Here is a 461,373-nt window from a genome sequence, read left to right as displayed (position 1 = left end):
AAATTGATACCTCCTATAGTTACCAATTTATTTTCTTCTTCAACTCCTAACTTTAATGGCTCTATTTTTGCTACATACAAATGACCTTTCTCTTTTTCTCCTGCTAACAAATAGTTCCCATCTTTAAGCTGAATAAAACTATAACCAAAATAATCACTTCGCATTGTATCTAATTCATAACTCCATTCCTCTTTCCCTGATTGGCTTACTTTATCTATAAAATATCTGTAATTTATGCTATCCTTCCCTTTGTAACTTATCGTATAGCCACCATTTTTATCCTCTATTACCGTGTTCAAAAATAACCTATAGCCCCTATTGGGAGTATACTCCTTATGCCATTCTATTTCACCCACCTTATTTAATTTATACAAATAATAGTTCTTCATTACATTATGGCAGACCAATGCTATACAGCCACCATCTTTTGTCTCTTTTATATCACAACAATTAAAATGATAATTTGAATCATAAATGGTCGTCTTCCATAATAATTTACCTACACTATCTAACCGAACTATTATTGGAATGTCTGCTGGAGTTTGATAAACATCTCTGAAAACATAATAGCATGTTCCCATATATCCTCCATCTTTGGTTAGTATTAGGTTACCCGTATAAATAAGTTTATCTTTCTCCTGTAACTCATCATGGAGAACTCTGGTTAATATCTTCCCCGTTGAATCACTTTTGGTAAACTCTGCATCGTAGCCACAGAAAAATGAAAATGTATTTGAAAACTTATTATACACACAACTTGGTCCATAAACCCCACTGACGTATTCAGAGGCGAACCTATCATGCCCGGCTGGGTAGCCTGGCAGATACCACAGATCACTTATTAACTCACCATCTCCTTTTTTCATCTTCCTGTAATAGATATATCCACTATTATCAAAACCTAAGTTTGTTATTATACCCGTTACCACCAAATTGTTATCAAATGTTTCATTTATACGCCAGCCCGTTACATACATATCTATATGCGATGCCGATGGATGATACTTTACTGGAAACTCTTTTGTGTACATCGAATCCCCATTCTTATCTAATACCAATAAGCCTTGTAAAGCACCATAGATAACTTTTAATATAGCAATCTGCCCATCTTCGGTTTCTATCATATCCCATGGCATTAGGTCTGTAGTATCTGCTATATAATGTTTCTCCCATAAAATCTTTTGCCCATTACATTTATTCACACACAAGCAACTTTCAAGAAGCATAAACAGCAAAATTAATTTTTTATGATTTTTCATACTCTATTTTACTCTTTGTTGTTTTGGTAATGTTGGTAAGCCTTTTATGTTTATCTGTGGCAATGTGGTATCTGTTGTGCAGAACTCATAACAATCTTTTAGTGGTGGATATGACACTTCCCATGGATTATTAGGATCCCTCATATAGCTACACGCTTGGTTACCTATTGGTCTTGATGGCTTGGGTAGATTTACTTTCGTTACCCTTAAATGACCCTGAACACCTGTTACTTTGTCTCTTTCCGCATCTATAAAACACATCTTGTATAATGATGGACAACAAGTAGGAGTACAAGTCCGATAACTTATTATTGGATAAACCACTTTGATTGTATCCATGAATATCACTGGTATTACTGATACATACTTTGTACTTGTATCTACTGTTAAGGTATACTTTGAAGTAATTATTGGATAAACAGTTCCAGGCACAACAAACTTAATAGAATCTCCCCACACAGTTGGTATTAATATCGGTTTTTTAATGGTATCTCCTGCCATACAATAACCTTGTATATTCCTATAATAATTTGCACATCTATCACAGTTCGGGTCATTCGTATCGCACTTTGCAGGAATCTGGGTCTTTGAAGTTGAATCAAAATATCTATCTCTCATTCTTCCTCTTGCAAAATTGATAAAAGCACTATCCCTTAACATTTTATAGAATGAGCCTAATGTATCTGTTGCTAATTGTGTGTTACCTACTATTACTCCCGGTGAAATCTCCACTACTCCTCGTCCGCGACGTTTATATAGTGTATCTAAATAGTTTGTTAATGTTTTGCAGCTATCCGGCGCATGCATTGATATGTATATGCTATCAATAAATACCTGCTCTTCAGTTATTGTTGTTGTTATACCATTTACATTAACTTTCCTTGTGCAGGTTCTAACACTCGCACTTGCGAAGAGTGGGCAACTAAAACCCGGTATTGTGAATGATTTGAGTAGTTTAATGTGTTTAAATGCTAGACATGTTACCAAGCTATCAATTGCTTGCCCGCAATCTACCATAGGGAAACCATCACCCGGCAATGAATCACATTGCATACCACCCCCTCTGTGCTTGAGTTTTACTGAATTTGGGTTCTCAGTAAATCCATACAGGACATACATTGTTATCATTACTAAAAATGTTTTTAATAAAATTTGTTTACAATAGCTCTGACGCTCTGACGCTCTGACGCTCTGATACATAAGGTTTTGAGAACCGATACGCTTTCGTGGTTCTGGTTTGGTGGCTTTTGGTAAAGTCTAGAAAAGATTTGTAAATCATTTTTCTTTTTCTGTTAAAGGTTAGTAAATACGTGTTTAGTTTCACAAGGTTGTTATTAGCAATAGGGCACTCCTTGTGATTATTTTTTTGGTCATACCAAAACTTTGACACTAGGAGTGTGTAGGCAAAATTGATTATTTTTGTTTTACCATAAATAAAAATAATATGAAACAATCTTACCATTCTAATGCTGTTACAAATCTAAGCATTAGACAACAAATCCAGAACGATTATTGAATGAATATTGTAATTATTTTTTCATTACATTTGTCATGCTTTCATTTCAAATTAAATTTTATTTCGCCACTTAAATATTCTCTTCAACAAACTTGTGAAACTAAACTTGAAATCAATTACTTGAATTATCTGGAACAAAATAATAATTGAATCGAATTTTAGAAAATTGATATTGCTAATAAAATATATTATTTACAATTGCAAAAGTATTATTGATAATAAGCATATTATGTGGACAATTAGGAATGAAAAAACTAGTAGCCTTTAAATGTAAAATAATTAACTAAATTAATAAATTTTTGTAAATAAAATAGTAAATTTTAAATAAAATTTAAGTACTATAAATTAATAACTTCATAAATAACAATAAATTGTAAAAGTAGTTTTTTAAGTTTAGTTTTTAAATAATAATAATTTGTAAGTAAAAATAATCTATAATTAAATGCTGTAAAAAATTGTTTATAAAATTGATATACTTTGTTATCTTTGCTATTTAAAATTTAGGTTATTGACCATTTTTAATTTTCTATGCAGAAGTGGCGGAACTGGCAGACGCGCTGGACTCAAAATCCAGTGAGCTTAACACTCGTGCGGGTTCGACCCCCGCCTTCTGTACTAAAAAAGCTAGCAATTAATTGCTAGCTTTTTTTATAATAATAAATATTCTTATACAAATAGATTTAATAATTAACACATCCTAATAAAATATCATCAATAGATTCTCTTTTTCTAATTAATATATCTTCTCCATGTAATATAAAAACTTCTGCTGGTTTTGACCTCATGTTGTAATTACTTGACATAGAAAAGCAGTATGCTCCAGCATTTTTAATTGCTAATATATCACCTTCATTCGTTTCAGTTATTTTTCTATCAGTACCAAAGGTATCAGTTTCACAAATACATCCAACTACAGAGTAAACTCTTTGTACCCCGTCAAGCTTATCAGCATTAATAATTGAATGATAAGAATCATATAACATAGGTCTAATCAAATGATGCAAACCAGAATCAGTTCCTAAAAATACGCAAGATGGAGTTTGTTTTACAACAGTTACAGTAACTAATAAAAAACCAGATTCGCTAACTAGATACTTACCTGGCTCAAATCTAAGTTCAAGTTCCTTTCCATATTCGATACAAAAATCATTAAATTTTCCACAAATTTCTTCTCCTATATTTTCAATATCAGTTGAAAGGTCATCTGCTTTATATGGTACTTTAAAGCCGCTTCCAAAATCAATAAAATCTAATTCTTTGAAATTTATTGCTAATGAAAAAAGAATATCCGCTCCTTCAGTAAATGTTCTTGCATCAACAATATCAGATCCAGTATGCATGTGTAAACCAGTAACTTTAATATTATATGCATTAACTATTCTTAAAATATGTCTTAATTGATGAATCGAGATTCCAAATTTTGAATCTATATGTCCAGTTTGAATATGTGAATTTCCACCAGCTAAAATGTGGGGATTAATTCTAATTGCACAAGGTTGCGAATTTCCAAAAGTTTGTCCAAAATGTTCTAAAACTGATAAGTTATCAATATTTACAATTACATCTTTGTTTACAATTTCCTCAATTTCACTAAATGCAACACAATTTGGTGTATATAAAATGTCCTTTACAGGAACTCCACATTTAATAGCAAGTTCAACCTCATTTGCTGATACCGCATCAATACATGCTCCTAGACCATGAATGAATTTAATGATATATGGATTGCTATTTGCTTTACATGCATAATAAAATTTGGTTTTACATTTTGAAAACGAATCTGTAAGTCTTTTAAATTGCCTAGTTATAATTTCACTATCATAGACATATAATGGGCTACCATATTTTTCAACGAGAGCTCTACTGGAAATACCTCCTATTGTTAATTCGTTAGTTGACATAATTTAAAACTGAATATTAAAATTTATACGCAAAATTTATCTAATTACTTAGTTGAATTATTTTTTTTAGAAAGATAATATTTTTTTGTGAATTTGATAATCAACCAAACAATTAAGAAAACAGGTAATAATGAAATAATTGCTATAATTAAAAAACCAATAACATTAACCAAACCATTAAAACCTTCTTTAAAAGAATTTGACATTTTACCAAAAAAAGTAAAATTATCATTATCAGCTAATGAGCCAGATTCTTGAATTGATAGAACAACAGTAGAATAATTTACTTGATTATTTAAATAATTTAATCTACCTTGATAAGATTCAATTTGACCTCTAACTTCGGCAAGTTTGCTTTCAATTTGAACTAAGTCTTCAAGTTTGGCTGTTTTTGTTTCAAGTAACTTTTTAATTCTATCTTCTAATTCAATCTGAGTTTTTATTCTTGCAGTTACATCAATAAATTCTGAAGTAACTTCTTCAGTTGAAATATTCTCATTTTCTATTTTACCGAATTTTTTTAGTGATGTTACAAATGTATCAAATTTAATTGATGGGAATCGTATTGTTAACTCAATACTTCTTGATGTTACTTTTGAGCCAGTTCTATTTGATGTTGAAATGTATCCACCTATGATATTTAACTCTTTAGTAATAGCATGTTCGGCTGTATCAATTGATTCAACTTGAATAGTAAACCTACCAGATCTAATAATTTTTTTTGAAACAGAGTCTACTGAAGAATTAACTTTGTTAAAATCATGTTCTTGATTCAATTTTTGTATATCACCAACAACATTTCCAGGACTTTGCATGTTGGCTTCAACTTGCTTTGCATTTGAAATACCACCAATATTTGGAATATTATTTTCTCTATCCTTATTAAAATCTTCGTTTTTTTGGCAAGAAGCTGAAAGGAAAGTCGAGAATAAAATTACTGATAGGAAATAAAAATTCTTCATAAAATAATTTGTTTTCAATTAGTAGTTTTAAATTAGAATATGAATCTTTAAACTCTGTTAGTCTGAATATGTTACTAATTAATTTATATTCCATCTTGGACCATCTTTAGTATCTTGAATATCAATACCAGCATTCTTCAACTCATCACGTATTAAGTCACTTGTAGAATAGTCTTTATTCACTTTTGCAGTTTTTCTAATATCAAAAATTAATTTCATTAGTTTTTCAGTTACATCACTTTCAATCTTTATGGAATTGAAAATATCTAGTCCTAAAATATCCCCAAAAGAAAATTTAAATCCAGAATAGTATTTTTTAAGTAAATCAATATCTATTTTTTTTTGATCTAACAATTTATGAAGATCTGTTATTCCTTTAAAAAGAGATGCTATTGCATTAGGAGTATTGAAATCATCATTCATAAATTCAATAAATTCTTTAATAAAATCTAAGTCATTAAAATCAACTTCAGAAACTTCACCAACCAAATATTTTAATCTTACTAATACATTCTTAAGTTTCAATAAACCTTTTTGTGAAGCTTCAAGAGCTTCAAAGCTATATTCTGATTGAGATCTATAATGACTTTGAATAAGAAAAAAACGTATTGCAATCGGATCAATAAGTTTATATAAATCATCCATATCAGTCATGTTACCCAAACTTTTGCTCATTTTTTGTCCACTATTATTTAACATATTATTATGCATCCAATAGTTTACAAATGGTTTACCATTTGCAGCTTGAGACTGTGCAATCTCGCATTCATGATGAGGGAATTGATTATCTAAACCACCAATATGAATATCGAATGTGTCTCCTAAATAAAATTTAGACATTGCTGAACATTCAATATGCCACCCAGGATAACCCCAGCCCCAAGGTGAAAGCCAAAGCATAAAATGTTCTTCTTTAGTTGCACCTTTCCATAAAGCAAAATCTCTTGTATCTTTTTTCTCAGATCTAACTTCAATTCTACCAGAATTAATCTGATCGTCTTTCAATCTTCTTGATAATGAACCATATGGTAAACTACCATTAAATGGTTTATTGATTTCATAATTTGTTATATCAAAATAAACAGATCCACTATCAACTTTATAAGCATAATTTTTTGAAATCAGTATTTCTATCATTTCAATTTGTTGTCTAACAAATTGAGAAGCATGTGGTAATCTATCTGGTTTCATAATATTCAACTTGTCCATATCATTTAAAAACAATTCCTCATATTTTGCAGCAACTTCAAAGGGTGATATATTTTCTTTCAAAGCTTGTCCTTCAAGTTTATCCTCTCCATCATCAGAATCGCCTGCTAAATGACCAACATCAGTAATATTCATTACATAAAGAACATTACTTTTTCCATATAAATGAATTAAAAATCTTCTAACAACATCAAATGCTACATATGTTTTTGCATGACCAATATGCATTTTACCTTGAACTGTAGGTCCACATCTATACAACCTTATTAAATCTTTATTAATCGGAATGAACTCCTCTTTTTCTTTGGATAATGAATTAAATATTTTCAACATAATTACTTTTCTTTATTACGGTTCAAATGAATTAAATTAATTTTGAACTATGAATAAAACTAAAATTCCATTAAAGATTTCTTTAAATAAAAATTCTGAGTTATTAATTGTTTGGAACGATGATTCTGTTAATGAAATAAAATTAAAATTGCTTAGAGATGAATGCCCTTGTGCTGGATGTAAAGGAGAAACAATTCTTGGAAAAGTACATTTACCAATATCTCTTCCTACTTACAAACCTGGAATGTATGAAATTAAAAATATAGAAACTGTTGGTGTATATGCAATTCAATTGTTTTGGAAAGACAATCATAACACTGGTATATATACTTACGAATATCTTCAATTATTAGCAAATCTAACTTAGTATTTTATTAATTTTAATATTAGTTTTAAATTAAACAAAAAATGATATTTACTTTTTTATTTTACTAAAGAATTTAAAATCCTTTCACTTATTTCGTTAAGTTCACCAACGCCATTTATCTGTATAATTTCCATAATATTTTTGTAAAAACCTAGAACAGGTGAAGTAAGTTCTTCGTAAACTTTAAATCTAGTACGAATAACTTCTTCAGTATCATCAACTCTTCCACGGTTTAACATTCTACTAACTAATTCATTTTCTGGTACTGTTAAACATACCACAAAATCTATATTTCGATTTTGTATATTTAAAGATTCTTGTAAAGCTTGAGCTTGATTTATATTTCGTGGAAAACCATCTAATATAAAACCATTTGGGCACTTATCAGTTGAAATTGCTTCTATTGCAAGTGAAGTTGTTAATTCATCAGGTACTAAAGTACCACTATCACTAAAAGCTTTTGCTTTTAAACCTAAATCTGTGCCTTCTGAAATAGCAGATCTAAAAATTGCTCCAGTTGAAACATGAGGTAGATTTAATTTCGATGCAAGTAATTCAGCTTGTGTACCTTTTCCTACTCCAGGTGCACCAAATAAAATAATATTCATTGTTAAAATTTATAAATTTAAAATGCGAATTTAGTGCAATAATATCATTAAGAAAAATAATTTGAGAAAATAATTGTAATCATTTTGACAAATATCTCTTATATTTTTGTGAATTATTTAAATTAAATTTATCCATTTAGTTTAAATTAATTCTAATTAACTTTTAAGTTAAATACAATATTTAATATCTTTATATTCGCAAAAAATATGAAAACTGAGTTATCTAAAATATCCGATTTGTATTGCTCAAAATTTAAAGAAGATCCTTCTGAAATTTTACTTTTAAAAGCTGATGGATCAAATAGAAAAATTTTTAGAGTATTTGGAGATAGAAAACAAACTTGTATAGCCGTAATTGGGGAAACATCAGATGAGAATGTGGCATTTATTTCTTTTACTAATTCCTTTAATAAGTTGAATTTTAATGTACCTGAAATTATTATTGTTAGTGAAGATAATAACATTTATTTGCAAACTGATTTAGGAAACGAAACTTTATATGATAGATTATTAAAAGTAAAAATGCTAAATAATACTTTTAATTCTGAGTTGTTAGAGTTATATCAAAAAGTAATTTTAAATCTAATAAAATTTCAAACTGAATCTCTATCTGAAATTGATTTAGGTTTTTCATATCCTTATCATTCATTTGATAAAAGATCTATTTTGTGGGATCTAAATTATTTTAAGTATAATTTTTTGAAGTTTATTAATGTTGAATTTCATGAAGATAAATTAGAAAGTGATTTCGAAAGTTTTACAAAGGAGTTGATTTCAGGAAGTTGTGAGTACTTTATGTATCGTGATTTTCAATCGAGAAATATTATGATAAAGGATAATGAACCTTTCTTCATCGATTATCAAGGTGGTAGAAAAGGTCCACTTGAATATGATTTAACTTCACTTTTATATGATGCAAAAGCAAATTTGAGTATGGAAATAAGAGAAAATCTAATTGATTTTTACATCAAAAATATTCAAACTAGAATTAAAATTGATGAAGATAAGTTCAGAAAAAGATTGCCAAAATTCGCATTAATAAGAATCCTTCAAGCTATGGGAACATATGGGTATCGTGGTTTATTTGAAAAGAAATTCCATTTTGTTTCAAGTATTCAATTTGCAATCAATAATTTGCAATCAATATTCACTAATTCATTACTAGATTCACAATGTAAAGAACTTAACAATGTTTTCTATCAGTTAATAGATTTAAATTTTAAAGGGGAATGGGCTATTAAAGCTAACATAATTCCAGATAAACTTAATATATTAATTCAAAGTTTTAGTTATAAAAAAGGGTATCCAACTGAGTATTCTGAAAATGGAGGTGGATTTGTATTTGATTGTAGAGCAATAGAAAATCCTGGTAGGTATAATCAATACAAAAAACTTTCTGGTTTGGATGAAGCTGTGATTACTTTTTTAGGTAATTTAAAAGAATGTTCCAACTTCATTACACAGATTGAAGCTATAGTTAGTGGAAGTGTAGATAATTATTTAATTAGGAAGTTTAATAATTTAAGCATTAATTTTGGTTGTACTGGAGGTCAACATCGTTCAGTTTATTTTGCTGAGTTATTAAGCAAAAAGTTATCAGAAAAATATTTAAAGAAATTAAATATTAATGTAATCCATACAAATAAATCAAATTGGGTTTGATAAAATTACTTTAGAATATTAAGTTTGGCATTTATTTTCCCAGTTCCATTTGATGTCATTCTTTTATAAGTAAAATTATTAATTGTAGTTGTTGGAACTAAAAGATTACTATCTAATAAAGTATAATCTATAATCATTTGAGAATTGTAACTTCCAAAAAAATAACTTTTATTTAGATTTTGAATTAACTTAACAATTCTCTTATCTACTTTGGATAAATAAATTTCCCCTGATCCATCATCAATCGTATAGTTTAAAACTATAATGTTTGTATCAAAAAATGCTGGTTTTTGTTGAATTATTTCACAATAGGTTGATTCATCTTTAGACAATAACATCCTTAAAATCTTAGTTACTTCGGCACCGAAACTCATTCCAGATAATTCTGAATTTTGTTTTTCACGTGGTCTGTCCTTTGAATCTTTAAAAGTATACATATCTTTAAGTAAAATTGAATCACCAATTACAGATTGTTCTAAAGGAGTAGAAATATAACTTTTCCCACTCAATTTATGAAGAATAAAGTGGTCTTCCAAATTTACTTTTTTATCATCTTGATTAATAACAAATGACAATTTACAATCAGCTTTAATTGGTGTATTTGAAATTTTTATACTATCTATCAAAGCTTGTTCTAATGTACTATTAATTATTTTTTTTGTTTCTAGTGAAGTAATTTTTTTTACATTATTACTACAAGAAACTAACAATACTTGAATTATTAAAACTAATAAAAATATATTTTTCATAAAACAATAATACGATTTAGTACATAAACTATTATTAATTTTGTTTGATAGTTCAATCATTTTTAAATTTGTATTGTAATTTAACCTGATAAGTGTTTTTATTCACTTATTTTTATCTAATAAAATATCTATAATAATTTGATTCCAATTTTATTCGAATTTGGTCCCATTAAAATCTACAGTTTCGGACTTATGATGGGGATAGCGTTTCTTACAGCTAATTATTTTTTTACTAAAGAGATAAAGCGTAAAACCATTAATGAAACAGTTGCAAGTGGTGTTGTTATGATTTCACTAATTGGTGGTATTGCTGGATCCAAATTATTTAGCTTATTAGAAAATTGGCATTCATTTATAGAGGATCCAATTGGTGAAATTTTCTCTCCAGCAGGTTTAACATTTTATGGTGGATTAATTGTAGCATCATTATCAATTTTAATTTATCTAAAAATTAAAAAGGTTTCATTTTTAAAGATTGCCGATTCTGCAGCCCCTTCCTTAATAATTGGTTATGGAATAGGTAGAATTGGATGCCAGTTAGCAGGAGATGGCGATTATGGCATACCCACAACTTTACCATGGGCAATGAGTTATGCAAAAGGTACAGTTCCAACATTAGCTGCTCAAAATTCTGGATTAGTTGAAAAATTTAAATTATTGTATCCAGGTAAAGAAATTCCAACTGATATACTTGTTCATCCAGCACCTATATATGAAACATTAATGGCTTTAATTATATTTTACATATTATGGAAATTAAGGTTAAAACCTTGGGTTACTGGAAAGCTTTTTGCAATTTATTTAATTTTTGCAGGAATTGAAAGACTTTGTATAGAGTTTATAAGACTTAATGAATTATATAAAGGTCTTTCTCAGGCTCAATGGATTTCAGTTGGGATGATTACTTGTGGATGTATAATGATTTTTGTGACAAAAAATAATAACTCTAATTCTACAGCTTAAAAATTATGATAATTTCAGGAAAGAATTCAGTTCTTGAATCACTAAAATCAGGTGGTAAAGGAATTGAAAAAATTTATATTGCTTATGGTACAAGTGACGATATTATTTCAGTTATAAAAGGAGAAGCTAAAAAAATTGGAGTAGCTGTTTCTATTATGGATAGAAGGAAATTTGCTGATCTTGAAAAAAGAGAAGTTTTAAGTGGTAGATCTCAAGGAGTTCTTGCATTGATGAATGAAATTGAATATGAAAATTTAGAAACCATTATTGAAAATGTTTTTAAAGAAGGGAAAATTCCTTTCGTTGTTGCTTTAGATGGAATTACAGATCCTCACAATTTAGGGGCAATTATCAGAAGTGCTGAATGTGCTGGTTGTGATGCAGTAATAATTTCAAAAAAGGATTCTGTTAGCGTTAATGAAACAGTAATGAGGACAAGTGCTGGTGCTGCAAAACATATACCAGTATGTAGGGAAGATAATTTAGTTGATAGCCTTAGAAGCCTTAAAGTTGCTGGCTTAGAAATAGTTGGTTTATCTGAACATTGCAAAAATGATTACACAAAAGAGAGTTTCTTAAAACCAATTTGTATTGTTATTGGTAATGAAGGAGATGGATTTACTCAACAAGTAAAAAGAGAATGTACATCTTTAGTAAGAATAAATATGCTTGGTAAAATAAACTCATTGAATGCTTCAGTGGCTGCAGCAGTAGTAATTTTCGAAATTAATAGACAAAAGAATTTAGTTATATAAATCTTGTAAAATGAATTTTAAAGTTAGTCATTTGATTTATTTTTCTTTGTATAATATATCCAAATAACAATTTTTAAAAAGGAAACTAGTTTCTGTATAACCACTTATTTGTTATTAATGATTAAATAATTTCCTTTAATACTTGAACAAATTTGTAAACATCCATGTAAGAATTATAAAGTGGGACTGGAGCAATTCTTATTACATCAGGAGTTCTGATATCAACAATTATACCTGCTAATCTTAATTTATCTTGAACAGTTTTTACTGGAAGATTTAACCTAATAGATAATTGGCTACCTCTATCAGCTTTATTTGATGGAGTAATTATTTTTAATTTATCAATGTCTAATTCCAAAAGTAATTCTTCTAAAAATCCTGTTAAAAGTTTAGATTTATTATAAATATTAATCATTCCAGCATCTTTAAAAATTTCTAATGCAACTTTATGTATTGCCATTGGAATCACTGGTGCATTGCTAGTTTGCCACGCTGATGCACCATATTGAGGTACAAATTTTTCAGGCATATTAAATCTTGTTTTTGGATCATTGCTCCACCAACCAGCAAATCTTTTTAAGTCTAAATTATGTGCATATTTGAGGTGGACAAAAATTGAACCAACACTGCCAGGACCAGAATTTAAATATTTATATCCACACCATGCAGCAAAATCAACATTCCAATCATGTAATTTTAATTCTACATTTCCAGCAGCATGTGCTAAATCCCAACCTACAATACATCCATATTTGTGAGCTTCATGAGTAATTTCTTGAATGTCAAAAAATTGACCTGTAAAAAAATTGACTCCACTTAACATTACTAAAGCTATTTCATTACCATGTTTATTTATAATATCAATAATATCTTCTTTTCGCAATATATCTTCTCCTTCTCTTGGATTTATATAAATTATTGATGATTCAACATCATAACCATGAAATAAAACTTGAGTTTGTACTGCATAATTATCAGATGGGAATGGGTTCTTCTCTATTAATATTTTATGTCTTAAAGGAGTTGGATTATAAAACGAGACCATCAATAAATGTAAATTATTAGTTAATGACCCCATAACACAATACTCTTCTGGCAATGCACCAAATAAATTAGAGTATGGTTTGAAAAATTCATGATAATTATACCAAGGGTTTGCTGCTTCAAAGTGTCCTTCAACTCCAAGTTTACCCCAATCATTTAATTCTATATTAATTGCATTACTTACTTCTTTAGGTTGTAATCCTAATGAATTCCCACAGAAATACAAATATGGTTCACCATTTGGTTGAATTGGAAATAAAAATTTTTCTCTAAATGATGATAAAATATCTTCTTTATCTAATTGCTGTGCTCTTATGATTGACATAGAATATTTATTAAATTAAGTCTCTTTTTACAATTGTTGCTGATGATTGTGCGATAGGCATAATTACTATCTCATTAATAACTACATTAGCTGGCCTAGAAGCAGCATAAATTATTGCATCTGCTACATCTTCAGGAGTTAGTGGAGTCATTCCTTGATAAGGTAGTTTAGCTTTAACTTCATCACCATGAAATCTTACTAAAGAAAATTCTGTTTCAACTAAACCTGGATCAATTGAGGTAACTTTTATTCCAGTTCCATTTAAATCGATTCTCATTCCTTGAGTTATTCCATCTACCGCAAATTTACTTGCACAATACACATTTCCCTTTGGATATACTTCATGACCAGCAATTGAACCTATATTAATTATATGCCCAGTTTTACGATCTATCATCCTTGGAATTACAACACGACTGATATATAATAATCCCTTTACATTTGTATCAATCATTTCATCCCAATCATTTATATCTCCATTCTGAAAATAGTCTAATCCTCTGCTAAGCCCAGCATTATTAACAAGTATATCTATAGATTTCCATTGATTCGGCAAATTTTCTAATGTATTTTTTACTTCATTTTGATTTCTAACATCCAAAGAAATTACTTTAATATTTGAATTTGATAATTCATCTTTTAAAAACTCTAATTTTTCACTACGTCTAGCACAAATCAATAAATTTGCACCTTCATTTGCAAAAGCTTTTACTGTTGCATAACCGATTCCTGATGACCCACCAGTCACAAATACAGTTTTACCTGAAAACTTATTCATAAAATTATATAAAATATAATTGGAATTTAATTGATTTCAATGATTTGTAAAATTCCATTTTTGCAATCAATTTTATCAAAAGTGTTTTGAAACTTATCTAATCCATATTTGTTTATAAAATACAATGGAGATAAAGCCCGTTCTTGATGAATTTTATTTGGCATAATAGATTGAATAATATTATTATATCTATCTAAAGAAATTTTATGCCTCTTTTTAATGGAAGAAATAATTTTCTGTGTTAAAATTTCAATCTCTTTCTCTGTCTTAGAAATTAATGCTAAAAGAGAACTATTTAATGTTGAATCATATTTATCTATTAAAGTTGAAAACGCCTTTAAGGAATCATTTAGTTCATTTTTTAAATTTTCTTTTATTGTAATTATCTCATTTAACACATTTTCATCAACTAAATCTTTCAATAGATCAAAATTAATATTGAAAAATTTATCAAAGTCAATTTTAACATTTTCAATATTTCTTTTTACTCTTGATTCTAAAATAAATACAAATGGTCTTGGAGCAATTATTGGAGCAATTATCCCCATAACACTGTATCCTGGTCTTATTTGACGTAAGTATGCTAATTCAGTTGGACCACCAAGAAAAACCGCCGTTGGGAAAATAGCGTCCTGCATAATAGGGCGTAAAGTAACCTTTGGTGAAAAAATCTCAGGTGATAAATCTGTTAACTCAGATAATTCATTTTTAGTAAAAACAATCTCTTTATTTTTTGTATGATAACTACCGTTTTCAATTTCTAAACTTAGCCTTTCATTTTCGTGTGTTATAAAAGTTTGCGGTGAAGTTAACTTTATTGGAGTTTGTATATTATTGGATTGTAATTCTAGGGTATTTAAATTTATTGAATTAAATAGTATTTCTGGATTTAAAATTTCTTTTTTTAAAATATTTTTTGCTAATCTCTTTAAACTAGGATTCCGAGATGATGCAATTATTAAGTTTGTATTCCCCAAAATATAATATAACAATTTTGAAAACCCATCACTAAAATTAGAATCAATATAAAATGATTTTATTTTATCAAGCAGATCATTTGTGAACTCTGTTTCAATTAATGAATCTTTTAAACAACTTATTAGTTTTTGAAAATTGTTAACATTAACAAATCTCTCTCCAACATGCAGCCTTCTGTTATCATCATTTTCTAGCCATAATTTTTGATATTCATTACCATTATTTATAATTCCTAAATTTCTTATTTCATCAAAATCATGATCATCACCTTCTAACCAAAAAACTGGTACAAATTGTTTATCAGGAAATTTCAAGCTTAATTTTTCAGCTAATTTAATTGTACCAATTGCCTTATATATAATGTAAAGTGGACTACAACACAAGCCGGGTTGTTGACCGGACATTATAGTATAGCAATTTTCATTTAATATTTTAGTATTTGCCTCAAAGGCATTTTGAGGGGCGTTCCACTTAATTAGATCTTCTTTTATACTATTTACTAAAATTTCACGATGAGATTTATTGAAATTTTCTATAGATCTAAGTTCTGAAATTTCATCAAATTGATTATTAAATAATATTCCATTTTCATCTGATACATCACTTAAAAAGCTAGGATAATTTGTATTTGAAAGTTTAACCTCAATCATGATAAATATTATTTAAATTAAATTATCCATTAAAAAAAAATTGTTTTTGACATTTAAAACATCAAATTTGAAATCTTCAAAATTACTTTTATGATCCCATTTGCAATATATAAATACAGGACATGAACCACAAAAAGGCTTTTGAGGTTTGCAAATATTTCTTCCATGCATTATTAAATTTAAATGAAATCTTGTTTTAGAATTTTTGGGTAAAATTTTATCCAATATATAAAATGCTTTATCAGGATTTTTTTCGCTTATAATTCCTAATCGATTTGTAATTCTAAAAACATGTGTATCTATTGGGCAAACATCTCTATATAGGGAAAACATTAAAACACAACTAGCAGTTTTCACACCAATTCCTTTTAGATTACAAAACTCAATTATTAAATCTTCATTACTCTTTGAATTTAATTCTAAGAGATCAAAATTATTGTATTTTTTATATAGAACCGAAATTGCATTAAGAATTGCTTTTGCTTTTTGATTTGCTAACCCAGCAATTTTAATTATTGCTGCAAGTTCCTCTTCCTTTACATTCAAAAATTCAATCCAATTGGGGTAATTCAATTTTAATTGAATAAATGCTTTGGAACTATTAACATCAGAAGTATTTTGAGATAATATTGTGGCAACTAAACAATCTAATATTGATTGACTTGGAATATAATTATCTTCTTTAAACCAATAATCTTCTAGAGATTTAACAATTAAATTAACAATTAATTGAAATTTTTTATCTATAAATATTGAATTATTATTTTTCAATTAATAGGTTAAAATATATTTACAATTATTCATTTTTATATCACTTATAATATTAAAATTAAAAGCATAATCTATTTCAAATCAATTGAAACTAAATGCCAAATTACTTTTTCATCAAATCATTATAGAAAACAAAAACTGTCAACAACAAAAAGAGGATCATTCCAGCTTGTTGAATCCAAATTTTAGCTTTTATAGGAATTTCTTTTCTAATCACCGATTCAATTGTTAAAATCACAATATGACCTCCATCTAAAACAGGGAAAGGTAATATATTCATAATGGCTAATGTAACCGATAAATAAGCCATTCCAGTAAGAAATGGAATCAGTCCAAGAACGAACCATTGCTTAGCTGCCTTTGCAATTGCAATTGGTCCTCCAACTGAATCTTTTAGTTTAGCTTCTCCACTAAACAACCTTTTGATCATTAAATATAACTGTTCAATGATAATACCTATTTGATGAATACCAGCACCAAAAGCTTCAGTAAATTTATAATTTAAAGTTGTAGTTTCACCATGATATTTATCTGAAATTGAAACACCTATTTTATTATCTAAATTTGGTGTAACTTTCAGATTAATTAATTTACTATCTCTAGTTAAAGTAATATTTACATCTTTTCCATTTGTTTTATCTAAATAGTCTCTAAACTGTTGAGAATTATATATATCAATTGCATCAATTTTATTAATTATATCACCAGGTTTGATACCTGCTTTTTCAGCTGGGGAGCCATCAACAGGGCTTTCAATTGTTAAAAAAGTATTACTAGAGTAAGGTATTAAAATATTAGAATTTTTTGTTGATAAAATTACTTCAGATTTTGGAATTATTATATCTGATATTGTTCCATTTCTATCAACTTTAATAGAGATGTCTTTATCATTATTTTTTAAATAAATTTCTTCATTTATCTCTTCAAAATATTTAATTGGATTTCCATTTATAGATATAATTTTATCATTTGATCTTAAACCATGAACATATGCTGAGCCTGATTCTGGCAGAAAACCAACTTGGTTTGTATTTGATAAAATTCTACCATTATACATATTTAAAACAGTATAAATGGAAATTGCTAATATCAAATTCATAATAACACCAGCACTCATTATGAATATTTTTTGAAAATAGTTCTTAGTTCTAAATTCCCATTGCTGTGGTGGTTTATTAGTAAAATCTTCATCCATACTTTCATCTATCATACCTTCTATTTTGACGTATCCACCAAATGGTAATGCTGACAATCGGTAATCAGTATGGTTACCTAAATCTAGGTCTTCTGCTATTTTACCAAAAGTAAAACCAGTTATTTTATTCCAACCAAACACTCTTGGTCCCATACCAACAGCAAAAACAGAAGCTCTAACTCCGCATAATTTAGCAGCTAAGAAGTGCCCAAGTTCATGAACAAAAACAAGTATAATTATTAAAACTACAAATGGAAAGATATATTGTATTATAGCCATTTATTTATTATTAAAATCGTTTGAATTCTATTATTATTTCTTTTGCAAAATTACGAGCCTCAGTATCTATTTTATTAATTTTTTCTATTGTTATTTCTTGAACATTTGAATCTAACTCTCTTAAACCATTAGTAATTATTTTTGGAATTGTAGTAAAATGTATTTCACGACGCAAATAAGAGGCAACTGCAACTTCATTAAGTGCATTTAACACTACAGAAGCTAAGCCTCCCATTTCAAGAGCTTTATATGATAATTCCAAACAAGGATACTTTTCTAAATCAGGTTTCGAAAATGTCAATTCATTTGTCATTGTTAAATCTAATCTCTGATAATTATTTGAAATTCTTTTTGGATAAGTTAAAGCATATTGTATAGGTAATTTCATATCTGGTAAACCTAACTGTGCTTTAACAGAGCCATCTAGGAACTGAACCATTGAATGAATTATAGATTGAGGATGAATTAAAACTTCTATTTGACTTACATCTAAATTAAACAACCACTTAGCTTCAATAACTTCTAAACCTTTATTCATCATAGTTGCAGAATCAATTGTAATTTTATTTCCCATATTCCAATTAGGATGCTTTAAAGCTTGTTCCAATGTTATATTTTTAAAATCTTCAATTCGAGTATTTATAAAAGGACCTCCACTTGCTGTTAATAAAATTTTTTCAATTTCTTTTTCATTTTCGCCAACAAGACATTGAAAAATTGCACTATGTTCACTATCTATTGGTAAAATATCAGAAGAATATTTCTTAGCTAATTTTGTTATAAGTTCTCCAGCAACAACTAAAGTTTCTTTATTAGCTAATGCAATTGTTTTACTCTTTTTGATTGCTGAAATTGTAGGTTCAAGACCAGAAAAACCAACTAAAGAACTAACTAATGTATCAATTTCATCATTTGCAGCAACATAGTTAAGATTATTTGAACCTACTAATACATTGGTCAAATCTCCAAATTGAGTAAAAGCTTCTTCCTTTAAATCATCATTTGAGACTACTACTGCTAAAGGTTTAAACTCAATTATCTGTTCTTTGAGAAGTTCAATATTTGAATTTGTTGTAAGAAACTTTACTTTATACAAATCTGGATTGTTTCTTACAACTTCTAATGTTTGAGTTCCTATCGAACCCGTAGATCCAAGTATTGTTAAATTCTTTTGCAAGAGAAAAAATTTTTTAATGAAACAATTTTTAATAATTAAAGATCAAATTATGAAAAGGTTTTTATATCCTGAAATGTTTTTATTAGAAAAGTTTCAGTTGAAAAATATTTCTTAAAAATGTAAGTCTATGAGTTTTAGATTCACGATATAAATTCAAAGCCTTGATATGTTCTTTTGTTCCATAACCTTTATTAGAAGCAAAATTATAAATAGGATATTCTAAATGTAGTTTTTCCATTAACCTATCGCGTGTTACTTTTGCAATTATACTAGCTGAAGCAATTGATAAACTAATACCATCTCCCTTAATAATTGTTTTACTATCTATATCTATTTGAGGTTTTATATTCCCATCAATCAAAAGAAAATCTGGTTTTATACTCAGGTTATTTACTGCATAAATCATTGCATTAAAAGTAGCTTGAAGAATATTTATTTTATCAATAGTAAAATTATCTACTATCCCAATTCCTATTTTACAGTCTGATAATAAAATATATTGAAAATATTTTTCTCTTTTAGATTTAGATAATTTTTTTGAATCATCAATACCAATATCAATAAATGATTCAGGTAAGATAACAGCTGCAGCAACTATGGGTCCTGCTAAGGCACCCCTTCCAGCTTCATCAACTCCTGCAATATTATTATATCCATTATCTAAACAAAAATTTTCAAAGTTTTTATTAGGCATTAAATTTAACTAAATTAACTATAAAAAAGTTTTGAAGTAATTAATGTAAATTATTACCAATAATATTCATAAACTCTTCCCTAGTTTCTATTTGAGTTTTAAAAACTCCTATCATTGAACTAGTTGTTGTAAAACTGCTTTGTTTTTTAACACCTCTCATAATCATACACATATGTGAAGCTTCGAGAACTACCGCAACTCCTAATGGATTTAAAAAATTCTGAATTGTTTGTGCAATTTCTGTTGTTAATCTTTCTTGTACTTGCAACCTTCTTGAAAAAATATCAACAATTCTTGGGATTTTAGAAAGCCCAACAATTTTACCATTTGGTATGTATGCCACATGTGCTTTCCCTATAAATGGTAACAAATGATGCTCACACAAACTCTGAAATTCAATATCTTTAACAACCACCATTTCATCGTATGTTTCACTGAAAATAGCACCGTTTAAAGTTGTTTCAATATCAATTGTATACCCAGAAGTCAAAAACTCAAATGCTTTAGCAACCCTTTGAGGAGTTCTTAACAATCCTTCCCGATCTGGGTTTTCACCAATCATTGATAATTGTTTTGTTACAATTTTTTCAAAAGATTTTGTTTTAAAATCACGTGTTTCCTTTATCATATTAATTTAAATATCTTATAAATAAATTGTTATCCAAAATACTCTGCAAAATTATTATCAGTTTCAAACACTTTTATTGAATGCAATTCACCTGATGGTAGTTTATCAACTAGTATATTCCAAAATACAATGCATAAATTTTCAACTGTAGGAATAATATTCTTAAAAATTGATATATCATTTAGTGTTTTATGATCAACTTTAGATAATATTTCAAAATCTATTATTTTTGCTAATTTTTTCAAGTCAACTACATAGCCAGTTTCTGGAGTAGGATTACCTTTAACAGTAATTTCTATAAAATAATTATGACCATGAACAGTATTGCATTTATCAAAAACTACTTCATTCTCAATATCTGAAAAGGATTCATTAAATAGCCTATGAGCAGCAGAAAAATGGGCTTTACGAGTTACAAATATCATTTTTATATACCAATTAATTTTATTTTAAAGAATCGACGAAGTATAATTAGTTATAGTATTTTATAAATTAAAATGCATATTTAAATATTATATATAATATTTTTAATCCAGCTTTTAATGAACCTGAAATTGTTCCTGATATTTTAGAATCACCAATTCTACTTCTATAACTGACAGAGACTTCAGAACATTTCATTTTCAGTTTAGCAGCTTTAACTTGCATTTCAACTGTCCAACCATAATTTAAATCCTTCATATTTAACTTAAATAAAGATTCACTTCTAATAGCACGAAATGGACCTAAATCAGAAAATTTCATTTTAAAAATTAAGTTTATTAAATAAGTAGCTAGCATATTCCCAAAAATTGCATGTGGTAATAATGCACCACTTTGTGCTCCCCCTAGATTTCTTGATCCAATAACTAAATCAATATTGTCTTTAGTAATTGGTTCAATTAATTTATAAATTTCTTCAGGAAAGTCACTATAATCTGCATCTAAAAATACAACAATATCAAATTTTTTTTCTAATGCATACCTTACTCCAGTTAAACAAGCAGCTCCGTACCCTTTTTTTTTTCGCTTAAAACAGTTGCTCCAAAACCTTTTGCAATTGATACTGTGTTATCATTTGAATTATTATCAACAACTACAATTTCATCAACTAATGATTTAGGTATATCATTAACTACTTTTAAAATTGATTTTTCTTCATTATAAGCAGGTATAACAACAACTATGCTTTTGTCTCTTTTAATATTAATTATTCTTGAAATATAACTTTGATCATTTATTAAATTTTCCAATGATTATTTTAAAAATTGTTTACTTAAATTTATTAATAAAAACTCCATCATCTGTTCCAGCAATTATTTCACCAGTATTCAACATTTTTAAATCAAAAATTTTAGTTGTAGTTGTACTTTTATTATAGGCAATCCATCTATTTTGTGATAATGAGGAAGATGGGTTCCATCTGAAAAATCCTTGATCATCTGTTCCTATTATCAATAAATCTCCTGTGGATAAAACTGAAGATGCAGCAGCTTGATACGGAAACCCAGAATTTAATACACTCCAGGAGTTGCCTTGATCTGATGATTTTAAAACTTTTTGAGAATCGCAGGCTGCATATACATTATTATTTGCATCTGAACTTAAACCTCTAACTAATAAATTAGAAAATGTATTAGGAGTTGATTTAGACCAATTAACACCATCATCTTGTGATTTATAAATACCATCACCATACGTTCCTAAATAAATTACACCACCAATACCGGTAATAGATGTTAGCTCAATATCTGGAATTCCACCTGCAACTTTCAACCATAATAAACCAGAATTGGTAGACAAAAATAATCCAGATCTAGTACAAGCAAAAATTTTATTACCTGACTGATAGAATGCATACACTCTTGGTGAAGTACCCTTAGGTGCAAGCCCATTGGAAGAATTTTTCCATGATGTATTACTAACATTTAGGTAAGCCCCAAAATTTTGTGTTCCTAAAAACTGACCACCTTCAGATATTGTATAAATAACAGTATCTTTTAATCCCATAGATGTCCAATTCTGACCTTTATTAGTTGAAACCCAAGCTCCAGTCCCAATTCCTGCTGCATAAATTGTAGTTCCTGAGGTTGCAACTCCCCTAATTGAATTAATATTTAAAGGTAACTTTTTCCAACTTGAATCAGCTTTGAGAGTATCAACTATTTTAGTTGAATCAGAATTGTTATTATCTCCAGTTGGGGTAGTTTCTTTACAACTATAACTTGCTATTACAAGAATTATCAAAAGTAGTTGAGTTAATTGTCTCATTTATAAATTTTAATTTTAAATTATTTAATGCAAATGTATAAAAGAAGTTTTTAACAAAAATAGATTTCATAATTAAAATTGGTTTCTCAATCTTTTTTAGTTACTTAAATTTGTTAATTATTTTTAACATTAAATTAAATCAATGAGTAAAATCGGAAATTCTAACAGTAATTCAATTATCATAGATAACGATCAATTAAGTTTTGAGTTTGCTCAAGCAAAAGAAAAATGGCAAGAAAATTCCAAAAAATCTAAAACAACATCTTGGAAACATACTACATTGTCAGGATATTCACCTGAGTTGTTATATACTCCTGAACATTTCAAAAAAGGTAGCTTTATTGAAAAAATTGGTTTCCCAGGTGATTATCCATATACACGTGGTATTCACAGTAATATGTATAGAGGAAAAGTATGGACAATGAGGCAATTCGCGGGCTTTGGAACACCTGAGGATACGAATGAAAGGTTTAAATACCTTCTTGCTAACGGACAGACTGGTTTATCAACTGCTTTTGATTTACCCACATTAATGGGAAGAGATTCTGATGACCCAATGAGTGAAGGGGAAGTCGGAGTTTGTGGTGTTTCTGTTTCGTCACTTGCTGATATGGAAATTTTGTTTGATGGAATTGATTTAAGTAAAGTATCTACTTCTATGACAATTAACTCTCCTGCAATAATGGTGTTTGCTTATTATTTAGCTGTTGCAGAAAAGCAGGGTATAGGTTTTGATAAACTTAGAGGCACATTACAGAATGATATATTAAAAGAATATATTGCTCAAAAAGAATATTTATTCCCACCTAAACCTTCTGTAAGAATTATTACAGATATGATTGAATGGTGTAGTAAAGAAGCTCCACAATGGAACCCAGTTAGTGTTAGTGGATATCACATTCGTGAAGCAGGTTCCACTGCTGCTCAAGAATTAGCATTTACTTTAGCCGATGGGTTTGCTTACGTTGAAGATTGTTTAGCTAGAGGAATGGATATTGATTCTTTTGCACCAAGAATTTCACATTTCTTTAATTCTCATATAGATTTCTTTGAAGAAATTGCCAAATTTAGAGCTGCCAGAAGAATATATGCAAGAAGAATGAGAGAAAAATATGGTGCTAAAGATCCTAAAAGTTGGACTCTTAGATTCCATACTCAAACTGCTGGCTGTTCGTTAACTGCTCAACAACCAGAAAACAATATTGTTAGAACTGCTTTAGAAGCATTAGCCGCAGTACTTGGTGGAACACAAAGCTTACATACAAATTCAATGGATGAGACCCTTGCACTTCCTTCTGAAAAAGCAGTAACAATTGCATTAAGAACTCAACAAATTATTGCTTATGAAACTGGAGTTATAAATACTATTGATCCGCTAGGAGGAAGTTATTTTATTGAAGCAGAAACAGATAGATTAGAAGCAGAAGCTGAAGCATATTTCGATAAAATTGAAGCTCTTGGTGGTGTTATTCCTGCTATTGAAGTAGGATTTTTCCAAAGAGAAATTGCAGATGCTGCATATTTTTATCAACGAGAGTTAGATAAAAAAGAGAAATTAGTTGTTGGTATGAATGAATTTAAAAACGAAAATGAAAAAATAGATATTCCAATTTTAACAATTGGAAAGGATGTTGAAGAAAGTCAAGTTAGGAGACTAAGAGAAATTCATGCAAGCCGAGATAATAATAAAGTTGAAGAAACAATTAATGCATTAGAGGAATCAGCCAAAGATGGGACAAACTTAATGCCAAGAGTATTAGATTGTTCTAGAGCATACGTTACTGTTGGTGAGATGTGTAGAAAACTTGAAGATGTATTTGGTATTTATGAAGAACAACCAATGTTCTAAATTTATACTTAATTATTAATTTGTTTGTAAAAATTATTCAATGATTAAAGTCAATGATAAAATTCAATAATTTTATAACTATAAAATCTGCCGCAATTATTTCTTCTATAATTGCGGCAGTTGTATATTACATTACAATGAATCCAACCTATGGTTTTATTGATCATGGTGAATTAGCAACTGTTGCATCTACACTTGGAGTTGCACATCCAACTGGCTATCCTACTTTAATACTTTTAGGTTTTCTATTTACTAAAATTATTCCATTTGAAAATGTTTTTTCACTCAATTTATTATCAGTATTATTATGTTCTTTGAGTGTTTTTAATTTAACATTTTTGTTTGATTACATTTTAAAAAGAAGTGTTAATCCAAGTAAATTTAAATTACAAAAAAAGAAAAATTTACATAAGAACTCAAATCGCAATAAAATTGATTTAGCTTTAAGCTTAGATACCAAATCAATTGATGTTTCTAATCAAGAATCTACAAGTAAATCAATTAGTTTAATTTCTGCTTTTTCAGCTCTTTGCGTTGCAACATCTTCATTATGGTGGGGTCAAAGTAATGGATTTGAAGCATATCCATTACATCTTTTTTTTATGCCACTAATAACATTATTATTTATAAAATTTGTAGATTTAGAACTTTTGAATAGTGATCAAATTTCTATCAAAAAAACTACAATTCAGGGTAACATATTTGTTTTGATTTTAGGTTTGTCATTTACAAATCACATGATGACAATACTATTTGCACCTGCATTTATATTCTATTATTTTATTAATTTAAAAATTAATAAAAAGAGTTTTTTAAGATTGATATATTTAACACCTTCATTTATTATCGGGCTTTTACCATATTTAATACTTCCTATAATTGCATTTACAAGACCAAGGCTTAATTGGGGAAACGTAGTTTCTTTAAAAAATTTTTTTAGTCATTTTTTTGCAAATCAATATAGAGTTTGGATGTTTCAAAATAGCGAATCTTTTAAAAGTCAAAGTCTTGATTTCTTTAAGTTGTTACCTACTGAATTTGGTATTATTGGAATGATTGTTATAATTGTTGGTGTTAAATATTGGTTCACTAAAAACAAACCTTTTCTACTTTTTTGTTTATTGATTTTACTATCAAATTTAATTTATTCAGGAGGGTATGATATACCAGATATAATGAATTATTATGTTGGATCAATTTTTTCATTAAGTATTTTATTTGTAGGAGGATTGAAGTATTTAATAGAAAAATTTAATGTAGCTATTATCACTTCAATTGCTTTAGTAATAATTCTATTAAACGTATTTTGTAACTTTTCATCTGTAAATGAAAGCAATAATTTCTTAGTAAAAGATTACACTAATAATGTACTAGATAACTTACCAAAAAATTCAATATTATTTTCATCTCAGTGGGATTTTTTTGTATCTGGAAGTATGTATGAACAAATTGTTAATAAGAAAAGGGAAGATGTAATAATAATTGATCCTGAGCTTATGAGAAGATCTTGGTACATTAATCAACTTGATTATAATAATCCAAGTTTGATGATTGGTATAGAATCAATTAAAAGTAAGTTCCTTGAGCAAGTTAAATTATTTGAATCTGATATGCCATATAATCCAACAGAGATTCAAAGTGCTTATGTTGGTTTGATTGATGGTATTATAAAAAATAATTATGATAAGAAATCAATTTTATTTAGTGGTGCTAAAGATGAAGGTTTTGCAAAGGGATATAATAGAGTTCCATATCATTTAGCATTGTTATTAACTAAAGATGAAAATTATGTTCCACAAAATTATGTTAATTATAGTTTTAGGAAAATGATAAAAGAAACTACTGGTATTGATTCTTATTTTCAACCAAAACAAAATTATTATACTTTAAAATTAAACGAAATTTATTGTAGGTATATTACTGCAAGAATGAATTATGAAACTAATTTTAACAAGCAAGAATTAATACCTAAATATAAACAACTACTTGAAAAATTTATGATAAATATTGATTTAAATGATTTAAAGAATGATAGTTATAAATCACAAAAATTGATGACTCCCATTCAAGAATATTTTTTAGATTTGGAAAATAAACTTAAAAGATAATTTTTTATTTGAACATAATTATAATTTATTTCATAAATGTAAGATATACTTTTTACTTTTATTTTATTACTAAATAAAATATCGTTATATCCACAATGTTGGATTGAAGTTAGAGATTTAGTTAGAGCAACTGATAAAATCTCAGATAAAAAAATACAACAAGAAGGATTCAGAAAGGCTTACTTATTAGCTCAATCAGTTGTTAAAGTTTCTTCAAAAGATTCTCATTCTTGGTTCTGGTTAGCTAATTAAGCAGAAAGATTAGGCAAATTGTAGGCTCAAATGAAAAGATTTAACTATCTAAAATAGTAAAAGATAATGCTGAGAAATCTATATCTTTTGATCCTAACAATGGTCAAGCATATATGAAATTAGGAGCATGGCATTTTTATGTTGCTGATTTATCTTGGTTGCAAAAGTAAGGAGCAAAGTTATTACATGGTGGTTTTCCACCAGCAAGCTATTAAGAAGCTGTTAAAAATTTATTTAAATCGTTAGAACTTGGAGTAGATAATCTGGTCGAAGTAAATTTCAATATAGTTTTAGCATATAAAGAATTAAACATGGAAAAAGATGCAAAAATCTATTTTAACAAATGTTTTAATAGATCACCTAGAAATGAAAAAGAGAAAGAATTCTAAAATGAAGCTAAAGAACAAATTAATTAGAGTTTAAAAATCAAAAAATTTAAAAAATCAATTTAAAAATAAATTCAATCCACATTTAATATGAAACTATTAGAGAAATTATCAATTATTGTCTTTTTATTTACATTAACTTCTATAACAATATTTAAGGTTAATGCAAAGCCAATTAATTCAACATATGTTAGATTACTACCTATTTTTTTTAAAGCAAATAGCTCTGAAATTGATACAACTGTTGGTTTAAATGAATCTAATATGCCAACCCTTTTAGATGCAATAAAAGTTAAATGTAATAAAGTTACATTAACTATTCAAGGACATTGCAGCTCACAAGAAAAGAAACAACCTCAATTATCTAAAGCTCGAGCAGAGGCAGTAAAAAATTGGTTAATCAGAAATGGAGTTCCTTCAAATAGAATTACTGGTATCTCTGTTATTGGAAGTAAAGTAGATTTAGTTTCTGAGCCAAGATCAAAATCTGCACGTTCTGTAATGGATTCAAAGTTATTACAATTAATTGAAGGTAAAAATAGATATGTAGATTTTCTAATGTCCGAAGCATGCTCAGAAAGTGATTAAAAATGAAAATTGTTAGAAAACATTATTGGAGAAAAACCTATTCAATAAAATAACATAAACATTGAAAAAATTATTTCAACCTTAATTGTTCAATTAAGTATTTCATATCATCTGGAAGATCTGAATTGAAGGACATATATTCTTTTGTTCGTGGATGTTTAAATCCCAAAGTTTTAGCATGTAAAGCTTGTCGATTTATTGAATCTAACATTTGAATAATTTTTTTTTTCTGTTTATTACTAATACCAATTATTGGTTTATCGCCACCGTAATCTTTATCACCAAATAATGGATTGCCTACATGCTTTGTATGTACTCTTATTTGATGTGTTCTTCCAGTTTCAAGTTTCAATTCTAATAATGTTGCATAATCAAATCTTTCAAGAACTTTAAAGTGTGTAATTGCAATTTTACCATCTTCTCTAGTTACTGCCATTAATTTTCTATTAGATTTAGATCTAGCTATATTTCCTTCAATCATCCCTTCATCTAATTTGAATTTACCCCAAGCAAGAGCCCAATATCTTCGTTCAATAGTTCTATTGGCAAACTGTTGAGCTAAGTTAGTAAGAGATTGAAAATTCTTTGCAACTACCATTATTCCAGTAGTATCTTTATCTAATCTATGTACAATTCCTGGTCTTAACTCTGGTAAATTTCCTACATCTCCATTTAATTCTTTTGAATCGTCCTGTTTAATATCTTCATCATAAGAAATAGAAACTGCATCTAAAATAGATTTTCCAACATGAAATAGAACTGCATTTATAAGTGTACCAGTTCTGTTCCCAAAGCCAGGATGAGTTACTAATCCTGCCGGTTTGTTAACTATTAATAAATCGTCATCTTCATATATAATTTCAATTGGAATATCCTCTGCAATTAATTCAATAGGAGGCGGTTTTAAAATGGTAACTTGTATTTCATCAAAAGGTCTAACTTTATAGTTAGATTTAGTCATTTTGTTATTTACTAATACTGAACCATTATCTATTGCATGTTGTACTTTGTTTCTAGTTGCATTAGAAGTTAATCTTGTTAAAAAGGAGTCAATTCTTTCTGGACTTTGACCTTTATCTACTGAAATAATATATGTTTGTATTACTTTATTATCAATCATTTAGTTTTTTGTTTTGTACAAATAAAAGGTAAATAAAACTAACTTTCTATATACTTATAATACGCAAATTAAATTCAATTATCAAATGAAAAAGAATTACGACTTTTATCAACAAGTTTACGAAGTTATAGAAAAAATACCAATTGGTAAGGTTACAACTTATGGTGATATTGCAGAAAGTTTAGGAGTTATGCGCTCTGCAAGGTTAGTTGGAAGTGCTTTAAGAGCAATTGGTATGTCTAGTTTACCTTGCCATAGAGTTGTTAATAAATCTGGTGAATTAACAGGGAAGCATGCCTTTAATCCCCCTACATTAATGAAAGAATTGCTATTAAAAGAAGGAATAGAATTTATAAATGAAAGAGTTGATATTAAAAAACATTTGTGGATTCCATGAAAGTTATAATGAATTTTTTATAAAAGTATTTAAATGAATATCCTAAAAATCCAATATAAACTTGCAGATAATATCATACATACAGGCATTGTTAGAACCCATGCAATAACAATATTTTTAATTGTATTTGCTTGTAAATTTTTTACTCCTTTTGTAGCAGTCATAGCCCCAGCAATTCCTGATGATAAGATATGTGTAGTGCTTACAGGCAAACCAAATCCTGAGCTTAAACCTATAGTAATAGCTGCTACAATTTCAGCAGCTGCTCCTTCAGCATATGTTAAATGAGACTTACCAATTTTTTCTCCAATTGTTACAACTATCCTTTTCCACCCTATAGTAGTTCCAATTCCTAATGATAAAGAAATCATCAAGATTACCCAAAATGGTACAAACTCAAAATTCTTTTTTAAATTTTCTATTTCTACTTTTAAAATAGATTTACTTTCAGTATTAATAAATTTCTTACCTAATTTCAATTCTTCACCTAATGATTTAGTTAAAGCAATTAAGTTTTTTCTTAGTTTTAGTTTGTTAAGAGTATTATTTAGTAAAGTGAATTCATATATTGATTTTTTAGAAATATCTATTTCTTGATATACATTATCAATACCTTCTAATTTAGATATTCTTTCAATATTTATTATAGATTTTGATAATTCATCTGGACTGAAATTTGAATTCAATGCATATTGTAATGGGAAAAAAGTCATCAAAATAATTAACACTAAACCAACCCCTTTTTGCCCATCATTTGAACCATGAAAAAAACTTACTGAGGTGCATGTTATAAACAGAATAATTCTAATCCAAGTTGGTGGAACTGAATTAGGTGAAGGAATATTGAATATTACATCTCTTTTACTTTTATTTCCTTTTAAAAATTGTCTTCCCAAAAACATTAAAACAATAGCAGATGCAAATCCAAAAAGAGGTGAAACTAATAATGAAGCCCCAATTTCAATTGCTTTTGTCCAATCTATTCCATCTCCATTTGAATGAAAATAACTAAACATTAAACCAACTCCAATAATTGACCCAATCATGGTATGAGAACTTGAACAAGGCAATCCTAATTTCCAAGTAAATAGATTCCAAATTATAGCTGAAACAATCATTCCTAACAACAATGCTATTCCTTCATGTATTCCAGCATTAGCCATATCAATTAAAGGGAGTAATTTAATTATACCCATAGCAACTCCTATTCCACCAAACATAACTCCTAAAAAGTTACAGAAGCCAGACCAAATTACAGCTTGATATGGTTTTAAAGATCTGGTATAAATAACTGTTGCAACTGCATTTGCAGTATCATGAAATCCGTTAACAAATTCAAAAACACATGCTGCAATAATACTTGCAATAAATAAGATACCTAAGTTTGTCTCTAATCCGAACATGTTTTTGAATTTGAATGAGATTTTTAACTTAAATAAATAGTCGTTAAAAAATTATAAAACTTTAGTAGCATTTAATAACTCAATTATACCCTTTAGATAAGGATTATTAATTTCATTATTCAAATTGCTATCTATCAATCCTAAATCTTTAATTGAAGGATTTTTTCCTAATAAAAACTCTAAACTATAATTATTTCCAAAGTACTTATTAAATTTTATATTTATATATTCTAAACTTCTATTTAACATTGAAAATGAAGTTTGATTTTCAACATAGATTTTAACTGATTTATCTACTATTTCTGAGGGAAAAAGATTTGTGATCTGATTAAAAATTGAAGGTTTTTCTGTAATTGTTTTTAAAAATAAGTCCCAATTTGTATTTAAGAAATCAATAGTTAAATCAGTTTTTTTTTTAATATTATTTTCTAAATTTTCAGTAATTCCTTTCTTAAAATTTTCAACTATCTCTTTATTCCCTAGTTCTTTTTTAAATCCATTTTGAGTTGAATCAATAGCCTTATTTACTAAGGAGTACTTTTTTTTTTCTTCAATAACTGAGTTTGGCTTTGAAATTGAATTAACATTTAAACTATCCTCAATTCCTTCAAATGAATTAGAATTAGTTATTATAGAAATTAATTCTTCTATCTTTAAAACACTATCCATAGTTGCCAATTGAGTTAGTAACAATTCTAATCTTAATCTAGGTTGTGATGCAAATTTAATATTCTGTTGAGCTTGAAGAGTTAATTGCAAACTTCTTATAATATCACCCTGTTGAAATAAATTAGAATCTGATTCATATTTCTCAATATAACTGCGGGCTGCTTCAATTAACTTAGAATTACTATTTATAATTACTGTTAAAAAATTTCTGAAATGTTCTGATAGTCCAATTAGAAATTCTTGAATATCATAACCACTTATAATAATATCTGAAACAATTTCAAAAGCTTGAGAAGTTGATTTACTATTAATCATATCTGTAACTCTGAAATAAAATCCTTGATCAATTATACTAAGAGCAGAATTTACCTTATCAAATTTTATATCTAATCCACAAAAAGCCACAACTTGATCAAAAATAGATTGCGAATCTCTCATCGATCCATCTGCTTTTCTGGCTATAATAATAAGTGAATCATCATCAATTTTAATATTTTCTTTTTCAGCAATAAATTTTAACCTACTAACGATATCATTTATTTGCATCCTTTTAAAATCAAATCTTTGACATCTTGATAGAATTGTTGCTGGCAACTTATGTGGTTCAGTTGTAGCAAATATGAAAATTAAATGTTTCGGTGGTTCTTCTAAAGTTTTTAACAAAGCATTAAAAGCTGAAGTAGATAACATATGAACTTCATCAATTATATAAAGTTTAAACTTTCCAGAAATAGGTGGATACCTTGCATTTTCTCTTAATTTTCTTATGTCGTCAACAGAATTATTAGAAGCTCCATCAATCTCAACAACATCCATTGATCTGCCTTCAAGTATTTGCGTACATGAATCACATTTATTACATGGTTCTTTGTTTTCAGAAGGATTTAAACAATTTAGTGCTTTAGCTAAAATTCTAGCAGTTGTTGTTTTGCCTACACCTCGAGGACCATTAAACAAATAAGCATGATGCAATCTTCCACTTATAATTGCATTAATTAAAGTTTGGGTAATATGTTCCTGACCTAGTACTGATGCAAATTCTATAGGTCGCCATTTACGAGCAGTAACTTGGTATGAATTATTTTTATTATCAGTCATAATCTGTTTAATTAATTATCTATTAAAAAATTAATAAATAGTTAGGTTACCTATCTAACATTTTTTCAACTTCATCAATATGTTCAATTTCTTGAATCATAATGTTTTCTAAAAACATTTTAAGCTTAGTCGTTGTAAAATTGCTATCATCTCCTTCACCAATGCAATCAATAAGTTCTTTATATTTATTAAATGTAGTCTTTTCAAAATGAACTGCAATTTTTAACATTTCATTCACATCTGAATATTTTACTGAATAAACAATTTCATTTGGATTTGATGGATTATATTTACCATCTCCTGGTTGGGTTATTGGAACACCACCTAATGAAACAATTTTATCTCCCACCAAAGTGCCATGCATAATTCCTTCACTCGCTTGAGTTCTAAACCATTGTGATAATTGAACTCTATCTTGACCTTTCACAAAGTAAGAAAAATGAAGATACATATTAGAGCCAGCAAGTTCAAAACCTAAAATTTGATTAAGAACATTACATATTTGATCGTTAGTCATTTTTTTTAATTAATTTATTTTTGATTGATTAATTTGTTTTTATATTTAAGTATTAAAAATTAACAATATCTTAATTATCATCGAGATATACTTCTTTGATTAAATCATACCTTGCCATTGCATCAAGAGGATTATTTCTAACATTTTTTTTAAGTAATCTAAAATGTCTTTCATAAGTAATTGGTATAATTGGTGCTTCATTAATTGCTATTTGTTCTGCCTGTTTATATAAATCTAACCTTAATTTTTGGTCATTTGTTTGAACTGCTTTTAAAAAAAGTTTGTTAAATTCTTCATTATTATATCTAGTACTATTAGGATAACTTGGAAGAGTATCTGATTTTGGTACAAGTTTCCCATTTAATAGATTTAAGTATGTTTCTGGGTCAGGATAATCTCCATACCATCTAGTTCCCCAAAATGATATTTTCCCAGATTCAGCTTGAGACATTAACTGTGGAAAATCAATTTGCTGTATTTTAACTTTGATATTTAAATTTTTCTGCAACATATCTTGAACTGCCTCTGCTACTTGTTGTAATCTTGGCTCTGGGTAAATTGTCAATACTACTTCAGGGAAATTTACTCCATTTTTATAACCAGCTTTTTGAAGTAATTCTTGAGCTTTAGCCACATTAAATTTATATCCATTAATACTGTTTACATCATATCCATGAAATACTGGTGGCGTAATTCCATTGTTAGCAGATGAAAATGGTGAGTTTTCTAATACATACTTTACTATTTTATCTTTATCAATAGCGAAATTAAATGATCTTCTTACATCAACATTGTTAAATGGAAATTTAACAGTATTCATATCAAAAAACCAAGTTAACATTGCTGCAGAATGTTGCAGTTGGAAATCTATAAATTCATTTTTTAATTTCAAAGTATTTACATCAACAACAGATTTAAAAAGCTCAGTAGGAATATTCCAACATTCACTTAAATCACCATTTGTGAAATTACTAAACATTACTTTATCATCTTTTATAAAAGTAAATTTAATTTCATCTAAAAATGGAAGTTGCTCACCACCACTTGATTTACCCCAATATTTTGAGTTTCTCTTTAAAATTATTTCTTCATTTTGAGACCATTTATCAAATACAAAAGGACCAGTACCAACAGGATTTCTAAAATAATCTTCCTTATAGTAATCAATTGCTTCTTTAGGAACAATAAATCCTAATGAGTTTACAAGTGAATATATAAATGGTGAATAAGGAGTAATTAACTCAATTATAAAAGTTGAATCATTCTCTACTTTAAAACCTGGAACATCTATTTCCTTTTTACTAGAATTGATTGAATTAAAATAGGCTGTAGCTCCTTTAACTTTATCTTGAAAAGCCCAAAATTGTACAGATCTAGTTCTTGGATCACAACATCTTAAAAGTGAATACTTAACATCACTTGCTATCATTTTTCTTCCTTTTCCATCTTGAAAACATTTATTATCATGAAAATAAACATCTGTTCTTAAGTTGAAAATGTATTTTAATCCATCATCTGAAATTGTTGGTAGGGACTTTGTTAACTCAGGAACCAGAATTAATTTTTCATTTAAATCAATAAGTCGATCATATATTTGTGATGAGATATCATCTGCATGCTTTGAATTGATTAATACAGGATCTAGAGCATTAGGGCTTCCTCTTAGTATGTTAATTACATAACTTCCTCCATATTTACTTTTTGAATCTTGAACTGATATTTGTTTTTTATCTTTATTACAAGAAATTAAAATAAAACTAATTAACATTATTTTAAACAAGTACGATTTCATTAACTTCCTCTTTTGAGATATTAATTTAAATTATTTTTTTAAAAATTAAATTCATAAACTATTTATGTTACGAAGATAAAAAATATTTTGTGCATTTATTAAAACATTAATAATTTGTTGTTAAATCAATCTTTTAAATATTGATTAATATTTACTCAAAACTCACAAAATCTATCATATTCAAATAATAAATTCTTTTCATGCTAATTACAGTTTTAATTATAACTATTCTAATTTCAATAATATTTATTTTAAAAGGAGTTTATTCGCCAAATTATAAAGGGGAAATTTCAGATCATTTTAATGGAACAGAATTTTATTCACCTTATAATAAATCTGAAGTTAAAGGAATTAAAATTTTGTTAAAATGGATTTTACATAGAGAAAAAGGTGTTTGGAATAAAGTTTCTAATCTTGAATCAGTCTTAAAAAGAAATTATATTAATAGCTTAGGTGATCTAGATATTGTATTTATAAATCATTCTACATTTATTATTCGAATAGATGGAATAACTATAATTACTGACCCAGTATTTGATAAATGTGTAGGATTGTTTGGAATTTATGGACCAAAAAGGATGCAACCAACTGGTTTGAAAATTAATGAGTTAATGAAAGTTGATTTAGTTTTAATTAGCCATAATCATTATGATCATTTGGATATAATTTCATTAAAGAAAATTTTTAGAAAATATTCACCAAAGATATTAACTCCTTTAGGTGTTGGTAATTATCTTAAAATGAATAATATAAATAATTATTATGATTTAGATTGGTGGGATGAAACAGAAGTTAATTCTGAGATATCAATTGTTTGTGTACCAGCAAATCACTTTTCTGGAAGAGGGTTAACAGACCGAAATAAAACATTATGGTGTGGATATATTATAAAATCAAAATACGGATTTGTTTATTTTGTTGGTGATACTGGGTATGATGAGAAATTGTTTAAGGAGATTGGTAAGAAATTTGGTGATATATCTCTATCATTAATTCCTATTGGGGCATTCAAACCAGAGTGGTTTATGTCACCAGTACATGTGTCACCAGAACAAGCTATTAAAATTCATTTTGATGTTAAATCAATCAAAAGCATAGCTATGCATTGGGGAACTTTCCAATTAGCAGATGATGGAATGTACGAACCAAAAACTTTGTTAGATTCATTAACAGATGAAATGGGAATTGAAAATTTTATTGCTTTAAAAAATGGAGAATCTATTAAAATTAGGTAATAAAGATTAAACATATTAACAATGGATTTCTTTACTCTTCAAGTGCTAATTTGGTTGCTTTCAAATCAATCTCTACTGGATAATTACCAGTAAAACAAGCAGTACAATAACTTTCACCATTATCTTTTGGAACTGCGTCAAGCATCCCTTCCACACTTAGATATTGAAGAGAATCAACTCCAATTTCTTTCCGAATTTCTTCTATATTCGAATCCATTTGATTTGCAATTAATTCATCTTTAGATGGAAAATCCATTCCATACTTACATGGGTGGGTTATTGGGGGGGATGTTACTCTAAAATGTATCTCTTTAGGTTTTGCTTCTTTAACCAAATTTATCAGAGCTTTTGAAGTTGTACCTCTAACAATCGAATCGTCAATCAGAACAACTTTTTGATTCTCTAAAACTCCTTTTACCACATTAAATTTAGTTTTCACTTTAAACTCTCTATTTGATTGACCGGGAGAAATAAAAGTTCTTCCTACATAATGAGACCTGATTAAAGCTAATTCAAATCTTGTATCAGCATTTTCTAATTCATTGTTTTTTTGAGCATAACCTAATGTGGCTGTATTAGATGAATCTGGAACTGGAACTACAATTATTTTAGAATTATCATTTGAAGAAACACCACCTTCTTCAGCAAGTTTTTTCCCTAACTTTCTTCTAACCTTATCAACACTATGACCGAAAATTTTACTATCTGGTCTTGAGAAATAAATGTATTCAAAAATACAATGTGCTGGTTTTGGTTTTATAGACTCAATTTGAGAAGAAAAGATTTTACCAGTATTAACAGTTTCATTATTTATAAAAATTATTTCATTTGGTTCAACATCTCTAACGTATTCAGCTGAAATTATGTCAAGCGCACAAGTTTCAGAAACTATAAAATATGAATCATCTTTTTTACCAATACACATTGGTCTGAACCCTCTTGGATCTCTTGCTGCAAATAATCCATCATCAGTTAAAATTACAATCGAATAAGCTCCTTCAACTTTTTGTAAAGAATCTTTTATCCTTCCAAGTGTAGTATTTTCTTTACTTCTTGCTATTAAATGAAGAATTAATTCTGAATCTGTAGTAGTTTGAAAAAGCACACCTTCAGAACTAAGCTCTTTCCATAATTGAACTGTATTAGTGAGGTTACCATTATGTGCTAATGCTAGATTTCCTTGATGGTAGGAAACATAAAATGGCTGAATATTTGCTCTTTTGTTAGTTGCACCAGTCGTAGAATATCTATTATGTCCAATTGCACAATTGCCAGTTAAGTCATTAGTTAAATTATCTTCGTTAAAAACATCTAATACTAAACCATGACCTTTATGAATAGAAAATTTTTTTTTCCCATTTTTGTGTTTAAGATCAAAAGAAGTAACAATACCAGCCGATTCTTGACCACGGTGTTGAAGTGAATGTAGACTATAATAAGTCATAACTGATGCTTGAGGATGATTAAAAACACCAACTACACCACAATTACAAAGAGGTTTATCAATTTCATGATTCATATTGCAACAAAATTACGAAATTATATTATACTCATTTACTAACATTTTTAATAATCTAGATTTTATTAAAAAATTAAATTATTTCATTTTAAAACTTAAATTTAGAAAGTTTAATTACTATTGTTAATTTTGAAGAATGAAATTGAGTTCAATTGCTAACAATAAAATTATTTATAAATATATTGAGTTTGTTCGAAAATAATCCAGAAAATTTTAATAGAGAAGATGATAAATCAAATCAGAAACGAAATGATTACTTATCAAATTTAAGAAAAAAAATTATTGAGAATAATCTACATGAAAATGTTGGAGCAATTAATGAAGATTTGTTAGAAGAAATTATTACTCTTTCTTTAGAAACAGAAGAATTTAATGAAGCCCTTGATGTGTTAAAATATTGGAAGTTAATTTCTCCTTTTTCATTTACTCCACATATGCTTGAAGGAGTTGTTTATACTGCTATGAAAAAGTATAGAAAGAGTTTGAATTGTTTCAAAAAAGCAGAACAATATTCACCCAATGATAGTACTATACTACTTCAAAAGGCTTTAACATATGAGTTAATGAACTTGTATGAAAATGCTTTGAAATGTTATAATGTTATTCTTGAATATCATATAGATAATTCAGAAGCATTGTTTAATAAGGGTAGATTATTATTTGAAAAAGAGAAATTTGAAAAAGCAGAAGTAATTTTTAAACATTTGATTAAAGATATTGATTTTGGTGAGTCTTCTACCCATTATCTTGCTCTTTGTTTTGAAAACACAGATAGAGAAGAAGATGGTTTAAAAGTTTTTGAAAAATTGATTGAAAGAGACCCATACAATTCAAATAATTGGTACAACAAAGGTATAATATTAGATGATTTAGGCAGACTTTATAAAGCACTGGAAAGTTATAATATGGCTTTATTATTAAATCCTGATTTGTATGCAGCTCTTTTTAACAAAGGAAATATTCTAGCAGATTTAGGAAAATCTTCTGAGGCTATTCAAGCATTTAGTTTATGCTTAAAGGATACTCCAGAAGATGGATTAATTTCATATGGATTAGCTACCGTTTATGAAGAATTAGGTGATTTTAAAACTGCTTTGATTTACTATTCAAAAGCAATTGAGCTCGATTTCAATGGAAAAGATGAAGAAGAAATAATTCCAGATTGTAAAATGGGTAAAGCAGTTTGTTTATTAATTTTAAAAAAATATCAACTAGCTTTAGAATGTTTTTTATCAATTATATTGTTACACCCAAATTACAATAATCTAGGCAGAGTTTACTTTTTAGTTGCTTTTATATACAACAAACAAAGGAAATTTAAATTAGCAAATGATTATAATATCTTAACTGTTATCGCAAAACATGTAAATTCTGATTTGTTAACTAATATGTGTTTTACACATTTTTCTACAGCTAGTTATATTGATTTAATTAATATTGTTGATAATTGGATAAATAATTCAGATATAAATAATTTTCATTTAGCCTTGAAAGAGTTTTCAATAATTAATTTAGAATCAAATAAAAAACTTTTTTCAATAAAAGAAGTTAAACATAAAATTAAAACAATTGTAAATAATTTAAATGTTTCTGAAATTAAAGAATCCATGGAAATTATAGACATATTAATTTAAAAAACATTGAAAAACCTAAAATCTAATGTAATTACGTTACCTAAAGTACATATATTTTTTTTAAACTTTAATAGGTGCAATGAAGTAATAAAATCATTAAATGATTTTCTAAAAGTAAATTATCCTATTGAGAGAATTCACTTTACAGTGATTGATAACAATAGTACTGATGGGTCTAAAATGAAAATTGAAAGTATGTTTGACTCAAAATTGGTAAGTGTTGTTCAAAATGTAAAGAATTTAGGATCTACTGCTAGAAATATTGGGATATTAAATAAATCTGCAGATTATAACTTTGTATTCGATGATGATATTTCACCAACAAACCCAAATATAATTTTTGAAACAGTTATACTTCTAGAGAACAATAAGTATTTCGGAGCATTATGTTTTAGATGCATTAATTATTATTCAAATCAAACTGAATATTCAAACTTTAGTGAAATAGCATCAAGAAAAACTATTGACAACTTGTATGAATGTATGTCGGTAACTGGAAATGGAATGTGTTTTAGAACCACAGCTATGAATGGGTTTACTGGGTATGAAGATTGGATGTTTTGGGGGGGTGAAGAATTTCCTTTTGCTATGAAAATGTTGTTTAATAAAATACCTATTGCTTACTCAGAACAAATTGGAATTTTTCACAGAAGGGCAGATAGAATTATTACATCTGAAAAATCTATTGAAATTGAAGTAAGAAATAATCTATGGACTGCTTTTAAATTTTTTCCATTACCAATTGCAATTTATTTTTCACTTCATCACTTTTTTAGAAGATTTTTATTGAATCTAGTTAGGGGTAACAAAGAAAATGTTATTGCTTCTTGCATTGGGATTAAAAAAGGACTTCTCGGATTAAATAAAATTTTCTCAAATAGAAATACATTGACAGTTTCTGCCTTAGCTAGGCATAATAGATGGTTCATTAACCTATTTTTCAGAGTTAGAAATACAAAAAAGAATTTTTTAGAATTTGGACATCCATAATTATGACTAAAATTAAAATAAATAATGTTGAATTATATGCCTATCATGGAGTGAGTTTAGAAGAGAAAAATTTAGGTGGAAAATTTTCTTATGATTTAGAAATTACTTTTGATATTTCTAAAGCAAGCCAGACTGATAATATTGAGGATACTATTGATTATGCTTTTATGATAAACTTAGTTTCTGAATTTATTTTAGTAAATAAATTTAATCTTTTGGAAAAATTAGTTGTTGAAATTTGCAAATTGGTAATATATAAATTCCAAAATATTCAAAAAATAAAAATTAATTTAAGAAAGCATCAACCACCAATAAATTGCTATATTAATAGCGTTGAGCTTGAATATGAGTTAATAAATTTTATATAATTTAAATCTAATTGTCTCTATTATAATTTTAATAAAATCTGACTATAAGAATCCTATTTTTTCTTTTTTGAAATTGGTAAATATTTTTTCTTAGAAACAGGAACAGGGGAAGTTATAGAATCAATAGGTTGAATCTTAATATTTTTTACTGATTGGGTTTGAATTGGTAAAAATTTAGCATCATTTTTTTTCCCTTTGATAGCTTTATTTTTTATGATGGGCTGAATAACTGAATCTATAGTTTTAGGTTTTGTTTTTGAATCAATATTGTTATTTAAATAATCTTCTGAATGATCAAAATTTATATCATCACTTTTAAAAAGTGGAATCATTTTGTCTAAAGGATCACCTGTATATGTTTCTCTATTTGGAATTAATCCTATTTTACCAACTCTCATTAAAGAATCCAATTTCATAGGATCCAAAGAACCATTAAATTTTAATCTTGCATTCAAAACAGCATCAATTATAGGTTTAATAGCAATGGCTTGAGGACTTTTAGGAAAAATATCCAATAAATTTTGATATGTAATAAAAGCACTGTCTAAAAAAGAGAATTGTTCTTCAAACAATAAACCAATTGCGTAATAAGTTTGAGGAGCAATATCTGAGTTAGAATAATTTAAAATAATTTTATTAAATTGAGAAAGTGCTTTTTCTTTTTCACCTACCCTCATTAAACTTAAACCTGAAACATACAAATCTAAAGCAGTATCTGTCTTTGCATAGTCAGTATAACCAAGTCTTAATCTTGCATCTTGAGCAAATTCTGTTAATTGATAATTATCTACTAATTCTTGTAACAATGAATCAGCAATTTTATATTTACCATTTTCTAAATGGTTCATAGCAATAGCATATATAATTTGTCCAGATTGATAAGTTCCTTTTGTAGCCTTTTGAAGAGCAAATTGATAATACAATTGCATTGAATCCTTCTTGTTTAGTGCATTAAATGTTCTGGCAATATTATATAATGCCTCAGATTGTTTTACATCAATAGAATCTGAAATTTGGCTTTTACTTCTAACTTGTTCAAGTGAATTTATTCTTTTTTGTTGCTCTAAATAATAGCCAAGAAGATTTGTATATTTTCTTGCTCTTTTTTGAAACTGAGTATTTGCATTTTGGGTCCTAGTAAAATTCATCCATGCAGAATTATAATCACCAGTTCTTAAAGCTCTTACTCCTCTCTCATATAATCCATACATGGAATATGGTTTGTCTTTGTATGTTGTATCAAAATATTTCAACTTTTCTTCGGTTAATAATTCAACACCAGACCTAGATGAATTCAAGTTAACTTCCTCAATTTCAGCTAAACCTTTCCATTTGAAAAAATTATCATCGTTTAGAATAATATCTAAATTCATTTGAGCATTATTATATTTGTTTAGTACTCTGTAAGCTACTGCTTGTTGCAATAAAGTTTCAAATTTAGTTAAATCATTAGGTGAATAATTTTTCACTTTCTCGAATTCTAGTATTGATTTTTCAAAATTACCACCTCTATATTGGATTAAACCAATTTCATATTGCCATCTTGCAGATTCTTCATTATTTGAGCTTAAAGTCAAAGCTTTATAATATGGCTTCAAAGCCCCTTCAATATCTCCATTGTTTATATCAATATCTGCGTTTAATCTGTATGCCTCTGTTAATACATTTTTTTGTTTATGATAAAAAGCAGCATCGATTGCACGTGAAATTTGGATCTTAGCAGAATCAGGTTTTGCTTGTTTTAATAGATCCATTGCCCAATACAAGTGTCCTTGAGGAATATATGTACTTCTCGGATTTGTATTAACAAGTTCAGCAAATTTTCTTTGAGATTGAAAATAATCTCCCAAATAAAAATAACTTTTTCCTATATAAAATAATGCGCCATCTAAGTAATCACTATTTGTATTCCTTGATAAAAGCTTTGATCCTTTAATTAAAATTGAATCTAACTTAATTTTGTTTGATTGTTTCTCTTTTTCGTTTAAAGTTCTTTTTTCTAAGTGAGGATAATAACCGAGTCCTTTTGACTGATCATCATCATTTGGTATGTAAAACGATGGTTGTGGATTTGATTCATCTCTTATATAATCTGTTTCGTCAGCAATTTCTTTGTCAATTCTTTCTATATTCCAGAATAAATTATAAAATGTACTGAAATTATTCCAAGTTTTACAAGAAGAAATAAATGGAAGTATTAGTAATAATGTTAATAAACGTATTTTAATTTTGTGAATCATTTTATAATTTAAATCTCAATTCTAACGCTTGATTATGTAATTTTGTGATGGACAAATTTAACTATTATGTGTAACTTAAAAGTTATTATTGAGTCTTTATATTTGTAAAAAATTGATAAACATCCAATCATTAAAAACTATTATTAATTTCTAAAATACAAACATTATGAGTTATTTAAAATTTAAAAAATTATTCAGTTTCTGTTTACTATTTATTTTAATTATAAATACTTTTGCATTTTCTCAATTTCCAAGAAAAGTGTTAATAGAAGAATTTACAAGTGCAACTTGTATACCTTGTGTGGCAGCAGGACCAATTTTAAATAAAGCTGTTAAAGAAAATAATGGTATGGTGTTAACAATAAGATATCATATGAATTATCCTAAACTTGGAGATCCTATGAATATAGCTAATAAAGATGAAAACAACAAACAAAGAGAAAAATATGGAGTTTCTGGTATTCCTGATGCAAAGATAAATGGTGATATAACAATTGCACCTACTCAAGAATCTGAAGTAAAAAGAGGAGTTAGTGATGAGTTAAAAACCAAATCTCCTCTCTCAATATTGGTTAATCAAAGTATCAATAATCAAGAAGTGACTGATTCTGTTTTTGTAACTGCAGGAAATTCTTGGATAGGAGATGGAACATATAAATTGTATTGCACTCTTATACAAAATCATTTATACTATAATGATACAATACCAAACACAAATGGTGAAAAAGAATTTTTTGATGTTTTTGTTAAAACTTTACCTAATCTATTAGGTGAGAATTTTTCTATAAAAAAAGGTGAAACTAAAAATTATGTATTTAAGTATTCTATAAATTCACCTTTATGGGAAGTTAATAAAATATTTGCAATTGCTTATGTTCAAGATATTGCAAATCAAAATAAAATTATTCAATGTGGATCGGCAGAACAACCAAAAACAAATGTTAATTTATTGAAAGAAAATGAGAATGCATTTGTTTACCCCAACCCAACTACTGAATTACTTACTTGCAGATTGAAAAGTAATAATTACAAAAATGTTAATTATTCGGTATATGATGTTAATGGTAAAATGGTACTAAAAAATATTGTAAATAATCCTGTTTCTAATACTGAAGACTTTGTTATTGATGTATCATCTTTATTAGCTGGAACATACGTAATATCCATTTATGAAAATCAGAATTTAATTAATTCATCTAAATTTAATAAAAAATAATTTAAAATAAAAAATGAAGTTCGTAAAAATTATTCTATCAATATTTTGTTTCCTTTCGATAACTACTAGCATAAAAGCTCAAGTTGCAGGATTAGGAAAAGAATTCTTTTTTGCTTTTCCATCAAATTGGGAACAATCACAACCCTTTAGAAACATCAGAATCTATTTACTATCAACAAAAAAAACTGAGGTTAAAGTATGGGCTGGATCAGTTCTTAAAAAAACTGTTTTCACTATTCCAAACGATGTAGTATCAGTTGATTTGCTTCCACAAGAAGGACAAGTCTTTACAAAAAGTGATACTAAAATTGTGCCTCGAGATAGTGTATATATTGATAAAGCATTACATGTAAGATCTGTGGATCCTATTGCAGTTTATGGAATGAATAGTATAACAGGAACAAGGGAAGGTATGACAATTTTACCAGTTAATCAATGTGGAAGGGATTATATTGTTTCAACTGCTCCAGGCTTATCTTCAAGTAGTCAATTGTTATGTTCACAGTTTATGATTACAGGTTTGTATGCTTCATCTCAAGTATTTATTACTTTACCAAAACATACAATAACTGGATCAAGAGATTCATCAGTTGAAAAGTCATTTGAGGTTTCTTTAAATAGAGGAGATGTTTATAGTTTAATGTCTAAAGATGAAGTGAATGATTTAAGTGGTGCAATTATTACTTGCAACAGACCAATTGCAGTTACAGCTGGTACTCAATGTAGTATTTTACCCCTTAGCGAATTTCAATACTGTGATCACGTTTCTGAAATGTTGCATCCAATTACTAATGCTGGTAATTTATTTTATACAGTTCCATTTCCTTTAAGAGAAAAAGGTGATTTGTTTAAAATATTTGCAACAGAAGATTCAACAGATGTTTATTACAATGATGAAACACCAGTTAGAATAAATAGATTTGGTAATGATTTAGAATTAAGAGAATCATGGTATACTACTTTACCAATTGCATCAAACTTATCAAAAATAAGATCTAATAAGCCTATTCAGGTAATGCAATTTAATAACTCTCAATCTTATGATAAAGTTAAAAGCGATCCTTATGGAGTTGTTTTAACACCGTTTAAAAATTATAGTAATAATTATTTGTTTTATGTTGGGGATTTACAAAGCAATTTTATAAACATTGTATGTGATTCAAATGAATATTTAAATATTGAATATAAAACTGGTGAAAATGGAACATGGAAAAAAATATCTGGTCTTACGCCAATTAGAAAGAATTTTTATTTTGATGGAAATATTGGATTAACTTTAAAACTTGGAACTGGGGCTTACCAAATAAGAGGAACAAAGCCATTCCATGGTATAGTATGTGGGAATAGTGATTCAGAGGGTTATGGTTTTCCATTTACAAATAATATTAATTTGGGATTTATTCCTGATACAATTAATCCTATTACTTCAATAATTAGCTCAGATTGTAGAAAGGGAAGTTATACTATTCGGGCACAGGATTTGCCATCAATAGATTCAATCAGAATTAATTTATATAAAATTGAAGATGTTGAGTTATCAAATTATAAATTAATTGTTGATCCAATAAATGAAGGAGTTACAATATCTTCAAATTACAAATTAGAAGTAATGGATGTTAGAAAAGGTGCTCAAGCAATTGTTGCTGTATATGACTATAATGGTAATACTAAATTGGATACATTTATTTATAAACCTAAATTAATAAGTACTGAGAAGAAGATTATTGATATGGGACTAAAAATAGGTGAATTCAAATTACTAAATAAATTAACTATAAAAAATGAATTAACTAATCCTACTGATGTAGTGTTATCATTAAAAGATAATTCAGGGTTTGTTATCAATTCTCCAAAAAGATTAACACTTCAAAGTTTAGGTACTTCTGAAATAATTGTCGAATACAATAACTCTAAAGTAGGACCATCAATTGATACACTTTTAATATCAGATGATTGCGGACCAATCTTAGGAATTGAGCTAAGTGCTAAAACATTAGCCCCTAGCGAAATTGGAGCTTTAGATTTAGATTTTGGATCTATTGATTTAAATAAAATAAACGTTCAAGATCTAATTATAAAAAATAATTCTCAAAGTGAGAGTATATTAAGTATTTCAGATATAAAACCACCTTTTGATTTTGGAGCTTTTAAATTCACAGAAGGTATTCCACCTTATCCAATTCAGATTGATAATGGAAAATCAGTAAAAATTAAAATTAGTTTTAAACCTCAAATTGAAAAAAAATATATTGATTCTGTTATTGTTACAAGTAATTCAATTACAAATGGATCAAATAAATATCAAATTAATTTAATCGGAACTGGAGTTCTAGGTATTGGTAATGTAAATGATTTTGATAAAAATGTAATTTTAAATGCTTTCATATCAGAAAAAAATTTAAAACTAGAATATACTGTTTTAGGTACTTCATTTTTATCAGTCAGTTTATATGATATTTCTGGGAAATCTATTACTTCAATTTTTGATGGTAATGTAAATGGAAAGAATACAATTTTAAAAGATATATCTGAATTACCAACAGGACAATATTATGTTTATTGCGAGTTAAATGGAAAAAAAGTTAAAATCATAAAAATCTATAACAATTAATTTAAAAAATAAATATTTTATGATTAGGTATTTTAGTTTGTTAATATTAATGATGTTTGTTATTTTAAATAAATCATTTTCTGAATTTGGATATGGTAATGAATTTATGTTTGCAGTACCGTTAAATATTAATCAAGGTACAAACCAAAAACAAATTAGAATGTATATTTCATCTACAATAAGAACAGAGGTGAAAATATTTATTAACAATACAATTCTTAAAAGATCAATATTTACAATTCCAAATGATGTAATTACTTTTGATTTTAATTCAGTTGAGGCAGAATTGTTTGCATTTGAAAATGGTGTAAATGTTCCTGATGATCAAATATATAGATCTAAAGCTGTTCATATTATTGCTCATGATCCTATTGTTGTTTATGTTGTTAATCAGAATGGTAATTCTGGTGATGGTATGTGGATTCCACCCGTACATCAATTGGGTAGGCAATATATTGTTCATGGTTCACAATCCTTTTCTGCTCCTTCACAACTTTTGATAACTTCTGTATATGATAACACTGTTGTATCAGTTTCAATGCCTAAAAACAAAGGTACTGTAAGCCACGATTCGATTGGATTTTCATATACATTAAATCTTGATCGTGGAGATGTTTATAATGGATTTGCTAAAAATCAAAATACAGATTTTTCAGGTGCTATAATACATTCAACTAGACCTATTGCAGTATCAGTGGGAACTCAATGTATAAAGAAAAATAATGTTGATTATCCATGTGAATATGCTTCAACAATGTTGATGCCTTATTCGAGTTGGGGGGATAGGTATGATATTCAATCTTTCAGGAATAGTTTAATTGGCGAAAAAGTGAGTGTATATTCATTTGATGATGAAACCAAAATCTTTATAAATGGGAAGTTAGATACAATTTTCAATAATCCAAGAATAGGATTTGATATTGGTCATAAAGAGTATAACTTAATTGATTCTGTTTATACTATAACATCAAGCAAACCAATATCTATTATTCAGACAAATAAAGAGCAGTTAAATAATGACCTCCCATTTTATTTCAATCTAACACCATTTAATCAATATCAAAAAGAATATAAGATTATAGTACCAACATCTGGATTCCAAAATCATTATATAACATTAATTGGTGAGAATCTAAATAAGGATAGTATAAAAATTTATAATAGTCTAAATGGATTGTGGGATAAAATCACAATTGCATGGTCATTACTTAGTATTGAACAAATAAATTCAACAACAACTGGTTATGTTTTCAAAACTAAATCTTCAGGTTATTTTGGTATAAAAAGTAATACTGCATTCACAGGATATAGTTATGGAGATGTTTCTTCTCAAGCTTATGGAATGCAATTTCCAAGAGATATTAAATCAGATTTAGCACAAGATTTAGAAAATCCTAGAATATTAAAGGTATCAAAACAATGTAATGGTAATATTACAGGTTCAATAGTTGATTACCCTAGAAATGATTCTATTAAAAGAAATTTGTTATACATAGATTTATTGCAAACTAGTGAAAATTATGCTCTGAAAACCAATGAATTTGTACCGGGTTTATCTGATAGTATAACTTTTAATTTAAAACCAATAGATTTTAACAAACAAGGAATTGCTTATATAGCTGTTTCTGATGTTTCTGGAAATATTACTAAAGATACTATTAGGTATGAACCTTTAAATTCTATAAAATTTAGTTCTAAAAAAATAGATTTTGGAAATGTTGAAGTTGGTCAATCTGCTTCCAAAAAAGTTACTATTTATAAAGCTTTAATCGATTCAATATCTATTGTTGTAAAAAGCAGCAATGTTAGATTTAAAGTTATTGATCCAACTGAGAAATTTAATCTTTATAACAAAGATAGTGTTGTAATAGAAATTGAATTTAATTCAAACACAGCAGGTGAATTTGCTGACTCTATAGGATTTAAAGATAATTGTGGAGATTTTTATTTTGCTTCATTGTATGCAAAAGTATTAGGTAATCCAGTTATTGAAGTATCAGATATTAATTTTGGTACTGTTGAAAAGGGACAAGAAGTAACTTCTTCTTTTAAAATTGTTAATAGTTCTAATGAACCAAGTTTGTTAATTATTAATGATATTAAACTCCCTTCAAATCCAGAATTTTTTTTGATAGATGATATAGCTTCTTTTTTACCTTTAAAAGTTGCAAGTGGAGAGTCTAAAGAAATTAAAATTAAGTTTAAACCATTTTATGCTAAAATATATATAGATTCTGTTGTGTTAATTTCTAATGCAACTGCTCTTGATCGAGATGCACTATTAAGGGGAGTTTGTGTCGTGAAATCAGTAAATGAATTAGATAATAAAATACTTGAAAAAGCTTCACTAAATGTTATTGATAAAACTATGAAATTATTAGTTTCAGTAAACTCTAACATAAATTATAATATCAAATTATATAATGAGGGAAGCGAATTAGTTTATAACATTGGTGAAATTAAGTTAAATAAAGGTGAAAATACTTTTCAATATAAAATTAATTTACTTCCAAGAGGTAATTATTTTCTAATGATAATAGATAGTAAGAATAATAGTAAAACTTTGAAATTTCAATATTAAAAAAGCTCCCTCAATTTTCTAATTGAGGGAGCTTTTTTTAAAATCTATTAAATTTATTAAATAAATCTGATGCACTTTTTCCTTCTGATAAACCTTTAAATACCGATTTTTCTTCATCTAATGCTTTTAACAATTCAAAATAAACTTCAAAAAAATTTTCTTTAGGAATAACAACAACTCCATTTACATCTGAAAAAATAACGTCATTAGGTTTAATTTCAATTCCGTAAAAATTTACATTTACATTATAACTATCCATATATCCTCTTGTTCTAATATCTTTAATACAATGTCCCTTTGAGTAAACTTCAAATCCAAGTGAATTAATTTGAGAGATGTCTCTAATTTCCCCACCTACCATTGCTGCTACAGTTTCGTGCGATTTTGCTCCAGCACTCATCATACCCCCCCAAAGAGCTGCATCGATATTAGAGTCTGTTGCAATTACAATGAAAGAGTCTTTCGGAATAGAATCTATCATTTCTAATAATTTATTTATCTCAACATATTGATCAGTTTTTTTAACCAAACAAGGATATGCAAAACCACAAAATTTTAAATCTGGATTTTTAGAGTTTGATTGAATTGATTTATCAATTACATAAGATTTTATACCTAATCTATCCATTGTATCTGAAACTAATGGGGTATAAAATTGCAACATATCATCTAAATGAATTTTAGTAATTTGATTTATCATAATTAGATTCATTAATTAAAAGGATTTTAGTTTTATTTTCAATTAAATATGCACTTTTTTCGAAAGAAATTAAATGGTATGCTATATTAGGGAGAGTTCTAAATTTACTAATAGGGCTAGAAAATAATAATTTTATAAAATGGATAACCCATTCACATAAATATAAAATATAAAAAAACAAACCATGCTTATTTTGCTGTTGAATATGCTCTAACTCATGCCTAATGATTGCGATTTGTTCAAATGGATCTAAAAATTTAAACCTATTTAGAAAATATATTCTCTTGAATAATGTTACTCCAATTGCACCAAACTTGTTAAAACCTAATGGAAGATTATCAGAAAAATTTATTTCAATTCTAGTATCAACGTCATCAAAAATTTCATTCAACAAATTGTTTGAAACAATACCAGATTTATTAAGGTAATTGATATAATTATAACACTTCAATTAAAATTTTGGGTAAAAATAAATACCAAATCTAATTTGACTTAGAAAGAACTCTCCATTTCTTCGTTTTAATTGACGTTCAGTCATTATTGAAGAAGCTCTGTATTCTGCTGTTGGCGAAAAAGTACCAAAATCTAAATCAAGATTATATGAGCATCCAACTCCGCCACAAAGTCCAAATCCCGTATCTTCAAAACCATTAAAAGTTGAATCTTTTCGTTGAGTATAAAAGTATTCATCAACCCCAAAACGATTTTTAAAGTAAGTAAATCCTAATGTAGCATAAAAATTAATACGGTTTGAAGGATTACCAATAAATCTTAAAGCAAAATCAATTGTTTGATGAGTGTTTGGAGGTATAATTTTTGGGACTGAAGAATCTATTTTCAACAAAGCTGAATAAGAAGAATCTGCAAGCTTTGAATTCTTAAAGAAAGTATATGCAATATCAAATTGGATCCATTTAACGCCCCATGTTGTTGGTGGAACGATACTTACCCAACCTCCATAACTTGTTATAGAATTTGCATCTGTTTCCGACCCTACAATAATTGTTGAAGTTCCAAAGTGTGGTCCAAAACCAATTATACCTTTAGTTTTTATTATTGAAGTTTTATTTGTATCTGTTTGAGAAAACAAATTATTAAACATCAAAAAGCAAAAAAGAAAAGTTGTTAAATTAAAAAAAATTCTAGCGTTTTTTGTAGTCATTAATATTATTTCTTGTAAAGATCTGTTCTTAATTTCTGATAATTTTTGTGCTATAATTACTAAATTACTCGGTTCATTCCTTTTACCTCTATTTGGTACTGGTGTCATGTAAGGAGCATCTGTTTCAATCATAATTTTATCATCTGGTACAAAATTAACAATTTCATTCAAATTACTATTTTTGAAAGTTATATTTCCAGTAAATGAAATATAAGAACCTAAATTTAAAGCTTCTTTTAAAACATCTAACTTGCTAGAGAAACAATGAAGTTGAATTTGTAAATTGTCATCTTTTTCTTCTTTTAAAATCTGAATAACATCTTCATCACTTTCTCTATTATGTATTACAACAGGTAAATTTAATTTTTTTGCTATTCTCAATTGTTTTCTGAATACATCTTTTTGAATTTCTTTTGGACAAAAGTCATAATGATAATCTAGTCCAATTTCTCCAATGGCTACGATGTTTTTATTTAATGATAAACTTTCTAAATTTAATAAATCTGTATCATTGATTTCATGTGCATGATGTGGGTGAATTCCTAAACATCCATAAATAAAAATTTTATTTTTATTTATTAAATTGAAAATCTTGTGAAACTCAGATGGTTTTGTCGCTGGAACTATTATTTTTTCTATACCAAAATTTTTTGCTCTTTGAATCATCAAATCAAAATCTGAATCAAAATGTTCTGAATAAATATGTGAATGTGTATCAATCATTACATTTGAGTCAAATTTATTAATACATCTTCAACATGACCAGAAACAGTAACCTTATTAAATATTTTAGAAATTATTCCATTTTCATCAATTATATAAGTAGTTCTTTCAACTCCAAAATATTTTTTACCATACAATGATTTTTCTTTCCAAACAAAATATGCTTTACAGATTTGTTTATCTTGATCGGATAAAAGAGGGAAGTTTAATGATTCTTTTTCTTCAAATTTTTTATGAGATTTGACCGAATCTGGACTAATACCAAATACAAAAGCTCCACCAGATTTTACTCTTGATAAATTGTCTCTAAAGTCACAAGATTCAGTTGTACAACCACTAGTCATATCTTTTGGATAAAAATAGATTACTATTTTTTTACCTAAATAATCTGATAAAGAATGAATAGTTTCGTTTTGATCTAGAGCTGTAAACGAGGGAGCTTTATCACCAATTTTTAACATAAATATTATTAAAGTTAATTATTATAATTTGCAAATAGTGTTGCAATTTAATAATATCAAACTGAAAAATGTAAAAATTTTATGATATAAAACAATATAACTATTTAAACTTAAGTTTATTTTGAAGTTAATTTGAATTTTTTAATTAATTTATTTTTTAATAATTTAATTTCTACTCTTCGGTTGTTTGTTCTACCTTGATCACTTTCATTAGTATCAATTGGTTGGTCTAATCCAAAACCCTTTGATTTAATTCTATAATTTTGAAATTGACCTTTTTCTATTAAATAAATTTTAACAGCATCTGCTCGTAATTGAGACAAATACTTGTTATAACTTGATGAACCTACATTATCGGTATGTCCTCCAATTTGAATTCTCATACTCTCGTCATTTTTCATCATACTAATCAAGCTATCAAGTTGTGGATAAAGTATAGGATTAACAGTTGCTGTTCCATAATTAAATGGAGCATTCAAGTTAATAAATAATGGATTTACTTCTAGATCTTTTCCACCAAATGACATAATTGGTTTAGTAGTAACATATTCTTCTAAATCATTTTGTTGTTGATTTTTGTTAGTATATAAAGCTTCCATATTATTATCAATTTTGTTTTCACTTGGTTCTATAACTTTATTTACAAATGTAGATAATGAATTATTTTTAGAATTAATCTCATTTAATTTACTTAATGAAAAGTTGTACGTAAATTCTTGTTTAGAACTTGATTTTGGTATAATTAATGATTTTGTTTCTGGAGAATAACCTTCAGCCCTGACAACAATATCATACTTAATTCCTGGAATTAATTTTATTTCATACAATCCATCAGTAAGTGAATTAGTACTTGCTGCTTGATTTCCTGACTTAGATTCATTTAAATAAATATTTGAGGATAAAGGAACACCTGTTCCTATATCCGTTATTGTGCCATTCAATTTTCTTAAATCTAAAGTTTTATTTTTAGTTGAATCATTTCTTTCCAGAATCTCTTTAGTTCTATTTTTTTTAGGATTCTTATCAGATTCTACTTTTGAATTTCTTAAATTCTCAACTAGTGAAGGTGAAACATCCTCAATTTTATCTAATTGGAAATCTGATGTAACTATTCTTCTATATATAGTCTCAGGTACTTTATATGGAATACTAACTGGGTAATGTTTTGGTTCACTAATATGAATTGTATAGTCTATACCTTGATCTATATTAATTTTATAAGCACCATTTTGAGTTGCTTTTTTTATATTTAAAGTATCACCTGTTTCTGTATCAATTAATGTAACTACCCCTTTTAAAGGTTTATTTGATTTCTTATCGGTAATAATTCCTTTTAATTGAATCTGTTTTGATGTAGGCTCATTTTCATCATCTTCTCCTTCAATGTTTTCATCTTTAGATCTAGGGTCATTAACATCACTCTCTTCATTGGTTGGGTTGAAATTTTCAAGTGATGTAGTTGTGCTTATTGGAGTTAACTTAAAGTTATACATTAACTCTCTATATGTAGTATTTTTTGGTACCTGATAGCCAATAGAAAAAAGTTTATATCCAGGTGCAATAACAGTAAATGTATATCTTTTGCCAGATTCTAAAACAGCAGAATATGTCCCATTTTTTCCATCACTAGAAGTGTTAAATAAAGCATCCCCAGTTTGAGTTTCTTCTGCTAAAATTCTTGCTCCTAATGGATTTTCTGAGATACTATCTAAAACAGTACCTCTTAACATTACAACGTATTGAGGGGGAAGTATTGAAGATAATGGAGTTGTATAAATGTCTTCACTACTATCCCTAGTTGAGCATATATAGATATTTTCTCCAGAGGCTGTCATAGAAATAAAAGATTCGTTTGTAGGGGTATTAATAGGTGAACCAATATTAACAGGCTTTTGCCAATATCCATCCTTATTGATAGAAACATAAATATCATCACCACCATAGCCATCTGGTCTGTTTGAAGAAAAAAACAAAGTATGTCCATCAGCAGCAATAAATGGAGCATAATTTCCATAATCAGAATCATTGATAGGACTACCTAAAGTTTGAGGATATGTCCACTCTCTATTTTTAAAGTGGGATACAAAAATTTCATGAAACCCGGACTTAGTACCAGCAGTAGTTGCAAAATAAAAATCTTTACCATCCGCACTGATTGAAGCACCGTATAATCTAAATCTTTTTGAATGAATATCTTCATCTCCTTTTTCATTTAACTTAGTGTTGTTCCTGAAAAACATGGTTATTCCTCCGCCTAAACCTTTGAAATTAGTTAGTTGGGTATCTCTTAATTGTGCATAATAAAATGGACCTCCATCCAAAAGCCAACCTCTTTTTACAGAAGTAAAATAAATTTTTTTACAATCTGGAGAAACAGATACAACTCCTTCATCTGACTTAGTATTAATTTTAGAACCTAAGTTGACAGGATCACTCCACTCTTCTACGGAATTGTTAGTTGATAACCTACGAGTAAAATAGATATCTTCATCAAATCTATTGTTTAAGCTATCAAATGTTGCCCAAGCTCTAGTTCCTTTTCGGGTTGAATTAAAAAACATAATTTTTCCATCAGATGAAACAATTGGATTGTTTTCTCTATCTTTTGTATTAATAGATGATAATTTTTTAACTAAATTTGAATCAACAACAAAATTATTCTGAGCTGAAACAGTAATAATTAATAATAGAAAAAAGGGAATTACTAGAAAATAATTATGTGATAATTTCATGTTTTTTATATACAAGTTTTAGTAAAGCAATACGATGCGAAATTCTGAACTTAATTTACAAAAATTTAACTTTTTTTAGTAATTAAATGTAACAGATTAATTCACATTTAATATCTTATTTTTATAAAATATTGAAGATTAGTTTTAATTTTAATTAAATATTTTTCAAATAAACTATTATTCAAACAATAATAAAATCAAATTAAATTTTTTAAAATTCAATAACTTACTAGCTTAATTATTTAGTTATGATAGAACTTAAGAATATGAAAATGTTATTATGTGCAAGAAATACTGGTGAATGGATCTGGAATCAAAGACCTTCAATATTTGAGAAAACTATGAATGGAGTTGAGAGTTGGGTTTACGCACTAAAAGGAACTTACAAAAATGGATTACTTTTAAACTCTTCTGATATTCATAATTATGATTTGATAATTTTGAATATGAATATCCAATACATTGCAAAATATACTGACATTTTAAAAGAAAACAAAACTAGAAAATCAATAATAGTTGGCTTATTTGAAGGTTGTTTATCTGATGTAATTCCTGTTTGGAAAAGTTGGAGTTCATTAGCAAATGAAATGGATTTTATAATTTCAATTAATAACTTAGGGACTAAATTTTTACAAACCTTAACCTATACACAGATTAAATACATAGGTATTCCATATCCAATTGAAGGAATCTCAAATTATTCTATAGGGTTGCAAGAGAAAGAGGAAAGTTGTTTATTATGTAGTATCCCTAGTTTAACTCCAATTGACTATTTAATTGGTAAACAATTAGGCTGTAAAATGATTGGTTTTGAAAAAAGTTTTGTTAGAAACATAAAGGGTGTTTCAAGAAATTTTTCACTCGATAAATTAAAATACATTAAAAAAACTAATAAAATATATAATGATGAAAATTTAACTTTATATCCAATGGGTTCCATGGATTCTTTTTTGAAAGTAGCAAGTAAATCTAAAATATGGATAAACTTAGATTCAAGATATACATGGGCTAGATATGTATTGGATGCGGCAGCTTTAGGTATACCAATTATTACCACATCTTCAACTGGACATGCAAATACATTGTTTCCCAATACTACAATAGATAATCCATTTGACACATCTAGGGCAGTAGAAATTGGATTAAAGCTACTAAAAGATAAAGATTACTATAAAGATGTAATTGAAATTGCAAAAGAAAAACTTAGCTGGTTCAGTATAGAAAAGACATTAAAAAGATTAGATATGATGTTAAAAGGAAATAATGAAAATTAATTATTCATGTTAATTTAAATATAACTTACATGTTAATGTTCTAACCAGGAGGCCAATTCATTTCTCTACCACCTAAAAGATGTAAGTGAATATGAAATATACTCTGACCTCCATCTGCATTACAATTCATTACAATCCTATATCCATTTTCAGAAATACCTTCACTTTTTGCAATTTTAGTAGCTACAAAAATTATATGCCCTAATAATGTAATATGCTTTTCGTTAATATCATTTAAAGTTTTTAAATCGGTAACTTTAGGAATAATTATAATATGAATTGGTGCTTGCGGTGTAATATCTTTAAAAGCTAAAACTAAATCATCTTCATAAACTATATTAACAAGTATTTCTTTGTTGATAATTTTAGAAAATATTGTACTCATCTATAATTTGGTTTTTTAATAATTTGAAAATTCATCATGAGTTAAGCAATGTAATGTGCCTAAACCCCATACTAAATCTAATGAATGTATTCCAATAACTTTTTTATTAGGAAAAATATCACTTAAAATATTAAGTGCCAATCTGTCATTTGGGTCATTAAAGGTTGGAACTAGAACAGCATGATTACTTATATAAAAATTAGCATAACTTGCTGGTAATCTTATATTATCGAAATATAATGGAGATGGCATCGGTAATTCAATAACATTAGGTTTTAAGCCATTCTCAAGTTTTATATCTTGTATTATTTCCCAATTTTCTTCTAAGATAGGATAATTTAAATCATTAGGATTTTTTTCACGAACTAAAATTATACTTTCTTCATTTACAAATCTACAAACATCATCAATATGACCATGAGTATCATCACCAGAAATCCCTTTATTAAGCCAAATTACATTAGAAACATTGAAGTATTTTTTGAATAGTTCATTATAATTATTTCTTGTAAATCCTTCATTTCTTACTTGAGTGATTTTATCTAACAGACATTCTTCAGATGTTAATAAACTGCCTATACCATTAACATCAATTGCTCCACCTTCAAGAATTACATTAACATTTTTAAAAATAGCATTTTCAATATCCAAAGATAAATGTTTAGCTGCAATATTTGGAATACTATCATCTTTTAAGTAGTTGTTATATTTTGCCCAACCATTAAATTTAAAATTAACTATCGATTTAAAAGCTCCTTTTTTGACGAAGCAAGGTCCACAATCTCGCATCCAGCCACGATCAGTTGGAGTTACAATAAAATCAATTTTGTCTAAATTAACACCAACTTTTTTAAGTGAATTTTCTGCTTTTCTTTTTTGATTTAAATCTTTAACAACCAATCTAACAATTTCATCTCTAGAAACAAACTTAATTATTTCAGTAAATACCCATTGAATTGGTGAAAATTTTCCAGGCCAATCTAATCTATTATGTGGATACGATAACCATGTTGCTTCATGATTGACCCATTCAGCAAGTAATTTATGTTGAATAATATCTTTTTCGATGATAATTTTTGGATGCAATTTAATAATAAATTTGTTTTTAAAATTGAAATATGAGGTTAGAAACAAATTATTAAAAATGTATGAAATCTTAATTTTAAAATCAAATTAATAAATTTAGAATACATAAAAACCATTCAATATTGGGGCAAAATTTATTTTGTTATTATTGTCAAAATTAACTCCAAGTGCTGCATCAATAGAATAATTTAAACCAAAATATCTAAAAGATAAAACAAATGGTTTTGTATTTAAGTTGTCGAATAATGCTGTTTCGAAAATAATTTTAAAATTATCGATAAATCTGAAATCTCCTCCAATGCTAACTATTGGAGAATATCTGTAAAATTTATCATTATTAAATCTATCATGATGTCTAATACTATACCCTAAAACAAAATTGATTCGTTGATCTTCATTTCCAAAAGTCGATACTACGTAAGGAACACCTAATAAAATTGTTGAAGAATCTGATAATGTAATTCCAGTTTGCAAACCTCCAGAAAATCTATACAAATTTTGATTATAGAACTCATTTTTTAAACCTATTGTACCAACTAAAGTAAATTGATTAATACTTGTTCTTGGTAAAAATAACCCAGCTCCTATCAAAGTTAAATTACTATCTAAACCATATTGTGCAATCCAACCTAAAACATCATAATTACCAATTGATAACTTACTTTTTCCAATAGAATTAGCAGTAGGTGATAACATCATTCTAAAAGTTGTTGGATCATAAATTCTAAAATCTTTAAACGAAAAATTATAATCAATTTGTTCTTTAAAATTTAAAGATGTTTCGTTGATTGGTTTAAAATTTTTATTGGTAGTAAGTAAATAACCTGAGGTCAAATATTTTGTCAAAGAATTATTAAATCTCAAAGAGTCATTACCATTTTTGATTGAATTTAAATTTTTAACAGTATTAATTGAAACAATTTTTGGGTTGGAATATGAGAATATTTTCTCCTTTTTCTTAAGAACTGTAAAATCTTTTGACTTTACATTTTTAGGTGTTTTATTAAAGAATGAATTATTATTTTTAATATCATTAATCTTCGGTTTTGAAAATGTAATTTTAGGTTTCTGTACAATTGGCTTCCTTTTATTTATGGCTAATGGTTGTGGTGGAGTTATAATTTTGTTTTTGGGTAGAACAACTGTAGCGTATCCAGTATCAGATACAATGAAATTTGTAAACCCACCTGATGGTTGCTCTCTATGAATATAAGTTAGTATAGGACATTTGAATCTTCCAATTTTAGTTGGTGTATAACAAACTTCATAAGTATACTTTGTTCTTGGTTGAATAATTACTGGAGGCTTAATATTAGTGTATTTAATTTTGAATAGTGGTGATGGGCTAATAATTGAATCTAATCTAACTTTTTCTCCTTGGGCAAAAACTTCAAAAATATGACATTTGGTACTACCAAGCTCTACATTACCATATTCTTCTTTGTAGACATTCCATACACCTGCTAAATTTAAATCATAAATTATCGATGTATTATTACAAGAAATTATCTTAATTTTTAATTTCGTATCATATGATAATGCTTTACACTGTACTATAAATTTAATTTGTTTATTACAATTTGAGATTATGGGTAATTGCCCAATTTTAAAGTCTTTGTTTTCAAAACCTGATTTTAACTCTTTCCATGATGAGAAAATTAATCCTCCATCATATCTAAGTATTGATTTAATACCAGCAGGAGATGAAATTGATATTTGATTTAAACCATGATATACAACTGTAGGGTTTACAACTATCTGAGCAGATGTTGGAATTAAAGTAATTATAAAAAACACCAAAAGAAAAATAAACTTCATAATTTAATTCTAAGTTCTGTTCAATAAAAAAATCTAAAAAGGATACCCAATTCCAAAATTTGCTTGATTTAAAAGTAAAGTATTTACACCAAAAAGTTTAATTGAATATGAACCATCTAAAAATAAATCATTAGTTAAATATACAATTACTTTAGCACCAAGAGAAGTATAATTTTCACTTTCAATCATATAAAATTTACCATCACCACCTTGAGTAACTTCATTGTTATAACTTTCGCCAGATGAACCTGGATAAAAAGCTTTAGAAGGATTTGCTGGATTTTTGGTTGAGACAACTCCTTCACAAAATAGTAACAATCCAGTACCTTTAGTTTTAGAAGTACCAGCTTCAACTTTATAAAGGATTTCATCTTTAGCTTCTTCATCTCTCCAATTATATCCTAATGTAAATTTAATAAATTGATCTTCTAGTTTATATTTGATAATCCCGTTTGAATTAAATTGGAAGTAACCATCACCCCAAAAACTTAGGTATTTAGTATCATTATATAAACCTTGATGAAATCCATTAGGAATTTTAAACATTGAAGAAAAACCTAAAACAAAATTTGATGAATTTAGAAACGAATATGTTAAGCCGATACCAAAATGTTTAATATTTAATATACTTCTTTCTGGAAATAAAGAATCACTGATTAAATAAATATAGTTTAAAGGTAATTCCATATTTGCGGTTAAATTTGAAGTTAATTTCAAATCGATTTTGTTTGTTAAAGTAACAGAAGTTAAGGTAGTACCAATAATGTCAAAAAGTCTTGTTGAACCATCAATACCATAATAAGAAGAAGTTTTTCCTCCTGAAAACATCACTTCAAATATCCCAATTTTTTTTTCGGGAATATCAAATACTTGAGCACTAGTTTTAAAATTTAAAACTGACAAAAGGAATAATGTAATAGAAATTTTTTTAATCATATTTTTGTTAGCAACAATTTTGTTAATTTTTTAATATTAGAAACTCAATTGAATTTAATGTTACAAATTTTGCAAATTAAACACCAATCAATTTTATTAAAACATAGTTATACATTTATGGAATTAGAAGATAATAAATTTACAACCAATTCGGGAATTAATATTCCATTATTTCTAAAAGGGAATGCTGATGAAGAACCTGGAAAATTTCCTTTTACAAGAGGAATTCATAAATCAATGTATAGAAATAGGCTATGGACAATGCGTATGTATTCAGGGTTTGGAACAGCTGAAGAATCTAATGCAAGATATAAATATCTTTTAGCTCAAGGAGTTACAGGGTTATCAGTAGCATTTGATTTGCCAACACAAATAGGATATGATTCAGATAATTCGATATCAGAGGGTGAAGTAGGAAAAGTTGGTGTTGCAATTGATACATTAGTTGATATTGAGAAACTTTTTGATGGAATTAAACTTGAAGATGTTTCTACTTCTATGACAATAAATTCAACTGCTTCAACTTTATTAGCATTTTATGTTGCATTAGCAAAAAAACAAAGATCTGATTTATCTAAAATAAATGGTACAGTACAGAATGACATTTTAAAAGAATATGCAGCAAGGGGTACTTACATTTATCCTCCTAAACCTTCAATGAGGTTAATTACTGATATGTTTGCTTGGTGTAGTAATGAGTTACCTAATTGGAATACTATTTCTATCTCAGGTTACCATATTAGAGAGGCAGGTTCAACTGCTGTCCAAGAAGTTTCTTTTACATTGGCAAATGCAATTGCTTACACTCAAGCAGCAGTTGATAGTGGATTAGATATTGATAAATTTGCATCAAGATTAAGTTTTTTCTTTAACATACATAATAATTTTTTTGAAGAAATAGCAAAACTTCGTGCTGCAAGAAGAATGTGGGCAAAAATAATGAAGGATAGATTTAAAGCAAAAAATGAAAAATCATTAATGTTAAGATTTCACTCACAAACTGCTGGATCAACATTAACTGCACAACAGCCAGAAACAAATATAGTTCGAGTTTCACTACAAGCAATGGCAGCTGTTTTAGGAGGAACACAATCATTACATACAAATGGATTTGATGAGGCTTTAGGTTTACCTACAGAAAAGGCTGCAAGATTAGCTCTTAGAACCCAACAAGTAATTGGCTATGAAACTGGAATTGTTGATACCACCGATCCATTAGCAGGTAGTTTTTATATTGAATATTTAACTGATGAAATTGAAAGAAAATCATTTGAGTATATAAACAAAATTGATGAAATGGGAGGTTCGGTGAAAGCAGTTGAACTTGGATTTATCCAAGAAGAAATTGCAAATTCATCTTATGAAGCTCAAAAAAGAATTGAGAGCTTGAAAGAAATTGTTGTAGGTATGAATAAATTTGAAATTGATGAACCGCATTTTAAAGATGTGTTAAAAGTAAACGATTCCATTAGAATCAAACAAATAGAATCGCTTCAAAAAGTGAAAAATGAAAGATCATCAAATAATGTAAAGGAATCTTTAAACTCTATTAAAATTGCAATTATGGGTAATGATAATGTTATGCCTCATATTATTAAAGGAGTTGAAAATTATGTTACATTAGGAGAAATTGCTGATGTTATGAGGTCTGTTTGGGGTGAATATGATTAATTTCAAAAATATTATTATAATATAAAAAAACCGATTCAATTTTTAAAATGAACCGGTTTTTTTAATTACTAATATATTTACTTTACTACAGTAATATTTTCTATTACTTTTTCATTACCAATTGTTAAAACTGATGTGTAATTACCAGATGACAAATTAGATAAATCTGAGACTACTTTATGAACTCCATTTTCAAATGTTGAATTAAATATTGTTGAAATCTTTTCTCCATTTGTGGAAAAGATTTCAAGCTTAGCAAGTCCAAATTTTGGCAAATAAAATGTAAATTCAACTATTCCTTTTGAAGGATTAGGTGTGCTTGATATAGCTAATTTGTATTGTTTTTCAACATCTTTTACAGATCCTAATATACTTGATTTTAATTTGATTTCAGATCCTTGTAAAATATCAGATACTGATCCTTTCTCATTTTTATGTGCTATAAAGATTATCCTAGAATTGTTCACATCTTCAACTTTAGTTGATAATTTAAATTCTATATCAACAATCGTTGATGCTCCAGGAGAAGATAATTTACCTCCAGCTATAACAGTTCCTCCAGATAACTGGATCGCTTTTCCAGTAGCAGATGGATAAACTTGTCTTGCCACAGAATTATTTACATAATTATCTATATACTCAGTTGGAGATCCATCTGAATGATATTTTGTTTGATTAGATTTAATACTATCTTCAACAACAACAATTGTTAAAGCATTTGTGGAAGTTATGGAACTATTAAACAATGCTTGTGTAGAAGTTAATCTAATTTTAGATTTAATTAATTTAGTAGTCTCATCAAATTTAAATTCTAAAAGCTCAATTGTAATAGGAGCATTTGGAAACTCATCTTTTACATTATTAATATACTTTTCCCAATTCTCTCTACTAGTCATTCTACTAGTTTCATTCTTAAATAATTTTCTTTGAATAGCTGCAGTTGGATAAGAGTTACCATTTAATGCTGTAATCATTTTCCCAACTTCAGTATTTGACATTGGTTCTCCTTTTGATGGATCTTTATTATAAGGACCATGATATGCAATACTAATTAAATTTTCTTTGAATTTATCTTTTAATGTTGATAAAATTTCATGTCCATAAGGGCACCATCCACACCAATCTCCAGTTATTTCTTCAACAACAATATTTGATTTTTGTGTTAAAACATCTTTTGGCAAAACAAATAAATATACATTTATTACTGAATTTAAATTTAACTTATCATTAGACACAACACCAATTTCAGTTTGATAAACACCAGGTTTAAGATTACTTGCATCAATGTTAATTGTAGCTTCTTTTATAGAATCAGGTTTGATTAAAAAGCTTGACAAATCAGATGTTGCCCAATCATCATCTGATGGAATTGAGAATGTACCAGTTAAATTTGAGTTTCCAATATTTCTAATTGGAATTTTAATAATGGATTTTTCATTTTGTTTTAAATTTAATAAAACTTCATTTTTCTCAACTTTAATTACACTTGCAGGGTTTGGATTTGGTGTAAATTTAAACAAATTTAAATTTCCACTTCCTCCTAAAAAGTATAAATTATTTCCATCTCCAATTAATGGTGGTGCTTCACTAGAATTTGTAGGCAAAGAAAATGTTGAAATCCATTTATTTTCTTTATCATTATAATAATAAGTCTTTGAAAATCCACCTTCTGGATATGGTAATCCTCCTGTAACATAAACTTTACCACCAGAAACACCTGCAGATGCACTAACAATACCACCTTGAATTGTACCAATTTCTTCAAACTTAATATCATTTCCTTTTAATGTACCTTTATAACAATTCCCCGAAGTAATTGTTCCATCTGGAGTTCCTCCAATTAAATAAATAATATTATTTAAAACTGTAGATGATTGATAGGCGTATGCAACATTTAATGTCCCATTTGCTTCAATCCATTCATTTGTAGTCGGATTATAAATTTGAACTATTGAACTAACTTGAGAATTTGAATTTATTCCACCAATAATTACCATTCTATTATCAACATTTGCGACAGAACCAAAATATGTTGAGTTTGGAATTGATGCTTTTTCTGAGTAAGAATTTGTTGTTGGATTATATTCATATGTAATGTCTGAAAATAAATCTTTGCTTTCTGTTCCACCAGCAATCAATATTTTATTATTAACTACAATTGCATAACTACCATACTTTGCTGTAGGCATATCATTTAACTTTGTCCATTTACTAGTAGTTAAATCATAAGAATATGCTGAGTTAATTGGGTCAGTATCAAATCCACCGAATGAATAAATTTTTCCATTATAAAAAACAGCAGACTGCCCTTTATTATAAGTTGGCATTGAACTAATACTACTCCATTGACAAATTGCATTTGACAAATAAATTAGATTCAGAATCAAAACAAGAGTAAAAAGTTTTAAAATTGTCATCTATTTAAAAATTGATAATTATGAAAAAAAAAATATTACAATATCTATTTCACAAATTTAAATAAAAAACCTTATGAATACCTATTCTTATTAAACCTTTTTTTCTTCAAAATTTATTCCGCAATTTGGACAATAGAAAGCAATTTTATGATGAACAATTTCTAAACACTTTGGGCAAGTATTAGTTAAAGAACTTCCACATAGAACGCAAAACTTATCATTATTCAAAGCATAAGTTCCACAATCATAGCAGCATCTAATTAAAGAATTTGAAATAAATGTATCTTTTATTACACTAGTGTTTTTTAACATTGGATTTTAAGTTTGAAATTTTAAATTAAATTTGTTAACTGTATAAATATATTTATAAACCGTTACTATATATTATTTTTACCGTTACATTGAATAAAAATATTTTATGAATGAAAATTATATCAATTTTTTAAATCATGGTATACTTCCATATTTTGGTATGGAAGATATCAAAAATGAAATAATTGAATTCTGGAAATCAACTCAAGAATCTTATTCTTTAAGGGCAATGTTGATAAGTGGTGAAGCAGGAATTGGAAAATCTAGATTAGTTGAACATATTATCCAAATCATCAAAAAGGAAGGTGGAATTGTTATTCACATAAAATTATACCCAAATTCATTAAATGAAATTCCAAACCTTATTTCAAATGAACTAGATGCTATATCTTTTAATTTCTTTAAAAATAGAACTTTTCAAGATAAAACATTAAATGGCAATATAAATAATTTAGCAAGTTTATCTCATATAAGATCTTTAATTATAATAATTGAGGATGTACATTTGTTTACAAAAGAATCATTATCAGATTTAAAGAAATTGTTAACTGGATTAAATGATGAAATGATTTCAGTTCTTTTTTTAGGAAGACCGATTGAAACAATATTTAATAGCGTTATAGAACCATATCTTATCAAAGAATTAGATTTAAAAGAACATTCAATTCTAGATATTTTTTATATGCTTAAAAATTTGTTAGGGTTTGAAATAGAAGATAAATTTATTTTATTAATTAAAGAAATTACAAGAGGTAATTCATTAGCCATTAAATCTGGAATTAGAGGTATCATAAAAGCAGGGTTAATTGATACTAATGAAAAATTAATTAAATCATCAGTTTCAAACTTTAATATTATACTTTCTAAAAGTATTGAGAGTTTGTCTGAAGGAATGTTGTCTCATTTAAATGAAATGGAAATGACTTTATGCTCTCAACTTTCAACATTAGGTGAAATCTTCAGTAGGGAATCAGCTGAAATACTTATCGGAACTAAAAATTCAAGTTTATTAAACAAACTCATATTTAAAGGTGTTTTAATTGAAACTTTTAAAGAAACACCTTTAAGACTTGGTAAAAACTTTTCTGAATATCCTCCACTTAGTTTTACTCATTCGTTAGTTCATGATTCATTTTTAAAAAAATCTAAACTGAATTTTGAAAGGATTTTAACTATAATATATTCTAATTCACCAATATTCTCTCTTGTTCCATTTATAGAGTTAAACAATTTTATAAATAAATTTGGGTGTTCAGTTCTAAAATTAGATAATAATTTGATAGAGAAATCAATTGAAAATTGTATTGATATTGCTTATAACATTAGCAATACAATTGATTGGAAATTTGCTCCAATTCTAATTGATTCTATAAAATCAATTTGTGAGATTACAATGTTTGAATTTGATGAAAGTTGTCTTAAAAGTAAAGAATTAAAAGCAAAATTTTTATTTACAAACTTAATAATTTTTAAGAGAGATATTTCATCAGATAATTTTATAAACATTGCTACTGAGCTAATAAAATTATGCCAAGGATTAGAATCTGAGATAATTACAGAATATTTTATTTGGGGTTACGATGCATTATTTTACAATAAAATAATTTCTAGAAAAGATGTTGATCTTTTGAAAGAGTTAGAATTTGTAGATGATAAAGTTAAGAACAATTTAAATATCCAATTCTCAAAACCTTATTTAGTTTTTGTTAGAGACATTATAAGAGCTCATAACAATGTTAAACAAGAATTTTGGATTATAAATTTGATAAAAGAAAAATTCAGTTTTCTATTGAGTAAATGTGAGAATGATGAAATTAGGAAAAAAAATCTATTATTAAAAGTAGGTACTTTTTTAATTACTAACTTTAATAATAATTTGGAAAAAGCTGAAAATTATGAATTGTTGAAAAGGATAGAAGAATGTAATTTAAGTGTTACTGAAACAAATTTAATTGAGAAGATAAAAGCTATATTCTTATATGAAGATGGGAAATTAGAAGAATCTAAAATTGTATTTGAAAAGAATATTAATTTGAACTTAATTTTGGGGAATAAATTTGATTATTTACTTGCTAGAAGTTTTATTGATTGTATAAAAATAGATTTAGGATTTTCTCCAGATAAAATTATTATTGAATTTGAGAATTTAACTGAAATAGCTGTTAACTCTAAAATTGTATATTTTAACAACTTAATTGATTCATTAATTTTAACTGGACAAGATAATTATGTTATCGACTTAATCAATAATAAACTAAAATTTCTTGATGAATTATACAAACCTAGTTTATTTGTAAACTTATTATCAGTTATCAATGTTAAGGACCTGAAAAAAAACGATTTCACAGAATTTTATGAAATGAAATTATTTGGATTAACAATGTTAATTGAAATTTTACTTGATAAAAATAAAAACTTCGATGAGAAAAAAATAAATGTAATTAATTCAGAATTATTAAATGAGGTATTTAAAATTGGGAATATTATAAATGCACTTTTATCTATTAAGTTGCTGATTTTTCTCAAAATAGAAAACTCAAAATATTATAAAAAATTAGAATGTAATGTTTTAATTATGATTACTAACCATTTAGAATGGTGTTTGGCAAGGGGTCTTTGGTTGTACATGAAAACAATTATTTTAAAATCTGATATTTTATTAGATGAAAAATTTAAATCATTGTGGAATAAGAAGATAGAAACATTAAGAAAAAAATATTATAAAATTGAATCAATATCTATAAACAACAAATTAAAATTAAAAATATTTGGAAAGATTGCCCTTGTTAAACCAAATTGTAATCCTGAATATATTTCGGGAGAAAGACTTAGAACAGCAATTGGAGTTACAGTAGCAAACAAATTAATAGATGATAAATTATCAGCTTTAGAGTTCTGTCAAATAGTTACTGGTGAAAATGATCCAGATAAAGCACGAAATACTATGAGGGTAGTTAGGTTAAGACTTAGAGAGCTTGTTGGTGAAGAAGAAATTAAAAATTCAGAAACTGAACCAATTATTTTAAATGAAGAATTAATGCAGGTTGACATTTTTGATTTCTACAAATATTTAAAACTTGCTAGAAAAGGTCTTAAAAAAAAATCGTTCTATTTATCTGTTCACAATTTCAAATTAGCTTTAGAGATTGCTATTAAAGGAGTACCTTTTAGTGGACTGTATGATGATTTTTTTGAATCTATTAGAGAAGAAATTGAAAATTCAATAAGAAATACTGCCATAACATTAATAGGATTATTGATGAAAGAACATGATTATGAAAACGCAGAAATTATTTCTAAAAATACATTGCAAATATTATCAAATGATGAAGAGATTACAGATTTACTAGAAAAGTGTTTTGATGTTCAAGGTAAAAAAACTGCAATAAATAAAATTAGATTAAATCTATTTAATTCATATTAGTTCATTCAATAGTTAATTTAAATTTTAAATTCTATATTCCAACATAAACACATTAAAAATGTCAAAAGGGTATTTTATTGAGACAGATATTATAGTAGATTATTTATGTTCTCCAAAAGATGTTGAGTCAATTTTAAGAAAACTTTTAGTTAAACAAACATGTTATACATCATTTATTCAAGTAAGTGAATTGTATAGTAAGATAAAGAATAAAATTGAAAAACAAAAAGTTGATGAAGTAATTTATGGTTTAAAGGTTTTAGGAGCTAGTAGTAGATATTCTACAACAATTGGAACTATTCTTTCGTCATTAGGTAATATCCATAACAAAGAAAGAATTGCAATTTCTGCAGCAATTTCAATTGAATCAAATTTAATAATGGTAACAATTGATAAAAGTAAGTTTCAAATTTATAACAATGTTGAAAAAGTTGAATTGTTAAATTTAATAGATTTAAAAGTAGGATGTTAAAATTAAATAATTTTGTTTGATCGGTGAAAGCAATAAAAGCATTATTTTCGCAATCCATTTTTAAGTCAATTGAGATTTAAAATTTAAATGTATTTATAGAAAAATGAGAATAACAAAACAATACACAAATCGTGAAAGTCAATCATTAGACCGTTACCTACAAGAAATAGGTAAGGTGGAGCTTTTATCTGCTGATATGGAGATTGATTTAGCGAAAAGAATTAAACGAGGAGGGTTTGATAGCCGAAGAGCTTTAGAACAACTCACAAAAGCAAATCTTAGGTTTGTAGTTTCAGTTGCTAAACAATATCAAAATCAAGGATTATCATTAGGTGATTTAATTAACGAAGGAAATTTAGGACTAATAAAAGCTGCAAAAAGGTTTGATGAAACAAGAGGCTTTAAATTTATTTCATATGCTGTTTGGTGGATTAGACAATCTATTTTACAAGCATTGGCAGAACAATCAAGAATTGTGCGATTACCTTTAAATCGAGTTGGTACATTAAATAAAATTGGGAAAACGTATTCAAGATTGGAGCAACAATATGAACGCGAACCTACTGCAAGTGAACTAGCAGAAGAATTAGATATGTCCATAACTGAAGTTGCAGAAACAATTAGAATTTCTGGTAGGCATTTATCTGTTGATGCTCCATTTGCTCAAGGGGAAGATAATAGGCTTTTGGATGTATTGCAAAATGATACTCAACCAAATCCAGATTCAGGATTAATTTCAGAGTCATTACAAATAGAAGTAAGAAGAGCATTATCAACATTATCTGAAAGGGAAGCAGAGGTTATTAAATTGTATTTTGGATTAGATAGGGAACAAGCTCTTACACTCGAAGAAATAGGAGAAAAATTTCAATTAACAAGAGAAAGAGTTCGCCAGATTAAAGAAAAGGCAATCAGAAGATTAAGGCATGCATCAAGATCAAAACAATTAAAAACTTACTTAGGTTAAATTTTTAAATTTTATTATAATTAAAATTCAAGCTAATAATTTTATTAATACTTGAATTTTTTTTTTAATATAATTGAAATTATAGTTAATTTTTTTAATTTGTATTTCAAATTGTTATAAATTGTTTAACACATAAAAATATTATGAAAGTTTTGATAATTGAAGACGAGAAAAAAGTAATAAAATTTATTACTGAAGGTTTGAACCAAGAAGGTCATGAATCTATGTTTGCTGAAGATGGGGAAGTTGGGCTAGAAATGGCTTTGTCTAATGAATATGATTGCATTGTATTAGATTGGATGATGCCTAAAAGAGATGGAATTTCTGTACTAAAAGAGTTAAGAGAAAAAGGAAATAAAACTCCTGTTTTAATGTTAACTGCTAAAACTGGTACCCAAGATAAAGTTTCAGGTTTGGACGCTGGTGCAGATGATTACTTAGCAAAACCGTTTCATTTTGAAGAGTTAACTGCAAGATTAAGATCACTAACTAGAAGATCTGAGAAATCAACTTTAATTAAAGTTGGTGATTTGGTACTTGATACTGTAATTCATAAAGCAAAAAGAGGTGAGCGTGAAATAGAACTAACAGTTAGAGAGTATTCTTTATTAGAATATTTAATGAGAAATGCTGGTAGAACCCTATCAAGAGCTACAATTGCTCAACATGTTTGGAGCTATAGTTTTTATGCCAATTCTAATTTAGTAGATGTATATATAAATAGATTAAGAACTAAATCTGAAGAAGATGGAAATTCTAGATTAATACATTCAGTTAGAGGTGTTGGCTATGTTATGGGTGAAAAAGTTCCTGGTGAAGAAGACTAAAATTTGATAAAAAATGATTTAAAATTTTATTTATATATTTATTTTTATAAAATCAACTTTTTGGAAATTCAATAAGTTTTGATTTAATAATTTAAAATTATATTAGTTTTTTTTTAAGGTAACATAGTACTTTCCTCTACATCATTTGGATTTTCATTTACAACTCCAGGTGGTAATAATTTTAGTGTATCAAGTTGTAAACTATCAACTTGCCTATTTAAATAAAATTGAACTAATCTGCTTGCAATTGGAGCAGCGTTTCTTCCACCTAATCCACTATTTTCAACTAAAACACAAATAGCAATTTTAGGTTTATCAAATGGAGCATAACATACAAACCAAGCGTGATCTTTCTTGTTTTTACCTGCTTGAGCTGTTCCTGTTTTTCCAGCTAATCTGACACCCTTAATAGAAACTCCTGTTGCAGTTCCTCCTGCTACATTTACAACATCAGACAAACCAGAGTGTACAACATCTAGAAACTCTTTTGGAATTTTTAAATCTTCATTTTCAAATACCATTTGTTGAATCTGTCCGTTATTTGATTTGTTCCTTATTGCTCGAACCAAATGAGGTTGATGATATACACCATTATTTGCAATTGTAGAAATATACGAAGCTAATTGCAAAACACTTACCCCAAGCTGACCTTGTCCAATACCTAAATTTACTAATATTCCTCTTGGAAATTTATCTTTTCCATACATTTTATCTAAGTATTCTCTTGAAGGTAACAATGTTTTGTTTTCGGGAATATCAGATTGCTTTGTACCAAATCTAAATATTTTACCCCATTTGTAATAATTATCTATTCCTAATTGTAATGCTAATTTATAAAAAAATACATTACATGAAACATGAATTGCTTCTCTAACATTTATATTACCATGTGCACCGTGGCATTTCCAAGTCCTTCCACCATAGCTAAAAGAACCACCACATGAGATTCTTGTTTTTGGTGTAATTAAACCTTCCATCATTCCAGCAATAGCCATTAAAGGCTTCCAAGTTGATCCAGGAGGATATATAGCTTGAGTTGCCCTATTAAACAATGGTTTAGATGAATCTGAATATACTTGTTGAAAATCTTTTGAATTTGATTTGTTATTGAAAATTAATGGGTCATAATCTGGTGCACTTGCAACAGTTAATATTTCTCCATTATTTGGATCAATTGCAACAATTGCTCCTCGCTTACCTCTCATCAAAGATTCAGCATAAGTTTGTAAATTTGGATCTAAACTTGTATATAAATCAAATCCATTTGTAGCAGATTGATCAAGTTTTCCATCATTAAATGCTGATACTCTTTGTCCTCTATTATTTACGGCAATATAATCATATCCTTTTTCACCTCTTAAAAATGGTTCATATGAATTTTCAATTCCAGTCTTACCAATGATGTCACCAAATGAATAATAATGAGGATCTATTTCAATCTCTTTTTTATTAATCTCTCTAGCATAACCTAAGAGATGAGATGCTCTAACAATTGGTAAATAAGACCTTTTAGAATCTTCTGAAACATCAACTCCAATTAAATTGCGATGATATTCGTTAATTTTAATAATAATTTCAAATGGGACATCTCTAAAAATTCTAACGGGTGAGAATGGTGTTTGTTTATATTGTTTGATTTTAAGGTTTATTTCATTTGTATCAATAAACATTATTGATGCTAAAAGTTTTTTTGAATCTTTTGTTAACTTACTTGGAGTTATTAATATACCATATGATGGAACATTTCCTACAATTAATCTACCAAATTTATCAAAAATATTTCCTCTTACTGGTTCGCGTGAAATTTTTTTAATTCCTTGAGATTCAGATCTTAAATTATACTGACTACCTTGTAGAATCTGCAATTGTATTAATCTAGCTATAAAAATAGATAGTAATGTTGCTGTTACAATAAGAAAAATTCTACTTCTAATCTCAGATCCAAAATCGCTATCTAATTGCATATTAATTATGGTAAAGAAACATAAAGATAATTAAATTTCATCGCAATATACAAAATCATTGCTTTTGAAATTCAGGAGAACTTAAAATTAAACCAACAACCTAAGAAACCATAAAATTGGAGTTTTCTTGATTTACATTAATATCAGTTTCAACATTATCTTTAAAGAAAATATCTTCATCTAAATCTTTCTCAAAATCACTTAAATTATCAGAAACATTTTTACTATTTGACTTATTTTCTTTTAACTTTGAATCTAATTTGTTTGAAAAATCTGGATCCTTTATAATTGGATACAAAAGCCTTTTTGTTTCAACTAAATCTCTTCCTGGTAAGAGAAATTTTAAATAAGTTAAAAAGCGTTTTCTATACTTTTTGGTTCATGGTTGTTGTTTAGCTTGAGAATATCAACTTTGACTCCATTAATTTTATTTAATGCAAAATTCAAGTTAAAGTTCAATCTATTAATTAATGAACCTGTATTAACCCAATACTCTCCTTTATCAGGATACCCAGTTGGAGCTTGATATCAATACATTTCCTGACCCATTTCTTTAATTTTAAAATATAGATTGTTTGGGTTTTCAACATTAGTTTCAAGAATTCTAATTGAGCTAATAACATATTCAAAAGGAGTTTTAATTTTAATTCTAACTTTTACTTCTTGCCAAAATTCTTTTAATTCAACAAGTGTTGTTAGTAAAGATTTTATTTCTCCATTTGTTGATTCATATGTATCTACCACCCTATTAATTAATGGTTCAGAAGGGTTATCATTTGTAAAAAATGATACTAATTTTTTACATAAAAATTTTGCAGTATTTGGATGTGATGCTAATATATCTAGTACTTTTTCACCTTTTTCCATTCCACCACCAGCAGGAAAATCCATCCCTAAAATAAATTTTAATTATGCATCATATACATCAGCTCTAAATAAAAAATCATTCTGTTGAATAAACCATACTTTTATACCTTTATCAATTTTTTCTCTTATTTTATCTCCTCTATCACCATTAGGAAAGTTAGTCCACTCTGTGAAAACTCTGGCTATACCTTCAATGTCTTTTTGTGTATAACCTCCATCAACTCCTAATGTATGAAGTTCCATTAATTCTCTAGCAAAATTTTCATTTATTTCTTTTTAAATTTTAAAATCATTTGGTAATTTTTCATTTAAACCATCCTCAGCCCTTTTTTTTTCTCTAATAAATTCTCTTTATATCTATTGAAAAACTAACTGTTTTTATTCTCATTTATCATTTTATCAAAGGTGTAAGTAAGAGTAGTTCTAACTCCTTCAGGTGCTGTAGATTGAGCATTGTCAAGGTATGTAAGCATTGCAGGATGCTTGCTTTTCCTAAAATATTCCTAAAATTTGTTAATGCAATCAACCTAATTGCTTCTCTTTTATAATTTAAACAAATTCCTTAGAATGATTACATGTAATTGAAACATTAAAATGATTAAACCAAAAATCAGTCATCAGTTCTTGAAGTTGATTTTTTGTAAAAATAGATCTATATATTTTTGAGCAATCAATTCTCTAATTAATTCATTTTGAGGCTTATATCCATTATTAATAGCAAATTTTATTAAATTCTTTTTAAATTCTTTTTTGTTAATTGTATCTGTTTAATCAAATGCATTCTCAAGTTTAGCCTTAATTAAAAGTTTACCAGGGTTAATATATATATTCGAAATTTCATTAGTTGTCATTTTTAATGTCATGAATGGTTCTATTTTTTTCTAATTCAATATCTTTATTATCAGCTTTTAATTGGTCTAAAAACCAGTTATCTATGCCAAATATGACTATTGAATCAATTAACCCAGGAGTTGGTCTATAACTAAATTTGTCTATAAGTATTGCAACTGCTTGCCTTTGTGTTAAACCAACTTTTTCAAAAGGCATTTTACTTTTACTATATTCTATGGTATCTAATAATAATATTGACAATAAAAATATTGGAATTAACTTGATAAATTTCATTTTTTTTATAACTATTTGTAGTATTTAGTTAATTAGAGTTAATAAATAATTTTAAGTTCAGATTTTATTTTGAAAAATATGATTATTTTAAACTTTGGTTTTGTTAAAATAAATTTATTGTAACCTTATATTATTATGTTAAAATTTAAATATTGGAAATTCAATAAAAATAGATTAGAAGCGTTTAGTGATGGTGTGTTTGCTATTATAATTACTTTACTGATTCTAGAAATTAAAGTTCCCCACTTAAACAGTACATTAGATAATTCTGAACTTAAGGAAAAGTTGTTTGATTTAATACCCGTATTCTTAAGTTGGTTGATAAGTTTTTTAATTGTTGGGACTTTATGGCTTCAACATCATAATATACTTAGAATGGCAAAACATATAGATTATGGTTTTGTTTGGATAAATATATTATTCTTGTTATCAACTTCATTTATTCCATTTCCAAGTGAACTTTTAGGTACATATCCTAAGCTACCTATTGCTGTTGCTTCTTTAGGAATTGTTATTATATTTTCAACTTTTTTCCTTTGGAGTTTATATTATTATATTGTTAAAAATTATATGAGAGATGAGTATATATATAAAGATGTTAGAAAAAATTTGTATTTAGCATTTTTTGGAGGACCAATTATATACGGATTTGCTGTTTTAATGGCTTGGGTAAATATTTACATTTCTTTTGTAATTTATTCAATTATACCACTTTTATTTATCTTACCTTTAGACAAACCAAAAAAAATGTTTTTAGATTAACTTATGATTAAAATTTCAATTGTTTTCATCTTTGTAATTCCTTTTTTTATTTTGAATTCTTGTGAAAGCCCAACAATTTCTTCTAATTTTATAAATAAGTATGATTTTGAATTACTAATTCCAGATGGAATAATTAACTCTGATTTTAATGCTATAAGTGGAATAAAATTAACTCCACAAAGTTCTCAAATTGGTGATACAATTAAAGAATCTACAAGGTTATCTTATTATGCTCAATTTACTTTTCCAGATACTACTAAAAAGCCATTAGAAGTTACTTTAAATAATCATGAATTAAAGTATCATAATAATTCAGATTCACTACGAATTCCTCCTAACAATGATGTAACCTTGTATGAAGCTAACAAATGGGACATTTTCTTTAAATCAGATTCATTCCAATTTATTTCATATTCAATTACTGTTTTGGATTCTATTTACCCAATATTTATAAATAAGAATGTTAGTTCAAATCAAGATTTAAAACTTACCTGGCAACCTTCTAAAAATAAATTGCTTAATGTTTATTTGTATTTTAAATCTAAAAATTATACATTAAAAAAACAAGTTCAAGATGGTTTTGGAGAAGCGATTATTAGTAAAGATGAACTTAAAAAATTGTTTGGAAGTTGTATTGTTTCATTTGTTAGGTACTATCTTCAGAATGAAAATATAAATAGTACTCCATTAAAAATTATTAGAATTACTCAAAGAGATTATGAGATAAATATTTTTTAATCTAAAATGATAAATAACTTTTTTATTTGACTTTTAGATCTATTATAATTAACTTAAATTGCTATTGAATTTTACCTATAAATGTATTTCCAAATTTGTATGTCTAAAAAAATAACTCAGATTATTGTACTAATATTTTTGTTCCTTAATTTTTCAATTCTATTATCCCAGAATTCAATAATAATAAAACTTAAAAATGGATATAGTGAAAGTTTGTTTAATCAGGCAATTTATAATGTTAAAGCAAATTATAAAATTGATTATAAACTAGTTTGTATTGTTGATGATAAATTTAAAAAACAATCTTTCCAAAATTCTTCTGCATTACTTCTTTCAAATTATTTTGTAGTTAACTCTTACATCAACAATTTCTCAGTATTAATTTCCGAATTAAATAATTTAAATTTGTTAGAAAAGCATTTTCAAAACCATATTTATAAAATAGATAAATTTTTAAATGATTCAGGTTATAACCAACAATGGGCTCTTAAAAAAATTGAAGCAGAAAATGCATGGAAAATTTCTAAGGGAGATTCTACAACAAAAATCGGTTTTATCGATACTGGTGTTGATTACTTCCATCAAGATTTAAAAAAGAATTTAAGAGTAAATTTCAAAGAAGATTTAAATAAAAATGGAACTTTTGAACCCTGGAGTTATTTAGAAAAAAGGAACAATATAAGTGGTGATTTTAATTCGATTGATGATGATAATGATGGTTTTACAGATAATGTATTAGGCTACGATTTTGTTGATCAAACTGTTATAAACATTGGAGATAGCAAATTTCGTGATCCAGATCCTTTAGATGAAAATGGTCATGGTACTAACATAGCAGGAATTTTAGCCGCAGAACAAAATAACAACATTGGCATAAGTGGTATTGCACCAAGCGTTTCAATTATTCCTTTGAGAGCTTTTGATGCAACAGGAAATGGTGAAGACGATGATATATCTGCTGCAATAATATATGCAGCAGACCATGGAATAAATGTATTGAATTTAAGTTTTGGAGATTACTATTATTCACCATTAATGAAAGACGCTATTGAATACGCTTTGTCGAGGGGTGTTGTTTGTGTTGCAGCCAGCGGAAATAATGGTGGGACAACAAACCATTATCCTTCAAATTATGATAACATTATAAGTGTTGGAATGACAACTGAAGACGATTATGTTCATCCTTTTTCTACAGGTGGATCAAGGATAAGTATGTGTGCTCCTGGTGTTGGAATTTTAACTACCTCAATTGGGAATTTATATAAATCAGTCACTGGAACTTCTTCTGCTGCCCCACATGTTGCAGCTGCTTGCGCAATTTTAAAATCTATTCATAAAGACTGGAATTATAAACAAATTAAAGCAACTTTAGAGTTAACTACTGACGACATACAAAAGTCTAAATGGGATGAATATGGTGGGGCTGGAAGATTAAATTTACGAAGAGCCTTAGAACTAAACACTCCATCAATTTTTGAAATAATTTCTCCTTTACATTTTTCAGGAATAAACCTTGATACTAATTTATTGATAATAGGAACTATTAATACAGCTTTATTTGATAATTATAAACTTTATTGGGGTTATGGGGATGTACCAAATATTTGGAATGATATTTCATATGATAATATTGGAAAAGTGAATGCCAATTTGGGTAGTGTACATTTAAAATTTACTAAAGATACTTTAATAACAATAAGGCTTGTTGTTAATGAATCTAATGGAAGGTCAAATGAAAGAAGGGTTTTACTATTTGTTCAAGGAAGTAAAACTGAAATTTTATCTAAAAGTATTGATACACTTTTTGCAAACGATAAAAATGCTGTATCTTTTAAAGCTAGAACTTCAAACTTAACTCGAATGTACTTTTATTTTAAACCTAGAAATTCAAATTTAAATTTCAGATTAGCAGAACATGAAAGTGAAAGAATAACAGGATTTGTAAAAAATCATTATTTGCTTTTAACATCTAATGACTTAATTCCAAACTTAGAATATAACTGTTATGTAGTTTTTCAAGACTCAAAAGGAGATACAGTTAATTTTGGGAATGAAAAAAATCCATTTTTTATAAGTAGAAATGATTATTCATTTCCAATTACAAATTTTATAAAGAAAAAATATTCACTCCCATATGGTTTTTTATTAGATGATGTTACATCTATTTATTCAGATGAAAAATCAACAGTATTAATGAATAAATTTGAAGAAGGTAATTTCTCGAAATTAATGACTTTCCAGTTTGAAAATAATGAATTTATACTTAAGGATTCTTCAGGTGTATGGGTACCAAGAGGTGTTGGTTTTATTGACAAAACAAATAAAAAAGCAATACTTTGTCAAGCACTAAACAAAGGAATTGTTTTTCAACAATCTGAAAAAAATAGTAATCCTTTTTCTAAGGTAATCTACTCAGATACTAGCTCGAGAAATTTTACACCATCTACATTTTATGATTTTGATTCAGATGGCGTTAATGAAATTGTTGCATATAGTTCAGATTCAATAGGACCATTTTATGGTATTTATAAACTAAATGGAGATCTACTGACTAGATTAGTATCCTTAAAAAACAATACAAAACCTGCACCAGATCAAAGAGAGAATATTTTTTCTTCTCCAGACGTTGCAATAGCTGATTTTAACAATAATGGTAAAGTCGATATTTTAATAGGTGATGAAGATGGTGATTTTTTTATTTATGAAATGGAAAGTATTAATAATTTCAAGGAGATTTGGAAAAATGAAAATGATGGAGTTTCTGGTGGTTCTTTTATTTCAAAATGTGATATAGATGGTGATAAAATTAATGAATTTATAATTGGTTATAAATCAAATAGAATTGAAACTATAGATAATGAATATGAACCATTAGAATGGACAATTAAAATTCTAAAACTTGATAAGCAAAATAATGAAAGTAAAATTTGGGAGAAAAAATTTGCTTATATAAGATCTGAATTACCATTCCGAAGTGGTGTTACTGCATTTGATATTGATGCTGACAAGGGTGATGAGATAATATTTTCTGTTGCTCCTAACTTTTACATTTTTAAATATGATTCTCAATCTAAAAATTTTAGGCCATTTTGGTATAAGAGTTCTGGACTTTCAAATAAACCATTAGTCTATGATTTTGATAAAAATGGACTTCCAGAAATTTCAGTTGGAAATGGAAATGAGTATAATTTTTATGAGTTAAAATCATCATCTATTAAAGCTCCAATAGTATCTGGACTACAATCATGGTCAATTAGTAATTCAAAAATTTATGTTAGCTGGAGCAAAACTAAATCTGCAATTTCATACAAATTATTAAGAGCAGAATATGATTTTACAAATCCACCAATAAATTTTAGTGTTGTTAATGAAACTTCTGAAAACGAACTAATTGATTCTTTAAATTTAAAAGCTAATACTTATTATATTTACATCGTATTAGCTTTGTATAATGATGGAACAATTGAAAGTGATCCATCAAACAGTTCAATATCTTATACACATAACCCAATAAAAATTCAATCTATTGAATACAACCAAGATAAAAATCTTAAAATTAGTTTTGATAATTTCATTAAAGAAGAATTATACAGAAATGGTATAATTGAAATAAATTCATTAAAATTAAAATCGAATTTACAAGTTTCATCAGTAAATTATTCAAGCGAAAAAAGCCTTAACGTTACATTAAAGAGTATACCTGAAAATGATATATTGACTGTTAGTTCTACAGAAATTTTTAAAGATTTTTACAATTCTCCAGCAGATACTTCTAAGTATTTAATTGAAATTAAAAATGATACTGTTAGAGAATGTTTTAAACCTGTTAAGGCTGGTAGGTTGAATTCAAATAAATTTTTTATCATTTTTAATGAAGAGGTTGATGATTCAACTTATAAATTTAAAGGAAACTATTCTATTAATCCAGAAACAAAAATAACTTCTATTGAAAAAAATAAAGATTCAATATTAGTTACTATTGATAATGCAATTAGTATAGGGGCTTTAGGGCTAAATTATTTTATAACAGTTCAGAATTTATTGTCAAAATCTAGTAAAAATTTGTGTAAAAGTAATTCAATAGGTTTCGCTTTTTCTGAAATCAATTTAGATAATGTTTTTGTTTTTCCTCAACCACTCTCAATAACAAAAAATCAGTTTTGTACATTCGGAAATCTTACAAATAACTCAGTAATTGAAATTTATAGTAATTCAGGTGAATTGATAAACAGTTTGAAAGAAGCAGAAGGTAACGGTGGGTTTAAATGGGATGGTAAAAATTTGAGTGGTGAAATTGTGAAATCTGGAATATATCTGTATAGAGTGGTTAATTATGGTACTGATAATTTAGAATTAAAAAATTCTGGCTGGAAAAAAATAGTAATTGTTCCATAAAAAATTTCTAATTTATTTTTCACTCAATAAAATTTTATCGTGAGTTATTGCTAATTGTCCGCAAGCAGCGTTAATATCTTTTCCGGAAGAAGACCTAACCATTACTTGAACTCCATTATATTTCAAATCCGAAATAAATTCGTTAAATTTTACAACAGAAGTTGGTTTTAATTCACTTGAGAATCCAACTGGATTGATAAATTCTATAGGATGAAAAGGTATAACGTTTACTTTAGTTGGAAATCTTTTTGAAAGTCTTGTAAGCCTTTTAACATCTTGCTGAGTATCATTTAATCCTTCAAATAAGATATATTCAAAAGTTACAGTTTCTCGAGTTTTTTGATAGTAATATTCTAATGCATTCATCACAGATTTTAAATTATATTTCAAATTTATTGGCATTAATTTACTTCTTAAACCATCAGTTAATGCATGTAAAGATAATGCAAGTTTTACTTTTTGGTTTTCATCAGCCATTTTAATAATTCCATCTACAAGACCCGAAGTAGAAACTGTAATTCTTTTAGGTGAACACATTTTATTTTTAGGATCTGTAATTATTGAAATAGATTTAAATACTTCATTATAATTTAACATAGGTTCTCCCATTCCCATATAAACAATATTAGTAATTTTTTCATCTATAAACTTTTCAACAATAAATATTTGTTCAATTATTTCATTGCACAATAAATTCCTTTTCATTTTCATTGAAGCAGTTGCACAAAATTTACAGTCTAAAGGACAACCAACTTGAGTTGAAATGCAAATTGTTTTTCTTCTAGGTTCATTCTGATCATTTCTTGATTCACTTGGTATTAATACCGCTTCAATATTCAGATTATCAAAAGTTCTAAATAAAAATTTGACAGTATCATTTTTGTCACCTATTGAATCAATAAGCTTTAATGATTGTAAACTATATTTTTCTTGAAGTTCTTGAATAAATTTAACACCAAGATTTGTCATTAAATCAAATTGTTGAGTTCTCTTAGAATAAATCCATTCATACAACTGATTTGATCTAAAGCTTGGTTGTCCTAGATTTTTAGTAACCTCGATAAGATCTTCTCTATTTTTCCCAATTATTGGTTCTTTAAATTGAGGTTCATTTATTGAGATTAATATTGGTTCCATACTACTCCTTTAAAAAATTGAACATTGAACTTTCAAAACAAACACATTTTTATATTTCAATAAATTATATTTTTCAAAACAATTTTTAATAATTTAGAATTTAATAAAGTTTAAAACATATAAATCAACTAAAAATTATTAAATAGAATTTGGAATTAACTCAATTATTTTTGATTGAGAAACTAACTTATTATGTTCTTGAACATTCCATTCAGAAAAATCCCCTTTTCGTCTGAATGGCAAAAATCCAGCATTAGAAATCTGATATTCCATTGAAGAATTATCCATTCGAAAAGTTGTACCTGAAGCTGAAACTACGTTCTCTTCAAACATTACTGAGCCAAAATCATCTGCACCATAATACAATGCAGTCTGCCCCACATCAGGACCTTGAGTAACCCAAGAGCACATAATATGTTGGAAATTATCCAAGAAGATCCTTGAGATTGCTTGCATTCTTAAGTATGTTGAAGAAGCTTGATTATAAGCTTTCATTTTTTGATCATTTCCTTTTTGATAACTCCAAGTAATGAAAACCATAAAAGGATTTACTTCATCTTGCAACTGTCTTAATTTTGATAAATGAACAAATTTATCACGAGTATTTTCACCCATTCCATAAAGTTGTGTTGCAGAAGCTTTCATCCCAATTTTCCCAACTTGCCTCATTACATCTAACCAAATTGAAGATCTAGATTTTTTATAAGAAACCCTTCTTCTCACTTTATCTACTAAAATTTCAGCACCAGCTCCAGGCAACGTATCTAGTCCTGAATCTCGCAATACATTTAGTACATATTCAATTTCTTTAGAAGACTTATTAGGGCAAAGTCCTAAAACCTCATCAGCAGAAAATGAATTTTGTTGAATTTGAGGCCATTCTGATTTCATCCATTTTAATAAACTTACATAATAATCTAAACCTAAATTAGGGTTAACTCCACCTTGAACTAAAGCTTGAACTCCACCAGCAGCAGCTAATTCATTCATTTTTCCTCTTATTGTCTCTTTAGTTAAAACATAACCTTCTTCGAAACCTTTTCTTTGAGGGTTATCACTTCTATAAAAATTACAAAATCCACAATCAACATTACAAACATTTGTATAATTAATATTTCTTGCAACAATATAACTTACTTTTGGTTCAGGATTAATTTGTAATCTAATTTTATGTGCAACTTCACCCAAATCTAACAAACTTGCTTCTTCATAAAGTCTTTCAGCATCATATAGGGAAATTCTTCTACCTGCTTCAGCTCTAGATAAAATTCTATCAATTTGAAAAGTTTTATTGAATGGAATTACTTCTGGGATAAATTTACCAAATGAATTCTTTGAATTAAAACTTTTTTCAGAAATGGAAAATTCAATTCTAGCTTCAGGTAATAATTTCATATTACTACTAATTCTAAAAAACTCTTGCAAACCATACCATGCTGATTTGTTCAAATTGTATTGAATTCTCTCATCAAGATAGTCAGCTACTTCAAGTTTATCATAATTATTTTCTACACTCCATTTTTCAATAATACCATGCTTTCTTGCTAAACCATCCCAAAAACATCTATTAATTCTTTCAATCAATTCTTGATTAATTACCCCTTTCTTAGCTGCCCAAACTGCAAATACAAATGGCTCACCTGTTAATCTTTTCCAAACTTCTGCCAAATCATGTCTATAAATAAACTTCTTAGATTCTTTAAATGCCAAATCTGCAATTAACAAACCAGCTGAATTCCCATTCACGTTTTCAATAATCTCAAAGCCATTACATCTAATAAATGGAATATCTGGTTTATCAACTGAATTCAAAAAGATTTTTGCAAGTATTACTGAAGTTCTACTTGCATCATCAATATAAAGTCTTTCAATCTTATCAATTGAAACTTGAGAAACTATTACAACAGATTCTACTCTACCGTTTGCTGCAATACAAGGACCAGGTACAATTTCAAGCCCGCCAATTTCAGCCAATGCTGCTACAGGAAGTAAGGCTATATCAGCTTCCTCTTCCATCATTCTTCTTGCCCCTTCGCTAGGCAACACATATTCAAAATCAAAGTAATCGTCCTCTTTTACTTCAATTGTTAATGGTAATGAATTTAAAAAATCTGCTGCTAAAACTTTTAATTTCTTTTTACTTTTAATCATTTATATTTTTTTTTAACGACGAAATGTATGCAAATATAATGTTTGTAAATTTAATCACTTTTATAACTAATATAAGTTTCTTAATTTCGCCAAACAATTTTTTTAATCAATTTCTTTAATTTATTTTATGTCAGATAATTTTAATATAGATGCTACCGTTATAAGTCAGTTTGATGATGACCCTAACTATGATGTTTTAGTAGATAAACTTTACGAAAGAACTGTTGAAAGAAAAATTATTTGGGAATTTGGAGATGAAAAGAATGAATATATTGCTTCTTTAAAAGGTAAAACATCATTCAATATTCGAAGAATAGAAACTAATTATAAGTATGTTCTTACAATGAGGAATGAAACTGATGAAGTAGTATTTAGAATTTCTCATGATAACTTAGATCCAGCTTCTAGTGAAGCTTTGTTAAGGCTTTTTAAATTAGCTGAAAGAATTGCAAAACAAATTGATGATGAAGTTGATAAAGCTATTGATTTGTTAGATCAATTAGGTGATGATGAATAATGTTGAATGATTTAATTTTTAGAAAAATAGAATATATAATTTTTAGGTCGGACAAAATTTGTTCGACTTTTTAACATTTATTATAATTCATTAATGAAAGATTTGTTTGCAGTTTTTGATTTTGAAAGGAGATTTAATATTGATTCGAAATCAATTGAAAAAAAATATTTTCAATTAAGTCGAGAAACTCATCCAGATTTTCATTTAAATAAAAATGAATTTGATAAAAGTAGAATATTAGCAAAATCTTCTCTTATAAATCAAGCATACGTATGTTTAAAAGAGCCATTTTTGAGGGCAAAACACATTCTAGAACTTGAATGGCCAGACATTCCAGATAGTGAATTAAAAAAAATCTCACAATCATTTCTGTTTGAAGTTATGGATATTCAGGATACAATTTCAGATTTTCATGATTCTAACAAAAATGACAAGATAAATAAAATGGAAAAATTAAAGCAGCTAGAATCTAATTTAAAGATAAGATCAAATGAATTATTAAATAATTTGTATGAATTAGACAATGAGTGGATTTTGATATTAAATGAAAATTTAAATTCGAAAATCCCTTTTATGAAAAGAATAAATGAATTGATTAACACAAAAATTTATATTAGAAATTTACTCCAAACAATTTATCAAGAAATAAATAATGAATTGATTTAAAAAATTTTAAAATTGTTATTTAACAATAATGATCAAAAGAAATAGTCTTGAATTTTGAAACAACTTGAGAATATAAATTAAATATTGCTTATAATAATATATGTCTTTTTTACAAATAGATTTAAGTTCGATAGGAAAAAAAAATAGAGTTATTGGAATTGATTTAGGGACAACTAACTCCTTAGTTGCTTATGTTGATGAAAATAATAATCAACCATATATTATTGATATAAATGGAGATGGGATAGTTCCAAGCATTGTTGCATTATTAGATGATAAATCAATTGTGGTAGGTAGAGAAGCTAAAAAATATCTAATAACTGATTCAGATAAAACTATTTATTCTGTAAAAAGATTGATGGGAAAATCATTTATTGATATTGAGAATAATTCTGAAAAATTAACTTATAAAATTTCACATAGAAGAGAAGGTTTAGTAAGAGTTGAAATTGCAGGAAAAGAATATACTCCCATTGAGCTTTCATCAATGATCTTATTAGATTTAAAAAAAAGAGCAGAGGAACATTTTGGAGAACCAGTTTTTTCGGCTGTTATTACAGTACCTGCATATTTTAATGATTCACAAAGACAAGCCACAAAAGATGCAGGTAAGTTAGCAGGATTAGATGTTTTAAGAATTATAAATGAACCAACTGCTGCTGCACTTTCTTATGGTTTAGATAAAACAAAAGATGGTGTAATTGCTGTATATGATTTAGGTGGTGGTACCTTTGACATTTCAATTTTAAAAATTGAATCTGGTGTGTTTCAAGTTTTGGCAACGAATGGAAATTCATATCTAGGAGGTGATGATTTAGATAATGAGATTACTAATTATTTCATAAAACAACTAAGTTTGAAGTTCAATAACTTCAATCCAAATAGTAATCAATTCCAATATATAAAAAGTATTTGTGAAGAAGCTAAAAAAGAGTTGTCATTTAAAGAATCTATTGAAATTGTTTTTACTATTCCAGATTCTAATGTAGTTTATAAAGAAAAATTTAATCAAAAATTATTAAACATTCTCTGCGGACCAATTATTGAAAAAACAATAAAACCTTGTTTGAATGCATTATATGATTCTGGATATGAAAATGAACTATTAGATTCGGTAGTTTTGGTTGGAGGATCAACAAGAATGCCATTAGTTAAGAAAATGGTTTCTGATATATTTAAAGTAAAGGTTATAGATGATATCAATCCAGATGAAGTTGTTGCATTAGGGGCAGCTGTTCAGGCTGATATCTTAAGTGGCAATAGAAAAGATACATTGTTATTGGATGTAATTCCACTCTCTTTAGGAATTGAAGCTTATGGTGGAGTAATGTCATTTATTGTTTCAAGAAATACACCTATTCCAACTCAAGCGCAAGAAGTTTATACTACACAAGTTGACAATCAAACAGGGATAAAAATTAATGTTTATCAAGGAGAAAGAGAGTTTGTAAAAGATAATAGGGAATTGGCATCCTTTCTTTTAAGTCCTTTACCACCTCTTCCTGCTGGCATGAATAAAATTGAAGTTTCATTTGTGATTAATGCAGATGGGATACTAAATGTAAAAGCAAAAGATACAAGAACTGGTTTGGTTCAAGAAATTGATGTAACTCCTAGTTACGGTCTTACTGAATTAGAAATTGAGAGAATGTTAAGAGATTCAATCGAAAGAGCACATGATGATATTAATCAAAGGATATTAGTTGAAGCAAAAAATGAAGCAAATTCTATGTTAATGGCAACTGAGAAATCGATGAAACTCTATTCAAAAATTATATATGAAAATGAATCAAAAGAAATTAATGATGCACTTTTAAATCTTAAAAATTCATTAGAAACTGCTGACAATAAATTAATTAGAGATTTAACTGATCATTTAGATAGAATCACTGAAAATTTTGCAAAAAGAATAATGGATGATACAATTAATAAATCCTTAAAAGACAAAGTAATTTCAAAAATCTAATTTGATGAATTTTATAAATTTAGACTGATTTATTATATTTTAGAAACATTTATTTAATTTATGGGTTCTATAACAAAATGAATTTTGTTGTAATAATTTAAATAATTTTGAATTGAAATTAAATATATTTTTTAAGCTACTTCTAATATGCTGTACCTTGATAATTGTATCTTGTAAAAATGATATACTTTCACCTGACATTGAATTAGCCACACCTATAACTTCTTCAGTAGATTTAATTAATTTTAAAGCTGCTTTTGTTCTTTTTAACAATAGAAATTCAATTGGAATTTTTAATACTGAAAAAAATGAATTTGTTAATTTTATTTATATAGAAAATGCTAAATTTTTAAGTTCAATTTCTTTAAGTAAGATATATAAAAATGTTGTATTGACTATCCCTAACTCACAAGTTGAAAACATTAATAATTTTAATACCAAATTAATTGACGAAAAAACTCAAAATTTTAATAATGGATACCTAATTAAAATTAGTACAGAAGATGGTAGAACTCTTAGCACTACTAAAATTAATGGAACAAATTTTGATGCAGAGTATTTACCTAATGAGAAGGAAATATGGACAACAAGTTTTGAAAATATAAATGATAATTTTATAAAAGGTAAAGTCTATTTTATAGACCCAGTTAATTTACAAAATTTGGGTTTTATTGAAGTTGAAAACAAACCAATTGATATTGCTTTTAGTAAAGATGGGTTATATGGTTTTGTCTTAAATTATGGTTCTCAAAGTGTTAGCATAGTTTCTGTTAAAACAAAAAAAATAGTTAATACAATTAAAGTTGGTAAAAATCCTAAGAAATTAATTACAACTTTAGATGGAAAATTATTTGTTATAAATGAAGGTGATAATAGCATAAATGTCTTCAATACTAGTGATTTTAAAATTCAAACTACGTATCATATTGATGTTAAACCGACTAGCGTAAATTGTTCTCCAAGGGGAGATATTTGGGTTAGTTCAAGTGAGTCAAATAAAGTTTATTTTTATTCTAAGTTATCAGATATTAAAACTGGAGAAATTGAAAGTGGCAAAGGAGCAAATGACATAACTTTTAGTAATGATGGGAAATTTTGTTTTGTTACAAATTCGCTTGAAGGAACAATTAGTAAAATAAATATTGATCAAAAGAGTATTGTAAAATCTAATTACATTAACTCTTACCCGACAAAATTTGTAGATATTAATTCTTTTTCAAATTGAGATTTTAGTATTTTCTTTGATTAAAATTATTCAAGAATAGAATAATTTGATAAATAAAAAAACGGCTTTGATGTTCATTCGGTACTTATGAACATTACAAAACCGTCTTGATTGGAATGAGTATAAATTTTAAAATACTCAAATTAATTGTTAAATTAATTTTATAAAGTTAGGATTTTTTAAGCAAATAACAAATCAAAAAGTTTTAAAATTGTGTAATAATGTATATTAATACTAAAATTCTTTTATTCTAATTATATTTTATATATTTTACTTTAAGTATAGTTTTAAACAAAATTGGTTACATATTTGAATTAAAACCCTTAAAAACTACTCTATTTTAGTAAAAACTCCCAAATCTTTCAATTTTTCGATAATGTCATCTGGAGTTATTTCATTCATACATTTAAAATGATCTTTTGGACATTTTGATTTTCCAATTGAAGTACAAGGTCTACATTTCAAATCATTTACCTCTGCAATTTTAGCCAAACCTAAGTGATTGTAAGGGAAGAACCCAAACTCTCTAACTGTAGAGCCGAAAATAGATACTAAAGGGATTTTTAAAGATGTAGCAATATGCATTAATGCCGAATCATTTGTAACCATTGCATTACAAATTTTCATAGTTGAAGCAGTTTCATTAAGTGTTAATTTTCCAGTTAAATTAATTGATTCATAAGGTATTAATTTAGAAATACTAAAATTTAATTCAATTTCTTCTTTTGAACCAAAAATAATAATTCTTGCATCAAATCTACTAATTAACAATTTAGCTAATGCTGAGTAGTAACTTGGTAACCATCTTTTGGAAAAATGTTTTGCTCCAGGTGCAATTCCGATTGTAAGTTGGTTACTTTTCTGAACATAAGAATCCAATTTTTCTAAAAAAAATTCTATTCCAAGATTATCATTTTCAAGTCCAAATTTCTTACCAACATCTAAATATAGTTCAGGAATTGGTATAACCTTTTTAAAAAAATTTAATTTCAAATTTACAAGTAACCATTTTTTAAAAATTGGCTTTTTGATTACGAAAGTTTCATTAGCTAAACCAAAACGTAAATACCTACTTCTTAAAGAATTATGCAAATCAAAAATTACATCATATTCTTTAATATCTTTTATTAAATTTGATTTAAAAGCTAATAACTCTTTAAATGTAGATTTATCTTTTATTGTAATTACTTTATCAATATAAGGTGAGTTTTGAATTAAATTTGCATATTCGTACTTGGAAATAAAGTGAATTTCTGCAAATGGAAATTTTTTCCTTAATATTCTCTGAAATAAAGATGTTAAAATAATATCACCAGCAGAACTTAATCTTAAAATTAGTATTTTCATTTTTATAGTTTTACGAATATAAATTTAAATCCCTTTATTATGAAAGATAAATCCCTAAAAGAAAAAAATTGTTTAATTGGTGTTGTAAGTTCCGATGACGATTTAGATTACTTCGTTAATCAAAATTGGTATAGAATTCCAGAAAAAGCTGTTGGAAATTCTGTATCTCTTGAAACTATTAATTCAGCTAAGGGTATTGCATTATATCAAACTAATGCAATTACAACTGGACTTCAAATGGGTATTGAGTATTATGGTGAAATTCAAGAAATTGATTTCGCTAAAAAATCGAAATATACAATTCTGGATAAATCAAAAATTGATGGAAATTATTATTTCATAAAAGTTAAAAAAACAATTAGGTTACCGAATCCAATAGTTTCAAATCGTGCTAGAAGAATTACATTCATTAGAACAAATTTAGACGTACTTTTTAATTCAAAAGAAATTAACGAAATAATAATTGGAAGTATTCATCAAGAAAAATTGTTTGAAAGTTTAAAAGAATTTGATGTTGAAAGAAATTATTATATGAAAATTGATGATGAAATAGTTCTTGTAGATTTTGCTATTTTTGCAGGAAATAACATTATTGGAATTACTACTGATTTAGAGTCAAATGAAAAGTTAAGTAATATTATAGATTGTAATTTTAAAAAAAGTAAATTTGTGAGAATTATCAGGTTTTCACCTACAGAAATTGATAATGATATTGCAAATTGTATTATTAAAATAAATAAAGCTTTGTCAATTTTTTAATGAGTAATAATTTATTATTATTTAAAAGAATAAAAGTATAATATAAATTAGTATATTTAAGATAAAATCAACAATTAACTAACATTTAAATGGCATACGGATTACTTAATGGAAAGAAGGGGATTGTTTTTGGTCCTATGGATGAAACCTCACTAGGTTGGAGTATTGCGTTAGCAGCACAATCTGAAGGAGCAGATGTTGAAATTTCTAATATTGCAATAGCTACTCGAGTTGGAAGGGTTAAAGAGTTAGCAAAGATTTTAGGTGATAAAGAAGTCTATGTTTGTGATGCTTCAAATTTTGAAGAACTAAGTGAAACTTTTAAAAAGTTAAAAGAAAAAGTTGGTAAAATTGATTTTATTATTCATTCTGTAGGTATGAGTAATAATATTAGAAAAGAAATTCCATATCAAGATTTAAATTATGATTGGTATTCTAAAACATTAGATGTTTCTGCAATGTCATTACATAAAATGATTAATGCTGCATTAAAACAAGATGTTTTAAATGATTTTGCGAGTATTATTTCTTTAAGTTATGTTGCTGCTCAAAGAGTTTTTCAAACTTATACTGATATGGGTGATGCTAAAGCACTTCTTGAAAGTATTACTAGAAGTTTTGGAGCAAGACTTGGAGAAAAAAAGATTAGAGTTAATGCAGTTTCACAATCACCAACACCTACTCGAGCTGGAACTGGAATTGAGGATTTCGATAATATGTTTGAATTCACAAACCGAGTTTCACCTTTAGGAAATGCTACTAGTGAAGAATGTGCAAATTATGTAGTTACTCTTTTAAGTGATTTTACAAAAAAAGTTACAATGCAAACTTTGTTTCATGATGGAGGTTATAGCATGATGGGAATTACTCAACCAATGTTGAGGTTGATGAATGAAGCGTTGAAAAATGATGAGATGAAAAAAAAGGCAGGTTATTAATAAAAATTTATTTAATGTTTGTTTTAAAATCTCTATGATTTGATTTATAGAGATTTTTTAATGTTTCTTTATTCAAAAGTATTTTGAATAAATCTTGAAATTTTCTTTTCACTTTTTTTTCTTTTAATTAATAATCTCTTTTCAATTGAAGATTTTGTCGGCTTAGTATCTTTTCTTAAAATTTTTGGTTTCAATGCTTTGTTTAATAATAATTGAAGTCTTTTAATTACAATGCCTTTATTAGAAAGTTGAGTTCGTTCCGAATCACATATTAATCTGATGTTATTTTCTTTATTTATTCTGTTTTTTAATATATCAGAAATAGTTGTTTTACTTAAATCTGATAAAGTTGAACATTTAAAAAAATCAAAAATTAACTCAACTTTTGATTCAATTTTGTTTACATTTTGTCCGCCATTTCCACCACTTCTAGAAGTTTTAAAAAGTAGATCAGAAAAATTTATCACTTCACCAGTAATCAATATTATCATTAATTTATAAAATTGGAAATTAGAACTAAATCATTTATTCAACTTATTATTCAAAATCAAAGATTATTTGTTTCTAAGTTTAAAAAAATTAAAAAATTTTCTGAAACAAATATTATAAATTGAAAAGATATACGAATTACTATTTAAATAAATTTAATCATTAACTTTGAATAAAACTAAAACTAATTGAATAAAAATACAAACACTAAATCAATTAAAGAGGTAATCTTGAATATTATTCAAGAAAATTCACCTAATAGATTAAAATCAAATCAACTTTCAAAAACTTTACAAATTAAATCAACAGATAATGATTATGAATTAGTGAAATTAGCATTAGTTGAACTAATTAATGAAGGAAAAATTTATCAAGGTGCTCATAGAACATATGGTTTTGTAATTCCAACATTAATTATTGAAGGTTTATATGAATCTGTTGGAAGGGCAGGTGGAGGAATTGTTAAATCTAATATTGATGACTCTCAATTACTTATTATTGATAAGGATTCAACCTGGAATGCACTACATGGTGATTTTGTTAGAGCTAAATTAATTAAAATTTCGAATAATGAAAAACCTTCAAAAGGAGAAATAACTAGGGTGATTAGCAGGAATACAGAAACTATTACAGGTACAATATTTCAAAGTAATAAGAATTCATTATTTCTTCAACCAGATGATAAAAAGTTAGGAATTGATTTTCTTATCAGAAGAAAAAATATCAATAATGCTAGAATTGGAGATAAGGTTGAATCTAAATTACTTGAGTGGTTTGATCCAGAAGAACTTCCTGAAGTTTCTGTTATTAGAGTCCTAGGTAAAGCTGGTGAGGTTAGAACTGAGTTAAAAAGTGTTCATTATACTTACAAGTTAAAAAATGAATTTCCAATTAATGTTACAAATGAGGCTAATAATTTTACAAATGATATTAGTAGTATAGAAATTTCTAAAAGAAAGGATTTAAGAAGTATTAATACCTTTACTATTGATCCTGATGATGCTAAAGATTTTGATGATGCTATTTCAATTCAAAAAGTAAATGAGAATGAATTTATTTTAGGAATTCATATTGCAGATGTTAGTCATTTTGTAACTGAAGATTCTTGCTTAGATAAAGAAGCTCTCTCAAGAGGAACATCAGTTTATCTTGTAGGAGAAGTAATTCCAATGTTGCCAGAACATTTATCTAATGATTTATGTTCATTAAAACCAAATATTGATAGGCTTACATTTTCAGTTTTAGTTAAAATTAATTTAAATTCAGAAATTCTTGATTATGAAATATGTAAAAGTATTATTCATTCTAAAAAAAGATTTACATACAATCAAGTTCTTGAAATTATAAATGGAGTTGATGATGAGTTAAAAGATGATATTTTGTTAATTAATAAAATTGCTATTGAACTTAGAAATAAAAGAAAAGAAAAGGGAAGTACAGATTTTGATACATCTGAAACTAAGTTTATTCTTGATGAAACTGGAAGACCCGTTGAAGTAATTCATAAAAAAGCAAATGCAGCAACAAAACTAATTGAAGATTGTATGTTGTTAGCTAATAGAATTGTAGCTGAACATATAACAATGAAGAAAACCGGTAATTCTAAGCAAGGTAAAAGAGATAGTAGATTTGCTCCTTTCATATACAGAATTCATGATTCTCCACCATCAGATAAAATTAGAGACTTCTCTAACTTCTTAAAATCTTTAGGTCTAACTTTTCCTAAAGAAAATATAAAACCTTTGGATTATAAAAAATTAATAGAAAAAGTTCGAGGAACAGAAAATGAAGAAATTGTAAATGAAATGGCAATTAGATCAATGGCTAAAGCTGTTTATTCAAATAACAATATTGGACATTTTGGATTAGCTTTTGACAATTATTCACATTTTACATCTCCAATTAGAAGATATCCTGATTTGATAGTTCATAGAATGCTTAATGAATATATCAATGATATGTCTATTCAAAGAAGAAATCATTATAAAAGTATTTTAGACCATATTTGTGATCAATGTAGTTTAACTGAAAGAAATTCTGTTGAAGCTGAAAGGGAATCAATTAAAATTGCTGAAACATATTTTATGAAGAGTAAAATTGGAAATGAATATACTGCTGTTATTACAGGAATGATGCCATATGCAATTTTTGCAAAAATAGATCTCTTTGGAATAGAAGGCAAAATTAGGATAAAGGATATTACAGATGATTATTATGTGTACGATGAAACAAAAAAAATGTTTGTTGGTAAAAGGAAAAAAAGAGTATTTAAACTTCGTGATAAAGTTAAAATACGTGTTTTAAAAGTAGATGAAGTTGAAACTTTTATTGATTTTACAATTGTTTAAATGAAGTATTTTTATAATTTAATAATTACCTAATCAATTTAATTCTAACATATTGATTTGGATTTAAATCGATTATTTCTTTTGTTGCACTAACTTCATTAACTGAAATTCTATCACTATTAATTCCATTTCCTATTAAATAATCTTTAATTGAATTACCTCTTAGAGCAGCTAAATACTGATTAGTATTGGGTTCAATAGCATCATCTGAAAATCCAGTAATCTCTATTCTATATTTTTTATTAGATATTAAAAATTTAGTCAATCTACTTAAATCACCCATTAACTCAGACTGTATTATACTGCTATTATTTTTAAATGATAATAAAATTCTTAGATTATCTCCAATATTCTGTAAGTTAAAATTAAGTTCTGTAATTGTTAATTTACTTAAGTTTTTTTGAACATTTATTTCTTTTGATTCAAACAATAAATCACCAACTTTTGCTGTCAAAATATAAGACTTGCCCTTCATTAAAATCTGATAAAAATCACCATCATATTTGTTATTTATACTTTTACTAATTAGTTTACCTGTTTGTGGATCACTAACTTCTATTTCAGCAAATACTGGCATTTTATTAAAATCATAAACAAAACCTTTAACTAATAAATAAGGAAATATTTCACTTTTTAGATTTGTAATTTCATAAATGTCTAAGCCACCAATACCACCTTTCCTATTTGAAGAAATATAAGATTTGTTTTGAATATAATTTTGAACAAAAAATAAATCATCATCAACACTATTAACTTCCTTAAAATTTATTGGTCTATTTGTTAATAATTCATTAAAGTTTACAAAAAATACATCAAATCCACCTAATCCACTTCTACCATTAGAACTAAAATATAATTTAGATTTATCTGGAGAAAAAGAAGGTGTTACTTCGTCATAATTAGTATTTACATTTTCACCTGCATTTATTGGGTAATCCCAAGAACCATCCGTTTTTCTAAATGAAAACCAAATATCCCTGCCACCAAAACCACCAGCTCTGTTTGATGAAAAAACAAGAATATCACCAATAGGCGATAAACATGGTTGAGAATCCCAAGAAGAAGTATTAATTTTTAAACCAAGGTTATAGGAAATATTCCAAGTCTTAAGAAATGTAGGAAGAATTTGTAATTTTTGACAAGAATAAATATCACATTCACCAAAACCATAATCACAACTTGAGAAATACATTTCATTTCCTGAAGGAGATATATAACATGAGCCAGAACTAATTGATGCCTCTGTAAAATTATCTGGTAAGTTTACATTTAATGGAATAAAATCGGACATTAGATTAGGATTTGAAAACTTCCCATTAACTAAATTTGAACAATATATGTTGTGCTTATTAACCTGACCAACTCTTGATGAAGTAAAATAATAGATATTTGAATCAATTGGAAATGTTAATCCAAAATCATCTGATACAGAATTTATTTCTATTAAATTTTTAAATACGACATTTGATACTTGTGATTTACTTTTATTTATATTTATAAATAATACTAAAACTAAGTAGAATGATATTATATTGAAATGGTTATTCAAATTATAATGAAAATCTAAATGATGAATTAAGAGAATAGATACCTAAATCTGAATTATTAGATTTATTAATTGGATAAATTCCAAAATTAAATAATAATTCTGGAGACCATTCTACAGTATTACTGAGTCTGTAAATCAAGCCATAACCTAATCTAAATGCATAATGTAAGTTTACAACTTTTGGAACTTCTGAATTAATTTTGATTTCATTTTCCATATTCTTGAATTTGCAATTTTTACTAGAAAAGAATCTTGATACCTCGTAATTGCTATTAATACAATATGAAGTTACAAACCCTAAAGTAAAATAATTATCTGATAATCTTAATTTAATAGAAGGTGAAAATGAAATATAATCTAAGTTAACTTTAAAAGAATTATTTGTATTTGATAAAATTTTTGTAGAATCACTCTTATAACAAAATTCTTCAACAATTCCACTAGAATTAAAATTTGATTTTATATAACTTAAACCAAACAGATATGAAAAATTAGAATTTAATGGAACTTCTAATTCTGAATTAAAATTATAACCAATGCCTGAAGACGAACCATAAATATCATATTCACCAGAAACTTCACCTATATCAAAAGGAGAGTTATCTAAAAATTTATCATTGAAATAATTTGACAAATTAATCCCTGCTGAAATACTTAACAAATAATTTGGAGTATTAGTTTTTTTTGAAGGTGTTAATACATCTGAAAATTTTTGAGAATACAAATCATTCTGCAATAATAAATTCAATAATAATATTGAAAATATTAATATTTTAATTTTTACTAGATATAAGTATTTATTATTATTCAAATTCATGTTCAAAACCTTTGAAATATGTTACTAAAATTCTGGATAATTAAAGTATTAAAATTTAAAATTAACAAATAAAGGTTATCCTTTTACTGCACCATCAGTCATTCCTTGAATTATTTGTTTTTGGAAAATAATAAATAGAATAATTACTGGTATTACAGAAATACTTGAACCAGCCATTAAGTGCCCCCAATCGACTGATTGGTTACCCAAATAAAAAGTTAATCCAACGGTTAAGGTTCTCATTGATTCATCATTGGTAAACAAAAAAGGATACAAAAATGAATTCCAAATGTTTAAAAATTGAAACACTCCTAAAACAATTAATGCAGGTTTTGTAATTGGAAGTATAATTTTAAAAAGTATTCTCCAATCTCCTGCACCATCAATTTTTGCAGCATCCTCCATATCAACTGGAATATTTTCAATATATTGTTTTAACAAAAAAATACCAAATGGAGTAACTAAAATTGGAATAATTAATGCCCAATATGTATTTATTAAATTGAAAGAAGCCATCATTCTATATAAAGGAATCATAACTACTTGTTGAGGTATCATTAAAACTCCAATAACACTAATTTCAAGTAAATATTTAAATTTAAAATTCCTTCTTGCTAATGCATAAGCAACTGTTGAACAAAAAAATACATTTCCTATAGTAGAAATTATTGAAATAAAAAAGGAGTTAAAAAGATAAATTCCAAATGGACCTGATGTTAAAACATCTCTATAATTTTTTAATGAAAATCTCCCTTCAAATAAAGTAAAAATTGAAGTAAAATCGGATGTACTTTCTCTTACTGAAATTAAAATCATCCATAGAAATGGGAAAAGCATTCCTAAAAGAACTAAACATAAAATTAAATGTAAAAGAATTTTTTTCATGAGTTAAGATACAATTTATTTTCATTAATGTATTTAAGCACTTCATTAGGTACAAGATTATTAATTGGTAAAAAATGTTTGATTTTATCCCTTATCAAAGAAGAAGATACATCTACTTTGCAACCTTTTATTTCTTTATACTTAATATTAAAATTATTATAAACTGAAGAATCTCTTTCAAAAACTCCAATTTCAATAAGACTTAACATCTCTTTAAAATTGAACCATTTATCAAAATTAATTAAAGAATCATTTCCAATTAATAAAACAAATTTTTTTTTTGGAAAAGTAGATTGAAAATATTTAATTGTATTAATTGTGTAACTAATATTTTTACTTTTAATTTCAAAATCTGAAACAAAAAAATTAATATAATTCTTTAAAGTTAATTCTATCATTTTAAATCTATGAAAGTCATCTAGAATTAATTGATCAGATTTAAAAGGAGATAAATAGTTTGGAACAAATACAACAGCATCAAGATTTAAAGAAACAATGGAATTTTTTGCAAGTTCAATATGTCCATTATGTAAAGGATTAAAAGTACCTCCAAACAATCCAATTTTATTTATAATATCTTGATTAAAATAAGGGTTATTTATTAAATTCATATTTATTGTTTAACAATTCTAAATAATTTTTAGTCAATGAAAACTTTAATAAATTCTTATGAGACCAAAGAGTTTTTAAATCCTGATAATCATCAATATCATACCATCTTTTACCAATGTAAAAACTAATATTTAACTCATTACATTTATCAATAGTGTTGTTTAGTAGAGTATCTGTACTAAACATCAAACTTTCATTAAAAATCTCGGAATGAAATACAGATGATCCTACACAATAATAACCCCCATCATCTGTTTCACCAAAAACAACATCATAATTATCTAGGTTGTTGAAACAATCGGTAAGGTATGAAATTGGTAATGTAGGTGAATCGCTTCCAATAACAATAACTTTTTGAAATCCATTATTTAAAGTATCAGAAATAGCATTTGAAATTTTATCTCCTAAACTATTACCTTTTTGAAATCTGATTTCATATTTATTACAAGAAATATTTTTAAAAACTTCCAAATCATTGAAATTGTCTAAATATATTTCCTTTTCAACATTTTCTATTTGGTCATATAATTCTAATGAATCTAATAAAAAACATTTGTATAATTCACATGCTTCATCAAAACTCAGAGGTGGAACAAGTCTTGTTTTTACATATCCTGGTTTTGGATATTTACAAAATATAATTAGTTTTGACTTTAAATTAACATCCACAATATTTTAGATTACATTTAGAGAACAATCGCCTACAGATTCTACAACTGTACTTACTAAATCACCATGCTTAACTGAATGAGCCGCAGTAGCGCCTCCAGTAAGTATCACAAACCCCTTTAATAATACCAAATTATTTTTTTCTAACATCATTGATAACTCACAAAGTGAGTTTATAGGATCTTCTAATACATCTGATGTATTACCAACCTCAACATCTTGATTGTCGATTTTAAGAATTATTTTAAGATTTGCAAGTGAACTTTTACTAACTTTAATTCTTTCATTTCCTAATACAAATTTAGTTGCTGATGTATTATCTGAAATGACATCTGGCAGAGTAAACTTGAAATTATTGAACCTACTATCAATAACCTCAATTGAAGAACAAGCATAATCAATTACATTTAAGGCTTCATCATAACTTAAAATTTTTGTAACATCATCTTTTAAAATTAAAGCAATTTCAGGTTCAACTTTAGGATGAATTTGATTTGTAAGTGATAAAGTTGAATCAGTTTTTAGCATCATTTTACTAGTTAAAAACCCATAAATTGGTTCGGTAACATTCATTTGAATCATTTTTGCTTTAGAAGTTAAACCCATTTTCATTCCAATAAGTTTGTTCTCAATTAAATGTAGTTTTTTTAACTCTTCTTGAATTAAGTATGCATCACTAATACTTAAATTCGGAAAATCTTCAGAAATCATTTTGCAAGTAGTTTTATCTAAATCATTTTGATATAAAAATGTTGCAATTTTTTGGAAATCAATTTTCATTTAAATTTTTAATACAAAAATAACTTACTTTTCCTTAAAAATAAAAAGTAGTATTAAAACAACTTTAAAAGTTGTTATTTAAGATATTTATATTTATTGATCTCTATATTAAGTTTTAAAAAATTCAAAATAATTACTCAAATTTTTTTCTAATTAAAGTAATATCATTATATTTGTATTGAAATTAAATCATATGGAAGATTCGCATAATGGTATTGCAGCAGTCTTGAAAACTGCCGGGGTAATTCCCATGAGAGTTCGAGTCCCTCATCTTCCGCTTAGTTAAATTTTATTAGCGCACACTACTTTGTAAAAGTCAATCAAAGTGTGTGCTTTTTTTATTAAATCCAAATTTCATAATATGAAAAATCTAATAATTTTATTAATAATTACAATTTGTTTAAATGGTTGCTTAACAGTTGAAAATAAACAATACACTTATAAAATTAAACCAGATGGTTCTGGAAGCGCATCAATTTTATTTATAGGTATTTCATCAGCTGATGAAGATTCAACTGATAAATCTTTAAAAGATTATGGTGAATTGATTGATGATTATTACAATGGCTCTAAATTTGAAAACGAACATCCAGAATGGATTAATGTAAAAAAATCTCTTAAAGTTGAAAACAATAAGTTAGTTGGAGAAATAACTTTTGATTTTAATAGCCCTGAAGCAGTTGGTTTGTATAGATACAAAGAAAAAGGTAATTGGATGTATTATGTAGGAAATTTTGGAATGTTCAATCAAGAAAAATTAGATACTATTGATTTGAATTCACGAAAGGAAATTACTTATGGTGGAGAAAAAATGCCAGTATTATTTTGGGATGAAAAGCAATCTTCAATTACTTTTAAAACTATAGCTACTGATAAAGAGAGAAGTTATAAATCATTATTGCCATTATATAAAAAAATTGGTGATAAAAAAAATCGTAAATGAAAATTTTAGAATTCATTAATAATTTATCAAAAGAATTACCTTTAAGTCTTGCTTTGTCTGATGATCAAGTTGGTTTTCAATTGTTTCATTATAATAATGAATTAACAAAAATTTGTGTTTGTTATGAAATAAATGATGAAATTTTAGATATTATTTGTAAAATTAATCCAGAATTATTAATAGTCTTTCATCCATTAATTTATAAACCAATAAAAAATATAGATCTTTCAGACAGAGTTGGTAGAGCATTAATTAGATTGATTAAAAATGATATAGCTTTATATGTTCTACATACTGCTTTTGATTCTTATATTCATGGAACAAGTTATTTACTTGCAAAGGAAATTGGATTATTGGATATTGAACCATTAGATGTAAATATAGATAATTCAAAATACGGTATGGGTATAATAGGGAATTGGGTTAATGGTGGTGATATAGAATATTTTGTAAATGTGCTACATGAAAAAAATGGTTTTAAATTTATTAGATATACAAAAAATTACGTTTCAGAGATTAAAAAAGTTGCTATTTTGGGGGGGAGTGGTATTAGCTACTACAAAAAAGCTATAATAAAAGGGGCAGATGTATTTATTACTGCTGATGTAAAATATCACGATTTTGTGGCTTCAATAGATGGAATTGGCATAATTGATTTAGGGCATAATGAATCAGAAAAATTTGTATCAATTGGAATGAAAAATTTAATTGATAAATTGAATGATAATTCATTTGAAGTAAATATGATTCAAACAGATACAAATCCTATTAGATATAAAAACTAAAACTAAGATAAAAATGGAAGGCAATTTATTAGAATCTTTAAGAAATTTACTAAAACTTCAACAAATTGATTCTGAGTTAGATGATATTAATGAAACAACCGGAGATTTACCCGATGAGATAAAAAAACTTGAAATTGAAGTGAGTTATTTGAATGAAAAAGTAAAAATTACTGATAGTAAATTAACTGAATTACGTTCAAATAGAACAAATGCTAATATTACAATACAAGAGCTAAAAGATAGGTTAATTAAATTAAATGATAAATTAGCAAACGTAAAAAATAATAAAGAGTATGATGCTTCAGTTTCTGAAATAGAGTCAGCTAAGAATGATATTAATAACTTTGGCAGATCGTTATCAGTACTTGATTCAGAAGAAGTATCATTAATGAGGGAAGTTGAGAACTTAAGAAGAGAAATAGAAGAAAAAAATGAATTTTTAAATGACAAAGTAAGTTCTTTATCAGATTTAACAAGTGAATATGCAAGTGAAATAAAAAGTTTAAAAAGTAGTCGTAAAAAATTAATTCCTAATATTGATTTAAGTACTTTAACAAAATATAACCATATCAGATCTGCATGTAATGATGCGGTTGTAAAAGTTAAAAAAGGTTCTTGCTCTGGTTGTTACAGAGCAATCACTCCACAGATATTAGTTGAAGTTAGAAAATTTGAAAAATTATTTCCTTGTGAAAGTTGTGGTAGATTATTGATTCCAGAAGAAATTGAATAAATTTATTTTAATTATAAAATCGGGCATTTATTTAATGTCCGATTTTTTTTTATAATTATCATAAATCAATTACTAATTATCAATTTCAAGAGTTTAAGTTCGTTATATCTTTGTAAACTAAAATAAACTTTAATATGTTTTCAAAATCTGATAATGAAAATCCGATCCTTAATAATTATGGATTAACTAAATTACCCCCAGGTCAGTTGTTTACTGATAAATTTCCAGTTTTAACATATGGAGCAACTCCATCGATTATTCTTGATAATTGGAAGTTTGAAGTTAGTGGATTAGTAAATGAAAAATTGGAATGGAATTGGGATGAATTTAAGCAATTACCTATGCAAAATCTAATTGCTGATTTTCATTGTGTTACACATTGGTCAAGGTTTGATGATGTTTGGTCTGGTGTTATGTTTAAAGATTTTTGGGATATTATAAAAGAAAATGTAAATCCCAAAGCTAAATATGTTATGCAACATGCTTATGGTGGATATACAACAAATCTTCCAATTCAACAGATGATTGATGAGGATGTAATGTTAGCACTTAAAGTAAATGATGTTAGTTTAGAATCACAACATGGAGGACCATTGAGAGTTTTTACACCAAAAAGATATGCATGGAAAGGGGCAAAATGGGTAAAAGGATTTGAGTTTTTAGAAAATGATAAATTAGGATTTTGGGAACAAAATGGATATAGTAATTCTGCTAATCCTTGGAAAGAAGAAAGATATTGGGATTAAAGTAAAAAAGTAAATAAATTTTATTTATAATTATTAAAATGATTAGGGAGAAAAAAAATATTGATGCTAGTAGAATTTCTAATAGAGCACAATCAATTGAAGAATCTATTACATTATCAATTGCTGATAAAGCAAAAAAAATGTGTTTAGCCGGGATTGATGTAATTTCACTTTCAACCGGAGAGCCAGATTTCCCAACCCCAGATGTTATTAAAGAAGCTGGTATCAAAGCTATAGAAGATAACTTTACTAAATATACTAGTGCAAATGGAATTCTAGAATTAAGAGTTGAAGTTGCAAAAAAATTAATCAATCAAAATAATATTCAAGCAACTGAAAATGATGTATTGATTAGTGCAGGAGGTAAACAAGCATTAATGAACTCACTATTTGCAACTGTTAACGATGGTGATGAAATAATTATTCCTTCACCTTATTGGACTTCTTATCCTGAAATGGTTAAGTTAGCTGGCGGTATTCCAGTTATCCTTAAAACAACTGTAACAAATAATTTTAAACTTACAATTGAAGATTTGTATAATTGTATTACTCCAAATACAAAAGGAATAATATTAAATTCTCCATGTAACCCAACAGGTACAATTTACACTCAAATAGAATTAATTGAAATCTCAAAGGTAATTGAGGAAGTTGGAATTTATGTATATTCAGATGAGTTATATGAAAATATAATTTATAATAATAGCAAACATTTTTCTATTGGATCATTAAGTAATGTAAAAAATTATGTAATTACAATCAATGGTTTGTCTAAAGCTTATTCAATGACTGGATGGAGAATGGGTTATGTTCATGCACCAAAAGATGTTTTAAATGCTTGTGCAAAAATTCAATCTCAATCTACTTCACATCCAAGTAGTATTTCACAAAAAGCTGGTTTAGCTGCTTTGAAGTATGCAAATAATGATGTTGAAATTATGAGAGTTTCTTTTGAAAAAAGAATGAATCTAACAAAGGAATTATTATCAGATATTCCTAAAATAAAATTCAATACACCAAGTGGAGCTTTCTACTTCTTTTTTGATATATCAAAATATTACAATAATAATTTTAACTCAAGTTTTATTGTTGCTGATTATTTATTAAATGAATTTAAAGTTGCAGTTATTCCTGGAAGTGCATTTGGTGATGATAATTCAATTAGAATTTCTTTTGCAACCTCTGAAGAATGTATTATTGAAGGAATTTCTAGAATTAAAAATGGTTTACTTTCTATTATAGAATCAGAAAATAAATAATATTTATGGTTTCTTTCATTTCAAATTATTGATTAATAATATAATGAATCTTACTAAAGTAGATTTTCTTTTGAATGATAAAGTTGTATTTTTAAATCATGGTTCCTTTGGAGCTTGTCCCAAAGTAGTATTTGAAGAATATCAATATTGGCAAAGAGAACTTGAATTACAACCAGTCGAGTTTATTGGAAGAAAACTTCCTGAGTTGCTTAAATGGTCAAGAGAAAAATTATCAAACTATATTTGTTGTAATCCTGAAGAAGTTGTATATATAACTAATGCTACTGAAGGAGTAAATATTATTGCAAGATCTTTAAAGTTTAAGAAAGGTGATGAAATTTTATGCACAAATCATGAATATGGTGCTTGTGATAGAACCTTTGAATTCTTATGTAACAAGACAGAAGCAACTTACAAAAAAGTTGAAATAAATTTACCACTCACTACAAAAGAAGATTTCCTAAAAAAGTTTTTTAGTCAAGTTACAAAAAATACTAAGCTAATTTTTGTATCTCATATAACATCTTCAACTGCTTTAATTTTACCAGTGAAAGAGATTTGCGACAAAGCAAAAGAATTAGGAATTCATACATTAATTGATGGAGCTCATGCACCTAGCCAAATTAAATTAAATCTTAAAGAAATTGACCCAGATTTCTATACAGGTAATCTTCATAAATGGCTATGCTCACCAAAAGGTTCAGCCTTTTTATATGTAAAAAAATCCTTGCAAAATTTAATAGAACCATTAATAGTAAGTTGGGGTTGGAACCCTATTATTAAAGGTGAAAGTAAGTTTATTGATGAACTTCAATTTAATGGAACTCGAGATTTCGCATCATATTTATCAGTACCAAAAGCAATTGATTTCCAAAAAGAACATAATTGGAATATTGTAATTAATGATTGTTATAATCTTGTTTGTTATGCTAGAAAACGAATGTCTGAAATTCTAAATGCTAAAATTATTTCACCTGAGTCCAAAGATTGGTTCTTACAATTTGCAGCTGTATTGTTACCAATAAACATTGATGGTAAACATTTAAAAAATTATTTATATGATGAATTTAAAATAGAGATACCAGTAACAGATTGGAATAAAAGACAACTATTAAGAATTTCTATACAAGTTTATAATACAAAAAATGATGTTGACATATTGTTAAATGCTTTAGAAACTTATATGAAAAAAATTTAGTTTTCTTTAGTTTATTTAATTTATTATAAAGCAATCATTAAGTTGATTGCTTTTTTTTTATTTTGCATAATGTTTGTGTAACTTTAAATAATTTTGTATTTTTGTACAAATACCTAATAAAATTAGGTACTCGCAAATATGAAACTATCTACAGATCTTGATAATATAGATATAATTATCCTATCACTTGTTCAAAAAGAGGGAAGATTACCATTAACAATAATAGCAGAGAAAGTTGGATTATCAACTCCTGCAGCAAGTGAAAGGCTAAAAAAGCTTGAAGAAAGAGGAGTAATATCTGGATATTTTGCTAAACTAACAGGATTACAATTAGGTTTAGATATAACAGCTTTTGTAGAAGTTAGAGTTGACTCATCATCCCATTACAAATCATTTATAAAGCAAGTCTTAGCAAAAAATGAAATTTTAGATTGTCATGCAATAACAGGAAATGCTTCTCATTTGTTAAAGATAAAAACAAAAAACACAGCGACACTAGAAAAATTGTTGTCTGATATTCAAAGGTGGCAAGGTGTTGTTAAATCTCAAACATCTTTAGTTTTATCTACACATAAAGAGACATTATCTTTACCATTAGAATTTGTAAAAGAAACAATAATAGATAGAAATAAATAATTTCAGAAACAATTTATTTTATGAACAAAACACAAGTACTTAAACTTGCAAAACAACACAATGTAAAATTTGTAAATTTACAATTTACAGACATTGTAGGTACATTAAAAGCAGTAACAATTCCTGTTTGGAAATTAGAAGATGCGATTGAAAGTAATGTTTGGTTTGATGGATCATCAATTGAAGGTTTTACTAGAGTTCATGAAAGTGATATGTTTCTTAAACTAGATTTAGAAACATTTGCAGTAATCCCATGGACATTAAATTCTACCAATGGGTCAAGAGCTAGAGTTATTTGCGATGTATTTATGCCAGATGGTAGCCCATTTGAAGGGGATCCTCGAGGGATTTTGAAAAGGCAATTAGAAAGAGTTAAAAAAATGGGTTATGTATTTAATGTTGGACCTGAATTAGAATTCTTTCTCTTAAAAAAAGGTGCTGATGGTAAATTTACAGGTTTACCACATGATCAAGCTGGGTATTTTGACCAAACTTATGATCAAGCTATGGATATAAGAGAAGAAATGACTTTAGCTTTAACAGCATTCAATATTGATGTTGAAGCTTTACATCATGAAGTTGCAATTGGTCAGCATGAAATTGACTTTAAATATTGTAATGCACTTGCAGGAGCAGATGCATCAGTAACATTGAAATGGGCTTTTAAAAATATCGCTCAAAAACATGACTTACATGCTACATTTATGCCAAAACCCATATCTGGTATAAATGGATCAGGAATGCATGTTCATCAATCTTTGTTTACTAATGAAGGAAAGAATATGATGTTTGATAAGAAAGGTACTTATTCATTAAGTAATTTTGCACAACAATTTATTGCAGGTCAATTACATCATATTCAAGCCTTGAATGCTATTATTAATCCAACAGTAAATTCTTATAAAAGATTAGTTGTTGGTTACGAAGCACCAGTAAATGTAGCTTGGGGACAAAAGAATCGTTCAGTTCTTATAAGAGTTCCAAGATATACTCCTGGTCGTGAAAAAGCTGTTAGAGTTGAAATACGTTGTCCGGATCCAGCAGCAAATCCATATTTAGCGTTTGCAGCATTATTAGCAGCAGGTTTGGATGGAATAGAGAAAAAAATGACTCCTCCTGATCCTGTTGAAGACGATTTGTTCCATATGACACAAGATGAATTAAAAAAGAGAAAAATTGGTTCTGTTGCTCCAACTTTGTATGATGCTCTAGAAGCTCTAAAGAAAAATGATGTCATTCGTGGTGCAATTGGTGATTTTTCATTTAGTAAATTTTATGAAGCAAAAATGAAAGAATGGGATGAATATAGAATTCATGTTTCAAATTGGGAATTAGAAAAATATTTAGAAGTACATTAAATCTAACATTATTTAATAACCTCACAAAGTCATATTAAATTGACTTTGTGAGGTTTTAACTTTTTTTAAAATTTCTATTTTTATTCATAGAAATTTGTACAATCTATTTTTTATATCAAGTTTTAATTAACATGAAAATTAAAATTTCTTTTATTATACTTTTTGAAGATTATTACTCAAAAATTAATAAAATAAAATTGTGTAAAATCATTTAATTATTTTACTCAAATTTTGAGTATATTGTTAATATATAATTTAATATTTATTTATGAAATTTCTATTTTACTTTTTGGTACTTTTTGCAATTGCAAATTCCCATTTATTAGGGCAATCAACTGACACAATAAAAGTACTATCTCACAAAGATGTAATTATTCAAACAGATCCTTCGAAGGGTTCTACATCTTATCCTCAATGGGTTAACTTTCCCAAAAAAGGAATAAATTATAGGAGAGTTATTGGCTATTTAACTTTTGAATGTCCACCAAATTTAAATTGTGGAGAATGGGACTATGGTAACCATATTTACATTGGTAAAAAAGGTGGAGTAAATGGAGAAAATGTTAATTGGGAAATTGGAAGATTTATCACTCCTTATGGAAATTATTGGAAAAAAGGAAACGCCTTCAAGCATGGTTGGTATTATGATTTTACTGACTTTGCATTGTTGTTACATGATAGTGTTGAAATTATATATCAACATTCAGGATATGAAGCAAAAGATGATAGAGGTTGGAAAATTAATTTAACTTTTTATTGTATAGAAGGTACTCCAATAAGAACCCCTATATCAATTACTAATTCTGGTTATACAGGATTTTCTTATGGAGACCCTAATAAATCAATGGATTCAATCTTACCTGAAAAAAATATAAAACTCCAACCTGAAACTAATTCATTAAGATTGTTAGTTACACAAACTGGTCATGGAAATGACAAACCAGATGGATGTGGTGAATTTTGTGGTAAACTTAGAACTATTTTATTTGATAAGAAAAAGATAAATGATAGATTCATTTGGAGAGAATGTGGGTTTAATCCTTTATTCCCTCAAGCTGGAACTTGGTTATATGATAGAGCAAACTGGTGCCCTGGAGCTTCTGTTCCTGCTGATGTTGTTGATGTAATGAATTTGAAAGGAGGTACAGAGCATTCCTATGATGTTGATATGGAAAAATACGTATCAACTGCTTCAACTGGGAATTATGATTTTTCTTTGTTTTTAATAGAATATAGTAGACCACTTTCTAATGTTGATGCTTCAATTGAGGCAATTGTAGCTCCAAGCAAAGAGTATGAATATTTAAGACAAAATCCAATTTGTGGTAATCCAACTATAATTATAAAGAACAATGGAAATGAAAATTTAACTTATGTAAATGTTAAGTATGGTTTAAAAGGAATTAGAAAAGCAAGTTTTAAGTGGAAAGGTAATTTAAAGTTTGGAGAATCAGATACCGTTAAATTAACAGAACCATTTAGTTGGGCATCCAATATAAGAGTTTTTGAGGTTGAATTAGTAAGTGTTAATAATCCAAAAAATGATCAAAATTTATCTATAAATCCTGACTCATCAATTGTTGATGAATATTTAAAAGATAATGTTATGACCAGTACTTTTGATGAAACTCCAGTATTGCCTGGAAAAATAATAATTCTTTTAAAAACAAATAATGCTGCAACTGAGAATTATTATTATATAAGAGATGCTGTATCTGGAGAAATATTGTTTGAAAAGAATAATTTAGAAAATGTTACAACATATCGTGATACAATAGATTTGCCAAGTGGTAAGTGCTATAATTTTGAATTTTATGATGATGGTCCTCCACCTAGCAATTTCCCTTTAAATAAAGATGGATTATCTTGGTGGGCAAATACTAATGATGGTGCTGGATATGTTCGCATTTTAAGTAAAGATAATAAAACAATTAAAAATTTTCAGGCTGATTTTGGAACAAAGTTTTTTTATCAATTCACTACAAATGTTTCATTAGATGTTAAGGATTTTCCAGTTGAAAAAAATAAATTTTTGTATGTATTTCCAAATCCTAGTTCAGATAAATTTAATATTGAGTATTTTTTAAATGATTCCAAAGGAGGAAACTTAGAAGTGTTTGATTTAGTTGGAAATAAAGTTTTCTCTCAAACTTTAATTGAAGATGATAAAACTATTGAAATTAATTTATCATCATTAATTAAAGGGAATTATATTTTAAAAGTTAAGCCTAATAATGGGACTGAAGAAATAACAAAAAAAATTGTTATTTTATAAAGTTGATTTTATAAACATAAACTATTTTTTTATACATGAATCATGATGTCAGTTTTCAATTAACAGGAGATCCTACTTTTAATTCAACAAAAATTCAGAAAGTTGCATTAATTCTGATAGGTATTGGAAGTGCATTTATTTTTTCAGCTCTATTTGGGTTAGGAAGTGTTTATCCAGTTACTTGTTTTGTAATTGGGTATGGTGGTTTGATAATTGGAGGTATGTTATTCATTTTTCAAGAATTTAAAAATAAAATTCCTGGAATTAAAAATAATGGTGTTATGTTCAATTCAGCAACTGCTAAAGGAGCTTTTAGTTGGATTTTAGGGATTTTTTTAACTACATTTTATATAATACTTTATTGGTTTGGTGATAAACTTTCTAGTTTAAATATGACATTAGATTGGTTAAGTTTTTTAATTCGAAATAAACCGTCCGATCAATGGTTCTTATATGGCGTATGCTATTCATTAGCAGTATTAATAATGGGAATTAGAATGATTCTTAAATACAAGCATAGTCCTTATCAAATCAGGCGGACTTTATCAGTAATGTTTTTTCAATTATTTTTTGCATTCTTAATTCCTCATTTATTAGAATTGTTTAACCAAAAGGAGTTTTACTTTACATATTTTTGGCCATTAAAATATCAATATTTTTTTCCAAACGATATTAAAAGTATTTCTGAAAGTGGTGGATTAGGAGTATTTATGGTTAGGTGGTCAATGGCAATGTCATTTATTGGAGTACCAATTTTAACATATTTTTTTGGTAAAAGATGGTATTGTTCTTGGGTATGTGGTTGTGGTGGCTTAGCTGAAACTTTAGGTGATCCATTTAGACAATTATCTGATAAATCTGTTAAAGCTTGGAAAATAGAACGATGGATGATTCATACAATTTTGTTAATAATTATAATTACTACTACAATAGTATGGATAAATTCTGCAACTAAAGGTTCTTTGCTTGAAGATGCATCAGATTTATCAAGTAAATGGTATGGATTTTTCATTGGGTCGTTGTTTAGTGGAGTTATTGGTGTTGGGTTTTATCCCATTATGGGTTCTAGAGTTTGGTGTAGATTTGGTTGTCCTCAAGCAGCGATATTAGGAATAATTCAGAAGTATTTTTCAAGATTTAGAATAACTACTAATGGAGGACAATGTATATCTTGCGGTAATTGTTCAACTTATTGTGAAATGGGAATAGATGTTAGATCATATGCTCAAAGAGGTGAAAATATAATACGATCTTCTTGTGTTGGATGTGGTATCTGTTCAGCTGTCTGCCCTAGAGGTGTTTTAAATCTTGAGAACGGTCCAATAAATTCAAGGTATAATGGAGAACAATTAACAAGTAATTACAAATTAAATAGTCATATTGATTAATCGATAAAATTTCTATCTAATTTAATTCAATATTTATGTTTTTCTAAATTTAACTAAAATGAATTCCAATAGTTATAAAGACTTTGATTTAAATTTTCTAATAAAAACATCATTAAATGAAGACATACAAACTGGTGATATTACGGGTTTATCTTGTATAGATGAAAACTCTAAAAGTACTGCAATTTTATTAGTAAAACAAAACGGAATTGTTTGTGGTAAAGAAATTGTAGATAAAATTTTGCAAAAATTTGATGAAAATATTTCTATTAAATGGTATATTAATGATGGAGATTTTGTTGTAAGTAAAACAATTATTGCAGAATTAAAAGGGAACACCAGATCAATTTTAACAGTAGAAAGAACTATATTAAATTTTTTTCAAAGAATGAGTGGAGTTGCAACTTTAACAAATTTATATGTTGAAAAAATTGCTCACACAAAAGCAACTATTTTAGATACAAGAAAAACAATACCTGGTTATAGATATTTAGATAAATATGCAGTTAAATGTGGTGGTGGTACTAATCATCGTTTTGGTTTATACGATATGGTTATGATAAAAGACAACCATATTGCTGCAAACAAATCAATAAGTAATGCTGTATTTAGATGTGTAGAATATTTAAATAAATACAAACTTCAAATTCCAATTGAAGTTGAAACAAAAAATATAGAAGAGGTAAAGGAGGCATTAGATTGTAATCATATTCAAAGAATTATGTTTGATAATTTTGATTTAAATACCTTAAATGTAGCAGTTCAAATTGTTGATGGCAAAAAGGAGACTGAAGCTTCTGGTGGAGTCAATTTAAATACAATTAAAGATATTGCAGAAACAGGAGTTCAATTTATTTCAGTTGGAGCTATAACTCATTCAGCACTTGCTTTAGATGTTTCATTAGACCTTATATAATTTAATTTGTTTTATGAATAGTATAATCAATTTTATGTTCTTTATGTCGGTAAAAACCGACTTTTTGAGTTTAATTTTTTAATTTTTAATGGACGATACATTTAGTAGTTTTATTCTAACTGGTTCAATGATACTTATTAGTGCATTCTTTGTTGCTGCTGAGTTTGCTTTTGTAAAAGTAAGACCATCCCAATTAGAAATTAGAGCACAACAAAAAAAGAGCAAACCAGCAATACTTGCTTTAAAAATAATACGTGAACTTCAAGATTATTTATCTGTTGCTCAAATTGGTATAACTGTTACATCATTGGTTTTAGGCTGGGTTAGTGAACCATTGGTAGCTAAGTTAATTTCGAGTTTAGTTTATTCTATAGGTATTAATATTTCTGAGGTATTATTGCACACTATTGCCACACCCATTGCATTTTCAATTGTTACTTTTATTCACTTAATTTTTGGAGAACTTGTCCCTAAATCAATTGCAGTTCAATTTTCAGAAAATGTTGCAATTGCATTTGCTTACCCTTTATACTTGTGTCATCTGTTTTTTAAACCAATTGTTTGGTTATTAAATAAAGTTTCATCCGCTGTATTAAGACTTTTTGGAATTAAAGGTATTAATGATTTTGAACATGCACATTCAGGTGATGAGTTAAGATTGTTACTTGAACAAGGAAAAGAAGAAGGAACAATTGAACAAGAAGAACATGAGTTAATCGAAAATGTTTTTGAATTTGGAGAAAAAAGTACAAAAGATATTATGGTTCCAAGAACAAATATAGTATCCTTAGATATTGAAACTCCTGTAGAAACTTTAATAAGGCAAATGATTGAGAATGGATATACTAGAATGCCTGTGTATAAAGATTCTTTAGATGACATTGTGGGAATTGTTTATTCTAAAGATTTAATTGCTTTAATGGAACATAGAAATCTGATTATAATTCAAGATTTGTTAAGACCAGCATATTGCGTTCCAGAAACAAAACCGATTAAAGACTTAATGAGAGAATTTCAGAAAACTAAAAATCACTTTGCAGTTGTAATTGACGAATTTGGAGGAACTGCAGGCTTGATAACAATGGAAGATATACTTGAAGAATTAGTTGGTGAAATTCAAGATGAATATGATGATGAAGTTTCAGGAGTTGAAAAAATTGATGATAGAATTTTCATTATAAATGCTAGTTTATCAATTAGTGATGTAAATGAAATGTTAGAGGGAATTGAATTACCAGAAGGAGAAGACTATACAACAGTTGCAGGATTAACAACAAAATGGTTTGGACATATCCCCGAAGCTAATGAAACTTTAGATCGTGATGGAGTTAGAATGACAGTTTTATTAACTCAAAACAGAAGGGTTTTAAAAGTTAAAGTTGAAGATCTTATAGTTGAAGTTTTTAATAATGGAATTTCGGCTTTTGATGAAAATAAGTAGATTTAATTTATAAAAAAATAAGGACAAGTTGTAAAAGTTAACTTGATATGTAACTTTTTTAGCTTGTCCGAATTGTATTGAATAAGAGATTTATAATATGATAAATAATAAATTTAAAAGAACTTTAATCACTAGTGCATTACCATATGCAAATGGATATATACATTTAGGTCATTTAGCAGGAGCTTATTTAGCGGCAGACATTTATACTAGGTACTTAAGGTTAAATAATGAAGAAGTAATTCATGTAAGTGGTAGTGATGAACATGGTGCTCCAATAACTATTTCAGCAGAATTAGAAGGAGTATCTCCAAATGTCATTATTGATAGATATCATTATTCCAATGAAAAAGCACTAAGGGAATGTGGTATCGATTTTGATATATTTGGAAGAACTTCTTGGACTGAACATCATAAAACAGCTCAAGAATTTTTCTTAGATTTTTACAAAAAAGGTTTTTTTGTTGAAAAAGAAGAACAGCAATTTTATGATGATTTTGTAAATAAATTTTTACCAGATAGGTATGTTGAAGGAAATTGTCCAAATTGTAATTCAGAAGGTGCTAGAGGTGATCAATGTGATAGTTGTTCTGCAACCTACAATCAAATTGAATTAATCAATCCTATTAGCAAACTATCTGGAAAAACACCTATACTAAAATCTACAAAACATTTTTATTTTAAACTAAATGATTTTCAAGAAAGGCTTGAAGATTATGTTGAATCCCATTCAAAAGATTGGAGAAAGCATGTTTTACAACAAACTAGAAGTTGGTTGAAGCAAGGTCTTGGAGAAAGGGCTATGACTAGAGATTTAGATTGGGGAATAGATGTACCAATTGTAGGATATGAAGGTAAAAAATTATATGTTTGGTTTGATGCCCCATTTGGATATATATCTAATACTAAGGTATATTGTAAAAATTTAGGAAATGAGAATGATTGGAAAAAATGGTGGCAATCTGATGAATCTAGATATGTGGCATTTATTGGAAAAGATAATATAGTTTTTCATACTCTTATTTTTCCAGCAACTTTAATGGCGAGTAATGAAGGAAATAATGATAAATATATTTTACCTAATAATGTTCCTGCAAATGAATTTTTAAATCTTGAAGGTAAAAAATTTTCTAAATCAAAAAATTGGGGAATTGATTTGAAAGATTTTTTATTGGAATATCCACCTGATCCATTAAGGTATATGATAACTGCAAATATGCCAGAAAATAAAGATAGTGATTTTACTTGGAATGAGTTTAAATCTAGGAACAACAATGAACTTGCAGATATTTTCGGAAATTTTATAAACAGAACTCTTCAATTTACTTTTAAGAATTTTGATGGCAAAGTACCGAAGCTTGTTGAAAATGAAAAGGAATCTGAACTTATAAATATAATAAATCAAGACTTACAACATGCTATAACAACTGAGCAAGATAAAACTGCAATTGCTGAGTTTTTATATCCTAAGTATTTAAAATATTTTAATGAAATTGATATTAATGCATTGATTGAATTAGCTTATTCAACAACATTAATAGGAAGTATGTATAATCAATTCAGGTTTAAAGATGCATTGTTTGAAACTATGAATTTAGCAAGGACAGCCAATAAATATTTTAATGATTCTGAACCATGGAAAACTTTAAAATCTGATTTTAAAGTATGTTCAGTAACATTAAATATATGCATTCAATTCATAAAATCATTATCAATTCTGTTTGAACCAGTTATTCCATTTACTTCAAAAAAAATATATAAAATGCTTAATCTTAAGCTACTCGAAAAAGATTTTAATATTTGGAAATATGCAAGTGAAATTTCTATTCAATCTGGACATGAATTAGGAGCTCTTGAAATATTATTCCCAAAATTTGATGAAGAAATGGTTGTAAAAGAAATTTCTAAACTAGGATTAGGTTCAGAACCAATAAAAACTGAAAAAAAAATTGATTTAAAACCAGAAATTGACATAACAGAATTTCAAAAATTGGATTTAAGAGTAGCTAAAATTTTATCAGCAGAAAGAGTTAAAAAATCTGATAAATTAATAAAATTACAAATTGAGATTGGTGATTTAAAGAAACAAATTTTAGCTGGAATTGGAAAAAAATATGATCCTGAATTTCTTATTGGAAAAAAAATAATAGTTGTTGCAAATTTAAAACCAACAAAGTTGATGGGGGAGTTATCTGAAGGTATGTTGTTAGCCGCTAATTCATTAGATTCTTCAGCTCCACCAACATTAATTACAATTATTGAAGATGATAACGAAGTTTTAGATGGATTTGTAATTAAATAAAATTAAAATAAAAGAAACCCCCTTATCATATAAATAATAAGGGGGTTTAACTATTTTTTAAAAAGATTTTTTTATTGTTGTATTTGGATTTGGAATTGAATAACCACTTTTCTTTTTTAATTTATGAGTTGGTTCTTTGTAATTATATTCTCTAACTTTAGATTTTGAAATTACTTTATTTAAACTAGATTTACTTTTAATATTAGTTAACTCATTTGTTGCTTTTTTAATAGGTTTATCAATTATTGGATTATCTATTGTAGGCGTTTTGATTAAAGGAACTTCATTAACTTTTACTTTAGGAACTGGATCTGCAATATGTTTTTCAATATTTTTAGGTTTATCACTAAAAAATCCAAAATACAAGGCTGTACCTACTGCGCCAGTAAGAATAGTTCCGCCAATCATTCCCATTTTTCCTGTTATCCAAGAAGCAGTTTGAGAACCACCAGATATAACTGTTAATGCTCCAGCAGATAAAGCTGCTGCTAAAACAGCTTTATCTAATTTCTCATCTGTATCAGTAGAGCCTGCATCCTCCATCATCAAAGTTTCCACTTTGCCATATTCTTCATACATTGATTTAGCCTCTGTATTATTACTAATTATAGTAGTTAACTCATACTCTTGTTCTGTTGATAGAACCTCCTCATAGTGCCCAATAATTAATTCTTCTAAGGTCATTTCCATTTATATAATTTGATAAAATTAATCTTTAAAATAAGGTGACAAAGATTCGTGTAACTTTTGTTTTGCTCTAAAAATTCTAACTTTAACAGTAGCTAATTTAGTTTTAGTCATTTCAGCAATTTCCTCATAACTAAATTCATTATAAACCCTTAAAACCAAAACTTCTCTTAAATCATCTGGTAGTTTTTCAATTGCTTCCTTCAATAATTCCGGTGTTTGATCGTATTCCTGAGCTTGAACAATTCCTGCTTGACCTTCTGTAATATCATCAATAGAAGAATGTTCTACTCTATCTCTAATAGCATTTAAACATAGATTCCTTGCAATTGAGAACAACCATGCAGAAAAACTTCCAGATATAAAACTATCTCTTTTAGTAGAAACTCTAACAAAAATTTCTTGAAATAAATCTTCTGCTGTTTCCCTATTTCCAATCATCTTTAAACAATATGAGAATACTCTTCTTTTGAATCTAGTATATAACTCAACAAATGCTTTTTGATCTCCAGCTTTATATTTATCTATCAATTCCTCATCAGAATATCCATCAAAAATATTATTTTTAGTCATTAAATATTAAGTTGGTATAAATATTAAAACACATTTTAATTTAAAAAGTTTCAATTTAGAATTAAATATAATTTGTTAATATTCATATTGTTTCTAATTTTTTGGAAATGAAATTTTAAAAATTAACTTAATTTAAAAATCAGTAGTATTGAATTATGATAACAAAAATAAAATACAAATATTATTTAATTGGAAATAATCTAATTGTAGAAACTATATTATCATTACTTGGTGGGATACTACCTAAATTTAACAAACCACCAGCACTCCATATAACAGATTGATTCTTATAAAAATTACTCAAAGGTTGTCCGCTTGATCCAGTTGAAACAATATTATGAATAAATGTGGTTGAATCTGAAAAATCAACAACTAGTCGCATAGTAGCTCCAACTCTTACTTGAAATGGATTGTTAAAATCCCATTCTGCATTTGCTAAAGTTGTATTGCAACCTCCTAAATTAAAAGGCCCAATATCAACAATACCATTTAAGGCTTTTTGTTCATGAAATGTATGCCTCATTATTAAAGTATGAAAATCTCCAAATTTCCAAGTTGTAATTTGCCAATTAGAATAATATCTATTTAATGAATCTAGGGCTTGACTAAATGCTTTTCTAATAATATCATCCCGTGTTTCTTTAACAGTTGTATGAATATTATCAAACCATATAGAATTTGTTAAACAAGCTTCTCTTAACGCTTTGATAGGGCTTTGAGCCATATAAACATATTGTGAAAATAAAGTATCTCCCAATTCATCTTTGAATGTTAACTCAACCATTTTCTGAAACCATTGAGCAATAATTGCCGCTTCAGGAGATTCAGCAGACATAGATCCATTCCAATTTCTTAATAATTTCAATGCATCTTTAACAGCAAATCCTTGTTTTAAACTATCTGGGAATGCTCTTAAAAGGAAATCATTCATATAAAGCATTTGAGGTGAGTTTATATCAGTTTGCATTTGTCTAACTCTAACTAAATTAAAATTTTTCCCATCTCGCATTAATTGAGCTAATCTAATTGCCCTTGATGGATCTTCCCACAAATCACTTATAGCTGGAAATTTTGTATCATTAGTAACTTTATTATTAGCAGTTGCTATATAACCAGATGGTGGATTAACTAACATTGGAATAGCTGTAAATGGGTATTCACCTTTCCAATCGTATTTACTATCATTCCCTTGATATGGTAATATGGATTTTATTCCAGTATATCTAATTGGTATTTTGTAAGATGGAACATAAGCAATTGTTCCTGATGAACTTGCATAAACAAAATTTAATCCTGGGCAACCACCTAACTTAACAGCTCCAACAAACTCATCTAAATTTCTAGCATTATTTATCCATTGAAATGCTGAAATATCTTGAGATACATTATTTCCTTGCCATTTCATTGATATTAAATTTTTACTTAGAATGGAATTTTTATTTTTTTTAAAGTAGGGGAAATCTATCTGATATTTTGAGCTAAATGGATTACATTCAGAAATAATTGGACCATGTTTGGATATTCTAATTTCAAATGGAACACTTAATGTATCCTTAACCTTTATTGTATCACTTAAAACTTTTAATGGTTCTCTTTTTCCATCGTAAATTACATAATTCTTCATTAAAGAATCTTTTTGTTCAATATAAAAATCAGTCTCATCTGCCATCATGTTTGTTATCCCCCAAGCAATATAATTATTTCTACCAATAATTACAAACGGTACACCTGGTAGTGTAACCCCAGCTAATCTATCACCTTTATATGCAATAATTATTTGATACCATTTTGATGGAGCTGAATGTTGTAAATGTGGATCATTTGCAAGAATTGGTTTTCCACTAGATGTTCTAGAACCACTTAAGACCCAAGAATTTGAACCTATATGTGCTCCATCAATACCGATGAATTTTCTCAAGTTTCGGTCAATTGAAATCAACTCATTTAAATCATTTATATTGATAGAATTAAAGGATACTCTTTTCTTATTCTTTTTACTAAAATTATTTACTTTTGTAGAATTTTTTGAGTTGAATTTTTTTGTTGGATAAGTTTCTTTAAGTAAAGAATCCATTTTTGCTTTAGACATTAATTTTAATAACTTAGCTGAATCAGGAACTACAAAGTTAGACACTGAGTCTCTAATTCGAATTGAATCTAATAAAGGTTCAGGGAACTGACCTCCAGGTATAATTGTTGGTGCATAGCTTGGATAGTAAGGAATTATATCATTAAACCTAACTGAATCAACTTTGGATTTAATTTGTTCTAAAACTAAATCATTCCAAAATGATGTATTTAGTTCCCATGCTAATAATCTGGAAATCAATATAGAGTGTAAAGGGGTCCAAGGTTCTAATTCATAATTTAAAACATCGAACTCAAAAGGTCTTTTACCTTTGTGAGATAAGATATATGAATTTACACCTTTACAATAAGCTCTTAATGCTTGCTTTGTCTTTTCAGACATTGCATTCCATATATTTATTGATGTAGTTTTAAAACCTACTGTCCTTAAAAATATATCATACCCAATTGTTTTAGATCCAAACAATTCTGATAACCTTCCTTCGCCAGCTCTTCTCATTATCTCCATTTGCCAGAGTCTATCTTGTGCGTGAGCATAACCTAATGCAGAGATTGCATCTAAATCATTTTCTGCAGTTATATAAGTTATACCATCTTCATCTCGATTAATTACTACTTCAGCTTTTAAATCTAATATTCTATCTTTTGTTTCACCATCTGAAATAAAAGATTTTCTTACTGATGATAAAGTTAACAAAAAAATACAAACAATTAGTAAAGTACCAACTAATAACCCACCAATCCATTTTTTCATTTACAATTTCTACTAATTAATTTAATAAATTACCACTTTGCAAATATCATTGTTTTTATCATTTCTTAAATAATAGACTCCAATATTAAATTCGTTTGTAAAGATTCTAGAAACATATAATTCAGAATTGATTTTAGGAGAAAATGGTTGACCTAAAATATTATAAAAAATATAATTTATATCTTTAAAATTCTCCTTAAAATTTATTATTTCACCCTTTTTAACAAACATAGTTTTTATAGTATTAAATTCAAGTTTAGAGTTAAACACACTTGAATAATTTTTACTAAATTTATAAGAAAGAATTCCACCATGTAAATTTCCAACTAGTAAATATAACTCAATTTGGTTTTTTTCATTTTTAAAATTATAAAACATAGGCTTTGGATTTGGTTGAGTATTTAATGGTTTTAAAATTGAATCTTCTCTAAATCCGTTTTCTGAACTTAAATAAAATTTAATTTTGTTTGATTCATTAAATTTACCACCAATAGCTAAATCATTAACTCCATCATTATTAAAATCTACACCATTATAAGTAGCACAAACAGTTGCATCATACCCTATATCTAATGTATCAAATGGATGAGCTGCTTTTGAAACAATAAAATTATCAAGCTTTGATGTATCTTTTTTTAAAAATACAAATCTACCATTTCCAAGTCCAGCTAATATCCCATATTCATAATTTTCCCCACAATTGCAAAAAGTTGGTGAAATTGGGCTACCAAAATTAATTGAATCTAGTGGCCATTGTTTCCTTAAAATTTTATTATTAGATGTTATATTAACTAATCTTAACTCACCTTCTTGGGTTCCTAGTATTAATTCTGATTTATTAAATGGAATATAATTCTGAGCAGGAGATACTAAATACATAATTGCACCAGGTGCGTCATAAATTTTATCCTGGATTAGTTCAAATGTATTGGATTTATTTATTAATAATTTATTTACATGACCTTCTCCATTTCCAATTAGAATTCTTTCCCCATTCACGTCAGAAATTAATGCTGGAGAAGAGTAAGATCCTAAATCAAAATCATTGGTTAAATCAATTTTTTTATACTCAAAGATAGGCTTGGATTTTGATCCAATATTCTCATAAACAAGCAATTTTTTATTTAAAAAAGAACTCCTAAATTGCGACACTATGCAGTCTACATCTCCATCATTATCTATATCAGCAAAGACAATCAAATTATATCCTTCAGTGATAATAATCTGTCCATTTTTTTTAAAAATTGTATCATGATCTGAATTTTGAAATTGAGGTAAGAATTGATTTCCTTTATTCTCAAACATGAGAATAGTATTCATATTCAAATCACCAAAAAATAAATCTAAATCATTATCATTATCAATATCATAAAACTGTAAAGCACAACCACCATGTAATTTCTCTGTTGTTGAATATTTAGCTAATTTATTTGTATCACTTTCTTTTAAATTATTAACAGAAATAACAAAAATATTTCCTAAGTTTTTTGTTTTAAAAGAAAAAGAATATTTCTTTTTGCTACCTATATTCTCATACATTGTTACAGATCCATCTACATTTCCAAGAAACAAATCATTATCGAAATCATTATCAATATCAGCAAAACCTGGAACCATATCACCAACTATATAAATAAAATTACCATCATTAGACCTTATTGTATCTGGGATAGTAGAAAATTTTGGATTTTGTTGGGTCCCAATATTATTATACAATAACATTTGAGAATATAAATTTGATGTTACAAAATCATCATCTCCATCATTATCTAAATCTGTAAAAACAAACCTACTAGAAGGTTTTAAATTGTCATAAAGATTAGTATTTATATTTTCAAAATTCCAGTTACCTTTGTTGATATAGAGTTGTAATTTTGAATCATAATTCAACACAAACAAATCTGGTAAATTATCATTATTAACATCCTTTAAACTAATACAAGGCTGACCAACTCCACCAGTTAATGGGTTGGTATATGGCTTTATTTCTGGAATATGAAATTGTTGAACAAAGCTATATTGTTGAGCAATCAAGGCTTTGAAAATAACTAAGAAAATAAATATATAAAAAGTTAATTTCATTTTTTCAAATATTAGGTAATGCCATTATACGTACAATATCGTAAAATGGCATACTAAAATAAAATAAGTATTACTTTCATCAACTCTGAAGTTCAACTATAGATTTTTTAATTAATTTTAATCCAAAAAGTAAGTCTTCTAGAGTTATATTTAAAGCAGTTCTAAATCTAATTGATTTTTCACCACATCCTAAAATTATCAAACCATTTGAATAACATAAACTTTTAAATCTATTCCTTTTATCAATTGAAGGGAAATCAAATGCACACATTAAGCCAACTCCTCTAACATTAGAAACAATATCAGGGAATTCTAATTGTAATTTAGACAATTCTTCAAGTAGCACTTTACCTATAATACTTGAATTTTTAACTAAATTATATTTACTAATTATTTGTAAATATTTGGTTGCTCGAACCATATCTACTAAATTTCCACCCCAAGTTGAGTTAATTCTACTTGAAGTATGAAAAACATTATCTGGAATATCATCAATTCTATCTGTTGCAAACAGACCACAAACTTGCATTTTTTTTCCGAAAGTAACTATATCAGGCATTACTCCAAAAGTTTGACATGCCCACATATTACCTGTAATTCCTAATCCAGTTTGGACTTCATCAAAAATTAATAATATATCATTTTCCAATGATATATCTTTGAGCTTTTGTAAAAATTCAGATCTGAAATGGTTATCTCCTCCTTCTGCTTGTATTGGCTCAATAATAATACAAGCAATCTCATCTGGAAACTCATTTATGGAATTAACAATTTGATTAATTGTGAAGTTTTCTCTTTCAATTAAATCTTTGAGTGAAAATTCATTTATAGGAAATTTGATAAAGGGTGAACTTACTCGAATCCAATCATTAAATTTCGGAAAATACCTAGTTTTAACTGGATCAGTATTTGTTAAACTCAGTGTATATCCACTTCTACCATGAAATGCATGCTCGAATGAAATTACTTTATGACCTTTTTCTTGAGTATAACCTTTTAAAAAATTCTTTCTAACTTTCCAATCAAAAGCAATCTTCAAAGCATTCTCATTTGCTAATGCTCCACCTTCTATAAAAAAAGAATATTTAAAATTACTTGGAACAGCAATTTTAAAAAAAGTATCTACAAATTCAGCCATTTCAATAGAATAAATATCTGAACAAGATGGTTTATTTAGAGCAATTTTACCTATCTTATTTATAAATTCTTCATTGTCCATTTCTGAGTGATTCATTCCTAAGGGGTTTGATGCAAAAAAGGTAAAAAAATCTAAATATTTTTTTCCAGTAATTGCATCAATTAAATATGAACCTTTACTATTATGTAAATCTAAAACAAAATCAAATCCATCTGCAAGAATGTACTTGCCTAAAATAGAATGAACTTCTTCTGGTAAGATATTATTATATTTATCTATTATTATTGAATCAACCATGTATATAAACTAATTTGATTAAATGATTTGTACATTAAAAAAATCGCAACTAAACTTGTAAGTTGCAAAAATTATCGAATAAACTTGTAAATTGCAAAAAAAAATCGAATCTTATAAAATTAGATGGGGATTTTTGAAATAGATGTCTTCCATGAACGTAACTTGCTAGCCGAAATTACTAAAGACATAAAAGAGCCACCCCTAATTGTGCCAGAAGAAATGATAGTAGTAGTTGTATTTAGTGTTTTTAATCTCATGATTATAGTTTCACAAAATTAATGTATTTTTAACTAGTAATTTTATAAAATTTTATTTAGAAAGTTTTCTGAATCGCGAATTTTTTTTTAATTAATTTCACATGAAAGGATTAAATAACCAAAAGATAGTGTTTCCAATTTTAGTTGCAGCCCTTGGTTATTTTGTAGATATTTATGATTTAATTTTGTTTGCAGTTGTAAGGTCGCCTAGTCTATCATCATTAGGCTTTAAAGGTGATGATATAAAAGTAATAGGTGAAAATCTGTTAAATATTCAAATGGTTGGAATGTTATTAGGTGGTTTAATTTGGGGAATTATTGGAGATAAAAAAGGAAGGTTAACTGTTCTTTTTGGTTCGATTATTACTTATTCTCTTGCAAACCTAGCAAATGGTTTTGTTCATGATACAACTACATATGGTTTATTAAGATTTATTGCAGGGGTTGGTTTAGCTGGTGAGTTAGGTGCAGGAATTACTTTGGTTGCTGAAATTATGCCAAAAGAAACAAGAGGTTGGGGAACTACTTTAATTGCTACTGTAGGGGTAACAGGTGCAATTGTAGCTGCAATTGTTGGTTCTAAATTTGATTGGAGGACTTCCTACTTTATTGGTGGAGGATTAGGTTTATCTTTACTTTTGTTAAGAGTTGGTGTTATTGAATCCGGAATGTTTAGTAATGTTAAAAACACACAACACGAAAGAGGTGATTTCTTATTAATAATAAAAGATAAAATTAAATTAAAAAAATTCCTCTATGTAATTTTTATAGCTACTCCAACTTGGTATTTTATCGGAATTCTTGTTACATTATCTCCTGAATTTGGATCTGCAATGGGAATGTTAGAAAAACCATCTGCCCCAACTTCTGTAATGTTCGCTTATATTGGTATTGCAATTGGTGACCTTTTGAGTGGAGTATTGAGCCAGTATTTTAAAAGTAGAAAAAAAGCTATTGCAATTTTTTTAGGACTTTCATTTATAATGCTAATTTTATATTTTACTTTAGGAAAAACTTCGTTAACTGCTTTTTATTCTATTGTATTATTTTTTGGTATTTCAGTTGGTTATTGGGCAGTGTTCGTTACAATAGCTACTGAACAGTTTGGTACAAACATTAGAGCCACTGTAACAACTTCAGCTCCTAATTTTGTACGTGGTTTATTAATTCCAATGAGTTTATTATTTAAATATACAAGAGATTATTTCGGTTCATTAACAAGTATTTTCACAATTGGAGTTATAGCAATTTTAATTTCAATTTATTCACTTTATCATTTAGAAGAAACTTTTGAAAAAGATCTTGATTATATTGAAAAGTAATAATTTAATTTACAAGTATTTTTTTCATTTATTAAGTTAAAATTATTAAACCAAAAAAAATATAAAATGAATTTTGTTTGGAAAAAATTTGATGAACTAACTAATTACGAATTATATGAAGTATTAAAACTTAGATCAATGATATTTGTTGTTGAACAAAATTGCTCATATCTTGATTTAGATGGATATGATATTAATTCACTACATTTATTAGGTTTTAAAGACAACATTTTAATCTCATATCTTAGACTGTTACCACCAGGGTTAAAGTACAACGAAAGTTCAATCGGTAGAGTTACAACTAAAATTGATTTTAGAGGACAGGGATTAGGTAAACAATTGATGATCGAAGCAATTAATAAATCTAAATCTTTATATCCAGATAAATTAATAAAAATTTCTGCTCAATATCATTTAGAAAAATTCTATACATCAATGGGCTTTAAAACTAATTCAGCTACATACTATGAAGATGATATTGCTCATATCGAAATGATACTTTAATGAATAATTATGTAATTAGAAATGAATTATTCAACTTCCACAGTATATTTTTCAAGAATTTCTTCAGAAATATTTGACAAAAATTTTGAGACTTGCGACAAAACTGTTCCACTTTCTCTTTCAAAAATATTGGTTGGATAAATGAATATTAATCTTTCTTTTGCTCTAGTTGCAGCAACATACATCAATCTTCGTTCTTCTTCCATTGCTTCAATACTTTTTGCAGAATGAAAAGAAGGGAAGTACCCATCTAAAGTCCATATAACAAATACAGTATTCCATTCTAATCCTTTAGCAGAATGTATTGTTGAGAGTATTAACTTCTCTTTTTCACTTTTATCATCAAACTCTGTCACTGACTGGGTTGGAGGATCTAATGCCATATCGGTTAATAAAGAATTTAATGACTTATATCTCGATGCTATATCTTCAAAAACTGTTAAATCTTTTATTCTTTTTTGATAATCATCATATTTAGCCTTCATAATAGGGGAATAATAATCCACAATAATTTTTACCTTTTGTAAAATTGAAGTTTTATCATTTTTTATTTTACAAAGGATATCAAACAATAAACCGACATTCTCATTTGTTAATTTTACTATTTTATCAATTGAGAGTTCATTTAAGCTAATTTCATTCAATTCAAGAGCTTCAACAACTTTGTTTACTGTTCTTGGTCCAACACCATTTATTAATAATAATACTCTATTCCAACTTACTATATCTTTTGGATTAAATATTATTTTCAAATAAGCTATCAAATCTTTTACATGCGATGTTTCAATAAATTTAAAGCCTCCATACTTTAAGTATGGAATATTACATTTGTTAAGTTCAACCTCTAAATCGAATGAATGAAAACTAGATCTAAATAAGATTGCAATATCATTTAATTCCAATCCATCTTCTCTTAATTTTAATACTTGTTGAGCAATTAATTGTGACTGAATTAACTCATTTGGAGTTGAAATTAGCATAGGTAAATCACCACCAATTTTTCTAGTAAATAAATTCTTTTCGTATTTGATTGAAGCTGAATGAATTATATTGTTAGTACAATCTAAAATAGTTTGAGTAGATCTATAATTTTCTTCCAATTTTATGATTTTTGTATCTGGAAATATTTCAGGGAATTCAAAAATATTTTTAAAATTAGCACCCCTAAAACTATAAATCGATTGAGCATCATCACCAACAACCATAACGTTCTTATGTTCTTTACCTAATAATGATACAATAGCATGTTGTAATTTATTTGTATCCTGATATTCATCTACTAAAATGTATTTGTAAATATTAGATTGATTTTTTCTTACTTCAGGAAATTTCTCTAAAAGTTGTATGGTGTTTGTAAGCAAATCATCATAATCCATAATGTTTTTTTCCTTTTTATATCTAATATATTCCTTTGCTATCATCTGAATACTTTCTAATTCATTTTTATATTGATGATAATCTTCATCTAAAACTTCATCTAAATTTTTTAATCTGTTAATAGAAGATGAAATCATCGCAAATAATGTTTGCTTCCTTGGAAATCTTCTATTTTTAGTATTTAATTCAAATCTATTTCTAATTAAATTGATTACATCTTCACTATCACTTTGATCTAAAATTGTAAATGAGTTTTGGTAACCAAGATGTGCAGAAAATTGTCTAAGAAACATATTTGCATAAGAATGAAAAGTACCACCACAAATTCTTTCAGCATCTGTGCCAATTAAAGTTGAAGCTCTTCTTATCATTTCTTGAGCAGATTTTCTGGTAAATGTCAAAAGTAAAATATTCTCTGGATTCATACCAGATTCAATCATTTTTGCAACTCTGTAAACTATTGTTCTAGTTTTTCCAGTTCCAGCACCTGCAATTACAAGTAATGGACCATAAATTGATTCTACTACTTCTAGTTGTGCAACATTTAATTCACTTGGATAGTCAATTGCAAATTTGTTTAAAATTTTATCAGAAACTAAACTGCTTTTTCTGAGTATAAGTGTTTTTTTTAAAGGTAAAATCTTATCTGATTTATTTGTTGAATCTTCCATTTATAATGAATATGTATTTCGTTGGCAATAAATTTAAATGCCGTTATTGCAACTTGAATTTAAAGATTTTGAAAAGGTTCTATATGAACCAAAACATCTGCAAAACGAGGATTTGTTGTTATAATTTTATCTTTAACTTGATGTCCAATTTTATGCCCTTCATGAACAGAAATTTCAGCATCAACAACTACATGCAAATCAATAAAATATTTAAATCCAGATTTTCTTAACAAACATTTATCTGTATCGATCACTCCAGGAACTTTTAATGCAATATTCCTTACTTGCAATTCAAATTCGGCAGGCGGTGCAGAATCCATTAACTCATCTATAGAATCTTTAGTTAAAGAATAAGCATTGTACATTATTACTAACCCAGCAAACAGGGCAGCCCAATCATCTGCATTTTCATAACCACTACCTGCATACAAAGCGATACCAATTCCAATGAAAGCAGCTGCAGAAGTCATAGCATCAGATCTATGATGCCATGCATCTGTTTTTACAGAAATACTATCAATATCATCACTTACTTTTAGCACTTTCCTAAACATAAATTCTTTAACAATAATTACTACAGCTAAAACTACTAGTGTGAATGGTTTAGGATTTCTGTGAGGAGTTACAATTTCATATATACTCTGAACCATAATCATAATTGCTGCTCCAATCATAAAGACGCTTACAATCATCGCGGCAATTGGTTCAGCTTTTCCATGCCCATAAGGGTGATTATCATCTTGAGGTATTTGAGAAATTTTTAAACCACGAATAACTATTATTGAATTAACTACATCTGCTGTTGATTCTATTCCATCAGCAATCAATGCGTAAGAGTTTCCGAAAAATCCACTTACAATTTTGACAACTGCTAAAAGTGAATTTACAATTAATCCAATCAATGTGGATTTAACTCCTATTTTAATTTCTTTTTCCAAACGAATATTTTATTTCAAATATAAACATTTAGGATTGTTATTAAACATTAAGAAATTGATACATACAATCGAAATATAAATGGCTCTAACATAAAATTATTATAAACAAAACTTATTCTTCAATCAATAATTTATAAACATTAACAATTAAATTATATTTTTGCGAATTACAATTTAAGAATATGAATATATTATTAATAGGTGAAGATAATTGTCTGGATTTTTTTAAATCTAATGAAAATTTCCAATTCACGTTTCTACCATATTTTGATACATTAGATTTACCAGATGGTGATTATGATGTATTAATAGATTTAACTGTTTCAGATAATGCCGTTATTGCAAATTATACTTTAGATTTATATAAAGAACACTTTACTAAATTAAATCTTATTATTTGTAATGCTTTAACTAAAACTGCAACAAAATATTCATCTGTCTTGAATTCAAAATGTAATGTATTTGGAGTTTCATTTATTCCAAGTATATTTACAAACACTGAAAGCCTTGAGATTTCTTCGGCATTACAAAATAACAATGCAATTATTGATGTAGAAACAGATGTTATTAGTAAAATATTTGATAAGAAAATTAATTTAGTTGAAGACAGAGTTGGTTTGGTTTCGATTAGAATTTTATGTATGATAATTAATGAATCAATATTTGCAATACAAGATGGAATTGCATCTGCTGAAGATATAGATATAGCAATGAAATTTGGTACAAATTATCCGCAAGGTCCAGTAAAATGGTTAGATGAAATTGGGGCAGATGTTGTTGTTGAGGTTTTAGATTCTTTATTTGATGAATATAAAGAAGAACGTTATAGGGCATCTATTTTGTTGAAACAATACGCTAGAGCAGATAAATTATTTTTAAAATAATATAAATCTTAAGTTTATTTATAATATTATTTATATTTAACTATAGAGTTATATTTATAAATATATTATGGAAGAAAAAAATTTAAATAGAATTTTCTTCTATGAAATAATTTTTTCAATTTGTAATTTATAATTAATTTAAATACTAAATAAATGGGTTTTTCTTGTGGAATTGTTGGGCTTCCTAACGTTGGGAAGTCCACTTTATTTAATGCTTTAACTTGTGCAGGAATCGCTGCTGAAAATTATCCTTTTTGCACAATAGAACCAAACACTGGAGTTGTTCCAGTACCAGATGAAAGATTAGAATGGCTTTCGAATTGCTTTCAAACCCAAAAAGAAATTCCTACAACAATTGAATTTGTTGATATTGCTGGTTTGGTTAGAGGTGCTTCACAAGGGGAAGGATTAGGTAATCAATTCCTTGGTCATGTAAGAACAACAGATGCAATAGCTCATGTTGTTAGATGTTTTGATGAGGAAAATGTAATTCATGTTGATGATAATATTGATCCAATAAGAGATATTAGTACAATTGAAACTGAATTATTACTTAAGGATTATGAAAGTGTTGAGAAAAAAATTGAAGCTTGTAAGAAAAAGATTAAAACAAATGATAAAGATGTTTTGTTTGAAATTGAATTAACCGAACGTTTGTTAAAACATATTGGCGAAGGAAAACTTGCAAAATTATTTGAGAGGAATTTAGAGGAAGATAAGTTTATTAAAACTTATTTTCTATTAACCGATAAACCAGTTATGTATATTGCTAATACAGATGAAAATGGACTTAATAATGGAAATAAGTATATAGATGCAGTAAAAAATTAGCAGATGAAAGGGGTTTTGCTGTAGTTCCTGTTTGTGCAAAAATAGAATCTGAAATTGCTGAATTAGACTCTAATGAACGTAAAGATTTTCTTGAATCATTGGGCTTAAAGGAATCAGGACTAAATGGAATAATTAGAAAAGGTTATGATCTTTTAGGACTAATCACATACTTTACTGCTGGAGTAAAGGAATGTAGAGCTTGGACTTTAAGGGCTGGATCTACTGCTCCAGAAGCAGCTGGCGTAATCCATTCAGATTTTCAAAAGGGATTTATAAGAGCTGAAACACAAAGTTTCGATGATTTAAAAAGACTAGGAAGTGAACAAGCAGTAAAAGAAAAAGGACTATATAGAATTGAAGGAAAAGAATACATTGTAAAAGATGGGGATGTTCTGTTTTTCAGATTCAATGTTTAAAAAAAATTAATTAAGTATTTACATATTTGTAAGGTATAGTTATAAAATTTTTGTTTATAATTTTGCTTTTTTATAATTTAATTTTCAAAATGAAGTTATTGTTGTTTGATATTGATGGAACTTTGATTAGAGTTAAATATTCTCTAATTCATAAAGTAATCAAAGATGTTTTTTATAAAGTTAATAAAATTACAATACCTGATACATTAGAATTAGAATTACATGGTAAAACTGATAGACAAATATTCTTTGAATATGGTGTAGAAATTGGATTAACTAAAATTAAAATATCAAATATTTTATTCGATTTAGAAACCTGTTTAGTAAACAAATGGAAAGAAGTATTAACTGTTAAAAATGTTACTTTGCTTCCAGGAATTAAAAAACTGATAAATGATTTATCAAAAAATAAGAACGTTAAAATTGGTTTAGTTACAGGTAATTTAGAAGGATCTGTATTTCATAAATTATCTCCTTATGATTTAAATCAATACTTCTCTGTAGGCGCATTTGGCTCTGATTCATCAGTTAGAAATGATTTACCTCCCATTGCAATAAGTAGAGCTGAAAGAAAATGGGGTCATAAATTTACAAATGAAAACATTATTATTATAGGTGACTCTTTTAGAGATATTGAATGTGCTAAAGTAAATAATTTAAAAAGTTTGGCTGTTGCTACAGGTGGTTTAAGTCTTGAACAATTAAAAGATTATAACCCAGACTTTTTAGTAAGTAATTTAGAAGATAGATCAGTATTTAATTACTTAACAACTTAATACCAAAACAACAACAAATTTATCTTAAATTTGCCCTAATTAATTTTTATTTTATGAGAGCAAAACAAAGAACCATTGCAAACCAAGTAAGTTTTGAGGGTGTAGGACTACATACGGGAAATTTATCAACAATTACTTTTTGTCCGTCTGATATAGATACTGGCTATGTATTCGTTAGAAAAGATTTACCTGATTTTAAAGAAATTCCAGCTGATGTAGATTTCGTTACTGATATTTCAAGAGGCACAACATTAACAAAAGACGAAGCAAGTGTTCATACTGTAGAACATGTATTATCCGCATTAGTAGGAATGGAAATTGATAATTGCAGAATTGAGTTAAGTGCAAATGAACCACCCGTAGGAGATGGAAGTGCTCTTCCTTTTGCAGAATGTATTGTAAAATCCGGATACATAGAACAAAATCAAAATAGATTGTATATTGATGTTGATAGACCAATTAATTATATAAATGAAGAAAAAGAAGTAGAGCTTGCAGCTATTCCAAATGAAGATTTTAGAGCAACTGTTATGGTTGATTATAGAAACCCTGCATTAGGTAGTCAACATGCAATGTTGTTTAAAAAAAGTGATTTTGCTGAACAATTTGCGCCAGCAAGAACTTTTTGTTTTTTAAGTGAAGTAGAAATGTTAAGGCGTGAAGGATTAATTAAAGGTGGGAATTTAGATAACGCGATTGTTATTGTTGATAAAGATTTTGATCAAAATGAAATGGACGCTATGGCCAAAAGATTAGGGATTGAAGGTTCTGTTGTTCTTGGTTCTACAGGTGTGCTTAATAATGGTAATATGAGATTTCCAAATGAACCAGCAAGACATAAGTTGTTAGATTTAATTGGTGATTTAGCTTTGGTTGGGTATCCTATTAGAGCACATATATTAGCAGCTAGACCAGGTCATGCAAGTAATATTGAATTTGCAAAAAAAATCAAGAAAGTTGCAAAACAAAATAATTTAATTAAGAGATATATGGAAGAAACAGATAAGCCAAAAATGGATATTAATGCCATTATGAATATTCTTCCTCATAGATTTCCTTTTTTATTAGTTGATAGAATTTTAGATTTAAATGTTGAAAAAGGTAGAGTTGTTGCATTAAAAAATGTTACCATGAATGAACCATTTTTTACTGGACATTTTCCAAGTCAACCAATAATGCCAGGTGTATTAATAGTTGAAGCAATGGCTCAAGCAGGTGGTATTCTTCTTAAGAATTACTTTGATGAAGGAAATAATTTAGCATTTTTTATGGGTATAAATAATTGCAAGTTTAGAAAACCAGTGATACCTGGAGATCAACTTATATTTGATGTACAACAAATCAGTAAAAGATTTAGTACTTATACTTTCCAAGCAAAAGCAACTGTTAGTGGTACCTTAGTTGCAGAAGCTGAAATAACAGTTGCACTAGTAAAATCTTAATTTAATTCTATGGATAGTAACATTTCAAACCTTTCTATAATAAGCCCAGATGCTAAAATTGGTAATGGAGTTAAAATTAGCCCTTTTGTTATTATTGAAGCGGATGTAGTTATTGGTAATAATACTGAAATACAACCAAATTCTCATATTCAAAATGGTGCTAGGATTGGAGAAAATTGTAAAATTTTTACTGGTGCATCAATAGGTGCTGCTCCTCAGGATTTAAAATTTGATGGTGAATATAAAACTTTAGCTAGTGTTGGAGACAACACAACTGTTAGAGAGTATGTCACTATACATCGGGGAACTGAAGCAACTGGAAAAACTAGTGTTGGAAAAAATTGCTTATTAATGGCATATTCACATGTTGCTCATGATTGTGTAGTTGGTGATAATGTAATATTAGCAAATGGGGTTCAACTTGCAGGGCATGTTTCAGTTGATGACTGGGCTATTCTAGGTGGTTTAACTGGGGTTCATCAATTTGAAAGAGTTGGTAAACATGCATTTATAGGAGCATGTTTTAGAGTTATGAAAGATGTACCACCCTATTGCATAGCTGGAAGTGAACCTTTAGGTTTTAGTGGGATAAATATAGTAGGTTTAAGAAGAAGAGGATTTTCAGATGAATCAATAGAACTAATTTCAGAGGCATACAGAACAATTTATCGTTCTGGTTTAAATATTTCAGATGGTGTAAATAAAGTTGAAAAAGCTTTCCAACAAACAGATGAAATTAAAGAGATTATTAATTTCATTAGAAATTCTCAAAGGGGTGTAATTCCATTAGCTAGAAAATGAAAAATATTCTAATTGTTAGTGGTGAAGCTTCTGGTGATATACATGCTGGTGATGTAATGATGTATCTAAACAAATTAGACCAGAATATAAAGTTTTTTGGAATAGGTGGTAAATGTAGTATTGAAAACAATATTGATTTGTTACATAACATTTCCGAAACTGCTGTTGTTGGATTTTTTGAAGTAATAAAAAAATTATTTTCCTTAAAGAAAATATTCAGTAATGTTATAAAAGTAAGTAAGGAAAAAAAACCTGCCTTTGCAATTCTAATTGATTATCCAGCTTTTAATTTAAGATTAGCTAAAAGACTTAAAAAACTTGGTATACCTGTTATATGGTATATTGCTCCTCAAGTTTGGGCATGGAAAGAGTCGAGAGTAATTAAAATGAAAGAATATATTAGTGATTTAATTGTAATATTTTCATTTGAAGTAGCTTTTTTCAAAACTCATAATATAGAAACAAAGTACTTTGGGCATCCTTTACAAAAAAAAATTGCAGATTATAAAACTACTCACCCAAATCTAAAAAAAGATACAAAAAAAACTATTGCATATTTCCCTGGTAGTAGAAAAAATGAAGTAAAAAAACATCTACCTATTTTAATTAAATTAATTAATACTTTAGGAGATAAATATTATCATATAATTTCTGTATCAGATAATATCGAAATTTCTGAAATTACTAAATATCAAAATGTATCAAACTTTAATGTATCAGAGGATAATTATGACCTTCTAAACAATTCTGATTTTGCTATAATTAAATCTGGTACAACTACAATTGAAGCCACTTTATTTAGCTTACCATTTTGTGTGATTTATAAGACATCAAAGTTGAGTTACTTAATTGCAAAATTATTTTCTCAGATAAAATTTATAGCAATGCCTAATATTTTAACAAATAGTTACGTTGTAAATGAATTTATTCAATCAAATATGACTGTAGATAATTTAAAAAAACAAGTAAGTAAGTTTTTGAATGATGATTATAGAATTGAAACGATTGATAAATTAAATAAGATATTTCCTAAATCAGAAATTAATACCCCTAAATTAATTGCCAAATTTATTTTTGATAAATATTTAATATAATAAATTCAACGCTTGAAAATATTTGTTTTAATATTTTTTGTAAGTTATATAACAATAAAATGTCAGATAGTAAAATTACCTGACTCTCTCGAAACACAATCTATAGTTTTGAGCTCTGATAGATATTTATCTACTCACAATACAAATTTATCCATTAATTATTTGTCATCAGATACAAATTCATTTAATAATTATAATATAAAATTGAACTATTTAACTTCTGCAACCTTGCAAGGGAGTTATACTAATAAGGATCAGTTAGATTTTATATTTCAAAATATTGTAAGTAAACCTTTGAAAAATGTTAGGTTTATTAGTTCATTTGAATGTACTTTAAACAATGAATCTCAGAAATTTAATGATATTAATGGAATCAATAATAATTATAATATTTTTTTAGGGTCAGGTGGATTATATAATTCAAATGATTCAAATATTATAAATCTACAAATTGGTGTAGTATCAAATAAGCAATTAAACGTAATAAATACTGGAGCGGGTATTACCTCTGATATAAGATATTATGGTTCATTATATGATTATAATATTAGCTTATTGTTATTATCCCGTTTTTACAATATATCTCCTAAATTAAACACAACCTTTCAACTATATTTCAATACTTTGAAAGATTATTCAGAAGGTAGTAGTATTTCATTTGGGATAGATATTGAACATTTTGGATTTGATACTTATGTTAAAAGAAAAGAAGAAGATATAATCAAATATGGAGGTTTAAATTATGACGCATTGCAAAACAAAACAGATAACAAATTTAAAGCATATACTGATTTAAATTATTTTGTAAGTCCAAATTGGAAGATATCTGTTTTTAGCTTATTAAAATTTAAAAACTATATCAATAATGAAACGAGCAATGGTCTTCCACCATTATCCAGAGATTTAGACCCATATAAGCAACAAAGGAAAGAATTTGGATTAAATTTTACTTGCTTGAATGATATCAAATTCAATGATTTATTTTTTTCTGCTTCAATAAATTATGGTAATAACAGCCAGACTAATTCAATTGAACCTATTAAAACAGTTTCAGATTTTGAACTAAACTTAAAAAAAGAGAATGCATTTAATAGTGATTTTATTTCTAGAAATTTGTCATTAAATTTCTACACAATTTTGCTATTTTCATCGAAAGATAGTCTAACAATTGGAACAGTTGTTTCAATGTTTAGGTATGATACACCTTTTAATAAAAACAATAATGAGAAAGATGAGCAACAAATTAATGCTTTCTTAAATTATTCTCTAAAGTACAATGATTTCCTAGATATTGGTTTTTCATTACAAACATATTTAACTCATTTAGTTTATCTTTATTCAGATTTTAGTAGTGATAACAATAGAAATAAGGTATTTAAAATATCTCAATTTTTGAAATTTAATTTAAATAATGATTTTATAAACTGGTTTGCATCAGATATATCAACAAACTACACTGAATACGATTATAAGATATTACTTCAAGGTGAAAGGGGAAGATCTTTTAGAGAACTACACATAAATGATAGTTTACATTTAAATTTTAAAAACAACTTATCACTTTATGGTTCAGTAGATTTTAGGTATTCAATTCGTGGAATTTTTAATTGGGATAATTTTTCAGAAAGTCCTATTGACATTAATAAAACTTATGGATTTGAATTTGAATTTTCAAAGATGTATTATAATAAAATTCAATTTAATGCTGGTTTTAGATATATCAATTTTAATTCTTACAAAAAAGATTCAAGGAACATAATTGTTCCTAATAATCAGAATTCATCACTAGGACCATTAGCAAAAGTAATATTTACATTATCAGATTTATCAAAAATAATCTTTACAGGATGGATTGAGAACAAATATTCAACAGGAAATTATTATTTACAACCTTGGCTTAATATTTCTGTAAAATTGAATTTATAACTAAATAATTTTAATCTATTTTTATTTAGGATTGGTGAGAATTACTTTAACTGTTCTACTTAAAAACCTTCCTTCTGGTGTTTTCACAGAATAAGGAGCTTCATTTGCATTTGCTCCTCTGGTTATAATTGGTAGATTTAGAGGCATCTGCCTAGTAATTTCCAAAGCTCTTGATTCTGCAAGTTTAACATTTCTTTCTTCATCACCTAATTTATCTGTGTATCCAATAATTTCTAATTTAGATTTATCTCCTAACTTAGAAATTATTTCCTTTAATTCTTCTTGACCTCTTAAAGTTAAATTAGCTCGATCATAATCAAAAGTTACTAACATAAATTCTGCTTTATTATCTTTTTGTAGTAAAGAGAATCTAGTATCTGCTTTAGTTTTTACTGAATCTAGTCTTGACTCAAAACTCTTTTTTAATGAATCATTACTAACTATCATCTTAAAATAAATTTGAGAACCATTCAATACATCAGCTCTATCTTCATCTTTCAAAAACCATACAATTGTATCTTTAGGTAATCCATTACCTTTAATAGAATCTACTTTATTTTTAATTTTAAAATATGCAGTCCAATGATCAATACCACAATTATGAACTACTTGTGAAATAAATTGGATATTAGAAGGTTCAGAAGATGGTTCAATAACTCTTATTTGAATTGGTCTATATAGATTTGGATCTGAAAAAGAAAATTCAACTCTACGATTTTCCTCTTTACCTTCCAAATAATCTGAATTAGATTGAAATTTTGGATCTAATGAATATTTTATAGAAATACGTTTTTCATCAATTTGCCATACTTCAACTAAGTATTTTTTAACAGATTTTACTCTCTCTTTGCTAAGGTTAAATCTATAATTTTCATCATTACTAGTTGTACCTGTAAGAATTATTTTACTTGATAAATTATTTGTAAGTCGTTTACCTATAATATCAAGTACATAATGATTTATTATCTCAGCATTTGGTGGTAGTTCTTCTTCAAGGAAATTTGAACTCAAATAATTACTTATATATCTTGCAGGAATTTCATATGAATTTTGATTAAAAAATACTACTGGTAAAACTGGTACATACCTAGAAATAATTTCTTTATTAAACTCAACAGGTATAGTTTTAGAAGAAACGTAAATACCAACTTCAGCTTTGGCAATTTTTGGAAGATCAATAATTTGAGGTGGGTTTGGAATTGTATCTAATCCATATTGTTTGTATGATGTACTTAATGAAATTCCACCTCTACCAATTAATACTTGCCAATTTGGTTGGAAATAATTTAAGCCATAATCAATACCAAGAAAAGGTGATAATACAATTTTCTTGAATGGCATATTGTATGATAAATTTAAACTTAACCCAAATCTAGACTTTAAATCTAATAAGTCACCTGTTGTTGGAGTTAAGATTCTTTCTTTTGACCCATTTTGAAATTGAGCAATCGATGGTCCTATTATCTTCTCTTTTTCAATACTTTTTCCAGAAATTGGTAAACTAAAACTGAATCCGGGCTTGATATTAAAATTTTTTAAAGCTTCAATTTCTAACTCAAATCCTAATCGAAAAAAATTGAGATCGAATTGAACAAACTGTTGAGTTGTATCAACTCTGAAACTTGGTTTTAAAGTATCAAAAGAATCGTAAATGTTTAATTGAGATATAAAAGAGGTTGATAAGTTATCATATCCTAGAAAAAGTCTAATTGATCTTAATCTAGAATTTATAAATTCATTATTAGCCCAAGGGAATATATAATTACTAAAAACACCTAAACCCCAATTTACATTAACTTCAGGATTGTATTTTGAACAACAAGGCAAAAATCCTTTAATAGATTGAATCTCACCGTATGCTTGATTTCCTATAATACTTATTTCAGCACCATAATCTATCTGCAATAAAATTTTACTTGAATCTATTTTAACATTCTGACTATATACAATTTGAAAACAAAATAAACCAAAAAGAATAAATAATAATTTATAAAACATCAATCGAAAACTTAAGTTAATAATGGTAAGTAAGTAATAATATTTATCTGTCTATCAATACTTTAATGGTTTCAGCAATATCATTTTGTTTAACAACTAAAAAGTAAAATCCAATTGGAAAAACTTGAGAATTAAACTCAAAACTATTTTTACCTAGAGTTGAAAAAATTAAATTTGAATAAACTAATTCACCAATAATATTATGAATATAAATATTAACCAACTTATTATTTTCATTGGCATAAAAATCTACTTCTAAATTCCCATTTGAATTATTGTAAATTGCAGATAGTTTGTTAAATGCATCATATCTAATAATCCTTTCAGGTTTATCGCAAAAATTTTCTTGAGAAAAAAGAACTTGATCTGTTTCAAAAATCACTTCGGGTCTATATACATTTTGTATCACCTTATAAGAAATATTTGTTGCGGAAGTATCCCCAATCATAACAGCAAATTCTACTTCAGCTAATGTTCCAGATATAAAAGCAGATCCTTTTGTTAATCTAATTTTTGCAATTCCAGCAGTGTATGGGTCATCAAATCTATATGGTAAAACTGGCTCAGCAATAACACCTTTTTGAATTGGATATATTGCTTTTGGTTTTAAAATTCCTTTCCCAAACTTTAATGTCAATTCTAACAAATTGATATTAGCTCTTGTTAAATCTCCACTAACAACGATAGGTATTCTTATTAATTCTCCAGGAATCCCTGTAATTGGTTTACCTAAGTTTGCACCAAGCTTTATATATTCATTATAACATCTACCAGTTAAATTTACTATTCTGAATGAATCTTTCGAACCACCAAAATAAAACCTCAATTCACTATTCAAATTACCAATTATTTGAGGTTGAAATCGAATACTAAAAGACATAAATTGATCTACTCTTAAAAGCCTTGGAAAGGTTGACAAATCAGGAGATATAAGTTTAAAGGAATTTGTTGGATCTGAAATTACGATTGAATCAATTGTTGTATTAATAATGCAACCATCTGTATTTCCAGTAAAATCATAAACACCAATAAAATCATAAGTTGATGAATCTATTGGTGTATTAATGTATTTAGCACCCATAAAAATCTCACTTGATTTTGTGGAAATAGTTTGAATCAAACCAATTCCTGAAAACTGAATTAATGTATCAGAACTTATGTTTTGATTGTTACCAAATCCAGTTGCTTTAATTAAAGTATTCACTTTTTCTATACAAGGTGCAATTGGTTTGAATCTAATTGTAATTCTTAAAGTTTCACCAGGAGTAATTTGATATGGATAATTTATTGGGGTGATAATTGAAAAATTACTTTGATTAACAAAATTAATATTATCCAAAATAGAATTTGCATCACCATCATTAATTAACACTATAACACCATCATAAAAAGAACCTACTTTAACTCTTAGGTTTACTAAATCTGTTAATACAATTATTTTAGGTTTAGGTAATTCTAATAGTTCATTAACTCCATTTAATAATTTATTATCAAATGAAACTACATTATTAAGATGAAAATTATTAATTAAATAATTTCTATTATAAACTTGTGAAATTATTGAATTGAAAGTTGTTAAGATAACAAGGCTTAAAAAAACAAATCTGACCATATTTTGATTTATATAATTTCTAAAATATTTTAATAAAATTTAATGAACTTGTGAAATTGTCTTCTTAAATTGCATTATATAATTATTGAATGCGAAGATAACTTTATTTTTTTAAAGAATACTCTTTATAAATTCTTATAAACCATCAAAATACATTAAATTATTATTAATGAAAGGACATATTTTTCAGATTAATCATTCAAATGGAGGTGTGCCTAAATTTCCTATATTTACTAGTGATGTTAATGAATATGGTTTGATATCAGACATACATAATGATATGAATCATCATGGTGGACTTGATAGAGCAATCTGTTTGTATTCCCTTGAATTAATATTGAAATTACAAAAAGAAGGGAATCATATTTTTCCAGGTTCAATTGGGGAAAATATTACTACTACGAATGTTGATTTTAATTTGTTTCAACCTGGACGAATAGCAAAATTTGGAAATGATTTAATTTTAGAAGTAACATCTTTCACAACACCTTGTAGTACAATAAAATCTAGTTTTAAAAACGATTATTTTAATAGGATTTCTCATGATTTAAATCCTGGTTGGAGTAGAGTCAATTGTAAAGTTATAAAACTTGGTACTATAAATACTTCAGATTTAATAGAAATAATATAAATAAATAATGACATTTTTTAAGACTTTTTTAGCTAGTACACTGGGTGCTTTAATAGCATTTTTATTAACATTTGGAATATCATTATTTGTAATAATTGGGATTATTGCTACAGCAGCCAAAGATATTACTAATGTTTCAGAGTCATCAAGTTCTAATAAATTAGATGTTAAAGATCAAAAAAATAGAATAATTTTAGACATTGATTTTCCATCAAAAATTGATGAATATTCTGAAGGTATAGTTTTTTCAAAAACTAAATCATTAACTTTTCTTGATTGGATTCAAAAGCTCAAATATGCTTCTAAGGATACTAGAATCTCTGGTATTTGGTTGAAGCCATGCGGATTTGCTGGTAGTTGGGCACAAGCAGAAGAGTTAAGAGAGCAATTAGTTAATTTTAAAAAAAATAAAAAATTCATTTATTCAAGTGGAATGAATTATGATGAAAAAGCATACTTTCTTGCATCAATTGCTGATTCAGTTTTAATTGATCCTGCTGGACAATTTGAAATTAATGGAATTTATTCTACTCTAGAATTTTACAAACCTTTATTAGATAAATTAGGTGTTAATGCACAGGTTACAAGAGCAGGCAAATTTAAAAGTGCTGTTGAACCTTTTTTATTAAATCAAGCTTCTGAAGAAAGTAAGTTTGTTGTAAATAATTTAATCTCACAAATATTTACAAGGTTTACAAATACTATCTCTTCAGCTCGTGATATACCCGATTATCAATTAAATGAAATCATTAATAACAATTCTTTATTAACACCAAATGAAGCTAAAGAATTCAATTTTATTGATGGTATAAAATATCAAGATGAAATAATTGATATGTTCAAAAATAAATTAAAAATTCCTATCAAAATTAAAATTATTGATGATAATGATAATGGAAATTTAAAAGGATTAAATTTACTTAAATTAAATGATTATGATGTTGAAATAGATAATGAAAATTTAGAGAATAAAATTGCATTAATATATGTTCAAGGTAATATACAATCTGGGAAAAACGGTTATAATCCAAACCCAATATTTGGTGGGAATGGAGTTGGTAGCTCAAGTTTTATAGAATCTTTAAAGTCTGCTCGTGATAATAAAAAAGTAAAAGCTATAATAATTAGAATAGATTCACCTGGAGGAAGTGCACAAGCAAGTGACAATATGTGGAGAGAAATTGAACTCACAGAAAAGATAAAACCAATAGTAATATCAATGGGAAGTGTTGCTGCATCTGGAGGTTATTATATTGCATCAGCTGGTGAATGGATTATTGCTGACTCATCAACAATTACAGGATCGATAGGAGTATTTTCATTATCATTTAATGCAAAAAGATTTTTTTCAGAAAAACTTGGCATAAATACTGAAACTATTAAAACAAATCCAAATGCAGATATTATGTTACCAACAAATGATTTAACAGTTCAACAACAATTTATTCTTTCTAAAAATGTTGATTCAATATATTCTAAATTTTTGGATGTAGTTTCAATTGGTAGAAAAATTTCAAAAGATAGTGTAAATTCAATTGCTCAAGGTAGAGTTTGGACTGGGATTGAGGCAAAAGAAGTTGGATTAGTTGATGAGATTGGAGGATTAGATTATGCAATTCAGGTCACTGCTAAAAGATCTAACTTGAAGGGTTATTCATTATTAATTTTACCAAAGCAAAAATCTTTTTTTGATAAAATCAATGATGCAATTGATAACACAGAAGAATCAGTTTTGAGTTTTATCCATAATAAAAATAGTACACAAGAATACAAAGATTTAATTGAAGAAATGATGAAATCGAGCGGGGTTCAAGCAAGAATGAATAATATTTTAATTCAATAGTATTTTAATTAAATAAAATTTTATATATTTGCATCGAATTATTATATTGGGTGTCTTGCTTGTTTTGGACTATAATTAAATCAGAATTTTTAAAATTTAAATCTTTATGATTAAAAAATATGCCTTTTTATTTGTATTTATTACAATTATTTTAGGACTTTATTTTAAACGAAGTAATTCTACAACCGCTGGAGCTGATAGAGTTTATGTTGGTGAACAAACATGTATGGCTGCTAATTGTCATGAAAAAGCGTATTCTCCTGAAAGTTCTTATAAAGGAGCTCAAGAATTTATGAATACTTTTCATCAAAAGATTCATTTAAGACCATCTCCATCTACAGTTAGAAATGAAAGTGATTTTGTTAATAATAAGGTAGTTAAATTAAGATACTTTAATACTGATTCAGTTGAGTATAATTTTTCTAAAGAAGGATTTGATTATTATATACAATTCAAACTGATTCCATCCGGTGATGCTTCTTCTAAAATGAAAGTTGAATACACTTATGGTGGAAACGGATGGATGCAAAGATTTCTTGTTAAAATAAATGATCAATATTATTATCCACCATTTCAATTTTCTGGTACAGATTATAAAGAGTGGAAAGATTCAAATAGGTATTATGCTATAGATGTAAATAAATGGTCTTATTTAGATACAACAACAGGTCATTACAAATTATACAATTTTAATACACAGCAATTTAGAAATGTTGCTTACGATAAAACATGTGTTTATTGTCATGTTAATGGTTTTTCCACTAAAGTTGAAATTGTTGGTAATGACACTACTTATAGAGGAAGTTGGTATGGAAAAGATAAAGGAGATTTAAAGATACAAGACTTAAATATGAATATCGGATGTGAAAGTTGCCATGGTCCTGGCTCTGAACATGTTGCAAATCCAATAAAAGGGAATATATCAAATGCAAATAATTGGGGTAATTCAGTTTCTTCAACAGATAGGAAACTAGATTTATGTGGTCAATGTCATACTAGAATGGCAAGTAAAGGATTTCCAGCATTTACATACCCTTATGTTGATTCTTTAAAAAGATCTTTTTTACCTGGTGACACACTCTTTAATTTTCAAAAAAGTCCTACCGCAGGAGGTCAATATAATTGTGATGGAATTCATTCTTATGCTCATCATCAAACTGTTCAAGATTATAGACATTCAGTAATGTATAAAAAGCATGCATTAGTTGATGGATGTTGGGAGTGTCATTCTCCTCATACTAACGGAAATAATGGATTACCTTTTCAGTTAAAAAGGGATTTTTATTCTTTAAGTAAAGGAGAGGGTTGCTTAGTTAGTGGTTGTCATGCTGATAAGGCAAGTACTATTGTAAATGATAAAGGTTTGGTTGTAAATGGACATACAAAACATTCATTAGAATCAAGTAAATGCGTGAATTGTCATTTCTTTAAAGGTGCAGTTATGAGGTTTACAAATGGCAGAGATTTTAGTAATCATACTTTCATGGTTGTCAAACCAGAAGTTACTAAGCAATATAGAAATTGTAATATACCACAAGGAATGCCTAACACTTGTGCATTATCTTGTCATAACAATGGTAGGGGAAACAGAAATAGTAAACCTGGTGACAAAGAAGCACCATTCTGGGGAGTTGAAGATGATGATGCAGGAGATTTTAGACAAAATTCAGATATAGAATTAGCAGATTCTTTAATGAAAAAATATGCAATAATGTATCCAGAATATTCTACTGCAATTTTTGAAAAAGTTGAAGTAACTTCAACTTCAATCAATTCTATCTCACCAAATCCAGCAATTACGAATACTTTAATTAAATTTGGAATTAAGTATAATGAAGATTTAAAGTTAACAGTATCAGATTTGGATGGTCATGAAGTTAAGTTGCTTGCATTTGGGGCACACAATAAGGGTTCTTATAATGTTAATTGGAATTTAACTGATGAATTAGGTCAAGTGCTTCCAAGTGGAGTTTATATTATTAACTTAAAAACTAGTAGAACTAATTCTTCCCAGAAGATGATTATCATGAATAATAAATAGTTATCAAATAATATCATTATCAATTTAAAACAAACTTTTTAAATTGAAAAATAAATGATCTAATGATTTTTTCACTCATAAAAAAAGATCTTCAAAGCGAGTTAAGGCAGCGATACGCTCTTAACTCGCTTTTAATGTTTGTACTTGTTTGTCTGACCGTAGTTTCTTTTGCAATGGCAAATGAAAAATTATCAGAACAAATTATTTCTGGTTTAATTTGGATTGTGATGTTTTTCTCTGCAATAATATCACAAGGGAGATCGTTTGTTTCTGAAGAAGAAAGGGGCACAATATTATTATTAAGGCTTACATTATCACCTGGTAATGTTTTTTTAAGTAAGTTAATGATTAATATAATTTTTGCTATTATTACTAATTCACTAATTGCAATTTTATTTTTTTTACTAATAGGAGATAATACTGTTAAACTGCCAATCGAGTTTTTTACAATGATATTTATTATGAGTATTGGTTTTGCTTCTTCAATGACCATTATATCTGCAATTATTTCTCGTTCTCAAGTAAAAGGAGCATTATATCCTGTTTTAATTTTTCCGATAATTTTACCTCAAATGTTATTGGGTATAGATTTGATTAGAAGAGTTTTAATTGGTATTAACATGAATAATTTTATTTTAGACTTATTTATATTGATTGGGTATATCATAGCATTATCAATGTTAAGTTGGGTACTTTTTGATTTTATTTGGAAAGAAGATTGAGTTTTAGAAACTATTCTATTTAACAATAATTACAATTAATTTTTTTAAACCCAAATAAATTAATTTTTCATAAATTGGATTATACATTTTAAATTTTAAACTTATTTTAAATTGAAGGGGATATTAATTGGAGGTGCTTTTATAATTTCAACTTGCTTAGGGTTTCTACCAAACGGAATCTCAAAAGCTAAACCATTTTGGTGGAAACTATTATTAATAATTTCTGGATTATTAACAATATTAATGGGTTTAGGAATTCAAACAGGTGGTTCCTTCGTTGGAGTTTCAATGGTTGCTGTAGGCCGTGAAAGTGGAGCTAAAACTAATTTGTATGCCAAGGTTTTATCCATAAATGATAAGGAAGTTACTTTAATAGATAATGATAGTAATATTAAAACAATATCATTTTTAAATAATTCCTCAATTCTTGATTTAAAAATCAATCAAAAATTAATAATCGAGACAAGTTTTGATAGAACAACAAAAAAATTTACTGGATATAGAGTATTATTAATTGACCCGTATTTAGTATTACCATTAATTCCTCAATTAGAAGAACGGGCAAGAAATTTATATTTTCATGTACCTACAGCATGGTTAACACAACTTGCATGGTTTATTGCATTTGGTTATGCAATTGCTTACTTAAGAACTCGTAAATTGGAATATGATATGATTGCAGAATCGGCAGCAATTATTGGCTTCTTATTCTGTATTTTAGCTACAACAACTGGAGCTGTTTGGGCAAAATTTAATTGGGGTAAATTTTGGAATTGGGATCCTAGACAGACATCCATCTTTATTGTAATGCTAATTTATGGTGCATATTTTGCTTTAAGATCTTCTTTAAATAATCAAGAAACTAAATCCAAAATTTCTTCAATCTATTTGATTCTTCTATGTTTACCTGTTGTTTTTTTACTCTTTGTTTTGCCTAGGTTAATGGATGGATTACATCCAGGAAGTATGGGAGATTCAAATTCAGGACCTGTTTTATCAGCAAAAACAGATTCATTAGATTTTACAAAACAAGTAATTTATTCTATAAGTTTATTCCATTTTATTTTATTATACTTTTGGCTAGTAAATATTTCTTCAAGAACTAAAATTTTAAAACTTAATACTCAAAATGACATTTTTAGTTGAAAATTCAATATTTGTTGTTCTAATTATAACGATGATAATTTATATCGGTGTAATATTAATGATTGTTAAAATGGATAAGAATATTAAATCACTCGAAAATCAAATTAGTACAAAAATAAATGAGAGTTAAATATTTGATTGGAATTGTATCAACTATTTTATTAGTAGTTATTGCACTTGTTGCAGTTGAGAATAAAAAGATTGATTATATGGATTTTTCAACTGCTGAGAAAAATGGTAGTAGAGCTCAAGTAGCTGGAAAGTGGGTTAAAGATAAAGGATGCAAATATTATTCTGAAAATAATACTTTTGTTTTTAATATGATTGATAATAGTGGTAAAGAACTTGAAGTTGTTTTAAATGGAGCAAAACCAAACAATTTTGAGTTATCTCAATCAGTAGTTGCAACTGGAGAAGTAGAAAATGGTAAATTTAAATGCTCAAATGTTCTTACTAAATGTCCTTCAAAATATGAAGCCGATAAATTTTCAACTGAATAATATTATTTTTAAATGATTGGTGGTTTAATAATTGCTTTTTCAATTACATCTGCATTAATAAGTTTAATTGGTTATTCAATCAATTTAACTTCAACAAATCCAAAATTAATATCAATTGCAAGAATTTGTTTCCATGCAACTGTAATGTCTTTTATGGTTGCTTGTTTTTATCAGATGTACAATATCTTGAACTTAGATTTCACCAATACTTATATTTGGGGGCATGCATCGACTCAATTAAGTAAGCCTTTATTAATGGCAACTTTTTACTCAGGACAAGAGGGAAGTTTTATGTTATGGACTTTATTAACAATGATTATTGGAATAGCAATATTAGGTTATTCTCAAAAAGTTGATTATGAAAAGGAAGTGATGGCAACTTATATGCTTGTAATAGTCTGCTTGCTTTTGATTTTAGTTGTTAAATCACCTTTTGAGACAATTTTTGCATCATTCCCAGATCAAAAAATTCCAGAAGGATTCATTCCAACTCAAGGTAAAGGTTTAAATCCAACTCTAGAAAATTTGTGGATCACAATTCATCCACCAATTCTTTTTACTGGATTTGCTTCAATGACTGTTCCATTTGTTTTTGCAATTGCAGCATTAATAAAAAAAGATTATCAGAAATGGGTAACTATAGCAATTCCTTGGGTTTTATTCTCTTGTATGGTGTTAGGTTTCGGAATAATGCTCGGAGGCTTTTGGGCATATGAAACTTTAGGTTGGGGAGGCTTTTGGGGATGGGATCCAGTTGAGAATTCTTCATTAATACCATGGTTGGTTTGTGTAGCTCTATCACATACACTATTAGTTCAAAAAAAAACTGGTAAAATTCTTACTGGTTCAAGTGATAGTATTGGGGGTTATATCAAAACTAATTTTGTTTTAGCCATCTTGGCTTATGGATTAATATTGTATTCAACATTTTTAACAAGAAGTGGAGTATTAGGTGATACATCAGTTCATAGTTTTGTTGATCCTGGTAATTTTATTTATTGGGTTTTATTATCAATAATAATTCTATTTATTTCCATAGGTTTTGGTACTTTTTTTTATAGAATTAAAGATTTAAAAACTAGTTCTAAAAACTACAAGTTAATATCAAAAGAAAACGCTTTAGGATTAGGTTCAGCAACTATTTTAGGTTCTGCTTTAGTGGTTTTTATTGGTACAAGTTGGCCAATTATTACTCCTTTGTTTGGTAAAACTAAAGCTGCAATTCCTGCTGATTTTTACAACGACATTCATTTACCTTTAGCAATTATTATAACTTTATTGAATGGATTGTCTATTAAATCAAATTGGAAAGAATCAAATCTAAATGACTTTTTAAACAAACTAAAATATCCTTTTGTATTTTCAATATTAGGATCAATAGGATTATATTTATTGGGTATTAAAGATTTTGTTTTCATAATTCTAGGATTTACTTCACTTTTTGCATTAAGTACAAATCTTCAAATTGGATATAAAGTTATAAAAGGAAATCCAAAATTTATAGGCGCATATGTTTCACATGCTGGAATTGCTCTTTTGATGTTAGGAATAATTTTCACTTCAAGGTATAGTCAATCAAAACATATAAGATTAATTGAAGGAGAATCTTCAAATGCTTTTGGATACAAAATTACTTATAAAGGAGCTGACAGAATTGAGGAAGAAAGAACAGATTTAGAAAAGCATAGGCATAATATTATTCTTGAAAAAGATGGTAAACAATACACAGCTAGCCCTATAGTATTTTGGAGTGATTTTAATAAAAGGGAAGGTGCTTTCTTAGAACCAGGAATTCATTATACTTTAACAAAAGATATTTATATTTCTCCAAAAGAAATTGATGTTGATGGTGGAGATCCAAAACTATCTTTTAAAAAAGGTTCAAGTTTTACTGTTCCATTTGATTCAACTATTAAGGGTACATTTGTAAAATTTGATATGAGTCGTGGAGCAAGTGAAAATTTACAAGGAGCAATGTTTCAATTTATATCTGGAGATTCAACCATATCAGTAACTAGTTTTAGACAGTTAAAAGATGGTAGTTATAGGACAGAGTTAATTCCAGGAACTGATGTTAAGGTAGGCTTTTCAGACATTAAAGTTGATAAAAGTGATTTATCGAAATCTGAAGCAATAGTAACATTTTCTTCTCCAAGATTTCCTCCTAAACCGACTAAAAGAGTTTTTGTATTCGATGCATCAGTAAAACCATTTATTTCATTTGTTTGGATTGGTGTTATAATTATGGTGCTTGGGTTCTTTTGGTCAATTATAAGAAGAAAGAAAGATTTAAATGAAATGAAGGCTTTTGATAATTCATTAGATGAAAAAGTTAAGAATAATATGGAAATAGAGAATCAAAATCCTAAAATTGTTGTAACTTAAGCTTTCAATTTATTTATGCAAACTGATAAGACTAAAAATATTAAAAAAGAATCTATAGTATCTAGTCATATAGAAACTAAAGAGATAAACCGTGAAGATAGAATCTTATCAGAAGAACAAAAGGTAAATGCTCATGAAATGTTGAAAAAATTTTTAGAGCATGAACAGCAAAGATCAACTAAGGAAAGATTTAAAGTATTAGATTTTGTTCTAAATTATGGTGGACATTTTAATGCTGATGAGTTGTATGCTGATATTCTTTCAAGGAAGCAACAAAATGTAAGTAGAGCTACTGTTTATTCTTCATTAGAGTTATTTGAAAAAGCAGGAATAGTTGTTAAACATCATTTTGGTGGTTCAAGAAGTTATTATGAAGTTAATTTTGATGAACCAAATCACGATCATTTAATTTGTATAGATTGTGGACACATATCCGAATTTGTACAACCAGAGTTAGTAAAAATAAGAAAAGAAATAGCAGAAAAAGCAGGTTTAAGAGTTAAAGATCATTCTTTTCAAATTTTTGCGGAATGTTTGAATCCAAAAGAGTGTGAAAATAAAAGCTAATCAATTTATATATATTTTTGAATACAAGGGGTATTATGTCACCTAATTAATTCTAATCCTTTACTTTAATATTTTTTAATATACTCTTAGTTAAATTTAGTTATTTTAGTACTCTCTTATTTTTCAATCATTATATTTAACTTAATCATTTAAACAAGAAATGAAAAAATTTTTAACTTTATTTGTTCTAATTTTTGTTATTGTAGCTAAATCAAATGCTCAGTTTGTAATTGGTGGAAGTTACTTGGGTCCTCACGTTTGGCTTCTAAATAGCTTAACTATTTTTGGTGCTGACTATGAATATGGTTTGGCTAAATTAGGTCCTGGCAAATTTGGGATTGGTGCAAATTTAGATTATTATAGTACTGATTATGCATCTATTATTTGGGTTGGAGTTACTGGACTTTACCATTTTGATGTAAACAATCAAATAGATCCATTTGTTGGATTAAATTTATATAACTCAACTGTATCATATAAAGATAATTTTTCAACTGGTGGTACCTCTGGTATTGCTTGGGATATTTATGGAGGAGCAAGATATTTCTTTACTCCTTCTTTGGCTGGTAACCTTACTGCTAGCTTTAGAGGTGGTATTAATTTAAGAGTTGGTGTTGATTTTAAATTATAAAATTTTGTAATTCTTATTAAAGCAGGTGAATAAATTATTCATCTGCTTTTTTATAATAAGAATTATCTTTTGTAATTATTAATAGATTCTAATAAAATTTTACTCGCTAAAAATACATCATCAGAAGAAACATCTTTATAGAAAACAGCTCTTAACTTCCCTTTAAAAGCTGATGATAACAATAAACCTTGTTCTTTACAAAATTTGCAAAATTCGTATGGGTCAATATCTTCAATTTCAAAAATTAATATATTAGTTTCAGGCTCAGATATGAGTTTAATTGATTTGTTGATTGAAATTAAATTAGCAAATTCTTTTGTGTTATTATGATCCTCCTTTAGTCTTTGGAAATTATTTTCTACAGCATAAATCCCAGCTGCAGCTAATATTCCAGCTTGCCTCCAACCTCCTCCCCATATCTTCCTGTACTTTTTAGCTTTTATTATGTTTTCTTTTGTTGAAGATATAACAGACCCAATTGGTGCACCTAATCCTTTTGACAAACAAACAGATACAGTATCAAAAAATTGAGCATATGATTTTAATGAAATATTACTTGCAACACTCGCGTTCCACAACCTTGCCCCATCAAGGTGTAAAGATATATTATTAGATTTTGCAATTTCACTCAAATCACAAATATCTTGTATAGGGACTACCTTCCCTCCAGATTTGTTATGGGTCTGTTCCAAACAAATTACACTTGTCTTTGGTAAATAATATTCATTTTCTCTTATTGAATTTAGAACATCAATTTTGTTTAGGCTACCATTAAAATTTGGAATTGTATGAAGTTGAATACCAGATAACAATGAAGGAGCAGCAGTCTCATAATTAAATATATGACTGTCATAACCTAAAATTACTTCATCTCCTGGATTCGATAGTACTTTTAAACATAGTTGATTACCCATTACACCTGTAGGAACAAAAAGTGCAGACTCTTTTCCTAGTAAAGACGCAATCAAATTTTCAAGTTCGTTTACTGTTGGATCTTCTGAATAAACATCATCACCTACTTTTGCTTGCATCATATATTCAAGCATTTTAATTGAAGGTTTTGTTAATGTATCACTTCTTAAATCTATAATTTTGTTATTCATTTTTTTTTTAAAATATAAATGTCAGTTTTAGAATGTAGTTTAAGCAATTTTCCTATATCAAATTACAATTTATTATGCAAAGATAAATTGGTTATTGCAATTGACACTTTAAGAGCAACAAGTTGTATTGTTACAGCATTGGCTAATGGTGCTAAATACATTATTCCAGCTTCAAGCATTGAGGATGCAAAATATATTAAAGCAAGTTTAACTATTCCATCTTTGTTGTGTGGTGAAGAAAATTGTATTAAAATTGATGGTTTTGATTTTGGCAATTCGCCTTTTGATTTTTCGATTGAAAATGTTTCAGGGAAAGTAATTTTAATGAAGACTACAAATGGAACAAATCTATTAAATAAGTCTATTGGTTCTAACAAGGTAATTTGTGGTTCAATATTAAATATCAATGCAATTGTTAAGTTTGTTCAAAATCAAAACTCAAATGTATTATTTTCTTGTGCAGGAACAAATGGTGAAGTATCTTTAGAAGATAATATAACCGCTGGTTTTATTTTTAAAGAATTATTAAAAAGTAAAAATGTAGTTACCTATGATTCATCCTTGTTAAATTCAGTTGTTTCTACTTCAATTGCTGAAGCTGATATTTTTAGTTTTATTTCATTGAGTCAACATGCCCAAAAACTCATAAATCTAGGGTTTAATGAAGACGTTAAATTTTGCGCTCAAAATAATCTATTTGATATTGTTCCCTTCTACTCAAAAGGTATCATTAGATTGTAAATTATATTTCAATAAATTGAACCTGTATTTACTTTAAAAACCCTAAAAAAATTGTTATCAAATTTAAACATTCTAGCACTGAATTTATGTTCTGGTTTAACATCTTCAATGTTAAAAAATATTGTTGAAACTGGTGTAAGTATTGAAGAAATTCTTACTGCTACAACCAAAGATTTATCTGAAATTGGATTAAAATCTTCTTCAATAAAATCAATTCATAAGTTCAATTATTTTCTTGACTTAGCAAATATTCAATTTGAAATTGCTCAAAAGAATAATTATAAAATCATAAACTTTTGGGATGAAGATTACCCTTTTTTATTAAGAGAAATTTACTCTTCTCCAATGAATTTATTTGTTTTTGGAAATTTAATAACAAATGAAAACTGTATTAGTATTGTAGGAACTAGAAATAATACTCAATATGGTAGGTTGATTGCAGAAAAATACGCAGAAGAATTCGTATTAAGCAAAATTACTGTAGTAAGTGGCTTAGCTCGCGGGATTGATACTTATTCTCATAAATCTGCATTAAAAAATAATGGCAGAACTATAGCAGTAATTGCCTCAGGTTTGGATGAAATTAATTCTGAATACATAGAGAAAATAGTTAATGAAATTTCTGAATCTGGTGCAGTAATATCTGAGTATCCATTTGGTACAAAAGCAATACCTGCATTTTTTCCACAAAGGAATCGAATTATTGCTGGAATTTCAAAAGGATTAGTAATTGTTGAAAGTGATATAAGGGGTGGATCATTAATTACAGCTCAGTTTGCATTAGATCAAAACCGTGAAGTATTTTCTGTCCCTGGTAATATAAATTCTCAAAAAAGTAAAGGGACAAATGAGTTAATTAGAAATGAATCAGCTAAATTAACCTTAAATCCAAGGGATGTACTTGTTGCATTGGGATTTAATTTTGATATAATTGAAGAAACAAAAACTAAAATAATTGATCATTCAAGTTTAACATTTTTTGAAAAACAAGTATTAGATAATTTAAATTATGAACCGAAACATATTGATTCTATTCTAAGTAATTTAAACATGACTTCAAGTGAATTACTAATTAATTTATTAACTTTAGAATTTAAAGGACTTGTTCGTCAGTTAGCTGGAAAAATGTTTTTAGTAAAGTAAATTTATATATTTAACTTCAAATAAAATGTAATTGTAAGAATTGATTTTTGACAAAATGAAAAGAGAGTAATTATTTATTATTGATTTCATAAGCATTAATAATTTCTTTTACTAGTCTATGTCTAACAACATCAAATTTATTGAAATAAATGAAACCAATTCCTTCTATTTCCTTTAATATATTTTCAGCTTGAACCAAACCGCTTTCTGCATTTTTAGGTAAATCTATTTGAGTTGGATCACCAGTAATAATAGCTTTACTTGCAAGTCCAATCCTAGTTAAAAACATTTTCATTTGCATTGCAGTAGCATTTTGTGCTTCATCAAGAATTATGAATGAATTACTTAAAGTTCTACCTCGCATATATGCTAATGGTACAATTTCAATCACTCTTTTATCAATCATTGCTTTAAGTTTATCATGAGGTATCATATCATCTAATGCGTCATAAAGTGGCCTCAAATATGGATCAACTTTTTCTTTCAAATCTCCAGGTAAAAATCCCAAGCTCTCCCCTGCTTCAACTGCTGGTCTAGCTAATACAATTTTTGTTACTTGCCTTTTCCTATAAGCATCGACAGCTAAAGCAACACCTAAATAAGTTTTACCAGTACCAGCAGGACCCATTGCAAAAACAATATCATTTTCATTAACCAAACTAATATATTTTTTTTGGTTATCCCCTCTCGGTTTTAATGATCCATCTTTTGTAAAAATATGTTGATCTTCAATTGATTTATTTAAACTATCAATATTTGATTTTTCGTTAATTAATGATAAAATTGATTCAATATCTTTAATTGATAATGAATTATTTCTTTGGGTAAGATAAATCATTTCGTTAATAACTTTTGATAAAATTTTAACTTCATTCTCTTCACCTTTAATAGATAATTCATCTCCTCTAGCAGAAATAGAGGAATTAAATTCCTTTTCTAACATTTCCAAATTTTTATCGTTTATACCAAATAAAACTAATGTATCTATGCCTTTTAAATTGATTTTATTTTCTTTTGATATGATCATTAAATTATTAATTATTTATATAAACAAAAATAAGTTTATTGAGTAAATGAAACATTGATTTAAATTTGTAGGTTACACTTTTTCTTTTAATTAAAATTTCATTAATGTGTCAGCAATCCTTAACGAATTAAAAAAATATTTTTCCACAACAGTAATTAGAAGAGGAAAAAACTACTTAACAAATGAGTTAGTTGTATTTAAAAAAATTGCACCAGAATTTATTCATGCAACTGTTTCTGGTACAAAAGATTATGAAGTAATATTAATGTTTTATGATGATAAAAGTTTTGATTTCAAATGCACATGTACTGAATCCAAAAATAAAAATACATTTTGTAAACATGTTTGGGGCGTTTTATTGCAAGCTGATTCAGAACAATTACTACTCAAGGAGGTTAGAGGTATTAACCATATAGATATTGCTGAAGTAATTAATATTATTGAAGATAAAACAGTAACAAAAATAAATAGATCTAAATGGCGAAGGTTTTTATCATCAGTTGATTTAACAAAGCAAGATGTTATACCTATATTAAAATGGGATTCTAATAAAGAATTGATATATATTTTTAATATCAATAAGTTAAATTATCAAAATTCAATTCCTTTAGAAATTGCCTCTAATGATGTGTTTGAAGATGGAACAAAATCTGCTCCAAAATCTGAAAAAATTGGATTAGATTTAATTTCATCATTGCCAAATTCTTTAGATATTAATATAATTAGCTCTTTATTTATAAATCAATTTAAAAATACAAATTACTATGCATGGAACTTTAAACCTTCACAAAATTTAGATTCGCACCATACTTTGCATCAAGATACATCGAGTCAATTACTTCCATTAATCACTCGTACCAGTAGATGTTTTTATAGGGGTGGAAGCCATGATACCCTTATTCCACTTATAGCAGATACATCTGGCAGCTTTGATTTAAAGCTTTACATAACAAAGCCTGAAAAAGAATTTGAAGGTGATGAGCAAGATGAACATTATATTTTAACTGGAGTACTAAAAAACGAATCCAAGCAAGTTGTTATACATAATGGAATAAAAACTTTAATTGGTGGTTTTGTTATTGACAAACATTATTTGTTAGAGCTTAAATCTGAAAGTCATAATGCATGGATTTATATGTTATTAAATAATAATAATTTTGAAATTCAAAAAGGTGAGTTAACAAATTTTTTAGAGGAAGTATATCAGTTTAGTGAACCACCTGATGTTGTATTACCAGAAGGGATAGATCTCAGTTTTGTTGTAGGTAAGCCTTTACCAATGTTAAGTATTTCTAAAAAACAAGGAGCTAATCAAGCAACTGCAAAACTTTATTTTAAATATGGGGTTATTGACGTTGCACCAACTGAAAAAAGAAATAATTTTTTCAATAAAGATAATTTTGAAATTGAAACTAGAAATTTCAAAGAAGAAGAGTTATATATTGAAAGGTTAATTGGACTAGATTTCCAATCATTAAGAAAAACTGAAATTGAAAACGAATATAGGGTATCTGCTAGTAAAATCCATAATGCAATTCGTACTTTATTAATTGAAGGTTGGAGAGTTGAAGCTGAAGGGAAAAGGTATAGACAAGCTGGAAATATGAAACTTGGTATCTCTTCTGGAATGAATTGGTTTGATTTAACTGGAGAATTAAATTTTGAAGACTCTGTTGTTTCATTACCTGAAGTTATGATGGCTATTAGGAAAGGTGAACAAGTTGTTATTCTAAAAGACGGCTCAATAGGTCTTATTTCTGATGAAATGCGTAACAAATTTAAATCTGTATCTAAATTAGGAGATTTACAAGAAGATGGGATATTTAGGTTTAAACCAAATCAAGCACTTATACTTGATGCATTATTAGAAAAAGAACCTAATATTTCATTTGATACTAAATTTGATGAAGCTAGAAAGCAGCTTTCAAGCTTTAAAGGTCTTAAAACTTTAGAAACCCCAGTTGGATTTGTTGGAGAATTACGAGACTATCAAAAGGAGGCATTAAGTTGGGCTAAATTTTTAAATGATTTTTCACTAGGTGGATGTTTAGCTGATGATATGGGTTTAGGAAAAACAGTTGTTGTTTTAGCAATTATTCAATATATGAAAAACCAAAACAATTCTGTTAAGCCATCTTTAGTTGTAGTTCCAAAATCTTTAGTTTTCAATTGGGAAGAAGAATGTAAAAAATTTACTCCAACATTAAAATTATTAAATTATACTGGAGTTCAAAGAGATTCCTTGAAAGAATCAATTGCAAATTCGGATATAGTTATTACTACTTATGGAACTATTAGAAGTGAAGGTGAATTTTTTAAAGACTTGGATTTCAGATATATTATTTTAGATGAAGCACAAGCAATAAAAAATTCTGTTACAGCTTCATTTAAAGCTACAAGGTTACTTAAAGGGGATCATAGGTTAGCATTATCGGGTACACCAGTTGAAAATCATTTAGGAGAGCTTTTAAGCATTTTTGAATTTTTAAATCCTGGTATGTTGGGAATTGCAACTAGTTCAATGATATTTGAATCAATTGATTTAAGGCAACCAGATCAAGAATATTTAGAATTTCTTTCTAAAATTTTAAAACCTTGCATCTTGAGAAGAACCAAAAGTGAAGTTGCAAAAGACTTACCAGAGAAAATCGAACAAACAATTTTCTGTGAATTAGATCCAGCTCAAAGAAGAATTTATAACGAGTTAAGAGAATATTATAAATCTTCTTTAAACGACACAATCGGTACTATTGGCCTCCAAAAATCTAAAATTCATATACTTGAAGCTTTGTTAAGGTTAAGGCAAGTTGCTTGTCATCCAGCATTAATAAATAAAACCAAAAGAGATGTTTCTTCTGCAAAATTGGATACTTTGATAAGTATGATTTCTGAAGCAATAAGTGAAGGTCATAAAGCTTTAGTCTTTTCTCAGTTTACATCTTTTTTAGCGATTGTTAAAGAAGAACTCGATGATAGAAATATCAAATATGAATATCTAGATGGTAAAACTAAAAACCGTCAGGAAGTTGTTGATAAATTTCAGAATGATGATGATTGCAAATTGTTTCTAATTAGTTTAAAAGCAGGTGGTGTTGGCTTGAATCTTACTGCAGCTGAGTATGTATTTTTATTAGATCCTTGGTGGAATCCAGCAGTTGAAGCTCAAGCAATTGATAGAACTCATAGGATTGGACAAACAAAGAATGTATTTGCTTATAGATTAATTGCTAAAGATACCGTTGAAGAAAAGGTATTACAATTACAAGAATCAAAAAGGAATTTAGCGGATTCAATTATCAAGGCTGATAGTAGATTGATTTCTGCAATTTCATCTGAAGACTTAGAATTATTATTTTCATAAAAATTTTAAAACTCAATTAATTATATATAAAAGAGCCATTGTAAATTAATACTATGGCTCTTTTTTCCTTAATATATTTTAGAATAAATCATAACTTGGCCACTGTGTTACTGTTTTTAAAGCATCTAAAATTTTACTTTGCATATCCCACCCACATCCATCTTCGTTAGGATCATTGTTAACTATTGCTGCAAAACTTATGCCAGATGCCTTATCATAATACAAAAAAGATCTAGTACCTGGAAAACATCCGTTATGAGTTTGTTTAGTATTGCTAGCTATCCATCCAAGTGCATACCCATTACTCAAAACTGTAGTAGTTGTCATTGTATCATACAATGCCTTAGAAATCAAATCTGGTTTAGATACATTTCCATCAAATTTTACTAACACTTTTAAAAGATCAATAGGTCTTGCAACCCATCCTCCAAAACCATCCCACATTTTTAAATTCATATTTACCATTGGTGTATAAGTTGAAACTTCTAAAGATGTTGGATTACCTGTATTAGCTCCTACATACATTGAATTCCCAACTCCACATGGAGTTAATACATTATTTCGAAGATATGTTTCATAATTTTGCCCACTCTTTTGTTCAATAATTCTTGCTAAAATGAAAAAATTAGTATTAGAGTAATTTGCCATCGTGTTTGGAGTAAACTTAAAAAGTTTTGAGTCATTTAACAATACAGTCATACAATCATTATAAGTACTTGAAGAATTATGAAATTCTGCTTCCCCATTACAAGTTCTTAAACCTGAAGTGTGATGCAACATCATCCTTGGTGTTATAGTTTCTAAATTAGTTTTGTTTGTGTTTGGGTATGAATATTTATTTCCAAATATGCTTCCAGTACCAAACACTTTTTGATCTAAATTTAATTTTCCTTGTTCTACTAATTTCATTATTCCAGTACTAGTAATTGATTTTGAAATGCTCATTATTCTTAATGAATGATTAGGGCTTAAATCCTGACCAGTAGAAACGTTTGCATCTCCAAATCCTCTTGCAAAAACTAATTTTCCATCTTTACAAACAGCTAAAGATAAAGCCTTAACATTTTGATTTGTCATATAATTTGCAACTCCATTATTGATTTTTTGCAAATCAGTATTAGTATAATTAGTATTTTCCCAAATGCCATTAAACTTTTCTGTACCACTTGATGCAAATGCATTAATATAAACAGGTTTGTATCCTTGATAATATTTGTTATCAAACACATTTTGATAATTGTTTCCCTTTATACCATGATTAGCAGATGTTAAGTTAGAACTAACTTTTTCCCAAATTGCACTATAATAATCAACTCCATTAACATTGCATCCACTTACCATTTGAACTACAAAACCTTGAGCAGAATAATCATTAAATTTTTGTTGATAAGTAGTAGCATCTAATCCAAAATGAGCATAATAAGGTGCACCAGCACTCTTCTCAAATATTGCTGCATAATTAGCAGAGTTTCCATTAGCATAACTTGTAATAAAAATTAATCTAAATCCATTTCCAGTATTTGTAGTAAATTCAGTTTGAAATTGTGCCCCAGTTAAACCATGCTTAGCAATATAATTTGTACTTTTCTTCTCCCATATTGCTGCATATTTAATACTCCCATTAACTTCATATCCAGAAATAAAACTAACTTGATAACCTTGTTGAGATAATGTTGTAAAGTTTGATTGATAATCTGCTCCACTCATTCCATGTTTTGCTATCCATCCTAGTCCATTTTTTTTCTCGAATAATGCTGCATATTTTTCTTGTCCGTTAACAGTATAACCACTAATACTGATTGGACGCATTCCACTAGTTGTTGATGAGTTAAAAAATGTTTGATATTCATTAGGCGACATATTATGTTTTGACGCCCATTGAGACTTTAATGAAGAATTAATTGAAATTAAAATTAATAAGTAAATTAAAATTGTTTTCATTTTTGTTGATTGTTGTTTTTGATTGTTTGTGATAATTGTTTTCATTTAAATAAGTTATTGTATTTTGATATTAATACTGTTTGAATTCTATTCCATTAAATTTAATCTTCTGGAGTTACAAAAATTTAATTTTAACGTTACATAAAAATAATAATTAGATAAAATTAAAACTTTAACATAACTTTAAATAATATGAAGTGAAACTAATGCTACTTTAATTTTAGTTAATTTAGTAAAATTAAATGAGTTTATTAAGATTACAATAAATGAAACAACAATTAAAACAACTTTCAGGTGATACAGTTGTATATGGTGTAACTACAATACTCCAAAGGTTTTTATCATTTATATTAACCCCATTTTATACTCATTTTCTTATACCAGAGCAATTAGGTTTGCAAACAAATATTTTTGTTGTAATTTCATTTTTAATGGTTTTAGCAAACGCTGGTATGGAATCAGCTTTTTTTAGATATTACTCTATTGCTGAAACCGATGAAGAAAAAAAACTCACATACTGGAATGCATTAACAACAACTTGGTTAGTTGGTGGAATTATAGGACTTTTTATAATTATTTTTCCTGAAACATTTAATTCTCTCGCATATTTAAAAGTACCAATAAATCAATTTTATTTATTGAGATATGCTGGTATAATTATATTTCTAGACGTTGCTGCTGGTATTACTTTAGCATTACTTCGAATGACAAAGAATGCTAAAAAGTTTGGAACAATAAAAATATTATCAATTGTTGTTAATGTTTTGTTGAATATATTTCTGTTAGTTGTTGTAAAGATGAGTATTGAAGGAGTTTTTATTGCTAATATTATTCAATCGGCTGTTCAATTAATTCTAACATTAGGATACATGCACACAATGATGCCCGCAAAGTATGAAGGCAAATTATTGAATGAGATGGCTAAGTTTGGTGTACCTACCATTGCTTCTGGAATTTCTGCTATGGTTTTGCAAAATATAGACAGACCTATAATGCAAGTTTTAAAAGGCTCAGCAGCTGTTGGGCAATATCAAGCGAGTTATCGCTTAGGAATGTTTATGATGATATTTGTTTCAATGTTTGAATTTGCTTGGCGACCCTTTTTTCTACAACAATCAAAAAAACCAAATGCTAAAAATCTATTCTCAAAAATATTTACATATTTCAATTTAATAGGTTCAGCATTATTCTTATTTATCTCTTTGTTTATTGTAACCCTTGCTACTTACCCAATTCCGTTTACTAATGGTAAAACAGTTATTGCTCAAATTTATTGGCAAGGTTTATACATAGTTCCAATTGTATTGCTATCTTATCTTTTTAATGGATGGTATACTAATTTTATTGTTGGAATTTATATTCAAAAAAAGACAAAAACATTACCAATAATCACAGCAGTTGCTGCATCAACAGAAGCTATATTGTGTTTTTTGTTTATCCCTATTTTCAGTATAATTGGTGGAGCATACGCTACTTTAGGTGGCTATATAGTAATGAGTTTGGGAGTCTACTTTTATATACAAAAACATTATTTTATAGAATATGAATGGAGGAGAATTCTTTATAATTACATAATTGTTCTAACATTATGGTTAACAAATTATTTCCTTTTTGATTTAATGGATATTAGTTACAAATCTTTGATAACTAAGTTAATCTTAGTTTTACTTTATCCAATTTGTTTATTTATTTTTAGATTCTTTCATGAAAATGAGATGAAAGAAATAAAAATTATTTTTAATAGATTTAAAAATAATTAGAAGTAGTAACTTTAAATTAAATTAAAATATGAACAATCAAAAAATTTATTTTGTATCTTTATTCTCCTTTATATTTTTCCTATTATTAAGCAATAGAAGTTTTTCTCAACCTCCTTATCCATTACTAATTAAGCCATATTCATTCAATTTATCTCAATTTAAATTGCCAGATTCAATGTTTTTTTGTGGGGAGAAAATCCCATTAGAAAATCCAGAGATTAGAAAAAGGATGGAAAGAGAATTTTATTTAAATTTACAATCTGATGGGCAAATATTATTATATTTAAAAAGAAGTGGTGAATATTTCTATTCATTTGAACAAATTTTAAAAGATGAATCTGCCCCTGATGATTTGAAATATTTAGCAGTTGCTGAAAGTGCATTGTTTATGTCGCAGTCTTCTAAAGGGGCTGTTGGTATATGGCAATTTATCCCTGAAACTGCTAGGCGATATGGTCTTAAAGTAAATGAATTCGTAGATGAAAGAAGAAATCCCGAAAAATCTACAAGGGCTGCAATAAAATATTTAAAATCTGGAAAAGAAAGATTTGGTTCTTGGGCTTTATCTGCTACAGCATACAATATGGGAGAAGGTGCTACAGATGATGATTTAAATTTTCAACAACAATCAAATTTTTACGATTTATATGTAAATGAAGAATCTTCTAGATATGTATTTAGAATTGCAGCTATCAAAGAAATTATGAGTAATGCAGATAAATATGGATTTAATTTAAAACCAGAAGATTATTACAAACCAAGAGTCACTAAAGTTGTTCAATTAGATTCAGCTGTTGAAAACTTATCAAAATGGGCAATTTTGAATTCATCCACATATAAAAATATAAAATTGCAAAACCCATGGATTTTAAAAAGATCTCTACCCCACCCTGGCAATGAACCTTATATGATATCCGTTCCTATAGATTGATAAAATTCTTATACGAGAAATAAAATTATGGAACTAAACAACATAATATTTTTTGATGGGATTTGTAATTTTTGCAATTCCACAGTTAATTTTATAATTAAAAAAGATTCTAAGGAACTGTATTTATTTTCACCTTTACAAAGTGAATTCGCTTTAAATTTTTTTGCTGAAAAGAATTATAAAGTTGATGATATTGATAGTATTATATTATTTAATAACAATCAATTTTTAATTTATTCAGATGCAATTTTATTAATAGTAAAAAATTTACAATATCCTTTTAAATTATTATTTGGTTTTATTATAATTCCTAAGTTTTTAAGAAATATGATTTATAAATTTATAGCAAAAAATAGGTACAAATTATTTGGAGTTAAAGCAAGTTGTATTGTCCCAAATCAACGATTGAAATCAAGATTTATATTATAAATAGATTATTCAAATAAAAATTTCCTTTGTCAAATTTCTTTTCTTTTTAAGATGTTTAATTATTCTTTTGGAATAAATTTTTCAACTTCTTCAAGGACTGCTTGAACTATTTCATCTTCACGAATTCTTCTAACAACCTCTCCTTTACGATACAAAATTCCAACTCCTTTACCAGCTGCGATACCTATATCTGCTTCACTTGCTTCTCCTGGACCATTTACCACACAACCTAAGAGTGCAATTTTAACTGGTTTTTTTACCCCCTGTAATGCTTCTTCTAATTCTCTGGTAACTTTAAATAAATCTATTTCTAATCTACCACAAGTAGGACAAGCAATTATTTCAACTCCTCTTGAAGCAAGTCCTAAAGATCTTAATATTTCTTTTCCCACTTCAACTTCACGTTCTGGTTCATCTGTTAAAGAAACTCTGATAGTATCACCAATTCCTTCAGCTAAAAGAGTGCCAATTCCAACAGAAGATTTTATAGTTCCAACTTTAGTTGTACCAGCTTCGGTTACTCCTAAATGAAGAGGATAATCGGTTCTTGCAGCAATTAATCTATAAGCTTCAATCATTAATCTTACATCGGTAGATTTGACAGAAATTATAACATCTGTAAATCCAAAATCTTCACAAACACCAGCATGCCTCATTGCACTTTCAAAAAGTGCTTCTGGTGTTGGATAACCATATTTATCAAGAATATCTTCTTCAAGAGAACCTGAATTAACACCAATTCTAATTGGAATATTTTTCTCTTTAGCTGCTCCTAAAACTTCATGTATTCTTTCAATTGAACCAATATTTCCTGGGTTAATTCTTACTTTAGCAACATTCGCTTCTATTGCTTTTAATGCAAAAACATGATTGAAATGAATATCACTTACAATAGGTACAGGAGAGTATTTAACAATTTCGAACATAGCATCTGCCGCCTCTTTATCATTAACAGTAACTCTAACAATATCAACACCTAATTCAAAACATCTGTTAATTTGGGCTAAAGTTCCTTCAACATCAGATGTTTTTGTTTTAGTCATAGTTTGAACTGAAATTGGGGAATTACCACCAACAGGTATACCCTTTAAAAAAACTTTTCTTGTAACTCTTCTGTGAAATGGAGCTGTTGCAATTGGCTGTTCACTTCCTTGCCCTATAATTGGTATTTCAAATGGATTCATTTTTTATTTTACTAAGTTTATATTAACATATAGATAAGTCAAATTGCAATAACGGCAATTAACTTATGACTTTAAAATTTTTGTATTCTCCAATTCTTAATCCAGTTTTCCTTTCTATCCAATCACTTAATAGTACTTTAATCGGTTTTTTAATCAATTTACTCGGATTAAATTTATTACACCATTCACTATCATTTGAGATTCTATCTAAAATAATTTTCGGATGCGTTTCTTTAAATAGTTTAACTTCGTAACAATTAGTATAATCGAATTCAGTATCATAAACTTCACTTTCGTTCTCTTGATCTTCTTGATGATACAATTTATAGAAAGCAACTTGTTTTTTCATTTGAATTTTTGGAGGTCTTACCCATCCATAGTGAAAAATTCTAGATTCAATTAATTTGCATTTTAATTTTCTAGTATTTCCATTTTCATCTAATGTTCTAAAACCCTGAGCATCTTTCCAAGATACAACTTTTCCTGAATTTTTAAAAGCTCTAACTTCTCTTCGATACCATTGTCTTCCTACTCCTAAATAGTTGTAACTTCCATAAAAATGTCTCCAATTAAATATCAATCCTTCAACATCTTGGTCTGAATTATTAATATTTTCTATGATATTCTGGTAATCATCTTCATGAATTATTTCATCAGCTTGTAAATATATGCACCATTCACCTTTACAATGTTTAAGAGCAATATCTGTTTGTTCAGCTAAAATAGTACCACCTATCCTTTTATTATCATCCCAAACAGTTTCAATAATTAATATTTTAGGATTTTTAAAATTAGCTAAAATAGTTTTTGTTTCATCGTTTCCAAAACCTAAAGCAATCACAAACTCATCTACAATAGGTAAAAGTGATTTTATAGATTCAACAAAAGGATAACCAAGGGAAACTCCATTTCTAATAAAAGTAAATCCAGATATAGTTTTCAAATAATTTCAGATTTGTAATATTATCAATAAAAGTAATTTAATTTAATTTATCTCCAATGTTTAACAAAAATATCTTTTCATCTTCTGATAAATTTTGATAACCTGAATTTGATATTTTATCTAAAATTAAATTGAGTTGATCCTGTTCTGAACTATTTAATTGATCTGATATTGAATTATTAGTTTTAGGTTCAACAATATTTATCGCGGAATAAGCTTTAGGTAAATCTATAATTCTTAAGTTACTGCTTTTAGTTACTTCTGACATAAAATTTGTTTTTAAAAGTACAAAGCCAACTAAAGCTCCACCTAAATGTGCAAAATGAGCTATCTGATCTGAACCAAATAACCCTAAATATAAATCTATTGCTGCAAATAAAAACACAGCATATTTTGCTTTTATTGGTAAGAAAAACATAAAAAGTAATCTAGCTTCAGGATACAAAAATCCAAAAGCAACCATAATACCCATTATTGCTCCTGATGCTCCAACTGTTTGAGATATTACACCATTACTAAAAAAGAAAGTAACAAATGAATGCAACAAACCTGCACCTAAGCCACATAAAAAATAATAAAATAATAATTTTTTACTTCCCCATACTCTTTCAACTTGCACACCAAACATCCAAAGTGCAAACATGTTTAATAAAAGATGTGACAAACTACCATGTAAAAACATGTAAGAGAAGTATTGCCAAAAATGAAATTCTTCTATTTTTATAGGCCATAAAGCAAACAATAATGCCATTCTTTGTCCTAAATCTATGTGGTCACCTTCATAAATACCACCAGGTAAAATAGATCCAGAAATAAATATTATTACATTGATAATTATTAATATTAATATTACTGTTGTAAAATAATTGCTTCCAGGAAAGTTTTTAATAGATTTCATATAATCTCTATCATTTATACCCATTAGTTATTCAAATTATTTAACTGATAAAACGTGAACATCAAATATCAAATCTGCCTTTGCTGGTATTACTGGAGGTCTTCCAGATTCTCCATATGCTAATTGATAAGGTATAATTAATCTTCTTTTACCTCCAACCATCATATTAGTAGTTAAACCTTCATCCCAACCTTTTATAACGCTTCCTTTTCCAACAACAAATTCAATTGGTTCAAAAGGATAACCACCTCTATCAAATTTATTTGCTTCGCCTACACTAGCAATTGAAGTATCAAAAATCTTTCCATCAGTAAGAAATCCAGCATAATCAACTTTAACAGTCATACCTGATTCTACTTTAACTCCAGTACCAATTTCATTTTCCACATAACGTAATCCGCTCATTGTAGTTATTGTATCTGCCATTTTATTTTTTTGAGTTTTATTAGTTGAAGCACAAGATGAAAGGCTAACTAATATTGTTAAAATTAAAAAAAGTCCTAAAATTTTGTTCATTTTAAATTAATTATTTATAAAAAAACAAATATAACTATTTGTCTATTTGTTACTAAACATTGTCAATTTTTAGCTTTAAAACTTAATCTAATGCTAATACTCCAGGTAAAAGTTTTCCCTCCAAAAATTCTAATGATGCCCCACCTCCAGTTGAAACATGTGATACAGAATGCTCAAAACCAAATTTAGTAATTGCTGCTGCACTATCCCCGCCACCAACAATTGTTAAAGAACCATTATTTGTTGCTTCAACAAGTGCTTCAGAAATTTTCTTCGTTCCTTGTTCAAAATTACTCATTTCAAAAACTCCCATTGGACCATTCCAAATTATAGTTTTAGCTGTTAATATAATATCGCTAAATAGCTTAATGCTTTTTTCTCCAATATCTAAACCCATCCATCCATCTGGAATATTATCAACATTAACAGTTTGAATTAATGATTCATTAGAAAATTTATCAGAAATTATAACATCAACTGGGAAATACAAATTTACATTTGATTCTTTTGCTTTGATAATTATTTCTTTTGCTAAATCAATTTTATCAATTTCAATTAATGAGTTCCCAACATTTTTTCCTATTGCCTTAAAAAAAGTAAATATCATACCACCCCCAATAATTATAGAATCACATTTTTTTAATAGTGAAAGAATTACATCTATTTTTCCAGATACTTTTGAACCTCCTAAGATAGCTATAAAGGGTCTTGCAGGATTCTTTATTGTATCTCCTAAATACTTTAATTCTTTTTGTAATAAAAAACCTATTCCCTTTTCTTTTACAAAATGTGTTATACCTTCTGTTGAAGAATGAGCACGATGAGAAGTTCCAAATGCATCATTAATATAAATATCACACAAACTAGCAAGTTTCTTTGAAAAATCAATATTGTTCTCTTCTTCCTCTTTATGAAATCTTAAATTTTCAAGTAAAAGAACATCACCTTTTTTCATTGAATCAATAATAGTAACTACTTTGTTCCCTATACAATTATCTATAAATAATACATTAGTATTTAAAACATCTTTCAAATATTCATAAATTGGTTTTAGAGAATATTCTAAAATTACTTTTCCTTTAGGTCTGCCCAAATGTGACATCAGAATAACCTTTCCTCCTGCTTCTAAAATGAAATTAATTGTTTTTAAAGATTCAGAAATTCTTTTAGTATCGGTTATTCTTAAACCCTGATCCAATGGAACATTAAAATCTACTCTAATTAAAACTCGTTTATCTGAAAAATTAAATTGATCTAAAGATTTTGGCACTATATAAATTAATTAATTTGTTTTAAAGTATTATCATAAAATTTATCGGCATCTTCTTTAAACTTTAACAATGATTCTTTATGAATATACATCATGTGCCCAGCTTTATAATAAGTAAAAGATACATTCTTTTTTTGATCTGGATTTAAACCCATATGAGAGAAAGTATATTCAGTTGCGAAATAAGGTGTAGCTAAATCAAAGTAACCGCTTGATACCCAAACTTTTAAAAATGAATTTTTAGCCATTGCTGTTCTTAAAGTTTCAGCTACATTTAAATATTGATTTTGTACATTTGAATAACTCCAAGGATGAACTCGATTTGACAGAATTAAATATGGAATTTCATTTTCATATTTCAACTCACTCTTTATGTAATGATTGAATGAAGCTGAGAAAGGACCAGAAATAGTAGCATCCAAACTTGGGTCAAACTCAAAATTTTCACCAGCATTATCAAAATCGACTCCAGTGATTCTACTATCTAACCTACCAATCGTCAAGTTATCATTTCTCATTAATTCTTTTGTAAACCTAAAAATATCAGGTCTTAAATTGCAATTACTTATAAACTCTTTTGAAACCCCCATAAATTTTGAAAGAATTTCAACAATTTTTTGTTTATCAGTTTTCTGCAAATCATCACCTTTTAATAGAGCCAGAGCATAATCATTAATAGCAAATTCCTCAACTTCTTTCATAGTTTTCTCGAAATTACTTTGAAGGTCTGTGGATAATTTCTTATGAAAAAAAGCAGTAGCACAAAATGATGGAAGAAATAATACATTAGGTAAATCGTTCCCTCGATTAAACAATAATGTCTGGAAATTCAATACTGAAGAAATTAGTGAAATTCCATTTATGTATAAGTTATAAGTATCCTGTAAATATGCGGATAAACCAGCTGATCTTGTTGTACCATAACTTTCACCTGCTAAAAATTTAGGCGATCCCCATCTATCATACTTAGAAGTAAACAATCTTATAAAATCTCCAACTGATTGAATGTCCTCACTATATCCTAAAAATTGTTTAGCTTCTTCTCCTTCAACTGCTCGACTAAATCCTGTATTAATTGGATCTATAAAAACTAAATCAGTTTTATCTATCCATGAATACTCATTATCAATGTATTTATATGGAGGCGCTTTTGAAGTTCCATCATCATTCATGAGAACTCTTTTTGGACCAATACAACCCATATGTAACCATACCGAAGATGAACCAGGACCACCATTGAATACAAAAGTTATAGGTCTAGTTGTAATATCTTTAACTTCACCTTTTGTATATGAAGTAAAGAATATGTTTCCTTTAGCTTTGCCAAATTCATCTCTAAGTGTTAAATATCCAGTCTCAGCATTATATTTAATAACATTCCCAGGAACTTTTATTTGATGAGAAGTTATAATTGGTGGAGGAAAAACTTGAGGGGACTCAGGTTTTTTATCTGGACTTGGAACTTTTGTTTCTTCTGATAAAGCCATGCTTGTAATTATAAAAAAAGTTAATAAAAATTTAAAAATATTCATAATTATTTTGGTTGGTTTTATTTTTAAAACATTTAATATAATTTTCACTCAAATTAATTATTTATAAAAACAACAAATCATACTGTGATTCAGTAAGTTCGACCCATTCACCAAATTTAAGTCCTAATTCTCTGATATCCAATTTACCAATTTTCACTCTGTAAAGCCTTAATGTAGGACATCCAATTTTTGCTGTCATTTTCCTAACTTGACGGTTTTTCCCTTCATTTATTGATAATTCAAGAAAAGTAGTAGGTATATTTTTTCGAACACGAATTGGAATTTCTCTATCTAATAATCCAATTAAAGTATCTATAATTTTAACTTGAGCTGGTTTTGTTCTATAATTTTGAACAATTATTCCAGATCTAATTTGATTCAAACTTTCATTATTAGGTATATTCTCAACTTGAACAATATAAGTTTTTGACTTTTTATTATTAGGACTGAGTAGTGAATTATTCAATTCATTATCATTACTTAAAATAATTAAACCTTCACTATCATAATCCAATCTTCCTACAGGGTAAACATCTTTAGGAAAATCAAACAATGATAATGTTTTTTTTCCACTACCTTCATCTGTAAACTGCGATAACACGTTTAAAGGTTTGTTAAAGGCTATATATTTATTATTCTGCTTAAACAAGGGAATATTTTGTTTGAAGAAATAATGCAATGAAATTTAATAGTATAACAATTAATGAAATACTTAAATTTAGAAAAATCACTACTTATAAACAACAATTTTTTTTCTAGTAATTTGATTCTCATTAGATAACTCAACAAAGTATACACCACTAGGAATGTCCTTTAAGTTAAGAGTTAGTTCATAAACACCAGCAATAATAAATTCGTTCAAAATTTCCTTTTCTAATTTACCTTTATCATCAAACAATTTAATTTTAGTTATTATATCTTCATTTGATTCAAATTTCAATAAAATATTTTCTGTTGAAGGATTTGGTGCAATTGATTTTAATAAAAAATTATTACTACCTGAGAATAACCTTTTACCACCTGTTACACAATAATTGCTTAAAATCAATTCACCTGGATTAATAATGAAATTTACCTTTCCATTATTTATAGTAGATTTATTTGTAGAAAATATTTCAGAAGAAATAGAATCTCCTAACAATATAGTACCCTCGACAAATAAAATTGTATCAGAAATCAAAGTATCAAGCTCTAAGCCTTTAATAGTAAACTCAATTTCATCTTTATTATGTGTAATCTCAGAAATACTCCAATTATGAATCATTGTACCCCCAACATAAACTTGTTTAGGCTTGAACAATGTTTGATTGAATTTCATATTAACATTTATTAAAGTAACTACATAATCAGGTTTTTTACCAATTATTTTTAAAGGGATTTTAATAGTCTTTCCAACAATACCAGTTGTATTTTGCCAAATAGCTCTAAAATTAATTTTTTCTGGATTGTAACCCTTTGCAATTATTTTAAAATCAATTTTCTTCAAACATTTATTTTCAGTTAGAACTCTCAATGAATCAATTATTTCTGAATCATTAACGGGAGTAAATTCAATATTAATTTCTACTGAATCATTTGGTTGAAGTGAAAATGGTATTTGTTTTGAAATTGATATAATTTTAAATGGATTTGATATTTGAAAATCTGTAATATTCATAATTGAAGTTCCAGAGTTTTTTACAATATGTTTTTTAACTGAACTTTTTCCAATTATTATAGAATCATAAAACTCACCAATATATAACAAATTTTCAATGATTTTTTCTCCAATTAATTTAACTTCAATCTCTGGTTGATTTGGATCATCAGTTTGTATAACCAAGATTACATCCTTGTTTCCTGGGTTTTTACTCACAGGAAAAAAATCAACAGTAAATCTAATTGAATCATTTGGTAAGATATCAATAGGTGCTAAATTTGCAGGGTTGATTGTCCAATCTAAAGTTGTATTTGGATTGATATTTAATAATAATATTTTAACTGGTTTTACATTAATATTCTTTATAACAATTGTATCAGTAATAGTTTCACAATTCAATACTTTACCAAAATTTAATTCAGTTTTATTCAAGTAAATTCCACCTTTAAATGCTTCTCCAAATATTGGAATGTATAAAGTATCAAAGCATGGAAGTGATATAAATAACCTTAAGTAAGTATTTGAAAGTTTAGTTACAGTGGTTGGCAAATAATTTAAATTAATTTTTTTATTAGAATTAGAAAATAAATTAAAGGGTATTTGTCCTGCTAATATAGTAATATCTGGATTTGGAGGGAAAATGTCACCATTAGAAACTATGAAATCGGTTGGTGTTAAATTAGTTAATATACATGATGTATTTACACTTTGTCCTGTAGGTAAAACACCAAAATTGATGTTTGTATTAGATATTTTAGGTCTGCTTTTCAAACTATTTACAATATTCAAAGGGTAAGGATTTTTGTTATCATTTGAATCATTATTACTAAATAAAATTTTCCCTTGAACTACTCCATTAACTTTTATAATCTTAAAATCAAATAGTAAAGAATCTCCAATTAAAATTGTTACAGGAACAACCTTTGGAGAAATTACATTCAAGTTACCTGTTCCTGCAAATGCTACTCCATTGATTTTCAAAGAGCTATTCCCTTTATTGCTTATAAAAATTTTACCTAACAAAGTATCATTACACTCTATTCCTGAAATTGTAATTATTGTATCTGATAATATTACTGGTGAAACAGAATATCCTTTTATTGAAAACAATGAATCGAATACGCAAGGAGAAAACTGTAATTTAAAATTTATTAGAAAATTCCCTGTATCTAAAGGTGTTAAATCAAATATTATATCAGTTTTAACATTTGGTTGTACAACTAATGGAAAGGATGTAGATTTTAAATTCACCTTAAATCCATTGCTATTAATTGATGTAATTGATAAAATAGTATCTGCACTTGTTCCTGTGTTGGTATAAGTATATTTTACTTGATTAGAAGTTTTAAGATTTAAAATTCCAGCTGAATAATTACTTGATAAAACAGTACCATTGAAAAATTCTTTGGTAAAATTTATTTTTACATCGTAAGGATTAAATCCTACTCTCAAATCATTTGAAAAGATAGAAAATTTTACAGATTTGTCTTCAATTTTATTCGATGTATTTTTCCATTGAAATTTTATATAAGTTGAATCTTCAGGATTAATCTGGATTGGGAAATTATTAAATATCTGATATTCAGAAGATGATAAACCTGAAATTGCAATTTTATCAATGTTTAACTTCAAGCTACCATTATTGTGAACAAGTATGCTATCATAAATAATATCTTTACATTTTGATAGGCTTAAATTTTTATCTTTTAACGAATAGATTTCTGGAATTTCAAATAATTTTATAACTGAAGTTGCTGATTGAGTTGTAATAAACAATGGTTTTTTTTTATTATCTATATTAAACAACAAATCATTAGAATTCATCTTTTGATAGGCAACAACATAATAAACTGAGTCTAATTTTGGGAATAAAACATTTACAGACCATTTGGAATTTAAATTTGTTATAGTTTTAAAAGGCAATGAATCATTCCAATTTTGAGATTCGCCCTTTATAACAACATAGATTGAATCATTAGGACGGGCTGTACCAGTTATTTTAAACTTTCTTTTGGTTGCAATTGAAAAAGTATCAATTGTTAACCCAACAAATATTTCAGTTGAATCTGGATAGACATTATCTAATTTAACTTTTAAACCATCAAACCTAACTCTCCCAGATCCACCTTTACCAGCTATACTAGATATTACAGTATTGGTTTTAATACCAGGTTCCCCACCCCTTACGCTTGCTTCAGTTACCTCTAAACCTACTCTAGATCCTACAATAATACATCCCCCTGCACCACCAGCTGAGGCATCACCTCTTAAAATTTGATCTACACATAATCCATCACCAGGATTTCGTGCACCATCTCTCCCGCGACCTCCTTCAGCAGATATATTACCAATAACAATTGTTTCTCTTGAATTTAATGAAATTCCACCACCACCTCCACCTCCAATACTATCACATAAAGCAGCTCCAGCACCCCCCCCACCTCCGTGTAAAGGTATTATCATTTTATTTCCAACTTCTTGTCCGTTTAAATCAGAATATATTGTCGGAATTCGACCAGATCCCATAGTAGAGTTTCCACCACCACCAAAATAAAAACTCTCAAGAATTGGTGGAAAACCTGATTTTATTTTTATCTGACCACCACCTCCACTACTACCATTTAAATCGAAAGGATGCCCTACTCCAGATGAAAAGGTTCTTAGAATTGAAAAATCTGAAGATGCATTTAACCTATTTAAAGATGAACTTTCAATTCCTGTTCCACGACCAAATGGACCTGGAGAGGGGAAAGTAAGGACTTCACTCTTACCACCAGTAAATCCATCTCCTTGAGGTGCATCTGCTTCCCCAGGTACTGGAACAGGTGGAAAACCAATTGGATCACGAGAAGGACCATAACCACCACCACCTCCTCCTCCTGGACCTCCATGTTTACTTGTAGAACTGGCTGATATGCTTGCACCTTGTTCAATAAAAATTCGTCCTTTACTAATAAGTACAAATGGTAAATAACCTTGATTTCCATTTAAAATATTTTTATCAGGATCTTTGGTAGAAATTGAATAGTTACCACTATAAATTATTAAACTATCAACTATCATTGCTCCTCTTTTAGATCTATATCCTAAGCTACCTTCTCCAATTATACCTCCGTCTGTAAGTGGTTTAATATTTTGTGGATTAACTATAAAAAAAGTATCTACCATTGATGTTGCTAAACCATTTTCTATAAAAATTGGGACTGGACCTTCAGACGCTCCTTCTTTTACAAAAGCTTGAGTAGATATTAATCTTCCATTCCAAGAAATTATACCAGGTGAAAAAATAACTCTATTAGTATCTGAAGCATTTACTGTTTTAATTTTTAAAATATTTGATTTAATTAACCCATCTCCACCTCCTAATGAATTTGTAAAGTTATATACTCCAACAAATTCAATGTAAGTACTCATGCCTGGTGATCCTATATCTGGTATCATATAGGACAAAGTAAGTTGAGAATAAAGAAATGAATTTATTGTAGAAAAATATACTAAACTCAGAATTAGTATATTGAAATTGTTCTTATTTGACTTAATTTGAATAATAAAATTATTAGTGATTAATAGTTTTGAAAACAATTCTTAGTAACAAGTAACTGATTTATTTATGAATCAAATGTTAACAACATTTAAACCATAATACTTATTTGTATTTAAAAATTAAAAAAGATATTGCAAATTTACTGAATCTTTATTCATTTCATTAAAGTATAGTTTACACTTTTTTTAAAAAGTTGGACAGATTAATTTCAACATAAAATTAATTTGATACTAACTAACTGTTTATTTTTATTAGAGTTATAAGAATTCTTTTTGAGGTAATTTAGTAAAAAAATTTATATATAAATAGATGCCAGAAACTAGAAGGCTTTATCTTTCTCCTTCAATACTTTCAGCTGATTTCACCAAACTTGGCGAATCATGCGATATGCTTAAATTAGGAGGAGCAGATTATTTGCACGTTGATGTAATGGATGGACATTTTGTTCCAAACATTACTATTGGAATACCAGTAATTAAATCTCTTAAAAAATATTCATCACTCCCACTTGATTGCCATTTGATGATTTCAAATCCAGACACTAGTGTTAATGATTATATTAATGCTGGGGCTGATATATTAACAATTCATGTTGAATCATCAATTCACTTATACAGAACAATTAATTACATTAAAATGTCTGGTTGTAAAGCAGGAGTTACATTAAATCCAGCAACCTCATTAAATACAATTGAAGAAATTATTCCATATGTTGATGTTGTATTACTAATGTCGGTTGAACCAGGATTTGGAGGACAAGCATTTATTCCAAACGTAATTAAAAGAATTAAAAAAGTAAGAGAAATGATTGATTATTCAGGAAATTTTAATTGCTTGATTGAAATTGATGGAGGTGTTAAATTAGATAATATTAAAACTGTATATGAAGCTGGAGCTGATATAATTGTTAGTGGAAGTGGAATTTTTGATACTATAAATCCTATTGATACAATGAAAAATATGAGGGATATCTGTTCTATGTTCTAAATATTTGTATTTAGTTTTTAATTATTATTTATATTAAATCTCTTTAAATGAAACATTTTTATTTATTATTTATATCTTTCTATTTTATTTATAATAGTTCATTTACTCAACCTAAGTTTAGTCAAGTTCAAGATAAAGGTATTCTAGATAATGTTTCTATAAATGAAGCATCTGGTTTAGATGCAAGTAGTATTAGTAAAGATGTCCTATTTACTCATAATGATTCAGGTGGAGAACCCAAAGTTTTCGCTATAAATATTAATGGCAAATTCCTTGGAAGTATAAATCTTTATGATTTAACTAATAGAGATTGGGAAGATATCACTATTGGATCAGGACCTGATCCATCAAAAGAATATATTTATATTGGAGAAATAGGAGACAACAATTCTCAATATGAAATAAAATATGTCTATAGATTTATAGAACCAACTTTTTTATCCAGTCAATCACCTAAAGATGTTAGTATTTCTCAAGTTGATAAGTTATCATTTGTTTATCCAGATGGGAAAAGAGATGCTGAAACATTAATGTTAGATCCTTTAACTAAAGACTTAATAATAGTCTCTAAAAGAGAAACAAATGTAAATGTTTACAGATGGAAATATCCTCAATCAATAGGTAAGGTTGATACTTTAAAATTAATTTCAACTTTAAATATGTCAAGTATAGTTGGAGGAGATATATCATCAAATGGTAAAGAGATTATAATTAAAAATTACAATCAAATATATTATTGGTCGCGTACAATTTCAGAATCATTGGAAAATACATTTAAGAAAAACCCTTTATCTTTGCCGTATACATTAGAGCCTCAAGGAGAGTCACTCTGTTTTAGTAGTGATAATAACGGATACTTTACATTATCTGAAGAGAGTCCTTTAAAGACAAAACCACATCTATACTATTATGGTAGATTGAGCTCGGTTGTAGTGCAACAAGAATTACCTTTTTCAATTTTTAAATTATTTTTAGATTAGTATAAAATTATATTCTTTTGTTTTATGAAATTAACTTTGCTTTTGGTTTTAATATTAAGTAGCAATTATTTTGTTTACTCTCAAGGTTTTGTAAATGCAAAATATGCTGGAGATTATCTATCTACAGGTGTTGGTGGTAGATCTGCTGGTTTAGGGGGTACTGGTACTGCATTTAGTGATGATGTTACTGCTGGTTATTTTAATCCTGCAGCTTTAGTTCAAATTAATTATCCTCAAATTTCAATTCTTCATGAATCTAGATTTTCTGGTCAAATAAATTATGATTACGCAGGTATTGCTTATCCATTAAGCTCAGACCAAACTTTAGCTTTTAGTGCAATTAGATTAGGCTTGGACGGAATTAAAGATTCTAGGAATGCTCTAATTGATGTTAATGGTAATGGTAAATTAGATGATGAAGACAGAATTGATCCTTCTAAAATTGTTTTAGGGAATGCATCAAACTGGGGTTTTATATTTTCATATTCTAAAAAATATGATAGTAAAATTGCCTTTGGAGCAAATTTAAAATTGATGTATAAATCAATTCTTGAAAATTCAGCATATGGTATTGGTTTTGATTTAAGTGCACTTTATACACCTATTGACAATTTGAAAATTGGAGCTACCTTAAATGATGCAACAAAATCATTATTAACTTGGAGTACAGGATCTCAAGAGTTTATTGTACCATCTTTAAAGATAGGCACTTCATTTAAATATTCTATAAATGATAAACATAATCTGATGCCTACAATTGATGGAAATTTTAGATTTGAAGGAAGAAAATTGACGTCACAAATAGATTTAGGAATTGCTTCTTTAGATCCTTCTTTAGGTTTAGAATATGCTTATAATGATAAAATTTTTGGTAGAATAGGATATTCTGAGAATAAACAACTAACTATTGGAGCTGGTATAAAGCTACCAAAATTAAATATAGACTATGCTTTTACAAAGGAGAATGAAGATCTATCAGGCTTTGGAGCTACTCATAGAATTTCATTAAGGTTAACATTAGAGGAAGACAAGTTCTTAAAAAAATGATATTTTAAAATCTTCTAATTATACAAACAAAATTCTAAATAAAATTTAGAATCTTGTTCGTAATATATAACTTAAGAATTAACTCTTACTCTCAATCTCACTTTTTACAATTGATTGAATAGATGCTTTATTGAATCGTATTTGAGTATTTTTAGCAACTTCAACTAAAATAGTACCTTCTTCTACTTCAAAAATAGTCCCATGAATTCCACCACTTAAAACTACTTTATCACCTCTTTTAGCAGATGATATTAAGTTCTGTTGTTCTTTCAATCTCTTTTGTTGAGGTCTAATAACCATCAAATACATAATAAGTATAATTGCTCCGAACATAACAAATGTCGGAATTGCGCTTTGAGTACCTCCAGCACCTGGAGGTGAAGCAAAAGCTAATAAAAATGTGTTTCCCAAGATAAAATGTTGTTTGTTTTTTAATTTTATAATTAAAGTAATATTTTTTTAGAAATAGAAATTATTTCTTAATTGTAATTTTTTGAATAAGAAGTTTATCTTTTAGTATAAAACTTAATAAGTAATTACCAGAATCATATTTACTTAAATCAATTTTTATTTTATTTATTCCTGCGCGAAAATAAGCACTACTTTCCATTTGATGAATATAATTACTACTTAAATCGGTTATATTAATACTTATCAAATTATCTTCTTTTAAACCTAGGAATACACTAATATCTCCAATAGTTGGGTTTGGAGTTGGTGTCATTAAAAAATCTTCTTTAATAAATCCTCCAATAGATACATTAATTTCATTCCCACAATTATCTTTTGAATTAGAATTAAACGCCAATAAATTTACATTTAAAGGAATTCTATCTTGAAATCCACCACAAGCAAAATCAATTAGAACTGTATCTGTGTACAAACCTTTTCCCATTGGGGCTGAGCAAAGAACTAAATTTATACTTTCTCCTGGATTTAATAAAATTGGATATTGAATAGGTGGTATTGAAAAATCAACATTAAATTTTAATCTTAAATTCGAAATGGAAACAGTTTTTAATCCATAATTTTTAAAAATTATGGTATCACATTGTTTTAATCCAACTATTCCTTCTTTGAAGTTAAAAGGAACAACATTATCAGATCCAACAAGTTTATTGCTTAAAGTTGTAGATGAAATTGTAAATCCTCCAATTGTATCGGAGTAAAATGTAGTATTCCCTACCAAATCTTTAACAACAACTTTATAAATGATATCTTCACGAATATTTTTACGAACAAATTTTACTATAATTAATTTTTCTGGAAAACGGTTTGGCATTAATTCAACATTAGCGTTTGAAAGTTCTAAAAACTTTATTTCTGAAATCCCAGAATTGATTGCATAAAATTCTCCTATAACAAGTTCTGGTGATATTTTACATGGATCTGGATTGATTGATAACTTTGGATTTAAAGTATCTAATGCACTATAAATTGGTATTTCAATTATGGGTCTAACAATACAATCATTTCCTATAGAAAGTTCCGCAATAAATGAAGTATCACCAATATGTTGATAACATATTTCAAATTTAAAATCTTCATTTGGTTTTAATGTTACTGGCAAAGCTGCATTAATCGAAAGTTCATTATTTATATTTTGAAAGTTAATTTTTGTTAATGTCTGATCAAATGCACCATAATTTTTAATGATAATAGTTCTACAAAATTTCAACCCGGATAAAGAGGCTAAAGTATCATATTTATATTTAATAGGTTCTTTATCGAAACCTAGAGTAAACCCTTTAACCTTTTTAGATAATTGGTTATCCAAACCAGCAGTATCAACAACTTTTACAATTGCTAAACCATCTTCATATGGGTTTGTTAAACCAATATAAAAAGGAACATTTTTTTCACCTTTTTTAAACTTAGGTACATTAATTTTTACATTTTGTGATTCTGGAAGAAGTGAAATTGATTCAATTCCAAAATCATTAAATGTAGAATCTAATCCATTACCAATTAAAGACAAACAACTATCAACAAAATTAATTAATGGTGGAGTATGGTCTTTAAAAATTGTATCTAACACAATTCCACCAGGGTATCCATAAGAATTGTAACCACCATATCCATAAATTTGCAATGCAAATGGGCTAGCAGCATGTATATGATGAGAACCACTATTTACTTTTATTTGTGCATAGCTATAACTTGTTTTTTTAATTCTTTTAAAACTTGATTCATTAACAGAGGAACCGTCTAAAACAATTGTTTTAATTCTTTCAGTTGGAATTGCAATATTAATATAATGTTCTCTGAATTCAACTGAAGAAAAGCTATTGAATGTATAGATTGAATCAAATTGTTCTCGTGCAAATGTTAATGTATAAAATGGATCTCCTAAGGTATCTGTTTCAATTCTAATTTCCTTTTCATCAACAGACGAGTTATGATATTGTGCTATCATTACAGGCTTATTAGTTGTAATAATTTCAGTATTATTAAGTGGAACTACGCCAATTTCACCTTTATTAATTATTCTAACTGGAATACTATCCAAAGCAATTAATGTACTATCTTCAGATGCAATAATCCTCATAAAATCTTGATCAGGTGAAGACTTTGGGACTTGATTAAATGGAGTAGCTATAGAACCTAATGCCCAGTGTTTAACAGGAATCATTTGTTCAACTAAATGGTCTCTACCACTTGACTGGTTAAATGGGATATTTGTTCTTTGATGACTTCCATACACTACAACTGGTTTATCACTTATTACCCTTGTTCCACTTACATCTGTACCTGCTAGTGCCAAAGCAAGACTACCAGCTTTTGCAAAAAATATTTCCCCAGCATTTAAATTTATTACAAAACTATTTCTAATTCCATTAATCTCTGTTGAGGGTATAATTGTAACTTTAGTGCTGTCTTCAGATCCAATCACAGCAAATTGTGATCTCCAATCTGCTATATTCAATCTATCATTTCTAGGATCAGTAGAAATTGTACTAGGATAAGATAATACATAATTATCATTTCCCAATACTTCTACAGGTAATGCTAAAAAAGCATCACTGCTCCACCTCATTGTATTAATTGCTTGCAAAGTAACTTCGTCATCAAATTCAACTAACAAAGTTTTATTTGAAATTGGTTCTTCAAAAGGATTTGGCAGAAGTAGCTTAAAAGTATCTAAATTAAATCTAACTGACTTATTTGCTTGAGGTATTGTAATGTCTACACTTGTATTAGAAAATAAATATTTTAATTTTCCTTTCGTTGGTTTTTCACAAGAGATAGAAATTGCGAATTGAGAGAAATATTCATCTCTCGGATTTCCACTCCCATTTCCAGCTCCATGTATATGTAAAAATGCAACAAAGAATTTTTTACCTCTGTTATCTAACCTATTTCTTGTTTGCTGTGTGTATAATGATTGGCTTACAAACAAAAATACAATCATAATAAAACAAACTCTCTTCATAAATATTATATTTGTTTAAAATCAAATTTAAATAATAATAGAACTATTTTACTTTAAATTAAATTTAATTCATCTAAATTAATTTCCACTTGTTAAATGAAGAATTTAAAAATAAATAAGTTTCTAAATCAATAAAATAGAATTTAATTTAATGAAGTAGTAAATTGCATATTATTTTTAAATTAAAAAAAATAAATTAACATGAATTTAATAAATACTAAGATAACTGAACTTTTCAAAATTAAATACCCAATAATTCAAGCTGGTATGGTTTGGACTAGTGGTCATAAATTAGCTTCAGCATCTTCCAATGCTGGTGCATTAGGATTAATTGGTGCTGGATCTATGAAGCCCGAATTACTCAAAGAACATATTAATAAAACAAAAGCAGAAACATCAAATCCTTTTGGAGTAAACATACCCTTAATTAGAGGAGATATTGAAAAATTAATTGACACTGTTATTGAATCAAATGTTACAATTGTATTTACTTCAGCAGGATCTCCATTGAAATTTACTAAAAGATTAATTGAACATTCAATATTAGTTGTGCATGTAGTTTCTAATGTTATTCAAGCAAAAAAGTGTGAAGATGCTGGATGTAATGCAATTGTTGCCGAAGGTTTCGAAGCAGGAGGACATAATGGTATTGATGAAATTACCACTATGTGTTTAATTCCTCAAGTAGTTGATGCAGTAAATATACCTGTAATTGCAGCAGGTGGAATTGCAGACGGAAGAGCAATGGGTGCTGCTTTTATGCTTGGAGCTGAAGGAGTTCAAGTTGGTACAAGATTTGCTGCAACTGTTGAATCCTCATCTCACATTAATTTTAAAAATGCAATATTAAACTGTGATGATACATCTACAGTTCTTGCATTAAAAAAAGTTATACCTGTAAGATTTATTAAAAATGAATTCGTTAATAAAATATTAATTGCAGAATCAAATGGTGCAACAAAGGAAGAATTAATATCTTTGCTTGAAAATAAACGAGAAATGAGGGGGATATTTGAAGGTGATTTGAATGAAGGTGAACTTGAAGCAGGTCAAATTTCAGGGTTAATAAAAAGTGTAATTACAGCTGAAGAAGTAGTTATATCAATGATTTCGGAATTAAACAATACATTTAATAAATTTCAAAAATAATTTAAATAATTTTATTTATTTAAATTTTTGCAATAATTCCTAATATGATAAATTTCATTTTTTTTTAATGAAAACAAATTATGATTAATAAAGTACAAATTTCTATTTCAAAATATGTCAATTAAGAACGAAGAAAAATTAAAACAGAATAATGGTTTTGATAAAAACATGTTCTATAGAATTTTAACTTATCTCAAACCACAGAAAAATAAATTAGTTTGGTTAACAGTTTTAGCAATAATAGTTTCTGCTTTTAATGCTTTCAGACCATATTTAATAAAAATTGCAATTGATAATTACATTTTAAAAAATAATTTTGTTGGATTGATTTGGATTACTATTTTTATTCTAGTAATGCTTATAAGTTATGGATTTTTAAATTATTTACTTATGATCAAAATGCAATCAATTGGTCAAGATACTATTCATAAAATTAGAATGCAACTACATGACAAACTTCAAATTTTATCTCTAAGGTATTATGACACAACACCTGTTGGACGACTTGTAACTCGAGTTACGAGTGATGTTGAAACATTAAATGAATTTTTTTCTTCTGGTATGGTAATGATTGCCGCTAATATTTTTACCTTAATAACAATTTCAATTTTAATGTTTTCGATTTCAGTAAAATTAAGTTTTATAACTATTGGTGCTCTTGTTAGTACACTGTTAATAAATGTATATTTCAGTAAAATTTTTAGAAAACTTTACTCAATTACTAGAATTCAATTAGCTAAAATTAATTCATTTTTAAATGAAAATATTACTGGAGTATTAACAGTTAAATTATTTGGTCAAGAGGAGAATTCTAATAAAAAATTTGATGTTATTAATACTGAGTATAAAAAAACTATGATTAAAACAGTACTTAATTATTCTATATTTTTTCCAATTATTGAATTTATATCAGCTTTAGCAATTGGGTTAATTATATGGTTTGGAGGTAAAATGTTGATTCTAGGAAATCCTGATTTTGGAATGATTCAAATGTTCAAAAACCTTTTTTCAACTGAAGAAAGTCAAGCTATTACATTTGGTGTATTCTTTGCTTTTTTTCAATATACAGAGATGTTTTTTAGACCCATTAGAGATTTAACTGATAGATTCGATAACTTACAAAGCACTATGGCAAGTAGTGAAAGAATTTTTGAATTATTAGATAACAATTCAGTTATCAAAGAACCTGATAATTACGAACCTTTTAAAATTGTAGATGGAACTGTTGAATTTGATAACGTTAGTTTTAGTTATGATGGTGAACGCGAAATTGTGCATAATTTGTCTTTCAAAGTAAACAAGGGTGAAACTATTGCAATTGTTGGTGCAACTGGTGCTGGTAAAACTTCAATAATTAACATTCTTTTAAAATTTTATGATTATAAATCTGGATCTGTAAAAATTGATGGAAGAGAAATTAATAGTATAAATAGTTCAGACCTAAGGAATGATATTGCACTTGTTATGCAAGATGTTTTTTTGTTTAGAGGAAATATTAAAGAAAACATAACTTTAAATAATGATAAAGTTAAAGAAATTGAGATGAAACTAGCTGCCGAAACAGTTGGAATTTCTGATTTTGTTAATTCGCAATCAGATGGATATAATACTACAGTTCAAGAACGTGGTGCTACTCTATCTGTTGGTCAAAAACAGTTAATATCCTTTGCTAGAGCTTTAGCTTATAACCCAAAAATTTTAATTTTAGATGAAGCTACTTCAAATGTAGACACTGAAACTGAAGTTCAATTACAAACTGCAATTGATAAATTACTTTATGGAAGAACTTCAATTGTTGTTGCTCATAGGCTTTCAACTATTAGAAAAGCAAACAGAATACTAGTTATGCACAAGGGAGAGCTGAAAGAGACAGGAACACATGAACAGTTAATCGCTTTAAATGGAATTTATTCTAGATTATATCATTTACAATACAAAATGAAAGATGATATAAAAGTTGCAAATGATGATAATAAAGAGAATCTAAATTTGAATTTAAATTAATTGTTTTCTAATTAATTACTTTGAGAATTTCAATCAATTGAATATAAAAACCCATCTTCAAATATTTGAAAGATGGGTTTTTCATTTAAATCATATATTTAATAACTATATTTTACTGTTTCTCTATATTTTCTACTTCAACAATTCTTTCAGTAAATTTGAAAATTTCTTTATATATTTTTAAAATAGAACTGTTGATTTGTTTGTCTCCCATGCTCCAAGATACTGAATGGATTAAGGAATCATTTTCATTCAAACATAATGAGTAAGTTAAATTCCCTGGATTATAATAGTTAATTGTATCAAATTTAACAACATCTAGATTAGAAAAAAAAGTAATTACTGAATCTTGCATTTTACTTATTAATCTTAAAGAATCTGGTTTAGATGGTATTTGTATTAAATTATAAATTTCTCCAGTATAATATATTTTATATCCATAAGAAAATCCTGTAAAACCACCTCCTTCAGAAACTATTATATTTCTATTAGTCCAATTTGGATTGTACTTCAGTACTTCCTTTTCAGGTAAGCTTTTTTTGCAGCATGCAATTATCAAAAAACCATAAACAATTACATATAAATTTTTAATAAAAACTTTTAACATATTATCTTAATAAAGAAATTTTTTGAATAAAATGTTTATAATCATTAGAAACCTTTACATAATAAACTCCAGAAGATTCTTTATTTAAATCTATTATTATCTCAAATTGATTTTGATAAGAATTGTTATAAATTGTATTACCTAATGAATTAAAAACTTCAATTTGATACTTATTATGTCTGTTACCCGATAACGAAATTGAAATTATGTTCCTATTATTTTGAATTTTAATATCACTAAGTTTTGAATCTTCATCTACGCTTACTTTACCTCCTAACATAAACCATACTGGATTATATACAGTTTGGTTGATATTGAAAAATGTTAATTTTTTAGTAGCAAAAGTATAAAATAATAACGATTCATTCATTGGTGATGACAAACATAAAACTTTATCATCTGGTGAAAATGTTGGTCTGTCAGCATCTGTAATTGATCTTCCACCAATTGTGAATGAAGGTATGTTTAATTGAAATTCTGAATTTGCGACATCGAAATCAACTATATAAGTATCATAAACACCACTTGCAATATTTATTACGTTAAATGCAATTTTCTGGCTATTTGTTTTTGTATAATTAACATTTCCTATACTAATTTCTTCAGATTGAGCTGGTACTAAATTATAAAATTTATTTGTTTGAATATTCAACTCGTACATTCCCCACCAAGAAAATTTCTCTCCAAATAATGATATTTCATTATAACCATCAAATCCAATTTTAGGTTTGTTAACATTTGGAGACCAAGAAATTACATCAGGATATTGTATTGTTTGATCTTCAATACCACTTTGAGTTCCTTCAATTTTAATTTCTTTTTTTGATAAATTAGTACCATCAAATAAATAGATAGTTGGATCCTTCAAATAGGAAGATACTAAAGCACATACATTTCCGTTTGGAGATATTGATGCATTCCAAATATCACCAGATTTATTTATATTTAAAGTATTATACCCAAATACTTCTCCTTTAGTAAAATCAATATAGGATAAAATACCGTCTGCATTAACAAACCAAATTGATTTTCCATCAGTAGGAACGCTTAACTGGCATTTATCTCCTTCAGTTGAAACGCGAGCAACAGCGTTTGAATTATTTATTAGAAATGCTTGGTTTTTCGCCAAATCAAAATATCCAATTTTCCCTTCCGAAGTCATAAAAGCTATAAAAGATTGGCCACCATTAACAGGTGGTACTTTATTATCAGGTGGGTTCGTTGCTGATCCACCTATTCCAACATCTGCAAAAGCTTTACCAACTGCTTGGAACTCATTGCTATTTGCACCAAACAAATCCTGTGCAGCTTTTTCACATGCTTTTCTACTATCAATGAACTGACTACTTCTAGTAAGATAAACTGACAAGGCTCTATACCAAATTTTTTCAACTTTCTCTCTATTCAATGAAACGATTGCGTTGTAAGCAGCTTTGTTAGGTATTCCACTATTTATATGAACTCCTCCATTGTCAACAGATGAAGAGAGAACTTTAAATTTATTCATGTGGTCTGGTTGAGGATCAAAAACTTGAGGATTGGATGGATTTGAAATATCTCTTAAAGCAATATTTCCATTTGATTTCATAATATCTTCTCCCATTAAAAAATTCTTTCTATCAATCATAATTCCAAAAACGTCTGCAAAAGATTCATTTAGAGCTCCTGCTTGACCTTCATATACTAAGTTAGCAGTATTTTGAACAACTCCGTGAGTCATTTCATGTCCAGAGACATCTAATGCTTCAGCTAGTGGTGTAAATGCTTGATCACCATCTCCATAAGCCATCATTCTTCCATTCCAAAAAGCATTATCCATTTTTCTTCCATTATCGGTTACGTGAACAACTGAAACAATTGATTGATCTTGATCATCAATAGCCTTTCTATTATGAACACTTTTCCAATAAATAAATGTTTTCTCCATATTTGCATGTGCTGATACAGATGCTGGATCAGACCATGAATTTGAATTTGAACCTACAATAGATAATTGAGTTGATTGGTCTAAATCAGAATTTTGAGCTGATAATGTAATTGCCCCACCAGCAGGATTATTTGGTAATTTTGATAATGAGTTATTTAAATTATCTAAATCCCATAGCATATAAAACTTACTATCAGTGTGTTGATAGACTCTAATTTGTTTTGTTCCACCTGATAAATCTGTTGAGTTTGAATTAAAAAACCCTGCTTGAGACAACAATTCATTTTTTGAGATTTTTTCTAAATTTTTATTTTCACTAACCTTAACAATTGGTATATTTCCATTTGGATTAATTTTACAAGTAGAATTAATTTCTTTTATAATTTGACCATTTACTGCATCTATAAATAAAGTATAATGATCTAATAAATTAGGATGAATTTCAACAACATAGCATAATTTCATATTACATAACTCAGTTGGTAACCAAGCAATCTCTATGTTTTCATCATTAAGTTTTAAAATGTCATCTTCAGTTATTGGAAGTATATGAAACCTATTTTCAGTTTTGAATTTATTTTCACAAATTATTTTAGCTTCTTCAGATGAAATGTTAGATTGTTGTGGAATTATGCTATGAGTAGGTTCATAGTTTCCATTAACAGTATAAATCTCATCATATTTATTAATGTGAACTATTATTTCAGATCCATAAATTGGGAATCCTTTAAACATTTGTTTAAATTTTATATGTTTAAATCCTAACTCATCTTCATTATTTTTAACAACTATTAATTCTTCAAGTGGATTATCAATTTTAAACTCAATTTTATTCTTCACGAAAAAAGAGTATGAAGCATCAATGTACGATTGGGTGCTTGATTGTTGATTTAATTTATTATTTCTTTTAGAAGTATAATTCGTAATATTTCCTAATTTACCTTGTAACCAATTTATAGTACCATTTTCAGAAATTACCTTTTGATTTATAATGTTTGTATGACTTTCTAAAGAGTTAATAGAAGTTTGTGGGTTATTAACTTCAATTTTGGTTAATGAGAAATTACCAAATGATGTAGCTTTAGACATTAAATATCCACTAGGGAGAATTTTTAGTAAATCTGTATTGACAGGTATATCTTTATTTATTAATCCCTTTAGTGGTCTTGGATCAATCAATCTTTTCTGAGCTTGGATTGAAAAATTAGTTAATAATACTAAAACAAAGCAAGTAGATAAAATTTGTTTCATAATAATTAAATGGTAATTTGTTAATCAATAAAAAAGTTTCAGTAGTTGTATAAAATAAAATTATATTATTTTATTGAAAATTAAAAAAACTAAATTAAATTTTCTTTTAATTTAAACAGATAATTCCTGGCAGCCTCAATATCATTTGGAATAATACCATCAAGAATAGCATCTTCAATTGCTCTTTTTATCATACCAACTTTTTTACTTGGTTTTAATCCACAAATTTCCATTATCTCTTCTCCTTTTAATGGTGATTGAAATTCTCTAAGTTTATCTTTTTCACGAACATCTTTAATTTTTTCTATAACAACATCATAGTTTTTAAGGTATTGTTTTATTTTTTTTGGATCTTTGCTTGTAATATCTGCTCTGCACAATAAGAAAAGATCATCTAAATCTTCACCAGCATCAACACATAGCCTCCTTATTGCTGAATCAGTAACTAGATTATTAACTAAAGCCATTGGTCTATGATGAAGCCTGATGAGCTTTTCAACATATTCTTTTCTTTTAAAAGGAAATTTCATATTTCTGAAAATTCTTTCTTGCCATCTAGCACCAACTTCTTCATGCCCATGAAAAGTCCAACCTCTACCTTCAACAAACTTTTTTGTTTTTGGTTTTGCAATATCATGCATCATTCCAGCAAACCTTAACCAAAGATTATCAGAACATTTGCAAATGTTATCTATAACTTGCAAAGTATGATAAAACACATTTTTATGAGCATATCCAATTCCATCAACTTGCATTAAATCAACTCCATCTAAATTTGCTAACTCTGGAAAAATTATATCTAGCAACCCTGTATCTAAAAGTAATTTAAAACCCAAACTTGGTTTATCTGTTGATAATAACTTCAGTAACTCATCAGAAACTCTTTCTTGTGTGATAATATTTATTCTATTACTAAGTTCACATATTGCTGAAAATGAATTAGGTTCCAATTTGAAATTTAATCTAGATAAAAATCTAGCTGCTCTTAACATTCTTAATGGATCATCATTATAAGTAGTGATTGGATTTAATGGAGTTTTTAATATTTCATTTTTAAGATCTTCAATACCTCCAAACAAATCAATTATTGTAACTTCTGATTCTAATTGAACTTTAAATGCTAGAGAGTTAATCGTAAAGTCCCTTCTCATTAAATCTTCTTCTAATGAACCATTAGTAATAATTGGATTTCTTGAACCTTCATAATATGTTTCTTTTCTTGTTCCAACAAATTCAATTTTAAAATCACCAATCGGAACCAATGCAGTTCCAAAATTTTCATAAATTATAGCTTTTGTGTTTAACTCTTGAGCAACGATATTTGCAAATTCAACTCCATTTCCAATAACAGAAAAATCAATATCTTGTTTGTTTGGTAAATTTAATATTACATCCCTAACATACCCTCCTACAACATAAACATCATATTTATGTTTGTTAGCAATTTCACCTATTTTTTTTATAATAGGTTCGTGAATAATTATTTTGGTAGTATTAATATGCAAATAAATAATTGTGATAAAAAAACTAAAAGTAAGATATTTAATCTCTTACTTAATTAACAATATTGCACTTCGTAAATAAGAAGTTTCTGGCATTGAAGCAAGAATAGGATGATCGTAGGAAGCACCTCTTTCTTCCAATATTACAATTTCTCTTTTAGCTTTAAAAGATGCTTCTCTAATCATTTCAAAAAATGTATCACGAGTAATATTATGTGAACAAGTTGAATAAAAATTAACTCCATTTTTAATAGTTACATTCATACATGAAATAAACAATTGAACATACTTTTTTCTTGCAGCTGATTCATGTTTTTTAGATTTTGCAAATGGTGGAGGATCAGCAATTACTAAATCAAATTTTTCATTTGAATTTTGAATAGAATTTAACTCACTAAACACATCATTGCATCTAATAGATAATCCTTTTAAATTATTTAACTCTATATTTTTTTTAAATTCATTACAAGTCGATTCTGATGATTCCACAGCTATTACTTTTATGGCACCAGATTGCTTTGAATGTAATGAGAATCCTCCAGAGTTACTGAATAAATCTAATACATTTTTATTATTGGAAAATTTTCGCAATACAATTCTGCTTTCTCTTTGATCTAAGTAAAACCCAGTTTTTTGTCCACCTAAAGCATCTACTAAATAATTAATGTAACCATCAGAAACTATTTGTATTCCTACATTTCCTCTAACAACACCTACCACAATTGGTAACCCTTCAAGAAACCTTGAATTGCTATCACCTCTTTCAACAATTCCTTCAATTCCTTCAATTTTCATTAACTCATCAAATAATATTTCTTTTCTTAATTCCATTCCTAATGATGAAATTTGAACTGATAATATTTTATCATATTTATCAACAATCACCCCTGGAACTCCATCGCTTTCACCATGAATTAGCCTGAATGAGTTTCCAATAGAGAATAAATCTAATCTAAATTTAAGTGCTTCTGCAATTTTGTTTTTAAACCAATTTGAATCTAGCTCAGTATTTGTATTGGAAACAATCCTAATAGAAATTAATGAATTTGGATTGTATAAACCACAACCAATAAATCTATCATCACTTGAATATACACTAACTAAATCACCAGGTTTTGCATTTATATCAACTGATTTAATTTCATTGCTGAATATCCAACAATGACCTCTTTTAACTCTTCTATCTTCTTTTGGATTAAGTATTAATTTCAATGTATTTAATTTTAATATATGCAAACTTAATACATAGTTAATGAATCATAAATTTTGAATCAATAATAAACTTAGGAATTTTTTTGAATTAACTGTAATCTATAATAAGTTGTTTTTTAATTATTTATTAAAAAATATTTTTATTATTAATGCATTGCTCAACGTTGTATATTTTTGTCCTTCAATTTTATAAAAATATGTTAAAGAATAATATAGTATCACTTACTCTTCTAATACTTTCATTCTCAATTTTAAATTCGCAAACAACAGGAAATTTAATTGATGGTAGTATTCAAACAAAATATTTAGTTCCTCCTTGGAATTTTATGTCATTAAATTCAACTGGTGTTGACTCTTTTTTGTTAGAACATCCAACTTTTGATGGTAGGGGTGTTGTTTGTTTGATTTTTGATACAGGAATTGATTTTTCAAAAATTGGATTAAATGAAACTAGTATTGGTAAAAGAAAAATTATTGATGCTTTCGATTTTGCTAATTCAAATGTAGTAAAATTCAAAAAGATTAAATCAATTAAAAATAGAAAAGGTGAACAAAATTATTCAGCAGATGCTTTACATATAATGTTTAAAGATTTGCCAACCAGTATTGATATAAATGAATGTTACATAGGAGAAATGAATGAATATAATTGGAGGAATGCAAATGTTAGAGATTTTAATGGAGATAACGAATCAAATTCCTTTTTTGGATGTTTATTGTTTAAAGTCAATAATGTTTGGAAAGTGCTAGTTGACACTGATGCTGATTCATCTATTGCTAATGAAACCCAAATTTCAAATTTCAAGGAAAGTAATGAGTGGTTTGTCTTCAAACAAAAAAATAAAGGGAAACCACCAATGGGATTTGTAGCTAATATTGATACTTCAAATAAAGTAGTTTCATTTGTTTATGATGCAGGAGGACATGGAACTCATGTTGCAGGTATTGTTAGTGGATTCGGAATCAACGGTGAGAAAGGATTTAATGGTGTTGCTCCAGGATCACAATTAGTTTGTTGTAAATTTTCATGTGATTCAGTTGATGATATTACCATTACTGGAAGTATGAAAAAAGCATTTGAATGGGCTGCAAATTATTCCGATTCTATGGCTATAAAGAATATACCAGTTATAGTTAATATGAGTTTTGGTATTGGTTCAGCTTTGGAAGGTAGATCAGATATTGAAAAATTTATTGATGATTTAATTCCGAAACATAAGAATTTATTTGTAGTAACTTCTGCTGGCAATGAAGGTCCTGGTATTTCTACAGTCGGTATTCCTTCATCTTCGTCAAGAATAATTACAGTTGGTGCATTACTTCCAAAAGGGATTGCGAGAGATGGATATTCAATGACACTAAACCAAGACATTTTATGGGATTTCTCCTCACGCGGGGGTGAAGTTGATAAACCTGATATTGTTGCACCCGGTACAGCTGTTAGTACTATACCTAATCATGCTTATGAATCAAGAGAGAGTGGTACATCAATGGCAAGCCCAAATGCTGCGGGTATTGTTGCATTGCTTCTTTCTGCTTTGAAACAAGACTATCCTAATTGGTTTCCAACTCAAGGATTGATAAAACGTGCTCTTAGAATGTCTGCTACATATATGGAAAATTATATTTTGATAGAACAAGGAGGAGGAATTATTAATGTTAAAAATGCTTATAAGTTGTTAAGGAAGTGGAAGGAATCTGGGTTTGCAGACAATTTTCAGGAATATACAATTTCGACAGAATCTCCTAACTATCCTGATGGACGCGGAAGTACGGCTTTTTGGAGAAGTAACTATTTTCCACAAGATGAAGATAGACAAGAATTTATTGTTGTTAGAAACTCATCTTTGCTTGGTGACACAACAGATTTTTTTAGAGTTTACAATTTAACTTCAACAGCAGATTGGTTATCTACTATTCAAAAAAATGTTTATATAAAAAATACTCAGTCTGCAAAAATTGATTGTATTTATGATAAAGATAAATTAAAAGAACCAGGTATTTATTGTGGTAAAATTATTAGTAAGAGAATTCAATACTCTGATAATAATATTTATGATGGTTTTGAATTTGAATTATTAAATACTATAATTGTTCCATATAAATTTTCTCCAGAAAAAGATTTTATTGTTAACACTCCAAAATGTAAATTGGATCCTGGTTTATCAAAAAGATTTTATTTTTCAGTTCCTTCTGGAGCAATAGGATTGAAATTTAATTTGATAGTTGATAAAGGTTCTCAATCAAATGTATTAGGTAAAGTTATTAATTCTACTGGTCAAAATGTAGGTTATATTCCACAAGCAAAAGGGAATGATAGGTTTATTTCAACGTCATTTATTTCAACATCTGAGCTAGGAACTGGTATTATAGAAATTGTAGTCAATTCAGATGCTTATCAAGGAAAAGGCGATGTATCTGAGTTTTCATTAAAAGTTGAATCTATTATGTTGGAAACGAAAATTTCAGTTGTAAAGAATAAACTTAATGATGAGATATTAGTTAAATATAAAAACACAGGTACAATTCCACTAGATATAGATGCTTCATATACAGTTAAAGGTTATTCAAAAACAACCTACGAAGTAGTAAACAAAGATACTTTTTCAATGCCACTTCAAATGAGAAAAGAAGATGGGGCAATTTGGGTTTCAGTTAAATTTGATGATTTAGATTATATGAAAACAACAGATATTATTACTGAAATTATTGACTCTAATGGTGAAATTCAATCTAAAGAAACATATAATCAAAACGAAGAATGGATGTTTGTTCCAAATTTTACAAAGCAGAATGTCAAATTGAAATTAAGATTAACAATTGGTGCAGCAAATTATTCAACAGTAAATCATTATAAGTTACAAATTAATGAAAAGCATGTTAGGCCAGATGAACCAAAAAAAATTGGCAGTTATGGTTTAACAAAATTATATCCAAATATTGAAAGAGAAATTAGATCAGATTTTAAGGCAATTCCTTCTCCTGAAGGTTTCAAGCCTTTGTATGAACTAAAATTGAAATTTCCAAATGAAGATCAATCTTTTCAATATGAGTTTACAGAATAAATACTTATTCTAAATTACTTAATTAGAACGATAATTATTCATATAAAAAAATCGGATTGATAATTAATATTCAATCCGATTTTTTATTTTATTATAAGATGATTAAAGGTTTGTTTCACCTTCTGGTTTCCCTCCTCTTGAAATTGATTCTCTCATTTGAGTATCAGCTTGAACATTCTTCATATTATAATAATCCATAACACCTACTCTACCATTTTTTAATGCATCTGCCATTGCTAATGGAACTTGAGCCTCTGCTTCAACAACTTTAGCTCTCATCTCTTGAACCCTTGCTTTCATTTCTTGTTCCAGAGCAACAGCCGAAGCTCTTCTTTCTTCAGCCTTTGCTCGAGCAACAGATAAATCTGCTTGTGCTCTATCAGAAGCTAATTTAGCACCAATATTTTCACCCACATCAACATCAGCTATATCAATTGATAATATTTCAAATGCTGTACCAGCGTCTAATCCTTTTTCAAGTACAGTCCTAGATATTCTATCAGGATTTTCTAACACTTGGGAATGAGATTCACTTGAACCAATCGTTGTTACAATTCCTTCACCAACCCTAGCAATAATTGTTTCTTCACCAGCACCTCCAACTAACCTATCTAAATTTGCCCTAACTGTAACTTTGGCAACTGCTCTAACTTGAATACCATTTCCAGCCATTGCCGCTACTGCAGGAGTTTCAATAACTTTTGGGTTAACGGATAATTTCACTGCTTCAAGTACATCCCTCCCAGCCAAATCTATTGCTGTTGCCCTTGCCCATGTTAAATGAATACCAGCTCTATCAGCTGAGATCAAAGCATTCACAACCCTTTGTACATTACCACTAGATAAATAATGTGATTCTAATTGATCGATACTAATATCAACTCCAGCTTTTTGAGCTGTAATTTTAGACGTGATTATAATATGAGGTGGTACTTTTCTTAATCTCATACCTAATAGTGCAATAGGACCAACTCTTACACCAGCAGAAAGAGCATTAACCCATAATCCTAACGGTATAAAATACATTAGAATAGCAAAAAAGAATATTCCAAAGAATATTAAAATAATAGCTAATACAACTGAACTTTCACCCATAATTAAAATTGTTTTTTAATGAAATTTATAAAATATTACTTTTTATTAGACTCTTTTTTAATTCTATCTATTGTGTATGATAGTCCTAAATTTATTCCGAAAAAATTTAAACTTGGATCAAAGTTCAACATCTGATGGAACTTTGCTGAGAAATCAACATCTAACCCATCTTCTATAGGAATTCTGACTCCAAACTTAGGAACTATTCCAAATCTTGTACTATCATCCTTATATAAAACATTATTTATTGTTGACTTAAAAAAATAAATCCCACCTTCAATTCCTAAATATGGCTGAACACCCTTTGTAACTAAATTATATTTAAGCCCTATTAATAATGGAATTGAATTAAAAGTACCTTTACTTAAACCTAACACAAAATCATAATAACCTACTGAAGCTGATACGAATAAATTGTTTGAAACCCTATAAAAATAACTTAACGAACCACCAAACCCTGTATTTAATTCAGTTAAGTTTTTAAAATCACCACCTGGTAATTGTGCAGATATTTCTCCTTCAATCTGATGTTTCCAGTTTGGATCCTGAGAATAACATAAATTTGTAATGAAAATTGTAATTAGAAAAAATAAAATAAATTGTTTTGACATATTTTTTTTGCTATGATTAATTATTAAATTACAATAACAAACATAAACAAAACCTATTAATCTGTTTTAATTTTATAACAAAAAAAAATGCCTTTTTTTAAAAGAATAAGTTTTTTTAAATTTGTTAGTCTTAATATTTTTTTTATTCTACTTTTTTTGTTAATTTTATAGATAGCTTATTTTAATTTCTATTTTTTCCCTTGCAAATAACCAATTAATAAAACATATTGATTGTAATTAAAAAAAATTGGAATAAGTTTGTTTTTTCTTCTTATATTTAATTTTATAACTTTAATTACTCTCTATTTCTTTAAACTCAAATTTTTCTAACAAAGAAAAAAAAAATCAATGAGCACACAAACCGAAAAATATCGGACTAACATTGTCCAAATTATTGTTTTTCTTGGGGTTCTTTTCGCTGGGTATTGGATGTTTCAAAACTTAGTTATCAAAACAGGCTTTAGAAATGCTATGGTAGGGTTATTCGCCCCATCAGAAGTAAGATCTAAAGCAAAAGGATTTGAAGTTGTTGAAAAAGATTTCTTATTGGATATGAGCGATAAAGCAAAAACGATGGAAGCTAATCAATACGATAAAGCTTCTGGTGATTGGATAGTTCGTGCTGAGAAATTAGGTGAAGAACCTATAACTATTGTTCCTTGGCTTACTTTTGGTATTTTTTCTATGTTTGTTGGTTTTATTGTTGCGGTTTTAGTTACTTCATTTTTACCTAAGTCAATAGGTTATATTTCAAATAAAATTGAACGTGAAATTGATCATACTGTTGACAGAATAGATGAACAAACTGGGGATAAAGTTTCTCGTGAAGAAATTGAAAGAATTACATCTGCAGATTCAACTGAAGACTTATTACCAATGGCAAAAGAATTCGGTAATACAATTGTTAATGAAATTGAAGATATTAGAGGCGCTAATGCTTGGAAACGTTCACGTTTACCTGTTTTTAAAGGTTTGCGTTTATATATGAAAAGGCACTTTGCAGAAAAATATGCTAATCAAGTTCAAGGGTTTGCTTATGGTGGTGCTGCTATTCTTATCGTAATTATTGGTATTCGTGGTTTGAAGTTTATTCCTGGAACTCAACCATCAATTTTACTTGCTGCTATTACACTAGAGTTTTCATTACTCTCACTTTTAGCTATTACATTGTTCTATACTGAAGAAGAACAAAGGTTAGATAAATTGATTCGTGATCTTGAAGAAAGTTCAGAAGGTCAAAAATACGAACTTATTAATTTAGTTAGAACTTCTCAACAACAACAAAGAGATTTGGCTTCAATGGTTGACTATATTCAACGTCAAACTGATTCCTTGCAGAAAATGTCTGAAGCTCTTACAGGGGCTAATAGAGAGTATATAATTCAAGTTGCACAACGTGCAGTTGCTGAATATATTACAAAAGAAACTAGTCAAGAAATCACAGAAAAAGTTATTCGTGAAAAAATTGATTCTGCATTAAGTCAGATGTTCGGAGGAAACAAACAAGTTGGTGCTTAGTAATAATTTTAATATAAATACAAAAAACAGGTTTCATTTAGAGACCTGTTTTTTTTTGAATAATTTAATATATTAACAAAATTTGTTCTAATTTATGTTTAAACAAAAATTTAAAAATTGAAATTTTGATAATAAAATGAAAAATGTTATAATTACAGGATCTAGTGGAATGATTGGAAATTTGATTTTATTGAAATGTATTAACAATAATAATATTAAAAATGTTACTTGCATTAGTAGAAAACCATTATTAATTAAACATCCAAAAATAATTGAAGTTATTCATAATGATTTTTTAGATTTCAATTTAATTTCACATTATTTACAGAATCAAGATATTTGTTTTTATTGCTTAGGAGTTTATACTGGACAAGTATCAAAAGAAGAATTTTATAAAATAACAGTAAATTATACAGAAGAATTTGCAAAGGCTTTGATTGAAAATTCTAATTGCACAACATTTTGTTTTCTGAGTGGACAAGGTGCAGATTCAAAAGAAAAAAGTAAGATTATGTTTGCTCGTGATAAAGGAATCGCTGAAAACAAATTACTAAAACTGAGTTTCTATCGAACATATATATTTAGACCTGGATACATTTATCCAATAGTAAAAAGAATTGAACCTAACTTCAATTATAAAATATTCAGAATTGGTTATAAATATATTATGAAATTTATTTATCCAAACATAGGTGTTACATCTGAAAAATTAGCTGATGTTATGTTGGATGTTGGGTTAAACTTAGGCAACAAAACTATTTATGAAAATAAAGATATAAGATTATTTAGAATTTAATTTTGAATTATATTTCAACATTCTTAATCCATTAGTAGTTACTATCAAAGAAGCTCCCATATCAGCAAAAACAGCTAACCACAAAAATGAATAACCAAAAAGAGCTAAGATTGCAAAAACAAATTTAATCCCAATTGCTAACCACAAATTTTGTTTTAATAAAATTAAAGTTTTTTTAGAAGTTAAAATAAAGTCAATAATTTTATTTAAATTATTATCGATTATATTTACAGTAGCAGCTTCTAAAGCCATTCCTGAACCAATTGAACCTAAAGCAAAACCTATATCAGCTTTAGCAATTGCAGGGGCATCGTTTATTCCATCTCCTACCATTCCTATTGTTTGATTATTTTTTTGATATGAAACAATTTTTGAAATTTTATCTTCTGGTAACAAATCTCCAGTTGAGTCTAATATCCCTAACTGTTTTCCAATTTTATTTGTTGTTACAACATTATCACCACTAATAATTGCTGTTTTTATACCTAAATTTTTCAGTTTTAATACAGTTTCAATTGCATCTGATCTCAATGAATCAGTAACTCCAATTATTCCAAGAACTTTTAATTTAGTCATCACTAAAACGATTGTCTTCCCATCACTTTCAAGTTTATATAAAATATCTTCTATTTCTATTGAACAAACATTTAACTCATGAGCTAACCTATGATTTCCAACATAAATTTCAACTCCCTCTACTATTCCACATGCACCTCTTCCAATAATTGATTTGAAATCCAAAACAAATATTTCACCTTCACTTTGATGACAATTTTCATGTGCAGTAATAACTGCTTTAGCAATAGGATGAGTAGCTTTAGCTTCAATTGCAGAGGCAACATGAAGTATATCATTTTCAGTATATTCAGAGAATGAAACTACATCTGTAACTTTTAAACTCCCCTCAGTTAACGTTCCAGTTTTATCAAATACTATTAAGTTGATTTTACTTCCTTCCTCAATATAAGCTCCCCCTTTAACTATAATTCCATTTCGTGCTAAATTAGTTAATGCACTTACAATAGTAACAGGGGTTGAAATTACTAAAGCACAAGGACAACCAGTAACAAGAATAAACAAACCTTTTTCTAGCCATTCATGCCAATTTCCTCCAAAAATTAATGGAAAAATAAATGCAATAATCAATCCTATCAAAAAAACAATTGGAGTATAAATCCTAGAAAATTTATCTATAAATCTTTCAGTAACTCCTTTATTAAACTGAGCAGCATTGACAAGTTTTTTTACATTGTTGATAGTTGAATTTTCTGCTGTACCTTTTGCTTTGTAGTCAAATGTACCTTCTTGATTAATACTTCCAGCAAATATATTATCACCAATACTTTTTACTACTGGTATTGACTCACCTGTAATTGCAGCTTGATTAAGAGTTGAGGTTCCTGAAATTACTTCTCCATCAATCATTATTTTTTCTCCTGGCCTAACTCTTAAAATATCATTTGTTTTAACATGATGTATTTTATGTTTATGCCATTCATTTTGATGGAAAACTTCAACTTCATTCGGACTCAAATCAATAGCATTACCTAATGCATTTCTAACCTTTAACAAACTTCGTTTTTCTATAAGTTCAGCTAAAGCAAATAAAGAAATAACCATTGCAGCTTCACTATACTCTCCTAATAATATTGCTCCAATTACAGCTACAAACATTAAAATATGAATATTCAAAGAAAAAGTTTTGATTGAGTTCCAAGTTTTTTTTGCGAAGTTTGTTCCGCATAAAACAATTGCAACAAAAGCAAATAGAATTAGCAGATTCTCAATATTAAAGAATGAAGTTATTTCCGATGAAGAAGATATTTTTTCATTTGAGTGAGAATGATTATGTCCACCAATAATAAAATGTATAACTTCAGAGGAAATTGCTAGAACAACTGCAATAAAAATTTTGATTGAATTAAGGTTTAACCAAAAACTTTGTTCATTAGTTTCAACTTTTTCATTATCATTAATTATTACTGTAGCAGACATTCCAACTGAATCTAATGTTTTAATTAAAAATTTTATATCGGATGAATGTTCAATTGATAATGTATGAGATATAAAATCAAAATTTAAATCTTTAATATTTGGTATAACAGAAAGCTTTTTTCTTATAACATTTTCTTCAGCACTACAACACAATTCTAAAATCTCAAATTTTGTTTTAATCATTTTCAATAAATAAATTTATCTTAAAGTATACTCAAATACAATTCTATCTTGTCATTTAAAATTCTTCCACATCATTGATTCAACTGGTTTATCAGTTCTATTATTATATTTTGCATTACCTTTTTTATTGTAAAATGTTTCAATTTCACCTGAAGTAACAAAATAAATTAGCTGACCAACTGGCATCCCAGCATATACTCTCACAGGTTGTTTAACTGAAATTTCTAAAGTCCAATAATTACAAAATCCAACATCCCCTTTTCCAGCTGTTGCATGGATATCAATGCCTAATCTTCCAATTGAGCTTTTTCCTTCTAAGAATGGTACATGCCTATGAGTTTCAGTATATTCTTGTGTAACTCCTAAGTAAAATTTTTCAGGCAATAATAAATAACCTTCTTGAGGAATCTCAAAAGTGGTTATTGTGTTATGCTTTTTTGCATCTAATTCAAATGAATCATAAGTTGATAAAAAATTTCCAAGATGAACATCATAACTATTAGTCCCCAAACATTCTCTATCGAAAGGTTCAACTACAATTTCACCATTTTCAATACTATGCAAAATCTCTTTGTCAGATAAAATCATAAAATAATTTTGATTTAATTTTTATTATTTGAATGAGTAATTTAATTTGTAATACTTAAAAAAGTAGAAAATGTAATTAATGAATTTTAATTCTTAAATTGCTAATTTACGAAACAACATTAATTTATTACAAAATATGCAAAATCATAAGTGGTTATTCAGGAATACAGCAGTTAACAAAGGTAGAAATATTTTAATTACAAACGATAATTCAGAGTTTAAATTTATTAATGCTGGAAGAATAATTTTAGATACCAATTTACCTTCGATAACAGCACAGAATAAGGATTCTGAAACTTGTTTATTAGTTCTAAGTGGAAATGGTAGAGTTATAATTGGTGAAAACGTTTTTGATGTTGTAAAATTGGATGGAGTGTATGTTTCAAAGGGAGAATCATTTATTATTGAAACTGATACTTTCATAGATATTGTAGAGGCTAGTGCAAAATCAAATTTAATTTTTGAAAGTAAACTTGTTAAATTTGATGATGTAAAAGATAACCCAGCAATGTGCTTTGATGTAGGGAACGAACCTTATAAAAGAAAAATTAACAAGATAATTGCAGAAAATGTTGAAGGTTCAAGATTATTAATGGGTATTACTCAATCATCAAAAGGTAATTGGACTAGTTGGCCACCACACGAACATGCTAAAACTCAAGAGGAGTTATATTTATTTGTTGACATGCCCTTTCCAGCATTTGGTACTCAATACATTTATAATAATTTAGAAAATGCAGATTTGATTATTCCAGTTTTTAACAACGATGCAGTAACTATTGTAGAAGGTTATCACCCGAATGTAGCTGCTCCTGGATATGAAATTAATTTTGTATGGGTTCTTTGTTCTTTAGAGGAATTGACTTTTAGAAAATTAGGAGGAGTAAACGTTCAACCTGAATTTCTGATGGATACAGGGCTTAAATAAAATGTTTTGATAATTGTTGTTTGAATTAAATAATTATTATTTGTAATATCTTTGGTAATATTCAATAGCACCTTGTTGATAAAATGCACCTTTTAATTGACTTCCATTCAAAAATTTATTTTCAATTTTTCTAATAATTGAATTTGATTCTAAAGAAAAAGAATTTCTGTATGCTATACAAGAACTTTCAATTAATGATTTATTGTTGAGAAAAATTCCTGAAGCAAGCCCTGTTGGTAGTATTGTATTAATTACTATATCTTTTGCTCTTGAACTTCCAATAAAAGTAAAACCAAAAAGTTCAATTTGAATATCAGTTAATAGAGAATTAACATTTTTAGATTTTATTAAATTTTCAAATATATTTTTGATGAAATTTTTATTATAAATTCTTTCTAAAGTAAAAGCTGCTGCAATAATTCTTATATATGGAGAATTACTACTTCTAGTATTAAAATTCCAATCTAATCTAGGAAAATCACAATTATCATAAATCAAAATTTTATCTTGATTCTGAATTCTGTTGGAAATAGATTTATAAAGTGAATTTGGGATTTTATTATAAAAATCTTCAATTGAAATACCTGAGATTTTAACTAGATATATAATCAAATCATAAATTTCATATTGTTTTAGTAATTGATAATCATTGATAACTAATTCTGCTAATACTTTCATTTGACTTCTATTCTGAGAGAAACCTAAAGCATCAAACAATTTTACAATAATAGTATTATAAATATGATTTTTTACAGTTAAATCTCCAATTAAATTTACAATATCGGTAGTTCTATTTAAAAATCTTTCCCATGATAAAACTGATAATTCGTTAATCTCAAATGTTTTAATTTCATTATTAATAACAATTTTAGAACTAGAATTATTAGATGAATCTAATCGTTTAATTTGAGTGTCATATATTGTTGGGATACTTAACTCTAATTTAGATGTTATGTTATGGATTACATGTAGAATTACTTTATCATAATCCTGATCTAAATGGTGGGAATGAAGAAACCAATCTTTTTCATCAATATGAAATTCAATCGAACCAATTTTAAGTTCACCATTTATTAACAATATTCCACCCGAAAAATCTGGTCCTGCATTATAATTCCTTTCACCTTTAGATATTACAATAATTTTTTCTTTTTTTATTGAAATAAATTCGTCACCAATTTTAACTAAATTTATCCAATCATAATATTGAATTTTTTCATTCATTTAAATGATTTATTTCTGAATAATAAATTTTGTAGTTTTCCCATCAATTTCTAGAAAGTAATTACTATTTGGTAAATTTGAAACATCAATCGATAAATCATTTTTCCCGGGGTTTATAATTATTTCTTTTTTAATAAAATTCAAACCTAAATTATTATAAATATTAATATTTTTTTCAATAGATACTTTATTAATATTGTTTACAAATAAATATAATTTGTTTTTAATAATATTTCCTTTAATATAAAACGTAGAAATGTTATTATTAGTTGTAGTATTATCTATAATCGAAGAAGGTATAAACTTACTTGTATAAATTCCATTACCCCATGTTGCAATAGCTATTTCATTTTTAAAATTAATATCAATCATATCTACAATTACATTACCAATATTATTGATACCTTCTTGTGACCAAATATAGTTCCCTTTTTCATTATAACTTGAAGAGAACAAACCAATACTTGTCCCAACAAAAATTTGAAATGGTTCGGATTTACTTTGTTGAGGTACAATAGATGCCCATTTACATGAAGGACCAGAGCCATTTCCATCTGGGGATTCTTCTAAATTACTTGAGATATTTTTCCAATTCTTCCCACCATCTTCTGAAAGAAAAAGACTGTTAACATTATAATTTGTAAAAACTACTAAAATTAAATCTGGATATTTTTCTGTTGATACAATACAATTTATATATGCATTTTTAGGAAACTCATTACCAGTAATTTCAAATGATTTTAATTCTAAATCATTTTTGTTACTTGTCTTAAATATGTGTCCATTTGTAGTTCCATAATACAAATTATCACCAGAAGTTGTTAATGCTGAAATTTGCATATTGTCATTGAGTCTTGTACCTTCCATAGTAATTCCAGGTGAAGGATTGTTGTAATCATATCTAATATTAGAATTTAAATTTTTTACAATCTTAATGAAGGAACCAGCAGCAATATACATATTATCACTATCAGGCATAAAAAATGGATTTACAAACAAATAATTAGCATCTCCTCCTTTATTTATATAATCAAAACCACCTGATGAATCAATTCTATAAATGGATCCATTTTGACTTGAAGTATAAACTGAACCTCCTCCTGGATTTGAACAAAAACAACCATCACCACTTCCAACATTCTCCCAATTATCATTTGGTATTTGTTTGATAGATCTCCAAGAACCATTATCTTGAGCACCACCAACAACAGAATTTGTTAATCCTGATTTATCAATTGAAACAGAATAAAATTGTGAAGTTATATATCCATTATTTAATTGAACCCAATTGTTACCTTCATTTTTAACTTCAGAATAATCAACTTTTTTCACACCACCATCATTCCCACAATAGATAACATTTGTGTCTCTGTTTGAAAAAACTAATGTATGTTGATCTGGATGTAAAGCACCATTTTCATCCCAATTTCCTTGACTTGGATACCCACCAATCCATCTATAATTAGTAGTCTCGAATGCATCGGATGATACGTGTAAATTTGCACTACCCAAGAATGCTATCTTTTCATTTCTAGGGTTAAATTTTAAATACATTGCATAAGAATTTAGAGAATTGAATCCGTTACGAGCATCAGGTGGTAAATTATCAGATAAATTAATCCAACTCTTATTATTCACATTATATCTTAATAAAGCAGACCATTCAGGAAAGCCATAAAATCCATCAATTTTTTTTCCGAATTCATGAGTTTGACCTAAAACATAAATTAATGATTCATTACTTGGAGGATAACTAACAACTAACCTTTGAGTAGAATCTGAAAAATTTTCTGGAGTAATTTTTTCCCATTTAACTCCATCACTAGAATGATAAATCCCACCGAGACCGCTCGATGAACTCATTGTTGCATAAACTTGACCACTTGGTGTAACACAAACATCAGAGTAACAGTTTTGAGTATTAACATTACCAATAGAATTAACCCAAGTTAAACCGCCGTTAGAACTTCTTCTAATGCCTTTGTAAGTTGCAGCATAAACAATGTCTTCGTCAATTTTAGAATTATCTAAATCAACTTTATAAATATAATCAAAACTGTTATCTTGTAGGTTAGGTTTTGAAGTTGATGTTGAGGGAAGTAAGTTCCAAGACAAACCATTATCTATTGATTTATAAATTCCATCTCCACTAAATAATACATTTCCAAACCTTATACTTGGTGAACGATATTCACCAGTTCCACAGAACCAGATATTACCCTTTCCTTTTCTTAAATCTTGTATTAAACAAGTTGTGTTAGGTAATTGATCTGTTTTTGAAACTTTGTTCCAACTAGAACCGTTATCAATACTTCTGAAAATACCTCCACTACTTGAACCAGCAATTATAATATTGTTATCATTAATATCTAAGCCTAAAGCCCTTGTTCTTCCCCCTAGGTTATATGGACCAATGTTTTTCCAGGATAAACCAATTTTTGAAGTTTTACTTAATGAATTGTAATTTGATAATCTCTTAGCAAAATTTAATTCTTTACTTCTAATATTATTTGGAACAACATTTAGATTTGGATCTCTTAGTTTGAGAAATTCTTGAGATTCACGCAATCCTGGTTCTTCATTTACAGCTTCAACATCAAATTTAATTAAAGAACTATTGTTCAAACTTAAATAGTCTTTAGTCATAAAATATGTTGAAATCATCACCAACAAAGAGAGTATTAATAAAGAAATTGTTTTCATATAAATAATTAAATTATAATTCCAATAAACTTTTAACTTACTATAAATTAAAATAAAATGTTTTAAATTAAGTTTTTAGAAAATTCAATAGTATTTAATCTAATCTGCGATTCAATTTCTGTTTGATTTTCTATTTTTGTTATTCCTCTTGATACGTTGATAAATGCAACACCATTATTATTTGCTTTTATGGTTTCTGTTGAACTCCCACCCTGAGCTCCAACCCCAGGAATTAATAGTGGTACATTATTTCCAACTAATTCTCTAACTTCAGCTAACTCATCAGGGTGTGTAGCACCAATTACAAAACCTAGATCACCATTATCTCCAAAGGCATTTAAGCACTTTTTAATAACTATTTTGTATAATGCTTCATTTCCAAAAACTAGTCTTTGAAAATCATCAGAACCAGGGTTTGAAGTTAAAGCTAATACAAAAACACATTTATCTTTAAATCCAAAAAATGGTTTTATGGAATCTATTCCCATATAAGGGGCAACTGTTATTGCATCAAAATTATATTTATTAAAAACTGATTCTGCATAATGTTTTGAAGTATTACCTATATCGCCTCTTTTGGCATCGGCTATCTTTATTACTTCATCTGGAATCAATTTTAATGTATTTTCAATAATATTAAAACATTCTATTCCCCATGATTCATAAAATGCAAAATTTAATTTATAAGCATTACATAAATCTTTAGTGTTTTCTATTATAAATTTATTGAAATCAAAAATTGGATTTATACTTTCTTTGAAAAGTGAAGGTAAAGTAGTAACATCAATATCTAATCCAATACATAGTTTGCTATTATTTGAATTGTGTAATGATGATTTATATTTATCTAAAAACATTTATATATGATTTAATTCTAAAGAAGAATGATTGAAAAAAAGATAATTATAAAATAGAACTATCTGTTATTAAGTTGTTTTAACATATCTCTATACTCTGTAGCCATCAAATTTTGTGGACCTGGAGAAGGAATATTATTTTTTCTTAAAAGATTATTTACATTATCTACTCTCGATTGTGGTAAGGGATGAGTTGACATCCATTCATCTAATTTTCCTCCTGTAGAGCGATTACCTTTTTCAGCTAACATTTTCTCAAAAAATTTCTTTATTCCACCAGGCCAATAATTACTGCTCCTCAAATATTCAAATGATGAATTATCTGCCTCTGTTTCATCTTCTCGACTATTTTTCAACATAGCAATCAGTGCTCCAGCATTAGCAGCTACTTTAGTTAATTCTGATGGGTTATTTCCAAGAGCTAAAGATGCTAAAACCTCTAAACCTAAGCTATTAGTCATGTGTTGAGTGCCATGTCTATTTTCAGCATGAGCAATCTCATGACCTACTACACCAGCTAAAGAGGCTTCATCTTCAAGGTATTTTAAAATACCAGTATAGACATAGATATATCCTCCAGGTGTACAAAAAGCATTTAATACTTTATCGTCATTAATAATCGTTACTTTATAAGGAAAGTTCTTTTTATATTTTATCTTAGGTGAAATTAAAATTTTATTCACTAAATTTTGAACATAATTTTGAACATAATTATTATTTAGGATTGGGTACTGTTGAGGATTGCGTCTTATTTCTTTGTCCATTTCAGAACCGAGTTGAGTGTCTTGAGATAAAGGAAAAACATTTAATCCACATTGAATTAAAAATAATGATAGAAACAAAATCAGTATTCCAGATACAAAATTTAATTTGTTAATTTTAGTCATAATATTTAGAATGAAAAATGTTGATACTCAATTTTAGTTAAAAATAATCCGTTTGGTTTTATCATCATACTTTGATTAGATCTTTCTTTTTTATTTATCAATTCGTCAAATTCAGAATGAACTCTTTTACCTGTTGCACAATCAATTTGAAAACCTAATATTAATCTTACCATTCCGTATAAAAATCTATTTGCCTCGATATTGTATTCTAGATAATCCTTACCAATTTCCCAATCACTTTTAGTAACATCACATATTGAATTTAATGTGTCAGGATTATTTTTGGAAAAAAATGTAAAATCTTTTTTCCCAATTATTTTGTTTGCACACAAATTTAAAATTTCAGGGTTGAAATCTTTGAACAAAAAATATCTATATCGGTTTAAAAAAGGATTTTTAATTAAAGATATTTTATATTTATAACCTCTATTAATTGCTGAAAATCTAGAATGAAAATCATTAGAAACATCAACAACATCAGAAATATAAATTGAATTTGGTAATAATGAATTTAATTTTTCTTTAAGTATATGATTATCAAATCTTTTATAAATATCTGCATGAGCAACTTGCATTTCAGCATGAACACCAGTATCTGTTCTTCCCGCTCCAATTAATTTAACTTCAATGTTATATGTTAACTTAACTAGGGCTTCTTGAATTATTCCTTGAATTGACTTAGAATTATTTTGTATCTGCCATCCTGAATAGTTGGTTCCATCATACATTATCTTAAATGCAACTCTACTCAATTCTCTATTTGACATACAATAAAAAATAATTTTATTTGTTTTGAGAAGAATTAGACTTTTCAATATTTGATTTTTTTGAAATCAAAATAGTAAAATCATTTAGAACATTTTTAAAACTATTATTAATTAAATTTGTGTCAATCATTGATCTTATGTAAGTTCCTGATTCAGTAAATCTGTCTAAAGGATTATACATATTTTCTACTGGATATGAAGTTTGAGTTGTATTATACTTTTCAATAATTGGCTTACCAGATGTAAACAAATCTATTGACCAATAATTATTTCTTTTTTTATTAGAATTTCTTAAGTCTTTGTCACGATCATCTAAGTTTGGGTACATCCAAACTATATTAATAGAATCTAATGAGGTATTAAATAAATTCAATATTGGAGAATAGTATGGTTTATCTACATTAGATAATTTTTCACTCAATCTCCATAAATATTCTTGCCAAGCACATACTAAAATATACTTTGAAGAATCATTTTTGGTTGATACAATATAAATGTCTTTAGGAAGATATTCATATTTCAAAATTTTATTTAAAGAATCTGTTTTGGTGTATTTTGCAACAGTGTATTTTTTTATTAAACAATCATTAATTTTAAATTCTTCAATAAATTTTGCTGATTGTTTAATTGGGATTCGAGGAATTCTACAACTAGTTAATAAAAACAAAAATAAGAATAACAAATTCCTATACCGACTTAATCTAATATTCAAAATTATAAAATTTTCAAAGATTCATATTATTTGTTTGTTTTTTAAAACATACTACTACTCATTTTCAAGCTTGTTAGAATCAGTTTTATTATTTTCTTCATCAAAACTTTTCCTATGTTTTAATCCTTGATTTCTATTTCCAAACTGATTATAGCCCCCTACTCCAGGGTTACCATATGTTGAACTTCCAAAATTTGTATTTCCTCTATCCTTTGAAATTCCACTACTATTATATCCTCTAGAATATCCTTGGTTTTTTGGTTTATATCTATTCTTTTCGTTTTGTGGAGGATATCTATTAGAGCTATTATTATCCTTATTATAATTTCTTTCAAAATTACTTCTGTTGTCATTTTTATCGATTCTATTTACACCATCACTTTCATATCTGTTGTTATTTGCTCTATCTCCATAATTATTATTGTTGTTACTATGGTTATATCGGTTTGAATTTGAAGAATTACTTCCTCTATATTTACTATTAAAATTTTCACTATTTTGAGAATCATTTCTAGGTCTGTAGCCACCTTCTACATTCCTAGGTTTATAACTTCCTTGTTGAGCTCCTGTACTTCTTCTTTCATCTCTATATTGATAACCACCTCTCTCACTTCTTTGTTGATCATTGTAACCACCTCTCTCACTTCTTTGTTGATCATTGTAACCACCTCTCTCACTTCTTTGTTGATCATTGTAACCACCTCTCTCACTTCTTTGTTGATCATTGAATCTACTATTTCTAGGTTGTTGATCTCTTTGATAGCCTCTATCCTGATTTTCACTTCTGGGTTGATTTCCAAATTGATTTCTATCATTCCTAGGTTGAAACCTATCTGTTTGATTAGTTCTACTTCTTTGTTGAAATCCACCAGCATTGGATCTACCTTGTTGGTAGCCTCCGGAATTTGATTTGCTTTGATTATAACCACCATATTCTCTATGTGAAGAATCACTATTTTGACTACTTCTGATTCTTTGATTTGAATTTCCTACCCTCTGATCTGTATTATCATAACTTCTTCTTGGACTATATGTGCCATTTTCTGTACTTGGATTGTGTTGATATCTTGTATAGCTTCTTCTAGGTCTTTCATCTGAAAACTTTTTCTTAGATGAATCATATGGTTTAATTACTGCCTTAACAATTAATTTCCTGTCTGGCTTTGGATCTGGAGGTAATTCCCCTCTCATGAAAGTATGAAGTTTGTATTCTTCGAATTCTTCTTTAGTAAGTTCTCTCCATTCATTTGGATGAACATCTTTTTCGTTTATTGATCCTATTTGGGTTCTTCTGATTGATGTTACTTCAGACTTTAACGTTTTAAATGCTTTAAAGATTGACTCGAATGACAAATTTGAAGAGATGGTAATATCAAAATTTTGTGATTTTTTAGATGAATTTACTATAACAATAGAAGTTGGAATAAATTTAACTTTATCACTTATTTCTATTCCTTTTTTAAAGTCTTTTATTTTTTTATCAGTCAGTATTTTATTGATTTTAACTCTATAAGTCATTTGTAATTCTTCATTGACAGAATGGCTCATAGAATGGAACCTAGGATCATTTGATATTAAGACTAACCCTTGCATACTTTTTCTTAACTTTCCAAAAAGAAATTCCCATCCTTTTGTAAAACCGAATTGTTCAGAAAATTTAACATCATTTTCATTTAATTCAACATTAATTGGTTTGTTAAAAATATAATAGAAATATCTTTTATAAATATGAATTTCCACATCATTCAACAAAACTTTATCTTTTTTTGCTGTTAATTCTTTAAATGGATTTAAAATTAATTCATTATTTACTTTTACATTTCCAACTTGTACTAGTTTTTTTGCAATTCTATGAGATGCAATTTTAGATTTATTTAATAATTTAACAAGAGTAATTTTAGAAATTACTTTTACTTTTTTAGGCAAGTTTGGTTGTGGTTCTCTATAAGGTTTTGAATCACGATAATTCCTATTATTGTTACTCCTATCATTGAAATTTGTTGAGTTAGTGCCTCTACTTGAGAAATTTGGATTTCTCTTTTCCCCTTCTGGTTTGTAAAAATTATTCACTTTAATTTAATAATTTTGGTTATGAACTAGTTGTTCCATATACCTATTTTGTCATAACGTAGATGACGTTTGTTGAGCAATTCTTTTATATCTAATGAAATTAATTCTTTGACTTTAGATAATATTTTGTTTTTTAATTCTATTGAAGTTTCTTCGTAATTAACATGAGCTCCACCTAAGGGTTCCTTAATTATATCATCTGCTATTCCTTGTTTAATTAAGTCAAAAGCAGTAAGTTTTAAAGCCTCTGCTGCTTGCTCTTTGTAATCCCAACTTTTCCATAAAATACTTGAACAAGATTCTGGAGAAATTACTGAAAACCAAGTGTTTTCCATAACCATCAAACAATCTCCCATTCCAATCCCTAATGCTCCTCCTGATGCACCTTCTCCAATAACTATATTTAATATTGGTGTTCTTAACTTAGCCATTTCAAATAAATTCCTTGCAATTGCCTCTGCTTGTCCTCGCTCTTCTGCTTCTATTCCTGGGTATGCTCCTGGAGTATCTATAAAAGTGACTACGGGCATTTTAAATTTTTCAGCAAAACGCATTAACTTTAGTGCTTTTCTGTAACCTTCTGGATTTGGCATACCAAAATTTCTTTTCAAATTCTCTTTGGTATCATGTCCTTTTTGATGACCAATTATAACTAATTTTAAATCTTCAATTTGAGCAATTCCCCCAACAATCGCCATGTCATCTCCATGACTTTTATCACCATGTAGTTCAATAAAATCTGAACAAATTAATTTAATATAATCTAATGTATAAGGTCTGTCTGGATGACGAGCCAACTGAACCCTTTGCCACCGTGTAAGTTGAGAATATATACTAACCTTTAACTCTTCTACTTTGTTCTCTAAAACTTTAATAGCAGGTCCAATATCAAGTTCTTCAGACATCCCCTTCATTTCAGCAATTTTATCTTCTAAATCTAATATAGGTTTTTCAAATTCTAGTACGTATTTAGCCATTAAAGTTTTATGATTTTAGCAAAATTAATAACTTATTATATAAAAACAATATATTAATTGAAACTTTTTGTATTATTTGTTTTTTCTTGGAAATGGTAATTTTTTACAGAATTCATCAACTAAATTAAGTAAAGTTGAATTTACAGTTCTAGGGAATTCTTTTTCTACTTTTAAAAATCCAGAACTTATTACTTTACTTAACTTTAAATCTAACAAAGAATAATTAAACTCTGTAATTTCATTACCAACTTTATCCTTATCTTGAATTGATGACTTTTGGTTACTTATCCTTAAATTATCAATTACTATAAAGTAATCTATATTTCCATTTTTATTTAACAAATTCATCTTATCCCAATTTTTAGGAATACAACTATCAAAATCAGCAACTAAATTAATTGGGTAGAATCCAGCAACAGATTGTTTGTAAAAATGTAAAATGTTAATTTCATTTTCTAAGTCTAATTTAAAAATAGAAGGTATTTCTGAAGTAAATTCATTAAAAATTACTTCCTTAACACTTCTTTCATCAACACCACGTATAACCCCAACTCCTATTGGGTTGTCAATTTTAATATTATCAGAAATTGGAGAAATTAACATTATAGATTTATTTCTAAAATCATCATCTTTATAATAAGGCAAAGTAATTCTATTGCTAGAAGAACATGAACTTAAAATTGAAGTAACTATAACTATTAAGAGTATTAATTTAAAATTAACAGTTTGTTTCATATAATTTTTTTAAAAATAAATTTGATTCACTATTAGATCTTAGTCTAATAATTTTGGTGTTGATTTGATTCTTGTTTAAAAGTATTTTTGAATACATTTTTCTTCTTTTAAAATATGTATTTAACATCCATAAAACTATCGATTCTTTAGATAATATCATTGACAAAGACTCAGTATTTTGATGCCATAGTTGTTCATTTCTAATATACCTTTTAAATGTCCTTTTTACAATTCTAAATAATGTGAAAAAGAAGGGATAATCTAAAATTATAATTGTATCAAGTTTACTTTCAAAAACATTTCTAAATCTTGAATAGTTCCCATCTATAACCCATTTTTCATAAGTTATAATTACTTTAATTTTTCTAATAAATTCAGTATCATCCGATTCAACCCAATTTGCATTCCAATACAAACTATCTAACTCAATATATTTTATATTTAAAATGTTTGCTACACTTTTTGAAAAAGTAGTTTTCCCTGATCCACTAGTTCCAATAACATTTATATTATTAAAAAAATTAAAGTTGCTCATACAAATAATCAATCAATTTTAAATAATTTTCAGATGCATCAATCTTTCTTCTTTTCATAACAATTTTAGCTAGTTGAATTGCATCCTCTTTTCTAAATTTAAAATTCTCATCTAAACCCCATGCAAATGATTTTATATTTTTACTTGGGAAATTTGACCCAAATATATTTGCAAAAACTCCAACAATTGTTCCAGTATTTAACATAGTATTTATACTAGTTTTAGAATGATCACCGATTATAGAACCAAGTAATAATCTACCTGTATTAACAGTCTTATTATTTAATTGAACTTTAATTTCTCCATAATTATTTTTCAAATCTGAAGTATTCGTATCAGCTCCTATATTGACCCATTCTCCAATGTAACTATGTCCCAAAAAACCATCATGCTGTTTATTGGAATATCCAATAATTATAGAGTTTTCAACTTCACCACCAATTTTACAATTTTTACCGATAGATGTATTTTCATAAATTTTAGCTCCAATTTTAATTACACTATTATCACCTATAAAACAAGGACCAACTATAACTGAATTATGCATTATTGAAACATTATTTCCAATTAGTATAACTCCAGAAGATGCATCTAATATGACACCACAACCAATTTTACAATCCTCTCCAATTAATATGTCTTTTTCATTTACTTTGTAAATTTCATTGAATTTATTTGTTGATTTATCAATAAAAAACTTTCTATCATAACTAATTGCATTTGAATTATCTTCAATTAAGTCCCATAAATAACTATAAATTTTATACAAAGAGCTATCTATAATTTGTTGATTTTTCAAACTGTTAATAACTTTAAAATCGAAGTTAGAATTTACAATTAATTGCATTACTTCTTCATCAACATTAAAAGCAATTATCACTTGATCTTGAGTAATTACCCAATTATTTGATAAAGGAAAACTACTAAATAATTCATTTGATAAAAAAACTTTTGAATTAATAAAAATTGAATTTGGAACAGATTTTGAATTTGAAAAATATGGTGCAATATCATCATATATTCCAGATAAATATTCTCTTCCAAATAGAATAATATTTGAATTAGAGGTAATAAATTTCTTTAACCTTTCAAATTGAGTATAAGCACCAACAAATACGCCGCTTAAATGTTTTGTTAGAACTATTGGATTAAAATTGTTAACTTCAGAGTCTTCAAATAAGCAATATCTCATTAGTTAATTGGATTTTGATTTTTATCTGTTTGTTCCAAATTGATTGAAGTAGAAATATTTGGTACTTCATTTTGTTTTTCAGGAATAATATCATTTGAAATAGGATTTCTAACAATTTCAATTTTAGCCGTTTTTAAATCTGGAATTAATTTTTTATTACTCTTAAATTTTTTAATCTCATTTTTTTCATCTGAAGCAGTATTGTTCATTACTAAAAGAATAAAACTTAACCCAAGAATTGTTTTAACTAATGTTGAATATTTTTTATGACCAAAATCAAATTCAGTTTTAAGTAAAAGTTTTTCTTTAGGTATTTCATCAAAATTACCAATAGCTATTCTTATTTTATCCATTCTTGGTAATAGCTCAGTGAAATTATAAATTGAAATTCCTAAAACAACTACTGATAATATTGTAGCTAACCAAAAAGATTTTTTTTTGTAAGAAATTACTTTAAATAAAAATGATGAAAATAATACTATTGAACAAATTATATGTAAGTAACACATTCTATAGAGAATAGCTACATTTAAAGAACCTGCTATTGATTTGTTAGGAAGCATACCAGATTTAAAAACCAATGGGGCTACTATTACCCCAAAGAATAAAATACTACCTAAAATAATTGCAATTGAAAGATAAATTAAAATATTAAAAACTACTCTCATTGATTCAAATAAAATTTTAATTAAAAAGGGGACTAAATATAATTGATATTGTTCCCCTTTTAAAAATGATTAATTTATAGGCGGAAAGAGAGAGATTCGAACTCTCGGTGCATTTTCACACACAACCGCTTTCCAGGCGATCCAGTTAAACCACTCCTGCATCTTTCCAATTTATTTTTACAAAGTTATCTTGAATAGATTATTTAACAATAATTATTTTATATTACCAACTGAAACTTTTACAACTACTTTGGTGTCAAGCTAATAGTATTATAAAAGATATTATTGTGTATTTGCTGTAAATTAATTACTTTAGCAATTAATTTTTAAATGGGAATTTTAATATTTTATTAATATATATAGCTGTTATTTTATAACCAAACAATTTTAACCAATGAAGAAATTAATTTTTAACTTTTTACACATCACTGCTTTAGTTGTATTGATGTTAGGAGTATGTAATAATCATGCTTTTTCACAAGCTCAAAAGCATGTACTCATGTTAGAAAAAATTACTGGTGGGTGGTGTCCTCATTGCACATTAGCAATGCCAGTTTTTGATAATTTAAGAGAAAAATATCCAGAATCTATTGTTCTAGCTAGTTATAGTAGCGCAAATGGTGAAACTAGAAGTACAGCAGCAGGAGATAAGTTCATTGCAAAAGCTGGGTTTGGAGGTTATCCTACCATGGAAATTTCTAGAATTACTTTTTCAGATGGAAAAGGAGGCTCTGTCAGAGCTTTAGGGTTCAGTACAAATACAGATGGTACAACAAGTAATTTTGCAAGTACTATTGATCAAATTTTAAATAATGAACCAAACGCTAAAATTAATGTTGAAATAGATAATTATAATTATGATCCAGCTTCAAAAAAAGTTAGTGCAACAATTACTTGCCGATTTAACGTTGATATGCCTACTCAAGTTAAATTAAATTTAAGTAATGGGGGTACTGCAACTGGACCAATGGGTTATTACCTATCAGCAATTCCGATTGAAGATAAATTAATTTACGATCAAGCAGATGCTCATAATATCCCAAACAACAACATTCACAATGAAGTTGTTCGTGGGATGTATCCTAATGAAAATGGATTGCAATTAGTAATTCCGGCTAAGCAAATTGTAAATAATATGGTTTTAGCTGGTACAGTTATAACAAGCAATATTAATTTTACTTCACTTGTTACTGTTCCTGAAAATGGCAAAACAATCTTTTGTATAGCTGATAATTTTACTTATAACAATGTTATTAATTATAACACTATTATTCAAGCTCAACAAGTTGATTTAACTTCTAAAGTTTCACCTGCATATGAATTAATTGCAAATGAAACAACTAGAAACGTTGAAGCGAATACTGAACAAAATTTTGTATTTACAATGAAAAATCTGCAAACTGTACCGGTAACAGTTAGTGTTAAGCCAACAGAAATGACTTTCCCAACTGCTCCAGGTTGGAGTGCTAAGTTAAGTTTTGGGTCTACATATAACGATTTATCTACAGGACAAGCATTGACTAAACCATTACAACCTAATGAAACTGCAACATGTACATTAAAGGTAATGGTTGGTAATACTCCTGCTTCTAAAGGTACAATAACTTTAGATTATTCTTCACCACAAGGTAATCCAACAATTAGCAAACAATTCGTTATCAATGTAAATGCTGCTCCTCCTGCATTTGAGTTCAGTAATGGACCAACAGAAAAATCAACAAAACCAACAGAAGTTGTTGAATATACAGCTACAGTTAAAAATTTGAAAACATCCCCAATTTCTGTAAATTTAAAAGTATTGAGCGTTCAAAAACCAAGTACACTTTGGAAAACTGAATTATGTATTAATGGAAATTGTAATGATGCAGCTGATGGACAAAAAATTACTAAAACTATTCCTCCTGGTGAGTCATTAGTTTACACTATAAAAGTAACTTCTGGATCTGTTAAAGGAGAAAAATCTTTAGTTAAGTTAAACGTTTCATCTCCTGATGGAGATCCTGATAAAGATGTGATATTTACAACTACAGCAATGGGACCTGCATTCACATTAAGTACACCTGTAATTAAAAAAGCTGTTAATGCTGGAGATAATGCAATCTTTGATGCAACTTTGACTAATAATTATTCTTCTAAAACAAATCTAAAAATTTCTGCATCTAAAGTTACACTTCCATCAGGTTGGAAAATTGCAGTTGGAACAGATGGTTTCTTTGAACCAATAAAAGAAGGAGATAAAGTTGATCAGATTTTAAATGATAATGAGCAAATTAAATTTGGTATCAAAGTTACTACTTCTAAAGCTGGGGATGAAGTTGGATCTATAACTTTGAAATTTGAAACTACAGATGGCTTTGTTTCTTATGAAGAAACTTTCAAGGTAGCATCAAACCAAGGTGGTTCTGGTGTTTCATTTGAACCAGTAATCGCTGGTGGAGTTACTTTTAATCAAAATTTCCCAAATCCTGCAAGTTTAAAAACAAATTTTGAAGTTGTTTTACCATCTTCATTAAATACATCTTTAACTGTTTTTTCACAAGATGGTAAAAGTCTTATTACTTTAAATCAAGGTAAATTGTCTGAAGGAAAACATATAATCGAAGTAAATGTTGAAAATCTTCCTAGTGGAAATTATAATGTGATGTTGAGATCAGGTGATCAAACTTTGTATCGCCAAATGAATGTAGTTCGTTAATAATAAATTGTTAAGAGTGAATTTATTATAATCTAATATGGCGTTATATAACTTAAAAAAGTTTTGTAACGCCTATTATTTTTAACGATATTTGTATATGTTAATTACTATCAATTCAAATTTATTTAATGAAAAACATTTTTCAAATTAGTTTTCTTTACTTATTGTTAGTTTTGTTTAATCATAATTATATTATTGCTCAATGGACTGAAATTGAACCATTACCCAAACAAAAGAATTTATCTATGAATACTTTTTTAAAGGGTACAATATATTCATTTGGTGGAATAGGTGATTATGGTGGTTCAATTACAAGCGAGACTCAATCATCTTGGAAATTTACTGGTTCTCAATGGACTCCAATTAAAAATTTACCAATTCAAAGATCTGCTGGTTTTGCTGGAGCTGTAAATGGAAAAATTTATATAATTGGTGGAAGTTATAGTATTGGAAATGATTTAAAAGTTTATTTCAACAATAATGTTACAGAATATGACCCTTCATCGAATTCATATGATAGTTTAATGAGGCAACCAGAACCTTCTAGGTATATGGCTGGCGCTGTTGTTGATGATAAAATAGTGCTTATTGGTGGTGAAGTTTTATCTCAATCTGGTGTTAACCTTAAGGAAGAGTCAGAAAACTCTGCTATTTATGACCCAATTTCTGGTTCATATGATGTTATTGAAGGTCCATATAAATGTTCAAAGTCTGTAGCTGGTGTTGTTGGAAATACAATTTATGTTGTTGGTGGATCAGATGACCAAACTCAGTATTTGAAAAAAGCTTTCAAAGGTACTTATAGTAATGGATCTATTACATGGAGTAAAATTGCAGATTATCCAGTAGGAGTAACATTAGCTTCGGGTGGAGTTTCTAATGGTAAATTCTACGTTTGTGCTGGAGCAACTGGAAAAAGCACTATAAATTCATGTTATTATTATGACCCATCAGATGATAAATGGAAAACTACATATGCACTTCCTATAATCAATTTACAATCATCTACAAATATGCCAGGAGATGGGAATGCTATGTATTATGTATCTGGATTTTATGGAGATAAGGTATTTAAATTTGTTGATGGTGGTTTGTCTTTTCCTATTGGAAGTATAAGTGATACAACTGTTTTATTATTAGCAAAAACTTCTGAGGAAAAAGTATTTAAAATTAAAGTTTCAAACAATGGTGCATCAACACTGCAAGGAGCTATAACAACTGGAGTTAGTTGGCTAACTGGCTCTTCAAGTACTTTAAATGTTGTGCCGGGTAGTTCTACAATTTTCACTTTTACAGCAAAAAATGTTACTGAAGGAAATTATAAAACTATTTTGAAATTTGGTACTAATGAAAAAGATAGAAATGAAATTTCAGTAACTGTTAGATTTTATGTTAGAAAAAATTTGAATCCACAAAAAAGTAAAGTTTTAGTTGAGGAGTTTACAAGTACTGGCAACCCCAAAGCTAAAGATGCAGATAAAGAAATTCTTGATTTAATTGAAAGTTATGGTGATGAAGTTGTTATTGCTCAATATCACATAGAATCTGGTACCCCACTAGATAAATTGAAAACTCAAGAAGGAGATTTACTTGGCACTTCCTTTGGAATTAGAACAATTCCCAGAGCTTCTTTCAACAGATTTTTATTCCCTTCTCAAACAGAAAGAATGTTGGAAAGTACAACTTTTGATTCTTGGAACGGTTGGGCTGGAACTTTACTTGAAAATATACCTGAAGCTCCGGTTTCAGCTAATATTGAAGAATTGTCTTATGATGATGGAGATAAAAGTGTAAATTTAACATTAGGAATTGAAACATTTCAACCATTGTTTTCATCAAGTAAATTTTATGTAACTGCAATTGTTACTGAAGATAATATAAAAGCCACTCAAAGAGATGGTAGTACTACAAACAGTAATTATATTCATAATCATGTTGTTAGAACTATGGCACCATCTAATATTGGTTCTCCAATTATTTTTGAAACAAATTCAATTGAAGATGGAGTAATTATTCCTTCTTCTAAATCAAAAGTTAAACTTACATTTAATTCTAAAGTTCTTGATGGTACCAAAGGAAAACTAATCTTGATAGTTCATAGAAATGAAAATAACAAACCAGCAGAAATTTTACAAACTTTAGTTACTGATTTACAACCTGAATTAATTGATAAACCATTCGATGTAACTGTAAGAACGGCAACTAAATTATGTACAACAGGAGATACTGTTGTTTTTCAGTCTGTTGTTAGTAACAAAATTAATCAAAGTTATCCTATTAAGATTACTAGAATTAATAACCAATTACCAACTTCTGATTGGTCAAGTGCTATAGGAAAAGATGATGTATTTCTTCCGATAAGTGAAAGTGGTCCAGTTTCTCATACTTTAAATAGGTTAGATACTCTTAGGATTAATTTAAAAGTGGTTGCAGGTTCTATTCTAACTCCAACAGGACAATCAAAAGTTACTATAAGATATTCAAGCCCTTTGGCTACTCCTTCAAGTGTTGTCGATAAAATCTTTACATTAAAAGCTGATGGTCCTATTGTAAGTGTTGAAGAAGAAAAATCAATTTCACAATTGTCGAATATGAGTTTATCTCCAGTTCCAACTAAGAATTTATTAAATATTAAATTTAAGAATCAGATTAATACTAAGTTAATTATTCAAATTTTAGATTTGAATTCTAAAATTGTGATTTCTAGTTTATATAATAATGGAGTTTCATTCAAAGATATTTCATTAGATTTGTCAACAGTTATTAGTGGAAATTACATTTTAAATGTTAGCGATGGTCAAAACATAGTTTCAAATAAATTAATTATAGTAAAATAATATGAAAATAAATTTAATTCAAAAAATTTTAGTTTTAGTTTTGTTATTGTCTGCAACTAAATTTTTAAAGGCTCAACAATCTTTCAGTATAAAACTTACAGATACTGTTAGGTTTATTCCTTCTGGAAAATCTCATGATTATCATTTAATATTAAAGAATTTAACTGATAAAGAAATTTCAGTTACTGCAGTAATGGAAGATACAAAATTCCCAAGTGCCGACTGGAGTTGGAGTATTTGCATGGGTGAGCTTTGTTTTCCACCAGGAAGCAATCCATCTGCCCCAGCAGTAATTCCTGCTAAGGGTGAAAGTGAAGTTAAAGTTGGTATTGTTGCAGATGATTTTGCAGGGGTTGCTTGCTTCAAACTCAAATTTTCAAATGCTAATGAAATTAAACAATTTGATTTATGCTCAATTGGAAATGTAAATGAGATAATTTTTGTAGAAAAATTATTTCCAAATCCTGTATCAAATAAATTTAATATAACTTTACCTAACAATATTAATGCAAAATCAGATTTGATTATTTATAATTCGAATGGATATTTAGTTAGTAGTTTACAAACAAATATAGAAAATGGTAAAACTGAAATAGATGTATCCTCTTTATCTAATGGTAGCTATCAATATGAAATGATTATTGGTACAAAAAAAATTAGTGGTTCTTTTATTGTAATCAAATAGTTAAACTTCTTAAATTTAAAAACTCAAAGTAATAAAAATACTTTGAGTTTTTTTATTATAAATTACAAGCTTTTTTTTTAATCAATAAATGACCAATTAACACCAAAGTTAAAACTCCTTGATCTATATGGAAAGCCAATAATAGTTTCAAAATATGAATTAAAAACATTATTTAATCCAATATTTATAAATGAATTCCCAATTCTACCAGTTAGATTAGTATTAACATTATAATTATTAAATGAAGTAAGTTCACATCCAATTTTAAAGTTGACTTCTAAATTTTTGTTAAATAGTCCTAATAAATATTCAACTTGATTATTAGAATAGAAAGAATATATTAAATCTATATTTTTAAAATAATAATTATTAGATGAATATATTGTAAAGTTAAAAAAAGGGAATTTAAAACTCAAACTGACACCACTTTTTTCAGAAATCTTTTTTAAATTCTTTTCTTTCATATAAAAAATACTTGTGTTTAAACAATTCTCATCTAAAAGCCTTGCACCTAATTGAAAATAAGAATCTACAAACTGATCAATTTTAACTTTATCTTTTAAAATTAAATTCTTACAAAAAGATGAATATAAATGAAAATTTTCATTTATATAATAAACATAATCTAAACCATAAATTGAATTAACACCTCCTTCATAATAAAATTTTGTACCTAATGTTATTTTTGAATAATCAGTGTAAAAATTATATAAAGTTCCAATTTGGTAATAAGTTTTTTTTGAAGTATTACCTAAATTCAATGTAATATCTAAATCACTATTAATAAATTCTTTTGAATAATTTAGAGTTATTGTTTTATCAGTGGTAAACTTTGTAGAATTTCTAGGAGTTAAAGATATAGTATTATTGAGTGATGTAAAATAATCTGATTGGTAATTTAAAGTTAAGATTATATCTATATTTTCTTTTTCATTTATAATGTAATCTCCACATATACCTAATAAATTATAAACATTAACTTTAGTAAGTGTATCATTAACAACATCCTTTGGATTTAATATTGACATGGAGTCATTAATGATTCCCATACTTTCTCCGATAGAATTACTGGAATAAATGTTATCAATATTTATATTGAATTTTGTTGACAAAGGGAAATATAATTGAGCTCCAAGAGTGGTTATAATTTTCTTTTGGTTATTAAAGTCTCCATTACCTTTAATTTGTCGAAATCCAACAGAAGTATTAATTTTATTATCAAATGATCTTTTATAATTCCCATCAAATATTGTTGAAGAGTTGTAATTATTACAGAACATTAGATTAGTATAACTACCTATAACATTATCATTCTTACTGTTAAGTAGAATTGAAATTGGTACAGAATTGTTTGAATTTATAATTGAGTTGATTCCATATTCAAACTCAATGTTATTTATAAATAAGAGAGGAAGAAAATCAATGTTAAACTCATCATTAAAATTCAAATTATTTAAATTATAATCTGAACCTTTTAATTTAATCCCTTGATAAATTAAATCCTTATATAACCCTGCTTGGTTTCCTGAATTTGGAGTGAATAAATAATTTGATAACAAATTATTGTATGGACTATAATCGCCACAAACTACAGAATTCATTATTTTAAATTCATCTGAATAATCAAATAATTTTGAATCAACTATTTCAGTATTTGAAGTTTCATTAGTTTTTATATAAGTAATTAAACTAGTTTTTTTATTGACTGAATCAGTTTTTATTGAACTAGTTGTATCATTATATACTAAATCATCGGAATCTAAAGTATCATCAGTTTCAATATCATTTGAATCATTTGATTTTATTTTATTTGTGTCAACTTTTATTTTTGATCTAAAATCTGTTTGAGATTTACAAACACTAAACATTAATAAACATCCAAATAGAATTACTAGATACTTCATAAATAACATATTCTAAAACTTAATTTTTAATTCTAGATTATTTCAATTTTAACTGTTTTGGTAGTTTAGATCTGTTACTTATAACCACATCAGAGATTGATCCAGTCGTAAATGTCCAAACTTCAGACCAGGGGCTAGTACTTGAACTATTTACACCTTGAACTCTCCAATAATATTTAGTTTGAGATTTTAAATTCTTATACAAATAAACTGAATCAATCTGATTAGAATTAATTAATGGATCTTGAAAATTATTATTTATTGAAATTTGGATATTATAACTTTCTGCTCGATTAATTAATCCGAATTTCACATACCCGTTTGTTGCACTATTAATTGTATCTTTTTTAGGAAAAATTAAATTTGGACTATTTGTTAACTGAGGAGTTATTCCGATAATAGAATCAATCAATCCAATACTCATATTATAATAACTTCCACTTGGAGTTTTTTCTAATTTTACAGCCCTAATCATATAAACATTTTTACCATTGTAAAAATTTGAATCTATGAAGCTTTCAGATTTTATAATTTCTTTATTGATCTTTCTAAATTTATCATTTATACTTTTTGATGAGTAGACATTATAGCCTATAACATTATCTGAAGATTGATCCCATTTAAGTTCATTTGAGTTATCATTTGAATTTAAGATTAAATTTTTTACTGGCAATACATATGAAGATCTAAGTGTTGGGTCTCCCATTAATGCAACATGAACCCCTGGAGCTGCAAATCCTGGATTGTAAATATCTATATTATCTATCTGGTTATTTTGAGAAACAAACGCTGAATAACCTATAGATTCGCCTAATGCCATATGATGAATATGCCAAAAAGGTCTTCCTGACCAAGCTGAAGTTAAAGCCATACCATTAGCAGCTAATGGGGCTCGTAAGAAACTATTATCTACATCCCAATCTCCAAAATAACTACCAAAAAGAAATGTAAATACAGAATTAATTTCATTGTTAACAAAATCTGAAGTTGTTCCAACACCTCCACAACTAGTATATGTACCTCCTCCACAACCATAAGAAAATAGGTATGATTCTTTACTTAATTTTCCAATATACTTATCAGCAAATGTATTTTCAACACCTAAATTAGAATAAAAGCCTCCCCAAGAAGTTGTAGCAAATCCACCATTAACAGAACCATACATTCCAAAATTATCATCAATCAAGCCTCTTTTAATTGGTCTATTAATACCAAGTTTAAACTTATGATTTTTCTCCAAATACATTTTCAACAAACCAATTTCATTGAGCTTAAACTGTGACATATTTACCAAATCAACTCGACCTATTTGCATTTCAGTTCTGCTTGGTAACTCACCTTGATCATATTTACCATCATTTGGAATATTTTTATTTGAAGTTCTCGAAGCTTTTGAATTATTTATTTCTGTATCAGACCATAATTCATCATCAATATCAGCGTAAAAAACATCTGCGGGCCAAGCTCCAACGTGGTCTGGATGACCATCTGGTGCAATATTACCAGAGTAAGGTACTGGAACATGTCCGAGTATAAATATAGATTTAACTTTATTTGTATTATACTCAGTTTTAACAATTTTCTTAACATCAGGAACTTTTTCTTTTGAAGAAATATACTTTGTGATAACATTCCACCCATCACCAATCAAATCTGTTTTCAAATTTTTAATTTCTACATTTAAGGAATCTTTTAAGCTTTCTTCCACTAACAAAAGCAATGTACCATTAAACTCATTTATTGATGATTTTATTCCACAAAACATATATTGATATGCTGAATAAATTCTATTAGTTTTAATAATTCTGTATTCATAAGATTCACCAATAATAACTTTCGTATCTATAAAAGATGTAGCATTATAAGGAAGATCAGCAATTTGGTCAACCCAATCAATATCTTCTTTTCTTTTTCTTTCAATAGTATATTGATCCATATTTGTATCTAAATCCCATTGAAACTTAATAGAAGGTGGGGTTTCAATTAAAGTTACTTTTATAGGAATTGTGTAATCTTTTGGAGTTGGAGTTGGTATTATTTTAAATGTACCTGAAGTTGATTCTATCAGTGGATTATCTTTATCGGAAATTTTTATTAAACAATTTGCAGATGTTAAATTTGGACAATTCCAATTTACTTGTCTAGCAGAAGCTTTATTAGTATCTGAAATTAATATCCATTTCTTTCCACCATCAATTGTGTATTCTAACTTTACTAAATTAACGTTTGAAAATGTCCATTTAATAATTTCAGTACTAGCCCATAAGTCTTTAGTTACAGGTGAAGTAATTTTTAAAGTACCTTGTGATAATGCATAATTACTAACATTTGCAATAATTAAAATTAAGAATATAAACTTTAATATACTTTTCATTAAAATAGTTTTTACAATTTTTAAACAATTACATTTACTCTAAAATATACAAATAAATTCGTTTATTTACAATTAATTAAGTTAGAAATAATTATCTGATAAACAAATTTTTTTGCAATATTTTTCAATCACTAAATAAAAAAGCATTAAACAAAATTTCATTTATGAAATATCTTTTAATGCTAAATTAAATCCTAAAACTAAAACAAGTTATTTTATAAGAAATATCTATATCCCACAAATATTTGTACGTCACTTCCGTTTTGTCCTATATCAAAATTAACCTTTACACCAGTTAAAATCTGCCCTTCTGATCTATTATTAAATGTAATTCCACCACCTAAATTAATTCTAAAAAATTGTTTGTCTGAAGAAGCACCATAAGTTTCACCTGTTGTTCTATCAATTACATAAGCAGGACCAGCTATTGCAAATCCTTCAAATGTTTTTCCTTGAAATGGAAAAGAATATCTACCATTTGCTTCCATTGAAAGTCTAATAATAGTTCTGTCTTTATTATCTGAGTATGCTGTTGCATCAATTCCTGGTTCGATTCCAAAATTTGGTGTTAATGCAAAATCACCAAACAATCCAAAGACAAATTTTTGAGATAATAAAAAACCTACTTTAGCACCAACAAATGTTCCATTTAACTGTGCATTAGATTTTTTGATTGAAAGTACTGATAAAGTCAATACTATTAAAAAGATAGAAATTAATTTTTTCATTTTAGTTAATATAAAAGGATAATATGTTAAAGATTTTTTTTCATTATTTTTTCAATTTCAGTTGATATTCTTGGTAGTTTTTCTGACATAATTATTGGATTATCCTTTGTTATTAATATGTCATCTTCAATTCTAACACTAATGTTCCACCATTTTTTATCGCAAGGACTATCATTTGCAATATAGATACCTGGTTCAACAGTTATAATCATTCCTTCATCTAATAAAATTTTAGTACTTCCAACGTCATGCACATCTAAACCTAAATAATGAGAAGTTCCATGCATAAAATACTGACCATACTCAGATTCATTATTTATTATTCCCAAACTTTTTAAACCTTTACTAATTATCTCAACAGCTAAAAAATGTGGTGATTTAAACTGATTTCCTTTTCGACATAATTTAATGGCTGAATCTTGTGCCTTATAAACTAAATCATATATCAACTTTTGTTCATTTGAAAATCTACCGTTTATAGGAATTGTTCTAGTAATATCTGCACAATATCCATGATACTCTGCACCACAATCCATTACAATTAAATCTTGGTTTAAAATTTTTCTTCTACTTGAGGTATAATGTAAAATACAACCATTTTCTCCACTCCCTATTATACTTGGATAAGCAGGAGATTCAGAACCCCTTTTATGAAAAACTGATTCCATAATTGCTTCAAGTTCATATTCATACATTCCAAGTTTTGCATTTTTAATAGTTTCTAAATGTGCTTCAACACTAATATCAATAGCTTTTTGCATTAACTTTATTTCTGATTCAGATTTAATTACTCTTAGAACAGAAAATAATTGATTGTTATTAATTATTGAAAGATTTGGATATTTAGTTTTAATTTTGATTAAATTATCTTTAACCCAATTAGATTGATTTCTCGAAATAACATCCATTAAAATATTATAGCCCCAATCTGAATATAGTAAAGTTTTGGTTTTGGGTAAAATAGAATCTAAAACACTTTGCAATTCAATATCTTCTAAAACAACTTTAATTTTTGATATTTTTTTTGCAACATCTACACCCATTCTTTTGTTAATCCATAAATCACTATATTTATCTCTATCTTTTACAAATAGAATTTCATAGGTTGAATCACCATTCTTTAGATGAAACGCATTTTTAAACAAAATAAATGAAACTCCAATTTCATTTATTCCAGTCAAGTAATATAAATTGTTGTTCTGTTTGAAATCAAAATTGACATCATTAGATCTAACTTTTTCTTTTGAGCTTTCTAAAAAAAGAGCCATCCCAGAATCTAAATAATCAAGAGCTTTTTGTCTTCTTAAAGCATATTCAGATGGCTTTATCAAATCAGTATCATTTATTACATAATGATCATATCTACCTGCTTCTTGAGGATGCAATGCTAATGTAGGAGCAAAACATAGCCAAGATAAAAATAATAATTTACTAAAAAATTTATAATTTATATTATGAATTGACTTAAACAATAAGTGATCTTTTTTTAATTTATTTTGATGAATAAAGTATATACAAACTAAATTCATTCACTTAATTTTTTTTTGATTTATTTAAATTTTTTGTATTTTTTTTGGTCACTATTATTTTTGGGGATAGAGTTCTAATATAAGTAGAAATTGCTTTTTGCTTAATTGGAAAAACTAAGTTATTAGCTGTTTTCATAGTTAAATTTAAATCAGAATCTGTTTCAGATTTACTAAAAACTAAAAGCCCATCATTTAGTGAATAATAAAAATCACCATTTGTATTTATTGTTCCCTCAAAACTCATATCAGAACTAGTTACCTCATCTGAGTTTGAATTTACAGATGATTTAATGGTTTGGAAATTAATTATTGCTACTTTGTTGCCTAATGTATCTATAACTGATTTAAATGTTTTTTTAATACTGGTTGAAGTTATAACAGTTGTTCTCATAATTGTTAATAATAGAGTATCAGTTTTCGTGTCTATCCAAGAATCACCAATTGATTTATCTACCAATAACAAAGGAGAAAAAACCAATAAATTCTGTTTCATTGAAACATTGAAAAGATTAGTATTATCTGTTTCAGATATTTGATACTTTTTTATTCCTTTTAAAATTTTTCCATTTGTAGTTGTTGTAAATTCATTTATGTTACCTACTAAAGTAGTATCCATACTTCTTGGAAATCCAGTTTGACCTATTATTTTAATTCTATTAGATAAATCTTGTATTTTCCATTTGATTTCTTTTGAATCATTCTTAATACAAGTTAAATCGGTTAGTGCATTTGAAAAAGAATTTGTTTTAGATTCTTGACCTTGCATATTGACAGCAATATCTACTTCTGTAGTTGTATTGAATTGGAATTTATCACCTGCTTTTATTGAGATAGATTTAACTTGAGAATAACCTGAAATGGTTAACAAAAAGAAAACAACAATAAATAAATTTAAAAATTTCATTTTATTAATTATACAATTTTTTAATACTACCAAATATCTTTAAAAATCTTAACTTCCAAACCATAATCATAGCTTCATGAATTATATTTTTGGACATTTTAGAAACTCCATTTCTCCTATCTACAAAAATAATAGGAATCTCTAGAATTTTAGAACCTAAATTCCAAGCCAAAAAATTCAATTCAATTTGAAAAGAATAACCATTTGAATTAATTTTATTAAGATTTATTTTTCTTAGTAATGAAACTCTAAAGCATTTAAAACCACCTGTACCATCATACAAAGGCATTCCAGTGATAAGTCTTGAATATATATTAGCACAATAGCTTAATAATAACCTGCTCATTGGCCAATTTACAACATTAACTCCTTGAGAATATCTTGAACCAATTACTAAATCGTTCTCTAAAATTTTATCAAGAAACACTGGTATTGTGTTTGGATCATGAGAATAATCAGCATCCATTTCAAAGGCAACATCGTAATTATTTAATATTGCATACTCAAAACCTTTACAGTAAGCGGTTCCAAGACCTAATTTACTTTCCCTACTAATTAAATTAACTCTATCATTAGTCAAAGTTACATTCTCAATAAATTTGCCTGTACCATCAGGAGAATTATCATCAACAAAAAGTAAGTCTAATCTATCATCTTGTTTTAATACATCATTTATTAATGTTGGTACATTATCAAGTTCATTATAAGTTGGAATTATAACCAAAACTTTTTTGAATATAAAAGACATCAGAAAATTTTATTGATTAAAAAATTAGATTAAAAACTAAGCTTGTCCTTTTCTACCAAGTACACGAATCAAAGTTCGAAACATTATTTCAATATCAAGCCTTAGTGAAATATTTTCTATGTAAAAAAAGTCATGTCTTAATCTTTCCCTTACATATTCGATATTTTCAACAATCTCATCTGCTTGAACTTGATTCCATCCTGTTAATCCCGGTTGTACTCTCAATCTTCTTGGATAAGAAGGTAGAAGTTTAGAATATTTTTCAACATAAAAAGGTCTTTCAGGTCTAGGACCAACTACACTCATTTCACCTACAACAACATTCCAAAATTGGGGTAATTCATCAATATGAGTAGATCTAATAAATTTACCAACTTTAGTTACTCTTGAATCATTCATCTTAGTCCAGCTAATTCCTTTAACTTCAGCATCAGTTCTCATTGATCTAAACTTATGACACTTAAATTCTTTGTTGTTCAATCCTACTCTATTTTGACTATAAAAAACAGGACCACCATCTTCAAGTTTAATAAATATAATTGTCAATAGCATTATAGGAGAAGTTATTATCAATGCAAAAATAGAAAAAATAATATCTAAAATCCTTTTAGAATGTTTTTGCCATGTCAACATTATTTCTGGGCTAATTTCTATTAAAGGAACACCATACAAATGTTGAGCTTTAGTTTGACCATTAATCAACTCATATAAATCAGGAATAATTTTTACAGTAGTTTTTGAAACTTTACTTTCAGTTATTAAACTATATATTAAACCTCTATCACTTTCCATACCTAGAACTGTTACTTCGATATTATTAACTTCTATAATTGAATTTATATCTGAAATGTTTCCAAGTGATCTATTTGAAAATATTGGACTTTCATTTCCATTTATTAAAACAGTACCCATAACTTTATAACCTAATTCTAATGAATTATCAAACATATCTAACAATTGTAAACTTCTAGAAGATTCACCAACTATTATAGTTTTCTTCAATCCAATTCCTTTTCTTCTAAGAAGTTTAAGAAAATGTCTAACAAACCATCTGCTAAAACCAATAAAAAAAGTATTAAGTAAAAAATAAATTAATATTGAAATAAATAAAGTACTAGGGTATCCATTAGGAACATTTGCAGTTTCAATATAAACAAGCAAAAGAAGGATTGTACAAACAATAGCAATCACTTTAGTAACTGAATAAAATTCATCAAAAAGTGATCTATTATGAACAGAAAAATATACTCCAAAAAACCAAAAAGCAAACATCCATCCACTTAACAAAAAAAACAAAGTTACGCTGATTAGCCAAAATGGATATCCCATTAAGTCTGAATATATACCACTATGTACTCTAACTAAATAAAATATAAAAAAAGAAATAGTTATAGCAAACAAATCTAAAATGACTACTAATGCTAATATCAAGCTTGAATATTTGATATTAGAATTTCTTTTAATATTACTTTTTAAAATCAAAGAATTATTCATACATATTTGTTTTATATACAGTGATTTATTCTGATAAAAAACAATTTATAGTTGATTATAAAAGGATAATGTATTTAATGTTTATAAAATATTTATGAAAACAAATGACCTAATTTATCTTTTTTTGTTTTTAAATATTTAAAATTTGAATCATTATGACCTACCTCTAAAGGAATTCTTTCAACTACTTTCAATCCATAACTTTCTAAACCAATAATTTTTTTAGGATTATTAGTAATTAATTTCATTTCCTTAATTCCAAGGTCAGAAAGAATTTGAGCACCTAATCCATAATCTCTCAAATCTGCTTTAAAACCAAGAGCTTCGTTTGCTTCAACTGTGTCTTTACCTTGATCTTGAAGAGCATAAGCTAGTAATTTATTAGTCAATCCAATTCCCCTTCCTTCTTGCCTCATATAAAGCACCACTCCTCTGCCTTCTTGTTCAACATAACACATTGAGGTGTGAAGTTGAGATTGACAATCACATCTTTTAGAACCTAATGTATCACCAGTAAAACATTCACTATGAACTCTAACTAATACTGGTTCATTAGTAGTAATGTCTCCTTTTACTAAAGCAAGATGTTCTTTATTATCTAATAAATTATGATAAAGATGTAATTTAAAATCTCCATAATCTGTTGGTAAATCTACTTCAACTATTTTTTTTACAAGTTTTTCTTTTGTTAATTTATAAGCAATCAAATCTTTTATTGTAACAATTGGCATTTCAAATTTTTTAGATAATTCTAGTAAATCTGGAAACCTAGCCATAGTTCCATCATCTTTTAATATCTCACAAAGTACTCCTACTGGATATAAACCTGATAGTTTCATCAAATCAACTGCTGCTTCAGTATGACCAGCTCTTCTTAAAACTCCTTCTTCAACAGCTCTCAAAGGTGCTATATGACCTGGTCTTCCAAAATCAGTAGGTTTGGAATTTGGGTCTGCAATTGCTTTTACAGTTGCAGATCTATCAGCAGCAGATATTCCTGTTGTAGTTCCATGAATATAATCTATTAAAATTGTAAAAGGTGTTTGATGTAAAGAAGTATTAACAGGTGACATTAACTCAAGATTAAGTTCCAGAGCCCTTGATTCTGTTAAAGGAGTGCAGAGCATACCTCTACCTTCGTTGATCATGAAATTAATCATTTCAGGAGTACACATTTCGGCAGATCCAACAAAATCTCCTTCGTTCTCTCTTTCTTCATCATCAGTAACAATTATTAATTTTCCTTTTTTTAAAAAATCAATTGCTAAATCAATTTTACTAAACATATATAAAAATTTAATTTTAATTTAAAATTTCTGGTTCAAATTAACTTAACAATATTATAAATTAATTTTCAATTTTAATACAGAGCATTTTACTTTTTACTTTTCCATCATATATTGTTAAAAAATAATTTCCATTTGGAAGATCTAACAACTTTATAGTTTTACTATTGATTCCTATTTCAGTATTTTCCATAACTTTTTGAATTACTAATTTTCCGTTTACATCCCTAATATCTAATTTTAAATTCCCACTTGTTGCGGAACTATACTGGATTTTAAAAAGATTTTTAATTGGATTAGGAACCACATCCATAATTATAATATCATTAACAATATTCTCTAATTTGTTGACTGAAGATTGAGGTAAAGATTCATCTGTTATTGATGTTCGCCACATTGATCTTCCAAAAGTTGCACAATAAAGTTGTTTTGTTAACTTATGAATTCTTAAATCTGTAACTCTTACATTTGGTAAACCATTATTGAAAGAGTTCCAAGATAATCCTTCATCAATACTAACAAATACACCAACATCTGTTCCAACAAATATATGTTTATTATTGTTTGGATCTATCTCAACTGAATTAAATGGTACATCAGGTAATTTCCTTGAGATATTAGTAAAATTTTTTCCTTTATCATTGCTTACAAATACATGACCCGAATTATAACCAGTACATACAGCATAAACTCGATCTGGTATTAATGGATCATATTTCAAATCTGTCATATATCTAGTTGGTATTCCTATTGAATTTCCCCAAGTATTACCTAAGTCAGTACTAAACTTTACACTTCCATCACTACCACCAACGCATAAATCATTTATAGTGTGTTTACTTAATCCAATGCATGATACATAACCTGCTACATTTGGAGTATACTTTTTCCAAACTCCAATTGAAGGATTAACACTAAATAAATTTCTTCTTCCTGTGAAAAGTGTATATTTATCTGCAGGACTCATTACCATAGGAGATGACCATAAACCACGCTCCTCAGGGCTACCAATAGAGTTCTTATCGAAAAAAGGATTGCCTGGATTTATTCTAGTCATATAATCACCATTATAAACTTCAGCATAAACATATTGAGAATCAATTAAATCAACTACACAATAAAACCCATCACCTCCAAGAATTCCCTTCCAATTATTATTTGAACTATTTATTCCAAATGATCCTGAAGAACCATTGTCTTGACTCCCACCATATACCTTATTAGAATTTCTTTGGTCTATATCCATTCTGTAGAATTGTGTTACAGGTAAAGTTGTTGCCAAAGTTTGCCAATTAACTCCATCATCAACTGAAAAATATGAACCACCATCATTTCCTATATAAACTACTTCAGGAATTGAAGGGTCAAATGAAATCCAATGTTGATCGGGATGTACAGAATAATCTTGTAAATCATTTCCTGTATATGAATTAGTTATATTCTTCCATTTTTCACCTCCATTAGAAGACCTCCAAATATCAATTCCACCTATAAATACAATGTTTGGATTAACAGGATTTACAGATATACAAATGTTGTAAAATTGTTGGTTTTTAAAAAAAGATTGATCAAATGTTTTTAACAACGACCATGTAACTCCTTTGTCTAAGGTTTTATATACCTCTGCATTTACTCCCTTTGAAATAAGTCCATATAGAATGTTCGGATTCGTTTCCGAAATTGCAATACACATTCTACCATCAGATTCCATACCAACTGATTTATTAATAAATGTTGATCCTCCATTGTTAGAATATTTAACGTTACTTCCACAAATATAAAGCTCATCTGGATTTTTGGGATTCACAGCCAAATCATATATATCGTCTGTAACTGAATTGGTCCAAGTAACCCCACCATCTATACTTTTAAAAAATCCACCATTTCGAATTCCAACAACGTAAATAATATTTGAATTAAGTTTACTGACATAAATTTTTGTTATTGCAAATATGTTTTTCAAACCTATATAATTCCAAGTCTCACCTAAATCATTTGATTTAAAAATTCCTGCTCCATAATAACCATCACTTCCAGCTTCTTCTCCAGTTCCAACATACATCACATTTTTATTATTTGGATCAAATGTTATAACTCCAAAAGCAATTGTATTCTGATTATCAAAAACAGGTTTCCATGTTAATGCTCCATCAGAAGATTTCCATAAACCACCAGAAGCTGTAGCAATAAATATTGTTGAATTATCAAAAGGAGAACTAGCAATACACCTTACTCTACCACCTATATTATCTGGACCAATACTTTGCCATTTTGAAGTTGATAAAAATTTTGGTTGAGTAATTTTTTCATTTGAATTTGATTGAATATAGTCTCTTTGTTTATATCCATTTTCTATCAAATTATTTGGAACTGAATCAAAGGGGAAACGTAGTCTGTGTTGAACCCATTGTTCACGTTCCCTTAACTCGTTTCTTTTATTATCTTCATTATAATTTTCTTGAGAAAATAACTTAGTAAATAGAACCAAATACATTAAAACTAAAGTATAGAACCTTATTTGATACTTAATCTTTTTCAACATTATTTTATAATAGTAATTGGTGAGCTCAATCTAATACCATTTGTGGATGTTACTACAAAATAATACAATCCACTCGAAAATTCTTTTGTATCAATTTCATAACTAGAATTAACTTTATCAACATTTTTTAATTTCATTTCCTTAATAATATCTCCTTGTGGATTGTAAATTATTAAATTACAATTATCTGAAATATTAGAATCTTTAGAATTTAATGATATGTTAATAATGTTTTTTGCTGGATTAGGATATACTTTGTAATTTAAATTATTTTCCAATTGTTTAAAATCATTAACTGAATTTAAAAATTGAAATTGTGGTAGAATTCTTACTACTCCTGCTGTATCAGTACAAATATACTGGCTTTTTGTTCTATCAATTCCCCCATTATAATAAGTTAATCCATAAAATTCAATTGAGTTAATCCCGCTTGATATTAATGTAACTAAAGAATCATTAGAATAATTTACATTCAATTTTATTCTTTGAATTTCACTTCTAAATTGTTCGTTTGTATCCCTATTTAAAACTCCTTGTATAAATCCCGATTCATCAAACTCCAACGATCTTCTATCATTACCTAATACTTTCTCAACAATTTTTTGAGAAATAAGTTTTCCAGTTTTATCAACTAAATAAATTGTTGGATTAGAACCAGGAGTAATCAAATTTAAACCCCAAGGGCTCATAGCTATTCCAGAAATACTTTTAATAGGTAAATCTAATTCTCCAATTTTAAAGCCAAGCGTATCCATAATTAGAACTTTAGAATTGTTATAATCATTATCAGAATAAAGTAAATAAAATACTTTTTCAGAATTATTATAAGCCATATCTTTTACACCAACTGGAATGTTTGATAGTTTTACACTATCCCTTTTTGATATATTAGATAAAGGTAAATTCCATTTTAACATTATATTTTCATCTCTTACTGTACTCCACATTTGATTATCTTTTACTGCTACAGCTTCAATAATAAAACCTCTATTTAAAATTTCAGAAGTATTAGTTTTTGGGCTTAATGAAAACAATCCTGACTCGGCAATTTTATTAGATGTAAGCTCTTCAACCTTTATTTTTGCTCTTGTTGTTCTATATCTTGGTAATTGTAAAGAATCATAATTTGCTAATGTACTCTCAACTAATGTTTTATAAGTTTCACCACCATTTAATGAAATAGAAATTTTAACTGAACTTGTAAAACCAGACCATTTACTTAAAATTTTTGAAGGGGTAACGAATGTTTCTCCACCTACTGGATATAATAATAATGCTGGTTCTTTTACAAGACCTATAGCCACTTTCCACATAGACCTCCCATGACTAGCAGCATATAGAACGTTTTGTTGTTTATGAATTCTTAAATCTACTATTGGAGCTATTGCCAACCCATCCATAAAAGGGAACCAAGTAACTCCTTTATCTAAACTAGCAAAAACTCCAACATCAGTTCCAATATAAAGTTGTTGATTATTAGCAGAATTAATTTCGATTGCGTTTACAGGAGTATTTGGTAAACCTTTTGAAATGTCTTTAAAATTTTCTCCATAATCTGTTGAAATATATACTCTACCAGATCCTGTTCCGGAAAATACTGCATATACGATATTCTCTTCTAATGGATCAAATTCAATTTCAGAACAATATCTTCCTGGAGTACCTTTTGAATCAGTCCAACTTCCACCATCATCACTACTAAAAGCAACCTCTCCCCTTTCAGATCCTATCAATAATCTTTGAGCATTAAATTTAGATAATCCTATTGCTGAAATTTTACCTCCATTTCCTGGTGATAACTTTGTCCAGTTTGTACCTATGTCTCTTGTTCTCCATAAAAAAGTTTGACCAGAATAAAAACTTTTTTTATCAACAGAGCTCATTGCCATTGGAGAAGACCAAGCTCCATCATCATTTATCTTACCATTAGGATCCATATTCTTATTTCCTGTTGAACCAGTATTGGATATTGTAATTCGATTAATATTGTTTCCATTAAAGTTCTCAGCATAAACATAATTTGGATCTGCTTGATCTACAGTAGTATAAAAACCATCTCCCCCATATATTGACTTCCATTTGTCTGTAACAATTGATGTTGTGCCAAAGGATCCATGTGAACCATTATCCTGAGTTCCTCCGTATAATCTATAAAATCTAGTTTGATCTATATCCATTTTATAATATTGAGTTACTGCTAACTTTGTTGAGAATCTTGACCAAGTTTTTCCAGTATCGATTGAAACATAAATTCCTCCATCATTCCCAAGATAAACAACTTTGTTATCCTTAGGATCAAATTTAATAATATGTTGATCTGGATGTACATTTCCACCATTATAACTGTTTGTTACATTAGAGTAAGATAAATTATTATTGGTTCTATATACATCAATTCCACCTACAAGAACAACATTATCATTCTTTGGGTGTACAGCAATTGCATTATCATACCAACCTTGTCCGCTTGTTCCTACTGTAAAAAATGAATTTGGGAGAGTATAAATTAATTTCCAAGATTCATTTGCTGCATCAAAGAAATAAACTTCGCCTATATCAGCACTACCAGAAGCTCTGGCAATTAATGCATAAACTTTTGTTGTTTTACTAGGGGATATTGAAATACTTATTCTTCTAGAATTTGTAAGAGTTAATCCAGTAACGATTTTTTTAAAAGTAACTCCTCCATCAATTGATTTTTGAACTGAATTTTCATTAGAAATATATACTTCGTTAAAATTATTTGGATTAACTGTCATATCAAAATAATTTCCACTTACAACTATTTTCCAATTTGAACCTCCATCTATTGATTTATAAAATCCCCCATTGTTTTTAGTTGATGTTACATAAATAATTTTATTGTTTGAAGGAGAAATTGCTATGCCTGAAATTGCACCTACGTTAGTTAACCCAATATTTTTCCAAGTTTTACCTTCATCAATACTTTTAAACAAACCATCACCTAAGTATGAATCAACATTTGAAGTTATCTCGCCAGTTCCTACATATATCGTATTACTATTAGTAGGATCATACATTATAGAGTTCACTGCAATTGCTGTTTGAAAGTCAAAAATTGGTGTCCAGTTTGTTCCGTTATCTATAGTTTTCCATACTCCTCCAGCTGCAGCTCCAATTAGCAAAGTACCAGCTTGTGTTGGGTGAACTGCAATTGCGCGTATCCTTCCACCAATGTTCATTGGTCCTACTTCCTCCCATGTCGATGCTACTGATTGAAATTCTTTAGAATTTTTCAAAGATTTGGAATATCTTTCGACCATTCTTTTAGTCTCACGAATAGCTTCAGACCTGACTCCCTGAGGAATTGAAGGGTATGGGTATGCCCTCTGACCATAAAACCATTTCTCTCTTTCTTCAATATTCCCTTCATCAAAATCTTTTTTAGAATTTGTATTTATAGATTTATTTACTTGAGCATTTAAACTAATTATTGTCAGAAAAAATAGTAGAATAAATGAAATAAATCCTTTTAATTTTTGAAATATCAACATATAATATATTGTTTGCAAATAAGTTGTTGTTTGATTAAATTAGATAATCTTTTTACAAAAATATCAAATAGAAGTACTATATTTTAAATAGTTTTTGGATAATTCATAACATAAAATTGAAACTGTTGTTGCAGCATTTAATGATTCCATTTCTCCAAAACCTTTAATTGAGACATTCTCATGTTTTAAATTCTTTATAGATTTTGATAATCCATGTGCCTCATTTCCTATTATATAAATAGCATTTTGAGGAAGATTAATTTCGCTTAAAAAATTCTTAAAATCAATATCTAACAATAGAATTTGTTTACCTGAATTTTCTAACCACTTTACCCCAATATCTTTATAAACCTTTACTCTGAAAACAGCACCCATACTTGCTCTAACTGCTTTTGGATTATATGGTGATACACAATTTTCAGAGAGAATTAAAGAATCAAATCCAAACCAATCTAAACTTCGAAATATATTACCCATATTTCCAGGATCTGTAATTTCATCTAAATAGAATAACGGTTTTTCTGTAATTATATTTTCAATATCACCAGAATTTGGAATTGATATTACAGCAGCACATTCTTGAGAATTTTCAGTATAAAAAATAGAATTATCAAATTTATTTTCAACTAAATACATTTCAACATTATGTAAAATATTTTTTAATTTATCTAACTCAAGTTCTTTTCCGTAAACAAACTTTATATCACATAAATTTTTTTTACTTAACTCACTTAACAATCTAAAACCTTCAGCAACAAATAAATCGGATTTTATTCTTCCTTTATTTGATTTTAGTGATCTTACTAATTTGAGATTATTTATTGATAAATTTTTATACATTTAAATTTAAAAAAATAGTTGAGTTAAAAAGATTAACTCAACTATAAGTTAAAAATTATTTTATAATTAATTCATTAAAGCTGCTTCAATTGCTTTTCTAAAAGTTGCTTCACTTTGTCCACCAACAAAATTTGAAGTTATAATTCCTTTTTTATCTATTATGAATGTTGAAGGGATTCCAGATATACCACCGTATGCAGAAGTAACTTCTTGTGCAATTTTCATTTGTGGCTCTGAATCCATACCTAAATACAACATTGGATATGACATTTTATTTGAATTCATAAATTTAGATAAAAGTTGAATTATTGTTGTTCCTGGTTGTAATCTTTCACTTACAGAAACTCCAATTACTTCAAATCCTTTTGGTCCTAACTCATTTCTCAATTTTACAATATCTGGAAGTTCAGCTCTGCAAGGAGGGCACCAAGTTGCCCAAAAATTCAACATTACAACTTTCCCTTTATAATCATTTAGTGATTTAGAAGTCCCATCAGATGAAGTCCATTTGATATTTGGAGCAATTTTTTTATCATCACTTTTATCAACTCCAGAAATAGGTACTATTCCTAATTCATTCGGCTCACTTGGAGTTGCTGTCTGTGGAGATAACTTAGTTGCAGCTGCTTCAGATGATTGAACATTACTAGCAGAATCTTGATTTGATGCACTTTGTGAGTTATTTGTAGTTGTTTTACAAGAAACTAAAAAAATTAACAGACTAAATACTATTAATTGAATTGAAATTTTTTTCATTTACAAGAATATATTTTTGATTATTTAATATTTAAAGATAAAATATTTTGGTTTAATATTAATTTCTATTTGTAATTTTTTCAGGACGAATAATATCCATAAATGCACTTACTGAAAATTCAGCATTTCCTACACCGGGTTTTCCATAGCCTGGGGGTACTGGTAGATTGTAATTTTCGAAGATATTCCTCCAATTAAAAAGTAGTTTGACGAAGTATTCTAATGGTGGTCCTGCTTGATTACCAAGATCTGATGTAGGTTCTGGGCACCAAGTTGTAAATCTTGGAATTATGCCATAACTCATGAAATAATCCAATCCATCTGATGTACTTTTAACAGCTTCATCAATATCTTTAAATCCAAATGGTTGAGCCATTTCAACACCTCCAACAAAATTTGGAATAACGTTAGTTGAACCAAAAATTTCAGCTGAATCTAATATTCTTTTAATCCACTCTTTCTGACCAACATATCTTTCTTTACCTGGACATATCCAATCAAATAATTTTTTATCCCAAACTTCGTAATTTGGATGATAAATTTCATAACCACTCTCTTTTAGCATTTTAACTTCATCAATTGGCAATGCTTGTACTACAGCTTTAGAAATCCACCTCCCAGAAAATTTTGACTCAATAGCCTCAGCATATCTAGCATAAAACTCACCTTCTTTCATTGATTGAAGGTTTGTTGTTATTGATCCTCCCGTTACAGTATATGCTTTAGTAATGTTATCATATTGGTTAATATAATTCATTGATTCAACTATATCATCAATCGATTTGACTGCGGTATACTCTCTACCATTTTCTTTTTGTTGCCTGTAATTTTCATTCAAATCACAAAATCTACATTCCTCATCTTTTCCCCAATACTGACATAATCTGTATACAGTTAAATAAACTAAATAACCCCATTCAATTGATGGAGCTATTTCACTTATTTTTTTTCCACTTGAAAGTTTATATTTATAATATTCAGGTATTGGAGGAAATTCAACTTCTGCTAAAATAACACCTTCACATAATAAAATAATTTTCTCATCCAATAATTGAACTTGATAAGGAGAAAAAGGGTTTACACGAACGGAAACAATTGTTGGTAATAAATTATATACACCATTAGTTAATTTAATTTCCTCAGGAGAACCATTAGCTTCATGTTCTTGCATTTCACCAAGCTTTATATGATCAAAAGAGAAAATAAAATAATCTTTTGGTTTATAATCTTTAGAAAATGAAAGTGCTTGATTTGTAAAAGTAACCCCTAATCTTAAAATATCTTGTTTGATAATTGCTTCCTTTGGTAAATCTGGAAACATCTCAAACATTCTTTCTAACTCTCCTATTACTGAGACGATTTTAACAATATTATTTTTAATACAATTGTGAGTTTATTAATTAATTTTTCCTAAAAATTCATACTTTTAAAAATATAAAATACATTAAAGAGATATTTTACTCATCATCTACATCACGATATGAAGACTCTTCATCTGAAAGTATATTGTCAATATTTTCATCCCATACTTCTTCCATATCATCTTCAAATCTGTCAGCAACTTCTTCATTTACTTCTTCTTCTAATATATCATGCAACATGGCATACTTTTCAGCAGTTTTTTCACAAATTTCTCCTAACCAATTGTACAAGTGATCAGTAAAATCTTTATTGCTTGCAACTAAAGCAGAAGCTTCATCATCTTCTAAATAATCTAGTGCATACAAACTGAAAGATCCAAACATTCTGAAAATTCTTGTAAATTCTTTTGGTGATAAATCTAAGTGATTTAACAACCATTTAGGTACATCAAATGATATAGTAACACTTTCACTATTTTTAGATCTAGTTTCATGTTTACTTTCTAAAGATTTATCTTCAATCTTTTTTAATAAATTCTCTTCACTTTTAGTAACTTTCTTTGATTCCTTTGAATCACTTTTTTTAGTATTAGATTTAGGCATTATATTAAGTAATTTAATTTGTGCTAAATGGTTTGAACAATTCTTTTAAAACATTTTTATAATTTTTATACCAGTTGGTTCCTCCATTTTTATCAACAATGTTTGTAACACCTAAAATAATTGAAAATGGAATATTAAATTCAATACAAGTTTGAGCAACAGAGTAAGCTTCTAAATTTTCAACTTCACATGAAAAATAGTTTTCAAATTCTTTTGCTACTTTTTCACTTTCAGTTATGCCAAAAGTTGTTGCAATATTTACTTTTTTTAAATTATTAGTTATTCTATAAAAATCTAATAATTGATTATTGAGGTTTTCATTTGTTTTAAATTCACTTTGAATTAAAGCTGGAACCCTCATATTACCTAATAATAAATCACTTGATGCAATTTTTATAGATTCTCCAATTACAAAATCATATTCTTGAATAAAATCTTTATTGTAGCTTCCACATGAACCAATAAAGATAACCTTCTCAGGATTTTTTTGTTGAATGGCTTTTGCTGTTCCAATTGCTGAATTAACCAATCCAACTCCACAAATTGCAGTATTATAAGAATTATTCTTATTATCCATAGCAGCATCAAATTCCATATCTGCAGCAAATAAAAATAAAGTTTTATCAAATAAATCTATCATTTTACAAATTCTAAATTAACTTTTTTGTCTATAAACAAATTTTCATACATCAATTCAAACATTTTTTCAAAACCTAATTTGGTGCTACTTGAATACTCATAGGTTTCTTCATTAGCATACATACTTAAATATATATCAAGCAATTCAGTTGTTGCAACTTCATTAGGTCTATGTATAAAATTTATTAAAAAATTAATCATTTCATCTTTATTATCAAGAGCATATCTAATAGATTTTTTTAATACTCTACTAGCTTTTTCAATTGTTTCTTTACCTAATTTTTTTCTAATTACATTTGCTCCTAAGGGTAAAGGAAGTTTGTATTTATTATACCACCATTCACCTATATCACAAATTTTATATAATCCATGTTTTGAATAAGTTAATCTTCCTTCATGTATTATAATTCCAGCTAAAACAGAATTATTTTGAATTGCTTCAAATATACTTTCGTAAGGCGTTATCGGAATTGTTGTATAATTTGCATTCTCTATTATCAAACTTGTAACAAAATGTGCCGTAGTTTTTTCTCCTGGAGTAGCAATTTTTTTTGAATACAAATCTGGTAATTTTAACTCCTCTTTTGCAACAATTACAGGTCCATAATTCATTCCTACTGATCCCCCATGATCTAACAAAAAATAGTTTTCAGAAATAAATGGATAAAATGCAACTGAAACTGCTGTTACATCAATTTGATTTTTTAGAGCTACAGTATTTAAAGATTGAGTATCATTCGTATAAGGAATAAAACTTAATCCTTCAGTATCGATTAGGTTTTCTACTGCTGCTCTAAACATAAAAGCGTCATCGGCATCAGGACTATATGCAAGGGAAAGTTCCAGTTTATTAAATTTATAAGTTGAATTATTTTTTGATTAAATCTATTTGTTAATTAGTTTAAAATTAATTCCTAATTAAATTGCATTGTTAAGACTTCATTAATAGCTCTTGCTTTATTTAAAAGAATTGTAAATTCATCCAATGGTAAAGCTTGAGAAGCATCGCTTTTAGCTGATGCAGGATCATTGTGAACTTCAACTATAATTCCATCCAAACCAGAAGCAATACCAGCTAATCCAGCTTGAATAACTAAACTTCTTCGACCTGCAGCATGAGATGGATCTATAATAACAGGCATTTTAGTTCTTTCTTTTAAAGCAACAGCCCCTAAAATATCTAATGTATTTCTAGTTATACTTTCGTAAGTTCTTATTCCTCTTTCACAAAAAATAACTAGTGGAGAACCAGCAACTAAGCAATGTTCTCCTGCTCCTATCCATTCTTCAACAGTTGCACTCATACCTCTTTTAAGTAGTATTGGTAATCCACTATGTGATGCTTCTTTTAACAAAGGAAAATTTTGCATTGATCGAGTTCCAATTTGAATAACCGAAATGTATCTTGACGCAAATTCAACGTCTCTTGGGTCAACTATTTCACTGATTAATTGTAAACCATAATCTCTTGCAATATCACTTGCAATTAATAAACCAGATTTACCTAATCCTTGAAAATCATGTGGTGAAGTTCTTGGTTTGTAAGCCCCACCTCTAACATATCTTAATCCTTCTTTAGATAAATGTTTGTATATAATTGCTACTTGTTCTTCAGATTCAACGCCACAAGGACCAGCAATTATCATTTTATCATCAATTCCAGATTGTATATTTATTGATGGGATATCATTAGTTACATGAATATTTTTTTCAAATGTCGATAAAATTGACTCTACATTTTCCAATAATTTATACTCATCAAAATCTATTAAATTGGCTGGGTCTTCTATCAATAGAATTACCCTATCACCAGATAATTCTTGAATAGAAGATGCACCTGAATTCATTAACTTTCTTTTGATGTAAGAAACTTGAACTTTAGTAACATTTTTATTGAACAGAATAGATTTCATAAATTTTTATTTGCTTAAAAATAACACATCAATTAAAACAGTTATTGCAAAAATTATACTTACATATCCATTTAAATTAAAAAATGCAAGATTAATTTTTTTCAAATCCCCTTTACGTAATAGCCAAGCTTCATAGATAAGTATTGAACTAACTAGAATCAATCCTAAATAAAATATTAATCCAAAGTTAGAATATATCCCATAAACAATAAAGAAAATAATTGCTATAAAATGGATAATTCTAACAGTCAGTATAGAATTTAAAGCACCTATTTTAGCAGGTAATGAATTTAAATTATTTTCTTTATCAAATTTTTCATCTTGACAGGAATAATATATATCAAATCCTGCAGCCCAAAAGGTTACACCTAAACATAGGAATACAGGTGCTAAATGAAATCCCCCACTCATTGAAAACCAAACTCCTAATGGTGCGGCACCTAAACATAATCCTAAAACAAAATGAGATAAAAAAGTAAATCGTTTTGTTAATGAATAACCTAATAATAATACTATTAATGGAATTGAAAGAAATCCACAAACTTGATTAATTAAGAATGAACTACATATAAAAATAATTATACATACAATTGTTATACTGTAAGATGTGTTGATTGATATTTTACCAGACGGTAATTCCCTATTTTTTGTTCTCGGATTAATTGAATCTATATTTTTATCAATTATTCTATTAAAGCCCATTGCAGCTGTTCTTGCTGATACCATACATATAAGCAAAAAGCAAACATCCAACAAACTAAATGTAATTTTTTCAATTTTATAAACTGTTATTGCAGATGTAAATGCAAATGGCAATGCGAAAATACTATGAGAAAATTTTATCATATTCCCAAATACTAATAACTTGTTTTTAATACTTTTTATAATTTTTCTCATATTGATTATGTTCAAAAATAACCCTTTAAAATAAGACTGAAAATAAAAACTCTTGTGTAGTCCATTTTTTTTTCCGACTTTTGCGAACCAAAAAAAACGGGGTGTAGCGTAGCCCGGTATCGCGTCTGCTTTGGGAGCAGAAGGTCGTAGGTTCGAATCCTGCCACCCCGACAACATTTTTTTAAGGAATGAAGTAATTCATTCCTTTTTTTATTTCAATTTACAAGATTTCTTTTTTTTAATTATAGAATTTATAATGTTACATTTTTTAATAATCTTATTTGAAGGTTCAACATTATATTTGTTCGATTTAAATGCCTATTAGTTAACGTTTACGATCTAAATCTATTTTTAGATTTTTCATTATAATATAATTCTAAGTTCAATTTAGTTACATATGTCTAACCAACAAAAGCTTGAAATAACTGACAATGTTTTGTATAAAGAATATCTTATTAGATTAGAAGCTAATATTAGATATCAATTTGGTGAGTACTTAGGTAATAATAAAAAACATGTTGAAACTTTTGTTCAACAAAGACGAAACCATGAAAGAGGTACTGCAGCAATTGATTCATTAAAAGAATATGTTGATATTGAAAATAAAAAACTTCTAGATATTGGTTCTGGTTGGGGTGAATTAATGTTTGCTAGTTTAGTTAATGGAGCAGACGCATATGGAATTGAACCAGACACCGAAGAATTTGAAATTTCCCATATGCTTTTAAAGTCTTATGGACTTAACTTTGATAGAATAAAAAAAGGTGTAGGTGAGAAAATTCCTTATCCTGATAATCATTTTGATTTAGTTACTTGTCAAAATGTTTTGGAACATGTTCAAGATAGAGAACAAACATTAAAAGAAATTATAAGAGTTACTAAACCAGGTGGAATTATTTGGATGTCTGTACCAAATTATCTGTTTCCTTATGAAGGGCATTATAGATTAAAATGGTTTCCATTAACTCCTAAATGGATTGGAAAATATATTTTAAAAGCTTTAGGACGGAACCCAGAATTTTTAATGAAACATGTAAGTTATACAACTTATCCTGCTTTAATGAGACTTTGGAAAAAAAATAATTTAGAAATCAGAAATGTTACTGAAGAAAAAATTTTGTCTGGAGAACATAAATCTGATATGTATTCATCAAAATTATTAACTACTATTATTTTAAAATTAAAACTATTCCCAAACATTACTTGGCTATTAAAGAAAAAGTAATTAGTACATTTTAAGGAAATTAATTGAGTTTCTAGTAGTAGGATTTAATATAATTCCCTCTTCCAAGCTCTTCAAATCATTGTTTATTGTATTTGTTTCAATAGATATCATCCCACAATTGTTTCCAACTTGAAATTTACCTAAGGAATTAAATCCTAAAATTTCAGCACCTATTGAAGTTAAAGATTTTAACAAAATACCAGGGGCTAACCCATACCAATTTTCAAGCAATAACTTTGCTTCGTCAAATACATTAGAACTCCAATTAGATCCTAATCCATCAGTTCCTAATCCAAACTTCAGTTTATTTTTTATTATTTCTTCAAATGGAGGAAGTTTTTTTGTGATATGTAAATTAGTAATTGGACATAGAACCCCATAACAATTACAAGTTGATAACATTTCAATTTCATTTGCTGTACAATCTGTTAAATGTACACCAACATAATTTTCATCTAACAATTCAAATTCATTGTACAATTGTATAGGTGATACTTTTGGAAAAATCCAATTTTCATCGAAAGCATTAAAATACTTAAGTAAGTCAACAAATTCACCATTACCGTTAATATACAATTTTCGTTCTTGAGAATCTTCGGCTAAATGTTGAAAAGTTTTTCCTCCCCTTTTATTATTCTCATCTTTAATTAATTTTAACAAATTCAAAGAGACTGAATATGGTGCATGAGCTGAATAAACCCAATTTAAATTATCTTTTTTAAAGTCATTATTTTGATTTTGTAACTCAATTATTTTTAACTTAGAATTTGCAATAACGGCATTATAATTACTTTCTTTAAAACCAGTTAATTCATAGTTGAATAAACAATTAATCCTTGAATCTATAATTGCATTTATAGTTTTAAAATCATTGCTAACTTCTCCAATTGCAACTGTTCCAGAAAACATCATTTCATTTAAAATAAATTCAACACTTTTCTTTAATTGATCCTCCGTTTGCAAATTTAAATTCCTTGAATTTATCAAATTTCTAACCCAGTTTACCAATCCTTCCCCACCTGAAACTTGTTTCTTATGAAATGAATCTGTAAGATGAGTATGACAATTAATTACTCCTGGCATCAAGATTTGATGTTTTATCTCTTTATCATAATAACCTTTAATTTTTTTAGTAAAATTAAATTCTAAAACAATGCCGTCCTCTGAAAGAAGAACGGCATAGTTTGAATAAATTGTATTGTTAGTATATAAAATTTCTGCAGTGTGGAGATAATTCAAATTTTAATAAATTATATAATTAATAAAAAAAAAACAAAATATAATAATAATAATAACTAAACTAAAAAGTTAGTACATTTTTTATACTATCATAAATTTTAGATTCTGTTGGTAAAACATCAAGTTCTAAAACTTTTGCATATGGTATATGTGAATCCTTAGCAGCAACTCTCTCAACAGGAGCATCAAGAAAAGTAAAGCATTCTTTAGCAATTGCAGCTCCTATTTCAGCTCCAAAGCCCATTGTAATGGTATCTTCATAAGCAATCAAAACTCTACCAGTTTTTTTAACAGAATTAAATACTAATTCTTTATCCCATGGTAATATTGTTCTTAAATCTATAATTTCAATACTTGTATTTAACTCATCTTTAAGTTTTTTTGATGCTTTTAAACTTTCTCTAACCATTGCTCCATAAGTAACAATTGTTATATCTGAACCTTCTTGAACTATTTTTCCTTTTCCAAAATCTAAAAGATAATTTTCATCTGGTTCAGGAGATGCAGCATATGAAGATCTGTATAAATCTTTGTGTTCACAAAATATAACTGGATCATCAATTCTGCATGCTGTTTTTAAAAGCCCTTTAGCATCAGCAGCATTTGAAGGATAAACAACTATAAGACCTGGTATATGAGCAAAAAAAGCTTCAATATTTTGAGAATGATACAAACCACCATTAATATATCCACCTACAGCAACTCTAACAACCATCGGACATTTAAATCCATTATTACTTCTATACCTTAAAGTTGCAACTTCATTTTTTAATTGCATAAAAGCAGGCCAAATATAATCACCAAATTGAATCTCAACACATGGCTTATAACCTCTAGTTGCTAATCCTAAAGCAACTCCAATAATAGATGCTTCTGCTAATGGTGAGTTAAAAACTCTATCTTCAGAAAATTCATTTGATAAACCTTTTGTAGCAGTAAAAACACCTCCTTTTTTATCAGCTACATCCTCTCCAAAAATTAGTAATTTATCATTGAATTTCATCTCCTCGTGCATAGCATGATTAATAGCATCAACCATTACAATTTTTTCACCATTAGGAATAGTCTTTTCAAAATCTGAATCAGGCAATCTAAATTCAGAGTAATTGTATCTTGTACTTGTATCAGCTGTAGGATCTGCACGAGTTAAAGCCCAATCTGCTGCTATATCAATTTCTTTAACTACATCTTCATATAATGCATCAATTTCATTTTGTTCAGCTATTTTATTTTCTAAAATATATTTTTTTAACTTTTCAATCGGGTCTCTATGTTTTTCTTCTTCAAGTTCATTTAAATCTCTATACTTACGTTGATCATCGCTACTTGAATGTGCTAACAACCTAACTACATTAGCATGAATCAAAGATGGACCCTTACCATTCCTTGCTCTTTCAATGCATTGAAGAGCTACTTTGTAACTTTCGAAAAAGTCACATCCATCCACAAATACTACGTTTAAATTTGGATGACTTCTAAATAAATTTCCAGCTCTTCCACCAGCTGTTTGAGAAGTTGAAGGAACAGATATTGCATATCCATTATCCTGAACACAAAATATCATTCCTAATTTTTCTCTTGAAGCCCAGTTAACAGCTTCATAAACTTCCCCTTGCGACCATGTTCCTTCTCCACTTGCAACATAAGTTACATCATTACTCCCATCTTTTTTTGCTGCTAAGGCAGTACCAACAGCATTTAAAAATTGAGTTCCAGTTGGTGATGATTGTGTTGGTAAATGTACTCTTCTATTTCCATGATGACATGGCATTTGCCTACCACCACTTGCAGGATCATCAGCTTTGGCATATGCACCTAAAAAATGATCATTTGGCGTATGGCCGAATGTATAAGTTAAAGCTAAATCACGGTAATATGTCCAAGCCCAATCTTTTTCTGGATTCATTGCCAACCCAATTGCAACTTGAATTGCTTCATGACCAGAACAACCAATATGAAAAAAACTTTTCCCTTGTTTTAAAACCATCAAATGTTTTTCATCAGTTCTTCTTGCTAGCATCATAATTCGCAGTGCTGCCAATATTTGGTCTTTAGAAAGTTTTAACTCATTATGTATCAATGTTTGATTTGACATTAACTTGAATTTAATTTTTTTTTATTATTTAATTTATTCTTCTTTACTATTTATTACGAATTAAACTTTTTGATAAGCTAATAATTTTCAACTACAAATATATCTTTGTAAAATGGAATCAGAAAAATTTACATTAAATACAAAGCTAGGTTTTTTATCTTTATTATTTTTAGTTATATATATTTTATTCCCCTCACAAAATTATATATATGCTGATGATTCATTGCAATTTGGTTTGTATGTTTTAGAAGGAACAAACAATACAGCCAATACTGCAATATCAAGTTTTACACATCATTTAATATTATATGTTCTACATTGGTTTACAAAAATAGCTCATATTAATGATTTTCAAGGTGCACTTTCTTTCACTAAATTTTACGTATCGTGTACTAGTGCTTTAGGACTATTTTTTATAGGTAAAATTACTTATTCTCGCACAACTAGTGTTTATGCAGCTTATGGCGCAATGTTAACTGTTGCATTTACGTTCTGTTGGTGGAGCTATTCTATAATATCAGATTTTTATATTGCTGGCACGTCATTTGCCATGGCTTCTATGTACTATGCAGTAAAGTTTAGAAATTCAAACAAAAATCTTCATTTATTTATATCTATTTTTTATACCCTTTTTGCTTCATTAAATCATCAAGGTTATAGCTTTATTGGTTTAGCTATTCTTATTGGAATTATTGTTGTAAAAAATGATAATGGTATATATCTTAGTTTTAAATTAAGACTTAACAGAGCATTAAAATATGGCTTGATTTCATCATTTTTAGGAATAGCAATGTATTATACAGCTTTCTTAATAAGTCATCAATCAAGTTTTATACAATTTATTAGAGGATACACTTCTTTCATGTTAAGATTTCCAGAAGATGTCCCCCAATTAAAAACTCCACTTTATATTGTTATTGGTATTCTAAGAACTATTTTCTTTAGTGAATACATACTTTCATTCGATTTTGTAAATGAACTCTCAGCAAAATTATTTCCATATAGATTAACATTAGATGATAGATTTTTAATTAGGAATCTTCCTCAAGAATTAATTATTTTTTTAATAATTTGCTCTGTTTGCGTTGGTTGTATTTATGTTTGGCTTACAATTCAAAGAAGAAATCAGAATAAAAGGAATGGCGTAAATTGGACCCTTACAGGAGTTATTTTAGGTGTATGGTTTGTATCAAGTATTATTTTGTTTGGTTTATGGGAGGCAGTTTCAAATGAATTTTGGATGTGGTTAATTCCATATTTCGGAATTTTAATTATTGGTGATAATTTGAAAGAATCCAGTTCATTGAAAATTAGAAAAATCACAACACTTTCAATAGCTTTATTATTTATTGCAAATACTCCTGCAATAACTAAATATTTTACAACAGATAATTGTGTTTATTGGATTAATAAAGAATATCTAAATAAATTAAATTCAAAAGATGTTGTTCTTACTGCTGATTTTTATCAATCAAAACGTATTGCATTTTTAATAAATCCAAATATTAATAGAATTGATTTTCCAATTGGTAAAATTAAAATTGACACAAGTTGTATTGATCAAAACAGCTTATGTAAAACTCTAATTAAGACTAAGATAAATGGTGGTAAAGTTTATTTAGATCCTATGTTTTCTATGCCAAATAAAATTGAATTAGGAATGTTTAGGTTTTATAATAAACAAGAAAACCCAAATGAGATAGAAATTGAATTGTTAAAACTTGAGAATTTTTGTCGTGAACATCAGATTCCTTTACTAGCTGTGGAACGCAAAGGAGTTGGGGTTGTTGATTATGAAAAAAGATTTTTTTCTGGTTATGTTAAATGGTATTCTGCAGAAAATCTCTTTCAAGATAACCAAAAACAAAATGTAGAATTATCTGAGAAGCAAGCCGTGATGTTCTCAAGTCAGATTCATATACTAAATTAACCTCTGCAATATCAAGACATATTACTTTTCTTTGCGAACCTAGTTCTCTTGATAATCCTAAAATTTCATTGGGAGTAAAACCATCAGTTGCTGAAGCAGAAACTCCTGGTGCAAAAGCTGACATTATAGAATCAATGTCTATAGTTGTATATAATGCATTAGTTGATAATGCAATTTCCAATGCTTCTGATAATGTATTATCAAATCCACCTTTTCTAATTCTTGGTAGTGTAAATAAATTAACTCCTTGTTCCTTCATCCATCTATATTGATTTTCTGAATTAACTCCAGATTGAATTCCAAACTCAATAACATTTTTTGGATTTATTATTCCCTCTTCTATCAACATTCTAAATGATGTTCCAGAATTTCTTAAAGGGTTGCAAGGTCTTGCATCTAAGTGTGGATCAAAATTAATTATACTAACATTTTCAAATTTATTCGATATACCTTTGCAACTTGGGTAAGTTATATCATGTCCACCACCGATAATTATTGGAGTTAAATTTTTTGATATGGCAAATTCAACACTATTTTGCAACCTTTCATGTATTTTTTCTAATGAACCAGTTACATCAATATTCCCGAAATCAACTATCAGTCCTTCGGGTATAGACAACTCAGTTTCAACATCGAATGGAGTTAGTTTGTAAAATGATTTTCTGATTTCAAAAGGAGCTTTTGACGAACCAATTCTTCCTCCGTTACGCTTTACTCCTATATCTTGAGGACATCCTATAATAGCAATTTTTGTTTCACTGGTAATTTCATCAACATTTTTACAAACAATATCTCCAAGCCTTTTATCATTAATATCTCCTTTTGAAAAAAATAAAGATCTATCAGAATTTATTAACATATCTTATAATTTATAACTTTATCTTATTTGGAGAAACAAGTTTTGAATTAAATTTATTTCTATAAAACTTGTTGTTGAAGAAACTTCATAAGCACCAATAGAAACAAAATCTATAATATTTCTTTTGACAAATTTAGATGGATGTACATATTCAAATTCTGGTTTTGTCAAAGTATCTTTTAAGTTTCTTCCTTTTTGATTGGCTGGTGAAGATTGTAAAAGAGAGAAATTAAATTTAATTGAATTTGAAAACTGTAAACTATTTATATCTTTTGAAATTATATTATTTGATGAATCTAATAGTGCTGGAAGATCTGCTCCAAAAAAATTACCTCCTCCAGCTAAAATATTATTTATACATTCAAAATGGATTGTTCCAAACTTTAATTGAAAATAATTTCCAGTTCCTTTATTATTTATAAAAGTATTATTTACAACAATTAATTCATGTGGTTCGTTGTTTGTAAGACCTTCTAGACCATATCCAATCAAATTAGAATTTTCGCTTATAGGTCCTTGTTCAATAATATTTCCAATTACATAAGCCAAACCGCCATTTGGAAGATCTATATTTCTACTTGCAGTTCCATCATTTTCATCACTCAATCTATTATAATAAATTCTATTTATGTGTGCTCTACTTTTTAACTCATGCCCAGTTTTCGAATGGTGAGAATAGTTAAATCTGAAAATCAATTCATCTACATGATTAATATAAACATTATGAGAATATCCATCTCCATAACCATTGTAACCGAACTCACATTGTTCTATAGTTATTTTACTACCAACTTTATCACCAGCTAATATCCCCATTTCATTATTATGAAACCCACATTTAATAATTGAGATATTCACTCCTTCAACTCTAATTCCAGCTCCATTTTTATCTGGAACCCTACAATTTGAAAATTCAATATTTTCAACTCTCACATTGTTACCAGAAATTACCCAAATTGCTTTTCCTCCACTTGAAATACCATTTGAATTTAAGATTGGTCTTTCATCAACTCCTTTTAATAATAAATTATTGGCAGTCCATTTGCAAACGTCTTGCAAATAAACTCCTTTATGGATATAAACAGTATCATTAATTTGAGCTAGGCTTGTTACTGAACTTGGTGATTTGTAACTTAAGTTCTCTCCAACTTCCCATATTTTTGCTTCTGTTTTAAAAAAGCTAACAAATAGAAATACAAATAATATGAAATTTTTCATAATTTTTTTGAAAATATTATTTTAAAATTCTACTAAAAATACTACCAACTTTTTTTAATTCAATTTTAGAATTTGTATTGTTATGATTATATAATTTTACAATTTCTGATTCAAATGATTTAAAGAATTCAGGATCAAAATTTGCGGACTTTAACTCAGATAATATTTTTTCAATAGTATAATTTTTATGCAGCCAATCTTCCCATATTTTGTGTCTATGCCTTATTCCAAAACAATTCATTCCAGTAACAACTTTAGAATGCTCCCAGAAATTAATTCTAAAACATTTATCTCCCTTTTTGTTTTCCCAGTATAAACTATTCTCATTTTCACGTAGAGAATTTAATACAAGCCCGTAAGTATGCCATTCTATATCTAAAAATTTTGCAGAATTAAACAGTATTCCACGGTTGTAAATTGTTCTATTTCCACAAATTGTTTTTGCAACAGTTTCCCCTTGCATTTTACTTGTGTACCATAATTGTTCAATTTTTGGAAGATGATCTCGATGAAAATCCAATTCTGCACAATCACCTAATGCATATACATCTTTAATATTTGTTTCTAAATATTCATTAACTAATATACCTCTGTTAATTTTAATTCCTGAGTCAATTAGAAAATTTATATTTGGAGAAACTCCTACTGTTAAACCAACAAATTGACATTCAATGAATTCACCATTTTTTAATGTTACACCTCTTACTTTACCATTTTCATCTGGTATTATCTCATCTAATTCTGTCTCCATTCTAATATCAATTTTATGATCTAAAATATGTCGATATATTAAACTCCCTTCTTCTTTTGGTAATAAATTTGACATATATGAATTTTCTCTCACTATGAATGTAACTGGTATATGCCTTGAATGTAACATTTCAACTAGTTCTATACCAATCAACCCCCCTCCAACTACAACTGAATGATTTATGCCAACTGTATTATTTTCTAATAGATGTAAATCATTAATATTATACAATCCTTGAACTCCATCCAAATCTTGTCCACTCCATCCAAATTTATTTGATTTACTACCTGTTGCAATTATTAAGACATCATATTTATATGAAGAACTATTTGTAAGTTCCAATTTTTTAGAATCAAAATCAATTTTGTTAACATAACCTTTTACTAAATCAATTTTATTTTTTTTCCAAAAAAAATCTTCATAAGGTTTAGTTTGTTCGTAAGTAAGATGACCCATATAAATATACATCAAAGCAGTTCGTGAGAAAAAATGATCAGTCTCAGATGATATTATAGTAATTTCATTATCACTTAATTTTCTTATATGTCTGGCAGCAGTTACACCAGCAACCCCATTTCCAATAATAACAATTTTCATTATTAAAAAATAAAATTAATTTTATGATATTTTATCTTTATGTTCAAGAAAAATATAATTCGAATAAAATGTATCCCATATAAATATTTCAGTTTTCCCAATTTCATTCATTGGGGACATAGAAGATAGCTTTTCTGCATGTTCCAAAGAATCAGCAGAAATAATTGTCAATCCACCTGATTCAGTTTCAAAACCACCACCCCCACAAGCTAACAAGTGCCCATTTGATTTTAGGTATTTTAACCATTCCATTAATCTTGGAATTCTTATATCAAATTCTTCTTGTTTAAAAGTTTCATCTGGAGTTCTCCAAATTAAAGCATAAACTGTATTCATATATTTTAAATTAAATTGATATTACTCATTTATATGGAACTTATGGTAAAACCTATGGACTATTGGAGCAAATAATAAACCAATATTTGTTATAAATGCTACACCACTAAAAATTGCATAAATAGAGGAGAAGATTTTTCCAATATCAGATTTAATTTCTGCTACAGGTCCCATTCCACTTAATATCATCGATGCATTATGTAGTGCATCAATCCAAATTAAGTCAGCAAAATAATGATATCCTAAAATTCCAAGACCCAAAGATATAAGTAATAAAAATATTGCAAAAAGCATATTTTTAAAAACTCTTTTTCTAAATATAATATTTGAAGCTAAACCCTGAAATTTACTTTCATATTTCATAGTATTAATTCTTAAAAGTTTCCTTAACTAAATTTTCTATTATTGATTTGTTCAGCAACCCTAACTCCATCAATAGCTGCAGAAACAATACCACCAGCATAACCTGCACCCTCTCCACATGGGAATAAATTTAAAATAACCAAATGATTTAATAATTCCTTATCTCTTGGAATTTTAACTGGAGAACTAGTTCTTGATTCAGTCGATAATATTACAGCCTCATTTGTTAAGTAACTTTTCATTTTTTTTCCAAATTGTTTTATTCCATCAACTAATCTACTATGTATAAAATTAGGTAATACATTTTTCAAATTTATAGAATTAATACCAGGCTTATAACTGCAATCTGGCATATTTGTAGAAGTTTTTCCTTCAATAAAATCCATCAATCTTTGTGCTGGTGCAACTTGCAAACCACCACCAAACATATCAGATTTTTCTTCAACCTCTTTTTGAAATTGCAAAGCAGATAAATTTCCATAAACTTTGTAAGGTATTAAATCATTCATTTCAACTGAAACTACAACTCCTGAATTTGCAAATTTTGAACCTCTATTTGACAACGACATACCATTAACAACCAACTCATTTTTTGCAGTTGCTGATGGAACAATAAACCCTCCAGGACACATACAAAAAGAAAAAACACCCCTACCATTACTCTGTGCATTCATGCTGTAAGATGCTGGAGGTAATAAATCATCTCGAGTTTCACAATGATATTGAACACTATCAATTATACTCTGAGGATGTTCAATTCTAACCCCTAATGCAAATGGCTTTGGTTCGATTAAGATATTTTTATCATTCAACAGTTTAAATATATCTCTTGATGAATGTCCAACAGCTAAAACTAAAAAATCACCTATATACTCATTTCCAGAATTTGTAATTGCCCCTTTTATGATATTATTATCAATTATAAAATCAATAACTCTTTCATTAAAATGGAATTCCCCACCATATTCTATTATTGTATTTCTTATTTCATTTACAACTTTTGGAAGTATGTTTGATCCTATGTGCGGATGTGCATCTATAAGAATATCTTGACTTGCTCCATGTTGAACTAAGACAGATAAAATTTCATTTACATTCCCTCGTTTTGTGGATCTAGTATAAAGTTTTCCATCAGAATAAGTTCCAGCACCACCTTCCCCAAAACAATAATTAGAATCATTATTTACAATTCCTTTTTTGTTAATTGCTGCTAAATCAAATCTTCTTGCTCTTACATCTTTTCCTCTTTCAATTATTATAGGTTTGATACCATATTCTATTAGCTTTAATGCACAAAAAAGACCAGCAGGACCTGATCCTACAATTATCACTCTTTTATTTAAATTTACATCGAAATATTTAGTTCTATTTTCAATTTCAATTTTGGCTAGTTCATTAAAAGTCACTTCTACTTTTAATCGTATTAAAATAATTTTAGAGCGAGCATCAATTGATCTTTTTAGAATTTTTAATGATGTAATACTATCAACCGAGATTGATAATAACTTTGATGCAATAACTTTATGGTGTAAAGAATCATTTGCTAAATTTATAGGAAGTGCTATTTCACAAGTATTTATCATATTAAATTATTCCAACCAAAAATATATTTACTTTATAAAAAGTTAATAGTAATATCAATTTATTCTCAATAGATAAAATTAACTATAGTAAATTAATACAAAATGTTTCTTCAAGAATAATATTTTCTTTTTAAAACTTAACATTATTTTTAAATTTACATTTAAAAAAATAATTTTAAACTTAAACCAAGTAACATGAAAACAATCTTTTTATTTTTCATAATTATCTTAAATTCTACAGCATTTTCACAACTTGATTTAAAGTTAGATTTTGAAAATGATAATATACTTGATTTTGTAAAAATTACAAATTCTGAAAATGGTTATAATTTTTCATATTCGTTATCAAGCCAAAACAATAAGCAATTTATAACTGAAAAACTAACTCTAGGTGGAGAAGAAACTACTTTAAGTAATAAAGGAAATATTCTTATAATTCATGTTCAATTTATGAGAGGTGAAAATATATTGAAATATAGGTTTAGCACTACTTTAAAACAAGTTCAATTAATTGGGTTCAATAATATTCAATATGGAAATGCTACTCATGATGGTTCAGGAACTTCGAGCTATAATTTATTAACTGGTATATATGAGGCTAACTGGAATAAATTTGACTACAAAAAAAACAGGTTAATTAGCATACCAAAAATAAAATCAAAATTACCAGCTAAGACATATTTACTTAATAAATTAAACGATAAAATGCTTGAAGAATTAGAAGATGTAGGATATAATTTAATGCCTAAAAATCTAAGATAGGTTTCTAAACATTTTGAAAGTATAATATTTTCTTTTTTAAAATTATAAAAAAAAGTTTTGAATTCAAACCCTATAAGAAATTTAGATTAGCAAGGGAAATTATTTAGATCACATTTAGTCTAAATTTAATTCAAATATAAAAAGCTGATTTCATAAATGAATGACACATAATGTGACTCAGCTTCCTCTGTAAACCGCTTAATAGCTAATACAATGTGGTCCCCCAACAGGAGTACATAATATTTAGATATATCTTGATTTTATGCCGTGTTATAATGAGTAAGAGGCATATTCCAAATACTCCATCAAATACAATTTCAGATGTACAAAATTTAATGTCCACAAAACTTTTTTATACATCAGATTCAACAAATATTGGATACTCAATAAATGGAAGTTATTTTGGTACATCCCCAACTGGAAAAAATTTAACTGTTTATGTAGAATTATATGATAAAACAATAGTAGGAGGAAGTTTGAAAATAATAGATTCATTTACGATATCATACACCAAAAAATCTTTTGATACAGTTGTTAATTTTGGAATGAAGTTTCCACCAGGAGATTACAAACTTTGTTTGAGGCTTACATCAACTGATTTACCAGGTGATACTGTAGCATATCCGAACAGATTTTTAGTGTCAGATTTAGTAGCTCCAGTTGGTAAATTACCAGCACCATTTTTCAAAATTTCTGAAGTATCTGAAACTAAAATATTAGCAGTAAAAGTTACGCCAAATCCATTCAAATCAAGCACCACAATTGAGTTTACTATGCCAACAAGAAGTATTACAGAAATAATGCTATACGATGAAAACGGTAAATTTATGAGAGAAGAATTGTATAGTAAATTTATAACTGAAGGAGAATATAAATTTGATTTAAAATGTGCTAACTTACCTAATGGAGTTTATTTCTTACATTTAATAACTGAAGACAAAAAAGTTATTCACAAAGTAATACTTGCTAAATAAATAATTATCAAGCAATCAGAACAAACACAAACGGCTTGTAAATATACTTTATAAGCCGTTTGTAATATAATAATTAAATATAACTTTTTTAGAATAATACTTGAATCCAAATATGTTTCTAATATCTAATTTTGTTCTGTAATTATTTAAAATATAATAAAAATAAAATTACATTTCTTTACAACATGAAAAATAAATCTAAAATATCTAAAAATAAAATTTGATTTTAACTTAAATATTTGTTTGATAACCATACTTTTCATGTTTATAATATGTTTATTCAATTCAACTATCTTATTTTCTCAAAATATACAATATGATGACTGTTTCTTAGGCTTTGACAATGTTTCAGACCCCCTATCTTGAATTTATATCTCCAGCAATGAAATAAGATTTATTGTTAGAATTAGTTTTAACAGTTTGCTTAGAAACGACTTAATGATATGTACTAATTTTATAATCTGTTGAAAATTTTAATCTGTTTGAAAAAAATTTAACATCAAAGTATATAACTGAGTGTTCAATATTAGGAGTTTTAATATAAAACCTATCATTGTATTTCATAAATTTGGCACTAATATCTTATCTAATATAAATAATTGCCAAATAAGGTACCAAATTAACTTAAGTTAAGTTAATCTAAATAAATCATCTTTTACATTAAAACAGAAGAAGCCCGCATAAATGCGAGCTTCTGTTAAATAATAGTTAATTTAAATTTCTTTCAATTAACTTATATGTGGTCCCGACAGGACTCGAACCTGTGGCATCAAGTTTAGGAAACTTGCGTTCTGTCCAGCTGAACTACGGAACCAATTTTTTAATAAAATTAAAATTATTAATTATTCATTAACTCAATAAATTCTTTAAACAAATAATCTGAATCGTGAGGTCCAGGTCCTGCCTCTGGGTGATATTGAACACAAAATAATTTTTTTTCAATATGCCTTAATCCTTCAACAGTCATATCGTTTAAATTAATGTGAGTTATATCAACTTTTAAATTATCTAATGAATTTATATCAACAGCAAATCCATGATTCTGAGAAGTTATTTCATTTGTATTATTTTTTAAATTCTGTACAGGATGATTTGAACCTCTGTGACCAAATTTCATCTTAAATGTTCTTCCACCTAATGCAAGCGAAATTAATTGATGCCCCAAACAAATACCGAAAATTGGTTTTTTCCCAATTAGTTCTTTTATAGTTTCAATAGCATACTTTACTGCATCTGGGTCGCCGGGTCCGTTTGATAAGAATATTCCATCTGGATTTAATTCCAAAATATCACTTGAAGAAGTATTTGATGGAACAATAATCAAATCACAACCATAATTACTAAGCCTTTCAAGAATATTAAATTTTACACCGAAATCCAATACAACTACTTTAAATTTCTTTAAGGGAACGAATCCTTTTAAATTATCTATTTTATAACCACTTTTATCTTTTGGTTCAAAAGAAAAGATTTTTTTACAAGACACTTCACTTACTAAATCTAATCCATTCATATCTCTAACTTGCTTAGTATTGAAAATCAATTCTTCATCTGATATACTTGAACAAGTAATAATTCCACGCATTGAGCCTTCACTTCTTAAAATCTTAGTAAGCATTCTAGTATCAATACCTTCAATTCCCAATACATTATACTTTTCAAAATACTCTTGAATAGAAAATTCACTTCTCCAATTTGAACGAATTCTTGAAATCTCTTTAACAATCATACCAGAAGCATACATTTTATGAGACTCAACATCAAATTGATTTACACCAACGTTTCCAATATGAGGATAGGTCATTGTTACTATTTGCCCAGTATAACTTGGATCTGTTAGTATTTCTTGATAACCAGTAATTGAAGTATTGAAAACAACTTCCCCTTCTGAATTTTCTGAAATAGCTCCAAAACCATAACCAGAAAATATTGTTCCGTTTTCTAAAGCTAATCTAGCTTTTATTTTATTAAAAGGCATTTATTAAAATTTAGATACAAAGATAATTAATTAAGTATGAATACTGTTTTAGAAATTAAATTTGAGATAATTTATTTAAAAATTAAATTTTAATTTGTTTGAATATTAACTAAAATTGAATAATTTTTTATACTAAAATCTAATCATGAATAATACTCCTATAATCGATTAGTATTGCTAAATCCTTGAAATAACTTGAAAACTTGGTTTCATTCTTTTTGATTTTATCCAATAATTATTTTAATTTAGTACCAAAATTATTTGATCTACAATTGTTTAGAAGTATCGTAAATACTCTTATTAATGATATCTTAATAAAATTGTTTATGTTCAAATAAACAATAATTTCTATTAGTTCTAAAGTAAATTATTGAAGATAGATAATTAAGGTATTGATTGTACTCATTGTTAAATTTATATAATTTATTTTTAGAAGATAATTATAGTTTTTTTAGTTTAATTTTTTTTAATTTTTTTAAATATTTCTTTGTTAAATAAATTTAATTTTATGAATATACTTGTAAGTAATGATGATGGAATAGATTCTAATGGAATTTATTGTTTGGTAACTGAATTAAGAAAATACTATAATGTAGAAGTTGTTGCACCAGATAATCAACAATCAGCAGTTGGTCATGCTATTACAATTTCAAATACACTAAGATGTAGTAATTTTAACAAAAATGGTTCACATTTTGGCTATTCAGTAAATGGAACACCATCTGATTGTGTTAAATTGGCTTTATCTAAAATAATTGGTTTCAAACCAGATTTTATATTGAGTGGAATTAATCATGGTAGAAATACTGCAAATTCTATAATGTACTCTGGTACTGTTTCAGCTGCAACTGAAGGTACAATGTTAAGAATCCCATCTATGGCAATTTCTCTTGACTCAGTTTTGGAGAATGCTGATTTTGAATATGCTGCAAAGATTGCATCAAAATTAGTTAGTCATTTTATTGATAATCCATTCCCAATCAAAACATTATTAAATGTAAATGTACCTGCAATTTCAGAGTTAGATATTAAAGGGTTTAAAATTACAACTCAAGGTGATTCATATTGGAATGATACTTATGAAAAAAGAATAGATCCACTTGGAAGGGAATATTATTGGCTAACTGGAAATTATATATTAGAAGGTGATGAGAATTCTGATGATATTGCTTTAAGAGATGGTTACATTTCAATTACACCAATACATACACGAATTACTAATTATAGTTCACTAGATTATTTAAAAGATTCTATAAAAGATCTTAAATAAAAATAATCCTTCAATAGTAATTATTGAAGGATTATTTATTATTTTATATTTACTTTTTGACTTCATTTGAAGATTTAATTGCATCAAACTTAACTTTTAACTCATCATATAATTTTTTCTCTGGTTCAGTCATTCTTGAATACATCCCTTGAATTCTTTCAGATATTAAATTTATATCAATCCCCATCATTTCAACAGCTTTTGCTGCATTAGGATCTTTACCTTCTTTCATTGCTTTAGATGCATTTTCAAAAGGTATTAACATATGAGACATCATATCAGAAAGTTTTGAAAAGCTTGCAATATCACCTGCTGGATGAGGTCTGGACTTTCCATTTGACATTGGAACTGCAATATCACCTTTCTTGACATCCGCTTGTGTGCTATTATCTGGAGCATTGCTGGTGTTTGAATATGGATTTGCAATTGCTTCTTCTTTCTTTTCTTGTTCGGTTTTTACTACTTCCTTTTGAGTAGTTGAAGGGATTCCATTTTGTTTACCACAAGAGGTAATTAATATTGAAAATGATAGTATAAAAATAATTTTATTCATTGTAGAGAATTAATTTTAATAAATTGTGTTTTAGTTTTATTAGATTTTTACAAATTTACAAAATAAAATATTTTATTAACAAATTGAATTATTAAACGTGATAATAGATAGATATATTCTCAAACAATTTGCTAACACTTTTTTCTTTGCAATATTAGCTTTTTTAATAATATACATTACTGTCGATTTAATTGAAAACCTTGACAATTTTTTTGATCATAATGCAGGAATAAATATTATATTCAAATATTATCTAAATTATATTCCTGATATAATTCATTTAGTAATCCCTATTTCGGTTTTAATTGCAGGTTTATTTACAATTGGTAAATTGGATTCTACCCACGAGCTAACTGCCATAAGAGCTGGAGGAAGAAGCATACCTAGAATTGTTTTACCAGTGTTATTATTTAGTTTAATACTAAGTTTTGTTATGACTTATTTTAATGGATGGTTAGTTCCTTTAACTAACAAACAAAGATTTACTATAGATAGAGAATATCTTGGCAGAAATATGTTAGGTACCCAAACAAATATTTCAATGAGAGTTTCAGCCAACACTTCAATAATTTTTGAATCATTTAATCCAAATCAAAATATTGGTAGAAATGTTTCAGTCGAAAAATTTAAAAATGTTAATTTAAATTTATTTGATCCAAAAGTAAAATATAACCCTTTACTAATTGTTGAAAGAATAGATGCTGATGAAATTAAATATGATTCTTTAAAAAAATCATGGATTTTAATTAATGGAGTTTCAAGGAATTTATCCGATCCATTAAAAATTTATTCTACTAGTTTTTCAGAAAAATTAATTCCATTTTTAAAAGTAGAACCTAGTAAATTAGATTTATCACAGTATAAAGAGACTGAGTTAACTTTAACTGAATTGAATGAAAGAATTGAAAATGAAAAATCTGGAGGAAGGGATGTTATCAAACTTTTAGTAGAATATTATAGTAGAATTTCATTTTCTTTTGCTCCATTTATTGTAGCTTTTTTTGGAATCCCATTCTCATCAAATCAAAGAAAAAGTGGAGCTGCAATGCAAATTGGTATTGGAGCTTTAATTAGTGCAATGTTTCTTGTATTTAGTGAAGTTACAAAAGCATTATGTTATAGCGGAGTTTTAATCCCAATTATTGGAGCTTGGATTACTAATTTGTTTTTTTTAAGTATTGGAATATTTAATCTTTTTAGAATTGAACGAAACTAATCATTTAGTTAAATTGAATTTTCAAATTACTTCAATTTGACTAGTGTTGATAAATTTTCACACTTTTTTTAGTTTAATTATCATTTATATTAGGTTGTATTTTTTAATATTATTAATTTAAATTCTATTTATTTCTATGTCATTTTTTGTTCATGAAAAAGCTCTTTGCGAATCAACTCAAATAGGGAACGAAACCCGTATTTGGGCTTTTTCTCATATTATGAAAGATGTTAAAATTGGTGAATACTGTAATTTTGGAGATGGGTCTTTTGTTGAAAGTGGAGTTTCTATAGGAAATAGAGTTACTGTTAAAAATGGAGTTTGCATTTGGCATGGAGTAACTATTGAAGATGATGTTTTCTTAGGACCAAATTGTGTTTTTACAAATGACTTATTCCCTAGAAGTAGAGTTTACCTTAGCACTGACGTTCCAACAATTGTAAAAAAAGGAACTTCCATTGGTGCAAATGCAACAATAGTTGCAGGAGTTACTTTAGGAATTTATTCTATGATTGGAGCTGGTAGTGTTGTTACAAAAGATGTTCCGGATTTTGCTTTAGTTGTTGGTAATCCATCAAAAACTATAGGTTGGATAGGAGTAAAATGTGAGAAACTTCCAATTAAAAATGACGGTGATATTTTTGAAAATGAGAATGGTATTTATCAAATGATAGATTGTAAAATTAATTTTACTACTAAATAATTTTATAATAAATCTATCAAAATATATTTTTTGAATTAATTTAATAATGCAAATTTTAGTAACAGGTGGAGCTGGATTTATTGGCTCTCATACTTCAGATAGATTACTTGAATTAGGTCATAAAGTAAGAGTTTTAGATAACCTACAAAAACCAATTCACCTAAAAGGAAAACCTACATATTTAAGCAATGAAATCGAGTTCATACTTGGTGATGTTAGAGATAAAGAAACATTACGTAAAGCAATGAAAAGTGTTGATGTTATTTATCATTTTGCTGCTTATCAAGATTATTTAACTGACTTCTCAACTTTTTTTCATGTTAATGCAGTTTCAACTGCTTTGATTTATGAAATAATTGTTGAAGATAAGTTAAATATTAAAAAAGTGATAGTTGCTTCATCACAATTTGTACAAGGTGAAGGAATATATAAAGATAAGAATGGATTGATTGTTTCACCAACATTAAGATTAAATAATCAACTTGAAAAAGGAAATTGGAATATTTGTGATGAAAATGGGAATCAACTTGAATGGTTATGGTGCAATGAAAATCATGCAAACCCACCTAATGCATACGCAATGAGTAAGTTTTCACAAGAACAACAAGCACTTTGTTTTGGCAGGAGGTATGAGATTCCGTCAGTAGCCCTTAGGTACTCTATTGTTCAAGGCTCTAGGCAATCATTTTATAATGCTTACTCTGGTGCTTGTAGGATTTTTTCATTGAGTTATTTTTTTGATAAAGCACCAACTATTTACGAAGATGGATTACAATTAAGAGACTTTGTAAATATTAATGATGTTGTTGATGCTAACATATTAGTCTTGGAAAATGATAAAACTAATTATGAGGTTTATTGCGTTGGTGGAGGAAAAGCTTATTCGTTAATTGAATTCTGTAATTGTGTTGCTAAAGCATTTGATAAAGAACATATCTTACCATATATTCCAGGAGAATACAGATTTGGTGATACTAGAAATGCATGTTCCGATATTTCAAAATTAAAAAAATTAGGATGGCAGCCAAAAAGAAGTATTATTGATTCTGTTAATGAATATAAAGATTACTTAAAAGAACAGACTGATCTAGATGATATTTTAGATTTTGCTGAAAAAACAATGAAGAAAATGAATATAGTTAGAAAAACTAATTTTTAGTTATTAAAAACTTAATAGTTAATATTTATTGCAAAAAAAAAGGATTTCATACAAAATGAAATCCTTTAAAATTTTAGTACACCCGTAGAGACTCGAACTCCAAACCTTCTGATCCGTAGTCAGATGCTCTATCCAATTGAGCTACGGGTGCAAAATTTTTGAAATATCTAATTCTAAAGAAATTTCAACAAAATTAAATAGCTGATATTCTATGAGCCATTTGTGACTTTTTACGAGCAGCTAGATTTTTATGAATTAAACCTTTGTTCGCATAACGATCTAGTAGTTGAGTTGCTTTTTGCTCAGCAACTAATAAATCTTCTTTAGATTCAGCAACTGTGAATGCTTTGATTGCATTACGTAATGCAACTCTTTGAAAACGATTACGAGTTCTTCTTGTCTTCGTTTGTCTTACTCTTTTCTCCGATGAAACGTGATTTGGCATATCTAATAAATTTGATTTTCGAGGTAGCAAAAATAACTTCTTTATTTAGACTATCAAAAATTATTTTATAAAATTAATTTCATCTTATTTTATTTTTAAACATTAAGCTTTAATATTAAAATCTAAATAGCTAATCAACAGATTTGAAATAGAATTTAAATTAGATATTTCTGATAAAATATATGAAGATTTAATTCTTTGATTCTTAATATTTTCTTATCTATTAATAACTATATTTTGTTACTGCTTCGAATTTTTTTTTATTTTAGCTAACTAATATTTTATCTCAAAAAAATAATGTTCCTTTCTAAAAAGAATAAATCAGATACAAATAATTTAATAACTTCAGAAACTGTAAATCAGAATTATTCATCTTTAGTTAAACGTCAATTCAAAAAGAATAATCCAGCAGTATTAGCAATATATTTTATTATTGTTATGTTTTTTCTAGCAATAGTTGCAGATTTTTTAGCAAATAATAAACCTTTGATTTGTTCATATAAAGGCTCTATACATTCTCCTGTTATTGAAGAATATTTAGTTGATATTGGAATTATGAAATATTCTGGTGATCTTGTTAATGCTGACTGGAAGAATTTAAAATATGATTGGTCATTTTTCCCACCAATAAAATATCAAGCAAGTGATATTGATTTGGGCAACTCTTTCGCAACACCTGGAAGTTTTGAATCTGGTCATTATTTAGGAACCGATCAACTTGGTCGAGATATGTTATCTGGGATAATTCATGGTGCTAGAATTTCATTAACTATAGGATTTATATCAATGTCAATTGCTGCTACAATTGGAATAATTTTGGGTTCATTAGCAGGTTTTTTTGGGGGTTGGGTGGACATTATTATTTCTAGAATAATAGAACTTTTCTTGAATTTCCCTTCATTCTTTTTGATAATTACTATTGTTGCATTCTTAGGAGCAAATATATTTTATGTAATGATTATACTTGGTATAACAGGTTGGATGGGTATTGCAAGATTAATTCGTGGGGAAGTATTAAGAGTTAGAGGTATGGAATATATTACTGCAGCAAAATCCTTAGGCTTTAAATCGAGCAAGATAATATTAAAGCATGTACTTCCAAATTCATTAGCTCCTGTAATGGTTTCGGTTGCATTCGGAATTGCTGGAGCAATATTAACTGAATCAGGATTGTCATTTTTAGGTTTTGGAGTACCTGCCACTGTTGTAACATGGGGTTCTATGCTCAATCAATCTAGATCAGCCCCATTTGCTTGGTGGTTAGCAATTTTCCCTGGAATAATGATTTTTCTTACTGTTATTAGTTATAATTTAATTGGTGATGGCTTAAGAGATGCCACTGATCCAAGATTAAAAAATTGATAAATAAATTTTATATTTAGAATAAAATTATTTTACTCTATTCATAATTTCAATTGCCATATCATACTTTTCAAAAGGTGGCATTAAATATATTCCTGCAATTCTTTTATTTTTTATAGATAATAATTCAGTTAAAAATTCAACTGCAATTTCAATTCCTTCTTTAGCAGGGTTAGAAGATGATTGCATCCTTTTTCTTAACTTTTCTGGTATCATCATTCCTGGAACTTCATTGTGCAAAAATTGAGCATGATTAGGGCTTCTTAAAGGTATAATACCAACCATAATTGGTATTTTTAAATGTGAAGTATTTTCAATGAAATTGTTAAAATCTTCAACTTCAAATAATGGTTGTGTAAAAGCTATTTCAGCTCCTTCAGATTCTTTATTTTCTAATCTGTAAATTTCCCTTTCTAAATTATCTGAGACTGGATTACAAGCACATGAAATCATAAAATTTGTTTTTTTCCCAATAGGGTTATTCATCAAATCTAAGCCAAGATTCATTCTTTTTAATGCTCTAATCAACCCTACTGAATCTAAATCATATACACTAGTTGCGTACGGGTAATCTCCTATTTGAGCTGGATCACCTGTTACTGATAAAATATTATTTACTCCAAGAGTATAAGCAGATAAGAGTTCACTTTGTAATCCAACCATATTTCTATCTCTGCATGCAAAATGAGAAATACATTCCATTCCAGTTTTATTCTGAACTAGATGTGATATTGTTATTGGTGACATTCTGAGTCTTGCCCTTGCACCATCTGATATATTAACTGCATCAATTTCATTTTTAGATAAATACTCTGCTCCTTTAAAAATAGAATTTAAATCTAATCCTCTTGGAACATCTAACTCCACTGATACAAGTAATTTTTTTCCAATGTTTTTTTGAAATTTAGATTTAGCTAATTCTAAATCAAGGGTACTATTATTTTTTAATATACTTGGCTTTACTATGATTTCTGGTTTGCCTACTTTTAAACCTTTTACTGCCATAGAAATTGCTTTAGTATGTTCTGGTAAACAACCTCCATCTGCACCAATAATAGTTACTCCATTTTCTACTAATGTTTTACAAGATTGAGCTACATATTCTGATGTTGCATTATACGAAGCTACGTTATCAATTAAAGTTGGGATTCCAATATCTGGTTGTGCTGAAAGAATTGCGTTAGTAACTCCATACAACGATTTAACAATTTCTTTCATTCTTTGAGGACCAACAGTACCATTTGTACCAATAGCAACAACTCCCTCTTTATATAGTTTATTTGCAATTACTTTTGGATATTCTGTTTTTAAAACTGATCCATCCTCTGGAAAAGATTTTTGAGCTATAATAGCTATATCTTTAGATATTTTTCTTACAGCACTGTAAGCTAGTTCAAGTTCATCAATGTCAATAAAAGATTTCAACATAATTATATCACATTTTCCATCTAACAAAGCATGAATTTGAGAAGTAAATGCTTCTGAAACAATATCTGGTTTTAACTGCCCTACTGGATAAAGAAACTTCCCAACAGGACCAACAACTCCAGCAACAAAGGCTTTGTTTATCGCTGCTGTTCGAGCAAGCCAAACTCCTTTTCTATTTATCTCATAAAACCTATCGTCAAGTTTATATTGAGACAAAGAAATTGTATTTCCAAATAATGTGTTTGATTGAATAATTTCTGCTCCTGCATTTATAAACTCAAAATGAATTTTTTCTATAATGATTGGATTTTTTAAATTATAAATTTCAATTGGGGTTTCATCAAATCCCATTGAACTTAAAACTGATTGCATTGAACCATCAGTAACTATTACCCCTTCAATTATACGTTCTAAAAATTTATTCATAAATTATTATTTAATTAAAATATATTGTTCAAAGTTTTTAACACACTATTTGCAGAATTATCCCAACTTAAATTATCAGTAAATTTCTTTGCTCCAATTGATAATCTATTTCTTAGTTCATTATTATTTATAACTTCTATAATAAGTTCGGATAATCTTTTTATATCCCCATATTCATATAATAGACCATTAAAATTCTCAATAACAGAATCTTTTAATCCAGGAGAATTAGCCACAATTACAGGTGTTCCACAAGCATTTGCTTCCACATTTGCAATTCCCCAACCTTCTTTCATTGAAGGGTTAACAACTAGCCATAGTTTATTTAACCATTCAACTTTCAACTCTTCGGATACATAACCAGTAAAAATTATATCTTCTATAAAACCACTTTCTATAGATTGTTTTTTTAACTCATTCTCAAAATCCCCTTTTCCAATAATTACTAATTTCGAATCAGGAATATTTTTTTTTACTTCAATAAATGCACTTATCAAATGTTGAACACTTTTATATTTTTTTAATCTACCGAAATATCCTATTGAAGGATAACTTGTTTTTTCAAAAGAGTTTTCTCTAAAGCATTTAACATCAATTCCATTTGGAGCGAAGTAAATGTTATTTTCTAATATACCTCTTTTAATACTTTCATCTTTTGTGGAATTGGATACTACAAACATTGGTACATTTTTATAAAATTTACCAATCAAATTCTCAGTTCTAAAAACATAGTTACCTAAAATTAATCCTGATTCAAGGAAAATTGATTTACCAAAATAATGGTGAACAATACTAGCTAGATTCTTCTTGATAAACAATGGTGTAAAAAATGGGATTTTATTAATGTCGTCTAAAACAACAGAGAAATTTTGTTTCTTAAATAAAAGAAAATAATAAAATGGAACTATAAAATTAAAAGTGTTTCTACCTCCTCTTCTTATAATTTTAATTCCATCAATAACTTCTTCAACTGAACCACCTTTATAGTTAGAACAAAAGAGTGTAACACTATTTCCGGCTTTAACAATTCTTTTAAAGATTTCATGTAAATGGACTTCCGCGCCACCGGCTAATGGGTTAGTCCAACATTGCCAATTGAAAATTAATATATTCATAAATTGGAATTTAAGTGGTCAAAAATAAGTTTATTATTTCAAGTAAACTTTAATTACTCGCAAAAGTTTGTAACTAATCTTTATTTATATTATTAAAATATTGAATTACTTTTTTTGAAAAAAATAGGATTAGTTAATTTAATTTTAACTAAATGGAATGAAAATTTTAATATAAAGTCTAAACAAATACTAGTTAATACTTTAGTTTATACATTTGGTTAAACTACTTTTGCAAACGAAATTTTAACAAATATATTTCTCCACTAATACTTAAAACATGAACATTAAATTTAATTCTATTTTCTTAGTACTTTTATTTTCAGTAATTTTAATTGGATGTAAAAAAGAAGGTGCAAATACTTCATCAAATAGCCATGGCAAACTTGAAGTTGTTGGTGGTATTACTCATGATTGGGGTGAGATAAAAGTTTCAACTTTAAAAGACAATCAATTAAAAACATCTTTTATACTTAAAAATATTGGAGATGGAGATTTGTTTATTAAGGAAGTTAGACCAGGTTGTGGCTGTACAAGCGCTCCATTAACTAAGGATCTTCTAAAACCAGGTGATACTACAATTGTAAACGTAACCTTAAATACTACTGGAAAACATGGTCAAACAGATAAATCAATTACTATTACAGCAACTGATCCAATGGGAATTTCAAAAGATTCATTAGCAAAAATGAATGACACAACTAAAAAGAAATTTGATTCAACTTTAGCTAAAGACTCTTCAAGATATGATACAACTCTAGTTTATTCTTTAAAAGCAAATTTAAGAAGAACAGTAACAGTTACTCCTGGAGAATATTTTTCATTAGTTGATCCTAAAAAAGGAGTAGAGAGTTCAAGTTCTGTTAAAATCTCTAACTCAGGTGATGTTTCTTTTTCAATAATTTCTTCAGAAGTTGTTAAGGCTGCTTCAACTCCTGCATCAATGTCTGGTGGTTCAAATCCACCACCAGCTCCTCAACCAAAGATAAGGTTAGTTTTAGTTGGTTCAAAAGATATTGCTCCAGGAAAGGAAACTGAAATAAAAGTATTTGTAACTCCAACTGGAGTTGGACAAATTTCAGGTACAGTTTCAGTAAAAACAACATCACAAGAAACACCAATACTTAATTTACCAGTATATGGTTATGTTCAAGATAAATCGCCACAAAAGCCAGTTACAGGTTCTATGACACCTAGTTCAAGTCATTAATTAATTTAATTTTTTTATACATTAAGATCCCGATAATTAAATTTATCGGGATTTTTTTAATTAAAACAAATCTAAAACGTCTTATGTTGATGAATTCATATAAAAAACAAATATTTATAAACGCTCCAATTGAAAAAGTATTTGATTTCCACATGGATACAAATAATTTATTAAGAATTACTCCACGTGATATCAATTTTAAAATTATTAGTATGAATGATATTTCAGGAGTTGGATACAAAGTTGTTTTGGAAATTAGAAAATTTTATTTTATTAGATCTATTCTTGAAGTAGAAATTACTGACTGTATCAAAAATGAGTTAATGCATGATATTCAAAGAAAAGGGATTTTTAAATATTGGTTTCAAAAGAGATTTTTCAAAGTTGAAAATGAAGGGACAATTTTAACTGATATTGTTGAATATATTCCTCCTTTTGGTAAACTAGGAGAATTTCTTAATTGGTTGATTATTAATAGAATTATAAAAAAAATGTTTCATTTTAGACAATTAAAAACTAAAGAAATACTTGAAAATTAAAAATTTAATTAGATTAAATTTTCAATAAAGTATATTTTTGCAACTAATTTTTTTAGCGAATTTAAATTCTTATACAAAATATGGATTACAAACATTACAAACAAAGACCTGAAAGTTTAACAGCTGAATTTATTCAAGCTGAATTTGATATTTTATTTTCAAAAATTGAGGAAGCAGAAAACTATGAAACCCCTGAAAAATGGATATCATTATATTTAGATTGGAATGCTTTAAAATCATATATTGGAAGTGAAGGAAGCAGAATTGGATATGAGTTTTCTAAAGATATGAGCAATAAAAAAATTGAGGATGAAGAAGAATATTTTCGTGAAAAAGTTTCACCAATTTCAAGTAATGGGAGTTCCAAAATTTTAGATTCATTCCTTAAAAGTAGATATAAGTCTGATGTTGGTAAAAAATTTGGAGAACATTTAATTGCTGTTCTTGAAACATCTGTTAAACCATTAGCACCAATCAATACTGATTTAAATGTTAAACTAAGTTCTCTTTCAAACACGTATAATAAAATTGTTTCATCTGGATTTGTAACTGTTTCTGGTGAAAAAGTTACATTACCAGTAGCACGTTCAAAACAAGCCTCATCAGATCCTGAAACAAGAAAAGAAGCTTTTTTAAACCATAGGAATTGGTTTTTAAATCATCATGATGAATTAGGAAAAATATTTCATGAGATGGTGGCACTTCGTCATCAAATGGCATTGAACCTAGGATTTAAGAACTTTATTGAATTAGGGTATTTAAGCATGGGAAGAACTGATTATGGACCTCAACAAGCAAAACAATTCAGAGATTCTGTGAGAAAATTTGTAGTACCATTACAATCTCAAATGCTTAAAAAGCAAGCACAAGAATTAGGCACTCAAACTTTGAAATGTTGGGATACAGAATATTGTCCTTCTTGTACATTACCAGTTGGGATAGCTCCGATTGAAAATCAACTTGATAACGCAGAAAAAGTTTTCGATTCATTAGATGTTAAATTAGCTGACTATTTTAGAAAAATGAGGAATGAGAATTTGATAGATCTTGAAAATAGAGTAGGTAAAAGATCAGGAGCTTTTTGCACAAGTTTCCCAGATGAAGGAAGAGTTGCAATTTTATGTAATTCAACTGGAGATCAAGGTGATGTAGGAACTTTGATGCATGAGATGGGACACGCATTTCAAGGATGGGAGTCTCAACCAATTGAAGCAATTGATTTGCAATGGCCAACTTCAGATGCATGTGAAATTCATTCAATGGGAATGGAGTATCTAGCTCTGCAACAACTTCATTATTTCTTTTCTGAAGAACATAGAATCAAATTTTCACAAGGTAGATGGAGAGAAGCAATTGGATTAATGACCTACATATGCATAGTAGATGAATTCCAACATTGGGTTTATGAAAATTTTAATTCAACAATGGAAGAAAGAGATAATGCTTGGGTTACTATTTGGAAAATATACAAACCAGACGTTGATTATTCAATGGATGAAAAACTAATTTATGCAAGATGGTATTCACAGCTTCATATCATTGATATGCCATTTTATTATATAGATTATGCAATTGCCGAAACTGGTGCTATGCAACTTGCTATTCAAGATTTAAAAGATCATAAAATAGCTATGGAAAAGTATATTCGTTTATGTCAAATTGGAGGAACTAAAAGTGTATTAGAAATATTTAATGATGTTGAATTTACTTCTCCATTTGATGAAAATATTATTAAATTTTTAATGGATAAAGCAGCCTCTATTTTACATCTTAATGCAGAGTTAAATTAAATTTTCTTCAAAATTATGCAATACAAATATTATCAAGACCGTCCAGAATCATTAACAGTTGAATTTGTCATTGATGAATACACAACCTTATTAAATCTTGTTCAAGAAGCGAATAGCTCAGAATTACCAACCAATTGGTTAAATCTATTTGAAAAATGGAATGCTCTAGATTGTTATATAACTGGAGAAATAAACCGTATTCATTATGCTTTAGCAAAAGATATGAATAACCTTGAATTAGAAATAGCAGATAAATATTTTAGAGAACAAATTATTCCAGTTTCTTCTAAATTTAACTTCCAATTGATTAATTATTTATTAGATACAAATCATAAGGAAGCTATAGGAATTAAATATGGGAAAAGAATACTTTCAGTATTAGAAAATACTATTGATTCTTTAAATCCAATTAACATTGAGTTAAATGTTAAGATTGGAGAACTTTCTACAAAGCATGCAAAATTACTTTCTTCACAAAGAATTACTATTCAAGGTAAAGAATATTCATTAGCTCAAGCTTCTAATTTTAGGCAATCACCAGATGCTAGTTTAAGAGAAGAACTTTATACTCAACAATGTATTTGTTATAAAAATCTTAAAGATGAGTGTTCACAAATATTTGATGAACTCGTAAAATTAAGAACTCAAATGGCTTTAAATTTAGGCTATGAGAGCTTCCTTCAATTGGGTTATAAAAATATGGAAAGAACAGATTATGGAGTTAAAGAAGTTCGAGAATTTAGAGATAATATTTTAAAATTTATTGTACCCCTTAAAAGTCAACTTCAACTGAATCAAATAAAAGAGTTAGGTACAGATAAGTTAAATCCTTATGATGTTAGTTTTGTTCCTTCTTTAAGTTTGCCTAATAATGTAATTCCAATTGATGAACAATTAGAGAAAACTCAAAATTTATTTGATAAATTATCACCTAGATTATCAAACATTTTCAAGTCTATGGTTGATGATAAACTAATAGATTTAGAGAATAGACCTGGCAAAAGACAAGGAGGTTTTTGTACTTCAATTCCAGATGAAGGTCGAGTGGCAATTTTTTTAAATTCAACTGGTAATAGTGATGATGTTAGAGTAATTGTACATGAAATGGGGCATGCTTTTCAGTCATTTGAATCTCAAAAAAGGATTGAGTCTATAATGTTACAATGGCCTAGTTATGATGCTGCAGAGATTTGTTCTATGGGTATGGAGTTTATTTCTATGCCTTTGATGGAATCTTATTTTTCAAAAGAGAATGCAATTAAATATAGAAAAGAACATTTAAGAAATGCAATATTCTTATTTACAACAATGGCAATTGGTGATGAATTTCAAGAATGGGTATATTTGAATCCAAATGTATCTATTAATGATAGAGAAGATAAGTATAAGGAAATAATTAAAAAGTATTCACCTGTTGTTGAAAGTTCAGATTTTACAAAATATTTTTGGTATGGAAATGGTCATATTTTTCAAATGCCATTTTACTACATTGATTATGCTGTTGCACAAATTGGTGCTTTGCAGTTAGGAATTCTTAACGAAAGCAATCCTGATGATACTTTAAAAAGATATATTAATTTGTGTGAAATAGGTGGAACTAAAAGTGTACTCGAGATATTTAATTCTGCTGGATTAAGATCACCATTTGAAGAGAATATTTTAAAAGATTTAGTCAGTTATTCTTCTGAAAAATTAAACTAGATTTTATTATTAAAAAAACGGTTGTATTGAATTTTGCAACCGTTTTTATAAAACAAATTTACTTACAAATGATTAATTTTTTTGTATCTGACCATACACCAGATTCTATTCTATAAAAGTAAATTCCATTTGGTAAATCGTTAGAATTCATTTCAATCGAATAATTTCCTATACCTAAATTATTTCGTAATAACTCCTTGATTTTTACTCCTTTGTTATTTAGTAAACAAAAATTGGTATTACCGTCTAAACCTAAACTAAAGCTAAATTTTATCTTACCATTTGATGGGTTAGGTGAAATTGGATTTAATTTGTAAATTGAATTTGTAAGTTCAACAGATCTAGTTAAAGTTTCACAATTTGAATCTAAAGTTACATATACTGAATCAGTTGTTATTGTTGCACAATTTCCAAATTCTCCAATATCCAAATAATACTTAACAGTGCTAAGAGGTTCTGAACCAGCAAACAATTGGAATGGAACTCTTAACAACTCACCTACACCTTTTAAAGAATTATCTGTTGAGGTAAATTCTACAATTATTTCACCAGGCACGTTTTTAATAATATTGAAATTCCAATCTTTAATGATACTATTATTTAAAAATTTTGATTTAAATTCATTTGTAGAGGAATTTAATAATAGTAAAGTTCCTTTTTCATACTTAACTGTTATAATAAATTTATTTAAAGAAAGATCATCTACTTGATCTAATAGCTTTAAAGGTATTATAACTGTATCGTATGGCAAACCTTTAACTCCTTTTATTGAAGAAATCTTCGATTTGATATAAAAACTTGAACCATTTAATTCACTAACTAAAATTGGTAATAATGAACTGTCTGTAAATTTAACTGGATAAAACAACAAACTCCCTGAGTAGCTTCCAGGATTTTTAGATTTGAAATTAATTTTTATATTTACACTCTCAAGAGGAGCTAAAGGAAAAGGTAATTTAATAGGTTCAACAGTAAAAACATTTTTATCATCAATCAATTTATAATCAGTTATAAAAATTGAACCAGTACCTGTATTCGATAATTTTATCACAGAGCTATCTTTTTTACAACTCATAATTTTAGCAAATGAGTGAGAAGTAACTTCAGATTCAAATTTAAACTGATAAGATTCACCAATCAAAATATTAGTTGAATCATCACATTTTGAATGATCCCCTGAAACTGAAAGTTTAGCAGTTTTTCTGCCATTAGTAGAGGGTTTATAAATCAATGGGATTTTTTTTAATTCACCAATTTTTAATGTCCATGGTTTTTCAATTGTTGGTAAATCAAACCCTGATTCAAACTCAAAATCAAGAGAATCATTTCCAATAATTTTAATATCTGTAATAGTATTAATTCTTGATGGTAAGGATTTTAAAATTACATCACCCGATGAACTGACTTTTCTTTCACCAATAAATTCAAATTTTCCAAAGTCATAATTTGAAATTGAAATATGAGATTCAATTGCAGATGCATTTAGCTCCACTTTAAGAGAATCACCGTCAGATGTAACAAGTACAAATATACATGAGTAATTCCCTTCTTCTTTTGGTCTAAAAATTACTTGTTGAGATCTTCTAAACTCTATTGTATCGTTGGGTCTAACCCAATCACCTTTTTGAATTTTAGGTCTTTCACCTAAAATAAATATTGAGCTATCAGCATCTTTTCCAAACAAAAAACATGTATCAATAACCATAATTTTGTTCCCAACATTGAATACTGAAACTGTTGTATCATACTCTCTTTTTTTATTTTTAGTACAATCATTTATACCAGCAACCCATTCAATTCGAGGTGGAAATTCGCTTAAAACAGGAATTGAAACACTATCAATATCTGAAATTTTAATATTGATGCTTACTTTTCTGCACTCTCCTTCAACAACAATAAAATCACTTTTATGTGTTGAATCTTTTGGAAGTAATAAACCTACTTTTAATATTCCATTAGATGGTATTTGAGTAGGTGGGAAAGGAGTTACTGAAGTAATTGTATAAGGGTAACCATTTTGCAAATAAACTTTTTTAATAGTAACAGGATAAGCAAGAGGATTCCTTAAAGAAATAATTGAAGTAGTACCATTCTTTGATTTTGTTTGAGTGAATTTTTCATAAATAAATTGTTCTCCATTTGAAAAAAAATACCTCCATATTTTACCAGTTCTATCTTGAATCAAGATTGTAGTTTCTGCATATTTACTTGTATCAATTGGAGTAACATAAAATTCACCTATTGTTGAATTGATAACTTCTTTAACAGTTTTAGGATCAATAAAAAATAATTTCATATTAATCGGATTCTCTAATTTAATAGTTCGTAATCCAACCGGATTTTGATTAAAGGTTTTGTATTTAATTCTCATCAAATTACAATCAGAAATTAACTGAACTTCTAACGAATCCCCTTTTCCAATTATGTTTCTTGAAGGAGCTAAAGGATATCCATAACTTGCATTTTTTATTTGTTCTCTATATTCTGAAGCATGTAAAACTTTATTTCCAGATCCAGAACTTTCAAGTTTTGGAATGTTTTTATCATCATCTTTTTTCTTTGTAACTCCTGGAGAAAAAAGTTCAAAACAAAAACCATTTAAAGGAATTCCATACACATAACCATAAAATTTAGAGTCTTTAATACCTTCAATTACTCCCGATTCATCAATTTTCAACTGGATAAATCCCCAAGCTAAGTCAGTTCCAGGTATATCTGTTAAAGGTATTTGTTTTCTACTATTCCCAACTACTTTAAACAAATTATTCTTATTGATTTTTTTTGTAACAATATTTAAATAATTTTCATAACCAAAACTAGGTGTTATAAATGGGGCAAATGATACCCAATGTTCTATTGGTACAGACTCAACCATAAATCCTCCGTAAGTGTTATAATCTGATGAAGAACCAGCCCAGGTTGTTACACTTGACTTTAATTTTTCAGAAACAGCTGAAGAATTCATAAAAACTTGTGATGGTTTATCAGTAACAATATAATGTGGGTTAATTGGATTAAAAGATAATTTCTGAATGTAATCAGAACCAGTTCCTTCATTAACTTGACTATTAATTTTATTATCTAAACTTATTATTGTAATTCCTGGAGAAGTACCATACACTCTTATTGACTCCTTTTTTCTTATTCCAGAATTACTTCCTGAATTCGGATTTTTTGTATCCATTGATGGTAAATAAACAAACTCTTTACCAAGTTGATTAACTGGTGCTAATGATTCAATGAATAAATTTTTAAGTGAATTACCAGTTAACGCTAACGCTTTATTAGAAATTGCAGTTGGATCTAAACCTAAAGATCTGGTATTACCTGAAATAACCCCTACAGGCTTATCAGATTCAATTTTAAAACCACCTAAATCTACAAGACTATCTATTGGTTCATTTCTATTTAGATAAGAGGTCTCTACCCAAGATTCTATCAAAAATGTTTCACCAGCATTTAATTTTACAACTAATGGTGTATTTGCCGGGGCAAGTCTTTTATAATTTGATGTTAGATTTGCTTTTATAGAAAATTGAGTGTTATCATAAGCAGCAATTACTATTGCCTGTGCTGGTGCGGGTGAAAAATCTTTATTCCCAAAATTAAACTCATCATTTGTTGCAGGATTTATATTATTTGTTTTATCACTATGCAATGTAGCTAAATAATATTCTGTTCCCCAGCTCTCAACAGGTAATGGCGTCCAAGCTTCTGCCCCAAAACTAGTATTTATGTAACAATAAACAACAATTGGAAAGTCTGCATCAATAGTTATTGAATTATCTGAAACAACACCAGGGTTTGTAGTTTGTAAATTATAATTGGAAACATCAATTGTATTTACTTTTCCAGCAAGTAAATTTACTCTGGTAAATGTTTTTTTATTTGATAATGAAATGAATTGATTTACTTGAGAATAAACAAAAATTAAAGAACTTGAATTAATATTATAGTATGGGAATCTATAATCCCTATCATTTCCTGCTGTATCTGGAAATGTAATTACATACTTAAATCCTGAAGCCTCTTCAGAAATTAATTGTGCAATTATTTTACTATGAAATAATAAAAAAGTTATAGTAATTATTAGAATATGTTTTTTCATAATGTAATTATGACATAGTTTTCAATTTAATAATTCGAATATCAACGAATTGAACCCAATGCAAATTTAAAACTTTCTTTTAATAAATTTTTATCGTTAGTTTCTAATATCTTGTATCCAGTTTTTTCAATCGGTAATATAATAGTAATTCCATTAATATTATTTTTTTTATCAAAAGTCATTTTATCTATAAGTAAATTTATATCCACATTTTCAAAATTAAATTTTTCAATTAATAGATCTATTTGTTTGATTATAATATCAAATCTATCTTGTTTAATCAATTCGATATTTAAAGCAAAATAAGTTGCTGCTTTTATACCATATGCTACTGCCTGACCATGAGATATTTTGTTTTCATAATATTGCTCTAAAGCATGACCAAAACTATGTCCAAAGTTTAGGCTCATTCTTACATTTTTATCTTTAAAATCCATTTCAACAACCTTCATTTTAGTTTTAATTGATAGTTTAATTAAAGATAATATGTTATTATTTAGATTTTTGTTAAAAATATTTGAAGCTTCTAGAACTATTAATTCAAATAATTTTTTGTTAAGTACTATTCCCATTTTTAAAGATTCAACTAGTCCTGATTTTAACTCAGTTACATTTAAACTTTGCAAGAACTTTGTAGTAAGTAAAACTTTAGTTGGATGATTAAATGTACCTAAATAATTTTTTATTCCACTAAAATTTATTCCAGTTTTCCCACCTAAAGCTGCATCTACAAAAGCTGTAAGGGTTGTTGGTATATAACAAGATTTAATCCCTCTTAAAAATACTGATGATACAAAACCTCCTAAATCACAAGTTAACCCACCGCCGATACTAATAAGCAAACTTTTTTTATTGCATTTTTTCTTTTTTAAAAATTCAACAATTTTTATTAAACTATTAATATCTTTATTAGATTCAATTGGATCTAATACAAAGACATTCTTTAACTCTTTAAATTCATCATTATATATTCTATAAACATTTTTATCAATTAAATAATAATTGTTTTCTGTTAAAATAATTGATTTAATAATAGATTTTATATCTTCATAAAAAAGAACTTCAGTACTTGAATCATTAAAATTAAAAAACATTACTTCAATTTGTTATAAATTCAATAATTTGCTTGCAAATCTCATCAATACTATTATCAGAATTAATTTTTAAATCACAATTTTCATAAATTGTTTTTCTTTTTACAAATAATTCAGTCCAAGCTATTTCTGGTTTATCATACAATAACAATGGTCTATCTTTAAAATTTGAAATTCTATTTATAGCAGTTTCAACATCAACTTCAAGATATATTTTTAGTCCTTTAGAATTAATTGAATCAAGTATATAGCTTTGAGTGATAGAACCCCCACCTAATGAAACTATATTTATATAATCACAAGAATAGTTCAAGTTTTTAACAACCTCAACTTCTTTTTCTCTAAAATAATTTACTCCTTTCATTTCAAATATTTCTGAAATAGTTTTCTTTTCTTTTTCAATTATTATTTGATCTATGTCAAAGAATGTCCCACAAATTTTATCTGACAGCAATCTACCAATTGTGGTTTTGCCGGAACCAGAAGGACCCATCAACCAAATTATATTTGTTTTGTATTTGATAACAGTAAATAATAATTTTAACTAATTTACATCTAAAAGAGTTATCTATCTTAAAGCAGATTCTAAAGCAGTTTTAGCATCAGTTTTATCATCTCTATATTTGATAATTATTGGTGTAGAAATCGATAACATATTATCCAAACCAAATTCTGATTTTATAGCTCTAGAACCATTCACAACAACTGCTCCTTCTGGAATTTCTAGTGTACTTCCTTCAATTGATGTAATAACTTTATTATTAACAATATCAAATACTTTAGAAGAACCAGTTAAAACAACTCCACTTGCTAAAACAGCTCTTTTCCTTACAATTGTACCTTCATAAATTCCGCAATTTCCTCCAACCATTACATCATCTTCAATAATTACTGGGTTAGCTCCAATAGGTTCTAGAACGCCACCTATTTGAGCTGCAGCACTTAAATGGACTCTTTTACCAATTTGTGCACAAGTTCCAACCAATGCATGAGAATCAACTAGAGTACCTTCATCAACATAAGACCCAATATTTATGTACATTGGTGGCATACATATAACTCCTTGTGCAACATAAGCTCCATCTCTAACTGAAGAGCCACCTGGAACAATCCTTACTCCATCTTGCAACGAAAATTTTCTTAATGGCAATGTATCTTTATCAAAAAAAGACAACTCACCAACTGACATATTTATGTTGTTACCATATCTAAAACCAATTAATATACCACGTTTTACCCATTGATTTACAATCCACTTCCCTGTTGAATCTTTCTCTGCACTTCTAACAGAACCATCATTTAGAAAATTCTTTAACTCTTTAAAAGTTTCAATAGAATCAACTTTATATTTTTCGTTGAATGGTAAGGCAAATAATTCTTCAATTTTGTTTTTTAAATTCTGCATTAATAGTAAAATGTATTTTTTGATATTTAATATATTTAAATTTGTTACAAACATCTGAAAAATATCTTAACTAAAATTTTATATATGAAATCATCAATATTTTTTATTTATTTATTTTTAATTTTAAGTTTGTTTTCACAAGATGATAACCTTCAATCAGGTCCTATGGTTGGGTATTCTGAAATGAAAGAAGTAATGTTATGGGTTCAAACTAAAACTCCTGCAAAAGTATATATTAGATATTGGGTAAATGGTGATAAAAGTGAAATTTTTAATACAAAATCTAGTTATTTAGAAACCGATTCAGCATGTATTGTTCATTTAATTGCTGATAAAGTTTTACCTTCAAAAAAATATTCTTATGAATTAATAATTGATGATAAGTTAATAGTTAGAAATTATCCATTTGAGTTTCAATCACAAGTTTTATGGCAAAATAGATCAGGTCCTCCCAATTTCTCAATTGCTGTTGGGAGTTGTGAATATATAAATGATTCATTATATGACAGACCAGGAAAACATTATGGTGGTAAATATGAAATATACTCTTCAAGTTAGTTAAAAAAAACCAGACGCTATGTTGTGGTTAGGAGATAATGATTATTTAAGAGAATCGGACTGGAATACATGGACAGGTATTTGTTATAGGTTCACTCATGGTAAAAGCCTAAAAGAACTTCAACTACTATTTGCTAATATACATAATTATACTATCTGGGATGATCACGATTATAGACCAAATGATGCTGACAGAGGATTTACACATAAAGAAAAAACTTTAAAGGCATTTCCGGTATCTTGGTCTAATCCAGGTTATGGTACAAAAAATTTACGTGGAATTTGTATAAGTTTTCAATGAGCTGATGTAGAATTTTTTTATTAGATGATAGTTGGAATAGATCTCCAAATAATAGAAAAACTGGTAATAGACAAATTTTGGGAGATAAACAAATTGAATGGTTGATTGATAAATTATCTTCATCAAATTCGAAATTTAAAATAATTGCTTTAAGTGACCAATTGTTAAATCCTGTTGCCAAATATGAAAATTATTCCACTTATCCAGAAGAAAGACAAAAAATTATTGATCTAATTTTAAATGAAGGAATAAAAGGAGTTGTTTTTTTTAGTGGTGACAGGCATATTACTGAATTATCCAAATTGGATAGAATTGGAACATACCCACTTTATGATTAAACTTGCTCTCCTTTAAACTCAACTTCAAGAAGAGATTCAACAGAAATAAATGTTTTAAGGGTTTCAAATACTTGGGTTGGTTGTAGAAATTTTGCTATACTAAATTTTACTGGATCAGAAAAATATAGAACGATTACTATAAAAGTTTTTAATAGTAATGGTATTGAATCAAGGAAAAAATGAAATTAATCAATCTAAACTTGGTTATAAATAATAATATTTCTTTTAGATAATTACTTTTATCCTAGTGTTATTAAAGAAATCTCAGGTGGACAATTGAGCCTTACTGGAATACCTACTGCTGCTAAACCGGAATTTACATACAACAATGATTCAGGATTTGATTTTGTTCTATATGCCCCTGCAACATACTTCGATATTATTGTTGCAAATGAAATTGGGATATTTCCAAATTTTGCAAAAACAAGTTGACCTCCATGAGTATGACCACTTAATACCAAATCCATACCTAGTTTAGCATAGTCATCAAAGTAATATGGTTTATGACATAAAAGAATTTTTTTCTCAACTTCCGGAATACCTTTTATCAAATTCTCAACTGCTCCAATTTCTGTTTTTCCAGTCTCCACATATTCTTGTACCGACTTACTATATTTATCATCAATACCTAACAAATGTATCTTTTCACCATTTCGTTCTAAAGATAAATTTTCATTTCGCAATATTTTAATACCACATTGTTCAATCTCCTTTACAACAGTTTCTATATCTCCACTATAATAATCATGATTCCCAGTAACGCCAAAAACACCCATAGGAGCTTTCAAATCTGTAAATACTTCAGCAAAGGGATAAACTTCAGAAACTTTACTATTTACAAAATCACCAGTCACAAAAATTACATCAGCTTTAAGTTTCATTACTTCAGAAACATATTTTTTCATTTGAGGTTTTTGCATGTAAACAGATGAATGAACATCTGAAATAAAAGCAATTTTTAATCCTTTAAAGTTTTCAGGAAGTCCAGGGATTCTATACTTTTTGTTAATTATTATAAAATCAAATGTAGTATTCATTGCGTTTAGGGTTTTACTGGCTATTAGCCCAGTACCTAATGCTATCCCTGTAGTTTTTATAAAAGATCTTCTATTCAATTCTATAATATTTTTTTTATTTGAACTTTGAGTTTTTTTTTGAATTTCGTTTTCAATAAGAATCTCATGCTTAGAACTTGTTAAATTCTTGACACTTTTTTCCTTTCTATACTTTCGAATTTTAGAATTAATAAACTTATCCCAAATTAAAAATCCACCACCTAAGATTAAACTATTAATATGAAAAATAGTAAAAACTGGAAATAATTTTTCTAAAAATTTATCCATAAATAATGGATGCCAAATTTTATAAATTAAAAAATTATATATAATTGGCAAATCCATTATCAACATAGCAACTATTGATGTTATATTTAATATCTTAATTGCTAAAAGATTTTTGAATCTGATTCGTAATCTTTTATAAATTGATATTTGAAAATAAAATAATAGTATCAGTATTGAAAAAGCAATTACTAAAAACAATTTTGCAATAAAGTTTGTTAATTGGATTATTCCCTAAAGAACGTATTTAAGAATTTTTTATTTTTGAATTATATCTGATGAGTTTTTAACAATAACTAATTGAGATTTTTAATTTACCATTAACTCATAAGTTTACATTAGATTATTGTATCAATTTTTCCTTTAAATATTATGGAAACTTATATAAATATAATTTCTGCATCTTATAAAAATTACTCTCAATACTTGATTAATGAGATTTTAAATCCATCATGGAGTAATTATTTTTATTGGTTGATTCTTATATCAATCATTACTTGGTTGATTGAAGTTATGAATCCATGGAGGAAAGAACAAAACAAAATTAGAACCGACTTTTGGTTAGATGGATTTTATATGTTTTTTAATTTCTTCTTGTTTTCATTGATTGGGTTTAATGCAATATCTGATATTGCTGTTAATATTTGGAATAACATTTTATCAAGTTTTGGTTTACAGAACTTAGTTGCAATTAAATTGTTTAATACACCTAAATGGTTTCAACTATTAATTATGTTTATTTTAACTGATTTTATCCAATGGAATATTCATAGGTTATTACATAAAAATAAATTTTTGTGGGAATTTCATAAGGTACATCATTCAGTTATGGAAATGGGGTTTTCAGCACACTTGAGATACCATTGGTTTGAAACAATAATTTATAAGGGATTACAATTCATTCCTCTATCAATGATCGGTTTCGGTTTAAGTGATTTTATAATTATTCATATTATTGCATTAGCGATAGGACACCTAAATCATTCAAACATAAACTTATCTTATGGTCCTTTAAAATATATTCTAAACAATCCCAAAATGCATATTTGGCATCATGCAAAATTTTTACCAAATTTAAAAAATGGAATTAATTTTGGTATATCATTAAGTATTTGGGATTATATATTTAAAACAAATTATATACCTTATGATGGACGTGATATTGAGTTAGGTTTTGATGGGGTAGAAGATTATCCAAAAACTTTTATAAATCAAAGTATTTCACCCTTTAAAAAAAAATAGTTTGATTAAAAATTTTCATATAAATCAAACTAAATTATTATTTAAAAATGTTATTGCAAACCTTTACTTAAAAACTTTGCAAAATCATCTTCCTCTCTAGTTAATCCAGGGAAAGTTGAAATTGTTTCATTATTTGAATTGACTATTACATAGAATGGCATTGCAATTGTTCCAAATTTATCATTTTCCATTTTCCTATTACTTAAGTTTACAGAGTCCCTTCTATCAGTATACATTCTAACTAAAACATATTTCTTCATGAGTTGTTCTATCTTTGCTTTTGGGAACATATTTTTTTCCATCCATCTGCAATTAGTACATTGATAACCTGTAAAATCAATAAATACATTTTTCTTAACTTCCTTAGCATATTTCAATCCAAGTTCTAAATCATCAACAATCCAACCATCTTCTAATTTTGCATTTGTTAATAAGTGGCTAGTTATTTCATTTGAAGATATTTTATTTGAATTATTTAAAACACTTGCAAAAATTGATGTATTCCCTATTCCAGGATAATTCTGTGGAGGTAATAATGCGTCCATTTCACCTAACTCTTCTCCAAACATACCAGGCACCATTCTAAAAGCCATAAAGATAAAAAGCAATGCAAATATTGCTCTTGGCACTCCTATCTTATCTACAACAGAATCATGTGTAAATCTGTATACTCCAATCAAATAAAGTCCAGTCATTAAAGAAACTGTTATCCAAATCGCTAAAACTACTTCACGCGTTAAAATTCCAGATTCCCAAACTAAATCTGCACTTGATAAATATTTTACAGCTGCAGCAATCTCTAAAAATCCAAATACAATTTTAATTGCATTCATCCATCCACCTGATTTTGGTATAGATTTTAACAATGATGGGAACAAACCAAAAAGTATAAATGGCAAAGAGAATACAAATGAGAATGCTGCCATTCCTGCTAATGCCCATGTCCAATCTCCATCTGCTGATAGCCTTAACAAACTCGCAAGAACTGCCCCTGTGCAACTAAATGAAGTTAATGCAAAAACTATACCCATTATAATAACACCTAATGGACTATCCTTATTTTCAGTTGCATTTTTATTTAACTTGTCTACAATTGATCTTGGTAATTGTAATTCGAATGCACCCCATAAACTAAATGCTAAAGCTATGAAAATTAATGCAATTATTATGTTTACGAATGGATTAGATACAAATTCATTTAACTTTGAAGCACCAAATAATACTGATACTAATACTCCAACTAATGTGAAAGTTAAAATAATACCCAATGCATAATAGCTTACATCTTTTATGGCTTGCTTATGAGTTGCATGATTTCTTTTAGTGAAAAATGAAATTGTGATTGGAATAATTGGGTAAACGCATGGTAAGAAAATTGATCCAAAACCAGCTGCCATACAAACTAAAATGAAAGACCAAAATCCTTCCTTCTTAGCATTATCAAAATCATCACTTCCTGTTGATGTGCTTAGTGCTTTTGTTCTTAGAAGTACTTCTTTTTTTTTTAAGGCTGCTTCTTTATCCTTAGATATTGCTGTATGGTCTGAATTGATAACATTACTTTGATTATTTAAACCACCATCTGATACTTCTAAATCAAACTTCAAAACGACATCTGTAGGAGGCATGCAAGATTTATCATCGCATGACATAAAAGTAACAACAATAGAGTCTTTATTTTTACCAGCTTTTGCTGTTGGAAGAATTTTTAATGGTATTTCCAATAATACATCGCCTTCCCAATATTCAGTTATTAAATTATCAAAATTAGGATCTTTATGTTTAATAGATTCAGGTCCTGATACTTCACCAAATAATACAAACTTAGAACTATCACCAGAAACAATAATAGTAGATTGTGGACCTAATAGACTATCTGGATATTTTTTTAATGAATAAACATGTGATTTTTTTGCAATCTTACCCTCAATCTTAATTTTTACAACATCACCAACTTTACAATTTATTGATGGTGTTAAAATAGTCCATTTAACATTTTTATTTTCTTGACTATTAACATGTAAATTAGTAATTATAAAACTAAATAAAGCAATTAGTAAAAGACTTCTAACATTTGACATATATAATAGTTGTTTAATTATTGAATAGAAAAGAGGTTAAAATTAATAAGTCATCTAATGGTTTATCTGAAAATAATTCACCTTGAATTTTACTTCTTTCACCACCTTGTAATCTTGATGCAGCTTCATTTACATCAATTGGAAATTTTTTATTTGAAAAATAATTTAAATTTTCTAAAGAGTTAACACCATAAAACCCATCATCTAATTCTGCTTTGCGTCTAACCAATATTCCAATTGCCCTTCTGGCACAAACTCTAGATTTTGCAATTTTATTTTCTAAAAATGATTTTTTACAACTATCAAATTCAATATTATACTCATTAATAACACTATCATATTCTTTGTTATTCTTCAATTTATATAAACAATTATTTTAACTAAAAAACTAATGTGCTAATCTTGATTTAACTTCAATAACATCTTGAACAAACTTTAAATCATCAATGGAATCTTTTCTAAGTTTTGATCTATCAAAATTGTGATGTTCAATTTTTGTTAATCTATTAAAGTTATCTGATTCAATTCCGTGTTGTATGTTTGAAATAGCATCAAAAAGCCTAGACCTTAACGAATTTGGTTGTTCAATAATTATCATATTCTTACCTTTATAAGAAAGCTCTCCAACCTGAGAAATAACTGCTGCAGTGCCACTACCAAATACTTCTTTTAGAGTTCCATTATCAAACGCATTGGATATATCAGCAATTGTAATTAATCTTTCTTCAACGTTAACTCCCCACTCCCTTGCAATTTCTAGAACAGTTTTTCTTGTTATTCCATGCAAAATTGTACCATCTAATGGAGGTGTTACTAATGTATCTCCTTTCGTCCCATTCAAAACAAAAAATATATTCATTGTTCCAACTTCTTCTATATATTCATGGTTAATAGAATCTAACCATAACACTTGATCATATCCAATAGATTTTGCTTTTTCTGCAGCTAACAATGAAGCTGCATAATTTGCTGCAGTCTTAGCTTCACCCAAACCTCCATGTGCTACTCTTGCATAACTTTCTTCAACTAGAATTTTAGTTGGTGCATGTCCTTTTGAATAGTAATTCCCAACAGGTGATGTTATTATAAACAACTTATAATTATTTGAAGGTCTTACTCCTAATGCATCATCATCTGCTAATATTATTGGTCGTAGATATAATGAAGTTCCCTCTGACTTTGGAACCCAATTATTATCTATGTCAACAAGTAACTTACAGGCTTCAATAACTAATTCTTCATTGAACTTAGGTATACACAACCTTTCAGCTGAATGAGCTAATCTTTTTATATGATCATTTAATCTAAATATATTTACTGAACCATCTTTCCATTTAAATGCTTTTAACCCTTCAAAAACTGTCTGCCCATAATGAAAAGTTAAGTTTGATGGTGAAACTTTAAATTCTGAATATGGTATTATTTTAGGATTAACCCAACCATCCTCACTTACAAAATCCATACAAAACATATGATCGGCAAAATACTTACCAAATCCTAAATTATTTGAATCTGGATATGGCTTGAAATCGAGCGAAAGTTGTACCGAGATACTCATATTCGAAAAAATTAAATGTGATGATAGATATATAATCTTTTTGTTTTTCAAATATAGCAATCAAATATAAATAGTTTGATATTAATTCTTAGAAATATATCGTAATAATTTTGTTTGCCATGTTTTAAATTATTTTAACGAATTTTACTAAAATATTTTTTATTTACAAATGTTTAAACCAATTAAAAAGATATTCTCGTTCTTAACTTCCCCAGAATCTAGAATTTCTAAAATTAGATTAATAGCTTGTGATCTTGATGGTACATTGCTAAACGGTGTTGATATGATTGGAAAGGATACAGCTTATATGATTAAAAAAATCCAAAATCTAGGAATTCCATTTATAATTATTACTAGAAGACATCATAGCTCTGTACTTCCTTATTTAGAAGATGCTCACTTAAGCCTACCAATTGTATCACTTGAAGGTAGTACTTTTTTTGTCTCGAATGATACACAAGTAATTGTAAATACAGATTTGGATCCAGAATTTATGATTGATATTATTCAAGAAGTTCAATTAAATAAAATTGTTAAACTCTGTGTTGTTACTGTTGATAAATTTTATGTAAATAATGATGATATTGAATTGCCAGTATATCATGAACACTGGAATATTGAAAGATTTAAATTCAGTAATTACATTGAAATTAATAATAAAATATTAGAGTTAATAATTGTTGGGGATTATTTTAGTGTTAATTCGATTTTGAAGTATATTGAAAGTAAAATGAAAAGCCAAGAATTAAAACTTAGAATGTATGAATTAAAAGATAAACTAGATTCATGGGTTATTGAAGTTAGATCATTTAATTCTAATAAAGAAAAAGCTTTAGTTCAAATTGCAAGTTATTACGGGGTGAAAATGAATGAAATAGTTGGAATTGGAGATTACTATAATGATATTAATTTCTGTAAAGAAGTTGGCTTTGTTGTTGCTTTAAACAATGCTGTAAAAGAATTAAAAGCTATTGCAGATTTCATCACTACTAATGATTTTCATAATGAAGGTATAAATGAATTTCTAGAATACTTTCTGAATATTCATGGAGTTGAACATGAATTGAAAATTTTAAACAAAAAAGTTGAAGATATTTCAAGACGTAGATCTAGATAGTTCAATTTTAATATTTTAGATATGTGAGTATTCTGATTTAATTTTTTGTAAAATTCAAGATTAGTATGATTACTATTTACTAATTTTATATATTTATTTAGATACTTTTTTTGCTTTTCATCAATTGTTTAATTTAAATGAAAGTATGTTTTATTGCTCCAAAAACTATTAATATGGTATCAGGAGGACCATTAACCCAAATTTTAAATACTTCAGATTCTTTAAAATCACTAGGAGTTGAAATTTCGTTTTTTAATCAATGGGATAAATTTGACAATCAAAATTACGATTTGTACCACGTGTTTGTTGGTACTATGTTAAATTATGATATAACTCAAAGGTTAAAACAATTCAATAAAAAATTCGTTGTTTCATCAATTTTTTTCACAAAAAGATCACCAATCTTTATTAGATCAGTAATCAAGATCGAAGATTTTATAAATAAGTTTTATAGTGGAATTAGAACTGATTATGGAATAATCAAACAAGTTTGTGAGTCTTCAAATCATGTTTTACCAAACACAAATGCTGAAGCAAATTTAATTCAAAGGGGTTTAAAAATATCAGCTGATAAAATTACAGTTATTACAAATGGAGTCGATTCAAAGTTTTTACATTCAACTCCAGATTTGTTTGTTAAAACATATGGTGTAAAAGATTTCATTTTGAATGTAGGACATTTAGGTTCTAAAAGAAAAAATGTATTAAGTTTAATTAGGGCAGTAAAAGACTTAAATGTACCAACTGTAATTATAGGGAAAATTCATAATAATGATTATGGGAATAAGTGTTTATATGAAGCAAGCTTAAACAAAAATATTTTAATTATACCTGGTTTAGAAAATGATTCAGAAATGTTAGCTTCTGCGTATTCAGCTTGTAAAATTTTTGCTTTACCATCATTATTTGAAACACCTGGAATTGCTGCATTAGAAGCAGCAATTTCTGGAGCTAACATTGTTATAACAAAATTTGGAGGTACTTTTGAGTACTTCAAAGAGAATGCTATTTATATAAATCCTTACAATGTTGAAAGTATAAGAGATGGGATTATTAGATCTTTCAATACTCCAAGTAATTCATCATTAACCAATCATATTAAAAATAATTTTCTATGGAGTAAGGTTGGTGAGTTAACATTAAATGTTTATGATAAAGTTATAAATAGTTGATCATATAAGATTAATCATTTCTAATTAGTATATTCTTTTGTAACTAGTATTTTTTAGAATCATCATACTTCTTTTACTAAATTTCAATCCATATTTTGTAATTTTGCAGAAATTATTATCTAGATAATTTTTTTTTGTTGAAACTATTTGATGTAATTTTTAACAAAATTTTCACTCTAATTATTTTTTAATAATTAAAGTCAAAACATTTTTTTTTAAGCTATTTTTATCATTAAGTCTTTTATTTAAAGTAAATTATTTCATTTATTCTAAAAATTAATGCCAATAAGCAATTTGTATTCTAGTGCAGAAGATGCTTTAAAGCTAATAAAATCTAACCAAAGAGTTTTTCTTCATGGAAGTGCCGCAACTCCAATTTATTTGATTAATAAATTATTTGAACAAAAAGAAAGATTAACTAATGTAGAATTAATTGGAATAACTCAAATTGGTGCAGACTTTAATAATCCAAATTTAAAAGGTCATTTTTACATTAACTCACTATTTGTTTCTGATTGTAATAGGTTAGCGGTTAATTCTGATCGTGGTGATTATATTCCAGTTTTTTTAAGTGAAATTCCTTCCCTTTTTGTAAAAAATATTTTACCAATTGATGTTGCAATTATTCAAGTATCTCCACCTGATAAACATGGTTATTGCTCATTAGGAACCTCTGTTGATATTTCAAAAGCAGCATTTAATTCTGCTAAAACTATAATTGCTCAAGTAAATCCTAATATGCCAAGAGTGCATGGTGATGGTTTTATTCCATTTAATAGATTTGATGCTTGCATTTGGGTTGATGATAAATTACCAGAAGTTAGTTATAAAAAAAAACAAAATACTGCAACAAAAAAAATTGGTAAAATTATTGCTAATATGATTGAAGATGGTTCTACTTTACAGTTAGGTATTGGTACTATACCAGATTCTGTTTTAAAAAATTTAATTAATCATAAAAACTTAGGGTTACATACTGAAATGTTTTCAGATGATGTTATTCCATTAATTCAAAATGGTGTAATAAATAATTCAGAAAAAAATATAATTAATGGTTATTGTGTTACTTCATTCATTTTAGGTTCAAAAAAATTGTATGATTTTGTTGATGATAATCCAATTGTTAAAGCATTAGATATTAATTTTGTAAACAACCCTTCAATAATTTCTCAGAACCCAAAAGTAGTTGCTATAAATAGTGCAATAGAGATTGATTTAACAGGTCAAGTTTGTTCAGATTCAATTGGGACTTACCAATACTCTGGCATAGGTGGTCAATTAGATTTTATTCGTGGATCAGCTCTCTCGAAAGGTGGCAAACCAATTATTGCAATTCAATCACAAACCAAATATGGTACTTCAAGAATTGTTCCTTTACTTAAAGAAGGAGCAGGTGTTGTAACAACTCGAGGGCATACACATTGGGTTGTAACCGAATATGGAGCTGTAAATTTATTTGGTTTGAGTATGGAACAAAGAGCAAAGTCCTTAATTAAAATTGCTCATCCAAATCATCAAGAAGAACTAAGTAAAAATGCTTTTGAAAGATTTAATTAATTAAAGTAGATTATTATTTTTTTATTGATAAATAGTAAATTTAGATTTATGAGATTTGTAAGGTTAATTATAATTCAATTAATTAAAATATTTATTTAATCTGCTAATATTAACTCAGTAAAAATTAATTTTCTAAATAGTTCTTAGTTTAAATTGTTTTAATGTTTAATTTATTTTTTTTAAATTTTTATTGAAAAATGGATTCAAATATTCTCATTACTTGGGGGGCTGTTTCTAAAAAAATATTGAAGGGTGAGTATATTTTTTCGGAAGGAGATGATGCGATATTTTACTATCAAGTAGTACAAGGTGAAGTTAAAATGATAAATATAAACCCTGATGGTAAAGAGTTTATTCAAGGTGTGTTTACTGATGGTGAAAGCTTTGGTGAACCTGCATTATTAATCAATAGATCCTATCCATCATCAGCCGTTGCAGTAAGCGATTCACTAATATTAAGAATTTCTAAAAACATTTTTTTTAATATTTTAGATGAATACAGAAGCATTGAAAAAAAACTATTAATAACCTTAGCAAAAAGATTATATAGTAAAGCTGAAACTGCTAGAGAACTAATATTTAATACTCCCGAAAATAGAATAATTGGTTATTTAAATTCATTAAGAATTGATAAGTCTATTCCTATTAATAAAAGAATTTTAATTGATAATACCAGACAAGAAATCGCTAATTTTACAGGGCTCAGGGTAGAAACAGTCATTCGCACACTTAAGAAAATGCAAAAAGAAAATAAAGTAGAAATTATTAACAGAAAATTATTTTATTAATTAATGAAAACGAAAAATCTTTCAAAATGGTTAACTGTCTCTTTTTTAAACTTGTTTGTTGTAGGGTGCTTAGGATTATTAATGAGGTATAAATCTGGATTTGAATTCAGACACTTTGAACAAAAAAATTTACAAAATGCTCATTCTCATTTTGCTTTTGCTGGATGGATAACTCATACAATAATGATTTTAATGATAATTTATGTAAATCCATTTTTAAATGATTTAACTTCAAGATTATTTAAGAATATTATTATTGCAAATCTTATTTGTGCATATGGAATGTTAATTTCATTTACAATACAAGGGTACGGTTTGATTTCAATTACTTTCTCAACACTTTCAATTATAACATTCTTTGTTTTTAGTTACAATTATTTCAAAGTGTTAAAATTTTCTGAAAATAAAAATATATCAAATTGGTTAAAAGCTGCAATTATCTTTAACCTAATTTCAAATTTTGGAACTGCTTCATTAACGTATATGATGGCAACAAAAAATTTGCCTCAACATATGTATTTATCATCAATTTATTGGTATTTGCATTTTCAATATAATGGCTGGTTCTTTTTTGGTTGTTTGGGTTTATTTTTAGGATATCTTCATAATTTGTTTCCAAATATGAATCAAGATAAAAATGTTTTTAGATTGTTTTTTTATAGTTGCATTCCTGCTTTTGGACTTTCTGTTCTTTGGTTAGATTTACCATATTGGTTGTATCTTATAGTTGTTGCTTCTTCAATTGCTCAGTTTTTAGGTTGGATTAAATTAATTTTGTTATTAAAAAACCTTAAATTTTTACAACATTTGGAAGTTTCTAAATTAAAAAAATTTCTATTTGTTGTTATTGGTTCTGCATTATCAATAAAGTTAACATTACAATTAGTTTCCGTAATACCATCAATTAGCCAATTTGCATTTGGCTTCAGACCAATAGTTATTGCTTATTTACATTTAGTTTTATTAGCATTTGTTTCTACTTTCCTAATTACATATATATTTATCAATAACCTTATTACTATAAACAAATATACTATTCGTGGAATTGCAACTTTTATTATTGGAATAATTTTTAACGAATTAATTTTATCAATTCAAGGGTTTGGTTCATTAACTTATGTTGTAATACCAGGGATGAATGTGTATTTAATAATAATTGCTTTAGTAATGCTTATTGGTTTATTAATGATTAATCTCTCACAAATAATTAAAACTAAAATAATAGTCTAATATGATTGAAATCATAATCTTTAAAATTTTTCTTTGATATTTTTAATAAATTAATTATTTAAAAACAATGAAAAAAATACTTTTCTTTTTAGTTTCAATTGGAGCATTATCAATTGTTTCTTGTGGTTCAGAAAGTGAGCCAAAGCCAGAAGTTTCAAGTGCAGAAACAACTTCTGAGGCTACTCCTGGGCAGTCTGGAGTGCAAGATTCTACATCTAAACCAAATATTGTTCAGGTAGCCATTGGAAGTAAAGATCATACCACTTTAGTGGCTGCAGTTAAAGCAGCTGGTTTGGTTGATGCTTTAAGCAATGCTGGTCCATTCACAGTTTTTGCTCCTACAAATGCTGCTTTTGATAAACTTCCAACTGGAACAGTTGATGGTTTATTAAAACCTGAAAAATTAGCAGATTTAAAAAATATATTAGAATATCATACTTATGTAGGTACTTTAAAAACAGAATATATGAATGATGGGCAAGAGTTTGAAGAAGTTAGTGGTCAAAAAATTAAAATTACTAAAAATGGAGATAAAATAATTATTAATGGTAAAGCTGAGATAATTGCTTCAATTCCTACTTCAAATGGGATTATACATGTAATAAATGAAGTACTTTTACCTCCAACTAAATAATAAGTTAAATAATTGTTATCAATAAAATTAAAGAGCTAATTTAAAATTAATTAGCTCTTTTTTTATTGACTATTATAAAGATATTTCTATTAAAATTTATAAGCCACCAAATCTTATAAATGTTCCAATTATTAACATTGAAACAGCTGTTAGAGTTATCAATGTAATATGAATTCCAAGATTAAATAGATTACTATTATTTAATTTCGGAATTATAAAAAACTTAGCATGAATTGCTAAAATTAAAGTAAGAATGAGTAATAATAATTTTATTGAGACTACTTTTTCAATTGGAGTTGAAAATGAAAACCATGTTAAGAAATTCACATTGTAATGATATGCCAGAATCACTCCAGTAACTATTTGACTAATCAGAGATGGGATACCAATTTTTTCAAACCTTATCTCAAATGTTTCAATTATTTTAAAATTTTTTTCCTTTAGAGCTTTTGGTAAGAATACTAATAATAAAATTATATGTCCTCCCGCCCAAATGCTAGCACCTATTATATGAAGAATCAAAACTACATGAAAATACATTATTAATTTAGGATTTTAATTTGCATAACGGTTGCAATACTCGAAGCTCTTTGCTTTAATCTAAATGAGGTTTCACCTTCAAACAACTCATCTACAGTTTCATTAAATATCTCTAACCATCTTTGAAAATGTTCAATTTTAATTGGAGCTATTTCATTTAATTTAATGTGAACATCCATTGGATTTCCAGAATAATTACCAGAGTAAAATAATACATTTTCCCAAAAATCATACATAATTGGAAGATGCTTTTCCCAATTTACATTTACTATATCTAAAAAAAAATAACCAATATGTGTATCTAATTTTACTTTCTCATAAAATGTATTAACTAGATTTTCAATGTCTTTCCTATTTGTAACGTCATGTTTCATAATAAATTTTTAACTTTAAATTAATGGACAAACTTAATTTTCATAAAAGTGAATTAATTCGATAAAAAATAATAAATAGTTTCATCAAAAAAATATTTAATCAACATATTTTCATATAAAATTGTTGTATAAATTAGATCAAAGAATCAAAGAAATTTAATCTGTTTTGGTTTAATAATAAGTTCTTTATATGAAAATTGTGATAATCTATTAATTAATAATTTAACTTTTTAACACTTAAATTATTGTTTGAAAATTTATAGATCTTTTTTCTTAAATATTTTTAAAGAAATTAGAAAAGGAATAATTATCCATAATATTAACAAACTAAATGAGACAATTAATCCAATTGTAGTACCAAAAAAATCTTTGAAAATAGCTCCTGTATAACCCATCATTGCTGATACATCTAGATTCAACAGAATCAATATCCTAGCCAAATCAATAGGACTAGTTGTTATAACTCCAATCATTAATTTTTCGATTGGATAATCTGAAAATTGAAATAGTAAAAAAAGTACCAATCCATCGAACAACAATGCAAAGTATAACCAAAGAAGTATTGAAATGCCAATTCCTTTAGCTTTATCACGACTTAATATTGATCCTAAAAATGCAATTGAAATAAAAATTAATGTTATGATACATCCTACAACAATCATCATAAAACCTACAACTTGATCCGCAAACAACAGTATTGGAATTCCAGTTCCAACTAAAAATGCAAATAGCAAGCTGATTGAAAGTCCAAGAAAGAGACTCAACCATATTTTTTTTCTTTGAATCGGTTGAGATAACAAAAGTTCTATAAACTCAGAACTATTATAAATATAAATTGTAGAAAATAAAATTGATACAAGAGGGACAATTAGTAATATGATATTTAATAAAGTTAAAATACCTTTTGAACTATTATCCTCTAAACTAAAGGCACTCCAAGAGAATGCTGCTAGTATAATTGTATAAACTAAAACAATCTTATTCTTTAATAAATCAATAATTACAAATTTTATAATCTTATTCATTCTTGCAATTCCTTTAATATTTTAGCAATTGATTTTGATATTTTCTCCTCTCCAGTTTCATTTTTTAAATCATCAATACTTTTATGGAAAACAACATCCCCATCTTGCATAAAAATTAATTGTGTAATTAACTCATCTAGTTCACTTAACAAATGAGAAGTTATTAGAACAAGTTTACCTTTCTTTTTTTCTTCTATTATTTTCTCTTTTAAAACCTCAGAAGCTAATGGATCTAATCCAGCTGTAGGCTCATCTAATATTAAAACTTTTGGATTGAAAAGAAAAGCTAAAGTAGCACTTACTTTTTGAGTTGTTCCACCACTTAATGTTCTCATTTTTTTATTAAACAATTTATTTAAATGGAACTGATTAATTAAATCATCATCAATTGAAGTATTAGATTTCCTTAATTGTTTAATCATTTCAATAACTTGACCTATATTCATATTTTCAGGATATCTACCAATCTGAGGCATATATCCAATTTCATTTCGGTAACTAAAATCATTATAAATACTTTTTCCATTAAAAATAATTTCACCTATATCTGGTATAACCATTCCTAAGATACTTTTTATCAAAGTAGTTTTACCACAACCATTTGGTCCTATTAAAGCAATACAATTTCCTTCTCTACAAGAAATATTTATATTCTTTAAAACTTCTATTTTTCCAAATTTTTTTGATATATTTTTAATTTCTATCATATTTATTTTTTACAATTTCAATGATTTCATTAGTGGGTTTTTGTCTATAAAATTTTCTGGTGTTAAACTTGGAAATACTTTCTCAGATTTGTCTAACAATGAAATAATAAAGCTTCTATATAACAACATTGATGGTGGATTGTTTTCTACAATTACAGAAAATAGGCTAAGTGGGTGATATGGTATATCGCCAATTAAATCTTTATTCAAATCAAACCCTTCATATTTATCCCAAAAATTGGAATTAAAAGTATTTAAAACTAAAGTACCATTAGTGCTTATATCAAATGTGTTTTTAAAGAAATTATTTTTTATAATTAAATTATCCATACAATTTGCTTGAATTTTCATCCCCCAACCATTCCCAATAAATTCATTTTTTTCAACAACAATTCTATTCGTACCATCCATAAAAATTCCAGTAGTATTGTATAAAAACTTATTACCTGATAAGTAAGAATCAGAAATTTCTTTGAGCAAAACCCCATAAGATGAATCACCCCAATTATCTTCAAAAGTGTTATCCATCATAGTAACTTTTTTTGTGAACATTACAGCAACGCCAGCTCCATTATTCTTAAACAGATTTGAAAAATATGAATCGTTATTAGAAAACATAAAATGTAATCCATAACGGATATTGTTCATTGAGATATTTCGCCAAATAACTGAATGAGTTACAAACTCAAAATAAATTCCATCTCTATGACCTTTAATATTGTTTCCAACTATAATCAAACTATCACTTTTCCAACAATGGATCCCATTTCCTATTTGTTGCTCTTCTTTTCCAAAAGCAATTAACTTGTTATTTTTTATTGTACAATTTTGACAATATTGAAGGTAGATTCCAAAGAAATTATCTACTAAAAAATTATCAGTTATATTAACATGATTGGAGTTGTATACTTTAATTCCGCCCGGGTCATCGAGTGTTGCATAGCTTGAATGTTGAATCCTGAATCCACTTATAGAAACGTAATTTGCTTTTATTGACATTACCTCAAATTTTCTATCTCCATCAAGAATTGGGTTGTTTTTACCTATCATTACAATTGATTTATCTATAACTATATTCCCTTCTTTATAAAACCCTCCATTAACAATTAACGTATCACCAGAAATAGCATTTAATAATGCTGTTGATATTTTTTTGTATTGAGAATTGATTCCAATATTGATTGTATTAGATTTTGTATTTTTTGTAATTACAATAAATAAAAGCAATATAATTAAATTAAAAATTTTCATTATTTATTATATTGATTCCAATCCTTAATAATTGAATTATAAGATTTTGCATTTTTTTCTGCAATTTCCTTATTTGCAAATGATGCAGAATTTCCGCCCATAGGACTTCTTAGCGTTTCCGAAGTTACGATATATGCGGATTCTAAGTCTATTAATTGGTTGGTAGAAAAATCAGAAACCAATTTGGATTTAAACTGAATATCTTTATTTTCATCACAAAAAGAGATTAGGCATTTTACATCATCAAATTTATTTACTCTTCCCTTTTTTGTTATTAACTCACCTGCAAATCTAATATCTGAAATTGTCATTTTACAATAATCACATTTGTCTTTATTAATATTTATAGGTTCAAATTCAATATCACTACAAGATAATAATACTAAACTCACAAATAAAAATATAATTGATGATACACTTTTAGTTTTTCTAAATTTATTCAACAATCTGCTCTCTTTTAAATAGACAATTAAAACAAGAACTCCACCTATTAACATAGCCCATCCTCCTAAATCTGGAATTGAATACGCACCAAAATTAAGTAACTGCTTGAAGCCAATTAATGGTGGTTGATAAGACATTCCAGGTACTATAATTGCAGCATTTGGATTTAAATTATGACCATAATTATATTCCCATCTCCAAAAATCTACCATAGAAATAATGCCAAATATTACAAAAGAGTAAAACATAAAGTAAAGCATTTTTTTACTTAAACTTATTGCAGTTATTAAAAAGAGTAGAGCAAATAAACCAATAAGATAAGGTAAAATTTTAAACTCAATAAAATTTTCAACATGTAATGTTGGCATACCAATATAATGGTTTAAGCCATTAATAATGTCTACATCACCTCCAAGTTTATTTGAAAAGATTTGCATAACTAATCCTTCAGGATATTGAGGAGCGTCAAGTTCAATTCTCCAGATTGGTAAAAATATAGCTGCTGTTAACAATATTGAACAAACTAAAATTAACACTCTGGATAAAGTTGATATTTTCAATTTAAATTATTTTAGATATTAAAAAAGTGGGTACGACATTATATTTAACATCAACCCACTTTAAAATTTAGATTCTTATTTAACTATTGGTGCAGAGTTCTTACCTAAACTAAATGATATTGGAACATTGCTTCCAGCAGGTGATACTCTTACGTAACCTTGCATCTCTTGATGTAATGCACTACAAAAGTCAGTACAATAAATTGGGAACATACCAATTCTATCTGGAATCCATTTTAATGTACAAGTTTCGCCAGGCATTATTAACAATTCAGAATTATTTGCTCCTTTAACTGCAAAACCATGTGGTACATCCCAATCTTGTTCTAGATTTGTTACATGGAAATAAACTTCATCACCTAATTTTATCCCTTCTATGTTATCAGGAGAAAAGTGTGATCTAATAGTAGTTAAATTTATGTGAACTTTATTACCTTCTCTAACAACTTTAGTTTCACCTTCACCTTTTGCTACATAAGGATGTTTATTATCATCAATTTTAAATATTTTTAACTGTCCATTATTCCTAATCAAATCAGCAGGAGCTGCTTGCGCATAATGAGGTTCACCTATTGTTGGGAAATCGAGAATCATCTTCATTTTATCTCCACTTATATCAAACAATTGAGCACTTTGTGCTAATTCTGGTCCTGTTGGTAAATAGCGATCTTTAGTAATTTTATTATATGCAATAAGGTACTTTCCGAATGGTTTGCGAGTGTTTCCACCTGGAATACATAAGTGACCTAATGAATAGTATGTTGGAGCTCTATCAACAACTTTTAATTCTTTAATATTCCATTTTACAACTTCAGATGATACAAAAAATGAAGTATAAGCAAATCCATTTCCATCAAATTCAGTATGTAATGGTCCTAAACCTGGTTTTTTAACTTCACCATAAAGAGCAGCATCATATTTAATAATTGGTATTCCTTGATAATCTCCATCATATGCTTTATCAGCAATAGCTTTTTGAATTTTATCATAACTAAACACAGGAATTAAAGCAGCTAATTTTCCACTTGCAACAATATATTCACCTGTTGGATCAACATCACAACCATGTGGAGATTTAGGACAAGGAATAAAGTAGCATATATCTTTAAATTTACTAACATCTAAAACAGTAACTTCAGTTTTAATTGTTGAAGTTGCGGAATGAGTTGATTCATTATAAACGTTATGAGCATATTTTACACTCTCTTTTTCTCCTTGTCCAGCTTTAATATACTCTTCAGCTTTTTTCCAATTTACAGCCATAACAAAATCTTTATCTTTTTGAGAAGCATTTACTTCCAATAAAGTATGTGCTTGTTCTGTATTATAGCAACTGAAGAAAAACCATCCATGAGATTTACCTCTTCCACATCTAGCTAAATCGAAGTTAATTCCTGGAGTTTTAAGTTGAAATGCAATATTCATTTCTCCTGTTTCAGGATGAACACTTACAAAACTAATGTGTCCTTTGAAATTTTCCTTGTAAGTATTAATCGGTACATCCCCACCATTAGTTGAATTATCTGGAGGAACGCTAAAACGAGTACCAGCAACAATGTATTCCGAATTTTCTGTACCAAAAGGAGAACTATGATTTCCAGCACTATTTGGTAGTTCAATAATTTCTGCTGTTCTAAATGTTTTTAAATCAATCCTAGCAATACGAGGAGTATTGTTTGCATTTCCAAAAACCCATTTTCCATTCACCTCACCGTTTGTTTGTGATAACTCAACATGATGCAAATCGTCCCATGGAATAAAGCCATGAGAAGTGTTTAACATTGGTTTTGTTTCTTCACTATATCCCCAACCTTTTTCAGGATCAACTGAAAAAACTGGCATAACTCTTAGCAACCTTCCGCTTGGTAATCCATAAACAGCCATCTGTCCACTAAACCCACCAGATACAAAATTATAGAATTCATCGTATTTACCAGGAGCTACATAAGCTTTAATTGCAGCATCACCACTAACAGCATTTGAAGTGTTTTTTGGCTTACAACCCATTAACGATAACAATACTAAAATTGTTACTAAATTTAATATTCTACTCAAATTTTTCATAGATTTATTTATAAAATTAATTTTTTATCATTATTTAACTCCATCATTTTTTCTCATAAACTCAAGAATATCTCTTGCATCATTATCGTTTAAGTTCTGATTAGGCATTCTCACCAAACAAAGCTCCAACATTGCTTTTACTGCAGGATCTTTATTTATCATTGCATCAGGATTAGTAATAAAATTCATTATCCAATATGGTTCACGTCTTGTTGTTACACCTTTCCATCCTGGTCCCACTAATTTTTCATCAGTTAATTTATGACATGATGCACATTTTGTATTAACAATTGCTTCTCCTTTTGTAGCCTTTGTAGCATCTAAAGAACCTAATGTAACATTACTTGCATTGAACTTACCCTCTCCTCGCTTCGGATCGTAAGTACTAGGATTTGACGTTGCATTTTCTGATTCACCAGATTTTGCATCAGTAGTTTCTTCTGTAGCTGAGTCATCAGCTTCTTCTTTTTTACTACCACAACTTGACATTGTGAATAGGAATGTACAAACTAGTAAAGCTAAAAAAAAATTATTTTTCATTGTTTGATGTTTTGTTTAATACAAACTTAAAGTTATTTAAAGTTGAAAATTATGATTTCAATCATATAAAGTATTTAATTAGGATAATATTTAATTATTTTATTACTAATCAATAAAATTAAATTGTAGAAAAATATTTATACTAATTTTTGAAATATTATTTAAATAATACATGTTGTCCTTTATATTTCATATGTGATTGAAATCACAAATTCAAAAATTTAATTTGTATAATTTTGCAAAAATTTTTTGTTAAAACAAATAATACATTTTGTAATTATATTTTTTAAATTGATTATTAATCAAATGATTCAGTTAATTTTTCTATTAAATCTAATATTTATATGCCAATTTATCATCAGTTAGGAATAGTTCCAGAAAAAAGACATATTGTTACAAGAAGGCCAAATGGAGAGCTTCTTCAGGAAGAGCTTGTAGGTACTCAGGGTTTTGCTGGTATGTCATCCTTGGTTTATCATATTTATCCTCCAACTAGAGTTAAACAAAAAGAAAAAGCATATTCAATTATTCCAAAAATTGCTATTGAAAATGGATTAGATGCAATGAGTTTTAAAGGATTTGAAATTTTACCAGAAACTGATTATATCAAAAGTCGAAAAACATTGTTTGTAAATCAAGCAATGCATATTGGTCTTGCAGCTCCTTTAATGCCAACTAACTATTTTTATAAAAATGCTGATGCTGATGAGTTAATCTTCATTCATAAAGGTTCAGGTAAGCTATTAACAATGTTTGGAGAATTGAATTTTAAATATGGTGATTATATTAATATACCAAGAGGAACTGTATATCAAATTAATTTTGAGTCTACTGAAAACCGTTTACTTTACATAGAATCTTTTGACCCAATATTTACTCCAAGTAAATATAGAAATGAATTTGGACAACTCTTAGAGCATTCACCTTTTTGTGAAAGAGACATTGTAAGACCTAGCAATTTAAAAACTTTTGATGAGGTTGGGGAGTTTGATGTATTTATAAAAAAGAAAGGTTATATTTTCCCTTATGTTTATGCAAACCATCCGTTCGATGTTACTGGCTGGGATGGGTTTCATTATCCATATATCTTTTCAATTTTTAACTTCGAACCGTTAACTGGTAGAATTCACATGCCACCTCCAATTCACCAAACTTTCGAGAGCAAAAAATTTGTTATCTGTTCCTTTGTACCAAGGTTGTATGACTATCATCCTCTTGCTATTCCAGCTCCATATCATCATAGTAACATTGATAGTGATGAGCTTTTATACTATGTTGATGGTGATTTTATGAGTAGAAATAATATCGAAAAAGGACAAATTACACTTCATCCAGGTGGAATTCCTCATGGACCGCATCCAGGTGCAATTGAAAGAAGTATTGGAAAAAAGGAGACTATTGAATTGGCCGTAATGATTGATCCTTTTAATCCAGTTTTGATTACTGAAGAAGCTATGAAAATAGATGTTAAGGATTATTACAAATCATGGTTATAGTAAATTGTAATTATTTATTTAAAATTTAAATTTCAATATAAAATATAATGATAAATGAAAATTTAACCCAAGTTGAAAATTACAATTATGGGATAGAGAAAATTTTTAAAAAAGCACAAGATTTTTTACCTATAAATGGTACAGATTTTGTTGAACTGTATGTTGGAAATGCAAAACAAGCAGCACATTTTTATAAGACAACATTTGGGTTTCAATCATTAGCTTATTCAGGTTTAGAAACTGGGAATAAGGAATATTGTTCCTATGTATTAGTTCAAGATAAAATCAAATTGGTGTTAACTTCTCCTTATAAAAAAGATAGTGATATTTCACAACATCTATTGAATCATGGAGATGGGGTAAAAGTAATTGCATTATGGGTTGATGATGCTAAAAAATCTTATGAAGAAACTATTTCACGTGGAGCAGTATCAGTTATTGAACCTACTATTTTAACGGATGAATATGGAGAAGTTGTTAAGTCGGCTATCAAAACTTATGGAGATACCATCCATTTGTTTGTAGATAGAAAGAATTACAAAGGTATATTTTTACCTGGATTCATTAAATGGGAATCTGAATATAATCCAGCCCCAATGGGTCTAAAATATATTGATCATATGGTTGGAAATGTTGAACTAGGAACTATGAATACTTGGTCGAATTTTTATGCAGATGTAATGGGATTTGCTAATTTAGTAACTTTCGATGATAAAGATATTTCTACTAAGTACACTGCTTTAATGAGTAAAGTAATGACAAATGGAAATGGTAGAATAAAATTTCCTATAAATGAACCAGCAAAAGGAATAAAAAAATCTCAAATAGAAGAATATCTTGATTTTTATGGTAGCCCAGGATGTCAGCATATTGCTGTTGCTACCTATGATATAATTTTTACTATTACAGAAATGAGGAAAAATGGAATAGAGTTTTTACATGTTCCAGGTTCTTATTATGATACTGTTGAAATGAGAGTTGGAAATATTTCTGAAGATTTAAATATCTTAAAATCCTTAGGTATTATGGTAGACCGTGATGAAGATGGATACTTATTGCAAATTTTTACTAAACCTGTTGAGGACAGACCAACATTATTTTTTGAAATTATTCAGCGTAAAGGTGCTAAGTCTTTTGGTAAAGGAAACTTTCAAGCATTATTTGAAAGCATTGAAGCAGAACAATTAAGAAGAGGTACTTTATAAATAAATTTTAATTATCAATTTATTATGGGAATTATTCCACCAATTAATTTTAAAAAATGGATAGATGAAAACCGTCATCTGTTAAAACCACCTGTTGGTAATCAAGTTGTATATACTGATACAGATTTTATTGTAATGGTTGTTGGTGGTCCGAATGCAAGAAAAGATTTTCACTTTAATAAAGGAGAAGAATTCTTTTATCAAATTGAAGGAGATATGCATTTACCTATTAGAGAAAATGGAAAAACTCGTTTAATTGAAATTAAAGAAGGTGAAATTTTCTTACTTCCACCAGGAGTTGAACATTCCCCTCAAAGAAAGGCAAATACTGTTGGTATGGTTATTGAAAGAGTAAGAAATGAAGATGAATTAGATGCTTGCACATGGTACTGTGAAAATTGTGATCAAGAATTATATAAAGCAAATTTTCATTGTAAAGATATTGTAAATCAACTCCCTTTATTAATAAATTCTTTTTATGAAGATGTAAAATTAAGAACTTGTAAGCATTGTAGTTCTATAATGGAAGTTCCCACATTAAAAGTAAATTAAAAATTAATTAAAATTATTTATCATGGATGAGTTGACTTCTAATCAATTAAAGCAAATTGAGGATAAATTTAATTCAATAGATCAAAATCCAAATGTTCATTTAGAAGGATTAATTTGGGCAAAACCAATTACTTATTGGGATTATATTTTACCTGAATCTTTGTTAAGTTTACAAATTCAAAGAACTTCATTACCCGATGAAATGGTCTTTATTTTATATCATCAAATTAATGAATTGATATTTAAAATGATTCTTTGGGAAATTGAACAAGTAAGTTCTAATAATGAAATTGATGCTATTTTTTTTACTGAAAAATTAAGGAGAATTAGCAGATATTTTGATATGCTTTCAACTTCTTTTAATATAATGGGTGATGGGATGGATGTTGAACAATATATGAAATTTAGAAATACTTTAACTCCAGCAAGTGGCTTTCAATGTGCTCAATACAGACTTATTGAATTTGCTTCAACTGAGTTAATTAATTTAATTGATTTAAGGTACAGAAAGAATATTGATATAACTTCTACTTATGAAAATGCATTTGAACATTTATATTGGCAAGCTGCTGGAGTTGATTACAAAACTGGAAAAAAAAATACTTTATTAACTTTATTTGAAGAAAAATATAAAAGTATGTTTTTAGTTAAAATGGAAAAATATAATTCTTCAAATTTATGGACAAGATTTAAACAATTGCCTGAAGATGTGAAAAGTAATCCAACTTTAATAAATGCTATGAGACATTATGATTACACTGTTAATATTAGTTGGGTAATGGCTCATTATAATGCTGCTGGAAAATATCTTGGGGAATCTGAAGCTACAGGCGGAAGTGATTGGAGAAAGTATATGCATCCTAAATATCAGAAAAGAATTTTCTTTCCAGATTTATGGTCAACAGATGAATTAAATAATTGGGGTGAAAATCTTTAAATATCCAAATACATTTACAATTTTAATTTTTGAAAAGGAATAAAATACTAATAATATTTTATTCCTTTTTTTATGATATTATTAAATATTAACAGATGATTTTAATCATAATCTAATTCTTCTAACATTGATAACATTGTAAAATTTTAAAAATATTAAATATGAAAACAATAATAGAACCTTTTAAAATTAAATCTATTGAACCAATCTATTTTAATTCAGTTGAAGAAAGGTTAAATATACTTAAAGCAGCTCATTTCAATCCTTTTTTGATAAAAGCTAAAGATGTAATTATAGATTTGTTAACCGATAGTGGAACAAGTGCAATGAGTAGTAATCAATGGGCTGGGTTAATGAATGGTGATGAATCGTATGCAGGAAGCTCAAGTTTCTTTCATTTTGAAGAAGTTGTAAAATCAATTACAGGTATGCCATTAATTATACCAACTCATCAGGGTAGAGCAGCAGAGAAAATTATTTTTTCAATTCTTGGAGGTGAAGGTAAGTACTTTTTAAGTAATACTTTGTTTGATACCACAAGAGCCAACATTGAATCTTCAGGTTCTATAGGAATTGATTTAATTTGTGATGAAGGTAAACACCCATCAATTCCAGCTCCATTTAAAGGTAACATAAACATAGAAGAATTAAAAAATACTATTTTAAAAATTGGAGCATCAAATATTCCTATGGTAATAATTACTATTACTAATAATTCTGGAGGAGGGCAGCCAGTAAGTATGCAAAACATAAAAGATGTAAAATCTATTTGCAATCAATTTGGTATTTCTTTATTTATTGATGCTTGTAGATTTGCTGAAAATTCTTATTTCATAAAAATTAGAGAAAAAGGATACTCAAATAAATCTGTTTTAGAAATAGCTCAAGAAATTTTTTCTTGTGCAGATGGGTGTACAATGAGTGCAAAAAAAGATGCTTTTGCAAACATAGGTGGATTCTTGGCATTACGGGATAATGACTTAGCTTTATTATGTAGAAATTTATTAATTATTACTGAAGGCTTCCCTACTTATGGTGGTTTGGCAGGAAGAGATTTGGAAGCAATTGCAATTGGTTTAAAAGAAGTTTTGGATGAAAATTATTTGCAATATAGAATTCATAGTATTGAATACTTAACAAACAAGTTGATTGAAGCTGATGTACCAGTTATGCAACCAGCAGGTGGACATGCAATATATTTAGATGCAGTTAAATTTTTACCTCATATTGAAATAAATAACTATGTTGGTCAAGCTTTAGTTTGTGCTTTATATACAACTGGTGGTATTCGTTCTGTTGAAATTGGATCTTTAATGTTCGGAAAGTATGATGAATCAAATAAATTGATTCCAGCTCAATTAGAATTGGTTCGTTTGGCAATTCCAAGAAGAGTTTATACTCAAAGCCATATTGATTATGTAGCAGAAGTTATCATTGAAGTTTATAAAAATCGAGATTTTATTAAAGGATTAGAAATTATTGAAGAAGCTCCATTGTTAAGGCATTTTACTGCAAAGCTTAAACAAATTAACTAGTTCTAATTAAAAGAGTTTTTTTATTAACTTTAAATAAAGTCAAGTTTAAATTAATTAATTATTTCAACATTCATAATGAAAAAAATCAATATAGTTATTATAATGATATTAACTATTTCAATTGGTAATTATTTTAGAATTATCGGAAATGAACAAGTAAGAACAGTTGAATTTATTTCTATATTAACAATTGGAATTTTAATAGGTGTACTTGTAACTCAGTTTTTTAGATTCTATTTTAATAAAAATTAAACTAGATTAATTTAGGTTATAAAGTAATTACATTATACAATATCTTAAGAATAAATAAAGTTTGTTGTTTTTTCTCATTTTTTTAAATGATAAATATCATGTTTTAATATGATTGTTATCATATATACATCTAGAAAAATGAAATAATTTTGTTTAGGTAATAATTTAATTATTCCTACAAAATTTAATAACATAATTCTTTAAAAAAATGAGAAAATTAAAATTAAGTTGTTTAGTGTTAACTGTTATTTTGTTATCTATTGTTTCATGTAATAACATTACTGATCCTAATGATATAAGTACTGGTGAAACAAATATTGAGTTAACAAAAGTTGGTGGAAAGTTTCCAGGAAGATTATACACAGATGTTTATAACCCTGATTTTGATCGTATTCAAGACACAACAACAATTGTTTCAAATGATAATGGAATAATTACTTTTCAACATTCTTCTGTTTTTGATACACTCTTTGTTAAAGCAATGGATACAGCTTTAGGAGTTTCATCTTTTCCAATTGAGTTTAAAAAACCATTTATCGATAAATATCTTAAAAGATTTGGTGCAACTTTAGATACATCAGATAAATCAAAAATTAGAATAACTGCAAACGTTAAAGTAAAAATTACCTCAGAAGGTATTCAAGAATTTGTATCTTCAAATGGTGATTTGTCTCAACCTCATACTTTGGTAAAATATAGTTGGGAGGTAGGACATGTGTATGAATATACAAATGTTGACGGTGTAAAAGTAAAACGTACAGTAACTTCAAAATCTACAACTGATGATTATCCAATTGGATTTTGGTTGATAAAAGTTACAAAGGTTGAGGAAACAAAAGAAGATCCAATTTTAGAGAAAATTACTTACTTCACTAATCATAAATTTGGTTTGGTTGGGGTAGTTATAAAAAATAAGAATGGAAAAGAACTGAAACTTGGAATTATACCGCCTAATTTATGACAAATTGAAATAGATTACTTTTATGATAATTTATTAAAAAAAGTTGAGTATTTAAATTAAATACTCAACTTTATTTATTAAAATCAAAATAAAAATTGATTAATTCACTACTATTTTTTTAATGTTGAACCATTTTTAGTAACAATAATTATAGTATAACATCCTTCAATAAACCCACTTACATCTAGGAGTAAGTTATTCTGATTTACAAATTCTATTGTTTTAATTCTTTTAAAATTAATATCAAATAACGAAACATTTCCAGATTCGTATCCAGAATCAAGTTTTAAACAAACTACTCTTTTTGAAGGGTTCGGGTAAATGTAAGATTTTAATTTGTTATGATTTTGGTCATTTAAACTTGAAATTGGAATTAATTCAATTCAGCAGAATATCCATAAATTCCATTCATATTTGATAAGTATTAATTTTAATTTGACTATCCTATCTTTCACATTCAGTATAATTTTTAAAAATAAATATGTTTAAAAAAATTATTGTAACATACAGCTTAGTATTCACAGCAATTACTTTATTACGTGATATATCAAAAAATCGTAGGTTACGTATATTTGAAGAGTGGAAGCGTTTATCTTGTTTCTGTAATTTTGACAACTATGATAGTTTTAGCCCATAAAAAAAATATTGATTCGAGCAAATAATACCAATTTACTGCTATAGATGATATTACTTCTGTCACTGATAATTGGTCTAATCGCTACGGTTATCTATTTACGTAACCTCAGATTAAGCTCAAGGGGAGAATTAATTGAATTGAAAAGAATAAATTTTTAATCCAGATAAAATTTCCGTTATATTAACGCCTATAACTAAGGTAGATACTATCATACCTTTGCCTTGTGCAAGCAGAAATTATTGAATCTGAAATTATAGTGAATGTAATAACTCCGTTACTCTCCATAATACTATTATCTTGAATATCAAATTTTTCAATTAATACTTTACCATCCTTATTTAACTTTAGGTATAACATGTTGGGAATGAAGTGTTTAAAGGTCCAAAAGGGCTTACTAGTCCAGCAATATTTATATCACCATTACTAGTTGCTCTTACATCTTGTAACTCTATTTGAGTTAATGAATCACCTACATTTACAATCCAATCTGTTGGTTTAACATTACTATTTAATGAAATAACAAAAGATCTATATCCTGTTTTTTTAACCCAAATTATTTGTTCATTAATGTTTAATTTTACAATACCAACAAAAAGAATATAAAAATCTTTTTCCTCAAATTTATTGCTCCATTTAATATTTACTTCTTGAGCAAAAAGTATTACTGGAGTTAACAAATATATAATCAGTATAAATTTCATGAAATTATTAATTTGAATTTATTTACAGAATTGGTGCCAATCGGTTTTAAAATTATTAGTATTAAAGTCTGGAAACATATCAACTAATTCATCACAGTTATAAAGTGATTAAGTTTCTATACATGTTTCACCACCTAAAGTTGATTCTTCATCTATAATTTCTTGAGAATTAGTTTGTTTATTAAAGCAAATTTTTCTTTTGAATACACAACAACCACCATTAAAATTGCATTCTTTTGGACTAATAACTAACTTATAATTGTTAGGATTTTTAAAATTATAATAAACACAATTAAAATAACAATTGTAAACTCTTGAGGTATATAGATGTTGGTAGTTTGGGCATTCCATTAAGTATTTTAAAGATGTTGGGAGAGCATTATATTGTTGATAAAATATAATACAAGCCAATTCCTTAACTGAGAGCCGCATATATGCGTCAATTAAAATATTGAAATTTGAATTTGAAGGATGTTTTAAAATAGAAGAATCACATTAGTTACATTTACTTAAATCTAATAATAAAATTTTGAACTTTCTTCATGTTAATGGGCAATCTTTAAATCGATAATTTACACCTAATGTACAGAGTTGATTTGGGCAATCTAAAATTGGAACTGGAAATTCTATTGAAATAAGGTTAGACAATGGGTTTATACAAGTAGTATCTTCTAAACATTGTGAGGTTGCATTTTTAACTAACATAATAAAATTAATGCTAATTATAAAAAATAAAAAAATTAATTTGCGATTTGCGATTTGCGATTTGCGATTTGCGATTTGCGATTTGCGATTTGCGATTTGCGATTTGCGATTTGCGATTTGCGATTTGCGATTTGCGATTTGCGATTTGCGATTTGTTACTAATTTAGTATTATTAAAGATACTTGCTACAATAATCTCATTAGAACAAATTGAATTTTTCATTTGTTTTAAAAATTTAATTATATAAAATAAATATGATAAAGAATCGAACTAAATTCAAATCTACAATACTTGAATTTTAATGGTTTATTATACTATTTTTATGATTTAACATATAATATTTTATTAACATAAGTTCTTTTAAACACTTATTTTAAAGATTGCAAAACTCCTTTAACACATATTTTTAAATTATATATGAACAAAATAATTACAACAATTCTTTTTTCTTTTATTATTATTAGTTTAAGTTTTGCTCAAGAGCCTAAAAATATTGATAATGATTTTGGCCAAATAACTCATCAAAGTCTAATTTTAAAATTAAAAGAGGACTCTACAAAAATAGAATTCATAAAAAATTATATTAGTGATTTTAATCAGAAGAAAAATTTCATAGTTGAAGATAGTTGTCCAAAATATATTATCCCAGTTGTTTTTCATGTTTATGGAATTGAAGACCCAAAAGGAACAGTTATGCAGAACGGATCTCCTGTAAATATTGAAGTTTTAAAATCTGCATTACTTGAAACAAATAAAGATTTTAATGGATTAAATACTGATTTTTATTCTGTTCATGATTCATTCAAATTAAAAAGAGGTGTATTAAAAATAGAATTCAGACTTGCTCAAATAGATCCATTCGGAAAACCAACAAATGGAATGGTTATTCATGAAAAAGAAGCTAGTTATGCTAAAAATAATACCTCAAATACAATTCCAGAAGTTGTTGAAGATGCTTGGGATAATTTTAAGTATGTTAATATTTATATACAGAAAGATTGGAGTGGTCAAGGTATAACAAATTTATCAGGAATTGCTTGGCCTCCAGATTTATCTATGTCTCAAGCTAAAATGGCTAGAATATGTTATAATGGAAGATATTTAGGTAAGAATTGCAATTTACCTTCTAATGGAAGTAATATGGATTTCACTGGAGTTTTTACACATGAATTTGGTCACTTTTTAGATTTAGGACATTTATTTAAAGATAATTTATGTTATAATACCGAAGATATTGATATTGATGGGGTCCAAGATACACCAAATGGTTTTAATGGTGAAGGATGCCATAGTCCAACAAATCCAGGATTCCCAAATTGTCCTTTTCCTCCTGCTAAAGGAATGCCACAAGGTAGTTTACCTACAAATTCATTATGTAATTCTGAGAATTATATGACTTATAATGGTTGCTACAAAATGTTTACCTATGGTCAAATTGGAAAAATGATAAAAGCATTGAACCACCCTTCAAGGATTACTCTTTGGGAGGATTCTAATGTTAAAGCAACTGGTGTAAATTGTGATAATACTAATAGTATAATTGAAAACAAATCAAATCAAAATGTTTTTTCATTGAAGCAAAATCCAATTGTAAATAATCAATTAACTATATATGGCAAATGTAGTAATGATAATTATAAAATTTCTATAACAAATGATTTTGGGGTACAAGTTTATATAAACGAAGTTGAAGTAATTTCTAGAGAATTAAATGAAACCATTTCATTAAAAAGTATTGATAAAGGATTGTTTTTTATTACAATTAAATCATCAAATTTTGAAAGAACATTAAAACTTATAAGTCTTTAAAAAGTATTTTTAAATAATAAAAAAGTGCAATGTTAAAATTAATTGCACTTTTAAAGGTAAATAATTTGTATAAAATATTTTAAGCAGTTAGTTTTTTACTAGTTATTTTTCTATACAACAATAGAGTTTTTTGTATCATAGTTTCAAGTGTAAAATAGACAACTGGAACAAGAACTAAAGTCAAGATTAGTGAACTTGTTAAGCCTCCAATCAAAGCCCAAGCTAAACCACTCTTCCATTCAGCACCAGAACTATGACTTAGGGCAATAGGTAACATTCCAATAACCATAGATAAGGTTGTCATTAAAATAGGTCTTAATCTTTCCCTACCAGCTTCAATTAAAGCTGGGATAATTTCTTTCCCTTCCTGCCTTGAAACATTTGTAAAATCAACTAATAAAATGGCATTCTTAGCAACTAATCCAATCATCATAATCATACCAAGAATAGAGAATATATTCAAGGTTTTCATAGTTAAAGCAAGAGCTAATAAAGCTCCAATCAATGCAACAGGTATTGAAAATAATACAACGAAAGGATTTGTATAAGAATCATATAACCCTACCATTACTAAATAAACAAATATTATTGCAGCAAGCAATGCAATTCCCATACTAGAGAATCCTTCGGCTTGATTTTTCAAGTCTCCCTGAGGTGAAATTGTTACATCACCAGGCAATTTTGTTTTATCTAATACAGCTTTTGCTTCCTGCCAAATCGTACCTGATGGTTTGCCAACAGCTTGAGATAGTACTGAAATTGTAGGGTTTCTTTCTCTTCTTTGTAATTTTGTTGGTCCTGTAGATCTACCAATTGAAGCAAATTGACGGAGCTCAACTTGTTGCCCAAACTTATTCATAAAAGATAATTTTCCAACATCTTGAGTACTATTTCTATTGAATTTATCTAATCGAATTCTAATATCATACTCATTATCACCAGGTCTGAATTTTGCTTCATCATCACCATTTAATGCTATTCTAAGTGCACCACCAACTTCCGCAATTGATAACCCAAATTGAGCCATTTTATTGCGATCAATGTTAATTTTGGTTTCTGGTTTTCCATCCTCACTAGATAATCTTACATCTCCACTCCCTTTTGTATTTCTTAAAATATTAGCTAACATATTTGCTCCTAATCTAACACTATCCATATTAGTACCTAAAACTGCAACTTGAATTGGAGTTTGGTTAGCCGTTCCAAAAATTCCAATAGGATTTACACGAACTTTAACTCCAGGAATTGTAGATAACATTTGCTTTATATCTCGAGCAACATCATCAGTTGATTTTAATCTAGATTCTTTCGGAACTAATGCCACATTCAAGTCTGAGATATTATTGGCTGATTGTCCAAAAAATCCTTCTGCTGAAGTTCCTACTGAAACAAAAACTTTATTTACTTCCTTCATTTTATAAAGTAATTGTTCAACTTGATTTACAACAATGTTATTTTGTTCTACTGTTGCACCAGATGCAAGCTCAATTCCAACTGAAAATTCACCTCTATCAGATTGAGTGATAAATTCACCTCCAATAAAGCCAAATTTTACAAGCATAAATGAACTTAAAAATAATACTAAAATCAATATCATTACTGTTATCCTCTGAAACCAACCTTTTAGACACCAGTTTAAAACTTCACTATAAATATTTACTATTTTATTAAACAAGCTTTCAAAAAACAGACCGAATCTACCGCTTATTGTTTTTTTAGATAAATGAACTAACTTTGTAAATCTTGAAGCTAATAAAGGTGTAATTGTAAACGATACAAACAAACTCATTAAAGTAGAGAATACAACAACTAATGCAAACTCTCTTAATATATTTCCTATCAAACCGCCAACTAAAGCCAAAGGTAAAAACACAACCACATCAACCAAAGTAATTGAAAGAGCAGCAAACCCAATCTCATTTCTTCCAATTAATGCTGCAGTTCTTTGATCATCACCCATTTCCAACCTTCTATAAATATTCTCTAAAACTACAATTGAATCATCAACTAAAATACCTACTACTAAAGACATACCTAACAAAGTCATTAAATTCAGACTCATATTAAATACATACATAGCAATGAAAGTTGAAATTAAAGAAGCAGGAATTGCAACCATAACAATTAATGAATTCCTCATTGAATGAAGGAAAACGAACATTACAAAAGCTACTAATACAATAGCTAGAAGCAAATCTAACTTAACAGAATTGGCTGCATCAATGGTAAATAATGACCCATCTTGAGCGATATCAAATTTTAAATTGATATTAGAAAACTCTAATTCTATTTTCTTGATTTCATCTCGAGCTAGCTTGCTGACATCAATTGAATTTGCATCTGATTGCTTTTGAATTAATAATCCAACTGAAGGTTTTCCATTTATTCTATTTAATGTTGTAATATCTTTAACTGCATCTTGAACCTCAGCAACTTCTTTTAATGTTATGTCTCCACCTGTTTTTGATTTACCAACAATCAAATTACTAATTTCGTTTAAAGAAGCAAATTTCCCTGCTAACCTGACAGTGAACTGACCATCAACATCTTTTATATTACCTGTTGGAAAGTCTAAGTTCGAAGCTTTAACAGCCTGAGAAATTTGAAATATAGAAAGACCATAACCTTTTAACCTATCAGCATCTATGTTGATTTTTATTTCTCTCTCTTCTAATCCTTGTAAAGTTATTTGTGAAATACCATCAATTTTTGAGAACCTTGGTTTTATTTTATCTTTTAAAAATTGACTAAATTCAACAGAAGACATTGAAGAAGTTACACCAATTCTTAGAATAGGAATTTCATCTAGTGCAATTTTTGAAAGTACTGGTGCTTTAGATACATTTGGTAATAATCCAATAATTTGTCCAACTTTTCTTTGTGCTTCTTGAAGTACCAAATCTATTTTTGCAGATTGTTGAAACTCCATTAAAACTATTGATACACCTTCTTGAGATGTTGAAGTAACAGATGATATTTTATCAATTCCAGAAACAGCATCCTCAACAATTTTTGTTACTGATGATTCAACTTCACTTGGAGCAGCACCAGGATAAACTGTAAATATTGTGATAACTGGTGGTGATATTTTTGGTAATAACTCATATTTTAATTGAGAAAAGGAGAATAAACCAAGTACCCCAAGTACTGCAAATATTACTACAACCATTGAAGGCCTTTTAATTGCTAATTCAGTAAGTGTCATTAATATTTTTTAAAAGTAATTATTTTATAAAATGAGAAATTTGATAATCATGGAATTATTTAAATTTGATAATCATGGAATTATTTAAATTTAATTTTGTACATTTACTTTAACTCCATCAATCAGATTGTTTTGTCCATTTAACACAATTACATCACCTTCAGAAAGTCCAGACTTAATGACAAGTTTAGTATTAGTTCCATCATCAACAATAATATTTTTCAATTCAACTTTATCATTTTTTAAAACATATACTTGAGGTGATTTTATACTCCCAATAATTGCTTCACGAGGTACAACTAGTGAAACTTTGCTTGGTATTGATGAAAAAATAATTTTAGCAAACATTCCTGCTTTAAATCTTGAACCAACATTTGATAGTTCAATCTCAATTGGAAAATTATGAGCTTCATCACCTTTTGAAGCAATTAATTTAACATATCCATTAAATTTTTCATTTGGATATACATCAGTAGTAACTTGAACTCTATCCCCTTTATGAATTTTAAATGCATCTTGTTCTGGAATACTAACTTTCACTTTTAATTTTGAAATATCAGTAATTATTGCAACTGGAGAACCTGGTCCAAGTGTAGATCCTTTCTCAATAAATTTCATTGTTATAACCCCACTAATTGGTGATGTTATCTTAGTATCTCTGAATAGCCTTTGAGCAATCTTTAACTGAGTTTCTGCACCTTTAACTCCAACTTCTACTAACTCAGATTGAGATTGAGCAACAGCAGAAGCTTGAAATAACGTATCAATTCTAGTTTGATCTTTCTTAGCTTTTTCAAGATTAATTAAAGCAATATCTACTGCGGTTTTACGTAACTCATCATCAACTTTTGCTAACAATTGTCCAGTTGAAACTCTAGATCCATTTTCAAAGTTAACCATCATAACTCTACCTGATGTTTCAGATGATAACTGTACTTCTTTGTTTGGAATAACTGTACCAATTGATGAAACTTCGGTAACTATCTCTTCTTTTTTAATAGCAATTGTTGTTACTGTTGGCACTGTAAACACTTCACTTTTTTGTACTTTATTTTGAGCTTCCTCTTTGTTATGTTTTAATTTTGTAAATATCCAAAATCCACCCAATAATACCAAAATTAGACCTATTACTTTTTTCATATACTTTATTTTATATTACAGGAATTCTTGTTAATTTTTTTTTTTATTTTTTTCAACAACAGAATAAACTTATAGTCTTTTAAAATTTTCATAAAATATTTATAACTTTACAAGTTTAAATATGAATGCTTTATAAATACTAATTTTTCACTTTAAGGTTATTATTTTCATACATAATATTAAATCCAAATAATGATTCATATTCAGTTAATGAAATGTTATAATCATAAATAGCATTTAATCTTAATAACTTAGATTGTGAAAGTGCTAAATCTGCATCACTAACTTGTAATTGTGTAGCTGCTCCAGCTTTATAGCTCGCATTAGCAATTTTATATCCTTTTTCTGCTAACATGATTGTATTTTCTGAAGCCATAACTCTTTCCTTTGCACTTTCCATTCTTCTTAAAGCTAATTTAGTTTGGGTAGAAAAACTATTTAAAGCATTATTATATTGAATTTTATTTTTTTCTATTTCTATTTTTTGAATCTCTATAGTATCATTTGTTCTACCACCGTTAAATATATTCCAAGTTGCATTTAAACCAACAAACGAAGTAGGCTTTAATGAAAATTCAGAAAAACCATCAAATTGAGTTTGTAACTGATATGTTCCAAATGCTGCAACTGTTGGTAAATAATCTGACTTTTTAATATCAATAAATTTCTCGTTTAAAGATTGAATAATTTTTAGAGTTTGCAATTGTGGATTTCCTATTTCCAAATTTTTTCTAACTAATTCATTGTTCCCAGTAATTGACTCATCATTTTTTGGTATTTGCCAAATTGTATCTTTAACATCAATCTGTTCATTTTCTGGAATACCCATAATTAACTTTAATCCATCTAAAGCATTTTTATAATTGTCAGTTGCATTCGTTACTAGTGGCAGTTGGTTATCAGCTTGTACTCGTGATCTAATAGCATCAATTTCTGGTCTTAAGCCTTTCTCAAAAAGCAATTTGGAAATGTTTGCAGACTCTTCAAGATTGTTCAAAGACTGTTTTTGTACTACCAAAACTTCACGTAAGAACATTGCACTCAGATAACTTTTTTTGATATTTAAAATTGTTTGTGTACCTTCATTTAACACTTGCTTTTGAGATAATACTGCATACTCTTTTGCTAATTCAGGAGCTTTAAATGCTGCACTATTAAATACAATTTGACTTATTGTAACATCTGAACTTAAACTATTGTCAGATCCTATTTTTATAGGAGTTGCAATACCAGTCTGTTGATTTGGAAAAAAAATTATTTGCTTTTGAAAATTTCTAATATACTTTGAGTTAACATCAATTTTTGGTAAAGTTGATGTGTAAGCAAAATCAATTTGTTTATTAGCAGTCTCAACACCTAAAATAGCATTTTTGATTGATAGATTGTTACTTAAAGCTAAATCAATTGATTCTTTTAAAGTGTATGATTTAACTTGTGCAAAAACAAAATTTTGAGTAAAAAGCAATGTAACTATTATTAAGAATTTATTCATATAATTTTCTAAATACTTAAATTTTAAAGTATATTATTTTAATTGGAATAGTTTGAATTTTAGTTAAAAGCAAAAAATTTTAAGGTTGATTCTTCTTTACAAAACATTCTTTAGATAAAACATACATTGATCCAAACACACCTAAACCTCCCTTTATATTACTCAATGTTGGTTGACTTTCAGGATTCTGTCCAGACCATTGAGTCTGCTTTAACCAGTTGATTATATTATTATCGCAAGCGATTATTTTTAACTCATACTTTCCATACCATTTAAAAATATACCATGAAAGTGGTGATTTGTTTGTATTTATAAATCCCCATCTAGAATAATCATATTCAAACCTAGTGTCATTAAACTTAGTTGTAATTCTCCTATTTAGTTCAATAGTAGAATTAGGTAAATATTTTCCATAATTTAAAGTATCTAAACATTTACCCTCAATAATCATTTCTTTTATGTCTGTAGGTCTAGTCCATTCAATTGCAAATGAATCTGGAGCTGGTAGATTAATTGTATCTTTTGGGAACTGATATTCTTCAAAAGGAGCTTTTACCCAGTTAATACTATTAGGTGCAGTAGTTTGGGAAGTTATAATTTTACCGGACTTTGTTTTTATCTCAAGTTTGTAAGTTACACCAGATGTAACTTTTAATGTAGTATCATTATAAAAATATTCACCAACATCTTGGTTTTCTCTGTAATTTAATTTTATTGGTTTATTCTCTACATATATAACAACTTCAGCATCTGAAACAGCACTATTCTTATATTTAAAAGTATCTGTTACAGATTGTGAAACCATTAACTTAATATTATTAATTGGATCTCCAACTTTTAAATATCCTTCAACAACATATTGAGGATCATAATCAAAAGTAGGTGCATCTTGACATGAAATAAAACTAAAAAGAGATAAAATAATTATTGATTTTAAAAAAGATTTATTCATTATAAAGTTATAAATATTAAATAATTAAAATTTTACTTCAACCGAAATAGTTGGAATAATAGGTAATAAAAGTACATCAGTCACTTCAACAATTTTTTTAGATACATCATAATATCTAAACCAAATATCACGCCTTGAGTAAACATTATAAACATCGATTAACATTTTTAGAGGTAAACCAAAAATAGATGTATTGTAAGTTGCATTTAAATTTAGTTGGTGAGATGAAGGGAGTCTCAATCCATATCTTTCAGCAGGAACTGTAATCCCAATACCTGAATTTTGACCTGGTAATCTTGCTTCATATCTTGAAGTAACACCGGTATAAGATTGACCAGTTTGATAAGTAAAAGATCCTCCTAAATCCCATCGATCATTAATTTTATATTGTCCAACAATTTTAAGATCATGCCTTCTGTCATATTTTGGTCTGAATTCTTTACCATTATTAATACTATCAAATTTTGCATTTACAAAACCCAATGAGTACCCAACCCACCCTGTTAAATCACCAGCTTTTTTCTGTAAAAAAAGTTCTAACCCATACGAATTTCCATTACCAGTATAAAATGCATCAGAAACAGATTTGGATGTAGTTGTGTATTGGTTTATCTCACTTATATTTTCAAGAGTTTTATAATACATATCAACATTAAAGTTGAATCCTTCAAATGGTTGTGTTTCAATACTCAAGTTGTAATGATTTGAAAAGCCAGGGAGAACAGTTGTATCTGTGGGTAGCCAAGTATCAAAAAAAGAAAAATCTGGTAATGAAGCAAGCTTCAAATATTGAGTATACCTACCAACTGCCGCTTTTAATATAACATCTTCATTTAATTGATACCTTGCTGCAATACGTGGATCAATGTAATTTGTATTTGGCAAAGTATAATGATATCCATGAGCTCCAACTTGAAATCCTAATAAATCATTAACTTGATAATTTGCCTGTAAATAACCTGAGAAAACATCATCAGGTAATGTGAAATTTGTACCTCCAGCTCCGTTAACTTGACCATCCTTTGGTAATGAATCTAATTTCCCAGTAAAATTTTGGAGATATTTGAAAACATAATGTGTATAATCTAAACCTGTTTTAATTGTTAAATCATTGCTTGTAAACCATTCTAAATTTAATTTTGATGTATAATCAGTAATAGAGTTTTCTATTTGAAAAGCAAATCCAGCATTATCAACATCAAAACCAGTTTTATATTTACTAACCGATAAATTAAGAACAGAAAATAAATTATCACCAAATATATGATTCCATCTAACTGCACCTGCTTTATTTGAAATTCCTAAATTAAATTTCAGACCACCTCCCCCAAAATTAAGGTTATCAGCACTTAAATATCCTGAAGTAAAAACTTTATCATTATCTGAAAGATCTTGGGTTATCTTTCCATTTGCATCCCAAAAATTAAAAGATGGTAATGGGTTTAAAGAATCTTCAGGTAGTAAACTCAAAAGTAAATCAAGGTAAGTTCTTCTACCACCCAAAAACCAAGAACCATTACCAATAGGACCTTGCAAAGAAGCTTTTGATGATATAATGCCTAAAGTGGCAGTTCCTTCAACTGAATCTCTATTTCCATCCTTTTGTGTTAAATTTAGTACTGCAGACATTCTTCCACCATATTCTGCAGGAAAACCACCTTTAATTAATTCAACATCTTTAATTGCTTCTGGATTAAATGAAGAATAAAAACCTAATAAATGTGAAGGATTATAAACAGTAGAACCATCTATTAAAACTAAATTTTGGTCAGGAGAACCACCCCTAATATATAAACCACTAGAGATTTGAGAAGATGTTAAAACGCCTGGAAGATATTGTAATGCTCTAAATATATCTGCTTCACCACCAATTCTAATTTGTGATAGTTGACCAATAGGAATATCAACCTTACTTACATTAATCTGTCTTTTTTCAATTTCCCTTTCAGCTGTTACAACAATTTCTTTACCTGAAATAGTTTTGTTTTTTAATTCAAAATCTTTTTTAATGGATTCATCCTCTTTGAAAAACATTTCAGATTCTAATTTTTGATACCCTATATATGATATTACAATAGTTTGTTTTCCACTTGGAATATTCTTTAAAGAGTAATAACCACTTTTGTTAGTTAGTGTCCCAATCTTTGTTCCTTTAACAGTTAGAGTTACATTGATTAATGGCTCTTTACTTCCTTGTTCTAAAACATAACCGTTTAATGTACAGTTTTGAGAATGGAGTAAATTTAAAGTAAAAAAGAAAATTAAAATTGTTTTCAGAAATTTTAGCATTTTGACTCGTCCTAAAAAAAGTTTACAGTTTAATTAATTAATCCTACTATTAGTTTACAGTTTCTATTTAGTCCTGAACTGTGTTTACAAATGTAGTTTTTTTTCGATAATAGTTTTTCCATAATCTATCGGTTTTTTGTTTTTGAATGATGTATATTATTTGGTGTATGGTTTCCAATACTCATATGTGGTCTTTCATTGTTATACAAATCTACTACAGCTTTAAGTAATTCCTTAGCATCATTTAAGTTATCAATATTATAAGTTTCTAAATACTCATCTTTGATGATTCCATTTACGTTCTGCCACTGCATTTTCTAATGGATCGCCTTTTTCTGTCATACTAATATTGATATTATTATCTTTCAATAGCTTTACATAAGCATTGCTACATATGTATACCTCTATCGCTATGATGAATGAGTTACTTACTGGATAGGTGTGCTGCAAATGGCTCTCTGCCCAAGCCAGAGAGGCCATTTGCAATGTGAATACTTTCTATCGCTTCCATAGTTTCCAGCTACTTGATAGCCTACTATCTTATGTGAATATGCATCAGTAATAAAACTGATGTAAAGATGCTCTCAGTATCTATTTTCCAATAAGTGATATCACTTACCCAAAGTTGGTTGATTTTAGTTGGTACAAACTCACGTACAGATTAGGATATTTTCTTAACCAATGATATGAATTCGTAGTTTGTATTCTACGTTTACGTTTTCTTACTAATAAATGATTAGCCGAAAGCATATTAAATAGTGCATCTCTGCCTATTTTTATTTGATGTTCAAGAATAAATGGTTGTAATAATTCATATAGTTTTCGTGTTCCCATTCTACGATGATTTTTACGAATTTCTTTTACTTGATGTATAATCAAATCTTCTTCTAGGTAGAAGATATTCCTTCCCAATTGTTCTGATAATAAGCCTGTCTAGTAATACCAAACCATCCACATAACTTGGCTAATCCTATGTGAAAAATTATTTTTCATTACTTCTATGGTTTGGTATTGAGCTTTTCTAATCGGTATATTAAACTCTTTTCTGCAATATCTACCATAGTAGAAAATGCAATTGCCTTTAGTTCGGCATCCTTTAACTGCTTTTCCAAATCAGCAATTCGTTTTTTAATTGAAGATTTTCAAAAGATCATCTTCAATTTTAATCTCCTTATCTGGTTTTGATTTCTAGTTACCATGAGATAATTATTTGATACAATATTAGGCCTTCTTGTTTTAATTCCAACATTATATCCTAGTTGACGCATCCAGCGCAGTAGTTGACCATGTTCTTCTATATCTCCAGTATATTTTTCCCAAATTTCAACTTTAGTACAGCCAGTCGCAATTAACTCTTGAATGATTTGATGTCTTTCTTCTAAGGTATAATACTTACCTGCTTTTTGAATGATTTTTTTGTCCATTTTTACACTTTTTAGTGTAAACCTATTTCAGGACAAGACATTTTTAATTGTTGTGAATTAATTATTGATTCCATTAAAGAAAATTTGCAAAATACTTTTTGAAGCTTTATCAACTTCAAAATCTAAATCAGTTAATTTTAAATTTGCAACTATAAATTCTGGATCACAATTTGTAATTAACTTATCTGTAAAGTTAAACATGCAATGAAAAATTCGATATATTTGCATACTAAATAGCAGATGAATCAAAGTTGTAGCTAAAACTAAGGGTTCAATTTCGTTTGTAATTCGCTTTTTACTTTGTTCATCAATGATTAAAGAACTTAACTTTGATGTTAGTTCATATGCAGATTTTATTATTGGGTTTTCTTTATGAATATGATGTGATTCTCTCATTAATAAATGTACATCAATTGGTGAATCAAAAAAATATTTAAGTGATCCTTTAACAAATTTTTCAATTTTAATTTGGAATGTATCTGAATCATTTTTAAAAGAAGTTTCTGAAACTAAATTCATTTTAATACGAATATCCTCAAGAACTGCATAAAACAAAGCTTCTTTACTTTCAAAATAATTATATAAAGTTCCTTTTCCAAACTCAGAACTTTGAGCTACATCATCTAATGTTGTTGCATGATAACCTTTTATAGCAAAAATCCTTTTTGCTATGTTAATTATATATTCAGATCTTGCTTTGTTTTCTTTTTCTTTTCTTGAAATTATTATTTCTTCCATCTTAGTTAAATATATAAATAAAATAATAAATGACTACTTAGTCAAATATATTACTTATAGTTTATTAATAATAATATACAGTATTTATTTTGACTTGTTGGTATGACGAGATATTATTAATTTTATTGTTTTAGAAATATAGTATATCTGTATTTTACATCAATTATGATTAAAGATTACAAAATTTACACCACCGATGAAGCATTTAGTTATTGTAGTCAAATTGCTAAATCAAATTATGAGAATTTTCCAGTAGGATCAGTAATTATACCTAAAAAAATAAGACATCATTTTCATAGCATATATGCATTTGCAAGGCTTGCAGATGATTTTGCAGATGAAACAGGATTGTTAGAAGAAGAAAGAATTATACTTTTAGATGACTGGTCAGACAAACTTGATAAGGTTTATTTAGGTGAAGCAGAACATCCAATTTTTGTAGCTTTACTTCAAACTATAAAAGAGAAAAATATCCCTAAATTACTTTTTCAAGATTTACTTAGAGCTTTTAAACTTGACGTTTATAATAAAGGATTTAATGCAACAACCGATTTAATAGTTTATTGTGCATACTCTGCAAACCCTATAGGACGGTTAATACTTTACTTATATGATTTAGCTTCAGATGAAAGATGTGAGTTATCTGATAAATTATGTACAGGATTACAATTAGCAAATTTTTGGCAAGATGTTTCTGAAGATATACCTCGTAATAGAATCAATGTACCAATTGAGAGTATTAATTTTTTTGGTTATAGTTTAAAAGAACTTAAAAGCCTTGAGTTTAATAACAAATTTAGAGAAGTTATGGAATACCACACCGACCATGCAATTAATATGTTGAATCAAGGATTTGAGTTAATTGAAATGATTCCAAATAAACAGTTAAGAATCGAATTATTGTTAACATTTTTTGGAGGGATGGAAATATTATTGAAAATTAAATCAATGGATTTTAATGTTTTGAATTTTAGACCAAAAATTACAACTTTAGACAAAATAAAAATTCTATTTAAGTCACTCAAATACTCTTAATAAAGAAAATTATATCTTTATATTTGCTAAATAATAATGACTTCTAACATTCAAGATATCGTTCTAACTTTCCCAGAGCCATCGAAACAAAATACTAGCTTTAAGTATTCGTTTTCAGTAATGCCATCAGAGGAAAGATTAGCATTAAACAAAATACATAATTTTTGTCGGTATGCTGACGATATTGTTGATGAAGCACCTGTTTTAAGTTCTTCTACTAAATTAGACGAGGTGCTTATTAAAAGGAAGTTGCTAGGAATGCTTAGAGAAGAAGTAGATAAATGTTATTTGGGCACAACAATACATCCTGTTCTTAAACCACTGATTGAAATTGTTGTTAGGTTTAGAATTCCTAAACAATATTTTATGATATTGATTGATGGTGTTGAAATGGATTTAAAAAGAAATCGTTATGAAAATTTCAGTGAATTAAAAGATTATTGTTTTGGAGTTGCTTCAATTGTTGGATTAATGTGTTTAGAAATTTTCGGATATAAATATGAGGAAACAAAAGAGTATGCTATCAATTTAGGTATTGCTCTACAATTAACCAATATCATTAGAGATGTTGCAATAGATGCTAAGTTGGGAAGAATTTATATTCCTAAAGAAGATTTAACTTTATATGATTATTCTGAGAAAGATCTTTTTTCAGGATTATATAATGTTAAATTTGTTGAGTTAATGAGGTTTCAAGCTAGACGTGCTAGAGAATATTATGGTAAAGCTCGAGCTGCATTACATTCAGATGAAAGAAATTCTGTTTTTGCTGCAGAAATTATGGATGCTATATATTATAGATTGTTAGAAAAAATTGAATTAAGAGAATTTAATGTTTTTACAAACAATAGAATTTCTGTTAGAACTTCACACAAAATTTGGATTGCCGCTAAATTATGGATTGTAACTAAATTATTAACTAATAGGAAGACATTGAAATCCTAATTATACTTTTTAATGAACAAATATATATTTTATTTTATATCATTTATAATTTTAATAATTTCCTTTGGTTGTTCTGGTCAAGGAACTGATTTAATTGATTCAACTATAATAGATAATAATGAACTTTCTATTTTTTCTATTGATACAATTTCTAATGGATTAGTAAATGGTGAAATTGCAAGATTTAACGATACAAGGGGCTTTATTTCTAAGAATGATATTTTTAAGGCTAACAAAACAAATTTAGTACCTTCTATCGATTTTATATATGAATCTTATGACAGATTATATCTACATCATAGAGAAGAAGGTAGTATTTCAATTTTATCTTTAGAGAATCGGAAAATAATTTCTAAAATTGTAGGTTTTCCTCAAAGTAAAGATGATGGAATATGTGGTATGGCATTTAGTAATTTATCACAAGCATGGGTTATTTCTCATAATACTAAAAAAGTTTATTTAGTAGATGTGGTAAATCATATCATTGCAAGAGAAATAGACATTTCTGGATATCCAACTAGTATTTCTACATTAGCAAATAAAGTATTTATTGGTACTGAGTATAATGGAGTAAATAAAATTGAAATTATAAGTAGTAATAATCCAAATTATGAAATTGAAAGATTCTTATTATTACCAAGTCCTGCAATATATATGGGTAAAACTATAACTAATTTTGAACTAGAGAATCCTTTAGTAGTTTTATGTTCTGGTTATACTAATGGTGAAAAGCCTAGATTGTTATATATGACTTTCTTGAATAATGGTTTAGATATTGGTACAAATTTAGAAATAGAACATCCTCCAATTGATAGGTATGTTGGTAAAGAACCAAATTTTATAGGAATTTCTAACACTAACCAACTATATCTTTTAGGAAATGAATCAATTTTGAAATTTGACTTAAATTCTGGTAGGAACTCTTCTTTTTATGAGATATTAACAGGATTTTTTTCACTTGTTTCAGTTGATCCAACTACAGATTTAGTATATGCTTTTAAACCTGAAAATAAAATGTTAAGTAGATCTTCAAAAAATGGAGATGTTTTAGATGATATAAAAATAACAAATGATGTCAAAACAATTCGTTTTGTAAGTTCAAATAAAGTTCAATAATTCTAATTTATTTTTAATTTAAATTTTTCTATATTATTACTTATTAAATTTATTTTTTTGATTTGAAAAAAGAAATTACTTTAGACTTAAAACTTTTAATTACATCTGAATTGGAACCAAAGGAAGATGTAAATAAGTTGTCTATTGATCTTATTTCTAAAATATTAAGTCAAGATATAAGTGATTCAAATTTTATGATTAACATTTTAGAAATTAAAGAAAATAATAGTTCAAATGATGAATTGAATTCAATTCAAAGCGATACATTTTAAGTTTTTTTTTCAATTATAGATATATTATGTTGTATCAATCTGAAAACAATATTATAAATAATTTACATATTAAGGAGATAACTGAACGTGAAGAACTAGTTTTAAGAAGTATAATTCAAAACTACATTTTAACTGCCAATCCTGTTGGATCAAATTTTTTAGCAACTAAATTTGAAGAAGAATCATTATCTCCAGCTACTTTAAGGAATGTTATGGCTTCACTCGAAGATAAAGGTTTTATTAGCCATCCCCATACTTCAGCTGGTAGAGTACCAACTGATTTAGGGTATAGGTTTTATGTTAATAAATTTTTAAAATATGAAAAGTTAAATAAGGATGAAGAAAATTCGATTAAAAAAAATATTTCAATAGCCAGTTTAAACAATAGTATTCTTCAAGAAGCGTCTAACTTAATCGGGAAAATATCTAATCAATTAGGTATTGTTACATCTCCTGAGTTATTAAATAGTTTACTTGAAAGGATTGAAATAATTATACTCTCTAGTAACAAGGTGTTGATTGTTCTATCTTTAGATGGTTTTGTAAGAACTATTACAATTGAAGTTAAAAGTTTTATTGAACGCTCCGATTTAGATAAAATAATTAATTTGTTAAATGAAAAATTATCTGGTTTAACATTATTCGAAATCAGGAATACATGTCATGATCGACTTAAAGATTTTGTAACAGACAACTACAATTGCTTGATTAAAGAATTGTTAAACAAATCTAATATAATTTTTTCTAACAATATAGATTCTGAAAGATTACATTTATCTACAACACACAACATAATGTCTCAACCTGATTTTTCAAGTATTGAACAGTTAAGGGGTATAATTGAACTTGTGGAGAACAAGGAAGTTGTTATACATTTGCTTGAAAATTCAAGATCAGATAATGAAATTGAAGTAACAATAGGTGATGAGAACGAAGATAAAAGATTACAGAACTATTCAATTATAACTAAAAAATATAATGCTAGAAGTGCTTTGGGAACAATAGGTTTAATTGGACCTAAAAGAATGAATTATTCGAGAATGATTTCTATTATAGATTTGATATCAAAAACAGTTTCGACTCAAACAATACATTGATTAAAATATAAAACATGATTAACGAAGAACAAAACATAAAAGAAGAAAGTTTGGATAATCCAATTAATCCAATTGATTTATCAATATTAAACAGCAATGAAGATATTGAATCGGATCATATTCATACTGAAGATGTTACAAGCAATCAAGTTGCTGTTTTAAAAGATCAATTAATGAGATCAATTGCAGACCTTGAGAACATCAGAAGAAGAAAAGATTTAGAGATTAGAAATATTTTAGAATATAGTAATGAAAGATTATTAAAAGATATTTTGCCAATCTTAGACGATATTACTAGGTCAGTTGCAACTGGATTTGACAAAAAGAACTTTGATGTTTTATTTAATGGAGTTAGTTTAATAAAGGATAATTTTGAAAAATTAGTTATGAAATATGAGGTTAAAAAAATTGATTGCTTAGGATTGGATTTTGATGTTAACTTTCATGAAGCGCTTATGAATCAACCTAGTGAAGCACCTGAAGGGACAATTATTTCAGAGCTTGAATCTGGTTACTTTTATAAAGATAAAGTTATTAGGCATTCAAAAGTTATTGTTTCATCAGGATCATAGATTTTTTTTTAAATTAATTATAATTTTCTATTAATAAAATATGGTATCAATCTCTATTGAAAGTAATGGAAGACTTGAACGAACCGCTATTTATTACAATGGCGAACAAATTTCAAAAGTTAAAGAACTTTTAATAAATATTGATGAAGATGGAACTTTTGACTCAATCATAAAGTATGAGAATACTTCTGGTGTAATTCAAGCAAAAAATATATTTGATGATTATCTTCAAGATCTTATTACAGTTGAGCCAAGAGTTTCAGAAGAAGAGGCTCAAAATTTACATTTATTAACTATTGAAAGTGATGGGACTTTGAATAATACAATGGTTTTTATAAATGATGTACAACAAGATGGGTTAACTGGGTTATTTATTCAATTAAAGGGTGGAAATCTTAACGATGATAAAAGTTTTTTTGGGTGGATGAAAACTGACACCAAATCTAACACAATTGATTTTACTTTCAAAGCTGAAATTAAATTTAGGAATGAAGATAATTCAATTGATACACAAAATATATTTTGATAATTTTTTTTAATTGTAATTATGTATAAAGTAATTTTTTCTAAATCATTTTTAGCTGTTTTATTTTCTTTAGTTTTATTATTTTTAATTAATCTAGATGAAATAAACGCACAAAGGAGAGGTTCTTTTGGTGGATTTAGGAGTTCTGGTAGGAGTAGCTTTGGTAGTAGTAGAGGTTTTAGTACACCATCTTATTCAAATAGAAGCAGGCCAAGTTTTACCCAACCTAACAGAACTACCACACCTTCATTTGGAGGTACTAGAAGTACCACAGGAAATGGTGGATGGAATTCAACAACAACTCAAAGACCATCCTTTGGTGGTAAATCTATTTCTAATTCTCAAGAATACACTCGGAGTTATGGAGTTCCAAGAAAAGTTGAAAGGATGAACAATACTACTCAAGGGGGTGGTAATTATGTAGTTAATAATTATGGTGGATATGGTGATAATTTCATGTATGGTTATTTAGCAGGTAGAACTTCTATGTGGTGGAGTACTCCTTTCCATCCTGCTTATTACTATTCTAGACCTTATTATCATAATAATACTGATGGTACCGTTTCTGTTTACCCACCAACTTTTTCAGTTGTATCACTTTTTAGTGCTGTTATTTGGATTGGGATTTTAGGAGTAGGTATTTATGTTGTATATAAAATATTTTTCAAAAAGAAAAACACTTATTCAAACAATGAGGAATCATTCTCATCTTTTGGTTAAAAATTAATTTATTATATGTCCAAGAAAGATTTTTACGAAATTTTAGAAGTAAATAAAAGTTCTACAAATGATGAGATAAAAACTGCCTACAGAAAAATGGCAATGAAATATCATCCTGATAGAAACCCAGGAGATCGTGAATCAGAAGAAAAATTCAAAGAAGCTGCTGAAGCTTATGATGCATTATCTAATGCTGAAAAACGTTCTAGATACGATCAGTTTGGTCACGCTGGTGTTAATAGTAGCGGTGGATTTGGAAGTGGTAATACAGGATTTGATATTAATGATATCTTCTCGGCTTTTGGTGGTGGTATTTTTGATGACTTATTTAACAATCAAAGTAAGCAAAGAGGTGGGAACAGAGCTGATATTTCAGAGCCTGGAAGTGATTTGAAAATTAAATTACCTTTAACTTTAGAGGAAATTGCTGAAGGTGTAGAAAAAAATATTACCATAAAAAAAATGGTAAAATGTAATGATTGTTCAGGTAAAGGTGCCCCTAATTCTAAGGATATTGTTAATTGCAAACAGTGTAGCGGTACTGGTCAAATGAAGCAAGTTTCAAGATCTATATTCGGACAGTTTGTAAATATTGTTAGTTGTAACAACTGTAATGGTAGTGGTAAAGTAGTTATCAATCCTTGTAAAAGTTGTAATGGTGAAGGCAGACTTCAAGGAGAAAGTGTTGAGACAATTGGTGTACCTGCAGGAGTAAGCGATGGGAATTATATTCCAATTAGAAATGGTGGAAATGTTGGTAGAAGAGGAGGATCTAGCGGTGATTTAATCGTGTTAATTGAAGAAAAGAAGCATGAATTTTTTGTGAGGAATGGAAATGATGTTGTTTTTGATTTACAAATTAGTTTTCCTCAAGCTGCCTTAGGATCTGAAATAGAAGTTCCTACTTTAAAAGGTAGATCCGTTATTACGATTGAGGCAGGAACTCAAAATGGTGAATTACTTAGAATGGCAACTAAGGGCATTCCTTTTTTAAATTCTAATAAAAAAGGAGATCAAATTGTTAGAATTAATGTTTTTGTACCAACTAAATTAAATGATGAGGAAAAACTTTTACTTACCAAATTATCAGATTTCCCTAATATAAAACCAATAGTCAACAACAAAGAAAAAGGAAGTTTCTTTGACAAAATGAAAGAAGTTTTTTCTTAGTTTTTGTATTAAATTTTTTCATTTTATTTATTATACTTTTAATCAATATTGTTTTATTTGCAATATTTTGAAACAATAAATTTTTTAAATGATATCAAAAAAATTACTTATCTTTTTAAGTTAAATCAATAAAAATTGTTATTTTGCATGACATTTTTTACAGTTTACAAAATTATATTTTAAAATATCTCTCTTAAATTAATGAAGAAATTTTTACTACCTTTTATTTTAACTCTTATGATTGCTTCATGTGTTGAACAATCTACAACTTTAGTAGATTTCGATATCATCAAACAATCAGCAACCTTTAAAAATGATTTATTAGCAAAAGTTCAACTTTATTTAAATGGTAAAGTTGTTGATACACTTGAAGCAATGTCTGTCAAAATTAAACCTATAAATGCAAAAGGATCTTACAATTGGGCTTGGCAACTTATTCCACCAAAAGATGGGAACAATTCACCAGCTGGAATTAGCCCTAAAATTGATTTAGGACTACAATATGATGTATTGGCAAATTATGTTATAGATAATACTTCATTTAATAAGAAAGATGTTTTTACTCCCAGAATATCAAATCTAACTACAGCTGATATAACAATAACTGCAAATATCAGTGACAAAGAAGGTTCATTTAGAGCAATAAAATTTGTTAAATCAAACTCAAATACTGAAATTGATAGAACTAAAGCAAATCAACCTTATTATTATTGGTTATCTAATTCAACTTTAACTTGTGAAGGAATCGGTATAAATGCAATTAACTTTACAAGAGGAGATACAACAGTTGGTAGGTCATTAAAATTAGATGAATCTACTAATTTTAAAGGTTCTGGATTAACTGAACCTTTAATTGTTAAATAAATAAATACTATTCAATAATATTATATTAAAGGGGAGGCATTTTTTGTCTCCCCTTACTATTTTTGTAAATAATAATTTTATAAGATTCAATCAATAATGATTTTAATCGTTACATTAAAAAAATAAATAAAATTTAAATGAATAAATATATTGTTACTGAAAGTCAAAGCAATCAAATAAATTCTGTACCTCAATTTTCATCTTCAAAGAAAGTTTACATCACTGGAACAAGGGATGATATAAGAGTTCCAATGAGAGAAATCTCATTATCTGACACACCTGAAATGTTTGGTGTTGAAAAGAATATTCCAATTAGAGTTTATGATACATCTGGATCTTATACAGATGAGAATTGTAAAATAGATATTAGAAAAGGTTTACCAGAAGTACGAACACCTTGGATTGAAGAAAGAAATGACACTGAATCACTTAAAGTTTATTCAAGTAAATATAGAATTGATAGAATGAATGATGTTGAAACAAAATTAATTCGTTATCCAAATTCTAAACTACCAAGAAAAGCTAACAGAGGTTTAAATGTAACTCAAATGCATTATGCTCGAAAAGGTATTATAACTCCAGAAATGGAGTATATAGCAATACGAGAAAACATGAAATTACAAATTGAAGTTGAGTCTAATCCTAAAAATATTTTAAGTCATCAACATAAAGGACAAAGTTTTGGAGCTTCTATTCCATTGGAAATAACTCCTGAGTTTGTTCGTAATGAAGTTGCAATTGGAAGAGCAATTATACCTGCAAATATTAATCATCCTGAGTTAGAACCAATGATTATTGGTAGGAATTTTTTAGTTAAAATAAATTCAAATATTGGCAATAGTGTTATTTCATCTTCAATTGAGGAGGAAGTTGAAAAAATGACTTGGGGCATTCGTTGGGGTGCAGACACAACAATGGATCTCTCAACAGGAAAACATATTCATGAAACAAGAGAGTGGATTATTCGTAATTCTCCCGTACCTATTGGTACTGTTCCTATTTATCAAGCTTTAGAAAAAGTAGGTGGTAAAGCAGAGGAGTTAACTTGGGATATTTTCCGAGATACCTTAATTGAACAAGCAGAACAAGGTGTAGATTACTTTACAATTCATGCTGGTGTACTTTTAAGGTACGTACCTTTAACTGCTACTAGGTTAACAGGTATAGTCTCTAGAGGTGGTTCAATTTTAGCTAAATGGTGCTTAGCTCATCATAAAGAAAATTTTCTTTATACTAACTTTGAGGAAATATGTGAAATAATGAAATCTTATGATGTTTCATTTTCATTAGGAGATGGATTGAGACCTGGATCTATTGCTGACGCGAATGATGCAGCACAATTTGGTGAACTAGAGACTTTAGGTGAACTAACTAAAATTGCTTGGAAACATGATGTACAAACTATGATTGAAGGTCCTGGTCATGTCCCAATGCATCTTATTAAGGAGAATATGGATAAACAATTAGAAATTTGTTCAGAAGCACCTTTTTATACTTTGGGTCCCCTAACCACAGATATAGCACCAGGATATGATCACATCACAAGTGCCATTGGTGCTGCAATGATTGGTTGGTTTGGTTGTGCAATGCTTTGTTATGTTACACCAAAGGAACATCTTGGCTTGCCTAATAAAAATGATGTTCGAGAAGGTATTATTTCTTATAAAATTGCAGCTCACGCTGCAGATTTAGGTAAAGGTCATCCTGGTGTTCAAATCAGAGATAATGCTTTATCAAAAGCTAGATTTGAATTTAGATGGGATGATCAATTTAATTTAGGTTTAGATCCTGAAAGAGCTAGAGAATATCATGATGAAACCCTACCAAAAGATTCTGCAAAAGTTGCACATTTCTGTTCGATGTGTGGACCTCAATTCTGTTCTATGAAAATTACTCAAGATGTTCGTGAGTATGCTAAACAAAATAATTTAATAGATATTGATTTAGCTTTTGAATTAGGTATGGAAGAAAAATCTAAAGAATTTATTGAAACAGGTTCTGACGTATATAATAGAATTTAATATAGTTGATAAATTAAAAGACTTTCTTAATTAGTTAAGAGAGTCTTTTTACTTTACTTTCCAACAATTGCAAATTTTCCAATTGAAGTGTATTTGTTATTTACAACAATTTCATATATATAAATTCCACTTTCAGCTAACTTACCATTGTAATCTAAACCATCCCATACCAAACCTAAAATGTTATTTGAATTTACCAAGCCAGTCTGTTTTAACTCTGCTATCCTATTCATTGAACTTGAGTAAACCCATGCTTTAACAGATTTTATTTCATCATTACTAAATACTGAATTTAATACTAACTTATTTCCACCATCATTTATAAATGGTTGTGGACTAATAGTTGTAGCTATTGATAACTGTGCTTCACCACCTGTAATTACATAATTACAAAAACTATTCATAGAACCAGTAAAATTATAAAACAAAGTATCGTATGATCTATATATCGGTTTTGAATTTATAAATTCACTTGTTGAAATTTCAATATTAAAATTATCTGGATCTAAGTTAACACCTCCAGATCCAATATTTGATCGTCCATTTGTAACTACAAAATCAATAGTATCTTTTACTCCATTTTTAGCATTAAAAATGGATCTGTATAATCCAAAACACAAAGGAAACAATTCTCCAGCAAAAGTTATATTACCATTACCCTGATTTTGGGTAATTGAAGGTTTCATGGTTGGATATTTTGACCCATCTTTTAAATATACAGAATCATCTGCTCTAATTCCGGTATAATAACAGCTTTTACCAAATTCACAATAACTATTCTCTAAATTTAAACCATACTTTTTTAATGCATTATCAATTGATGTAAAGCATTTTCCATTTTCTGCAAATAGCTCCCAACTCTCTTTTATAATATTTTTGTTATCAAGTTTTTGAGTTATATAATCAAAATACAATACGTGGCAATATCCTTCAAATGATTGAGTAGTATGAGTAGAAAATGGATACTTTTGAGGACTGTCAAGAAATTTTTTTACATAGTTTATATAATCTAGAATAGTAGGTTCAACAATTCTTTCCATCCAAACTGAAGTTGCTTCATAAAAATTTCTTTGAGATAAATCAGATCTATAACCAGCAAGCTGAACAACATGGTGAAACTCATGGGCAATTGTAACTCTCAATCCATTATATCCAGAAGTTGGATATCCTTTATAATCATTATCTAAAACCATATAAGAACATAATCTATTATCATCAATTTTATTTTGGTCTTCAGGCTGTGCTCCTCCATAAATTTCTTGAGGTAAATTACAAAAATATAAATCTATTTCAGGTCCAACATCTCCTTGTTTAGGGTTTAAATTATCTGCTGGAGGTGGCTTATATCCTAATTGATTAATTTGTATTTCGTATGTTCTTTCTAAATAATAATTTGCAGAATCAATATAATCAGGAATTGAATTTAAATCTTTATCAATCATTGAAACAGCATCAACACCAGATATATCATAATGTAATCTAAAATGTTTATTATTTGTAACTAGTTGTTGTTGCCTTTTAGATCTTTGGTAGTTTCCATCTTGTTTTAACAAAATATTTTTTGCAATATCAACTCCATATTGATTTACTAAATCTGCATAAATTGTAAACAAACATTTAGGTTTAATTGCATCTAAATCTGTTTGTGCTATTAATTTAAAAACATTTAAGAATAGTATTATCAATATCGAGAATCTAAATAACATTTTTATATATTAAATTGGAGAAATTTAGTTTGTAGATAAGTTAATTAGAATATTTTTTAATTAGAAAGGTAAAAAATTATAATTTTATTAATCAGCTTATAGTAAAATATTTTATTTCAATGCTTTAATTTTTTTATCACTTAACAATCTGGCATCTCTTCTAATTCCTGCTGCTTCCCATCTTCTTTTTTCGTCATCGTTAGAAATAATAATTGAAGGTGCAACAACTGGCTTCCTATTTTCATCTAATCCTACAAAAGTTAAATAAGCAGAATTTGCATGAGCACATCTTCCCTCTTTTAAATCTTCCATTTCTACCCTAACCCCAATTTCCATTGATGTTTTGAAAACTCTATTTACTGATGCTTTGAGAATTACTACTTGACCTAATCTAATAGGTTCATGAAAACTCATGCCATCAACATAAGCAGTTACACAAACTCTTCTACTGTGCCTCATAGCTGCTAATGCTGCAGCAATATCAATCCAATGCATCAGCCTCCCTCCAAGCAGATTACCTAATTGGTTTGTATCATTCGGTAAAACCAACTCAGTCATTTCAACTGAGGAATCAGTAACTATTCTTGGTGTTAAATCATTCATGTATTTATTAATATATTTTAATTAACAATTCAACTTAAAAAATTTTGTTGAATTCTGAAATTAATCATTATTTAATTAAAGAATTTATCTCACTTGCAAGTTTACTTTTTGGAAATTCTGATAAAAACTTTTCAGCAATTTTTTTTGCTTCAACTATTTCATCTAAATTTTTCAAACATTCAATTTTTGTTTTAATTGCTAATTCATAAATTTCAGTATCTGAATAATTTTCAATAATTTTATCAAGGTATATTATTGCAGATTTGTATTCTTCAACTTTAATGTAATGGTTTGCAACTCCAATTTCTTTTTTTGCTAATACTCCTCTTATTGATACAATTTTTTTTCTTGCTGAATCAGCCAATGCATCGTTTGGAAATATTTGTACAAATGCTTTGAATTGATCTATTGAATATTTTAATGTTTGTTGATCTCTTTCATATTGTGGTGCAGATTTTTCATAACTTTCTCCAGTTCTGAAAATTGAATAAGAATAGTATTTACTTTGAGGGTAAAGGGCTCTGAGCCTATTAAAATGGAATGTTGCTAATTTAAATTCATCATTTAAAAAATAACTTTCTGCTAAATAGAACTGTGCTTTATCTGCTAAATCTCCATTTGATTCCATTAAAGTAAGTGACTCAAATATTTTTTTAGCATCTTCGAATTTCTCTTTATCAAGATAATTTTTTCCTTCTGTGAATAATTCTTCAGATGTTTTTTTCTTTGTTGTATCTTGAGTTGTTGCACAAGAACAAATAATCAAACAAGTAAATAATGAAAATAATAAATGTAAAAACGTATTTTTGCTATTCATGTAATTAAAATTGATTCAAAATATTTGGCAATATAACACCCTTGTACCATACTAAAAAATGCAGAGATTATTCTCTTTAAAAATCTATGAAAAAGTTTTTAAATATTATCGGATTATTTGGTGAATATGTTAAGTTCACAATAAGGTTTTTTGCAACTTTGTTTAAACCTCCATTAGAACTAGGTCAAATTTTAAAACACTTAGATGATTTGGGATCTAAGTCAATGCAACTTGCATTAACTGCAAATTTCATTTTGGGATTTATTTTAGCATTACAATCAAGACCAACAATGCAGAAATTCGGTGCTGGAGAATTGGTTGCATCAATGGTAACTAGATCATTTACACGCGAATTAGGTCCTGTTATAACTGCATTGATGGTTGCAGGTAGAGTTGCTTCTGGAATAGGTGCTGAACTCGGCTCAATGAAAGTAACAGAGCAAATTGAAGCTATGGAATGCTCTGGCGTTGATCCATTTAATTACCTTGTAAAAACTAGAATAATTGCGTTGATAATTTTAATGCCAATCTTAACTACATTATCAGATTTTGTAGCTATATACGGTGGATATGTAGCGGAGTTAATTAATACTAGAGTTTCTTTAAGATACTATTACTCACAAGTTCTTTCATCATTATATTTTGAAGATGCTTTACCTGGTATATTTAAAACTGTTTTTTTTGGAATGGCAATTGGAATAATTGGATGTTATAAAGGATTTAATACCAAAGGAGGTACTGAAGGCGTAGGTAAAACTACAACTTCTGCTGTTGTTGTTAGCTCACTTTGGATTATTTTATTAGATATGATTTTAGTTCAGCTTACTGTTACTTTTATTGCAGTTCCTTAGTTTCTAAATTTTGAATTTATATTCATCAAATATTTTTTAAACATTTTATTGTACTTTTTTTAATTAATGATCTTAATCAAAGATATTTATAAGTCATTTTCAGATTCTATAAAACCACTTCAAGGAGTTAACTTAAATGTCAATTTAAGTGAGACTCTAGTTTTGCTTGGCAAGTCAGGTTCTGGTAAAAGTGTTCTGTTAAAATGTATTGTTGGTTTAATTCTTCCTGAATATGGTAGTATTTTGGTTGAAGATACCGAAGTTGTGAATGCAAAACTAAATGTGCTAAATGAAATTAGAAAAAAAGTTGGATATGTTTTTCAAAGTGGAGCATTGTATGATTCATTAACCGTTGGCGAAAATTTAGCATTTCCATTAGAGAAAACCAAAGGTTTAAATAGAGCTGAGATAAAAGATAAAGTAGGATATTATTTAGAACAAGTTGGCTTACCAGATAAAATTAACACAATGCCAAGTGAACTTTCTGGAGGACAGAGAAAAAGAATTGGTGTTGCTAGAACAATAATTACTGAACCTGCATATTTGCTTTATGATGAACCAACTACAGGGTTAGATCCATTAACAACTAAAGAAATTGCAGAGTTAATAATTGAATTGCAAAACAAATTTAACATAACTAGTATTGTTGTAACTCATGATCCTTACTGTTTGGATATTGTAGCAGACAGAGTTGCATTTATTGATTATGGAAAAATTGAGTTTGAAGGTACTAAATTAGAAGCCCAAAAAAGTTCTATCGAATTTTTAAAAGTTTTTTTTGGTTTAGGGGGATAATTAGTTTTTTTAATTTATTAATTTATGATTTTTTAAAATATTATTATGACAAGAGTATTTAGTGGCATCCAACCTACTGGAAACGCTCAACTTGGTAATTACATTGGTGCTGTAAAAAGGTGGGTTGAATTACAGAAAGATAAAAATAAAGAAAATATTTATTGTGTTGTTGATTTGCATGCAATTACTGTTAGACAAGATCCAAAAGTTTTAAGAGATAAAATTACAGAGACTTTTGCTTTATTGTTAGCTTGTGGATTAAACGCAAATGATTCTAATATTTTCGTTCAAAGTGATGTAAAAGAACATTCAGAATTATGTTGGTATTTAAATTGCATAACTCCTTTAGGCTGGTTAAATAAAATGACTCAGTTTAAAGACAAATCAATTAAACAAGAATCAATTGATACTGGTTTACTAGATTACCCAGTTTTAATGGCTGCAGACATTTTGCTCTATGATACTGACGAAGTCCCAGTAGGTGATGACCAAAAGCAACATGTAGAATTAACTAGGAATATTGCTGAAAGATTTAATCACATTTTTGGTGAAACATTTGTTATTCCAAAACCAATAATTGCAACCAACGGTGCTAGAATTATGGGTTTAGATAATCCGTTAAATAAAATGTCGAAGAGTAACGAACATGTTAAAGGGCATTCAATAACCTTACTTCAATCTGAAGATGAAATATTAACAACATTTAAAAGAGCACAAACTGATTCTTTTAATGAAATATTATTTTCAGATGATAAAGATAGAGCTGGAGTAAATAACTTATTACAAATTTTTAGTTCAATTTCAGGTTTAGACAAAAATGAAACTATTAATTATTTTTCAAAAGCAAGAGGTTATGGTGATTTAAAAATAGCTGTTGCAGAGTTAGTTATTAAGGAATTTAAACCTATTAAGGAAAAATTTAATTTGATTATTAATGATAAATCTGAACTTGAAAAACTAAGAAAATTTGGTGCTGAAAAGGCAAGTGAAATTGCTCATAAAAAAATACTTAATGTTAGATCTTGTATGGGTTTTGCATAATCGAGTCAATTTGCAATATTGTAAATTTGTATAAGAATTTAATTTTCTATGTAATAAATTATAAATGAAATTTTAAATATAAATGGGAATAATTAAAGAAGTTTGTTTGATTAGTGATTTAAAAAATAGACGAGGAAAAAAAATTGTTGTTGAAGAATTAGATTTAGAAATTGCGATTTTTAAAACTGAAAAAGGAATTTTTTCATTGTCAAATATATGCCCTCATCAACATGCTCATGTAATTTCAGATGGTTTTGTTGATGAAGATAATTGTGTTACTTGCCCTCTTCATAACTGGACTTTTAACCTAGAAGATGGCAAGGTTGTTGGGGGTGTAGCTGCCATAAAAACATATAAAACAATAATTGAGGGGGAAAAAGTACTTTTAGAGTTACCAGATAATGAAACTCCATTGTGGATGGATTTTTAAAATAAATTAAAAACTTTATGAAATAAATCATTTTTTTTCAAATAAAGCTGCAGCATATTCTTTAGCAGAAAATGGTTGCAAATCTTCAATCTTCTCACCTACTCCAATATATCTGACAGGTATTGACAAAGTATCTGCAATTGCAATTACAACACCTCCTTTAGCAGTTCCATCAAGTTTTGTTAACACTAACCCTGTAACAACAGTTGCAAGCATAAATTCTTTTGCTTGTTGAATTGCATTTTGGCCAGTTGTTGCGTCTAAAACTAAGAATACTTCATCAGGTGCTTCAGATTTTAATTTCTTTATCACCCTATTAATTTTCTTTAACTCATCCATCAAGTTTGTTTTGTTATGAAGCCTACCAGCAGTATCAATTATAACTACATCACTTCCCCTTGAAATTGCAGCTTTAACTGTATCGTAAGCAACGGCAGCAGGGTCAGCCCCTTGACCTTGACCAACTATATCAACACCAGCCCTATTAGCCCAAACCTCTAACTGTTCATTAGCAGCTGCTCTAAAAGTATCAGCAGCACCAATTATAACTTTATGACCAGCATTTTTATAATTAAATGCCAACTTGCCAATTGTTGTTGTTTTACCTACTCCATTTACTCCAACAACAATTATAACTAGTGGCTTTTTTTCATTTGGTATTACAAATAATTTATCATTATTCGCTGATGGTGATTTGATTAAAGCATTCGTAATTTCTTCTTGAAGTAAAATTGATAATCCATCAGTATCAGTAATTCCTTCATTTCTACACCTAAATCTTACTTGATCACTAATTTTTATTGTTGTCGGTACTCCTACATCAGCTAACAATAAAGCCTCTTCAATTTCATCTAAAACTTTATCATCTATTATTCTATTTGTACCTAAAACTAAATTCAGTTTTTCAAAAATTCCCTCCCTTGTTTTTGCAAGTCCTTCTTTTAACCTATCTGATCTAAGTGCATCAATTGTTTCTTTTAATGAAACCTTGGTTTCTTCAACTGCATCAATTACTCCTTTCTTTATTTTATCAAAAAATCCCATTTTGTGTTGTAAATATTTTTACAAATATAAGTTTTTAAATAAGTTAAACACATACAATAACATTTAAACTAATTGTTCTAAAATTGTTGAAGATAAAAAGTGTAAAACATTGATAAAAATATAATTAAAGGTTAGGTAATTATTTTACATTTTACTAGTAAAAAAATATCATTCAAGAGTTGATGCAAACAATGTAATTACTTGAGATAATAATTATATTCTAGATTTTAATTAATATGAATTATAAGTGTATTTTTGTATGTTAACTGAAAGTGTTGCAGACGATTCAACCTACATTTAACAAAATCAAATAATAAATCTCAACTCCATGAACAACAAAACCAGACAAATCCAACCAACTTTGGTATGTTTAAGGTAAAAGAAAAAGCAATTGAAGTTACCCTTTGGGAAGCTGCAAATAAATTGAGAGGAAGCGTTGAGCCAGCCGAATATAAACACGTTGTATTAGGACTTGTATTCTTAAAGTTTGCAAGCGACAAGTTTGAAGAACACCGAACCAAATTGATTGCCGAAGGCAAAGAAAAGTATATTGAGAAGCCTGAGTTCTACAATATGAGCAATGTGTTTTTCTTGGAAGAAATTTCACGTTGGAGCTACATTGTTAAAAAGGCAAGACAAAATGATATTGCTTTAATAATTGATACAGCCTTGCATACTATTGAAAAAGACAACAAAGCTTTGAAAGGTGCATTGCCCGATAATTACTTTTCTCGTTTGGGTTTAGACATTACCAAACTGGCTTCTTTGATTAGCGAAATTGACAGCATCAATACACTCAAAGACAAAGGACAAGATTTGGTTGGGCGTGTGTATGAATACTTCTTGAAAAAGTTTGCGATTGCAGAAGGAAAAGGCAAAGGAGAATTCTATACGCCAAAGACAATTGTAAGCCTTATTTCAGAAATGATTGAGCCATACAAAGGAATTATCTATGACCCTGCTTGTGGTTCGGGAGGTATGTTTGTTCAATCCATTAAGTTTATTGAAGCACACCACGGAAACCAAAAAGAAGTTTCTATTTACGGACAGGAATACACCAAAACAACATACAAACTTGCAAAGATGAACCTTGCCATAAGAGGTATTTCTGCAAACCTTGGTGAAAAAGATGCCGACACATTTGCGGACGACCAACACAAAGACTTGAAAGCCGATTACATAATGGCAAACCCACCTTTTAACCAAAAAGACTGGCGAGGCGAAAATGAATTGATTGACGACCCACGTTGGAGAGGTTATGATGTGCCACCAAAAAGCAACGCCAACTATGGTTGGATTTTGAATATGGTTTCCAAACTTTCCGAAAACGGAATTGCTGGTTTTATATTGGCAAATGGTGCATTGAGTGGTGGTGGCGAAGAATATAAAATACGCAAAAAGCTGATTGAAAATAATTTGGTTGAATCGATTTTGGTATTACCACAAGATATGTTTTATACCACCAACATTAGTGTAACGCTTTGGATTTTGAATAAGAATAAAAAAGCTCATACAAGAATAATTGGTGATGAAACCCGCAATTACCGAAATAGAGAAAAGGAAATTCTATTTATGGATTTACGACAAATAGGAATTCCGTTTGAGAAAAAATATATTCAGTTTTCAGAAGAAGATATAATCAAGATTACAGGCTCTTACCACCAATGGCAATGCAATGAAATTGAAAACATTCCCGAGTTCTGCTATTCTGCAACTTTGGAAGAAGTAGTAAAAAAAGATTTTTCACTCGTGCCGAGCAAATACATTGAATTTGTAAACCGTGATGAGAAAATAGATTTTGATGAAAAAATGCAAACACTGAAAAACGAATTCGCGGATTTGCTGAAAGCCGAAGCAGCTTCAAAAAATGATTTACTAACCGTGTTTAAAGATTTGGGTTATGAAATCAAATTATAGCCGCTTAGGCGATTACATACAGGAATTGAAAATTCGCAACTCAGAAGAAAAAGCGGAACAGCTTTTAGGAATTAATATTGATAAATTCTTTATGCCTTCAGTTGCTAATATTGTCGGAACTGATTTATCTGTTTACAAGCTCGTAAGAAAAAATCAATTTGCTTGCAATAGAATGCACGTAGGTAGAGATTACCGTTTGCCAATTTCGATGTCAAAATCTGATGAAGAATTTATGGTTTCACCTGCTTATGATGTATTTGAAATCAAAGACACCGAAATTCTTAATCCTGAATTTTTGATGATGTGGTTTACTCGTACGAGAGTTTGACCGTAATGCTTGGTTTTATACCGATGCAGATGTAAGAGGTGGTTTACCTTGGAAATCCTTTTGTGATATGCAAATACCCATTCCGCACCTTGACAAACAAAAAGAAATAGTAAAAGAATACAATGTTATCCAAAACCGCATAGCCCTAAACCAGCAACTGATACAAAAGCTAGAAGAAACCGCACAGGCTATTTATAAGCAATGGTTTGTGGAGGGAATTGATTTGGAGAATTTGCCTGAGGGGTGGAGAAAAGGAACACTTGAGGATTTATACAAATTCCAATATGGAATTGGGAATACCAATCCTAACAATGGTGGTCAGTTTTCAATTTATGGAGCTGGTGGTGTAATTGGTGGTTATGATGAATATAATAGTGAAGACGCACCAGTTATAGGTCACATGGGAGAATATTGCGGAAAGGTTGTTTTTGCATTTGGAAAACACTTCGTGACCTACAATGGTGTTAAATGTTTAGCAAAACATGAAAGTTTGAAATGGTTCTCATACTTGACATTATTATCAAAAGATTTGATGTCAAACACAAGAGGGAGTTCACAACCATTTGTTTCATATGATATGCTCTATGAAATTGAGACTGTTCTTCCAAATGATGAAATGGCTTTTAATTTTGATTTCTTAGCCAAGAAAATTTTCACGCAAATCAACTTCAAGCAATTAGAAACCCAAAAGCTAACGGAACTGAAAGATTTACTACTTTCCAAATTAGCGACAATAGAAAATTAAAAACTATGAGCCGGATTTCCCAAAATACAACTTCGGAAGAAGAGATAATTTCAAACTACAAACCCAATCGTTTATACTGGCACGAGTTTGAAGCAGGGCGATTCTTTCAAGTGGTACACGAAGATGAAAAAGGTGCTGTTTTAAAATTTGCTCCAAGAACGATGTTGAAAGTCGTTTACATAACAGACCAAAATGATATTGAAGGATTTGAGTTAATCAAAGTAGTTCACAACAAAGAAACTGAAAGAATCAAATTGAGTAAATTCAACTTTGCTCAATTAAAAGCATTCCTTTCTTTCATAAGCGAAATTGATTTAAAAGGAATTACTGAAAAGCGTCTGAAAATTATAGAAGACCAAGAATTAGATGCAGATTCTATACGTTCCGTTAAAACATTATTATCAAAAAAAGGCGGTGCTGAATTAGTTGAAGCTTTGATAAATGAAGGTATCATTTCATCAAAGGATATTGTAAACACAGCATTTAGAAAACGAGGACTTCAAATATTTTCAGACTTAAAAAACAATTCGGAATATTGGAAAACCTATGCCGAAGCAAACGGCTTGAAAAAACACAGTGAAGAAAAAGTTTGGCAATACTTTTTTGAAAAAAATCAGTGGATTTTTGGCTATGGTTTAGATTATCGCTATCAAGAAATTCTGCAAAGAGAAGTTCATCTTTCTTATGCAGAGTTAGACGGCTCAAATACCGTAATTGGAGATTATCTATTGGGTGATAACTTCTTTACAACCTTTGTTGAATTAAAGAAACCTTCTACCCTTTTGTTTGCGAACAAGGGAAACCGCTCCAACTCTTGGAAACTTTCAAACGACTTGATTGAATCTGTTTCTCAAATACTAGAACATAAAGCTTCGGGATTAATTCGTTTAGATAGTCCGCAATACATCAACGGAGAACCGTTAACGCAAAAAGCACACGATTCAAAAGTTATTTTAATAATTGGAGATTGGAAGGAACTTGAAAATTCCAGCAATACATTAGAAAAAGAGATAAAAAAGAAAACTTTGGAGCTATTCAGAAGGGACAGCAGAAATGTTGAAATATTAACATTTGACGAACTTTTTGAAAGAGCCAAATTTATTGTTGAGGGTGCAAAACAAGTAAACGTAATAACTGAACCGTTAGAATTAGATGATGATTTACCTTTTTAATCTATCCAAAATATCAAAACTTTCAGTGGTAGTAACTTCGCAACTGCGTTGCGAAGTTACTACCACTCAATCAATTTTCAAAATGTCCAGTTTTTTTGCTAATAAACTGGACAAATCAATTATCTTTGCACTACAATAAAAAGAATGAAAATATCTGAATACATAGCATTTACCATAGACAGACTACCCAAGGGCTATGTATTCACCTATGCTGACTTTACTACAGAGGTGAACCAAAAAGAAGCGGTAATAAAAGCCCTGAATCGTATGGTGATTTCGGGCAAGATTACCAAACTATCCAAAGGCAAATACTACAAACCCGAAAATACCCCATTTGGCAACCTTCAACCCAATCAGGCACAAGTAGTAAAAGACCTATTAGAAGAAAACGGAAAAATAACGGGCTATCTCACGGGTTACAGCATATACAACCAATTGGGCTTAACCACACAGGTAAGCAATACGATACAGATAGGTAAAAATCAGGTTCGCCCCAATTTTAAAAGAGAACGCTATACGATAGCTTTTGTAAAGCAAAAAAACACCATCACCAAAGAGAATATTCCTTTGTTGCAGTTACTGGATGCTATTCGCTACATAAAAAAAATACCAGATGCCAATATAGAAGCATCCTGCAAAAGGTTTTTAGCCATTATTAAAACACAAGATGAAAAGGAAATCAACACCTTGGTTCGCTTAGCTTTAAAATATCCGCCAGCTACAAGGGCTTTATTAGGTGCACTGTTAGAGCAATTGCAGCAAGGCAAAGTAACAGAGACACTTTTCAAGTCATTGAACCCCATTACCAAGTATAAACTAACCGGTGCAGCGAAAGTATTATCCACCACCGAAAAATGGAACATAATATGAAGCTGCACGAAAACAAAACCTTATTCAGACAAGCGATACAGTTTACAGCTGACCAAATGAAAATCCCTGCCATTTATGTAGAAAAAGACTATTGGGTTACATATGCTTTGTTTACCATTTTCAATAATGAAATTGGCAAAGACACGGTATTTAAAGGCGGAACGGCACTATCCAAATGTTACAATATGATAGAACGCTTTTCGGAAGATATTGATTTGGTAGTATTGAGACGAGAAGGAGAAACAGACAGCAAGTTAAAATCAAAATTAAAAGCAGTAAGCACAGTTGTAGAAGCCGTATTGCCCGAAGTACCTATCGATGGCGTTACCCATAAAATGGGGATGAATCGAAAAACGGCACATTCCTACAACAAAGAATTTAAAGGCGATTACGGCCAAGTAAGAAATGTTATCATTTTGGAATCAACTTGGTTGGGATATTACGAACCTTACACCACCAAAAGCATCGTTTCATTTGTTGGCCAAATGATGCTAGATAATAAGCAGTCTGATATTGCTAAAGAAAACGGACTACTTCCTTTTAACTTGTTGGCATTAGAACCAATAAGAACCATTTGCGAGAAAATAATGAGTTTGGTTCGTTTTTCTTATGGCGAAAATCCAATGGATGATTTAAAGAAAAAGATACGGCACACCTACGATTTACATCAGCTACTTAAACAAGATGAGTTCTTTAAATTCTTTCAATCAACGGCATTTGATGAAATGCTTTTAAAAGTAGCCAATGATGATGTTGCAAGTTTTAGAAACAATAATAAATGGCTAAATTATCATCCTAGTGAAGCACTTATTTTTAGAGACTTAGAAAATGTATGGAATGAGTTGAAAACTATTTACAACGGTGACTTCAAAAATTTGGTATATGGAGAATTACCAAAAGAAGAAGCCATTTTGAAAACATTAAAAATGATTCAAGAAAGAATGGTTGGTGTTCAATGGTTAATTGTTAATGATAAATGGTTAAAGTAATGAGAGATAACATTGTAAAGAATAAGAGTTTTTTGTTTGCGGTGAGGGTGGTAAAACTCTATCAGTTTTTGTGTAAGCAGAAAAAGGAGTTTGTGCTTTCAAAACAACTACTTAGAAGTGGTACTTCTGTAGGTGCAATGGTTAGAGAGGCGGAACACGCAGAAACCAAAAACGATTTCAAGCATAAGATGGGTATAGCTCAAAAAGAAATTAACGAGACTATTTACTGGCTTGAACTTCTAAAAGATACTGATTACTTAACCCAAGAACAATTTGAAAGTATAAACAATGATGCTGTAGAAATTATCAAACTTATTACAAGTATAATTAAATCCGTTAAAGCAAACATTAACAATTAACCATTTATCATTAACAATTATAAATGAAATTTACAGAGGCAAGTTTAGAAAAGGCATTTACCGAATTGTTGGGGCAAGAAGGATTTCCCCACCACTTGGGCATTACGATAACTCGTAAGCCTGACGAAGTATTAATAGAAGAAGATTTACAAACCTTTCTTTTAACGCAATACGCTGGTCAAGGCATTACGGTAAATGAAATCAAATCTATTATTCTTCAACTCAAATCACTTTCTGCTTCTGACCTTTATGAAAGCAACAAAACATTTTTAAAAATGCTTTCTGACGGTTTTATTCTTAAACGAGAAGACCGTAATCAAAAGGATATTTACATTCAACTTATCAATTACGCAGGTTTAAATAAGCACCGCCAGCCCGAAGCAGACCAGTTAATTTCTATTGCAGCCGAACCCGAAGAAGTTTATCCTGCCGACACTAATATTTACAAATTCGTAAACCAGTTAGAAATTATTGGTTCAGAAAAACGTATTCCTGATGGCATTGTTTATATCAATGGTTTGCCTTTGGTGGTATTTGAATTTAAATCTGCCATTCGTGAAGAAGCCACTATTTATGATGCTTTCAAGCAATTAACTGTTCGTTACCGCAGAGACATTCCCGAACTGTTTAAATACAATGCTTTTTGTGTTATTAGCGATGGCGTAAACAACAAGTCAGGTTCATTCTTTGCTCCGTATGAGTTTTTCTATGGCTGGCGAAGAGTAGCAGGTTTGGCAAAAGAAGTGGACGGCATTGACAGTATGTTTACACTTATACAAGGAATGTTTCATAAAAACCGTTTGCGTGATATTATCCGCAACTTCATTTACATTCCTGATAGTTCTAAGAAAAACGAAAAAATAGTTTGTCGCTATCCGCAATACTATGCTGCAAGAGCATTGTATGACAATATCAAGAAAGCACAAAAGCCCAACGGAAATGGAAAGGGGGGAACATACTTTGGTGCTACTGGTTGCGGAAAGAGTTTTACTATGCTTTACTTGACAAGGTTGTTGATGAAAAGCGAATATTTTGAAAGCCCAACAATTGTTTTAATAACCGACCGCACCGATTTAGACGACCAACTTTCGGGACAATTTACCAATGCCAAAAACTTTATTGGTGACAATACAGTGGTGAGTGTTGAGAGCAGAGCCAACCTAAGAGAATTAATTCAAGGCAGACAAAGCGGAGGCGTTTTCTTAACCACAATTCACAAGTTTACAGAGGACACACAATTGCTTACTGATAGACCAAACGTGATTTGCATTTCTGACGAAGCACACAGAAGCCAAGTAAACCTTGACCAAAAAGTAAAAGTTACAGAGAAAGGCGTTACTAAAACATACGGCTTTGCTAAATATTTACACGATTCATTGCCCAATGCCACTTTTGTTGGCTTTACAGGAACGCCAATAGATGCAACGCTTGATGTGTTTGGAAAAGTTGTTGATGCTTACACAATGACTGAATCAGTGAAAGATGAAATCACTGTTCGAATTGTGTATGAAGGCAGAGCAGCAAAAGTGTTGTTGAATAATTCAAAACTCAAAGAGATTGAAGATTATTACGCAAAATGTGCCGAGATAGGAAGCAACGAAAATCAGATTGAACAAAGCAAAAAAGAAATGGCTCAGATGTATGCCATTATTGGCGACCCTGACCGTTTAAAAGCAGTTGCCGAAGATTTTGTAAACCATTATGAAAAAAGGGTTTCAGAAGGTTCAACCGTAAAAGGTAAAGCAATGTTTGTGTGTAGCACTCGTGAAATTGCGTATGAGTTGTATAAAAACATTATTGAAATAAAACCCGAATGGAACGAAATACGAGCAGCCGAAGAAGGTGCAGAACTTACAGACAAAGATAAACGAGAACTGAAACCTATTGAACGTATTAAACTCATTGCCACCAGAGGACAAGACGACCCGAAGGTAATGTATGATTTGTTGGGAACTAAAGACCAACGCAAAGAACTTGATAGACAATTCAAAAATGAAAAATCAAATTTCAAAATTGCAATTGTGGTTGATATGTGGCTCACAGGTTTTGATGTGCCGTTCTTGGACAGCATTTACATTGACAAACCAATTCAGCGACACAATTTAATTCAAACCATATCAAGAGTAAACCGCAAGTTTGAAGGAAAGAATAAAGGTTTGGTTGTGGATTATATCGGCATCAAAACGCAAATGAATTTGGCGTTGAAGCAATACAGCGAAGGCGACAAAGACAATTTTGAAGACATTGCAGAATCCATCATCATTGTAAGAAATCATTTAGACCTCTTGGCTAAACTGTTTCACACATTTGACAATTCAAAATATTTCAAAGGCACAACCATTCAGCAATTAAACACTTTGAATTTAGCAGCCGAATATGTGCAACAATCCAAAGAATTTGAAACCCGATTTATGGGCTTGGTAAAGCGACTGAAAGCCGCTTATGATATTTGTGCAGGAAGCGAACAATTAACGCAGTTAGAAAGAGATTACACACATTTCTATTTGGCTGTTCGTTCCATTGTTTTCAAACTCACCAAAGGCAATGCACCCGACACAGCACAGATGAATACCAAAGTTCGGGAAATGATAAAAGAAGCGTTGCAAAGTGAAGGAGTTGAAGAAATTTTCAAACTCGGTGATGAAGCAGAAACCGAACAAGACATTTTTGATGAAGATTATTTGGCTAAGATTGATAAAATCAAATTGCCGAATACAAAAATCAAATTGCTTCAACAATTATTGGCTAAAGTAATTGCAGAAATCAAAAAAGTAAACCGAGTAAAAGGAATTGACTTTACCAAAAAGATGCAAGCCTTGGTTGAACGCTACAACGACCGTGATGCAAACGACATTTTGAGAAGTGAAGTGTATGAAGAAATGGCTTCCGCTTTGACAGATTTGATTTGGGAAGTTCACAAAGAATTTTCGGCAGGAGATGCTTTAGGAATTGACTTTGAAGAAAAAGCATTTTACGACATACTCAAAGAACTCTGTATAAAATACGACTTCAAATATCCTGAAGACAAAATGATTGACCTTGCAAAAGCCGTGAAAGACTTGGTTGACGGGCAAGCCAAATTCCCTGACTGGAACAAACGAGATGACATCAAATCAGCATTAAAAGTTGGACTAATTCTCTTGCTTGACGAGTTTGGTTATCCACCAGTTGAGAGAGACGAAGTATATGTTGAGATTTTTGAACAAGCAGAAAACTTTAAGAAAAATCAGAACTAATGAGCCACCGCTGCAGTCACACACATTGCCAAGTCGCACAAGCCAACACACAAGCCAAAACTTGGCAAAGTGACTCGTCCTAAAAAAAGTTTACAGTTTAATTAATTAATCCTACTATTAGTTTACAGTTTCTATTTAGTCCTGAACTGTGTTTACAAATGTAGTTTTTTTTCGATAATAGTTTTTCCATAATCTATCGGTTTTTATATTTGTTTTTGAATGATGTATATTATTTGGTGTATGGTTTCCAATACTCATATGTGGTCTTTCATTGTTATACAAATCTACTACAGCTTTAAGTAATTCCTTAGCATCATTTAAGTTATCAATATTATAAGTTTCTAAATACTCATCTTTGATGATTCCATTTACACGTTCTGCCACTGCATTTTCTAATGGATCGCCTTTTTCTGTCATACTAATATTGATATTATTATCTTTCAATAGCTTTACATAAGCATTGCTACAATATTGTATACCTCTATCGCTATGATGAATGAGATTACTTACTGGATAGGTGTTGCAAATGGCTCTCTGGCCCCAAGCCAGAGAGAGCCATTTGCAATGCTTGAATACTTTCTATCGCTTCCATAGTTTCAGCTACTTGATAGCCTACTATCTTATGTGAATATGCATCAGTAATAAAACTGATGTAAAGATGCTCTCCAGTATCTATTTTCCAATAAGTGATATCACTTACCCAAAGTTGGTTGATTTTAGTTGGTACAAACTCACGTACGAGATTAGGATATTTTCTTAACCAATGATATGAATTCGTAGTTTGTATTCTACGTTTACGTTTTCTTACTAATAAATGATTAGCCGAAAGCATATTAAATAGTGCATCTCTGCCTATTTTTATTTGATGTTCAAGAATAAATGGTTGTAATAATTCATATAGTTTTCGTGTTCCCATTCTACGATGATTTTTACGAATTTCTTTTACTTGATGTATAATCAAATCTTCTTCTAGAGTAGAAGATATTCCTTCCCAATTGTTCTGATAATAAGCCTGTCTAGTAATACCAAACCATCCACATAACTTGGCTAATCCTATGTGTGAAAAATTATTTTTCATTACTTCTATGGTTTGGTATTGAGCTTTTTTCTAATCGGTATATTGAACTCTTTTTCTGCAATATCTACCATAGTAGAAAATGCAATTGCCTTTAGTTCGGCATCCTTTAACTGCTTTTCCAAATCAGCAATTCGTTTTTTTAATTGAAGATTTTCAAAAGAATCATCTTCAATTTTAATCTCCTTATCTGGTTTTGATTTCTTAGTTACCATGAGATAATTATTTGATACAATATTAGGCCTTCTTGTTTTAATTCCAACATTATATCCTAGTTGACGCATCCAGCGCAGTAGTTGACCATGTTCTTCTATATCTCCAGTATATTTTTCCCAAATTTCAACTTTAGTACAGCCAGTCGCAATTAACTCTTGAATGATTTGATGTCTTTCTTCTAAGGTATAATACTTACCTGCTTTTTGAATGATTTTTTTGTCCATTTTTACACTTTTTAGTGTAAACCTATTTCAGGACAAGACAAAGAGTGTGCCTGCCCCACCCTGAAAAAATTGAATTAAAAAAATTATCCTTCCCTTCTGAAAATAAAAAATACGCAACCGCACAACCCAACGACAGACAAATCATCATTAATGAATGGTATCGGACAGAATTAAAAAAACTCATTCAGCCCATTATTGACAAATGGGAAAACAAATTGGTGTTACAGTTGCTGACTGGCAAGTAAAACAAATGAAAACCAAATGGGGAACTTGCAACATTGAGAAAAAAAGAATTTGGATAAACTTAGAACTGGCAAAAAAACCTTTGCATTGTTTGGAATATATTGTGGTTCACGAAATGATACATTTTACAGAAAGACATCACAACGACCGTTTCCTGACCTTGATGGAAAAGCATATGCCACAATGGAAGTTTTATAAAGAGGAATTAAATCGTTTACCTGTAAGCCACAGAGAATGGACATACTAACAAATAGCCAACGAATTTTGCAAGCACTTTGCCAAAGCCCCACAAGCCAAAGCACAGACCAAAGCTTTGTCAAAGAGCTTGCAAAGCCAACGCAGGTCAAAATTGTTTTTAAAAAATTTCCAACGATTCAAAAAATGCCTTGTCCTAATATAGGTTTACACTAAATAGTGTAAAATATGAACGAAAAAATCATTAAAAAGGCAAGTTTGTCTTTTACCGAAGAAGAGAAACACAAATTTATTCAATAGTTGAATTTAAACTTACTCAACAAAAGTAGAAATTAGTGAAAAGTAATCTGGAAATGAAGAAGAACAAATTATGCTAGTTAGATGAAGTAAACAATTTGGATTCTATATTGAAACAACAACTAGAAAGCCTTATATTATATTAAATTTTCTATCCATTTTTCTTAAGATTACAAAACCTTTTAAGTCAGTTTCATAGTTAAATAAAACTACAATCAATACAGAAAAATTAAGGAAAAACTATCATCGAAAAACTCCTATTATTGTAAATCCAATTCAGGATTTAAAAATGAATAATAAACTACCATCAGGATTAAATAATTTAGCTGTAACTTTTTTTTACTTCAAGTCAAACATAAAAAAACCCGCATTTGAAAAAACAAATGCGGGTTAAATAAAAAACATATTAGAATCTATAACCAAAAGCAACTTGAACCATAACATTATCAATTGTAAATTTTGAATCTGGTAAGGAAGTTTTATTAAACACACCACCTAACGCATAATTATAACCACCCTCAAAACCAAGTTCATAATGCATACCTAAAGCATAACGGAAACCTAAAGCACCATGAAGAGAAAGAGTATTATCAAAAGGTTTTGAATCTTGGAAACTTCCAGTTGCTGGAGTTCTATTTGAGTTTACATCAATTGAATAAGCTTCAACCTTATTACCAAGTGTTGTTACAGCAGCTTCTAAACCTACATCAGCATAAATTTGGCGTAATCCATAATCTCTTCTAAAAGATCTTAAATCATTTAAAACATTAATTTGAACTCCTCCTCCAGCTTGAATTGTTTGCAATTGCAAACTAACTTTAGGTGTTGATGCATAACTAACTCCGTACTTCATCATGCCTACATTTAAAGAAATTGCAATTTGCTTAACAATACCAATAACTCCAAATAAACCAACTCTGTTTCCAATCGAAAATTCAGAGATGTCAGATGAAACTTCGCTTGTCCCATCTTTTGAATCTACACCAATTCTAACCGAAGGGAAAGGATTGCGAGGTGAACTTAACACACCACCACCCATAATACCAATTAAAGTACCAGTAGGATCAGTAATATCATAATCACCTTGTTCTTCTTGTGCTCTCAAGGTTAAATTAGATAACAAAACAAAAAAAGTAAATAATAAGTATTTTTTCATTTTAAAAAAAAGAGGTTATATAGTTTATTTATAATAATTTTTAAGTAATAAATTAGTTTTTTCAAAAAGCAACTTGTGAAAAAACAATCATTCAAATTAAATGAAAATTTTAAATAAGATATTTGAAAAACTAAAATAAGAAAATCAAATTTATAGATTTTAAAAATAAAATATCAATTTGTATTTTTATACAAGTTATTAATCAATACCAAATCAGCAAGAACTAATAAAGTCATAGCTTCAACAACTGGAACAGCCCTTATAACAATTGTTGGATCATGTCTTCCAATTATTTTATGTCTAACAATTTCAGATTCTGATGTTGCTAAATACTGCAATTTTGAGATTGAAGATGGTGGCTTAAAAGCAACATTGAAATTAACATAATTACCGTTTGAAATCCCACCTTGAATTCCCCCTGAATTATTTTTGGAAGTAGATATTTTACCATCAGATATTATAAAATCATCATTATTTTCAGAACCAAATTTATTAGCAACTTCAAATCCAGCTCCAATTTCAAAACCCATTGCACCATTTATTGACATCATTGCTTGTGAAAGTCTAGAATTTAATTTATCGTAAATAGGCTCACCAATACCAATAGGTAAATTAACTATATGTGCTGAAACAATACCCCCAGCAGAATCTCCATCTGAAATTAATTTATCTAATAATTTTTCATATAATAACTCTGCTTTAATATCATTACATCTGAATGTTGATTTATAAATTTCATCGTAATCCATATTTTCTACAATTGTAGATTTTACACTTGCAATTTGAGTTACGGCTACTTTAACAACTAAATCTTTAACAAAATTATTTAAAATAACTCTTGCAAAATAACCACCAATTACTCTTGAAAGGGTTTCCCTTGCCGAAGCTCTTCCACCACCACGATAATCCCTAATTCCATACTTTTTTTGATAAGTATAATCAGCATGAGATGGTCGAAACAAATCCTTTAAATCTTCATAATCTTTACTTTTTTGATTTGTGTTTTTTACAATAACACAAATTGGAGACCCAATAGTTTTGTTTTCAAAAATTCCACTAACAATTTCAGGTAAATCTAATTCTATTCTTTTTGATGTGAAATCTTTTCCTGGACTTCTTTTAGATAAATCAAGTTTAAGTTTTTCAATATCAATATCTAAATTAGGTGGAACTCCATCAACCACAACTCCAACTGAGTTTCCATGCGATTCTCCAAAGGTAGTAATTCTAAGTAACCTTCCAAAAGTATTCAATATATTTTTTAACTTGTATTAAAATATTTTTAAATCAAAAATTATCAAATTACTTAACAACTTCAATAAATAAATCTTCTAAACTTTGCTTATGTTGTGAAACTGATGTAATTACAATATCTTTAGATCTTATCAAATCAATTAATGAATTTAACTCTACAAAATTATTAACATCAATATAGGTTGAATCTGAATTTAATTTTTTTGTTTTAATATTTTGTAAAATTTCTTCGAATTTTTTTTGATCATTTTCTTCAACTTCAATTTTAAACAATGTTTGATTTGAAGTTAATTCATTAACTGTACCTAAGCGCACTAGTTCACCAAGTTTTAGAATTGCAACTCTATCTGAAATTGCTTCAACTTCAGATAGTAAATGACTATTTAAAAATATTGTTTTGCCTCTTTCTCTGATATTGAAAATAATTTCTCTAATTTCTTTTCTGCCAACTGGATCTACACCATCAGTTGGTTCATCTAAAAAAACAACTTTAGGGTCGTTAATAAGCGATTGAGCTATGCCTAATCTTTGCATCATTCCCTTAGAATACTTCTTAATTCTAGTAGTCCCCCACTTACTCATATTTACTAAAGATAGAAGTTCACTAGTTCTTGAAGTTAAAGTTTTAGAATCTACACCACTTAGTAATCCAAAATATTTTAATACTCCTTCACCTGTTAAATAATTAGGATATTTATGGTTCTCTGGTAAGTAACCTATTAAATTTTTACTTTTAGTTGAGCCAATGTTTTCTCCTTCAATTTTAGCAGATCCATTAGTAGGATAAACAATTCCTAACAACATTTTAATTAAAGTAGTTTTCCCAGCTCCATTAGGACCTAACAGACCGAATACTTCTCCAGAATTGATATTTAAATTTAATGGCTTTAAAGCATAAACATCTTGTTCTTTTTTTGAACTAGATTTATAAACTTTTTCTAACCCATTAATTTGAATTGCAATTGACATTAATTTTAATTTTAAATTTATTCAACAATAGTTTCATCAATTTCATCTATTTCACTATTACTTTCACCTTCTTCATCAGAAGCAGGAACAGCAGCAACACCCATAATTTGATCTGATTCAGCCATTTTAATTAACCTAACTCCTTGAGTATTTCTACCTAAAATTCTAATGTCTTTAACACTTTGCCTAATAACCATTCCTTCTTTAGTCATAACAACAATATCATCATTATCGGTTACTTCCATCATGCCAACAACATTTCCAGTTCTTTCGGTAATATTCATAGATATAACCCCTTTACCACCTCTTTTAGTCAATCTAAAATCACTTATATTACTTCTTTTACCAGTCCCATTTTCACCAACAACTAATATTGTTGTATCAGTATGCCTACTTGTAACCATTGAAATAACTTTATCATCTTTGCCCAATGAAATCCCTCTAACACCTGCTGCTTGGCGTCCCATATCTCTTACATCTTTCTCATTAAATCTGCAAGCCATACCATTTTGTGTTCCTATAAGAATTTCCATTGTACCATCGGTTAACCTAGTCTCAACCAAACGATCATCTGTATCAAGATTGATAGCAATTATTCCATTGGTTCTAATATTTGCAAAGTCTTTAACTAATGTCTTTTTAACAGTTCCTTTTTCAGTAACCATTATTATAGATTCATCATTTGTAAAATCTTTAACTGCAATAATTGTTGTTATCTTTTCATCTTTTTCTTTAGGTAATAAATTAGCTAAAGATCTACCTTTTGCAGCTCTACCAGCTTCTGGAATTTCATAAACTTTTAATCTAAAACATCTTCCCTTATCTGTAAAGAAAATAAGATAATGGTGAGTTGAAGCAATAAAAATATGTTCAATAAAATCATCTTCTCTAGTTTGCATACCTGTTACTCCCCTTCCACCTCTTCCTTGTTTCCTATACCCTGAAACAGGAAATCTTTTAATAAAACCTTGATGAGAGATAGTAACAGCCATATCTTCTTGAGCAATCATGTCTTCAATAGTGAAATCACGATAATCAAAAACAATTGATGTACGGCGTTCATCAGCATACTTTTCTTTGATAAGTAAAATCTCTTCTCGGATAATTTGTAATTGTAAATCTTTTGATGCAAGTATAGATCTTAATTTTTCAATTAACATTAATATATCTCTATATTCATTTTGGATTTTATCTCTTTCTAATCCTGTTAATCTTTGCAATCTCATATCTAAGATTGCTTTGGACTGAATGTCACTTAAGCCAAACCCAGACATCAAAGCAAGTTTTGCAGTTTCAGTATCTTTAGATCTTCTAATGGTTGCAATAACAGCATCAATGTTATCTAACGCAATAATATACCCTTCTAAAATATGAGCTCTTTTTTCAGCGGCTGTTAAATCGAACTGAGTTCTTCTAACAATTATTTCATTTCTATGTTTTAAGAAAACTTCTAATGCTTCTTTTAAATTTAACACTCTAGGTCTTCCATCAACTAAAGCAAGCATAATCACACCAAATGTATTTTGCATTTGAGTCTGCTTATACAAATTATTAAGCACTACTTCAGGAGTTGCATCCCTCTTTAACTCAATAACAATTCTCATTCCATCTCTATCAGATTCATCTCTAATATTTGAAATATCTTCTAATTTTTTATCTCTAACTAAATCAGCAATTTTCTCAATTAAATTTGCTTTGTTAACCATATAAGGAAGCTCATCTACAACAATTTGCTCCTTACCAGATTTCATAATTTCAGTTTTAACTTTAGCCCTAATAACAACTCTACCTCTACCAGTTTGAAAAGCATCTCTAACCCCTTCATATCCATAAATTATACCTCCTGTTGGGAAATCTGGGGCTTTAATAAATTTCATTAACTCTTCTATTGTAACATCAGGGTTATGAGTTAACTCCATAAGCCCATCAATAACTTCACCTAGATTATGAGGTGGAATATTGGTAGCCATACCAACTGCAATTCCTGTTGATCCGTTTACCAGTAAATTGGGAACTCCAGATGGAAGAACTTTTGGTTGTTGTAATGATTCATCAAAATTAGGTTCAAAATTTACTGTCTCTTTGTCAATATCAGACAACATTTCCATTGCTAATCTTGTTAACCTTGCTTCAGTATATCTCATAGCTGCAGGTGGATCACCATCAACTGAACCGAAGTTTCCTTGCCCATCAACCATCTCATGCCTCATTGTAAAATCTTGAGCCATTCTAACTAATGAATCATATATCGCAGTATCACCATGAGGATGATACTTACCCATTGTTTCACCGACAATACGAGCAGATTTTTTATATGGTCTTGATGCTGTTACTCCTAACTCATACATAGAAAACAAAACTCTTCTATGTACTGGTTTTAAGCCGTCCCGAGCATCTGGCAATGCACGAGAAACTATTACAGACATTGAATAATCTAAAAATGCAGATCGTAGTTCCTCCTCCAAAATTACAGGAAGTACTCGTTCATTTGATTGAGCCATTATTAATTAATTAATTATTATTGAGATAAGTAATTTGAGTGTAAAGAGTTAACTAAACATATAAATATTTACTTACAAAGATACATTATTTATTGAAATATTTTCACTATGATTTCCATCTAAAATGTGTATCCTAAAGTAAAATAATAAACATTTTATAATACTTTCTTTTTAAAGAATTTTATATAACTTAAAAAAAACTATTTATTTAAAAAACATCATATTCCTTAACTTTGCAATTGAATTTTGTAATAAACAATTATGATAGAAAAAATTATAAATGAAAAAAGACCAGAAATGGTTTTTGGACAAGGTATTTTAAAAAGAAACATTCGAGTTGGAATTTTTGCACTCCTTGGCTTAGTTACATTAATAGTTGGAGTATTTGTAATTGGAGGAAAGGAAAATCTTTTTAATAAAACAATAAATTTAAAAACAACCTTTGAAAGTGTGCAAGGTTTGAAAGGTGGTGCAGCTATTGTTCTAAGTGGAATTCAAGTAGGTACTGTTAGGAATGTTATTTTATTTATGCGAAATGATACTCCTAACGTAAGAGTTGAAATGGTTATAAAAGATAAATATAAAGAATTTATCAGAACTTCTACTTACGCTTCTATTGGTCAACAAGGTTTAGTTGGTGACAAAATTTTAGAACTAGTATCTGGTGATCCTTCTGCCAAAGAAGTTAAAGAAGGTGATTCTATTTTATCAATACCACCTGTTAATTATATGGCTATAGTTGATGAAGCAAGAGGAGTTGTAAAGAATGCTTCTGGAGTAACTGCTTCTTTAGATACTTTATTTATGAAATTTAGGAGGGGTGAAGGTACTTTAGGTAAATTTCTTACAAATGATAGTGCTTACCGAAGCTTTGTAAATGTTTCAGCAAGTGCAGAAAATCTTATGAAAAACACTAGTACTCAATTTGCAACTCTTACAGACAATCTTAATAAAACTACAAATTCTATTACAACCAACTTAAACAATACTGTTAAAGGAGTTGAAAACATCACTAATAATGTTGAAGGAATTACTTCCGAAACCAAAAAAATAGTAACTGATATTGGTAGTGCTAAAGGTACTTTAGGTGCATTACTTTACGATAGATCTTTGTATGATTCACTTGAAATACTCTCAGGTTCTGTTAATCAAGCAGTTTCTTCAGCTGGATTTGCAGCTAGAGAAATTGGAACTGACTTAAAAGGACTAAGAGGTCATTGGTTATTAGGTAGTATTTTTGGTGGAACCCCTGAGGATAATAATGATCTTCAAAAAAAGGAAATAGAAATTAAAATGAATGAGCTCAAAAGAGAACAATTATTATTAGAAGAATTAGCTAAAAAAATTAAGAAGTAATCGTCTATTTCAAAAAACTATAATTAAGAATTAACAAACAAAAAATTAATATAAATTACATGAAACACATTAGAGTTGCAGTTACAGGTGCAGCAGGACAAATAGGCTATGCTTTATTATTTAGAATTGCATCAGGACAAATGTTTGGTTCAAATACAATGGTTTCTTTAAACTTGATTGAACTTCCACAAGCCATTAATTCATTACAAGGAGTTGCAATGGAAATTGAAGATTGTGCATTTCCTAACCTTCAAGAAATAGTTATTACTGATGATATTAATGTAGGATTTAAAGATGTAAATTGGGCTTTATTAGTTGGATCTGTTCCTAGAAAAGCAGGTATGGAACGAAATGATTTGTTAACTATTAATGGGGGTATTTTTACTGGACAAGGTAAAGCTTTAAATAATAATGCAGCAAGTGATGTTAGAGTTCTAGTTGTTGGCAACCCTTGTAATACTAACTCATTAATTGCAATGAATTCTGCCCCTGATATTCCTAATAATAGATTTTTTGCTATGACAAGATTAGACCAAAATAGAGCTATGTCTCAACTTGCCAATAAATGTAAACTTCCAATTTCTAGTATAAAAAATATGACAATTTGGGGGAATCATTCTTCAACTCAATATCCAGATTTTTATAATACTCAAATTGATTCAAAACCGGCTGTTGATGTAGTTAAGGATTTAGATTGGTTGAAAGGTGATTTTATAAAAACAGTTCAACAAAGAGGTGCAGCAATTATTGCAGCTCGTGGATCTAGTAGTGCTGCTTCAGCTGCAAATGCAGTTGTTGATACTGTTGTTTCTCTTACTAGCACTACTCCCATTGGTGAGCACCATTCTGTTGCTGTTTGTTCTAATGGTGAATATAATACCCCTCAAGGTTTGATTGTTGGATTTCCAATTTCTTCAAATGAAGATGGTTCATGGTCAGTTGTTAAAGGTATTTCTCATAATGAATTTGGGTTAGAAAAATTTGATAATTCCATTAAAGAATTAATTGAAGAAAAAGATGCTGTAAAACATTTATTTTCCTAGAATTCTTTCTATATAATTTAAATATCTTTTCTTATAATTTGAAAAGCCTATTAAAAAATTAATTGAGCATTAATTAATTTTAAAAATTTTGATTTATACTTTTTGTAATGTTTGTTTAGTCCTTTTTTTATCATTTGTAATTTTTCTTGTTTCCCTGAACATGTGATTAATACTGACTCAACTGTAAAACCAAATGTTAAAACTACTGACTCAACTGTAAAACCAAATGTTAAAACTACTGACTCAACTGTAAAACCAAAAGTGTTTAATAGTGATTCAACTATAATGCCAAAAGTTGGTTCTTATTATTATTACAAAAAATATATTTATAATTCCAAAAATGATACAAAAGAGATAATTGATGTTTTTGATTCAGTAATTGCTTCTAGAATTGAATTTGAAGGGAAAAATAATGTAATTAAAGTTGTCAGTTCTACCAATGTTGGGAAAAGTTTTTACTTTTACAATTTTGAATCTAATGGTAATGTTTCTCTTTATTATAGTGCACGATTAAAGTGGATAACATTTCCATTAAATGGTAAAGACTCGATACTATTTATATCTGAATCAAGAACTTATTTGGAGGAATTCAACAATCGTCGGAATCTTGAACATAAAGAATATACCTATAGTTACTTTAAAAACATTGGAGTTGATACAAATAAAGTAGGATCTGAATATTTTGTTGCTCAAAAGCTAATAGGTAAAATAATAGTAAAAATAATTTTGTGAAGATGGTACTGATGTTTATGAAACGAATCGTGAAATAAATTATTCAAGAAAATTAGGTTCAGTTGTATTTTTATATCATAGAAATGATGATTTATCATTTGTTAATCAAAAGATATTTTTAGACAAATATTTTTTATGTAAATAATTTTAGAAATTTGTTGAGTTAAATTTTATGAATTGGTTTCCTAATAATTTGATAATTCCATTAAAGAGTTAATTGAAAAATAAGATGCTGTAAATCATTTATATTCATAGAATTCTTTCTTTATAAATTTAAAGTCTTTTCTTTTTAATTTGAAAAGCCTTTTAAAAATATTCATTGAGCATTAATTAAATTTAAAAATTATGATTTATACTTTTTGTAAAGTTTGTTTAGTCCTTTTTTTATCATTCGTAATATATGCTTGTTCCCCTGAAACCACATCTAATCCAAATGTGATTACAATTGACTCAACTGTAAAACCAAAAGTAGGTTCTTATTATAATTATACAAAAAATTATTATGATTCGTTAAACATTAATAAAGGGATAGTTGATATTTTTGATTCAGTAATTGCTTCAGGATTAAGCTATAAAGGGAAAACCAATGTAATTAAAGTTGTCAGTTCCAACAAAAATGGGAAAGATACCAACTACTATAATTTTGAATCTAATGGTAATATTTCTTTTTATGAAGATAATACCTTAGACTACCAAGAATGGATTACATATCCGTTAAATGGTAATGACTCAATACCATTAACTGTTAAGGATACAAGCTATTTGATTGGAAACAATGATACAATATTTTTAAAAACTTCAGGTTACTTTAAAAACATTGGAGTTGAAACAAAAAAAGTTGGATTTGAAAATTTTAATTCTCAAAAACTTTTAGGTAAAAAATTTGAACAATATATTTCTTTTGGTGATACTTTAAATATTACTTATGATTATATAATAAATTTTTCAAGAAAATTAGGTGCACAAGTATTTTATTCTGAAAAAAATGATGACAAAAGACAGTTTAGATATGAGTTGGTTTTAGATAACTATTCCTTAAGTAAATAATTTTAAAAATTTGATGAGAAATATTTTATGAATTGGCTTCTTACAATGTAGTTTCTATTTTATCAAACCACATATTTGAAATTTTTTCTAGAACTGAATTTGCTTTAAGTCTTGAATTTAAGAAATCGAAATCTACATTATCTAAGTTTTGATCTTGATTATAACAACTAAATACAAAGCTTTCCTTACCTGTTTCAGGGTCAACATGCCTTTGCAAACATTGTGCACAAACTTCTTTCATCATGCATTGCATTGGAGAGTTTATTGAGCCAACAGCTGTATGTTCACCAAACAAATCTTTTAAGGCGTTGTGCCTTGCATTTTTAACAGCAGCCATCATTCTATCCGAACCGATAACAACTAATCTTTTAGCATCTTTTATTTCAAATAATTTTTCCCCAAGTTCACCTCTAGAATATGCCTCCATTGATTGAAGAATGTTACCTCTAAAATGTGAGTCTTGCTTTCTATTCGGAATAATAACTTCACCTGAATCTGTACTCCAAATTACTTGATCAGCGCTTGCTTCAACATTAGGTTGATGATATAAATCTTCTCCTTTTTTATAACCTGCAAAATATAAAACCCTACAGTTCTTTTCTCTCATTGCCTTGCCAATAGAAAATAAAACTGCATTTCCCAAACCTCCTCCCAACAATATCACATCTTCATTTTCATGAATTTCAGTTGGTGCTCCTGTAGGACCCATTAGAATTACTTTTTCACCTTTTTCGAGTAATGCACATAACCTTGAGCTTACTCCCATTTCTAATACAATTATACTAATCAATCCTTTTTCTTTATCTTGCCAAGCACCTGTTAATGCTAAACCTTCCATTAATAATGGAGTACCATCTTTCGTCTTTTTAGCACTAGTCTCAAAATTTTGCAAACGATAAAATTGACCAGGTTGGAACCTTTCGGCTGCTAGCGGGGCATAGAATATAACTTCAACAATTGTTGGAGTTAACCTAATAACTTCGTGTACAACAGCTATTAATTTTTCATCTAAACTCTTCTTAAAATTAATCCATTCATTATTTAATACATTTTGATTCTCTCTATTACTTTCATTAATATCATCAAAAATGTCAACTATATATGGGTAACCATCTTTGGCTGAAGCCATAGCTTTTACTACATTTCCAGCATATTGAGGGTGATTATCTCCATAATATGAAATAAATTTCCCATCTTTAGAATAAGATGTAAAAAAACCACTTTCGTTTTTTTCAGCTATTTTTAATTGAAATTTTTTATCTGACATTTACAATTTTTTAACTTTGAATTAGTAAATTACTTTAAATTAAGAATTAATTTTTCCCTTTAAATTTTAAATAAAATAATAAGATAGAAACTAATAAACTTATTAATGTAAGTAATAATGAAGGTATAACTTTTTTAGTTATGGAATATCTTTTATAGAAAGTATAAGTTAAATAAACAGCACCTAAACTTGAAATCCAAAAGGGAATTTGATAACTAAGATTATAAAAATAAGAACATAAGTATAAAACAATTCCTGTAACTAAACCAGAAATAATTGAATGTTTACTTTTAATTGTTACATACCCATAAATTCCACCAATTGCAATAATTATTGCATAAATAAAAATTACATTTGAGATATTCATATTGAAAATTTTGATTGCAAAATTACAATAGAAATATCAAATACAAAACATATCAATATATTATCTTTGAAACGTCATTCTTCGATAAAAATGAAATCAATTTATTATATCGCTTTTATATTTCTTTTTCTGCCAAAATTGTTTTCACAAACCGGTTCAACAACTTGTTACCCTCAAGAGTTGTATCCAGGTATGAATTATATTACAATTAAATCTACAAAAGGAATTGAACGAATCACATTTACAAAATCTGCATTTGCAAATGTTGTTATTCCAAGTTTTAAAAAATGTACAAATGAGGTTGATGTATCAGTTGAAGTACTTCTTGACTCAACTCAAGAAAGTGTGAGCTTTACAGTATTTACATGTGATGATAATTTCACAACTTTTTCAATTTTACAACATCGATGGCAAATTCAAAAAGAAAAAACAGGCAAAATTAGAGTTGGTCGTGATACTTGCTTGAAATGTATTGTTTATAGTGCCGAAAAAGTAATAATAGATTCAATAAATATAGAATTTACAGATTGTAAAGTAAAAGTTCTTAGAGATGAAAATCCACCATATTTAGTTGAATCTGATACCCTTCATTATAACGTTTGCTTTACACCAACTAAAGTTTTAAAAGAAACTACTTTTATTAAAGTATATGTAAAAAGAAATTTCCCAAACAAAGGATTGTTTCAATATGTTATAAATAAACCATTAAAAATTGAAAGTTATATTCCAGAAGTAAATGTTTCAAAGATGAAAGCTAGTGGTGCTTTAGAGTATTCTCCAGCAATAATAGATCCTACTTATTTTAGAAATATAGCTATGCCGACCGCACAAACAATTGATCATGGAAAATTTTATGTTGGTAATTATGATCTTGTAGGATGGATTGCAGGTATTGCCTTAGCACCTAGAATTGAAATGTTGTTCATTGGCAGTTATATACCAGATTTTATTACCAAATTAAGATTATTTACAATTGGTTTAAAAGTTGAACCAATTCGATACGGTCTTTTTAATTTGTTAGTTGGGGCTCATTATGCTATATCTGATAGTAAGGATTCTAAAATTGAAACTATTGCTCCTTATTCAATTATAAGTTTTGGTGATAAACAAAAAAGGATTTCATTTGCAGGTGGTCATGCATGGAAAGAACATACAACTCCTAATGAAATTTTTCAGCGAAATGCATCAATTGCAGCAATAGGAGGATATTATCAGATTGGAAAGAATTGGAAAATTGCTGGTGAATGGTACTATATTGAAACTTCAGGGATAGCTCCAATAGCTGTTACTGGAAGATATTTTACAGAGAATTTGGCATTTGATTTCGGGTTTGGAATCGATGTTTCAAACTCTGGTGGAGTTAACTTTACTTCAGCTTTAGGAGGAGAAATTAAAAAAGCTTCAATTGCACCTATCTTATCTTTGATTTATGTTTTTTAAAATCAAAAAATTTTCAACTAAATGAATATTGGAATTACTTGTTATCCAACTTATGGTGGAAGTGGTGTGGTTGGTACCGAGCTTGGAAAAGCACTAGCTTATAGAGGGCATTCAGTCCATTTTATTTCTTATGCACTTCCTTTTAGGTTGGATGGTTACTTTAAAAATATTTATTTTCATGAAGTTGAAACTCCAGATTATCCATTGTTTGAAATGGGTGTTTATCCTGTTTCTTTAGCAAGTAAAATGGTAGATGTGGCTATGTATCACAAATTAGATATTCTTCATGTACATTATGCTATTCCTCATGCAACAAGCGCATACCTTGCCAAACAAATTTTATTAGAAAATGGATTTGATATAAAAGTAATAACAACATTGCATGGAACAGACACTACATTAATTGGGATTGACCCTACTTTAAAACCTATTGTTAAGTTTTCTATTGAAAAATCTGACGGGGTAACTGCAGTAAGTAATTATCTTAAAGAAGCAACAATTCAAAATTTTGAAATAGATCAGAATAAAATTGTTTCAATACCTAATTTTATCAATACAAATGTTTGGTCAAGAGATAATTGTCCAAAACTTAGAAGTGAATTTGCACCAAATGGAGAATCAGTATTGGTTCATACAAGTAATTTCAGACCTATTAAAAGGGTAAATGATTGTATAAAATTGTTTGATTTGGTTAGAAAAGAAATTCCATCAAAGTTAATTATGGTTGGTGATGGACCTGATAGAACAGAAACTGAAATGTTATGTAGAGAACTTAATATTTCTGAACATGTTAAATTTTTGGGAAAACAAAATGCATTACCAGCTATTTTATCAGCATGTGATTTGGCTTTAATTACAAGTGAAAATGAGAGTTTCAGTCTATCTTCATTAGAAGCATTGAGCTGTGGTGTGCCCGTTATTTCTACTAACAGAGGGGGTTTAGTGGAATTGAATATAGAAGCTGAAACTGGTTTTCTGTGTGATGTTGGAGATATTGGAACAATGGCTAAAAGGGCAATTGAAACACTAACAGATATTAAATTATTTTCACATCTTAAAATTAAAGCTAGAGAAAGAGCTGTTAATAATTTCTCAGAAGATATTATTGTTCCTCATTATGAGAATTATTATAATGATGTATTGAAATCAAATTCAAAATGATTATAAAAAAAATGCTCAATAACAATTATTATTATTGAGCATTTAAATAAAACTTCAATTAAGATAAAGTAAATTATTTATCATCACGTCCAACAAATGGAAGTAAAGCTAAATGACGAGCATATTTAATTGATTTAACTACGGCACGTTGTTGTTTTGCAGTTACACCAGTAACTCTAGCTGGAAGTATTTTTCCAGTTTCCGTTATAAATTTTTCAAGCAACTTTGTGTTAGTATAATCAACATAAGTTACACCTAATAAAGGATTCTTTTTGTGCCCTGATTTTGAATCATCATTTGAAAGCCCTGGACGCAAAGAAGAGTATTCTTGTTTTGCCATTATAAATTAGTTTGTTGTTTCTTTAATTGTTTTAGCTTCCTTAATACTTTTTGTTTTGATGAAGCGTTGATTAAATTTATCTACCCTTCCTGCAGCATCTACAATTTTTTGTTTACCAGTGAAAAATGGATGGCATTCTGAACAAATTTCAACTTTAATATCTCCAACAGTTGAATGAGTTATGAATTTGTTTCCACAAACACAAGTCACTTGTGATACTACATAATTTGGATGTATGCCCTCTTTCATATTAATAATTTTTAAATAATTTTTGAACTATTAAAGTTTTATTGCTTTTTCGATATCATTAATATCTTTAAGTTTTATAAACTTTTCTTGAAAACGATAAGATCCTTTTTCAGTTTTATCTGATGTAATTACTTTTACAGAAATAAATTCTGCAGCTTTCTTTTTAGATTTACTATCAAAGGTTTGTGCTTTAGCCATATTCTATGTTATTTTTTTTTGATGTTAAGTTTTTTAAAAAAGGATACAAATATACAATTTTTAATTAAATAATATGAATTTTTATTATTCCAAGAATTAATTTATACATTTATGCAACCACATTATTTACAATTTTAACATACTTTTTTAACTCCAACAAGCTTATAGTTTCCCATTGATCTGAACCTAAATAATGCAATGTTACTGTGTCCCTAAAAATATCAATTTTCTGAATTATAGCTTCCCCCTTTTCAGTTCTAATATTTGATTCTAATGGAGGAAATTTTTTAAGTCCTTCAATGTAATTATCCACTTCGTATAAAAGACAACATTTTAATCTACCACATTGCCCAGATAATTTCTGAGGATTTGGTTGAAGCATTTGATATTTAGCGTGCTCTAAAGTAATGTGTTCATATCTACTTAGATGCGTTGTACAGCATAGCTCTTTACCACAAATGCCTAAAGTACCTAGTCTTTTAGCTTCATCTCTAGGAGGAACTTGCCTTAACTCAATTCTAGCTCTAAAAATATTTGCTAAGTCTTTTACTAATTCTCTAAAATCAACTCTACCATCTGCAGTATAAAAAAATGTAACTCTTTTCTTATCAAATTGCCATTCAACATCAAACAAATGCATATCCAAATTAAAATACTTTACTCTTTCTTGACATTTGATTCTATCTTCCCTTTCTAAATTTCTAATTTCAACATAATTAGCAATATCTGGATCAGATGCTTTTCTAATTAATTTTGGCAAAGGTTCTCCAGTTAATTGTTTTGCTTTTCTTTTTGCATGAACCAATGAACCAGTCATAGAAACTGTCCCATAATCAAGACCTTTATCAATTTCTACAATTACTTTATCAATTGTTTTTAATCGAATATCATCGTCAAATACATGAACAAATTCTCTTCTTCCACCCCTAAATTCAACTTCGATAATTCTTCTTGTGTCCTTGTATTCAAAATTTGTAAGCATTAATTGAACAATACTATTAGTTCCGCAACCACCAGTATTACAATTACCACCACTACCGCAACCATGCTCACAATTTGACTCTCTTCCAATTAAAGTATCTGCCACTAATTTACTTGCTAAAGTACCTTTTGTAGATTCAATTTTTTGAACTTTTTTAGGATTATACTTCATTTCAGTATCATTTGACATATCCCCATGTTTATGTTCAATATTCTCACGAATTATTTTTATCTCTTCATAAGTTTCTTCATCATTAAAATAATCATTATTACTTTTTATAATTTCAAAGTTGTTTCTATGATTACTTTGATTGTTAATTAATTGTGGTTTAGAGTTTGATTTTAAATCGCTATTTCTAGATTGAGAATTATTTCTTGATTGATGACTGTTTCTTTTTTCATTTATTTGTTTGTTTTGTGTCTTATCAGAATTATTTGGATTTTGTTGAGTTCTTTTCTCAGTTGCAACATTACTATTAGCTTTAACACTGTTTGTTTGACTACTTTGATTTAATTGTTTACCCTGATTCTTAGGTTTTTGATTCTGATTAAAATTCGGTCTAGGAATAGGTTTAGAAAATTGCTTATTAACAATTTTTGTTTTTGGATTGGTTATTAAATCATTTTGTTTATTTATATCAACAACAAGATTTTCATTTTTTTCGTTATTATTTATTTTACCAACTTCCAAATTTTTGGTTTCATTTTTTTGAAATCTTTGAGATAATGATTGTTTATTAGAACTATTATTTCGTTGATTTTTATTTTGATTAGTATTTTGTCTATTTAATTCATTCTTATTATTATTTGATGAATTTTGATTTGTATTTTGATTGTTGTTTTTTGATATTTGATTTGAATTATCCATTATTTATTTGTTGAAACAATATTGTTCAATACTTAAACCTAAATTTGTTAGAACAAGTGTAGGTTGAACATTGAATTTAATTGCAGTTATTGATTTATCTATATTATTTATAATCTCTTTTATGTTTGATTTAGGAAAATTTGAATTGAAAGAATTAATTTCGGGAATTTGATCTTGATTAACTAATTTGGTTTCGTTATTTAAGTTTTTAATAGAATAAATATCCCTCATCCATATTAATAACAAAATTAAAAATTTCTCAATTCTACTTTTATCAGATCCATTTGATACTCTATCAATTTCAGTATATAAAGCCAAAGGGCTTTTACGTAAAGATGCTCTTAAAAATGACACAACATCATTTCTTAAAGTTGAAATATTTTCTCCATTTTTTAGCTCAAGAGCTTTTGTTAAACTTCCTCCTGAAAGTTTTGAATACAATAAAGCTTCAGTACTATTTGTTTTATATTTTTCTATAAGTACATTATTAATTTCTTCATCACTTAACAAATTAAATCTTACTTCTTGACATCTTGAAACAATAGTAGGTAATAATCTATCTTTGTTTGAAGTTGTTAAAATTATCAAAGTATCTTTAGATGGTTCTTCTAATGTTTTTAAAAAAGCATTTGCAGATTCATCACCCATTTTATCTGCATCACTTATAATTATTATTCTTTTACCAGGCTCAGAACTACTAAAAGAAATATCTTTTTTAACCTCTCTAATAGAAGATATTTTTATCTGATGAGCTTTTGGAATTGATATTTTATGATAGTTATCTTTAGCTTTTAATACTATTTGCTCTTGAATTAAAGATATTTCTGAATCATTTAACTTCAAAAAAGGACCATCATTTCTCCCATCTTCATTTTTGCCAGGAGGTAGTGCAAAAATAAATTTTAAATTTGGATGTTGAAGTTTTGAAACTAATTTACAACTTCTACATTCTCCACATGAAATTTTATTATCTAATTGATTATTACATAAAAGGATTTTAGCTGTTTCAATAGCCATTGCATCTTTCCCAATCCCTTCAGTTCCAGAAAACAACCATGCATGAGGAATCCTTCCAGATAGCAATGCAAACCTAATTATAGCTTTTGATTTATTTTGACCAATTACATTTTCCCAACTCATAATATGACTTGCAATATAACAAAGTTAATTTATAATTTTATAAATTCTATTTAAAAATAATAATTTTTTAATCAATAAAATCACAATTTCAATTTTCTAAAATAATTTATAATTTCAATCTGTACTTAATTCAATTCTCTTAATTTAAATTTAGTTTGTCCTATTTAAAAAATTTTCTTGAACTTTGAAAAGTTTTAAATCCAATTATATTTAATTTAAATTCTTTTGATGAAACTTCGTTCTAATTCAACTAAGATATTAATAATTTTATCAGTCTTATCATCATTTGCATTTCAGGGTGATTCTGAATATATTGACTTTTACATAAATTCACGTGGGGTTTATTATCCAAACAGTGCTAACATTTCTGTTGATTTTAGTGGTGAAGCTAAAACTAAATATGTAATGCTTAGAGCTTATAAAATAAATAATCCATTAGAATATTTCAAGAAACAAGATAATCCTCATTCCCCAAAATTTTCGGATCCAACACCGCCAAATTTATTTTCCATGATTAAATCTGGATTTAATAAATTTAAAAAAGATCTAAGATATTCAGCAACTAATGTTATTAATTATTCTTCAAGAGAAATTCTTAGAGATTTAACTGATTATAATGGAACTGAATTGAAAGAATTACCTGCCCCGAAAATTGATTCAAAAAAGATTAAAGCTAATAATAATATAAAAGTTAAAAAACAAAATAAGAATACCCAAAACTTAAGTAAAGTTGCAAATATATCTTCGAATAAAAAGAAACTTGAAGAGCCTACTATTACTGAAATATTACCACCTCCACCTAGAGAAGCTGAAGATTATCCTGTTGTGAAAGAATGGAATTATACTCTAAAGGCTACCAAAGATTCTTGGAGGAATGAATCTATTCCAGTTCCATTAAATGAAAAAGGTGTATATATAATTGAAGCTTATTCAAAAGGATATATTAAAAGAACTGTATTAATTATTTCAGAGAATGTTGCAGTTTTAAAACAACATGGAAAAGATGTTATGGTATTTGTTGTAAATCAACAAAGTGGTGAAAAAGTTTCTGATTTTCCTTTAACATTCTTAAATGAAAAAATTGAAATAGGAAATGGTAAAACTAATTCTAGTGGGGTTCTGAAAATGAATCTAAAATCTTATGATTCAATATCTAAAGATAGTTATTATGTTTATGATACTAGAGTTGTTTTAGGTTTTAAAGATGATAATTTTGTTATATGTGATCAAATGACTTATAATTATGAAAATGATTCTAAATCAAACGGATTAATTTTTTTGCAAACTGAAAGACCAGTTTATAGACCTTCACATACTGTTTATTATAGAGGGGTAGTTAGGAATAAAGATGATTATGGACAATATATTAAACCTAAAAAAGGTGACTCTGTATTTATTGAAATTAATGATTCTAAAGATGCTATTGTTAAAAAAGATACACTAATTACTAATGATTTAGGAAGTTTCAATAGTAACTTTGTATTAACTGATGAAGCTTCAACGGGTACTTATTCTATTAAAGCAAATTGTAATCAGTTAGATGGTTGGCAGAATTTCACAGTTGATGAATATAAAAAACCCGAGTACAAAGTTGAAGTAATACCTGAAAAGAAAAAGTATACTAAAGGGGACACAGTTATTGCCAATGTAAAGGCTAATTACTTTTTTGGATCTCCAGTTGCCACCGCAAAAGTAACTTACTTTATATATAGAAGTTCAATTCAACAACCATGGTGGGTCGGTTCAGATTGGGAATATTTATATTCTGGAAATGATGATAGTTATTCAGATTATAGATCCACTCTAATAACTTCAAATTCTGGAAGTTTAAATCCTGATGGAACTTTTAAAATTGTTTTCCCTACACAAGTAAATTCTGAAATGGGCTTTACATATAGAATAAAAGCTAGCGTAGAAGATGCTAGCAGAAGATCAATAGAAGCATCAACAAGTGTAACCGTTACTTTTAGTGAATTTTTCATTTCATCTCGTACTGATAAATATTTTTATGGGAAATCAGATTTTATTAAGGCAAATCTAACAGCAAAAATGTATGATGAAAACAAACCTTTGTCAACAAGTATAACTGCTACTTTAAAGAAAATAAGTTGGAAGAAATTAATTCAATCAGATAAAACACTTCCAGTTAAATATGAAAGAGTTGATACAAAACTTTGGGAAGGAAAAGTAACTACTAATGATAAAGGTCTTGCAGAAGTTAATATTCCCCCAACAAATGAAAAAGGTTATTTCATTGCTGAATTTAATTCTAAAGATAAAAATGGATCTGTTGTCTATAGCAATGAATATATTTACATTGGAGAACAAGATTATTCTAAAGATGAGGTAGAAAATAATTACGGAAGTATAAAAATAATTCCAGATAAACCAGCTTACAATAAAGGAGAAACTATAAGTGCTTTAATTATTGGTCCAGCTCCTAAAGTTGATGCATTAATTTCTATAGAAGGTCAAACTTTATATAGTTATTCAGTAGAAAGATTCAATGATAATTCATCTATAGTACATTTTGAAGCAGAAGAAAAATTGCTTCCTGAATTTACTTTATCTGTTTCAATTGTTGTAAATGGAACAATGTATACCGGTGAAAAGGAATTGAAAATTATTCCTGATGAGAAGTTAATAAAACTTGAAATTAAAACAGATAAAGTAAAATATTTACCTAGTGAAAATGCAAATATTTCCATTAGAACTCTAAACTCAAAAGGAGAACCTTGTCCAAATGTAGAAGTAGCTTTAGGGCTTGTTGATGAAGCTATTTATTCAATTGAACCAGATATTACACCAAACATTCAAAGGTATTTCTTTGGTCCTAGATATAATCAAGTATCAACCTCACATTCATACAATTTTAATTTTTCTGATGCATTCAAAAATGTAAGCCCAACTCCAGGATATTTTGGATTTGCTGATAATGGGAATTTCAATAGAAAATTATATTTAGGTGATGTTAAAGGGAATTTATTAGTTCAACCTGCTATTAGAAAAGATTTCAGAGATATGGCATATTGGAAACCCGATTTAAGAACTGATAATAATGGTTTAGCTAAGATAATTATTAAAATGCCTGACAACCTTACAAAATGGAGGATTTCAGCAAGAGCCATTGACGCTAATTCTGCAGTTGGTCAACAATTTAGTTCTGCATTAGTAAGAAAAGAATTATTGATTAGAATGGAAATGCCAAGATTTGTTATAAGTGGTGACGAAGTTACTGTTGCTGTTAATATTCATAATTATTTATTAACTGACAAACAAGTTAAACTTCAATTCAATGGTGAAAATATTGTAAATGATCAGAAAGATACTGTTATTAAAGTTATTGCTGATGGTGAACAAAGATTTGATTGGAGAGTTAAATCTCTTAAAACAGGTAGTTTAAAATTAACAACCAAAGCATTAACTAACGAAGAATCTGATGCAATGGAATTAACAGTTCCAGTATTAGCACGAGGAGTTAGAGTTAGTAATGGAGAGAATATTGAGTTATCTAATTCCGAGAATTCTAAAAGCATAAATATTAATATTCCAAATAATGTTATAGATCCTGAAATGTTTATTTGCACAACTCCTTCTCTTGCAGGTGGATTAGTTGGATCATTAAATAGTTTAATTGGTTATCCATATGGTTGTGTTGAACAAACAATGAGTAGATTTTTACCTACTATAATTGTTGCAAGCTCATTTGACAAATTAAAATTGAATTTTGATCTTAGAAGGAGAGAAGAAATTCCAAAAATGATTCAAAAAGGTTTTAACAGACTTTACCAGCTTCAACATAAAGATGGTGGCTGGGGTTGGTGGGAAAATGATGAGACAAATCCTTTTATGACTGCGTATGTGATGTATGGCATGGCAATGGCAAAGAGATTAGGATATAAAGTAGAAGATGACAAATATGATCTTGGAGCTAGTGCATTAAATAATTTGTTGGATGGTAAAATGGGTATTTTAAGTTCAGGTTTATCAACTTCAAATACAACAAAAAAACAAAAACCAATTGATGCTACAACCTTAGCTTATGCTGCTTATTCGGCTTCAATAGTTAACTATAATGTTAAAATGAATGAACATACTTTAAAATTATGTAATGTACTTTTGAAATCAGATACTTTAAATAATTATGCAAAAGCACTTTTAGCATTAGCCTTTAAGAATTTAAATGACAATGGAAATGCAAATAAAGTTTCACAATCATTATTAAAAGGAGCTACAAAAGAAAATGGATTCACTTATTGGAAAGGAAAAAATTTCTATTATAATTGGCAAGATGATGACATTGAAACTTCTGCAATGTCAGTTCGTGCTTTACTAGAGATTCAAGGTGCTAATGAAAATACTAATTCTGCAATTAGATGGTTGTTAACTCAAAGAGGTGAATATGGTTGGCATAATACAAGACAAACTGCAATGGTCTGTTATGCTTTAGCAGATTATTTATCTGTCACTGGTGAAGTAAACCCAGATTATACTTTAAAGATTACTGTAAATGGATCTAATGTTTTTTCAAAAAAATATACTGCATCTGATATATTCAAATCTGAAGATAAAATTAAAATTGATAAAAAATTATTAAAATCTGGAATTAATAATGTAACAATTGAAAAATCTGGTAATGGAAAAGTTTATTCAAATTCATTAATCTCCTATTTTTCAACCGAACAAAATATTCCAAGTGCTGGTGGCGGTTTTACTGTTTCAAGAGATTATTTTATTCTTAAAAAACAGAAAGTTATTAATCCTAAAACTAAATTAGAATCAATTATTTACTTAAAAACACAATACAATAATGTTGTTAAATCTGGTGACGAAGTTTTTGTAAAAGTTAAAATGACAACTTCTAAAGATTATGATTATGTTATGGTTGAAGAGCCAATACCTGCTGGGTGTGAGATAATTAGAGATGATAATGGATTTAATATCCAAGATGAAATTAATTATCAACCAAATTCAAATTCAAACAATTGGTATTGGAAATGGTGGTATTCTTCAAAAGATATTAGAGATGAGAAAATTACTTTTTTTGCAAATTCAGTTAATGGAGGTACAAAAGAGTTTTCATATATACTAAGAGCTCAAATTCCAGGAACTTTTAACATTCTACCTTCTCAAACTTCTTTAATGTATTTTACTGAAGTAAGAGGGAATAGTAAATCTGGTATTATGAAAATTTTACCTTAAAATATAGTTTGTATTTTAAACTATATTTTAATTTAATTCGTACTGTAATTTATAAACAGAATTAAATTAAATAACACCTAAAATAATTTGGGAATTACTTGGTGGGTTGGTTTTAATATCCTTATACTGATTTTATTATTTTTAGATTTAAAAGTATTTAATAAAAAAAATCATATTGTAAAACCGAAAGAAGCTGGATTTTGGGCTTTGTTTTGGTTTTTATTAGCAATGATTTTTAATGCTTTTATTTATTTAGAATTTGGTAAACAATCTGCAACTGAATTTTTAACTGGTTATATTTTAGAACAGTCGCTTTCAGTAGATAATTTGTTTGTATTTGTAGTTATTTTTGAGTTTTTCAATGTTGAACCTAAGTTTCAACATAGAGTATTATTCTGGGGTATTTTAGGAGCAATTATAATGCGTACACTAATGATATTATTAGGTACTGCTTTGATTGTAAAATTTTCTTGGGTTGAGTATTTGTTTGGTGGGTTCTTAGTTTTTACAGCTATTAATATGTTAATTGAAAAAGACCCTAATCATGCAATTGATAAAAATCCATTAGTAAAAATTTTACACAAATTTTTCAATGTAACTGAAGATTTTCATGAAGAAAAATTTTTTGTAAAAATTAATAATAAATTATTTGTTACTCCTTTATTTGTTGTTTTAATTCTCATTGAAACATCTGATTTATTGTTTGCAGTTGATTCAATTCCAGCTGTAATTGGGATAACAAAAAATTCATTCATAGTTTATACTTCAAATATTTTTGCAATTTTAGGATTGAGAAACTTGTATTTTTTACTCTCAAGTTTTATTGAAAAATTTCATCTACTCAAGTATGGTTTGTCAATTATACTTGGATTTATTGGTATTAAAATGTTACTGCCATTTTTTGATATTCATATAAGTAATATTGTTTCATTAATTATTATTGCTATTGCATTAGGACTCTCAGTAATAGCTTCTTTTTTGTTCCCAAAAAAATTTGTTTAATTTTACTTAATTAATTAATACAAATTTTTATAGATCATTTGTGATTAGTCTTATTTTTTAATTTTGTTTTTTTTAAATTATCATGGAAAATTTATTAGTACTAGAGGAAAATTTTCAGAAGAAAATTGATTCTGAAATTAAAATAGAGCCCAAGGATTGGATGCCAGAAGCTTATAGGAAAACACTAATTCGTCAAATTGCTCAACATGCCCATTCTGAAGTAGTAGGTATGCTACCTGAAAGTAATTGGATAACTCGTGCTCCAACTCTTAGAAGAAAAGCCGTACTTTTAGCCAAAGTGCAAGATGAAGGTGGTCATGGTTTGTATCTATATAGTGCTGCTGAAACATTGGGAATTGACAGAGAAACATTGTTAAATGAACTTCATATTGGTAAAGCTAAGTATTCAAGTATTTTTAATTATCCAACTTTAAATTGGGCAGATATTGGATCTATTGGTTGGTTGGTAGATGGAGCTGCAATAATGAACCAAGTTATGCTTTGTAGAACATCTTATGGACCATACGCAAGAGCAATGGTAAAAATCTGTAAGGAAGAAAGCTTTCATCAAAGGCAGGGTTACGAAATTTTATTAACTCTTTGTAATAGCTCAATTGAACAAAAAGAAATGGCTCAAGATTCTCTTAATAGATGGTGGTGGCCTAGTTTGATGATGTTTGGTCCTAGTGATAAAGATTCAACTCACTCTGCTCAATCTCTTAAATGGAAAATCAAAAGATTGTCAAATGATGAATTAAGACAAAGATTTGTTGATGTTACAGTTTCTCAAGCCGAAATACTTGGTTTAAAAATTCCTGATCCAGAACTTAAATGGAATGAATCTAGAGGACACTTTAATTTTGGTGAGATTAATTGGAATGAATTTAACAATATTATTAAAGGAAATGGACCATGTAATAAACAAAGGTTAGAAGCAAGGGTTTCTGCTCATAACAAAGGTGAATGGGTAAGAGAGGCAGCAGCTGTTTATGCTGAAAAGAAAATTAAAAGATTCAATGAAACTTTAAATGTTGCTTAATTAATTATTATAAAATTCAAATGAATAAAGATTGGCCAATTTGGGAAGTATTTATTAGAAGTAAACAAGGTTTAAGTCACAAGCATGTAGGATCACTTCATGCTGCTGACAAGGAAATGGCTATTGAAAATGCTAGAGATGTTTATACAAGGCGTAATGAAGGAATCTCAATTTGGGTTGTTGAATCAAAATATATTCATGCAACAAACCCAGATGATTCAGAACTCCTTTTTGATCCATCTGATGACAAAGTATATCGTCATCCAACATTTTACAAATTACCAGATGAATTAGAGTATATGTAAACATTTTTTAAATTGTAATAACTATTATACTAACTTGATTATACAAAAAGGTAATTTATTAAAATACTCTCTTCATCTTGCAGATAATTCTTTGATTCTCGGTCATCGATTGTCGGAATGGGCTGGGCATGGTCCTATTTTAGAACAAGATATTGCAATGTCAAACATAGGGTTAGATCTTATTGGTCAAGCTAGGAATTTTTATCAATATTGTTCTCTTATTGATGATAAAAATCAGTCTGAAGATTACTATGCTTATTTAAGACAAGAAAATCAGTATTCAAATCTATTATTACTTGAACATCCTAATTTAGATTTTGGTTATACAGTTGCCAGACAATTCTTGTATAGCAATTTTGCTTTTTTATACTTTGCTGAATTAAAAAAAAGTACAGATTTGCAACTTTCTGCTATTGCAGAAAAATCTTTAAAAGAAATAGCTTATCATGTTAGATGGGCTAATGAATGGATTATTAGGCTAGGAGATGGAACAGAAGAAAGTCATAATAGAATCCAACAAAGTATAAATGATTTGTGGAAATTCACTGGTGAATTTTTTACTCCTACTGAATTTGAAATTTTTGCTTCAGAATCTAATTTTGGAGTTGACGTTTTAAAATTAAAACATAGATGGAAATCCTCAATTGAGAATGTATTTAATGAAGCTACTTTAACTACTCCAAACGATGAATGGATGCTTATTGGTGGGAAAAATGGAGTTCATACTGAATCTATGGGGTATTTACTTTCTGAACTGCAATATTTACAAAGATTACTTCCAAATTCTAATTGGTAAAATTTATTGGACAAATTTAATAAAGAATATATTTTAAACGTATTAACAAAAGTTAAAGATCCTGAAATTCCTGTACTCTCTATAATTGATTTAGGAATAGTTAGAGATGTTAATTTAAGCAATAATTTAGTTCATATAATTATTACACCAACTTATTCTGGATGCCCAGCAATGAAAGTAATTGAGGATGATATATTATCTGCATTAAAAAAAGATTTTACTAATGCTAAGGTTTCAATCCAACTTTCACCTGCATGGACTACAGATTGGATGACCTTAAATGGAAAAGAAAATTTAAAAAAATTTGGAATTGCACCACCAAAAAATAGTGGTTTTTATCAAATTGATTTATCAAATAAAATTGAAGATTTGATAGAATGCCCATTATGTGGTTCAAATAAAACAGAGTTAATAAGTCAGTTTAGCTCAACATCTTGTAAATCAATGTATAAGTGTTTAGAATGTAAAGAACCTTTCGATTATTTTAAAAATTTTTAATTGTAAATGTCAATTTCAAAAAAATATTGGTTATTTAAAAGTGAACCAAATTCATATTCAATTGATGATTTTAAGAATGACATAGTAACTGCATGGGAAGGTGTAAGGAATTATCAAGCAAGAAATTTCTTACGTGACAGTATGAATATTGGTGATGAAGTTTTATTTTATCATTCTAATTCTGAACCTAATTCAATTGTTGGATTAGCAAAAGTTTGTAGTAACCCTTATCCAGATAAATCAGCATTCGATATTAAAGATAAACATTATGATGCAAAATCAAAAATTGAAAACCCAACTTGGATTTTATTAGATATCAAATTCATCAAAAAATTTTCAAACCCAATTTCTCTTCAAGATTTAAAGAATAAACCAGAACTTGATGGAATGGTCTTATTACAAAAGGGTTCTAGGTTGTCAATCCAACCAGTCTCAAAAGTTCATTTTGAATTTATAAAAAAATTATCAAAATGATTAACTTGAATTTTAAAACAATTACTAATTATAAATTTCCAACAATTTTAAATGAAATTATTTATTTTTTTTCTAACAATCTTAAGTGCTTTTATTATTAACTCTTGTGCTGAAAGTGCTGCAACTGCCCCAGTAGTTAAAACGTATTATATAACAGCTAAAATTGGAACTACAAATTTTGATGCTGATAATATAACAGCTTCTTACAAAAGTGGCACATTCTTAATTAATGGGATTGATATTGGTTTGCAACAGAATTTAATCACAATTACTGGTTTAGTTCCTTCTGCACAGAATTTTATTATTGGACCAATTGGAGGATTAAATATAGTTACAGGAAATGTAACTATAACAAATTTAGGTTCTCCAACTTCCTACAATTCAAAAAATGGAACACTTTCAATTTCTAAAATTGATTCAGTTGGTGCAACTGGAACTTTTTCTTTTACAACTGATAGCACAAATGTAAACGTAACTGAAGGAAAATTTAATGTTAAGTTTTAATTTTCTTATATTTAAAAAAAAAGGCTTGGATGCGTTGCTTCCAAGCCTTTTTTTTTATAAATTAATTTTATTTTTTAACAACAAATTCAACTCTCCTATTATCAGCTCTACCTTCTTCGGTTTCGTTTGTATTAACTGGGTAATCAAATCCATAGCCAGTTTGCACAAGTTGAGAAGCATTTACACCTTTATTAATAAGGTAATTTGATACTGTTTGAGCTCTTCTTTTTGAAAGATCCTTGTTGTAATCCATACTTCCTTTGTTGTCAGTATGCCCAGCAATTTCTATATTTAAATTCGGATTGCTTTTCAAAAATTGAGCTGCACGATTAAGTTCAGGGTAAGAAGATCTTTGTAGTGTTGATTTATCTGTATCAAAGAAAACTAATAGAGTTGTTTTTCCTCTTTCATCAGCAGACATCAATAAAATATCACCATTACCTTTACGAATTATTTTACCATTATCATCAACTTCAAACAAACTAGAATTAAAAAGATACCCATTTGATGTTGCAGTAATAGAGTACTTCCCTTTTTTGGTAACATTTGCATTGTATTTTCCATTTTGATCAGTTGATGAATTTTCTATAACCTCACCTGTATTTAAATCTACAATTGACATTTCAGATGGAATAGGTTTACCAGTTTTTGCATCCTTAACATTTCCTTTTAAATTGTTATTATCATTAGTATTAGAATATCCATTAGAATTTTTCCCAACAGGGTCATTATTAATTTTATCTTCAGGTTTATTTTTATTATCACCAAAAGGAAATTTGATACCTACAGTAAAAGCAGCTGATGTTAGATTAGCTGGAGGTAAACCTAGATTTTTATTAAGGATTGTAATTGAATTTGTTGATAGTAATTCTGTAATTGGTACATTCACGCTTAACTCAGGGGTAATAACTGTTCCACTTTCTCCAATTGAAATATAATTACCTACACCTAATTTTATACTAGTATGAATATTGTTATAAAAATTTAAAGCCTCCTGCTCTGGAATGATCATTTCTGTACCAAGAAAACCCTGTGTAGGGCTTTTAAATTGTACTGTACCAGATTCTGAACTTTTTATTGTAGATTTTCCACTAAATTTATTTGATAAAATTGAAGCTAAGTTTACACCTCCATAACCATACCAAGCGTCAGGTGATAAAGAAATCTTAAGTAATAAGTCTCCATTTATATAATCAGATGAAGCAGTGTATTGATTTTCAACTGTTGCTATATCAGATGTTCCAGTTGAAAAATCTTCTACTTTTGTTAGAAACTGTTCAGTATTAGAAGTTGATCTTCTTTGATACAATGCTTTGATAATCAAACCAAATGATTTATTTATTGCGTAATCTAAAGTAAACCCTCCAACAAACCCATACCCTCCTCCTAATTTATTAAAACCCAAAGCAGAATTAAAATCTTGAGAAGGAATTGAATAAGGAAAAATAAAACCGCTATCTGCATTCAAAACAGAGTAATTAAATCCAGCTTCAAGTCCAAAATAATTTCTCGAAGAAATCTGAGCAGATAATTTAATTCCTGAAAATGAAATCAATAATAGTGTAAGAATAGTAAAAAATAATTTCATTTGATTTAAAAAAAATTTATTAGAAAAATATATTTATAATATTTTCAAACTTAAACAATTTCTTAATAAAAAAGCCTGTAATTAAAAATTATAATTACAAGCAAAAACATAAGTTATATTTTATAAAAATAGCATTATTCTAAATTAATTTGATAGAAGTTTTCTAAGAACATATGGCAATATTCCACCGTTTTTAAAATACAAAACTTCTTGTGGAGTATCAATTCTTACAGTTGCTTTAAAAAATACTTCACTACCATCACTCTTTGTAGCAATTACGTCAATAACTCTATTACTAGGAAATTCTGCAATAAATAAAGTACTAAAACCTTTTGTTGAATATCTCTCATAACCAGTCAGACCAAGACTTTCAGCACTTTCACCATTTATAAATTGCAATGGTAAAATTCCCATTCCTACTAAATTACTTCTATGAATTCTTTCATAACTTTCAGTTATCACCATTTTAACACCCAACAACATTGTTCCTTTAGCAGCCCAATCTCTTGATGAACCAGAACCATATTCTTTTCCAGCTATAACAACAAGTGAATTTCCATTTTCTTGGTATTTTATAGAAGCATCATAAATTGGTAATTGTTCACTAGTTGGAATAAAATTAGTAAATCCTCCTTCAACATCTTGAAGCATTTTATTTCTGATTCTAATATTGGCAAAAGTACCTCTAACCATTACTTCATGATTACCACGTCTGGAACCATAGCTATTAAAATCGGGAATATCAATTCCTTTACCAGTTAGATATACACCAGCAGGAGAAGATGGCTTAATAGCACCAGCTGGAGATATATGATCTGTAGTTACACTATCACCTAAAAATGCTAAACAATATGCATTTGAAATTTCTTTAATTTCATTTTCTGATTCAATATTCATTCCTTCAAAATATGGTGGATGTTTTACATAAGTAGAATCTTCATTCCAATTATACAAATCTCCTTCTGGTATCTCCAAACTGTTCCAAAGTTCATCACCTTTAAATACATCTTTATATGTTTCTAAAAACATTTCACTTCTAACAGATTTATCCATAACATCTTGAACCTCTCGTAAAGTTGGCCAAATATCTTTTAGATAAACATTTACACCGTTTTCATCTAAACCAATTGGATCATTATGTAAATCAATATCAATTCTACCTGCTATTGCATAAACAACAACTAATGGAGGAGACATTAAATAATTTGCTTTTACATCTTGATTAACTCTTCCTTCAAAGTTTCTGTTTCCTGATAATACTGAAGCAACAACTAAAGAATTTTCATTTACAGATTTTGAAATTTCAATTGGTAATGGTCCTGAATTTCCTATACAAGTTGTACAACCATAACCAACATTATTGAATCCAATTGCGTTAAGATATTTATCAAGCCCTGAATCAGAAAGATACTTTGTTACTACTTGAGAACCTGGTGCTAATGAAGTTTTAACCCATGGCTTTCTGTTCAATCCTTTCTCATATGCTTTTTTTGCAACGAGTCCTGCTGCAACAAGTACAGACGGATTTGAAGTATTAGTACAAGAAGTTATTGCAGCAATAACAACCGAGCCATGTTGAATATTAAAAGTAGAACCATTTACAATTTGTGTTGAAGATTCTTTAATAATATTAGCAGCATCAGAACTAGATAATTTATCTAAAGAATTGATAAGTTTATAAAAATTTTCTTTTGTCTCAGATAAAAGTAGTCTATCTTGTGGTCTTTTAGGTCCTGCAATACTAGCAACTACTGTAGATAAATCTAACTCAATGAACTCACTATAATCTGCTTCAGGTGTATTGTCATCATGAAACATACCTTGTGCTTTATAATATGCTTCAGTAACTAATACTTGCTCTTCGGTTCTACCAGTAAACTTCATGTATCGAATTGATTCAGAATCAATAGGGAAAATTCCACATGTTGCACCATACTCTGGAGCCATATTTGCAATTGTTGCTCTATCTGCTAATGATAAATTTTTTAGACCTTTTCCATAGAATTCAACAAATTTACCAACTACTCCATGTTTACGTAATATTTCTGTTACTGTTAAAACTAAATCTGTTGAAGTTGAACCTTCTGATAATTTACCAGTTAATTTAAAACCAACAACTCTAGGTATTAGCATTGAAACTGGTTGGCCAAGCATAACTGCTTCAGCTTCAATACCTCCAACACCCCAGCCTAAAACGCCTATACCATTAATCATTGTTGTATGAGAATCTGTCCCAACAACAGTATCAGGATAAACAGTGTTTGTGTTCTTATTAATAAAAGAAACAGGAGCTAAATACTCTAAATTTACTTGATGAACTATACCAGTATCAGGAGGTACAGCTCTAAAATTTGTAAAAGCTGTTTGTCCCCATCTTAAGAATGCATACCTCTCACGATTTCGAGAATATTCTAAAATTTTGTTTAAATCAAATGCTGTATCACTTGCATAATGGTCAACTTGAACTGAATGATCAATTACTAAATCAACAGCAACTAGAGGATTAATTTTAGAAGCATCACCACCAAATTTTTTCATAGCATCTCTCATAGCTGCTAAATCAACAACGCAAGGAACGCCAGTAAAATCTTGTAACAATACTCTAGCTGGCATAAAAGCAATTTCTTTAACTGGAATTGCATTTGAATCCCAATTTCCTAATGCCATTATATCTTTTTCGGTTACATTTAAATTATCTTCACATCTGAGTAAATTTTCTAACAAAACTTTTAGTGAATATGGTAATCTTGAAAGGTTGATACCATTTTTTGATAATGTATTGAGATTATAAAAAATATAATCTTTACCTAAAACATTGAAAGTTGACTTTGAATTAAATGAGTTTGTCATCAATAAAATATAATTTTAGTTAATAAAAATCTGATACTCCAATTTGTTGCACGCGAGTAATAAAACGTTGTTACTAATTACTAAATTTTAAACATAATTAATTCAAAATAAATTAAATTAATATTCAATAGTTAAAAGATAGAATATTAATAAAACCAATTGGATAGAAAAAATTTTATCCAATTTTTTTTCAAATCAAGTTTAAAATATTTTTGATGGAAATATTACTTCCAAAAAATTCGAACTAAATTTTATAAAATAAATTCAAAATGTCAAATACATTAATAAAATTAATTTATTCTTCTAAGTTTTGAAAGTTGTTGAATTAAAGCTTTTAAATCTCTAGGTAATTCAGATTCAAATGTAATTCTCTCATTAGTAATAGGATGGTTAATAGATAATTTTTGAGCATGCAAAGTTAACCTAGATATTATTGGGGATTCTTCAGAATACTTACCAGTTCTGAATCCACGTTTAAGAGTTGATAACAAAAAATTGCTTCTATTTCCATAAATTGAATCAACTAATAATGGAAATCCAATTGCCCTTGCATGAACTCTAATTTGATGTTGCCTTCCAGTAAGTAAATTTGCACTAACAAGTGTATATCCCTTAAACCTATTTATCACTTTGAAAATGGTAACACACTCTTTGCCACGTGCGCTTGGTCGCATAATTGTTGGGTCTGAGGGGTCTGTACCAATTGGAATATCTATTTTCATTTCATCTTCAGGAAGCTCACCTTCAAGAACAGCAATATAAATTTTTTCACATTCTCTCTTTTCAAATTGAATATTTAAATTTCTGTGAGATTCAGCATTTTTTGCAAAGAGAACAATACCACTTGTCTCCTTATCAATTCTATGAACTGTAAGCAATTTTCCAATTTCAAATTCTGCAAGTTCTTTAAGTGAATTTCCAATATCATATCGTTCAGGTATAACGGCAATTCCTGAACTTTTATCAAAAACTACAATGTTATCATCTTGAAACAAAACCTTATATTTAGGAACTTCTTTTTTGTTTTTATTGCTTGAATCAATTTCAAGCATATTTAGAAAATTTTTCATATTTATAGAATAGCAATTTACCAAAATTTTAACTAGTAAAAAATTGAAAATAGATTTTGATAATTTTAAACTTAAAATAATTCAAATTTTATAAGAAATTATTAGTGTTTGAAATTTGTTATTAAAAACCCAATATTTTATAAATTTACATTATTTAATTTTTAAACTATATTTTTTTAATATGCCTTTAGTATCAAAATTCTCAACAATTTCTGAATTGTTTATAAGTGTATCTAAACATTTTCAAGGTAGTGATAAAAATGCCTTTTTAAGGAAAGTAAAAGGAAATTATGAAGGGGTTAAATATGATAATTTTTATCTCCAAGTTGAATCGTTTGCTTTGGGATTAAGGTCTTTAGGCTTAGAAAGAGGCGACACAATAGGAATAATGAGCGAGAATAGACTTGAATGGATGATTACCGATTTTGCTTGTACATGTTGTGGATATCCTGACGTTCCTACTTTTCCAATTCTAACACCAAAACAATTAGAATTTATTTTTAACGATTCAAAAGTGAAAGCAATTGTGTGTTCAAATAGCTTACAATTGGGTAAGCTCAATAAAATAATCGATAATATACCTTCGCTAAAAAACATCATTGTAATGCAGCCTGAAGCATTAGAGATGTTCCCATCCTTAAAAGAAAAATATGCAATACTTTTTGAAGATGTTATCAAAAGAGGAAAAAAATTATCAGAAGCAGTAATTGGTCAACTTGAAACAATTTCAAAATCAACTAATCCTGAAGATTTATTAACAATAATTTACACATCTGGAACAACAGGCAATCCAAAAGGAGTCATGCTAACTCATAGTAATCTAGTTTCAAACATAGTTTCATCTGTAGAATTTTTACCAATTGATTCTAATGATTTAGTTTTAAGTTATTTACCATTATGCCACAGTTATGAACGAATGGCAGGGTATTATAGTTGTTTCGCATGTGGAGCTACAATAGCTTATGCAGATTCAATAGAAACTGTTGCTGAAAATTTGATTGAAGTAAAACCTACAATCATGACTTCAGTACCAAGATTGTTTGAAAGAATCAAAAATAGGGTTGAAAAAAATGTATTGACCCAATCAACATATAAACAAAAAATTTTTAAATGGTCAATTTTAATAGGAAAAGAAGTTTATTGGAAACAATGTAATGGTGAAGCTGTTTCAATAATTTTAAAAGCAAAACATAAAATTGCAGATTCCTTAGTATTATCAAAAATTAGAGAAAGGACTGGTGGAAGAATTAGATTTTTCACATCAGGAGGAGCTCCATTATCAAAAAATATTGGTGAATTTTTCTTTGCTTTAGGTTTAAAAATTATTGAAGGTTACGGTCTAACCGAAACATCACCAGTAATTTCTTTTACTCCATTTAAAAATCCAATTTTAGGAACTGTTGGTAATGTGTTATCAAATGTTGAAGTTAAAATTGCTGAAGATGGTGAGATTTTGGTTCGTGGACCAAATGTAATGAAAGGTTACTTTAATTCTCCTGAACTAACAAATGAAGCAATTGATTCTGAAGGTTGGTTTCATACAGGAGATATAGGAATATTCGAAGAGCATGGTTACTTGAAAATTACTGATAGAAAAAAGAACATTATTGTAAGTTCAGGAGGGAAAAATATTACTCCAACTCCAATTGAAAACTTATTATTTGAAAGTAGATTTGTAGATCAGATTTTAATTATTGGTGATAACAGACCATTTTTAACAGCACTTATAGTCCCAAATATTGAATTCATTAAAGAGTTTGCTTTATCTCAAAACATGAACTTTGGAAATTTAAATTCAATAGAAGAGTTAAAAAAATTGCTCGATAATGATATTATTATTCTTACAGTTGAAGCTGATATAAAAAGATTACAGAAAGATTTATCTACATTTGAAAAAGTAAGAAAGATTGAACTTTTACCTGAACCATTTACAGTAGAAAATGGAATGATGACTCCAACATTGAAAATTAAGAGAAAGATTGTTGAACTGAATTATAACGATTTAATTGACAATTTATATAAAGAAATTGATCTTGATTAGTTTTTACTTGTTAAAAAAATTTAATTGTAATTAAATGTTACACTTTAAATCTTAAATTTTCCACGTTTTTTAAATTAATTCAGTTAAATATGTAGGAATTAAGGCAACACAATTCAATGAATTTAAAAAAATACTTATTTCCACAAGTTATACTCTTTCTTTTTATTTTGATTGTTTATAAATCAGAGGCTAAAAGTATTCAAGATACATTTAAAATAACTGTTACTGGAGCTTTAGAATTTTGTGAAGGAGGGAGTGTAAAACTTTCAGCCCCATTAGATTGTGATAGTTTTATATGGTCTAATGGCGAAAGAACTCAATCAATAATAGTAAAAAAAACAGGTTCATATTCTGTAACAATATTTAATTATAAAGGAAATGGAATAAGTATTACAACAGATTCAGTCTATGTAAAAGTTAATCAATCACCAGTTGTACAAATAATTTCAAGTTGCATTCCAATTTTATGTCCTGGTGATAGTATTATTTTATATGCAGTTTCAAACAAAAATTATTCATATAAATGGAATAATGGAATTATTGGGAATTTATTAATTGTTAAAACTGCTGGAATCTATTCTGTTGAAGTTACTGATTCTAATGGATGCAAGGGGAAAGCAGAAATTATTGTTACTCAATTTCAAAAGAATCAAACAACTATTGTTTCCTCAAGCAAATTAAATTCTATTGCACCAGGAGAGGTCATTAAATTAACTGCTTATCCATCTGGGTTAAAATACAAATGGTTTAATGGTGATACTACCCAAAGTACAAATATTAATTCATATGGGAAGTATTGTATTATTACTTACATTGATTGCTCAAAACCTTGTAGAGATACTTTTTGTATCAATATCTCAAAAAGAGATACATCAATAATTAGAATTCACCCAAGTCATGATTCAACAGATAAAAATGGAAAAGATTCAATTATTAAAAGTGGTAAAGATTCAATTATTATTATTGGAAAAGACACTTCATTAGTACGTTTAGAAACAATTTGTGAAGGTGATAGCGTTTATTTAATTTCATCTAATGGTTTTGATAATTATTTATGGAATACTGGTGAAACATCAAAATCAATTCTCGTTAATAAACCTGGACTATACACAGTAACTGGTACTACGCTTTCAGGATTTAAATCTACTTTATCAATTTTAGTAAAATTTATACAGATTGATATTCCAGTAATTAAAGTAATTGGGAATGAAATTATATGTACTGATGAATTAAGAACTCTAGAAGCACCAATTGGATATGATAAATACTTATGGTCAGATGGTTCAACTTCAAGAAGTATAATAACAAATAAAAGTGGTAAGTATTCTGTAAAAGTATTTAAAGGTTTTTGCAGTTCAACATCACCTGAAGTAACTTTGACATCAAAACAGAAACCTTTATATGAAATAAGTCAAAGTGAATTAGGTAAAACATGTTTAGGTAAAGTAATTAAGCAATCTATTATCATTGAAAATAAAATTAATGAAATTCAAAAGTATATTTTACTTGATAATAACTCTGATAGATTTAAGTTAATTACAAATGAAATTGTTGTTCCTCCTTTTACAAAAGGAACAATTAATTATGAGTTTTCTGGGATTGATGCTGAACCGGGAAGAATTTACAAATCACTTTTTGTACTTAAAGATGAATGTGGTGGTACTCAAGAAATTAATGTTAGTGCAGTTGCGAATGAACAAAATTTTAGCTTATATTTATCGAATCAAGATACAATTGCAAGAAAACCAGGTATTGAAAGAATTGTTTTTTTGTTATCAAATAAAAATTATAAAGGTTTAATTTTTAATTCTTATGATTCAATTTTTATAAATTTAAGTCATGAAAATACAACACTTGAACTTTATAAAATTATTAGTTATTGTGGGAATGCATCTTTTACTTTAAACAAATCAAAAGGTGAATCTTTAGTAACTTTATCTGGCGGATGTGGTATATTACCTGATACTTTAGCAAAATTAATTTATTCTACCGCAATTGGATCAACAATGAATTCAGTAGTTAGAATCTCAAGTACAACTTCAAACAACAGTTGTTTTGAATTTGATACTTCAAGTATTAGCATACCTCTTTTACAATACGATTGTGAAATAAAATTTTTAAACATCAATTATTCTAACCCCATTTTAAAATCTGTAATTTCAGAATCAAATAGTATTACAGTTAATTATTTTATTAAATCAAAAGATATAATAAATATAGTAATCTCCGATTTAGTTGGGAATAAAAAAGTTTTGGTTGATAATAAAACTGAAAACGAAGGAGAATATAAAATCAATTTTCCTACATACAACTACCCTGCAGGCTTATATATCATGAGCTTGAGTTCAAGTTCAGAAAATTTTTCAATCCCATTTTTAATAACACATTGATGAATTTTTTAAAATATTTTTCGGTAATTTATTTTATTTTGATTTTAAGTAATACAATTGCTTTAAGTCAAATTAATTCATTTAATTCTATTAAAACTGACTCAACAAAATTAGCTAAGGATTCTGTTATTTTTAAGAGTCAATTAAATAACTCAAAAAGTAAATTAGATTCAAATAGTAAGTTTACAAACATCAAAGTAAAGCAAGAAAATGTGATTGTTACTAAATCTAATTTAGACTCAATAAACAACAGTGATAGGCTTGATGCATTCAAGTCTATGAAAGCTACAAAAGATACTATTAATGAAGCAAAAAATAATAAAGTTAAAAATGATGCTAAATTAAAATCAAAAGCTGAAAAGAAATTAGATTCTGCATTTATTGGTAAAACTGTTTATATAAAATTAATTTATGAAAAAGAACTTTTAGATTCTGTTTATCATTGGTATGCAGGATTTCATGGAGGTTTCGATTATTCATTTCATACTTCTGATGGAATAGATTGTTTGAAAGACTCAACTTGTCCTAAATACAAGTATGGTCATGGACCAGGATTTTATTTGGGTGGAAATCTTGAGTGGAGACCAAAACCATCATTTGGATTATTGTTTAAAATGACCTTTCTACCTGTTTGGGCTGATTTTAATGAAACTTTAGATAGTGCTAGAGTAAAGGATATTAATTATAATATAGTTCCCCTTATCAGAGAACATTCTTTATCAGTTTATACATCTCATTTAAATTTTGATTTGCTACCAAAGTACATTTATAATAATTGGAATTTTTATTTAGGTCCTACAATTGGTTTATTATTAAGTAAAAATTGGACAGCACAAAGCAAAATAATTTCACCAAATAATGTAACTTTCCCAAACAATCAAAGGGATACATTTTTCTTTAGAAATGTTGAAATACCTAACACTAATACTTTTCAGGCTGGGATTACAACTGGGATTTCTTATGATTTTATTTATTCTAATCATAGGATTGTATCTCCGGAATTATCTTTTAATTATCCAATTACTTATATCAATTCTGATTTTAATTGGAGACAATTGAATTTAATGATTGGAGTAGCAATTAAATTTGGAATTAAAAAATTTGAACCACCAAGAATTGAAAGATTAATAGAAAAACTATTTAGAGATACTATTGTAATAAAAACTTCTAAAGATGAAAAGAGAAAATTTCAAGAAGGTTTACCAATATTGAAAAGAGTAGATACTTTTGAACTTGAAAAAGAAAGGCTCATAACAAGAACATTAACTCAAACAGATACTATTTTTAAAAGAGAACTTATAGCAAAAATTACACCTTGGGAAACAAACGGAAATACACGTGCAGATACTGCAAAAATCATTAGACTTTCTTCCAATTATTTAGCAGATTCTTACCCAATATTACCAATAATTTTCTTTGATTTAAATTCATCAAAAATTCCTGACAGATATGTTAATTTAATTTCTACAGAAAATTATTTGACAAAAGCTCTAGAAATAGCTCCAGTAGTACTTCATAGAAATGTATTAAATATTATTGGTGAGAGAATGTTAAAAAGCACAACTTCTAAATTAAAATTAATTGGATATACTGATAAAATTTCTGAAAATGGGGATTGTGAATTAGCTTTAGCAAGAGCGAAAGAAGTTCAATCATATTTAGTTAATATCTGGAAGATTAGCCCTTCTAGAGTTGAGATAACAAAAAACAAAGGGAAATGTGTTCCCTCAGTAGTTAGTTCTATTCAAACTGATGAAGCATTTGCAGAAAATAGACGAGTAGAAATTGAAACTAATAATCCTGCAATTTTAGCACCTGTAACTAAAAAAACTTATTCAGATTCTATTGGAATTTTTCCTCCATTGATTGACTATGATCCAATGGGAAGTAGCTATGGTGATGATGTTGAAAGTTGGAATTTGGATGTTAAACAAGATTCGAATGTTATTTTTAATGCGAATGGAAAAGGAGCGCCAAAAACTGCAACTCAATCTATTACAACCGCATTAGCAGCATCATTAACTAATAACAGACAAGTAGATGTGATATTAACATTAAAAAACTTTGAGGGTGATAAGGCAACAGATTATAAGCGAATGATGGTTGTAAAAGATTCATCAGCAGGGGAAATTAAAAGGCTATGGTTAACCTTTTTCAAAGTTGCAAAAAATAACCTAGATCCAGTAGCTGAAGCTAGCTTGAGAGTTTTTTTACAAGGTATTAAATCAACTGATGAAGTAAATATTGTTGGATATGCAGATAAACTTGGAAATGAAGCATTCAATAAAAAGTTATCAAATACTAGAGCAAAACAAGTTAGTGCCAATGTTAAAAGAATTGCTCCTAATGCAAAAATTAGTAAAGGTGAAGGAATTGGCTCATTAGCCTTCCCTCCTGGAGTATCATCTTATGAAACTCCTGAAGAAAGATTTTTAAGCAGGACAGTTCAAATTGATGTTAGCAGAACTGTTGCATCAAAAAATATTATTGTAAAATAGTTTATGAAATTGTGTAATATTTGATAAATTATTTTATTAATTGTGTATAAATTTATGTATTTACAAATTAAATTTAAATGATTAAATTTCAGTTGTAATCTTAAGTATAGTAATTTTAATTTAAATTTTAAAAGATGGAAAGTTTGTTTTTTCCTCCTAAATATTTTTATTTAATAATTTGGTTATTCACATTAGTTATTGTTTTATTAGTATTAGTTTCATCAAGTGTTATAGGAATTGGAGTATATATTTTTATTGCCTTTGGAATTTCTGCTATTTTTCAATTATGGCAAATTGTATGGGTAAAAATTGATTCAATCAACCTAACAATAAAGAATATTTTTGGCAATAAAAGAGTAATAAAATGGGATGATTTAGTAAATATTTCAAAAGAAACTGTTAATCTTAAGAGAAGTAAATTTGAAATCTTACATATAAAATCTTTAAGCAACAAAAAATATAAAATTACTAGCGATCAATCAAATTTTGAATTATTAGAAATTGAATTATTCAAAAGAATTAAAATTGATAATTCAAATATTAAATATTAAATTTTAATAAAGTAACTATTATTTTTTTTTGTAGTCTTTGTTATTGTATACCCTTTGGAAGCCATATAATATCAGGCTCAATCAATATTAATAAAATTTATTTTTGCTCATTTGAATTGTTAACGAATCTTAATTAATATCAATTTATTTTTTGCTATTGATTTTAACTTTATTTTTGAATCAGAAATAATTAAGAATTTAATTTCATAAACAATTTAACCAACTAATTAAAGGATCGAGAACTCATTTATTCTTATATGATAAAAAAAATACCTATTTACAAAACAATCAGCTCTTTACAACAGTTATTAACAAAAAAAATTTTATCAAAATGAGAACGAACAATCTTTTAAAATCTATTGCAGGATTAAGTCTTGCCTTCATTGTTTCAACAATTAGTCTTTACTCACAAGAAACAATCCAATTGAATGGGAATGTTGATCTTACATCTACTTCTGGAATAACTATCATAAGTCAGGGAACTAATAAAATTGTTTCTTATAATGATTCATTCAAAGTTCAATCAAATTATGCATTCAAAAAAAGTAAGGATGGTAAATTTGCATTTAATGTATCCTACACTATCGAAAATGCTGGAGTTCAAGCTCCTAATAAAGCTTTTACTAGTCGTTTAATTTTAGATAACGATAATATAGTTTCTGAAGTTTATGGTATAGAATTATCAAGTAGCGAGAAAAAAGTATTTACTTCTCAAGTTTATCTTCCAATTGGAATACACACTTTAACCCTTGCAATTGACCAGGATAAGGAAGTTAATGAATTGGATATTACAAATAATTTAAAAACTGTAACAATAGAAGTTTTACCTGGTACAACTCCAATTTCTAGTTGGAAATAATTAAATTCTTTAGTTAAATAATTTATTCCTTATAGTGTTATAATCTTTATCTCGAAGAGGTAATCTGAATAATACTTTAAGGAATTTTTTTATTTGTTACTTTGAATTAATGATGGAATTGAGATATTGTGATTATTTAATCCTATCAATTCATCAAATCCGATGATTTTGAAAGTAAGAATTATTGCAAAAATCAGGAATGAATAACCTGCAATTTTATAGATATTACTCATCATAGTAATTGGTATTTTTGAATGATACTTCTTGATTATAGCCAAAAGAAAACTAAGCCATAAAAATACTCCTAATCCAAATCCAATAGAATACAATAAGTTACTAATTGAAGAATGATTTACAATTGATGTTGTTTGTAAATAGCCAGAAAGAGCTATCAAAGATGGTAAGAATGTTGGGCTTGCAATATTTATTACAGACATTACAATTCCACCGATGAATGCTGAAGTTGCTTTTGGATTTTTTATATAAACTCTTTTATTGGTTTCATTCTCTTCTAGTAATTTTCTTTTACTTAAATATTTAATGCCCATTATCAATAAACTTAAAATACATAATATTTGAATTATTGCTAAAATCCAATCATTGTGATTAATAAAATCTTTAACTGATAAAATTATTGCTGAAGATGCAAATGATGCAATTAATGCATATAGAACATCCATACACGCAGCTCCAGATGCTATTAGGAGACCACGTCTGTTATTTCCTATTACTCCTTGCCGAATAACAACAACTGCAATTGGACCTGGTGTTAATGTTAATAACATTCCAACTATAATTCCTATTAAGAGAGATTCCAAACTGTTATATAGAAGTTTTTCAAAAAGATTAATAAATTAGAGAGGTGCCAAATTAAGAAATTATAATACATATTTAATTTAAGAAATATTTTTTGAAATTTAATTTATTTTTAGTTGTTATAACTAATAACACAAATAAAGTTTTGGTTTGAAAATAAAAATTGAAGTTATTAGTTATTGAACATATTATATTGCAAAAAAAATCTATTTCAGAAATGTTTGATTCACTAATTGTAAAAGATTTAGGTAAAAAATACAACAATCAATTTGTTTTTAAAGATATTTCACTTCATGCAAAAAATAGTGACTGCATTGCAGTTACTGGTTTTAATGGTTCAGGTAAATCTACTTTCTTGAAAATTTTAGCAAATGTTACTGAAAAAAGTTGTGGTAAAATTAATTGGGTTGCTAATAATACTGAAATTATAGAAGATAAACTAACAAGATATATTGGCTTTGTATCCCCTTACTTAAATTTATATTCTGAATTTACTTCAATTGAATTAATTGAAATCATACAGAATTTTAGAGGAATAAAATTCGATAAAGAATTTGCTGAATTTTACTTAGAAAAATTTAATTTAGTAAATAGAAAAAATGATTTGATTGGTAATTTTAGTTCAGGTATGTTACAAAGAGTAAAATTTATTATTGCTCTAATTCATAATCCAATTTTTTTGTTTTTAGATGAACCTAACACTAATTTAGATGAAATTGGAATTGAAACTTATAAAGATATTATAATTAAAGATTCACAAAATAGAATTACATTTATTGCAACAAATGATAAAAATGATCTTGTAATATGTAACAAAATAGTTTCTATTAATGATTATAAATGATTTTTTTTTGGATATAAATTTTTTACATTAACCTTTATTAATTATTAAAATTTCGAATGTCTGATTTCGATATAATTGTTGTTGGTTCTGGTCATAATTCCTTAACAACCGCATGTTACCTTAGTAAAGATGGTATGAATGTTTGCGTTTTTGAAAAACAATCAAATATTGGTGGAGCTGTTCAAACTGAAGATATGTTCAATGGATACAAAATGGATGTTGGTGGTTCTGCTCATTTTATGATACACCATACTCCTGTTGTGAAAGAATTAGAACTTGAAAAATTTGGACTAGAATATATTGATTTTGATCCTTGGGCATTTTACCCAACTCAAGATGGCAATTGGTTTGCATTTTATAAAGACTTGGACAAAACTTGTCAGTCTATTTCTAAAATATGTGAAGAAGATGCAGATAATTATTACAAATTTATTAAATTTTGGGATCCAATAAATGAAGGGGTTTTTGAAATATTTTTAAAGACACCAACTGCTAAAAACCTTCTTAAAACAATGTTTTCTTTAAAGTTTGGTAAAAGAAATGACATTACTGAAAACTTAAGAAAAATATTTTCAAGCTATGGGCAATATATTAAGGAAACATTTAAAAATGAATCAATAAGATCTGCCATGACTTGGTTAGCCGCACAATCTGGTCCTCCGCCAACTGAAACAGCGAGTGCTGATTTTGCTGGATGGCAATCGATGATTCATAAAATTGGACCTAAAAGACCCAAAGGAGGAAGTGGAATGTTAACTCAGTCGATGGGTAAAAGATTAATTAATGACGGAGGAAAAATTTATACTTCATCAACTGTTAAAAGAGTAATAATTGAATATGAAAAAGCAATTGGCATTGAATTAATAACAGGTGAATGTATTTTTTCAAAGTATGGAGTTGTTTCGGGAACTCATGTAGTTACAACCATAAAAGATCTTGTTGGAAGTCAATTTGTCAAAAAGGAATTAACAAAAAGAGTTGATAACATAAAAGTTGGAAATGGATTTGGTATGGTAATTAGATGTGCTAGCGATGAACTACCAAATTACATTTCAAATCCAAGTAGTTTACGAGATTACAATATAGATAATCCACATCCATCTCATTCTGGTTTACAATTAATTTGTCCATCAACTGACTATTTGGACAATGCTTATGGGGATTATTTAAATGGTATTTCTGCAAAAAACCCCGCAATTCTTGTGATGACATTCTCAGCCATAGATGATACTTTATCTCCTAAGGGTAAACATACATGTTTTATTTGGAGTCAATACCACCCTTACAAACTTTCTAACAATGTAGAATGGAGTGATATTAGAGAAAATGAAGCTATTAAACTAATAGATAAACTTAGTGAGTATGCTCCAAATATGAAAAATGCAATTACAGATTACTATATTCAAACACCTTTAGATATTGAAGAAAAACATGGCATGATTAATGGGAATGTAATGCATGTAGAAATGAGTTTTGATCAAATGTTTATATTCAGACCAACACCAAGTTTGAGCGATTACACAACTCCCATTAAAAATCTATACTTAACTGGAGCAAGTATGCATCCAGGAGGAGGAATATTTGCAGCAAGTGGATATAATACTGCAAAAGTTGTAATGAAAAAATCAAAGAGAAATTATTTTTCTTTTTGATAATTATTAAGTTCTGTTTTAAGAAATAGAGCTAATAATGTAAATACACCCAAATCATCCAACCAACCCACAACAGGAGCAAAAAGCTCGGGAACTGCATCAATTGGACTTATAATATAAACTACTGCAAAAATAATTGCAATTTTTTTATATTTTGGATTTTCACCATCCATCATATATTTGGGTAATTTCCTTAGTTGCCAAATAACCCCTTTCGATACTTTACTCATATTAAATAAACAGTTTTAATACAAAAATATTGGAATTAATTTTTAAAGTTAAATATAAATTTAATTTAAAACATTAGGATTTATACCTTATAAAAATAATAAAAATACAAATTAAGGGTAAAACATGTTAACTATTCTTCAAATTATTGATCTTTTATCTATAGCAAAGTAATTTAAAGATTAATAAACCTAAAAAATTTTCGTAAATTGAGTTCAGTTTTTAAAATATAAATTATAAATAATAATAAATTGAGTTATCGTTGGATTATTTCTAACAACACAGATGAAAACGCAGTAAATAATTTAAGTCAATCCATAAATGTATCTCCAACAATTGCTAGAATTTTAGCTCAAAGAGGGATTACATGTTTTGAAGATGCTAGAAGGTTTTTCAGACCTAGTTTATCTGATTTACATGATCCTTTTATTATGAGCGATATGAAAGCAGCAACAGAACGATGCATACAAGCAATTAATGATGGTGAAAAAATTGCAATTTACGGTGACTACGATGTTGATGGCACAAATTCTTCTGCAATGTTACACTTGTTCTTTAAAAGTTTTGATTCTGATGTAGAATTTTATATACCAGATAGATTTTCTGAAGGTTATGGAATTTCTATGTTAGGAATTGATAGACTTCACAAAAAGAATATTAATTTAATTATCACAATTGATTGTGGTATTACAGCAGTAGAGCAAATTAAATATGCTAAAACTTTAGGAATTGATGTTATTATCTGCGACCATCATGAACCTGGTTCAGAATTGCCTGAGGCAGTTGCAGTATTAGACCCTATCAAACCAAACTGCCCATATCCATTCAAACACTTATCTGGTTGTGGTGTGGGTTACAAGTTAGTTCAAGCAATTTGTATTCAATTAGGTAAGAAAGATCTTGAAAACGAATATCTAGATTTTGTAGCTTTAGCCGCTGCTGCAGATATTGTTCCTTTAATTGGTGAGAATAGATCTTTGGTTACTCATGGACTTATGAAAATAAATAATCAACCGAGACCAGGATTAAAAGGCCTAATTGAATGTGCAGGATTGACTTTGGGAAAGGTTACAACCTCAAATGTAGTTTTTGGTTTAGCTCCTAGAATTAATGCTGCGGGTAGGCTAGGTGATGCTAAAAGAGCTGTTGAATTATTAATCGAAGTTGATAGTGTTAAAGCTTTTCAAAGAGCTCAAGAACTTGAGAGTGAAAATCGTAATAGAAGATCTATTGATGAGGTTACTTTCAACGATGCTCAAGAAATGGCTGAAGAAATGATGAGCAAAAAAGCTTGCAGATCTTTAGTTTTGTATAACCCAAGATGGCATTCTGGAGTTTTGGGAATAGTTGCTTCTAGGTTAGTTGAAAGATACCATTTACCTGCTGTTATGTTAACAAGACTTGATAACATTATAAAAGGTTCTGCTAGGTCAATCCCACATTTTGATATTCACAATGCATTAAAAGTTTGTGAATCTCATTTACTTGAATATGGAGGACATAAGTATGCTGCTGGTCTTTCAATTTCACCAGATAATGTTGATAAATTTAAAGATGCATTTAGTGAGTATGCAAATAGAGCAATTACTAGTGAAATGTTGATTCCGGAATTAAACATAGATACTGAAGTTTTATTAGATGAATTAAATCCTAAATTTTTTAATATTATAAAACAATTTGCACCTTATGGTCCTCAAAATTTGCAACCTCTTTTTGTATTGAGGAATGCTGAGATAATTGGATATCCAAGAATTACTGGCAAAGATCATTTAAAATTCAGAGTTAGATCAAATGAAGGATTTATTGATGCAATCGGTTTTAGCATGGGTTCAAGACTTCAAGAATTACAAAGTGGATCTATTTATGATTTAGTTTGTAACATTGAGGAGAATGAATTTAGAGGAATAATCTCCCCACAATTAAGAATTCATGATTTTCAATTTGCAGAATCTTTAGTTACTAAAAATGATGGTTGGGATTGGGCAAATTAATTTTTTGTTTTTATAAGTTATTAATTTTATTTACTTGTTAAGTTATTTAGTAAGTAAAATTAAATGTAGTTGATAATTTATTTTCAACTACATTTTTTTTTAAAGATTATTAAATATTGTTTCTATTTCATTCCAATTATTTAATATGTAATGTGCATTAGATTCAGCTACTGCATATTTGTGTTTTCCTCCACCTTTATATATTATACTTTTCATACCAAAATTATTTGCTCCTACAATATCTGTTCGTTCAATGTCCCCAATATGAATTGCTTCAATTGGTAATACTGAAAAAGGTTCCAATGCTTTTTCAAATAATAATTTATTTGGCTTAGCACTACCTACTTCATCACTAAAAATAAAATTTGAAAAATGATTATAAATTCCTGTACTTTTCATAAGTTCTCTTAATTCTATACCTCCAGAAAATGCAGTATCTGAAATTATAACAAGTATGTATTTTGATGATAAATATTCTAAACCAGTTTTAACATTTGGTAAAATCCCAGGAGGATGTTGAAGAATTCCTTTTCTGAATATCTGAGATAAATTGAATAATTCAGGTTCTGGAATTTCAATGTTTAACTTATTAAATAATACATTGCATAATTCATAAGAATTTGGCGTACGTTGATTCTCTAACCATTGAATATCAAAGTAATCCCACAAGTGCTTGTATGCACTATAAACTGTAACAGAATCATATTTATAATTATTGTTTTCAATAACATTATATATTGCTTTCATCCTTGCTTCCTCTCTTAAACCTCCATTCCCACTTTCAGAAAATAATGTGTCCCAAAAATCAATCGTAACTACTTTTATCATACAATTTTTTTATTTTTTTTCTTATTATAAATATTCAATATAATAATAATTATTAAAAAATATACTTCAACGAATTAAATAGTTTTTAAAAAAATATATATAAAATTTAACTTTAACTCAATTAAATGCTATTTTTAAAATTATCATAATTAAATGAAAATTCCTTGACTTAAACAAAGTATAGTAAAAATACAAAACAAAATCCCTAATTATTTATATTACTATTCAATATCTTATATTTGCAAATTATTATAAAAATATAAAAATTTAACTTAAAATGTACGATTCAAGAAACAAAGAATTAGCAGATAAAATAATAAATTATTCAACTCAAACTAAAGAGGGAGATAAAGTTATGGTTGAGTTGCAAGGTATTAATGGAATACATCTAGCTCAAGAAATGACTAGAGCAATTTTATCTAAAAAAGCAATACCGTTCATTTTTGTTAAAGATGTTGAAATTGACAGAATGATGAGAGAAAGTGGGACTACTGAATTATGGTCTTCTTTAAGAGACAACTTTGGATTACCTGTTATGAAAGAAATGGATGTTTATATTGGTATTCGTGCTTCTGAAAATATTTATGAATTGAGTAATGCCTCACCTGAAAGTTCAAAAGCTTATAATCAAGAATACGGACATCCAGTTCACACTAGAGAAAGAGTTAATAATACACGTTGGTGCGTAATGCGATATCCATCCCCAGCATTTGCTATGAATGCTAAAATGACTTCATCTCAGTTTGCTGATTATTATTATAAAGCTTGTTTATTAGATTATTCTTTGTTAAATGAAAGGATGAAACCTCTTCATGAATTGTTATCAAAAACTAAAGAAGTTCATTTAGTAGGTGAAGGAACAGATATTAAAATTGGAATTGAAGGTCAAAATTGGGTGCCATGTGCAGGAGATTTAAATATTCCAGATGGTGAAATATTTACTAGTCCTATTATAAATCAAGTGAATGGATGCATTAGTTATGCCCCTACAGTGTATGATGGAAAGCCATTTGATGATATCAGATTAGTTGTGAAAGATGGGGTTATTGTAGATTGTAAATCAAACAACCAAATAGCACTAGAAAATATTTTAAACACAGATGAAGGTTCACGCAGATTTGGAGAGTTTGCTATTGGCACAAATCCTCATATTGAAAAACCAATGTATGATATTCTTTTTGATGAAAAAATTTGGGGGTCAATTCATTTAACTCCAGGTCAAAGTTATGATATTGCTCCAAATGGTAATCACAGCGCTGTTCATTGGGACTTGGTTTGTATTGGCAGTGATTTATATTTTGATGATGTTTTAGTTCGTAAAGGTCGCAAATATGTTCATCCTGATCTTATTCCATTAAACCCAGAAAATTTTTAATAAAAATATTTCACAAAGGCTTAATTTAATTAAGCCTTTTTTTTATTTATTTTTTACAACTGGTAGATTTTCAGATAACCAAGAAGATATTCCACCTTCTAAATTTGAAACTTTATATTTACCAATTTTTTTCATCTCAATAATTGCTCTTCTACTACTGGTTCCACTTTTGCAATAAAACCACATAAGTTTTGTCAATATTTAACTTTTTAATTTCTTCAATAAAACTTGTTGAACTAATATCAATATTAAATGCTCTCTCAATAAATCCAGTTTCTGTTAGTTCATCTTGAGTTCTTCCGTCTATATTTACCAAATCTTTATTCTCTAATTTTTGAGCTTGAAACTCCTTTGGGGGTTAAATTTACAATAGAATTTAATTGCTCTTCTCCATATTAAGAAGACTTAATTCCTTCAGTTTAAATTTCAGTTTTACATCTATAAATCTGAAAAATCAATATTACTAAAATTAACTTTTTACAAATTAAATTCATCTTTTTTGGGATTAGTTTTAAACAATATTAGATATCATATAAAATTATGAATTCTAATTTATTTATTAGAATTTTTTTCGATTAATAGATTTTACTAGTTAAATAAAATAACCATTTACATTAATAAAAAACATTTTTTACATAAAATCAGTTTTGACTTTTAAATATATTTTTCAAAATCTCAATCGTAAAAATGGTAATTTAATACTATTTAATTTCTAGAATTAAATGAAATAGAAAATGATTTTTATCATTCTTTTATATGATATATATCATATTTATTTTTTATGATTTTAAATAATTTTGAATGGTAAGAAATTTATTGAATTATTATTAATTTTTTAATTATATGAAACATCTTTTTTCGATTTTTTTGTTTTCTATTTCTCTCTTTTTATTTTCTAGTTGTCAAGAAAGTAGCGTTGGTCCTAATGATAACTCTGGTTCTATTTCCATTGGCACTTTCATTCCTATTAATCAGATTTCTGTCCCAACTGGCGGAGGAGTTATTTCTGTGAAAAGTGGTGACTCTTCTATAAATGGTTTGAAAATTACTGTACCTTCTGTTGCTTATACTATTGATAAGAATTTTAATATCTCTTATGCAAATATTATTAAACATTCTTTTGGTGCAAATTTTAATCCTATTTCTCCATTAATTAAAATTTCTAATAACGGTGGTTATTCAAATGATATTATGATTATCAAAGTTCCTTGCAAAGTTCCTTCTGGATCATTTGCTATGGGTTTCTTTTATGATGAAAAGTCTGGCAAACTTGAAGGTTTGCCTATTATCAGTTTTGATTCTAATTCTGTAACTATTGCTACAAGACATTTTGCTTCATCAACTCTTAACAACGGATTGTATAAAATTGCTTCTAACAATAATCTTGAATCTTTTTCAAATTTAGTTATTAGCTCTATTAAAGAATCTACTTTAAAAGCAACCCCTATTATTTCTTCTGGGTATAAACCTAAGGTTGATGATTGGGAATTTGTTAACTATGGTTCTTACCTTGCTCCTGGTGGGCATTGTGCTGGGCAAACTATGACTTCTATGTGGTATTATTATGAACAGAAAAAATCTCAAGGGAATCTTTATCACAAATACGATAAAGTTAATTTATCTAATGATAAGTTATGGCAAGATAATCCCAAAGGTTTCAGATTTGCTTCTGTTGTTCAAGAAGATATTGACTTTGATTCTTGGAATTTTAATAATCAAAGAAACTACATTGATACTAATACAAGTTTTGATGAACTTAAATTTAAGGCTTTAGCTTATGCTATGGTTTTAACTGGAGAACCTCAATTTGTTGCTATTTGGAATCTCAATGTTGTTAATGGAAAGAGCTCGTTAGGCGGACATGCTTTAACTGCTTATAGTGTTGATTACAACTCTGGCAAGATTTCTATTGCTGATCCTAATTTCCCTGGTATTCCTCAAGAAATTACTTTTGATTGGAATACTAAAAAATATAATCCTTATATGGGGAAAGCTAATGCAACTGATGCACCACATCCATATAAATTTATATCATATTATGCAAAAACTGCTCTTATAAATTGGGATGTAATTGGTAATAGATGGCAGGAATTTCAGAATGGAACTATTGGTAAAGTTAATCCAAATGCTTTTCCTGCTTATCAAATTTGGGTTGATGATGGAACTGGTTATGAATTAGGAGATACTCTAAATACCGATGCTGATTCTGTTGTTCTTGAAGTTGTTTGCCCTACTGCTGATGTATCTTTTAATCGTGATAACAAAAAATTTATTGGACTTAATGCTTATAATGAAAATGGTGATATTGCATCAGTTTTTGGAACTGGATCAAAACTAGCTCAAACAAAACTTAAAAAAGCATTATCACCAGGTGAGAATAGAATTGGCTTGTACATTTTTTCTTGGAGGAATGGGTTTTTGGATAATCCAACTACTTATACACAAAAATTTGTAGATTTCAAATGGATAACTATTTACAAACAATCACTTGAAATTAAAACAACAGAAAAAAATGGAGCACCAATAGATACAAATGGTTTGCCAAATATAGATTATAAATTTGTAGCTAAAACTAATAAAACTGCACCAACAAATGTAAAATATGTCTGGAATTTTGGAGATGAAACAGAACCAATTACAGTATTAAATGATAGCACAATTGAACATAAATTCGAGAATGTTGGCTCTTATGTTATTGAGCTGAAAATATATAATAACACAACTGGTAAAATTGCTTTGCAAGGTAAAGTTAATGCTAATATTGGGAGTAGTTTTATGGATATATTAAGATCAACTAACATAACTTGGGGAGGATTATACCAATTGAAAGATGGATCAACAAATTTAGATGATTGGCCAATTAGGCTTAGTAATGGAGATCCATTAAATAACATAGGTGCTACAAATCAAAGCCAATCTTCTAAATCACTTTCAAAAATTAACTGGGATAAAGATAAATTTTCTACAAATTGGCAGGAAGATTTAATAACAGGATTTGATACAAAAGTAGTTGCTAGTATTTCTGGAGTAATAGATAGTATTAAAGAGACAGTTAAAACTATGGAGATATCTTATAAAATTACTGTTAAATTAGATGATGGGAGAGTATTTAGTGAATCAATTTACAATATCAGTTTGAACAATATACCATTAGAAATATTAAGTAATACGTTAGTTATGGGTGAATTTAGTGGAAATGATATTCAAAACCATATTAAAATTAACTCATATTCATTAAGATTATTAATTTCAGGTGAATATGAGTACAGAACCATAAGTACAATAAATTGGACCAATGCAAAACTCCATGCAAGTTTTAGATTAGTAAATTAAGTATATGAAATTCTTATATCTAAAATTATTAATATTATGATATTTACAAATTATAATTAAAGTTTTAAAAAAAATAATAATTAAACTTTGATTGTTTGATATGTTTTGTAAATATTAATTATTATGCGGATTATTTAATTCATATTATATTATTTGTTTAAATATTTTAACTGTTAAGTTAATTCTATAATTAGTTATAAAGATATGTCTAAACAGGATTACAAACGTTTTCTTTTAGTAAAAGATTACTTTTATTCAAACCCAGATGAAGTAGTAAATATTGCCAATACTTCAGAGTTTTACAAACCAAATCATGTTACAGGTTATAGGAGTAAAAGTGTGTTTCATGAACTTGGGATAAAACTAAAATTAGAAAAAATTTTAGGTATAAAAATCATTAGATGGGATACTGATCCTATAGAGGAGAATGGAGTATTCTATCAAGGTTTTTCTAAAGGAGTTAAAAAGGAAATTCCAGGGGTTCATTCTGATGAACCATATAACGATATAACAGTATTAATCTATTTAACAAAAGGAATGCCAATTGATTGCGGAACTTCATTATGGATGCATAAGGAAACAAAATTAATTAATCCACCAACTACCATGGATTCTAAAAGACTTAATTTGAATATTAATTCAATAAGAGATATGTTAGTTAAAGATAGTACAAATAGGAGTAAATGGATTGAGATTGATAGAGTTGGTAATTTTTTTAATAGAATGGTTGCTTACCCTTCTGGGGCATTTCATTCAGCAACTAAGCACTTTGGAAGCAATTTAGAAAATGGAAGAATTTACCAAACTTTCAGAATTGGAGTAAATTGGGATTCATTTAAAATGTATAATTGCTAAATTGTTTTATCTAAAACTTTAACAACTAATTTATTATAATTATATGGACTTTTAGGTTTTTCTTTAACCATTTTAACAAATAATTTCAATAAATTTTTATCAGTAATATTAAATGCTTTTACCCACAAAGCAAATTCCTCCACAATATTAATATTCTTATTGCAATATTTGATATTCAAATTTGTTTTATTTGAAAATTCTTTAATCGAATCTGAAACTGCTGTTAAATTATCTCCCTTGTATTTTTTGGCTATTAAAGATATAATTTTGTTAGAAATATCAATCCTTTTTACAGGGATTGATTTTCCTAAATTTAGGGCTAAATTACATTCTGAAAGCTTCAATAATGTTCTTTCATTTGATCTATAAATATTGTTTTTTTTAATTTTAACAAATTCTTTTTTTGCTAATTTTTCAATCTCAGAATTTATCGGTCTGAAACCAAATTTATAATAGAACCAAAATGCACCAGATTTGATTCCGTCAGGGTTGCCATTACCAAATTGATATGATTCAACCTCAATGTACTTTAAATTAAAAACTTGGATGTAAACCCTTAAAAGTTGACACATAATAAAACCAGATTCACCCCCTCTAAATGCCTCAAAAATATTTATTCCAAACAAAGCACTTTTACCAAACACCCATCCACCACCATAAGAAATCGGTATTCCATTTTTAAATAATGTATAACCAATATAAGATTGTAATGGAAGTTGTCTGTTTGAATTCATTCCGTATATAGCAATTGAAATTCCTCTTTCTAATTCATAAATTCTTAATGAAGATTCATCCATGAAAGTAGATGGATCTGTTTCTCTCATGGTTAGAACCATTGATTTTTTAATTACTTCAACTAAAGCTTGTTTTTGCTTAACATTTAAAATCTTAGGTGGACTTAATTTAGATTTGAATATGTTCTTTTCATCAAAATTTTTCAATATCTCAGTTTGATAAAATATTTGTTTTGGTGAAAATCTATTATAACTTATTGAGTACTCTAAATTTATGAATTTAATGTTTACAAATAATTTTAACGAATTCCAAACATGATCTTTAATCAATAAAAGTGAATTCAATTTTTCAAATTCATTTAGTAAAAAAGTTAATTTTTTTAGATCATTTAAGCCAAGTGAATTTAGCAATAATTCATTTGAAAGTTCCGAAGTTGTTTCTTCTTTTAATATGTTTGGGAGAGTTAAGTTTAAAAAAGTGTTTAAATCAATCCCAGTTTTATCAAAGGAATCAATTGTTAACTTACATCCTTTTTGTTTGATTAACCACTGAAACATTTCTTGTGAGAATCTTGTACTCATTTGAGTATAAGGCAAACCTGAATTTAAATATTTTTCATTATAACCATGTTGAGTTTTTCTTAAATATATTGAAATTCGATTTAATTCGTTTTCTGCAATAAGATTTAATTGCTTATTCTCAGGATGTGATATAATAAATAATAAAACATTATGATAATCAATTAAATTAGTATTTTCATTAAACTTAATAAATGATATTTTATGTATTAAATTAAACTTTTCATGATAAAAATTCAAACCGAATTTATTATGAATTTGATACAATTTTTTTACATTAAAATTCATTGATTTAATTTAACTGAAGTGGTTAATAATTGAGTAATAAATTGGCATACCAATTGTTATATTGAATGGGAATGTAATTCCTAATGCCATGGTCATAAAGAGTCCAGGATCTGATTTAGGTGCCACCAAGCGCATAGCTGCTGGAACTGCTATATAAGAAGCACTTGCAGCAAGAATTGCAAAAATAAATCTATTGCCAGGATTATTAGTTACAATTGAACTTAACATTGCAACCAAACTTCCATTTATTAATGGAACAATTATTGCAAAAAGTGTTAGAAATAAACCATACTTTTTAAATGCTGAAAATCTAGATGCAGTAACCATTCCCATTTCAAGTAAGAAAATTGCTAAGAACCCTTTGAATATATCATTTGTAAATGGCTTAATTCCTTCTGCTTGTTTGGTATCTGCAATTAACCCAATGATTAAACTACCTAAAATTATCAATACACTTCCGTTAGTTATTGAATGCTTAATAATGCTTCCAAGTTTAGTATTTTCATTTGATGATTTATCAAATTTCATCATTAAAATTACTCCTACAATTATTGCTGGAGATTCCATCAATGCCATAACAGCAACCATATGTCCATTATATGTTATTGTTTGAGCTTCTAAAAATGCAACTGCTGAAACGAAAGTAACAGCACTAACTGAACCATAAGCTGATGCAACTGCTACAGCATTGCTTATATCCATTTTTTTCTTTAAAATAAAAAAAACATAAATTGGAATGATTGAAGCAATAAACAAACCGTATAAAATAGAATAAATTATCTCTGTATTAAATGTACTTATTGCTAATTCTTGTCCACCTTTAAATCCAATCGAAAATAAAAGATATATTGAAATAAATTTACTTGTTGAGGCAGGAATTTCAAGATCACTTTTTACAAGTGTTGCAACAATACCTAATATAAAGAAAAGTAAAGTTGGGTTTGTAATGTTTGTAACTAATAAATGGAAATCCATTCTGATGTATAAAAATATATTTAAAAATAAATTTGTTAATTAAAAATGTTAATTTTTAAAAAATAAATAATGAAATTAACTGAGATTATATTTTCTTTTTGATAATTTATTGATTAAAAATAACTACCCATAAATGATTACTAATGTACTAATTATCCAAACCAATCCACATATTAATAATCCTTTATCTTGTAAAATTGCATTGACTGTATCTTCTGAATTTTGAAGTTTTTCATCAATGTATATATACCTAAAAATACCATACATTACAATTGGAACAGTTAAAATCATTTTATTGCTATGGAAATACTCAATTGTATGTTCGCTTACTGTATATAAGGTGTAACTCATTATTGATCCAGCAACAGAAGTTGATAATACAATTCTAATCAATTCTTCAGAATAATCTTTTAGTACTTTTCTTGTTTCATTTCCTTTATAAGATTTTCTTAATTCTCCTCTTCTTTTCATAATTGCTAAAAAAAGAGATATAAACAATGTACATATAATTAACCATGAAGAAACCTCTACACTAATAGCAGCTGCCCCTGCAAGCATTCTAAGCATAAATCCACCAGCAATAATAAATATATCTAATAATACAACATTTTTTAATCCAAATGAATAGGCTGTATTAATACCTGCATAAATTAATATGAAGACAACAGCATTAAAGGGAATAAAATATAAAATTAATGTAGCAATAGTTAATAGAATACTTAACAGAAACAATGCATTTTTAATACTAATTCTACCAGATGCAATTGGTCGAGTTTTTTTTACTGGATGTAATGAATCTGAATCTTTATCTCGTATGTCATTTAAGATATAAATGCTAGAACTTACAAAACAAAATGTAATAAAAGTAAGAACTGATTGAAAAATCAAATTACTTTGAGAAAGCTCTTTACTATAAACTAAAGCTGCAAATACAAATGCATTTTTTATCCAATGAGTAGGTCGAATCAGTTTAAATAATTGATTAAGCATCATTTATTATTTTTCAATTATGAATGAAGATTCCAAAGACTTCCCTTCTGAATCACTAATTTTAACAAAATATTTTCCTGATATAAAGTTCTCAATTGGCAATCTAATTCTTTGATTAGAATTTTTAACTTCTAATTCACATACTTTTTTGCCAAATGAATTGAATACTAGAAGAGACGAATTATTTAAAAAAGAAAAAGGCAATTCTGCTGTAATAGAGTTAACAGCTGGATTTGGGAAGAAAGATAAATTCCTAGTTTTATCAATTTTATTATCAACATTTGAAAGTCCAGATTCAGTAATCAATAACATTTTATTAATTGCAGGATTTTTAATTGTTGTTTTAGGTAACCCTTTCTTTGGCCATCTAACAACAATAGAATCAATAATTGTATTTTTTTCTAATCCAAAATTTAGAATAAAAGGACTTGTCATCCCCCATCTTCCAACACCAGATTGAATATCCCTCATTTGAGTTGTACCTCCTGAAGTAACATAAATTCTTGCACCAATACAATTTTTATTACAACCTTTTGGGGCAATTAATTTGATTGATGTATGATTATTTAATTCAGCTATTCTATTTTCAAACAACCAAACTCTACCTGAATTAGCATTTGCAGTTCTTGGAGCATATTCAATTAACCAATCATCATCCCCATCTAAATCAAAATCTAAAGGTCTGTTTGAATGAGTTTCTTTTAATATAGTTCTAAGTTTTAATTTATTTGCAATCTCTGTGAATGAATGATCTTTGTTCTGATGTTCAATGTAACATCTATCGTTCGTGGCATCATAACCAGTAGTGCTTAACACAAAGTCTTGAAGCATATCTCCGTCCATATCAAACCAAGATCCAGCTTGGTCTCCAAGATGTCCATAATTTGAAAGAAAAATTATAGATCCTTTTTTTAAACTAAAATTTCCATATTGATTGCTCCAAGAAGTATCTTTTTTTAAAGTATCTTTTTTAATAATAGTTCCAGTTATTAACGGTCTATCAAATTTATTTAAGTCCCAATGTAGTTTATAAGAACTATCAATTCCAGAATTAAGAGTTAAAGGTGAATGAGCTTCTTGAGGATCCAAACCACCGTGTACAAGCATTTGAGCTATATCCATATCACCATCATTATCAAAATCACAAGGTAACGCTTCCCATTGACAAACTTCTCTTGGGAACCACAAATAATTTGGAGCAGACCCACCACCATCTATATTACCATGCATTCCATTAGTTGCAGTATAACCTGATCCTTCAGTAAAGTTATCAAATGTTCCATTTCCATTATTTTTCCAAAGTGTACCATCAGTTCTACAATAAGGTGAAGTAACAATATCCTGAAATCCATCATTATTCCAATCAGTAATACTTGCACCATAACATGGCTCTTGAACATTATAAAGCCCAGCACTTTCTGAAACATCTTTGAATGTACCATCTCCGTTACCCTTTAATAAAAAACCTGGTACCCACAAATTTGCACCATGATCAACTGAAAATACAGTAACATAAATATCGATATTACCATCAAGATCATAATCTAAAAAGCAATATCCAGTACAAGGGTATTTATTATAACCATCATAAAGCCCACCAACAAAAGTATTTAAATCATTTAACCCACTATTTTGAACAAGATTGTATCTACCCGTACCATCATTTAAAAGTATTTCAGCTCTATCCCCAACGTCTTTAAAAGTTTTTACATCATAAAAAAATATACCTGTTATAATATCATTATACCCATCATTGTTAAAATCAGCAGTAGCCCAAACATCAGCAACTCTACCCTTTACAGCAGGATCTCTGTTTACATAAACACTAATACTATCGGTTACATCAACAAATATTCTAGCTTTTGGGTTTGAAGAATCAGGGTTATCAAAGTTATAATAAATTCTAGTTTTCATTGTTCTATCATAAGCAAGGTTCGTTAGAATTAAGTCAGGGTAATCATCTCCATTCAAATCAACTGAACTAATTTGACCAGATTTAACACTATTTAATTTTGATGCTGCTGTCACATCTTTAAACCAAGTAGTATCTTGAGAATAAGCGTAATTAACAAATAGAAAAAATGAGAGTAAAAAGTAAAAACTAGTTTTCATAAAGAATATTTAAAAAAATTTAGATTATTATTGTAAAGTTATCAAAGTATCTAAACTATATGAATCATTTTTTATAAAATGAAATTTGTACTTTCCAGGTTCAGAGAATCTTATATTTGTGTTTACTATAAAATTTGAAACAACTTCAGGGCAGTTTATTTCTGAATTATCTGTTTTTCTAAAATAAGAACTTATAAAAACATCTTCACCTAATTTATATATTTCATTTTGTACAAATTGAAAACATGTATTTGGTAATGAGCAATTAATATCAATAGAAACATTTTTATCATTAATTATAATTGATTGAATATTATAAATCATAGGTAACCATCTATCGTTCGGATTTGGGTTAACAGGTTGATTATCACAAGAATTGAAAGGAAAAGTAATAAATAATAATATTAGAAAACTATTTAATTTGTACATTATTTGTTTTAGAATAAATACAAATATAATATCTAAAAAGTTTCTTTGTCTAACTAAATGATACTCTTATATTTGCAATCATTTATTAGATAAACTTACTGCGGGTGTGGCGAAATTGGCAGACGCGCCAGACTTAGGATCTGGTGCCGTGAGGCATGGGGGTTCAAGTCCCTCCACCCGCACTTAGTTTTTAAATTCAACTTACCATATACATTCCTTATTTAATACAATCAATGCAGTCAACATTACGTGAAGTTAGCGGTGTTAAACGCGAACTTGATATGATAATTTCAAGTGAAGAAACAGCCCCACATATTGCTCAAGCATATCATCAAGCTCAATCAAAAGTAAATCTTAAGGGTTACCGTCAGGGTAGAGTACCTCAAGATGTAATTCGTAAATTGATGGGAAAAGATATTGATCAAGAAGCATATGAAAAATGTATCAACCAACAGTTTGCATCTTGGGTTGAATCTGGTGGTGTTTCACCAATTGGATATCCTGGAATAGTTAAACTTGACAAAAAGTTGGATGGTGGAATTGAATGCACTATCTCATTCGAAGTTTATCCAAGTTTTAGTATAAATGAATATAAAGGTATTTCTGCAAAGAGATATTTTCATGAAGTAACAGATGAAGATGTTGAGAATGAAGTTTCAAGAATGCAAGAGTCTCAAGCAACTTTTGAAGATACATCTGTAATTGAAAATGAAAATCACTTTGTTAAGATTACAATGACTAGAATTGATGAATCAGGTAATACTGCTGAAGATGCCGTTCCATTCCCTTCAAATCTATATTTAAAGAATCCAAAAGCAGATAAAAAATTAGTAGATTCTTTAATAGGAAAAAATACAGGTGATAATTTTACATACGAAGTTGATGATAAAACAGAAAACAAAGTAATTAATTTCAAATTAGAAGTTGGAGAAATTAAAAAAGTAGTTTTACCAGAAGTAAATGATGAGCTATTACAGAAATTATCAGGAGATGATAAATTAACATTAGAAGGATTCAAATCTGAGGCTAAAAGAAAAATTGATTTTGATACTGCTAAGTATTACGAAGAATTGTTTCATAACGAATTGGTTGCAAAATTAGTCGAATCCCATAAAGACACATTTGAAGTTCCTGATTCAGTAACACAACAGATTATGATGGATTTAGTTAATAGTAAAAAAGATAAAAAAGGAGAACTTCCAAAAGGATTTGATATTGATAAATTTGTTGTAGAAAATGAAGAAAGAGCTCGTGAAACAGGAAGATGGGCTATTATTAGAGATAAAATTATTGAACTTGAAAATATTATTGTTGAAGATATTGACATTGAAGATTATGCAGAAATGCAAGCACAACAATATGGAACTGATACTGCAACATTAACAAATTTCTTTAAAGAAAACGAACAAGTTAAGAATCAAATATTAACAATTAAGACTTTACAATTCTTAGAAGATAATGCCGTCATTGAAGAAGTTCAGGATACAACAATCACTAATAAACAAAATGATTTAATACATAGTGATCATAATCATTCTGAACATGGACATTCAGAACATGATCATAATCATGATGAAGAAAATCACGTTCATTAATTTATTTTCAAAAATTTTTCTAATTAAAAATGATTATTCCACGTATTGTTGAAAGAACTTCCAGAGGAGAAGAAGTTTGGGATCCATTTAGTAGATTATTGAAGGACCGCATTATAATGTTAGATTCCCCAATAACAGATGAGGTAGCAAGCATTGTTATTGCTGAACTTTTATTTTTAGAAAGTGAAGACCCGACTAAAGATATTGTAATGTATATTAATTCTCCAGGAGGATCAGTATCTGCTGGACTAGCAATATATGATACTATGCAATTTATTAGAGCAGAAGTATCAACTATTTGTATTGGAATGGCAGCCTCAATGGCTCAAGTATTGTTATGTGCAGGTGCAAAAGGCAAAAGAATGGCTTTACCAAATAGTAGAATTATGATGCATCAGCCTTCAGGAGGAACTCAAGGGCAAACAACTGAAATTGAAATTTACTTAAAAGAGATGTTAAGAATGAGAGAACAATTATATAGAATAATTTCTGCTCATACCGAAAAGTCAATAGATCAAATTTTAAAAGATGCCGAACGAGATAATTGGATGTCGCCTCAAGATGCTTTAGAATATGGATTAATTGACACAGTATTAGCTAGCAGAAAAGAGGCTGGAGTACTTATTCCTGCAATTCCTTCAACAACAGCTTCTCAGAAAATATTGATTGAAAATACTCCTATTTCAGAACCAAAGGAAAAGAGTGAATAAACTATTTTTTACTAAATCAGTCAAGTGTAATTATTTAAAATTATACTTGACTTTATTTTATATATGAAAATAAAATATTCAATAATATTAATTCTTACATCTCTAGTTTTAATTTCTTGTGATGATATATCATTTGATAATTTTTCGTTTGATAAATTTTCTCTAGATAGCTTATTCCATAGTGAAACTAAACTTCCCCCAGAATTAGAATCTGTATTGAAATCAAAAGATTCAATCAATAAAGTTAAATTAGCTTCAATAGAAAAAGCTAAAAGACAAAAGGTTTTATTATCCAACAATTCTAGTATTCCTAAAATAAATTATACTTGCTTTGCACCAACAAAAATTCAATTAGATTCAATAAAAAAAATTTTTGGTGTTAATGATTCTTCTAGGCAAATCCTTACAACTTTAAATAGAAAAGATTGGGGCTTTATAAAACCAGGTGATAGTGTAGTTATACCTGATACGCTTATACTGGATCCTAAATTTTATTCTGCTCTTCCTCAATTTTATCATGAAGCATCAGATATAAAAAAACTAATAATAATTTCTAATGCTTTTCAGTGTTATGCAGCATATGAATTTGGAAAACTTGTTAGGTTTGCAGGTGTTAATACTGGAACAAAAAGCAAACCAACATTCCCAGGTAGATACGCACTTAATTGGAAAGAAAGGTTAAGGCGATCTTCATTAGACACAAATTGGAAACTCCCCTATAATTGGAATTTTCATATGTATGCAGGAAATGCTTTTCATCAGTTTATAAGACCAGGAAGACCTGCATCTCATTCTTGCGTAAGGCAGTCTATGGCTGATGCCAAATGGCTCTTTGATTGGGGAGAAGGTGCTATTAAAGATACAAACAATAAAATGATTCCATTAACTGGAACCCCAGTTATTATTTTAGATATGTTTGATTATGATAGGAAATCTGGTGGACCTTGGCGAGAGTTGAAATCGAACAAAGATATTGTTATTCAATTACCAAAAAAACCAATGGATGTTGAAGAGGCTTTAATACCTCTTTCCCAAATACCACCTGAATTAAGAGGAGGAAAGTCTAAAAATGATAGATATAAATTTGCAGAAGATTCTTTAAGAGCTAGAGGAATTTTGGATTCTAATTGGAGATTATCAACATCAATAAATTATAACTCAAGAAGAAAAGCAAAAGCAAAACTAAATGCTAGAATTATTGCTAAAAGGAATTTAGAAAAATTAAAAAAATCAGAAGAAATTGCTCCTATTATTTCAGAATAAAAATTAATTTAATAATGATTTAAATTTATTAATCTGCCTTCTGTGTCTTAATATATGCACTATTGCATGTTCCAATAATTGATCAACATCAAACAACTGACCCCATCTAGTTTTTATGACATTTTTAATTAACTCTTCATTACTAATATTCCAAATACTTTGAAGAGTTTCATCGTTATATAAAAACATTTTATCTAACTCATTGCAAGAAGTAATACCCGATCCACAAAGATAATTATTTTTATCTTCTACAACTTTAACTCCAAATTGAGATCGAATATAATTTGCATAACCATAACCTGATCTTATAACATGAATCATTATAGATTGAATTGATTCACAATCTGGATCATTAGTTTCATTGTCAACAATCAATTTGAATTTAGAATTGTCTAAACTAATTAATACTAATTTCAACTCATCAATTGCTTTTTCATATTCGTCAAGTAAAGCCCCCATAGGACCAGTTCTATAAACTTTTAAACCCATAAAATAAATCTCAAAGTTGATTTCAAATTCTAAAAAAATTACAATACAATTCCCATACACATACCATCACCAACTGGAACAATACAGCTTTCTATTAATGGATTACATTTCATTGCATTATTGAATGATTGAATAGCTTTAACATCTTTATTGTCAGTATTTTCATCATGAACTAACCCCCATGCAAGTGCATTATCACCTGTTATCACCCCACCTTTATTCATGAGGGGGAGTATCAAATCTAAATATCTTACATAAGAAATTTTATCTGCATCAATAAAAGCAAAATCAAATTTATCTGAACTATTAATTGTTTTCTCAAGTACATCAACACCTGAACCTATAAGCACTTCTATTTTTCCACTCAATCCAGCTTTAGCAATTTGACTTCTCGCAAACTCACCACGAAATGGATCTACTTCTATTGTTATTAGCTTTCCATCTAATGGTAAAGCTCTAGCCATAACAATTGCACTATAACCTCCTAAAGTACCTACTTCAATAATTCTTTTAGCTTTGATTGATTTAATAAAGACCTGTAAGAATTTACATTGTTCTGGTGATATACAAATTTCTGGTATTCCAACTTCCTTTGCTTCATTTCTCAAATTCATTAACAACTCATCTTCACCCGAAAAATTATCAACTAAATATTGATAAATTTCATTTGTAACCTCAGTGTTCTTTATTCCTAAAGCCATTTATTTGATTATTAATTTTAATTATTGTCCAAAAATAACTTAATGCATCAAATTAATTTGTTAATTTTATAATTTGAATCTAGAACCAAAATAGAACATTCTTCCTTCTAATGGTCCCCATATCATACTAGCATCAAAATTATCTGAGAACGGATTTGATGATTCAATTATAGGTTGATGTTGTGTGAAATTACTTAAATTTTCCCCTCCTATATAAAATTCCAATTCACCAAATTTTTTAGTAACTTGTAAATTAAATCTAAAGAAATTTTTAAAAGTATTCTCATTAGTTTCGTGAGAATAAATAAAATTAGGTAATCTTCCAGAAGAATTCCAAATTAATGTACCATCAAATTGGAAATCTTTTTTATGTGATAAATAAGATCCTGTAACCAAGATTCTACCAGGTGATTGCAGTGGTTGAATAAGTTTTTCATTGCCAAATATTGATTTAATATCATTGTATCTATAAGCAAATGCTAGCTCTAATTCAGGAATTAAATTAAATGAGACTTGTGCTTGATAATTATTAGTATAAGATTCATTTTTAACATTTTTAAATATTATAGAATCGATACTCGAATCATAATCAGCAATAACTTGATTTACAAAATTTGTACTATAAAAATCTAAATCAAAGATAAAAGGAATTTCAAACAATTCTAATGTTGTGTTAATGCTTGAGCCAATATTTACTGCAGATTCGATTTCTAAATTATTAATTTTTAACAATCGGGCAGATGAAAGTACATTTGGATTTTCACCAATTACAGAAGCAGCATGGTAGCCGTAACCTAAACTAAATCTAACTTTAAAAAGATCTGATAAATCATATTTTAAGTGGAATCTTGGAGTTAGTAATGTTCCATAATTATTATGTTGATCTGCTCTAATACCCGCTATGAAACTAATTTGATCAAAGGGTTTATAATTCAATTCAGCAAAAAGACCAACTACAGACTCCTTTTCATCTATTTTAAATTTATTAACTTTTTCATTATAATTCCCAATTTGATTTCTGTATAAATAACTCATTCCAAAAGTATAATAATCTTCTTCATGAATACCAATTTCACTTTTCAGTATAAATTTTGCATTGAATTTATCCTCTTTTGTATCAAAAGATTTTAAACCAGAAAATGATGAGATACTATCAGTTGAACCACTAAGAATTAAAGCTAAACTTAAATGATCAGTTTCAGTTTCGAGTTTCGCCATTTTTGTAAAAAATTCATATCTACTGATTTTTGTAGAAGATCCATAATTTAAGGGGGTGCTAATTTTATCAATAAAATTAACTTGACCTGAGTTATATTCATCATTTAGCCCCCTAGCAAACAATTGTGCTTCAAATCCATCAGTAACATAAATCCATCGGTTTGCAATATTAATTTGTTTGTTTAGTGGAACATCAATAAAACCATCGTTATTATGGTCTTCTTTTAAATTCGAATTTCTTCCAGATACAAAAATGCCTGTAGATAATTTTTCATTCACCTTAATTGCAGAACTTAAATTTAGATCAATTCTATTACTTGAGTTAACATAAACATTCCCTTCAAAAGGGGACATATCAAAAGGTTTTTTGTATTCTAAATTAATCTGACCTGTAATACCTTCATAACCACTTGAAACTGATGAAGCTCCTTTTGTAATCGAGATACCTTCTAGCCAAGTTGGAGGTGTATATTCAAGGGCATATTTTGAAGTTAATCCTGAAAATATTGGAATTGTTTCAGTTAACAAATATGAATATTCACCTTTAAGTCCTAGTAATTTTATTTGCTTTACTCCTGTTAATGCATCACTATAAGACACTTCTGCACTAGCATTCTTTTCAAATGCTTCAGATAAAGCACAGCAAGCACTTCTTCGGAAAAGCTTACCAGTTATAAATTCTTGCTTTAGTGTTTTTAAGCCAACAGATTGTGCTGATTTTTCAGCAGTTATCTGTACCTCCTTTGAATTAGTTATTAAAGGTTCAAGAGTGATTTCGTAATCATTTAACATTCCATCTAACAAAGTTGTATCAGATTCAAATCCAATAAAACTTACAACTAACAATTTATTAGTATCTGCAAATTTTAAATCAATTTGAAATTGACCATTTGAATTTGAAATTGAACCAATTTTAGTGTTTAATAATTTAATGGTTGCTCCTGGTAGTGGTGAATTTAAACCATCTTTATCAATTTGAAAGACTGTCCCTTTTACTATTTGTGAATTTAATTTAAATGTAACTGTAAAAAATATTATTAAAAAAAAATATATTTTCATTTTTTATTGAATAGATAATTGAGTTGATATAAATTCTATCAGATGATATCTAATAGAAAATTTTATTAATTAAATCAATTAACTATATCAAACTTGAAATGAAATTATTTCTTGATTAATTTTTGAAGTTTTTAAATGAGGTTTTGAATTAAAACTAATAGATTTAACTTTATCTTCTAAAATTATATTAGGAAATTTAAATCTGTAATCTATGTTTACAACTAATTTAGGTGAGTGATTAAAAACTATATTTGCGTTACTAATGAAAGTAAATTTCAAGGTTAGATTATTAATTTTACAGCAATTTTCTTTTTGTTGATTAAAAGAATTATTGTTAATACAACAACCTGGAAGTATATTATCGTTATTTGATATTGATGAATTATCAATTAGATAATTAAATTTTTCTATATTTAAATTACAACAATCATATTTCTCATTAAAAGATTCTAACTCTGATTTACAATTTTTTTCTGTTGAACATAAACTTTTCTGGCATACTTTTACTTTCATTGAAGCAAAAGTATTTGTAAAAGTAAATTGTAATAAAATAAAAATAATTACATACTTTTTAATAATACTCATTTTTCATTTTCAACTTTAAATCCAGCTTCTTCAATAACATTAATTACAGAATCTTTGGTTATGGTATTCTCATCATATTTGATATCTACAAAACCTATTTTAATTTCATTAACTTTAACTCCGAATTTATTTAAAGCAATATTTAAACTTCTTACGCATCCATCACAACTCATCCCTGAAATATCTAACTTAGTAGTAGTCATTTATATTATTATTTTTTTATTTATTTGTGACCTCCAGGCTGACAACATTGAGGCAAATTTTTTCTTCTTGATGTTGTAGTTTTAACTTCCTCTGCATTATATCCAATTTTTGCTATCAATCTTTTAATATCAATCAACTTTACTATTTCACTATCAAAATCAACAACAACTATTTTATCTATTGCATTCGCTTCTACTTTGGAAACTCCTTTTAATTTTAACAATTTACTTTTTAACCTTTCTTCACACTCTTCACATTGCATATCTGGAACTTTAATTGTATCAGTTTTAATAATTTCAACTTTGTCAAAATTATTTAAAAGATTATTACTTACACTTTTGTTAAAAGCATTTACAAAAATAATTATTGTACTAACAAAGATTATTAACTTAAAGTATTTCATGTTAAAAAGGTTTTTAATTTTGGATTCAGATTAATGCTATAATAATCGGCACAATAAAACTATGATTACTTCAATTCCATTTTCTTGGTATCATAAGAATATTTTTCTTCAACTTTAAGATTTACAGGTTTTACTGTTAGTTTATTTGTATAAACATAATCTCCAGTATTAGCTTTATCACCATTTCCTGCAACATATGCAACATAAAAAGTAACTGGTCCTTTAATCTCATCGGGTGCTATCCAATAAAATTGCCAATTGGCTTTCCTAGACGTAAATGTATTTCCATTAGTGCTTTGATCTACATACATTCTATCTAAAAATTCAGTTTTTTCAGGCGGATGAATTAAAGTTTTTTTTGAATCTTTAAGAGATATTTCACCATATCCTTCTTCAAAATCATTTAAAGCTGTAGCTTGAAATCCATATTTTGTAAGACTATCCTGGCTAATGGAAACATTAACTATATATTTTTTACCAGCGACAAATTTATTTAATGAATCTTCAAATGATATTGAGGTTACACCACTTCCTATATTTAATACTGCTGTTTTACCAGCATGACAAGTGGAATTTGAACAAGTTAATTCTCCAGGAGCTCCAGTTGAATGTGCTGGTGCACCTGCACTTTTTGCTAAGAGTTTAACTATAATTGATAATACAAATATTGCTATTACACAAACATATTTAAAATTAGATTTCATTTTAAATTTAATAATAAATTTTTATTATCATTCTCATTTATTTCGCAAATTACATCAACCATAGTGAAGTTTCTAGTCATAGTATACACATAATCACCTTTATCTGTTAAATCCTTATTGCCAGATAAGCATGCAAGATAAAATTTTATTGATCCTTTTATTGACTTTGGAGAATGCCACTTTAAATCCCAGGATTTATAACCAACAGAATCTGCTATTGTACCTAAATAAGTGTAGGTAACATATTCCCTATTGATAAACTTATCTAAACCTTTTTGTAATTGAGTTCTATTTGAATCCATTAAAATAAAATTTCCTACTGATTCTCCTGAATCGTTTAATGCTACTAATTGGAAACCAAATCTTTCAATTTTTTTTTGATTAATTGAAATGTTTAAATTGTAAACATTATCAGATAAAATTACACCATTAACAATTTTACTTTCTGATGTATTATTTGACTCAAAAACAAGATCTATTTTACCATTTTTAAAATTTAATATATTATCATCATGGCAATTTGAAGACGCACAAGTTCTTTCAGATGGAGCACCAGTACTCGATTCTGGAGCTCCAGTACTTTGATTGTTTGCATATCCAATTATAAAAAATAATAAAAATAACACAAAACATATTTTAGTTTTTTTTAACATTAAATTAAAATGATAATAAATTGTTTAAAACACCATGCCTCATCATATAGTTTGTTGGATAACCTCCATTTGCAAATCGATAAAGAGTATCTCCTAAGTCAGGATAATTATTATAAGTTTTATTATAAAAGAACTTATTGATATCAACATTAATTTTAAATGTTGAACCATTACTTCCAACAGTAAAAGCTTCATTAATTGGAAATGATAAATAGTCATCATCATTTCCAGCATGATATAAAAATGGAGAATACTTCCCATTTACAACAGATTTACCTTCAAGTTTCATAAAAATATAACCAGGATTCCAAGCCCAATACATATCTGCATCTGTATTTAAAGGGAAATCCATAACTGAAGCATTTACATGATTTAACTCATTTGGTACTCCTATATTAAATATTATTCCTTTATATTTTATTGGTAATACTTTAAATCGAATTTGCTGTGAATATGGTAATTCAAAATCAACTAAGTGAACATTATTCTTTAAAGCAACACTACCAGAATCTAAAAATGTAAGCATAAGTGTATCACCATTCTCATTTAACAACCTAGGCTTGCTCAAATAAAATCTAAATTTAGAAACTTTATATGGAACATTATTAACTGACATCCCTTCAACATTATAAACTAAAGGAGAACTTCCAATAAAGGCATTGAAATTAAAAGTCAAATTTGTTGAAACTAATGGTTCTGATATAGTTTCTTTATTACATGAAACAACAAGAATTGAAAAAATTGCTAATGAAAAATATATATACTTATCCATGTTTTATTGTTTGTATTTCGGATTTGAAATGAAATTTTGATCTGTTAAAGTTTTTAAAAATGCAATCAAATTATTTTTATCTTCATTAGATAAATTTAATTTATAAATTGTAGGATCTTGATTCGGGTGCCCACTCCCCCCTTTATTGTAATTCTCTATTACCTCTTCTAAAGTTTTGTATGAACCATCATGCATATATGGAGATGTTACCGCAATGTTCCTTAATGATGGGATTTTAAATTTTCCTAAATCAATATCTAATTTAGTGATTTTTTTTCTTCCTAAATCTTTATAAATTTCTTTAGACCCGTTATTTGCAAATTTATTTGTTGTAAAATTATATCCAATATGACAATGGTGACATTGAACACTTTCACCGAAAAATAAGTGTAACCCTTTTTTCTCTTGATCATTAAATAAGTTTGTATCACCATTAATGTATTTATCGTATTTACTTTCAGAACTTACCATTGACCTCATAAAAGAAGCAATACTTTTTGTTAAATAGCCAGCGCTGGGCAATGTATCATAAGCTTTTTTAAACATATTCAAATAATTTGTATCCTTAGTAATTCTTTGTATAACTTCACCTAAAGTCATATTCATTTCAATTGGATTTGTAATAGGTCCAATAACTTGTTGCTCTAATGTTGGCACTCCTCCATCCCAAAAAAAAGATGTATTCCAAGCAAGATTAAATAAAGGAGGCGCATTTCTTTCACCAACTAATTTGTTAATACCTAAACTAAATTGAGATGAATCACTAAATGCATTGTTTTGTAAATGACAACTTGAACAAGATATTTCTTGATTACTTGAAAGTTGTTTGTCAAAGAACAATTTTTTACCTAATAAAATTCTATCTTCAGTCAATTTATTATCTAATGGAACTGGCATTTTAGGAAATCCAATTGGAGTTGGAACTACTTCAATTTCTTCGGTTGGTGGGTTAACTTCATTGTTTTTACAAGCCATAAAATAAAAACTAATCAGTAACAATAAAAAATACTTCATAATTATAATTTTTAAAATAAAGTTTATTTTTTAATAATTTCTTTAGTTTTAGAATTCATAGAATTATGAATTATTTTTTCAATAGTCTTAATATTTAAAACTCCTTTTTTAGTATAAATAACTCTATGATCTTTACCTTTTAAAATAACAAATGTTGGCATTCCCATACCTCCATAATAACTTACTTCATTAAATCCATTTGTTAAAACTGTGCTACTAACATTATTTTCACTTTTCCATTTTAACAATTCTGTACAAGAATATTTATCATTATAACCCACTGTATAATATAGTATTTTATTTCGATATTGTTTATCCAATGAAATTTTCATTTTTTCTATAGAATTTGCGGCTGTAATACAAGGCTGACAATCTAACATAACATATTCTGTAATTACTAAATATCCTTTATTAAGTAAATCAAATAAATGATGAGATTTACCTATGCAATCTGTTTTAGTCCAATCTAGCGCAGTAATTTGCTGAGCATTTGATTTATCCATAATTAACAAGAATAAAACTAAAGTTATATAAAAATATTTCATTTAAAAGAATTTAATTAGTAATATGCTTTTGTAAAATACAAACAAATTTACAATTTAATAGATAAATATTTTCTATGAAATGTTGATTAATATTTAAGTAATTTGATGATTTTACTTTTCATTTTAAAAGTTAAATTTAAATACATATTTTTAATGTTTTTCTGAGTGTTAATCTTATCGATTAAAATTAATTCAACCCATGATTCTATTTTCAACGAACTATTATTTAGTTATTACAATATTTATTTCAATTATAATTTTTACAATTCATTCATATAGAACTACAACTCCAAAAATTGGAAATTTTAGAAAATGGATATTAATTTTGTTAAGGACTATTGGGTTATGTCTTCTATTATTTACTTTATTTGAACCAGTTCTTAGAACAAAAGATATTAAAGTATCTGAGCCTTTAGTTGTTGCTTCATTTGATAATTCTTTAAGTATGCAGTTAAAGGGATTGTCTAAGGAAAAAAGGATTGATGAAAGTAAATCAATTGCAAAATTCTTAAGTGAAAATATTAATCAACTGAAAGTAAATGCTAATCAATTCTCCGATTCTATCTTCTCTTTTAATCTAGCTAATTATTCTAAATTGCTTTTAGGTTCTAAGAATGAGACAAATTTATCATTACCAATAAATTTCATTTCTGATTCACTTTTAAAAAACAATATATCATCTTTAGTGATTGTTACTGATGGACAATTTAATGCAGGAACAAACCCTATTTACGATGCTGAAAAAATAGGCATTCCAATTTATACTATTGGATTAGGTGATTCAACCGAACCAAATGATGCTAGTATTGAACAAATTTATACAAACAAATTAACCTATGTAAATTCAGATATTCCAATCGATGTTACTTATAAAACTATTTCTAATGTTGAAAATAAAAAATCTATACTAACATTATTTGCAAATGGAACTAAAATTTCAGAAAAAAATATACTTGTAAATAAGGGTGTTTCAGAAGACAATTTCACTTTCAATTTTATCCCAAAAAATGAAGGTATTATTAAATTTTCAACTTCAATATCAGGATTAGAAAATGAGTTTACATTTAAGAATAATTTTAAATCTATTTTTGTTACTGTTAAATCTAATAAAAGGAAAGTTACAATAATTGCCTCTTCACCAAGTCCAGATTTATCATTTATAAAAAATATACTTGAAAATAATAATAATTTTTCTGTTAATTCATTTGTTCAAAAACCAGATGGTAGCTTCATTGAGGGGAAATTAAGTAGTAATAAACTAAGTGAAACAGAAGTATTAATTTTATTAGGATTCCCATCAGATTATTCATCAATTGAAAGTATTAAAATTGTAAATAGTATTGTTTCAAATAAAAGTTTTCCTTTAATAGTTTTTGTTCAATCTAATACAGATTTTAATAAATTGAAATTGTTAGAGAATTTACTACCAATAACTGTATCACAGATTAGCAATAAGGAATTGAGTATTTTTACCGAAATAACACAGAAAGGATTACAAAGCCCTGCCACAAAAGTTTCAAATTTTAACAATTGGAAAGATTTACCCCCAATTTATAAAACCGAAACTACTTGTAAAGCTAAACCAGAATCTGATGTTTTAGCAAATGTTAAATTTTCAAATACTGTTTTGAATGAACCACTAATTGTTTCAAGAATAATTGGTAATTCAAGATCTCTAATTTTTCTGGGTTATGGTTTATATAGATGGAAATTATTAGGAGATGCATTACTAAAATCAAAAGGAGAAAAACCATTAAATATTTTAGATGATTTTATCTCAAATTCAATTAATTGGGTAGGAACAAAAGATATTGAAAAATATTTCTCTGTAGTAACTAGCAAGCAAATTTTTCAAGTAGGTGAAAGTGTAAATGTAATTGCTCAATTGTATGATCAATCATATAAAACAATTACTAATGCAACTGTTAAAGTAAATATCAAAGGAGAGAATCAAAAAAATTATTTATTAAATTTAATTTTTAGTAGTGATGGAAATTATGTGAATTCAATTTCAAACTTACCAATTGGTGAATATACATTTACTGGTGAAGCTTACTCGAATGGCAACTTAATAGGTAAAGATAAAGGAAGATTTTCAATTGAAGACGTTTCTATAGAGTTATCAAAACCAACAATGAATGCTTCATTATTAGATTTATTATCTAAAAAAACTGGTGGGAAATTTTATACTTTTAATAATTATAAAAGTGTATTATCTGATATTAAAAAATCAAAGAACCACATACCGAAATCATTGGAGATAGTACATAATTTGTTATTGTGGCAAAATGTTTGGTTGCTTTTACTATCTTTATTCTCATTTTCAATTGAATGGGTTATTAGAAAGTATAGTGGTTTAGTTTAATTTTTTTTAAAGCAACTAATAAAATGAATTTGATAGGAATAAGTTAACTTTCAACATATCATCTGTTCATATTATAGTCAATTTCAAATATTTTTTTTATCATACTAACAATTACTAAACCAAATCAATGGATGTTTCAAGTATTATTGATCACACTAAATTGAATCCTGATACAACTGAAATCGAAATAAAAAAATTATGTGATGAAGCATTTACAAACAAATTTGCGACAATATGTATTATGCCATATTATATCCCATTTGCATATGATTATATCAACAATAAATATGGTGAAGGTAAAGTTAAAATTTGTAGTGTTATAGGATTTCCAAATGGAGCACATCAAACAATAATTAAAATTGCTGAGGCTAACAAAGCTATGCTTGATGGAGCTTTAGAATTAGATATGGTAATGAATTTATCTGCATTAAAATCAAAAAAAATTAAAACTGTTCAAGCTGATTTAACTGCAATTTCAAATACAGTTCATACAAAAAATTGCATCTTGAAAGTAATTATAGAAACTTTTCTTTTAAGTGATGATGAAAAAAAACTTGCCTGCGAATTAGTTAATTTGTCTGGTTCAGATTTTATAAAAACCTCTACTGGGTTTAATGGAGGTGGTGCAACTGTTAACGATATTGAATTGATTAAAAAATATTCAAAACCTGAGATGAAAATTAAAGCTTCTGGTGGTATTTATACTTATGAAATGGCTAAAAAGCTCATTGAAGCTGGTGCAACAAGAATTGGAACTAGTAAATCAATTGAAATTATCAAAAATCAAAATTATATAAATGGTAGTTAAACAATTTTTATTGAACTTATCAAAATTGATTTAACCTACACTATTTTATTAATTTTAAAAATTATATAAATCAAGATTTTAGAAAAAAAAATGATTATACAATAAAGCATAATCATTTTAATTAATTTATCCAATAAAGAAAACTTTAAGAATTATAATATACTTTGTCTATTTTACGTTCAATATGGGCAATGAAATTTTCTTCATTTAAAGGTTTCCCACAAATATCTATACATAGTTGAGAAGGAGATTTACTTCTACCATATTGATGTATATTCTTACGTAGCCAATCAAGGGTTTCTGTAAATTCACCTTTTGAGAATTGATCTTTGATATTAGGAATTTCTGATTTAAGTTTATCGAACCACATTGCTGCATACAATTTACCAAGTGTGTAACTTGGGAAATAACCTATTCCTCCAAATGACCAATGAATATCTTGCAAGCAACCTTTAGCATCATTTTCTGGAACAAATCCTAAATATTCTTTTGTCTTAGAATTCCAAATTTCTGGTATATCTTTTACTTGAATTGTGTTATTAATTAGTCCTTCTTCAATTTCAAACCTTAAGATAATATGCAAATTATAAGTTAACTCATCCGATTCAACTCTAATATCGCTCGGAGCAATAACATTAATAGCTTTATAAAATTCATTTGAATTTATATCATTTAATTTCTCTGGAAATTTATTTTGCAAAATAGGAAAAGCCCACTCCCAAAACTCACTACTTCTTGAAACCATATTTTCCCAAAACAAAGATTGAGATTCATGAATTCCCATTGAAGTTCCACTAGCTACAGATGTTCTTGCATACCTTTTATCAAACCCTTGTTCATACATTCCATGTCCAGATTCATGTATTAATCCAAACAAACATGACCTCAAATCATTTTCATAAACTCTTGTTGTTAGCCTTACATCTGTCATTCCAAATGAAGTACAGAAAGGATGGGTTGTTAAATCAATTCTACCAAAGTTAAAATCAAATCCTAATTTTTTGATAATAGATTCAGAAAATTCAATCTGTTTTTTTGTATCAAAACCAGCATGAATAATATTATCTGTTGGTTTGATAGTTGAATTTTTAACTTTTTCTAAAAGTTTAATTGTAGCAATTCTCAACCTCTCAAAAATTGGTTTTAACTGTGTTACAGTCATACCTTCTTCAAATTCATTTAGTAAAGCATCATAAGGATTATCTTTAAAACCAATATAATCAGCTTCCCTTCTTTTAATATCTACAATTTTTTCAAGTGAATTCTGAAACAATGAAAAGTCACTTGCTCTTCTAGCTTTTTTCCAATCTTCATTGCCATGAGACATTACTTTAGCTGCTTCATGAATAAATTCTTCTGGAAATTTTGAAGCTTTATCTCTATCTTTTTTTGTTTGAACAACTACATTTTTTTGCCAAGGTTCTAACTCAGCACCTTTTCCATTTGATAATTCATCAATCATATTACCGTAATTTTCATCTACAGTTAATCGATGAACTAATTTACTCAATGTGGCTGTTTGTTCAGCCCTTATGTCAACTGCTCCATCAGGCATATAAGTTTCTTGATCCCAACCTAAAATTGCTGTAGCAGAGTTGATATCTGCAATACTGTTTGACTGCTCTAAAAATTTGTTAAATAGATTTTCTTCCATATTATTTTTGTTTGTTAAAATTCAATTATCAATTGATATTATAATTTAATATCAAATTTAAAAAGTTATTACTTAGAAATATTTTTCACACATTCTTCTAATCCAGCAATTAATGATACCTTTGGCTCCCATCCCAAATCAGATTTAATTTTATGATAAGAAGCACAAGATCTAAACTGTTCTCCTTCCTTTGCTTGTTTATAATTTAAAGAATATTTGTTTTCATGAAATGAGTTAAGTATTTTAAACAAATTATTTACATTTACTTCAGAGTTCGAACTTACATTAAACAAATCAAAGATATTATCTATATTTAAAAGTCTATTTGTAGCAATTAAATTAGCTTTTACAACATCTTTTACATTTACGTAATCTCTGGTTTGCAATCCATTCCCATAGATTATTGGATTAATTCCAGTTTTCATTTGTTCACAAAATATTGCTATAACACCACTTTCACCCAAAGGATTCTGTCTAACTCCATATACATTCGTATATCTCAAACCAATACAGTCAATATTAAAAATTTTATGATAATAGTACATGAATTTTTCAATTGTCAGTTTTGAAATTCCGTAAGGAGAAATAGGATTATTAGGATGACTTTCATCACAAGGATATTCTAATTGATCACCATAAACAGTGCCAGCACTTGAAGCAAACAAAACTTTTTTGCAATCATTTTTAAGTGCTGCTTGTAATAGATTTATTGTTCCTATTATATTTTGTTCAGCATCAAACTTAGGATTAGAAACTGAAACTCTAACATTTAATTGAGCAGAATGATGATTTAAAAAATCAATTTTATTTTCAGAAAAAAATTTTTCAATTTCAGAAGTATTAGTTAAATCAATATTATGAAACTTTGCTTTAGAATTAATATTTGCTTCAAACCCAGTAGATAGATTGTCAATAACAAATACTTCATGATCTAAATTTACATATGCATCAACTAAATGTGAACCAATAAAACCCGCACCACCTGTAACAACAACTTTCATAGTTTTATTTATTTAATATTGTGCAAAATTATAATAAAATATTTTAATGGTTTAATTCTATATGAATTCATATATCATAAATGAATTTTGAATTTATATATTATATACTTTATTTTTGTCTGGTATTTTTTTTAATCAATAATTTTTTTTTTAGTTATGCCAATTAGAATGACAAAAGATGATGATGAGAATCAACAAAACGAATCCAATAGAGGTACTGGTAATTTCTCTGATTTAGGTGGAGGTGCTAGAAATACTGGGAGTGGAGGAATTATTGGAATGCTTTTGCCCTTTCTTTTTAGATATCCAAAACTCTTGATTCTGTTACTAATTATTATTGGGCTATTTTACTTTTTTGGTGGTAAGAATACTATAAATAATTTAGCCTCTCAAGGTTTAGCAAGTGGTTGTAGTTTAGATCCTAAAATTTATGATAAAGCATTAGTGTTTGAGCCATTAGCAAATAATGCTAAAAATCCATTACCAGACTTTGTTTCATTAGAAAAATTTGCTCCTAAAAGGATGAATCAAGGCTCTCAAGGAAGTTGTGTTGCATGGTCTAGTGCATATGCAGCCAGAACAATAATGAGGTCTAGAGAAACAGGAGAAGACCCAAACAAAATTGCTTTTAGTCCTTCTTACCTTTATAATCAAATTGCACTTGAAGGGTGCGAAGGCAGTTATGTTAAATGGGCTATGCAGGCAATGGAGCAGAAAGGAGGATTGCCACTTAAAGATTTCCCATACAATGAAAATGATTGTTCTGCCAAACCAACAAATGAAGAACTTAATTTAGGAAGTCATTACTCAATTTTAGGTGCAAATAGATTAAGTATTAATGGAGATGATCAAACTATTGATCTTTTAGCTATGAAGCAAAATTTATCTCAAGGTGCTCCAGTTGTAATTGGTATGATGGTAGGAGGTACCTTTATGCATGGAATGTTCGGAAAAAAAGTTTGGCATCCAACTCAGTCAGATTATTCTATGAATGGCTTTGGTGGGCATGCAATGTGCGTAATAGGATATGATGATAATTTAGAAGGAGGAGCTTTTCAGATAATGAATTCTTGGGGACCAGAATGGGGTGAAAACGGACTTGGTTATGTGCGGTATAATGATTTTATGAAATTTGCAAAAGAGGCTCATGGATTATACCCAATGGGAAGTTCTGAAAAACCAAGTTCCAATAAGTTAAATTTAAAGTTCGGATTGATAAATAATTCAGATGGGTCTAATATCCAATTAAAAAACAAAGGTGGAAATTTATTTTCAACAATTTCACCAATTTCAAAAGGTTCAAAATTTAAAATTGAAGTATCTAATAGTGTCGAATGTTATATTTATATTTTTGGGCAAGAGACTAATGGATCAAGTTATGTACTTTTTCCTTATACTCAAAAACATTCTCCATATTGTGGAATAACTGGTACAAGATTATTTCCAAAAGATTATTCTATGCAAGCTGATAATATTGGGAACAAAGATTTCATGGCAGTTGTTGTTTCAAAAAAACCAATTGATTTTAATGAATTAAACAATAAGATTAACTCTTCAATTGGCAACTCTTATCTAACAAAAATAACTGAAACATTAAAAAATCAAATAGTTCAAAATGTCTCTTTTAAATCAAGTGATAGAATAGAATTTGAAACAGATGTAAATGATAAAAATTCAGTTGCAATAATAATTGAAGTAGACAAAAAGTAATTTTTAATGAATTATAATTTTTCTTAATTAATAAATCTATAATAAATAATTGGGTGCATTATCTAATATCCGTGAGCTTAGAAAAGAAAGTATTACAGTTCAAATTTTTTCTGAAGAATGTAAAGAGAGGTTTAGTTTAACCCAGTTAAACCCTGGAGTTGGTTTAGATAAATTAATTACAGATAAAAACCTTCATAGACCTCAACTTGCTTTAGCTGGTTATATAGGACTATTCACTTTTCATAGAGTGCAGGTTCTTGGAAACACAGAAATGTTTTATTTGAAATCTTTATCAAATGAAAATAGGATAAATGCATTTAAGTTAGTAGCTAGCTTTGATGTACCTTGTTTTATAATACCAAATGTAAATGATTTTGGTCAAGATTTAATTGATATTGCAACTGATCAAGGAATTGCAGTATTTACAACTCCACACGAAACTACTAAAGCAATTTATCTGTTAACAGATTTCTTAGATGATCAATTTTCTCCTTACTCTCCAATTCATGGATCATTCATAGATGTATATGGAGTCGGAATTTTATTCATTGGTAGAAGTGGTATTGGTAAAAGTGAAATTGCTTTAGATTTAATTGAAAGAGGCCATAGATTAGTTGCTGATGATGTAGTTATGGTAACAAGAAAAGGTGAAGGAATACTTATGGGATCAGGAACTAAGCTAACTCAACACTTTATGGAAGTTAGAGGATTAGGTTTATTAAATGTTCGTGAAATGTTTGGAATTAGAGCTATTAGATTTCAAAAAAGGGTTGAAGTAATTGTTGAACTAGAAGAATGGCACCCTGATGTTGAATATACAAGAACAGGATTAGATGATAATTTCACTAAAATTTTAGATGTTGATATACCTTATTTAAAACTTCCAATCTTTCCTGGAAAAAATGTTACAGTTATTGCTGAAGTAATTTCATTAAATTATTTGCTAAAACATTATGGATATAATGCTGCAAAAGTTTTTACAGAAAAATTAAGAGAATCATTAAAGAAAAAAGTTGAAGAAACAGATAGATCAATACACTATTTTGAAAACGATTTCGAATAAATATTTGTAATCAATAGATTTGATTAAATTTGCAATGTTAGTAAATTCTTATTGTTCTAATTTTATTAAATTTGTAAGTCATAAGAGTTTTTCGGTGTTATTGTTTATTTATTATCACAAAGTTATTTCTACAATATAGTTATTTTGTTTTTTTATTAATCAATCTTTTTTTTCTTTAACATGAATCGTAGATCGTTTCTTGGAAATTTATTAACACTTGAGGAAGTAAATAATTCTGGTGTTAATGATACAAATTCTATACTTGCAAATGATTTAGAGGCTTATTTACCTGATGTTAAATCACCATGGGATGTTATTAGAGCAGGTCATTTATTAAGGAGAACTACTTTTATGCCCCGATGGCAAGATTTAGATTCTATTCTTAAATTAACTCCAGATAAAGCTGTTGATTTATTGTTAGATACTCAAAGTAAGCCTAAAGACCCTAGTGTTGCAAATACTATTACAGAAAGTAGAGATGGTTTAGACATAACTTTAAGAAAAGGTCTTGAAGGACAATGGACTGCTGCTTGGAGTCAGCTTCAAACTTGGCAAACAGAAGTTATGAGAACTTCTGGATTAAGTATTGGAGAAAAACTTACAGCATTTTGGAGTAATCACTTTACTACTGAATTTGTTAATGATGATGACTTTATAGTTGCTCCATTACTATTCAGACAAAATAGATTGTTAAGAGAGCAAGGATTAAACAACTTTAGAGATTTAGCATATAATATAACTCTTGATGGTGGTATGGTAATCTATTTAGGTGGCGAGGTAAATAAAGCCGGTGTACCTAATGAAAATTATGCTAGAGAGTTAATGGAATTGTTTACAATAGGAATTGGTCAATATACTGAAGGTGATGTTCAAAACGCAGCTAGAATATTAACAGGATGGAAAGTTGCTAGATATACCGATCAACCTTCCCCGAATGGACAGTTTAATTCATATTTCCTACCTTCTCAACATGATATTGGTGCAAAAGAATTTTTAGGCGTTTCATTTCCAGCAAGAGATGCAAATACTAATACTGAGTTTATTGTTAAACAAGAAGAAATAAAAAAGTTAATAGATGTTATTTTTGACAAAAGAGGCGATGCAGCTTCAGTTTTCTTATGTAAGAAGTTATATAGATTTTTTGTTTGTGCAAATCCTTTAAAAGTTAATATGGGAGTTGTTAATGCAATGGCTAAAATTATGAAAGAGAATGATTTTGATTTAAAACCAGTTATATCAGCGTTATTAAAAAGTAAACATTTCTTTGATAATAACAATATTGGTTCCCAGTTAAAAACTCCATTAGATTTTGTTATAGGATTATCCAGACAAATTGCATCTCCAAGCACTAACCTCCCACAAGATATTTCAAAGCTTGGTCAAGAGTTGTTTGATCCACCAAACGTAAGTGGTTGGAATGGTTGGCACGATTGGATTACAACAACAACTTATCCAATTAGAGATAAAATTTCTCAAAACTCAATAGCTGCTTTGACCGATTCATTAGCTATGTCTTTCATAAATCAATTTCCAAATAAGGAAGATTTAGATTCTTTAATTGTTAATTTATGTGCTATTTTACTACCAAGAGCTTTATCTAATGAAAGAAAAACTTTTCTTAAAAGCAAGTTAACTGGGGGTGCTCCAGATTATGAATGGAAGCAAATTATGAACGATAGTGTTACTGCTGGTAGAAACATAAGAGAATTATTGAATAGTATTGTTCAACTTCCAGATTTCCAACTTTGTTAATAACTTCAATAAAAAAACCGTTTCAGTTAACTGAAACGGTTTTTTTTATATCAAATTTACTTACAATTTAATGACTATTCCCATTAGTTTTTGAATTTAAAGCTTCAGTTTGCATAATAAAATCCTTACCAGTTCCCTCACATTCTGGTGAGTTAAACTCATGTGGTCCTCTATACACAGTCGGAATAACATCAAAATTACCATGACCAGCAGGAGATGGAATTGTCCATTCTAACGTTGTTGCATTCCATGGATTAGCTGAAGCTTTTTTACCTTTAAAAATACTATAAAATAAGTTGAAAATAAACAACAATTGAGTAAAACCTAACAAAATTGCTGAAATTGTCATAAATTTATTTATAGGTTGAAGATGAACTAAATGAGAATATTGAGTTGGATCATAAATTCTTCGCATGTGACCTCCCATTCCAATAATATGCATAGGGAAAAAAGTACAATTAAAAAGAACAAATGTCAATACGAAATGGATTTTACACCAAGTATCATTCATCATTCTGCCAAACATTTTTGGGAACCAAAAAATTATACCAGCATATGCCGCAAAAAGTGATCCACCAAACAATACATAATGAAAGTGCGCTACAATAAAATAGGTATCATGTATGAATGAATCTACTGCAGTTGAAGCCATAAAAATACCTGACAAACCACCTATAACGAATTGAACAACAAAAGCCAAGGTATAAAGCATTGGTGTAGTCAAATGGATTCTACCACCCCAAAGAGTACCCAACCAATTAAAAGTTTTAATTGCGGATGGCACACCAATAACCATAGTTGAAAGCATGAAAGTAGTACCTAATACTGGATTCATTCCTGATTGGAACATATGATGCCCCCAAACAATCCAACCTAAAAATGCAATCCCAGCAATAGCAAAAACCATAGCTTTATAACCATAAACAGGTTTACGAGAAAATGTACCTAAAATTTCAGAGGATATTCCCATTGCTGGTAAAATCATAATATAAACTTCTGGGTGCCCAAAAAACCAAAACAAATGTTGCCATAACAAGGGTTGACCACCCCCAGCATATTTGTGAACCTCAGATAATGCAGAACCCGTAAGTTTTAATCCAGCAGGTAAAAAGAAACTAGTACCAATGTTTCTGTCCATTAATAACATTCCAACTGCTGCTGATAATACTGGCAAAGCTAATAATAAAAGTATAGCAGTTATAAATATAGCCCAAACAGTTAATGGCATTCTAAACATACTCATTCCTGGTGCTCTCATATTAATTACAGTAGTTATATAATTAATAGACCCAATAATTGATGAAATACCCAATATTAACAATGATACACACCATAAGTTTTGTCCAAGTCCAACTCCTGTATATTCTTTGATTACTGAAAGAGTTGCATAACCAGTCCAACCTCCCCCAGCAGCACCACCTTCAACAAATAAACTTAATAACATAATTATACCAGCTGGAACAGATAACCAAAATGAAACCATATTCAAAATTGGAAATGCCATATCTTTACATCCAATCTGAAGTGGAACCAAGAAATTACCAAATAGACCAATCATCATTGGCATAATAGCAAAAAATACCATGAAAGTGGCATGCATTGTAAATGCAGTATTATAGAATTCAGGTAATACAACTCCATCACCTAGCATTGAACTTGGCAAAATTGTTCCTAATAAGAATGGAGGCAAAGGTTGACCAGGAAATCCTAATTGCCATCTAACAATTAATGCTAATAATCCCCCAACTAAAAGAAAGAAAAATGCACTAAACATAAATTGAATACCAATAACTTTATGATCTAGTGAAAAAATATACTTCTGTATAAAATTCATCTTCGGATGAGCATGATGTTCATGGTCATGAGAATGATTAATTTCAGTTTCTAAATTTGAATGAAGAGTTGCTTCCATTATTAATAATCTAAAAAATAAAGTTTAATTAAAACTATTCTAAAACAAGAACTTATCTATTTTACTCTGCTAAATTCAATTCTTCTATTTTTTTCTCTTCCTTCTGCAGTAGCATTATCTGCTATTGGATTTTCAGGTCCATATCCTTTAGATGTAAGATTCTTTTTATCAATTCCTTTTTTAACTAACCAAATCATTACAGCATTTGCTCTTTTTTCTGACAATAATAGGTTAGTATTTTTATTTCCAGAATTATCACTAAATCCTTGTATCTGAACAACCTCTTCTTTTTTTTCTTTTAATGCATCATAAACATTATTTAACACTATCTCTGAAGAGACAGAAATTTTATCACTACCTGAAGCAAAAGTAATTCCATTCAATGTAATTTTACCACCAACTTCAACCTTTGAAATTTCTTCAGTAGTAGGAACTACAATAGTTGAATTTGTACTATTTTTTGTCTCTGAGATTTTTGAGGTATCTGTAGTTGTACTTGAGGTTGGAGTTAATGTTTTTGCAACTTTGGCTTTTTCAGCCATATACCATTTATCAAATTCCGAACTTTCCATTACAGTCAAATATCCTCTCATTCTTCCATGACCCAAACCACATAATTCAGCACAAGCAATTTCTAAATTTACTGGTTTTGGACAATTAAACCAATATCTAGTTAACATACCAGGTAAAGCATCTTGCTTCATTCTAAATTCAGGTATAAAAAAACTATGTATTACATCTTGTGCTGTAAGTTTTAATAATACATCCTTACCAGCTGGTACATGAAGTTGATTTACTGTATTTATATCATCAGGAGTATCAAATTTGCCATCCTCACCTGAGTAAGTTATATCCCATTGGAACTGTCTTGGTTTTACATTTATAACAAGTGATTTGTCTTCACTTGGAGGTGTATATTTCATATCAACCCAAACACTTTTACTATACAAAGCAATCCAAATCATAATTGCAAAAGTAGCGGTAGTCCAAAAAATTTCAAGTTTATTATTACCATGAGTATATTTAACTGGTCTATTTGCTGATTGTCTATATTTAAACAAATAATAAATCATAAAAGCTAAAACTAGTAGAAATACTATTATTGTCATCCAATAAATAACCATAAAAATATGATCTGATTCAACAGCAATATCAGTTAAAGCTGATGGTAACCACCAACTTTTGTACCTTGCCTTTGGAGCTTGCTGAGAGAATGCTGTTATTGATGTTAACAGGAATATAAACGAGAATATCTTCTTATTTAATTTCATTAAAGTATAATTTTTCTTTGACAATAAAATTCGCTTTTGAATTACATTTTATTTGTAATTATTCAATTAATTGAATAAAACAAAAATTATTGAGCCTTGAAAGTTAATGGTAAGTCTTTTGATTCTTTTGCAGCTATTTTAACTACTTGTTCTTGTTTGCCAAATTTTTCATGCCAAGCAGTTACAGTATAATCTCCTGGTGGAACATTTGGTATATTAAAAGAACCATCCTTAGCACTAACTGCAAAACAAGGGTGTGAGCAAACCCCAACATAACTTCTCATCCAACCATGTACATCACAAGAAATTGTAACCATTGTTTCTTCCTTATCAAAAGATTTTTGAGCTGTCATTCCTGCATTTGGTTGTGCTATGTTAAAACCTTTATTTATAGTTGGAGTAGCATGAACATTATGCATAGTTGGGTCTTGGTTTTTAATTGTAATTTGTTGACCTACAACAGCTCCAATAATCCTAGGAATGTATTTACATCCAGATTGATCTAATTCAGCTTTTGGATAAGAACTTTCTGGAAATGATTTACCTTCCAATCCCTTACTGATGTAAACAAATACGTTACCTAGTTTACCATCATTTATACATACATCTTGATATTCATTTGTTGCTTCACTCTTTTTAGCTGAACAAACTGGGTCTGATTCCATAGCTAAAGGTGAGGCTACTGGAGCAGTTCCTTCAAAAGAAACAACTCCCTTTATTGAACCTGCATCAGCTAAACTTATTGCTGCTGAAGCCACACCATCTTCAGTAGATTCTTCTTCTGAAGTATCATATTTACTATCCTTACCCCCACAACTACTCATAAATAATGAGTTAAACCCTAAAAAAGCAATTAAAGAAACAGATAAAACTATCTTACGAAACGACATATTAAAAATAAATTATATTATAAAAATTATAAAAAAAAATTCAATTAAACTTCAACTTTTGGTTGTTGGCTTTTCCATTTAAAATAAATACTTCCTATGAAAGATCCAACTAAAACAAAAGGTAAAATACTCATAGCAATTATACTTGCTGATAAAGACTCACCTAAACCAGGAACCTCCTTAATACTTTCACCACAAGTAGGACATGCAATCATAATTTGCAAGAACAATATTGTATTAAATAAAAACACTATTAAATATTTGAATACTTTCATAAACATATTATATTTTAGGTTTGAAATTATAATTTATTTTAATGAAATTTTCTTAGTTGAGTCTTTAGAAACTTTAACAACACCTTTAGTTTTTGTAGAATCTATTACCTTCTTTTCTACAACTTGATTACTTACATTAGTTGATATTGATGTTTTTTGAGATTCCATTGCTCCAGGCAAAACATTTCCCTTAGAACCTCCTAATCTCCAAACATAATTTGCAACTGCTTCAATTTGCATATTTCTATTACCACCAAAAATTGTTGAATCAACAACAACTGGTTCTTCATCAGTTCCCCAAAATGCTGGCATTTTTGTTCCTGGAACTATCGCAGATGGATTATGTAGCACACGTGAAATCCATGCTGGCTTTAATCTATTTCCTGCTAAAGCTAAATTTGGTACTGGAACTGCAGCAGCACCTCCATTTGCAGGTAATCCACCAACAGCATGACATTGTTGACAATTTAATTTGGTAAACAACCTTTGCCCTGCAACTAAAGATGAATCAGAAGCTGGATAAGTTGAATAATCAGTATAATTGAAATCTTGTTTTTCGAGACCTAAGAAATATCTACTTAACTTTGATAAAGTTTCTTCACTAAAATTATAACTTGGCATTCTAATATTCAACCAAGTTCTTACTGGAGTTGAAGATGGATTTTTAACAAAATTATAGAACCAATTCTCTTGAATTTTAGCTCCGACAGTATTTAAATTTGGTGGTGCATATGGATTTGCATCATCTCCAGTTTTGCCAGGTTCAAGAAAATCTCTGATATAGCTACCTTGATTCTCAACTTTATGACATCCCATACAATTGTTCCAATGTGTTAAGAATTTACCATCATTCACATATTGTTCATACTGACCAAGTCCTTTCCTAAATCCTGGCAATACATAAGCTTTTGTATAACTTCTTAAAAGAACAGATAATGCATATGCTTCTTCATCTGTCATACTATAAACTGGCATCTTTTGAGGTATTGCATCTGTCTGAAAAATTCTACTATTTTTCATTTTAAGAACTGTCCATGTCCACCAATCTTGACCATTTGGTATTTCTTCATATATCTCCATTAACTCGTGTTCACCTTTTTTGAAATGTTTTCTAACACTCAATAATTGAGGTTCCTTTAAAAATCCAAAAAACAAATCATGTCCAGTTTTTGCACCATAATCGTTCAAAGAAACAGATACCTTTCCTTCAGTTTCGAATCCACTTATTTGATGACATCCATAACAACCATATTCTCTAATTAACTTTTCTCCTTTTTTAATCCATTCTGGGTTATTAATATTCGAAATTGCCGTATTACTTTGCGAGTTTGAACTCTTTAAAGAAACTAAATATGCTGTTACATCTGATGCTTCTTGATCACTAAGCCTCATACTTGGCATTCTGGTTTTTGCATTATAATGCTTAGGATTTTTCAACCAATCAAAAAGCCAATTAGCATTGACTTTAGAACCAATTTTTGTTAAATCAGGACCAAAACCATTACCTTCACCAACTCTATTCCCTTTAACTCCATCATTTTCCCACATTGGACTTGTTTTACCCAATTCATTGCTAAACTTTGGGTTAGGTTTGTATTCAAATGCAGTTGAATGTTTTACTGTATCAATTACATGACAAGCGATACAACCAACAGAAAATACTACCTGTCTTCCTCTTGCAATATCTCCAGAAGAACCAGAGTTTGGAACATAACTACTATTTTTTGAAACATCAAACAAATATGCAGTTACCGCTTCAGCCTGTTCAGAATTAAATCTAAAATTAGGCATTCTTGTATGAGAATTCCAATTCATAGGATTTAATATCCAATTAACTGTCCAATCAGGATTCAATTTTTTACTTACATTCAATAATGATGGACCTGTTAAATACTCTTTCCAATCAGGTATATTGCTAGCTTCATGACAACCATAACATCCAAAATCTATAAATAATTTTTTTCCTTTGGCAATCCAATCAGTTGTTTCACCTTTTCCTGCCATATTTGCATTAACAAAATTATACCCCCCTTCGTGGCAATTTCTGCAACTTCCTTCAATAAAACCACCAGTTAGCAACGGTTTTTCCCAATGTTTTTCTAAACCATGAGCATGCTCAACATCATCTACTGACATTGGCTGACCACCATGACAGCTGGTACAACCAAATTTTTCAATTGGATGAGATTTGAGAATCTCTAACTTAGGATGAGGACCGTATACCTTCCTTGCATGTTCTGCTTTCTTTTCGTCTTTTATTAATTTTTTAAAAATATCTTCATTTGCAAAAACTGGATCATTAATTCCTAGGTGGCATGACTGACACCTATCAACACGCATTTTCAAATTACCAAAATTAGATTTATCCATATCCTGAATCATAATCTGTTTGATTTTGATTGGCATAGATTTAGTTTCATCAATTTTAGTAACCAAATCTGAAACAGATTTAAAAATACTATCTGCCTCTTTTTCTAATTTATTTTTTTCATCTAATATTGGTTTATACTTAGACATCAAAGTAGTTTTTTCTCTATCTAATTTAGCAAGATTTGTATCCAAATCTTTCATTTCAAGCTCATAACCAGTTAATTGTTTTTTAAATTCTGCAGCTTTATCTGGAAATCCTGTTGATAAACTATGTTCGTAATAATAATTTTTACTATCCCAGAAAGCTTTTATATCTGCTCTTTTTTTGCTGATTGTAATAACTTCTCTTGTAATTTTATCAACAGAATTTTTAGCTTCAATTATACTATTTGAATTCAACTTTTTATCAAGTTTTCTCATTTTCGAAACTCGATTCTTTAGTTCTTTTTTAGATACTCCTTTCTTTGCTTCTGAAAGTTGTTTTTTAAGAGCTTTAACTCTAAGATCTCTATAGTTTTCCTGATATTCTTTCCAAGGGCGACGAGAACTGATTTCGTTTACAAGAACTCCTAGAGTAAATAAGAAAAGAAGACCTGCTAGTATAGCATACATCATTCCGTAATCTCTGTGCTCTATTGGAGTATGTAATCTTTCTTTGAACCAGCGAAACATATTTAATTATTATGAAATAAAATTGAAATTTACTTTATAGAAAATGAATATTTAAATAATAAAATTAATTAAATATTAAAGAAAGGTGTAGCCAAGATATATTTAACATTAAACAATAATCTTAATAATATTTTAATAATAACACCACCCATGCTTAATGTAAAAAATGCAGTAGTTGCATATCTAATAAGACCTAAATCTTTCATTATAGATTTATCTTTGTATTTCTTCCAAATAAAAATACCAATAGAATAAAATGCAAATAAAATAATTGAACCAAACAACATTGCAACCCAATTATATGAGTTATCAATATTTCTTGAAGGTATTCCAAAAATTTCAGTAAAATCTCTATTATTTAAAGGTACAACCTTATGTGCATCCCAATACTCCCAAGGAGTAAATAAGTTCCAACCAGGTCCTCGAAAAAATGTACCAACAACAATTAATGATACCCATAATAAAATAAACCCTATTGCGAACATTGATATTGCAAACTTCCTTTCCTTGATTGTATAGTAACCATTACCTTTTTGATTTACATCGATATAAGGTATTGCAATCAATCCAAAAATTATTAATGTAGGAAGAATTACTCCAGCAATCCAAGGATCAAAATAGACTAATAATTCTTGTAATCCTAAAAAATACCAAGGTGCTTTTGATGGATTTGGTGTTAAAGTAGGATTTGCTGGTTCTTCTAATGGTGCATCTATATAAATTGACCATATTGTTAAAAATAATATAACCCCAATAGACATCAAAAATTCAACTCTTACCAGATTAGGCCAAACTTGAATTTTATCCGATTGCTCAGCCTCGAAAGGAGTCCCTCTTTCATCATTGATTTTAGCTTGTTTCCAAGTTAGCCAACAATAAAATGCTGTCAAGGTTAGAATCAGAATTGCTGGAACATTATCCGGCTTTGTTACTTGATTCCAAAGATAAAAGAACGGTGAGATTTCACTCATCTCTGTTTAATAATTTTATTATTCTTAATTAAAATTTCTAAATATCAATTTAATACAAATTCTGTTTATTAAAATTTAATAGAACTATTCAATTTTAATTAAACTTCTTCTGATTCTGGCTTTGTCTCAACTTCTAAATGTCCATTTCCATTTGATATTACATCACCTTCTTCAGAAATCATATCAATACGTTTAATCTGCATTTTACGAACCACATCTTTGGCTTTTCTCATTTCTTTTGTTTCAACTTTCGGACCTGAAATACCACCATCTTTACGGATTCTCCAAAAATGAACAGCCATTAATACTGCACCGACAATTGGTAAGAAAATACAATGCAAAACATAAAAACGTAAAAGTGTTGCAGCTCCAACGGTTGTTCCGCCTAATAAAACAAATCTAACATCATTATCTGGTCTTAAACCTAATTGAGGACCAAATGGACCTTCATGACCAAGTAATGGTGTAGCTCTTGCCATATTTGTACCAACTGTTACAGCCCAAATTGCTAATTGATCCCATGGTAACAAATAACCAGTAAAAGAAAGTAAGAAAGTTAATAAAAGAAGGATTACTCCTATTGCCCAGTTGAATTCTCTTGGAGGTTTATATGAGCCAGTTAAAAATACTCTAAACATATGTAGCATAACTGTAATAACCATTCCATGAGCTGCCCAACGATGCATATTTCTAATAAAAGGACCAAATGCAACATCATTCATAATGAATTTCATATCATCAAAAGCATATTCTGCAACTGGTCGATAGTAAAACATTAAAATTACACCCGTAACTGTCAGTAATAAAAAAAGTAAGAAAGTTATTCCACCCATACCCCATGTATAACCAACGTTAGTTCCGTGTCTTGAAATTCTTACAGGATGCAAATGTAAAAAAACATTATCAAGAATCATCAATGCTCTATTGCGTTGATTGTCTTGGTAACCGTGCCTGAAAATAGATTTCCAGATTACGTTTTGTGTTATGTCCTTTCGGACTTTATCGAAATTAGGTCGTTGAAGCATATTAATTACTGACTATAAGTTCAAAATTAATTTTTAAAAAATAAAAACTATAATTTATTAAAGAAACTTAAACCTTTAAACTTGATTCTGATTTATCCCAATCTCCATTTTCCCAAAGAAATTTTTTACTTTTATCAATTAACAATTGACCATCAGGACTTAATGAAATTGAACATCTTTCCAATGGTCTTGGTGCTGGACCCTCAAAATGCATTCCATATAATGGGTTACCTCTAAAGCCCGAACCATGGCAAGGACATTTAAATTTATTTTCACTTGAAAGCCATCTTGGTGTACAACCTAAATGTGTACAAATTGCAATTAAAGCAATAAATGAACCATCTATTTGTCTGATAATCCAAACTCTTTCTTCATCTTTAAATCTTTCACTTACAGAACCAGGAACATAATCAATTGGAAAGCCTGCTTTAAATATTGGTGGATTTTCATAAATAACTCTGGGGAACATTGATCTAATAGATCCTAAAAGCATTATTGTAAAAAAACCAAAAAAACTTAACCACCCAGTAGATTGCAGAAAATTTCTGCGTCCAAAATACCAAGCACCAACTTCAGGTTCTTTTTTATCAGCAGCTTTCTTATTCTGTTTGTTGGTATCAAATGCAATTTTTTCTAATTCTTGTTGGCGTGCTTTTTGCTCAGCATATTTAAAAGATTGTTCATCAACCTTTTTACGAATGGCAACTATTTTTTTTCCTGCTTCAGTATCAGGTACTGGTTTTGCAACAACTTTTTTAGTTTCAGAAACAACAGATGTTGGATTCGGAGTTGCTGCCGAAGGTGATCCTCCAATAGCCATTTTAGCTGCCTTTGCGGCAGCCATTTTTGCTTGAATTTCTGCTAATTTTTTTGCTTTATCTTCAGGACTAAGATTTGGAATATCCATGTGTTACTTTAAAAAAAATATATTTTTAATTAACAATACTTCTCAATTAAAAAACGAATTGAATTTGAATCTGTTTTAGTATCTGGGATTATAAAACTTAACTAGTTATTAATAAGTCACATCAATCATTAATATCATTCTGGTTGAAACATCTCAATTGTATCCCAAGGACAATACTTAGCGCACAATTTACAACCTATGCAAACATCTTCATCTACAATAACAACTTGATTTATAGTTTTATTATAATTGTCACCTTCAAAAAATTCAGGACCAGGTTTTGTATAAATACAATCAACTGGACAAAATTCAATACAAACACCACACCCAGTACAACCATCTTCAATGATGAATGCAAGAGGCATAGCTTTTTTCTTTTTTTTAGCCGCTACCGCTTCTGCCATTTTTTTAAACTGAAATAATAAAATGATATGATTGATAACAAAGCATTTAATACAAGCATAATAGGTATGTTACTTACTTCAAAGAGATTGTAAACTGTAAGTATATCAATTAAGTGAGAATTACTAGAAAAAGCTACTTGTAAAAATGCACTACAAAAATACGTTTCACATTTTTATTAGCCAACTCTAAATATTTTTTTTTTTAATTCTTTTATCCTGCTTTTTTTTTCGTATAATAATTTTCATATTTTAGAATTAATAATAATTCAATTTGAATTTCATGGAATATAACAGATTAGAAATAGAAATTGTCGATTCTGTAGGTACTATATGGCTTAACAGACCAGATAAAAGGAATGCACTTGATAGGTTAACAGTAGATGAAATAATTTATGCTATAAATGATTTATCTGTTAATCAAAATGTTAGATCAATAATTTTATCTGGTAGAGGTTTATCATTTTGTGCTGGAGCAGATTTAAATCATCTAAAAAGCATTTCAAATTTCAATATTGTTGAAAATTTAGATGATTCAAAAGCACTTGCAAAAGCATTCTTTGCAATTTATAATGCACCTAAGCCAGTTATTGCAAGAGTACAAGGTTCAGCAATTGCTGGAGGCTGTGGTTTAATGTTAGCTTGTGATATTATTGTAGCTACTGAAAATTCCAAATTCGGATTTACTGAAGTTAAAATTGGATTTATACCTGCAATTGTTTCAGCATTTGCTTTAAGAAAATGTTCTCAAATTCAAATTAGAGAATTATTATTAACAGGTAAAATAATATCTGCAAATGATGCTTTCGATAAAGGGTTAATAACTAAACTAGTTAAAAATGAAATTGATTTAGATCTTTATATTAATTCTTTAACTGAAGAGATATTGAGCACAAGTTATACTTCTGTACTACTAACAAAACAAATGCTAAACACTTTAGATTATACCTCTTTAGAAAGTGCATTAGAATATACATCTAATTTAAATGCCTTAGCAAGGAATACTAATGATTGCAAAAATGGAATAAATAAGTTTCTAAATATTGTTTAGAAACTTTGTTAAAAAATTTAAATTGATTACAAACAAAAAAAAATGGCTTATCTTACAAAAAGATAAGCCATTATATATTTACTAATTTTCTTGTCGAAAATTATTTTTTTGTTCCCATTGCTTCTTTAGCTTTATCAGCTGCTGCATCTACTGCCTTAGTAGCTGTTGATGCTGCTGAATCAACAACTGCTCCTGCAGCTGAAGTTGCTGTTGCTGCTGCCGCTGTAGCTGCTGTTGCTGCTGAATCAACAACTGCTGTAGCTGTTGTTGTAGCTGCTGCTGCTGTAGCTGCTGCTGCTGCTGAATCCATAGTAGCTGCTGCTGCTGTTGAATCTGTTTGAGCTGTATCAGCTGTTTCAGTTTTTCCACAAGAAGTTAAAGACATTCCAAGAACTGCGATTGACAAGAAAAGAAGATTTTTGATTTTCATTTTGATTTAAATTGAATTTAAAAATGTTTTGTTATTTATTTTGCACTGGAATTGTGCATTTTGTAATTTCCGAAGTTTTAAACGCCAGAACTTTGTTAGCGTTACAATAGATTTTAACTTTTTTTTATTTTTATTTTAAAATTCAATATTTATGCCTCCAAATCAACTTAAAATAATCATAATTGGTAATGGGAAGTTCTATAAAAGTATAATTAAAACTAATTACTTTAATGTTATTCGATGTTTTAGTAAAACTGAGATTTTAAATTTAGAAAATATTGATTTTGATGTTATTTGGATTCTTACTCAAGATAGGTTGATTGAAGATATTTCTTATAATTTGTCAACTTTAAATGTATCCTTTAAAAATAAAACTGTAATTCATTCCTCAGGATTTACATCTATAAATGTTCTAAAAATATTGCACGATAAAGGGGCATTAACTATTTCCCTTCATCCAAATTTATCATTAACAGGTGAGTTACCAATACCTTCTGATATTGTTTGGAGTTATACTTCAGATAACAAAGAAGAAGCATTTAATGTTGTAAGCAAATTGTTAAATCAATTGAAACCAATCTTGATGTTTTTAGATGATAATTCCAAGATTTTATATCATACTGCTGCAACTTTTGCCTCAAATTTTTCATTGACTTTTTTCAACATTTCTAAAAAATTATTTATAAAAGCAGGTATAAATGAAACTCTTGCCAAGAAAATAGTTGCGTCTTACATGTATGCTAGCATCAACAATTCTTTGATTACAGATTTATTCCCATTAACTGGTCCAATTACACGAGATGATACAAATGTAATTGAAAATCAAATTGCAGTTGTAATGAAGAATTTTCCAGAATACTCAAATTTATTTAATGAATTATTAACAATTACTAAAAATATTTATTACAAAGAAAATAATATTTAATACTTAGATTCTAATTCATCTAGAGCCAATTCCAGTTCACTACAGGTATGAAGATCTCCTAATTTTTTTGCTAACACAATTCCCTTTTTATAAATTAATTCTGCTTTTACTAATTCTTCTAAAATTGCATATACACTTCCTAATTGATAATATGTTGGTAAATACTCAGGATCTAACTCATATAATTTTTCAAAATGATTGACTGATAAAGAGTAATTTTTCATACTCATATATTCCAATCCAACTGCATAACGTGAGAAACTATCTTTTGGATCTTGCTCAATAAATGCAAGCATTTGTTCTAATCTAGTCATAATTTATTTTTGTTCAAATTTTTTTGCAATTATCAAACCATAATTTTTAAGTTTTGTTGAAACTTCTCCATTAATATTTTTACCATTTACCTTTATTAAAAATCTGTACCTAGTAATAATAGTGATAATAGTTTCTTGATTAACTTTGTCAAATTCTTCCAAACCAAAAGTTGATGAATTCTCATTATTAAATGTTTCAATTTTTTTATTATTTTTTTCACTTAATTGATTTATTATCAGAGGCATTGCCAATATTTGATAACTCCCTTCGTTACAACCAATATCAGTAATTGTAATATGAATTCTAGGTGAAAAAGAACTATCATCTTGTTTCCATTCTCTCTCAATACTACTCATTGAAAAACCCATCACAGTTTGGTTTGACCCATTAGGAACACCATCAGGCTTCATACCTTCAATTTCATCTAATAAATAATTTTGTAACTCCTTATAATTCATTGTTATAGTATCTCCATTTGCAACTCTTTCTGAATAGATTTTTTTAGCTTCAGTTGATGAGTTACTAAATTCAGAAATATTTTTTTGGGATTTTTCTAAAGCACTAGTAGCACTTTTAATAGCATTAAAGTTATCATTAATTTGTTTAGGTTTTTCAGAACAATAGATGTTCAAGAAAATTGATATTATAAGAAATATATTGTTGATTTTCTTTTTCATTAATTAATTCATTAATTAATTTATTAATTAAAATATTTTACTAATTTTAAGATGCTAACCAACCGCCATCAATAGTAAGAACATGACCAGAAACATAATTACTCATTGAAGATGACAAAAATTGAATAGATCCTTTAATATCATCAATTTCACCCCAACGACCTAAAGGAATTCTTTGGGAAATTAAATTAAATCTTTCTTGATCTTTTTGAATTTCATTAGTTGCATCTGTTAAAAAATAACCTGGTGCAATTGCATTTACATTTATTCCGAATTTACTCCATTCATTTGCTAAAGATTTAGTTAAACCAACAATTGCATGTTTTGAAGCAGTATATCCAACAACATTTAAACCTCCACTAAATGATAATAATGAAGCAATATTTATAATTTTACCTTTTGTTTTATTTAATATCATACTTTTACCAACTGCTTGTGCTAAAAGAAATGTTGCATTTAAATTTGTATTAATAACATCATTCCAATCATTCAATGAATAATCTTCAGCTTTAGATCTCCTAATAATTCCAGCATTGTTTATAAGAATATCAATGTTCCCAAATATATCTCTAGATTCTATAACTATATTATTCAAATCATTTAGATTCGATAAATCATATTTAATAACATGAGATTTAACCCCTAAATTATTAATTTCTTCAGATTTTTTTTCTAACAATCTCTCATTTCTTGCAACTAAAACAATATTGCAACCAGCTTCCGCTAACGCAATACTTGCAGCGGAACCTAACCCTTTTGATGCACCTGTAACGATAGCAGTTTTATCTTTTAAATCAATTTTTATCATTTACAAATATACTTTAGTTCAAATTCTTGTAATTAAATTATAATTTATAGATTGAATATTCTATAAAACTAATCTAATATTCTTTTTACTTTATGTATTTTATTTGTTAAAATTTCTTTCATTAAAGTCCTAATAATATTTTGAACAAAATCTATGACAAATTTTGAACTTCTAAATAAAATTGTATTTATTTTAATTGTGTTTCTAATCTCAATTACTATTACAGGTTGCCCTCAAATGATTGAGAAAACTATAAGTAAAACTATACCTGAAAATCCAAAAGAATACAAACCAATTTATATGACTCAAACAACTAAATTTGTTAATATGTTAGATAAATACAAAGAACAATTTAAAGCATATAATTTATTAAAAGCTAAATTGACTGAAGGACAAAAAGACTCAATAAATTCTTATTTAAAAACACCACTAAATTTTGATGTTAGAAATGTTGATGATAGAAATTACCCAATTCAAATTGAATTAAAATCCTTTGTTTATGACTCATCAGGTAAGTTTGTTATGGGTTTAGCACCTCCTTATTTTAATGGATTAGAAGATTACAAAAATTATTGGATAAGTTTAACAGACTCTTGTAATGGTAACTCATACAATATTAAAGATTTTCAAGTTGAAGAAGTCCGTGAAGATAAGAGAGAACCATATTCAATTTCATTTGTATTAGATCATTCAGGATCAATGGGAGATACCAGAATTCAAAATCTAAGAGAATCTGTTAAAAGAATATTAGGTCTAATTAAAAAAGGGGATTATATTTCAGTTAATCAATTTAGTGGTGAAACTTATACTGAAGTTTCATTAACAGATGATAGTAGTAAGTATAAAAATGAATTTGAAATTGATAATTATTCAATAAATTTTAGTATGAATACTACAATAATTAACAATAAAAATAAAACAAATCAGAATCCTAAAAATAAAAAAATATTAAAAGGAGGAACTGCTCTTTATGATGCTGCCATTGAAGGAATGAATGAAATTTCTAAAGCCCCTAAAAATTGCAAACGTGTTTTGATTCTATTTACTGATGGAGAAGATAATGCTTCCAAAAGTAGATTAGATGAGGTACAAAGTTTAGCTAAAAAAGAGGATGTTTTAATATACTCTATTGCTTATGGAATGGTAGATGAAGAAATTCTAAAAAATTTAGCCGAGTATAATGGTGGGAAAATGTATAGAATTTATTCCAATAAAGAATTTGCTTTTGTGTTCGCTGATATTTACAGAAGACTTAATAATTATTATAAAATTACATACAAACCAGAACCTTGTAACGGCTTACATTACGCAATTCCAAAACTTTCATTCCCAGATTTCGATAATATAGTTTTAACTGATACTGCTATATATGACAAAACAATCTTTACACCATTTGATACAATTGGATCCATATTTTTTGCAAATATTGAATTTGAATTTAATAAATCAAAAGTTAATGATAACTCAATAATATATATTAATGAAATAGTTAATTCAATGAAAAAATACCCAAAGTTATCGTTAGAGATTAGAGGTCATACTGATGATATTGGAGGGGATGAATATAATTTAAAACTATCAACTGAAAGAGCTAATGAAGTTATGGATTTATTAATTAATCAAGGTATTTCACCAACTAAATTAATTGCAAAAGGGTTCGGAAAAACAAAACCACTTAATCCAAATGATAATGATGAAAACAGAAAAAAAAATAGAAGAACAGAGTTTGTTATTTTATCTAAATAATTGTAGATTTTTTATCAACTATGAAGTTCTTCCAAATCTTCTATCTAGTTCTGATAATTCTATTTTAGTTACAATAGGTCTGCCATGTGGGCAAACATAGGGCATTGAAGTAGCAAAAAGTTCGTCAATCAAAGTACGTTGTTCTTTTTCAGTTAATTTATCTCCAGCCTTAATTGCACCTTTACAACCGAAACTTGCTGCAATCATATCTTTTGAATCACTTTCTCCCAATTGTTCATATTCAATATATTGTTGGATTATTTCTCTGAAAATTGTAGTTTCAAGTCCTGGACGTACATCATTTGGAACTCCTATTATTTTGATTTTACCAGAATCAGATAAATTAAATTCAAATCCTAAACCAAGTAAATACTTCCTTAATTCTCGAACTAATGCTTGTTCAACTGGAGTAAGTGTTAATTCTATTGGAAATAAAAGTTGTTGTGACATAGGGATTGCTGAATTCATCATTTTTAGAGCTTTTTCATAAAGTATTCTTTCATGAGCAACATGCTGATCTATTATCATCAAACCGCTTCTAATTTGAGTTAGAATATATTTATTATGAAGCTGTAGTATCCATCCTCTATCGGCTTCATTATCAGATCTGCTAGATTCTTGAAAGAAAATCCTTTCAGGAGAACTGATTAACAAATCATCTTTTAATTTTTTATTTGTATTTGTGCTATTTTGAAGAACATTATTATTCTGCAACTCATCAAACATTTTTCTAACTAATTCACTTCCACCTGAAAACGATTTACCTTCTTTGAGATTGAGTTCATCATTTTGAAATTCATTAATTTGTTTAAATGCAGTATCATTACTATTATTCTCAAAAGCAGGTAAAGAGTATTTTAAAGCAGCTAATACTCCTTCACCAGTTTCATTAAAGTTTATATTTAATGTCGGAGTTAAATTTAATGATTTTAAAGCTAACCTTGTACCTTCTTGGAGTAATTTATAAATATAGGTTTCATCATCAAACTTAACTTCAGATTTTGTTGGATGAACATTAACATCTACTTTTTCTGGATCAATTTGAATAAATAAAATATATGGTGGATAACTTTGGGCATCTAATAAATGTTCGTATCCAGTAAAAACGGCATGTGATAAATTTTTACTTGAGATATATCTTCCATTCAGAAAGAAATATTGATCTGCTTTAGTTCTCTTTGAAAAGTTTGGTTTTCCAATATATCCTGTAACTGTTATTCCTTCTCCACTTGTTTGATATGGAATTAACCCTTTTATAAAATCGACACCATATAAATCATTAATTCTATCATCTAAACTTTTGGATTGTAAATTTAATATTAATGTATCATCATCACTAAAAGTAAAAGTTACATTAGGATAACACAATGCAAATTTCTGAATAACTTCTGCAACATGTTTAAATTCTGTTGAGTTTGCTTTTAAAAATTTTCTTCTAGCTGGAACTGAAAAAAATAAATTTTTAACTGATATGGTAGTACCTTTCTCACAAGAAATTTTATCAACTTCAATTATTTCACCATTATCTATTTTTACAATTGTACCTAAATCTTCTCCTTCAATTCTAGTTTTTAACTCAATCTGAGCTACTGAAGCAATTGCTGCTAAAGCCTCACCTCTAAAACCTAATGTTATAATTCTATCTAAATCTTCTGAAGTAAATATTTTGCTAGTTGCGTGCCTTTGAAAACAAAGTTTAGCATCCTCTTCATTCATCCCAGAGCCATTATCACGAACAAACATTAGAGTTTTGCCTGCATTTTTTACAACAATAGAAATTTCAGTTGCTCCAGCATCTATAGCATTTTCAACTAATTCTTTTATTGCACTTTCAGGTCTTTGAACAACCTCTCCAGCAGCAATTTTATTTGCTAATGAATCTGGTAATTTGTGTATAAATGACATAAAACAAAAATAAGGAATTACTTACATAGAAATTTGTTTACTAAAGCAACAATTATAAATCCTAATTAAAATCAACTTTTAGAAGCTCAATTTTTTTTTATAAATTTTATTGAAGAATTAGATCTGATGAAACAAAGTAATCAACTATAAAAAAATTTTAGTTTTCTAAAACTTTAGATTAATACCTATAGTTGGTAAAATTGGCAACATATTTACATCTCTGTATTTTAATTCTGCTGTTTTTTTATCAATGAAATAATTCCTAGAAAGCATATTACTATGATTATAAACATTAATAATATCTAAATAAAGTGCCCAATTTAAACCAAACCAGTTTCTGTAAAATGTTGCTCTCATATCTAACCTATGGTAAGCATTTTTTCTTGCAGAATTAATATTTTCAATTCCACCTTTATCCGATATCAATAGAGATTCGGAAAAGATATTTGTAGCTATAACTGGAATTTTACTACCATTTGAATCTATACTGGAAGTTATTCTAGGTTTAATTCCAATAGCAGGAGTATAAGGGAATCCACTACCATATTGGAAATTTAGTCCTACTTCAAGCCAATTATTAAATTTATAATTTGATACGATATTAATAGTATGCCTTTGATCAAAATTAAAAGGAATTACAACTCCGTCTCTAATTCGTTCAGTAAAAGCAAGAGAATAACTTACCCAGCCATTTAATCTATCATCATCTCCATTCGAGATTTTTTGTAGGAATAGTTCAATTCCTTTAGCCTCACCAATTGCTCCATTAATAGGAATTGATGTTATTGAATCACCAATTTCAGCTCTTGGTTTGCTCCATCCGCTAGCATAATTTAAAGCTGAATCTTTTCCAATTGGATCAACAATATATTTAGTCCCAATTACTTTTTTAGGAATTATTAAATTATAAAACTTTTTATAATAAGCTTCAATCTTAAATCGTAAATTATCACTAATGGTTTTATCCAAACCTAACACATAATGTATTGATTTTTCAGCATCTAAATTCTGAACAGCTGGATCTGATAAATCATAAAAATTTTGTCCATCAAGTTGCTTTTCATAACCAGGAGATTGGTAATATATTCCAAAAGCAGCTCTTAAAGTTGTTAAATCATTAATGGCGTAACTTGCTGATAATCTTGGAACTACATAAGATTTATTAATTAGTTTATAATAATCAAATCTTGCACCAAGGTTTACATAAAAATTATCTATTATTGGTAATTTATCTTGAGCATACAAATGCCACCGATAATAATTCAAATCATTACCTACATCAGATGGTGCCCTGCCCCCACCATTTGCTGAAACTAATGCTTTAAAAGTTGAGTCTCTTTCAATTTTAAATTCTACAAAAGTTCTCATCAAATCTGCACCAATGCCAAACTCAATCAAATTATCATTTAGTTTTAAATTAGTTTCATTGTTAAATGATTTTTTTTGAAAAGTGAAACCAGCATTACCACTTAAAGTTAACAGCGGTAAATTATTTCCATCAATTCCTCTTTTTTTTAATGAATCTTGTAGTGATTGAGGAAGTGACTTTATTAGCTTAGCAGCACTATCACGAGTTACACCTTGACCATATAAAACCTCACTACCCCCAGAACCACCAAATTCAGTTATACCACTGTTTTCATACCAATTAAAACTAGTTTTATTGAATAGTTTTTCAGTTGGATTAAATCTCCATTGAACTCCTAATGTGGTGTTAAAAGACTCATCAGTTATTGAAATTGAATCAAGCCTTTCCCTTCCAGAACCTGATGAAATTTCTGTACCATCCCTGCTACTAAGTCCATTAATTACAATGCTGTTGTAACTATTTGGTCTTATTAATATTTTTCCTTGAAAATCTCTAAAATTTGGTAATGCTACATCTCCATCCAACAGTTTTGAAGATTTTAAAATTGGACCTGCAATTAAATCGTAATATGTTCTCCTTGTTGAAAACAACCAACCACCATTTAAACCGAAGGGTATTTTACCTTCTATAATCAAATTGGCATTTGTTAGAGAACTATTTATAGTGCCTTCAATAGTTCTATCCCTGTCACCTTCTTTATTCACAACATCTAAAACCGCAGAAAGTCGATCACCATATTTAGCAGGAAATCCACCAGTAAGAAGTGTTATATCTGTAACAGTTTCTGGATTAAACATTGAGATAAAACCATACAATCTATAAGGATTAAATACCTCAATATCATCCAATACAATTAAGTTTTGATCAGGACCTGAACCCCTAACTACAAGTTGAGAAGTGAAATCACTTGGTGAAAGAATTCCTGGTAAAGCTCTTAATGACCTCATTACATCTTCAGCTGCACCTGGTAAATATTTTGCATCTCTTGGCTCAATTTTGGTAATACTTGTAAATGTATTTGATTTATCTTGTTGGATAGATTTTGCATTTACTTGAATTTCCTTACCTTGCTTTACAGTTTCTTTTAAGAGAATTCTTAAATTATCAATTGTATTTTCATTTAAAATAACTGGTATCTCTGTTAGCTCAAAACCAATAGCTTTAACAATTAGGATATAATTTCCAATCGGAACTTTATCAATTTTAAACCCACCATTAATTTTAGTTATTGCTCCTAATTTTGCATCTTTAAGTTGAACTTTTGCTCCAATAATTCCATTTTTGTTATCATCTAAAACTACTCCTTCAATTTGATTTGTTTGTGTTTTACCATAAGAGTATAAACCAACAAAAATCAATAACATACTATTTACAAACCTCATATTTTACAATTTTCCTTTTGATTTAAAAAAACTATTTAACATTTTTAACAATTAACTTTATTAATTTAAAGAAGGATTTTAAGCATTTAAATTGTAAATTAAATTAACTATTAATTTTTTGTGGATTGTTTTTAAGATTTTGTAAATTAGTAATTCCATTTATAAATAAATGTTATTAAACGATTAATAATTTACCAACACTAAACTTTAAAACTAAAACATAAACTTTTTTCATCTTTTTTTATGAAATTATTTCTGGTTTTCTCTTTACTTTTTTCATTTAATTCTGTTTTTGCTAATTCACAAGAATTAACTGATTCTGTTAAGCAGCTTGATACTAATTTTTCAAGAAGAATTATCAGAACTTTTGATACTTCATTAATTGATTTTAATAGCACTTCTTATAATTATAAATTTAGAATTCCAGCTCAATCAAAATTAAATCCTATTGGAACTAGAGAAAATAAAGAGGGTAAAACTGAATGGTTTAACTATATTTTAAAGGGAGGATTAGGGGCTATGAATATCCGATATTTTACTGAACAACATTTAATACCAAAGGATTATAAATTGTTAGATAGTATCCATTTTTTTGATTCTACAGGTATTTTGTTAGGAAATAGAAAATCATTTCAAAGGACTTTTTTACTTAGAGACTACACCGTTCAAATTGAGTTTCAATTAACTGAATTAGGTCTAACTGAACTACAAAGCAAACTTACAGCAATTTTTGACAGCTTTATACCAACACCAGGTTCTTCAAATATTATGCAATCTTGGAGGTATGGTCGTGATCCTAAAAAGTATCAAAAAGGACAGTTTGGTGAGTAACCTTTTAAATATAAGTATTGTAATTTAAAATTTATTTTAATAATAATTTAGTTAACATATAAAATAAATTTTTTTGATTTTAATTCAGAATAAGTTAACTTGTACATCATTTTAATAAACTTATAGGTGCTTTTTTGAAATTATTTATTTTAGTCTTTTTTGGTATGTTGGGTTGTCAAATAATCTTTGCACAAAAGGTTGACAGTTCAAAAATTACTTGGATAGAATATGTTCAGCGTGTGGAAAGTAGAAAAGGATTTTCTATAAAATTACCTATAGAAGCAAAGTTAGATTCATTAAAAAGTGGTTGGAATATTAAGGGACAATTTGAAAAAAGAGTTTATATAATTCCTAATGCTGGAGAATATAGATTTACTACATTTATTTCAGATAAACCTATACCAGACAGTACAAAAAAATTTGGTAGTTTCATATATTTTGATAAAGATTCAAATAGTTTAACTGGTACTATTATTAAGCGTACATATTACACTCCAACAAGAAATACCTTGATTGAAATAATTCCATATGGAATTAGAATGCAGAAATATATTGATAATAAGGAAATGTTTTTTAGAAGTTTCAAATGGACAGCTGGTTCAAATTCAAAGAGTATAAATGTTGCGAAGGGAAATTCAACAACTGAACTTAAAAACAAAAATGATTTAGGAAGTCAACCTGGTTATATACCTTACGACTTATTTTTAAAAAAGGATTCTATTGTAAATAAAATTAATAAATTAATGGTGGAATATTCATGGCGTTACTCAAACTAGATAATGTAACAATGAAATTTGGTGGGTTAACAGCTGTTGGTAACTTAACTCAAGAAATTCCTATGAATTCACTTTATGGAATTATAGGACCAAATGGAGCTGGTAAAACAACTGTGTTTAATATGATTACTGGCGTTTATAAACCAACAGAAGGTAATGTAATTTTTAATGATAAATCGATTATTGGTTTAAAACCTTACGAAATTGCCGCTAATGGAATTGCTAGAACTTTTCAAAACATTAGGTTATTTACATCACTTTCAGTTTCAGATAATGTTAGAGTTGCATTAAATAATAAAGGTGTAAATAATTTAACAAATTCTATTTTACAATTTAAAAAATATTCAAATCAAGAAGATAAATTCCAAATTGAAATTGACAATTTGTTAGAGATGTTTTCATTATTAAAATTTAAAAATGAATTAGCAAAAAACTTGAGTTATGGAGATCAAAGGAGAGTTGAAATTGTTAGAGCATTAGCAACAAACCCTAAGTTACTTTTACTTGATGAACCTGCTGCAGGAATGACACCAACTGAAAAAGTTGAGTTAATGAGTTTAATTAGATTTTTAAGAGATAATTTCGACTTAACTATTGTATTAATTGAGCATGATATGAAAGTTGTTATGGGAGTTTGTGAGCAAATTACAGTTATAGATTATGGAAATAAAATTGCTACAGGAACACCATTTGAAATTAAATCAAATCCAATTGTAATTCAAGCATATTTAGGAGAAGTAACTAACTAAAACAATAAATCAACAGTCATAATTTTAATGTGAATTCAATAGAACTTTTACATTTTTTACAACATATTTAATCAAATTACAATAAACTATTAAATCATTTTATGAAAAGGATAATCTCAATTTTCTCAGTATTTCTATTATCAATTGTAGTAACTAAATCACAGACTAATTATGGAGACATTAATGCAACTGATTTTTTAACTATAGGTTTAGGTGGTAGTATTGGTTATTCAATGGCTACAAATACTCCACCTACTGGTTTAAAAGTTTCTCCTAAAT

At 27.9% G+C, this 461,373-nt stretch carries 384 protein-coding genes, 7 tRNA genes and 5 pseudogenes (2 of these 396 running past the window's edge); 180 read left to right on the top strand and 216 right to left on the bottom strand.

The window, feature by feature from the left end:
- Together IPP08_06605 and IPP08_06600 are read right to left on the bottom strand one after the other, a co-directional pair.
- Positions 1–1,259 carry the 5' portion of a hypothetical protein gene (locus IPP08_06605; GenBank protein QQS65459.1) on the bottom strand. It extends 229 nt beyond the left edge of the window, so 1,259 of the gene's 1,488 nt are visible here — the first part of the coding sequence; it begins with the start codon at positions 1,257–1,259; its stop codon lies off the left edge, out of view.
- Positions 1,260–1,262: 3 nt separating this feature from the next.
- Complete coding sequence (locus tag IPP08_06600; GenBank protein ID QQS65458.1) at positions 1,263–2,387, bottom strand: hypothetical protein; 1,125 nt, start codon at positions 2,385–2,387, stop codon at positions 1,263–1,265.
- Positions 2,388–3,305: 918 nt separating this feature from the next.
- Between IPP08_06600 and IPP08_06595 the strand changes: the two genes are divergently transcribed.
- Positions 3,306–3,390 (top strand) — tRNA-Leu (locus tag IPP08_06595).
- Positions 3,391–3,455: 65 nt separating this feature from the next.
- Here IPP08_06595 and lysA read toward each other — a convergent pair.
- The 3 genes from lysA to IPP08_06580 all read right to left on the bottom strand — a co-directional run bounded on the left by lysA (position 3,456) and on the right by IPP08_06580 (position 7,180).
- Positions 3,456–4,676, bottom strand: a complete 1,221-nt coding sequence (lysA, locus tag IPP08_06590) for a diaminopimelate decarboxylase (GenBank protein ID QQS65457.1) — start codon at positions 4,674–4,676, stop codon at positions 3,456–3,458.
- Between the two features lie 44 nt (positions 4,677–4,720).
- A complete protein-coding gene (locus IPP08_06585; protein QQS65456.1) occupies positions 4,721–5,638 on the bottom strand; it encodes a DUF4349 domain-containing protein in 918 nt (305 codons plus the stop codon).
- A 78-nt stretch (positions 5,639–5,716) separates the two neighbouring features.
- Complete coding sequence (locus IPP08_06580; GenBank protein QQS65455.1) at positions 5,717–7,180, bottom strand: cysteine--tRNA ligase; 1,464 nt, start codon at positions 7,178–7,180, stop codon at positions 5,717–5,719.
- A 49-nt stretch (positions 7,181–7,229) separates the two neighbouring features.
- Here IPP08_06580 and IPP08_06575 point away from each other — a divergent pair, with 49 nt between their 5' ends.
- Positions 7,230–7,547 carry a DUF971 domain-containing protein gene (locus tag IPP08_06575; protein QQS65454.1) on the top strand — a complete coding sequence of 106 codons (318 nt, stop codon included), beginning with the start codon at positions 7,230–7,232 and terminating at the stop codon, positions 7,545–7,547.
- 56 nt (positions 7,548–7,603) lie between these two features.
- Here IPP08_06575 and IPP08_06570 read toward each other — a convergent pair whose 3' ends face one another.
- On the bottom strand, positions 7,604–8,155 hold the full coding sequence (locus IPP08_06570; protein ID QQS65453.1) for an adenylate kinase: 552 nt from the start codon (positions 8,153–8,155) through the stop codon (positions 7,604–7,606).
- Between the two features lie 207 nt (positions 8,156–8,362).
- Between IPP08_06570 and IPP08_06565 the strand changes: the two genes are divergently transcribed.
- Entirely contained in the window at positions 8,363–9,817 is a 1,455-nt protein-coding gene (locus IPP08_06565; GenBank protein ID QQS65452.1) for a phosphotransferase, read from the top strand.
- 5 nt (positions 9,818–9,822) lie between these two features.
- Here IPP08_06565 and IPP08_06560 read toward each other — a convergent pair whose 3' ends face one another.
- A complete protein-coding gene (locus IPP08_06560) occupies positions 9,823–10,566 on the bottom strand; it encodes a hypothetical protein (protein QQS65451.1) in 744 nt (247 codons plus the stop codon).
- Positions 10,567–10,704: 138 nt separating this feature from the next.
- Between IPP08_06560 and IPP08_06555 the strand changes: the two genes are divergently transcribed.
- A complete protein-coding gene (locus IPP08_06555) occupies positions 10,705–11,529 on the top strand; it encodes a prolipoprotein diacylglyceryl transferase (protein QQS65450.1) in 825 nt (274 codons plus the stop codon).
- A 5-nt stretch (positions 11,530–11,534) separates the two neighbouring features.
- Positions 11,535–12,284, top strand: coding sequence for a 23S rRNA (guanosine(2251)-2'-O)-methyltransferase RlmB (gene rlmB, locus IPP08_06550; GenBank protein QQS65449.1), 750 nt, complete (start codon positions 11,535–11,537; stop codon positions 12,282–12,284).
- A 121-nt stretch (positions 12,285–12,405) separates the two neighbouring features.
- On the opposite strand, the gene kynU is transcribed toward rlmB, so the two are convergent.
- From kynU to IPP08_06495, 11 genes and pseudogenes are all read right to left on the bottom strand, one after another.
- Entirely contained in the window at positions 12,406–13,653 is a 1,248-nt protein-coding gene (gene kynU / locus IPP08_06545) for a kynureninase (GenBank protein QQS65448.1), read from the bottom strand.
- Between the two features lie 10 nt (positions 13,654–13,663).
- On the bottom strand, positions 13,664–14,431 hold the full coding sequence (locus IPP08_06540; protein QQS65447.1) for an SDR family NAD(P)-dependent oxidoreductase: 768 nt from the start codon (positions 14,429–14,431) through the stop codon (positions 13,664–13,666).
- A 26-nt stretch (positions 14,432–14,457) separates the two neighbouring features.
- On the bottom strand, positions 14,458–16,059 hold the full coding sequence (gene bshC, locus IPP08_06535; protein ID QQS65446.1) for a bacillithiol biosynthesis cysteine-adding enzyme BshC: 1,602 nt from the start codon (positions 16,057–16,059) through the stop codon (positions 14,458–14,460).
- Between the two features lie 12 nt (positions 16,060–16,071).
- The gene (locus IPP08_06530) at positions 16,072–16,830 is read right to left on the bottom strand and encodes an endonuclease III (GenBank protein QQS65445.1); all 759 of its coding nucleotides are present in this window, start codon (positions 16,828–16,830) and stop codon (positions 16,072–16,074) included.
- A 103-nt stretch (positions 16,831–16,933) separates the two neighbouring features.
- A complete protein-coding gene (rseP, locus tag IPP08_06525) occupies positions 16,934–18,304 on the bottom strand; it encodes an RIP metalloprotease RseP (protein QQS65444.1) in 1,371 nt (456 codons plus the stop codon).
- A gap of 10 nt (positions 18,305–18,314) precedes the next feature.
- Positions 18,315–19,481, bottom strand: a complete 1,167-nt coding sequence (locus IPP08_06520) for a 1-deoxy-D-xylulose-5-phosphate reductoisomerase (GenBank protein ID QQS65443.1) — start codon at positions 19,479–19,481, stop codon at positions 18,315–18,317.
- An 82-nt stretch (positions 19,482–19,563) separates the two neighbouring features.
- Positions 19,564–20,175, bottom strand: coding sequence for a ribonuclease HII (locus IPP08_06515; protein ID QQS65442.1), 612 nt, complete (start codon positions 20,173–20,175; stop codon positions 19,564–19,566).
- A 40-nt stretch (positions 20,176–20,215) separates the two neighbouring features.
- Positions 20,216–20,803: a GTP cyclohydrolase I FolE gene (gene folE, locus IPP08_06510; protein ID QQS65441.1), complete on the bottom strand. Its 588-nt coding sequence runs from the start codon at positions 20,801–20,803 to the stop codon at positions 20,216–20,218.
- A 29-nt stretch (positions 20,804–20,832) separates the two neighbouring features.
- Entirely contained in the window at positions 20,833–21,228 is a 396-nt protein-coding gene (locus IPP08_06505) for a 6-carboxytetrahydropterin synthase (protein ID QQS65440.1), read from the bottom strand.
- A 67-nt stretch (positions 21,229–21,295) separates the two neighbouring features.
- Positions 21,296–21,987 (bottom strand): annotated as a pseudogene (locus IPP08_06500) (glycosyltransferase family 2 protein).
- A gap of 67 nt (positions 21,988–22,054) precedes the next feature.
- Entirely contained in the window at positions 22,055–23,053 is a 999-nt protein-coding gene (locus IPP08_06495) for a hypothetical protein (GenBank protein ID QQS65439.1), read from the bottom strand.
- 142 nt (positions 23,054–23,195) lie between these two features.
- Here IPP08_06495 and IPP08_06490 point away from each other — a divergent pair, with 142 nt between their 5' ends.
- The 3 genes from IPP08_06490 (at position 23,196) to IPP08_06480 (ending at position 28,236) form a co-directional block, all read left to right on the top strand.
- The gene (locus IPP08_06490) at positions 23,196–24,902 is read left to right on the top strand and encodes a methylmalonyl-CoA mutase family protein (protein ID QQS65438.1); all 1,707 of its coding nucleotides are present in this window, start codon (positions 23,196–23,198) and stop codon (positions 24,900–24,902) included.
- A gap of 53 nt (positions 24,903–24,955) precedes the next feature.
- A complete protein-coding gene (locus IPP08_06485; protein ID QQS65437.1) occupies positions 24,956–27,010 on the top strand; it encodes a DUF2723 domain-containing protein in 2,055 nt (684 codons plus the stop codon).
- A gap of 728 nt (positions 27,011–27,738) precedes the next feature.
- Positions 27,739–28,236: an OmpA family protein gene (locus IPP08_06480; GenBank protein QQS65436.1), complete on the top strand. Its 498-nt coding sequence runs from the start codon at positions 27,739–27,741 to the stop codon at positions 28,234–28,236.
- A 70-nt stretch (positions 28,237–28,306) separates the two neighbouring features.
- Here IPP08_06480 and IPP08_06475 read toward each other — a convergent pair whose 3' ends face one another.
- Positions 28,307–29,356, bottom strand: coding sequence for an RluA family pseudouridine synthase (locus IPP08_06475; GenBank protein ID QQS65435.1), 1,050 nt, complete (start codon positions 29,354–29,356; stop codon positions 28,307–28,309).
- A gap of 85 nt (positions 29,357–29,441) precedes the next feature.
- Between IPP08_06475 and IPP08_06470 the strand changes: the two genes are divergently transcribed.
- On the top strand, positions 29,442–29,753 hold the full coding sequence (locus IPP08_06470; protein QQS65434.1) for an MGMT family protein: 312 nt from the start codon (positions 29,442–29,444) through the stop codon (positions 29,751–29,753).
- A 29-nt stretch (positions 29,754–29,782) separates the two neighbouring features.
- Here the strand turns inward: IPP08_06470 and IPP08_06465 are convergent, their stop codons facing one another.
- From IPP08_06465 to IPP08_06450, 4 genes are all read right to left on the bottom strand, one after another.
- Positions 29,783–31,156, bottom strand: a complete 1,374-nt coding sequence (locus IPP08_06465) for an inorganic phosphate transporter (GenBank protein QQS65433.1) — start codon at positions 31,154–31,156, stop codon at positions 29,783–29,785.
- 51 nt (positions 31,157–31,207) lie between these two features.
- Complete coding sequence (dnaX, locus tag IPP08_06460; protein QQS65432.1) at positions 31,208–32,923, bottom strand: DNA polymerase III subunit gamma/tau; 1,716 nt, start codon at positions 32,921–32,923, stop codon at positions 31,208–31,210.
- 46 nt (positions 32,924–32,969) lie between these two features.
- Positions 32,970–33,440 carry a ferritin-like domain-containing protein gene (locus tag IPP08_06455; protein QQS65431.1) on the bottom strand — a complete coding sequence of 157 codons (471 nt, stop codon included), beginning with the start codon at positions 33,438–33,440 and terminating at the stop codon, positions 32,970–32,972.
- A gap of 70 nt (positions 33,441–33,510) precedes the next feature.
- Positions 33,511–35,208, bottom strand: coding sequence for an ABC transporter substrate-binding protein (locus IPP08_06450; GenBank protein ID QQS67798.1), 1,698 nt, complete (start codon positions 35,206–35,208; stop codon positions 33,511–33,513).
- Positions 35,209–35,432: 224 nt separating this feature from the next.
- Between IPP08_06450 and IPP08_06445 the strand changes: the two genes are divergently transcribed.
- Positions 35,433–36,467, top strand: a complete 1,035-nt coding sequence (locus IPP08_06445) for an MBL fold metallo-hydrolase (protein QQS67797.1) — start codon at positions 35,433–35,435, stop codon at positions 36,465–36,467.
- Between the two features lie 31 nt (positions 36,468–36,498).
- Here IPP08_06445 and IPP08_06440 read toward each other — a convergent pair whose 3' ends face one another.
- A complete protein-coding gene (locus IPP08_06440) occupies positions 36,499–37,986 on the bottom strand; it encodes an amidophosphoribosyltransferase (protein QQS67796.1) in 1,488 nt (495 codons plus the stop codon).
- Between the two features lie 182 nt (positions 37,987–38,168).
- Between IPP08_06440 and IPP08_06435 the strand changes: the two genes are divergently transcribed.
- The 3 genes from IPP08_06435 to folB are packed head-to-tail and all read left to right on the top strand — an operon-like array spanning position 38,169 to position 40,978.
- Positions 38,169–39,620, top strand: a complete 1,452-nt coding sequence (locus IPP08_06435; GenBank protein QQS67795.1) for a tetratricopeptide repeat protein — start codon at positions 38,169–38,171, stop codon at positions 39,618–39,620.
- Between the two features lie 6 nt (positions 39,621–39,626).
- Complete coding sequence (locus IPP08_06430) at positions 39,627–40,610, top strand: glycosyltransferase (GenBank protein QQS67794.1); 984 nt, start codon at positions 39,627–39,629, stop codon at positions 40,608–40,610.
- 2 nt (positions 40,611–40,612) lie between these two features.
- Positions 40,613–40,978, top strand: a complete 366-nt coding sequence (gene folB, locus IPP08_06425; protein ID QQS67793.1) for a dihydroneopterin aldolase — start codon at positions 40,613–40,615, stop codon at positions 40,976–40,978.
- Between the two features lie 53 nt (positions 40,979–41,031).
- On the opposite strand, the gene IPP08_06420 is transcribed toward folB, so the two are convergent.
- Positions 41,032–43,218, bottom strand: coding sequence for a tetratricopeptide repeat protein (locus IPP08_06420; GenBank protein QQS67792.1), 2,187 nt, complete (start codon positions 43,216–43,218; stop codon positions 41,032–41,034).
- Between the two features lie 259 nt (positions 43,219–43,477).
- On the opposite strand from IPP08_06420, the gene IPP08_06415 reads away from it, so the two are divergent.
- The 3 genes from IPP08_06415 to IPP08_06405 are packed head-to-tail and all read left to right on the top strand — an operon-like array spanning position 43,478 to position 49,626.
- Positions 43,478–44,434, top strand: a complete 957-nt coding sequence (locus IPP08_06415; GenBank protein QQS67791.1) for an Omp28-related outer membrane protein — start codon at positions 43,478–43,480, stop codon at positions 44,432–44,434.
- Positions 44,435–44,447: 13 nt separating this feature from the next.
- Positions 44,448–47,045 (top strand): IgGFc-binding protein, encoded by a 2,598-nt coding sequence (locus IPP08_06410; GenBank protein ID QQS67790.1) that lies wholly within the window; start codon positions 44,448–44,450, stop codon positions 47,043–47,045.
- A gap of 19 nt (positions 47,046–47,064) precedes the next feature.
- A complete protein-coding gene (locus IPP08_06405) occupies positions 47,065–49,626 on the top strand; it encodes a hypothetical protein (GenBank protein ID QQS67789.1) in 2,562 nt (853 codons plus the stop codon).
- Between the two features lie 37 nt (positions 49,627–49,663).
- On the opposite strand, the gene IPP08_06400 is transcribed toward IPP08_06405, so the two are convergent.
- The 5 genes from IPP08_06400 to IPP08_06380 form a co-directional block, all read right to left on the bottom strand.
- Positions 49,664–50,326, bottom strand: a complete 663-nt coding sequence (locus IPP08_06400) for an RraA family protein (protein ID QQS67788.1) — start codon at positions 50,324–50,326, stop codon at positions 49,664–49,666.
- The gene (locus IPP08_06395) at positions 50,307–50,777 is read right to left on the bottom strand and encodes a hypothetical protein (protein QQS67787.1); all 471 of its coding nucleotides are present in this window, start codon (positions 50,775–50,777) and stop codon (positions 50,307–50,309) included. Before IPP08_06395 ends, IPP08_06400 begins: the two co-directional genes overlap by 20 nt.
- Complete coding sequence (locus IPP08_06390) at positions 50,778–52,211, bottom strand: TatD family hydrolase (GenBank protein ID QQS67786.1); 1,434 nt, start codon at positions 52,209–52,211, stop codon at positions 50,778–50,780. It lies immediately after the preceding gene.
- On the bottom strand, positions 52,211–52,672 hold the full coding sequence (gene bcp, locus IPP08_06385; GenBank protein QQS67785.1) for a thioredoxin-dependent thiol peroxidase: 462 nt from the start codon (positions 52,670–52,672) through the stop codon (positions 52,211–52,213). The genes IPP08_06390 and bcp overlap by 1 nt, the downstream gene beginning before the upstream one ends.
- A gap of 116 nt (positions 52,673–52,788) precedes the next feature.
- A complete protein-coding gene (locus tag IPP08_06380; GenBank protein ID QQS67784.1) occupies positions 52,789–55,404 on the bottom strand; it encodes an OmpA family protein in 2,616 nt (871 codons plus the stop codon).
- 248 nt (positions 55,405–55,652) lie between these two features.
- Here IPP08_06380 and IPP08_06375 point away from each other — a divergent pair, with 248 nt between their 5' ends.
- Positions 55,653–56,678 carry a glycosyltransferase gene (locus IPP08_06375; GenBank protein ID QQS67783.1) on the top strand — a complete coding sequence of 342 codons (1,026 nt, stop codon included), beginning with the start codon at positions 55,653–55,655 and terminating at the stop codon, positions 56,676–56,678.
- Between the two features lie 40 nt (positions 56,679–56,718).
- On the opposite strand, the gene IPP08_06370 is transcribed toward IPP08_06375, so the two are convergent.
- From IPP08_06370 to IPP08_06355, 4 genes are all read right to left on the bottom strand, one after another.
- The gene (locus IPP08_06370) at positions 56,719–57,063 is read right to left on the bottom strand and encodes a histidine triad nucleotide-binding protein (protein ID QQS67782.1); all 345 of its coding nucleotides are present in this window, start codon (positions 57,061–57,063) and stop codon (positions 56,719–56,721) included.
- A gap of 15 nt (positions 57,064–57,078) precedes the next feature.
- Positions 57,079–58,119, bottom strand: coding sequence for an agmatine deiminase family protein (locus IPP08_06365; GenBank protein ID QQS67845.1), 1,041 nt, complete (start codon positions 58,117–58,119; stop codon positions 57,079–57,081).
- Positions 58,120–58,245: 126 nt separating this feature from the next.
- Positions 58,246–59,967, bottom strand: coding sequence for a hypothetical protein (locus IPP08_06360; GenBank protein QQS67781.1), 1,722 nt, complete (start codon positions 59,965–59,967; stop codon positions 58,246–58,248).
- A 33-nt stretch (positions 59,968–60,000) separates the two neighbouring features.
- Positions 60,001–60,903 carry a hypothetical protein gene (locus IPP08_06355; GenBank protein QQS67780.1) on the bottom strand — a complete coding sequence of 301 codons (903 nt, stop codon included), beginning with the start codon at positions 60,901–60,903 and terminating at the stop codon, positions 60,001–60,003.
- Positions 60,904–60,960: 57 nt separating this feature from the next.
- Between IPP08_06355 and IPP08_06350 the strand changes: the two genes are divergently transcribed.
- Positions 60,961–62,574: a methylmalonyl-CoA mutase gene (locus IPP08_06350; protein QQS67779.1), complete on the top strand. Its 1,614-nt coding sequence runs from the start codon at positions 60,961–60,963 to the stop codon at positions 62,572–62,574.
- A 77-nt stretch (positions 62,575–62,651) separates the two neighbouring features.
- Here IPP08_06350 and IPP08_06345 read toward each other — a convergent pair whose 3' ends face one another.
- Positions 62,652–64,991 (bottom strand): hypothetical protein, encoded by a 2,340-nt coding sequence (locus IPP08_06345; protein ID QQS67778.1) that lies wholly within the window; start codon positions 64,989–64,991, stop codon positions 62,652–62,654.
- A gap of 90 nt (positions 64,992–65,081) precedes the next feature.
- The gene (locus tag IPP08_06340) at positions 65,082–65,303 is read right to left on the bottom strand and encodes a zinc ribbon domain-containing protein (protein ID QQS67777.1); all 222 of its coding nucleotides are present in this window, start codon (positions 65,301–65,303) and stop codon (positions 65,082–65,084) included.
- Positions 65,304–65,409: 106 nt separating this feature from the next.
- Between IPP08_06340 and IPP08_06335 the strand changes: the two genes are divergently transcribed.
- The 4 genes from IPP08_06335 (at position 65,410) to IPP08_06320 (ending at position 70,993) form a co-directional block, all read left to right on the top strand.
- Entirely contained in the window at positions 65,410–68,727 is a 3,318-nt protein-coding gene (locus tag IPP08_06335) for an AAA family ATPase (GenBank protein QQS67776.1), read from the top strand.
- A 58-nt stretch (positions 68,728–68,785) separates the two neighbouring features.
- The gene (locus IPP08_06330) at positions 68,786–69,199 is read left to right on the top strand and encodes a hypothetical protein (protein ID QQS67775.1); all 414 of its coding nucleotides are present in this window, start codon (positions 68,786–68,788) and stop codon (positions 69,197–69,199) included.
- A 103-nt stretch (positions 69,200–69,302) separates the two neighbouring features.
- Entirely contained in the window at positions 69,303–70,166 is an 864-nt protein-coding gene (locus tag IPP08_06325; GenBank protein QQS67774.1) for an RNA polymerase sigma factor RpoD/SigA, read from the top strand.
- Between the two features lie 143 nt (positions 70,167–70,309).
- The gene (locus IPP08_06320; GenBank protein QQS67773.1) at positions 70,310–70,993 is read left to right on the top strand and encodes a response regulator transcription factor; all 684 of its coding nucleotides are present in this window, start codon (positions 70,310–70,312) and stop codon (positions 70,991–70,993) included.
- Positions 70,994–71,106: 113 nt separating this feature from the next.
- On the opposite strand, the gene mrdA is transcribed toward IPP08_06320, so the two are convergent.
- From mrdA to IPP08_06285, 7 genes and pseudogenes are all read right to left on the bottom strand, one after another.
- Positions 71,107–72,957: a penicillin-binding protein 2 gene (gene mrdA, locus IPP08_06315; GenBank protein ID QQS67772.1), complete on the bottom strand. Its 1,851-nt coding sequence runs from the start codon at positions 72,955–72,957 to the stop codon at positions 71,107–71,109.
- Between the two features lie 100 nt (positions 72,958–73,057).
- Entirely contained in the window at positions 73,058–73,255 is a 198-nt protein-coding gene (locus tag IPP08_06310) for a hypothetical protein (protein ID QQS67771.1), read from the bottom strand.
- A gap of 53 nt (positions 73,256–73,308) precedes the next feature.
- Positions 73,309–73,482, bottom strand: a pseudogene (locus IPP08_06305) (DUF1800 family protein).
- A gap of 3 nt (positions 73,483–73,485) precedes the next feature.
- On the bottom strand, positions 73,486–73,848 hold the full coding sequence (locus IPP08_06300; protein QQS67770.1) for a DUF1800 family protein: 363 nt from the start codon (positions 73,846–73,848) through the stop codon (positions 73,486–73,488).
- Between the two features lie 18 nt (positions 73,849–73,866).
- A complete protein-coding gene (locus IPP08_06295; GenBank protein QQS67769.1) occupies positions 73,867–74,067 on the bottom strand; it encodes a DUF1800 family protein in 201 nt (66 codons plus the stop codon).
- Between the two features lie 306 nt (positions 74,068–74,373).
- Positions 74,374–74,499, bottom strand: coding sequence for a DUF1800 family protein (locus IPP08_06290; protein QQS67844.1), 126 nt, complete (start codon positions 74,497–74,499; stop codon positions 74,374–74,376).
- Positions 74,500–74,664: 165 nt separating this feature from the next.
- Complete coding sequence (locus IPP08_06285) at positions 74,665–74,916, bottom strand: hypothetical protein (protein QQS67768.1); 252 nt, start codon at positions 74,914–74,916, stop codon at positions 74,665–74,667.
- Positions 74,917–75,084: 168 nt separating this feature from the next.
- Here IPP08_06285 and IPP08_06280 point away from each other — a divergent pair, with 168 nt between their 5' ends.
- The 3 genes from IPP08_06280 to IPP08_06270 all read left to right on the top strand — a co-directional run bounded on the left by IPP08_06280 (position 75,085) and on the right by IPP08_06270 (position 80,844).
- Positions 75,085–75,711, top strand: a complete 627-nt coding sequence (locus IPP08_06280; protein QQS67767.1) for a DUF1211 domain-containing protein — start codon at positions 75,085–75,087, stop codon at positions 75,709–75,711.
- Positions 75,712–75,762: 51 nt separating this feature from the next.
- Positions 75,763–76,449 carry a hypothetical protein gene (locus tag IPP08_06275; GenBank protein ID QQS67766.1) on the top strand — a complete coding sequence of 229 codons (687 nt, stop codon included), beginning with the start codon at positions 75,763–75,765 and terminating at the stop codon, positions 76,447–76,449.
- A gap of 99 nt (positions 76,450–76,548) precedes the next feature.
- Positions 76,549–80,844 (top strand): S8 family serine peptidase, encoded by a 4,296-nt coding sequence (locus IPP08_06270; GenBank protein ID QQS67765.1) that lies wholly within the window; start codon positions 76,549–76,551, stop codon positions 80,842–80,844.
- 12 nt (positions 80,845–80,856) lie between these two features.
- Here the strand turns inward: IPP08_06270 and rlmN are convergent, their stop codons facing one another.
- Both rlmN and IPP08_06260 read right to left on the bottom strand, forming a co-directional pair.
- Positions 80,857–81,981 carry a 23S rRNA (adenine(2503)-C(2))-methyltransferase RlmN gene (gene rlmN / locus IPP08_06265; protein ID QQS67764.1) on the bottom strand — a complete coding sequence of 375 codons (1,125 nt, stop codon included), beginning with the start codon at positions 81,979–81,981 and terminating at the stop codon, positions 80,857–80,859.
- A gap of 138 nt (positions 81,982–82,119) precedes the next feature.
- Positions 82,120–84,132: a CofH family radical SAM protein gene (locus IPP08_06260; GenBank protein ID QQS67763.1), complete on the bottom strand. Its 2,013-nt coding sequence runs from the start codon at positions 84,130–84,132 to the stop codon at positions 82,120–82,122.
- 127 nt (positions 84,133–84,259) lie between these two features.
- Here IPP08_06260 and IPP08_06255 point away from each other — a divergent pair, with 127 nt between their 5' ends.
- From IPP08_06255 to IPP08_06240, 4 genes are all read left to right on the top strand, one after another.
- A complete protein-coding gene (locus tag IPP08_06255) occupies positions 84,260–84,649 on the top strand; it encodes a hypothetical protein (protein ID QQS67762.1) in 390 nt (129 codons plus the stop codon).
- Between the two features lie 93 nt (positions 84,650–84,742).
- A complete protein-coding gene (gene hscB / locus IPP08_06250; protein ID QQS67761.1) occupies positions 84,743–85,315 on the top strand; it encodes a Fe-S protein assembly co-chaperone HscB in 573 nt (190 codons plus the stop codon).
- Between the two features lie 100 nt (positions 85,316–85,415).
- A complete protein-coding gene (gene dnaK / locus IPP08_06245; GenBank protein QQS67760.1) occupies positions 85,416–87,281 on the top strand; it encodes a molecular chaperone DnaK in 1,866 nt (621 codons plus the stop codon).
- Between the two features lie 112 nt (positions 87,282–87,393).
- Positions 87,394–88,506 carry a hypothetical protein gene (locus IPP08_06240; GenBank protein QQS67759.1) on the top strand — a complete coding sequence of 371 codons (1,113 nt, stop codon included), beginning with the start codon at positions 87,394–87,396 and terminating at the stop codon, positions 88,504–88,506.
- 330 nt (positions 88,507–88,836) lie between these two features.
- Here the strand turns inward: IPP08_06240 and IPP08_06235 are convergent, their stop codons facing one another.
- Positions 88,837–89,853 (bottom strand): glycosyltransferase family 9 protein, encoded by a 1,017-nt coding sequence (locus tag IPP08_06235; protein QQS67758.1) that lies wholly within the window; start codon positions 89,851–89,853, stop codon positions 88,837–88,839.
- A gap of 39 nt (positions 89,854–89,892) precedes the next feature.
- Here IPP08_06235 and IPP08_06230 point away from each other — a divergent pair, with 39 nt between their 5' ends.
- Both IPP08_06230 and IPP08_06225 read left to right on the top strand, forming a co-directional pair.
- Positions 89,893–90,612 carry a hypothetical protein gene (locus IPP08_06230; GenBank protein ID QQS67757.1) on the top strand — a complete coding sequence of 240 codons (720 nt, stop codon included), beginning with the start codon at positions 89,893–89,895 and terminating at the stop codon, positions 90,610–90,612.
- Positions 90,613–90,701: 89 nt separating this feature from the next.
- A complete protein-coding gene (locus IPP08_06225; protein QQS67756.1) occupies positions 90,702–91,550 on the top strand; it encodes an enoyl-ACP reductase in 849 nt (282 codons plus the stop codon).
- A gap of 68 nt (positions 91,551–91,618) precedes the next feature.
- Here IPP08_06225 and arfB read toward each other — a convergent pair whose 3' ends face one another.
- Positions 91,619–92,041, bottom strand: coding sequence for an aminoacyl-tRNA hydrolase (gene arfB / locus IPP08_06220; GenBank protein QQS67755.1), 423 nt, complete (start codon positions 92,039–92,041; stop codon positions 91,619–91,621).
- Between the two features lie 186 nt (positions 92,042–92,227).
- Here arfB and rnr point away from each other — a divergent pair, with 186 nt between their 5' ends.
- A complete protein-coding gene (gene rnr / locus IPP08_06215; protein QQS67754.1) occupies positions 92,228–94,387 on the top strand; it encodes a ribonuclease R in 2,160 nt (719 codons plus the stop codon).
- A gap of 25 nt (positions 94,388–94,412) precedes the next feature.
- Here the strand turns inward: rnr and IPP08_06210 are convergent, their stop codons facing one another.
- From IPP08_06210 to IPP08_06185, 6 genes are all read right to left on the bottom strand, one after another.
- Entirely contained in the window at positions 94,413–95,936 is a 1,524-nt protein-coding gene (locus IPP08_06210) for an OmpA family protein (protein QQS67753.1), read from the bottom strand.
- Between the two features lies 1 nt (position 95,937).
- Positions 95,938–96,684 (bottom strand): hypothetical protein, encoded by a 747-nt coding sequence (locus IPP08_06205; protein QQS67752.1) that lies wholly within the window; start codon positions 96,682–96,684, stop codon positions 95,938–95,940.
- Positions 96,685–96,828: 144 nt separating this feature from the next.
- On the bottom strand, positions 96,829–97,638 hold the full coding sequence (locus tag IPP08_06200; protein QQS67751.1) for a carbohydrate ABC transporter permease: 810 nt from the start codon (positions 97,636–97,638) through the stop codon (positions 96,829–96,831).
- On the bottom strand, positions 97,635–98,249 hold the full coding sequence (nadD, locus tag IPP08_06195; GenBank protein ID QQS67750.1) for a nicotinate (nicotinamide) nucleotide adenylyltransferase: 615 nt from the start codon (positions 98,247–98,249) through the stop codon (positions 97,635–97,637). Before nadD ends, IPP08_06200 begins: the two co-directional genes overlap by 4 nt.
- Positions 98,233–98,919, bottom strand: coding sequence for a TIGR04282 family arsenosugar biosynthesis glycosyltransferase (locus IPP08_06190; protein QQS67749.1), 687 nt, complete (start codon positions 98,917–98,919; stop codon positions 98,233–98,235). Before IPP08_06190 ends, nadD begins: the two co-directional genes overlap by 17 nt.
- Positions 98,920–98,925: 6 nt before the next feature.
- The gene (locus tag IPP08_06185; GenBank protein ID QQS67748.1) at positions 98,926–99,699 is read right to left on the bottom strand and encodes a fumarylacetoacetate hydrolase family protein; all 774 of its coding nucleotides are present in this window, start codon (positions 99,697–99,699) and stop codon (positions 98,926–98,928) included.
- Between the two features lie 195 nt (positions 99,700–99,894).
- On the opposite strand from IPP08_06185, the gene IPP08_06180 reads away from it, so the two are divergent.
- The 14 genes from IPP08_06180 (at position 99,895) to metG (ending at position 115,679) form a co-directional block, all read left to right on the top strand.
- A tRNA-Ser gene (locus tag IPP08_06180) sits at positions 99,895–99,976 on the top strand.
- Between the two features lie 84 nt (positions 99,977–100,060).
- Positions 100,061–100,642: a hypothetical protein gene (locus IPP08_06175; GenBank protein ID QQS67747.1), complete on the top strand. Its 582-nt coding sequence runs from the start codon at positions 100,061–100,063 to the stop codon at positions 100,640–100,642.
- On the top strand, positions 100,639–101,427 hold the full coding sequence (locus IPP08_06170; protein ID QQS67746.1) for a Nif3-like dinuclear metal center hexameric protein: 789 nt from the start codon (positions 100,639–100,641) through the stop codon (positions 101,425–101,427). The genes IPP08_06175 and IPP08_06170 overlap by 4 nt, the downstream gene beginning before the upstream one ends.
- 13 nt (positions 101,428–101,440) lie before the next feature.
- Entirely contained in the window at positions 101,441–102,160 is a 720-nt protein-coding gene (locus tag IPP08_06165; GenBank protein ID QQS67745.1) for a hypothetical protein, read from the top strand.
- 134 nt (positions 102,161–102,294) lie between these two features.
- The gene (locus tag IPP08_06160; GenBank protein ID QQS67744.1) at positions 102,295–102,906 is read left to right on the top strand and encodes a molybdopterin-dependent oxidoreductase; all 612 of its coding nucleotides are present in this window, start codon (positions 102,295–102,297) and stop codon (positions 102,904–102,906) included.
- Positions 102,907–102,944: 38 nt separating this feature from the next.
- A complete protein-coding gene (locus tag IPP08_06155) occupies positions 102,945–104,165 on the top strand; it encodes a pyridoxal phosphate-dependent aminotransferase (GenBank protein ID QQS67743.1) in 1,221 nt (406 codons plus the stop codon).
- A 43-nt stretch (positions 104,166–104,208) separates the two neighbouring features.
- Entirely contained in the window at positions 104,209–105,363 is a 1,155-nt protein-coding gene (locus IPP08_06150; GenBank protein QQS67742.1) for an aminotransferase class V-fold PLP-dependent enzyme, read from the top strand.
- A 138-nt stretch (positions 105,364–105,501) separates the two neighbouring features.
- Entirely contained in the window at positions 105,502–105,999 is a 498-nt protein-coding gene (locus IPP08_06145; protein ID QQS67741.1) for an Lrp/AsnC family transcriptional regulator, read from the top strand.
- A 20-nt stretch (positions 106,000–106,019) separates the two neighbouring features.
- Positions 106,020–107,357 (top strand): type I glutamate--ammonia ligase, encoded by a 1,338-nt coding sequence (glnA, locus tag IPP08_06140; protein ID QQS67740.1) that lies wholly within the window; start codon positions 106,020–106,022, stop codon positions 107,355–107,357.
- A gap of 268 nt (positions 107,358–107,625) precedes the next feature.
- Entirely contained in the window at positions 107,626–109,632 is a 2,007-nt protein-coding gene (locus tag IPP08_06135) for a T9SS type A sorting domain-containing protein (GenBank protein QQS67739.1), read from the top strand.
- Positions 109,633–109,667: 35 nt separating this feature from the next.
- The gene (locus IPP08_06130) at positions 109,668–111,020 is read left to right on the top strand and encodes a 4Fe-4S binding protein (GenBank protein QQS67738.1); all 1,353 of its coding nucleotides are present in this window, start codon (positions 109,668–109,670) and stop codon (positions 111,018–111,020) included.
- A gap of 58 nt (positions 111,021–111,078) precedes the next feature.
- Positions 111,079–111,936, top strand: a complete 858-nt coding sequence (nadC, locus tag IPP08_06125) for a carboxylating nicotinate-nucleotide diphosphorylase (protein QQS67737.1) — start codon at positions 111,079–111,081, stop codon at positions 111,934–111,936.
- Between the two features lie 88 nt (positions 111,937–112,024).
- A complete protein-coding gene (locus IPP08_06120; GenBank protein ID QQS67736.1) occupies positions 112,025–113,377 on the top strand; it encodes an HlyC/CorC family transporter in 1,353 nt (450 codons plus the stop codon).
- A 97-nt stretch (positions 113,378–113,474) separates the two neighbouring features.
- Entirely contained in the window at positions 113,475–115,679 is a 2,205-nt protein-coding gene (metG, locus tag IPP08_06115) for a methionine--tRNA ligase (protein QQS67735.1), read from the top strand.
- Positions 115,680–115,736: 57 nt separating this feature from the next.
- On the opposite strand, the gene IPP08_06110 is transcribed toward metG, so the two are convergent.
- The 5 genes from IPP08_06110 to IPP08_06090 form a co-directional block, all read right to left on the bottom strand.
- Positions 115,737–116,369, bottom strand: a complete 633-nt coding sequence (locus IPP08_06110) for a hypothetical protein (GenBank protein ID QQS67734.1) — start codon at positions 116,367–116,369, stop codon at positions 115,737–115,739.
- A gap of 18 nt (positions 116,370–116,387) precedes the next feature.
- A complete protein-coding gene (locus IPP08_06105; GenBank protein QQS67733.1) occupies positions 116,388–116,939 on the bottom strand; it encodes a sigma-70 family RNA polymerase sigma factor in 552 nt (183 codons plus the stop codon).
- A 181-nt stretch (positions 116,940–117,120) separates the two neighbouring features.
- A complete protein-coding gene (locus IPP08_06100; protein QQS67732.1) occupies positions 117,121–119,781 on the bottom strand; it encodes a penicillin acylase family protein in 2,661 nt (886 codons plus the stop codon).
- Positions 119,782–119,802: 21 nt separating this feature from the next.
- Positions 119,803–121,863, bottom strand: a complete 2,061-nt coding sequence (locus IPP08_06095) for a VCBS repeat-containing protein (GenBank protein ID QQS67731.1) — start codon at positions 121,861–121,863, stop codon at positions 119,803–119,805.
- A 79-nt stretch (positions 121,864–121,942) separates the two neighbouring features.
- On the bottom strand, positions 121,943–123,298 hold the full coding sequence (locus IPP08_06090; protein QQS67730.1) for an L-lysine 6-transaminase: 1,356 nt from the start codon (positions 123,296–123,298) through the stop codon (positions 121,943–121,945).
- Positions 123,299–123,656: 358 nt separating this feature from the next.
- On the opposite strand from IPP08_06090, the gene IPP08_06085 reads away from it, so the two are divergent.
- On the top strand, positions 123,657–124,877 hold the full coding sequence (locus tag IPP08_06085; GenBank protein ID QQS67729.1) for an MFS transporter: 1,221 nt from the start codon (positions 123,657–123,659) through the stop codon (positions 124,875–124,877).
- A 66-nt stretch (positions 124,878–124,943) separates the two neighbouring features.
- Positions 124,944–125,381 (top strand): GNAT family N-acetyltransferase, encoded by a 438-nt coding sequence (locus tag IPP08_06080; protein ID QQS67728.1) that lies wholly within the window; start codon positions 124,944–124,946, stop codon positions 125,379–125,381.
- Positions 125,382–125,407: 26 nt separating this feature from the next.
- On the opposite strand, the gene IPP08_06075 is transcribed toward IPP08_06080, so the two are convergent.
- The gene (locus IPP08_06075) at positions 125,408–127,429 is read right to left on the bottom strand and encodes an ATP-dependent helicase (GenBank protein ID QQS67727.1); all 2,022 of its coding nucleotides are present in this window, start codon (positions 127,427–127,429) and stop codon (positions 125,408–125,410) included.
- Between the two features lie 59 nt (positions 127,430–127,488).
- A complete protein-coding gene (locus IPP08_06070) occupies positions 127,489–128,367 on the bottom strand; it encodes a cation transporter (GenBank protein QQS67726.1) in 879 nt (292 codons plus the stop codon).
- A 182-nt stretch (positions 128,368–128,549) separates the two neighbouring features.
- Here IPP08_06070 and IPP08_06065 point away from each other — a divergent pair, with 182 nt between their 5' ends.
- The 7 genes and pseudogenes from IPP08_06065 (at position 128,550) to IPP08_06035 (ending at position 136,537) form a co-directional block, all read left to right on the top strand.
- Positions 128,550–129,251: a hypothetical protein gene (locus IPP08_06065; protein QQS67725.1), complete on the top strand. Its 702-nt coding sequence runs from the start codon at positions 128,550–128,552 to the stop codon at positions 129,249–129,251.
- 153 nt (positions 129,252–129,404) lie between these two features.
- Positions 129,405–130,498: pseudogene (gene ychF / locus IPP08_06060) on the top strand (redox-regulated ATPase YchF).
- Positions 130,499–130,587: 89 nt separating this feature from the next.
- Positions 130,588–131,274: an HAD hydrolase-like protein gene (locus tag IPP08_06055; protein ID QQS67724.1), complete on the top strand. Its 687-nt coding sequence runs from the start codon at positions 130,588–130,590 to the stop codon at positions 131,272–131,274.
- Positions 131,275–131,327: 53 nt separating this feature from the next.
- Positions 131,328–132,716, top strand: a complete 1,389-nt coding sequence (locus IPP08_06050) for a bifunctional UDP-3-O-[3-hydroxymyristoyl] N-acetylglucosamine deacetylase/3-hydroxyacyl-ACP dehydratase (GenBank protein ID QQS67723.1) — start codon at positions 131,328–131,330, stop codon at positions 132,714–132,716.
- A 9-nt stretch (positions 132,717–132,725) separates the two neighbouring features.
- The gene (gene lpxA / locus IPP08_06045) at positions 132,726–133,517 is read left to right on the top strand and encodes an acyl-ACP--UDP-N-acetylglucosamine O-acyltransferase (protein ID QQS67722.1); all 792 of its coding nucleotides are present in this window, start codon (positions 132,726–132,728) and stop codon (positions 133,515–133,517) included.
- A complete protein-coding gene (lpxB, locus tag IPP08_06040) occupies positions 133,514–134,611 on the top strand; it encodes a lipid-A-disaccharide synthase (protein ID QQS67721.1) in 1,098 nt (365 codons plus the stop codon). Before lpxA ends, lpxB begins: the two co-directional genes overlap by 4 nt.
- Before the next feature lie 12 nt (positions 134,612–134,623).
- Complete coding sequence (locus tag IPP08_06035) at positions 134,624–136,537, top strand: hypothetical protein (GenBank protein QQS67720.1); 1,914 nt, start codon at positions 134,624–134,626, stop codon at positions 136,535–136,537.
- A 21-nt stretch (positions 136,538–136,558) separates the two neighbouring features.
- Here IPP08_06035 and IPP08_06030 read toward each other — a convergent pair whose 3' ends face one another.
- Positions 136,559–138,535, bottom strand: coding sequence for an OmpA family protein (locus IPP08_06030; protein QQS67719.1), 1,977 nt, complete (start codon positions 138,533–138,535; stop codon positions 136,559–136,561).
- Positions 138,536–138,578: 43 nt separating this feature from the next.
- Positions 138,579–140,147, bottom strand: coding sequence for a hypothetical protein (locus tag IPP08_06025; protein QQS67718.1), 1,569 nt, complete (start codon positions 140,145–140,147; stop codon positions 138,579–138,581).
- Positions 140,148–140,316: 169 nt separating this feature from the next.
- On the opposite strand from IPP08_06025, the gene IPP08_06020 reads away from it, so the two are divergent.
- From IPP08_06020 to IPP08_05980, 9 genes are all read left to right on the top strand, one after another.
- Positions 140,317–140,778: an MOSC domain-containing protein gene (locus tag IPP08_06020; GenBank protein QQS67717.1), complete on the top strand. Its 462-nt coding sequence runs from the start codon at positions 140,317–140,319 to the stop codon at positions 140,776–140,778.
- Between the two features lie 7 nt (positions 140,779–140,785).
- On the top strand, positions 140,786–142,621 hold the full coding sequence (sppA, locus tag IPP08_06015) for a signal peptide peptidase SppA (GenBank protein QQS67716.1): 1,836 nt from the start codon (positions 140,786–140,788) through the stop codon (positions 142,619–142,621).
- Positions 142,622–142,727: 106 nt separating this feature from the next.
- Positions 142,728–144,662: a T9SS type A sorting domain-containing protein gene (locus IPP08_06010; protein QQS67715.1), complete on the top strand. Its 1,935-nt coding sequence runs from the start codon at positions 142,728–142,730 to the stop codon at positions 144,660–144,662.
- Positions 144,663–144,724: 62 nt separating this feature from the next.
- Positions 144,725–145,384: a heme exporter protein CcmB gene (locus tag IPP08_06005; protein ID QQS67714.1), complete on the top strand. Its 660-nt coding sequence runs from the start codon at positions 144,725–144,727 to the stop codon at positions 145,382–145,384.
- A gap of 111 nt (positions 145,385–145,495) precedes the next feature.
- Positions 145,496–146,530 (top strand): cytochrome c biogenesis protein CcsA, encoded by a 1,035-nt coding sequence (gene ccsA / locus IPP08_06000; GenBank protein ID QQS67713.1) that lies wholly within the window; start codon positions 145,496–145,498, stop codon positions 146,528–146,530.
- A 119-nt stretch (positions 146,531–146,649) separates the two neighbouring features.
- On the top strand, positions 146,650–147,030 hold the full coding sequence (locus tag IPP08_05995) for a cytochrome c maturation protein CcmE (protein ID QQS67712.1): 381 nt from the start codon (positions 146,650–146,652) through the stop codon (positions 147,028–147,030).
- A gap of 12 nt (positions 147,031–147,042) precedes the next feature.
- On the top strand, positions 147,043–149,415 hold the full coding sequence (gene ccsA / locus IPP08_05990; GenBank protein ID QQS67711.1) for a cytochrome c biogenesis protein CcsA: 2,373 nt from the start codon (positions 147,043–147,045) through the stop codon (positions 149,413–149,415).
- Between the two features lie 15 nt (positions 149,416–149,430).
- A complete protein-coding gene (locus IPP08_05985) occupies positions 149,431–149,982 on the top strand; it encodes a transcriptional repressor (GenBank protein ID QQS67710.1) in 552 nt (183 codons plus the stop codon).
- A 160-nt stretch (positions 149,983–150,142) separates the two neighbouring features.
- Complete coding sequence (locus tag IPP08_05980) at positions 150,143–150,613, top strand: hypothetical protein (protein QQS67709.1); 471 nt, start codon at positions 150,143–150,145, stop codon at positions 150,611–150,613.
- A gap of 62 nt (positions 150,614–150,675) precedes the next feature.
- Here IPP08_05980 and IPP08_05975 read toward each other — a convergent pair whose 3' ends face one another.
- Complete coding sequence (locus tag IPP08_05975) at positions 150,676–151,716, bottom strand: aminotransferase class I/II-fold pyridoxal phosphate-dependent enzyme (protein ID QQS67708.1); 1,041 nt, start codon at positions 151,714–151,716, stop codon at positions 150,676–150,678.
- A gap of 18 nt (positions 151,717–151,734) precedes the next feature.
- Between IPP08_05975 and IPP08_05970 the strand changes: the two genes are divergently transcribed.
- Both IPP08_05970 and dprA read left to right on the top strand, forming a co-directional pair.
- Entirely contained in the window at positions 151,735–152,457 is a 723-nt protein-coding gene (locus IPP08_05970; protein ID QQS67707.1) for a 2-phosphosulfolactate phosphatase, read from the top strand.
- Positions 152,458–152,565: 108 nt separating this feature from the next.
- Positions 152,566–153,600, top strand: coding sequence for a DNA-protecting protein DprA (gene dprA, locus IPP08_05965; GenBank protein ID QQS67706.1), 1,035 nt, complete (start codon positions 152,566–152,568; stop codon positions 153,598–153,600).
- A 70-nt stretch (positions 153,601–153,670) separates the two neighbouring features.
- On the opposite strand, the gene IPP08_05960 is transcribed toward dprA, so the two are convergent.
- Positions 153,671–154,627 carry a PhoH family protein gene (locus IPP08_05960; GenBank protein ID QQS67705.1) on the bottom strand — a complete coding sequence of 319 codons (957 nt, stop codon included), beginning with the start codon at positions 154,625–154,627 and terminating at the stop codon, positions 153,671–153,673.
- 106 nt (positions 154,628–154,733) lie between these two features.
- Here IPP08_05960 and IPP08_05955 point away from each other — a divergent pair, with 106 nt between their 5' ends.
- On the top strand, positions 154,734–157,988 hold the full coding sequence (locus IPP08_05955) for a DEAD/DEAH box helicase (GenBank protein QQS67704.1): 3,255 nt from the start codon (positions 154,734–154,736) through the stop codon (positions 157,986–157,988).
- A 78-nt stretch (positions 157,989–158,066) separates the two neighbouring features.
- Here the strand turns inward: IPP08_05955 and IPP08_05950 are convergent, their stop codons facing one another.
- Positions 158,067–159,929 (bottom strand): serine hydrolase, encoded by a 1,863-nt coding sequence (locus IPP08_05950; GenBank protein ID QQS67703.1) that lies wholly within the window; start codon positions 159,927–159,929, stop codon positions 158,067–158,069.
- A 266-nt stretch (positions 159,930–160,195) separates the two neighbouring features.
- On the opposite strand from IPP08_05950, the gene IPP08_05945 reads away from it, so the two are divergent.
- The 3 genes from IPP08_05945 to IPP08_05935 are packed head-to-tail and all read left to right on the top strand — an operon-like array spanning position 160,196 to position 163,049.
- On the top strand, positions 160,196–161,689 hold the full coding sequence (locus IPP08_05945; GenBank protein QQS67702.1) for an oligosaccharide flippase family protein: 1,494 nt from the start codon (positions 160,196–160,198) through the stop codon (positions 161,687–161,689).
- Between the two features lie 28 nt (positions 161,690–161,717).
- Positions 161,718–162,620 (top strand): lytic transglycosylase domain-containing protein, encoded by a 903-nt coding sequence (locus IPP08_05940; GenBank protein ID QQS67701.1) that lies wholly within the window; start codon positions 161,718–161,720, stop codon positions 162,618–162,620.
- 27 nt (positions 162,621–162,647) lie between these two features.
- Positions 162,648–163,049 (top strand): DUF393 domain-containing protein, encoded by a 402-nt coding sequence (locus IPP08_05935; GenBank protein ID QQS67700.1) that lies wholly within the window; start codon positions 162,648–162,650, stop codon positions 163,047–163,049.
- Positions 163,050–163,108: 59 nt separating this feature from the next.
- Here the strand turns inward: IPP08_05935 and ispG are convergent, their stop codons facing one another.
- The 8 genes from ispG to IPP08_05895 all read right to left on the bottom strand — a co-directional run bounded on the left by ispG (position 163,109) and on the right by IPP08_05895 (position 174,472).
- Positions 163,109–164,233 (bottom strand): flavodoxin-dependent (E)-4-hydroxy-3-methylbut-2-enyl-diphosphate synthase, encoded by a 1,125-nt coding sequence (gene ispG, locus IPP08_05930; protein ID QQS67699.1) that lies wholly within the window; start codon positions 164,231–164,233, stop codon positions 163,109–163,111.
- A gap of 58 nt (positions 164,234–164,291) precedes the next feature.
- Positions 164,292–165,176 (bottom strand): glycosyltransferase family 2 protein, encoded by an 885-nt coding sequence (locus IPP08_05925; protein ID QQS67698.1) that lies wholly within the window; start codon positions 165,174–165,176, stop codon positions 164,292–164,294.
- Between the two features lie 37 nt (positions 165,177–165,213).
- A complete protein-coding gene (locus tag IPP08_05920; protein QQS67697.1) occupies positions 165,214–166,098 on the bottom strand; it encodes a rhomboid family intramembrane serine protease in 885 nt (294 codons plus the stop codon).
- Between the two features lie 12 nt (positions 166,099–166,110).
- Positions 166,111–166,590: an FKBP-type peptidyl-prolyl cis-trans isomerase gene (locus IPP08_05915; GenBank protein QQS67696.1), complete on the bottom strand. Its 480-nt coding sequence runs from the start codon at positions 166,588–166,590 to the stop codon at positions 166,111–166,113.
- Between the two features lie 82 nt (positions 166,591–166,672).
- Positions 166,673–167,863 carry a phosphoglycerate kinase gene (locus IPP08_05910; GenBank protein QQS67843.1) on the bottom strand — a complete coding sequence of 397 codons (1,191 nt, stop codon included), beginning with the start codon at positions 167,861–167,863 and terminating at the stop codon, positions 166,673–166,675.
- A 5-nt stretch (positions 167,864–167,868) separates the two neighbouring features.
- Positions 167,869–169,392: a peptidase S10 gene (locus IPP08_05905; GenBank protein ID QQS67695.1), complete on the bottom strand. Its 1,524-nt coding sequence runs from the start codon at positions 169,390–169,392 to the stop codon at positions 167,869–167,871.
- Between the two features lie 61 nt (positions 169,393–169,453).
- Complete coding sequence (locus IPP08_05900) at positions 169,454–170,041, bottom strand: pseudouridine synthase (GenBank protein ID QQS67694.1); 588 nt, start codon at positions 170,039–170,041, stop codon at positions 169,454–169,456.
- Positions 170,042–170,122: 81 nt separating this feature from the next.
- Positions 170,123–174,472 carry a T9SS type A sorting domain-containing protein gene (locus tag IPP08_05895; GenBank protein ID QQS67693.1) on the bottom strand — a complete coding sequence of 1,450 codons (4,350 nt, stop codon included), beginning with the start codon at positions 174,470–174,472 and terminating at the stop codon, positions 170,123–170,125.
- 412 nt (positions 174,473–174,884) lie between these two features.
- On the opposite strand from IPP08_05895, the gene rpe reads away from it, so the two are divergent.
- From rpe to IPP08_05880, 3 genes are read left to right on the top strand one after another with little or no spacing between them, the layout of a single operon-like run.
- On the top strand, positions 174,885–175,562 hold the full coding sequence (rpe, locus tag IPP08_05890; protein QQS67692.1) for a ribulose-phosphate 3-epimerase: 678 nt from the start codon (positions 174,885–174,887) through the stop codon (positions 175,560–175,562).
- Between the two features lie 47 nt (positions 175,563–175,609).
- A complete protein-coding gene (locus tag IPP08_05885) occupies positions 175,610–176,542 on the top strand; it encodes a hypothetical protein (protein QQS67691.1) in 933 nt (310 codons plus the stop codon).
- A 24-nt stretch (positions 176,543–176,566) separates the two neighbouring features.
- Positions 176,567–177,589: a PorV/PorQ family protein gene (locus IPP08_05880; GenBank protein QQS67690.1), complete on the top strand. Its 1,023-nt coding sequence runs from the start codon at positions 176,567–176,569 to the stop codon at positions 177,587–177,589.
- A gap of 78 nt (positions 177,590–177,667) precedes the next feature.
- Here the strand turns inward: IPP08_05880 and yajC are convergent, their stop codons facing one another.
- Together yajC and IPP08_05870 are read right to left on the bottom strand one after the other, a co-directional pair.
- Complete coding sequence (gene yajC, locus IPP08_05875; protein QQS67842.1) at positions 177,668–177,922, bottom strand: preprotein translocase subunit YajC; 255 nt, start codon at positions 177,920–177,922, stop codon at positions 177,668–177,670.
- Between the two features lie 139 nt (positions 177,923–178,061).
- Positions 178,062–181,022: an IgGFc-binding protein gene (locus tag IPP08_05870; protein QQS67689.1), complete on the bottom strand. Its 2,961-nt coding sequence runs from the start codon at positions 181,020–181,022 to the stop codon at positions 178,062–178,064.
- 201 nt (positions 181,023–181,223) lie between these two features.
- Here IPP08_05870 and IPP08_05865 point away from each other — a divergent pair, with 201 nt between their 5' ends.
- Together IPP08_05865 and IPP08_05860 are read left to right on the top strand one after the other, a co-directional pair.
- Positions 181,224–182,171, top strand: coding sequence for a nitronate monooxygenase (locus IPP08_05865; GenBank protein QQS67688.1), 948 nt, complete (start codon positions 181,224–181,226; stop codon positions 182,169–182,171).
- A gap of 114 nt (positions 182,172–182,285) precedes the next feature.
- On the top strand, positions 182,286–184,175 hold the full coding sequence (locus IPP08_05860; protein QQS67687.1) for an ABC transporter ATP-binding protein: 1,890 nt from the start codon (positions 182,286–182,288) through the stop codon (positions 184,173–184,175).
- 112 nt (positions 184,176–184,287) lie between these two features.
- On the opposite strand, the gene IPP08_05855 is transcribed toward IPP08_05860, so the two are convergent.
- The 4 genes from IPP08_05855 to IPP08_05840 all read right to left on the bottom strand — a co-directional run bounded on the left by IPP08_05855 (position 184,288) and on the right by IPP08_05840 (position 190,674).
- The gene (locus IPP08_05855; protein QQS67686.1) at positions 184,288–184,782 is read right to left on the bottom strand and encodes a hypothetical protein; all 495 of its coding nucleotides are present in this window, start codon (positions 184,780–184,782) and stop codon (positions 184,288–184,290) included.
- A gap of 1 nt (position 184,783) precedes the next feature.
- Entirely contained in the window at positions 184,784–187,960 is a 3,177-nt protein-coding gene (locus IPP08_05850; protein ID QQS67685.1) for a M4 family metallopeptidase, read from the bottom strand.
- An 89-nt stretch (positions 187,961–188,049) separates the two neighbouring features.
- Positions 188,050–189,459, bottom strand: coding sequence for an HD domain-containing protein (locus IPP08_05845; GenBank protein QQS67841.1), 1,410 nt, complete (start codon positions 189,457–189,459; stop codon positions 188,050–188,052).
- Between the two features lie 51 nt (positions 189,460–189,510).
- Positions 189,511–190,674, bottom strand: a complete 1,164-nt coding sequence (locus IPP08_05840; GenBank protein QQS67684.1) for a class I SAM-dependent rRNA methyltransferase — start codon at positions 190,672–190,674, stop codon at positions 189,511–189,513.
- Positions 190,675–190,871: 197 nt separating this feature from the next.
- On the opposite strand from IPP08_05840, the gene IPP08_05835 reads away from it, so the two are divergent.
- Complete coding sequence (locus IPP08_05835; GenBank protein ID QQS67683.1) at positions 190,872–193,739, top strand: S8 family serine peptidase; 2,868 nt, start codon at positions 190,872–190,874, stop codon at positions 193,737–193,739.
- 102 nt (positions 193,740–193,841) lie between these two features.
- Here the strand turns inward: IPP08_05835 and floA are convergent, their stop codons facing one another.
- Both floA and IPP08_05825 read right to left on the bottom strand, forming a co-directional pair.
- Entirely contained in the window at positions 193,842–194,834 is a 993-nt protein-coding gene (gene floA, locus IPP08_05830; protein ID QQS67682.1) for a flotillin-like protein FloA, read from the bottom strand.
- A gap of 35 nt (positions 194,835–194,869) precedes the next feature.
- Positions 194,870–195,445, bottom strand: a complete 576-nt coding sequence (locus IPP08_05825) for an outer membrane beta-barrel protein (protein QQS67681.1) — start codon at positions 195,443–195,445, stop codon at positions 194,870–194,872.
- A 348-nt stretch (positions 195,446–195,793) separates the two neighbouring features.
- On the opposite strand from IPP08_05825, the gene IPP08_05820 reads away from it, so the two are divergent.
- Both IPP08_05820 and IPP08_05815 read left to right on the top strand, forming a co-directional pair.
- Positions 195,794–196,963: a hypothetical protein gene (locus IPP08_05820; protein QQS67680.1), complete on the top strand. Its 1,170-nt coding sequence runs from the start codon at positions 195,794–195,796 to the stop codon at positions 196,961–196,963.
- A 136-nt stretch (positions 196,964–197,099) separates the two neighbouring features.
- Positions 197,100–197,759: a hypothetical protein gene (locus tag IPP08_05815; protein QQS67679.1), complete on the top strand. Its 660-nt coding sequence runs from the start codon at positions 197,100–197,102 to the stop codon at positions 197,757–197,759.
- Here IPP08_05815 and IPP08_05810 read toward each other — a convergent pair.
- Entirely contained in the window at positions 197,745–199,937 is a 2,193-nt protein-coding gene (locus IPP08_05810) for a heavy metal translocating P-type ATPase (GenBank protein ID QQS67678.1), read from the bottom strand. The two genes, IPP08_05815 and IPP08_05810, sit on opposite strands and share 15 nt — an antisense overlap.
- A gap of 51 nt (positions 199,938–199,988) precedes the next feature.
- Complete coding sequence (locus IPP08_05805; GenBank protein ID QQS67677.1) at positions 199,989–200,525, bottom strand: dCTP deaminase; 537 nt, start codon at positions 200,523–200,525, stop codon at positions 199,989–199,991.
- Between the two features lie 136 nt (positions 200,526–200,661).
- Between IPP08_05805 and IPP08_05800 the strand changes: the two genes are divergently transcribed.
- A complete protein-coding gene (locus IPP08_05800; GenBank protein QQS67676.1) occupies positions 200,662–201,453 on the top strand; it encodes a 5-deoxy-glucuronate isomerase in 792 nt (263 codons plus the stop codon).
- Between the two features lie 36 nt (positions 201,454–201,489).
- Here the strand turns inward: IPP08_05800 and IPP08_05795 are convergent, their stop codons facing one another.
- The 13 genes from IPP08_05795 to IPP08_05735 all read right to left on the bottom strand — a co-directional run bounded on the left by IPP08_05795 (position 201,490) and on the right by IPP08_05735 (position 214,948).
- Positions 201,490–202,677, bottom strand: a complete 1,188-nt coding sequence (locus IPP08_05795) for a DUF2851 family protein (GenBank protein ID QQS67675.1) — start codon at positions 202,675–202,677, stop codon at positions 201,490–201,492.
- A gap of 9 nt (positions 202,678–202,686) precedes the next feature.
- Positions 202,687–205,380 carry a hypothetical protein gene (locus IPP08_05790; GenBank protein ID QQS67674.1) on the bottom strand — a complete coding sequence of 898 codons (2,694 nt, stop codon included), beginning with the start codon at positions 205,378–205,380 and terminating at the stop codon, positions 202,687–202,689.
- Positions 205,381–205,442: 62 nt separating this feature from the next.
- Positions 205,443–206,237 (bottom strand): orotidine-5'-phosphate decarboxylase, encoded by a 795-nt coding sequence (pyrF, locus tag IPP08_05785; protein ID QQS67673.1) that lies wholly within the window; start codon positions 206,235–206,237, stop codon positions 205,443–205,445.
- A gap of 59 nt (positions 206,238–206,296) precedes the next feature.
- Positions 206,297–207,124 (bottom strand): M48 family metalloprotease, encoded by an 828-nt coding sequence (locus IPP08_05780; protein ID QQS67672.1) that lies wholly within the window; start codon positions 207,122–207,124, stop codon positions 206,297–206,299.
- A 5-nt stretch (positions 207,125–207,129) separates the two neighbouring features.
- Positions 207,130–207,891 carry a tRNA pseudouridine(38-40) synthase TruA gene (gene truA, locus IPP08_05775; GenBank protein QQS67671.1) on the bottom strand — a complete coding sequence of 254 codons (762 nt, stop codon included), beginning with the start codon at positions 207,889–207,891 and terminating at the stop codon, positions 207,130–207,132.
- A gap of 16 nt (positions 207,892–207,907) precedes the next feature.
- On the bottom strand, positions 207,908–208,558 hold the full coding sequence (locus tag IPP08_05770) for a hypothetical protein (protein QQS67670.1): 651 nt from the start codon (positions 208,556–208,558) through the stop codon (positions 207,908–207,910).
- A 99-nt stretch (positions 208,559–208,657) separates the two neighbouring features.
- On the bottom strand, positions 208,658–210,673 hold the full coding sequence (locus IPP08_05765; GenBank protein ID QQS67669.1) for a hypothetical protein: 2,016 nt from the start codon (positions 210,671–210,673) through the stop codon (positions 208,658–208,660).
- Positions 210,674–210,699: 26 nt separating this feature from the next.
- Positions 210,700–211,650, bottom strand: coding sequence for an acetyl-CoA carboxylase carboxyltransferase subunit alpha (locus IPP08_05760; protein ID QQS67668.1), 951 nt, complete (start codon positions 211,648–211,650; stop codon positions 210,700–210,702).
- Between the two features lie 72 nt (positions 211,651–211,722).
- Positions 211,723–212,385 (bottom strand): hypothetical protein, encoded by a 663-nt coding sequence (locus IPP08_05755; protein QQS67667.1) that lies wholly within the window; start codon positions 212,383–212,385, stop codon positions 211,723–211,725.
- Complete coding sequence (locus IPP08_05750) at positions 212,369–212,920, bottom strand: adenylate kinase (protein ID QQS67666.1); 552 nt, start codon at positions 212,918–212,920, stop codon at positions 212,369–212,371. The genes IPP08_05755 and IPP08_05750 overlap by 17 nt, the downstream gene beginning before the upstream one ends.
- Positions 212,907–214,112, bottom strand: a complete 1,206-nt coding sequence (locus IPP08_05745) for a hypothetical protein (GenBank protein ID QQS67665.1) — start codon at positions 214,110–214,112, stop codon at positions 212,907–212,909. The genes IPP08_05750 and IPP08_05745 overlap by 14 nt, the downstream gene beginning before the upstream one ends.
- On the bottom strand, positions 214,112–214,780 hold the full coding sequence (locus tag IPP08_05740) for a DUF4149 domain-containing protein (GenBank protein QQS67664.1): 669 nt from the start codon (positions 214,778–214,780) through the stop codon (positions 214,112–214,114). Before IPP08_05740 ends, IPP08_05745 begins: the two co-directional genes overlap by 1 nt.
- Positions 214,781–214,861: 81 nt before the next feature.
- A tRNA-Ser gene (locus IPP08_05735) sits at positions 214,862–214,948 on the bottom strand.
- A 226-nt stretch (positions 214,949–215,174) separates the two neighbouring features.
- On the opposite strand from IPP08_05735, the gene IPP08_05730 reads away from it, so the two are divergent.
- From IPP08_05730 to IPP08_05720, 3 genes are all read left to right on the top strand, one after another.
- Positions 215,175–217,475: a T9SS type A sorting domain-containing protein gene (locus IPP08_05730; protein QQS67663.1), complete on the top strand. Its 2,301-nt coding sequence runs from the start codon at positions 215,175–215,177 to the stop codon at positions 217,473–217,475.
- Between the two features lie 128 nt (positions 217,476–217,603).
- Positions 217,604–220,312: an Omp28-related outer membrane protein gene (locus IPP08_05725; protein QQS67662.1), complete on the top strand. Its 2,709-nt coding sequence runs from the start codon at positions 217,604–217,606 to the stop codon at positions 220,310–220,312.
- A 1-nt stretch (position 220,313) separates the two neighbouring features.
- Entirely contained in the window at positions 220,314–220,997 is a 684-nt protein-coding gene (locus IPP08_05720) for a T9SS type A sorting domain-containing protein (protein ID QQS67661.1), read from the top strand.
- Positions 220,998–221,074: 77 nt separating this feature from the next.
- Here the strand turns inward: IPP08_05720 and IPP08_05715 are convergent, their stop codons facing one another.
- The 18 genes from IPP08_05715 to IPP08_05630 all read right to left on the bottom strand — a co-directional run bounded on the left by IPP08_05715 (position 221,075) and on the right by IPP08_05630 (position 245,030).
- The gene (locus IPP08_05715; GenBank protein ID QQS67660.1) at positions 221,075–222,901 is read right to left on the bottom strand and encodes a hypothetical protein; all 1,827 of its coding nucleotides are present in this window, start codon (positions 222,899–222,901) and stop codon (positions 221,075–221,077) included.
- A gap of 37 nt (positions 222,902–222,938) precedes the next feature.
- Positions 222,939–225,275: a fibronectin type III domain-containing protein gene (locus IPP08_05710; GenBank protein ID QQS67659.1), complete on the bottom strand. Its 2,337-nt coding sequence runs from the start codon at positions 225,273–225,275 to the stop codon at positions 222,939–222,941.
- Between the two features lie 215 nt (positions 225,276–225,490).
- Positions 225,491–226,003, bottom strand: a complete 513-nt coding sequence (locus IPP08_05705; GenBank protein ID QQS67658.1) for a hypothetical protein — start codon at positions 226,001–226,003, stop codon at positions 225,491–225,493.
- A gap of 26 nt (positions 226,004–226,029) precedes the next feature.
- On the bottom strand, positions 226,030–227,475 hold the full coding sequence (locus tag IPP08_05700) for an aminopeptidase P family protein (GenBank protein QQS67657.1): 1,446 nt from the start codon (positions 227,473–227,475) through the stop codon (positions 226,030–226,032).
- A 61-nt stretch (positions 227,476–227,536) separates the two neighbouring features.
- Positions 227,537–228,436, bottom strand: a complete 900-nt coding sequence (locus IPP08_05695; protein ID QQS67656.1) for a hypothetical protein — start codon at positions 228,434–228,436, stop codon at positions 227,537–227,539.
- A gap of 4 nt (positions 228,437–228,440) precedes the next feature.
- The gene (locus IPP08_05690; GenBank protein QQS67655.1) at positions 228,441–229,184 is read right to left on the bottom strand and encodes a polyprenol monophosphomannose synthase; all 744 of its coding nucleotides are present in this window, start codon (positions 229,182–229,184) and stop codon (positions 228,441–228,443) included.
- 36 nt (positions 229,185–229,220) lie between these two features.
- Entirely contained in the window at positions 229,221–230,678 is a 1,458-nt protein-coding gene (locus IPP08_05685; GenBank protein ID QQS67654.1) for a sugar transferase, read from the bottom strand.
- Between the two features lie 92 nt (positions 230,679–230,770).
- Positions 230,771–231,964: a bifunctional 3,4-dihydroxy-2-butanone-4-phosphate synthase/GTP cyclohydrolase II gene (locus IPP08_05680; GenBank protein ID QQS67653.1), complete on the bottom strand. Its 1,194-nt coding sequence runs from the start codon at positions 231,962–231,964 to the stop codon at positions 230,771–230,773.
- Between the two features lie 61 nt (positions 231,965–232,025).
- Positions 232,026–234,506, bottom strand: coding sequence for a T9SS type A sorting domain-containing protein (locus IPP08_05675; protein ID QQS67652.1), 2,481 nt, complete (start codon positions 234,504–234,506; stop codon positions 232,026–232,028).
- Entirely contained in the window at positions 234,506–238,021 is a 3,516-nt protein-coding gene (locus IPP08_05670) for a T9SS type A sorting domain-containing protein (protein ID QQS67651.1), read from the bottom strand. The genes IPP08_05675 and IPP08_05670 overlap by 1 nt, the downstream gene beginning before the upstream one ends.
- 63 nt (positions 238,022–238,084) lie before the next feature.
- Entirely contained in the window at positions 238,085–238,861 is a 777-nt protein-coding gene (locus tag IPP08_05665) for an RNA methyltransferase (protein QQS67650.1), read from the bottom strand.
- Positions 238,862–238,927: 66 nt separating this feature from the next.
- The gene (locus IPP08_05660; GenBank protein QQS67649.1) at positions 238,928–239,617 is read right to left on the bottom strand and encodes a TlpA family protein disulfide reductase; all 690 of its coding nucleotides are present in this window, start codon (positions 239,615–239,617) and stop codon (positions 238,928–238,930) included.
- Between the two features lie 58 nt (positions 239,618–239,675).
- Positions 239,676–240,947 (bottom strand): radical SAM protein, encoded by a 1,272-nt coding sequence (locus IPP08_05655; GenBank protein ID QQS67648.1) that lies wholly within the window; start codon positions 240,945–240,947, stop codon positions 239,676–239,678.
- Between the two features lie 127 nt (positions 240,948–241,074).
- Positions 241,075–241,581, bottom strand: a complete 507-nt coding sequence (locus tag IPP08_05650) for a hypothetical protein (protein QQS67647.1) — start codon at positions 241,579–241,581, stop codon at positions 241,075–241,077.
- 13 nt (positions 241,582–241,594) lie between these two features.
- On the bottom strand, positions 241,595–242,221 hold the full coding sequence (locus IPP08_05645; GenBank protein QQS67646.1) for a hypothetical protein: 627 nt from the start codon (positions 242,219–242,221) through the stop codon (positions 241,595–241,597).
- Positions 242,218–243,021, bottom strand: coding sequence for an ABC transporter substrate-binding protein (locus IPP08_05640; protein ID QQS67645.1), 804 nt, complete (start codon positions 243,019–243,021; stop codon positions 242,218–242,220). The genes IPP08_05645 and IPP08_05640 overlap by 4 nt, the downstream gene beginning before the upstream one ends.
- Before the next feature lie 113 nt (positions 243,022–243,134).
- Entirely contained in the window at positions 243,135–244,133 is a 999-nt protein-coding gene (locus tag IPP08_05635) for a bifunctional 3-deoxy-7-phosphoheptulonate synthase/chorismate mutase (protein ID QQS67644.1), read from the bottom strand.
- Between the two features lie 6 nt (positions 244,134–244,139).
- Positions 244,140–245,030, bottom strand: coding sequence for a UbiA family prenyltransferase (locus tag IPP08_05630; GenBank protein ID QQS67643.1), 891 nt, complete (start codon positions 245,028–245,030; stop codon positions 244,140–244,142).
- A 97-nt stretch (positions 245,031–245,127) separates the two neighbouring features.
- Between IPP08_05630 and IPP08_05625 the strand changes: the two genes are divergently transcribed.
- Both IPP08_05625 and IPP08_05620 read left to right on the top strand, forming a co-directional pair.
- Positions 245,128–245,201 (top strand) — tRNA-Pro (locus IPP08_05625).
- A 226-nt stretch (positions 245,202–245,427) separates the two neighbouring features.
- Positions 245,428–246,255, top strand: coding sequence for a class I SAM-dependent methyltransferase (locus IPP08_05620; GenBank protein ID QQS67642.1), 828 nt, complete (start codon positions 245,428–245,430; stop codon positions 246,253–246,255).
- Here IPP08_05620 and IPP08_05615 read toward each other — a convergent pair whose 3' ends face one another.
- Together IPP08_05615 and IPP08_05610 are read right to left on the bottom strand one after the other, a co-directional pair.
- Positions 246,256–247,494 (bottom strand): amidohydrolase family protein, encoded by a 1,239-nt coding sequence (locus IPP08_05615; protein ID QQS67641.1) that lies wholly within the window; start codon positions 247,492–247,494, stop codon positions 246,256–246,258.
- A gap of 61 nt (positions 247,495–247,555) precedes the next feature.
- Positions 247,556–249,589, bottom strand: coding sequence for a dehydrogenase E1 component subunit alpha/beta (locus IPP08_05610; protein ID QQS67640.1), 2,034 nt, complete (start codon positions 249,587–249,589; stop codon positions 247,556–247,558).
- Between the two features lie 112 nt (positions 249,590–249,701).
- Here IPP08_05610 and IPP08_05605 point away from each other — a divergent pair, with 112 nt between their 5' ends.
- A complete protein-coding gene (locus tag IPP08_05605) occupies positions 249,702–251,519 on the top strand; it encodes a hypothetical protein (GenBank protein ID QQS67639.1) in 1,818 nt (605 codons plus the stop codon).
- Here IPP08_05605 and IPP08_05600 read toward each other — a convergent pair.
- From IPP08_05600 to IPP08_05575, 6 genes are read right to left on the bottom strand one after another with little or no spacing between them, the layout of a single operon-like run.
- A complete protein-coding gene (locus IPP08_05600) occupies positions 251,410–252,378 on the bottom strand; it encodes a formimidoylglutamase (GenBank protein ID QQS67638.1) in 969 nt (322 codons plus the stop codon). The two genes, IPP08_05605 and IPP08_05600, sit on opposite strands and share 110 nt — an antisense overlap.
- Positions 252,379–252,396: 18 nt before the next feature.
- Positions 252,397–253,596 carry a hypothetical protein gene (locus IPP08_05595; GenBank protein QQS67637.1) on the bottom strand — a complete coding sequence of 400 codons (1,200 nt, stop codon included), beginning with the start codon at positions 253,594–253,596 and terminating at the stop codon, positions 252,397–252,399.
- Between the two features lie 16 nt (positions 253,597–253,612).
- Positions 253,613–254,947 (bottom strand): FAD-dependent oxidoreductase, encoded by a 1,335-nt coding sequence (locus IPP08_05590; protein QQS67840.1) that lies wholly within the window; start codon positions 254,945–254,947, stop codon positions 253,613–253,615.
- Positions 254,948–254,965: 18 nt separating this feature from the next.
- Positions 254,966–255,280: a hypothetical protein gene (locus IPP08_05585; protein ID QQS67636.1), complete on the bottom strand. Its 315-nt coding sequence runs from the start codon at positions 255,278–255,280 to the stop codon at positions 254,966–254,968.
- Positions 255,281–255,301: 21 nt separating this feature from the next.
- Positions 255,302–255,643 (bottom strand): hypothetical protein, encoded by a 342-nt coding sequence (locus tag IPP08_05580; GenBank protein ID QQS67635.1) that lies wholly within the window; start codon positions 255,641–255,643, stop codon positions 255,302–255,304.
- Between the two features lie 23 nt (positions 255,644–255,666).
- Positions 255,667–257,226 carry an FAD-dependent monooxygenase gene (locus IPP08_05575; GenBank protein QQS67634.1) on the bottom strand — a complete coding sequence of 520 codons (1,560 nt, stop codon included), beginning with the start codon at positions 257,224–257,226 and terminating at the stop codon, positions 255,667–255,669.
- A gap of 195 nt (positions 257,227–257,421) precedes the next feature.
- Here IPP08_05575 and IPP08_05570 point away from each other — a divergent pair, with 195 nt between their 5' ends.
- Positions 257,422–257,988 carry a hypothetical protein gene (locus IPP08_05570; GenBank protein QQS67633.1) on the top strand — a complete coding sequence of 189 codons (567 nt, stop codon included), beginning with the start codon at positions 257,422–257,424 and terminating at the stop codon, positions 257,986–257,988.
- Positions 257,989–258,263: 275 nt separating this feature from the next.
- A complete protein-coding gene (locus IPP08_05565) occupies positions 258,264–258,962 on the top strand; it encodes a T9SS type A sorting domain-containing protein (GenBank protein ID QQS67632.1) in 699 nt (232 codons plus the stop codon).
- A 740-nt stretch (positions 258,963–259,702) separates the two neighbouring features.
- Here IPP08_05565 and IPP08_05560 read toward each other — a convergent pair.
- Together IPP08_05560 and carA are read right to left on the bottom strand one after the other, a co-directional pair.
- Positions 259,703–259,776 (bottom strand) — tRNA-Arg (locus IPP08_05560).
- Positions 259,777–259,800: 24 nt separating this feature from the next.
- Positions 259,801–260,940 (bottom strand): glutamine-hydrolyzing carbamoyl-phosphate synthase small subunit, encoded by a 1,140-nt coding sequence (gene carA / locus IPP08_05555; GenBank protein ID QQS67631.1) that lies wholly within the window; start codon positions 260,938–260,940, stop codon positions 259,801–259,803.
- Between the two features lie 508 nt (positions 260,941–261,448).
- On the opposite strand from carA, the gene surE reads away from it, so the two are divergent.
- On the top strand, positions 261,449–262,210 hold the full coding sequence (surE, locus tag IPP08_05550) for a 5'/3'-nucleotidase SurE (protein ID QQS67630.1): 762 nt from the start codon (positions 261,449–261,451) through the stop codon (positions 262,208–262,210).
- Positions 262,211–262,259: 49 nt separating this feature from the next.
- Here the strand turns inward: surE and IPP08_05545 are convergent, their stop codons facing one another.
- Positions 262,260–262,763 carry a hypothetical protein gene (locus tag IPP08_05545; protein QQS67629.1) on the bottom strand — a complete coding sequence of 168 codons (504 nt, stop codon included), beginning with the start codon at positions 262,761–262,763 and terminating at the stop codon, positions 262,260–262,262.
- 97 nt (positions 262,764–262,860) lie between these two features.
- Between IPP08_05545 and IPP08_05540 the strand changes: the two genes are divergently transcribed.
- The 3 genes from IPP08_05540 (at position 262,861) to IPP08_05530 (ending at position 265,841) form a co-directional block, all read left to right on the top strand.
- The gene (locus tag IPP08_05540) at positions 262,861–263,979 is read left to right on the top strand and encodes an LptF/LptG family permease (protein ID QQS67628.1); all 1,119 of its coding nucleotides are present in this window, start codon (positions 262,861–262,863) and stop codon (positions 263,977–263,979) included.
- A gap of 136 nt (positions 263,980–264,115) precedes the next feature.
- Positions 264,116–264,682 (top strand): N-acetyltransferase, encoded by a 567-nt coding sequence (locus IPP08_05535; protein QQS67627.1) that lies wholly within the window; start codon positions 264,116–264,118, stop codon positions 264,680–264,682.
- 46 nt (positions 264,683–264,728) lie between these two features.
- On the top strand, positions 264,729–265,841 hold the full coding sequence (locus IPP08_05530) for an SDR family NAD(P)-dependent oxidoreductase (GenBank protein ID QQS67626.1): 1,113 nt from the start codon (positions 264,729–264,731) through the stop codon (positions 265,839–265,841).
- Between the two features lie 77 nt (positions 265,842–265,918).
- Here the strand turns inward: IPP08_05530 and IPP08_05525 are convergent.
- Both IPP08_05525 and rpsT read right to left on the bottom strand, forming a co-directional pair.
- Positions 265,919–265,992 (bottom strand) — tRNA-Arg (locus IPP08_05525).
- Between the two features lie 42 nt (positions 265,993–266,034).
- Positions 266,035–266,286 carry a 30S ribosomal protein S20 gene (gene rpsT / locus IPP08_05520; protein QQS67625.1) on the bottom strand — a complete coding sequence of 84 codons (252 nt, stop codon included), beginning with the start codon at positions 266,284–266,286 and terminating at the stop codon, positions 266,035–266,037.
- A 297-nt stretch (positions 266,287–266,583) separates the two neighbouring features.
- Here rpsT and IPP08_05515 point away from each other — a divergent pair, with 297 nt between their 5' ends.
- Positions 266,584–267,648, top strand: a complete 1,065-nt coding sequence (locus IPP08_05515; protein QQS67624.1) for an ABC transporter permease — start codon at positions 266,584–266,586, stop codon at positions 267,646–267,648.
- Positions 267,649–267,675: 27 nt separating this feature from the next.
- Here the strand turns inward: IPP08_05515 and IPP08_05510 are convergent, their stop codons facing one another.
- Together IPP08_05510 and IPP08_05505 are read right to left on the bottom strand one after the other, a co-directional pair.
- Positions 267,676–269,502 carry a bifunctional homocysteine S-methyltransferase/methylenetetrahydrofolate reductase gene (locus tag IPP08_05510; protein ID QQS67623.1) on the bottom strand — a complete coding sequence of 609 codons (1,827 nt, stop codon included), beginning with the start codon at positions 269,500–269,502 and terminating at the stop codon, positions 267,676–267,678.
- A 14-nt stretch (positions 269,503–269,516) separates the two neighbouring features.
- Entirely contained in the window at positions 269,517–270,617 is a 1,101-nt protein-coding gene (locus tag IPP08_05505) for a glycosyltransferase family 4 protein (GenBank protein ID QQS67622.1), read from the bottom strand.
- 277 nt (positions 270,618–270,894) lie between these two features.
- Between IPP08_05505 and IPP08_05500 the strand changes: the two genes are divergently transcribed.
- The 4 genes from IPP08_05500 to IPP08_05485 all read left to right on the top strand — a co-directional run bounded on the left by IPP08_05500 (position 270,895) and on the right by IPP08_05485 (position 275,854).
- Positions 270,895–271,824, top strand: a complete 930-nt coding sequence (locus IPP08_05500; GenBank protein ID QQS67621.1) for a DUF1573 domain-containing protein — start codon at positions 270,895–270,897, stop codon at positions 271,822–271,824.
- 89 nt (positions 271,825–271,913) lie between these two features.
- Positions 271,914–272,363: an SRPBCC family protein gene (locus IPP08_05495; GenBank protein ID QQS67620.1), complete on the top strand. Its 450-nt coding sequence runs from the start codon at positions 271,914–271,916 to the stop codon at positions 272,361–272,363.
- Positions 272,364–272,443: 80 nt separating this feature from the next.
- Entirely contained in the window at positions 272,444–274,153 is a 1,710-nt protein-coding gene (locus IPP08_05490; protein ID QQS67619.1) for a M3 family oligoendopeptidase, read from the top strand.
- Between the two features lie 15 nt (positions 274,154–274,168).
- Positions 274,169–275,854 (top strand): M3 family oligoendopeptidase, encoded by a 1,686-nt coding sequence (locus tag IPP08_05485; GenBank protein ID QQS67618.1) that lies wholly within the window; start codon positions 274,169–274,171, stop codon positions 275,852–275,854.
- 58 nt (positions 275,855–275,912) lie between these two features.
- On the opposite strand, the gene IPP08_05480 is transcribed toward IPP08_05485, so the two are convergent.
- The 4 genes from IPP08_05480 to IPP08_05465 form a co-directional block, all read right to left on the bottom strand.
- Entirely contained in the window at positions 275,913–279,962 is a 4,050-nt protein-coding gene (locus IPP08_05480) for a T9SS type A sorting domain-containing protein (GenBank protein ID QQS67617.1), read from the bottom strand.
- A 41-nt stretch (positions 279,963–280,003) separates the two neighbouring features.
- On the bottom strand, positions 280,004–281,056 hold the full coding sequence (locus IPP08_05475; protein QQS67616.1) for a 3-dehydroquinate synthase: 1,053 nt from the start codon (positions 281,054–281,056) through the stop codon (positions 280,004–280,006).
- Between the two features lie 4 nt (positions 281,057–281,060).
- Positions 281,061–281,552, bottom strand: a complete 492-nt coding sequence (locus IPP08_05470) for a hypothetical protein (protein ID QQS67615.1) — start codon at positions 281,550–281,552, stop codon at positions 281,061–281,063.
- Between the two features lie 72 nt (positions 281,553–281,624).
- Entirely contained in the window at positions 281,625–282,461 is an 837-nt protein-coding gene (locus tag IPP08_05465; protein QQS67614.1) for a 2,3,4,5-tetrahydropyridine-2,6-dicarboxylate N-succinyltransferase, read from the bottom strand.
- A gap of 84 nt (positions 282,462–282,545) precedes the next feature.
- Between IPP08_05465 and IPP08_05460 the strand changes: the two genes are divergently transcribed.
- From IPP08_05460 to IPP08_05450, 3 genes are all read left to right on the top strand, one after another.
- On the top strand, positions 282,546–283,019 hold the full coding sequence (locus tag IPP08_05460) for a hypothetical protein (GenBank protein QQS67613.1): 474 nt from the start codon (positions 282,546–282,548) through the stop codon (positions 283,017–283,019).
- A gap of 19 nt (positions 283,020–283,038) precedes the next feature.
- A complete protein-coding gene (locus IPP08_05455; protein QQS67612.1) occupies positions 283,039–283,320 on the top strand; it encodes a hypothetical protein in 282 nt (93 codons plus the stop codon).
- Positions 283,321–283,397: 77 nt separating this feature from the next.
- The gene (locus IPP08_05450; GenBank protein QQS67611.1) at positions 283,398–283,658 is read left to right on the top strand and encodes an alkaline phosphatase D family protein; all 261 of its coding nucleotides are present in this window, start codon (positions 283,398–283,400) and stop codon (positions 283,656–283,658) included.
- A 239-nt stretch (positions 283,659–283,897) separates the two neighbouring features.
- Here the strand turns inward: IPP08_05450 and IPP08_05445 are convergent, their stop codons facing one another.
- Positions 283,898–285,001, bottom strand: a complete 1,104-nt coding sequence (locus IPP08_05445) for a metallophosphoesterase (protein QQS67610.1) — start codon at positions 284,999–285,001, stop codon at positions 283,898–283,900.
- A gap of 369 nt (positions 285,002–285,370) precedes the next feature.
- Between IPP08_05445 and IPP08_05440 the strand changes: the two genes are divergently transcribed.
- Positions 285,371–286,240 (top strand): sterol desaturase family protein, encoded by an 870-nt coding sequence (locus IPP08_05440; protein QQS67609.1) that lies wholly within the window; start codon positions 285,371–285,373, stop codon positions 286,238–286,240.
- Between the two features lie 50 nt (positions 286,241–286,290).
- Here the strand turns inward: IPP08_05440 and IPP08_05435 are convergent, their stop codons facing one another.
- The 3 genes from IPP08_05435 to IPP08_05425 are packed head-to-tail and all read right to left on the bottom strand — an operon-like array spanning position 286,291 to position 289,879.
- Positions 286,291–288,321 (bottom strand): thioredoxin family protein, encoded by a 2,031-nt coding sequence (locus IPP08_05435; protein ID QQS67608.1) that lies wholly within the window; start codon positions 288,319–288,321, stop codon positions 286,291–286,293.
- A gap of 13 nt (positions 288,322–288,334) precedes the next feature.
- Positions 288,335–288,679: a hypothetical protein gene (locus IPP08_05430; protein ID QQS67607.1), complete on the bottom strand. Its 345-nt coding sequence runs from the start codon at positions 288,677–288,679 to the stop codon at positions 288,335–288,337.
- A 30-nt stretch (positions 288,680–288,709) separates the two neighbouring features.
- Positions 288,710–289,879 (bottom strand): branched-chain amino acid aminotransferase, encoded by a 1,170-nt coding sequence (locus IPP08_05425; protein ID QQS67606.1) that lies wholly within the window; start codon positions 289,877–289,879, stop codon positions 288,710–288,712.
- A 169-nt stretch (positions 289,880–290,048) separates the two neighbouring features.
- Here IPP08_05425 and IPP08_05420 point away from each other — a divergent pair, with 169 nt between their 5' ends.
- The 6 genes from IPP08_05420 (at position 290,049) to IPP08_05395 (ending at position 296,377) form a co-directional block, all read left to right on the top strand.
- A complete protein-coding gene (locus IPP08_05420) occupies positions 290,049–290,996 on the top strand; it encodes an HAD family phosphatase (GenBank protein ID QQS67605.1) in 948 nt (315 codons plus the stop codon).
- 137 nt (positions 290,997–291,133) lie between these two features.
- Positions 291,134–292,168, top strand: a complete 1,035-nt coding sequence (locus IPP08_05415; protein QQS67604.1) for a glycosyltransferase — start codon at positions 291,134–291,136, stop codon at positions 292,166–292,168.
- Between the two features lie 279 nt (positions 292,169–292,447).
- Positions 292,448–293,725 carry an acetyl-CoA hydrolase/transferase family protein gene (locus IPP08_05410; protein ID QQS67603.1) on the top strand — a complete coding sequence of 426 codons (1,278 nt, stop codon included), beginning with the start codon at positions 292,448–292,450 and terminating at the stop codon, positions 293,723–293,725.
- A gap of 197 nt (positions 293,726–293,922) precedes the next feature.
- Positions 293,923–294,513 (top strand): Crp/Fnr family transcriptional regulator, encoded by a 591-nt coding sequence (locus IPP08_05405; protein ID QQS67602.1) that lies wholly within the window; start codon positions 293,923–293,925, stop codon positions 294,511–294,513.
- 3 nt (positions 294,514–294,516) lie between these two features.
- Entirely contained in the window at positions 294,517–295,743 is a 1,227-nt protein-coding gene (locus IPP08_05400; GenBank protein ID QQS67601.1) for a hypothetical protein, read from the top strand.
- Between the two features lie 67 nt (positions 295,744–295,810).
- Positions 295,811–296,377 carry a fasciclin domain-containing protein gene (locus IPP08_05395; GenBank protein ID QQS67600.1) on the top strand — a complete coding sequence of 189 codons (567 nt, stop codon included), beginning with the start codon at positions 295,811–295,813 and terminating at the stop codon, positions 296,375–296,377.
- A gap of 96 nt (positions 296,378–296,473) precedes the next feature.
- On the opposite strand, the gene IPP08_05390 is transcribed toward IPP08_05395, so the two are convergent.
- From IPP08_05390 to IPP08_05355, 8 genes are all read right to left on the bottom strand, one after another.
- Complete coding sequence (locus IPP08_05390) at positions 296,474–296,917, bottom strand: copper resistance protein CopD (GenBank protein ID QQS67599.1); 444 nt, start codon at positions 296,915–296,917, stop codon at positions 296,474–296,476.
- A gap of 2 nt (positions 296,918–296,919) precedes the next feature.
- The gene (locus tag IPP08_05385) at positions 296,920–297,291 is read right to left on the bottom strand and encodes a group III truncated hemoglobin (protein ID QQS67598.1); all 372 of its coding nucleotides are present in this window, start codon (positions 297,289–297,291) and stop codon (positions 296,920–296,922) included.
- A 257-nt stretch (positions 297,292–297,548) separates the two neighbouring features.
- Positions 297,549–298,316, bottom strand: coding sequence for an ABC transporter permease subunit (locus tag IPP08_05380; GenBank protein ID QQS67597.1), 768 nt, complete (start codon positions 298,314–298,316; stop codon positions 297,549–297,551).
- Positions 298,313–299,023: an ABC transporter ATP-binding protein gene (locus IPP08_05375; protein QQS67596.1), complete on the bottom strand. Its 711-nt coding sequence runs from the start codon at positions 299,021–299,023 to the stop codon at positions 298,313–298,315. The genes IPP08_05380 and IPP08_05375 overlap by 4 nt, the downstream gene beginning before the upstream one ends.
- Before the next feature lie 9 nt (positions 299,024–299,032).
- On the bottom strand, positions 299,033–300,274 hold the full coding sequence (locus tag IPP08_05370) for a nitrous oxide reductase family maturation protein NosD (GenBank protein ID QQS67595.1): 1,242 nt from the start codon (positions 300,272–300,274) through the stop codon (positions 299,033–299,035).
- On the bottom strand, positions 300,274–301,278 hold the full coding sequence (locus tag IPP08_05365) for a nitrous oxide reductase accessory protein NosL (protein QQS67594.1): 1,005 nt from the start codon (positions 301,276–301,278) through the stop codon (positions 300,274–300,276). The genes IPP08_05370 and IPP08_05365 overlap by 1 nt, the downstream gene beginning before the upstream one ends.
- A gap of 75 nt (positions 301,279–301,353) precedes the next feature.
- Positions 301,354–303,342 (bottom strand): Sec-dependent nitrous-oxide reductase, encoded by a 1,989-nt coding sequence (gene nosZ / locus IPP08_05360; GenBank protein QQS67593.1) that lies wholly within the window; start codon positions 303,340–303,342, stop codon positions 301,354–301,356.
- Positions 303,343–303,372: 30 nt separating this feature from the next.
- Complete coding sequence (locus IPP08_05355) at positions 303,373–303,882, bottom strand: cytochrome c (protein ID QQS67592.1); 510 nt, start codon at positions 303,880–303,882, stop codon at positions 303,373–303,375.
- 344 nt (positions 303,883–304,226) lie between these two features.
- On the opposite strand from IPP08_05355, the gene IPP08_05350 reads away from it, so the two are divergent.
- From IPP08_05350 to IPP08_05320, 7 genes are all read left to right on the top strand, one after another.
- A complete protein-coding gene (locus IPP08_05350) occupies positions 304,227–305,378 on the top strand; it encodes a homogentisate 1,2-dioxygenase (protein QQS67591.1) in 1,152 nt (383 codons plus the stop codon).
- A gap of 47 nt (positions 305,379–305,425) precedes the next feature.
- Positions 305,426–306,583 (top strand): 4-hydroxyphenylpyruvate dioxygenase, encoded by a 1,158-nt coding sequence (gene hppD / locus IPP08_05345; GenBank protein QQS67590.1) that lies wholly within the window; start codon positions 305,426–305,428, stop codon positions 306,581–306,583.
- Positions 306,584–306,607: 24 nt separating this feature from the next.
- Positions 306,608–307,135 (top strand): 3-hydroxyanthranilate 3,4-dioxygenase, encoded by a 528-nt coding sequence (locus IPP08_05340; GenBank protein QQS67589.1) that lies wholly within the window; start codon positions 306,608–306,610, stop codon positions 307,133–307,135.
- A 22-nt stretch (positions 307,136–307,157) separates the two neighbouring features.
- Entirely contained in the window at positions 307,158–308,072 is a 915-nt protein-coding gene (locus tag IPP08_05335; protein QQS67588.1) for a tryptophan 2,3-dioxygenase, read from the top strand.
- Positions 308,073–308,233: 161 nt separating this feature from the next.
- Positions 308,234–309,607 (top strand): tryptophanase, encoded by a 1,374-nt coding sequence (locus IPP08_05330; protein QQS67587.1) that lies wholly within the window; start codon positions 308,234–308,236, stop codon positions 309,605–309,607.
- A 75-nt stretch (positions 309,608–309,682) separates the two neighbouring features.
- On the top strand, positions 309,683–309,859 hold the full coding sequence (locus tag IPP08_05325; protein QQS67586.1) for a hypothetical protein: 177 nt from the start codon (positions 309,683–309,685) through the stop codon (positions 309,857–309,859).
- A gap of 208 nt (positions 309,860–310,067) precedes the next feature.
- Positions 310,068–310,820 carry a hypothetical protein gene (locus IPP08_05320; GenBank protein ID QQS67585.1) on the top strand — a complete coding sequence of 251 codons (753 nt, stop codon included), beginning with the start codon at positions 310,068–310,070 and terminating at the stop codon, positions 310,818–310,820.
- 110 nt (positions 310,821–310,930) lie between these two features.
- Here IPP08_05320 and IPP08_05315 read toward each other — a convergent pair whose 3' ends face one another.
- The 5 genes from IPP08_05315 to IPP08_05295 all read right to left on the bottom strand — a co-directional run bounded on the left by IPP08_05315 (position 310,931) and on the right by IPP08_05295 (position 312,863).
- Positions 310,931–311,203: a T9SS type A sorting domain-containing protein gene (locus IPP08_05315; protein QQS67839.1), complete on the bottom strand. Its 273-nt coding sequence runs from the start codon at positions 311,201–311,203 to the stop codon at positions 310,931–310,933.
- 434 nt (positions 311,204–311,637) lie between these two features.
- Positions 311,638–311,814 carry a hypothetical protein gene (locus IPP08_05310; GenBank protein QQS67584.1) on the bottom strand — a complete coding sequence of 59 codons (177 nt, stop codon included), beginning with the start codon at positions 311,812–311,814 and terminating at the stop codon, positions 311,638–311,640.
- On the bottom strand, positions 311,802–312,158 hold the full coding sequence (locus IPP08_05305) for a hypothetical protein (protein QQS67583.1): 357 nt from the start codon (positions 312,156–312,158) through the stop codon (positions 311,802–311,804). Before IPP08_05305 ends, IPP08_05310 begins: the two co-directional genes overlap by 13 nt.
- A 108-nt stretch (positions 312,159–312,266) precedes the next feature.
- A complete protein-coding gene (locus IPP08_05300) occupies positions 312,267–312,590 on the bottom strand; it encodes a hypothetical protein (protein ID QQS67582.1) in 324 nt (107 codons plus the stop codon).
- Between the two features lie 108 nt (positions 312,591–312,698).
- On the bottom strand, positions 312,699–312,863 hold the full coding sequence (locus IPP08_05295; GenBank protein ID QQS67581.1) for a hypothetical protein: 165 nt from the start codon (positions 312,861–312,863) through the stop codon (positions 312,699–312,701).
- Positions 312,864–313,280: 417 nt separating this feature from the next.
- On the opposite strand from IPP08_05295, the gene IPP08_05290 reads away from it, so the two are divergent.
- Positions 313,281–314,672, top strand: a complete 1,392-nt coding sequence (locus IPP08_05290; protein QQS67580.1) for a hypothetical protein — start codon at positions 313,281–313,283, stop codon at positions 314,670–314,672.
- 79 nt (positions 314,673–314,751) lie between these two features.
- Here the strand turns inward: IPP08_05290 and IPP08_05285 are convergent, their stop codons facing one another.
- The 8 genes from IPP08_05285 to IPP08_05250 all read right to left on the bottom strand — a co-directional run bounded on the left by IPP08_05285 (position 314,752) and on the right by IPP08_05250 (position 325,912).
- A complete protein-coding gene (locus IPP08_05285; GenBank protein ID QQS67579.1) occupies positions 314,752–317,877 on the bottom strand; it encodes an efflux RND transporter permease subunit in 3,126 nt (1,041 codons plus the stop codon).
- 90 nt (positions 317,878–317,967) lie between these two features.
- Positions 317,968–319,017, bottom strand: coding sequence for an efflux RND transporter periplasmic adaptor subunit (locus tag IPP08_05280; GenBank protein QQS67578.1), 1,050 nt, complete (start codon positions 319,015–319,017; stop codon positions 317,968–317,970).
- Between the two features lie 139 nt (positions 319,018–319,156).
- A complete protein-coding gene (locus tag IPP08_05275) occupies positions 319,157–320,509 on the bottom strand; it encodes a TolC family protein (GenBank protein QQS67577.1) in 1,353 nt (450 codons plus the stop codon).
- 79 nt (positions 320,510–320,588) lie between these two features.
- Positions 320,589–321,461, bottom strand: coding sequence for a DUF4249 family protein (locus tag IPP08_05270; protein QQS67576.1), 873 nt, complete (start codon positions 321,459–321,461; stop codon positions 320,589–320,591).
- Between the two features lie 24 nt (positions 321,462–321,485).
- Complete coding sequence (locus tag IPP08_05265; GenBank protein ID QQS67575.1) at positions 321,486–323,750, bottom strand: TonB-dependent receptor; 2,265 nt, start codon at positions 323,748–323,750, stop codon at positions 321,486–321,488.
- A 125-nt stretch (positions 323,751–323,875) separates the two neighbouring features.
- Entirely contained in the window at positions 323,876–324,064 is a 189-nt protein-coding gene (locus tag IPP08_05260) for a transposase (protein ID QQS67574.1), read from the bottom strand.
- Between the two features lie 828 nt (positions 324,065–324,892).
- Positions 324,893–325,174 (bottom strand): hypothetical protein, encoded by a 282-nt coding sequence (locus IPP08_05255; protein ID QQS67573.1) that lies wholly within the window; start codon positions 325,172–325,174, stop codon positions 324,893–324,895.
- A 57-nt stretch (positions 325,175–325,231) separates the two neighbouring features.
- Positions 325,232–325,912 (bottom strand): TetR/AcrR family transcriptional regulator, encoded by a 681-nt coding sequence (locus IPP08_05250; GenBank protein QQS67572.1) that lies wholly within the window; start codon positions 325,910–325,912, stop codon positions 325,232–325,234.
- Positions 325,913–326,077: 165 nt separating this feature from the next.
- On the opposite strand from IPP08_05250, the gene hpnC reads away from it, so the two are divergent.
- From hpnC to thiC, 11 genes are all read left to right on the top strand, one after another.
- On the top strand, positions 326,078–326,947 hold the full coding sequence (hpnC, locus tag IPP08_05245; protein QQS67571.1) for a squalene synthase HpnC: 870 nt from the start codon (positions 326,078–326,080) through the stop codon (positions 326,945–326,947).
- Positions 326,948–326,983: 36 nt separating this feature from the next.
- Positions 326,984–327,892: a squalene/phytoene synthase family protein gene (locus tag IPP08_05240; GenBank protein ID QQS67570.1), complete on the top strand. Its 909-nt coding sequence runs from the start codon at positions 326,984–326,986 to the stop codon at positions 327,890–327,892.
- Between the two features lie 12 nt (positions 327,893–327,904).
- A complete protein-coding gene (locus tag IPP08_05235; GenBank protein QQS67569.1) occupies positions 327,905–329,008 on the top strand; it encodes a hypothetical protein in 1,104 nt (367 codons plus the stop codon).
- Between the two features lie 62 nt (positions 329,009–329,070).
- On the top strand, positions 329,071–329,280 hold the full coding sequence (locus tag IPP08_05230) for a hypothetical protein (protein ID QQS67568.1): 210 nt from the start codon (positions 329,071–329,073) through the stop codon (positions 329,278–329,280).
- Positions 329,281–329,306: 26 nt separating this feature from the next.
- Positions 329,307–330,377, top strand: coding sequence for a heat-inducible transcription repressor HrcA (gene hrcA / locus IPP08_05225; GenBank protein ID QQS67567.1), 1,071 nt, complete (start codon positions 329,307–329,309; stop codon positions 330,375–330,377).
- Between the two features lie 14 nt (positions 330,378–330,391).
- Positions 330,392–330,949, top strand: a complete 558-nt coding sequence (locus tag IPP08_05220; GenBank protein QQS67566.1) for a nucleotide exchange factor GrpE — start codon at positions 330,392–330,394, stop codon at positions 330,947–330,949.
- 40 nt (positions 330,950–330,989) lie between these two features.
- The gene (locus IPP08_05215; GenBank protein QQS67565.1) at positions 330,990–331,475 is read left to right on the top strand and encodes a hypothetical protein; all 486 of its coding nucleotides are present in this window, start codon (positions 330,990–330,992) and stop codon (positions 331,473–331,475) included.
- A 21-nt stretch (positions 331,476–331,496) separates the two neighbouring features.
- Complete coding sequence (locus tag IPP08_05210) at positions 331,497–332,195, top strand: hypothetical protein (GenBank protein QQS67564.1); 699 nt, start codon at positions 331,497–331,499, stop codon at positions 332,193–332,195.
- Between the two features lie 15 nt (positions 332,196–332,210).
- Positions 332,211–333,365 carry a molecular chaperone DnaJ gene (gene dnaJ / locus IPP08_05205; protein ID QQS67563.1) on the top strand — a complete coding sequence of 385 codons (1,155 nt, stop codon included), beginning with the start codon at positions 332,211–332,213 and terminating at the stop codon, positions 333,363–333,365.
- A 201-nt stretch (positions 333,366–333,566) separates the two neighbouring features.
- Positions 333,567–334,229 (top strand): hypothetical protein, encoded by a 663-nt coding sequence (locus tag IPP08_05200; GenBank protein QQS67562.1) that lies wholly within the window; start codon positions 333,567–333,569, stop codon positions 334,227–334,229.
- Positions 334,230–334,366: 137 nt separating this feature from the next.
- Positions 334,367–336,250 carry a phosphomethylpyrimidine synthase ThiC gene (gene thiC, locus IPP08_05195; GenBank protein ID QQS67561.1) on the top strand — a complete coding sequence of 628 codons (1,884 nt, stop codon included), beginning with the start codon at positions 334,367–334,369 and terminating at the stop codon, positions 336,248–336,250.
- A gap of 53 nt (positions 336,251–336,303) precedes the next feature.
- Here the strand turns inward: thiC and IPP08_05190 are convergent, their stop codons facing one another.
- From IPP08_05190 to bamD, 3 genes are all read right to left on the bottom strand, one after another.
- Positions 336,304–337,935, bottom strand: a complete 1,632-nt coding sequence (locus tag IPP08_05190; protein ID QQS67560.1) for a hypothetical protein — start codon at positions 337,933–337,935, stop codon at positions 336,304–336,306.
- 132 nt (positions 337,936–338,067) lie between these two features.
- A complete protein-coding gene (locus IPP08_05185) occupies positions 338,068–338,559 on the bottom strand; it encodes an acyl-CoA thioesterase (protein QQS67559.1) in 492 nt (163 codons plus the stop codon).
- 67 nt (positions 338,560–338,626) lie between these two features.
- Positions 338,627–339,325, bottom strand: a complete 699-nt coding sequence (gene bamD / locus IPP08_05180; protein QQS67558.1) for an outer membrane protein assembly factor BamD — start codon at positions 339,323–339,325, stop codon at positions 338,627–338,629.
- Positions 339,326–339,462: 137 nt separating this feature from the next.
- Here bamD and IPP08_05175 point away from each other — a divergent pair, with 137 nt between their 5' ends.
- The 4 genes from IPP08_05175 to nirD all read left to right on the top strand — a co-directional run bounded on the left by IPP08_05175 (position 339,463) and on the right by nirD (position 342,493).
- Complete coding sequence (locus IPP08_05175; protein QQS67557.1) at positions 339,463–340,227, top strand: ABC transporter permease; 765 nt, start codon at positions 339,463–339,465, stop codon at positions 340,225–340,227.
- Positions 340,228–340,293: 66 nt separating this feature from the next.
- Positions 340,294–341,022 carry an ATP-binding cassette domain-containing protein gene (locus tag IPP08_05170; protein QQS67556.1) on the top strand — a complete coding sequence of 243 codons (729 nt, stop codon included), beginning with the start codon at positions 340,294–340,296 and terminating at the stop codon, positions 341,020–341,022.
- Positions 341,023–341,067: 45 nt separating this feature from the next.
- Entirely contained in the window at positions 341,068–342,063 is a 996-nt protein-coding gene (gene trpS / locus IPP08_05165) for a tryptophan--tRNA ligase (protein QQS67555.1), read from the top strand.
- Between the two features lie 82 nt (positions 342,064–342,145).
- Complete coding sequence (nirD, locus tag IPP08_05160; GenBank protein ID QQS67554.1) at positions 342,146–342,493, top strand: nitrite reductase small subunit NirD; 348 nt, start codon at positions 342,146–342,148, stop codon at positions 342,491–342,493.
- Positions 342,494–342,520: 27 nt separating this feature from the next.
- On the opposite strand, the gene ftsY is transcribed toward nirD, so the two are convergent.
- Positions 342,521–343,537, bottom strand: coding sequence for a signal recognition particle-docking protein FtsY (gene ftsY, locus IPP08_05155; protein QQS67553.1), 1,017 nt, complete (start codon positions 343,535–343,537; stop codon positions 342,521–342,523).
- Between the two features lie 366 nt (positions 343,538–343,903).
- Here ftsY and IPP08_05150 point away from each other — a divergent pair, with 366 nt between their 5' ends.
- The 9 genes and pseudogenes from IPP08_05150 (at position 343,904) to IPP08_05110 (ending at position 353,153) form a co-directional block, all read left to right on the top strand.
- Positions 343,904–345,454 (top strand): N-6 DNA methylase, encoded by a 1,551-nt coding sequence (locus IPP08_05150; GenBank protein QQS67552.1) that lies wholly within the window; start codon positions 343,904–343,906, stop codon positions 345,452–345,454.
- A 25-nt stretch (positions 345,455–345,479) separates the two neighbouring features.
- Positions 345,480–345,782 carry a hypothetical protein gene (locus IPP08_05145; protein QQS67551.1) on the top strand — a complete coding sequence of 101 codons (303 nt, stop codon included), beginning with the start codon at positions 345,480–345,482 and terminating at the stop codon, positions 345,780–345,782.
- A 67-nt stretch (positions 345,783–345,849) separates the two neighbouring features.
- Positions 345,850–345,960 (top strand): annotated as a pseudogene (locus tag IPP08_05140) (restriction endonuclease subunit S).
- A 30-nt stretch (positions 345,961–345,990) separates the two neighbouring features.
- Positions 345,991–346,527, top strand: a complete 537-nt coding sequence (locus tag IPP08_05135) for a restriction endonuclease subunit S (protein ID QQS67898.1) — start codon at positions 345,991–345,993, stop codon at positions 346,525–346,527.
- Positions 346,528–346,532: 5 nt separating this feature from the next.
- Complete coding sequence (locus tag IPP08_05130) at positions 346,533–347,699, top strand: DUF4263 domain-containing protein (GenBank protein ID QQS67550.1); 1,167 nt, start codon at positions 346,533–346,535, stop codon at positions 347,697–347,699.
- A gap of 144 nt (positions 347,700–347,843) precedes the next feature.
- Positions 347,844–348,569, top strand: coding sequence for a hypothetical protein (locus tag IPP08_05125; GenBank protein ID QQS67549.1), 726 nt, complete (start codon positions 347,844–347,846; stop codon positions 348,567–348,569).
- Positions 348,566–349,558, top strand: coding sequence for a nucleotidyl transferase AbiEii/AbiGii toxin family protein (locus IPP08_05120; GenBank protein QQS67838.1), 993 nt, complete (start codon positions 348,566–348,568; stop codon positions 349,556–349,558). Before IPP08_05125 ends, IPP08_05120 begins: the two co-directional genes overlap by 4 nt.
- Entirely contained in the window at positions 349,558–349,917 is a 360-nt protein-coding gene (locus IPP08_05115) for a four helix bundle protein (protein ID QQS67548.1), read from the top strand. Before IPP08_05120 ends, IPP08_05115 begins: the two co-directional genes overlap by 1 nt.
- Before the next feature lie 23 nt (positions 349,918–349,940).
- Complete coding sequence (locus tag IPP08_05110; GenBank protein ID QQS67547.1) at positions 349,941–353,153, top strand: type I restriction endonuclease subunit R; 3,213 nt, start codon at positions 349,941–349,943, stop codon at positions 353,151–353,153.
- Positions 353,154–353,288: 135 nt separating this feature from the next.
- Here the strand turns inward: IPP08_05110 and IPP08_05105 are convergent, their stop codons facing one another.
- The 3 genes from IPP08_05105 to IPP08_05095 form a co-directional block, all read right to left on the bottom strand.
- Positions 353,289–353,570, bottom strand: coding sequence for a transposase (locus IPP08_05105; protein QQS67546.1), 282 nt, complete (start codon positions 353,568–353,570; stop codon positions 353,289–353,291).
- An 85-nt stretch (positions 353,571–353,655) separates the two neighbouring features.
- Complete coding sequence (locus IPP08_05100) at positions 353,656–354,231, bottom strand: hypothetical protein (GenBank protein ID QQS67545.1); 576 nt, start codon at positions 354,229–354,231, stop codon at positions 353,656–353,658.
- Between the two features lie 5 nt (positions 354,232–354,236).
- Positions 354,237–354,668 carry a hypothetical protein gene (locus tag IPP08_05095; GenBank protein ID QQS67544.1) on the bottom strand — a complete coding sequence of 144 codons (432 nt, stop codon included), beginning with the start codon at positions 354,666–354,668 and terminating at the stop codon, positions 354,237–354,239.
- 44 nt (positions 354,669–354,712) lie between these two features.
- On the opposite strand from IPP08_05095, the pseudogene IPP08_05090 reads away from it, so the two are divergent.
- Positions 354,713–355,158: pseudogene (locus tag IPP08_05090) on the top strand (DUF45 domain-containing protein).
- 651 nt (positions 355,159–355,809) lie between these two features.
- On the opposite strand, the gene IPP08_05085 reads toward IPP08_05090, so the two are convergent.
- The 4 genes from IPP08_05085 to gyrA all read right to left on the bottom strand — a co-directional run bounded on the left by IPP08_05085 (position 355,810) and on the right by gyrA (position 361,283).
- The gene (locus tag IPP08_05085) at positions 355,810–356,559 is read right to left on the bottom strand and encodes an outer membrane beta-barrel protein (GenBank protein QQS67543.1); all 750 of its coding nucleotides are present in this window, start codon (positions 356,557–356,559) and stop codon (positions 355,810–355,812) included.
- A gap of 173 nt (positions 356,560–356,732) precedes the next feature.
- Positions 356,733–357,812, bottom strand: a complete 1,080-nt coding sequence (aroC, locus tag IPP08_05080; protein QQS67542.1) for a chorismate synthase — start codon at positions 357,810–357,812, stop codon at positions 356,733–356,735.
- A 49-nt stretch (positions 357,813–357,861) separates the two neighbouring features.
- The gene (locus tag IPP08_05075; protein QQS67541.1) at positions 357,862–358,782 is read right to left on the bottom strand and encodes an ABC transporter ATP-binding protein; all 921 of its coding nucleotides are present in this window, start codon (positions 358,780–358,782) and stop codon (positions 357,862–357,864) included.
- Between the two features lie 17 nt (positions 358,783–358,799).
- Complete coding sequence (gene gyrA / locus IPP08_05070) at positions 358,800–361,283, bottom strand: DNA gyrase subunit A (protein QQS67540.1); 2,484 nt, start codon at positions 361,281–361,283, stop codon at positions 358,800–358,802.
- 261 nt (positions 361,284–361,544) lie between these two features.
- Between gyrA and IPP08_05065 the strand changes: the two genes are divergently transcribed.
- The 4 genes from IPP08_05065 (at position 361,545) to IPP08_05050 (ending at position 365,461) form a co-directional block, all read left to right on the top strand.
- On the top strand, positions 361,545–362,639 hold the full coding sequence (locus IPP08_05065; GenBank protein ID QQS67539.1) for an MCE family protein: 1,095 nt from the start codon (positions 361,545–361,547) through the stop codon (positions 362,637–362,639).
- Positions 362,640–362,698: 59 nt separating this feature from the next.
- Positions 362,699–363,682 carry a malate dehydrogenase gene (locus IPP08_05060; protein ID QQS67538.1) on the top strand — a complete coding sequence of 328 codons (984 nt, stop codon included), beginning with the start codon at positions 362,699–362,701 and terminating at the stop codon, positions 363,680–363,682.
- 162 nt (positions 363,683–363,844) lie between these two features.
- Entirely contained in the window at positions 363,845–364,414 is a 570-nt protein-coding gene (locus IPP08_05055; GenBank protein QQS67537.1) for a hypothetical protein, read from the top strand.
- Positions 364,415–364,759: 345 nt separating this feature from the next.
- Positions 364,760–365,461 (top strand): hypothetical protein, encoded by a 702-nt coding sequence (locus IPP08_05050; GenBank protein ID QQS67536.1) that lies wholly within the window; start codon positions 364,760–364,762, stop codon positions 365,459–365,461.
- Between the two features lie 40 nt (positions 365,462–365,501).
- Here the strand turns inward: IPP08_05050 and IPP08_05045 are convergent, their stop codons facing one another.
- Positions 365,502–366,728 (bottom strand): hypothetical protein, encoded by a 1,227-nt coding sequence (locus IPP08_05045; GenBank protein QQS67535.1) that lies wholly within the window; start codon positions 366,726–366,728, stop codon positions 365,502–365,504.
- A 46-nt stretch (positions 366,729–366,774) separates the two neighbouring features.
- The gene (locus IPP08_05040; GenBank protein QQS67534.1) at positions 366,775–367,095 is read right to left on the bottom strand and encodes a hypothetical protein; all 321 of its coding nucleotides are present in this window, start codon (positions 367,093–367,095) and stop codon (positions 366,775–366,777) included.
- Between the two features lie 138 nt (positions 367,096–367,233).
- Between IPP08_05040 and IPP08_05035 the strand changes: the two genes are divergently transcribed.
- Complete coding sequence (locus IPP08_05035; GenBank protein ID QQS67533.1) at positions 367,234–368,535, top strand: hypothetical protein; 1,302 nt, start codon at positions 367,234–367,236, stop codon at positions 368,533–368,535.
- A gap of 21 nt (positions 368,536–368,556) precedes the next feature.
- A complete protein-coding gene (bshA, locus tag IPP08_05030; GenBank protein ID QQS67532.1) occupies positions 368,557–369,696 on the top strand; it encodes an N-acetyl-alpha-D-glucosaminyl L-malate synthase BshA in 1,140 nt (379 codons plus the stop codon).
- Between the two features lie 73 nt (positions 369,697–369,769).
- Here the strand turns inward: bshA and IPP08_05025 are convergent, their stop codons facing one another.
- From IPP08_05025 to IPP08_05005, 5 genes are all read right to left on the bottom strand, one after another.
- Positions 369,770–370,036 carry a 30S ribosomal protein S18 gene (locus tag IPP08_05025; GenBank protein QQS67531.1) on the bottom strand — a complete coding sequence of 89 codons (267 nt, stop codon included), beginning with the start codon at positions 370,034–370,036 and terminating at the stop codon, positions 369,770–369,772.
- A gap of 6 nt (positions 370,037–370,042) precedes the next feature.
- On the bottom strand, positions 370,043–370,285 hold the full coding sequence (gene rpmE / locus IPP08_05020; protein QQS67530.1) for a 50S ribosomal protein L31: 243 nt from the start codon (positions 370,283–370,285) through the stop codon (positions 370,043–370,045).
- Positions 370,286–370,315: 30 nt separating this feature from the next.
- Positions 370,316–370,483: a hypothetical protein gene (locus tag IPP08_05015; protein QQS67529.1), complete on the bottom strand. Its 168-nt coding sequence runs from the start codon at positions 370,481–370,483 to the stop codon at positions 370,316–370,318.
- Positions 370,484–370,592: 109 nt separating this feature from the next.
- Positions 370,593–372,332, bottom strand: a complete 1,740-nt coding sequence (locus IPP08_05010) for a hypothetical protein (GenBank protein QQS67528.1) — start codon at positions 372,330–372,332, stop codon at positions 370,593–370,595.
- A 3-nt stretch (positions 372,333–372,335) separates the two neighbouring features.
- The gene (locus IPP08_05005) at positions 372,336–373,472 is read right to left on the bottom strand and encodes a DNA polymerase III subunit delta' (protein QQS67527.1); all 1,137 of its coding nucleotides are present in this window, start codon (positions 373,470–373,472) and stop codon (positions 372,336–372,338) included.
- 228 nt (positions 373,473–373,700) lie between these two features.
- Between IPP08_05005 and IPP08_05000 the strand changes: the two genes are divergently transcribed.
- From IPP08_05000 to IPP08_04965, 8 genes are all read left to right on the top strand, one after another.
- Positions 373,701–378,674: a hypothetical protein gene (locus IPP08_05000; GenBank protein ID QQS67526.1), complete on the top strand. Its 4,974-nt coding sequence runs from the start codon at positions 373,701–373,703 to the stop codon at positions 378,672–378,674.
- An 87-nt stretch (positions 378,675–378,761) separates the two neighbouring features.
- The gene (locus IPP08_04995) at positions 378,762–379,676 is read left to right on the top strand and encodes a TerC/Alx family metal homeostasis membrane protein (GenBank protein QQS67525.1); all 915 of its coding nucleotides are present in this window, start codon (positions 378,762–378,764) and stop codon (positions 379,674–379,676) included.
- 82 nt (positions 379,677–379,758) lie between these two features.
- Positions 379,759–380,715 carry a 1,2-phenylacetyl-CoA epoxidase subunit A gene (gene paaA / locus IPP08_04990; GenBank protein QQS67524.1) on the top strand — a complete coding sequence of 319 codons (957 nt, stop codon included), beginning with the start codon at positions 379,759–379,761 and terminating at the stop codon, positions 380,713–380,715.
- A 20-nt stretch (positions 380,716–380,735) separates the two neighbouring features.
- A complete protein-coding gene (paaB, locus tag IPP08_04985) occupies positions 380,736–381,020 on the top strand; it encodes a 1,2-phenylacetyl-CoA epoxidase subunit B (GenBank protein QQS67523.1) in 285 nt (94 codons plus the stop codon).
- A gap of 40 nt (positions 381,021–381,060) precedes the next feature.
- A complete protein-coding gene (gene paaC / locus IPP08_04980; protein ID QQS67837.1) occupies positions 381,061–381,816 on the top strand; it encodes a phenylacetate-CoA oxygenase subunit PaaC in 756 nt (251 codons plus the stop codon).
- Positions 381,817–381,822: 6 nt separating this feature from the next.
- Positions 381,823–382,314 (top strand): phenylacetate-CoA oxygenase subunit PaaJ, encoded by a 492-nt coding sequence (gene paaJ, locus IPP08_04975; protein ID QQS67522.1) that lies wholly within the window; start codon positions 381,823–381,825, stop codon positions 382,312–382,314.
- 6 nt (positions 382,315–382,320) lie between these two features.
- Complete coding sequence (locus IPP08_04970) at positions 382,321–382,788, top strand: EVE domain-containing protein (GenBank protein QQS67521.1); 468 nt, start codon at positions 382,321–382,323, stop codon at positions 382,786–382,788.
- Between the two features lie 51 nt (positions 382,789–382,839).
- Positions 382,840–383,292: a hypothetical protein gene (locus IPP08_04965; GenBank protein QQS67520.1), complete on the top strand. Its 453-nt coding sequence runs from the start codon at positions 382,840–382,842 to the stop codon at positions 383,290–383,292.
- A 67-nt stretch (positions 383,293–383,359) separates the two neighbouring features.
- On the opposite strand, the gene IPP08_04960 is transcribed toward IPP08_04965, so the two are convergent.
- The 3 genes from IPP08_04960 to IPP08_04950 form a co-directional block, all read right to left on the bottom strand.
- A complete protein-coding gene (locus tag IPP08_04960) occupies positions 383,360–384,880 on the bottom strand; it encodes an OmpA family protein (GenBank protein ID QQS67519.1) in 1,521 nt (506 codons plus the stop codon).
- 144 nt (positions 384,881–385,024) lie between these two features.
- Positions 385,025–387,730 (bottom strand): aconitate hydratase AcnA, encoded by a 2,706-nt coding sequence (gene acnA, locus IPP08_04955; protein ID QQS67518.1) that lies wholly within the window; start codon positions 387,728–387,730, stop codon positions 385,025–385,027.
- 290 nt (positions 387,731–388,020) lie between these two features.
- Complete coding sequence (locus IPP08_04950; protein QQS67517.1) at positions 388,021–388,800, bottom strand: RluA family pseudouridine synthase; 780 nt, start codon at positions 388,798–388,800, stop codon at positions 388,021–388,023.
- Positions 388,801–388,981: 181 nt separating this feature from the next.
- Between IPP08_04950 and IPP08_04945 the strand changes: the two genes are divergently transcribed.
- The 5 genes from IPP08_04945 (at position 388,982) to IPP08_04925 (ending at position 397,139) form a co-directional block, all read left to right on the top strand.
- Positions 388,982–390,841, top strand: coding sequence for a long-chain fatty acid--CoA ligase (locus IPP08_04945; protein QQS67516.1), 1,860 nt, complete (start codon positions 388,982–388,984; stop codon positions 390,839–390,841).
- A gap of 116 nt (positions 390,842–390,957) precedes the next feature.
- Positions 390,958–393,231, top strand: a complete 2,274-nt coding sequence (locus IPP08_04940) for a hypothetical protein (protein QQS67515.1) — start codon at positions 390,958–390,960, stop codon at positions 393,229–393,231.
- Between the two features lie 38 nt (positions 393,232–393,269).
- Entirely contained in the window at positions 393,270–395,729 is a 2,460-nt protein-coding gene (locus tag IPP08_04935; GenBank protein QQS67514.1) for an OmpA family protein, read from the top strand.
- 134 nt (positions 395,730–395,863) lie between these two features.
- Positions 395,864–396,280, top strand: a complete 417-nt coding sequence (locus tag IPP08_04930; GenBank protein ID QQS67513.1) for a hypothetical protein — start codon at positions 395,864–395,866, stop codon at positions 396,278–396,280.
- 331 nt (positions 396,281–396,611) lie between these two features.
- On the top strand, positions 396,612–397,139 hold the full coding sequence (locus tag IPP08_04925) for a hypothetical protein (protein ID QQS67512.1): 528 nt from the start codon (positions 396,612–396,614) through the stop codon (positions 397,137–397,139).
- Between the two features lie 89 nt (positions 397,140–397,228).
- On the opposite strand, the gene IPP08_04920 is transcribed toward IPP08_04925, so the two are convergent.
- The gene (locus tag IPP08_04920) at positions 397,229–397,957 is read right to left on the bottom strand and encodes a LysE family transporter (GenBank protein QQS67511.1); all 729 of its coding nucleotides are present in this window, start codon (positions 397,955–397,957) and stop codon (positions 397,229–397,231) included.
- A gap of 161 nt (positions 397,958–398,118) precedes the next feature.
- Here IPP08_04920 and IPP08_04915 point away from each other — a divergent pair, with 161 nt between their 5' ends.
- On the top strand, positions 398,119–398,799 hold the full coding sequence (locus IPP08_04915; protein ID QQS67510.1) for an ABC transporter ATP-binding protein: 681 nt from the start codon (positions 398,119–398,121) through the stop codon (positions 398,797–398,799).
- A 56-nt stretch (positions 398,800–398,855) separates the two neighbouring features.
- Positions 398,856–400,451 carry an NAD(P)/FAD-dependent oxidoreductase gene (locus IPP08_04910; GenBank protein QQS67509.1) on the top strand — a complete coding sequence of 532 codons (1,596 nt, stop codon included), beginning with the start codon at positions 398,856–398,858 and terminating at the stop codon, positions 400,449–400,451.
- Here IPP08_04910 and IPP08_04905 read toward each other — a convergent pair.
- Entirely contained in the window at positions 400,436–400,681 is a 246-nt protein-coding gene (locus IPP08_04905) for a DUF1232 domain-containing protein (protein ID QQS67508.1), read from the bottom strand. The genes IPP08_04910 and IPP08_04905 overlap by 16 nt on opposite strands.
- 249 nt (positions 400,682–400,930) lie before the next feature.
- Between IPP08_04905 and recJ the strand changes: the two genes are divergently transcribed.
- Complete coding sequence (gene recJ, locus IPP08_04900; GenBank protein QQS67507.1) at positions 400,931–402,670, top strand: single-stranded-DNA-specific exonuclease RecJ; 1,740 nt, start codon at positions 400,931–400,933, stop codon at positions 402,668–402,670.
- Between the two features lie 99 nt (positions 402,671–402,769).
- Here the strand turns inward: recJ and IPP08_04895 are convergent, their stop codons facing one another.
- Complete coding sequence (locus tag IPP08_04895) at positions 402,770–403,498, bottom strand: HAD family hydrolase (GenBank protein QQS67506.1); 729 nt, start codon at positions 403,496–403,498, stop codon at positions 402,770–402,772.
- A gap of 277 nt (positions 403,499–403,775) precedes the next feature.
- On the opposite strand from IPP08_04895, the gene IPP08_04890 reads away from it, so the two are divergent.
- A complete protein-coding gene (locus tag IPP08_04890) occupies positions 403,776–404,873 on the top strand; it encodes an aminopeptidase (protein ID QQS67505.1) in 1,098 nt (365 codons plus the stop codon).
- Positions 404,874–405,027: 154 nt separating this feature from the next.
- On the opposite strand, the gene IPP08_04885 is transcribed toward IPP08_04890, so the two are convergent.
- Positions 405,028–405,189: a hypothetical protein gene (locus IPP08_04885; protein ID QQS67504.1), complete on the bottom strand. Its 162-nt coding sequence runs from the start codon at positions 405,187–405,189 to the stop codon at positions 405,028–405,030.
- 527 nt (positions 405,190–405,716) lie between these two features.
- On the opposite strand from IPP08_04885, the gene IPP08_04880 reads away from it, so the two are divergent.
- A complete protein-coding gene (locus IPP08_04880) occupies positions 405,717–408,206 on the top strand; it encodes a PKD domain-containing protein (GenBank protein QQS67503.1) in 2,490 nt (829 codons plus the stop codon).
- Positions 408,207–408,410: 204 nt separating this feature from the next.
- On the top strand, positions 408,411–409,061 hold the full coding sequence (locus tag IPP08_04875) for a hypothetical protein (protein QQS67502.1): 651 nt from the start codon (positions 408,411–408,413) through the stop codon (positions 409,059–409,061).
- On the opposite strand, the gene IPP08_04870 is transcribed toward IPP08_04875, so the two are convergent.
- From IPP08_04870 to IPP08_04850, 5 genes are all read right to left on the bottom strand, one after another.
- The gene (locus IPP08_04870) at positions 409,058–410,662 is read right to left on the bottom strand and encodes a hypothetical protein (GenBank protein QQS67501.1); all 1,605 of its coding nucleotides are present in this window, start codon (positions 410,660–410,662) and stop codon (positions 409,058–409,060) included. The genes IPP08_04875 and IPP08_04870 overlap by 4 nt on opposite strands.
- A 9-nt stretch (positions 410,663–410,671) precedes the next feature.
- On the bottom strand, positions 410,672–411,637 hold the full coding sequence (locus IPP08_04865; GenBank protein QQS67500.1) for a sodium-dependent bicarbonate transport family permease: 966 nt from the start codon (positions 411,635–411,637) through the stop codon (positions 410,672–410,674).
- A gap of 123 nt (positions 411,638–411,760) precedes the next feature.
- Positions 411,761–412,630 (bottom strand): decaprenyl-phosphate phosphoribosyltransferase, encoded by an 870-nt coding sequence (locus IPP08_04860; GenBank protein QQS67499.1) that lies wholly within the window; start codon positions 412,628–412,630, stop codon positions 411,761–411,763.
- Positions 412,631–412,633: 3 nt separating this feature from the next.
- Positions 412,634–414,739, bottom strand: coding sequence for a VCBS repeat-containing protein (locus IPP08_04855; protein ID QQS67498.1), 2,106 nt, complete (start codon positions 414,737–414,739; stop codon positions 412,634–412,636).
- 27 nt (positions 414,740–414,766) lie between these two features.
- The gene (locus tag IPP08_04850; protein ID QQS67497.1) at positions 414,767–415,168 is read right to left on the bottom strand and encodes a hypothetical protein; all 402 of its coding nucleotides are present in this window, start codon (positions 415,166–415,168) and stop codon (positions 414,767–414,769) included.
- 100 nt (positions 415,169–415,268) lie between these two features.
- Here IPP08_04850 and IPP08_04845 point away from each other — a divergent pair.
- The 4 genes from IPP08_04845 (at position 415,269) to IPP08_04830 (ending at position 418,736) form a co-directional block, all read left to right on the top strand.
- A tRNA-Leu gene (locus IPP08_04845) sits at positions 415,269–415,350 on the top strand.
- 51 nt (positions 415,351–415,401) lie between these two features.
- Positions 415,402–416,763, top strand: a complete 1,362-nt coding sequence (gene tig, locus IPP08_04840; protein ID QQS67496.1) for a trigger factor — start codon at positions 415,402–415,404, stop codon at positions 416,761–416,763.
- A 32-nt stretch (positions 416,764–416,795) separates the two neighbouring features.
- Entirely contained in the window at positions 416,796–417,473 is a 678-nt protein-coding gene (locus IPP08_04835; protein QQS67836.1) for an ATP-dependent Clp protease proteolytic subunit, read from the top strand.
- Positions 417,474–417,536: 63 nt separating this feature from the next.
- Positions 417,537–418,736 carry a L,D-transpeptidase gene (locus IPP08_04830; protein ID QQS67495.1) on the top strand — a complete coding sequence of 400 codons (1,200 nt, stop codon included), beginning with the start codon at positions 417,537–417,539 and terminating at the stop codon, positions 418,734–418,736.
- 3 nt (positions 418,737–418,739) lie between these two features.
- Here the strand turns inward: IPP08_04830 and IPP08_04825 are convergent, their stop codons facing one another.
- The 11 genes from IPP08_04825 to IPP08_04775 form a co-directional block, all read right to left on the bottom strand.
- A complete protein-coding gene (locus IPP08_04825; GenBank protein QQS67494.1) occupies positions 418,740–419,225 on the bottom strand; it encodes a DinB family protein in 486 nt (161 codons plus the stop codon).
- A 38-nt stretch (positions 419,226–419,263) separates the two neighbouring features.
- Entirely contained in the window at positions 419,264–419,926 is a 663-nt protein-coding gene (locus IPP08_04820; protein QQS67493.1) for an O-methyltransferase, read from the bottom strand.
- A gap of 66 nt (positions 419,927–419,992) precedes the next feature.
- Positions 419,993–422,203, bottom strand: a complete 2,211-nt coding sequence (locus tag IPP08_04815) for a TonB-dependent receptor (GenBank protein ID QQS67492.1) — start codon at positions 422,201–422,203, stop codon at positions 419,993–419,995.
- Positions 422,204–422,290: 87 nt separating this feature from the next.
- Positions 422,291–422,788 carry a hypothetical protein gene (locus IPP08_04810; GenBank protein QQS67491.1) on the bottom strand — a complete coding sequence of 166 codons (498 nt, stop codon included), beginning with the start codon at positions 422,786–422,788 and terminating at the stop codon, positions 422,291–422,293.
- On the bottom strand, positions 422,785–422,991 hold the full coding sequence (locus tag IPP08_04805) for a heavy-metal-associated domain-containing protein (GenBank protein QQS67490.1): 207 nt from the start codon (positions 422,989–422,991) through the stop codon (positions 422,785–422,787). The genes IPP08_04810 and IPP08_04805 overlap by 4 nt, the downstream gene beginning before the upstream one ends.
- A gap of 20 nt (positions 422,992–423,011) precedes the next feature.
- Entirely contained in the window at positions 423,012–423,395 is a 384-nt protein-coding gene (locus IPP08_04800) for a heavy-metal-associated domain-containing protein (protein QQS67489.1), read from the bottom strand.
- A gap of 65 nt (positions 423,396–423,460) precedes the next feature.
- Positions 423,461–424,099, bottom strand: a complete 639-nt coding sequence (locus tag IPP08_04795; protein ID QQS67488.1) for a hypothetical protein — start codon at positions 424,097–424,099, stop codon at positions 423,461–423,463.
- Positions 424,096–424,752, bottom strand: coding sequence for a hypothetical protein (locus tag IPP08_04790; protein ID QQS67487.1), 657 nt, complete (start codon positions 424,750–424,752; stop codon positions 424,096–424,098). The genes IPP08_04795 and IPP08_04790 overlap by 4 nt, the downstream gene beginning before the upstream one ends.
- A 4-nt stretch (positions 424,753–424,756) precedes the next feature.
- Positions 424,757–425,524 (bottom strand): hypothetical protein, encoded by a 768-nt coding sequence (locus tag IPP08_04785; protein ID QQS67486.1) that lies wholly within the window; start codon positions 425,522–425,524, stop codon positions 424,757–424,759.
- Positions 425,525–425,527: 3 nt separating this feature from the next.
- Complete coding sequence (locus IPP08_04780) at positions 425,528–426,538, bottom strand: hypothetical protein (GenBank protein QQS67485.1); 1,011 nt, start codon at positions 426,536–426,538, stop codon at positions 425,528–425,530.
- A gap of 23 nt (positions 426,539–426,561) precedes the next feature.
- Complete coding sequence (locus IPP08_04775; protein QQS67484.1) at positions 426,562–427,041, bottom strand: hypothetical protein; 480 nt, start codon at positions 427,039–427,041, stop codon at positions 426,562–426,564.
- Between the two features lie 241 nt (positions 427,042–427,282).
- Here IPP08_04775 and IPP08_04770 point away from each other — a divergent pair, with 241 nt between their 5' ends.
- Together IPP08_04770 and deoC are read left to right on the top strand one after the other, a co-directional pair.
- Positions 427,283–429,448 carry a VWA domain-containing protein gene (locus IPP08_04770; GenBank protein ID QQS67483.1) on the top strand — a complete coding sequence of 722 codons (2,166 nt, stop codon included), beginning with the start codon at positions 427,283–427,285 and terminating at the stop codon, positions 429,446–429,448.
- A gap of 127 nt (positions 429,449–429,575) precedes the next feature.
- Positions 429,576–430,256, top strand: coding sequence for a deoxyribose-phosphate aldolase (gene deoC, locus IPP08_04765; protein ID QQS67482.1), 681 nt, complete (start codon positions 429,576–429,578; stop codon positions 430,254–430,256).
- Positions 430,257–430,401: 145 nt separating this feature from the next.
- On the opposite strand, the gene IPP08_04760 is transcribed toward deoC, so the two are convergent.
- Positions 430,402–431,910 carry a carboxypeptidase M32 gene (locus IPP08_04760; GenBank protein QQS67481.1) on the bottom strand — a complete coding sequence of 503 codons (1,509 nt, stop codon included), beginning with the start codon at positions 431,908–431,910 and terminating at the stop codon, positions 430,402–430,404.
- A gap of 68 nt (positions 431,911–431,978) precedes the next feature.
- Positions 431,979–432,911: an NAD-dependent epimerase/dehydratase family protein gene (locus tag IPP08_04755; protein ID QQS67480.1), complete on the bottom strand. Its 933-nt coding sequence runs from the start codon at positions 432,909–432,911 to the stop codon at positions 431,979–431,981.
- 156 nt (positions 432,912–433,067) lie between these two features.
- Between IPP08_04755 and IPP08_04750 the strand changes: the two genes are divergently transcribed.
- From IPP08_04750 to IPP08_04740, 3 genes are all read left to right on the top strand, one after another.
- On the top strand, positions 433,068–434,621 hold the full coding sequence (locus IPP08_04750; protein QQS67479.1) for a peptidase C1: 1,554 nt from the start codon (positions 433,068–433,070) through the stop codon (positions 434,619–434,621).
- A 49-nt stretch (positions 434,622–434,670) separates the two neighbouring features.
- Positions 434,671–435,684: an HPr kinase/phosphorylase gene (locus tag IPP08_04745; protein ID QQS67478.1), complete on the top strand. Its 1,014-nt coding sequence runs from the start codon at positions 434,671–434,673 to the stop codon at positions 435,682–435,684.
- Between the two features lie 180 nt (positions 435,685–435,864).
- Positions 435,865–437,436 (top strand): DUF1800 domain-containing protein, encoded by a 1,572-nt coding sequence (locus tag IPP08_04740; GenBank protein QQS67477.1) that lies wholly within the window; start codon positions 435,865–435,867, stop codon positions 437,434–437,436.
- A gap of 67 nt (positions 437,437–437,503) precedes the next feature.
- Here the strand turns inward: IPP08_04740 and IPP08_04735 are convergent, their stop codons facing one another.
- The 9 genes from IPP08_04735 to IPP08_04695 form a co-directional block, all read right to left on the bottom strand.
- Complete coding sequence (locus tag IPP08_04735; GenBank protein QQS67476.1) at positions 437,504–439,348, bottom strand: cbb3-type cytochrome c oxidase subunit I; 1,845 nt, start codon at positions 439,346–439,348, stop codon at positions 437,504–437,506.
- A 56-nt stretch (positions 439,349–439,404) separates the two neighbouring features.
- Complete coding sequence (gene coxB / locus IPP08_04730) at positions 439,405–440,619, bottom strand: cytochrome c oxidase subunit II (protein QQS67475.1); 1,215 nt, start codon at positions 440,617–440,619, stop codon at positions 439,405–439,407.
- A gap of 86 nt (positions 440,620–440,705) precedes the next feature.
- Positions 440,706–441,509, bottom strand: coding sequence for a hypothetical protein (locus tag IPP08_04725; protein QQS67474.1), 804 nt, complete (start codon positions 441,507–441,509; stop codon positions 440,706–440,708).
- A gap of 44 nt (positions 441,510–441,553) precedes the next feature.
- Positions 441,554–441,784 carry a hypothetical protein gene (locus IPP08_04720; GenBank protein QQS67473.1) on the bottom strand — a complete coding sequence of 77 codons (231 nt, stop codon included), beginning with the start codon at positions 441,782–441,784 and terminating at the stop codon, positions 441,554–441,556.
- Positions 441,785–441,817: 33 nt separating this feature from the next.
- Positions 441,818–444,826, bottom strand: a complete 3,009-nt coding sequence (locus IPP08_04715; protein QQS67472.1) for a c-type cytochrome — start codon at positions 444,824–444,826, stop codon at positions 441,818–441,820.
- 68 nt (positions 444,827–444,894) lie between these two features.
- Positions 444,895–445,797, bottom strand: coding sequence for a cytochrome C (locus IPP08_04710; protein ID QQS67471.1), 903 nt, complete (start codon positions 445,795–445,797; stop codon positions 444,895–444,897).
- A 98-nt stretch (positions 445,798–445,895) separates the two neighbouring features.
- On the bottom strand, positions 445,896–446,822 hold the full coding sequence (locus IPP08_04705; GenBank protein QQS67470.1) for a cytochrome b N-terminal domain-containing protein: 927 nt from the start codon (positions 446,820–446,822) through the stop codon (positions 445,896–445,898).
- Between the two features lie 67 nt (positions 446,823–446,889).
- Positions 446,890–447,315 carry a Rieske 2Fe-2S domain-containing protein gene (locus tag IPP08_04700; GenBank protein ID QQS67835.1) on the bottom strand — a complete coding sequence of 142 codons (426 nt, stop codon included), beginning with the start codon at positions 447,313–447,315 and terminating at the stop codon, positions 446,890–446,892.
- Between the two features lie 548 nt (positions 447,316–447,863).
- The gene (locus tag IPP08_04695) at positions 447,864–448,133 is read right to left on the bottom strand and encodes a 4Fe-4S binding protein (GenBank protein ID QQS67469.1); all 270 of its coding nucleotides are present in this window, start codon (positions 448,131–448,133) and stop codon (positions 447,864–447,866) included.
- A 280-nt stretch (positions 448,134–448,413) separates the two neighbouring features.
- Between IPP08_04695 and IPP08_04690 the strand changes: the two genes are divergently transcribed.
- Positions 448,414–449,181: an enoyl-CoA hydratase/isomerase family protein gene (locus IPP08_04690; protein ID QQS67468.1), complete on the top strand. Its 768-nt coding sequence runs from the start codon at positions 448,414–448,416 to the stop codon at positions 449,179–449,181.
- 100 nt (positions 449,182–449,281) lie between these two features.
- Here the strand turns inward: IPP08_04690 and IPP08_04685 are convergent, their stop codons facing one another.
- Positions 449,282–449,611, bottom strand: coding sequence for a hypothetical protein (locus tag IPP08_04685; protein QQS67467.1), 330 nt, complete (start codon positions 449,609–449,611; stop codon positions 449,282–449,284).
- A gap of 151 nt (positions 449,612–449,762) precedes the next feature.
- On the opposite strand from IPP08_04685, the gene IPP08_04680 reads away from it, so the two are divergent.
- Positions 449,763–450,536: a DUF2520 domain-containing protein gene (locus tag IPP08_04680; GenBank protein ID QQS67466.1), complete on the top strand. Its 774-nt coding sequence runs from the start codon at positions 449,763–449,765 to the stop codon at positions 450,534–450,536.
- On the opposite strand, the gene IPP08_04675 is transcribed toward IPP08_04680, so the two are convergent.
- Genes IPP08_04675 through IPP08_04665 form a run of 3 tightly spaced genes read right to left on the bottom strand, consistent with a single transcriptional unit; the run spans position 450,533 to position 452,336 of the window.
- Complete coding sequence (locus tag IPP08_04675; protein QQS67465.1) at positions 450,533–450,850, bottom strand: tetratricopeptide repeat protein; 318 nt, start codon at positions 450,848–450,850, stop codon at positions 450,533–450,535. The genes IPP08_04680 and IPP08_04675 overlap by 4 nt on opposite strands.
- Before the next feature lie 3 nt (positions 450,851–450,853).
- A complete protein-coding gene (locus IPP08_04670; protein QQS67464.1) occupies positions 450,854–451,528 on the bottom strand; it encodes a hypothetical protein in 675 nt (224 codons plus the stop codon).
- Between the two features lie 46 nt (positions 451,529–451,574).
- The gene (locus tag IPP08_04665; GenBank protein ID QQS67463.1) at positions 451,575–452,336 is read right to left on the bottom strand and encodes an SDR family oxidoreductase; all 762 of its coding nucleotides are present in this window, start codon (positions 452,334–452,336) and stop codon (positions 451,575–451,577) included.
- A 153-nt stretch (positions 452,337–452,489) separates the two neighbouring features.
- Here IPP08_04665 and IPP08_04660 point away from each other — a divergent pair, with 153 nt between their 5' ends.
- Positions 452,490–454,082, top strand: a complete 1,593-nt coding sequence (locus IPP08_04660) for an OmpA family protein (protein ID QQS67462.1) — start codon at positions 452,490–452,492, stop codon at positions 454,080–454,082.
- 18 nt (positions 454,083–454,100) lie between these two features.
- Here the strand turns inward: IPP08_04660 and mutL are convergent, their stop codons facing one another.
- Both mutL and IPP08_04650 read right to left on the bottom strand, forming a co-directional pair.
- Positions 454,101–455,987, bottom strand: coding sequence for a DNA mismatch repair endonuclease MutL (gene mutL, locus IPP08_04655; GenBank protein QQS67461.1), 1,887 nt, complete (start codon positions 455,985–455,987; stop codon positions 454,101–454,103).
- Between the two features lie 165 nt (positions 455,988–456,152).
- On the bottom strand, positions 456,153–458,720 hold the full coding sequence (locus IPP08_04650) for a TonB-dependent receptor (GenBank protein QQS67460.1): 2,568 nt from the start codon (positions 458,718–458,720) through the stop codon (positions 456,153–456,155).
- A gap of 261 nt (positions 458,721–458,981) precedes the next feature.
- Here IPP08_04650 and IPP08_04645 point away from each other — a divergent pair, with 261 nt between their 5' ends.
- The 4 genes from IPP08_04645 to IPP08_04630 form a co-directional block, all read left to right on the top strand.
- Positions 458,982–459,569 carry a hypothetical protein gene (locus IPP08_04645; GenBank protein ID QQS67459.1) on the top strand — a complete coding sequence of 196 codons (588 nt, stop codon included), beginning with the start codon at positions 458,982–458,984 and terminating at the stop codon, positions 459,567–459,569.
- A 134-nt stretch (positions 459,570–459,703) separates the two neighbouring features.
- Positions 459,704–460,345, top strand: coding sequence for a hypothetical protein (locus IPP08_04640; protein ID QQS67458.1), 642 nt, complete (start codon positions 459,704–459,706; stop codon positions 460,343–460,345).
- The gene (locus tag IPP08_04635; GenBank protein ID QQS67457.1) at positions 460,327–461,094 is read left to right on the top strand and encodes an ABC transporter ATP-binding protein; all 768 of its coding nucleotides are present in this window, start codon (positions 460,327–460,329) and stop codon (positions 461,092–461,094) included. The genes IPP08_04640 and IPP08_04635 overlap by 19 nt, the downstream gene beginning before the upstream one ends.
- Before the next feature lie 101 nt (positions 461,095–461,195).
- Positions 461,196–461,373, top strand: the start of a protein-coding gene (locus tag IPP08_04630) for a hypothetical protein (GenBank protein ID QQS67456.1). Its footprint extends 530 nt past the window's final position; 178 of the gene's 708 nt are visible here — the first part of the coding sequence; the start codon lies at positions 461,196–461,198; its stop codon lies off the right edge, out of view.

Source organism: Chlorobiota bacterium, assembly GCA_016700335.1.
Lineage (GTDB): Bacteria > Bacteroidota > Ignavibacteria > OLB7 > OLB7.
The sequence above is the reverse complement of the archived record's forward strand: the minus strand, read 5'-3'. Positions and strand labels throughout refer to the sequence as shown.

Coding starts and splice junctions, on each gene's coding strand:
- IPP08_04970 (QQS67521.1), top strand. CDS start 382,321: ATGTCAATTTCAAAAAAATATTGGTTATTTAAAAGTGAACCAAATTCA.
- IPP08_06120 (QQS67736.1), top strand. CDS start 112,025: ATGGACGATACATTTAGTAGTTTTATTCTAACTGGTTCAATGATACTT.
- IPP08_05985 (QQS67710.1), top strand. CDS start 149,431: ATGCAAACTGATAAGACTAAAAATATTAAAAAAGAATCTATAGTATCT.
- IPP08_04700 (QQS67835.1), bottom strand. CDS start 447,315: ATGCTTTTAGGATCTATTAGATCAATGTTCCCCAGAGTTATTTATGAA.
- IPP08_05415 (QQS67604.1), top strand. CDS start 291,134: ATGAAAGTATGTTTTATTGCTCCAAAAACTATTAATATGGTATCAGGA.
- IPP08_06025 (QQS67718.1), bottom strand. CDS start 140,147: ATGGTCAGATTTGTTTTTTTAAGCCTTGTTATCTTAACAACTTTCAAT.
- folE (QQS65441.1), bottom strand. CDS start 20,803: ATGATAAAGGAAACACGTGATTTTAAAACAAAATCTTTTGAAAAAATT.
- IPP08_05800 (QQS67676.1), top strand. CDS start 200,662: ATGCAAAATCATAAGTGGTTATTCAGGAATACAGCAGTTAACAAAGGT.
- IPP08_05660 (QQS67649.1), bottom strand. CDS start 239,617: ATGAAAAAAATTTCAATTCAATTAATAGTATTTAGTCTGTTAATTTTT.
- IPP08_05940 (QQS67701.1), top strand. CDS start 161,718: ATGAACAATCAAAAAATTTATTTTGTATCTTTATTCTCCTTTATATTT.
- IPP08_04675 (QQS67465.1), bottom strand. CDS start 450,850: ATGACTAGATTAGAACAAATGCTTGCATTTATTGAGCAAGATCCAAAA.
- rseP (QQS65444.1), bottom strand. CDS start 18,304: ATGGCTATAATACAATATATCTTTCCATTTGTAGTTTTAATAATTATA.
- arfB (QQS67755.1), bottom strand. CDS start 92,041: ATGATAATATTGATTACTGGTGAAGTGATAAATTTTTCTGATCTACTT.
- IPP08_04780 (QQS67485.1), bottom strand. CDS start 426,538: ATGAAGTATTTTTTATTGTTACTGATTAGTTTTTATTTTATGGCTTGT.
- IPP08_05915 (QQS67696.1), bottom strand. CDS start 166,590: ATGAACAAAATTTTAGGACTTTTTTTAATTTTAACAATATTAGTTAGC.
- bshC (QQS65446.1), bottom strand. CDS start 16,059: ATGATTGAGGTTAAACTTTCAAATACAAATTATCCTAGCTTTTTAAGT.
- IPP08_05670 (QQS67651.1), bottom strand. CDS start 238,021: ATGTTGATATTTCAAAAATTAAAAGGATTTATTTCATTTATTCTACTA.
- IPP08_04715 (QQS67472.1), bottom strand. CDS start 444,826: ATGTTTCGCTGGTTCAAAGAAAGATTACATACTCCAATAGAGCACAGA.
- IPP08_06130 (QQS67738.1), top strand. CDS start 109,668: ATGAATCATGATGTCAGTTTTCAATTAACAGGAGATCCTACTTTTAAT.
- IPP08_05870 (QQS67689.1), bottom strand. CDS start 181,022: ATGAAGAGAGTTTGTTTTATTATGATTGTATTTTTGTTTGTAAGCCAA.
- IPP08_05545 (QQS67629.1), bottom strand. CDS start 262,763: ATGAATAAAATTATTTTTATACTATCATTTTCAATATTAATTACCTCT.
- IPP08_05530 (QQS67626.1), top strand. CDS start 264,729: ATGCAAATTTTAGTAACAGGTGGAGCTGGATTTATTGGCTCTCATACT.
- IPP08_04895 (QQS67506.1), bottom strand. CDS start 403,498: ATGATAAAAGTAGTTACGATTGATTTTTGGGACACATTATTTTCTGAA.
- IPP08_05300 (QQS67582.1), bottom strand. CDS start 312,590: ATGCGGCTCTCAGTTAAGGAATTGGCTTGTATTATATTTTATCAACAA.
- nadD (QQS67750.1), bottom strand. CDS start 98,249: ATGAATTTAATAAATAACCCTTATTTTAATCAAGATATTATAAATAAA.
- hrcA (QQS67567.1), top strand. CDS start 329,307: ATGTTGTATCAATCTGAAAACAATATTATAAATAATTTACATATTAAG.
- IPP08_06450 (QQS67798.1), bottom strand. CDS start 35,208: ATGTTAATTAGTTTTATTTTAATTTCTTGTAATAAAGATAAAAAACAA.
- surE (QQS67630.1), top strand. CDS start 261,449: ATGAATATACTTGTAAGTAATGATGATGGAATAGATTCTAATGGAATT.
- IPP08_04660 (QQS67462.1), top strand. CDS start 452,490: ATGACAAATTTTGAACTTCTAAATAAAATTGTATTTATTTTAATTGTG.
- IPP08_06515 (QQS65442.1), bottom strand. CDS start 20,175: ATGCCTAATAAAAACTTTGAAAATTTTTGTTTAGATAATGGATATAAT.
- IPP08_05750 (QQS67666.1), bottom strand. CDS start 212,920: ATGAGCAACTTTAATTTTTTTAATAATATAAATGTTATTGGAACTAGT.
- IPP08_06400 (QQS67788.1), bottom strand. CDS start 50,326: ATGATAAATCAAATTACTAAAATTCATTTAGATGATATGTTGCAATTT.
- IPP08_05045 (QQS67535.1), bottom strand. CDS start 366,728: ATGTCAGATAAAAAATTTCAATTAAAAATAGCTGAAAAAAACGAAAGT.
- IPP08_04810 (QQS67491.1), bottom strand. CDS start 422,788: ATGAGTATTATTAAAAAGTATGTAATTATTTTTATTTTATTACAATTT.
- IPP08_04855 (QQS67498.1), bottom strand. CDS start 414,739: ATGAAAACTAGTTTTTACTTTTTACTCTCATTTTTTCTATTTGTTAAT.
- IPP08_06160 (QQS67744.1), top strand. CDS start 102,295: ATGTTTTCAAAATCTGATAATGAAAATCCGATCCTTAATAATTATGGA.
- IPP08_05440 (QQS67609.1), top strand. CDS start 285,371: ATGGAAACTTATATAAATATAATTTCTGCATCTTATAAAAATTACTCT.
- IPP08_05390 (QQS67599.1), bottom strand. CDS start 296,917: ATGTATTTTCATGTAGTTTTGATTCTTCATATAATAGGTGCTAGCATT.
- IPP08_06540 (QQS65447.1), bottom strand. CDS start 14,431: ATGAATAAGTTTTCAGGTAAAACTGTATTTGTGACTGGTGGGTCATCA.
- IPP08_05065 (QQS67539.1), top strand. CDS start 361,545: ATGATAGAAAAAATTATAAATGAAAAAAGACCAGAAATGGTTTTTGGA.
- paaA (QQS67524.1), top strand. CDS start 379,759: ATGGAAAATTTATTAGTACTAGAGGAAAATTTTCAGAAGAAAATTGAT.
- IPP08_06480 (QQS65436.1), top strand. CDS start 27,739: ATGAAACTATTAGAGAAATTATCAATTATTGTCTTTTTATTTACATTA.
- IPP08_06020 (QQS67717.1), top strand. CDS start 140,317: ATGAAAGGACATATTTTTCAGATTAATCATTCAAATGGAGGTGTGCCT.
- IPP08_06360 (QQS67781.1), bottom strand. CDS start 59,967: ATGAAGTTTATTTTTCTTTTGGTGTTTTTTATAATTACTTTAATTCCA.
- IPP08_06475 (QQS65435.1), bottom strand. CDS start 29,356: ATGATTGATAATAAAGTAATACAAACATATATTATTTCAGTAGATAAA.
- IPP08_05790 (QQS67674.1), bottom strand. CDS start 205,380: ATGAAAACAATTTCTTTATTAATACTCTCTTTGTTGGTGATGATTTCA.
- IPP08_04725 (QQS67474.1), bottom strand. CDS start 441,509: ATGTCGTTTCGTAAGATAGTTTTATCTGTTTCTTTAATTGCTTTTTTA.
- truA (QQS67671.1), bottom strand. CDS start 207,891: ATGTCAAATAGAGAATTGAGTAGAGTTGCATTTAAGATAATGTATGAT.
- IPP08_06350 (QQS67779.1), top strand. CDS start 60,961: ATGTTACAAATTTTGCAAATTAAACACCAATCAATTTTATTAAAACAT.
- IPP08_05435 (QQS67608.1), bottom strand. CDS start 288,321: ATGTCAAATGTTAGAAGTCTTTTACTAATTGCTTTATTTAGTTTTATA.
- IPP08_06585 (QQS65456.1), bottom strand. CDS start 5,638: ATGAAGAATTTTTATTTCCTATCAGTAATTTTATTCTCGACTTTCCTT.
- IPP08_05945 (QQS67702.1), top strand. CDS start 160,196: ATGAAACAACAATTAAAACAACTTTCAGGTGATACAGTTGTATATGGT.
- IPP08_05600 (QQS67638.1), bottom strand. CDS start 252,378: ATGTTAATAAATTCTGATAGATCTTTATTTTTTTCAAAAGGAGATATT.
- IPP08_05000 (QQS67526.1), top strand. CDS start 373,701: ATGAAACTTCGTTCTAATTCAACTAAGATATTAATAATTTTATCAGTC.
- IPP08_04850 (QQS67497.1), bottom strand. CDS start 415,168: ATGTACAAATTAAATAGTTTTCTAATATTATTATTTATTACTTTTCCT.
- IPP08_05495 (QQS67620.1), top strand. CDS start 271,914: ATGAATTCATATAAAAAACAAATATTTATAAACGCTCCAATTGAAAAA.
- IPP08_05465 (QQS67614.1), bottom strand. CDS start 282,461: ATGCAGAATTTAAAAAACAAAATTGAAGAATTATTTGCCTTACCATTC.
- IPP08_05340 (QQS67589.1), top strand. CDS start 306,608: ATGGGAATTATTCCACCAATTAATTTTAAAAAATGGATAGATGAAAAC.
- IPP08_04680 (QQS67466.1), top strand. CDS start 449,763: ATGCCTCCAAATCAACTTAAAATAATCATAATTGGTAATGGGAAGTTC.
- IPP08_04635 (QQS67457.1), top strand. CDS start 460,327: ATGGCGTTACTCAAACTAGATAATGTAACAATGAAATTTGGTGGGTTA.
- bshA (QQS67532.1), top strand. CDS start 368,557: ATGAATATTGGAATTACTTGTTATCCAACTTATGGTGGAAGTGGTGTG.
- IPP08_05655 (QQS67648.1), bottom strand. CDS start 240,947: ATGTTTGAGATGTTTCCAGATTTACCAAAGGAAGCAATTATCAAACAA.
- hscB (QQS67761.1), top strand. CDS start 84,743: ATGAAAGATTTGTTTGCAGTTTTTGATTTTGAAAGGAGATTTAATATT.
- IPP08_05780 (QQS67672.1), bottom strand. CDS start 207,124: ATGACTAAAATTAACAAATTAAATTTTGTATCTGGAATACTGATTTTG.
- IPP08_05130 (QQS67550.1), top strand. CDS start 346,533: ATGAGCCGGATTTCCCAAAATACAACTTCGGAAGAAGAGATAATTTCA.
- hppD (QQS67590.1), top strand. CDS start 305,426: ATGATAAATGAAAATTTAACCCAAGTTGAAAATTACAATTATGGGATA.
- IPP08_05060 (QQS67538.1), top strand. CDS start 362,699: ATGAAACACATTAGAGTTGCAGTTACAGGTGCAGCAGGACAAATAGGC.
- IPP08_05175 (QQS67557.1), top strand. CDS start 339,463: ATGAAAAAGTTTTTAAATATTATCGGATTATTTGGTGAATATGTTAAG.
- IPP08_05755 (QQS67667.1), bottom strand. CDS start 212,385: ATGAAACAAACTGTTAATTTTAAATTAATACTCTTAATAGTTATAGTT.
- IPP08_06150 (QQS67742.1), top strand. CDS start 104,209: ATGAATCTTACTAAAGTAGATTTTCTTTTGAATGATAAAGTTGTATTT.
- IPP08_06110 (QQS67734.1), bottom strand. CDS start 116,369: ATGGAAATGACCTTAGAAGAATTAATTATTGGGCACTATGAGGAGGTT.
- IPP08_06445 (QQS67797.1), top strand. CDS start 35,433: ATGCTAATTACAGTTTTAATTATAACTATTCTAATTTCAATAATATTT.
- IPP08_06340 (QQS67777.1), bottom strand. CDS start 65,303: ATGTTAAAAAACACTAGTGTAATAAAAGATACATTTATTTCAAATTCT.
- IPP08_05305 (QQS67583.1), bottom strand. CDS start 312,158: ATGAAATTTATACTGATTATATATTTGTTAACTCCAGTAATACTTTTT.
- IPP08_06505 (QQS65440.1), bottom strand. CDS start 21,228: ATGATATTTGTAACTCGTAAAGCCCATTTTTCTGCTGCTCATAGGCTA.
- IPP08_05475 (QQS67616.1), bottom strand. CDS start 281,056: ATGTTTTTTAATTTTAATGATTCAAGTACTGAAGTTCTTTTTTATGAA.
- IPP08_05490 (QQS67619.1), top strand. CDS start 272,444: ATGGATTACAAACATTACAAACAAAGACCTGAAAGTTTAACAGCTGAA.
- IPP08_04930 (QQS67513.1), top strand. CDS start 395,864: ATGGAAAGTTTGTTTTTTCCTCCTAAATATTTTTATTTAATAATTTGG.
- IPP08_05250 (QQS67572.1), bottom strand. CDS start 325,912: ATGGAAGAAATAATAATTTCAAGAAAAGAAAAAGAAAACAAAGCAAGA.
- IPP08_05650 (QQS67647.1), bottom strand. CDS start 241,581: ATGCCTAAATCTAATACTAAAAAAAGTGATTCAAAGGAATCAAAGAAA.
- IPP08_05110 (QQS67547.1), top strand. CDS start 349,941: ATGAAATTTACAGAGGCAAGTTTAGAAAAGGCATTTACCGAATTGTTG.
- IPP08_06330 (QQS67775.1), top strand. CDS start 68,786: ATGTCAAAAGGGTATTTTATTGAGACAGATATTATAGTAGATTATTTA.
- IPP08_04645 (QQS67459.1), top strand. CDS start 458,982: ATGAAATTATTTCTGGTTTTCTCTTTACTTTTTTCATTTAATTCTGTT.
- dnaK (QQS67760.1), top strand. CDS start 85,416: ATGTCTTTTTTACAAATAGATTTAAGTTCGATAGGAAAAAAAAATAGA.
- IPP08_05270 (QQS67576.1), bottom strand. CDS start 321,461: ATGAATAAATCTTTTTTAAAATCAATAATTATTTTATCTCTTTTTAGT.
- trpS (QQS67555.1), top strand. CDS start 341,068: ATGACAAGAGTATTTAGTGGCATCCAACCTACTGGAAACGCTCAACTT.
- IPP08_04755 (QQS67480.1), bottom strand. CDS start 432,911: ATGAAAGTTGTTGTTACAGGTGGTGCGGGTTTTATTGGTTCACATTTA.
- thiC (QQS67561.1), top strand. CDS start 334,367: ATGAATAAATATATTGTTACTGAAAGTCAAAGCAATCAAATAAATTCT.
- IPP08_06170 (QQS67746.1), top strand. CDS start 100,639: ATGAAAATTTTAGAATTCATTAATAATTTATCAAAAGAATTACCTTTA.
- IPP08_06105 (QQS67733.1), bottom strand. CDS start 116,939: ATGACTAAAAATAATATTTTTGATGGATATTCTGATGAGGAATTGATA.
- IPP08_05860 (QQS67687.1), top strand. CDS start 182,286: ATGTCAATTAAGAACGAAGAAAAATTAAAACAGAATAATGGTTTTGAT.
- IPP08_06485 (QQS65437.1), top strand. CDS start 24,956: ATGATAAAATTCAATAATTTTATAACTATAAAATCTGCCGCAATTATT.
- IPP08_06080 (QQS67728.1), top strand. CDS start 124,944: ATGAATTTTGTTTGGAAAAAATTTGATGAACTAACTAATTACGAATTA.
- IPP08_05565 (QQS67632.1), top strand. CDS start 258,264: ATGAGTAAGAGGCATATTCCAAATACTCCATCAAATACAATTTCAGAT.
- IPP08_06230 (QQS67757.1), top strand. CDS start 89,893: ATGAAAGATAAATCCCTAAAAGAAAAAAATTGTTTAATTGGTGTTGTA.
- IPP08_05015 (QQS67529.1), bottom strand. CDS start 370,483: ATGGCTAAAGCACAAACCTTTGATAGTAAATCTAAAAAGAAAGCTGCA.
- ccsA (QQS67711.1), top strand. CDS start 147,043: ATGATTGGTGGTTTAATAATTGCTTTTTCAATTACATCTGCATTAATA.
- IPP08_04820 (QQS67493.1), bottom strand. CDS start 419,926: ATGGCTTTAGGAATAAAGAACACTGAGGTTACAAATGAAATTTATCAA.
- IPP08_05400 (QQS67601.1), top strand. CDS start 294,517: ATGAAAACGAAAAATCTTTCAAAATGGTTAACTGTCTCTTTTTTAAAC.
- IPP08_04785 (QQS67486.1), bottom strand. CDS start 425,524: ATGGATAAGTATATATATTTTTCATTAGCAATTTTTTCAATTCTTGTT.
- IPP08_05605 (QQS67639.1), top strand. CDS start 249,702: ATGGAATCAGAAAAATTTACATTAAATACAAAGCTAGGTTTTTTATCT.
- IPP08_05350 (QQS67591.1), top strand. CDS start 304,227: ATGCCAATTTATCATCAGTTAGGAATAGTTCCAGAAAAAAGACATATT.
- IPP08_05665 (QQS67650.1), bottom strand. CDS start 238,861: ATGTATAAAAATTTATCAATAAATAATCTCAAATTAGTAAGATCACTA.
- IPP08_05370 (QQS67595.1), bottom strand. CDS start 300,274: ATGAAAATTTTTAATTTAATTATATTGCTTTTATTTATTGTAATTACA.
- IPP08_05725 (QQS67662.1), top strand. CDS start 217,604: ATGAAAAACATTTTTCAAATTAGTTTTCTTTACTTATTGTTAGTTTTG.
- acnA (QQS67518.1), bottom strand. CDS start 387,730: ATGACAAACTCATTTAATTCAAAGTCAACTTTCAATGTTTTAGGTAAA.
- IPP08_04945 (QQS67516.1), top strand. CDS start 388,982: ATGCCTTTAGTATCAAAATTCTCAACAATTTCTGAATTGTTTATAAGT.
- IPP08_05420 (QQS67605.1), top strand. CDS start 290,049: ATGTTTAAACCAATTAAAAAGATATTCTCGTTCTTAACTTCCCCAGAA.
- IPP08_06100 (QQS67732.1), bottom strand. CDS start 119,781: ATGAAAAAATGGATTGGTGGGTTATTAGTTGGTACTTTACTAATTGTT.
- IPP08_05105 (QQS67546.1), bottom strand. CDS start 353,570: ATGACAGAAAAAGGCGATCCATTAGAAAATGCAGTGGCAGAACGTGTA.
- IPP08_05285 (QQS67579.1), bottom strand. CDS start 317,877: ATGACACTTACTGAATTAGCAATTAAAAGGCCTTCAATGGTTGTAGTA.
- IPP08_04695 (QQS67469.1), bottom strand. CDS start 448,133: ATGGCAGAAGCGGTAGCGGCTAAAAAAAAGAAAAAAGCTATGCCTCTT.
- IPP08_06010 (QQS67715.1), top strand. CDS start 142,728: ATGATTAAAAAATATGCCTTTTTATTTGTATTTATTACAATTATTTTA.
- IPP08_05025 (QQS67531.1), bottom strand. CDS start 370,036: ATGGCAAAACAAGAATACTCTTCTTTGCGTCCAGGGCTTTCAAATGAT.
- coxB (QQS67475.1), bottom strand. CDS start 440,619: ATGAAATTAAATAAGAAGATATTCTCGTTTATATTCCTGTTAACATCA.
- IPP08_04925 (QQS67512.1), top strand. CDS start 396,612: ATGAGAACGAACAATCTTTTAAAATCTATTGCAGGATTAAGTCTTGCC.
- IPP08_06600 (QQS65458.1), bottom strand. CDS start 2,387: ATGATAACAATGTATGTCCTGTATGGATTTACTGAGAACCCAAATTCA.
- deoC (QQS67482.1), top strand. CDS start 429,576: ATGGATGTTTCAAGTATTATTGATCACACTAAATTGAATCCTGATACA.
- IPP08_05935 (QQS67700.1), top strand. CDS start 162,648: ATGGAACTAAACAACATAATATTTTTTGATGGGATTTGTAATTTTTGC.
- rpsT (QQS67625.1), bottom strand. CDS start 266,286: ATGCCAAATCACGTTTCATCGGAGAAAAGAGTAAGACAAACGAAGACA.
- IPP08_05680 (QQS67653.1), bottom strand. CDS start 231,964: ATGTTTAGTAAAATTGATTTAGCAATTGATTTTTTAAAAAAAGGAAAA.
- IPP08_06570 (QQS65453.1), bottom strand. CDS start 8,155: ATGAATATTATTTTATTTGGTGCACCTGGAGTAGGAAAAGGTACACAA.
- IPP08_05125 (QQS67549.1), top strand. CDS start 347,844: ATGAAAATATCTGAATACATAGCATTTACCATAGACAGACTACCCAAG.
- IPP08_06380 (QQS67784.1), bottom strand. CDS start 55,404: ATGAAATTATCACATAATTATTTTCTAGTAATTCCCTTTTTTCTATTA.
- IPP08_06165 (QQS67745.1), top strand. CDS start 101,441: ATGGAAGGCAATTTATTAGAATCTTTAAGAAATTTACTAAAACTTCAA.
- floA (QQS67682.1), bottom strand. CDS start 194,834: ATGGGTGAAAGTTCAGTTGTATTAGCTATTATTTTAATATTCTTTGGA.
- IPP08_05535 (QQS67627.1), top strand. CDS start 264,116: ATGTCATTTTTTGTTCATGAAAAAGCTCTTTGCGAATCAACTCAAATA.
- rlmN (QQS67764.1), bottom strand. CDS start 81,981: ATGGAACCAATATTAATCTCAATAAATGAACCTCAATTTAAAGAACCA.
- IPP08_04770 (QQS67483.1), top strand. CDS start 427,283: ATGATTCTATTTTCAACGAACTATTATTTAGTTATTACAATATTTATT.
- tig (QQS67496.1), top strand. CDS start 415,402: ATGCAGTCAACATTACGTGAAGTTAGCGGTGTTAAACGCGAACTTGAT.
- IPP08_05010 (QQS67528.1), bottom strand. CDS start 372,332: ATGGATAATTCAAATCAAATATCAAAAAACAACAATCAAAATACAAAT.
- IPP08_06175 (QQS67747.1), top strand. CDS start 100,061: ATGAAAAATCTAATAATTTTATTAATAATTACAATTTGTTTAAATGGT.
- IPP08_06405 (QQS67789.1), top strand. CDS start 47,065: ATGATTAGGTATTTTAGTTTGTTAATATTAATGATGTTTGTTATTTTA.
- IPP08_06495 (QQS65439.1), bottom strand. CDS start 23,053: ATGAGACAATTAACTCAACTACTTTTGATAATTCTTGTAATAGCAAGT.
- IPP08_06055 (QQS67724.1), top strand. CDS start 130,588: ATGAAGTTATTGTTGTTTGATATTGATGGAACTTTGATTAGAGTTAAA.
- rpe (QQS67692.1), top strand. CDS start 174,885: ATGCCAGAAACTAGAAGGCTTTATCTTTCTCCTTCAATACTTTCAGCT.
- IPP08_06325 (QQS67774.1), top strand. CDS start 69,303: ATGAGAATAACAAAACAATACACAAATCGTGAAAGTCAATCATTAGAC.
- IPP08_05405 (QQS67602.1), top strand. CDS start 293,923: ATGGATTCAAATATTCTCATTACTTGGGGGGCTGTTTCTAAAAAAATA.
- rlmB (QQS65449.1), top strand. CDS start 11,535: ATGATAATTTCAGGAAAGAATTCAGTTCTTGAATCACTAAAATCAGGT.
- IPP08_05455 (QQS67612.1), top strand. CDS start 283,039: ATGTTGTGGTTAGGAGATAATGATTATTTAAGAGAATCGGACTGGAAT.
- dprA (QQS67706.1), top strand. CDS start 152,566: ATGTTAAAAAATATTGTTGAAACTGGTGTAAGTATTGAAGAAATTCTT.
- IPP08_04735 (QQS67476.1), bottom strand. CDS start 439,348: ATGGAAGCAACTCTTCATTCAAATTTAGAAACTGAAATTAATCATTCT.
- IPP08_06300 (QQS67770.1), bottom strand. CDS start 73,848: ATGGATTTTCCTGCTGGTGGTGGAATGGAAAAAGGTGAAAAAGTACTA.
- IPP08_05210 (QQS67564.1), top strand. CDS start 331,497: ATGTATAAAGTAATTTTTTCTAAATCATTTTTAGCTGTTTTATTTTCT.
- IPP08_06270 (QQS67765.1), top strand. CDS start 76,549: ATGTCTAAAAAAATAACTCAGATTATTGTACTAATATTTTTGTTCCTT.
- IPP08_05825 (QQS67681.1), bottom strand. CDS start 195,445: ATGTCAAAACAATTTATTTTATTTTTTCTAATTACAATTTTCATTACA.
- IPP08_05885 (QQS67691.1), top strand. CDS start 175,610: ATGAAACATTTTTATTTATTATTTATATCTTTCTATTTTATTTATAAT.
- IPP08_04775 (QQS67484.1), bottom strand. CDS start 427,041: ATGGATAAATCAAATGCTCAGCAAATTACTGCGCTAGATTGGACTAAA.
- IPP08_04890 (QQS67505.1), top strand. CDS start 403,776: ATGTACGATTCAAGAAACAAAGAATTAGCAGATAAAATAATAAATTAT.
- IPP08_05630 (QQS67643.1), bottom strand. CDS start 245,030: ATGAGAAAAATTATAAAAAGTATTAAAAACAAGTTATTAGTATTTGGG.
- IPP08_05355 (QQS67592.1), bottom strand. CDS start 303,882: ATGAAAAATAATTTTTTTTTAGCTTTACTAGTTTGTACATTCCTATTC.
- IPP08_05810 (QQS67678.1), bottom strand. CDS start 199,937: ATGATTAAAACAAAATTTGAGATTTTAGAATTGTGTTGTAGTGCTGAA.
- IPP08_04950 (QQS67517.1), bottom strand. CDS start 388,800: ATGAAAAATTTTCTAAATATGCTTGAAATTGATTCAAGCAATAAAAAC.
- IPP08_04825 (QQS67494.1), bottom strand. CDS start 419,225: ATGGGTTTAAAAGTTTATAGAACTGGTCCTATGGGGGCTTTACTTGAC.
- IPP08_04720 (QQS67473.1), bottom strand. CDS start 441,784: ATGAAAGTATTCAAATATTTAATAGTGTTTTTATTTAATACAATATTG.
- lysA (QQS65457.1), bottom strand. CDS start 4,676: ATGTCAACTAACGAATTAACAATAGGAGGTATTTCCAGTAGAGCTCTC.
- IPP08_05480 (QQS67617.1), bottom strand. CDS start 279,962: ATGAAAAAACATATTCTAATAATTACTATAACTTTTTTATTATTTCAT.
- IPP08_05115 (QQS67548.1), top strand. CDS start 349,558: ATGAGAGATAACATTGTAAAGAATAAGAGTTTTTTGTTTGCGGTGAGG.
- IPP08_04685 (QQS67467.1), bottom strand. CDS start 449,611: ATGAAAATCAAAAATCTTCTTTTCTTGTCAATCGCAGTTCTTGGAATG.
- IPP08_05815 (QQS67679.1), top strand. CDS start 197,100: ATGAAAAATGTTATAATTACAGGATCTAGTGGAATGATTGGAAATTTG.
- IPP08_06225 (QQS67756.1), top strand. CDS start 90,702: ATGGCATACGGATTACTTAATGGAAAGAAGGGGATTGTTTTTGGTCCT.
- IPP08_04790 (QQS67487.1), bottom strand. CDS start 424,752: ATGTTAAAAAAAACTAAAATATGTTTTGTGTTATTTTTATTATTTTTT.
- IPP08_06235 (QQS67758.1), bottom strand. CDS start 89,853: ATGAAAATACTAATTTTAAGATTAAGTTCTGCTGGTGATATTATTTTA.
- IPP08_06135 (QQS67739.1), top strand. CDS start 107,626: ATGAAATTTCTATTTTACTTTTTGGTACTTTTTGCAATTGCAAATTCC.
- IPP08_05120 (QQS67838.1), top strand. CDS start 348,566: ATGAAGCTGCACGAAAACAAAACCTTATTCAGACAAGCGATACAGTTT.
- IPP08_06090 (QQS67730.1), bottom strand. CDS start 123,298: ATGGTTGATTCAATAATAATAGATAAATATAATAATATCTTACCAGAA.
- IPP08_05380 (QQS67597.1), bottom strand. CDS start 298,316: ATGAATAAGATTATAAAATTTGTAATTATTGATTTATTAAAGAATAAG.
- IPP08_05640 (QQS67645.1), bottom strand. CDS start 243,021: ATGTTTAGAGCAGCAGTAGAAAACCTAATCGATACTGAAGGATTAAGT.
- IPP08_04905 (QQS67508.1), bottom strand. CDS start 400,681: ATGAGTAAAGTATCGAAAGGGGTTATTTGGCAACTAAGGAAATTACCC.
- IPP08_04795 (QQS67488.1), bottom strand. CDS start 424,099: ATGAAATCTAATTTTAAATATGTTTGTGTAATAGCAATATTTGTATTA.
- IPP08_06200 (QQS67751.1), bottom strand. CDS start 97,638: ATGAAAAAAATTCTTTTACATTTAATTTTATGTTTAGTTCTTTTAGGA.
- IPP08_05385 (QQS67598.1), bottom strand. CDS start 297,291: ATGAAACATGACGTTACAAATAGGAAAGACATTGAAAATCTAGTTAAT.
- ftsY (QQS67553.1), bottom strand. CDS start 343,537: ATGGGATTTTTTGATAAAATAAAGAAAGGAGTAATTGATGCAGTTGAA.
- IPP08_05075 (QQS67541.1), bottom strand. CDS start 358,782: ATGTCAATTGCAATTCAAATTAATGGGTTAGAAAAAGTTTATAAATCT.
- IPP08_05715 (QQS67660.1), bottom strand. CDS start 222,901: ATGAAGTATCTAGTAATTCTATTTGGATGTTTATTAATGTTTAGTGTT.
- IPP08_05835 (QQS67683.1), top strand. CDS start 190,872: ATGTTAAAGAATAATATAGTATCACTTACTCTTCTAATACTTTCATTC.
- IPP08_05705 (QQS67658.1), bottom strand. CDS start 226,003: ATGAAAAAATTAATTTCTATCTTTTTAATAGTATTGACTTTATCAGTA.
- IPP08_05575 (QQS67634.1), bottom strand. CDS start 257,226: ATGATAAATACTTGTGAAATAGCACTTCCTATAAATTTAGCAAATGAT.
- IPP08_05690 (QQS67655.1), bottom strand. CDS start 229,184: ATGTCTTTTATATTCAAAAAAGTTTTGGTTATAATTCCAACTTATAAT.
- IPP08_05320 (QQS67585.1), top strand. CDS start 310,068: ATGAGAAAATTAAAATTAAGTTGTTTAGTGTTAACTGTTATTTTGTTA.
- rpmE (QQS67530.1), bottom strand. CDS start 370,285: ATGAAAGAGGGCATACATCCAAATTATGTAGTATCACAAGTGACTTGT.
- IPP08_04740 (QQS67477.1), top strand. CDS start 435,865: ATGAATCGTAGATCGTTTCTTGGAAATTTATTAACACTTGAGGAAGTA.
- IPP08_06280 (QQS67767.1), top strand. CDS start 75,085: ATGTTAAAATTTAAATATTGGAAATTCAATAAAAATAGATTAGAAGCG.
- IPP08_05445 (QQS67610.1), bottom strand. CDS start 285,001: ATGGATAAATTTTTAGAAAAATTATTTCCAGTTTTTACTATTTTTCAT.
- nirD (QQS67554.1), top strand. CDS start 342,146: ATGGGAATAATTAAAGAAGTTTGTTTGATTAGTGATTTAAAAAATAGA.
- bcp (QQS67785.1), bottom strand. CDS start 52,672: ATGTTAAAAATTGGTGATAAAGCTCCCTCGTTTACAGCTCTAGATCAA.
- IPP08_05820 (QQS67680.1), top strand. CDS start 195,794: ATGAGCACACAAACCGAAAAATATCGGACTAACATTGTCCAAATTATT.
- IPP08_05580 (QQS67635.1), bottom strand. CDS start 255,643: ATGAAATATGAAAGTAAATTTCAGGGTTTAGCTTCAAATATTATATTT.
- IPP08_05975 (QQS67708.1), bottom strand. CDS start 151,716: ATGAATAACAAAATTATAGATTTAAGAAGTGATACATTAACAAAACCT.
- IPP08_06145 (QQS67741.1), top strand. CDS start 105,502: ATGAAACTATCTACAGATCTTGATAATATAGATATAATTATCCTATCA.
- IPP08_05050 (QQS67536.1), top strand. CDS start 364,760: ATGATTTATACTTTTTGTAAAGTTTGTTTAGTCCTTTTTTTATCATTC.
- IPP08_05865 (QQS67688.1), top strand. CDS start 181,224: ATGAATTTAATAAATACTAAGATAACTGAACTTTTCAAAATTAAATAC.
- IPP08_05585 (QQS67636.1), bottom strand. CDS start 255,280: ATGAATACAGTTTATGCTTTAATTTGGAGAACTCCAGATGAAACTTTT.
- IPP08_05745 (QQS67665.1), bottom strand. CDS start 214,112: ATGAGATATTGCTTATTTGAAGACTCTGAAGTTAACAATTTTAATCCA.
- IPP08_05240 (QQS67570.1), top strand. CDS start 326,984: ATGACTTCTAACATTCAAGATATCGTTCTAACTTTCCCAGAGCCATCG.
- IPP08_06295 (QQS67769.1), bottom strand. CDS start 74,067: ATGGAACTTCATACATTAGGAGTTGATGGAGGTTATACACAAAAAGAC.
- hpnC (QQS67571.1), top strand. CDS start 326,078: ATGATTAAAGATTACAAAATTTACACCACCGATGAAGCATTTAGTTAT.
- IPP08_06420 (QQS67792.1), bottom strand. CDS start 43,218: ATGATTCACAAAATTAAAATACGTTTATTAACATTATTACTAATACTT.
- mrdA (QQS67772.1), bottom strand. CDS start 72,957: ATGCAATTAGATAGCGATTTTGGATCTGAGATTAGAAGTAGAATTTTT.
- nosZ (QQS67593.1), bottom strand. CDS start 303,342: ATGAAAAATTTGAGTAGAATATTAAATTTAGTAACAATTTTAGTATTG.
- IPP08_04650 (QQS67460.1), bottom strand. CDS start 458,720: ATGTTATTGATTTTTGTTGGTTTATACTCTTATGGTAAAACACAAACA.
- IPP08_06255 (QQS67762.1), top strand. CDS start 84,260: ATGTCAGATAATTTTAATATAGATGCTACCGTTATAAGTCAGTTTGAT.
- IPP08_05995 (QQS67712.1), top strand. CDS start 146,650: ATGAGAGTTAAATATTTGATTGGAATTGTATCAACTATTTTATTAGTA.
- IPP08_04665 (QQS67463.1), bottom strand. CDS start 452,336: ATGATAAAAATTGATTTAAAAGATAAAACTGCTATCGTTACAGGTGCA.
- gyrA (QQS67540.1), bottom strand. CDS start 361,283: ATGGCTCAATCAAATGAACGAGTACTTCCTGTAATTTTGGAGGAGGAA.
- dnaJ (QQS67563.1), top strand. CDS start 332,211: ATGTCCAAGAAAGATTTTTACGAAATTTTAGAAGTAAATAAAAGTTCT.
- metG (QQS67735.1), top strand. CDS start 113,475: ATGATAAATAATAAATTTAAAAGAACTTTAATCACTAGTGCATTACCA.
- IPP08_04800 (QQS67489.1), bottom strand. CDS start 423,395: ATGAAATACTTTAAGTTAATAATCTTTGTTAGTACAATAATTATTTTT.
- IPP08_06185 (QQS67748.1), bottom strand. CDS start 99,699: ATGAAAATTGATTTCCAAAAAATTGCAACATTTTTATATCAAAATGAT.
- IPP08_05980 (QQS67709.1), top strand. CDS start 150,143: ATGAAAAAATTTTTAACTTTATTTGTTCTAATTTTTGTTATTGTAGCT.
- IPP08_05260 (QQS67574.1), bottom strand. CDS start 324,064: ATGCAGTGGCAGAACGTAAATGGAATCATCAAAGATGAGTATTTAGAA.
- IPP08_05095 (QQS67544.1), bottom strand. CDS start 354,668: ATGGACAAAAAAATCATTCAAAAAGCAGGTAAGTATTATACCTTAGAA.
- IPP08_04875 (QQS67502.1), top strand. CDS start 408,411: ATGTCTAAACAGGATTACAAACGTTTTCTTTTAGTAAAAGATTACTTT.
- IPP08_06560 (QQS65451.1), bottom strand. CDS start 10,566: ATGAAAAATATATTTTTATTAGTTTTAATAATTCAAGTATTGTTAGTT.
- IPP08_06390 (QQS67786.1), bottom strand. CDS start 52,211: ATGATTGATACACATTCACATATTTATTCAGAACATTTTGATTCAGAT.
- IPP08_05950 (QQS67703.1), bottom strand. CDS start 159,929: ATGAAAACAATTTTAATTTACTTATTAATTTTAATTTCAATTAATTCT.
- IPP08_05185 (QQS67559.1), bottom strand. CDS start 338,559: ATGAATGATTTAACACCAAGAATAGTTACTGATTCCTCAGTTGAAATG.
- IPP08_04710 (QQS67471.1), bottom strand. CDS start 445,797: ATGAGTGAAATCTCACCGTTCTTTTATCTTTGGAATCAAGTAACAAAG.
- IPP08_05425 (QQS67606.1), bottom strand. CDS start 289,879: ATGAGTATCTCGGTACAACTTTCGCTCGATTTCAAGCCATATCCAGAT.
- IPP08_05280 (QQS67578.1), bottom strand. CDS start 319,017: ATGAAAAAAGTAATAGGTCTAATTTTGGTATTATTGGGTGGATTTTGG.
- pyrF (QQS67673.1), bottom strand. CDS start 206,237: ATGTTTTTAGATAAATATAAATCATCATTACACAATTCAAATAATAGC.
- IPP08_05215 (QQS67565.1), top strand. CDS start 330,990: ATGGTATCAATCTCTATTGAAAGTAATGGAAGACTTGAACGAACCGCT.
- IPP08_05895 (QQS67693.1), bottom strand. CDS start 174,472: ATGATACCAGATATAGGATCACCAGGCATGAGTACTTACATTGAATTT.
- lpxB (QQS67721.1), top strand. CDS start 133,514: ATGAAAAATATTCTAATTGTTAGTGGTGAAGCTTCTGGTGATATACAT.
- IPP08_05295 (QQS67581.1), bottom strand. CDS start 312,863: ATGTTAGTTAAAAATGCAACCTCACAATGTTTAGAAGATACTACTTGT.
- IPP08_06370 (QQS67782.1), bottom strand. CDS start 57,063: ATGAGTACAATATTTTCTAAAATTATCAACAAAGAAATACTTGTTAAT.
- IPP08_05720 (QQS67661.1), top strand. CDS start 220,314: ATGAAAATAAATTTAATTCAAAAAATTTTAGTTTTAGTTTTGTTATTG.
- paaB (QQS67523.1), top strand. CDS start 380,736: ATGAATAAAGATTGGCCAATTTGGGAAGTATTTATTAGAAGTAAACAA.
- IPP08_05570 (QQS67633.1), top strand. CDS start 257,422: ATGAAAACAATCTTTTTATTTTTCATAATTATCTTAAATTCTACAGCA.
- IPP08_05235 (QQS67569.1), top strand. CDS start 327,905: ATGAACAAATATATATTTTATTTTATATCATTTATAATTTTAATAATT.
- IPP08_05310 (QQS67584.1), bottom strand. CDS start 311,814: ATGTTATACCTAAAGTTAAATAAGGATGGTAAAGTATTAATTGAAAAA.
- IPP08_06050 (QQS67723.1), top strand. CDS start 131,328: ATGAGAGCAAAACAAAGAACCATTGCAAACCAAGTAAGTTTTGAGGGT.
- IPP08_05265 (QQS67575.1), bottom strand. CDS start 323,750: ATGCTAAAATTTCTGAAAACAATTTTAATTTTCTTTTTTACTTTAAAT.
- IPP08_06410 (QQS67790.1), top strand. CDS start 44,448: ATGAAGTTCGTAAAAATTATTCTATCAATATTTTGTTTCCTTTCGATA.
- IPP08_06565 (QQS65452.1), top strand. CDS start 8,363: ATGAAAACTGAGTTATCTAAAATATCCGATTTGTATTGCTCAAAATTT.
- IPP08_05485 (QQS67618.1), top strand. CDS start 274,169: ATGCAATACAAATATTATCAAGACCGTCCAGAATCATTAACAGTTGAA.
- IPP08_05855 (QQS67686.1), bottom strand. CDS start 184,782: ATGTTAAAAGTTTTTATTAAAAATTTATATGTAATTGTTTATGGTTTT.
- IPP08_04880 (QQS67503.1), top strand. CDS start 405,717: ATGAAACATCTTTTTTCGATTTTTTTGTTTTCTATTTCTCTCTTTTTA.
- IPP08_05410 (QQS67603.1), top strand. CDS start 292,448: ATGCCAATAAGCAATTTGTATTCTAGTGCAGAAGATGCTTTAAAGCTA.
- IPP08_04815 (QQS67492.1), bottom strand. CDS start 422,203: ATGAAAATATATTTTTTTTTAATAATATTTTTTACAGTTACATTTAAA.
- IPP08_04670 (QQS67464.1), bottom strand. CDS start 451,528: ATGAAAAAGAAAATCAACAATATATTTCTTATAATATCAATTTTCTTG.
- IPP08_04940 (QQS67515.1), top strand. CDS start 390,958: ATGAATTTAAAAAAATACTTATTTCCACAAGTTATACTCTTTCTTTTT.
- IPP08_05960 (QQS67705.1), bottom strand. CDS start 154,627: ATGATCATATCAAAAGAAAATAAAATCAATTTAAAAGGCATAGATACA.
- IPP08_04960 (QQS67519.1), bottom strand. CDS start 384,880: ATGAAATTATTTTTTACTATTCTTACACTATTATTGATTTCATTTTCA.
- IPP08_04690 (QQS67468.1), top strand. CDS start 448,414: ATGGAATATAACAGATTAGAAATAGAAATTGTCGATTCTGTAGGTACT.
- IPP08_06580 (QQS65455.1), bottom strand. CDS start 7,180: ATGTTGAAAATATTTAATTCATTATCCAAAGAAAAAGAGGAGTTCATT.
- IPP08_06155 (QQS67743.1), top strand. CDS start 102,945: ATGATTAGGGAGAAAAAAAATATTGATGCTAGTAGAATTTCTAATAGA.
- IPP08_06575 (QQS65454.1), top strand. CDS start 7,230: ATGAATAAAACTAAAATTCCATTAAAGATTTCTTTAAATAAAAATTCT.
- IPP08_05220 (QQS67566.1), top strand. CDS start 330,392: ATGATTAACGAAGAACAAAACATAAAAGAAGAAAGTTTGGATAATCCA.
- IPP08_05505 (QQS67622.1), bottom strand. CDS start 270,617: ATGAATATATTAATTTTCAATTGGCAATGTTGGACTAACCCATTAGCC.
- IPP08_05645 (QQS67646.1), bottom strand. CDS start 242,221: ATGATAGATTTATTTGATAAAACTTTATTTTTATTTGCTGCAGATATG.
- IPP08_06065 (QQS67725.1), top strand. CDS start 128,550: ATGAATATATTATTAATAGGTGAAGATAATTGTCTGGATTTTTTTAAA.
- IPP08_06345 (QQS67778.1), bottom strand. CDS start 64,991: ATGACAATTTTAAAACTTTTTACTCTTGTTTTGATTCTGAATCTAATT.
- IPP08_06355 (QQS67780.1), bottom strand. CDS start 60,903: ATGATTAAAAAAATTTCTATTACATTATTCCTTTTGTCAGTTTTAAAT.
- IPP08_05500 (QQS67621.1), top strand. CDS start 270,895: ATGAACATTAAATTTAATTCTATTTTCTTAGTACTTTTATTTTCAGTA.
- IPP08_04830 (QQS67495.1), top strand. CDS start 417,537: ATGAAAATAAAATATTCAATAATATTAATTCTTACATCTCTAGTTTTA.
- carA (QQS67631.1), bottom strand. CDS start 260,940: ATGCCTTTTAATAAAATAAAAGCTAGATTAGCTTTAGAAAACGGAACA.
- IPP08_05510 (QQS67623.1), bottom strand. CDS start 269,502: ATGAATAAATTTTTAGAACGTATAATTGAAGGGGTAATAGTTACTGAT.
- IPP08_06085 (QQS67729.1), top strand. CDS start 123,657: ATGAAAGGATTAAATAACCAAAAGATAGTGTTTCCAATTTTAGTTGCA.
- IPP08_05920 (QQS67697.1), bottom strand. CDS start 166,098: ATGGGTATAAATGATAGAGATTATATGAAATCTATTAAAAACTTTCCT.
- IPP08_05085 (QQS67543.1), bottom strand. CDS start 356,559: ATGAAAAAATACTTATTATTTACTTTTTTTGTTTTGTTATCTAATTTA.
- IPP08_06465 (QQS65433.1), bottom strand. CDS start 31,156: ATGTTCGGATTAGAGACAAACTTAGGTATCTTATTTATTGCAAGTATT.
- IPP08_05610 (QQS67640.1), bottom strand. CDS start 249,589: ATGTCAAATCAAACATTGATACATAATGAGTTAAAACTTTCTAAAGAC.
- sppA (QQS67716.1), top strand. CDS start 140,786: ATGACATTTTTTAAGACTTTTTTAGCTAGTACACTGGGTGCTTTAATA.
- IPP08_05695 (QQS67656.1), bottom strand. CDS start 228,436: ATGAAATTTTTAAATTTATTTATTGTTGTTTTCTTTTTGTTAACCATT.
- IPP08_04965 (QQS67520.1), top strand. CDS start 382,840: ATGAAATTATTTATTTTTTTTCTAACAATCTTAAGTGCTTTTATTATT.
- IPP08_04805 (QQS67490.1), bottom strand. CDS start 422,991: ATGACTACTACTAAGTTAGATATTTCAGGGATGAGTTGTGATGGATGC.
- IPP08_06075 (QQS67727.1), bottom strand. CDS start 127,429: ATGGAAGATTCAACAAATAAATCAGATAAGATTTTACCTTTAAAAAAA.
- IPP08_05275 (QQS67577.1), bottom strand. CDS start 320,509: ATGAATAAATTCTTAATAATAGTTACATTGCTTTTTACTCAAAATTTT.
- IPP08_05880 (QQS67690.1), top strand. CDS start 176,567: ATGAAATTAACTTTGCTTTTGGTTTTAATATTAAGTAGCAATTATTTT.
- IPP08_06320 (QQS67773.1), top strand. CDS start 70,310: ATGAAAGTTTTGATAATTGAAGACGAGAAAAAAGTAATAAAATTTATT.
- ispG (QQS67699.1), bottom strand. CDS start 164,233: ATGAATCCATTTGAAATACCAATTATAGGGCAAGGAAGTGAACAGCCA.
- IPP08_05710 (QQS67659.1), bottom strand. CDS start 225,275: ATGAAAAGTATATTAAAGTTTATATTCTTAATTTTAATTATTGCAAAT.
- IPP08_05620 (QQS67642.1), top strand. CDS start 245,428: ATGTCTAACCAACAAAAGCTTGAAATAACTGACAATGTTTTGTATAAA.
- IPP08_05795 (QQS67675.1), bottom strand. CDS start 202,677: ATGAATGAAAAAATTCAATATTATGATTGGATAAATTTAGTTAAAATT.
- IPP08_05730 (QQS67663.1), top strand. CDS start 215,175: ATGAAGAAATTAATTTTTAACTTTTTACACATCACTGCTTTAGTTGTA.
- IPP08_06095 (QQS67731.1), bottom strand. CDS start 121,863: ATGAAATTAACTTTTTATATATTTATTTTCTTAGTTATTTTCAAAGCC.
- IPP08_04865 (QQS67500.1), bottom strand. CDS start 411,637: ATGGATTTCCATTTATTAGTTACAAACATTACAAACCCAACTTTACTT.
- IPP08_05395 (QQS67600.1), top strand. CDS start 295,811: ATGAAAAAAATACTTTTCTTTTTAGTTTCAATTGGAGCATTATCAATT.
- IPP08_04860 (QQS67499.1), bottom strand. CDS start 412,630: ATGATGCTTAATCAATTATTTAAACTGATTCGACCTACTCATTGGATA.
- lpxA (QQS67722.1), top strand. CDS start 132,726: ATGGATAGTAACATTTCAAACCTTTCTATAATAAGCCCAGATGCTAAA.
- IPP08_05970 (QQS67707.1), top strand. CDS start 151,735: ATGTCAGTTTTAGAATGTAGTTTAAGCAATTTTCCTATATCAAATTAC.
- IPP08_05150 (QQS67552.1), top strand. CDS start 343,904: ATGTTTAAGGTAAAAGAAAAAGCAATTGAAGTTACCCTTTGGGAAGCT.
- kynU (QQS65448.1), bottom strand. CDS start 13,653: ATGTCAATCATAAGAGCACAGCAATTAGATAAAGAAGATATTTTATCA.
- IPP08_05290 (QQS67580.1), top strand. CDS start 313,281: ATGAACAAAATAATTACAACAATTCTTTTTTCTTTTATTATTATTAGT.
- IPP08_04750 (QQS67479.1), top strand. CDS start 433,068: ATGCCAATTAGAATGACAAAAGATGATGATGAGAATCAACAAAACGAA.
- IPP08_04870 (QQS67501.1), bottom strand. CDS start 410,662: ATGAATTTTAATGTAAAAAAATTGTATCAAATTCATAATAAATTCGGT.
- IPP08_05740 (QQS67664.1), bottom strand. CDS start 214,780: ATGAGAGTAGTTTTTAATATTTTAATTTATCTTTCAATTGCAATTATT.
- IPP08_05040 (QQS67534.1), bottom strand. CDS start 367,095: ATGAATATCTCAAATGTAATTTTTATTTATGCAATAATTATTGCAATT.
- IPP08_05255 (QQS67573.1), bottom strand. CDS start 325,174: ATGGACAAAAAAATCATTCAAAAAGCAGGTAAGTATTATACCTTAGAA.
- IPP08_06455 (QQS65431.1), bottom strand. CDS start 33,440: ATGACTAACGATCAAATATGTAATGTTCTTAATCAAATTTTAGGTTTT.
- IPP08_06005 (QQS67714.1), top strand. CDS start 144,725: ATGATTTTTTCACTCATAAAAAAAGATCTTCAAAGCGAGTTAAGGCAG.
- IPP08_05005 (QQS67527.1), bottom strand. CDS start 373,472: ATGAGTTGGGAAAATGTAATTGGTCAAAATAAATCAAAAGCTATAATT.
- IPP08_06440 (QQS67796.1), bottom strand. CDS start 37,986: ATGAATCATGAAATTGATAAACCTCTTTGTAATTGTGGTGTAGTTGGT.
- IPP08_05515 (QQS67624.1), top strand. CDS start 266,584: ATGTTCCTTTCTAAAAAGAATAAATCAGATACAAATAATTTAATAACT.
- IPP08_06490 (QQS65438.1), top strand. CDS start 23,196: ATGAGTAAAATCGGAAATTCTAACAGTAATTCAATTATCATAGATAAC.
- glnA (QQS67740.1), top strand. CDS start 106,020: ATGAACAAAACACAAGTACTTAAACTTGCAAAACAACACAATGTAAAA.
- IPP08_06030 (QQS67719.1), bottom strand. CDS start 138,535: ATGTTTTATAAATTATTATTTATTCTTTTTGGTTTATTTTGTTTTCAA.
- IPP08_06375 (QQS67783.1), top strand. CDS start 55,653: ATGATAGAACTTAAGAATATGAAAATGTTATTATGTGCAAGAAATACT.
- nadC (QQS67737.1), top strand. CDS start 111,079: ATGAATTCCAATAGTTATAAAGACTTTGATTTAAATTTTCTAATAAAA.
- IPP08_05200 (QQS67562.1), top strand. CDS start 333,567: ATGAAGAAATTTTTACTACCTTTTATTTTAACTCTTATGATTGCTTCA.
- IPP08_05460 (QQS67613.1), top strand. CDS start 282,546: ATGAAATCATCAATATTTTTTATTTATTTATTTTTAATTTTAAGTTTG.
- IPP08_05675 (QQS67652.1), bottom strand. CDS start 234,506: ATGTTGAAAAAGATTAAGTATCAAATAAGGTTCTATACTTTAGTTTTA.
- IPP08_05760 (QQS67668.1), bottom strand. CDS start 211,650: ATGGCTAAATACGTACTAGAATTTGAAAAACCTATATTAGATTTAGAA.
- IPP08_05335 (QQS67588.1), top strand. CDS start 307,158: ATGGATGAGTTGACTTCTAATCAATTAAAGCAAATTGAGGATAAATTT.
- IPP08_05100 (QQS67545.1), bottom strand. CDS start 354,231: ATGAAAAATAATTTTTCACACATAGGATTAGCCAAGTTATGTGGATGG.
- IPP08_05595 (QQS67637.1), bottom strand. CDS start 253,596: ATGAAAAATTTCATATTATTTGTATTTCTATTTGTTAGCTTTTTTAAA.
- folB (QQS67793.1), top strand. CDS start 40,613: ATGACTAAAATTAAAATAAATAATGTTGAATTATATGCCTATCATGGA.
- IPP08_05170 (QQS67556.1), top strand. CDS start 340,294: ATGATCTTAATCAAAGATATTTATAAGTCATTTTCAGATTCTATAAAA.
- yajC (QQS67842.1), bottom strand. CDS start 177,922: ATGTTCGGAGCAATTATACTTATTATGTATTTGATGGTTATTAGACCT.
- IPP08_05330 (QQS67587.1), top strand. CDS start 308,234: ATGAAAACAATAATAGAACCTTTTAAAATTAAATCTATTGAACCAATC.
- IPP08_05905 (QQS67695.1), bottom strand. CDS start 169,392: ATGAATATTTTTAAATTTTTATTAACTTTTTTTATAATTACAAGCATG.
- IPP08_06335 (QQS67776.1), top strand. CDS start 65,410: ATGAATGAAAATTATATCAATTTTTTAAATCATGGTATACTTCCATAT.
- mutL (QQS67461.1), bottom strand. CDS start 455,987: ATGTCATTTATACACAAATTACCAGATTCATTAGCAAATAAAATTGCT.
- IPP08_05805 (QQS67677.1), bottom strand. CDS start 200,525: ATGATTTTATCTGACAAAGAGATTTTGCATAGTATTGAAAATGGTGAA.
- IPP08_05635 (QQS67644.1), bottom strand. CDS start 244,133: ATGAAATCTATTCTGTTCAATAAAAATGTTACTAAAGTTCAAGTTTCT.
- IPP08_05325 (QQS67586.1), top strand. CDS start 309,683: ATGAAAAAAATCAATATAGTTATTATAATGATATTAACTATTTCAATT.
- IPP08_04910 (QQS67509.1), top strand. CDS start 398,856: ATGTCTGATTTCGATATAATTGTTGTTGGTTCTGGTCATAATTCCTTA.
- IPP08_06470 (QQS65434.1), top strand. CDS start 29,442: ATGAAAAAGAATTACGACTTTTATCAACAAGTTTACGAAGTTATAGAA.
- dnaX (QQS65432.1), bottom strand. CDS start 32,923: ATGACTGATAATAAAAATAATTCATACCAAGTTACTGCTCGTAAATGG.
- IPP08_04760 (QQS67481.1), bottom strand. CDS start 431,910: ATGGAAGAAAATCTATTTAACAAATTTTTAGAGCAGTCAAACAGTATT.
- IPP08_05375 (QQS67596.1), bottom strand. CDS start 299,023: ATGATAGAAATTAAAAATATATCAAAAAAATTTGGAAAAATAGAAGTT.
- IPP08_05850 (QQS67685.1), bottom strand. CDS start 187,960: ATGAAACAAATTTTATCTACTTGCTTTGTTTTAGTATTATTAACTAAT.
- IPP08_05685 (QQS67654.1), bottom strand. CDS start 230,678: ATGAATAATTCTTTGATTTTAAAAAGTAATATTAAAAGAAATTCTAAT.
- IPP08_06260 (QQS67763.1), bottom strand. CDS start 84,132: ATGATTAAAAGTAAAAAGAAATTAAAAGTTTTAGCAGCAGATTTTTTA.
- IPP08_04705 (QQS67470.1), bottom strand. CDS start 446,822: ATGCTTCAACGACCTAATTTCGATAAAGTCCGAAAGGACATAACACAA.